Genomic DNA, 457,551 nt, shown 5'->3' with positions numbered 1-457,551 from the left:
CGAATAGGCGATTTCCACGCCAAGGCGACTGCCGTCGCCCAGCACCTGCTCAATCTGCGCACCCAGCCAGGCGTGATTGATCACCAACTGGCGGATACCGGCGGCGGCCAGACGGCGGACATGCCATTCGATGAGCGGCCTGCCACCGGCCAGCAACAAGGGTTTGGGGGTGTGGTCGGTCAGCGGGCGCATGCGCTCGCCACGCCCGGCCGCCAGAATCATCGCTTTCATGCCCACGCCATCAACCTTTGACACTCAGCACCGGATAAGCCGATTGCAGCTCGGCATCGGTCTCGTCCTTGCCCACCAATTGCAGCAGCAACTGGTACAGCGGCGCCAGTTCCTGATAGCGGCGGGTGGTGCGTTTGAGGTATTTGATGAAGCGCGGAATCTCCTTACGGTACTTTTCCTTGCCGTCGCGGTGGTAAAGTCTTGCAAAGATTCCGGCCACTTTCAGGTGGCGCTGCACGCCCATCCATTCGAAATCACGGTAGAAATCATCCACGCTTTCCGGCACCGGCAAGCCAAGGGCACGGGCTTTTTCCCAGTAGCGGATGGCAATATCCAGCACGAAATCTTCTTCCCATTCGATAAAGGCATCGCGCAGCAAGGACACCAGATCGTAGCTGATGGGGCCATATACCGCGTCCTGGAAATCCAGCACGCCGGGACGGTCGGCGGTCAGCATCAGGTTGCGCACGATGAAGTCGCGATGCACGAAAACCTTGCTTTGCGGCAGGATGGCCGCCAGCAGTTTTTCACAGCCGGCATCCCATAACTGGCGCTGGGCGAAGTTGAGCGGCTTGCCCAGTTCCTTGGCGCAATACCACTCGGGAAACAGGCTGAGTTCCCGGCGCAGCAAGGCTTCGTCGTATTCCGGCAGCACGCCGGGCTGGCTGGCCTGCTGCAAGGTAATCAGGGTATCCACCGCCTCCAGCAACAGGTGCCGATGCACCAGCGGACGCGCATCATGCTCCAGTGCCGCCAGCAAAGTCACCTTACCCAGATCCTCCAGCAGCATGAAGCCCAGTTCGCGGTCGCGCGCGATAATCTGCGGCACGTTCACCATGGAAAATACCTCCCGCACCTTGACGTAAGGGTCGGTATTCATTTTATCTGGCGGGGCATCCATCACGATGCGGGAAGTGCCGTCGGGGAAGTGGGCGCGGAAGTAGCGACGGAAGTCGGCGTCGGCGGCGGCAAACTCCACCTGGATGTCGGTTTGCGGATACAGGCTGGCCAGCCAGCCCTTGAGTTGTTCCAAACGTTGCATGTCGGTTCGTCACGATGCTGATAGAATCGTCTGATTTTATACTGCTCACCTGCCCACACGATATGGCTTTGTGCATGCTCAAACTGCAGCCCACGAAAATGACGCTGGCCCTGGCAGCCGCCTTCTCGGTTTCCGCCGCCCAGGCCGATGACAATGCGCCCCAGACGCTCACCCCCCCACCCGCTGCCCAGGGGCAGACGCATGTCACTGCCGACCACATGGACGGGCAGATGCAGGACAAGCTGAAAGCCAGTGGCGACGTGGTGGTGATCCGTGACAACCAAACCCTGGAAGCCGACTGGCTGGATTACTACCAGCAACAGAACCGGGTAAAGGCGGGCAATCACTTCCGCCTCACCCGCGAAAAAGATGTAGTTACCGGCACCACGCTGGACTACTGGATGGACGAGCACACCGGCTCGGCCCAGCAGCCCTCCTTCCAGATGGGCACACCAGACACCAACAACAAGCCGGGTGGTGCCAAGCGCAGCCTGGCGCAATCCGGCATTGCCTTCCGTGGCGATGGCAGCGAGGTGCAGTTCACCGGGCCGGACCAATACCGCCTGATCAACAGCCGGGTGAACTCCTGCGTGGTGGGGGATGACTCCTGGTATCTGAAGTCCTCCACGCTGGATCTGAACTACACCACCAATATCGGTATTGCCCGCAATGCCCGGCTGGAATTCCAGGGTGTGCCCATCCTGTACACCCCGTGGATCGACTTTCCGCTGGATGGCAGCCGCAAGTCCGGCCTGCTGACGCCCACTTTCCGCTCCGGCACCACCGGCTTCGATATTGCGCTGCCCTATTACTGGAACATCGCGCCCAACTTCGACGCCACCCTGACGCCGCACATCAACCTGAAGCACGGCACCATGCTGGCCGGAGAGTTCCGCTACCTGGAGCCGGGCTACGAAGGCAGCATCTATACCGAGCAGCTACGCAATGACAAGCTGACCAATACCAACCGCTATGCCTGGTATGCCACGCACAAGCAGACCGTACTGCCCGGCCTGACCTTTGGCTACGAGTACAACTACGTTTCCGACGTTGATTACTTCAGCGACTTTGGCGATCGCACCCTGCAGGCCACCAATGTCAACCTCAAGCGAGAAGCCTGGGTGAAATACAGCACCGGCTGGCAAGGTGGCAATGTCGAAACCATGTTGCGGGCCCAGCGTTACCAAACGCTGGAAGACCCGGTCATCGCCGCCGACCAGCCCTATGCGCGACTGCCGCAGATCACCCTGGTGGCCAATCAGAAGCTGCCCGCCGGCCTGAGCTTCAACCTGCAAGGCGACATGACCCGCTTCGCACACCCCACCTTGCAAACCGGTGACCGCTTTGTTGCTTACCCCAGCGTCACCTGGTCGCTGCTGGAAAGAAACTGGGGCTTCATCCGGCCGAAGTTCGGGGTGAACTACACCAAGTACGACCTGAACCCGCTGGGCAGCAATACCACGCCGGGCAGCACCATCACCCGCACCCTGCCCATCTTCAGCACCGACTCGGGCCTGTCGTTCGAACGCGAAACCCGCTTCCATGGCAGCGACTACGTGGAAACGCTGGAGCCGCGCCTGTTCTACGTCTACATCCCGGCCAAGGATCAAAGCAAGATTCCGAACTTCGACAGCTCGGAAAACGACTTCAACTTTGCCCAATTGTTCTCGGAAAACCGCTTCTCAGGCTGGGACCGCATCAATGCCGCCAACCAGCTGACTGCCGCAGTCACCAGTCGCCTGATCAGCAGCGAGTCTGGTATTGAACGTCTGCGCGTGATGCTGGGCCAACGCTACTACTTCAAGAATGAAGATACCTCGCTGTATGGCGACCAGATCACCCTGCAAAACAACAGCAAGGGCCTGCTGGGCAGCCTGGGTGGCGACCTGACCAAGGCATGGCGCCTGGACAGCACCTACGAGTACAACCAGGATCTATCCAAAACCCAGCGCTACAACCTGCAAGTACGCTACAACCCGGCACCAGGCAAAACCGTTAGCCTGCGTTACCGCTATGGCCGTTACGAGCAGATCGGTGACACCACCCAGTATGGTCCGCTGCGCCAGATCGACCTGGGCGTACAATGGCCGATTGCCCGCCAGTGGTATGCCGTTGGTCGCGAAAGCTACTCGCTGATCGACAATAAGCCACTTGAGCATCTGCTCGGGGTAGAGTACAACGACGGCTGCTGGACGGCCCGCTTTGTGGTGAAACGCGACTCCACACTGGCCACCACCATTTCTTCGGCCTCCACCAGTACCGGTGTATTCTTCCAGCTGGAACTGCGCGGTCTGGGCGGACTGGGTAGCAGCCCGACCTCCGACCTGAAGCTGGCCATTCCGGGCTACTCCAATATTTCCGACATCCAATCCAATTGACCATGAAAAAAACCCTGCTTGCTCTGTTGATCGCAACACTTGTCCAGACGACCCATGCAGCACCGGCCAACCCGGTCAATGAAATGGATCGCATCGTGGCGGTGGTCAACAAAACCGTGATCACCAATATCGACCTGCAAAACCGCGTGGATGCCACCATCCAGCAACTGAAGGGCCAGAACGTCACCCCGCCGGCACGCGACATCCTCGCGCATCAGGTGCTGGAACAGATGATTACCGAACAGGTACAGCTGGAATACGCCAATAACAACGGCATGCGGGTGGATGAGCGCGACCTGGACCAGGCCATCGCCGATCTTGCCAAGCAGAACAAGCTGGACGTGAAGGGCCTGCAGGCCCAACTGGCCAAGGAAGGCGTGCCCTTTGCCCGCTTCCGCGAGGAAATCCGCCGCGAAATCATCCTGGCCCGGCTGAAAAACAATGAAATCGGCTCACGCATCACCGTGACCGACAGCGAAGTGGACCAGGTGCTCAAAAGCGCCCAGAGTGCCAACCGCAGCGAATACCATCTGGCCACCATTCTGGTCAGCACCCCGGAGCGGGCCGATGCCAAGCAGTTGGACAACCTGGCGGCCAAGGCCAGCAAGGCACTCGCCGAACTGAATGACAAGCAGCCGTTTGCCAAGGTGGCCGCCACGTATTCCGATGCGCCCAACGGCATCAAGGGCGGCGATCTGGGCTGGCGACCGGCTGCCACCTTGCCGCAGGAATTCGTCTCCATGCTGGACAAGCTCAATCCGGGCCAGCACACCGGCGTCATCCGTACGCCGCAGGGCTTCATGATTTTCCAGCTGATCGAAAAGCGCAGCGGCAACCAGCCCTTGCTGGTGGAGCAGTACCACACCGCGCACATCCTGATCCGCACCAATGAAGCCGTTTCGGATACCGACGCCAAGAACCGCATCCTGCAAATCCGCGATCGCATTCTGCGCGGTGCCAAGTTTGCCGAAATGGCCAAGCTGTATTCCGAAGACGGCAGCAATATCAAGGGCGGCGATCTGGGCTGGGTGAACAAGGGCGATATGGTGCCGGAATTCGAGAAAGCCATGGTGTCCTTGCCGGTTGGCACGGTATCCGAGCCGGTACGCAGCCCCTTCGGCTGGCACCTGATCCTGGTGGATGCCAAGCGCAACCAGGATGTCTCCGCCGACCGCGAACGCCAGACCATCAAACAGCAACTGCGCCTGCGCAAGCTGGACCAGGCTTACCTGGACTGGGTACGCCAACTGCGCGACTCCGCTTTTGTTGAAGAACGTCTCGACGACAAATAAGCCATGACAGATACCCGCCCCCTGCTTGCCATCACTGCCGGAGAACCCGCCGGCATCGGCCCTGACCTGGTACTGCAACTGGCAGACTGGCAGGATGCGGCACGGCTGGTGGTGATTGCCGATCTGTCGCTGCTGCAACAGCGCGCTGCGCTGCTGGGTCTGCAGCAACTGTCGTTCCAGCCCTACCAGCCGGGCCGGCCAGCACCGCTGGCCGGTACGCTGGAAGTGCTGCATGTGCCGCTGGCAGCGCCGGTGACACCCGGTGTGCTGGATGCGGCCAATGGCCGTTACGTGCTGGATACGCTGGATGCAGCCATTGCCGGCTGCCTGTCCGGCGAATTTGCCGGCATGGTGACCGCCCCGGTCCACAAGGGCGTCATCAACGATGCCGGTGTCCCCTTCAGCGGCCATACCGAATATCTGGCGGAACACACCGCCACACCACGCGTGGTGATGATGCTGGCCGGGGCCGGCATGCGGGTGGCGCTGGTCACTACCCACCTGCCGCTGCGTGCCGTGGCCGACGCCATCACCAAGCCGGAGCTGGAAGCCGTCATCCGCATCCTGCATGGCGATTTGCAGCACAAGTTCGGGCTGCAGAATCCACGCATCCTGGTGGCGGGCCTCAATCCGCATGCCGGGGAATCCGGCCACATGGGACGTGAGGAAATCGACGTCATCGAACCGGTATTGCAACAGTTGCGCGCCGAAGGCATGCAGCTGATCGGCCCGTTACCGGCGGATACCCTGTTCAACCCGGACAAGCTGGCCACGGCTGATGCGGTACTGGCCATGTACCACGACCAGGGCCTGCCGGTGCTCAAGCACGCCAGCTTCGGGGCCGGCATCAACATCACGCTGGGCCTGCCCATCATCCGCACCTCGGTGGACCATGGCACGGCGCTGGACCTGGCTGGCACTGGCCGGGCCGATCCGGGCAGTCTGTTTGAGGCCGTGCGTCTGGCTGCACAGCTGGCTGCCACACAGCCGTGAAACTGCCGCCAAAACACCACAGCCCCTGCTAACAACAGGGGCTTTTCCTTTTGTGGCAATACCTTAAGGCGGACGGGCCTGTTTTGTCGGACAACATCCAGAACAGGTCGGTATCTTTATATCAAAATGTAAAAATGACGTGAACGGCATTTTTCGCAACGCAGCAATTGGGCTAAACTAGCCGCTAATGTATTCAAACAATTACAGCAGCACGGACCATGACCACCAGCACCCATCAGCGTCTCCGCGAGATCCCCTATAACTACACATCGTATTCGGACCGGGAAATCTTCATCCGGCTTCTGGGCGCACCCATGTGGGCGCTGCTGGAAGAGTTGCGCAGCGAGCGCAAAACCGGCCGTTCTGCCCGCATGTTGTTTGAAGTGCTGGGGGATATCTGGGTGGTGGACCGTAACCCCTACCTGGTAGACGACCTGCTGGACAACCCCAAGCGCCTGTCGGCCCTGGTGGAAGCCATGCACCATCGCCTGCAGGAAGTGGAAAAACGCCGCGAAGGCAATGACAAGGTGGGTCAACTGATTGCCGCCGCCCGCCAGGCGGTGAACGCCTTCGAGCAGCAATTTGCCGAAACCCGCGAACTGCGTCAGGCCATCCTGAAAAAGCTCAGCCGCCACACCCGCCGTGACAACATCCTGTTTGATGGCCTTGCCCGTGTGTCGCACGTGACCGACGCCACCGACTGGCGCGTGGAATACCCCTTCGTGGTGCTGTCGCCGGATACCGAAGAAGAAATCGCGCCGCTGGTGCGGGCGCTGATCGAACTGGAACTGACCATCATACCGCGTGGCGGTGGTACCGGTTATACCGGCGGAGCCGTACCGCTGGACCGCCGCAGCGCCGTGATCAACACCGAAAAGCTGGTGCAGCACAACGGCGTGGAATACATCGCCCTGCCCGGCCTGGATGGCCAGCGCGCCACCATCCAGTGCGGTGCCGGTGTGGTCACCGCCCGCGTGGCCGAGGCGGCCAGTGCTGCCGGCCTGGTGTTTGCCGTGGACCCCACCTCGGCTGAAGCCTCCTGTATCGGCGGTAATGTCGCCATGAATGCCGGCGGCAAGAAAGCCCTGCTGTGGGGGACTGCGCTGGACAATCTGGCCAGCTGGAAAATGGTGGACCCGAACGGTAACTGGATGTTTATCGAACGGATCGGCCACAACTACGGCAAGATCCACGACGTGGACGTGGCCAGCTTCCGCATCACCCGTTACAAGGAAGACGACAAGACCGTCCTGTCCACCGAGCAGCTGGACATCCCCGGCCCCACTTTCCGTAAAGTCGGCCTGGGCAAGGACGTGACCGACAAATTCCTGGCCGGCCTGCCCGGCGTGCAGAAAGAAGGCACCGACGGTATCATCACCAGCGCCCGCTTCGTGCTGCACCGCATGCCGGCGCACACCCGCACCGTGTGTCTGGAATTCTTCGGCACCGTGGCCCAGGCTACGCCGGCCATTGTCGAAATCACCGACTACTTCAAGCCCGGTGGTGCCGGCCATGCGGCAGGCGTGCAACTGGCCGGTCTGGAACATCTGGACTGGCGCTATGTGCGTGCCGTGGGCTATGCCACCAAGGCCAAGAGCAAGGGCAGACCAAAAATGGTCCTGCTGGCCGATATTGTCTGCGACGATGAAAACGCCGTGGCCGAGGCCGCCAGCCAGGTGGTGCGTTTCGCCAATGCCCGTACCGGCGAAGGCTTTATTGCCGTTACGGCCGAAGCGCGCAAGAAATTCTGGCTGGACCGCTCGCGCACTGCCGCCATCTCGCGCCATACCAATGCCTTCAAGATCAACGAAGACGTGGTGATTCCGCTGCCGCGCCTGGGCGATTACTCCGACGGCATCGAGCGCATCAATATCGAATTGTCCGTCGCCAACAAGCTGCGCCTGCTGGATACACTGAGCGAATACTTCCAGGGCCGCCTGCCGGTGGATACCGAAGGCGGTACCGTTTCGGCCGACGAAATCATTGGCGAGCGTCGCAGCTCCGCACTGGAGCTGATTTCCGCCCTGCGTCAGCGCTGGCAGTGGCTGCTGGACAATCTGGATGCGCCGTTTGCCCAGTACCGCGCGCTGTGGCCGGAGGCACCGCTGGTGGATGCCAACGCCAACCCGTCCAGCGTGTTCATCGCCATGCGCGATTTCCAGCTGCGTGTCAGCTGGAAGGACGAATTGCTGAACGATCTGGAAAACCTGTTCTCCGGCAAGGCCGACGCACCGATTCTGGACGCCGTGCATGCACTGCACCAGAAAGTGCTGCGTGGCCGCGTGTTCGTGGCGCTGCACATGCATGCCGGTGACGGTAATGTGCATACCAACCTGCCGGTCAACTCCGACGACTACGACATGCTGCAAACCGCGCACAAGGCGGTGGCACGCATCATGGAACTGGCACGCAGCCTGAACGGCGTGATTTCCGGCGAGCACGGCATCGGCATTACCAAGCTGGAATTCCTCACCGAAGAAGAAATCGCCCCCTTCCGCGCCTACAAGCAACGCGTGGACCCCAAGGGTCATTTCAACCGCGGCAAGCTGTTGCCCGGTGCCGACCTCACCATGGCCTACACCCCGTCCTTCTCGCTGCTGGGTGCGGAATCGCTGATTCTGGAGCAATCCGACATCGGTGCCATTTCCAACAGCGTCAAGGACTGCCTGCGTTGCGGCAAGTGCAAACCGGTGTGCTCCACCCACGTGCCGCGCGCCAACCTGCTGTACAGCCCGCGCAACAAGATTCTGGGCGTCGGCCTGCTGACCGAGGCCTTCCTGTACGAAGAACAGACCCGCCGTGGCGTCAGCCTGAAGCATTTTGACGAGCTGTCCGATGTGGCCGACCACTGCACGGTATGCCACCGCTGCGTGAAACCCTGTCCGGTGAAGATCGACTTCGGCGATGTCTCGGTCGCCATGCGCAACTTCCTGCGCAAAACCGGCAACAAACGCTTCAACCCCGGCACTGCGCTGGGCATGGCCTTCCTCACCGTCAAGGACCCGGCCACCATCAAGGCCATCCGTGGCGGCCTGGTCGGTTTTGCCTACAAGGCACAACGTCTGGGTTACAGCGTGGGCAAGAAGCTGCACCTGACCGGCGGACAAACCAAGCAGCCACCGTCCACCGTCGGCAAGGCACCGATCAAGCAGCAGGTGATCCACTTCATCAACAAGCCGATGCCAGGCGGCCTGCCCAAGAAAACCGCCCGCGCGCTGCTGGATGTGGAGGATGCCAATGTGGTGCCGGTCATCCGCAACCCGCAAGTGGCGGAAGATGCCGAAGCGGTGTTCTACTTCCCCGGCTGCGGCTCGGAACGCCTGTTCAGCCAGGTGGGCCTTGCCACCCAGGCCATGCTGTGGCATGTGGGCACCCAGACCGTGCTGCCGCCGGGCTATCTGTGCTGCGGCTACCCGCAAACGTCGGCAGGTTACGCCGACAAGGGCGAGGCCATCACCACGGAAAACCGCGTGCTGTTCCACCGTCTGGCCAACACGCTGAACTATCTGGACATCAAGACCGTGGTGGTGAGCTGTGGCACCTGCTACGACCAACTGGCCAAATACCGCTTCGAGGACATATTCCCGGGCTGCCGCATCATCGACATCCATGAATACCTGATGGAAAAAGGCCTGAAGCTGGAAGGCATCGGTGGTCAGAAGTATATGTACCACGACCCCTGCCACACCCCGATGAAGGCCTACCAGCCGCTGGATGTAGCCAACAAGCTGCTGGGCGGCGGCGTGACCCTCAGTGACCGTTGCTGCGGCGAATCCGGCACCTTTGCCGCCAGCCGCCCGGACATTGCCACCCAGGTGCGCTCGCGCAAGGAAGAGGAAATCAACAAGGATCTGGCCAAGATCGGTGCGACCGAACAGCCGGTGAAGATTCTGACTTCCTGCCCGTCCTGCCTGCAGGGCCTGTCGCGCTACAGCCCGGATACCGGCACCGAAGCCGACTACATCGTGGTGGAAATGGCCAAGCACATCCTGGGCAAGAACTGGATGAAGGACTACGTGGAAAAAGCCCGCAACGGCGGTATTGAACGCGTGCTGCTGTAAACCATCACCCTGGTATTACCCTACAAACCGCAGGCTACGTTACGGCCTGCGGTTTTTTCATGGCTGAATGCAAGACACCGGGCGATGCAGACGGTAGGTGCGCTGCAGCCAGCCATACAGCGGGCGCTGCGTGAAGCCCTGCCGCCATTGCCTGATCACCTCGGGCAGGCAGGCCTGCATCGCCGTCTCATCCCCATGCCACGGCAGCATCGGCCACAGCAGGGAAGCGGCAGTCAGATCGGCCCGGCTGAAGGCATCCCCCACCAGATAATCCCGCCCTTGCAAGGCGGCCTGCAGCGTATCCAGCGCCCGTTCCAACTGTGGCAAGGCGGCGACAGCGCTCTGCGGGTTGATCCGCATCTTGTAAAACATGGCGTGGCGGATCAGGCCGAACAGTGCCTGAAACACCAGTCCCTGGCCACGCGACGCACCACGTAGCAAAAAAGCCATCGCGTACTGACGCTGGCGCAGTACGTGAGAATAGAACCACAAGCGCAGGGGCACGCCGATTTCCTCGCCCAGCCAATGCTCCCACTCCCGTGCCCGCCTGGCCTGCGCTTCGGCGACCGGCGTCAGGCCATACTGCGGCCAGCGCAGATCCAGGTAGTCGATGATGGCGGACGAATCCTGCACGATATACGGCCCATCACACAGAATCGGCAGGCACGTTTCCCGCGCCAGCCGCTTGCTCCATAGCAGATGCAGCGCAGGTAGCAGATTCACCACCCGGTAGGGCTGTTGCTTGGCATCCAGCGCCCAGCAGACTTTTTCGCAGAAATGGGAAAAGGGAAATTGATAGAGTGTCAGCATCAGCCGGTCCGGCCTCGTGTTGGCAGAGCCAGCATGATGCCACGCAATGACATGGGCATTACCGGCTGTCTGACCGGATATTGCGCCAGATCAGACCGGTAATTCCGGACTAGCCAAAAGCAAAAGGAGGCTTGCGCCTCCTCTTGCTTGAGCACTACATACTGCGAGTGAGCTGCCGCTGTGCGGCTATTAATGCTGTTTATGGGCAATCTTGTGATGATGCTTCACCGCATGGCGGTGGTGATGCTTGTTCACATGCTTTTTGGCAGCTTGCGCCTTTTGTGCGGCAGGTGCCGAAGCGGCCTTGCGGGCCTTCTTCACCTGATGATGTTTTTTCTTGGCGTGATGCGCCTTGGCATGAGCCTTGGCCGGCGCAGCTACCGCAGGCTTGGCAGCCGGGGCGGAGGCATCGGCAGCAAAACCGGCAGCGGAAGCCAGACCAAACACGGCGGCAAGGGCAAGGGCGGCGATCTTTTTCATGGTCATTCTCCCGTAAGGCGACTTTGTTGGGTTGCGGGGACAGCGTGTTTGCTGTCTCCATGAACTGCATCTTAGGGAGGGCAGAGCTGCGCGTCTGTGAGACTCTTGTAAGGCCGTGTAAGCGCTCGTAACCGCCTCAGCCCGCAGCCGGAGCCGGTGCCTGCACGCGGGTGACCAGCAGCTGGTCGATACGGTAATTGTCGATGTCCACCACTTCAAACTTGTAGCCGGCGTACTCAACATGGTCGGTACGCTTGGGAATCTTGCGCAGCATATACATCATGAAACCGGCAATGGTTTCGTAGTTCTCGTCATCCGGGAAGCCATCGATATCCAGCGCGCGCAATACGTCCTCCACCGGGGAGGCACCGTCCACCAGCCAACTGTCGGCATCGCGCTGCACGATCTGGTCTTCCTGGCTTTGCGACACCAGGTCGCCCATCACCGTGCTCATCACGTCGTTCAGCGTGATGATGCCCACCACCAGCGCGTACTCGTTCATCACCACGGCAAAGTCCTCGCGCGAGGCCTTGAAGCGCTCCAGCAGCTCGGACAGGGTCAGGCTGTCGGGGATGATCAGCACATTGCGGATGGTCAGCTCACGCTTGATCGACACGCTTTGCTGGTTCACCAGCCGGGTCAGGATGTCCTTGGAATCCACATAGCCAACGACAGCATCCACCACGCCGTCACACACCAGATACTTGGCATGCGGGCTGTCGGCAATCTTGCGCTTGATGCTGGCTTCCTCTTCCTGCAGGGTGAAATACACCACGCTTTCGCGTGCGGTCATCGACGACGGCACGGTGCGGCTTTCCAGCTCGAACACGTTTTCGATCAGGTGATGTTCCTGCTCCTGCAATACCCCGGCCTCGGCCCCGGCTTCCATCATCGCCACGATATCGTCCGGCGTCAGGTCGTCCGGCCGCGCCGTGGGCAGGCCAAACAGGCGGAACAAGGCATTGGCCAGGCTGTTGAACAACCACACCAAGGGCATGAACAGCCGCACGCAGGCCTGCATCGGCCGCACCACGCGCACCGCAATCTGCTCCGGTGCCGACATGCCCAGCCGCTTGGGCATCAGGTCGGCAAACAGCACGAACAAGGCCGTGACGGTGACAAAGGACAGCAGAAAGCTGACCCGCTCCACCCAGTCGGCGGAGAAAACCAGATGCAGTGCCTGGGCAAAATAGGGGGTAAAGGCCGCTTCACCCATGATACCGGCCATGATGGCCACGGCATTCAGGCCGATCTGCACCACGGTAAAGAACAAGCCCGGCTGCGCCTGCAAGGCCAGCACGCGCTCGGCGCGCACGTCGCCCTCCTCGGCCATTTGCCGCAGTTTGATCTTGCGTGCCGCCGCCAGCGAGATTTCCGATACGGAAAAGAAGGCACTGATCAAAATCAGTACGGCAATCACCATCAGGTTCTGAACCAGATTCACACAGTATTTCCAGGGGGTTAGCGACGAGATGTCTTGTACAGAATAGCAGTCCCGCATGACAGGACTGAACATGTGGACAGTTGAATCAGTATAACAGACGAAAAAAACCTGCAAGGCGGCAGCACGGTAGAATGGGCGACATCCATCAACAGAATATGGCGATCTGATCATGACTTGTCCGCTTTGCACCCTGCCTGCCGGTGAATTGCTGTACGAAGATACCCAGTTGTGGGTATTGCTGGTTGAAGAGGCGGGTTATCCCGGCTTCTGCCGCGTCATCTGGAAACAACATGTGCGCGAAATGAGCGACCTGGATCCGGCTGACAGCCATCACCTGCTCAACTGGGTCATCCTGACCGAAAAAGCAGTACGCGCCGTCATGCAGCCGGACAAGATCAACCTGGCCAGCCTGGGCAATGTAGTCCCCCACCTGCACTGGCATGTAATTCCGCGCTTTGCCGATGATGCCCATTTCCCCAGCCCGATCTGGGCCAGCCCGCAGCGCGAAGGTGCCAACCATGATCTGCCGCAACTGGCCAGCCTGCTGCGTGCCGCCCTGCAAAAACTGCAGGCAGACTGATGGCCGCCAACCAGGCCAGCTTGCCCGCGGCCATGGCTTCTGTGTAGGCTAGAGCGGTCCTGCCGGGTTGCCAGCACCTACCGGCAGACATGCGGAACCGCTTTCAAGCCGGCCCCTGGGCCGGCTCGTAAGCGGCTCCTCCCGAGACAGGCAGGCCCTTGCAGCCTGCCCACCACTCACTCAGGAGTTGCCGATGTACACCACCCTCATCAGCCCGGCCCAGTTACAGCAGCTAGATCCGGAACATACCGTCATCCTGGACTGCCGCTTTCAGCTCACCGACCCGGAATACGGTCTGCACGCCTATCAGGCCGGCCATCTTCCCGGTGCCCTTTACCTCAATCTGGATTACCACCTGTCAGGCGTAAAAACCGGCAGCAATGGCCGCCACCCGCTGCCGGACGGCCAACGTCTGGCGGTGGATCTGGGTGCCGCCGGCATCACCGGCGATGTGCAAGTGGTGTGCTACGACGACGCCGGTGGCATGTATGCCGCCCGCGCCTGGATGCTGCTGCGCTGGCTGGGCCATGCAGCGGTAGCGGTACTGGATGGCGGCATCCAGGCCTGGCAGCAGGCCGGCGCCACGCTGGAAACCGACAAGAAGCGCCATATGCCGCGCCGCTTCCCGGTCAATGCCGGCCTGGTGGAAACCGTGGAAGCCGGCGACGTACTAGCCAACCTGACAGAACAGCGATTTGTGGTGGTGGATGCCCGCAGCCCGGAACGCTTCCGTGGCGAAGGCGAAACCATGGACCCGGTCGGCGGCCATATCCCCGGCGCACGCAACCGCTTCTTCCAGCACAATCTGGATGGCACTGGCCGCTTCAAGGACCCGGCGACCTTGCGCAGCGAATGGGAGGCAGTGCTGGCCGGCACCAGCCCGGAAGAAATCGTGCATCAGTGCGGTTCCGGCGTCACCGCCTGCCACAATCTGCTGGCGATGGAACATGCCGGGCTGAGCGGCAGCCGCTTGTATCCGGGCTCATGGAGCGAATGGTGCAGCGACCCGGAGCGCCCGGTCGCCCGCTAAGTTACCTAAGTTACCTAAGTTACCACCATGACAAAACCGCCGCCTGCGCTATCCGGGACGGCGGTTTTTCGTCACAGGCCAGCTCAGGCCAGAATGAAACGCTGCAACAACTGCTGACCTGCCGCCCAGCTTCCCAGCCCGGCATGGCTGCCCATATGACCGGCCTTGCCGGCATCCAGCAAGCGCACGCCCCAGCCGGCGGCCATGGACTGGGCAGTGGCGAAATCACAAAACAGATCATCCCGGCTGGCCACCATCACCGCCGGAACCGGCAATGCGCCAGCGTCAGGTTGTTCGAAACCACCAAAGGCAGGCATGGCCGCTTCGTCGGGCAATTCGCCACTGGCACGCGCCCTTGCCTCGGTAATCGGCAAGGCCGGCGGTGCCACCAACAGCACGCCCTTGATGCGCCGCTGCGTGGCCAAATCCACCGTGCGCAGCCAGGCCACCGTGGTATGACAGCCCAGGCTGTGCGCCGCCAGCACAATGCGGCCGGGCGTATCGCGCACCAGTGCATCCAGCGCCGCCACCCATGCCCCCCGCTCCGGGTACAGCCAGTCCTGCTGCTGCACGCGCCGCGCCAGCGGGTAGGTCAGCTCCCACAGGGTTTGCCAGTGCTTGTCCCCGGAATTACCCCAGCCAGGCACGGTAATCAGCACCACATCATCATCGTCCAGCATCATCACCCTTGCTTGTTGCCGGTGCAGCAACGCTGCGCATGCTGCTCCGTGGTTGCGCCCTGTCTGCCAGGACGGTTTTGTCATACACAGCACAGGCTAAAACGCTTTGCCGCAGAATGCAAAACCGCCGGCATCACCGGCGGTTTTAAAGGGAAAACAGCAAGCTCAATGACGACCCGGCCCACCCTGATCCGGCCAGGGCTCACCCGGACGTCCGTCACGCGGCCCATGCCCGCGGTGGTCTTCTCTCTCATGCCAGCCATTGTCATGATGACCATGCGGGTGTTCGCGCAGATAACGCGGCGCATATTCCTGGCGATACCACTGGTCCTGCACGAAATACACCCGGCGATCGCAGGCATGGTAACGGCTGCAATAGCGATCCCAATGCCGGGCATGACCAGGCGGCACCCGCAGGTAGATCGGGGGCTGGGCCACCACCACCGGGCTGACAATCACCGGCTGCGGATACAGCAAAGCCGGTGGTGGATAATTGCCAATATCCAACTGGCCGTAAAAGCCTGGCTCACCGATATTGACGGAAATACCGACATTGGCCGCCAGCGCCGGGGTGGCGGCGGTCAATGCCAGCAAGCAAAACAGCAGACGATGTTTCATGGCGCGTCCTGAGATAAGTGTTGTTCACGCTCACCTGCGGCAAGCCAAAGGCAGCGCAGGCAATCTGCCCCGATGCCTTCATCCTAGCCCCGCCAACCTGCCACCGGTGAAAACAATCATTGCGATGTGTTAGCAATCGCAACCGGCTCAACACAAATTCATCAAGCAGCAGCCGGCATCGCTCAGGCCGGCAGCTCCAGTGCGTAATCCACGATCAGCGGCGCATGGTCGGAAAACTTCTCCTCCTTGTAAACCGATGCGCTCCTGGCCAGGGCCATCAAGGACGGGGTGACAATGTGGTAGTCGATACGCCAGCCCACATCCTTGGCATAGGCCTGACCGCGGTTGCTCCACCAGCTATAGCCGGGTTGCTCCGGATACAAGGTACGCCAGACATCACACCAGCCCACGCGCCCCAGCAGATCGCTCATCCAGGCGCGCTCTTCCGGCAGGAAACCGGAGTTTTTCAGGTTTCCCTTCCAGTTTTTCAGGTCGATTTCATTGTGAGCAATGTTCCAGTCGCCACAGATCACGATATCCCGGCCAGCCGCCTTCAGTTGTTCCAGATGCGGCATGAACACATCCAGAAACTGGAACTTCACCTGCTGGCGTTCATCGCTGCTGGAGCCAGAAGGCAGATACAGCGACACCACGCTGAGATTGCCAAAATCCAGTTGCAGAAAACGGCCTTCGGCGTCGATCCAGTCCACGCCCAGCCCTTCAATCACGGCGTCCGGCTGGCGACGTGTGTAGACCCCCACCCCGCTGTAACCCTTTTTTTCGGCATAGTGGAAATAGCCGGTCATGCCATCCGGCGCACGCATGCGTTCGCTCAGGTCTCCCGCCTGCGCCTTCAATTCCTGCACGCAGACAAAATCAGCCGCAATGCCGGACAACCAGTCAAAAAAACCCTTCTTGTCCGCCGAGCGGATGCCATTGAGATTGGCTGAAACGATTCGAAGCAATGCAGTCTCCTGTGCTATCCTTGCCGGCAAATTTTCCAGCCGTTCAGATAGTTAACTAGTCTCTTAAGAGGAATGATATGAGCGATTTCCGCCAAGATTTTATCCGTTTTGCACTCGACAAGCAGGTACTGAAGTTTGGCGAGTTCATCACCAAGGCAGGGCGCAAATCGCCGTACTTCTTCAATGCCGGCCTGTTTAACGACGGCTTGTCCACCCTGCACTTGTCGCGTTTTTATGCCAAGTCCATATTGGCAAGCAATATCGAGTTCGACATGCTGTTCGGGCCAGCCTACAAGGGTATCATCCTGGCAGCCGGCGCCACCATGGCCATGGCCGAACAAGGCCGCAACGTTCCCTTTGCCTATAATCGCAAGGAAGCCAAGGATCACGGCGAAGGCGGCACCCTGGTAGGTGCCCCGCTGCAGGGCCGCGTGCTGATCATTGACGACGTGATTTCCGCCGGTACTTCGGTGCGCGAGTCGGTGGAACTGATCCGTGCCGCCGGTGCCACCCCGGCGGGTGTGGCCATTGCACTGGATCGCATGGAGCGCGGTTCCGGTGAGCTGTCCGCGGTACAGGAAGTCGCACAGCAATATGGCATGCCGGTGGTGGCCATTGCCACCCTGAAAGACCTGCTGGGCTTCCTGGAAGGCAGCCCGGAACTGGCGCAGCACCTGGCTGCAGTACGTGACTACCGCGCCCAATATGGAGTGAACGAAAAATGACCAAGCATCTGCCTGCCTTGACCCTCTTGCTGGCTTGCAACACCGCCATGGCTGATGGTGCGCTGTACAAGTGGGTGGACGACGCAGGCAAGGTGCATTACAGCGATGCCGCGCCTTTGCAAAACCAGAAGCAGGGCGTGGCAGAACTGAGCCGGCAGGGCACGGTGCGCAAACAGGCAGAGAGCGAACAGGCCCGCCGCCAACGCGAGGCCAGCGAGGCGCAGCACAAGCTGGAGCAGCAACGCCAACTGGATAGCGCCCGTTACGACAAGGGGCTGCTGGAAAGCTACCGCAATATCGACGAACTGAAGGCCGACCGCGAGAAGCAGCTGAGCATTCTGCAGGCCTCGCTGGATGCCCAGTATTCGCGCCTGAAATCCCTCAATCTGCAACTGCGCGACATGCTCAAGGAGCAGGATGTCAGCCAGAAGATGCATCGCCCGGTACCGGCCGGCCTGCTGCATAACATCCAGGTCATCCAGCAGGAGCAAAAAGGGCTGGCCGCAGTTCTGGCCACCAAGCAGGCCGAGTACAACAGTGTGCGGCAGAAAATGCAGGAAGACATTAACCGCTACCAGCAAATCACCCATGGCAGGCAGTAAATGAAAAAAGCCGGACTACACCGGCTTTTTTCATCTGGCGGCTCCATGCCACTCACTGGCCACCGGCTTCCTTGCGCTTCCATGCCTCGTTCAATTGCTGGGTCTGCTGCTGCATCTGCTGTTTGGCCGCAGCATCGGCACTGCCGGCGGCAGCCAGCTCATCATTGGCCCGCTGTACTGCGGCTTGGGCATCAAGCAAGCGCTGATCAGCCTGCGACTTGGCGGTTTGCGCCTGCTTCAGCCGTTCAGCGGCCTGCTCCTGCACATTATTGGCCTGCTGATAGGCCATCTGCGCCGCCAGCAATTGCTCATCCACAGTCTGTGCCAGCAACGGCAGCGGCGTAGCCAATAGCATCACAAAGGTAAAATGTTTGATCATGCCCTTGCTCTCTCACTGGTATTGTTGACCCTGTCATTATCCACACCGAGGGCCGGCTTGACGATATCAGCGTGGCGGATCAGCACAAACAAAAAGCCCGGTCACCATGGCGACCGGGCTTTTCATTATCTGGTGGGTTGTGAGTGGCTCGAACACTCGACCTACGGATTAAGAGTCCGCTGCTCTACCAACTGAGCTAACAACCCGGGCAAAACGGTGGTGGGTCGGGCGAGATTCGAACTCGCGACCAACGGATTAAAAGTCCGCTGCTCTACCGGCTGAGCTACCGACCCGATCTTGCTTGACGGCAAAACCGGAAACTGGTGGGTTGTGAGTGGCTCGAACACTCGACCTACGGATTAAGAGTCCGCTGCTCTACCAACTGAGCTAACAACCCGGGCAAAACGTTTGGTGGGTCGGGCGAGATTCGAACTCGCGACCAACGGATTAAAAGTCCGCTGCTCTACCGGCTGAGCTACCGACCCGATCTTGCTTGACGGCAAAACCGGAAAACTGGTGGGTTGTGAGTGGCTCGAACACTCGACCTACGGATTAAGAGTCCGCTGCTCTACCAACTGAGCTAACAACCCGGGCAAAACATTGGTGGGTCGGGCGAGATTCGAACTCGCGACCAACGGATTAAAAGTCCGCTGCTCTACCGGCTGAGCTACCGACCCACGAAAGAGTTCGCAACTATAATAAAACAGCCTTTTTCAGTCAATACTTTTACCGAATTAATTTGAAAAAACCGGGGCATAGACCCGAAATTCATGCTAAACAGCCGGAACTTGGTCACGATAGCGCCAGTCGAAAATTATTGTTCCTGCTGCGCGCCATCTCTTGAAAGCACCGCCTGTGATACCCATGTCAGGTAGGCGGGCAAGCCCTGGCTGACTGGCAAGGCAATAATTTCCGGCACATCATACGGATGCAGCGCATGCAAGCGCTGCTCCAGTGCAGCGTATACCGCCTCCGTCGTCTTGATCAGCAAGGGAATTTCGCGGCTTTCTTGCAGCGCGCCCTCCCAGATATACACTGAGCGACAGGCAGGCAGAATATTGACGCAGGCAGCCAGTTGCTCCTGCACCAGAACATGGGCGATGTGCTGGGCCGTTGCTTCATCCGGCACATTGCAAAAAACCATCAGACAATTCATACGGGTACCCTGATTCGATGCGCGCCATACTATTGTTGTTACTGCTGTATCCCCTGCTGGAAATCGCCACCCTGGTCACCCTGGCCCACCATCTGGGTGGTGGTGTGGTGTTCCTGCTGGTGGTAGCCAGCAGCCTGCTGGGCATCTGGATGCTGCGCAACCAGAAGCTAGGTGCCCTGCTCACCCTGTCCAGCGTATTGCGCCAGGGCCAGCAGGTATCGCTATACTCCCTGCTGTGGCCCTTGCGTTATGCCCTGTCCGGGCTGCTGTTCGCCATTCCGGGCATCCTGAGCGACCTGCTGGCCATTCTGTTGCTGCTGCCATTCAAGGGTCCTACCCTGCAGAATGTGGCCAGCCCGGCGGGAATGGCTGATGATGTCATTGAGGGCGAATTCAGCAGGGTCGAGCCCAAGGGTCAGGACCAACCGCCGCGGCTTCACTGAACATGCAGCAAGGCCAGCACCGCGGCTTCGCTCAGGCAAGAATCAATTGCCACCACCTTGTGGCGGCTCTTGTCTCCGGCAAGCAAGGCAACACTGCGTTTGCCCACGGCAAAACAGTCAGCAAGCCAGGCAAGCAGGGCGGCATTGGCCTTGCCATCCACCGGAGGCGCTGCCAGACGGATTTTCAGGCAGTCACCATGCTCGCCGGCGACTTCGGTTTTTCTGGCTCCAGGCTGGACATGCAGGGTAAGGCGCACGACACTGCCACTACAGACCAACCAGGGTTTCATGGTGATTTTTCCGTAAAAGGGCAATTCTAGACCAGAACCGCAGCCTGCCGGCAACAGCAGCCGACGCGCATGGTCCGGATTTCCCAACAACCAGGAGTTTGCATATGGATATCGGCATCAACGAACAAGACCGTCAGGACATTGCCCATGGCCTTTCCCGCCTGCTGGCCGACACGTACACCCTGTACCTGAAAACCCACAATTTCCACTGGAACGTCACCGGGCCGATGTTCAACACCCTGCACCTGATGTTCGAAACGCAATACAACGAACTGTCGCTGGCCGTGGACCTGATTGCCGAGCGTATTCGCGCACTGGGCCACTTTGCTCCGGGCAGCTATGCCGACTACGCCAAGCTGACCGCGATTGCCGAAGCCAATGGGGTGCCGAAAGCGGAAGACATGCTGGCCCAACTGGTGGATGGTCATGAAATCCTCTGTCGCACTGCCCGCAGCATTTTCCCGCTGGCCGAGCGCGCTGCTGACGAACCCACCGCGGATCTGCTGACCCAGCGCCTGCAGGTACATGAAAAAACAGCATGGATGCTGCGCAGCATGCTGGACAAGTAAACCGTCACCAGACTCACAACGCCGCGCCAGACGCGGCGTTTTTCTTGCTGCTGCCCCAGCCATGCTAAACTGCTGCAGACCTATGGAGGCCGCCGTACACCCATGACCGCCCATCTGCGCACCCCCGTCAACCGCAATCCGCAGTTGACGCTGTTCATCATGCTTGCTGCATCGCTGCTGGCCCATGCCCTGCTGTTCGGTTCTGGCATGATTTCATGGGTCCGCCCGCTGCGCCTGGCAGACAGCCACACCATCAGTGTCAATCTGGCCGAGCGCCCCAGCCCGACGCCTCCCGATACCCGCCGCCTGGGCCCGGATAATAACCAGGGTAGCGGCAATACCACCCAAAAACACCAACAGACCAGCCACCGCCAGGCCAACGAACAGCCGCCGGCCCAGCCACCGGCGGCGGCGGAAAACAGCACTCCGCAACCACGCCAGGTACACACCATACGTCAGCATGCCGACCAGAAATCAGCCGCCTTGCCACCACCAGCCAGTGAATCGAGCGACAAGCCCCAGCCTGCGGTGAATGCAGGCAGTTTGCTGGCGCAGGTGGGCCAACTGAGCAGCGTGCGTGGCGACGTCACCATGACTGACAGCAATCTGGAATCCGGCCGCAAGAATGGCAATGGCGACAGCACCCACCGCTACGAATGGTCGCGCTACCAGACCGACTGGCGCTTGCGCATCGAGCGGATCGGCAACCTCAACTACCCGGAGCAGGCGCGCAGACAGAACATCCACGGCTCGGTCACCCTGGAAGTCACCATTGCTGCCGATGGCAGCCTGCTCAAATGCCGCATCCTGCGCAGCTCGGGCCAGAACGTGCTGGATGAGGGCGCCCAACGCATTGTCCAGATGAGCGCCCCCTTCAGCCCCTTCCCGCCTTCACTGGCGCAGCAGGGTTCCAAAATCATCGTGCAAACTTTCGCCTTTACCCGCGACAACCAGATTTCCAGTCATTAATGCAAGGATTCACCATGTTTGAAGTCAACCGCAGCATTGCCCTGATTCGCCCGCGCGCGCCTTTTCTGGCGTGGCTGCAGCAACTGCCAGGCGAGCTGGATGGCCAACTGGAGCTGGACAGCCTCACCCGAGACTGTAACGCCCTGCTGATTCCGGCAGCGGACGATTATGAATCCGCCCATGATTTTGTATTGCAACACTACCGCATGCTGTTTCAGGCTGAACTGGCCGACTGGTGCGATGACGAAACACTGTGGCCGGAGCAACTGACGCCGGCCCTGTTCCTGGAGTGGTTCGATGTTGAAATCCACTCCGTTCTTACCGATATGGTCGAGACGCCACTAGAGCGCGAGCCATTCGTTCCGCTGGACCTCAATGCCGAGGATTGAGACCCAGCTTCACACCGAGGGGAAACACATGACACATGAAACAAATATCAAGGTCCGTGGTTATCATCTGGACCTGTACGGCCACGTCAACAACGCCCGTTACCTGGAATTCCTGGAAGAGGCCCGCTGGACTTTTTTTGAAGAGCGCGGCGACCTGCCCTGGTTCCTGCAGTCCGGCCTGGCACTGGTGGTGGTCAACATCAATATCGACTACCGCTATCCGGCCACCATGGGCGATGCGCTGGCCATCGCCACCTCGGTCAAGAGCATAGGCAGCCGCAGCGCAGTGATGCATCAGCGTGTCACGCTGGCTGGCACTGACAAGGTAGTGGCGGAAGCCGATGTCACCTTTGTGGTGTTTGACGCCAAGCAGAACAAGGCGGTGACACTTGAGGGACAATTGAAGGAACTCCTGCAATCCATGCTGGACCAATAATGCCGGTGGCCCCGCCTAAGCGGGGCTGCTGTTCTTCCACCATCCGGATTACCACGCATGAAGAAGGCTCTGCTCTCCCTCCTGGCTCTTGCCGTAGTCGGCCTGATTGCCTACACCACCCTGTTCGACCGCAATGCCGCCCCGCAGGTCAGCTACACCTCGCTTAGCGGCCAGCAGGCCGATACTGCCTCGCTTAAGGGCAAGGTGGTGCTGGTGAATTTCTGGGCAACCAGTTGTTCGGGCTGTGTGGAAGAAATGCCGGAAATCAAGAAACTGCACCAGCAATATGGCAGCAAGGGCTTGCAGATCATGGCGGTGGCCATGAGCTATGACCCGCCCAACTACGTGCAGGCCTTTGTGCAGAAATACCAGCTACCCTTCTTTGTGGCCCTGGACGGCGAAGGCAGTATTGCCAAGGCCTTCGGCGATATCCAGCTGGCACCAACCACCTTCCTGATCGACAAGCAGGGCAATATCCTCAAGCGCTATGTCGGGGTGATGGATTTCAAGGAAGTACACCAGATCCTGAACCAGCAACTGGGCGCCTGAGCCCGGCCAACAAAAAGCCCCGCCAGAGCGGGGCTTCAGGCTACTTACACCGTGATTTGATGCGATTCTACTGGACCCGGCACAGCCGGGCCTTTCGATTAACTTATTAATTCCGCAACATTCCCATCTACTCCCTATCCCCCGCCCTTATCCTGCCAATAGAAAAGAAAAAGTGAGCCTCGCTTTCCTTACAGAAAGCGAGAGGAGTTTGCCAATAATCAGAACCGTTGTCCGGTCAAGCTGCAGCACACACCGGACAAGCCGGATCACGACCAAACTTCATCTGGCGGAATTCACCGCTCAGCGCATCGTACAGGGTCAGGCGACCAAGTACCGGTGCGCGGCCTGCCAGCAGCTTCACCGCTTCCACTGCCTGCAAGCTGCCAATCACCCCCACCAGCGGTGACAACACGCCAAAGGTCGCACACGGGCCATCGGATGCCTCGCCCTCCTCGGCAAACAGGCAGTGATAACAGGGTGAACCCGCCACGCGCGGATCAAACACCGCCAACTGTCCGGCAAAGCGCACCGCGGCACCGGATACCAACGGCACCCCGGCCGCTACACTGGCGCGATTTACCGCGTGACGCGTGGCGAAATTGTCCGAACAATCCAGCAGCAGATCATGCGCCCGCGCTTGCTGCAGCAAGCGCATGGCATCCAGCCGCTCGCCCAGCGCCCGTACGGCGATGTCCGGATTGAGCGCCAACATGCGGGCACGGGCCGATTCGGCCTTGTTCTGCCCCAGCGATGCCATATCGTGTACCACCTGGCGCTGCAGATTGCTCAGTTCCACCGCGTCATCGTCCGCCAGCGTGATGTGGCCGACACCGGCACTGGCCAGATACAGCGCCACCGGCGAGCCCAGCCCGCCGGCACCAATCACCAATACCCGCGCGGCAGCCAGCCGTTGCTGGCCTTCGATATCGATTTCCGGCAACAGGATGTGCCGGCTATAGCGCAGCAAGGCTGCATCATTCAGATCTGTCATGGGGCCAAAGCTTAGTCAAATCAGTCGCCAGACGCCATAGTTACTGCGGCTTAGCCCAAAAGCAAAACGCCAGCACAAGGCTGGCGTCTGGCTGGGGGCAGTACCGGGATTATTCCTCGACCACCTTGCGGGCAAACTTGATGCCCAATTGCTTGAGCTTGCGATACAGGTGAGTACGCTCCAGGCCCACTTTCTGTGCCACGCGGCTCATATTGCCGTTTTCCAGCGAGATGTGGTACTCGAAGTAACGACGCTCCAGCTGTTCACGCAATTCACGCAAAGGCATGTTGAAGTCGAAGCCGGACTCTTCCACCGGTTTTTCATGGCGGAACTGTGCCAGCACCTTGTTGACTTCCGGCGCATCCACATCGTCGGCTTCCGACGTCAACGCCAGGCTCTTGATGATGCTGCGCAACTGTTCCAGATTGCCCGGCCAGTCATACTGACGCAGGGCATTCAGTGCCGCGGTGGTCAGTTTCTTGTTGGGAATCTGCCGTGACTCCACCAGTTCGATCAGGATCTGTTCGGCGATGAAGATGATGTCCTCCGCATGCTCACGCAGCGGCGGAATCGGCACGATCACGCTGGAAAGCGCAGTCAGCAGACGGTTATCACATTCCGGGTCAACCAGCAGTTCCTGCAAGGGCCGGCTGCAGGAACACAGCAGCCGTACATTGAAGCGGTCCAGCTTGGAGAGCAGGAACAGCAGACCTTGCTGCACCCGGCGGTTGTATTGGCCGATTTCCGGCAGGAACAACACGCCGTTATTGGCCTTTTGCAGCAACTCCAGCGGCGCATCAGCCAGTTGTTCCGGCTTGGCCGGCGTTACCCAGGGGGTATTGCCCTGGTGGAAAAAGCGTGCCACCAGTTCGAAACCGGAGCCCGGCTCACCGGTCAGCAACACCGGCGACTTGACCTTGGCTACCCGTTCCAACTGACGCTTGAGTTCCTGAATCGGTTCGCTGCGCCCCAGTTTGTCCAGGTTAAGCGAAGTATTGGCCTGCATGTCGCCATACTTCAGCGCGCGTTGCACCGTGGTGAGCAGCTTTTGCAGGGCAATTGGCTTTTCCAGAAAATCGAAGGCACCAATACGGGTGGCCTCCACCGCAGTATCGATGCTGGCATGGCCGGACATCATCACCACCGGCATGTTCAGTTGGCCGGACTTGGCCCATTCCTTGAGCAGGGTAACCCCGTCGCAGTCAGGCATCCAGATGTCCAGCAGCACCAGTGCGGGACGCGTCTGGTTACGCAACTGCCTGGCTACCTCGGCATTTTCCGCCAGGGCAACCGTGTATCCCTCATCCTGCAGGATCTCCGAGAGCAGTTCACGAATTCCGATCTCGTCATCAACAATCAATATATCGCTGCTACGCATTAGGCCTCCAGCAATGGCAGGGTGAGAAGAATTCGCGCGCCTTGCTGCTCGCCATTCCCCAATGTGACCTGACCATGGTGTTCCTCCGCTATTTTCTTCACCACCGCCAGTCCCAGCCCCGTGCCCTTGGGCTTGCTGGTCACATAGGGCTCGAACGCGCGTGGCAGGAGCTCCGGCGGAAAGCCGGAACCATTGTCCTGTACGCAGACGGTCGCGTTTCTTCCTTCTTGTCGGCTGCTAATGTGAATCATCGGGATGTCAACGTCAAGGACCGCATCCTGTGCATTCTGCATCAGGTTATGCAATACCTGCCGCAGCAATGCGGCATCCCCCATGATCATCAGCGGCCTGTCTTCCAGCTCAATCTTAACAGCCGGATTGGATTCGTACAGCGTACTGACCTCACGTACTACCTGATTGAGATCAAGTTCACTGAGTTTGATACGTGGTGCCCGCGCATAATCGCGGAAGGCATCCACCATGTTCTTCAGCGCGGCCACCTGCTTGATGATGGTGTCCGTCGAGCGTTTGAGCATATCGGCATCCGCCCCCTCCAGCTTGGCGGTCAGCTTCATGGCCAGACGCTCGGCCGATAACTGGATGGGGGTAAGCGGATTGCGGATTTCATGTGCCAGCCGCTTGGCCACCTCGCCCCAGGCGGCATCCCGCTGCGCCCGCCCCAGTTCGGTAATATCATCGAACACCACAACATAACCGCTTCCGGAGCGTTCCGGCAAGCGGGCACCGCGTACCAGCAGGCTGCGCGCACCCTGCCCGGTCATGTAATCGAGCTGGGTTTGCCATTCTTCTTCCAGTTTGTTTTCCCCGTGTTGCAGCATGGTGTCCACCAGCGGGATGAGTGCCGGCACCCGCGTGGACCACTGCGCCACCGGGTAGGGTACCAGTTCAGAGAAGTCCACCCCCAGGATGCGACCCGCGCTGGTATTGGCAGCACGCAACTGCCAGCCGTCATCCAGGGCGATGACACCGGCCGAGAGGTTGGCCAGGATGCTTTCCAGGTAAAGCTTGCCGCTTTCCAGCGCCTGCTGCGTCTGATTGGCGGTCTGGCGCGCCTCTTCCAGTTGCTGGGTCATGCGGTTGAACAAGGTGGTGAGCATGCCCAGTTCGTCACGGCGGTATACCGGATGGCGCTTGGAGAAGTCGCCCTGTGCCACGGCGCGGGTGCCGGCTGCCAGCTCGGACAGCGGGGCCGACAGCCGCTCGGACAAGAACATTGCAAATGCCAGTGCCGAGGTAAGCGCCAACAGACAGGCCAGCGCCAGGGTGAGCATGTAGAAGGTTTTCAGTCCGTCACGCGATAACAGCAACTGGTGGTATTCGGAACGGGCGGTCTCGATCTGTTCGGCGTCGCGCGCGATGGATTGCGGCGCGGCCTGCACCACCTGCAATACCCGCCACTCGCCTTCGGGCGTGCGGTATGACAGCAAGACGCGCAAGGCCAGCCCGCCGGCATCATTTTCAATCGATTTGCTGCCCTGACGCAGCTTGAGGCCGCGCAGACTGTCCCTGGGCGGCGGGAGCGGTAGCTGCCGGGCATTGCTACTGGCAAAGTTGAGCAACTGGCCGGTCTTGTTGAAGATGGCGACTTCGCGCAGCCCCAGTTGTTCACGCAGACGCTCCAGCCGTGAGGGCAGCATGATGCTGGGCAGGCCATCGATATCATCCAGCACCACCCGGCTCTTGCGGGCTACATCATCCAGCACGTAGTTGAGTGCGCCCTTGCCCAGCTCCAGCCCCCGGTCCAGCGCGGATTCAACCCGCACGTCAAACCAGCTTTCAATACTGCGGGTCAGGAACTGCGCCGAGATGGTAAACACCAGGGCCCCAGGCACCAGCGCCACCACGGCAAACATCATCACCAGCCGCTGGGTAAGCTTGGCACCAAACACCCGGCCTTTGACCCGTTGGCGCAGCCGCAGCAATTGCCGCACCACCATGCCCAGCAGGCCAAGCAGCAACAGACTGTTCAGGCCAAACACCCACCAGTAGTACTCGGCCAGCTTGGAGGCATTGCCGGTTGCCACCGCCAGCAGATAGAGCATGATGGCTCCGAACGTCGCCAGGGCGATGGCGGCGTAGCGCATCAGCTTGCGTCTTTCATGTTGATGGCTGTCCAGTTGGAAGACAGACTCCACTCACCCGAGCCCAGGGCATTGAGCTGGAAGGGCTTGGGCAATTCACTGATGTCCAGCACCAGCCGCACCCGGCCAGCCACGCCACCCGGACTGCGCGGGTCCAGCGCACCGCTTTGCAGGACACGCCAGTCCTGAATCGAACCCAGCGCCCCCATGGCCTCGGCCAGGGAACGGTAATAATTTGAAAAACTGCCGATGGTGACCCGATAACGGCTGGTCAAGGACTGATAAGACAGTTTGAAGGTCAGGCTGGCGTGTGGCTCGAACCACTCTTTGAGATTGAGGTAATAGGCGGTGCTGCGCGGGCGGGTCAGTTCGAACTCCAGCCGGAAGGTCAAGGTGACACCCTGAGCGAGGGCGTCATTCAGGCTGCTGGAAAGCTTGGTCTGGAAACGGGTACTGAGCGAGAGCTGGCCATCCTGCGTCAGCTCTGCATCGGCACGGCGCGCCAGAATGCCATCGGCCTGCGCCGTAGCAACGGCACAGACCAGTAGCCATAACACCAGGCTAATGCTTCGCAAGCAGCGCGTAATAGAAACCGTCATGACGCTCACAGGGCAACAGTTGTTGCTGATTCAGGCATTCGGCATCGGCATGACGCGCCAGGAATGCAGCCAACTGCTGCTGGTTTTCTTCGGGAAAAATCGAGCACGTAGCGTATAGCATTTTCCCGCCCGGCGCGAGTAGCCCCCATAGCGTATCAACCATCTGCGCCTGTTGCTGTGCCAGCACGGCAAAGTCACCGGGGCGGCGCAGCCATTTGATGTCCGGATGGCGACGCACCACACCGGAGGCCGAACAAGGCACATCGGCCAGAATGCGATCGAAGGGCTGGCCATCCCACCAGTCAGCCGCCTGCCCGGCATCGGCGGCGAACAAACTGGCCTGCAAGCCACCGCGCTGCAGATTCTCTGCCACCCGTTGCAGTCGCTGCGGGTCGATATCCAGCGCGGTCATCTCCACATCTGCCAATTCCAGCATATGACATGTTTTGCCACCTGGCGCGGCGCAGGCATCCAGCACACGTTGTCCGGCGTGCAGGTCGAGCAGATGGGCGGCCTGCTGCGCGCCCCAGTCCTGCACCGACACCACGCCATCGGCAAACCCGGGCAGTTCGCGCACATTCACCGGTTTGTCCAGCAGGATGCCGCTGGCGTCATCCAGTGCTGTTGCCCCCATGCCCAGCGCTTCCAGTTGTGCCAGATAGGCGGCCACCGTGCTCTTGCGGGCGTTGACGCGCAGCGTCATCGGCGGATGGCTGTTATTCCATTCCAGGATGGACGACCACTCTTGCGGGTAGGCCTGCTGGATGGCTTTCACCCACCAGCGCGGATGACTGATAGCGGCTTCCAGATCCTTGTCGGCCAGGCGCAGCATTTCCTCGCGCTGACGCAAAAAGTTGCGCAGCACACCATTGACCAGGGCCTTGAACTTGCCGCGGGCCAGCCGTTCGGCAAGCTTGACTGCCTCGTTGACGATGGCGTAGTCGGCAGCACGGGTATACACCAGCTGATAGAGGGCCACCAGCAGCACGCGCTCCAACTGCGGCTCCGGCAAGGCCTTGGGAACCAGCCGGCGCAGCCAGAAGCGCAGACGCGCCAATTGCCGCAAGCTGCCGTAGCTGATGTCCTGCAGGGCGGCGCGCGCCTGCGGTGTCATATCACCCGCCTGCTGCTGGGCCTTGGCCAGCGCCTCGGTCAGGGTGCGACCGGATTCCACCTGGCCCAGCACTTCGGCGGCCAGTTGCTGTATGCGATGCATGTCAAAACCTTGAAATGGCAAACGGCGAGGACTGTGCTCTCGCCGTATGAAAACGGCCGGTATCCGCCTGGCGGTACCGGCCCGTGTGTTCGTTCAGATGCGCATGATACGTTCAGCCCACGCCGCGCGCTATAGCATGCAAGCGGGCAATGCGCTCCTCGGTGTGCGGGTGGGTACGGAACAGCTCGCCCACATCCAGCCCGGCCAGCGGGTTGATGATCATCATCTGGGCGGTTTCCGGATGCGCCTGTGCAGTCGGCATGGCAATGCCTTGTGCGTAGTACTCGATCTTCTGCAAGGCGCTGGCCAATGCCAGCGGGTCGCCAGAGATCTCCGCGCCGCCGCGGTCTGCTTCAAACTCGCGCGCGCGGGAAATCGCCATCTGGATCAGGCTGGCGGCCAACGGTGCCAGGATGGCCAGCAAAATACCGGCCAGCGGATTGACCGGGCGGCCGCTCTCGTCGCGCCCGCCAAAGAACATGGCAAAGTTGGCCAGCGCCGACACCGCACCGGCCATGGTGGCGCTGATGGTGGAAATCAGGGTGTCACGATGCCGCACATGGGCCAGCTCGTGCGCCATCACCCCGCGCAGTTCGCGGTAGTCCAGCATGCGCATGATGCCGCTGGTGGCGGCGACGGCGGCGTGTTCCGGGTCACGCCCGGTGGCAAAGGCATTGGGCTGGTCTTCATGAATGACGTAGACCCGCGGCATGGGCAGGCCGGCACGCTGCGCCAGCTCAGCCACCATGCCGTAAAACTCGGGGGCGGAGCGGGCATCGACTTCCTGCGCGTTGTACATGCGCAACACCATCTGGTCGGAATTCCAGTAGGCGAACAGATTCATCCCGCCGGCAAACAGCAAGGCCAGCAACAGACCGCTCTTGCCCCCGATCAGCGCACCTATCACGCCGAGAAACGCCACAAACCCAGCCATCAGCATGGCTGTCTTGAACATATTGTTCACACCACCCTCCTTTTGCTGTGACCTATACAGACGCTTACTAACCCAAGCGGGTTCCCACCAGCGCGGCACGACCGGCGGCAAAATCGCGCGCACTAAGCCGTTTGCCGCCTGCTGCCTGTAGCTGGCTGAGCACCACCAGCCCGTCACCACTACCCACCACCACGCCCTCGGCATCGGCACGTAGCACCACCCCTGGGGCGGCCTGGCCGGCGATGGCGTGGGCAAACCATAGCTTCAGCGGCTCACCCTCCAGCCGGGTAAAGGCACCGGGAGCCGGATTGTAGGCGCGGATGGCCCGCGCGATATCTGTTGCCGGCAAGCTCCAGTCCACTTCGGCCTCGGCCTTGGTCAGCTTGTGGGCATAAGTGACACCCTCCTCTGGCTGCGCCTGCGCCTGCAGTCCATCCACACCGGCCAGGGTACTGACAATGGCCTCGGCACCGCATGCGGCCAGCTTGTCGTGCAGGCTGGCGGCGGTATCGTCCTTGGCAATGGCCACCGGATGCACCGACAGCATGGCACCGGTATCCAGCCCCACATCCATCTGCATGATGGTGATGCCGGTTTCCTTATCACCGGCCAGGATGGCTCGCTGGATGGGCGCAGCGCCGCGCCAGCGAGGCAGCAAGGAGGCATGGATGTTCAGACAGCCGCGCGGCGGAATGTCCAGCACCGCCTTGGGCAGCAGCAGGCCATAGGCGGCCACTACCATCAGTTCGGCCCCGATATCGCGCAGCATGGTCTGGGCTTCTTCCGTTTTCAGCGACAACGGCTGTTCCACGCGCAGGCCATGTTCCAGCGCCACGGCCTTCACCGGGCTGGGTTTGAGTTTCATGCCGCGTCCGGCCGGACGATCCGGCTGGGTCAGCACCAGGGCTATCTCGTGGCCGGCAGCCAACAAGCTGCGCAGCGCTGCTGCGGCAAATTCCGGCGTACCGGCAAAAATCAGTTTCATCGTAAGTCCGCAAGAAGAAAAGACAGGGCGGGCCTGTCCTTTTCACATGCACCACAGCCTGCCTGCGCAGGCTGGTGCCCTGATCACATATTCTGTTTTTCGCGTTTTTTCAGCTTGGTGCGGATACGGCCCTGCTTAAGCTCGGACAGGTACTCGACAAACACCTTGCCGTCCAGGTGATCGATTTCATGCTGGATGCAAATGGCCAGCAAGCCGTCGGCTTCCAGTTCATATTCGGCACCGGTGGCATCCTGGGCGCGCACCTTGACCCGCTCGGCGCGGGTGACTTTATCGTAAATGCCGGGCACGGACAGGCAGCCCTCCTCATACACGGTTTCACCTTCTTTTTCGATGATGACCGGGTTGATGAAGACACGGCGTTCGTTGTGATCCTCGGAAATATCCATCACCACAAGGCGTTTGTGGTAGTCCACCTGCGTGGCGGCCAGACCGATGCCCTTGGCTTCGTACATGGTTTCAAACATGTTGTCGATCTGGGTTTGCAGGGCTGCGTCAAAGGTCTCGACCGGCGTGGCCACGGTATGCAGACGCGCATCCGGATAATGCAAAATGTTCAGCAGCGCCATCGGTTTTCTTGCTCCAAGTTGTCGTAATGCCATCAGCACGTCGATAATATGACGTGTCTGACGCATGCTCGTTTGTCAAAGGAGCGCTCGCGGGCGCTCATTACACTCAAATATTGGGGCACTTTTCATGCGTAAAAGTATTATATCGCTTGCTCTGGCTCTGGGACTGGCTCTCCCGGCTTTTTCCGATACGCTGACCATCAAGCCCGACGCGCCGGCGCGCTATACCGTAGTCAAGGGCGACACGCTGTGGGGAATTTCCGGCCGTTATCTCAAGAGCCCATGGAAATGGCCCCGACTGTGGCAGATGAACAAAAGCGAGATCAAGAACCCCCACTGGATCTATCCCGGTGACGTGCTGGTACTCACCTACGTGAACGGCCAGCCGCGCCTGACCTTGGAAAAATCCGGTCAGGGCGATGTGCGCCTGTCACCTCAGGTACGCATGTCCGATATCGACAAAGCTATTGCCAGCATTCCTGCCAGAGCCATCGAACCCTTCCTCTACCGTCCACTGGTGGTCAACGAAGAAGAGTTTGCCACCTCGCCACGCCTGGTGGCTGGCCCGGAAGAGCGCCTGGCGTTTGGCACCGGCGATCGCGTGTTTGCCAATGGCGTGAGTACCGCGGGCAACTGGCAGATATATCGCGCCAGCAAGCCGCTGATCGACCCCGACACCAAGGAAAACCTGGGTTTTGAAGTGCTGTACGGCGGAGATGCCCAACTGGACAAAATGGGCGATGAAATCCAGACCATGCGCATCACGCGGGTTGCCAGCGAGATTCTGGTTGGAGACAGATTGATCAAGGCCCCGAAAGACCAGTTTGTCAGCTACGTACCGCACAGCCCGGACGGCAATATCCAGGGTCAGATCATCTCCGTGTATGACGGGGTGGATGGCGCGGCACAGTATTCCAACGTGGTAATCAACCGGGGCAAGCGTGAGCAGGTGGAACCCGGCGATGTATTCAGCCTGTTCAAGCATGGCAAGCCAATTACCGTGATAACCGCCGACGGCCAGAAAAAACAGGTGCTGCTGCCGGGGCAGACTGTGGGCAAGATTTTTGTCTACCGCGTCTTTGACAAGGTGTCGTACGCCCTGGTGCTGGACAGCACCGATGCCGTCAGTGTCGGGGATGTGGTCGCCCCGCCGGAAGGCGAATGAGCCAGTCCACGGCAGACTGGCTGCTGCTGGCACTGACCCCTGGCATCGGTCCGGCCGGTTTTCTCAAACTGATTGCCCGCTTCGGATCAGCCAGCCACGCCGTTGCCGCCAGCACTGCCCAGACCACCCCCATCATTGGCCAGGAGGCGGCGCTTGCCCTGCGTGAGCAACTGGCTGGCCCGGCGGTGGAAGCGGCGCTGACCTGGGCAAGCCAGCCTGACTGCACCCTGCTTAGCCTGCAGGACGACGACTATCCGCAAGCACTGGCCGAAACCGCCTCGCCGCCCCCGCTGTTGTTTGCCCGTGGCCAGCGCGCACTGCTGCAACGCCCCATGCTGGCCATGGTGGGCAGCCGCAGTGCCACGCCACCGGGCAAGCAGATTGCCGAGGAGTTTTCCCGTCGCCTATCCGCCGTGGGCTACACCATTGTCAGCGGCCTGGCCAGCGGCATCGACGCCGCTTCCCATCGCGGTGCCTTGCAGGAAGCCGGCTCCACCATTGCCGTTATCGGCACCGGCATCGACCGCGTCTACCCGGCCAGCAACCGTGAACTGGCCCATCACATCGGCAGTGCCGGCCTGATCCTGTCTGAATTCCCGCTGGGAGCAGGACCGCTGGCCAGCCACTTTCCACGCCGCAACCGCATCATTGCCGGCTTGTCGCGCGGCTGCCTGGTGGTGGAGGCCAATATCAATTCCGGCTCGCTGATTACCGCCAGGCTCTCCGGTGAATATGGCCGCGAAGTGATGGCCGTTCCCGGCTCCATCCATAATCCGCAGGCGCGGGGCTGCCATCGGCTGCTGAAGGAAGGTGCCCGGCTGATCGAAACGGTGGACGATGTGCTGGAAGAGATTGGCCGCCCGGCAGTGACCACCCCGCCAGCACCACGCAACACAGCAGATGAGCAGGCGGCGGAGCACCCGGTTTTGTCGCAGATGGGCTTTGATCCGGTGAGCAGCGAGACGCTTGCATTGCAACTCGGGTTGACGCAGGGGGAGCTTTACGCGATGCTGCTCGAGCTGGAGCTTGCCGGCAAGCTCGCCAGCTTGCCCGGTGGGCAGGTCCAGCGGCTGGTCTGACCCGGACCGGATCATGTGGCAGCCCATTTGAAGAAGACCTGATGTTTGACGTTCTCACTTATTTGTTCGAGCAGTACCGTGACCCGGACGCCTTTGGCGACCGCGGCTCCCTGATGCGCCAGCTCGAGGCCGCCGGCTTCGAGGACGAGGAAATCAACGACGCGCTGGACTGGCTGGACAATGTCGCCAATATGGTGGACGGCCTGTATGCCAGCGCTGACGATGCCTCCGGCATGCGCATCTACGCCGATGTCGAACTGGAACGCCTGCCCACCGAAGTGCGCGGCCTGATCCAGTTTCTGGAAGATCACGGCGCACTCTCGCCATCGCAACGTGAAATGGTAATCGACCGCCTGTGCGAGCTGCCGGACGATGACATCAATGTTGGCTCAGCCAAGCTGGTGGCGCTGATGGTGTTGTGGGCACAAAAAGCGGAACTGCCCATCCTCTTGGGGGAAGAACTGCTGGACGCCATTCACGGCGAACCAACCATGCAATGACTTGTCAGCGCTGGCGGTACGGGCTTACCATCCCGCCTCGCCTGATGATAACGGCAGGGAATTTTGACAAGAGCGCCAAATGCGCTCTTGTTTTATTTGCGCTCTTGCTTTATTTGATAGATAGAACCGCTATCAGCCGGATGTTTCCGGTACACACTGAAACGAAAACATGCCCTCCAGCCTCTTGATCGTTGAGTCGCCATCCAAGGCAAAAACGCTGAAGAAATACCTGGGACCGGACTTTGAAGTCCTGGCCTCCTACGGTCACGTGCGCGATCTGGTACCCAAAAACGGTGCGGTAGACCCTGAAAAGGGCTTCGCCATGAAATACCAGCTGATCGCCCGCAACAGCAAACACGTTGATGCCATCGTCAAGGCCGTGGCCGAAGTCGACCATGTCTACCTGGCAACTGACCCGGACCGCGAAGGCGAAGCCATTTCCTGGCACCTGGTGCAAATCCTCAACAGCAAGAAACTGCTGAAGGACAAGACCGCCCAGCGCGTGGTGTTCCACGAAATCACCAAGAACGCGGTACTGGAAGCCATCGGCAACCCGCGCGAAGTGGCACAGGACCTGGTGGATGCCCAGCAGGCACGCCGGGCGCTGGACTATCTGGTGGGTTTCAACCTGTCGCCGCTGCTGTGGAAAAAAATCCGCCGCGGCCTGTCGGCAGGGCGGGTACAAAGCCCGGCGCTGCGCCTGATCTGCGAACGCGAAAACGAGATCAAGGCCTTTGTGCAGCAGGAATACTGGTCGGTGCATCTGGACAGCCACAAGGGCCGTACCAAGTTTTCCGCCAAGCTGACCCAGCTTGCCGGCAAAAAACTGGATCAGTTCGACATTCCCGGTGATGCCGAACACGCCGACATTCTGGCCCGCCTGCAAAACCAGCCGGCCACCGTCACCAGCATCGAGAAGAAAAAGAAGTCGCGCAGCCCCGCCGCGCCCTTCACCACCTCCACGCTGCAACAGGAAGCCGTGCGCAAGCTGGGCATGACCACCGACCGCACCATGCGTACCGCGCAGCAGCTGTATGAAGGTATCGACATCGGCCAGGGCACGGTGGGTCTGATCACCTATATGCGTACCGACTCGGTGGCACTGGCCAACGAAGCCGTTGAAGAAATCCGTACTTATATCGGCGACACCTTCAACAACGACTTCCTGCCGAAAAACCCGGTCGCCTACAAGAACAAGTCCAAGAACGCACAGGAAGCGCACGAGGCCATCCGCCCGACCTCTATCCTGCGCACGCCGGAATCGGTCAAACCCTTCCTCACCACCGACCAGTTCAAGCTGTACGACATGGTGTGGAAGCGTACCCTGGCCTGCCAGATGGCTCCGGCCAAGTTTGACACCACCAGCGTGGACATCACCGTAGGCGAAGGCATCTTCCGCGCCAGCGGTCAGGTACAGACCTTTGCCGGCTTCCTGGCCGTGTACGAAGAAGACGTGGACGATGCCGAGGACGAGGACAACGCCAAGCTGCCGCTGCTGGAAGAAGGCGACAGCCTGCCGGTGGACAAGCTGTACGGTGAACAGCACTTCACCCAGCCGCCGCCGCGCTTCTCCGAAGCCAGTCTGGTGAAGGCACTGGAAGAATTCGGCATCGGCCGTCCGTCCACCTACGCCAGCATCATCTCCACGCTGAAAGACCGTGAATACGTGATCCTGGACAAGAAGCGCTTCTTGCCCACCGATACCGGCGACATCGTCAACAAGTTCCTGACTGAACATTTCAGCCAGTACGTGGACTACAACTTCACCGCCAAGCTGGAAAACCAGTTGGATGACATTGCCAGCGGCCAGCGCGAGTGGGTGCCGGTGATGGACAGTTTCTGGAAGGGCTTTTCCAAGCAGATTGCCGAAAAGGAAAGCATTTCCCGCGCCGAAGTCACCACCGAAAGCCTGGACGAAGCCTGCCCCAAATGCAGCAAGCCCTTGTCGATCAAGTTTGGCAAGCGTGGCCGCTTCATTGCCTGCACCGGTTATCCGGACTGCGACTACACCCGCAATATCGGTGAAACCGCCGAGCAGGCGGCAGAAGAAGCCGAAGCCCCGACGGTGATCGAAGACCGGGTCTGCCCGGACTGTGGCGGTGCGCTGCACATCAAGAAGGGTCGTTACGGCAAGTTCATCGGCTGCGCCAACTACCCCAAGTGCAAGCACATCGAACCGCTGGAAAAACCGCGTGACACCGGCGTGGAATGCCCGGAGTGCAAGTCCGGCCACCTGATCGAGCGCAAGAGCCGCTACGGCAAGCTGTTCTACAGCTGCAATACCTACCCCAAGTGCAAGTACGCCATCTGGAACCCGCCGGTGGCCGAGCCCTGCCCCAAGTGCAACTGGCCGATTCTCACCATCAAGACCACCAAGCGTCGTGGTACCGAGAAAGTCTGCCCGCAGAAGGAATGCGGCTACAGCGAGGTGATTGCCCCGCCGGAAGCCAAGCCGGCAGAAGAGTAAACTGCGGCCTGCAGTCGGTATGACACAACGCCACCTTCGGGTGGCGTTGTTTTTTTGGCCATGGCAGCCAAACCATGCAAGCAGCGGCGCTACGCCAACAGCATTGGCAATGCACTGATTTTATTAATCAAGTTCAGAAAAGTCGCCATATAATTCAGAAATCAGGCTAAACCGTAAACAGCTAAACAGTCTGAGGGCTCTTGCGACGGGCCACATCGTTTCCGAACCATACGCCGCCGCCATGACAGGCGGCGTTCGTCGTTTTACGGGCCACCCCCGGCAAAGCACACATCATGAAAACACATAGCAGCTTCTTTTTTACCGGTGCATCGGTACTGACTCTGTTTGGCCTGGCCAGCGGCCATTGGCTGATGCTTCCCATTGCCTTCCTGCTGGCATTCTGCGGCATGGTGGTGGCCGACCGGGAGCAACTGGCCGACATGGATGAGCGTACCGCCGCCATGCTGCTGGTGCTGCCCAGTCAGCATCCGCTCTTGCCGCTGGACCATTTCCACGGCAACGAACTGATGTTTTACCAGGCTGGCAGCCCGGTTTACCGCGTTTTGCAGGCAGATGGCGCCCGTTGGGAACTGGTCGGCGAATATGGCAAGGTAGAAGACGATAGCGGCTGCATCCGCGTTTACCCCGGTTATCTTTACCGGCGCCAGCCGGTCAGGACCGACGCCTGACCGCGCGAACAACCATCCACAGCCTTGTCCGATTAGCGTCGCCGCGCCTTGCCGCCGCGGCGCTACACCATGGTGTCAGCCACGGTTGGTGCCGGACTTGTCTTCCTGCTCGGTTTCGCGGATTTCCTTGCCCAGAAAAAAGTTGAGCGCGGTACGCAATACGGCAATGGCAGCCAGCTTGCCGATCTGGTCCCAACTGGGTGCCACGGCGGTGGACAGGATATCGGCCGCCAGTTGCAATTCCAGCGCCAGTGCCAGAAAGCGGGCAAAACTCAGCCGCACTGCATTGAATTGCGCCATGCCCGGCTCAAGGCAGCGTTGCAGGTAGCGCACCCCGGCCACCAGTACGCCGATGCCAATCACCACGGCACCGCTAGCCTCCACCGCCAGTTTCAGCCATAGCACCAGATTGAGCACCAGCTCTTCCACGCCGGATTCGGCAGGTGACAGCATGCGTTTTCCTCCAGCTTGATGGGGAAGGCCCCAGCATACACAGAAGGCGGACTGGCGACAGCTACTGACGGCCTGAGCATGCCAGCGCATGTTATGCTATCGGATTATCCGGCCGACCCCACCGCATGCTGTTACTGAAACTGACGCTGGTTCCTGCCTTTCTCTTCCTGCTGGCCCTGGTGGCACGCTATTGGGGCCCACACCGAGCGGGCTGGATGGCCGGCCTGCCGGTGGTGGCCGGGCCCATCCTGTGGCTGCTGATGCGGGAACATGGCCCGGCGTTTGCTGCCAGTGCCGCGCTGCAGGCCATTGCCGCCATTGCCGCCTCCGAATTGTTCAACCTGATCTATGCCCGCCTGGCTGCCCGCTTTGCCTGGCCGCTGACGCTGATATTTGCGCTGTGCGGCTGGCTGCTGGCCGCCTGTCTGCTGCAAAGCCTGACCCTGACACTCCCCGCCGCCGTCACCATGGCACTGCTGGCGGTGCTGATCAACAGCGTCTGCCTGCCCCGCCCGGCCCTGTCAGGCGTGGTGGCTGCGGTGAATGAAACCCTGGGCTTGCGAATGCTGGCAGCCACCGTACTGACCTTGCTGGTCAGCCTGGCCGCCAGCCATCTGGGGGCGCGCTGGAGTGGAATGCTGGCTGTTTTCCCGCTGCTGGCGGTGGTGATGGCGGTGGCAACCCAGCGGACACAAGGCGTGGCGGCAACGCAGGCATTGTTGCGCGGCATGCTGCTGGGTCGGCTTGGCTTTGCCGGCTTTTGTCTGGCCTTGTGGCTCTTGCTACCGCAGATGGACGGCAATCTGGCGTTCTTGCTGGCTGCCGCCACGGCCATTGGCTTGCAACTGCTGTCACGCCGTTTGCTGGCAGCCTAGTGGCCGAACAACACCAGCGACCACATGGCGGCCAGATTGATCAGGCCGAGCAACTGGGCCGCGCTGCCCATGTCCTTGGCACGCTTGGCCAGCGGGTGGCGCTCCAGAGAAGTGTGGTCCACTGCTGCCTCGATGGCGGAATTGAGCAGTTCGATCACCAGGGTCGCCAGCGAACTGGCCACCAGCAGCGCACGGGCCAGCGGGCTGGCCGGCACGATGAACAGGGCGGTGGGAATGAGGATGATGGCCAGCAAGGCCAGTTGGCGGAAGGCATCTTCATGGCGGAAGGCCGCCTTGATGCCGTCCAGCGAATAGCCAAAGGCGTTGATCAATCGGCGAATGCCGGTCTTGCCCTTGAACGGGCTTTCCTCATGCTTGCTCATGTCGGGTCCTGTGATTGCGCAGTGTCAGCCGGGTGGTGCCAATCTGGCGAGCGGCATGTTAAGCCCTGCCCTGCAGTGCAGCAAGCCTGACTTGCCGGACGGCCAGCGGCGATGGTGCCGCCGGCAGATGACAGGCTGATGGCAAGGCTTAATGTGCGGTGGCACGTTCCAGTGCGTCGATGTACAGGCCGGCAACGTTCAGGCCGGTCTGATCCATGATTTCGCGGAAGCAGGTGGGGCTGGTGACATTCACTTCGGTCAGGTAATTGCCGATCACATCCAGACCGGCCAGCAGGATGCCGCGCTTTTTCAGCTCCGGACCCACCGCTTCGGCAATTTCGCGGTCACGGGCACTGAGCGGGCGGGCTTCGCCACGACCACCGGCTGCCAGGTTGCCACGGGTTTCACCGGCGGCCGGAATGCGTGCCAGGCAGTAGTCCACCGGCACGCCGTCAATCACCAGCACGCGCTTGTCGCCATCGCGGATTTCCGGGATGTAACGCTGGGCCATGATGGTGCGCTTGCCGCGCAGGGTGATGGTTTCCAGAATCACCGACAGGTTGGGGTCGTTCGGGGTCACCCGGAAAATGCTGTCGCCACCCATGCTGTCCAGCGGCTTGAGAATCACATCCAGATGCTGGCGGATAAAGGCTTTCAGGCGCGGGGTTTCACCGGTGATCATGGTGGGCGCGGTCAGTTCCGGGAAGTTCAGGATGGCCAGCTTTTCGTTAAAGTCCCGCAGGGCCTGACCGCTGGTGAATACCTTGACGCCCTGCGCTTCGGCCAGCGTGAACAGCTGGGAGGCGTACAGGTATTCCATGTCGAACGGCGGGTCCTTGCGCATCACCACCGCATTGAAGGCGGTCAGCGGCTGGCGATGCACATCATCCAGCTTGTACCAGGCCGGGTGGTCTCCCTTGCGCTCATCGGTGACGGTAAGGCCTCGGGCATCCACCAGCAGACGGCCGCCTTCCACTGACAGCTGGTGCGCCTGGGCATAGCTGATGGCATGGCCGCGGCGCGCCGCCTCTTCCATCATGGCGAAGGTGGTGTCCTTGTAAATCTTGAACTGTTCCAGCGGGTCGGCGATGAACAGGATACGCATGCTGCTCTCCAGAGTTGGGGGCGGCCAGCTGGGGCCGTCGGATTCATTGATGATAGTAGGCGTCCAGCGCATAGCGCCGGGTCGATGTTTTCCAGCGGCCATTGACCAGGGTTTCGCGGGTGACGCGCACCTCTTTGCCTGCCGGGTCCTGCGCGTCCTCGATCAGCCGCTCCACGGCCTGCAAATGGTGGCGGGCGTCGAACTGGTAATCGGTGGTTTCGTGGTAACAGCAGCCGCTCTTGGCAAAGGTACGCAGTCGCTTGCGCTTGGCATCCACCTGGAACAGGCCCAGGTTTTCTTCGGTCAGCGTTGATAATTCATCGTTGAGCACAAATTGCTTGCGAGCCGTGTCGTACAGGTAAACCCGGTAGGTGGGGCCGCCATAGGGGCCAGTATTATCCTTTTGCACCGCAAAATCGATATGGCCGTCGAAGTCGAAATCATCCCACTGCAAACCATACCCCTGAGGGCTATTGAGCAGCGGCTTGCCTGCATCACGCGGCATGAAAACATTATCCAGCCGCAGTTGCTGAATGCGGCGCTGGCTGCGTTTATCGATGATGTTGATGATGGCCGGGCCTTCGGCTGCCCAGCCATGCTCGCCCCAGTCGAGCAACGTGATGTCAAAGCGGTAAGCCGGCATGGCATTGTCGATTTGCTGACGGACCAGCTGCGCGTGCTGCAACTGCTCCAGTCGCTCTTTATAGACACTTTGCAGGCAGGTGGCATCGGCCTTGCACTCGGCACGCGGGCCAGCCAGCCACTGGCGCTGGTTGTCTTGCAGCAGGCCTTGCTGATTGTGCTGCCGGTAGGCGGCAGCCACTTGCTCGTCCAGCACGGAGAGTTCCGGCTGGCGGCAGATGGCCTGCTCGGTGGCCGTTGCCGCCTTGCTGCAATCAAAGCTGGCTGCTGTCGCCAGCATTGGCAACAGAAGCAGCAGCCACAGCAGCAAGCGGCGCAGGGCAGGCATGGACTCAGTCGCGCTCGGGGTCGGTGTTTTCCAGCTCCAGCGCGGCGGCCAGCAGCGCCAGACGGGCAATCACACCATAGGCGTAGAAGCGGTTGGGCGCACAGTCCGGCGAGCCGTGCTTGTCCGGCAGGCAGGGGGTTTCGAACGACAGCGGTACAAACTGCATGCCCGGTGCGTTGAGGTTTTCGTCAATGCCACGGCCGGTATGCACGCGGTAGAAACCACCGGTGACAAAGCGGTCCATCATGTACACCACCGGCTCGGCCACCGCGTCGTCCACGGTTTCGAAGGTGTACACACCTTCCTGCACGATGACTTCGGAGACTTCCAGCCCTTCTTTCACCACCGACATCTTGTTGCGTGCCTTGCGGTTCAGCCCGATGACCTCTTCCGGGCTCTTCACGCTCATCACGCCCATGCCATAGGTACCGGCATCGGCCTTGACGATGACGAAGGGGTCGTTCTTGATGCCGTATTCACGATATTTGGCCGCGATCTTGTCCAACGTGCCGGCCACGGCTTCGGCCAGCGCGTCCTCGCCCTGGCGGGCGTGGAAGTCCAGCCCGTTACAGTTGACGAAGTAGGGGTTGATCATCCACGGGTCGATGGAAATCAGTTGGGCAAACTGCTCGGCCACCTGGTCGTAGGCGGTAAAGTGGTTGCTCTTGCGGCGTACCGCCCAGCCGGCATGCAGCGGCGGCAGCAGGTTTTGTTCCAGATCCTTCAGGATGTCGGGAATGCCGCCGGACAAATCATTATTCAGCAGCACCACGCAGGGGTTGAAGCCATCTGCCAGCCGCAGGCGGTTGCCCTGGCGCAGGATGGGTTCCAGTTTGACGATGTCGCCGCCGGCGCTGGTCAGTTCGGTGACTGCGGTGATTTCCGGGTTCAGCGTACCCAGGCGCACCCTCAGACCGGCTTGCTCGAAAATATGTACCAGCGTGGCCACATTTTGCAGATAGAAGGTATTGCGGGTGTGGTTTTCCGGAATCAGCAGGATGCTGCGCGCTTCCGGACAGACTTTTTCCACCGCAGCCTGCGCAGCCTGGATGGACAGCGGCAGGAAGTCCGGATTGAGATTGTTGTGTCCGCCAGGGAACAGGTTCATGTCTACCGGGGCCAGCTTGAAACCGCTGTTACGCAGGTCAACCGAACCGTAGAACGGCGCGGCATGGTTATGCCACTGACTGCGGAACCAGTGCTCGATATGGGGTTGGGCGGTCAGAATGCGGCTTTCCAGTTCCAGCAGCGGGCCGGTCAGTGCGGTGGACAGATGTGGGACGGTCATGGGCTCCCCTAGGCGTCGGATGGCTTGCGAGTAATTGGTCTATGGTGGGGGTTGGTTCTGGGGAATTCAACCCTCTGCCATGAAGGAAAGCTTGATTGTTTACCGTGGGAAAGCGCACGGCGCGCCATTCGGGGTAATCTTCCCCCGGCATGGCGCTGGCGGGTCAATGCTGCGGCCACACTTCGCCATAGGCGCGCTGATACAGCGCCCGCAGTTGTTCCCAGTCGAAGAAGTGGTTCTGGCAACCAGCGGTAGTCACCTTGATGGCACCGATCATATTGGCCAGACGCCCGGTGAGTTGCCAGTCCAGCTGATGGCGGATGCCGTACATCAGCCCGGCACGGAAGGCATCGCCACAGCCCATCGGGTCTAGCGGCGGCTGGGGCATCTCCACCCGTGGCAGGTGGATGTGGTCGGCCCCCACGTAGAGGTCGGCCCCACGCGCACCGCGGGTCACCACCACCGCCTGCACCTTGCGCCGCAAATCCTCCACCGTCAGCCCGGCGCGTTCGCGCATCAGCTCGCTTTCGTAGTCGTTGATGGTGACGTAGCTGGCCAGCTCCACAATCTGGTGGATTTCCTCGCGCGACAGCAGCGGCAACTCCTGGCCCGGATCGAAGATGAAGGGAATACCAGCGGCAGCCAGCTCTTGCGAATGCTGCAGGAAGGCACGATGGCCACCGGGCGACAGGATGGCCAGCTCCACCGGCTGCCGGATGTCGGCGATGTGGTTTTCAACAGAAAAATCCATCGCCCCCGGATGAAAAGCCATCAGTTGGTTGCCGTCTTCATCGGCAATGCCGAAGCACTGGGCGGTGTATTGTTTGCGGATCAGCCGGATATGACTGTCATCCACCCCGGCACGGAGCAGGTGCTGGCGGTAGGGCTGGAAGTCCTCGCCCACCGTACCCATCACCAGCGGTTTTTCGCCCAGCAGGGTGAGGCTGTAGGCGATATTGCCCGCCATGCCGCCAAATTCGCGCCGCATGGTGGGAGCCAGAAAAGTGGTGGAAATCTTGTGCAGCTGATCGGGCAGAATCTGACTGTCGAATCGACCGTGAAACGAGAACAGCGTATCGTAGGCGAGCGCCCCGCATACCAGGAGAGACATGCTCACTCCGAATAAAAATCAACTGAACATTTTAACATGAAACTTTTTTGTGCATGCGGAGCGAAACTTGCGCCTGCGCCCTCTCTCCAAAGGCAGCAAACCCGTTTTCCCATTCTGCAAGCTCGTTCTGGAGGCCACATGAACCTGACATCCTTGCGCGCCACGCTGTTGGCCGCCCTGCTCTGCCTGCTGCCACTGGCTGCCAGCGCCGCGCCCACGCTGGCGCAAACCCGCTTCACCGACCAGAGCGGCAGTTCGGTGTCCTTACGTGCCTATCAGGGCAAGGTGGTGCTGGTGAACTTCTGGGCCACCTGGTGCAGCCCCTGCCGCGAAGAAATGCCCATGCTCAATGCGCTGCGCGAGCGTCTGGCGCCCAAGGGTGTGGAGGTAGTGGGCGTGGCGCTGGACAACAAGACCGAGACCTATAACTTTGCCCGCCAGCTGAAAATCAACTACCCCATCGTGCTGGGCGACAGCGACACCCTCAGCCTGCTGCGCAGCCTGGGTAATCCGGCTGGTGCGCTGCCTTACAGCATCATCCTGGACCGCAATGGCAAGCAGGTGGGCAGCCTGCTGGGCCGTCTGAACGAAAAGAACCTGGAAGACACGCTGCGTCACTTCCTGTAAGCCCTGCGCCAGCCCGACAGCAAAAATCCCCGCCATTGTCGGCGGGGATTTTCATTTCTGCCAGCAGGTGGCTGAAGTCATCAGAGACTGGCCGCCAGCTCGCTGCCCTGGCGAATGGCGCGCTTGGCATCCAGTTCGGCCGCCACATCAGCACCGCCAATCAGGTGTACGGTTTTGCCGGCATCCAGCAGTGGTTGCTGCAATTCGCGCAGCGGGTCCTGACCGGCACAGATGATGACGTTATCCACGGCCAGCACTTGCGGCTCGTCCTTGATGACGACATGCAGGCCGGCATCGTCGATCTTCTGATAGCTGACGCCGGACAGCATCTTCACCTTTTTCATTTGCAGGCTGGCGCGATGAATCCAGCCGGTGGTCTTGCCCAAGCCATCCCCCACCTTGCTTTGCTTGCGTTGCAACAGGTAAACCTCACGCGGGCTGGCATGCGGCTGCGGGCCTTGCGGGCTGAGGCCACCGGGGTGTGCCACCTGCATGTCCACGCCCCATTCCTGCATGAAGGCTGCCACGTCCAGCGAGGTGGACTTGCCTTCATGAGTGAGGAATTCCGCGGTATCAAAACCGATGCCACCGGCACCGATGATGGCGACACGCTTGCCCACCGGCTTGCCATGCTTGAGCACGTCCAGGTAATTGAGCACCTTGGGGTGGTCGATGCCGTCGATCTGCGGCAGGCGCGGCGCAATGCCGGTGGCCAGTACCACCTCGTCGAAGTCGCGCAGCATGGCGGCATCGGCGCGGGTGTTCAGTTGCAAAGTCACGCCGGTCGCGGCCAGACGGCGGTCGAAATAACGCAGGGTTTCATGGAATTCTTCCTTGCCCGGAATGCGCTTGGCCACATTGAACTGGCCGCCGATTTCGCCTGCGGCATCGAACAGCGTCACCTGATGGCCGCGTTCGGCGGCAACGGTGGCACAGGCCAGGCCTGCCGGGCCGGCCCCCACCACGGCAATCTTCTTGCGCTGCAGCGCCGGGGTGTAATTGAGTTCGGTTTCGCGACAGGCACGCGGGTTCACCAGACAGCTGGTGAGCTTGCCCTGGAAGATGTGGTCGAGACAGGCCTGATTGCAGCCGATGCAGGTGTTGATTTCATCGCCCTTGCCGGCTGCCGCCTTGTTGACGAAATCCGGGTCGGCCAGGAAGGGGCGCGCCATCGACACCATGTCGGCACAGCCGCTGGCCAGGATGTCTTCCGCCACTTCCGGGGTGTTGATGCGGTTGGTGGTGATCAGCGGAATGTTCACCTTGCCCATCAGCTTTTTGGTGACCCAGGCAAAGCCACCACGCGGCACCATGGTGGCAATGGTGGGGACACGGGCTTCGTGCCAGCCGATGCCGGTATTGATGATGCTGGCGCCGGCGCGTTCGATCTCCTGCGCCAGTTGCACCACCTCGTCCCAGCTGCTGCCGTCCTGCACCAGGTCCAGCATGGACAGGCGGTAGATGATGATGAAATCGCTGCCCACCGCGGCACGCACGGCCTTGACCGTTTCGATGGCGAAGCGGATGCGGTTTTCAAAGCTGCCGCCCCAGTCATCGGTGCGCTTGTTGGTGGCACGGGCGATGAACTGGTTGATCAGATAGCCTTCCGACCCCATCACCTCGACGCCATCGTAACCGGCTTGCTGGGCCAGCCTGGCGCAGCGGGCGAAGTCGGCAATGGTTTGCCACACCTCGGTGTCGCTCAATTCACGCGGGCGGTAGAAGTTGATGGGCGCAATCAGCGGCGAGGCCGACACGCATTTTTCCTGAAAGCTGTAGCGACCGGAGTGCAGGATCTGCAGCGCGATCTTGCCACCTGCGGCATGCACGGCATCGGTCACCTTGCGGTGGTCCGGCACGTGCTGTTCATCGGCCAGCATGGAAGCCCCTTCGGCTACACAGCCTTCCGCATTCGGTCCCACCCCGCCGGTCACGATCAGGCCGACACCACCACGGGCGCGTTCGGCGTAGAAGGCGGCCATCTTGTCAAAGCCACCGGGCGCTTCTTCCAGGCCGGTGTGCATGGAGCCCATCAACACGCGGTTTTTCAGCGTGGTAAAGCCAAGGTCCAGCGGGGCCAGCAAATGCGGATATGCAGTCATGTTTCGTCCTCGTCGACGTGGCGAGCAGGCGCTCACCCTGATTGTGGTTCAGCCGCCGGTCATTTGCCGGCAGGGCATGCATTATTGTCACTCGACAATACTTACTAGTAAGTAAGTTGTCAATGCAGGTAATTGGCATCAGCAGGCATTCGTGAGAAGCACCTGCATTTTTAAGCTAAGTTAATGAATTTAAAACATTGTTTACAGTTTTGGCTGGCAGCACTTGCGGAACTGCTTTTGACTGAACACCAGCAAGAATCATTAGGGTTTTGCATGGCAAGACGCTGCTGTTCAGTGACTAGTCGTTGTAACAGTCTGGCATCGGCCTTAGTGACCATGATGGTCCCCAAAGAAACAGGGTATTTGATTCAGGCGAAAGCGCTCTCTTTTGGCCTCAATCAGCTCGGCAGCTTGTTTCTCCAAATTACCTGGGCTGAGCGCTTTCACCCATTTGTACGGGCTGTGGCTGGAAACCCCAAACCGAGCGCAAACCGCGGCAACAGCGTAGCCCCGCTCTGAGAGCGGTGTCACGACTTCTCCTTTGAATTCAAGGGCGAAGCGCTGGGTCCTCATGGACATCCTATGATGCTCAAATCATAGAGCAGGGCTGACTGCGAGAGCCGGGGCAGTCCGCTGGCTTTCAGTGCCTGTCGGAAAATTCGGCATGATCAGCGTACATTTACGATTGACACAAGCCATGATATTTACCAAACATTCAATAAATCTATTTATGAATTGACTGTTATTGCTTAAGAGATATTGGCCGGTTTTCATCGCATTGAAGTGCGCTTGTTTTTATCTGAGGAGTGTGTCGTGAGTTCACCAGATGGCGGGGCGGCTAATGCCCATGCTGCACGGCAGGGCAGAGCTTTTTCCACATTAACCGCCCTGCGGGCAACGCTGATCTTTGCCATCAGCTTGGTAGCGGTGCCGCTGCCCAATATCAGCAGTAAGCCGATCTTCATCACGGGACTGTTGGTGTTTGGCGCAGCCTCAGCCGCCGCTGCATTGTCGCCCAGCTTCCTCATGCTGATCGCGATGCGCTTTGTGCAGCGCATGGGCGCGTTCAGGGAGGCTCCGGCTGCGCTGTCCTTGCTGCGCGGCGGCTGTGCGGAACCGGCGGCTTGCAGCCGCGCTATGGCGAGTTGGGGCCACGTTTCCGTACTTGGAGCCAGCGCCAGCCCGGTGATCTCCGGCGTGATCATCACCTGGCTGTCCTGGCGTCAGATTCATAGTACCGCTGGCGGTCAGCGTCTGCGCCTTGTTGGTGCCGGGCGTCTGGCTGCCTGCCTCGCCTGAACCGCGCGGGAGCAAAGCGTTGTATCTGGGTGGAGCGGTCCTGGCAACGATCGGCATTTCTCTCTCCAGCGATGGCCTGATCTTGACCGGCGAAGCCGGCTGGCTCTCTCGCGGCGCGATATTGCCGTTGCCGGTTGGCGCGGTCTTGCTATTGGCTTTCTTGATGGTGGAGCGGCACGCCGCCTCGCCACGGTGGGCCACCCTGGGCTGTTTGCCCTATCTGCTGGCCTTGATCGCCTCCAGCCACAACCGCTCCGCTGACCGGACGCTTGGGCGTGCCGCCCGCTTGTCGCATGGTGGCCTGCTGATAGACACCGCTGGTCTGACGTTGCTGGCCGGGCTGGATCGGCACTCTGCCTCTCTGACGGATCTGCTGCCAGGACTGATCACGCTCCCCATCGGCACCACAATGATGTTCGCAAGCTCAGCCGTCATCGCCACCAGCGAGTTGCCAATTGACATCTCGTCAATCCGGCTTGGCGGGAGGAGTAAGGAAGAGCGCCATGAAACCATGGGCTGAGCTTGGGCATGGCCACCACCATGTCGGTTGCCGCTCGGTTGCCGCATTGCTGACGGATGCGGTTGAGGGCTGTGCCTGAGCATTGGGAGCCACAGCAGTTTCCTTCGTGGTGGTGGCGCTATTGCTGGCCATGCAGGCGTGTATGCGCGGCGTGTCCGCAGGCCAGCTGACGACGCAGAAACTGTAGTTTTCGCAGCTAAATTCAAAGCGATGATAAGGAGCACACATGGACACCATCCTCGAAGCGATCCGGGCCTGTGGTTTGACGGCCATGACAGGAGACGAGCGGTACGATGAGCACGAAGCCGCCAGCGCGGAGCAAATCCGCTTACTGTTGCAGGGTGGGTTGCCACGAGAGGACGCCGCTCCAGAGCCGATGCAGCAGGACAATACTGCCTTCACGCTGACCGATATCCAGTATGCCTACCTGATAGGCCGCAACCCCGGCCTGGAACTGGGGGGCATTGCCAGCGCCTTCTATCAGGAGTGGGAGGTGGAAGCGCTTGACCTGGCGCGCCTGGAGCAGGCCTTGGCCAGCACGGTGGAGCGCCATGCCGTGTTGCGGACAGCAATCCGCGACGGCGGCGAGCAGGCCGTAGTGGTGGCCGCGCCCAACTGTCGCATAGCCTTGACCGACACGCGCACCTGGGACAAGGCGGCGCGCATGCGTCATCTGGACGCGGAACGGCAACGCATGCGCCATACCATGCTGCCTTTGAATCAGGCTTCGCCGTTTGAGATCCGGGCATCCTTGCTGGAGGATGGCGTAACCCGGCTGCATCTATTGTTCGATCTGATGTTGCTGGATCTACGCAGCGTGCGCATCGTCATGCGGGACTGGTGGCGCGCCTATTCCGGCCAACCACAGGCGGCGTTGCCGGCACACGCCACCTTCGCCAGCTATCGCGCGGCTGAAGCGGCACGGCAAACCGGTCCCTGGGGCACACTCGATCGCCAATACTGGCTGAACCGACTGGACGCGATGAGCGCCGCGCCGGAGCTGCCGCTGGACGCCTCCCCCGAGCATCTGACGCCGCCGCATACGGTTCGCGCTAGCCGCGAGTTGAGCGCGCACAAGCTGGCCGCCTTGCGCGACGTGGCTGCCCGCAGGGGTCTGACCGCTGAGAGCCTGATGCTGGGCATCTACGTGGAAACCTTGCGCCAGTGGTCCAAGCAGCAGTCGTTCACGTTGACACTGACAACGTTTGGCCGCCGACCGCACTTCGATGGCGTAGCCGATATCGCGGGCAACTTTCTACAACCGCTGCTGCTACCGATCACCGCCGAGGCGGGCGAAAGCTTTGCCGAGCGGCTGGCCAAGGTGCAAACCGATTTGCTCTGCCACCGCTGGCATGCCGGTTACAGCGGCATCCAGTTGTTGCGCGAACAGGCGCGCCAACAGGGCCAGCGCGTATCCGGTTCGCCGATAGTGTTCAGCAATATGCTGGACGCCGACCTGAACGAGCTGGTGGAGGAAGGCGGCTGGCCAGGCGCGCGCATGGTGTACGAACGCAACCAGACGCCGCAGGTATGGCTGGAAAACCAACTGACACGAGACGGGGACATCGTGCGCGTGAACTGGAACCATGTGGATGGCTTGTTCCCCGCGGGTATGGTCGAGGACATGCTCGATTGCTATATGGCCTTGTTGGCGCGCTGCCTTGACGACGAGAAGGTATGGTCGGTCCGCGGCGCGGTGACGGCGCTGCCGGCGGCGGACCTGATGGAGCGCGAGCGCGCCAACGCCACGGAAACGCCACTGCCGCTGGCCCTGCTGCATGAGCTGGTTCTGCAACGCGCCAGCAGCCAGGCCAACGCGGTGGCAGTGCAACAGGGCGACATCAGTATGAGCTTTGGCGAGCTGGCCCGCCGCGCCGGCGCGATCGCGCAAGCCATCCACAGCCAGACCGAGGTGAAGCCTGGCGAGATAATAGCGGTATCGCTGCCGCAAGGGCCGGAGCTGATCGCCGCCATCCTGGGCACGCTGATTGCCGGCGCTGCCTACGTCGCAATAGACCCGACCTTGCCGGCAGAGCGCCGTCAGAGCCTATTGCACCGCTGCGCCCCGCGCGCGCTGCTGAGCCGCGGCGACATCCACCCGCAAGAAACGCACACGGCGCTGCCGCGCATTAATGTCGAAGGCGTGCCGGCAGCTGAGGCCTGGCCGGAGGCAGCCTCACTACAGTCGCTGGATGATCTGGCCTACGTGATCTTCACCTCCGGCTCCACCGGCGAGCCCAAGGGCGTGATGATCAGTCACCGCAACGCCGCCAATACTGTGCTCGACATCAACCGCCGCTTTAGCGTGAACCGCGACGATGCGGTGTTCTCAGTGGCGCCGGCCGGCTTCGATTTGTCCGTCTACGACTACTTCGGCGTACTGGCGGCCGGCGGCCGCGTGGTGTTCCAGGATGCCGCCAACGCAAACGATCCACAGGCTTGGTGCCAGACGCTGATACAGCACAGGGTGACGATCTGGAACAGCGTGCCTGCACCGGTCAAGGCGCTGGCCGATCGCTGCGGAGATGTGCTGGCACAGACAGTGCTGCGGCTGGTGTTGATGAGCGGGGACTGGATTCCCATCGACCTGCCTGGCCGGATACGCGAATGCCTGCCGGCGGTGGAGCTAATCAGCCTCGGCGGCGCAACCGAAGGTTCGATCTGGTCCATCTGCCACCCAATCGAGCGGGTGGATCCGTCTTGGACCAGCATCCCCTACGGCAAACCGCTGGCCAACCAGCGCTTCCATGTGCTGAACGACTGGCTGGCCCCATGCCCGAAGTGGGTGACCGGCGAGCTTTATATCGCGGGCTGCGGCGTGGCCCAAGGTTATCTGGCCGATGCCGAAAAGACCGCGCAACGCTTCATCGCCGATCCGTACAGCGGCGAGCGCTTATATAAGACGGGGGATCTGGGCCGTTATCTGGCAGACGGCGTGATCGAAATCCTGGGCCGTGAGGACAACCAGGTGAAGATCAACGGCTACCGGGTAGAGCTAGGTGAGGTCGAGGCCTGCCTGCTGGAACACCCGGAGGCCAATCATGTGGTGCTGGACGCGCCGCGCCACACCAAAACCGGCCAGCGCCACCTGGTCGCCTATGTGGCGGCGAAGACGCCGCCGCAGGGCGACGCCGATTGGCAAACGTTGCTGGATGGGCTGCGCGAGCTGGCCAGCAAGCAACTGCCATCGTATATGGTGCCCAGCTACCTGGTGCCGGTGGACGAGATGCCGCTGACCGCCAATGGCAAGATCAACCGCGCGGCCTTGCCACCGCCGTGGCAGGAGCACGACGAGGCGGAGGCCAGTGCCGAGCCGGCAGGCACACTGGAAAACGAGCTGCTGGCGCTGTGGCGCAAGCAACTCCGGCATGAAGACTTTGGCGTGACGGACGGCTTTTTCGATATCGGAGGCGATTCGCTGCACGCGGTGGGCTTGCTCAGCGCCCTGCGCGACCGCTACGCGCCCTGCGCGACCGCTACGCGCTGACGCCGGAGCGAGAACAGGACGTGATCGAAGGCCTGTTCATGAACGCTAGCATCCGCGACTTCGCCAAGCTGCTGGATGGCCTAGATGTTGTGGTGGAAGAGACGTGCTGCAGAGCGCAACGATGACGAGCGGCGGTGAGTTCGACTTCATCGTGGTAGGCGGCGGGTCTGCCGGCTGCGTGATGGCGGCGCGGCTGTCGGAAAACGGCAGGCACCGCGTGCTGCTGCTGGAGGCTGGACCGGCCTCCGACGTGGCGCGCGAAGACAGCCCCTTGCGCGACGCCTCACGCCTGGTGCTAAGCGGCTACAACTGGGACTACCAAGCCCATCTGCGCAGCGATGGCGAGCGCGGCGCACGACGGAGGCCGTTTGCCTATAGCCTGGGCAAGGTAATGGGCGGATCGTCCGCCATCAATGGCGCGGTGGCGCTCAGGGCCTTCCCCAGCGACTTCGCCGCCTGGGAGCACATGGGGTGCCCGACTTGGTCTTGGGACAAGGTTCTGCCGTGGTTCCGCAAGATGGAGCAGGATGTGGACCGCGCCGACGCATGGCACGGCAGCGATGGCCCGCTGAGGCTCCGCCGACCAGCCACGGGCGAGATTCATCCGCTGGATCAGGCATTTGCCTGGTCCTGCCAGCGCCAAGGCATACCTTATTCCGATGACCTTAACCTGGGCGAAGACCCGGCGGTGGGCCTGGTGCCGGCTAATGTGCGCGGCCAGGCCGAGCGGATGGACGTCTATCGCGCCTATCTGCAGCCGGCGCAGCGCCGCGCCAATCTCACGGTGGCGACGGACGCCGAGGTCGCGCGCATCGTGCTCGAGGAGTGCCGCGCTTGCGGTGTCGACGCGGTGGTCGATGGCCGGCGCTTACGCTATTGGGCGCGCCAAGTGGTGTTGTGCGCGGGAGCGATCGGCACGGCGGCCTTGCTGCAGCGCTCCGGAGTGGGCGATCCGGCACAACTGGCGCAGGCCGGTATTCCGCTGCGCGCGGCCTTGCCTGCGGTGGGCCGCAACCTGACCGATCACGCCTCTCTGGTGCTGTGGGCCTTGCCCAAGCCCGGCGTATGCGTGCGGGGGCTGCCATGGCGCCAAGTGGCAGCCCGCGCCTGCAGCGGTTACGACCACAAGGTGGATGTGCAGATCGGCCTGTTGAACAACGTGGCCAGCAAGACCGTGCCCAGCTTCCAGGAGCGGGTGGCTTACCCGATGCTGGTAGGCGGCTCGATCATGCTGATGCGCCCCAGGGCGCGGGGTGCGGTACAGGTACTGAGCGATGATCCGGCCCAGCTACCGCGGATAGACCTGCCCTTGAGTGACGACGAGGACATCGCCAGGCTGGCCGGCGGGGTGAGGCTGCTATGGCGAGTGCTGAAAGATCCTCTGGTGTCCTGCTATCTGGACGGCGTGCAGTTTTGGTGCGAATCCATGATAGACAACCCGGCAGTAGTGGTCAGCGCGGTGCGCAACCTGGTCAATCCCGGCTGGCATGCCGCCGGCACGGTAAGAATGGGGCCGGCATCGGACGCCGGCTGCGCAGCAGGAGAGGATGGCGCGGTGCATGGGCTGGACCGCCTGACAGTGGCGGATGCCTCGCTGTTCCCGACCATTCCGTCCATGCCCACCAATCTGACCACCATCATGCTGGCGGAGCGACTGGCCGCGACGCTACTGGACAAGGAGCTGGCATGACAATGCGCCCTCGTCGCGTGGTATACGCCTTTCCACACGCCGGCGGCTCCGCCGCCCTGTATCGAGTCTGGCAGGCCCAACCCTGGAACGACGGCTTGCTGGTGCCGGTGGAAATGCCCGGCCGGGGTTTGCGCATCCGCATGCCGGCCATGGAAAGCCTGCCCGAACTGACCGCCTGGCTGGCCGACAAGCTATGCGCGGACCTGCGCGAGAGACAGGCACCGGGCGTGGCCGAGTGGGCAACCTTCGGCCATAGCTTCGGCGGCGTGCTCAGCGTGATCGTCGCCAGCGAAATGAACCGGCGCCATGGACTGACGCCACGTTTCAGCGCGGTGTCGGCCTCGATTGCGCCGGGCATCCAGCCGGACGATGCGAGGCATCTGCTCAGCGACGAACAGATCCTGGCCATGGCCAGGGCCGACCAAGGCACGCCGGAGGCGGTGCTGCGAGAGCCGGCGCTGGCCAGTCGGGTGGTAGCCCAGCTACGCTGCGATTACCGCCTGCGCCGGCAATTTTTGGCACACCGAGGGCTGAAAGTGCCGCAGCCACTTCACTTGATAGGTGCCGAGCAAGACCCTCATGTCAGCTTGGCGCAACTGCGCGCCTGGGAACATCACAGCGAGGCTGGCACCGCGCTGCACACCATACCCGGCGATCACTTCGCCATTTACCGGCATTGGTCGCGGGTACGCGACATTCTGTCGTCGTAGCCGCAGGAGTCAACGATATGAGTACGACACAGCTGGACCCATTTCGGCGGCATTGCCGTGATTTCCTGGCGCAAGCTGCCACGCCGCAGGTGGCTCAGTGGGAAGCCCAGGGACGGGTGGACCGCGACTTCTGGGAGCAGGCCGGCGCGGCTGGCTTGCTAGGCATCGGCGTCAGCCGCGAGCTGGGTGGCCGCGGCGAGCGCGACTTCCGCTACCCCATGGTCCTGATCGAGGAACTGATCCGCGCGGGCATGAGCGTACCGGGACTGGTGTCGCACAACGATGTGATCGCCAGCTACATCCTGACCCTGGGCACGCCGGAGCAGAAGCAACGCTGGTTGCCGGCGCTGTGCTCCGGTCGCGCCATCGGCGCGATCGCGATTACCGAGCCACACGCCGGTTCCGACACCAATGCACTGACGACCCGCGCCGAGCGCCAAGGCGATCGCTATGAGCTGAATGGCGGCAAGGCCTATATCACCAACGGCCATAACGCCGATCTGGTGGTGGTGGCGGCGAAGACGGCCGATCCCCAGCGCGGCCAGGGCATCAGCCTGCTGGTGGTGGAGCGCGGCGCGGAAGGTTTCAGCCGCGGGCCCTTGCGCGCCAAGCTGGGCTGGCATGCCAGCGACACCACCGATCTGTTCTTTGAGCATTGCCTGGTGCCGGCGGACAACCTGCTGGGGCGGGAGAACCTGGGCAGCTTCTATTTCATGACGGCGATGATACGCGAGCGGCTGAGCATCTCCACCGTGGCGGTGGCCAGCATGGAAATGGCCTTGGAGCAAACCCTGGCCTATGCCAAGGCGAGAACTGTGTTTGGCCAGCCGGTGGGCAGTTTCCAGCACAACCGCTTCACGCTGGCCAAGCTGGATACCGAAACCCGCATCGCCCGCCTGTATCTGGACGATGCCATTACGCGTTTCAATGCCGGCGCGCTCAGCCTGGTGGACGCGGCGAGGCTCAAGCTATGGGTGACCGAACTACAAAGCAAGGTCGCGGATCGCTGCCTGCAACTGCATGGCGCTGCCGGCTATATGGACGGATCCGACATTGGCAAAAACTGGGTCAACAGCCGGGTACAGCAGATATACGGTGGTACCAGCGAGGTGCTGCATGAGCTGATTAGCAAATCAATGGGATTGTGAAACCTTGTCCAAGCCGAACAGGAGGCGGGAATGACACATGATGGTAAGCCGACGCTTTGGCATAACCGGCCTGGCAGCTTAGCGGAGTGGTGCAGGCTACAGAACCGGACCGGGTACCAAGGCTGGAACCTGGGGACTGGCCGGCGCGGCTGGCGGCATCGATGGCTTGATTGGCGCGCAGGTTTCCAGCCGCATCTATCGGCTGAGCCCCTATTACGCTGGGAACGAAGACACCAGACAGACACTACTGCGCCAAGCCCTGGCTTGTATATCAGCGGGTGCGGTCTTGACGCTGGATGTGCCGGAAAATGCGAATGCCTTAATCAGACAGCTCCCGGCGCTGGGGCTACGCAAGATCTTTCATACCGTCCGGATTTACCGCCGCGCGCTCAGGTCAAGCGGATACAGGCCATCGCCTCGCTGGAACTGGGCTGATCTTTTACCAATTTTTCAAGGAGTGATGCATGGATCAGGTTATGAATGAGCAGACCTTGTCAGACCTTCCCACCCTGTTTGAATGGATGGGCGGCCGGGAAGCCTTGCGCAATTTGATGGAAACGTTTCACCCCAAGATATTGAAGGATCCGCTGCTGGCCGAGATGTTCCGCGAGGTGCCGGACTTCCACCCCGAGCATCTGGCCATGTGGTTTGAGGAGGTGTTGGGCGGTGAGCCGCGCTACACCAATGAACGCGGCGGCTTCAAGACCATGATAGGCATGCATCGCGGCCGCGCCATTCAACCGGAGCAGCGCAAGCGCTGGGTGGAACTACTGATGGAGACCGCCGACGAGGTGGGCTTGCCCAGCGATCCTGAATTCCGTTCGGCTTTTGCCGCCTATGTCGAGTTCGGCTCGCGCCGCGCGCAGGCCAACTCCCAGCCCGATGCGCCGCCCTCGCGGCGCCAGACCGTGCTGCGCTGGGGCTGGGGCGAGGCCAAGCCAGGTACGCCTTGAACGGGCGCATTGTCGGAGAGAACCGCGCGGCAGCGGGAAAGGCTGGACGCGCGCTAACGCCATGGTAATGAAATGAAACGTGAATCCATCAAATTAAGCGTAGGCATGATAGACGACATGTAAGCCTTCTGGCATCGCATACGCTGCGGCAGCGACGATTAGAGTCCATGCGCTTCATTTGCGTGCAGATGCCGCTGCGCGAGGCGGGCAGCTTCCTGCCGGCTATGTGAGCTGTTGTTCCACCAGCATCCGACAAGCGGACATCTTCAAGGCACATCCTACTGGATCGCTTGATCAGCCATCCGGATGTCTGCCATGCCGCCATGCGCCACTTGGCTACCCCCCTGTGAGCGCGCCCCGCCTCGGACTGCGCCCGGCAAGTATTCCTGCTCAGCAAGGGCTTTGTCGCCTTGCAGGCGCATCGGTTGCGCACAAGCGGGGCACGATTGCGAACAACGCTTCTCGGCCCAACTGCTGCAGTTGCGTACGTCGATGGCTTGCGGCCTGAACATACACCCGGCGGCCAGGCTGGGCGGCGGCCTTTTCCTGGACCATGCCGCCGGCCTTGTCCGCGCCAATGGCCTAACACCTGGAACGATACGACGAAAAGGAAACCACCAATGCAATTGAAGCCAGCAACAGAAGGCCGGCGGCGCATTTTGCTAGGCGCTTGCGGCTCCGTGGACATTCTGACCCTGCCGCGCTATCTGTCGGCGATCAAAACCAACATAGACTGTGAACTAAGCGTATTGATGACACGCAGCGCCGAGGCTTTTCTGCCGGCTGCCAGCGTGGGCTTGTATGCGGATAGGGTGATCGCGGGAGAGCGGCCGGAGGACTGGCCTATCGATAAGCCATCTCGCATCGTTGCCGACCACGACCTGCTGGTTGTACTGCCCGCCACTGCGCATATGCTTGCGACGGCGGCACAGGGCGCAGCACCAAACCGGCTAGCCACGATCATCCTGGCCTCTAATTTTCCCGTGCTGTTTTTCCCGGTGATGGGCGCGGTTATGTGGGAAAAGCTGGCCGTGCAGCGCAATGTGCGTCAGTTGTGCGAGGATGGCTATCAGGTGGTGGAACCGGTATGGCATGAGAACTACGATGTGTCGCTGGGGCGCATGGTGGGCCATCCCTCGCTTCCCTTGCCGGAGCAGGTGGTTGAGCTGATACGCACCAACCTGCGCCGCTAAGCGTGGGACAAAAAACCGGCGGGCACCCGCCGGTTTTTGATTTGCACCCGCAGCGCGCGGCTTACAGCAAGTGCGCCAGCAGCAAGGCGGCGAGGTAGAGACCAACGCCGAAGGACACGTGCGCAGACAGGCTGCGCAGACGGGCCACATTAGGCTGCGGCGTCTTGCTGGCGGCGATGCCCGCTCCCAGGCCAGGCTGCAAAATGAAAAATGGCGCGGCCACGGAGAGCAAGCCGAATCCCAAAGCAGGCAGCGGCGTCGGCGCAATGCGCCACTCCGGCCCACACAGGGCCAGCAGCATAGCGGCGAACACGATGCCTATGCCGTAATGCAGCGCCCAGCCTATCGCCGCTTCCCCGGCCACCGGCTCCGCCTTGGCGATATTCTCGTGGCAAAAGCGGCCGCGCAGCAGATGGCCGCTCCAGCGGCCCACCATGCCGTAGTTCAGCGAGGGTATGTTGAAAAAACGGCGCAGAAACCAGGCCCAAAAGTCCATGACCAGCGTTGCGCCTATGCCCAGCGCCAGGGCATGAGTGAAGAAATCTGCAGTCATCGTGGTTTCATCCTAAGTAGGTGGTTCAGATGCTTGGCAGCAATGCATCGCGTCTGGTGCTCGCGGTGCGGATTTCAGATATGCTGGCCCCTTAACATTCAATTTCTTTTTTTAATGATTAATTGATTGCTTTTTCTATGTCAATATCTGAAATCCATTCCAGGGGCGTGCGGGTGAGCGACTTGGCCGATCTGGCCAAGACCCTGGGGAACAGCCATCGCCTCCTTCTACTGGAACATATCGCCGAGGGAGAAAAGACGGTGGAGGCGCTGTCCGATCTGGCTGGCTTGTCGGTGGCGAATGCTTCCCAGCATTTGCAGCAGCTCAAACGCAGCGGCTTTGTCCAGTCGCGGCGCGAGGGCAAGAATGTGCTGTACCGGCTGGGATTGGGGCCGATCGCCGCCTTGTTAGCCGCGCTGCGCGCCTGCGCCGAGCATAATCATGCGGAAATCCGCGCCTTGATCGCCGACAGCTTGTGGCAGCAGGACAAGCTTGAGGCGATTTCGCGCGAAGAGCTGCTGCAGCGCATGCAGGAAACCGAGATCGTGTTGCTGGACGTGCGTTCCGAAGCCGAATACGCCGCAGGCCACCTGCCCGGTGCCATCAATATTCCATTGGAAGCCTTGGAGCAACGCCTGGCGGAGGTGCCGCGCGACCAAGAAGTGGTAGCTTACTGCCGCGGTAATTACTGCGCTTTGTCGAGCAAGGCGGTTTCCATTCTGCGCGCGCTGGGGCGCAATGCGCGGCAATTGCAGGGTGGTATTTGATGGAAATCCGCGCGTCCTGTTTGCGCACAGAGCTGACTCCGGCCTTGATGGGGAAACTGGCGGATTGCTGGCTGCCGGCACCGCATGCCTTGGCCGATGGTGCCTGTGCAGGCATTGCCCTGGCGAAGCTGGAACAGGCTTTGTCAGGGATGGCACTGGCCGTCTTGCTGCCGCCAAAACTGCGGCGCGTGGTGCGCAAACGCCAATTGTCTTTTCTCGGCGGTCGACTGTGTGCTGCGCGCGCATTGGAAGCCTTGGGCGTGGCCGATACAGTAGTGCGGCGCGCCGAGAACGGCTTGCCACTATGGCCGGCCGGCGTGCTCGGCACGATCACCCATCATGACGCAGCGGCCTATGCGGCCGTTGCGCCGGCATCGGCTTATGCCGCGCTGGGCATGGACAGCGAGCGCTTGGCCAGGAGGGACGCGGCGGAGGCCATCCGCACCATGTGCTGCACGCAGGCCGAACGCGTGCGTTGGCTGGGATGGTGCGCGGCACCCCTGGCGGAAACACTGATTTTTTCCGCCAAAGAGGCAGGCTACAAGGCCATTCATCGCTTCGTGAAGCGTTTTGTCAGCTTTGCCGAGTTCGAAGTGACAGCCTTGGACTGGGCCGCGGGCCGTCTGCAACTGTCGCCTGCCGCTGCTAGCAGTCTGCAGGGCGTGATATTGCCATTCGAGATTCGTTTTCATTACACCGACGACGTAATGCATACCCTGGTGGCGGAACGGCAGATGCTGTTCGCGGCGGAGGCCAGTCATTTGCCTGCATGACATGGATTAGTATCGCTCGACAATACTGACGAGTAAGTATGTTTTCAATCAACCGCCTAGCTTGCTTTCGCTAGCGCCGACACCAAGAGCATTCATCCAGCGCATGCCTTTCATTTAAAGATTTTGGGCTGATCTTCTGACTTGAAAAGTGCCTGAAATCACCCCCAAAGCGCCATTGTGATGGAAAAAAGCAATCTACCCGAGCTGGCTGGCGCACCACATTGCTGGAGTCCGACAATTCGGCCTAGCACGCAATCCGTGGGACTTGACACGAACACCCGGAGGCAGCTCCGGCGGGATGCGCCGGATTTTCTCTGCGGGAAGTCGGCAGTGATCTTGCCGGCTCCATCCGAATACCCACCGCTTACTGTGGCATTGCCAGATGCAAAGCACGCGAAGGCAGCATCCCCGCACCGGACATATCCCTCATCTGCCTGCTCATTCCCTTTGGCGTAGCGCTGATTGGCAAGCGCTGGCAAGACGCGGCCTTGCTGCATGTCGCCGCACAGTTGGAAACAGTACTGGGCGGCTTTGTTGCACCACCCTGGTTAGCTGCAACGTGCAACTGACGTCACATGGCGCTCACCATCAGCAGGCTGATACTGCAGGCTTGGCCTGGGCGGGCGGCCTGCTTACACTATGGCTTTTGTCCGGAAACCCCATGTCCCTGCCCCGCCCGCTGGCCAATCTGCTTGCCCTGCCACCCTTGCTGGCCGCCGGCAGCTTTGCGCTCACCGACAGCCTGTTCTGGCCCGTCCTGCTGTATCTGGCCATGAGCCTGCTGACCTTTGCCGTGTATGGCTGGGACAAGCGCCAGGCCGTGCATCACGGGCGTCGTACACCGGAAAAACTGCTGCACTGGCTGGAGCTGTTGGGCGGCTGGCCGGGCGGCTTGCTGGGCCAGTACTGGCTGCAGCACAAATCCAGCAAGTGCAGCTACCAGCTGATGTTCTGGCTGATCGTGCTGGCACACTGGCTGCTATGGGGCAGCTGGATTGCCTGGCGCTGGCATGTGGCGCATGCGGTCTAGGTGCGCCGTCGCGTTGCCGCCTGAATGGCCGCATCCAGACATTGCAGCAGGTCGGTCACCACTTCATCCCGATTGGTTTCGTTGAACATCTCATGCCGCCCGCCGGGGTAAACCTTGCTGCTGACATTGAGCAGGCCGGCCTCCCGATAGCGGATTTCCAGCTGGCCCAGCGCCAGGCGTCCCAGGCTGACCGGGTCGCGGCTGCCCGCCAGCAGGTAGACAGGGCAATGCCGTGGCAGATTATCGCCGGCCCTGGCCTCGCCCCTCTCCAGCGCGATGATGCCGCCAAACAAGTCCGCCCACAGTCCGGGGGTGGGGTCGAAACCGCAGAGTGGATCAGCCAGATAGGCATCCACTTGCGCCGGATCGCGCGATAACCAGTCTGCCTTGGTGCGGGCCGGGAAAAAGCCCAGATTGAAGCTGCCAAAAATCAGCCGGGCCATGAAACCGGATGGCGCATCGTCCCCGCCCAGCCGGCCCGCCAGCCGGGCCAACTGGCGCAGCAGCCAGGCCAGCGGGCGCTGCCGGTAGCCGGTGGCCGACAACACCAGCCCATCAAGCTTGGCACCATATTGCAAAAAATAATGCCGGGCGATGAAGGAGCCCATGCTGTGACCCAGCAGGATGAGCGGTACCGCGGGATGCTGGCTGGCCACGTGCTCGCGGACACACTCCACATCCGCCACCACCTTGTTCCAGCCATCCTCGGCGGAAAACCAGCCATGACGGGCAGCGTGCGGGCCATGGCCGCGATGGTCGTGGGCGTAGACCGCAATGCCGTGTTGCGCCAGTTGCTGGGCCAGCGGCTGGTAACGGGCGGCATGCTCGCTCATGCCGTGGCAGATCAGCAGTGCGGCACGTACCGCCACGCCTGCCGGCGGCTGCCAGCTGCAGCCATGAATGCGGTGACCATCGGCCACCTGCAAAGTGAAGTGCTCCATGTTTTCCTCGTTGCCGGTGGTACGCTTGCCGGCAAGGCCGGGGACGCAACTGTCGTTATCAGGCTGCGCAGGCGCAGGCATGGCTTAAGAAAACACGAATCGGCAGGACATGACAACCGCAATGCTGCAATCAGGCCAGCATCCGCGCCGGGTCGAACTGCGCATTGCTCAGCGAGGTGAGCACATGGTCGCGCCATGCGCCGTTGATATACAGGTAATCGCGCGCCAGGCCTTCCTCGACAAAACCCAGGCGCTGCAACAGGGCGGCACTGCGCTGGTTGTGCGGCTGGTAATTGGCTTGCAGGCGATGCAGGCGCAAGTCGTCAAAGGCAAAGCGGATGATCTCGCTGACCGCCTCATGCATCAGCCCCTGCCCTTGCAGGGTGTGGTCGATGCCATAACCCAGATGTGCCGCCTGAAACACCCCGCGCACGATATTGCTCAGGCTCACTGTCCCGACAATGCGCTGCGGCTCTTCCGGCAGGGTGAGCAAATAGCGCGCACACACGCCCTGCTCCCAGCCCAGCGCCTGCTGGCGCAACTGCATGGTCCAGTACAGCTCGGTAAAGAACATGTCACCGGGCTTGGGGTCCCACGGGGCAAAGTGCTGGCGGTTGGCTACCTGATAATCCAGCATGGCGCGGGCCAGCCCGGTATGGGGTGGCAGCAAGTGCAAACGCGGCGTGACCAGCACGGCTTGCAAGGTGGTCATGAGGCACATCCTTCGACAATGGCGGCAGACAGGCAGTGTAAGCGTTGCGCCATGCCACACTCAAGCGCCACTCCGGATGTAACAACGCCCGGACAGGCCGGGCGTCGGGTCTTGCTGTGCTGCGCGCGGTGGCTTAGTTGCCGGTCAGGCGTTCCAGTGCCTCGCGGTATTTGGCCGCGGTTTTTTCGCGCACGTCCAGCGGAACTGCCGGGGCCGGCGCCTGCTTGTTCCAGCCGGAGGCTTCCAGCCAGTCACGCACGAACTGCTTGTCGAAGGACGGCGGATTGCTACCGGCAGCGTAGCTGTCGGCGGGCCAGAAACGGCTGGAATCCGGGGTCAGCGCTTCGTCCATCAGCACCAGGGTGCCGTCTTCATCCAGACCGAACTCGAACTTGGTGTCGCAGATGATGATGCCGCGCTTGGCGGCGAATTCGGCAGCCGTCTTGTACAGCAGGATGGCGGTGTCACGCACCTTGGCAGCCAGCTCGGCACCAACGATGCCCACACACTGCTCGTAGCTGATGTTTTCGTCGTGATCGCCCACGGCCGCCTTGGTGGACGGGGTGAAGATGGGTTCGGGCAGCTTGCTGGATTCCTGCAGGCCGGCCGGCAGTGCAATGCCGCACACGGTGCCGGACTTCTGGTATTCCTTCCAGCCGGAACCAGCCAGATAACCACGCACCACGGCTTCGATCGGCACCGCTTTCAGGCGCTTGGCCACCACGGCACGGCCTACCACTTGCGGCAGGTCTTCGGCGGACACCACGTCTTCCGGCTTGTCACCGGTCAGGTGGTTGGGTACCACATCCTTCAGGGTTTCAAACCAGAAGTTGGAAATGGCAGTGAGGATCTGGCCCTTGGCCGGAATCGGATCATCCAGAATCACGTCAAAGGCGGACAGACGGTCGGTGGCGATCATCAGCATGCGCTTGTCGTCGATCTCGTACAGATCGCGTACCTTGCCGGAGTAGATTTTCTTCAGGCTTTTCAGATTGGTGGTGTTGAGTCCGCTCATGACACGTCCTTGCTAAAGGCTGGGCCGGCCTGCCTTGTGGGCGGGCTGGCGATTTTGAAAACGGGTGGGCTCCGCAGCCAACCGCTTGTCAGTTGGCAGAGCCGGAATGGCTTACAGCGTATCCTTCAACGCCTCGGCCTGCTCCAGTGCCTCGTCGGCAGTGGCGGCCATCACGTTGAAGTGGCCCATCTTGCGACCCGGCCGCGCCTGCTTCTTGCCGTACAGGTGCAACTGGGCATTGGGGGCCTCGGCCAATACGTCCCAATTGGGTTCACGGCCGTCTTCCTTCCAGACATCTCCCAGCAGGTTCACCATCACCACCGGGCTGAGCAGGTCGGTGCGGCCCGGCAGCAGGCCGCACATGGCGCGCACTTGCTGCTGGAACTGGTCGGTCAGGCAGGCAGTCAGGGTGTAGTGGCCGGAGTTGTGCGGGCGCGGGGCGATTTCATTCACCACCAGGCTGTCGTCGGCCAGCACGAAGAACTCCACCGCCAGCACGCCAACGTAATCCAGCGCTTCAGCCAGGCTTTGCGCCATTTGCTGGGCGGATGCCGCCAGCGCCGGGGCAATGCGTGCCGGGACAATGGACACGTCCAGAATACCGTTCTTGTGGCTGTTTTCCGCGACCGGAAACACCGCCATTTGCGCTGCGCTGACGCGGGTGACAATGGCCGATACTTCCAGCTTCAGGTCCAGCATTTTTTCCAGCACGCAGGCCTGACCACCCAGGTTGGCATAGGCGGCGCGGGCTTCGTCCGGGGTGCTGACCCGTACCTGCCCCTTGCCGTCGTAACCCAGACGCGCGGTTTTCAGGATGCCGGGCAGGTAGGGCGTGAGGTCGACCTGGATGTCTTCCACGCTTTCAATGGCCAGATAGGGCGCAGTCGGCAGACCGGCCTTGTTGATCCAGGCTTTTTCGGCAATGCGGTCCTGGGCGATGGCCACGCAATCGCCGGACGGCGATACACGGGTGGTGCGGGCCAGTTCGCGCATGGCATCGGCGTTGACGTTTTCAAACTCGGTGGTGACGGCGGCACAGGTCTGCGCCAGCGTCTTGAGTGCAGCGGCGTCGTTGAACGGGGCGCACAGATGCACGTCGGCGAACTGGGCGGCCGGGGCATTGCTGTCCGGGTCCAGCACGGTCACGCGGTAGCCCATGGTCTTGGCAGCCACGGCAAACATGCGGCCCAACTGGCCGCCGCCGAGAATGCCCAGCATGGACGGTGGCAGGATGGCCGCCATTTATTCCACCTCCGGCAAGGTCATGCCCAGCACGGTTTCTTCCTGGCGCTTGCGGAAGGCAATCAGTTTCTCGGCCAGTTCCGGCACGGCATTGGCCAGCATGGCCACGGCAAACAGCGCGGCATTGGCGGCACCGGCTTCACCAATGGCAAAGGTGGCCACCGGGATGCCCTTGGGCATTTGCACGATGGACAGCAGCGAGTCTTCGCCGCGCAGGTATTTGGACGGCACCGGCACGCCCAGCACCGGCACGTGGGTCTTGGCAGCCAGCATGCCCGGCAGGTGGGCAGCACCGCCGGCACCAGCGATGATGGCTTTCAGACCGCGCTCGGCGGCGGTTTCAGCGTATTGGAACAACAAATCCGGGGTACGGTGGGCGGAGACGACGCGGGTTTCGAAAGCGACACCGAAGTCTTTCAGCACGCGCGCGGCGTTCTGCATGACTTCCCAGTCGCTATTGCTACCCATCACGATGCCGACTTCAATCATGGCGGTGAAGCTCAGGGAGGAATAAAGACGTGATTTTACCTGAGAGCCGGGGGGGGCCGGAATGGTTTTTTATTTTGATATCAAGACAGTTGCACCAACTGTCGCAAGTGCTGTCTCTGGCTCAGCCCGGACGCGGATAGGTAAACAGCAGCAAGTGCGCGGTATTGAAGGCCAGGTGCGCCAGTGCGGCCAGCGCCACCTGCCGGGTGGCGGCATACACCAGGCCATATCCCAGCCCGGCCAGCGTGGCCAGGCCCACCCAGCCCCAGCCACCGGCCACATGGGCGGCACCAAACAGCAGCGAGGCAGCAATCAGCGCAGGCAGGGGCTCCACCCGGTTTTCCAGCCAGCGCTGCAGGCCATGGCGAAACAGGGCCTCTTCCGGCAGCGCAGTCAAAAAGAAGTTGGCAAACAGCCAGGGCAGCAGCCAGGCCGGCAGCTTGGGCGCATAGGTAATCATGCCGCTTTCCTGCGCCAACGCCAGTACCAACATCAGTAACAACAGGCCGACTGCCGCCACGGCACCGCCCCAGGCCCGGCCACGGTGGGGGGCATCATGCAGGCCCAGCAGCAACAGCCAGCCGGCCACTCCCTTGTCGAAGCTCCACAACAGCCGGTACACCTGGCTGTCCGGCGTTGCCCGCCCCTGCCACAGCAGCGGATTGTCAAAACCGGGCAGCGCATGCAGGGCCAAGGCCAGCAATAAGGCCAGCCACAGCACCCGCCATTCCGGGCGCGGAAAACGGTAAACCACATAGCTCAAGCTGCCGGCCACCGCCAGTGCCAGCAGGCCCAGCGGTTGCAGCAGCCCGCACAACAGCGCCAGGCCAATCGCCCCCAGGCCAGCCAGCATGGAGGAGCGCGGCAGGCCCAGGCACTGCAATAACAGGGCAATGGCCAGCCAGCCAAAGCTGGCCAGTTCGACGGGAGCGGGTAGCATCATGGGCAGGCGCAGCCGCCCGGCCAGCACAAGAGCTGGCCGGGCGGTAAAGGCTTACATCTTGGAGAGTTGCTCACGCGCCTTCTGGGCGGCGGAGCTGGACGGATACAACTTGATCAGGCGCTTGAGCGTGGCCTTGGCAATATCCACCTGCCCCAGGTCGCGCTGGCAGTTGGCCACATTGCGCAGTGCATCCGGTGCTTTGGGATTGTCCGGGTATTGCTCGGCAAAACGACGGTGTATTTCAATGGCGGCATCGTACTGGCGCTGCGCGGTATGGGCTACACCCAGCCAGTAGAGGGCGTCCACTGCCTGCGGTGCGTTGGGGTTCTGCTGGATGTACAGGCTGAGTGCGGCGGTGGCCTTGGGAAAGTCGCGCGCGCGCAGCAGGTTGAGCGCCTTGTCGTAGTCCGGGCTGGTCTGGGTATCGGTCGCAGCGGCGGGCTGACTGGCTGCAGGCTGGCTGGCCGCTTGCTGGGCGGCGGCTTCCTTGCCGGCGCTCTCCAGATGGCTCAGGCGGCCATCCAGATCGTTATACAAATCGTTTTGCCGCTTCTGCGTGGTTTGCAGATTGTAGTTGGCCACTTCCACTTCGCCGCGCAGCTTGGCCACTTCGGCCTTCAGGCTTTCCACCTGATTGACCATTTCCAGCAGCTTCTCGTTGGACAGCTTGCTTTCCACTTCGGTGAGGCGGGCATTGGCCTGACGATTGACCTGGTCAATCTGATAGCGGGTGGCTTCGATATCGCTGGTGGTGGCGCAGGCAGACAGGGTAAGCAGCAGCGCCGCGCTGAGGGCAAGGCGTTTCATGGGGCGGTTCTCGGTCCGTTGCATACAGGTTGGCCGGACATCATAGCAGCCCGAAGTGGATTTCTGGCTAGATGCCCGGCCTGATTTTGTGCGTGATGCGGATACGCCCGGTTGCGCGTATCCGCAAGCAGCTTTACTCGCCGTTGTACAGAATGTCGGCGCGGCGGTTCTCGGCGTAATCAGCCTCGGTATTGCCGGTAGCCTTCGGCTTTTCCTTGCCCAGGCTGACGGCTTCCACCTGGCTGTCCTTCACGCCCAGCACTTCCAGCGAGCGCTTCACGCTCTCGGCACGGCGCTGACCCAGGCCCAGGTTGTATTCGCGGCTGCCACGCGCATCGGTATTGCCCTGGATGATCACCTTGCGGTCAGCATGATCCTTCAGATAGCCGGCATGGGCTTCCACGGTGGGCTTGTCGCTGCCCTTGACGGTGGAAGAGTCAAAGTCAAAGTACACGCTGCGCTTGGACAGCGGGCTGTTGGGGTCGTGCAGCGGGTCGGCATTCAGCTGGCCCTGATTGCTGCTGCCAGTATCAGCCGGAGCCACGCCCTGATTGGCGGTGGCGGCCGGGGCGGTATTGCTGGTAACGGCTGCCGGCTTGGTGCTGGCGCAGGCCGCCAGCAGAGTAACCGTGGCGGTGCCGAGTACGAGTTGTTTCCAGTTCATGCCTTCGCTCCTTGGATTTGAATGCACTACATCATTACGGATTGTTGAAAGGGCCCCAAGACGGGTCCTGCACTTCGCCATTAATCACTGCCAGTCTTACCTTGCTGCTGCCATCCAGCGTGGTGGCATACAGCACACTCTTGCCGCCGGACTCGCTGGCATACAGCACCATGCGGCCATTGGGGGCGAAACTGGGTCGTTCGTTATAACCACTTTCCGACAGCGCACGGACATCACCGGTGGTGAGGTCTTGTGCCATCACTCGGAAGCGCCCCGCCTCGCGCCGGATGAAGGTCAGGGTGCGACCATCCGGCGATACGCGTGGCGAAACATTGTAGTTACCTTGCCATGTAACGCGCTGGGCCTGCCCGCCGCTGACAGCCATGCGATAAATTTGTGGCCCGCCGGTACGGTCGGACACGAAATAAATCTGGCTGCCGTCCGGCGTAAAGGTCGGCTCGGTATCAATCGCATCGCTATAGCTGAGACGGCGTGGCGCACTGCCCAGCGTATTCACCAGATAAATCTGCGAATTGCCGGTGGTGGTCAGCACCACCGCCAGCTTGCTGCCATCCGGGCTCCAGGCCGGGGCCGAGTTACTGCCTTTGAAATTGGCCACCGCGCGGCGCTGGCCGGTGGCCAAGTCCTGCACCCATACCACCGGCTTCTTGCTCTCGAAGGAGACATAAGCCAGATAACGGCCATCCGGACTCCAACTAGGCGAGATGATGGGCTCTTTGGAGCGCAGGATGGTTTGCGCCCGGTTGCTGTCCACATCGGTGATCAAGCCCACTTGCAACTGGTAATTGCGGCCATTCTTCACCACATACACCACCCGGGTATTGAAGATGCCCCTCTGCCCGGTAATGGCCTGGTAAATCATGTCGGCAATGGTGTGGGCCACTTCACGGCCACGGTCTGGCGTCACGGTGAACTCACCGGAAGTCAGCTGCTTTTTTTGCGCCACGTCCATCAGGCGGAAGCTGATTTTCACTTGTCCCCCAGCCACCGCCTCCACCTTGCCGATGGCGATGGACTGCGCTGCAGCCGCCTGCCACAGCGGATAGCGGATGTCGGCAGGCTCTACCGGCACATTGGCTATGGCTGAGCCATCCACCATGCGGAACACCCCGGACAATTCCAGATCGCTGCGGATGATGGGAGTGAGCGCCTCGCGCATGCGCGTGGTTTCATCCTTGAACGGCACCACGGCAATGGCATGCTTGCTGGCACCGCCACCCACAATCTCGATGGTCATTTCCGCGTAGGCACCGCGACCGGCCAGCAAGACAAACATTAGCAATGCCTTAAACAGAGTACGAATGTCCGGCATGAGTTCCCTCTGAAACGAAATTTCCTGAAAAAACCTGTCCACACCGGCCGCTTTACTGACGCGGGCGGAATTCCAGCGTGAACTGGCGATAGCCATCGTTGAAGCTGGCACCGGGCGGCAGACTGGGGAAGGTACGTGCCTCCCAGATGGCGCGCTGTACCGCATCATCATATGCCTTGCTGCCGCTGGAACGAATCAGCTGCACCTTATTGACCTCCAGCGAAGGCAGCAAGGTCACCTGGACCCGCGCCACGGGATTACCGTTCAGCTCCGGTGGAATCTGCACCAGCGGGGTAATCTTGGCCTGGACCTTGTCGATCCAGCCGCCCTTGGCCGCCGCCGAACCATTGACCGCGCCACCGGCCACACCATTGGCACTGCCGGCCTGGGTGCTGCGGGCATTGGCCTTGTGACCGGTATTGGGCGCATCCAGTTGCGACAGCAAGTCGTCGGCTTGGTTGTCATAGGTTTTGGACTGCTTGCTGCCCTTGCCCGGCGTGGTGGCTGGCGGCACTTTGGCCGGTTTCTTTTCTGCCACAACCGGCGGGGCAGGCTTGGCCGGGGCTTTTTCTAGCGCTTTGGCTGGTTTTTCCTGCTTTTTCGCGGGTTCCGGCGCTTTTGCTGGCGGTGTTTTGACCGGCTCCGGTTTTGGTTTTTCCGGCAGCAGCTTGTGTACCGGCGCCGGCTTTTTCACCGGCTCGGCAGCGGGCTTTTCCAGGTGCTGCGGTTTGGGTTCGGGCTTTTTCTTCGCCCCCAGATTCACCTCGGCAGGCGGTTGCGGCGGTGGGGCCGGCGGGGCTTGCTCCGGCACGGCAACTGGCTTGGCAGCCGGCTGGGGTTCGGTGATGACCGCCGGTGCGGGTGGCGGGCTGCTCCACAGTTCCAGCGCCAGCGGCACTTCATGGGCAGCTTGCTTGCTGGCCAGGCCGGCCCATAACATCAGTGCGGCGACTACCCCGTGCAATAGCAGCGAGGCCAGTACAGACCAGGACGGGGTGCTTGAATCGGTACGCTTCATGCCTTATTGGTGATTCTGTTGCTTGACGGTGAGGGCCACGCGCTTGATGCCGGCCTTGTGCAGATCGTCCGCCACGGACACCACATCGGCGTACTTGAGGTCTTTGTCGGCCGAGATGGCCACCGGCCGGTCGGCACCGGCCAGCATGGCGGCAACCTGCGCCGCCAGGGTGCTGCGTGATTCCACTGCCGTCACCTTGTCGCCATCCTTGATTTGCAGCTTGTCACCGGCATCCAGCACCACTTCCAGCGGTGGAACATCCAGCGCCGCCGCCTGCGATACGCTGGGAACCTGGATGACACCGGGGGTGAACATGGGAGCAGTCACCATGAAAATGACCAGCAACACCAGCATGACGTCGATGTAAGGCACCACGTTCATCTGGTTCATTTGACGGCGGGGGCGGCGGTTGAGCATGGAGGTCCAGACTTGAGTTCGGCTTGCCATCATAGCACCGCAGCCATAAAGGCCCGATGACAAACATCTTGCTTAACAAAAAAGGGGTCTGACCCGTTGCCACATCAGAAAGTTCTTATCAAGCCAAGGGATCAGACGAGCGCCTACAGCCGGGTACACAGTGTCAGGCCGTCACCAATCGGCAGTACGCAATGGCGGATGCGCACATCCTGCTGCAGGCGGGCATTGAAGGCATGCATCAGGTGGACACCGGGCGGGTCCTCCGGGCGTGGCGACACCACCCGGCCGGACAGGAAGATGTTGTCGATGGCGATGACGCCACCGGGGCGTACCAGTTGCAGGCAGGCTTCAAAATAGTCCTGGTAGGACGGCTTGTCCGCGTCGATGAACACCAGATCGAACTGACCGGCCTGCCCCTCTGCCAGCAACTGCTGCAAGGTCTGCAAGGCTGGTCGCAGTTCCAGGCGGATGCGCGCGGCCACCCCGGCGCGCTGCCAGTAGTCGCGGGCGATACGGGTAAATTCATCACTCACATCGCAGGCGACGATCTGGCCATCTTCCGGCATGGCCAAGGCCGCGGCCAGCGTGCTGTAACCGGTGAACACGCCGATTTCCAGATAGCGGCGCACGCCCATCAGCTGTACCAGCCAGCCCATGAACTGCCCTTGTTCGGGCGCGATCTGCATCTTGGCCATGCGATGGCCGGCGGTGAATTCGCGCAGTTCGCGCATTACCGGGTGCTCGGTCAGGCCAATGGCCATCAGGTAATCATGCAAGGTGCCGTCCAGCGGCACGGTACGACTGGTCATGGATACTCTCGGGAAAATGACAAAACGCCCGCTGGCAGCGCCGGGCCGACGGGGTGGGCCATCGGTGGCAACAGGGGGCGTTCGGGAATGGCCACGGCGCAAGCCGGGCCGGGACTGCTTATTCCGGCTGGTAGACGTAGGGCTTTTGCGGCACGCGGGACTCTTTCCAGCGGCGCTGGTCGTCCAGGTTGACCTTGCGGTCCCACAGGGTGAGGCGCAGTTCGCGGCGCTGCTGGTCTACTTCCGGATGCTTGTCCAGAAATTCGCTCATGAATTTGGTGAAATCGGACTGGTACATGGTATTCCCCTGGCTATGATCGCAGGATTCTAATCGATAAGCGCCGGCACTGACCACGGTCTTGCCGGATATTTGGCCGCCGGGCGGCACAAACACCACAGCAGCAGCTAGCCGCGCGGAATATCCGGTGCCTTGTCGCCGTACATCTTGCGGTCGGCCACGTCCAGCAGTTCTTCGATCAGCATGCCGTCTTCCGGATAATAGGCCACGCCGATGCTGACCCCCAGCTCGATGCTGTGGCCATCTACCTCATAGGGCTGCTGGATGGCGTGTTTCAGTCGTTCGACAACCCGGTCTGCCTCGCGATTGGACTCCACATCCTCCATCAGCAGCACGAACTCATCCCCCCCAGCCGGGCCACGGTGTCTTGATTGCGCATGATGGCCAGGATGCGCGCGGCAATCAGCTGCAAAACCTTGTCGCCGGTGGCGTGGCCATAGCTGTCGTTCACCGGCTTGAAGCGATCCATGTCCAGGAACAGCACCGCCAGGCGCCGCTCGCTGCGGTTAAGGCGTGAGATGGCATGCTGCAGACGGTCATAAAACAGGTTGCGGTTGGCCAGGCCGGTGAGGCGGTCGTGATTGGCCAGATAAAACAGATGGCTTTCGCGCCGCTCCTGCCGCGACAACAGTCCCCAGTAAAAGCGCAGCCCGAAACCGAGTAACAATAAAACCAGCAATGACTGGCACAGGATGACGGCACGCTCGAAGCCGCTAAGCAGGTACCAGCCCAATTGCCAGTGCAGACGCAGGGTCAGCGGCTGCGACTCACTGCCCACGGCGCGTTCCAGTTGCAGCTGCGGAAAGCCAAGGGTTTCCAGCCAGCCATGCGGCGTGCCGGCAATATCCACATAGGCAGGCAAGCGGGCGGCCTGTGGGCCTCTGGCCAGAATCTGCAGGCTCAGACCGGCAGGCAGGGCGGTATCGTCCGGGCGCAGGTAATCGGAGCGCAGCATCAGGGCGACAAACTGATCCGGCGGCTGGCCGCGCAGCAAGAGTGTGCTGCTGTTGACCGGCTGCAGCAGCAGATGACCGCGAAACCCCTCGCGCAGGATGAAGGACGCCGACATGGCGGCACGGCCAAAACGGCGCGCATCCTGCAAGGCTGCCTGCAAACGCAGATCATGCGAGATATCGGTGCCCAGCAGCGGACGTACCGCCTGATTCAGCGGCAGGATGGACACCACCGGGTAATACTCCGCGCTTAGCGGCAAGGGATAGATCACCGACTGCTGAGGCAGTTGGTAGGCATGCAGCTTGAAATCACTGCCCCATTGCGCCTGCATCTGCTGTGTCCAGCCTGGCAGATCCTGATGGCGGACGCGCTGAATGCGCTCCAGCGACACCAGTTGTGGATAGCGCTCGGCCATCTGGCGCACGAATACCTGCTCCTGCTCGCCGGCTTGCTGGTGATCGAGCATGGTGAAGGCGGCATAGCTGTCCAGAATGGTTGCGTTGACCAGCAGCTTCTGGTTGAGCTGCTCGGACAGGCGCACGCCCAGCATGTCGAACTCCTGCTCGGCACTGATGACGGCACGGCTGAGAAAAGCCATGGAAATCAGCGCGCTCAGCAGCAGCCAAAGCAGTACACATGCCAGAGTGGCCAGTTTTATCCGCATGGAGCAAGGGAGGGCAGAAGGGAGAAAAGGCGATTCTATAGAAAGGGCGACCTGCTAGCCCAAGGAATTCTGCCACAGTCGAAAATATAAGTAATTATACCTAGTCGCATTTGTCCTTACTACAAAGCCCTGGCGCTAGCTGTATAAACTAGCTGCTATTTTGACGCAATGCAGCACGGATGGCAGGCAATTGGCGGCGGCTGACCAACAGTGGCTGGGCAATGTCGCGCAGGCTGACGCCCCACTGCTCATCCGCCCCCTCTCCCAGCCGCAAAAGCGCCTGCAGCGCATGACGCATCACCAGGCAGTTGCGGTGAATGCGCAGCACGCTGTCGTCCAGTCGCTGCTCCAGCGCCACCAGTGAATCATCCAGCAGGTATTCATCATCCGCCGTCACCAGACTGATGTATTTTTGCTCGGCTTTCAGATAGCGCACGGCGGAAAAAGGAATGTTGAGCAAACGGTCACGATGTCGCACCGTGAAATGGGCTTCGATGACAGGGCGCTTGCCACAGCGCAGCGCGGCCTTCTCCAGCGCCTGGCGCAAGCGCTCCAGCCTGACCGGCTTGAGCAGATAATCAGCCGCATCCAGTTCGAATGCGTCCACGGCGTATTGTTCATGCGCGGTGGTGAACACCAGTTGCGGTGCCAACGGCAACTGGCGCAGCCTGCGCGCCAGTTCGACTCCACTGATGCCGGGCATGGAAATATCCAGTAACAGCACGTCCACCATCTGGCGCGCCAGCCACTGGCTGGCTGCTTTGGCATCCGCCAGCGCCGCCACCGTGGTGGCACCACATTGTGCCACCTGCCCCACCATGCGTTCGCGTGCCAGCGGTTCATCATCCACCACCAGTACACGCAGGCCGTTCAAAGCACCCATTGCGGCTTGCCCAGTTTCTCTACCAGTTGTCGCCAAGCCTTGAGAATCTTCTGGAACTTGTTGTTGGTGGGGGCCAGTTCACGCACTTGCACCAGCATGTCGTAGGCGCGGCGCATATGGCTTTCGTGCCAGCCATTGCCATGCACATAGGCCATGGTGGCGTTGGCCAGGTTAAGCATCACCTGCACATTGTGCGGCATTTCCTCATGGGCTTTGACAAAGCGATCGATGGCCTGCTCAAAGCGGCCGGCTTGCGCCTCGCGTACCGCCTGGTTGTTGAGTTCCAGCACCGACTGCACGTTTTCGGCAATCAGTTGACGCCCCATGTCGCCCAGCCCCACTTCCTCGAACAGGCCGCCAATGGTGGAGAGCAACTCTTCGTTGTCGTGATTGTTGCGCACCAGATCGCGCATGGCGGCATTGCCGGTGTCCTGTTTGCCCTGGGCATAGCAGGCACGGGCAAATTCCATTTGCGCCTCGGCCGGCAGATTGCTGCCCAGCTTCTGGTAGGCGGCCTCGGCCTCGGCCAGCAGGGCGCGTGCCTTGTCGCGGTTGCCCAGCTTGGTCTGCAACTGGCTGTCAATCACGCTGCACATCCATTCGCCGGCTTCGTTGTAGCGGTAGTCACGGCGCAGATTGCCCAGCGTGCGGGCCGCCGTGCCGGTTTCCCCCCGTGCCATCTGCACCCGCGCCAGCATGGCGTAATGGGTGGGGCTGCGGTGCCAGGTGTATTTGGCGATATTGAGGGTTTCTTCGCTGGCCGCCTCGGCGGTTTCCAGGTCCTTGTTGAGCATGGCCACTTCGGCCAGTTGTTTTTGCCGGCGCAGCACCACCGGCGACAGGGTGGTGGCCTTTTCCAGGGTGCTTTGTGCGCCGGGCAGGTCGTGATGGATGCGGTGCAGCTTGGCCAGCCAGTCATAGGCTTCCATCACTCTTTCATTATCGGCCAGCACTTCTTCAAACAGCAGCTTGGCTTCGTCGTAGGCTTTCAGGCCGGTGAGCGACTTGGCCAGACCCAGCTTGGCCCAGGCCAGCGGCTTGAGGCGCAGCACTTCCATGTAGAGATTGCGCGCGGTGTCGAAGTCGCCGATTTTCTGGGCCAGGCTGCCCTTGAGCTTCATGAAGTCCAGCGTAAACTCGCCACGCTGGCTGATCTTGCGGCTACAGGCATCAATGGCAGCCAGGTATTCGTGCCGCATGATGGCTTCATCCACCATGCGGAAGGCCTCGCGTCGCCGCATGGCTTTTTCCAGCCGCTGACTGAGCACCTCGCCGGTGAAGGGCTTGAGCAGGTAGTCATCCGGTGCCAGCTCGGCAGCGGAGATTACCCGTTGCGCCCGCCGCTCGCCGGTGACAATCATGAACACGCAGGACTGCTTGATCAGATTGCGTTCCTTGACCTCCTCAAACAGATAGAGGCCGTCGTAGCCATTCCCCAGGTCGTAGTCGCACAGCACCACGTCGAATTCGAACTTGGCCATCTTGGCCAGTGCATCGCCGGCCTTGCTGGCGTACTCAACCTTGTCAGCGCCGAAGGAGGCCAGGGTCATGGCCAGCGCGCGCTGCATCTCCGGCAGGCTGTCGATGATCAGGAACAGCCGGCTGGAGTATGGGTCCTCGTAGGGACGCCGGCTTGACTCGGCACTGCCCTGCCCGGCAGTCAGGCTCTGGTAGGTGGTGGAAGGTAGCTTGTCACTCATGGCGTCATCATCGACCAGCCTGGCTGGAATGTCATTGTTCGGCGGTCAGTTTGGCATAACGCAAATCCAGCCACTTCAACCCGTGTTCGGCAAAATTGATTTGCAGGCGCACATCATTGCCACTGCCCTCGGCATTAATCACCACGCCAGCGCCGAATTTGGCATGACTGACGCCCTGACCAATACGAAAGCCCTGCAGCGACATGGTGCTGGCCGGCGCGCTGGCTTCCTCCAGCCAGGGTGCGCGGCGTGGACTTGCCTGCGGTACAGGTTTCACTGTAGCAGACAGTACCCGAACCAGCTCGGCGGGAATTTCCTCGACAAAGCGCGAACGGATGGGATAGCGGCTCTGGCCGTGCAGCATGCGGCTCTGCGCGCAGCTCAGGTACAAGCGCTTGCGGGCGCGGGTGACGGCCACGTACATCAGGCGACGCTCTTCCTCCAGGCCCTTGCTGTCGTTCATGCTGTTTTCGTGCGGGAACAGTCCTTCTTCCAGACCGGAGACAAACACCGCGTCGAACTCCAGGCCCTTGGCGGCATGCACCGTCATCAGTTGCAGCGCGTCCTCGCCGGCTTCGGCCTGATGCTCGCCCGCTTCCAGACTGGCCGCACTGAGGAATTCGACAATGGCCAGCTCTGGCTGATCCGGGAAGAAACCGGCTGCGGCGCTCACCAGTTCGTCCAGGTTGGCCAGTCGTTCTTCGCCTTCTTTCTTGTCCTGCTCGTACATGGCGCGCAGGCCGGAGTGGTCGATGATCAGGCTGACGGTTTCCGCCAGCGTCATGGCACTGCTCTTGTTGCGCAGGGCTTCGATCAGCAGCACAAACTCGCCCAGCTTGGCGGCGGTACGGCCACCGCCGGCGGCGCAGCAGGCCTGCCACAGGGTGACGCCCTGCTCACGGCTGATGGCTTGCAGGTTTTCCACGGTGCGGGCACCGATGCCGCGCGCCGGCACATTGATGACACGCAACAGGGCGTTGTCGTCATCCGGGTTGCTGACCAGGCGCAGATAGGCCAGCGCATGCTTGACTTCCTGGCGCTCGAAAAAGCGCAGGCCGCCATAAATGCGGTAAGGCAACTGGGCATTCACCAATACATGTTCCAGCACCCGAGACTGCGCGTTGGAACGATACAGGATGGCCATGTCGGACAGATTCATGCCCTCGCGCTGCAGGTTCTTCACCTCGTCGATGATGAACTGGGCTTCATCGCCATCGGAGTAGGCTTCGTACAGGCGGATCTGCTCGCCCTCGCCCGCGTCGGTCCACAGATTCTTGCCCAGGCGGCCATCGTTGCGCTCGATCAGGGCATTAGCGGCATTGAGGATGGTGCCCACCGAGCGGTAGTTCTGCTCCAGCCGCACCGGCTCGGCCACCTGGAAGTCGCTCAGCAAGGCGCGCATATTGCCCACTTCGGCACCGCGGAAGGCGTAGATGGACTGGTCGTCATCGCCCACGGCAAACAGCACGTTGTGCTCGCCGGACAACAGCTTGAGCCAGGCGTATTGCAGGCGGTTGGTATCCTGGAACTCGTCCACCAGGATATGGCGGAAGCGGCCCTGATAATGGGCGCGCAAGGCGGCATTGGCTTGTAGCAGTTCGTAACTGCGCAGCAGCAGCTCGGCAAAATCCACCACGCCTTCGCGGCGGCACTGGGCATCGTAGGCGGCATACAATTCCACCAGCTTGGCTTCGTAGGGATTCAAGGCGGGTGGCAGACGGTCGGCCCGCAGCCCGGCTTCCTTGTTGCCGTTGATGAAGCTTTGCACCGCACGCGGCGGATATTTCTCGTCCGACAGCTCCAGGCTTTTGAGCAGGCGTTTGATGGCGGCTTGCTGGTCGGCGGAATCCAGAATCTGGAACGCCTGCGGCAGGCCGGCATCGCGGTAGTGGGCACGCAAGAAGCGGTTGCACAGGCCGTGGAAAGTGCCAATCCACATGGTGCGCACATTCACCGGCACCATGGCACCCAGCCGGGTATGCATTTCCCGCGCCGCCTTGTTGGTAAAGGTGACGGCCAGAATGCCGGAGGGATTGACCTGACCGGTGGCAATCAGCCAGGCAATGCGGGTGGTCAGTACCCGTGTCTTGCCACTGCCCGCGCCTGCCAGTACCAGCGCACTTTTGGCCGGCCAGGTGACGGCACGCAGCTGTTCATTATTCAATCCGGCTAAAAGCTCACTCATGACAGGTATTTCTTCTGGGCGTGGTTGATGGACGCATTTTACACCAGCTGGCCGGCATACCGTGGCCAGGTATGCGACAGGCCACAGGCGGCTGCGGTCGCTGTGCTTGCCTGCGGTGTCGGCCAGGGGTTAATTTCGCTGAAACCATCTCCCACTGCCACCATGCATCTACGCCTGTCTTTCCGCTTGGCCCTGCTGTTGTCACTCCCCGCCCATGCCGCCGGACTGACCGCCTATACCGAACATGTGCCGCCGCTGACCTACCAGCAAGACGGGCAGATCAGGGGCTATGCCAGCGAGCTGCTGACCACCATGGCAGGCAAGGCGGGCCTGACGCTCCGCCAGCAGCTGCTTCCCTGGCCACGCGCCTATGTCACGGTGCTAAACACGCCGGATAGCGTGCTGTACAGCACGGTACGCACGCCGGAACGGGAACAGCAGTTCCGCTGGCTTGGGCCCATTGGCAAGCGGCGGGTTTATCTGTACCGGCTGGCCGTGCGTAATGACATTCAGTTGACAACGCCAGGACAATTGCAGCAATGGCGTATTGGTGCCGTGCGTGGCTCGGCCTCACAAACACAGTTGCAGCAACTGGGTTTAAGGCCGGGCATCGAACAAGACAACGCACCGGATGATGCCAGCAATCTGGCCAAGCTGCGGCTGGGCAGGGTGGACATGATTGCCATGCTGGACTGGGCCATGTACTGGCAACTGCAGCAGGCGGGCATCAGCAGCCAGCAGATCAGGCCGGTTGCGCTGCTGGATGGCCAGGAGCAGTACTGGTTTGCGCTGAACCGGCAGACGGCCGCCAGCACCATCACCCGGCTGCAAAATGCGCTGCGCGGGCTGGAACACAGCGGGTTTGTAGCGCAGTTGCAGCAGAAATACCTGGGGCCGGATAAGCAGACCGCCGCGCTGCCGGATTTCAGTCAACAGTTTCAGTCGGCCCGTTGGCGCCCGCTGCAGCGGCATCGCTAGCTGCCGCCAGGCGAGGGGCTAGGGATCAAGCCAGGGTATTGATGGTGCGCCCCAAGGTGCTGAGGCCCTCGCCAACTGCCGTCAGCCCATGTGCCACCGCGCTACCGGTGGCACCGGCACCGCTGCTCAAGCCGCTGCCGGCGGCCTTGGCGGCAGAGTCCAGTTCGGCCACCACGGCTTTTGCTCCCTGACGCAATACGCTGTAGGCCGTGAGGCCAGGTGTTACGGCGGCAACGCCACTGATTGTGCTCATCTCGTTCTCCCCATACCGTTTTTACTTTTTTGATACCAGCGTTGGCTGGCGTGTAAATTTACGTTATGCGGTGTTAAGACAATCAGCCATTTGCTTTACATTTTCTTACCTTGTTTTTTAATCAATAACGCTAATTAACCAGCGGTAAAAATACAATAAAAGGAGTAATTAAAGAAACAGGGAGCGGTAAAATGAAAACACTGCTGACTCAATTATCGATCTGCCTGACATTTACCAGCCTGCTTAGTGGCTGCGCCTCTTCGCCACAAACACTGGTTACGGCACCCGTACATATCAGACCGCAATTCACTCCGGTGGCACTGGAAGATAGTCCCGGCTCCATTTATCAGCCAAACAAGGCCATGCTGCTATTTGAAGAGCCGATTGCCAGCCGTGTTGGCGATGCACTCAAAATCAATATTGCCGAGAACCTTTCCTCCAGCAACAATGCCAATACCTCGACCAGCCGCACATCCACCATTTCCGAATCCGGGCCGGGTGCGCTTTCATCCATGGGTGGTTTGCTGAAGGAAATCTTTGATTACAGCGGCAAAGCAACGGGCAGCAGCAGCCTGAAAGGCACCGGCCAGGTGACGAATGCCAACCAGATCAGCGGCAGCCTGATGGTTTCAGTCACCGATATATTGCCCAACGGTTATCTGGCCGTGGCCGGTGAAAAAGCCGTGGCCGCCAGTGGTAATACCACGCTGCTGCGCTTTTCCGGCATTGTGAACAAGCGCGATATCAAGGTGGGCAATGTGGTGTCGTCCAATGATGTGGGCGATGCCCGCATCGAGCAGATCGTGAACGGGGTGGCCAGCGACGTGGCCTCACGGACTGCGGCACAGAGCTTCTTCGCCGGGCTGATCAATTTCTGGTAGTCGCGCCAGCTCTTTTGGCTACATCTTGTTCAAAGCGGGCAGCCCCATTGGCTGCCTCGCCCCCTGCTTGCCACTGCGCCATATTGTCACTGGAGAACATCTTGTTCAGCAGCGGTGACAGCTTTTTGCCAGTGGAACTCCACTTGTCATAGGCCATGCCATCCAGCCGATAGGCCGCATTGGCCAGCACCTTGCCGTTTTTCTTGAGTAAAAGATTGATATCGGTAATATACGGGCGCAATTCGTCGCTAAACATGGGGGAACCCCATTGGGTGAGCACGGTGTAATACAAAATGGCTTCGCAATTGCCTGGCGCATTGCCCACTGCATAAATCCGGCTTTCAATTTCCCGTTCGCGCAACTGCTTTTGCAATTCAGGAATGAAATCGGAAACAATTACACTGGAATTAATCTCGATACAGATATTGCGCAGCTCATCATGTGGATGTGCCATGCCATTGGTACTGGTATTGGGTGCCATATTGGCAATCGAGGTCACTGCGGTACTGGCCAGTTGCACCCCGGCAACCAATGGGGAAGTGATCAGGCTACAAGCACTTAATGTCAGCGCGGCAGGTGCAATCATGAAACGCAGCAGATATTTCACCTTCTTACTCGCCAGACAATTAAAACAGAGCAACCCTAGCAGCAAAAGAAAATGCCCCGAAGGGCATTTACAGACATTTACACGATGAAATGCATCAGGCTGCTAGCGGCTTATTTCTTGACCCCCAGCTCACGCAGGCGCTCATCCAGATAACTGCCGGCGGTGTGGCGTTCCGACAGCACCACCTCCGGGCGCGGGTGCAGGAACAGCGGCAGCGACACCCGGCTGTTACGCGCAGCCTCCCCTTGCGGATTCACCACCCGGTGCTGTGTCGATGGATAGTAGCCTTGCGAGGCTTCCTGCAGCATGTCGCCGATATTGATGATGAGCATGCCGAAATCACAGGGTACATCCACCCAGTTGCCCGCCTTGTCCTGTACTTGCAGGCCGGGTTCGTTGGCCGCCGGCAGGATGGTAAGCAGATTGATGTCGCCATGTGCCGCTGCGCGCAGGGAGCCTGCCGGTTCGTCCCCGCGCAGTGGTGGATAACGCAGCACGCGCAGCAGGGTTTGCTGGCTGTGTTCAATCATGGCGGACAGCGGCTGGCTGTACTGTGCGGCGATCGCGGCTGGCGTGTGCGCCTGCACCCAGCCCAGCAGCTCACGCGCCAGGGCATTGGCGCTGTCGTAATAACGGCGGGCATCATCGGCCAACGACGGCGGCACGCGGCCCCAGGGGTAGATGTGGAAGTATTCCTTGATGTCCTTCAGGCTGGCACCCTTGGCCGTTTCCGAAATGTCGGGGGAAAAATAACCGTCCTGCTTCTCCACGGAAAAGGCGTAATCGTGTTTTTGCGGACTGTTGAAGAAGGCCAACCAGTCAGCATAGATTTTTTCCACCAGTTGCTGGTCGATGGGGTGATTCACCAGCACGCCAAAACCGGTTTCGTGCAGGGAACGGGTAAATTGCGCGGCAGCATCGGCGGCGCGGTAGTCGACAACGCGGACGTTCATGCGAGGGAATCCTTACGGAAGGTGGCCGTCAGGCAAGATCGGGACGGACCACGGCGGCGGATTCTACCCCTGCCGTCGCAGCAGGCAAAGCGCCACGGTGGAATCTCAGGGCAAGGCCACCCATGGCGGGCCGGCTGGTTGCGGGGTCAGCACCACCGCACCCGCTTCGGCCAGCATGGCCAGCCGCCAGAACAGGTAGCTGTCCGGCACCAAGGCGCTGCGGTGCTGCCCCATGATGCCGCCCACCAGACGCACCGCTGCCTGTGCGCCATCACGGCGCAAGGCCTCCAGCAAGGCGGCGTCGAAACAATCGGCCGGCTGCTGCTGTAGCTGGCCGTGGTGCAGTTCGCGCCAGCCGGCGGCGGCCTGCTGCCAGTGCTCCCATTCGGCGGCAAGGCGCTGGCGCTCTGCCGGCTCGACTGGCCGGGAACTGCCGATCAACTGCTGTATTTCCTGCTGGCCGCACATGCCCATGGCGATATGGCCATTGTGCTGGATTGCCACCTTGCCACTGGCCTCTACCAACGACAGCGGCTGACTGGCGTGGGCGTGGGCGCACACCATGGCCAGCAGCAAGCGGTCATGCGCGCCATTGCCCAGCCACAGGCAAAGCGGCTGGCGCTGGACAAACACGCGGAACAACTGCTTGCGACAGTGCCAGTAGTCCTTGAGAAAGGCTTCGTCGATGTCCGGCAGCCAGCGCATGGACCACCAGATGCGGTTCCACCACGCCACCCGCGCCTGCGGGTCGATGGCATCGGCATCGGCCAGCGGGCCATGGGCGAAGTCTTCCACCACCTCCAGCACCTCATCGCCCGGCAGCAGGGTGCGCAAGGCCTGGGCGGCTGAAGGGCCGGTCAGCAGGTGCACGGTGGGCTGGGTCACACGCGCTGGTCCATGTCGAGGGCCGGCATGGCACCTTCCACCGTTTGCGCCACCACGCGGGCCGGCACGCCCGCCACCGTGGCATGCGGCGGCACGTCTTCCAGCACCACGCTGCCGGCACCCACCTTGGCACAGTCGCCCACGCGGATATTGCCCAGCACGGCGGCACCGGCACCCAGCATCACGCCATCGCCGATCTTGGGGTGACGATCGCCCCGGTCCTTGCCGGAGCCGCCCAGCGTCACGCCGTGCAGGATGGAAACATTATTGCCGATGACCGCGGTTTCACCGACGACCAGTCCGGTGCCGTGGTCCAGCATCACCCCCTGGCCGATACGCGCTGCCGGATGAATGTCGGCACCGGTGACTTCCGAAATGCGGTTCTGCAAGAACAGCGCCAGGGTCTTGCGCTGCTGTTGCCACAGCCAGTGGGTGATGCGCTGGCTTTGCAGCGCATGGAAGCCCTTGAAGTACAGCAAGGGCGTGGAATAGCTGTCACAGGCCGGGTCGCGCTCGAAACAGGCGCGGATGTCGGCCCGTGCCGAGGCACTGATGGCCGGGTCGGATGCCAGCGCCTCGCGGAACAGTTCCATCAGTGCGCGCGCGTCCATCACCGGGCTGGCCAGCTTGCTGGACAAGTGAAAGGCCAGCACGTCTTCCAGCGTGCTGTGCCGCAAAACCGTCATGTGCAGGAAGCTGGCCAGCATCGGTTCGTCACGCGCGGCCTGCTCGGCTTCCTGCAGAATGGCGAGCCACAGGGCGTCGCCGGAATCTTGCTTCATGCTTGTTACTCCATTACCACGCGGCCCGGACCATGCCGGGCCGGTGCTTACAACAGGACCACGTCAAACTGTTCCTGGGTATAGGTGGATTCCACCGACAGCGAAATCGGCTTGCCGATGAAGTCCACCAGCATGGCCAGGCTTTGCGATTCCTCGTCGAGGAACATGTCGATCACCGGCTGTGCCGCCAGGATGCGATAGCCCTTGGCATCGAACTGGCGCGCCTCGCGCACGATTTCGCGCTGCACCTCGTAACACACGGTCTGGGCGGTCTTGATTTCGCCACGGCCCTGGCAGGTGGGGCAGGGTTCGCACAACACATGCGCCAGGCTCTCGCGGGTGCGCTTGCGGGTGATTTCCACCAGCCCCAGGCTGGTGAAGCCGTTGAGGGTGACGCGGGTACGGTCGCGCGCCAGTGCCTTGGCCACTTCGCTCAGTACCGCAGTCTGGTGTTCTTCATTGTCCATGTCGATGAAATCGACAATGATGATGCCGCCCAGATTACGCAGCCGTAGCTGGCGGGCAATGGCCTGGGTGGCTTCCAGATTGGTCTTGAAGATGGTTTCGTCAAAATTGCGGTTGCCGACAAAGCCGCCGGTGTTGACATCGATGGTGGTCATCGCTTCGGTCTGGTCGATGATCAGGTAGCCGCCAAACTTCAGGTTCACCCGCCGCGACAATGCCTTGTCGATTTCCGCCTCGATGGAAAACAGCTCGAACAGTGGCCGTTCGCCCGAATAGCGCTCGATCTTGCGCACGGCGGACTGCACGTATTGCTCGGCAAATTCCACCATGCGGCTGTAGTTTTCAGTCGAGTCGACAATCACGTGCTCGGTGGTGTCGCTCACCATGTCGCGCAGCACGCGCACCGCCAGCGGCAGGTCTTCGTACAGCAGGCTTTGCGCCGGCAGGTGCTGCGATTTGTGGCGGATGTCGGCCCACAGCTTGGACAGGTATTCGATGTCAGCCTGCAGCTCGGTATCGGTGGCGGTTTCCGCGCTGGTGCGGATGATGTAGCCACGCGGCGTGCTGGGCGGCAGCAGCTTTTCCAGCCGCGCCTTCAGGCTGTGGCGTTCCGACTCGCTCTCGATCTTTTGCGAGATGCCGATGTGTTCTTCCTGCGGCAGATGCACCAGGAAACGCCCGGCCAGCGAGATTTGCGTGGACAGCCGCGCACCCTTGGTGCCGATCGGGTCCTTGATCACCTGTACCAGCACGGTCTGGCCTTCGAACAGCATTTTCTCAATGCGCTGCGGCTCGGTGGGATGCTGACGCTGTTCCAGCACATCGGCGATATGCAGGAAAGCCGCCCGTTCCAGGCCGATTTCGATGAAGGCGCTCTGCATGCCGGGCAGCACGCGCTTGACCTGGCCCAGATAGATATTGCCGACAATACCGCGGCTGGCGGCGCGTTCCACGTGCAGCTCCTGCACGATGGAGTCCTCCAGCACCGCCACGCGGGTTTCCTGCGGGGTGATGTTGACGAGGATTTGTTCCTTGGGGCGCTGGATGTCGCGCGGCAGCGGAATGGACTGATGCAGCATGGTCTTACCTCCGCTCAAGGGAATGAGTGGCCGAACAGGCCCAGCAGTTCGGCAGTTTCAAACATCGGCAGGCCCATCACGCCGGTATAGCTGCCGGCGATATGGTCGATGAACACCGCGGCCAGGCCCTGGATGCCATAAGCACCGGCCTTGTCAAACGGCTCACCGCTGTCGATATAGCGCTGGATGTCGCTGTCGCTCAGCACACGGAAATGCACTTCGGTGATGCTGGTGCGCAGTTCGACCCGCTCATCCTGCCGCACGGCCACGCTGGTGACCACCTGATGGCTGCGGCCGGAAAACGCCCGCAGCATGCGTGCGGCGTCGGCGGCATCGGCCGGCTTGCCAAAGATTTCCCCCTCCAGCACCACGGTGGTGTCGGCCGACAGCAGCGGGCGCGACGGCAGTCCGCAGTTCTGCACCACGGCCCAACCGGCAGCCGCTTTTTCGCGTGCCAGGCGCTCGGTATAGGCGACGGCGTTTTCACCGGGCAGTACCGATTCGTCGATGTCGGCGTGGATGCGTTCCAGATGCACGCCCAGCTGTTCCAGCAGTTCGCGACGACGCGGGCTGCCGGATGCCAGGTAAATACGGGTATCGCTTGGGGTCATGATGTTGTCGCTGCCATTGTTATCAATATTTATGAGCTGCAAGGGTAGCAGAGCGGCCCCTGGCCCACCATCTGCTGCACTGCAAAAGGTGCCCGGCTACGTAGCTGCACCTACGCAAAACGCCCTGCGACAAGGCAGGGCGTTTGCTGGTTCATGGCATGGTCAGACCTTGGTCAGACTCAGGCCAGACGGCCGTGGCACTGCTTGTATTTTTTACCGCTGCCGCAGGGACAAGGGTCGTTGCGGCTCACGCGCAGGCCTTGCTCGGCCAGCGCTTCGGGCGACAGCGGGTTGTCTTCATCGTCGTTCTCGCCCAGCGAAGAGCCCGGCTCGGCATGCTGCATTTCGTAGTCGCCATGCTGATGCGGCTCGACTGCGTCCACATCTTCCTGACCGCGAATCTGCACCGTCATCAGCACGTTTACCACGCTGCGCTTGATGCGCTCCAGCATGTCGGCAAACAGCTCAAACGCTTCGCGCTTGTATTCCTGCTTCGGGTTCTTCTGCGCATAGCCGCGCAGGTGAATGCCCTGACGCAGATGGTCCATGGCGGCCAGATGTTCGCGCCAGTGGGTATCCAGCATTTGCAGTACCAGGCTGCGTTCAAACTGGCGCATCACTTGCTCGCCAGCCAGATCCACCTTGGCCTGATAGGCATCGGCAGCCTGCTGGATGATGCGGGCCTTGATGTCCGGAATGTCCAGTGTGGATTCGGCCTTGATCCAGTCGGCCACCGGGGCGGCCAGCTGGAATTCGGCTTCCAGGGTTTTCTCCAGGCCCACCAGGTCCCACTGCTCTTCCATGGATTCCGGCGGCAGGTGCAGGTCGACCAGGTCGGACAGCACACCTTCACGCATGTTGATCACCACGGCGCTGACGTCTTCATCCTGCAGGATGTCGTTGCGCTGCTGGTAGATCACCTTGCGCTGGTCATTGGCCACGTCATCGTATTCCAGCAATTGCTTGCGGATGTCGAAGTTGCGGCCTTCCACCTTGCGCTGGGCGTTTTCGATGGAACGCGATACCCACGGGTGTTCGATGGCTTCGCCGTCCGGCATTTTCAGGCGGTCCATGATGGCGGCCACGCGGTCGGAGGCAAAAATGCGCAGCAGCGGGTCTTCCAGGCTCAGGTAGAAGCGGGAGGAACCCGGATCGCCCTGACGGCCGGAACGGCCACGCAACTGGTTGTCGATACGGCGCGATTCATGACGCTCGGTACCGATGATGTGCAGGCCGCCTGCGGCCAGCACCGCGTCGTGACGCAGCTTCCACTCGGCGCGGATGGCTTCGATGCGGGCGTTCTGCTCGTCTTCAGACAGGCTGTCGTCCTTCTGTACCGCGCGGATTTCCGGTTCCGGATTGCCACCCAGCACGATGTCGGTACCACGACCGGCCATATTGGTGGCCACGGTGATCACGCCCGGACGACCGGCCTGCACCACGATGTCGGCTTCACGCGCATGTTCCTTGGCGTTCAGCACATTGTGCGGCAGCTTGGCCTGCTTGAGCAGCTCGGCAATCAGCTCGGAGTTTTCGATGCTGGTGGTACCCACCAGCACCGGCTGGCCACGCTCGTGGCAGTCCTTGATGTCGGCCAGGATGGCGTCGTACTTCTCGCGGGAAGAACGATATACCTTGTCCTGCGCGTCCTTGCGCTGCATCGGACGGTTGGTGGGGATCACCACCGTTTCCAGGCCGTAGATGCTCTGGAATTCGTAGGCTTCAGTGTCGGCGGTGCCGGTCATGCCGGACAGCTTGCCGTACAGGCGGAAGTAGTTCTGGAAGGTAATGGACGCCAGGGTCTGGTTTTCGCGGTTGATTTCCACGCCTTCCTTGGCTTCCACCGCCTGGTGCAGGCCTTCGGACCAACGACGGCCTGCCATCAGGCGGCCGGTGAATTCATCCACGATCACCACTTCACCATCCTGCACCACGTAGTGCTGGTCCAGATGGAAGAGCGAATGGGCGCGCAAGGCGGCCATCAGGTGGTGCATCAGGGTGATGTTGGTGGCGGAATACAGGCTGTCGCCTTCCTTCAGCATGCCCAGTTGTACCAGGATGTCTTCGCAGTGTTCGTGACCGGCTTCGGACAACAGCACGCTATGGGCTTTTTCATCCACCCAGTAGTCACCCTCGCCGTCCTCGGTTTCCTGGCGCTTGAGCAGCGGCGGTACCGCGTTCATGCGCTGGTACATGTCGATATTGTCTTCGGCCGGGCCGGAGATGATCAGCGGGGTACGCGCTTCGTCAATCAGGATGGAGTCCACTTCGTCGACCACGGCAAAGGCCAGCTTGCGCTGCACCTTCTCGCCGGTGGTGAACACCATGTTGTCGCGCAGGTAGTCAAAACCGAATTCGTTATTGGTGCCGTAAGTGATGTCGCAGGCATAGGCGGCTTGCTTGTCATCATGCGCCATCTGCGACAGGTTCACGCCCACGGTCAGGCCGAGGAAGTTGTACAGGCGGCCCATGATGCCGGCGTCACGGCTGGCCAGGTAGTCGTTGACGGTGATGACATGCACGCCGTTGCCGGTCAGTGCATTCAGGTATACCGGCAGGGTGCCCACCAGGGTTTTACCTTCACCGGTACGCATTTCGGCAATCTTGCCATGGTGCAGCACCATGCCGCCGATCAGCTGCACATCGAAGTGGCGCATGCCCAGCACGCGGCGCGAGGCCTCGCGGCAGACGGCAAAGGCCTCCGGCAGGATACTGTCCAGCGTTGCGCCCTCAGCGAGGCGCTTTTTGAACTCGGCGGTTTTTCCCGCCAAAGCCTCGTCGGACAGCGCTTTCATGCCATCTTCGAGGGCATTGATGCGCGCCACTTCCTGACGATACTGCTTCAGCAGACGGTCGTTGCGGCTGCCAAATACTTTCTTGAGTAGCGAGGAAATCATGTATTCCAATCCAGAGGCCCGGACGGGCCGACAAAACAAAATAGGCGAAAGTGTAGCACATCCGCGAGACTAGGTTATGGGGGCGAGCTTGCGCTGAATCAAGCCATGGCAGCCAAATTTGTCGCCAGCGCACAGCACGCATGGCAAGCTGCCATGCGTGCCGCCACCAGGCAAGCGGGCCGGTGCCGGCAGCCGCCACCACGGCAAATTGCCTATGCAGCCAGTGCTGGCATTAATTACTTGCAAATCGCGAGCTTGCGGGTATTTTTCAGCAAATGATGTCGTTACATAATCCATACAAAAAACTGTCAGATTTCATCAAAATTTGATGTTTGCCTTGTTATCATTCGTGCGCGTTTGCAGAGCCAGTTTGATGTTTGCCCACGGCCCGCCGTGACATAACAAAAGATGGTGCTCATCTGATGAAGAAGCGGAACGGGGCCTGCACTGTTCCGCCAGGTTAACCACACCAATCGGAGAGGCCTGATGACTAGCGTTATCCGTCCGTTTATTCCCGCCACCGCCCGTCGGCTGCTGCCCAATCGCTGGGATCTGATCGCTTTCCCGCTGATTTTGGGTTTTCTATTGTTTGCCACCACCGGTATCCAAGGTACCTGGGCCCCGATCAGCGCCCTGCAGACCGAACCCATCTCGCTGGATGCGGCCAATCTGCCCGAGTACGCCTTGCGTACCACCTTGCGCATGCTGGCCGCCATGCTGGCCTCCATCGTGTTCACCCTGCTTTACGGCACGCTGGCGGCCAAGAGCCGCCGCGCCGGCCAATTGCTGGTGCCCATTCTGGACATCCTGCAATCGGTGCCGGTGCTTGGCTACATCTCCTTTACCGTCACCTTTTTCCTGGCCTTGTTTCCCGGCCGGGTGCTGGGCGCTGAATTTGCCGCCATTTTTGCGATTTTCACCTCGCAGGCCTGGAATATGACTTTCAGCTTCTATCAGTCGCTGCGCACCGTGCCCAACGACCTGAAAGAAGTGTCGCAAAACCTGCGCCTGTCCGGCTGGCAGAAGTTCTGGAAACTGGAAGTGCCGTTCTCCATGCCGGGCATGATCTGGAACATGATGATGTCCATGTCCGGCGGCTGGTTCTTCGTGGTGGCCTCCGAAGCCATCACCGTGGGCGACAAGACCGTCACCCTGCCTGGCGTGGGTTCCTATCTGGCCATGGCCATTGCGCAGAAAAACCTGGCGGCAGTGGGCTGGGTGATTCTCACCATGACCGTGGTCATCATCATTTACGACCAGTTCCTGTTCCGCCCGCTGGTGGCCTGGGCCGACAAGTTCCGCCTGGAAGACACCATGTCGCAGGCGGCACCGGAATCCTGGGTGCTGAACCTGATCCAGCGCACCCGCGTCATCCAGCAGATCCTGCGTCCCTTTGGCAAGCTGCTGAAAAAGCTGGCGCGGCTGCGGCTGAACATCAGTCTGCCGCGCTTCATCGACAGCCCGGCGGAAGCCAGCGTTACACGCGGGCTGGACCTGCTGTGGGGGGCATGCATCACCCTGCTGGTGGCTTATGTCTGCTGGCGGCTGTACAGCTTCATCAGCAGTGAGGTGGGGCTGGGTGAAACCTTCAAGGTGATTGGCCTGGGCTTCATCACCCTGATCCGTGTCACCCTGCTGATTGCGCTGGCCTCCGTCATCTGGGTGCCGCTGGGGGTGCTGATCGGCCTGCGTCCGCGCCTGGCCGAGATGATCCAGCCGGTGGCGCAGTTCCTGGCCGCCTTCCCGGCCAACCTGCTGTTTCCGGTGTTCGTGGTGTTCATCGTCCACTTCAAGCTGAACCCGGACATCTGGCTGTCGCCGCTGATTGTGCTGGGCACCCAGTGGTACATCCTGTTCAATGTGGTGGCCGGTGCCAGCGCCTTCCCCAATGACTTCCGCGAAGCAGCCACCAATTTCCACATCAAGGGTTGGCAATGGTGGCGGCAGGTGATGCTGCCGGGCATTTTCCCCTACTACATCACCGGAGCCATCACCGCTTCCGGCGGCGCATGGAATGCCAGCATCGTGTCGGAAATGGTGTCCTGGGGCGATGACAAGCTGGCCGCCCACGGCCTGGGCGCGTATATCGCCCAGATGACCGCTGCCGGCGACTTTCCCAAGATTCTGCTTGGCATCTGCGTGATGTCACTGTTTGTCGTTTTGTTCAACCGTCTGCTGTGGCGTCCGCTGTATGCCATTGCTGAAAACAAGCTCCGTCTCAACTGAGCAGGGGGAAAATCATGCACAACGAAACCACAACCCTGCGGCAGGAAATCTTTTCCCTCAAGCATGTCGACAAGGGCTATCACAAGGGTGGCGAAGACGATATCCAGGTGCTGGACGACGTCAACCTCACCTTGCATGAAGGCGAAATCGTCGGCCTCTTGGGCCGTTCCGGCTCGGGCAAGTCCACCCTGCTGCGCATCATCGCCGGGCTGATTCAGGCCAGCAGTGGCGAAGTGAACTACTGTGGCCAGCCGCTGACCGGTCCGGCCGAAGGCGTGGCCATGGTGTTCCAGACCTTTGCCCTGTTCCCCTGGCTGACCGTGCTGCAAAACGTGGAAGCCGGGCTGGAAGCGCTGGGCGTGGAGCCCAAGGAACGCCGCCGCCGCGCGCTGGCCGCCATCGACCTGATCGGCCTGGACGGCTTTGAAAACGCCTATCCGCGCGAATTGTCCGGCGGCATGCGCCAACGCGTGGGCTTTGCCCGCGGCCTGGTGGTCAACCCCACCCTGCTGCTGATGGATGAACCATTCTCGGCGCTGGACGTGCTGACGGCGGAAACCCTGCGTACCGACCTGCTGGACTTGTGGAACCAGAAACAACTGCCGATCAAGTCCATCCTCATCGTTACCCACAACATCGAGGAAGCGGTGTTCATGTGCGACCGCATCATGGTGCTGTCGTCCAATCCGGGCCGTGTAGTCGCGGAAATCAAGGTGCCGTTTGCCCATCCGCGCAACCGGCTGGACCCGGCCTTCCGCAAGATGGTGGATGACATCTACGCGCTGATGACCCAGCGCCGCAGCGCCGACACCCTGCACAAGGTGCAGCTGGAAATCGGCAGCCCGCTGACTGAAGTGTCCACCAACCTGATGGCCGGCCTGATGGAAGCGCTGGCCGCCGCACCGTACAACGGCCGCGCCGACCTGCCGGAAATCGGCAGCAAGCTGCTGCTGGAAGTGGACGACCTGTTCCCGGTGGCCGAAACACTGGAGCACCTGGGTTTTGTCGAGCTGCGCGATGGCGATATCGAATTGACCGCTGCCGGCAAATTGTTTGCCGACTACGGCACGCAGGAGCGCAAAGTGCTGTTTGCCGAGCATCTGCTGCGCCACATCCCGCTGGCGGCGCGCATCCGTCGCGTGCTGCAGGAGCGTCCGGGCCAGCGCGCACCACGGCTGCGCTTTGAACAGGAACTGGAAGACTCGCTCAGCGACAGCGCGGCCGAGGAGACACTGGATACGGTGATCAGCTGGGGCCGTTATGCCGAGATCTTCTCTTATAACGACCACAGCGAAACCTTCAGCCTGGAAGACGTGGAAGGCGGGCAGTAAACAAGCTGCCCTGCCGCATCAAGGCCACATCGCCCGATGTGGCCTTTTTTCTGCCCGCTACCCGTGGCACCGCGGCAAGTACCAGCAACCGGCGCAGACAATCTGGTACGAATATTCTGGTTATTTTTTAATCTAAATCTGATGTCAATACTGCCAGTATCTTTTGTATTCACCACATGCCTGCGCTAAAAATAGCGACATGGCACCTGGGCCGCACGCAGGCAGCTACCTGGCTGGCGCTGCAGTGGCGCCGCCGCCTGAGCGCCTCAGCGACAATCTGCCGACCCGACAGTACCCGGCACCACGAAGCAAAAACCTGCTGCGGTGCGGTGCCTCCTTGCCGTACTGCTTGTAGTGTCTGCGTCGGCGCTTTGCCCCAGGGGCTACGCTATTTTGTCAGCCGCACTTAAATCGCCTGCGCCGTGATGCGCCAGGCGCAATTTGCAACACAGCCATGACTCATCATTACATGCCATATATCCGACCAAACCTCGTACGCGGCTACCTTCTGGCCACGCTGCTGATGCTGGCCAGCTTTTGGGCCCAGGCAGGCTGCAACAGTACAAGCTGGGCTGGCAGCGCCGTCGCGATTGCGGTGCCTGGCAGCATCCAGGTCAGCAGTCCGCAAGACGGCCCGCTGAACACACCCTTGTCCGGCTGGTTTTCTGTCAGTAGCAACAGCATTGTTTATTGCGCGCAGGGCGGTAACCTGATCGGGGTGTTCACCACCCTGCAACAAAGCCCTGGCAGCACCTCTACGGCAGGTACTTACAACGAGAACGGCCGCAGTTACACCATCTACAACACCAGCATTCCCGGCATTGGCTTTGTGGTTCTGAGTAGCGTAGTCGCCGGCGGCACCGGCTTTGGCGGCACCGCAATGACGGGCACCTCGGCACAGACCATTGCCTCGGGTACGGTCTTTCTCAATACCACCATTACCATCACGACGCAGGTAAGACTGATCAAGACGGCGCGCCTGACTGCCACCAGCTACACCCTGGGCAAAACCACTTTTGCCAATTACGCGGTATCAACCAACTGGGCAAGTGGTGGCGGGTCGGTATACATGAATGGCAGCACCCTGTCGCTGCAAAACACAAGCTGTACCGTCAACACCCAAAGCATCAGCGTCAGCCTGCCGACAATCAACACCGCCCAACTGCCCGCGCTCTCCTCTACCACCGGCAGTACCCCGTTCAGTATTGTGCTCAACTGCCCAAGCTCTCAAAACATCTACATGACGCTGACCGACAATAGCAATCCGCTGCGCACCAGTTCCATCATCGGCCTGGAGCCCTCCAACTCCACTGCCAGCGGCATCGGCATTCAGATACTGCGCAACGGCAGTCCGGTCCTGCTGGGGCCAGACTCCAGTAACGCCGGCAATACCAATCAGTTTCTCATTGGTCTGAATCAGCTAGGCAGCATCACCATTCCACTGTCGGCGCAGTACATCCGCACGGGGACGGTACAAAGTGGCAAGGTCAAGGCGGTGGCGACATTCACCATGTCATATCAGTAAGCCGGCAACGGGCAGACAGCTAACACGCCTGTCCGGAGCAGCCAGATCAGCTACAATAGGCGCTCACTCCCTGCCAGAAACCCCATGTCAGAACGCCAGTTTGAAGATATCGCCCGCGGCGACAGCACGCTGCGCCAGCTTACGCGCGAGGCCAATGCGCTGATGGCGCTGGATCAGGTGTTTCGCAGCCAGTTGCCACCGCAACTGGCCGAGGCCTGCCGTGCGGTGCGCATTCGCGATGGCGAGCTGGTGGTGTTTGCCAATAACGGCATTGTGGCAGCCCGGCTGCGCATGATGGGCAACAGCCTGTTGGCCCCGCTGGAGGCGCGCGGCTACAGCGCCAGCAAGGTGCGCATCAAGGTGGACATCCACCTGACGCCACCACCGCCACCGCCCAAGCGCATCGGCATCAGCCAGCAGGCGCTGGCCGAAATCGAAGCCGGCGCGCAGCAGGTGAGCAACCCGCTGGTCAGCGCGGCGCTGGCACGGCTGATTGCCCACCACAAATCCCGTTCCTGAGTTCAAGCCCGCCATGAAAACAGGCCGCAACCCTGAAGGGCTGCGGCCTGTGGCATGCAGATCGTCCGCTCCAGCTCAGATCACATAGTCCTGCTGTCCAGCGGCATCTTGCAGGAATACCGCCAGCTTGCGCGGCGTCACATACACGGTATCGCCCGGCACAATGCCCAGCGCGCGGAAGCGCTCCTTGCTGACTGCGGCCTCGATGGTCTGGCCATCGGCCTGCTGCAACTCCACCCGCACCACCGGCCCGACGGCGTGAATGTGTTCGACGCGGCCTTGCGCCAACGCGCCATCGGCTTGCAAGGTGAGGTCCAGATCATGCGGGCGCACATAGGCGATGGCGGCGTCACCATCCGCATCCTGATGCTGGCCCAGCGCCTGTTCATAACTGCCGATGGTGAGCTGACCGGCATCCACCCGGCCATGGAACAGGTTCACATCGCCCAGGAACTGGGTGACGAAGGGCGTGGCCGGATGTTCGTAAATGTCATCCGGACGGCCCACTTGCTCGATATGGCCGTGATCCATCACCACCACGCGGTCGGACACTTCCAGCGCCTCTTCCTGATCGTGGGTCACAAACACGCTGGTGATATGCATGTCGTTGTGCAGGTCGCGCAGCCAGCGGCGCAAATCCTTGCGCACCTTGGCATCCAGCGCGCCGAAGGGTTCGTCCAGCAGCAGCACCTTGGGCTCCACCGCCAGTGAACGGGCCAGGGCGATACGCTGGCGCTGGCCGCCGGACAATTGGCCGGGATAGGCATCGGCCAGCCAGTCCAGCTGCACCATCTTCAGCAACTTCATCACCCGTTCGCGGATTTCCTCTTGCGACGGGCGTTCGCGGCGCGGCTTCACCGACAAGCCGAAGGCCACGTTGTCGAATACCGTCATGTGGCGGAACAGCGCGTAATGCTGGAACACAAAGCCCACCTGACGCTCGGCCACATGGGTGTTGGTAGCGTCGGCACCGCCAAACAGCACCTGGCCGGCATCCGGCTTTTCCAGCCCGGCAATGATGCGCAGCAAGGTGGTCTTGCCGCAGCCGGACGGCCCCAGCAGCGCCAGCAGCTCGCCGGAAGCGACATCAAGGCTGACATTGTCCAGCGCGGTGAACTGGCCAAACTGTTTGCGGATATTGCGGATTTCAATGCTCATCGTGGTTCTCCGGCCGCCGCCTGTGGCAGCGGTTCACATCATTCGGTTCAGGGTTGTGCCGCCTGGGCTTGCATGCGGGCTTCGGCAGTACGCAGGGTGGAGGCCTGTTGCTGGCGGTGCAGCCGCCATTCCACCAGCGACTTCACCAGCAGGGTGATCAAGGCCAGCATGGCCAGCAGCGAGGCGCAGGCAAAGGCGCCAACAAAGTTGTATTCGTTGTACAGAATTTCCACATGCAGCGGGATGGTGTTGGTTTCGCCCCGGATATGCCCGGACACCACGCTGACCGCGCCAAATTCGCCCATGGCGCGGGCATTGGTGAGGATGACCCCGTACAGCAGACCCCACTTGATATTGGGCAGTGTCACCTTGCGGAAGGTCTGCCAGCCGCTGGCTCCCAGCACGATGGCGGCTTGCTCTTCATCCGCCCCTTGCGACTGCATCAGCGGAATCAGCTCGCGAGCGACAAAAGGGAAGGTGACGAATACCGTGGCCAGCACAATGCCCGGCACGGCAAAGATCACCTGCAGGCCGTGGTCCTGCAGCCAGCCGCCCACCACCGTATTGGCCCCGAACAGCAGGATGAACATCAAGCCAGCCACCACCGGCGACACGGCAAACGGCAGGTCGATCAGCGTGGTGAGCAGGCTTTTGCCGCGGAATTCAAAGCGTGCAATCGCCCAGGCGGCCGCCACACCAAACACCAGGTTGAGCGGCACCGCGATGGCGGCGGAAATCAGCGTCAGCTTGATGGCGGACAGTGCTTCCGGCTCCACCAGCGCAGTCAGGTAGAGCTGCCAGCCCTTGTGCAGCGCCTCCCAGAACACGCCAATCAAGGGCAGCAGCAAAAACAGGAACAGGAACAGCAGCGCCACGGCGGTGAGGGCATAGCGTACCGGGCGGCTTTCAGTCGTCAGAGTGGCCATGTTTACCCCTTAACGCGCACCGTGGCGGCGTGCGGCCCACCACTGGATCAGGTTGATCAACAACAGGAAGACAAAGGAAATGCCCAGCATCACCAGCGCCACCGCGGTGGCCCCTTGCTGGTCGAACTGATCGAGCTTGGAGACGATGATCAGCGGGGCGATTTCCGACACCATGGGAATATTGCCGGCAATGAAGATGACCGAGCCGTATTCACCGGTGGCGCGGGCAAAAGCCATGGTGCCACCGGTAATCAGCGAGGGCAGCGTGGCCGGAAAGATCACCCGGCGGAAAATGTCCCAGCGGCTGGCACCCAGGCAGGTGGCGGCTTCTTCCAGTTCTTTTTCCAGGTCTTCCAGCACCGGCTGCACCGTGCGCACCACAAAAGGCAGACCGATGAAGGTAAGCGCCACGATGATGCCCAGCGGGGTAAACGATACCTTGAGGCCCAGCGGCACCAGGAACTGGCCGATCCAGCCATTGGGCGCGTACAGGGTGGTCAGCGCAATACCGGCCACCGCGGTGGGCAGGGCAAAGGGCAGATCCACCAGCGCATCCACCAGCCGCTTGCCGGGGAAGGGGTAGCGCACCAGCACCCAGGCCACCAGAAAACCAAACACCAGGTTGATGAGGGCGGACAAACCGGCGGTGGCAAAGGACAGCCGGATGGAGGCCATCACCCGTGGGCTGCCCACCGCGGCGGCGAAACCGTCCCAGCCCATGCCCACGGTGGAATACACCAACGCGGCAAAAGGCAGCAGCACGATCAGCGCCAGCCAGAACAGGGTAATGCCAAAGCTGAGCCGGAAACCCGGCAGCACACTATGACGCAGATTCAGGATATTGCTCACGATGACTCCGCTTAACGCTTGCTGTAGATCTGGTCAAACACGCCGCCATCGGCAAAGTGCTTCTTGTTGACCGCCGCCCAGGAGCCAAACACGCTCTGCACGGTAAAGGTTTTCACATAGGGAAACTGGGCATCGAATTTCTGCGCCACGGCCTTGTCCTGCGGGCGCAGATAGTTTTGTGCGGCAATGGTCTGGCCTTCAGTGCTCCACAAGTAGCGCAGATAGTCTTCCGCCTGTTTGCGGCTACCCTTCTTGTCCACCACCTTGTCGACAATGGCCACCGGGTTTTCCGACAGCACCGACAGCGGCGGGTAGACGATTTCAAAGCTGCCACGGCCAAATTCGCGCGCAATCAGCTCGGCTTCGTTTTCAAACGTCACCAGCACATCGCCGATCTGGCGCTGCATGAAGGTGGTGGTGGCGGCGCGGCCACCGCCATCAAGCACCGGCACATTCTTGAAGATGCCCGCCACCAGCGCGCGGGCCTTGGCTTCACTGCCGCCCGGCTGTTTCAGCCCGGCACCCCAGGCGGCCAGATAGGTGTAGCGGCCATTGCCCGAGGTTTTCGGATTGGGGATGATCACCTGGATGCCCGGCTTGGCCAGATCGTTCCAGTCACGCACCTTGTGCGGATTGCCCTTGCGCACCAGGAACACCGTGGTGGAGGTAAACGGCACCGAGGCATTGGGCAGGCGGCTGGACCAGTTGGCCGGAATCAGGCCGCGGGTGGCCAGCAGGTCGATATCCGAGGCCTGGTTCATGGTAATCACATCCGCCGCCAGGCCATTGGCCACCGACAAGGCCTGCTTGCTGGAACCGCCATGCGACTGCTGGATGGTGACGGTTTCACCAGTCTTGGCCTTGTAGGCTTTCTGGAAGGCCGGGTTGTAGTCCTTGTAGAAATCGCGCATCACGTCGTAGGACACATTCAGCAAGCTGGCATCAGCCAGTGCATGAGCGGACAGGACGACGGCGACAAGACCGGCAAGGGCGCGCAATTTCATGATGGACTCCGGGATAAATGAAAATAGCCATCATGCTAACCCGCCGATTTTATTCTAAATAATAATATTATTTGATACATTTATATCTAATTATTCTATCAAGCCAAACGCCGCTGGCAAGCAACTTTCCAGAGCGCCACGCCCACTGCCAGGCAAACCATCACCGGCCAAGCCGCAACAGCCCCACAGCGGCCAGGAAGTGCCAGGGCTGAACGGTGCGCAGCCAGCCGGCAAGCCACTGGCGCGGTAATTGCATGGTGTGCCAAAGCGGCGATCAGGTATGCTGTTGCGCGCAAGCGGTTTGAGTCCTGACGGGTCCGGCAGCCCCTTCAGCACTGAAACCGTTTATTTTCAGGATCTGCCATGACCACACTCACTCCGCACCATCTGCGCCGTGAACTGAACGAAGAGGCCCACGCCCGGCCCTATGCCGCCATTGCCTCGCCCGCACGGCTGACCTCGCTCAGCCTGTACTACGATTTTGACGACGCGCCGCAACGTGCGGCGCTGGCCGACCTGGCCCAGCGCATGGGCCTGCCCGCCCCGCTGCCGGGACAAGCCTATTATTCGGCCAGTGCCGGCGACCTGACGGTACGCTGGTCGCTGCATACCGAGTTTGCCCGTTACACCTTCATCATCGGCGGCGATTGCAGCGACCCCTTCGACCGTACCGCGCTGGACCGCATTCCACCGGCCTGGCTGCAGGCCCTGCCCGGCGTGGTGCTGGTGGCACTGCATGCGGTGCTGCTGCCGGCCGAGCGGGAAACCGAGCTGGCCGACATGTCCAGCCGCTGGTTTGGCGGCCGCGAGCTGATTGGTGCCGAAATCGGCGATGGCAACGGTGCCGCCTACACCGATTTGCGCCTGCACCCGGATGCCCGGCTGGCCGAAGGCTTTTCCCGCTATGTGGTGGTGGATCGCGCCATGGGCCCCAACCAGTCAGGCCGCATGCTGCAGCGGCTGTTCGAACTGGAAACCTACCGCATGCTCACCCTGCTGGCGCTGCCCATTGCCAAGAAGCAGATGCGCGATCTGGACAATCTGGGCATCGAGCTGCGCGCCATTACCGAGCGCATGACCGGCAGCGAGGGCAATGGCTCGGACGCGCAACTGCTATCCGAGCTGACCGGCCTGGCCACGCGGGTGGAACAGCTTATTTCGGAAAGCCAATACCGCTTTTCTGCCGCACAAGCCTATTACCGGCTGGTGGAAGCCCGTATTGCCGAGCTGCGTGAACAACGCATTTCCGGCATGCAGCCCTTCCGTGAATTCATGGAACGGCGGCTGTCGCCTGCCATGAATACCTGCGACACCGTGGTGCGCCGCCAGGACCGCATCACCGGACGGCTGCAACGCACCACCGCCTTGCTGCGCACCAGGGTGGAAGTGCTGCACGAAGAACAGAACCGCGCACTGCTGGCCAGCATGGATCGTCGCGCCGCCTTGCAGCTGCGCCTGCAGGAAACAGTGGAAGGCTTGTCGGTAGGGGTGCTCACCTACTATATGGTGAGCCTGCTGCATCATCTGCTGGCAGCGGTGGAATCCATCGGCGTACACCTTAACGTGGAGCTGCTGACCGGCATTGCCATTCCGCTGGTGGCGCTGGTGGTGTGGTTCAGCATGCACCAGCTAAAAGCCTCATTGGGGAGCGGACACAAGGAACGATAAGCACCGCCAGCCAGCGCCCAGTCCGGATCGCTGGCTGGCTGGCTGCGGGCTGAAAGTTGGTTTTTATTAACTTTTCTTATTGTCAGTTGATAAACATTCCAGGAAAATTACCGCTTTAACCTCAGGGTTTACTTGGTCTTGCTTCAGTCAATGCGTATCCATGCGGATACGGTCACCCTGCCCTGGCGGCAGCTCGTCACTGCCAATACTGGCAATTGAATGAAACCAGCAACTGCACTCGCGCAGCAGACTTCAGCCCCACCCACCGTCCAATCACACGCCATGTCTCATCCCCAGCAGAAGCTCAAACCGCTGCTTGCCGGCTTCATCGCCATTGTCGTCGCCCTCTTGCTTGCCCTTGGCAGCATCACCCTGTTCAGCCTGCAGCGCATGGACCAGACCGCGCATTACGAACAGGACGTCACCAATGCGCTGGTACGCAATATGAGCGATGTGCGCTACCACGTGGTGCAAATCCAGCAATTTCTCACTGATGTCAGCGCCACCGGCGATGCCGACGGCTATAAGGATGCCGAAGAACACTACCAGGCCGTGCTGCAAAACCTGCCGGCCATGACCAGCCTGGACCCGCAACTGGGCAGCCGGGTGAATGGCATGCAGCAGGCGCTGGAGCAGTTTTACGCGGTAGGCAAACGCATGGCCAAGGCGTATATCGACGGTGGCCGCGAGGCAGGCAATGTGCTGATGAAGGAAAAGGGCAGCGGCTTTGACGACCGGGCCGAAACCCTCACCAAGCAAGTGGAAGCGCTCAATAGCGAAATCCAGCAGCACGACCGCACCGCCTATGCCGCCATGAACCAGACCGCAGCCGATTTGCGCCACATGATGCTGGGCCTGACCGCCATGCTGGTGATCGTGGTGGTACTGGGCGGGGTGCTGCTGTACCGCCGGGTGTTTGGCCTGCTGGGCGGTGAACCGGCGCTGGCCATGGAGGTGGCCAACCGCATCGCCAGTGGCGACCTGAGCCAGCAGATTGCACTCTCCGCCGCTAGCCAGGGCAGCCTGCTGCATAGCCTGGCCGCCATGCAGCGCCAGTTGCGTGACATCACCAGCAATATCCGCACGCTATCCGGCGAACTGGACAGCAGCGCCGACAATATGAGCGGCGCGGCGCACCAGTTGCAGCAGGCCAGCACGGTGCAAAGCGAATCCACCCGCTCGATGAGCGTGTCAGTGGAAGAAGTGTTGCAAAGCATCCAGCAGTTGGGCAGCCAAAGCGAAGACGTCGGCAACGAGGCCAGCCGTGCCGGTGCCATGGTGAGCGATTGCGAACAGCTGATCCATGCCACCGCCAGCGACATCAGCCACATTGCCCAGCGCATCGGCAGCGCCGCCAGCGCGATTGACAACCTGGACAAGCAAACCGACGCCATTGCCTCCATTACCCGCACCATTCATGACATTGCCGACCAGACCAATCTGCTGGCGCTCAATGCGGCGATCGAGGCGGCACGCGCCGGGGAAATGGGCCGCGGCTTTGCCGTGGTGGCCGATGAAGTACGCAAGCTGGCCGAGCGCACCGGTGTGGCCACGGTGGAGATTTCCGGTCAGATCGACACCATCCGCCAGGGCATGGGCGGTGTGGTGGAGGTGATGCAAAACAGCGTGGAGGCATCCAACCGTGGCGTGGCACAAACCCACAAGGCCAGGGAAGCCATCAGCAGCATCCGCCAGAATACCGACCAGATTGTCGGGCATATCCAGGGCATCAGCCTGGCCCTGCGTGAACAGCAAAGTGCCATGGGTGACATGGCGCAGCGCATCGAGGTGATTGCCAATATGACCGAGTCCAACCAGAGCACGGTGGAAGCCTCGGCAGCAGCATCAGACCAGCTCAACAGCCATGCCAAGGCCTTGCAGGCCGCGGTCGGCATATTTCGCAGCTAAGCCCGGCCTGCGGTGGGCGTAAAAATACCGCATCCCTCACGGGATGCGGTTGAATCCACAGCCGGTAACTGACCCGTACCGGCTGCTTCCACCCACCTTCACTCAGGACTGTACCGCCTCGCGCACTTGCTCCAGCCCGCTCGGATCATCCAGCGTGGTCAGATCGCCCGGATCACGCCCCTCGGCCAGCGCCTGGATAGAGCGGCGCAGCACCTTGCCGGAACGGGTCTTGGGCAACTGGTTGACGAAATACACCCGCGCCGGATTGGCAATGGCCCCCAGTTGGGATGCCACCTTGGCAATCACTTCTTTTTCCAGTGCGGCTTTCTTGTCCGGGTCCTTGAGGACCGACGGGTCGCGCAGCACGGCAAAAGCCTGCGGCACCTGCCCCTTCAAAGTGTCATGCACGCCCACCACCGCCACCTCGGCAATGGCGGAGTGACCGGACACGGCCTCCTCGATTTCCCGCGTACCCAGGCGGTGGCCAGCGACGTTGATCACGTCATCGGTGCGGCCAAGAATGGTGAAGTAGCCATCGGCATCGCGAATGCCCCAGTCGAAGGAGGAGTACACCTTGCGGTCCTGGAACAGGCTGAAATAGGTGTTCACAAAACGCTCGTCCTGCCCCCACACCGTACTCATGCAGCCCGGCGGCAGCGGCGGAATCACCGCAATCACGCCCTTTTCACCAGCCGGCACTTCCTCGCCGGTGGCCTCGTCCAGCAGCTTCACGTTATAGCCATACACCGGCAAGCCGGGGCTGCCCAGCTTGGTGGGCAGGGCTTCCACGCCATTGCACACGGTCAGCATCGGCCAGCCGGTTTCGGTCTGCCAGTAGTTGTCCAGCACCGGGATTTTCAGTTCCTCGGAAATCCAGCTGGCGGTGGGTTCGTCCAGCGGCTCACCGGCCATAAACAAGGCCCGCAGGCTGGATAGATCGTATTTGTGCAGCCATTCCGGGTCTTGTTTCTTCAACACGCGGATGGCCGTGGGCGCGGAGAACATCACCGTGGCGCGGTATTTTTCCACCAGTTGCCACCAGATGCCCGGATCGGGGCGAATCGGCAGGCCTTCGTACACCAGCGTGGCCATGCCACAGATCAGCGGGGCGTACACGATGTAGGAATGCCCCACCACCCAGCCGATGTCCGAGGTAGAGAAGAAGGTTTCCCCCGGTTTGCCGCCGTAGATGTATTCCATGCTGGAAGCCAGCGCCACCGCATAGCCGCCGGTATCGCGCTGCACGCCCTTGGGCTTGCCGGTGGTGCCGGAGGTATACAGGATGTAGCTGGGATGGTTGGACTCCACCCACACCACCTCGGCACGGTCATCCAGATGCTGCTGGCGCAGGGTGGCGTAATCCAGATCCCGGCCCGGCTTCATCATCGGCGCTTCGGCCAAACCACGGTTGACCAGGATCACCGTGGCCGGTGCGGCACTGCCGGCCAGTTCCATCGCCTCGTCCACCAGCGGCTTGTAGGCAATCACCTTGCCGCCACGCATGCCGGCATCGGCAGTCACCAACAGCTTGGGTGCCGCGTCTTCGATACGGGTGGCCAGGCTGGCCGAGGCAAAGCCGCCAAACACCACCGAGTGAATCGCCCCCAGCCGCACCGTAGCCAGCATGGCAAACACGGCTTCGGGAATCATCGGCATGTAGATCAGCACCCGGTCGCCCTTGCCCACGCCCTGTGCCTGCATGATGGCGGCAAAGCGGCTGACTTCTTCGTGCAGCTGGCGATAGGTGTAGGTGATTTCGGCGCCGGTTTCGCTGGAGACATGAATCAGCGCGGCTTGGTCAGGCCGGGCTGCCAGGTGACGGTCCACCGCGTTGTAACAGAGGTTGGTCTCGCCACCGGCAAACCATTGGCGAAACGGTGGATTGTCGTATTGCAGCACCTGCGTACAGGGCTTGTGCCAGTGAATCCGCTGTGCCTCGGCACCCCAGAAGACATCTGGCTGCTCGATGGAACGGCGGTGAAATTCTTGATAGGCGCTCATGCAGTCTCCCGAGGATGTAGGCTAGTTCATTGTTTTATTTATCAACCAAGCGGTTGCTAGATTAACAAAATAAGCCCTTTGCCTCACAGGGTCAAGCCTGATCGCCAGCGAAGCACACTCAGCCTTGCCATGGCAGGGCGGGAAGCCACAAGCCAACCGCCATCGACAAGCCATCCATTTATCATAAATACTTATCAAACGTGGTGCTTTTGATTAGCGATAAAGCAAATTTAATCGCTCGGTAACCGAATCATCATGCAGCGCTCCTACACTGCTGCCAGTCACTTCTTGCCGAGACACACCATGCCGCTAGACAGCACGCCCCAGCCCGCACACACCGCCGCGATGGCTGGTCATTTGTTGCAAACGCCGCCCACCGTGAGCCCTTCTGACAACAACTACCACGTACTGGAGCTGTTCTCGCAGGACGAGTCGCTGGCCAATATCCCGGTGGTGGAACAGCAGCGCGCGGTCGGCATCATCAACCGCAACACCTTCATGAGCACGCTGGCGCGGCCCTTCCACCGCGAGATTTTCGGCCGCAAGCCCTGCACCGCCTTCATGAATGCCAGCCCGCTGATTGTGGACTACCTCACCCCCATCACCGAGCTGTCCTTCATGGCGCTGGAAGCCGACCGCAAGGTGCTGTCCGACGGTTTCCTGATCAATCTGGACAATGCGTATGCCGGCATGGGCCAGGGGGTGTCGCTGATGCAGGCGCTGGCCGACCAGCAGGCAGAAAAGCACCGCCAGATGATGGAGAGCATTAATTACGCCAGCGTGATCCAGCAGTCTTTCCTGCAAAGTTCGCGCCGCGACATGGCCGCCGCGCTGGACGACTACTTCATGGTATGGGCCCCGCGCGACATCGTTGGCGGCGACTACTACTACTTTGTCAAACGGCCGGATGGTTTCTTTGTGGCGGTCATCGACTGCACCGGCCATGGCGTGCCGGGTGCCTTCATGACGCTGATCATGGCCTCCACCCTCAAACAAGTCCTGAGCAGCCACGACCTGCACAACCCGGCCGCCCTGCTGCGCGCCATCAACCAGCAGGTCAAGCAGTCGCTGGGCCAGCTCACCCCGGAAGAAGCCGGCCTTGCCGATCACCCGGAACTGAACTCGGACGACGGCATGGACGGTGCCTTCTGCTGGTTCGACAGCGCCAGCCGCACCCTCACCTATGCCTCGGCCAAGACGCCGCTGTTTGTGCTGCAGCCGGGCAAGGAGGAAGTGGACACGCTGGACGGCAACAAGAAGGGTGTGGGCTATGTCGGTACCCCGCTGGACTATCACTGGGACAACCATCAAGTGCAGTTGCCGCCGGGCAGCCGCTTGTATATCAGCACCGACGGCATCATCGACCAGATCGGCGGGCCCAAGCGCATCTGCTTTGGCAAAAAGCGGCTGAAGGAAAACATCCTCAAGCACGCCGGCAAGCCGATGCAGCAACAACAAAAACTGCTGATCGACGCCTTCCTCAAATGGCAGGGCGAAAACAGCCGCCGCGACGACGTCAGCCTGTTTGGCGTCCATCTGGCCTGACCCATCAACGTAGCAAGTGAGCACAGCATGAGCCTGACCGATTTTCATCGTTTCAAGGAACTGGCCCGCCAGGAAAACGTGGTGTTCTACTACACCGGCTATTTTTCCCAAAGCATAGTCACCGCCATGGGCGATTCGCTGCGCCTGCGCCTGGCCAGCCTGGACGCCAGCCAGACCGCCCGCCGCAAACTGTTTTCCGTGTTTGTGGAGATGGCCCAGAACGTGGTGCATTACTCCGCCGACCACCTGAGCGCCAGTGAAGCCGCCGACCACGAAATCCGCATGGGTTCGCTATGGGTAGGCGAGGATGATGGCCAGTTCTACGTGGTCTGCGCCAACCCCATCACCGCCGAGGGGGTGGAGCACATCCGCGCCAAGCTGGAACCGCTGCGCACCATGACCAATGAGGAAATCAAGGCGCGCTACAAGGAAAAGCTGCGCACCGAAGGCGAAGCCGGCAGCAAGGGCGCCGGCCTTGGCTTTCTCACCGTGGCGCGTGACTCCAGCAATCCCATCGAATTTGATTTTGTTGAAGAAAACGAAGGCCAGCCCTTCACCACCTTCTACCTCAAAGCCACCATCTAAAAGCAGCCATCATGCAAAACCTGTATATCGCGCCCACTTCGTCCACCCCGGAAGTGAATTTCCAGTTCGACCGCCACCAGTTGAGCCTGCGCGGCGAGAGCTATCCGGAAAACGCCCACGCCTTCTTCGGCCCCATCATGCAGGCCATCCAGGCCTACCTGCCCACCCTGCACTCCACCCAGGTCACGCTGGACGTGCAACTGGCCTACTTCAACAGCTCCAGCACCAAGGTGCTGCTGGAGTTGTTCAGCCTGTTCAATGATGCGGCCGTGGCAGGCAATTACGTCACCCTCAACTGGCACTACATCGAGGACGACGAAACCATTCTGGAATTCGGCCAGGAAGTGGCGGATGACTTCACCGCGCTGGATTTCAACCCCTGCGCGCTGGTGGAGTAAATCGCTGTCCGACAATATCCACATGGCGGCTGACTGGATACGGCAGCAGGTTTTGCGGTAATCTGGCTGACTACCCCGTCGAGATCTGTTTCAGGACATCCGCCATGAATGTGAAGGACTACATGCAGCGCGTCGGCCAGGCGGCGCGCAAAGCCAGCCGCGCCATTGCCAAGGCCGATACCCGCCAGAAAAACCAGGCGCTCAATGCCATGGCCGATGCCATCGTGCGTGACAGCACCAAACTGTTGGCCGCCAACCAGCAAGACCTGGACGCCGCCCGCGCCGCCGGGCTGGATGCCGCCTTCATCGACCGTCTGGCACTGAGTGAAGCCACCGTGGCCAGCATGGCCGAAGGCCTGCGCCAGATCGCCGCCCTGCCGGACCCGGTGGGTGAAATGGACGACTTCTGCTACCGTCCTTCCGGCATCCAGTTGGGCAAGATGCGCGTGCCGCTGGGCGTGGTGGGCATCATTTACGAAGCCCGCCCCAATGTCACCGCCGATGCCGCCGGCCTGTGCCTGAAGTCCGGCAATGCCACCATCTTGCGTGGCGGCTCGGAAGCCTTCCACAGCAACCAGGCCATTGCAGCCTGTGTCAGCGAAGGCCTGCGCGTGGCCGGCCTGCCCGCCGAAGTGGTGCAGGTGGTGGAAACCACCGACCGCGCCGCCGTGGGCGAGTTGATCACCATGCAGCAATACGTCGACGTGATTGTGCCGCGTGGCGGCAAGAGCCTGATCGCCCGCATCAGCGCCGAAGCACGCGTGCCGGTGATCAAGCATCTGGATGGCAATTGTCATGTCTATATCGACGACACCGCCAATCCGGACAAGGCCTTCAATATCGCCATGAATGCCAAGACCCAGCGCTATGCACCGTGCAACACCATGGAAACCCTGCTGGTACACACCGCGTTTGCCGAATTCATCCTGCCGCGTCTGGCTGAAGCCTACTGGGAAAAGGGCGTGGAACTGCGTGGCTGCGAACGCACCCGCGCCATCCTGGGTGACCAGGTAGTGGCCGCGACGGAAGACGACTGGTTTACCGAATACTCCGCGCCGATTCTGGCCATCAAAGTGGTGAAGGATCTGGACGAAGCCATCGAGCACATCAACCACTACGGCAGCCACCACACCGATGCCATCGTCAGCGAAGACTACGGCCGCGCCCGTCGCTTCCTGCGCGAGGTGGATTCCTCCAGCGTGATGGTGAATGCCAGCACCCGCTTTGCCGATGGCTTCGAATATGGCCTGGGTGCGGAAATCGGCATCTCCACCGACAAGATCCACGCCCGCGGCCCGGTGGGACTGGAAGGGCTGACCAGCCAGAAATGGGTGGTGCTGGGTGATGGCCAGGTGCGCGGCTAAGCCGGACTGACGGTTGGCCCCCTCTCGCTTTCCGAAAGGAAAGCGAGGCTCCCTTGCAGGGCAAGGGCGGGGGGATTGGGATCAGATGGGTAAGGCTGTGAAATCAAATACTTATTCGAAAGGACCGGCTTTGCCGGGTCCAGTGCAATCGTATCAAATTACTTTGTCTGCAGCCTGAGAAAACCGGCCCCGGCCGGTTTTTTTGTGCCTGCCACATGCACCGGCAGCGGCAATTTCCCCACAGGCCGGCCGGGGACCGGGACAAAATCCGCCCACCGCTTGCCAGCCTGCAACGGCTTCTCTAGTGTAGGAAAACTTGGCGGACCGGGGGGTCATCATGCTGCAATGGCTGTTTGCCACGCTTCATCTGCTGGCGCTGGGCTGCGGCCTGGGTGCCATCGCCGCACGCGGCCGCAATCTGGCCGCCACACCGGACGCCCCTGCGGTACAGCGCAGTCTGCGGGCCGACAACTGGTGGTGTCTGTCCCTGCTGCTGTGGCTTGTCAGTGGCAGCGCGCTGGCGTTCAGCCATATGGCCATGCTGTGGTCACAGGGCAAACCGCTCCCGCTGGCCTTGGCCAAATCCTTGGCCTTGGCCCTGTTGCTGCTGCAGGAATGGCGTAGCCGGCCATTGATACGGCAATGCCGGCAAAGACTGGATCGCGGACGCCTGCCAACAGAGGAAATCCGCAGCCAGTTGCAACGTCACAGCCGTCGCCAGTTGTTCATGCTATTGCTGCTGCTGGTGATTTCCACCGCGCTGCGCGCCGGATTGTTCAACACTCTTTAACATCTGCCGGGGTGGTCGGCAGGAACCAGCAGACCATCCCGCCTCTCCATCGGCTATTACCTGCCGGAGTCATCACCATGCCACCACAGACTGCTTCCCGTTTCCTGCGCGGCCTGCTGTTTGCCCTCGCTCTCCTTACCAGCCTGGCCGCCCATGCCGACAGCACGCTGCAACTGTCTTCCGACAAGCCGCCCACCCAGATTGCCGATTGCCTGCAGCAGGGCATACGCCGTCTGAAAATTCCTGATGACTACGTCAAGCGCGAAACCGCGCCCGACAAGGGCGAATCCATCCGCCTGCTCAACCCGGTGAGTGCCAAGACCAGCCTGCAAGTGGACATCCACCCACAAGGGGAAGGCAGCCAGTTGCAAGTGGACCAGAACGGCATTCCACTGACCCCGCCCTGGCTGCGGCTGATCAAGCGCTGTGCCGAATAACGGCCTGTGGATTAAATCCGGAATACCCCATCAACTGTGGACATCTGGGATAAACCCTGAACAAGCTGTGCATAAGCCAGGCTGGCCGCGCGCAATACGTGACAAGGCCCGGCAGTGGTGACAAGACAGCTTGTGTACAAGCTGTCCGGTATGCTCGGGGCAGTGGATACTGTGCATAGCCTGTGCATCATTCTGTGGATAAGTACATAGGCAAACAGCCGCTGCCCGCACATATCCCCTCCTCCACCGTGGTACCCGACAGCATGCCAATATCCTGCGGATGCAGCGGGATGACATCACATCATCAAATTTTCATGACTGGACGATTACACTGGGGCTGATTGTCATTTTTCCGGAACAGCGCCATGCCCTCCATCGCCCATCAGCAATATGAAGAACGCCTTGCCGCCGGCAGGGCGCGCAGGGAACAATGCCCACGCACGCGCCAGGCCGACTGCGTGCTCCACCCGCAACGCGATGTGGTGTCGATGTTGCGCCAGACCTCGGCAGGCCGGGTGCCGGGGCTGGTACCGCTGCGCTATCAGCGCATGCAGGCCTCGCCGTTTACCTTTTTCCGTGGCATGGCCATGATCCAGGCCGCAGACCTGGCCTGCGGCCCGTCCAGTGGCATGCGGCTGCAGCTATGCGGTGATGCACACCTGATGAACTACGGTTTTTTTGCCTCGCCCGAACGCCAGCTGATGTTTGACATCAACGATTTCGACGAAACCCATCACGGCCCGTGGGAATGGGATGTCAAACGGCTGGCGGTGAGCGTGGTACTGGCCGCGCGAGAACACGGCTTCAGCGATGAAGTGGCCGCCCGTGCGGTATGCCAGTTGGTGGGAACCTACCGGCGACGCATGCAGGACTATGCGCGTATCAGCCAGTTGGAGCTGTGGTATAGCAAGGTTGGTTTCGAACAGCTACTGACGCGAGCGCCCAACGACAGCATCCGCCAGCAGTTGCTCAAACTGGCGGACAAGGCCAGGGGGCAGACCCAGGAAAAGCTGCTACCGAAAATGACGGTGCTGGATAACGGCAATCTGCGCCTGCGTGACGATCCACCGGTCATCTTCCACATGCAGCAACAGGACCAGGTGTGGGGCAATGACGAACACTGGCTGGGCGACGATCAATACCAGGAACTGTTGCAACCCATGCTGGCACGCTACAGCCATACCCTCAAGGAGGACCGCCGCACCCTGCTGGAACGCTTCCGTCTGGTGGATGCCGCTTTCAAGGTGGTGGGCGTGGGCAGTGTCGGCACCCGCTGCCTGGTGATGCTGCTGCAGGACAGTTACGACCAGCCGCTATTCCTGCAACTGAAAGAAGCGCGCAATTCGGTGCTGGAGCCCTACACCCAGCAATGCATACACGGCCACCAGGGCAAACGGGTGGTGTTTGGCCAACGCCTGATGCAGGCGGCCAGCGATCTGTTTCTGGGCTGGACCACCGGCCCTGGCGACCGACACTTCTACGTGCGCCAGCTGCGCGACATGAAAGCCGCACCATCGCTGGAGTCGTTTGGCAATAACGAAAGTCTCATCGCCTTTGGGCAGGCCTGCGCCTGGGCCCTGGCCCGCGCCCATGCCAAATCCAGCGGACAAGCGGCCGAACTGGCGGGTTACATCGGCCAGTCGGACAAGTTCGACCAAGCCATTGCCAGTTATGCGCTGGCCTATGCCGATCAGGTTAAACGTGATTTTTCTGTTTTTACTGCAGCTCTGGCAAAACACGAGCTATAAGTAAATAAACTGCCGGGCCTGTCGTGAGGACGTTGGGGTTTTCAGCAGTTTATCCTCGCGACTGCTACATCTAGTATTAATACTGCGGCGGTGTATTTATTAATGCCATTTGCAAAAATCAGACTCACATTACAATAACAACTCCAGCTATCGGGAAACCTATCGTGCGCGTCAACACTCGCCTCCTCATCATCATTGCCGCCAGCCTCATTGCCCTGATCGTGCTGGCCGGCACTTCGCTGTATACCACCCGCAGCACACTGCAAAGTGAAAAGCACGAGCAGATCACCCTGCTGCTGCGCATGGCGGAAAACACGCTGGACTACTATGCCAAGCAGGAAGCCAGCGGCAAGCTGACACGCCAGCAGGCGCAGGAAATGGCGCGAAAATCGCTCAAGGCAATGAAAGTAAACGATATTTACTTCTTTGCCCGCGACAAGGACAACCGCCTGGTACTGCACCCCAAGGCCGAGCGTGAAGGCAAGGTGGACATGGGCAGCACGGTACCGGATGGCCGTACCACGGTAGCGGTGTATGACGAAGCACTGCAAAAAGACCATTACGGCATTGTCACCATCCTCACCTCGCGCGGGGCCAGCAAGGAGCAACTGCCCAAGCTCAACGGCGTGGTGCGTTTCGACCCCTGGGGCTGGACGGTTGGCACCGGTTTCTTCATCGATGACATCGATGCGCTGTTCTGGAAGCAAGGCACGGTATTGCTGATTCTCAGCGCGGTTGCCGTGATTGCACTGGTATTGCTGGGCACCGCCATGTCGCGCAGCATCATCCGCTCACTGGGCGGGGAGCCGGCCTATGCCGCCCAGGTGGTACGCCAGATCGCACAGGGCAATCTGACCGAACAGATCGAGGTCAACGGCCCGCCACAAAGCCTGCTGGCCGCCATGCAGGAAATGCAGCACAAGCTGCGTGACATGATCAGTCAGATTCGCCGCTCCACCGACGACATCGGCCAGGCCGGCCAGCAATTGTCCGAACAGATGCAAAAAGTGGACGAAGTGTCTGGCATTGCCAGCAACTCCACCGCCTCCGCAGCAGCTTCCATCGAGCAGTTGTCAGTCAGTATCGACCATGTCAAGGACAATGCCAGCGGCTCGGAAGAAGGAGCCCGCCGTTCCAGCCAACTGGCGCGCGAGGGCGAAGTCGTGGCCAAGGAGGCCGCCAGCGGCATCGAATCCATTGCCACGCAAGTGGTGGATGTCAGCGAGCTGGTGGGCAGCCTGGCCGAACGCACCCGCAACATCAGCGGCATTGCCGAAACCATCCGCGACATTGCCAACCAGACCAACCTGCTGGCACTGAATGCCGCCATCGAAGCAGCACGCGCCGGTGAAATGGGCCGTGGCTTTGCCGTGGTGGCCGATGAAGTGCGCAAACTGGCCGAGCGCACCGCGACCGCCACTGATGAAATCACCCACATCGTCCAGGCGGTAGTCAACGAAACCGGCACGGTGGCAGGCCGCATGGAGGAAATCCGTCCGGCGGTGCAACTGGGCGTGGGCAAGGCCAACCAGGCCGCAGAAACGTTGGATACCATCAGCCGCCAGGCCCATGCCGCCCTGGAAAGCCTGCATGCCGTGGTCAGCGCCATGACCGAACAAAGCCAGGCCGGTGCCAATATTGCCGTCAGCGTGGAGCAGGTGGCCGGTGTGGTGGAAGAAACCCAAACCTCGGTCCAACTGGCGGTGCAGGCCATGCACAATATCGACAACCACGCCCGCCAGCTTCACGAATCGGTTTCGCGCTTCCGCATCTGATTCCACGGCAAAGGCAGTCCATACCCGGCCCCGCCTGTGTGCGGGGCATTTGTATTGCAGCCACCGGACAACAAGCAGGCGAAGCTGCGCTTGCCCTCCCCCCTGCCAGTGGCATAATGCCCACAGGGCAACGCCCGCAAAATCAAAAAAATGCATGACCGACAGACAGGCAGATCGATGACACAATCCAGAACGCTCCAAGGGAGACCTGCATGTCCCAACTCTCCATCACGGCCGCTCAGGCCGAATGGTTGACGCAACATAACGTCCGCGACGTTGAACTGGCTTTTGCCGATGTCAGCGGATTTCCGCGCGGCAAAACCCTGCCCGCCCAGGCGCTGATCAAGGGCCAGGAATTGCGCATTGCCCGCGCCGTGGCCATTCAGACCTGCGTGGGCGAATTTCCCGATTACCGGTTTTACGGCGAGAACGATCCGGACGTGGTACTGCGCCCGGACTTTGCCACCCTGCGCCCCGTTCCCTGGGCCAAAACCCCGCGCGCGCTGGTGGTGTGCGACAACATCGACCACGATGGCAGCCTGTCGCCGCTGGCCCCGCGCTCGGCGCTGAAAAACATCCTGGCCCGCTATCAGGCGCGCGGCTGGACCCCGGTAGTGGCACCGGAGCTGGAGTTCTACATTTTTGCCGCCCATGCCGATGCCGATCAGCCCTACCAGGCACCGGCGCTGCGCACCGGCCGTCGTGAAAGCGGCTTCGATGCCTTCAGCTTTTCCACCCTGAACGACCTCGAACCCTTCTTCGACGATCTGTACCGCGCCTGTACACAACTGGGCATCGACACCGATACCTATGTGCATGAAATGGGCCCCAGCCAGTTCGAGATCAACCTCAAGCACGGCAATGCGCTGGAACTGGCCGACCAGACCTTCCTGTTCAAATATGCGCTGAAGGAAATCGGCTACCAGCACGGGCTGAACGTGGTGTGCATGGCCAAACCGCTGTCCGGTCAGCCCGGCAGCTCCATGCACTTGCACCAGAGCGTGGTGGATGGCCAGGGCAACAATGTGTTCAGCCTGGCCGATGGCGAAGCCAGCCCGGACTTCTTCCACTACATTGGCGGCCTGCAGCAATACCTGCCGCACCTGATGCCGCTGTTCTGCCCCAGCCCCAACTCCTTCCGCCGCTTCGTCAAGGGCCTGGCCGCGCCGGTCAATGTCAGTTGGGGGGTGGATAACCGCTCGGTGGGCATCCGCGTGCCGGTATCCGGCCCGGCCGCCCGCCGCGTGGAAAACCGCCTGCCCGGCTGCGATGCCAACCCCTATCTGTCGCTGGCCGCCAGCCTGGGCGCCGGCCTGCTGGGTGTGGAAGAAAAGCGCAGCCCGACTGAGGCTGCGGTGGGCAATGTCTTCAACAGCGACGACGCTGCCACCCTGCCCAACACCCTGGATGCCGCCTGCGCCCTGATGGCCGCGCACGACACCGCCAAGCGGCTGTTCGGTCAGGCATTCACCGATGCCTATCTGGCAGTGAAGGACATCGAGCTGAGCCACTATCACAACCAGATTACCGCCTGGGAACGCCAGTACCTGACCACGCTGGCCTGATCCTCCGCCAGCCTGCCAAGCTGCCCGCCGCCCTGTTGCGGCTGGCAGCTTTTTTCATGCCGACCACGCTGGATTGACCCTGCCGCACACCTGAGCCACCATGCTGTTGTCCTGTCCAGACCAGACTGCCAACCCTGTCCCCGAGGAATGACCATGCGTTTTACTGCCCTGCTCTTGTTGCTGCTGCCGCTGTGCGCACAGGCCGATACCGCGGCACCGGAAGCGGCCAGCGGCTTTCAGACCCGCCCTGCCGTTTACAGCCGTCACAGCATGGTCAGCACGGCCAATCCCTACGCCAGTGCAGCGGCGCGCGATATCTTGCGCCGTGGCGGCAGTGCCATTGACGCTGCCATCGCCGCACAACTGGTGCTGGGGCTGACCGAGCCACAATCCTCCGGCATCGGCGGCGGTGCTTTCATGCTGTATTTCGATGGCCGCAAGCTCACCAGCTTTGATGGCCGCGAAACGGCACCAGCCACGGCAGATAGCCGCTTGTTTCTGCAGGCCGACGGTAAGACCATGGATTTTTACCGCGCCGTGGTGGGCGGGCGTTCGGTTGGCGTACCCGGTGTGGTGGCCATGCTGAAGCTGGCGCATCAACGTGGCGGCAAACTGCCCTGGGCCAGCCTGTTCCAGCCGGCCATTACGCTGGCGCGCAATGGTTTTGCCGTATCACCGCGCCTGCATGCCTTGCTGGGCAAGGAGCGCTTCTTGCAACAAGACCCACAGGCGCGGGCTTATTTCTATCAGGCTGATGGCAAGCCGCTGCCGGTGGGCAGCCTGCTGAAAAACCCGGACTATGCCGCCACGCTGGAACTACTGGCCAGACAAGGCCCGGCAGCGTTTTACCAGGGAGAAATCGCCAGCGCCATCATCAGCGCAGTCAACCAGCATCCGGTCAACCCCGGCCGCATGCTGGCGGCGGATCTGGCAGCCTACCAGGCCATCGAACGCCAACCGCTGTGCGGCCCGTATCGTAGCTGGCAGGTGTGCGGCATGGATGCGCCAAGCTCCGGCGGGGTTGCGGTTTTGCAAATGCTGGGCATGCTGCAGCGCTTCCCCCTGGCCAGCATGTCACCCACCGGCAGTGACACCATCCACCTGTTTGCCGAGGCCAACAAGCTGGCTTTTGCCGACCGCAACCGCTATCTGGCCGATCCTGACTTTGTCGCCGTCCCCAGCCAGGCGCTGGTCAGCCGCGACTACCTGCAACAACGCAGCCTGCTGATCGCCCCGGACCGCAGCATGGGGCGCGCCACGGCAGGGGAACCCGCCGGCGTCCGGCTCAGCCGCTATGGGCGGGACAGCGCGCCGGAACTGCCCTCTACCTCGCATTTGAACATTGTGGATCGCGCCGGGCGGGTGGTCAGCATGACCAGCTCCATCGAAGACCAGTTTGGCAGCCGGCTGATGGTGAAGGGCTTTTTGCTCAACAATCAGCTCACCGACTTTTCCTTCCGCCCGGATGAAGACGGCAGGCCGGTGGCCAACCGGGTGGAAGCACGCAAGCGCCCACGCAGCAGCATGTCCCCTACCGTGGTATTCGATGCCCGCGGGCAGTTCCTGCTGGCCACCGGCTCACCGGGCGGCAGCCAGATCATCGGCTATGTCAGCCAGACGCTACTGGGCCTGCTGGACTGGAAACTGGACCCGCAGCAAGCGGTCAGCCTGCCGCATTATGGCAACCGCAACGGCGTAACCGAACTGGAAAGCGGGCGCGGGCTGACGCCAGCGCGCGCGCGCCTGGGCGCACTGGGCCATCGCGTGGAAGAAACCGAGATGACCAGTGGCCTGTCGGCCATTGTCAGGACAACAAATGGCTATGTCGGTGGTGCCGACCCGCGGCGCGAGGGCGTGGTGCTGGGAGATTAAGGCTGTCAGCGACGCGAGGCCTGCAGGCGGCGTGCCAATTGTTCGATCGCACCCTCGCGGGTAAGCGGCGGGACATTCTGGTGTTGCTCGCTGGTAATCCATTTTTCCACCACCGAGCGGTCCCCCCGCGCGGCTTTCAGCAGCAGGCCAAAGGCGTGGCCCGTGCTGTGCTCCAATGGCTCCAGCGGACGTGACTGGGTGTGTGCAGCGTAAATGCGGCTATCGGCCACTTGCTGGTTTTTTTTACGTTTTCCGGACTGCAGGCCCCAGGCAACAATGGCTGCGATGGCCAGCAAACACAGTAAAGCAAAGATCATCATGATGTGAAACCAGTCTCCCTGATCGGTTGGGCGCAAGCCAATATCATAATGCAATTTGTCGTATTAGTACCAAATGGCAGCACTTTTTGCTTGAACTTGTTATAGATCAAGCGGCCAACAAATAGTTCGGGAAGCCGCCCAGCGCTGGCTAGTATGCTAAAAAAACAAAGACAATATTCTGTCGCGCCCTTCTGATGACTCCCGAGTCAGGCGCCCGGACAGCGCCGACCTGCACAACAGGCTGGCTGACATGATGGTTTTACGAGGAGTGTGCCATGTATCAACATATCGTGATTGCTGTTGATGGTAGCAAGACCGCAGAAAAAGCACTAGATGAAGCAATAAGGATTGCAAAAATTGCGTCCTCTGCCATTTCCCTGGTACATGTCGCCAGCTTGCGCGATATGGCCATCGAAGGAGTGGGTGCGCTGGACACCCATCAATTGCACGATCTGGCCTTTCGCCAGGCGCGGGATTTGCTGGACAAGGCGCAGAAGCGCGCAATCAATGAAGGGGTCAGCCGGGTAGACTGCCATATTGCAGAAAGCTGGGAGGGCGGCAAGGATATGGCGGATGCACTGATCCGCTTTGCCGACAGCCGTCATGCCGAACTCATTGTTATCGGCACCCATGGCCGTACCGGCCTCGCGCATTTGCTGCTGGGCAGCTTTGCCGAAAATGTCATGCGCAAGACACATTGCCCCTTGCTGGTGGTTCGCGGCAGCGAAGACTGATAGATCGGTTTTGTCATCCCACCGCACCACAACGCCACAGGCAAGGTGGCGGGTGCCATCCGCAGAGTGCCAATGCCTCTGCGGATTTTCTTTGCCGGTTCAGAACAGCGGACGGGCCAGCACAAAGAATTCCTTGTTGCCATCGGCACCGGTAATCGGGCTGTCAAGCCAGCGCTCAACCTTCCAGTCCAGCTCGTCCAGACAGTCGGTGATCTTGTCTTTCACCCCGTCAAACAGGCTTTCATCGCGCACGATGCCGCCATGGCCCAAGGCACCGCGCCCCACCTCGAACTGCGGTTTCACCAGGCCCAGCAGGCAGCCGTTGTCAGCCAGCAAGGGCAAGGCAGATGGCAGGATCAGGGTGAGCGAAATAAAGGACACATCGCACACCATCAGGTCGAAAGGCAATCCGTCATTGGCCTGCAACAGGCGCTGGCGATCCAGCTCACGCGCATTCACCCCTTCAAAGCAACGTACGCGCGGGTCATCCCACAGCCGCGGATGCAACTGGTCATGCCCCACATCCACGCCAACCACATGGGCAGCCCCGGCTTGCAGCACGCAGTCGGTAAACCCGCCAGTGGACTGGCCCACGTCCAGCACCCGCCAGCCTTGGATATCCAGCCCGGCTGCCTGCAGGGCGGCATCCAGCTTCTGCCCACCGCGTGAGACAAAGCGGTCGGACGGGTCCGGCCGCACTTCCAGCGGCGTCCCCGCCGGAAACTTGCTGCTGGCCTTGCTGATGGTCTGCCCATTCAGGCTGACCCGGCCGGATTCCAGCAGGTGTTGGGCCGCCGTGCGCGAAGTGGCAAGTCCTTGTTCCACCAACAGAAGATCTACCCGCTTCATCCTGTTTTCCTTGCTTGTCTTTCAAAAGGCGACAGGGTGGCCAGTCCGCCGCGGCCTGTCAAGCGCCAACCCGTGTCAGGCCAGCGGCCAAGCATGGGAGAACAAGGCTTGGTAGCCTGCCCTGCTTGGTGCGATGATGTAGAGATTGCAACAAGGAGCCAACGATGGACACACACCAACTGGACGCAGCCGAAGTCCGCGTGCTGGGCGCACTGATCGAAAAACAGGCGCTGACGCCGGACGCCTATCCGCTGACGCTCAACAGTCTGTCCTCCGCCTGCAATCAGCTCACCAGCCGCGAGCCGGTGATGCAGTTGTCCGATGCCGACCTGAGCCGGGCGCTGGACAGCTTGCAGGCCAGAAAACTGATTGCCGAGCGTCTGCCCGCCGGCAGCCGGGTGGCCAAGTATGAGCACCGGCTGAATTATGAGTGGAATATCGATGGTGCGCGGCTGGCCGCGCTGGCCTTGCTGATGCTGCGCGGGCCGCAGACCAGCGCCGAAATCCGCACCCGCTCCGGCCGCATCTACAGCTTTACCGGCGTGGAGGAAGTGGAAACGGCACTGGAAGCACTGGCCGACAAATATCCGCCACTGGTACAGAAACTGCCACGCCAGCCTGGGGAACGCGAGGCACGCTGGTGCCATCTGCTCAGTGGCGAACCCAGCCCGCAGGAAATCAGCGCCGGCTCCGTCATTGATGTGGGCGTTGCCGGGCGGGTAGCCGCGCTGGAAGCCGAAGTTGCCGCCCTCAAGGCGCGCCTGCAGCAACTGGAGCAAAGCCTGGGCGAATGACAGGCAGGCGCAGCATAAACAAGCCCCGCCACGGTATCAGCCGCTGCGGGGCTTTTGTCTGTCTGGCCGGAATGGCTTACTTGGGCTCGAAAATGGCGTAGGTCTTGCGCGCCGGTTCCAGCACTTCCCACACGCCTTCAAAGCCGGCTGGAATGACAAAATGATCACCGGCAAACAGTTCCACACTGTCCCCCTGGGTATCGGTCAGGCGGACATAGCCTTCCAGCAGGGTGCAAAACTCATGCTCATGATATTTCACCCGCCAACTGCCGCGGCCCCCACTCCAGATACCGGCATGGAACTGACCGCTGGGGTCGGAATAATGGTTTTCCACCGTCTGGACGCACTCACCTTCGATGCGGCGGTCCGCTGCTGCGGCAAACTGCTCCACCCGTACCGGGCTGCGTTGGAAAACAATGATGTCGCTGGCCTGGGTCATGACAATGCCTCCTGTTTTATTTGATCAAATTCTGCACAAAACCGGGCCATGCTGCAAATCCCATGCGCACCAGACTGGTGAAGGAAGGGCCAGGACCGGGCATGCCTCATGCATTGCCCGACTCAGCGGGCGGCCCCTCGTTCAGGCGCAACTCCCAATAGCCCACATCCAGCCAGTGCTCGGCCTTCCAGCCTACTTCATGAAAAGTGGCTACCTGGCGGAACCCCAGGCTCTCATGCAGGGCGATGCTGGGCGGATTAGGCTGGGCGATGCCGGCAATCGCCATATGCAGCCCCAGGCTACGCAGCGCTTGCAGCAAGCTGCGGTACAAACGGCCTCCCAGGCCCTGCCCACGCGCTTCCGCAGCAAAATAGACCGAGGTCTCCACCGCATAGCGATAGGCATGACGCACCCGCCAGCGGGTGGCATAGGCATAACCCAGCACCTCATCGTGCAGCTCCACCACCAGCCAGGGCAGCCCTTGCTGCTGCACTTTTTCCAGCCGTGCCACCATTTCCTCAACCGTCACCGCTTCTTCTTCGAAGCTGATGGTGCTGTCCAGCACGTAGGGGTTGTAGATGGCGGCCATCGCCGCGGCATCAGCAGGTGTGGCGGGGCGGATCAGGATGTCACGGCTCATGGCAAGGCTTTCAGGCTGACTGGGGTCAGCATGGCTTGCAAGAATCACGCCAGTCATCACTACCCCTGCCATTCCGGGAAGTACTGCTGGCGTAAACGGGCCACATAGGCCACCAGATTAGGGTACTGGCTGACGCACTGCCGGCTGGGGGTATCGCCCATATTGGCCAGCAGGGCCGAGGCAAGAAAGGCAAACACGGTGGCGTCCAGCCAGCACGGGGCCGCACCCAGCATATAGGGCTGGTCGGCCAGCAGGGTGGACAAGCTGGCGATATCCAGTTGCAGCAGGCGCTGGCGTTCTTCCGGGCTGAAGCGGCCCAGGCCCTGGCCGTGCAGATTGCCGCGCACCTTGCGCCGGATCATGCGGATGACCATGCCGCGCAGCAAGAATGGCACGCGCTGGAAAAACACCCCCGGACCGCGGGCAAACACCGCATCATCCAGCCAGCGCTCATGCACGATGCACCAGTACAGATGGTCACTGCACAGGCACTCCATGCTCCAGGCCACGGCCTTGTCGACCTCGGACAGTCCGGCATCCAGCGTGATGCCATGCTTGCTGGCCAGATAGAGGCGAATCAGGGTGGAATCCGGTACTTGCGTGCCGTCATCGTCAATAAAGGGCAGCTTGCCCTTGGGCGCGGTGCGCATGCTGCCGCGCTGCTTGCGGTAAGGCAGGCCGGACAGCTTGAGCAGCATATCGGCCTTGATGACAAAGGGGCTGGGGTCGGGCAGGCCGAATGCCGGCCCGAAGGTATACAGGGTGATCACGGGCGTCTCCTCAGACTCGCTAACAAAACCGCCGCTCCTGTGTTGCGCCACCTTGCCGTACTCGCTGTACGGTCTGCGTCGGCGCGCCTTGGCCCGGCTTCTCTACGCGGTTTTGTTAGCCGCTCTTGGTAATAAACGCCCAGACTAGCACCGCCGCCAACCGATGACGATGGGTTTAATCCATCAGTTGCTGATACAGGTACACCAGTACCCGCGCCAGTTCCGCTGCGGTCTGCTCCTGACCGGCATTGCCGGTATGGCCACCGGCATCGGTTTCCATCAACAAGGCCGGATGCCCCAGTGCCTGCATCTGCGCCACCATCTTGCGCGCATGGCCGGGGTGTACCCGGTCGTCGCGCGTGCTGGTGGTGAACAAGGGCAGCGGGTAGCGCGCAGCGGCTTGCAGTTGGTGATAGGGCGAATACGCCTGCAAGGCTGCCGCCTGTTGCGGGTCGGCCGGGTCGCCGTATTCGTCTATCCAACTGGCACCGGCCAGCAGCTCGGTGTAGCGCAGCATGTCCAGCAGCGGCACCTCGCACACCACGGCCTTGAACAACTCTGGGCGACGTACCATGCAGGCGGCCACCAGCAGGCCGCCATTGCTGCCGCCTTCTATGCCCAGCTTGTCCGGGCGGGTGAGGCCGCTGCCGATCAGCGCCTCGGCCACGCTGCAAAAATCATCAAACGACACCGGGCGCTTGATGCCCTGCGCGGCCTGATGCCAGCCGGGGCCAAACTCGCCGCCACCACGAATGCAGGCCAGCACAAAGGCACCGCCCTTTTCCAGCCAGTGCGCGCCGAAGTTTTCCACGTAGTAGGGCATCATCGGCACTTCAAAACCGCCATAGCCGTACAACAGCGTCGGGGTTTGGCCATCAAATACCGTATCGCGAGCGCGCACCACGAAATAGGGAATGTCCACACCATCGGACGCGGTGGCCCAGCATTGCTCGGCCACAAAGCCGCTGGCATCGAATGCGGCGGGCTGCTGGCGCAGGCAGTCCTGCTCACCGGTAGCCACATTCAGCCGGTACAGGCCGGTGGGGGTGAGGAAGTCGCTGAAGCTGTAGCACAGCACATCGCTGTTCCAGGGCTGGTCGGCAAATTCGATCACCCCGCTGTCGGGCACCGGCAGGCTGCGCGCGTGCCAGCTACCGCCTTGCCAGTCGAAGGCTTGCAGGCGACTGCGCACATTGTCGATCAGGTTCACCACCACGCTGCTACGGGTGGTTTCCACCGACTCCACCGCCAGCCTGGCTGCCGGAGCCACCAGCAACTGGATGCCACCCGCATCGCCCAGCAGGCAGGCCAGCGGCACCGCCAACAGGCTGCCGGCGGCATGGGTTTCTCCCTGCCAGCACCAGTCTTCCGCCAACTTGACGATGAACTGGCCGTGCAGATAAGCCTCGATATCCGCCTTAGGCGGCAACGGCAGCGGATGGGTCTGCAAATCAGCGTCGATCAGGTGGTAAGTCTTGCTGTAAAAGCCGTCAGCCGCTTCGATCAGGTCCAGCCAGCCATCCGGACCGTCCAGATAACGCCAGGCGGCCACCATCATGGCATCTTGGTCCGCTACAAATAGCTGCTGCCATTGATGCTGGCCGTCGGCCCCGCGTTCCACCAGCCACACTTCGCGCGGGTAGCCGGAACGGCTCAGTGGCGCGCCCTTCCAGCCGGGGCATACCAGCACGCTGTCCGGGTCGCGCCAGGCAATGTGGTTTTTGCCGTGCGGAAAACGAAAGCCCTGCTCCACCCAACTGGCGGTTTCCAGATCGTACTCCCAAGCCAGACTGGCATCGCCGCCGCCCTCACTCAAATGCACCAGCACACGGGAGGGCTGCACCGTGCAGTGCGCCACCCCATCCAGATACCAATCCTTGCCGGCGGCGGCGGCAACGGCATCCACGTCCAGCACGGTATGCCATTGCTGGCTGGCCGCCTGATAGTCCGCCAGCGTGGTGCGGCGGTAAATGCCGCGCGGGTGGTGTTCATCCTGATGAAAGTTGTACAGCCAGCCGGCGTGTTCGGAAAAGAAGGGAATCTGCCGGGTATCGCGCAGATGATCGAGGATTTCCTGGCGCAAGGGCGCATAGCGTTCATCGGCATCCAGTACGGCCTGGGTGCGCTTGTTCTGTGCGGCAACCCAGGTATCGACAGCGGGATCATCCAGGCTTTCCAGCCACAGGTGGGAATCGGGAAGGTGGGACATGAGGGAACCAGAAATGCAAACAGGCATACAGCTTAGCACTGCATCGGTATTGATCTAAAACAGCATCAATTTCGCGGCACCTCAGTGAGCCGTTCTTTAGTACTGCACGTGGTCATGACAAAGCATTTTCTTGCGACACAACGGCGCTGCGCATTTTATATTTACCTCGAAATTAAACCGATACCTTTCAAGTTGGCTTCTTATATTAAATCAAAAGATTTTATATATTGAGTTACTCACTTATTTAAAACTAATTGCTTAATAATAATTTCATCATGATTAAGCAATAGTGGCTAAATAATTTCCTATAAATTGAAGAGAAATTTCCTAACAATGAAGTAATTATTCTTAGCAAAGGGATGAAAAATCATGAAACCAGCTCGTCTTGCAGTGTTTTGCCTCATTGTGTTGGCCTGCCCATTTGCCAAAGCCAGTAGTGGAACCATCACGTTTCGTGGTGGCATCGTGAATTCTCCCTGCGTCATTCCTGCAGCAACCTGGCTGCACTATGCCGAGCACCCCGCGGCTTACCATAGCGCCCGTCATGGCAAGCTCAATCCGAGTTGTGCCGACGTTTCTGCCACACAATCGGTCCGTGTATCGCGCAACTTCTCATCAGCATCCAAACAGATTGAGCAGGTTTCTGAGGCGGGCAGTAGATGGGTTACTGTGATTTACAATTGAGCGACACGATCAAGACCGGCATGAAACACACGCAAAAAAACGGACCTGGCAACATTCCTGTTGCAGGTCCTTTTTTGTGTCCGACGCTGAGTGCGGACATCGGCATACCTGGCTCAGCGCTGTTGCAACAGCGCGTCAGCGTCTGCTGCCGCACATGCTGTGATCAGACCAAGCTGCCCTCCCGCCGGGTGCAGGCCCGGTTTGCCAGTCAGTGCTGACGAATCCAGCGCGCCACCTTTTCCACCACTTCCGCTTCGATACCGTTATAGCCATGTGCGGCCCACGGCTGGCACGGGTCGCCCTTGTCCACGCCGCCATCCAGCAGCAGCAATTCCTTGCTGCGCGATGACTGCAAGCCATCCATCACCGGCTGGACATGCTGATACAGCGTCACCTTGCACTGGTCATGCTGGTGCTGCACCACCAGCACCGGCTGAGTCAGCTGTGGCAAAGCCAGGTCTGCCACGCTGCCACGTCCGCGATTGATGGTTGAGGTCAGCACCACACCGTCCACCTTGTCCTGCAGGCGTATGGCCACGGCTGCTGCCGAGGTGGTGCCGCGACTGGTGCCCACCAGCCATACTGGTACAGCGGCGCGCTGGCGTAGCTGGGCGATGACCAGCGCGATGTCCTGTGCGTGTTCGGCACTGCTGCGGAAATCTCCTTGGTTGAGATTGTCCGCATGGTCGGACGGCGCATCCACCACCGCCACCTGAAAGCCCTGCGCGGCCCACTGCTGGCGGGTACGCACCAGGAAATTGCCAGCACCGGCATGTAGCTGGCCGTCGTCTCCCAGCCTGAGCACACCCTCGCCGCCGGTAAACAGAATCAGGCTGGCCTGCGCTTTGCCTTCCGGCTCCAGCAGCAACAGGCGCAGCGTGACGGATGGCCTGGTTTGCAGCGTCAGCATCTGCTCCTGGGCCTGCACGGCTCCACAAAACAAGACCAATAAGGCTATCAGCATGTGTTGCATGGTTCCTCCGGCAAGCATTTGCGGGACAAGGTTTGCCAAGGCGGAAAGGCGAAGGTGGCAGCCGTTTTTTATCGGTGACGCCTAGTCACTCAATACGCGCTGGAATACCTCCAGCACCCGGTCGATGTCGCTGCGGCTGGTCTGCCAGTGCGTCACCAGCCGCATGCGGCCACCCTCGGGCGGATTCACCTTGATGCCGGCCGCAGTCAGCGCGGCCATCAGTTCGCTGACATCGATATCGGCCAGAAAACGGAACCACACCATATTGATGTGGACATCATCCAGCTCGACTTCGATGCAGGGCATGCCGTGCAGGCGCTCGGCCAGATAGCGGGCATTGGCATGGTCCTCGCCCAGCCGCTGTGTCATCTCGGTCAGTGCCAGAATGCCCGGCGCGGCCAGCACGCCAGCCTGACGCCAGCCGCCGCCCAGCAGCTTGCGCTTGTAGCGGGCACGGGCGATGAAGTCGGCCGAACCGGCCAGGATGGAGCCCACCGGTGCGGCCAGTCCCTTGGACAGACAGCACATCACGCTGTCGGCATGGCGGGTGATGTCCTGCACCTCACAGCCAAGATAGGTGGCGGCATTGAACACGCGCGCACCATCCAGATGCACCGGCACGCCGTGGCGGCGGGCGATGTCGGCAGTGCGCTGCATGATGTCCAGCGGAATCACCCGGCCATTGCTGTGAGCGTTTTCCAGGCAAATCAGCCCGGTTTGCGGCCAGTGGACATCGTGGCCCACCCGGATGCGCGCTGCGATTTCGTCCGGGTCCATCACCCCCTTGTCACCGGCGATGGTGCGCAATTGCACCCCGGCAATCACCGCCGCGCCGCCGGTTTCGTGCCACACGATATGGCAGTCGTCGCCCAGGATCACCTCGTTGCCGCGCTGGCAGTGGGTGAAGATGGCCAACTGGTTGCCAAAGTTGCCGGTGGGCACAAACAAGGCGGCTTCCTTGCCCAGCAGGCGGGCGGCCAGTGCTTCCAGTTCGGCCACGGTCGAGTCGTCACCATAGACATCGTCCCCCACCACGGCATGGGCCATGGCCTGGCGCATGGCCGGGGTGGGCTGGGTGACGGTATCGCTGCGCATATCAATCCACTGCATGTTGTGCTCCTGCAAATGAAAGCGGCGGCCAGAGAGGCCGCCGTGAAGGGAAATGCCAGATCAGGCCTTGCCTGATTGTGCCAGCAAACTGCTTGCCGGGGGTGATACACAAATTGTCGGCGTCACTGCATCAGGATATTCGATAAGCCTGCTTCAATTCGCTCACTCGGCGCTGGGCCGCCTGCATGGCGGTATGGGTCATGGAGATGTCGTTGCCGCACTGGCAGCGCAAGCTATGGTCGGGGGAGAGGGATTTCAGATGATGGCGGTTTTCGTGACCGCATGCCACGCAGGCAATCACCACGGTGGCGTTGTAATGCTTGTCCAGATCGATATCGAAACGCGGGTGCTTCATGGGGAACTCCCTTGAGATCACTCAGGCCGGCCCGGATCAGAGGAATGCCGACATGCATTCGTGACGGACCTATGCAGAAGGATAGGCAAGCTGGCGGAAAGTTCCAGTAAATCAGTTGCTTGCTTTTTTCCGGACAAACACTGGTCAGTCTCGGCGCTGTTGGTTATGCTTGGCCGTTTTTTGGTTCCGGATATACAGCAGATGTCGCACGACGCAGATCTTGACCGCCGCTTTGGCGGTATTGGCCGCTTGTATGGCCCCGATGCACTCAGCCGCTTTCAGGCAGCCCATGTCTGTGTGGTGGGGGTGGGTGGCGTGGGTTCCTGGGCGGTGGAGGCGCTGGCCCGTAGCGCAATCGGTCGCCTGACGCTGATTGATCTGGACAATATTGCCGAATCCAACACCAACCGCCAGTTACCGGCGCTGGACCCGCACTACGGCATGGCCAAGGTGACGGCGCTGGCCGAGCGGGTGCGCGCCATCAACCCGGCCTGCGTGGTGCAGGAAATCGAGGACTTCGTTACCGAAGACAATCTGGACGCCATGCTGGGCCAGGGCTTCGACTTCATCATCGACTGCATCGACAATCTGCGCGTCAAAACCGCCATGGCGGCCTGGTGCGTGCGCCGTCGCCAGCCGTTTATCGTGTCCGGCGGTGCCGGTGGCCAGATGGACCCCACCCTGATCAAGCTGGCTGATCTGGGTGAAGTGACTTACGACCCGCTGTTGTCCAAGCTGCGTTATAACCTGCGCCGCTATCACGGTTTTCCGCGTGATGCCGGCAAGAAGCTGCATGTTCCCTGCGTGTTTTCCACCGAACAGCTGGTTTATCCCGACACGCAAAGCTGCGATGCCGACAGCAGCCGTGGCCCGCAAGGCCTGTCCTGCGCCGGCTTTGGTGCCGGCATGGTGGTGACCGCCAGCTTCGGGCTGGTGGCGGTTTCCCATGCGCTCAAGCAACTGGCCAAGCCGCCAAAGAAACGCTGAACCTCGCCGACCCGGCATGAAAAAAGCCCCCATGCGGAGGCTTCAGATTATTGATAAATCCCTCTCGCTTTCTGGAAAGAAAGCAGGGCTCCCTTGCAGGGCAAGGGCGGGGGGATTGGGAATAGATGGGAAGGCTGCGGAATCAATTACTTAGTCGGATGGCCCGGCTTCGCCGGGTCCAGTGCAATCGAACCAAATAACTTTGTCAGCAGCCTGAGGCCTCCATGCGGAGGCCTTTTTTACGTCAGTCGCCTGATCAGTTGGCGATCAGCTTTTCCACCTTGGCAGCGCGTTCGCCCGGCGCCGGATGGCTGGCCAGCATGCTGCTGTCGTTGCCGTACAGCTCGGCCAGCTTGCGCAGGGCCGACGGTGCGCCTTGCACATTGTAGTTGTGGCGCTTGAGGAAGCCCACGCCGTAGGCATCGGCATCGCTTTCCTGCGATTGCGAGAACTGGGCATTGACGATGGCTTCGGCAAAATTGCCCAGATCGGACTCGCTCAGGGCTACGGCGGTGCTGTTGCCGCTGCTGCCAGCAGCCTTGCGCGCACCGGAGGCTGCGTAAGCCAATTGCATGGCCTTCTTGCTGTGACCCAGCTTGACGTGGCCGATTTCATGGCCAATCACGAAGCGCACCTGGTCGTCATCCATCTTGTCCAGCAGGCCGCTGTACACGCGCACGGTGCCATCGGCCATGGCGAAGGCGTTGACTTCCTTGGTCTGGTAAACCTTGAAGTTGAGCTTGGTGCCGTCTTCGCTGTCCAGACCCTTGACGATCTTGGCCAGACGTTTGCCATAAGCGCTGGAAGGCGGGGCAATCTTGTTCTTTTTGTCCATCACGGCGCTGGATTCAGCAGCCAGGTTCTTCACATCGGCATCGCTGAGCGTGGCGGCCTTGAGCAGGTCGCTGCCGGAACTGAGCATGCCGTTGAGGTCGAAAGCCTGGGCGGTGCCAGACAGGGACAATGCAAAAACGAGAGCAAGGGACAATTTTTTCATATCAAAATTCCTTTTTAAAATGCGCCATGATGCTAACGTAATTTTTCAGTATTTAACAGTCATCCTGGCATAAGCAGCCTGCAGCAATGAAAAAGGCCCCGCATGGTCAATGCGGGGCCGAGTAGCCAACAGGAGCTGAATCAGGCCAGCAGGCAGGAACTCTGGCTTGCTTCACTGATACGGCGCAGCTGGATGGTTTCCTTGCTGCAACGCGCTTCGGCCTGCGGGCAGCGGGTGCGGAACACACAGCCGGACGGCGGATTGATCGGGCTGGGCAGATCGCCTTGCAGGATCTGGATCACCTTGCCCTTTTCCAGCTTCGGGTCCGGAATGGGGATGGCCGACAGCAAGGCGCGGGTGTAAGGATGGGCAGGCGCGTCGTACAAGGCATGCTTTTGCGCCAGCTCCATCTCGCGGCCCAGATACATCACCAGGATGCGGTCGGAAATATGCTTCACCACCGCCAGGTCGTGGGCGATGAAGATCAGCGCCAGCCCCATCTCGCGCTGCAACTCCTTCAGCAGGTTGATGATCTGTGCCTGGATCGACACGTCCAGCGCCGACACCGGTTCGTCGCAGATGATCAGCTTGGGCTCCAGAATCAGCGCACGGGCAATGCCGATACGCTGGCACTGGCCACCGGAAAATTCGTGCGGATAGCGGTTGATCATCTGCTCGCGCAGGCCCACCTTGCGCATCATGCTGCGCACGCGCTGCATGATGTCGTCGGCGGACAGCTCCGGCTTATGCACGCGCAGCGGTTCGCCAATGATCTGCGCCACGGTCATGCGCGGGTTGAGCGAGGCCAGCGGATCCTGGAAGATCATCTGGATATCCTTGCGCACCGCGTGCCAGTCCTTGTCGCTGCCACGGGTCAGGTCCTTGCCCATCCACACGATTTCACCAGCGGTGGCCGGAATCAGGTTGAGGATGGCGCGCGACAGGGTGGACTTGCCACAGCCGGACTCGCCCACCACACCCAGGGTTTCACCGGCGTACAAGTCGAAGCTGACCCCGTCCACCGCCTTGAGCGTGCGCCTGGCGCTCCACGGCCAGCGGCCATCGCCCTTCACCTGAAAATGCACTTTGACATCACGTACCGACAGAATCGGCTGCTTGGCTTGTTCAGACATGTGCCACCTCCTGTGCGGCCAGCTGCAATTCGGCTACCGGCTTGTGACAGGCGCGCAGTACCTGCGGATTACTGGTGCTGGCAGCCAGTGCCGGCAGTTCGTCGGCGCAGCGGCTGCTGGCATGGGTGCAACGCTCAGAGAACGGGCAGCCCTTGGGCATGTGCGCCATATTGGGCGGATTACCCGGAATGCTCACCAGCTCGCTGCCGTCGTGGTCAAGCCGGGGCAGTGCGCCGAGCAGGCCGATGGTATAGGGGTGGCTGGGCTGATAGAAGATATTGTCCGCCGTGCCGTATTCCATGACGCGGCCGCCATACATCACCATCACTTTCTCGCACAGGCCGGCTACCACGCCCAGATCGTGGGTGATCATCACGATGGAGGTGCCGAAATCACGCTGCAGGTCTTTGAGCAGGGTGAGGATCTGCGCCTGTACCGTCACGTCCAGCGCGGTGGTGGGTTCGTCGGCAATCAGCACTTCCGGTTCGCACAGCAGGGCCATGGCAATCATCACCCGCTGGCGCATGCCGCCGGAAAATTCGTGCGGATACATATTGATGCGACGGGCGGCTTCCGGAATGCGCACTGCGTCCAGCAGCTCGATGGCGCGCTTTTTGGCATCGCGGCGGCTGATGCCCTTGTGCAGCTCCAGTACCTCGGTCATCTGGCGCTCTACCGTCAGATAGGGGTTGAGCGAGGTCATCGGGTCCTGGAAGATCATTGCCAGCCGGTCACCGCGGATGCGGTTGAGCGAGGTCGGGCTCATGGCCAGCAGGTTCTGGCCCTGATACAGCGCCTCGCCCGTGGTTTTGCCGTTACGCGCCAGCAGGCCCATCATGGCCAGCACGGTCTGGCTCTTGCCGGAACCGGATTCGCCGACGATGCCCAGGGTCTGGCCTTTTTCCAGCTCGAAGCTGACGCCGTTGACGGCGCTGACCACGCCGTCGTTGGTCTGGAACTGTACGCCCAGATTACTTACTTTCAATAGACTCATCTGTTGCTACCTCAACGATCTTTCGGATCGAGCGCATCGCGCAGGCCGTCGCCGATATAGTTGGCGCAATACAGGGTGACCGACAGCATGCCGGCCGGGAACAGCAGAATCCACGGGCTGGCATCCATCACGCCGGCACCGTCCTGAATCAGCACACCCCAGCTGGTCATCGGCTCCTGCACCCCCAGGCCCAGGAAGGACAGCACCGATTCGGTCAGGATCACACCCGGCACGGTGACGGTGGTGTAGATCACCACGATGCCCAAGAGGTTGGGCACGATGTGACGGAAGATGATCTTGGGCGTGGACACGCCGATGGCGTGCGCCGCCTCGACATATTCCTTGGACTTGATTGCCAGTGTCTGGCCGCGCACCACCCGTGCCATGTCCATCCAGGAAAACACGGTAATGGTGAGCACCACCAGGTAGAAGTCGCGGCCCAGCAGGGTCACCATCAGGATGGCAATCAGCAGGTAGGGCACGGCATACATCATGTCGACAATACGCATCATCAGCGCATCCACCTTGCCGCCCATGAAGCCGGCCGTCGCACCCCAGACAATGCCCAGTGCCACCGAGGCGATGGTGGCCAGCGCGCCCACCATCAGCGAAATGCGCCCGCCGATCAGGCAGCGCACCAGCAGGTCACGTCCCAGTGCATCGGTACCGAACCAGTGGGTATTCAGCAGCGTCGGGGCAATGCCCATTGCGTCCCAGTCGGTGTCTTCATAAGTGTGCGGCAGCACCATCGGCCCGAACACACAGGCCAGGGTGATGAAGGCCAGCACGATCAGGCTGAGCACGGCGGCCTTGTTGCGGAAAAAACGCAGCCGCGCATCACGCCACAGGCTGCGGCCTTCTACGGCGGCATCGGTCAGGCCATTGTCCAGCGCAGCCGTCATGGCTTTCTGTTTGCTTTGCATCATGATTTTGCTCCCGCTCAGTAGCGAATCTTCGGGTCCAGCAGCGCATAGGCCAGATCCACGAGCAGGTTGAGAACAACGGTAATCACCGTCACCAGTACCACCAGGCCCAGTACCAGCGTGTAGTCGCGGTTGGCGGCACCATTGACGATGAGCTTGCCAAGACCGGGCAGGCCGAACACGGTTTCGGTCACTACCGCAGCGGTAATCGAGGAAATGGCCAGCGGGCCGATCACCGACACCACCGGCATCAAGGCCGGCTTGAGCGCATGGCGCAGCACGATGGTGCGCATGGGCAGGCCCTTGGCGCGGGCGGTACGGATGAAGTTGCTGCCCAGTACCTCGATCATGCTGCCGCGCATCACACGGCCGATGGTGGAGATGTTGATGAACACCAGCAGGGCAATCGGCAGCACCATGTAGCGCAGCGAGAAATCATCCCAGCCGCCGGCCGGCAACCATTCCAGGCCGATGGCAAACACCATCACCAGCACCGGGCCCAGCACGAAGGACGGAAAAGCGCCGCCGATATTGCCCAGCAGCATCACCAGATAGTCGATCAGGCTGTTCTGGCGCAGTGCGGCCACAATGCCCAGCGCCACGCCGATGAACAGGGAAATCACGATGGCACCGCCACCGATGGCGGCAGACACCGGCAGGGCCTTGCCCACCAGGTCGTTCACGCTCCAGTCGGCATAACGGAAGGAAGCACCCAGATCGCCCTGCAACAGGCTCTTGATGTAATACAGGTATTGCTGCCACAGCGGCAGGTCGAGATGGTATTTGGCCTGCAAATTGGCCAGCACGGCAGCAGACACCTTGCGTTCCCCGTCAAACGGGCCGCCCGGGGTCAGGTGCAGCAGCAGATAGCAAACGGTAATGACGGCCAGCAGTGTGGGAATGGTCGCCAGCACGCGTCGGAAAGTATAGGACCACATGGGGATACTCCAGCCAGGCTCGTCCGCCAGCGCAGCACACGTCTTGTGAACATGGCTGCACGGCACGGTGCGCCGGCATGATGCGCTACATCACAAGCCGGATGTCCGTCTGGCGGACATCCGGCCTCTGTTCAACCGGGGGCCGCAGCCCCCTCCTCTTGCATCACTCAGTCAAGCGCAAGGCTTAGTGCTGGATGATGTAGAGGTCCTTGCCGCGGTAGCGGTCCATCGGGTTCTTGCCGTAGCCACCCACATAGGACTTCACCAGACGCGGTGCGGTGTATTGCAGCAGCGGGATCATCGGATAGTCATCCATGATCATCTTCACCGCCTGGGTGAACAGTTGCTTGCGCTTGGCCTGATCGGTGCTATCGCTACCCTGCTTGATCAGCGCTTCGGCCTTGGCATTGCAGTTCTTGTTGTCGTTCTGGTCGTTGTCACACTGCACCAGCGCGAGGAAGGTGGTGGCGTCGTTGTAGTCTGCCACCCAGCCGTTACGAGCGATCTGGTAATCGGCATCGTGACGCTTCTTCAGCAGCACCTTGAATTCCAGGCTTTCCAGCTCGGTGTTCAGGCCCAGCTTGGATTTCCATTCGGAAGCGGCAAAAATGGCCATCTTCTTGTGGTAGTCACTGGTGTTGTAGGCAAACTTCAGCTTGGTGCCGGGCTGTACACCGGCCTGGGCCAGCAGCTTCTTGGCCTCTTCCACCCGCTTGGCCATCGGCCATTTTGCCCAGTCGTAGCTGGTGACATCGGCACCGGCAGTACCGGCCACGATGGCGCTGTAGGCCGGAGCCTGGCCGTCGGCAGTCACTTTCTTGGCCAGGATGTCACGGTCGATCACCATGGACAGTGCCTTGCGCACGCGCACGTCTTTCAGCAGCGGGTCCTTGTTGTTCAGCGAGTAGTAACGCAGGCCCAGGAAAGGCGCATTGCGGATTTCCTTCGGATACTGGGTCTTGTACTTGTCGTAAGTGCCGGACGGCAGTTCCAGTACCCAGTCGTTTTCGCCGGATTCATACAGCTTCACGTCGGCGTTGTGGTCTTCGATCGGCAGATAGGTGATCTTGCCCAGCTGCACGTTTTTCACGTCCCAGTACTGGGCGTTCTTTTCCACCACCACCTTGCTGTTGACCTGCCAGTCCTTCAGCGCAAAAGCGCCGTTGGAAACCATCTTGCCCGGCTTGGTCCAGTCCTTGCCGAACTTGTCGATGGTGGCCTTGGGCAGCGGAGCCAGCTGGGTGTTGGCTACCAGCGACGGCATGAACGGTACCGGGTACGGGGTTTGTACTTCCAGCGTGTACTTGTCCACGGCCTTCACACCCAGCGCAGAAGCGGGCTTCTTGCCTTCGGTGATTTCCTTGCCGTTGAGGATGAAGATGCCGTAGGTAGAGGCATAGGGAGATGCCGTCTTGGGCTCGACAAAACGCTGCCAGCCATAGACGAAATCGCTCGCGGTCACCGCGGAACCATCCGACCACTTGGCATTCTTGCGCAGCTTGAATACCCAGGTGGTGGGGCTGGTCTGCTTCCAGGACTCGGCCACACCCGGCACAACCTTGCCAAAGCTGTCGGTGGCGGTGAGGCCTTCAAACAGGTCGGCGGTAATGGTGTTGGCCGGAACCGATTCGGCCAGTACCGGGTCCAGCGACTCGGGCTCGGAGCCGGTGTTGCGGGTGAGTTCCTGCTTGGCTGCCAGCTTGACACCAGCCGGAACCTGGGCGGCCAGAGCAGCACTACCTGCCAAGGCCAGGGCAACGGCAGCAGCCGCCACGCGCAGCGATTTATGATGTTTCATTCGCCTATTCTCCTGTACTGAAATGCCCCGCTTATTGCGGGTGTGTAAATTCTTTTATCCGAATTATGTTCGGAACTACCGTTTAACTGTCAGAAACGGGCCGGGCCATTATGCGCTGTCGCTTTTGGATTTCTCAAGCCCGAGTCAGAACAATATGACAATCGTTTTGCAAAATCCGTGTCATTTCAACGACGATAGCCATTTCCAGAGCATTTATTCACAAAAAAATTGGCATCCAGGCAATATCATTCGCCTGCATCATGAGTATTTATATTGGCTGGTATTAATATCTTGCATGCGTTGCACATTTAAGCCGTTTGCCAGCTTGTATTAGTGATTTATCCCGGCCGGATGGCGGCTGGCTTCTGCAGCAGTTAAATCCAGCCCTGGCTTAGGGACGCTAACAATAAACCTGCGGCGGCGTTGCGCCTCCTGGCCCAAGAGACACAACCTGCTTGTTAGCCACTCTTAATCAGCGCCAGCCAGATTCAGATATGGCCGGGATAGCCAGGCAGCAGGCGTAAAAAAAGCTCCCGTGCGGGAGCTTCATTACAGCGGCGAGGAGCGGAAGGAATCAGTCCTGCATGCGCCAGTGAATGGCTTCGCCAGCACGCAGCGGCACCAGCACCTCATCGCCATAGCTCAGTTCGGCCGGCACGGTCCAGCTTTCCTTCACCAGGGTGATGGTGTCGGCATTGGGGGCCAGACCGTAGAAAGCCGGGCCGTTCAAGCTGGCAAAGGCTTCCAGCTTGTCCAGCGCAGCGGCGTCCTCGAAGGCTTCGGCATACAGCTCGATGGCGGCATTGGCGGTGTACATGCCGGCACAGCCACAGGCGGCTTCCTTGGCGTGACGGGCATGCGGCGCGCTGTCGGTGCCAAGGAAGAACTTGGCCGAACCGGAGGTGGCAGCCTGCACCAGCGCCTGGCGGTGCAGCTCGCGCTTGAGCACCGGCAGACAGTAATGATGCGGGCGGATGCCGCCAACAAAGATGGCGTTGCGGTTCATCAGCAGGTGGTGCGCGGTAATGGTGGCGGCGATGTTGTCCGGCGCGCTGGCCACGTATTCGGCGGCATCCTTGGTGGTGATGTGTTCGAACACCACGCGCAAGGACGGCAGGCGGGCCAACAGCGGCTGGAATACCTGTTCGATGAACACCGCTTCGCGGTCGAAAATGTCGATGGCCGGATCGGTCACTTCACCATGTACCAGCAGCGGCATGCCGCATTCGGCCATGGCTTCCAGTGCCGGCATGGCTTTATCAATGCTGCTGACGCCAAAGTCGGAATTGGTGGTGGCACCGGCCGGATACAGCTTGATGCCATGCACGAAACCGCTGGCGCGCGCCTTGCGCACTTCTTCCGCACTGGTGTTGTCGGTGAGGTAAAGCGTCATCAGCGGCTCAAAACGGCTGCCGGCCGGCAGCGCGGCCAGAATACGCGCGCGGTAGGCGGCGGCAGCTTCCACCGTGGTCACCGGCGGTTTCAGATTGGGCATGATGATGGCGCGGCCCATCTGGCGGGCGGTGTCGGGCAGTACGGCAGCCAGGGCTGCGCCATCGCGCAGGTGCAGGTGCCAGTCGTCGGGGCGGATCAGGGTCAGTGTCGTCATGCGCTTGGGCTCTTTGTCGGGGCTAGCAGTATCGGGGCAGGCCGGGATCATCCCGTCCGGGCGGCAGGCTTACTTGCGACGCAGCACCATGCGGAACTTGCCTTCCGCCGTGGTGGTGGACTCCAGCAGCGCATTGCCGGTCTGGCGGCAAAAGGCCTCGAAATCCTTGGGCGCACCGGCATCGGTGGCAATCACTTCCAGCACGCTGCCGCTTGCCATATCGGCCAGCGCTTTCTTGGCGCGCAGGATGGGCAAGGGGCAGTTGAGGCCGGACAGGTCAATCAGGCGGTCTGGAGTCATCAGGTGTGTCGCTCAGTCTTTACGTTACAATGCCAAATGAAGGCGGTATTCTACCGGCTATCCATCCGACTAGTGTACGCCACCCGTCAAGCCCCTCCCAAATCGGAATGCCCGTCATGTGCGTGATCGCTTTTGCCTACAAGATGCCCGGCCTGGGCCAATTGGTTTTGCTGGCCAACCGTGACGAATACTATGCCCGCCCGGCGGCACCGCTGGACTGGTGGGATGACTATACCGATACCCTGGGCGGACGCGACCTGCAGGCCGGTGGCAGCTGGCTGATGGTGGATGGCCGCGGTCGCTTTGCCGCGCTGACCAATTTCCGCGAAGGCTATGGCAAGAGCGGCGAGCGTTCGCGTGGTGAACTGGTGCCGCGCTTTGTCACCGGCGATGACGACCCGTTTGCCTTTGCCGACTGGCTGCGCGACAACCACCAGCATTATGCGCCGTTCAACCTGCTGTACGGCCAGGTGGACGACCTGTTCCACTTTCACAGCCGCGGCGCGCGCATTGCCCGGGTGACGCCCGGCATTCATACCCTGTCCAATGCCACGCTGGATACGCCCTGGTTCAAGAGCGAACGGCTGGCCGAACACCTGCGCGGCCTGCGCCGCCCGCCTGGCGAAGACGAAGCCTTTGGCTGGCTGGCCGATGCCACCGCCGCCGGACCTGGCCAGTTGCCCAATACCGGGGTGGGGCTGGCGCTGGAAAAAACCCTCTCCCCCATCTTCATCCAGGGACGCGACTATGGCACCCGCGCATCGATCTTGCTCAACGTATCAGCGCGCGGTGATGTAAGCTTGTCCGAACTTTCCTGGGGGCTGGCTGGCCGTGAAGCCGGCCGCCGCCGTTATACCATCCGGCCGGGGCAGATCCAGCACCCGGCCAAGCCTTGAGCAGGAGATGTGCGTGAAACTGTCCCGATTTGGTCTGGCCCTGGCCGGACTGCTGCTGGCCCTGGCTGCCCAGGCCAGCGAATACAACAAGGGTTTCAACAACACCAATTACGCCATGGAAGATGTCAAACCCTGGGAGGAAGGCAAGTACACCCTGCCGGACTACCCGGCGGCACCGGACTGGATCGGTTTTTATATTGGCCCGGAAGTGGTCAACAAATACTTTGCCGACAGCAAGAGCATGAGCGTAGGTGAAGATGGCGTGGTGCGGCTGATCCTGCGCGTGCAAAGCCCGGCAGGGGCTGAAAACCTGAGCATCGAAGGCATTCAGTGCAGCGAGGGCAAATACCGCAGCTACGCCTTTGGCGATGCCATCAACAAGCGCTGGATTGAATCCATGCGCGCCGACTGGCGCAAGATCGAATACGACGACAAGGCACGCCGCGCACTGCGCGAGGACCTGTGCGTGGACAAGACAGCGCCGAAATCCGCCGAGCAGGCTGTCAAGCTGCTGCGCGCAGCACCCTGGCGCTAGCGCAGGCCGGGCGTGGACAGCCAGGGCCAGCCCAGCGCCCGCTGTCCACCCTGTTTTGCACCAGCCCGGTGCAAGCGCCATGACAAGCAGGTGAAATTGCGGTATCAATAAGTCTTTCCCCTGCCTCTGGCCGCATCGTGTCTTCCAGCCCTTCCGCCTCACGCCACGCACTGACGCTGGCCCAGTTCAAAATCCTGCTCTCCGCCATCGGTTTTGGCAGCATGGCCATCCTGGCGCGCTTTGCCTATGCCGATGGTGTTTCCACCCCCAGCCTGCTGTTTCTGCGCTTTTTCCTGGCCGGGATGTTACTGCTGCCCTGGGTGTTATGGAAAAAACTGCCGTGGCCACGCGGCCGGGCGCTGCTGGTGCTGATCGCCATGGGCAGCCTGGGCTATGCCGGCATGGCCGCCTGCTATTTCTCCGGCCTGCACTACGCCAGCGCCGGCACCATCGCCTTGCTGCTGTATCTGTTTCCCGCCATCGTGCTGGTGCTGTCCACCCTGCTGCTGGGCGAACGCTTTAGCAGCAGACGCATGCTGGCACTGGCGCTGGCCCTTGGCGGACTGGCCGTCACCATCGGGCTGGAGCTCTCCGCACAACCCTTGGGACTGCTGCTGGGACTGACTTCTGCACTGATCTACTCGCTGTACATCCTGGCCGGCAGCCGTTATACCGCGGACTGTGACCCGCTGACCTCGGCCTGTGTGGTGGTGTTTGCTGCCGCCAGCTGCTATGGCATTTACCTGGCCATCACCGGCTTTCACGGCCCGGCCAGCCTGCACGGCTGGCTGTCGGTATTGGGCATTGCCTGCTTTGGCACAGTGGCGGCACTGGCACTGTTCCTGTCCGGACTGGCCAAAACTGGTGCCACCCAGGCCTCGCTGATTTCCACCGCAGAACCAGTGGTCACCATCCTGCTGGCCTGGCTGTTACTGGGCGAACCGCTGGGCTGGAGCCAGGTGCTGGGTGGCGGGCTGATTCTGGCAGCGGTGGTGTTGATCAGCCGCGAAGCGCGGCCGGAGCAGGTGCAACTGACCGAGCTGCATGACTGAAACCGGGCGATACAAAGGGAACCTCAATGAAATACGGTCTGAGCGGCCTGCTGCTGGCAGGGCTGTGCAGCAGCATGGCACTGGCGGCCAGCGATAACTGCCAGGATGCCATGACGCAGGCGGAGATGAATGTCTGCGCGGCCAAAGCGCATGCTCTGGCCGATAGCCGACTGAACAGCCTCTACCAGCAATATCGCCAGCGGCTGGCTGCCGACGACCAGCAACGGCTGACTGTTGCCCAGCGGGCCTGGGTAGGCTACCGCGATGCCGCTTGCCGTTTTGAAACCGCACAGGTCAGTGGTGGCAGCATCTTCCCCACCATCTGGTTGCAGTGCCTGACCGGCAAGACGGAGACGCGCATCAAGGAGTTGCAAAAACTGATGCAATGCAAGGAAGGCGAGCTGGACTGCCCTTCGCTGCAATAAAACAGTGGCTGGCAGCCTGCCTGAAGCTGGGAATACGCGACGTAAGAAACTGCCTGCTTGGCTGCATGCCCCTGCCGGCGACTCAGGCCCCGGCTTTCCAGTGCCCGCTCTTGCCGCCTTCTTTTTCCAGCAACTGCACGGCGGAAATCACCATGCCACGGTCCACCGCCTTGCACATGTCGTAGATGGTGAGCAGGCCGACGCTGGCTGCGGTGAGCGCTTCCATTTCCACTCCGGTCTGACCGCTGCACTCAGCGGTCACGGCAATGCTGACGCTGCTGGCGGCTTCGTCCAGCGCAAATTCGACAGCAACGCGGGTGAGCGCAATCGGGTGACACAGCGGAATCAGGTCGGCAGTGCGTTTGGAAGCCATGATGGCGGCGATGCGGGCAATGCCCAGCACGTCGCCCTTTTTATGATGGCCATCGCGAATCAAGGCCAGGGTGGCAGGCAGCATGCGGATGCTGCCCTGTGCCACCGCGCGGCGGCGACTGACCTCTTTGTCCCCCACGTCCACCATGTGGGCCTGGCCGCTGGCGTCAAAATGAGTCAGTCCGGACATGTAAACCTCCCGCAAGCGGCAGCCGTGAGCTGCCATCAGATTAAGATGGCTGGCAGTGTGCGGCTAACGGATCAATTTGCCAATTAGCCAGAAGAGGGTGAGCAACAGCCCCAGCGCACCCGTCCATTTGCACAGACGCAGGCAAAGCCGGAGGTAGCGCGGGTTGCGGGTAAGTGCATAGCTGATGGATGCCCAGCCAAACGCCAGGATGATGACAATCGCCCACAGCCGCCACCACAGCATGCTTACACCACCTCGGGCAGGCGATGGAAGCTGGACGGTGCATCCAGCGGATCGCTATAGCTGACGTATTCCCAGGCATCCGGGGTTTCCAGCAGCTTGCGCAGCAGCTTGTTGTTCATCGCGTGGCCGGATTTGTGGCCGGAGAAAGCCGCAATCAGCGGATGGCCAATGATGTAGAGATCACCGATGGCATCCAGGATCTTGTGGCGCACGAATTCATCGGGGAAGCGCAGACCTTCCGGGTTGAGCACGTACTCGTCATCGATGACGATGGCGTTATCCAGGCTGCCACCCAGTCCCAGACCATGCTGGCGCATGTATTCCACTTCATGCATGAAGCCGAAAGTACGGGCGCGGCTGATCTCGTCCAGATAAGAGCTGTTGGCAAAGTCGATTTCGACTTTCTGCGGTGCCAGGTTGAAAGCGGGGTGATTGAATTCGATGGACAGGGTGATCTTGAAGCCATCCAACGGCTCCAGTCTGACCCATTTGTCGCCTTCGATGATTTCCAGCGGCTGTTTCACCCGGATAAAGCGCTTGGGTACGGACTGCTCGACCACACCAGCGCTTTGCAGCAGGTAAATGAAGGGGGCGGCGGAGCCATCCATGATGGGAATTTCCGCCGCCGTCACCTCGACTACAAGGTTGTCGATGCCAAAACCGGCAAAGGCTGACATCAAATGCTCGATCGTGCCGACACGCACGCCGGTGTCTGTCACCAGCGTGGAGGAGAGGCGCGTGTCGTTGACGAGCGCAGGCTCGACCTTCACCTCTACCGGCTCGGGCAAGTCGGTACGGCGAAAGACGATGCCGGTGTCGGGGGCTGCCGGCAGCAGGGTGAGTTTCACCCGCTCGCCAGAATGCAAGCCGACACCTGTGGCGCTGATCGCTTGTTTTAGCGTGCGCTGGAATATCATGTGAAGCTCTCAGGCAATCGGGAAGACCCGATTCTAGCACAGGCTTGCGCCATGCTTTATTGATTGCTCGTCACACGTTAATAGTATTTAACTATTTATCCTGAATGGCCTTTCTCAATCGGCCTGCTTGCGCAGGAAGGCCGGAATATCATAGCTGTCGCTCACTTCCGGGTTGGAGAAGTCGGTGGACGGCGCAGCGCGGCGACGGCCCTGACGCATGATGGCCGGGGTATCGAAATCGTCGTAGTTGATGACTTCCACCGCACGGTCGTCGGTGCCGGTCTTGACGATCTTGATGTATTCCGGACGCTCTTCGCGTACCGGCTTTTGCTGGCCCAGGCCGGTGGCAATCAGGGTGACACGGATGGTGTCTTCCGGCATTTCTTCCACTTCGGCGGTACCGAACTTGATCTGTGCATCTTCATCGGCGTACTGACGGATGATGCCCATGATTTCGCGGTATTCGCTCATCTTCAGGCAACCCGGTGCGGTAGAAATGTTCACCAGCACGCCACGTGCGCCTTCCAGGGTGATGTTGTCCAGCAGCGGGCTGGCCACGGCTTGCTCGGCGGCCACGCGGGCACGGTCGATGCCGGAGGCGTAGGCAGAACCCATCATCGCCAGGCCCATTTCACCCATCACGGTGCGTACGTCGGCAAAGTCGACGTTGATCAGGCCGGGGCAGGTAATCACTTCGGCGATACCGGCCACTGCGCCCTTGAGCACGTCGTCGGCAGCACGGAAGGCTTCACGCATGGTCACGTCGTCGCCCAGTACTTCCATCAGCTTTTCGTTGGGGATGACGATCAGCGAGTCAACATGCTTTTTCAGGTCTTCGATACCGCTCTGGGCCACTTTCAGGCGCTTGCCTTCGTGCTCGAACGGGCGGGTGACCACACCTACGGTCAGGATGCCCAGTTCCTTGGCCACTTCAGCCACCACCGGGGCAGCACCGGTACCGGTACCACCGCCCATGCCGGCAGTCACGAATACCATATTGGCACCACGCAGCGCGTCGGCAATGCGTTCGCGGTCTTCCAGTGCGGCGCTGCGGCCCACTTCCGGGTTGGCACCGGCGCCCAGACCACGGGTCAGGTTGTTGCCCAGTTGCAGCTTCTGCGGCGACTTGTTGCGCTGCAGGGATTGCGCGTCGGTATTGGCGCAGATGAATTCGACACCATGCACATGGCTGCTGATCATGTTGTCGATGGCATTGCAACCGCCGCCACCTACACCGATCACTTTGATCACAGCCGCGTTGGCGGTCTCTTGCATTACTTCAAAAACCATTCCGCTCATTTGCCTCTCCTCAAGTTTAAGATGAGCTTGCATTCCACTATTTACTGCTGCCCGAAAAACAAAAAACACAGCAGCGGCCACCTGGCCGCCATTGCTTAGAAATTACCGGCGAACCAGGCCTTCATGCGGCCAAACAACTGGCCCACACCCGCGCTTTCCACTTTGGGTCCGCTATGGGTCTGGATCTGGTCCTTGCCGTACAACAACAGGCCGACACCGGTCGAGAAACGTGGCGTCTTCACCACCTCGGCCAGGCCGCCTACATACTTGGGCACGCCCACGCGCACCGGCATGTGGAACACTTCTTCTGCCAGTTCCACCATGCCCGGCATCAGGCTGGCACCGCCGGTCAGCACGATGCCGGAGGACAGCAGGTCCTCGAAGCCGCTGCGGCGCAGTTCCTGCTGTACCAGCTGGAACAGTTCTTCCACCCGAGGCTCCACCACTTCGGCCAGCGTGGCGCGCGACATCTGACGCGGCCCGCGCTCGCCCACGCCCGGTACTTCGATCATCTGGCCTGGATCGGCCATGGTGACCAGCGCCACCGCGTGCTGGATCTTGATGTCTTCCGCTTCCTTGGTGGGGGTGCGCAGCGCCATGGCGATGTCGTTGGTGATCTGATCACCGGCAATCGGAATCACCGCGGTATGACGGATGGCGCCATTGGCATACACGGCGATGTCGGTGGTGCCGCCACCGATGTCGATCAGGCACACGCCCAGGTCTTTTTCGTCCTCCGACAGCACGGCAATGGCCGAGGCCATCGGTTGCAGCACCAGGTCGGATACTTCCAGCCCGCAACGACGCACGCATTTGGTGACGTTTTGCGCAGCAGACACCGCGCCGCTGACGATGTGTACCTTGGCTTCCAGACGCACGCCGCTCATGCCCAGCGGTTCGCGCACGCCTTCCTGGCCGTCAATGCTGTATTCCTGGGTGAGGATGTGCAGCACCTGATGGTCCGGCGGGATGGTGACGGCACGCGCGGTTTCAATCACGCGGTCGATATCCATCTGGGTGACTTCACGGTCCTTGATGGCCACCATGCCGTGCGAGTTGATGCTCTTGATGTGACTGCCAGCAATGCCGGCAAACACCTCGTGAATCTTGCAGTCGGCCATCAGTTCGGCCTCCTCCAGTGCGCGCTGGATGGCTTGCACGGTGGATTCGATATTCACCACCATGCCGCGCTTCAGACCACGTGACGGGGTCTGGCCCATGCCGATGATGTTGAGCTGGCCGTCATCCAGGACCTCCGCGACAATCGCCACGATCTTGGACGTACCAATGTCCAGGCCGACCAGCATGTTCTTGCTTTCCTTAGGTTTGCTCACCTGTCGCTCCAGCTAGGTATTACTTTTTCACTTGTGCCGGCGGCGCCTTGTAATCAGGCATCCGCACGGCAAATCCATTGGGGTAGCGCATGTCCACGTAATCGATGTGGTACGGCAGCGCTGCCAGCTTGTCTTTCCAGTACAGGGCGAATCGCTCCACCCGCAATTCCACGTCGCCACGCCCCAGATCCAGCTTGAGGTCGTTGTCCAGCCCTACCTGCCAGGCCCGACGTGGCGACAGCCAGATGTCCTTGGGCGCCAGTCCCGTCGGTTTCAGGCCCTGGCGCAAACGCGCCAGCATGGCTGTCATGTCTTTTTCCGCCCCTGCCGGGCCATGAAACACCGGCAGTTGCTGGTCGCTGGCGGCATCAAAGCGGTCGCCGTGGCTGTCCACCAGCCCGTTTTCGCCCCAGCGCGCCAGCGCCACGTGTTCTTCCACTGCAATTTCCAGCGCATCCGGCCAACGCCGGCGCACCTGGGCATCCCGCACCCAGGGCAGCTTGCCGAATGCCGCCCGCGTCTTGTCGATGTCCAGCGTGAAGAAAGTTCCGGTCAGCTCATGTTCGGCAATGAAGCGCAGCTGTTCCGGCGTCACTCTTTTCATCTGTCCCTGGATCTGGATTTTCTTCACCGGAAACACCGGTGCATGCGTCACCCAGAATCCACCTGCGTACAACAACATCAGCAGCGAGGCACCCAGCAGGAAATTGGCCAGGCCTTTGAGCAGCTGATGGTTATCCCACATGCACCATATCCAGCACGTTCAGACAGAGATCCTCATAGCTGATGCCTTGGGCGCGCGCCGCCATCGGCACCAGGCTGTGACTGGTCATGCCCGGATTGGTATTCACTTCCAGCAAATAGATGCCGCCCTCTTCATCCATCAGGAAATCCACCCGGCCCCAGCCCTGGCCACCCAATACCTGGAAGGCTTGCAGGCATAGTGCGCGGGCGCGCTGTTCCACTTCTGCGCTCAGGCCGGACGGGCAGCGGTATACCGTGTCGTCACGGAAATACTTGGCCTGGTAGTCGTAATACTCGGTGGCCGGTTCAATCTTGATGGTGGGATAGGCCTGGCCATCAATCACGGCACAGGTGTATTCGCCACCGCCGACAAAACGCTCGGCCAGCACCAGCGGGTCGTACTTGCGGGCTTCTTCAAACGCTGCTTTCAGTTCACCCGGCTGCTTGACCTTGGTCACGCCAATGCTGGAGCCTTCGGTCGCCGGCTTCACAAACAAGGGCAGGCCCAGCCGTGCTTCCACCGCGGCAAAATCGCTGTTCTCGTCCAGCAGTTCGAAGTCGGGAATCGGCAGGCCGGCACCGCGCCACAACAGCTTGGTACGCCATTTATCCATGCAGATGGCCGAAGCCATCACCCCACAGCCGGTATACGGAATGCCCAGGGTTTCCAGTGCGCCTTGCAAGGTGCCGTCTTCGCCAAACGGGCCGTGCAGGATGATGAACACGCGCTCGAAGCCTTCTTCTTTCAGCGCTGCCAGCGGCTTTTCCGCCGGGTCGAAGGCATGGGCGTCCACGCCGCGCGAACGCAAGGCATTCAATACGCCGTTACCGCTCATCAGCGAGATTTCACGCTCGGCGGAGCTGCCACCCATCATCACTGCCACTTTGCCGTACTGCTTCATTTCTCTTCCTTACTGGGAGGGCCTGTCCCCTCCCGCCAAAATTCGCCTGGCGCTTACAGCTTGCCGGCCACCAGTTTGCCCGGCACCGCACCGATGGAACCGGCACCCATGGTGATCACCACATCGCCATCGCGGGCGATGTCCATGATGGTGCGCGGCATGTCGGCAATCTGTTCGACAAACAGCGGCTCCACCTTGCCCGACACGCGCACCGCGCGTGCCAGTGCCCGGCCATCGGCGGCCACGATGGGCGCTTCGCCGGCGGCATAGACTTCGGACAGCAGCAGCGCATCCACGCCGTTCAGCACTTTGACAAAGTCTTCAAACAGATCGCGGGTACGGCTGTAACGGTGCGGCTGGAAGGCCAGCACCAGCCGCTTGTCCGGGAAGGCACCGCGTACCGCGGACAGCGTGGCGGCCATTTCCACCGGGTGGTGGCCGTAGTCGTCCACCAGGGTGAAGCTGCCACCAGCAGGCAGGGCCACTTCGCCATAACGCTGGAAGCGACGGCCCACGCCGGCAAATTCGGCCAGCCCGCGCTGGATGGATGGGATATCGGCACCACACTCCAGGCCGATGGCAATGGCCGACAAGGCGTTCAGCACGTTGTGACGGCCCGGCAGGTTGAGCACCACCGGGAAGCGCTGCTGGCTGCCGTTGTTGACCACCACGTCAAAATGCATCTGGCCACCGGCGGCCACCACATTTTCGGCATAGATGTCGGCCGAATCGTCCAGGCCGTAAGTGGTAACAGGCTTGGTGATGCGGCTGCGGATTTCGCGCACGTTCGGGTCATCCACGCACAGCACGGCACGGCCATAGAAGGGCAGGCGGTGCAGGAAGTCGACAAAAGCCTGTTTGAGCTTGTCGAAGCTGTGGTCGTAGGTGTCCATGTGGTCGGCGTCGATATTGGTGACCACCGCCATCACCGGGGTGAGGTGCAGGAAGGACGCGTCCGATTCGTCGGCCTCCGCCACCAGGAACTCGCCGGAACCCAGCTTGGCATTGGTGCCAGCCGCGGTCAGCTTGCCGCCGATCACGAAAGTGGGATCCAGTCCGGCAGCCGCCAGCACCGATGCCGTCAGGCTGGTGGTGGTGGTCTTGCCGTGGGTGCCGGCAATAGCAATGCCCTGCTTGAAGCGCATCAGCTCGGCCAGCATCATGGCACGCGGAATCACCGGAATGCGGCGCTCGCGGGCGCGCAGCACTTCCGAGTTGTCCGCCTTCACCGCAGTGGAGGTCACCACCACGTCGGCACCTTCCATATAGGTTGCATCATGGCCAAAGAACACGCGTGCGCCCTGGCTAGCCAGGCGCTGGGTGGCGGCACCATCGGCCATGTCCGAACCGGACACGGTGTAGCCGAGGTTCAGCAGAACCTCGGCAATGCCGCACATGCCGACACCACCGATGCCGACGAAGTGAATGTGTTTGACCCTGTGTTTCATGTTCTTTCTCGTTGCTTCCGGCAGTTGGACCGCCGTATTACTGTTCGTCTGCCAGTGCTTCACACACATCGGCCACTCGGGACGCTGCCCCCGGTCTGGCCAATGCATGTGCCTGACTGGCAAGTTCCAGCAGACGGGGCCGGTCAAGACCAGCCAGCACGTCTGCCAGCTTTTGTGCTGTCATTTCCTGCTGCGGCAAATGAATCGCCGCGCCTGCCGCTGCCATCCACTTGGCGTTGTCGCGCTGGTGCGCCGTGGTGGACACCACCAGCGGCACCAGAATGCTGGCCACGCCTGCTGCGCACAGCTCGCTTACCGTAATGGCACCGGCGCGGCAGATGATCAGGTCGCAGTCGGCCAGCCGGCTGGGCATGTCATCGATAAACGGCAACAGCGTCACATCCTGTCCCAGTCCGGCGGCCCGGTACGCTGCCTGCACCTCGGCAAAGTTGGCCTCACCAGTTTGGTGGGTCAGCTGCGGGCGCTGTTCCTGCTGCAGCAGTGCCAGCGCCTGCGGCAGGGTCTGGTTCAGCACCCGCGCCCCCAGGCTCCCACCCACTACCAGCACGCGCAGCGGGCCGCTGCGACCGGCCATGCGCTGTGCCGGAGCCGGCAGGGCTTCGATTTCCTGCCGTACCGGGTTACCCGTCACCAGCGCCTTGGCCCCGCTCTTGGCGGCGCTGCCGTCAAAACCGCACACCAGCTTGCGGGCAAACGGCAGCAAGGCCTTGTTGCTCAACAGCAGGCTGGCATCGGCATTCACCAGTACCAGCGGCTTCCATAACAGGCCACTCACCACGCCGCCAGGCAGGCAGACATAGCCGCCCATGCCCAATACCACATCCGGCCGATGACGCAGCAACAGTTGTGCCGAGCGTACAAAAGCGCCGCACAACTGCAGCACACCCTTGAGCGAGCCCAGCAAGCCCTTGCCGCGCACGCCATGAAACGCCAACCGCTCCAGCGGAATGCCGGTGGGCGGTACCAGCTTGTTTTCCATGCCGCGCTCGGTACCCAGCCACACCACTTTCCAGCCACGCGCTTGCAGCGCTTTGGCCACGGCAAGGCCGGGGACGATGTGTCCACCCGTACCTGCTGCCATTACCATGACCGTTCTGTTCGTCATCTTCATCAAACCTTGTAACCGCGCATGATGCGCTGATTTTTGCTTCGTCCTGCGGCCTCGCAGAAACCGCCACCACCGGGCTTGCGCCCTCACGCACCTGCGGCGCTGGTCCTGCGCGGCTACACTTTGTAGCCGCCCTTCGCTCCGGTTTTAGCTTCGGCCTTTGGCCTCGCAGAAACCGCCACCACCGGGCTTGCGCCCTCACGCGCCTGTCGGCGCTTGTCCTGCGCGGCTACACTTTGTAGCCGCCCTTCGCTCCGGTTTTAGCTTCGGCCTTTGGCCTCGCAGAAACCGCCACCGCCGGGCTTGCGCCCTCACGCACCTGCGGCGCTGGTCCTGCGCGGCTACACTTTGTAGCCGCGCATGATGCGGCGGTTTTCATAGTCCACCCGCAGCAGCACGGCCATGGCGATGAGGTTCATCAACATGGCCGAACCACCAAACGACATCAGCGGCAGGGTCAGGCCCTTGGTGGGCAACAGGCCCATGTTCACGCCGATGTTGAAAAACACCTGAATCCCCAGCCAGATGCCCATGCCCTGCGCCACCAGCGCCTGGAAGAACCGTTCCAGCTTTTTCGATTCCACGCCGATGTGAAACGCGCGCCGCACCACCCAGGCATACAGGCCGATCACCACGCAGATGCCGACAAAGCCGAATTCTTCCGAAATCACCGCCATGATGAAGTCGGTGTGCGCCTCGGGCAGGTAGAACAGCTTTTCAATGCTGGAGCCCAGCCCCACGCCATACCACTCGCCACGGCCAATGGCGATCAGCGAGTGTGATAGCTGGTAGCCCTTGCCATAGGGGTCGTCCCACGGGTCCATAAAGCCCAGCACCCGCTTGAGCCGGTATGGCGAGGAGATGATCAGCAGCACGATGGCCACCGCCGCCATCACCGCCAGACCGGAGAAAATGCGCATATTGATGCCGCCGAGGAACAGCACGCCCATGGCAATGGACATCACCACCATCAAGGCACCGAAGTCCGGCTCGCGCAGCAACAGGAAGGCCACCATCACCATGGCGGCAAACATCGGGGCAAAGCCTTCTTTCAGGCTGTGCAGCTTGTGGGTTTTGCGCACGGTGTAGTCGGCGGCATAAATCACCGTGGCGAACTTCATGATTTCCGATGGCTGCAGGTTGAGCACAAACAGGTTGATCCAGCGGCGCGAACCGTTCACCACCCGGCCAATACCGGGAATCAGCACCAGCACCAGCAGTACGATGCCCAGCAGGAACAACTTGCCGGCGTATTTCTGCCAGATGCGGGTAGGTACCTGGAACATCACGTAGGATGCGGAAAGGCCGATCACCATGAAAATGATGTGGCGGATCAGGTAGAAATAGCGGTTTTGCGTGGCCACATCGGCCTCGGCATAGGCAATCGACGCCGAATACACCATCACCAGACTGATGGACAGCAGCAGGGCCAAGGCCCAGGCCAATGCCTCGTCAAACGGTTTGATGGCGGTGTAGCGACGCGCCGAATGCACGATCATGGCTGCCCCTTTCCGGTCGCGGCCTTGATCTGCGCCACGGTGTCGATAAACACCTGGGCGCGATGGGCGTAGTTGCGGAACATGTCCAGGCTGGCGCAGGCGGGCGACAGCAGCACCACATCACCCGGCTGGGCCAGCGCGGCGGCGGCGCGGGTGGCTTCTTCCAGCGTGGCATAGTCGTGCAGCGCAACGCCGCTGTCGGCCAGTGCGGCACGGATACGGCCGGCATCGCGGCCAATCAGCAATACGGCGCGGGCAATGCGCTGGCAAGCCGGTGCCAGCGGGCTGAAATCCTGGCCCTTGCCATCGCCACCTGCTATCAGCACCACCTTGCGGGTCATGCCATTGAGGGCGGCCTCGGTAGCGCCGACATTGGTGCCCTTGGAATCGTCAATCCAGGCGATGCCGTCAAATTCGTCCACCAGCTCCACGCGGTGGGCCAGGCCCTCAAAGCTTTGCAAGCCTTGCAGCAGGGCAGTGCGGTCCAGCCCGATGCTGTCGCACAAGGCCAGCGCGGCCAGGGCGTTGGCGGCATTGTGCAGGCCTTGCAGTTGCAGGCTGGCTTGCGGCAGCACGGCCTTGCCCTGTGCGCTGAGCCAGTATTGGCCATCCTGCTGAGTGAGGCTGTATTCCACCGGCTGCTTGAGCGAGAACCATTTGACCACATGGCCGGGGCGCACCATGGCCGGGGCCAGGATGTCGTCGCGGTTCAGCACCTGCACGCCCTGGCCGTTGAACACGGCGGTCTTGGCGTGGGCGTAGTCCAGCAGGTCGTTGTAGCGGTCCAGATGGTCTTCGGAAATATTCAGCACGGTGGCGGCATCGGCGGCGAGGCTGTACGTGGTTTCCAGTTGGAAGCTGGACAACTCCAGCACCCACACGTCCGGCTGCTTGCCGGACTGTTCGCGTTCCAGCAGGGCTTCCAGTACCGCCAGACCGATATTGCCGGCCACGATGGTATCCAGCCCGGCCTGCTGGCACAGATGGCCGACCAGACTGGTGACGGTGGTCTTGCCATTGGAACCGGTAATGGCAATCACCTTGCTGCCATTGCCCCTGATGGCGCGGGCCAGCAGTTCCACATCGCCCACCACTTCACCACCGGCGCGACGGAAAGCATCCACCGCCGGGTTTTTCAGCGGCACGCCAGGGCTGAGCACCAGCATGTCGACGCCGGCAAAGGTGCTGGCATCAAACGCACCAACGCGCAGCTCGGCATGCGGCACATGGCGCTGCAGTTCGGCCACGCGCTCGGGCGCGGGCTTGCTGTCGGCCACCACCACGCGTGCGCCGTGGGCAGCCAGATAGCGCGCGGCAGCCAGCCCCGAGCCTCCCAGCCCCACTACCGCGATGTGTCGATCAGCAAAGTTCATGAGCCCTTGTCCTTAACGCAATTTCAACGAAGCCAGGCCAGCCAGCACCAGCATCATGGTGACAATCCAGAAGCGCACCACCACCTGGGTTTCCTTCCAGCCCTTCAATTCGTAGTGGTGATGCAGCGGTGCCATGCGGAACACGCGCTTGCCGGTTAGCTTGAACGAAGCCACCTGGATCATCACCGACAGTGCTTCCATCACGAACAGACCGCCCATGATGAACAGCACGATTTCCTGACGCACGATCACCGCCACGGTGCCCAGTGCCGCGCCCAGCGCCAGTGCGCCGACATCGCCCATGAACACCTGCGCCGGATAGGCGTTGAACCACAAGAAGCCTAGGCAGGCCCCGCAGATGGCGGCACAGAACACCACGACTTCATGCGCGCCGGGAATGAAGGGCAGGCCCAGATATTTGGAAAACACCACGTGGCCAGCCACGTAAGCGAAGATGGACAGGCCGGAAGCCACCATCACCACCGGCAACGCCGCCAGACCATCCAGACCGTCGGTCAGGTTGACCGCATTGGAGGTGCCTACAATCACCAGATAGGTCAGCACGCAGAAGCCCACCACGCCCAGCGGATAGGCCACGGTCTTGAAGAAGGGCACGATGAACTCGGTGGAGGCCGGCAGCTTGGCAGTGGCAATCAGGAAGATGCCCGCGGCAATGGCGATGGTGGATTGCCATACCATCTTGAATTTGGCCGACACGCCTTTCGGGTCCTTGTACACCACCTTGCGCCAGTCGTCGTAAAAGCCCAGCGCGCCGGTACCCAGCATCACCGCCAGCAGCAGCCAGACGTATTTGTTGGACAGATCCGCCCACAGCAACGTGGTGATGGTGATGGACAGCATGATCAGCGAACCACCCATGGTGGGCGTACCGGCCTTGACCAGATGGCTTTGCGGACCGTCGTTACGCACGGCCTGGCCGACTTTCAGCTCGGTCAGTTTGCGAATCACCCACGGCCCCATCAGCAGCGAGATGGTCAGCGAGGTAAGCGCCGCCATCACCGCACGCAGGGTGACGTAGTAGACAACGTTGAAAGTCCGGATATGAGAACCCAGCAGATCGGCTAGCCAGAGCAGCACCTTACACTCCCTCTTCTTGTTGTTTTGCGGTCGTCAGGTGTTCCACCACCCGTTCCATACGCATGAAGCGCGAGCCTTTCACCAGCACGGAAGCTCCCGCTTGCAAATTGGCGTCCAGCCAGCTGGCCAGCGCCGCGAAATCATCAAAACTGTGTGCGCCGTCACCAAAGGCGGCGGCGGCGTGACGGCTGAGTTCGCCCAACGTCACCAACTGCGCAATACCGCGCTGGCGGGCATGCTCACCCACCTCGCGGTGCAGTTGCGGCGCGGTATCTCCCAGCTCGCCGATATCACCCATCACAAAGCAATGCGGTGCCGGCAGGCCGGCCAGCACGTCGATACCGGCTTTCATCGAATCCGGATTGGCGTTGTAGCTGTCATCAATCAGCACACCGCCGTGACGACCGGTTTTCTGTTGCAGACGGCCCTTGGCATTGCCGAACACCGCCAGACCGGCAGCGATGGCGGCCAGCGGCACATCCAGTGCCAGCGCCATGGCCGCAGCGGCCAGCGCATTGCGCACATTGTGTTCGCCCGGTGCCGGCAGGCTGATGGCCTGCTCGCCTTGCGGGCTGCACAGGATGAACTGGCTATCGAGCGCCTGCAGGCTGATGTCACGCGCGCGGATGTCTGCTATCTGCTGCAGGCCGAAACTGCAGATGCGATGCGCACCGGCGGCGGCACGGAACAGCGCGATATTGGCGTCATCGGCATTGACGATGGCCACACCATCCGCCTGCAGGCCGCAGAAGATTTCCGCCTTGGCACGGGCGATGTCGGCGGTATCGGCAAAATGGCCCAGGTGGGCACGCATGGCATTGTTGACCAGTGCCACTTGCGGCCGGGCCATCTTGCTCAGATAAGTCAGCTCGCCGTGGTGGTTCATGCCCATTTCCAGCACCGCATAGCGATGGGCGGCAGTCAGCCCCAGCAAGGTCAGCGGCAGGCCGATGTCGTTGTTGAAGTTACCGGCGGTGGCATGCACCGCCTGCTCTCCGGCATGGGCCTTGAGAATGGCGCTGAGCATTTCCTTGACCGTGGTCTTGCCGTTGGAACCGGTAATGCCCACGCGCAGCGCAGGCAGTGCGCCAGCCCAGCCAGCAGCCAGACGGCCCAGCGCCAGCCGGGTGTCGTCCACCTTGATCAGACTGGCGTTGTCCAGCGCAAAATCCTCGGCCACCAGCGCAGCGGCGGCACCGCGCGCCAGCACGTCGGCTACAAAGTCGTGCGCATCAAAGCGTTCGCCCTTGAGCGCGACAAACAAATCGCCCGGCTGCACCGCACGGCTGTCAGTCACCACGCGGGTAAGACGGACTTGCCTGCCTGCGCCCGATAGGGTGCCAACTGCCCATTGCGCGGCCTGCTGCAAGGTCATCATGCCTTGTCTCCCCAGGCCGTCAGCGCTTCTTCGGCAATGCGGAAATCGGAGAACGGGTGCTTGACCCCGCCGATGTCCTGGTATTCCTCGTGACCCTTGCCGGCGATCAGCACGATGTCGCCCGCCTGCGCCTGGCTCACCGCCCAGTGAATGGCGGCGGCACGGTCGGCATCCACATGGCCGGGCTGGCTCATGCCGGCCAGAATGTGCTCGATGATGGTTTGCGGGTTTTCGGTGCGCGGATTGTCGCTGGTCACCACTGCCACATCGGCAATGCGCTGGGCGATTTCGCCCATCATCGGGCGCTTGCCCGGATCGCGGTCGCCGCCGCAGCCGAACACGCAATACAGCTTGCTGCCTGCCGGACGGATGTCGGCCAGCGTGGCCAGTGCCTTTTCCAGCGCATCCGGGGTATGGGCGTAGTCAATCACCACCAGCGGTTCGTGGCTGCCGCCAATGCTTTGCATACGGCCACGCGCCGGCTGGATGCGCGCCATCACGGCGGCGGCATCAGTCAGGCTGATGCCGTTGACGCACAAGGTGGCCAGACAGGCCAAAAGATTGCTGGCATTGAAACGGCCCACCAGACCGGTACGCACCTCCACCTCGCCCCACGGCGTGGCAACCCGCAATTGCAGGCCATCCAGATTGGCCGTCAGGCTGAGCGGGCGCACATCGCCCTGGGTCAGGCCATAGCTCACCACCTGGGTCTGGCTGGCATCGATGTCCTGCACCAGTTGGCGGCCAAACGGGTCATCCACATTGATGACCGCATGCTTGAGGCCTTCCCAGTGAAACAGCTTGGCCTTGGCCCCACCATAGGCTTCCATGCTGCCGTGGTAATCCAGATGATCGCGGGTCAGGTTGGTGAATACCGCGGTGGCAAAACTCACGCCGTTCACCCGCGCCTGGTCCAGACCGTGGCTGGATACTTCCATGGTCACCACATGCGCACCCTGACGACGGTATTCGGCCAGCTTTTGCTGTACGGTAACCGGGTCTGGCGTGGTGTGCGTGGTTTGGGTCAGTTCGCCATAAAAACCATTGCCCACGGTGCCGATCAAGGCGGCTTTCTGCCCCAGCAACGAAAACGCCTGCGCCAGCCAGTGCGAGATGGAAGTCTTGCCATTGGTGCCGGTAATGCCGATTACGGTCATCGCCTGGCTGGGCTGGCCATAGACGTGTGCCGCCACCATGCCGGCACGCTCGCGCAGCGCCGGGACAGGCAGGTTGGGCAGTTGCCAGTCGGGGTTCCAGCAAAAACCGTCGGCAGCATCCCACAGCACCGCCGCCGCACCTTTTTCCAGCGCGGCAGGGATGAAGTCGCGGCCATCGGCATATTCGCCATGGCAGGCCAGGAAGACATCGCCGGGCAGTACGCGGCGGCTGTCAGCTTCTACCCGTTTGATGGGGAAGCCCAGCAGGTTCAGTTGTGCCGGATCCCAGTCCGGCAAGCTTGTCAGGCGACTTTTCATGTTCTGTTTCTTCAAAAATCCGCAGGGACCGGGGTGGAATCCGGCAGCAAGCTGTTGTTGGACGGCTCGTCCGGCTGCACATTCAGCACGCGCAGCGCGCCGCCAGCCACCTGGGAAAACACCGGTGCGGAAATGGCACCGCCGTAGTATTTGCCAGCCGTGGGTTCGTCAATCATCACGGCCACAATCAGTTTGGGGTTCTTGCCCGGGGCAAAGCCGATGAACAGCGCGCGGTGCTTGTTGGCCACATAGGTGCGGCCTTCCAGCTTGCGCGCGGTACCGCTCTTGCCACCGATGCTGTAACCGATGATGCGGCCACCGACGGCACCGCCGCCCGGTTCGCTGTTGGCCACCAGCAGGTCGTGCATTTCGTGGGCGGTTTTCTCGCTCAGCACCCGCTTGCCCGGCATCGGGTTATTGGTCTTGTACAGCGAGATGGGCAGCATCACGCCGTCATTGGTAAAAATGGTGTAAGCCCGCGCCATCTGGAGCAGGCTTACCGACACGCCATAGCCGAAAGACATGGTGGCCTGTTCGATGGGCCGCCAGTTTTTCCAGTCGCGCAGGCGGCCTGCCGCCTCGCCGGGGAAGCCGGTATTAGGCGGACGGCCAAAGCCCAGCGCATCGTAGTAAGTCCAGAAATCCTGCGGGCTGCTCAACAGCGCCAGCTTGCTGGTGCCGACGTTGGACGACTTCTGGATGATGCCCAGGATGTTGAGGCTGGGCTGGGCCGATACATCGCGGATGGTGGCCGGGCCAATCATGTAGCTATGGGTATCCAGTACGGTATTGACCGTGGCCTTGCCATGTTCCAGCGCCAGCGAGATGGACAGCGGCTTCATGGTGGAACCGGGCTCGAACAGGTCGATCACCGCACGGTTGCGCAGCATTTCCGGTGTGGTGCCCACCCGGTTGTTGGGATTGAACGAGGGATAGTTGGCCAATGCCAGCAACTCGCCGGACTTGGCATCCAGCACCACCACGCTGCCGGCCTTGGCCTTGTTCTCTTCCACCGCCGCCTTGATTTCGCGATACGCCAGATACTGGATGCGATGATCCACCGCCAGGGCCAGGGTCTGGCCATCCTTGGGCGGTTCAATGGCGGCGACATCCTCGATGATGTGGCCACGGCGATCCTTGATCACCACGCGGCGACCATCCTTGCCAGCCAGCATTTTTTCGCGCGCCAGCTCCACCCCTTCCTGGCCTTTGCCATCCACCCCGGTAAAACCGATGATGTGGGAGATGATTTCGCCAGCCGGGTAGAAACGGCGGTATTCCTGCTGCTTGGCAATGCCGGGAATGCCCAGCGCCATCACCTTGTCCGCCAGCTCCGGGCTGATCTGGCGCTTGATGTAGACAAATTCCTTCTTGTGATCGGACAGCTTGGTGGCCAGTTCTTCCGGGCTGATGTCCAGCAGCTTGCCCAGATCACGCAGCTTGGCCGGTGGCACCGGCTCCATGTCGGCCGGGCTGGCCCAGATGGTTTGTACCGGCGAGCTGATGGCCAGCGGTTCGCCGTTACGATCGGTAATCACCCCGCGATTGGCTTCCAGCGTCATCGCGCGGCGGAAACGTGCCTCGCCCTGGCCTTGCAGGAAGTCCTGCTGCACCACTTGCAGATAAATGGCCCGGCCAATCAGCGCCAGAAACAGCATGCCCAGCATCAGCAATACAAAACGCACACGCCCTGCCGTCATTTTCAGGGCAGGGCTGGCATCGGCGATGCGTTCACGCTGGTGGGCGGAGTAGCTGGTGCGCATCAGGCACCTCCCCGCGGTGAAATCACCTGAATCTGACGCGGGTCTGGCGTGTGCATGCCCAGGCGGGTGCCGGCGGCCTTTTCAATCACCGCATGCGCTCCCCAGGTGCTTTGCTCCAGCTGTAATTGACCGTATTCCACTTCCAGCTGCTGAGCGGACTTCTGCTCTTTCTGCAGGTCGCTGTACAGCCTGCGCGATACGTGCTGCGAGGTGACCACCGACCAGGCGGACACCACCACAAGCACCAGAAGAATCGCGCACAGACGGTTCATGCATCCCCCTCACGCCACGGTGCGGCGGTACGCTGGGCAATACGCATGATGGCGCTGCGCGAACGGGCGTTGTCACGCACTTCCTCTTCCGAGGCACGCACCGGTTTGCCAACGGTTTCCAGCGGCGGGCGGGCCATGTCTTCGGCACGCACCATCACCCAACTGGGCAGTTTTTCCACACTGCTGGCATCACGCAGGTATTGTTTGACGATACGGTCTTCCAGTGAATGAAAGCTGATGATGGCCAGACGGCCATCTTCCGCCAGATGACGCGCCGCCTGCGGCAGCACCGCTTTCAGCTCGTCCAGCTCGCGGTTCACAAAGATCCGGATCGCCTGGAAGGTACGCGTGGCTGGGTCCTGACCCGGTTCCCGAGTACGGACGTTTTGCCCAACGAGCAAGGCGAGCTCACGCGTGGTCTGGATGGGAGCGAGCTCCCGTTGCGCAACAATGGCTGCTGCGATCTTGCGAGCAAACCGCTCTTCACCATAAGTCTTGATGACCTCTTTGATTTCGTCTTCTTCCGCACTGGCCAGCCACTGGGCGGCGGTAATGCCGCGGGTGGTGTCCATGCGCATGTCCAGCGGCGCGTCAAAGCGGAAGCTGAATCCGCGACGGCCATCGTCAATCTGTGGCGAGGACACGCCCAGATCCATCAATACACCATTCACCGTGGCCACACCCAGGCGGGCCAGTTCCTGACCCAGGGTCTCGAAACCGTTGTGGACAATGGTGAAACGGCTGTCTTCTGCCGCCAGCCGTTCGGCTTCGGCGATGGCTTCCGGATCCTTGTCAAAGGCAATCAGCCGGCCCGTGGGGCCCAGCCGTGACAGGATCAAGCGGCTATGACCACCTCGGCCAAAGGTGCAATCGACGTACACGCCATCAGGCTTGATGGCGAGTGCTTCGACAGCCTCGGCAAGCAGCACCGTGCGATGCACGAACGGGGTGGGGTTCACAGCGTAAAGTCTCCAAGATGTTGTGCCAGGTCGGCTTGGTCTATCGCCAGGGCGTCATTGGTCTGGCTGTCCCATTCCTCGGCATTCCACAGCTCGAAGCGGTTACCCATGCCCACCAGGGCCACGTCCTTGTCGAGGCCGACCAGGTCGCGCAGGCGGGAGGGAAGCAGGATGCGTCCGGCGCTGTCCATTTCCAGCGTTTCTGCGTGGCCAAGCACGAGGCGCTGGTAGCGTTTGAGCGTGGGATTGCCGGTGGGAAGGGCGAGAAGGCGGGCTTCGACCGGACGCCAGTTGGGTTCGGGGTAAATCAGCAGATGGTCGGGGGACTCAAGGGTAACGACCAGCTTGTGGCCAAACGCGGACAGCAGTGTCTCACGGTGTCTGGCCGGAATGGCCAAACGACCCTTGCTATCAAGAGAGACAATGCTGACTCCACCAATCATGACCTGGACACCACCGCTGAAAGTTGAGGGGCCGTCGCCCCACTTTTACCCACTTCACCCCACTTTCCGCCACTATAAGAAAGAACTTCACCATGGTCAACATCACTCGGCGCTAATTCACCTTTTGCGACAATGACTTAGCGGCACGGTGAAAATGTGCTTTCCGTGTCAAATCAGTGAGTTAATAACAGCAGTCAAAGTGAGCTATGAACTGGAATGGTGCAGGAAGACAACACAATGATTTTTAATGACATGGACATTGAGGATCAGGCATTGCATCGCGCGGCGCTTGCAATGTGCGCTTGAAAATGAAAAAACAGAACGGCATGCCGTAGCATGCCGTTCGTACCGACACTGTCCGGAACAGTGCCTCAGCCAATCATCAAGCCAGCTTCTGCTTCAGGATTTCCTGCACCTGTGCCGGGTTGGCCTTGCCCTTGGAAGCTTTCATCACCTGACCGGCCAAGGCATTCAGTGCCTTTTCCTTGCCTGCGCGGAACTCCTCCACCGCCTTGGGGTTGGCGGCAATGGCTTCTTCCACCATTTTCTCGATGGCCCCCACGTCGGACACCTGTTTCAGGCCGTCACGCTCGATGATGGCATCGGCAGACAGATCACTATCCCACAAGGCATCGAACACTTGCTTGGCCAGCTTGCTGGACAGGGTGTTGTCGGCAATGCGCTGGATCAGGCCGGTCAGGCGTTCGGCGGAAATCGGGCAGTCGCCAATATCCTTGCCTTCGCGGTTCAGACGGGCGGCGATTTCACCGTTCACCCAGTTGGCGGCCAGCTTGCCCTGGCCGGAGCCCTGAGCAACGGCTTCGAAATATTCCGCCGTGGCACGGCTGCCGGTCAGCAGGGCCGCGTCGTAGGCCGACACGCCGAAGGCTTCGACAAAGCGGGCCTTCATGGCGCTGGGCAGTTCCGGCATTTCGCTGCGGATGCGGGCGATCTGCTCGTCGCTGATGCGTACCGGCAGCAAGTCCGGATCGGGGAAGTAGCGGTAGTCGTGCGCGTCTTCCTTGCTGCGCATCATGCGGGTTTCGCCGCTGTCCGGGTCGAACAGCACGGTTGCCTGTTCCACGCGGCCGCCATCTTCCAGGGTGTCGATCTGCCACTGGATTTCATACTTGATGGCCTGCTCCAGGAAGCGGAAGGAGTTCAGGTTCTTGATTTCACGGCGGGTGCCGAATTCCTGCTGGCCGAACGGGCGCACCGAAACGTTGGCATCCACGCGGAAGCTGCCTTCCTGCATGTTGCCGTCGCAAATACCCAGCCACATCACCAGACTGTGCAGGGCGCGGGCATAGGCCACGGCTTCTTCCGGTGAGCGCATGTCCGGCTCGGACACCACTTCCAAGAGCGGGGTGCCGGCGCGGTTGAGGTCGATGCCGGTCATGCCGCTGAAGTCTTCATGCAGCGATTTGCCGGCATCTTCTTCCATGTGGGCACGGGTCAGCTTGACCAGCTTTTCTTCCTCGCCCACCAGAATCGGCAATACGCCGCCTTCGACGATAGGCAGCTCCATCTGGCTGATCTGGTAGCCCTTGGGCAGGTCGGGGTAGAAGTAGTTTTTGCGCGCAAATACGTTCTTCTGGTTGATTTTCGAGCCCAGTGCCAGGCCCAGGCGGATGGCTTTTTCCACCACGGCCTTGTTCATCACCGGCAGCACGCCGGGAAAGGCCAGTTCCACGGCCGAGGCCTGGGTGTTCGGCTCGGCACCAAAGGCGGTGCTGGTGCCGGAAAAAATCTTGGTAGCGGTGTTGAGCTGCACATGCACCTCAAGACCGATGACGACTTCCCATTTCATGAGGCAATTACCTTTTCAATGCTAGTGATTTCTCCATTGCTGTCATAATAAACACGGTCAACTTCCACTTCTCCGTCAGGCCGCCTGACGTCAACCTCAACCCAGCCATCGCCACAATTACGCTCGGACCATCCGCCCACGCCATACTCTGCAGTCAGTTGTTCTTCCAAGTATTTTTTCATCTCAATCCTCTCACAAACTCTGAATTTAGAGATTAGGCATACGGCAATGCCAGTCGGTAGCCAACTGGAACTGGTGCGCCACATTCAGCATTTTTGCTTCGCCAAAATAATTGCCGATGATCTGCAAACCCACCGGGCGGCCCTGGCGGTCGAAACCGGCGGGCACGCTCATGCCGGGCAGGCCGGCCAGGTTGACCGACAGGGTGTAGATGTCCGACAGGTACATCTGCACCGGATCGCCGGATTTCTCGCCGATATTGAAGGCGGCAGTCGGCGCCACCGGCCCCAGGATCACGTCGCACTGCGCGAACGCGGCGGTGAAGTCATTGGCAATCAGGCGGCGGATCTTTTGTGCCTTCAGGTAGTAGGCATCGTAATAGCCGTGCGACAGCACATAGCTGCCCACCAGGATGCGGCGCTTGACCTCGGCGCCAAAACCTTCGGCGCGGGTCTTCTCATACATGTCCACCAGGTCCTTGTACTCTGCCGCACGGTGGCCGTAACGCACGCCATCGTAACGCGACAGGTTGGTGGAGGCCTCGGCCGGGGCAATCACGTAGTAGGCCGGGATGGACAGCTCGGTGTTGGGCAGGCTGATGTCCACCACCTGTGCGCCCTGCTTTTTCAGCTCGGCCACAGCGTCTTCAATCACCTTAGCCACGTCGCCATCCAGGCCGTCGGCAAAGTACTCGCGCGGCAGACCCACGCGCAAACCGGCCAGCGGCTGGTTCAGCTCGCGGGTGTAGTCTTCACGGGCACGTTCCAGGCTGGTGGAGTCACGCTCGTCGAAACCGGCCATCACGTTCAGCATCAGCGCGCAGTCTTCTGCCGTCTGGGCAATCGGGCCGCCCTGATCCAGCGAGGAGGCATAAGCCACCATGCCGTAACGCGATACCACGCCATAAGTGGGCTTGATGCCGGTGACGCCGCAATGGCTGGCCGGCTGACGGATGGAGCCGCCGGTGTCGGTGGCGGTGGCCACCGGCGTCAGGCGTGCAGCGACAGCAGCGGCGGAACCACCGGACGAGCCGCCGGGAATGGCGTTCAGGTCCCACGGGTTTTTCACGGCACCGTAGTAGCTGTTTTCATTGGACGAGCCCATGGCGAATTCGTCCATATTGGCGCGGCCCAGCGTGATCAGGCCAGCGGCATTGCACTGCTCCACCACATGCGCGTTATAGGGCGAGATGAAGTTGTCCAGCATCTTCGAGCCACAACTGGTTTTCCAGCCCTGCTGGCAGAAGATGTCCTTGTGTACCATCGGTACACCAGTGAGCAGACCGGCATTGCCCGCGGCACGGGCAGCGTCGGCCGCCGCGGCATCGGCCAGGGTGCGGGCGCGGTCCACGGTAATGAAGGCGTTCAGCTGCGGGTTCAGCGCCTCGATGCGGTCGAGGTATTGCGTGGCCAATTCCACGCTCGACACCGCACCCGCCGCCAGTTGTTGCGACAGTTGCTTGAGGGTGGCGTTCGTCATTTTGTCTTGATATCCGGTTAAGCTGGGATCGATGAGCGGGTACGCCCGGCAAGTCGGGCGGGCAATGATGTTTCCGAAAAAAGCGGTTTCCCCTTGGGAACCATCCGAAACACCATTGCTCTGAAACTCACTCGATCACCTTGGGAACGAGGAACAGGCCCTTTTCCACCTGCGGGGCAATGGCCTGAAAAGCCTCCCGCTGATTGGTCTGGGTCACGATGTCTTCACGCAGGCGCAGGCTTACGTCCTGCGGATGGGCCATCGGTTCGATGCCATCGGTGTTGACAGCCTGCATCTTCTCGATCAGGCCAAAAATATTGTTAAGCTGGTTGCCGACTGCCGCGATTTCTTCATCGCTTACGTTGATGCGGGCAAGCTTGGCAATCCGCGCGACATCCTGGTGCGTCAGAGACATGGCGTCCTCGTTAAAACCTTTAATATTTCAAGCTTTATAGGGTATCATAAGGGGTTTGATTCTCCCAAGATCGACATCACACATCGCAGCATGAAAGACGCGGGTGGCAACAGGGTTTTGAGCCTGGATGTGCTGCTGTTTTTTTCTTCGCTGCAATGCAACAATGATGTCCCCCCGGAGAGCCGCCGTCCGCAGTTGCAGGCTTGCCTGAAAACTGCGCCACGCCGGAAACCGGGAAGCCAAGCCCATGCTAAGAATTTGCCGGACGCGCATCGCGCCCGACTGACGGAAACTGAACCAGGACCGCCCAATGTTTCGTTCGCTCACCGGATACTTCTCCAACGACCTTGCCATCGACCTTGGCACGGCCAACACCCTCATTTACATGCGTGGCAAGGGCATCGTGCTTGACGAGCCGTCGGTGGTCGCCATTCACAGCGACGCGCCCACCAACAAGAAATCCATCCTGGCCGTCGGCCTGGAAGCCAAGAAGATGCTGGGCCGCACCCCAGGTTCGATCCAGGCCATCCGCCCGATGAAGGACGGCGTGATTGCCGACTTCACCGTGACCGAGCAGATGCTCAAGCAGTTCATCAAGAAGGTGAACCCCAACCGCTTTTTTGCCGCCAGCCCGCGCATCGTGATTTGCGTGCCCTGCGGTTCCACCCAGGTGGAACGCAAGGCCATCCGCGACTCGGCCCTGGCTGCCGGTGCGCGCCGTGTCGAGCTGATTGAAGAGCCGATGGCTGCTGCCATCGGTGCCGGCCTGCCGGTAGAGGAGCCAACCGGCTCCATGGTGGTGGACATCGGTGGCGGCACCACCGAAGTGGGCGTGATTTCGCTGGGTGGCGTGGTGTATTCCAACTCGGTACGCGTTGGCGGTGACAAATTTGACGAAGCCATCATCAATTACATCCGCCGTAACTACGGCATGCTGATTGGCGAAACCACCGCCGAAGAAATCAAGAAGACCATCGGCTCGGCCTTCCCCGGTGCCGAAGTGCGTGAAATGGAAGTCAAGGGCCGCAACCTGGCCGAAGGCATTCCGCGTGCCTTCACCGTGTCGTCCAATGAAATCCTGGAAGCACTGACCGAGCCTTTGAACCAGATTGTCTCCGCGGTGAAGATTGCCCTGGAACAGACCCCGCCGGAACTGGGTGCCGACATTGCCGACAAGGGCATGGTGCTGACCGGTGGTGGCGCGCTGCTGAAGGATATCGACCGCCTGCTGGCCGAAGAAACCGGCCTGCCGGTATTCGTGGCCGAAGAGCCGCTGACCTGCGTGGTACGCGGTTCGGGCAAGGCACTGGAAAAGATGGACAAGATCGGCACCATCTTTACCAACGTTCCCTGATTGTTGCCTAAACGGAGTTGCTGCCGCCCCGTCAAGGGGCGGCATACCACCTGATGGACTTCGCCAACACCCCCAGCTTTTTCCGTTCCGGGCCCAAGCCCGGCACGCGCCTGTTCCTGTGCGCGCTGGCCTCCATCGCGCTCTTGGTGGGTGATAGCCGTTACGGCCTGATGGAACAGGCCCGCGATGGCATGTCGCTGGTGCTCTATCCCTTACAGCGTGTTGTCAACATGCCGCTGGGCATCGTGCGCCATGTCGGCGACTACTTCACCGTGCAGGCCGATCTCAAAAGCGAAAACGAGCAGTTGCGTACCCGTCAGCTGGAAATGTCCGCCCGCCTGGCCCGGCTGGAAACCGTGGAACGCGAACTGGCCGAACTGCGCAACCTGAATACCATCAAGGCCGGACGCAGCGATGCCGCCCAACTGGCAGAAATCCTGTACACCGGTCGCGACCCCTTCTCCTACAAGATCATCATCGACAAGGGTGCCGATGCCAATTTGCAAGCGGGCCAACCGGTGGTGGATGCGCGCGGCCTGCTGGGGCAGATTACCCGTGTTCAGCCGCTGACGGCCGAAGTCACGCTGATCATCGACAAGAACCAGATGGTGCCGGTGATGATTGCCCGTACCGGCGAGCGCGCCATCCTGTACGGCTATGGCGGCGGGGTGGAAATCCGCTACTTGCCGCTGCATGCCGATGTGCGCGAAGGTGACAGCATTGTCACCTCTGGCATTGACGGCCTGTACCAGGAAGGCACGCCGGTGGCGCGGGTCAGCAAGGTAGAACGCAATGCCGGCGCGGCCTTCAGCCGCATCACCACCGAACCGCTGGCCGGTGTGCAGCAAACCCGCTATGTGCTGGTATTGCAGCAAAAGGGCCAGACACCGCCACGCCCGGCCGAGCCGGTCGTGCCTGTGAAAAAGACCAAGGGCAAGAAGCCCGCCGATTCGGAGTAAGCATGTCGTTCGACCGCCCCAAGGAATTGCTCAAGCCGGTCAAGCGCCGCTTTATTTTCATGACCCTGCTGCTGGCGGTACTGGTGGAGATGATTCCGCTGCCGCTTGGCTCCACCCGCTGGCTGCCGGACTTCATCAGCCTGGTATTGCTGTACTGGCTGATCAATCAGCCGCGCCGGGTCAATGTGGGCATTGCCTTCCTGATGGGGCTGGTGGCGGATATCGCCACCGCCGGCATGCTGGGCCAGCACGCACTGGCCTACTCCGTCACCGCCTATCTGGCACTGAGCCGCCAGCGCCAGCTGATCATGTTCAACCTCGGCCAGCAGGCGCTCAGCGTGCTGGGGCTGATGGCCTGCAACCAGAGCATCATGGTGGTGGCACGCATGCTCACCGGCTCTGCCTTTGTCGGCTGGAGCTATTTCCTGCCACCCCTGATCGGGGCTTTGCTGTGGCCGCTGCTGACCAAGCTGCTGCTGCTGCCTTACCGTCATCACTCGGTGTAAGTCGTGCGCCCTACCCGTTTCAAGAATCCGCAGGCGGAAGACGGCCAGTTCCAGCTTCGGCTGATTGTGGCTTATGTCTTCATGCTGCTGATGTTCTGCATCCTGCTTGCCCGTTTTGTCTGGCTGCAGGTGTACCAGTACGAACACTTTTCCACGCTGGCGCAAAACAACCGCATCTCCTTGCTGCCCATCCTGCCCAACCGCGGCCTGATCATGGACCGCAACGGGGTGATCCTGGCGCAAAACTATTCCGCCTACACGCTGGAGCTGGTGCCCAGCAAGATGCCGGACATGAACGGTGCCATTGCCGAACTGAAAAAACTGGTCAGCATCACCCCGCGCGATGAAAAGCTGTTCAAGAAGCTGCTGGGTGAATCCAAGGATTTCGAATCCATCCCGCTCAAGGTGAAGCTGTCCGAGGAAGAAGCCGCCCGCGTGGCGGCCAATGCCTGGCGCTTTCCCGGCGTGCAGGTGAAAGCGCGGCTGTTCCGCGACTACCCGTACAAGGAACTCACCAGCCATGTGCTGGGCTATATCGGCCGCATCAACCAGAAAGACCAGGAACGGCTGGACGACGAAGACAAGACCACCAATTACAAGGGCACCAACTACATCGGCAAAACCGGCCTGGAAGCGGTGTACGAGGATGATCTGCACGGTCAGGTGGGGTTTGAAGAAGTGGAAACCGACTCCGGCGGCCGCGCCATCCGCAGCCTGCGCCGCACACCGCCGGTCAATGGCAACAATCTGAAACTGGCGCTGGACATCCGCCTGCAGGAAGTGGCCGACAAATTGTTTGGCAACCGCCGTGGCGCACTGGTGGCCATCGACCCGCAAACCGGCGGTGTGCTGGCCTTCCTGTCCAAGCCGGGCTTCGACCCCAATCTGTTCATCGACGGCATCGACAGCCAGAGCTGGGCGGCGCTGAACAACGACTGGCAAAAGCCGATGATCAACCGCGCGCTGCGCGGCACTTACCCGCCCGGCTCCACCTTCAAGCCCTTCATGGCCATGGCCGCGCTGGAAACCCACTCCATCGGCATGCATGATGTACGTCCGGCACCGGCCTACTTCACCCTGCCCGGCTCCAGCCACCAGTTCCGCGACAGTAACAAGAACGGCAACGGCTCGGCCAACCTGGCCAAGGCCATCCAGGTGTCCAGCGATACCTTCTTCTACAAGCTGGCCTGGGACATGGGCATCGACAAGATTGCGCCCACCGTCGGCCAGTTCGGCCTCGGCCGTCCCACCGGCATCGATCTGGACGGCGAAGCCAGCGGCGTCCTGCCCACCAAGGAATGGAAAGCCAAGCGCTTTGCCCGCTACAAGGAAGAATTCCGCCGCTGGTATCCGGCCGATGTGGTGAGCATCGGCATCGGCCAGGGCTTCAACTCCTACACCCCGCTGCAAATGGCGAATGGCATCGCCACGCTGGCCAATGACGGCGTGGCCTACAAACCGCACCTGGTACAGGAAGTGGTGGATGCGCGCAGCGGCAAGAGCCGGCTGATTGCCCCCAAGCCTGACCGGGTGCTGCCGTTCAAGCAGGAAAACTTCGAGTACGTGAAAGCCGCCATGCAGTCGGTGCTCAAACCCGGCGGCACCGCCTGGCGGCTGGGGGTGGGCCTGCCCTATACCATGGCGGGCAAAACCGGTACCGCCCAGGTGGTGGCCATCAAGCAAGGTGCCAAGTACAACGCTTCGGCCCTGGCCGAGCAATACCGCGACCACTCCTGGTTTGTCGCCTTTGCCCCGGTGGAGAAACCACGCATTGCCGTGGCCATCATTGTGGAAAACGCCGGCTTTGGTGCCGCCGCTGCCGCGCCGATCGCCCGCGGCCTGTTCGACTACTACATCACCGGCAAGGTCCCCGGCTCCATCAGCGGAGACATGAAGACCATGCCAATGGATACCGCCGATGACGCTGCAGCCGCATCTGATTAAACGCCTGTGGCTGGCCATCAAGGCCCCGCTGGATGGCCCGCTGATGATCATTCTGGGCCTGATTTTCGCCCTGAGCCTGGTGGTGCTGTATTCGGCCAACAACCAGGGCCTGGACAAGATCGACAACAAGCTGGTCTACACCCTGCTGTCGCTTGGCATCATGTGGCTGCTGGCGCGCAGCCGGCCACAAAGCATCATGAACTTTGCCCCGCCCATTTACGGCATCGGCGTGGTATTGCTGCTGGCGGTGCATTTCAAGGGCGTGACGGTGAACGGCTCTACCCGCTGGCTGGAGCTGGGCATCACCCGCATCCAGCCGTCGGAAATCATGAAGATTGCCCTGCCGATGATGCTGGCCTGGTTCTTCCAGAAATACGAGCTATCCATGCGCTGGTGGCATTACCTGGTGGCGGCGGTGATGATTGCCATTCCCTGCGCGCTGGTGCTGAAGCAGCCCGACCTTGGCACCACCATGCTGATTGCCGCGTCCGGCTTTTTCGTGCTGTTCTTCGTCGGCCTGCCGTGGAAGGTGATTCTGGGCGGGATGGTGGCGGCAGGTGCCAGCATGCCGGTGGTGTGGAACATGTTGCATGACTACCAGCGCCGCCGGGTGATGACCATGATAGACCCGATGGAAGACCCGCTGGGCGCGGGTTACCACATCATCCAGTCGATGATTGCCATCGGTTCCGGCGGCCCCTGGGGCAAGGGCTGGCTCAATGGCACCCAGACCCATCTGGACTACATTCCGGAACGCACCACCGACTTCATCTTTGCCGTGTATTCCGAGGAGTTCGGCCTGGTGGGCAATATCGTGCTGGTGGTGCTGTACACCCTGGTGCTCAGCCGCGCCATGATGATCACCGCCGGGGCGCAAACCCTGTACGGCCGCGCCATGGCCGGGGCCATCACCCTGTCCTTCTTTGTCTATGCCTTCGTCAACATGGGCATGGTGGCGGGTATCCTGCCGGTGGTGGGCGTGCCGCTGCCCTTTGTTTCCTATGGTGGCACCGCCACCGTCACCCTGTTTGTCGGCATGGGCATGCTGATGAGCATAGGCAATGCCCGGCGTTAAGCTGTCGCCAGACCGTCCACACCGGTCTGGCCATCACGCGTTACCTGGCGCTGCAGACCAAACCGCGTAGAGCATCCGCGCCAAGGCGCGCCGATGCAGACTGTACAGCAAGCGGGGTTCTGTCAGCAGGTCTTACAGCCCCAGCCCCCAGCGCCACGCCCCGTACACCACAAAGCTGATCACAATCGCCAGCAAGGTCTTTCCGCTTTTCCATGCCACCAGTGCCGCCACGATGATGCCCGGCAAATAGGCGTTGTGCAGGCTGATGTCCACCGTGCCGGCCGGTGCCAGCGCCATCGGTACCACCAGTGCCGACAATACGGCGGCCGGCACATAATGCAGCGCACGGTTCAGCCAGTCGGGAAATGCCAGTCGCTGGCCGAACACCAGAAAACTGGCGCGAATCAATACAGTCAGCAGCATCATGCCGCCAATGGCAAGCCAGTGATTCATGCTGTCTGCTCCTTGCCCTTGTGCCACTGCTCCAGCAGCAGGCCGGTGGCCACGCCCACCACGGCTGCCAGCATCAGGTCCAGCTTGTACGGCAGGCCGCGCGCCAGCATGGCCACCGCACTGGCAGCCAGTGCCGCACCCAGTGCCGGGCGGCGTTTGAGCTGCGGTGCCACGATGGCGGCAAAGGTTGCCCCCATGGCAAAGTCCAGCCCCAGCGTGGCCAGACCGGGCAAGGACTGCCCCAGGCTCACGCCCACCATGGTCCAGAACAACCAGTTGCCATACATGGCGAGTGACGACGCCAGCCAGTACCACTGGCCACCATCCGTCCCCTTGGTGCGAAAGCGGTGCTCCACCACGGCAAAGGTTTCATCGGTCAGCCAGAAAGCCAGCGGCCAGCGCCAGCGCAAGGGCCAGTCACGGGCGTAAGGCAGCAAGGTGGCGCTGTACAGCGCATGACGCAGGTTTACGACAAAGGTGGTGAGCCACAACACCGGCAAGGCAGTGCCGGCACCGATCAGGCTGACGCCGATGAACTGGGAAGAACCGGCAAACACCAGCACCGACATGCCAAGCGCAGTGGCCGGGGACAAGCCGGCCGCAATGGCCAGCGTGCCGAAAATCACCCCGAACGGGGCTGCCCCCACCAGCATGGGCACGGTATCACGCGCACCTTCCAGCAATAGCGCGCGACGGTTGAGGGCATGCGTCATGATGCCTCCCGCGGGCCGGGCCATACCGCATGCAGGCTCATGCTGGCCCCTTCTGTAGCACGCACCGGCAAGTGGCGGTAATCGAAATCATCCAGGCAATGAATGTTCACGCCGTAGTGATCCGGCATCGCCCGTTTGCGATGGAAGGTGTAGATACCGCAGTGCTGACAAAAGAAATGGCGGGCAATGCCGGTATTCCAGCGGTACTCGCTCAGTGCATCGCTACCGGACAGGATCTCCAGCTGGCTTTCATGCACCCGCGTCATCAGCGCATTCTTTTTCACGCACAGCGAACAATCACAGGTAGTCAGTTCTTCGGGTTCGGCATGCAGACGAAAGCGCACTGCGCCGCAATGACAGGAGCCGGTATAAGACATGGGCAGGGAATCATGATTGGGAACAGTCCTACCCTACCATGCCAATTGCTTGCCAGCTTGAACGATCTTGCGCTCAGCGCCGGAGGCTGCGCTGGTAGGCCGCCGGGGTGATGCCCAGCGCCTGACGGAAAATACGGGTGAGGTGTGGCTGGTCGGCAAAGCCCAGTGCCTGCGCCGCAGCCGCCGGACTATGACCGCCGGCCAGCATTTGCCTGGCACGTACCACGCGCAACTGATTGCGCCAGGCTACCGGCGGCAAACCCAGATGCCGGGAGAACTGCCGGTTGAGCTGCCAGGGCGACAGGCCCACGGCCGCCGCCAGCGTGGCCAGCGACAGATTGTCCGCCACACAGTCGGCCAGCATCTGCCGGGCGCGCTCCACCGCCTGTGGCCAGGGACGCTGCGGTCGTTCGGCAATCTGCATATGGCGTAACACCACCTGGCTGAACACCGCATACAGCGCCGATTCGCGCTGCAAGGTGTCCCGGCTGTCACGCAGCAGCGCATGCAGCTGGTTCAGTTGCGCGGCCAGTTGCGGGTCCAGCACCACGGTGTCGCGAAAATACGGTGTGCCGCCAGACTGGCCGCTGATTTCGGCCGCCAGTTGGCCGATCAGGCTGGCTGACGGATAGAAACCGCGATAGGCCCAGCCTTGCTGGTGCGCACACTCGCCGGTGTGGACCTCGCCGGGGTTCATCAACACCAGCGCACCCACCCCGGCAATATGATTGCCCCCGCGGTGGCGGTAAGCCTGTGCCCCGGCCAGCAGGGCATTCACCACATATTCTTCGTGAAAATGCGGTGCAAATACCTGTTCGCGGTAAAAGGCATCCAGGCATTCCAGCGGCGCGATGTCATCGGCGCGGAAGAGACGTGAAAATTCGTGCTCGGATTGGGGCATGGCAGCGCGCGGGACAAAGGATGTCCCTTGCATTCTGGCATAGCCCCGGACAGAAAACTTGAACGATCTTGCTCAGGAGCCGGCCATGAAGGTACGGATGCCGGAGCCGACAAACTGCACGCCGACGCAGATCAGCAAGAAGCCCATCAGCCGGGTGGTGACTTCGCGGCCACCGCGCCCCAGCCGGGCGGAAATCATGGCCGAGGAACGCAGCACCAGCCACATGCCCAGGCTGGTGGCGGCAATGGCGACAAAGGTCATGCCGAAGGCCAGTGTCTTGGCCGTCCAGCCCGACAATTCGGCGATTTCGGTGGAAATGCCGATCACCACCGCAATGGTCCCCGGCCCGCTGATGCCGGGCATGGCCAAGGGGAAAAAGGCATAGTCTTCCCGCTCGCCGGTTTTCGGTGCCATGCCCGGGTCCTGCGACAAGAACAGCATGCGGTAACCCAGCACCGCCACCACCAGCCCGCCGGCAATGCGCAGCGCGCCATAGGAAATACCGAAGGCCGCCATGATGAGGTTACCGGCCAGCAGGCTGACCAGCATGATGCACGCAGCAAACAGGCAGGCCCGCCTTGCCTGATTGGCCCGTCCGGCTTCGCTCATATCCTGGGTGAGCGAGATGAACAGCGGAATCTTGGACAGCGGGTTGGTAATGGTGATCAGACTGAGCAGACCACCAAACAGGAACTTCAGCGACAGGGTTTCCAGCATGATGACAAGGCAATTTAATATAAGACAACGATTATAATGATCTGCCTGGCAAATGATAGCCCGGCGTCGTGTCTGTGCCTGTGCCGTGTCGCATCTTGTTGCCATCCGGCTGCGGCACTTTGTCGCAGCCCGTGCGGTCTGAACTGTGCTAATTTGCCCGCAACCCAACTCTGGAGAAGTCCATGTCCCTTTCCCGTCTGTTCGCATTGTTCGCCGGCCTCATGCTGGCGGCCACCGTCTCTGCCCACGGTTTCAAACTGGGCGCACTGGAACTGGGCCATCCCTGGAGCCGGGCCATGCCGGAAGCCAGCCCCACCGGCGCGGCCTACCTGAGCATCAAGAACACCGGCAAACAAGCCGATACGCTGATTTCTGCCAGCACGCCACGGGCGGAAAAAGCCGAACTGCATGTCCACCTCAACGACAACGGCGTGATGCGCATGCGTGAAGTCAGCGGCGGTGTTGCTGTTGCCGCTGGCAGCGAGGTGAAATTTGCCCCCGGTGGCTATCACATCATGCTGATGGGGCTGAAGCAGCCGCTGAAGGCTGGCGACCGTTTTCCGCTGACGCTGAAATTTGCCAAGGCCGGCAGCATCACCGTGGAAGTACAAGTCGAAAAAGACGCGCCGATGGAGATGGAACACAGCAGCCACTAAGCTTTGTTCGCCGCCCCCGGCTGGGCGGCTAGTGAAATTCACTAGCAAGCTGCTGATTTTTCTGGCTGAATCCACCCCTTGCCCGCCAAAGCGGGCAATTTCGGCCCAACGTTGCGCCAATGTGACATCGTGCAATGCAGCATCCGCTACTTGTTAGAGTATTCGCTTTACCGTTGCACCAAGCTTGGGCAAACTGGCGTCCGGAAATTGAGTTGAACAACGCTCTGTACTGCTCAGTCCGCCGGTTACCCTACACAGTAGTAAGCGCCAAGTCTGCACCAAAAGAGTCAACACGATGGAGGAGAACGGGTCTTGCCTGACAAGGCCCGTCAAATAATAGATCGACTCAGGGAACCGGCGGATTTTTCCTCATTCTGCGTTATGCTATCCGGCACTTCTTTCCATGCCCGTAGCCATGACCGCCACCACACACTCCCCCTTAGCACTGCCCCGCATCAGCATCGAATACTGCACCGGTTGCCGCTGGATGTTGCGTGCCGCCTGGATGGCGCAGGAACTGCTCACCACCTTTGAAAAAGAACTGGCCGAAGTGGCGCTGCGCCCCGGCAGCGGCGGCGTATTCCGTGTCTGTGTGGATGGCGAGCAAATCTGGGACCGCAAGCAGGACGGCGGCTTCCCCGACATCAAGCAACTGAAGCAACGGGTGCGCGACCGGGTGGCACCGGACAAATCACTGGGCCACAGCGAGCGCGCTGCCGATTGACCACCGCAGCATGACCGGCCAACGCAAGATCATCCATGTCGATTGCGACTGCTTTTATGCCGCCATCGAAATGCGTGACAACCCGGCGCTGCGAGATATCCCGCTGGCCGTGGGCGGGCAGCCGGACAGCCGCGGCGTGATTGCCACTTGCAACTACATCGCCCGCCGCTTTGGCGTACACAGCGCCATGTCATCGGCGCGCGCGTTGCGCCTGTGTCCGCAATTGCTGATCCTGCCGCCGGACATGGTCCGCTACCGCGCGGCCAGCCAGCAGATCATGGCCATCTACGAGCGCTACACCCCGCTGATCGAGCCGCTATCGCTGGATGAGGCCTATCTGGATGTCAGCACCCAGCCGCACGAGCAAGGCAGCGCCACCCTGATGGCCGCGGCCATCCGCCGCCAGATCCAGACCGAAGTGGGCATTACCGCCTCGGCGGGCATTGCGCCCAACAAGTTTCTGGCCAAGATTGCCAGTGACTGGCACAAGCCCGACGGGCAGTTCGTGATCCGCCCGCAGGATGTCGACGCCTTTGTGCTGCAACTGCCGGTGGAAAAGATTCATGGCGTGGGCAGGGTGACGGCGGCGCATCTGAAAAAGCTGGGCATTCACCGCTGCAGCGAGCTGCGCCAATGGGAAATGAGCGACCTGATGCGGCATTTTGGTCGCTTTGGTGAACGCTTGTACGAGCTGGCCCGTGGCCGTGACGAGCGGCCGGTCAGCACTGACCGCAGCCGCAAATCCATCAGCGTGGAAGAAACCTATGCCCAGGACCTGCCGGACCTCGCCGCCTGCCTGGACAAGCTGCCAGAGCTGATGGCCAAGCTGCAGGGCCGCATTGCACGGGCGGAGAACCCGCCATTCAAGGGACTGAGCGTGAAACTGAAGTTTGCCGACTTCAGCCAGACCACCGCAGAGCAGACTGGCCGACAATTGACAGCGGCAGCCTATACCGAACTGCTGGGCATCGCCTTTGAACGCGGCCAGCGCCCGGTGCGGCTGGTGGGGGTGGGCGTCAGGCTGGCCGATGACACCGACCAGCCACAGCAATTACCGCTGTTTGTGGAACTGTGACACTTACTGCGCGGCAGCTTCCAGCACCGCCGCGCGCGCGGCAGCGCTGTCCTGCCACATGCGGGCCACGCTGGCACGCTTGCCCAGCAGGAGCAGATAGTCTTCGATGCCCGGAATGATGCTGGTCAGATCTTCACCGTAAACATCACGCGTGGAAGAGGCCACCAGCGGCAGCACACAGGCGGCGGAAATGTCGGCAAAGCTGAAATACTCTCCCGCCAGCCACGGCCCGTACTGCACCAGACGCGATACGGCCAAGAGGCTGCGCTCGATGGCGGCCTTGGCCGTCGCCTTGCCGGCTTCATCCAGCGCAGCACCAAACAGCAGGTGACGGTATAGCGGGCCCACTGCCGGCATCAGGTACAGATCCATGATGCTCATCAGTTCGCGCGCGCTGGCACGGCCATTCGGGGTGGGCGGCAGCAAGGCGGCGGTGGGATAGGCGTCTTCCAGCCACTCCAGAATCACGCTGGACTCCGACAAGGCATGGCCGTTGATATCGACATAGGGAATCTTGCCCATCGGGCTGTGTTCCAGCACGGCCTGGTCCTGTGAAGGACGGGTCGGTATTTCCTGGAAGTTGACGCCCTTTTCCAGCAAGGCAATCTTCACCTTGTTGTAGTAGGCAGACAGCGGCACGCCGTAGAGCTTGATCATGCTGATTTCCTTGCGGGCCTGGCCCTGAAGTGGATAGGAGCCTTGGGTTACCGGGTGCGCGGCACATGGCAAAACAGGCGTTGCCTGGCCTCCCTGGCCGACAACGCCTGCATTATGCCATCTTTCATGGCAGCAGCCAGCCGGGCGGGGCTTAGCGGCTCAAGGCCAAGGACTTCTGCTGCAGTCGGCTACGCAGCAGCGGGATCAACTGCTGGGTGGCTTTCTCGCCTTCAAGTATCGCCTGATGGCGGGCCTCGAAATCGGCCGAGCCGATATTCAGCACATTGGGCCGGATTACCACATCGGCCTGCTTCAGCTCTGCCGCCAAGGTAGGGCCGCTCATGATGTTGAAGCTTTGATCCAGCATGGAGAACAGGCCGGTGGCCTTGCCCGGCTTGGGCTTGGCCGAGATATCCACCGCAATGACAAAGTCCGCCCCCATCTCGCGCGCGGCCGAAACCGGCACCGGGCTGACCAGGCCGCCATCCACATAGCGCTTGCCGCCAATCACCACCGGCAGGAAGACATTGGGAATACTGGCCGAGGCCCGTACCGCCTGGCCGGTATTACCCATGCGGAACACCACTTTCTGACCGGAATCCAGCTCGGTGGCGACAATGCCCAGTTTGCGCGGCAGCTTTTCGATCGGGCGGTTGCCCAACTGGGTATTGATGTAGTTTTCCAGCTTCTCCCCCTTGAGGAAGCCCTTGGTGGACAGCGTCCAGTCGGTCAGTTCGGACTCGTCCAGCTGCATGGCCTTGGCTTGCAGCTGCATGCCGTTCAGGCCGGAGGCATACAGGCTGCCCACCACGCTGCCGGCGCTGGTGCCGGTGATGATGTCCGGCACAATACCGTTGGCTTCCAGCACCTTGATGACGCCAATGTGGGCAAAGCCTTTGGCCGCGCCGCCACCCAATGCCAGCGCCACGCGAGGCTTGACCGGGACTTTGGGGGCAGTGATTTCAGTTTTGGGTTGGGTAATGGTACAGGCGGCCAGCAGGACCAGCAGGCTGGCCGGCATCAGGCGGCGTAAGAGCGTCATGATAGCGGGTACGGGTAGTGACGGAGTTGAATGTGTAATGGGCTGATTCGATTATTGCAGCGCAACATGGTTCCCGGCAACGCTCAGAAATCTGCCTGCCGGTGCAGGAAGTGGCCTCCCTCACCGGCCTGGCAACCAAGCATCCTTAACAGCTAGACCTTGCCCGGCCAGCTACCGGGTTTGACGAATTCGATCACCTGCCGGCCATCCGGCAGGGTATTGCCCTTTTTCTTCAGCGTGCTTTTCCAGGCATGGCCATACACCACTTCATAGGTGGCCGGCAGCTTGCCGTCGCGGCGGCGGGTTTCATAAGCCGCTTCCACCCGTTGCCAGGCCTGCTTGCCCATCAGGCCGCGACTGCGGTCGCGGGTGGCATTGTGCGCGCCGATGGCCTTGAGGTCGTGCATCACGTCGCGCACCTTGTCGTAGGTCAGCACGATCTTGTCCATGTCCATCACCGGCTCGGCAAAGCCTACCCGCATCAGTGCATCGCCCAGGTCGTGCATGTCGATGAACTGGTTGACATGAGTGGCCTGGTCCACGCCGCCAAAGGCCTCGCGCAACTCCAACAGGGTGTCGGGGCCGAGGGTGGAAAACATCAGCATGCCGTCCGGCTTGAGCACGCGCTCGAATTCGCTGAACACGCTGTCCGGAATGTTCACCCATTGAATGGTGAGGTTGGACCAGATCATGTCCACGCTGTTATCGGCCAGCGGCAGTCTTTCCACATCGGCACACACCTGCCAGGGCTGGCTGCGCTTGAACAGTTTTTTCAGCAGGCCGTCACCGGCGCGCTGACGCTCGCGCGAGGCGCACAGCATGGCGTGGGCCAGGTCCAGCTCGACAATCTGGGCATCGGGGTATTGGGTGCGCAACTGGGCGGCACCATAGCCGGTGCCGGTGCCGGCATCCAGAATCACTTGCGGCTGGTGCTTGATGTAGGACAGGCGCTCGGCCATGCGGTCGGACACCTCGCGCTGCAGGACGGCAGCGGAATCATAACTGGCGGCGGCGCGCTCAAAAGAGGCGCGGATACGGTCTTTGTCGGTATAAAACGCTTCGCTCATGCGGAGGCTTCCAGATGCTGGGCCAGCTTGGCGACAAACTCGTCCTGATGGGACAAAAATGGCGCATGCGAAGCCTGGGTGAATTCATGCAAGGTGGCATCGGCCAGCGCGGCTTGCAGCCAGCGGCCAGCGCCAATCGGGGTAATGGCGTCGCGCACACCGAAAAACAGCGCCACCGGACAGGCAATCTGCCCGGCCAGCGTACGGGCGTCGGCTTCCAGCAGCAGTTGCAGTGCGGGCAACAAGCCTTGTGGCCGGCCATGGGCAAATAATTGTTCGCGCACGGCTTTCACCGTATCGCGTGCCGCCGGGGCTCCCATCATCTGCAAGGCCAGAAAGCGCTCCAGCGTTTGCTCGAATGCGCCATCCAGGCTGGCCCCCACCGCTTCGATGGCGGCACGCTGCTGGGCATGCGGCCAGGAATCATCACGCACAAAGCGCGGACTGGTGGCCACCAGTGCCAGGCTCTTTACCTTGTCCGGGTGACGGGCAGCCCAGTGCTGGGCAATCAGCCCGCCCAGCGACCAGCCGACAACTTGTACCGGGAAGGGGAATTGGGCATCGACCAGGTCGGCTACTTGGTCGGCGTCAAAGCGCGCCAAGGGGGCGGATGCACCATGGCCGGGCAGGTCGACCAGATGCACGCAGTAATGGTCGGCCAGTTGCGTGGCAACGCGGTCGAACACGCCGCCATGCAGGCCCCAGCCATGCAGCATGACCACATCCGGCCCGCGGCCGCGGCTTTCAACAAACAGATTCATGGGCAGTTAAATGGGGGAGCAGAGTGCTTTTCGCAAGTAGCGGCATGAAAAGAAAACCGTGCGCCAGCGCCCATGCGGCAGGGCATGCCACCCCGGACTCAGGCAGCACGGCGGAATTCCTGCACAAAACGGGCCAGCCGTTCCCAATCGATGGCATGGGCCAACATCGGCGCGGAGAAATAATAGCCCTGCAGTTTGGCGCAGCCCATTTCCTGCAGGCGGGATAACTGGGCGGCGGTTTCCACCCCCTCGGCGACCACATCCAGTCCCAGTGCCTGGGCCAGCGCCAGGATGGCGCGCACGATGGCGGCAGACTCCTCCTTGCGATCGACATCAAAGACAAAGCTCTGGTCGATCTTCAATACATCAAAGCGGTAGCGATGCAGGTAAGACAGTGCGGAATAGCCGGTGCCAAAGTCATCCAGTGCCAGTTTGACCCCCAGTTCATGCAAGGCATGCATCACGGTGGCGGCAATTTCCGGCACGTCTATCAGTGCGCTTTCGGTGATTTCCAGATGCAGGATTGCCGCCGGCAACTGGTAGGCTTCTATGATGCCGCGCATCCAGCTGACCAGTTCCGGGTCGTGGAAATTGGCCGAGGACAGATTGATATGCAGGGCGATATCGCGCGACACCCGGTTTTCATCCAGCCACTGCCGCAGTTGCCGGCAGGCGGCATTGATCATGTAGCGGTCCACCCGCGTGATCAGGCCGCTTTCTTCCGCCACCGGCAGGAATAGCGCGGGTGAAATCAGCCCGCGCACCGGATGCAGCCAGCGCACCAGCGATTCGAAGCCCACCAGTTCTCCGCTGCGGGCATCGATGAAGGGCTGGAAGTAAGGCTGCAGTTGATCGTCCACCTCCAGCGCCCGGCGCAGTTCGCTTTCCAGCGCCAACTGGTCGGCCTGGTTGATACGCAACTGGTGATTGAACACGGTATAGCCCTGCCTGCCCTGCTGTTTGGTGCAGTACATGGCATGATCGGCATCGCGCAGCAGTTCTTCCGCTTTTTGATAGTGGTCGCGGTCGGCCAATACCACGCCGACACTGGCGGTGGAAAATACCTCGCGGCCAGCCAGGATGACCGGGCGTTCAAATTCGCTGACAATGCGCCGCGCTATCATTTCGCAGCCTTCCAGCGTATCGGTGCCAAACAGCAGGATGGCAAACTCATCGCCCCCCAGCCGCGCCAGGAAGTCATAGTGCCGCAGGCAGGAGCGGATACGCGCACCGGCTTCGAACAACAGATGGTCGCCAGCCAGATGGCCCAGGGTGTCGTTAACCAGTTTGAAGCGGTCCAGATCGATGAAAATGACGCTGAAGCGGGCGCCGGCTCCGGACAGATAGCCATCCCAGGCACGCCGCAGGGTCTTGGCAAAGTAGTTGCGGTTGGGCAGCTTGGTCAGCGGGTCGTGCAGGCTGTCGAACTCTAGCTGTGCATTGACGGCATCCAGTTCGCTGGTGCGTTCGCGCACCCGTTCTTCCAGTTCGGCATAGGCATCTTGCAGGTCCTGCATCGCCCGCACCCGAGCCAGCGCCGTGCCGATATTGTTGGCCACAAACTCCATGACTTCCTGGTCGCGATAGCTATAGACCACGTCTTCCTGATAGCTGTGTACCGACAGCACGCCCAACAACTCATGCCCGCAATACAGCGGCACCCCCAGCCAACTGCGCATCGGTGGCACATTTTGCTCGTCCGGCAAGGATGGGACGACAGGCAGCCGGTCCAGCAACAGCGGACGGCCGCTGTGCAGCACTTGCTCCAACTGGCCCTTGCCGGGTCGACGCGACTTGCTGACCTGCAGATAGTCATCCGAGCAATAAGGGAAACTGAGCAGATCGCTATCCATGTGGTACAGGGCAACCTGGCAGTTGCGCGCAGCCACCAGCTCCATCAGCAGGCGATGCACGCCGGCCAGAAAGGCCTCCAGCGACAGACTGGTATTGGACAGGTCGGCAATGCGGTACAGCACATCCTGGAAACGCTCGGCACGCTGCCGCTCCGATATTTCCGAACGCAATCTGGCATTCACCCCTTCCAACTCGCAGGTGCGCAACCATACCTGGCGCTCCAGTTGGCTGCGGTACAGCATGCGGTCCAGCGCATAAGCAATATGGCGGGTGACAAACAGGAACAGGGCCTGCTCTGCCGACGTGCAAGCTGCCTGGCTGGGATAAAACTGCAGCACGGCAGCACCGATGACTGTGTTGTTGGCATTGGTGAGCGGCACCCCCATCCACAGCAGTGGTACCGGCCCATGCAGAATCAGTTGCTCCTGCTGACAGACTTCCTGCAGACGCTCGCGCGTGAGCACCAGCGGCTTGCCCATGCGCATCAGCCAGGCCGTCAGCGAGCGCTCATTCTGCTCGCCGTAGAACAGTTGTTCCGGCGATGGCGGGGACGGGTCAAGCTGATCGGCGTAAAAGGGATAGTGCAGGCTGCTGGCCTGCTCGTCGTACAGTGCAATATAGAAATTGCTGGCATCCATCAGCCGCATCAGCAAACGATGCAGCTTGGGCAGCATTTCATCCAGGGTGGCGCACTCTCCGGGCAGTTGGCTGATTTCCAGCAAGGTCTCGTTCATGATGCGGGAACGCGACTGGGCGGAATGCAGGCGCGCGCTCTGCAGGTGTCCGGTCAGCAATGTGGCCACGGCCGCCGTGTTGGCGGCCACCTTGCCGCGCCACACCAGCCAGCCAATGGTCTCATCATGCAGGACCAGGGGCAGTGCGCCGCCATCCGGGCCGGGAAGCCGGCCCGCAGCCAATGCCGCGGCCGGGGTCAGATTGTCTGCCGCCCCCAAGGTAGCCAGGCATTGCCAGCTTGTTCCCACCAGTGCCCAGACTGCAGCGGCAACAGGCTCGTCCGGAGGCTGGATCAGCGCCAGCGCTGTCTGGGCCGCCTCTTGCTGGGTGGACAGGTAATCAGCCGTACTCTTCATGTCGTTATCGTAGTATGAGTTAGCCGGGAAATCCGGTCATGCTACGAACAGACGCAGTCATCCCCTATGACTGTGTTGCCGCCACTACGCAGTCCAGCAAGCCCTCCAACTGGTCCTGAGTATGGGCTGCCGTCAAAGTGATCCGCAGACGGGCCGTCCCCTCAGGTACGGTGGGTGGCCGTATTGCAGGCACCCAATATCCACGCTCCTTCAATCGTGCAGCCAGCAACATTGCCTGCTCGTTCCTGCCTATGATAATCGGCTGTATCGGCGTTCGCGATGGCATGAGCTGAAAATTTACATCAGCCAGACGCTCCCGCACGCTGCGCACATATTGCTGCAAGCGAGTCCTGCGCCAGGGCTCGCCAGCAATCAGTTGCAGGCTGGCCAGTACGGCAGCGGCCAGCGCTGGTGGTTGGGCAGTGGTAAAAATATAGCTTCGCGCACTGTTGACCAGCCATTGCACCAGTTGCTGGCTGGCGGCGACAAAAGCACCGGCCACGCCGGCAGCCTTGCCCAGCGTGGCCATATAGATCAGACGCTCACCTTGCAGTCGGTTTTCCGCCGCCGACCCACGCCCATCGCCCAAGATGCCAAAACCGTGCGCATCATCGATATAAAGCCAAGCGTCGTATTTATCGGCCAGTTGCAGCAGTTCCTTTAACGGTGCCTCATCGCCATCCATGCTATACACCGCATCCACGGCAATCAGCCGCGTCCGTGCCGGGGTGCTGGCCAGCAATTCTTCCAGATGCTGCAGATCGTTATGGCGAAAACGGCGAAAGCTGGCACGCGACAACAGGCAGGCATCATTCAGTGATGCATGGTTGAGCTTGTCGGCAAACACAGCGTCGCCGCGCCCCACCAGACTGGTAATCACCGCCTGGTTGGCAGCATAGCCGGAACTAAACAACAGAGCCGCCTCGCAACCACAATAGCGGGCCAGGGCCTGCTCGGCCTGCTCATGCACGGCAAAGTGACCGGCAACCAGATGCGATGCCCCGCCCCCCACACCCCAGCGGCTCAATGCCTGCTGGGTGGCTTCAATCAAGGCCGGGTGATTGGCCAAACCCAGGTAATCATTACTGGCAAATGCCACATAACTTTTACCCGCAATAACCACCTGGCTGGACTGTGGCGTTTCCAGGATGTGACGCTGCCGGAACTGGTGCTGCTGTTGCAATTCCAGCAGTGCGCCGGGGATATCTTGGGCTCGCATGGGGCTTTCCGGAAAATAGGCTAAAACGGGCCGGATTCGGGCAAAAGTATTCCTTATATATACATTGCAAAAATCCAGCCGGACGAAGGCAGTAAAACCAGACAATTTACAGCGGTGACAAGTCCAGTTTTTCCATCAACAAACGGTCGGCATCGACATCAGGATTTCCCGTCGTCAGCAGCTTGTCGCCGTAGAAAATCGAGTTGGCACCGGCCAGAAAACACAGTGCCTGCATCGCCTCGGGCATCTCGCGACGACCTGCCGACAGGCGCACATAACTCTTGGGCATGGTGATGCGGGTGACGGCGATGGTGCGGACAAATTCGGTCCAATCCAGCGGCTCGGCCCCATCCAGCGGCGTCCCTCCCACCTTGACCAGATTGTTGATCGGCACCGACTCCGGCTGTGGCTCCAGATTGGCCAGTTGGGCAATCAGGCCTGCCCTGTCCGCACGGGTTTCATTCATGCCGACAATGCCGCCACAGCATACCGACAACCCGGCACCACGCACCTTGCCCAGCGTGTCCAGCCTGTCCTCGTACTCACGGGTATGAATGATGTCGCCATACTTTTCCGGCGCGGTGTCCAGATTATGATTGTAATAATCCAGACCGGCCTGTTTCAGCTTTTCCGCCTGCCCATCCTTCAACAGGCCAAAAGTGGCACAGGTCTCCAGGCCCAGCGCCTTCACTTCGCTCACCATGCGCAAGGTCTGCTCCAGATCGGCATCCTTCGGCCCGCGCCAGGCAGCCCCCATGCAAAAGCGGCCAGCCCCGTTGGCCTTGGCGGTACGTGCGGCATCAATCACCTCATCCACCGTCATCATCGGCTGGTTCTCCACCGGGGTATCGTGATGCACCGATTGCGGACAATAGCCGCAATCTTCCGGACAGCCACCGGTCTTGATGGAAATCAGCGTCGATAGCTGTACCTTGGTCGGATCAAAGAACTGACGATGGATCTCGGCCGCACGGAATACCAGTTCCATGAATGGCAGACTGAGCAGAGCCTCGATCTCCGCGACCGACCAGGTGCCGCTCTCCGGATGAGGTGTGGCAGGACGGGAAAACTGGATGGTTTGCATGGTCATAATGCGCTTTCTTTGCAACAGAAATGCCAATTGTATTTATTGCCAAATTACAACTGAACAAATGGATAATTTAAGAAAAAAACAGCATGCCTGAGAGTGTCTGGCCGCAGTCTTGCAGAGGGGTTTACATGCTGTCAAATATCAAAAGAAAATTTATTGACAATTGCCCAATATTTAATCAGAAATGTTTGTTGTGTAATCACCCAAACTGTCCCGCCGGGCTATGCAACGGCTGTAAAGCCAGCTTGCCCCGCTTGCCAACAATCCATTGTCCCATTTGCGCAGAACCAGCACTGACGCGGGATATCTGCCGCTTTTGTCTGCAGCGCCCACCCGCATTCGATGCCATACACACTCCATACCTGTTTGGCTACCCCCTTAATGCAATTATTTATGCAGTGAAGTACGGAAAACGGCTGGAAATGACGGGTGTACTCGCCAATCTGATGGCTGAATTTGCGCTAGAAACCCAGGTTTTCAGTGATCTGGTGATCCCCGTTCCCTTGTCAAAAGAACGACTTGCAGAGCGCGGCTTTAACCAGAGCATTCCACTGGCCCAGGCAATCGCTGCTACAATGCAAAGCCGTTTTTCTGCCACACTGTGTTGGCGAAAACGCAACACTGTGCCGCAAGCCTCTCTCGGACGCGCCGAAAGACGCCGAAACGTCCGCCATGCCTTTGGCGTAAAACAACGCATTGACGGGCTTTCCGTCACCATTGTGGACGATGTGGCAACCAGTGGAGCGACCCTCAGTTCCCTGGCTGAAAAGCTCAAAAAACAGGGGGCAAAACGGGTCGATGCGTGGGTGCTCTGCAGGGCATCTTTCCCAAAAACTTGACCAAGATTTTGATTCTTTGGAACAATCCAGCCAGCCAACGATGTTCACCGTTGTTCTTTTTCAGCCGGAAATCCCGCCCAATACGGGCAATGTGATTCGTTTATGTGCCAACACCGGCTGTGAACTGCATCTGGTCAAACCCATGGGTTTTCCCATGGAGGATGCCAAGTTGCGACGCGCGGGGCTCGACTACCACGAATATGCCCGTGTCGTTGTCCATGAAAACTGGGCTGCCTGTCAGCAGGCCCTGCAAGGACGGCGGATTTTCGCTGCAACCACCAAAGGCGCCACGCGCCACGACCAGATCAATTTCCAATCTGGGGACGTATTGCTGTTCGGTCCCGAATCCCGCGGCTTGCCGCCAGAAGTGCTGGAGGATTTTCCTTCCACACAGAGGATTCGTTTGCCCATGCGTCCCGAATCGAGAAGCCTGAACCTTTCCAACGCCGTCGCGATCACGGTGTTCGAAGCGTGGCGGCAACTGGATTTTGCAGGAGGAAGCTGACAGTTCACAGGCCGGCCAACACTAACGGGCCAGCAAGAAATGTTGATGCCTGAAGTGAAGCGGATGGCATGCCGGGCCTGTGCCCGTCATGGTGCAGGCAGCAGTAACAGGCAGCCAATCCATGTACCCGAAGGCAGCGGGTAACGCCCGCAAGGGCAGTACCCGCCGACGTTTTTTGATGTGCCCAACAGCATAAGGGAGGTCTATGCAATCAGTACTCCGATGGCTGTGGCTTGTTTTTGTCAGTCTCGTACTCGTGGCCTGCTCCACCGTGAAGACGGCGAGCGCGACCAGCCAGTCGGCCAAGCCGACCAATAAGCCCACCGTAGCCAACAACAAGGGCGGTGCCTATTTTCAGAAAGACGGCCCTGCCGACCACATCCCGGTCAACCTGAACCTGGTACCGGATGCAGTACCCCAGACGGAACCGCTGATCAAGTCAGCCAACCAGCCTTACACCGCGATGGGCATGAGTTTCCGCCCGGACACCAGTGAAAAGCCGTTCCGGGCCACCGGCCTGGCTTCCTGGTATGGCAAGCAGTTTCATGGTCGCAAGACCACCTCGGGCGAAAAGTACGATATGTTCGCCATGACGGCGGCACATCCGACCCTGCCGATTCCGAGCTATGTTCGGGTGACCAATGCCGCCAATGGCAAATCAGTCATCGTGCGCATCAATGACCGTGGTCCTTTCCACAAGAATCGCGCGATGGACCTGTCCTATGCGGCGGCCTACAAGCTTGGTTTCATCAAGCAAGGCAGCGCCAAGGTCAATATCGAGCGCGTGTGGCCGGTAGCCGGTGGCGAGGCTGTCGCCAGCAATAGTCCGGAAATCCGCCAGGAAGACAACCCGCGCTATCTGCAACTGGGTTCCTTCAACAAGCTGGCCAATGCCGAAGCACTGTTGAAGAAAATGCTGGACGAGATGGACGACCATTACGATGCCAAATTGGGTATCGTGAACCAGCAGGGTAACTACAAGGTGCGCCTTGGCCCCTTCCCGACGGATGCCGCCGCCCGCAGCGCTGCAGAAAGCCTGAAGGTATCGAGCGTGGTGCTGAATAACTAAGTTCCACCAGCACAGCGGATGGCCGTCTGAAGATCGCAAGCGAGAGCATCTGCTCTCGCTTTTTTCATGGCTGCGCCAGCGCGGGCATAAAAAAACCCGGCGCTTAATGCGCCGGGTCAAAGGCCTTAATTGTCAGCGTAAGGCTCCCGCTCAGGGAGGCAAGCGGGAGGTGCCGAAGCACCTGCACGGTTAGTACGGTCTTTGCTGACAAAGTTCCATCATTCCTCTCCCGGCGCCGTATCCTGTTCTTTCAGTACAGCATCGAACCAGCCTTCAACCACCTGCTCCACCTGCTCGGTACCGGTTTTCTTCAGACTGGAGAACAGTTGTACCGATACTGCCGGGTAATCTGCCAGCTCGCGCCTGACCATGGTCAAGGTCTGCTGCTGGTCGCTGCGCGATAATTTGTCAGATTTGGACAGCAAAATATGTACCGGTCGGCCGGTATCGCGGAAGAAAGTAAGCATTTGCCGGTCCAGCTCTAACAGCGGACGGCGCGAGTCCATGATCAGGATCAGCCCGATCAGGCTGTCACGCGTTTGCAGATAGCGCCCCAGCAACTGCACCCAATGCGCGCGTACGGCTTCCGGTACTTCGGCATAGCCGTAACCCGGCAAATCCACCATGAAGCGCTCGTGGCCCAGGTCAAAGAAGTTGATATGCTGGGTACGGCCCGGGGTCTTGGAGACATACGCCAGCCGGGTCCGGTTGGCCAGGGTATTGATGGCGCTGGACTTGCCGGCATTGGACCTTCCCACGAAGGCAACCTCGGCGCGGGTGGGCGGCAGGTCCTTCAAATGGTTGACGGTGGTATAAAAAGTGGCGTTTTTAAAAATCGACATAGTAGTAAGGTTGATTTCAGTTGGTATAGAATAACAGGTTTGAAATTGCCACTTTTACAGATATTTAAGAATTCCTCACAAGGAGCGATCATGAAACGGATGATGCTGTTGGCTGTAGCTGCGGCAACCCTGGCTGGAAGTGCATGGGCAGAAGGCATTGCCAAGGGAGACCCGGTAAAGGGCAAGCAGATCGTTGACACGGTATGTGCCGCCTGTCACGGTGCTGATGGCAACAGCGTAGCGTCGGCAAACCCGACCTTGGCCGGCCAGCATGAGGTTTACCTCTACAACCAGCTGCAAGCCTTCAAGAAGGGTGAGCGCAAGAATCCGATCATGCTGGGCATGGCCTCTGCGCTGTCCGATGCTGACATGCGCAATGTCGCTTCCTACTTCAGCCAGCAAAAACCCAAGGCGCGCGAAGCGGCCAACAAGGAACTGATGCCGCTGGGCGCCAAGATCTACCGCGTTGGCAACCCGGCCAGCCACCTGCCTGCCTGTATGGCTTGCCACGGTCCTGCCGGTAATGGCATTCCGGACCAGTTCCCGCGTGTTGGCAGCCAGCACGCTGCCTATATCGCCAAGCAACTGGCTGACTTCAAGGCGGCTACCGATCGCAAGAACGTGACCATGTCCGATGTAGCTTCCCGCATGACTGATGCCGAAATGAAGGCTGTGGCCGAATACATTTCGGGTCTGCGCTAATCGCAACTTTTGCGGATAGCCTTGTTCAAAAGGGAAGCCATAACCGGCTTCCCTTTTTGTGTTCGGCACCAAGATGACTAAAAACACACGCCACACCGCGGTTTACAAGCTGTACGAACTGTTCAGTTCCATGCGTTTTGCCATTGGTCTGCTGACCATTCTGGCCATCGCCTCGATCATCGGTACCGTACTGAAGCAAAACGAGCCCTACCCCAACTATGCCTTCGAATTCGGCCAGTACTGGTTTGCCGTGTTCGAACAGCTAGGCCTGTACGATGTCTACCACTCCGGCTGGTTCCTGACCATTCTGGCCTTCCTGGTGCTGTCCACCACCTTGTGCATCGTGCGCAACGGACCGGGCTTCATCAAGGACATGAAAGCCTATCGCGAAAAGGCATCGGACAACTCGCTGGCGGCGATGAAGCACAGCGTGGAAATCGATGCAGACAACAGCGACCCCGAGCAACTGCGGGCCTACCTGCGCGGTCAGGGCTGGCGCTGGCGTGAACACCAGCGCGCAGACGGCAGCCTGGTACTGGCCGCCAAAAAAGGCGCAGCCAGCAAGCTGGGCTACTTTTTTGCCCACATCGCCCTGGTCGTCATCTGTATAGGCGGGCTGATGGATGGCAACCTGCCGCTGAAGCTGGCGGAAATGGTGGGCAGCGTGGTGCCGGAAACCCGCGACATTCCACAAAGCCAGATTCCTCCCCAAAGCCGTTTGTCCACCTCCAACCTGTCTTTCCGCGGCAATGTCACCATTGCCGAAGGCAAGAGCGGTGATGTCATCTTCCTGAACTCCGGCAATGGCTATCTGGTGCAGGACTTGCCCTTTACCGTGACGCTGAAGAAGTTCTATGTCGACTACTACAGCAATGGCATGCCCAAGCTGTTTGCCAGCGACATCGCCGTCACCGACAAGGCCACCGGCAAGGTGACTGAAGCGCAGGTGAAGGTAAACCATCCGCTGATCGTGGATGGCGTAGCCATCTACCAGGCCAGTTTTGGCGACGGTGGCTCCCCCCTGACCTTCAGGGCATGGAATCTGGATGCGCCACAAATGGCACCGGTGGCCATCAAGGGCGTGTCGATGGCGGCACAGCCCTTGCGTGCCAATGGCAAGGACTACAGCCTGGAATTCGGCGAACTGCGTGTGTTCAATATCGAGAACATGGGCGGCAAGAATACCGATGCCAGCGACAAGACCCTGTCCGAACGCATGCAGGATGCCCGCGAGGTAAAGCATGAGAAGCAACTGAAGAACATCGGCCCGTCGGTTACCTTTAAGCTGCGAGACAAGCAGGGCCAGGCGGTGGAGTTCCATCATTACATGGCCCCGATCCAGCAAGATGGTGTCAGCTATCTGGTGGCCGGCGTACGCAACAAGGTATCGGAACCCTTCCAGTACCTGCGCCTGCCGCTGGACGACAGCATGTCGCTGGACAGCTTCATGCGCCTGCGTGCCGCCTTCATGAATCCCGCCCTCTATGATGAAATTGCCAAGCGCACCACCGCCAAGGCCATGCAGGGCTCGGCCATCAGCCCGGCCATGCAGCAGCAGTTTGCCAATAGCGTGAAGTGGATTCTGGGCCGCTTTGCCCAAGGTGGTTTTGTGGCGCTGGAGCAGTTCCTGGATGAGAAAGTGCCACAGGACAAGCGCCAGGCAGTGGCCCAAACTTACGTCAAAATCCTGCAAGGCGCAGTAGTGGATGTGATGGATGTGGCCGATGCCAAGGCCGGCATCAAGCCAGTGGCCATGGATGGCAAGCGTTACCGCTTCCTGCTGGACAGCCTGGTGGGCATCAGTGCGCTGCATGATTACAACGCCCCGGTATTCCTGCAACTGCAAGGCTTTGATCAGGTACAGGCTTCCGGCCTGCAATTGACCCGCTCACCAGGCAAGAACCTGGTGTATCTTGGCTCGCTGATGCTGGTGATCGGCATCGTGCTGATGTTCTATATCCGGGAAATCCGCCTGTGGATACGCTGCGCTCCCGGCAGCGTCAGGGTGGCCATGAGTTCCAACCGTCACAACCGTGATCTGGATGCGGACTTCCGCCGCCACAGTGAGGCAATTCAACAGTTGGTACGAGGTAAGTGATGGAACTGGCGCAATCCTTTGTCGAACAACCGCTGTACAAGCGGCTGAAACTGGCTGACTGGCTGTATGCCCTGCTGGTACTGGTGGCGGCCGTACAAGCCTGGCGCTTGTACAACCCGTACATGGATGGCTACGAACAAGCCATCCTGGCGGGTTCGGCCATTGGTCTGGTGGCACTGGGCTGGTTCTGGAAAGCCTGGCGCTGGTTCTTCCCACTATCGGCCTGCGTGGCACTGCTGGGCATCAGCCTGTACCACGGCGAGCTGGCACGCGGCCAGACGGCGTTCTGGCTGAAGTTCCTGCTGTCCAGCCAATCCGCCATCATGTGGATGTGTACGCTGTTCTTCCTGGCCACCCTGGTGTACTGGGCCGGGCTGCTTACCCGCTCGGCCATGCTGTCGCGCATGGGCAGCGGCCTGACTTGGGCCGCCGCCGTGATGGGCGCTGCCGGCTTGTTTGTGCGCTGGTACGAGAGCTACCTGATCGGCAGCGATGTTGGCCACATTCCGGTATCCAATCTGTACGAAGTCTTCATCCTGTTCACCCTGATCACCGCGCTGATGTACCTGTACTACGAAGCCCGCTTTGCCACCCGCCAGGCCGGTGCCTTCGTCCTGCTGGTCATCTCCGCCGCCGTTGGCTTCATCCTGTGGTACAGCTTCGACCGCCAGGCGCATGAAATTCAGCCCTTGATTCCGGCCTTGCAGTCGTGGTGGATGAAGATTCATGTTCCGGCAAACTTTGTCGGCTATGGTGCGTTTGCCATGTCGGCCATGCTGGGTGTGGCCGAACTGCTGGTGCTCAAGGGCGTACTGAAAGACCGCCTGCCCAGCGCCGAAGTGCTGGACGAAATGATGTACAAGGCCATTTCCATCGGCTTCCTGTTCTTTACCATCGCCACCATTCTGGGTGCGATGTGGGCGGCCGATGCCTGGGGCGGTTACTGGAGCTGGGACCCTAAAGAAACCTGGGCGCTGATCGTGTGGCTGAACTACGCCGCCTGGCTGCATATCCGGCTGGTGAAGGGCTGGCGCGGCAAGCCACTGGCCTGGTGGGCGGTGATCGGTTTGCTGGTCACTACCTTTGCCTTCCTTGGCGTAAACATGTATCTGACCGGCCTGCATTCCTACGGCGGCCTGTAACCCTCCTCCAGCCCCGGCCTGCAGCACTGCCGGGGCTTTGCTTTGCCTGCACCACGGACAAGATGGCCGTGGTTTGTTATTGTGTTGACTGTTTCTTTTCAAGGACCCCGTTTTACATCATGGATTTATCCTGGCTGTCTGACCCTTATGCCCTGCTCGGCCTCCTCACCCTGATCGTGCTGGAGGTAGTGCTCGGCGTCGACAACCTGATTTTCGTGGCCATTCTGGCCGAAAAACTCCCACCCCATCAGCGCGACCGCGCCCGTGTGCTGGGCCTGTCGCTGGCGCTGATCATGCGGCTGTTCATGCTGGCGGGCATCAGTTGGCTGGTGAAACTCACCGAACCGCTGTTCTCCGTACTGGGCCAGAGCTTTTCCGGCCGCGACCTCATCATGCTGTGCGGCGGCCTGTTCCTGCTGTTCAAGGCCACCATGGAGCTGCACGAGCGGCTGGAAGGCGTGGAACACAGCGAGGGCAATGGCCAGAAGGCTTATGCCGCCTTTGCCACCGTGGTGGTGCAAATTCTGGTGCTCGATGCGGTGTTCTCCATCGACTCGGTGGTGACGGCCATTGGCATGTCCGAGCACTTGAGCATCATGATGCTGGCGGTGGTGATTGCCATGAGCATGATGATCATGGCCAGCAAGCCGCTCACCCGCTTCGTCAACGCCCACCCCACCGTGGTGATGCTGTGCCTGGGCTTTTTGCTGATGATCGGCTTTAGCCTGATTGCCGACGGCTTCGGTTTCCATATTCCCAAGGGCTATCTGTACGCCGCCATCGGTTTCTCGGTACTGATCGAGGTTTTCAACCAGATTGCCAACGTCAACCGTCAGCGCTTCCTCAATAGCCGCAACAGCTTCCGCTCCCGTACCGCCGACACCGTACTGCGCCTGCTGGGCAATGCGCCGCTGCAACACGGCGGCCATCACGAGCAGGAACACGAGGAAGGCCCGCACGAGGACGCGGAAGAAGCTTTTGCCCACAACGAGCGGGCGATGATACACAGCGTGCTGACGCTAGCCGAACGGCCGATCCGGGTGATTGCCACGCCGCGTTCCGACATTCACCGCCTGGACATCAGCCAGGATGCCGAACAGCAACGCAAGGTGCTGCGTGACAGCCCCTACTCCCGCCTGCTGGTGGTGGGTGCCGGGCGTATCGACGAGCCGCTGGGCATCGTGGCGCGCAAGGACTTGCTGGCCCAGTTGCTGGACGGCCAGACGCTGGACGTGATGGCCGCGCTGCGCCAGCCGCTGGTATTGCCGGAAGGCATGACGGTACTGAAAGCGATGGAAGCCTTCCGTCAGCAAGCCGCCGATATGGCTTTTGTGGTGAACGAGTTTGGCAGCCTGGAAGGCATCGTCACCCAGAAGGACCTGATGGAAGCCATTGCCGGCGACTTCCCGGAAGAACATGAGCGCAATGAACAACCGGCGCTGGTACAAGGCGAGGATGGCAGTCTGGATGTGGAAGGCAGCACCGAACTGGTGACGCTGGAGCAATACATCGAGCTGGGCAACTACGAGGAAGAGGACTTCCACACCGTGGCCGGCCTGTTGATGCACCGGCTGGAGCGCATTCCGCGCCAGGGCGACAGCATCCGCGAAGCCGGCTGGGAAATCGTAGTCACCGAGCAAAAAGGCAATCGTACCGAGCGGGTGAGCATCCGCCCGCTGCCCAAGCTGGACGATGAGCAAGGCTGACACCGCCAGCGCCGCCGGCCAGTGGCATCTGTATGTGCTGGAGTGCCGTGACGGTGCGCTGTACACCGGCATCAGCAATGATGTGGCGCGGCGCTATGCCGCGCATCTGGCGGGTAAGGGAGCGCGCTATACCCGCATCAACCCGCCGCAGCGCATTGCGCTGGTTCACCCCTTTGCCGACAAGTCGCAGGCGCTGAAAGCCGAATACGCCTTCAAGCGCCTGTCGGCCGCCGCCAAGCGCCAATTGGTGGCAGGCGGCGATCTGGGCGACTGGCTGGCGGCGCGTACCGCCCCGCCAGAGCCGGCTCAGTAAACAAAGCGTTCGCGCAAATCTTCCAGGTTCAGCTCACGCAAAATGGCCTCCTGCCGCTCACGCGCACTCTGTTTGCCCTTGCCGGTTTTCTTGGCAATGATCAGCTCGTTCTTCATCGAATGCTCCCAGCCCACCAGCTCGGTCACCGTCAGCTGGTAACCGCGGGCTTCCAGTTGCAGGCAACGCAGCACATTGGTCAGCTGGCTGCCGAACTCGCGGGTGTGGATGGGGTGACGCCACAGCTCGGATAGCGGCGTCTTGCCAAAGGTCTCGTTCTTCTTCTGGCGCAGCACGGCGGCCACTTCGGCCTGGCAGCAGGGCACCAGCACGATGTATTTGGCGTCCTTGGCCAGTGCAAAGCGGATGGCGTCGTCGGTGGCGGTGTTGCAGGCGTGCAGCGCAGTGATGATGTCCACCTGGGCCGGCAACTGCTCGGAGGTGATGGACTGCTCCACCGTCAGGTTGAGAAAACCCATGCGGTCAAAGCCCAGCCGTGCGGCCAGCTCTTCCGAGCGGCTGACCAGCTCGGGCCGGGTTTCAATACCGAATACCCGACCGGCCTCCTTGTCCTTGAGAAACAGGTCGTACAGGATGAAGCCCAGGTAGGACTTGCCCGCGCCGTGGTCGGCCAGCGTAACGTCCCCCTTGCTGTGCAGCACATCCTGCATCAAGGGCTCGATGAACTGGTAGAGGTGATACACCTGCTTGAGCTTGCGGCGGGTGTCCTGGTTGATCTTGCCGTCGCGGGTAAGGATATGCAGTTCTTTGAGCAACTCCAGCGACTGCTGCGGTTTGATTTCGGGAATCAGGCTCATCATGGCCTCCGGTAAAGCGGGAATGGCGCGATTTTACCAGTTTCAGCCGCCCCGCCCCGACAAGCTTGGCCGCAGCGGCCTGCCATGCCACAATTTGCCATCCCAATTGCACCGAGCACCGCCATGTCCCTGCAGTATCACCTGATTCCGGTTACCCCCTTTGCCCAGAACTGCAGCGTGCTGTGGTGCGATGTCACGCGCGAAGCCGCCATCGTCGATGCCGGTGGCGATATCGACCGCATCCATGCCTGGGTCGCGCAACAAGGCCTCACCGTCACCAAGCTGCTGCTGACTCACGGCCATATCGACCACGCCGGCGGTGCCGGTGAACTGGCCGCCCAGCTGGGCGTGCAGATTGAAGGCCCGGAACAGAGCGAAAGCTTCTGGCTGGACCAGCTGCCCAATCAAGGCCGCATGTTCGGCTTTCCCTCCAGCCCCGCCCTCACCCCGGAGCGCTGGCTGAACGAAGGCGACAGCGTCAGCATCGGCCAGGAGACGCTGCAGGTGATCCACTGCCCCGGCCATACCCCCGGCCATGTGGTGTTCTACAGCGCTGCCGCCAGCGTGCTGGTGGCCGGTGACGTGCTGTTCCAGGGCTCCATCGGCCGGACCGACTTCCCGATGGGCAATCACCAGCAACTGATTGATGCCATCCAGCAAAAGCTGTTCCTGTTGCCGGACGACACCGTGGTGATTCCCGGCCACGGCCCGCTCACCACCATTGGCGATGAAAAGCGCCACAACCCCTTCGTGGCGGACGCCCGCTTCCGCTGATGTCGCCCGCCTTTGAACTGGCGGTGCTGGCGCTGGTGCGGCAGATCCCGCCCGGCCGGGTCAGCAGCTATGGCGTGCTGGCCGCAGCGGCCGGTTTCCCACGCCACGCCCGTCATGTCGGCAAATTGCTGGGCAGCCTGCCGGATGGCCACGACCTGCCCTGGCACCGGGTGGTGAACAGTGCCGGCAAACTGTCCCGCCCCGGCAGCGAACAGGCCGACTGGCAGCGCGTGTTGCTGGAACAAGAGGGCGTCGAATTTTCTGCCAGCAGCGCGATCAGCCTGTTTCGCTATGGCTGGCCGGATCACGCCTACTTGCGCGCCAAAGCCCGCTGATCAATGCCGTTGCCGCATATTGTCCAACACAACAGTACGCCGTTTTCATACTGTTGCTGAAATGTTACGTGGCTTGAGCTGAAACTTTTCAATGTGGAGCATAGTGCGCTACCCTGCGCGCCCCCGTATGGCCTGCCCTGCGGGTTTTACATAAAAAAAGTTCACTTAGGCGGAAAAAATGAAAGCTCGCAAACTGCTGCTGGCCCTGTCTCTGATCAGCGGCTCCACCCTGGCGCATGCCGACAACTGGTCTTTTGCCAATGTCAGTGCCAACTACCTCGACTGGTCGTCCCGCACCACCGAACAAAGCGGCAAGAAAGACTTTGGCTACCTGGAAGCCGAAGGCGGCATGGGTGGCAACTGGGGTGATGTCTACGGCTTCTTCGACCTGGAAAACCCAGGCAAGAGCGACCAAGGCACCAACGGTTATGACCGCCGCTACACCACCAAGGCCATTGGCCGCTTCAACCTGACCCAGGTCGGCAACGTACCGGTACAGCTGTACGCACACGTTTACGACACCCGTGGCAACAACTTCTTCAGCCAGAACCGCGTGCTGGGCCTGAGCACCGAACTGAAGTACGGCAACCTCACCATCAAGCCCTTCATTGGCGCACACAACGAGCTGGACTCCTTCGGCATCGGTTCCGGCTACAACGGCTGGATGGCGGGCTATGTGCTGCTCTACCCGTTCAGCGCCTTTGGTCAGTCCTTCCTGGTGACCCAGTGGCATGAAACCGAATTCGCCCGCAAGCACGAATTCGTGGCCAACTACAAGCACAACACCGGCGAAAACGGTGCCATCGCCCTGTGGTGGAATGTGAACAAGCGCTTCACCACCGGCGTGCAATACCGCTATGCCGACCAGAAGCTGGGCTCGTCCGAGTACCAGAACGCGGTGATCTACAGCGCCAAGTACAATTTCTGATCCAGCGCCGATCACTGTTGTAGCCGTAATGCAAAACGCCTCCTGATGGAGGCGCCAGGCTGCTGAGTATGTAATTTGGTGCGATGGCACAGGGCCCGGCAAAGCCGGGCCTTTCGATTAAGTTATTGCGTCCACAGCCTTCCCGTCTATTCCCTATCCCCCCGCCCTTTCCCTGAAAGGGAGCCTCGCTTTCCTTCCGGAAAGCGAGAGAGGGATTTGATGTAAATCGGGCTTACTTGCTCTTGTTGGCCTGACGGTACAGCTGGATCAGGCGGCGGGTGGAGCTGTCGTGCTCGGCCGATTTCAGCTTGCCGGTCAGCTCGCCGTGGATGGTTTTGGCCAGTTGCTTGCCCAGCTCCACCCCCCACTGGTCGAAGCTGTTGATGCCCCAGATCACGCCTTGCACAAAGATCTTGTGCTCGTACAGCGCAATCAGCGAACCCAGGTTGCGCGGGTCGAGGAAGCTCATCAGCAAGGTATTGGTGGGACGGTTGCCGGCAAACACCTTGTGCGGCACCAGTGCTTCCAGTGCATCGCCCTTCATGCCTTGCGCGGCCAGTTCTTCCCGTACTTCGTCGGCGGTCTTGCCGCGCATGAAGGCCTCGGCCTGGGCAAACACGTTGGCCAGCAGGATTTCATGGTGACCGGGCAGGCTGCCACGGCTTTCCAGCGAGGCGATCAGGTCGATCGGCGAAATATGCGTGCCCTGGTGCAGGAGCTGGAAGAAGGCATGCTGGCCGTTGATGCCGGTTTCACCCCAGATGATGGGGGCGGTTTCGAAATTGACCGGATTGCCGTTGAGCTGGGTTTGCTTGCCGTTGGACTCCATGTCCAGCTGCTGGATAAAGGCCGGCAAGCGATGCAGGTACTGGTCGTACGGCGCAATCACGTGGCTGCCACCACCAAAGTAGTTGATGTACCAGATGCCTATCATGGCCAGCAGCACCGGCATGTTCTGCTCGAACGGTGCATTGCGGAAATGCTGGTCCATGATGTGCGCACCGTTCAGCAGCTCGGTAAAGTTTTCCTCGCCCAGATACAGCATGATGGGCAGGCCGATGGCCGACCACAGGCTGTAGCGGCCACCCACCCAGTCCCAGAATTCGAACATGTTGGACGGGTCGATGCCGAAATCCGCCACGGCTTTCTGGTTGGTGGATACGGCGACAAAGTGCTTGGCCACCGCTTTTTCGTCCCGCGCACGCTGCAGGAACCAGTCACGCGCGGTCAGCGCATTGGTCAGGGTTTCCTGGGTGGTGAAGGTTTTGGATTCCACCACGAACAGGGTGGTTTCCGAATGCACCTTCTTCAGGGTTTCCTTCAGCTGGGCACCATCCACATTGGAGACAAAGTGCATGTTCATGCGCGGGTGACCAAACGGACGCAGCGCACTGCATACCATCAGCGGGCCCAGGTCCGAGCCGCCAATGCCGATGTTGACGATGTCGGTGATGGGCTGGTTGGTATAACCCAGCCACTCGCCGGAGCGCACGGCGTGGGCAAACTTGCCCATGCGTTCCAGCACCGAGTTCACCTTGGGCATCACGTCTTCACCATCAACGAAAATGGGCGAATTGGTGCGGTTGCGCAGGGCAACGTGCAACACGGCGCGGTTTTCCGTGCTGTTGATCTTTTCCCCCTTGAACATGGCCTTGATGCGTTCCGGCAGCCCGGCTTCGCGCGCCAGTTGCATCAGGCCCTGCAGGGTTTCGTCGGTAATGCGGTTCTTGGAGTAATCGAGGAACAGGCCCCCCACTTCCAGGCCATAACGCTCGGCCCGCTCCGGGTCGCTCTGGAACAGCTCGCGCATGTGCAGCTGCTTGGCCTCGGCAAAGTGGTCCCACAGGGTTTGCCAGGCGGGGTGCTGGGTCAGTTCGCTCATGATGATTAATCCTCTTCTGTCCGTTCGGCCAGTCTCTTTGCTTTGAGACTGTGCTTGGTTTTTTCTAGTTGTCCGATCACACCGGGGCCGCGGCGCAAGGCCACGCCCACGGCCAGCACGTCGATGAGCACCAGGTGGATGATGCGGGAAATCATCGGGCTGTAGGTTTCATTGTCTTCCTGGGTGTCCGCCATCAGCGCGATGGTAGCGGCACGGGCCAGCGGCGAGCCACTGGCCGTAATGGCCACCACGGTGGCACCGGAAGCGGTGGCCTCTTCCACCGCGTCCAGCAGCTCACGCGAGCGGCCGGAGCTGGAAATGGCCACCAGCACATCGTCCGGCCCCAGTACCGAAGCCGCCATCATCTGGATGTGGGTATCGGCATAGGCCACGGTGGAAATGCCGAAGCGGAAGAACTTGTGCTGGGCATCGGCGGCGGTGATGCCGGAGTTGCCCAGACCGTAAAACTCCACCCGCCGCGCACGGGAAATGGCCTCGATGGCCGCTTCGATGGCCTGCGGATTGACATCGTTACGGCTTTTGAGCAGGGCGGTGACGGTGTTGTCGAACACCTTGGCCACGATTTCCGAGGTGGGGTCTTCCGGGCGGACGCTGGAGTGTACATAAGGCACGCCGGTGACCAGGCTGCCGGCCAGTTTCAGCTTGAAATCGGGCAGGCCCGAGCAGCCCATGGAGCGGCAGAAGCGAATCACCGTGGGCTGGCTGACGCCGGCATTGCGCGCGATATCCGCCACTGCGGCCTGCATCATGGTGTAGGGCTGCTCCAGCACCAGTTCGGCCACCTTGCGTTCGGCCGAAGACAGGGCTTCTAGCTGAGACTTGATTCTTTCCAGCATGGGTCAGTGCTCCAGGTGCGCCGCCAGCGCTGCCGACGCGCCGATCAGCGCAGGGTAACGGCTGTTGATGACAAACACCGGGATTCCCGCCAGATAAGCGGAAAAACGGCCCTTGTCCTCGAAGCGTGGGCGAAATGGCGACGTTTTGAAGTAGTCGATCAAACGTGGAACGATACCACCGCCAAGGTATACCCCGCCACGGGCGCCGAGCGTCAGCGCCAGATTGGCCGCTGCCGTACCCAGCATGGCGCAGAAGGCGTCCAGCGTTTCGCGGCAGCGCGGACAGTCGCCCGACAGGCCGCGGGCGGTGATGTCGGCAGCGGACAGGTCTTGCTCCGCTTCACCGGCCAGTGCCGCCAGCGCATGGTAAATCAGCACCAGACCGGGGCCGGACAGCAGGCGCTCGGCCGATACATGGCCGTGGCGATCGCGCGCGTAGCGCCAGATGGCAGCCTCGCGTTCGTCAAACGGGGCAAAGCTGACGTGGCCGCCCTCTCCGGCCAGCGGCATATAGCCGCCCGGCGACGGAATCAGGGCCGATACGCCCAGGCCGGTGCCCGGACCGATCAGCGCCAGCGGGCTGCCACTGATGGCGTCCCCGCCGCCGACCTGCACCAGTTCCTTGCGTGGCAGGTGGGGCAGCGACAGCGCCAGCGCGGTGAAATCATTGATGACGATCAGCGAAGTCAGCCCCAGTGCCTGACGGGTGGCTTCGATGGAAAACGCCCAGTGGTGATTGGTCATCTGCACCCAGTCACCCGTCACCGGGTTGGCAATGCCGATGGCGGCATGCGCCACCGCACGGCTGCCCACCTCGGCCAGATAGCTGCGCATGGCCGCTTCCAGCGTGGGGTGGCTGGCACAGGGCAGCACCTGGATGTCCTCCAGCACGCCGGGGGCGGTTTCCAGGGCAAAACGGGCATTGGTGCCGCCGATGTCGGCCAGCAGTCTTGGCCAGGTATTAGGCAGTCCAGTAGACATCAAGCGGGCACTCCGTCTGCAACAGGAAATGGCTGATGGGCAGGCTGTCATTGATACCTTGCGCAGCCTGATCGAACACCTGGCGCTTGCCCGCTCCCTGAATGGACAGGATGAGGCTGTCGCAGGCGAGCAAGGCGGCCTTGCTCATGCTGAAGCGCAGGTGCGGCGCGGTGAGCGGCTGGACGGCAAGCAAGGGCAGGCTGCGGGCCATGTCCAGCCCGTCAGCGAGCGCGTCAGCACCGGGAAACAGCGAAGCGGTATGGCCGTCCTCACCCATGCCCAATACGGCGACAGTCGGTTGTTGGTAAGCGGCATTGGCGGCGGCCAGTTCGGTGACGTCATCACGGGCATCGCCCACCAGCGGCAGGAAACGGGCGGCTGCGGCGGCATCCTGTAGCAGATGCTCGCGCACCAGCGCGGCATTGCTGTCCGGGTGATCCGGCGGGACGAAGCGTTCGTCCACCAGGGTAATCAGCACGCGCGACCAGTCCAGCGGCTGGCTGCGCAGGGCGTGAAAGAAGGGAACCGGCGATTTGCCACCGGATACTGCCAGCACGGCGCGGCCATCGCGCGCCAGAGCGGCCGACAAGCGTTGTGCCACGGTAGCGGCCAGGGCGGCGGCGCTGGCCGGTGCATCGGGAAATTCAAACCATTGCATGCATGTCATCCTCACCTTGCACCCGGCCCCTGATATCCATGACACCGGGTGATTGCCGCTCTTGCTGGCCGGCTTGTTATGAATTGTCCTGTCCGGGCAGGCCAGTGCGGCGGCCCGGACGGGTCAGGTCGATCAGCTTTCTTCGTGCCAGCTGATGCCGTCGCGGCTGAGCAGGGCGCTGGAAGCCGCCGGGCCCCAGGTGCCTGCGGTATATTGCTTGGGCGGGGTGTTGCTGCTGTTCTGCCAGCATTCCATGATGGGCATCACCCAGCGCCAGGCTTCCACCAGCTCGTCACGGCGCATGAACAGCGCCAGCTTGCCGCGGATCACATCCAGCAGCAGGCGCTCGTAGGCATCGGCACGGCGCACTTTGAAGGCCTTGTAGAAGTCCAGGTCCAGATAGGCCGGTTGCAGGCGCATGGTGTCGCCCGGTTCCTTGGCCAGGAAGTACAGGCGGATGCTTTCTTCCGGCTGCAGCTGGATCACCAGGCGGTTGGCGGTATGACTGCCGCTCAAGGGGCCGGAGAACAACTGGTGCGGCACGTCGCGGAAATTGATGACGATTTCCGCCAGCCGCTCCTGCATGCGCTTGCCGGTACGCAGGAAGAAAGGCACACCGGCCCAGCGCCAGTTGTCGATTTCCGCCTTGAGGGCGACAAAGGTTTCGGTCTGGCTGTCGGCCGGAATGCCTTGCTCTTGCAAGTAACCCACCACCGGCTGACCGGCCACCGCACCGGCCTTGTACTGGCCGCGCACGGTCTTGTTGGCCACATCCTGTTCGCTGAACGGGCGCAGTGCCTTCAGCACCTTGAGTTTTTCGTCCCGCACCGCGTCGGCTTCCATATTGGCCGGCGGCTCCATGGCGACGATACACAGCAGTTGCAGCAGGTGGTTCTGCACCATGTCGCGCAGCGCGCCGGTGCCATCGTAGAAGTCCCCACGGGTGCCGACACCCAGGTCTTCGGAAATGGTGATCTGTACATCGTGAATCCACTCGCGACGCCACAGCGGCTCGAACAGCGCGTTGGCAAAGCGGATGGCCATCAGGTTCTGTACCGATTCCTTGCCCAGATAGTGGTCGATCCGATAGAGCTGTTCTTCCTTGAAGAAGTGCGCCACCGCATCGTTGATTTCGTTGGACGAGTCCAGATCGATGCCCAGCGGTTTTTCCAGTACTACCCGCACATTGGGGCGGTTAAGTCCCACGGCGGCCAGGTTTTCACAAATACCGGCAAACAGATTGGGTGCCGTGGCCAGATAACAGACCACCACCCGTTCCGGATGCTGGCCCACCGCTTCGGCCAGTGCCGGATAATGGGCGGACTCACCGGCGTCCACCTGCAGATAGTCGATGCGGCGGCAGAAAGACTCCCAGGCCGCGGCATCGAAATGTTCCTTAATATGCTGACGGGCACTTTTTTCCACCAGCGCCAGGTAATCATCACGGTTCATTGCCTTGCGACCCAGCGCCAACAGGCGGCCTTGCTGGTTGAGCAGGCTGGCGGCATGGGCCTGATACAGGGAAGGCAACAGCTTGCGCATTACCAGGTCGCCGGTGCCACCGAACAGCACCATATCGAAAGCCGGGGTAGGCGTGCTACGGTTATCCATAGTGATCTTCCGTCTTGTGCATTTGCAATGTAGTTATATTACCACCCGATTTGGCCATGTCCATGCGTGCTGCCAGGATAATCCGCAGAAAGCAACACCTGTCCAATTGGGCAAAAAATCGTTAAATCCTTTACTGCATAGGCTTTCATGCCAGTTTTGCTCCACATGCCGCCATCAGTCCCTGGCTGATTCCTTGCAATTTAAGTGTAGTAAAACTACCATTTACCCACATTCATCACGGGAATTGCCATGGCCCTGCACCCGGTACTGCACACTGTTACCCAGCGCATCATAGAGCGTAGCCGCGCGCGTCGCGCGGCTTATCTGAATCACCTTAACGCCGCCGCCCAGCAGGGCAAGGTAGAACGCGCCCAACTGTCCTGCACCAACCAGGCCCACGCCTTTGCGGCCATGCCGGACAACGTCAAGATTCACCTGAAAGAAGCGCATCGCCCCAATCTGGCCATCGTCTCCGCCTATAACGACATGCTGTCCGCCCACCAGCCGCTGGAAGCCTACCCGGCCTGGATCAAGGAAGAAGCGCTCAAGGCCGGTGCCACCGCCCAGTTTGCTGGTGGTGTGCCCGCCATGTGCGATGGCGTGACCCAGGGTCAGCCCGGCATGGAGCTGTCGCTGTTTTCGCGTGATGTGATTGCCATGAGCACCGCGGTGGCCCTGTCGCACCAGATGTTCGACGCCAGCCTGTATCTGGGCGTGTGCGACAAGATCGTACCGGGCCTGCTGATTGGCGCGCTGACCTTTGGCCATCTGCCGGCGGTGTTTGTTCCGGCCGGGCCGATGACCACCGGCATTGCCAACGACGACAAGGCGAAGGTGCGCCAGTTGTTCGCCGAAGGCAAGGTGGGAAGGGATCAACTGCTGGAATCCGAGTGCCAGTCCTACCACGGCCCCGGCACCTGTACCTTCTATGGCACAGCCAATTCCAACCAGATGATGATGGAGATCATGGGCCTGCACCTGCCGGGCACCGCCTTCGTCAATCCGGGTACGCCGCTGCGCGAGGCACTGACCCGCGCCGCCGCCCGTCAGGCCGCCCACATTGCCGCCCAGGGTGAGAACTTCACCCCGGTTGGCCGCATGATTGATGAAAAATCCATCGTCAACGCCATTGTCGGCCTGCTGGCCACCGGCGGCTCCACCAACCATACCCTGCATCTGGTGGCCATTGCCCGCGCCGCCGGCATCGACATCAACTGGGACGATTTTGACGAACTGTCGGCCATCATCCCGCTGCTGACCCGCGTCTACCCCAATGGCAAGGCCGATGTGAACCACTTCCACGCCGCGGGCGGCATGGGCTTTGTCATCCGCGAGCTGCTGTCTGCCGGTCTGCTGCACGAAGACGTGGACACCATCGTCGGCCGTGGCCTGTCGTCTTACGCCAATGAACCCTGGCTGGACAATGGCACGCTGAAATGGCGTCCGGCCCCGGCCGTGAGCGGCGACGACAGCGTGCTGCGCACCGTGGCCGAGCCGTTCAGCGCCGATGGCGGCCTGCGCGTGGTGGCTGGCAACCTGGGCCGCGCCGTGATCAAGGTATCCGCCGTCAAGCCGGAACACCGCATCGTGGAAGCACCGGCCATCGTATTCAACGATCAGAACGACATGCTGGCTGCGTTCAAGCGCGGCGAGCTGGAACGCGACTTTGTCGCCGTCATCCGCTTCCAGGGCCCGCGCGCCAACGGCATGCCGGAGCTGCACAAGCTGACCCCGGCGCTGTCCATCCTGCAAGAACGCGGCTTTGCCGTGGCACTGGTGACCGATGGCCGCATGTCCGGCGCGTCGGGCAAAGTGCCCGCTGCCATCCACGTCTCGCCGGAAGCGGTCTTGGGCGGTAGTATCGGCAAGGTTCGCGATGGCGACATCGTGAAACTGGATGCCGTGGCCGGCACGCTGGAAGTGAAAGTACCGGCTGAAGAATGGGCTGCACGCGAACTGGCGCGTGCCGACCTTGCACACAATCAATTTGGCGTGGGACGTGAACTATTCGCGGTGTTCCGCGAATCCGCCGACGCCGCGGAAGCTGGTGCCATGAGCTTCCATCACCCGTTGTGGAGAAACTGATATGGACGCTTTGACCCTGTTGCGCCAGGGACCGGTCGTACCGGTCATCGTGGTAAATGACGCCGCTGTGGCGGTAGACCTGGCGCGTGCGCTGGTGGATGGTGGCATCCGCGTGCTGGAAGTCACCCTGCGCACCAAGGCGGCGCTGGCTGCCATGCGCCGCATGCGCGACGAAGTGCCAGGTGCCATTGTCGGCGCTGGTACGCTGCGCAACCGCGCCCAACTGGAAGCCGCGCTGGACGCCGGTGCCCAGTTTGGCGTCAGCCCCGGCCTGACGCCGGAACTGGCGTCCGCTGCGCGCAATGCCAACCTCACCCTGCTGCCGGGCGTGGCTACTGCCTCGGAAGCCATGCGCGCCCAGGACGAGGGCTTTGACATCCTGAAGCTGTTCCCGGCCGAAGCCGTGGGTGGCATCAAGCTGCTCAAATCGCTGGCCGGCCCGCTGCCCGACCTGCGTTTCTGCCCGACCGGCGGCATTGACCTGGCCAAGGCCAAGGACTACCTGGCGCTGCAAAACGTCCTGGCCGTTGGCGGCAGCTGGCTGACCCCGGAAGACGCCATTGCCAACCGCGACTGGGCCCGCATCACCGAACTGGCCAAGCAGGCCAGCGCGCTGGCGCAGTAACCCCACCCCGTTCCGTCAAAGCCCGCCCTGTGCGGGCTTTTTGCTGCGCCGCACACTGCAGGGTGATGGCACAGCCCGGCTAATCTGCACTACCATCAAGCCTTCATTTCCGAATGCTGCCGTCCCATGAAACTGTTTCTGGCCGAAGATGATGCCGTGCTGGCCGATGCCCTGCTCACCCGCCTGGGCCAACTGGGTTTTGCCGTCAGCCACTGCGACGATGGCTTGGCTGCACAACAGCTATTGCTGGCCGAGCACTTTGATGCGGTGATCCTGGATATCGGCCTGCCCGGTCAGGACGGCCTGAAAGTGCTGCGCAATGTGCGGGTACATCAACCGGCGCTGCCCATCCTGCTGCTGACCGCACTGGACAGCATGGAGGACCGCGTGGCCGGACTGGATGCCGGAGCCGATGACTATCTGGTCAAGCCATTTGAATTCCCCGAGCTGGAAGCCCGCATCCGCGCCCTGCTGCGCCGCCATCGCGCCACCGATCCACAACGCGATGAGCTGCAACGGGAAGAACTGCACTTCGGTCCCTTGCGGCTGGACCGCAGCGCCCAGCGTGCCTGGGCGGGAACGCAGGCGCTCGACCTTTCCGCCCGCGAACTGGAGCTGCTGTTCATCCTGATGCGCCAGGCAGAAAAAGTGCTGAGCAAGGAACAAATCTCCACTGCCCTGTCTGGCGAGGGCGAGGAAATCGGCAGCAATGCGGTGGAAGTGTATGTCCACCGCCTGCGCAAAAAACTGGATGGCAGCGGTGCCGGCATCCGTGCAGTGCGCGGCCTGGGCTATCTGCTGACCCTGGCCAGCGATGGCTGAGAGCAGCCCACCCCGCCCGCGCCAGCTATCACTGCGCCGCCAACTGCTGATCTGGCTGCTGCTGCCGCAACTGGTGCTGTGGCTGGCCGCCGCCATGCTGGCGCATGCCATGGCGGTGCGCTACGCCAATGAAGTGATTGACCAGACCCTGGCACAGACATCACGCGCGCTGGCGCGGCAGGTCAAGCCGTTTGGCAACGGCTTTTATGTCGATTTCCCCCGTGCCGCGCGGGAAATCCTGGAAGAAGACCCCAGCGACCGCGTTTATTACATGGTCAGCTCGCCGCCTTCCGCCTTCCTGCTGGGCGAGCCCGCCATGCCGCGGCCACCAGCACATCTGCCAGCCAAAGCCGGCAACAGCTACTTCTACAACGCCAGCATGAAGGGACAGGCTGTGCGCGTGGCAGCACTCTACTTGCAGGCCGGCACGCCGGAACAGCCGCAACTGATGCTGGTGCAAGTGGCCAAAAGCCGCGCCCTGAGTGCCGAACTCACCCGCAAGATCCTGCTGGACATGGGCCTGCCCCTGCTGGGGCTGATGCTGCTGACCAGCCTGTTGGTGTGGGCCGGCATCAGCCGTGGCCTGTCGCCACTGCGCCGCCTGCGCCGGGTGGTGGAAAACCGCTCGCCACGCGATATGGCACCGATTGAAGTCAACAATGCCCCGGCAGAAGTACGCACCCTGACCGCCGCCATCAACAGCCTGCTGGAAGAGGTCAACCGCCAGGTGGAGCAGCAGCGGCGCTTCATTGGCGATGCCGCGCATCAATTACGCACGCCGCTGGCCGGGCTGAAATCACAAACCGAGCTGGTAAAGGCCGAACTGCAAGGCCACACGCCGGATATCCCGCGTGCCTGCCGCCAGTTGGAGCAAGTGGAAACCAGCGTGGCGCGCTCCATCCACCTGGTCAACCAGTTGCTGGCGCTGGCCCGTGCCGAGCCGGAAGCCGGTTTGCAGCGCAGCCTGCTGGACCTCAACCAGCTCACGCGCGAAGTCACCGCCGAGGCGGTGCCGCGCGCGCTGGCGCGCGGGCTGGACCTGGGCCTGGACAGCAGCGATGAGAAAATGCTGGTGCTGGGCCACGCCGGCCTGCTGCGCGAATTGCTGGCCAACCTGCTGGACAATGCCATCCAGTACACCCCGCCAGGTGGTGAAATCACCGTCGAGCTGCACCGCCAGGGCCAGCAGTTGCGGCTGGCGGTACGCGACAACGGCCCCGGCATTGCCGCGGAGGAACGCGACAAGGTGTTCCAGCGCTTTTACCGGGTGAACAACCAGCCCGGTGGCAAGGGCTGCGGCCTGGGTCTGGCCATCGTGCAGGAGATTGCCCGCCGCCACCACACTCGGGTGGAACTGAGCGATAACACTCCGCATGGCCTGTGTGCCAGCCTGTTTTTCAAGCAGGAAACCGAAGCTGAATAAACCGTCCAGTAGTGTAGTTGACACACTACGTCGCACCATTTTGCTGCGCAGCAGCACCAGTTCTGTGCCTTTAACTGCCTGAATTCATTCCAATAGCATGTCGCAGTGCATTGCCGATGCTGCATTTTCTTACAGCAATTCCTGTCAAACCTTACACAAAACTTACAATCTGCCGCTATAGTTCTTGCACACCCCACCTACGGCCCTGTTCCACAAGCCAGGGGTGATACATAAAAACTGCAATGCAACGCTACAAAACGGAGACAAGAGAATGAAACGCAAGCAACTGAGCGCCGCCCTGCTGGCCGCCACCCTGCTGCCGGCCACGGTATTTGCCGGTGAAGTGGAAGTGCTGCACTGGTGGACTTCCGGTGGCGAGGCCAAATCCGTGGCCGAACTCAAAAAAATGATGACCGCCAAGGGCGATAACTGGAAAGACTTCGCCGTGGCCGGCGGTGGTGGCGACAACGCCATGACCGCGCTGAAAACCCGCGTGGTATCCGGCAATCCGCCGACCGCCGCCCAGATCAAGGGCCCGGCCATCCAGGAATGGGGTGCCGAAGGCGTGCTGGCCAATATCGATGCCGTGGCCAAGGCCGAAGGCTGGGACAAGCAACTGCCGCCGGTGGTCAGCCAGGTGATGAAATACAAGGGCCAGTACGTGGCCGCCCCGGTGAACGTACACCGCGTCAACTGGCTGTGGGTAAATCCGGAGGCCTTCAAGAAGGCCGGTGCCAAGGTGCCGACCACCTGGCCGGAATTCTTCGAAGCCGCCGACAAGCTGCAAAAAGCCGGCATCCAGCCGATTGCCCACGGTGGCCAGCCGTGGCAGGACGCCACCCTGTTTGAATCGGTGGCACTGGGCGTAGGTGGCCCGGCCTACTACAAGAAGGCCTTCGTGCAGCTGGACCAGGCTACCCTGGCCGGCCCCACCACCCTGAAAGTGTTTGAAACCCTGCAAAAGGTGAAAACCTATATCGACAAGGGTGCCGCTGGCCGTGACTGGAACCTGGCCACCGCCATGGTGATCAACGGCAAGGCCGGCATGCAGTTCATGGGTGACTGGGCCAAGGGCGAATTCACCGCCGCCGGCAAGAAGCCGGGCAAGGACTTCCTGTGCGTAGCCGCACCGGGTACGGCTGGCAGCTTCACCTTCAACATCGACAGCCTGGCCATGTTCAAGCAGAAGGACCCGGCAGCGCAGAAGGCACAGGCTGATCTGGCCGAAACCGTGATGAGCAAGAACTTCCAGGAAGTGTTCAACCTGAACAAGGGCTCCATCCCGGCCCGCCTGGACACGCCGATGGACAAGTTTGACGACTGTGCCAAGAAGTCCAAGGCCGACCTGACCGCCGCATCCAAGAGCGGCGGCCTGGTGCCCAGCTTTGCCCACAAGATGGCCATGGCATCGGCCACCGAAGGCGCGATTGATGACGTGATTTCGCAGTTCATGAACTCCTCCATGAGCCCGAAAACCGCCACCGAACGTCTGGCCAAGGCTGGCAAGGTGCATTAAGCAAGCAGCCATATTGCCCCGGGCCTGCTGCCCGGGCGCGCTATGCCGTAGACAGCTACCGGCCAAGCCGGCCCGGTCGCTGTCTGTCCCACACCGAAGCAAAACATGTACGCCGACTGCCCTTCCGCACCGTGAGCACGGTCGGGACGCGGCCTGCTGCGCGCCTGCGCCAGCACGCCACGGCTGCATGCAAGGATTGATTCATGTCCTCATCCCAATCACAAGCCAGCCTGTCGGCGCTGGCAGACCGCTGGTTGCCCAAGCTGGTGCTGTCGCCCACCTTGCTGATCAGCCTGGTGTTCGTCTACGGCTTCATCGCCTGGACCGGCTGGCTGTCGCTGACCGAATCGCGACTGCTGCCACAGATGGACCTGGCCGGCCTGATCCAGTACCAGGCGTTGTTCGAGAATGACCGCTGGTGGACTGCCGTCGCCAATCTGGGCATTTTCGGCGGTCTGTTCATCGGCTGCACGCTGGCCGTCGGCCTGTTCCTCGCCGTGCTGCTGGATCAGAAAATCCGCGCCGAAGGCACGCTGCGTACCATCTACCTGTACCCGATGGCGCTGTCCTTCATCGTTACCGGCACCGCCTGGAAATGGATGCTCAATCCCGACATGGGCCTGCAGAAGGTCATCAATGACTGGGGCTTTCCCGACTTCACCTTCGACTGGCTGGTGGACCCGGACAAGGCCATCTACACCGTGGTGATTGCCGGGGTGTGGCAGTCGTCCGGTTTCGTGATGGCGCTGTTCCTGGCCGGTTTGCGCGGCATCGACGACTCCATCATCAAGGCCGCCCAGGTGGATGGCGCCAGCCTGCCGGTGATCTACTGGCGCATCATCATCCCCAGCCTGCGCCCGGTGTTTTTCAGCGTGCTGCTGATCCTGTCGCACATCGCCATCAAGAGCTTCGACCTGGTGATGGCGCTGACCGGCGGCGGCCCCGGCACTGCTTCGGACGTACCGGCCATCTTCATGTACCAGTTTGCCTTTACCCGCGGCCAGCTGGGCCTGGGGGCTGCCTCGGCCATGATGATGCTGATGACCATCGTCGCCGTACTGGTGCCGCTGATGTATATGGAAACAAGGAGCGCCAAACGTGGCTAAACACCTGACTCCCGGCCGCATCGTGCTGTATGCCGCACTGGTGCTGATGGCCATTTACTACCTGCTGCCCTTGTACGTGATGCTGTCCACCTCAGTGAAAACCCTGGACGACATCCGTGGCGGCAACCTGATTGCCCTGCCGCAATCCATCACCTTTGATGCCTGGAGCAAGGCCTGGTCCAGCGCCTGCACCGGCGTGGAATGTGGCGGCATGAAGGGCTTTTTCTGGAACTCGGTGAAGATGGCGGTGCCCTCGGTGCTGATTTCCACCCTGATTGGCGCGGTCAACGGCTATGTGGTGTCGATGTGGCGCTTCCGTGGTTCGGACGTGCTGTTCACCCTGCTGCTGGTGGGCTGTTTCATTCCCTTCCAGGTGGTGCTGCTGCCGATGGCGCGCCTGTTGGGCGAGCTGGGCATTGCCAATACCACCAGTGGTCTGGTGCTGGTACACGTGATTTACGGCCTGGCCTTCACCACGCTGTTCTTCCGCAACTTCTTCGTCACCATCCCGGACGAGCTGGTAAAGGCCGCGCGCATTGACGGCGCCGGTTTCTGGACCATCTTTTTCCGCATCCTGCTGCCCATTTCCGGCCCCATCTTCATGGTGTGCGTGATCTGGCAGTTCACCCAGATCTGGAACGACTTCCTGTTCGGCGTGGTATTTGCCGCCGGCGAAGCCCAGCCCATCACCGTGGCGCTGAACAATCTGGTGAACACCTCTACCGGGGTGAAGGAATACAACGTGGACATGGCAGCGGCCATCATTGCCGCCCTGCCCACCCTGTTCGTTTACATGGTTGCCGGCCGCTACTTCGTGCGTGGCCTGACAGCCGGTGCTGTGAAAGGTTGAACGATGGCTGCTCTCTCCATCAATAACGTATGCAAGACTTACGCCAACGGCACCGAGGTGCTCAAGGGCATCGACATCGCCATCGAAGACGGCCAGTTCCTGATTCTGGTAGGCCCCTCCGGCTGCGGCAAATCCACGCTGCTGAACATGATTGCCGGGCTGGATGACATTTCCAGCGGCGATATCGAAATCGGCGGCAAACGGGTGAACGAGCTGTCGCCCAAGGACCGCGACATCGCCATGGTGTTCCAGAGCTATGCGCTCTACCCCTCGATGAGCGTGCGCAAGAACATCAGCTTCGGCCTGGAAATCCGCAAGATGCCGCAGGGCGAAATCGACGCCACCGTCGAGCGCGTGGCGCAGATGCTGCAAATGACCCACCTGCTGGACCGCAAGCCCTCGCAGTTGTCCGGCGGCCAGCGCCAGCGCGTGGCCATGGGCCGTGCGCTGGCACGCAACCCGTCCATCTTCCTGTTTGACGAGCCGCTGTCCAATCTGGACGCCAAGCTGCGGGTGGAAATGCGTACCGAAATCAAGCTGATGCACCAGCGGCTGAAATCCACCATCGTCTATGTCACCCACGACCAGATCGAGGCCATGACGCTGGGCGACCGCATTGCGGTGATGAAAGACGGCATCGTGCAGCAGTTCGGCAGCCCGCAAGACATCTACGACAATCCGGCCAATCTGTTTGTGGCGAGCTTCATCGGCTCGCCGTCGATGAACTTCATTCCGGCGCAGGTGGTGGAATCCGCCGGGGTGCTGGGGGTGAAAATCTGCGACGACCAGGGTTGCGTCATCCTGCCGCTGCCACATGCCCAGGACAAGATGAAGCCGTGGCTGGGCCGCGAAGTCATCTTCGGCATCCGCCCGGAGCAAATCACCGACGCCCGCACCGCCTACCGCGAAGGGCTGCCGGTGATGGCCTGCCATATCGACGTGATCGAACCCACCGGGCCGGACACCCTGGTGTTTGTCTCGCTCAACAACACCAAGGTATGCTGCCGTACCCACCCGACAGAAGCCAAACTGCCGGGCCACAGCATGGAACTGGTGTTCGACGTCTCCAAGGCCGTGCTGTTCGACCCGACTACAGAACAACGGATTGCCTGATGAGTCCTTTGCACGCAACACAACTGGCCCCCGAGGGGCCAGTTTTTTCTCCGGTAGCCGCCGGCCTGTGGCGGCTGCACGACTGGAATTTCTCCCCTGCGGAACTGTCAGCCTGGGTGGAGCATGCCATCCAGCTTGGCATCACCACGTTTGACCATGCCGACCTGTACGGCGGCTTTCGCTGCGAAGCGCTGTTCGGCCAGTGGCTGAAGGCCAACCCCGGCCAGCGCGAGCACATCCAGCTGGTGAGCAAATGCGGCATCAAGCCGGCAGATGCAAGCCGTGGCTGGCAGGTAAAGCACTACGACAGCAGCCGCGCGCATATCCTGGCCTCGGTAGACGCATCCTTGCAGAACCTGGGCACGGACTATCTGGACTTGCTGCTGATTCATCGCCCGGACCCGCTGCTGGACCCGGACGAAGTGGCCGAGGCCTTTGCCAGCCTCAAGCAAAGCGGCAAGGTGCTGCATTTTGGCGTGTCCAACTTCAGCCCCAGCCAGTTTGCCCTGCTCGCCTCCCGCACTGCCTTGCTCACCAATCAGGTGGAAGCCTCGCTGCTGCATAACGCGCCCTTGTTCGACGGTACCTTTGACCAGTGCCTGCAAGCTGGCATCCGCCCCATGGTGTGGTCGCCGCTGGCCGGTGGCCGTCTGTTACAACCTGCTGCCCAACCGGCACTGCACGCTGCCCTGCAGCAGATGGCAGCCGAGTTGGCGGTCACGCCCGCCACGCTGGCGCTGGCCTGGCTGTTGCGCCACCCGGCCCGCCCCATCCCCATTTCAGGCTCACGCCGCCTGGCTGCGCTGGATGAAGCAGCCGCCGCCTGCCGCCTGCAACTGGACCGCCAGCACTGGTTTGCCCTGCTGGCAGCGGCACAGGGCCAAGCGGTAGCCTGAGCGCTAATGCGCCATCGCTGTTTTAAACCTTTTTTTCTGCCTCACTTCACCTAAGCTCAATAAGCAGGACAATGACAAAGGGGATAAGACATGCAAGTGGCGGATATTTTTGAGCAAGCCTCGGGGCGACTGCCGATGGTGCCCAAGGTGGTACAGGAGCTGATTGAGAGCTTTCACAAGACCGATATCAATATTGATGAGATCAGCGACAAGGTAGGCCACGATCAGGTGCTCACCGCGCGGGTGCTGCGGCTGGCCAATACCGCCCGCTTTGGTGGCAGCCGCCGCGTGGGTTCGCTGGACGATGCGGTGGTGCTGCTGGGCTTTGATAACCTGCGCATTCTGGTGATTGCCTCCGGCATTACCGGTGCCACTGCCGGCATACCGGGCTTTGACATGAAAGGCTTCTGGCAGCGCAGCTTTGCCATGGCCAATACCGCCAAGCGGCTGGCCAAGCTGGCCAAGCTGGACGCGCAACTAGGTTATACCTGTGGCCTGCTGTCCAATATCGGCGAGCTGGTACTGCATGTGGCACTGCCGGAACAGGCGGTGCAGATCGACAAGATTGTGGCGGGCGGTGCCGACCGGGTAGCCACCGAGCGCATGCTGCTGGGCGTGGACCTGACCGAGGTGGGAGCCGAGCTGGCCCGGCGCTGGAACTTCCCGGACGACATCCAGCAAGCCATCCGCGATCAGCACGACCTGCTGGGCGACGTTTCGCGCTTTGCCATCGTGATCGGCCTGTCGGCCTATCTGGTGGCGGGCTTCAATCACGATATGAGCGAGGGCGACATGCTGACCACCCTGCCCTGGGCGGTGGTGGATAAACTGGGCATCGCGCGCGATGCACTGACCGGTAGCATCAGCGAGCTGAAAGAAGCCTGCAACGGCATTGACGACATGTTCTGAGCTGCCGTAGCAATACGAAAAAGGCTGCCTACCGGCAGCCTTTTGCTTTCACGTCCAACAGGGCAGGCCTCAGCCTTCTTCTTCCTCGCTGGCGGCCTCGACATGGCCCACCACGCCGACAAAGCGGAATTCGATCTCGGCCATCAGCTCGTCGATGCGGATCACGCTCAGCTGGATGCGGTCGCCACGCGCCAGTTCCGGCAGGCCGGGAATGCGCACCCGCATTGGCAGGCCGTCGATACGCACCAAGTCTTCCTTGATGAAGGTGGCGGTGACATTGCTGACACCTTCCTGGGTAAACCAGCGCAGGCACCAGAAGTGTTCCAGCTTGTCCTGGAAACCCAGATAGGCGGAATAGGTGGTGTCAAAATCGCGCAGCAGGGCAAACAACATGGCATTGCCTTGCTCGAACTGCGGCTTTTCGCCACGAATCATCGCGGTGAGCTGGCGCTGGTTGACGAAGTCGGTGGCACGGCGCAGCGGCGAGGTGGCCCAGGCATATTGCGCCACGCCCAGGCCGATATGCGGCTCGGGGCGGGTGGTCATGCGCACCTTGCCCATGCTCTGGGCGCGATACATGGCCGGGATATCCGCTTCGGCCAGCATGCGGCCCCATTCGCTATTGGCCAGAATCATCAGTTCCGACACCAGCTTGTCCATCGGCGCACCACGCTTGCGCAGGGTGATCAGCACCTTGCCATCGACGACATCGAAGTTGTAGTCCATCTGCACCGGACGGGTGGGGTCGTACTTGCCACGGCGCTTTTCCAGCGCATTGGCAAAGTGCCACAGCCAGGTCAGCTCGCGCTTGAACGGGTAATCCACCCCCGGATCATTCAGCAGGGTGTCTTCGTTGAACTGCTGCTCCAGCTCGGCATGACGCAGGTTGGCGGCAATGCGCACCCGTTCGATACGGCTTTCGTAGGCCACCGGTTCGAAGTCCGGCGTGACGTCCACATACAGGCTGAGCGCCGGGCAGTCCTGCCCTTCCTGCAAGGTAAAGGCCTGCACCACGTCGTCCGGCAGCATGGTGATCTTGCCACCGGGGAAGTACACGGTGGACAGGCGGCCCCATACCAGCTTTTCGATGTCCGAATCCACCGGCACGCCCAGCGTGGGGGCGGCAATGTGAATGCCCACGCGCTTGTTGCCATCCGGCAGATCCACCACCGACAGCGCATCGTCGATTTCGGTAGTATTGGCGTCATCGATGGAGAACGCTGCCACCTCGGACAGTGGCAGTTCTTCCGGCAACTGCGGCGGGGCGTATTTGCCAAAGCCGCTGCCCTTGGGGAAGTACTCCATCAGGAAACCGGCCATCAGGTAGTCCGGCACCGAGCTGATGCCGCCCACGCTTTGCGCCAGTTTTAGCGGCGGCTGGTTCAGCTCGCGCGCGGCCTGATCAAAGGCCTTGAATTCCAGGGTGTTCTTGTCCGGCTTCCACAGCAAGGTCATCAACTGGCTGCGGATGGCCTCCGGCAGAGTGCCGGCTTTCAGCTCGGCCACCCAGCCGTCAATCTGCTCCTGCTCGCGCTTCTTGCGCTCAATGCCGGCCAGGGCTGCTTTCAGTGCTTCTTCCGGGGCTTTCTTGTAACGACCCTTGCCCTTTTTGTAAAAGTACATGGGCGCGCCGAATACGCGCAGGATGATGGCGGCGCTTTCCAGCGCAGAAGGCACATGCCCCCAGTAGTCGGCTGCCAACACATCGTGATCGAACTCTTCTTCCGGGCTGCACTCCCACAGGAAGTCCAGATCAATCTCATCAGCCATTTTTTCTGCGGCAGGGAGAAAATCTGCCAAAGTCGAGCTAAACTCGAGAAAAACATTGCTTGATTTGATCTTGGCCCGCTTGCCATGCTGCGTATCGACCTGCAAGCTGGCATCAGCACGGGAAACAATCGTGCCCACCTTGAAGGATCCGCTTTCTTCGTAAAATACGTTCATTTGCGCGCCAACTGATTCATCAAGCCCAAATTATAACATTGCGCATTCGGGCCCTGCGCTCCTTTGCAACACCCTGCACCTCAGCCAGGCTGGCGCACCAGACGATGTGGCTGTCGGCAGAAATCGGAACCCCTATGAAGCAGGCAAGCAATGCCCACTCTTCGGCAAGAGAACATGCCGCCCGTGAAATCGACCGCATCGGCCACATGCTGGTCACCCGCTGGGATCGTTCGCTGGCCGCCCACCTGCTGTCTCTGGTCAGCCATCTGGAAAGACATGTCGATGAACAGCATGCCAGCCTGCTGACCGAGTGCCTCACCCTGCGCGAGCTGCTGCAGCATTGGCTGCTGCAGAACGACAGCGTCCCCAGTGAGCCGGAGCGCTACGATGAGTTGCGGCATCATCTGGGGATGGTCAGCCAGTTGGCCATGATGGAAGACCGCCAGTTGCCGCCGGACGAGCGGCATGGCGACCTGGCGCAGGCCGGCCCGCACATGATCTATCTGTGGATGCCGGACAGCGAAGATGCCGCCAATCTGGCCGAGCAGCTATCCTGCTTCGGCTTTGCGGTGCGCAGCATGTATCAGGCTTCCAAACTGGCCCAGGCGCTGTCCGAAGCCACACCGGCAGCGGTGGTGGCCTACACCGACTTCAGCCCGTCCGATCCCATTTTCACCCTGGCGGCAACCATCGGCAGCCTGTGCCCGCTGCTGTTCTGTTCGCCGCGCCATGATTTCGATGCCCGGCTGCAAGCGGTACGCGCCGGGGCGTCAGGCTTTCTGGGTTGGCCGCTATTGGCGCACGAACTGATAGACAGCCTGAATTTTGGCGACCTGGGTGAACGACGCGATCCGCTGCGGGTCATGATCGTGGAGGACATGGCCTCGCTGGCCGGCTTGTACGCCAGCGTCCTGTATCGCCATGGTGTCGATACCCTGCAAGTGACCGAGCCGGCGCGGGTGCTGGACAGTATCGTGCAGTTCCGCCCGGACCTGATCCTGATGGATATGTATATGCCGGACTGCAATGGCGTGGAGCTGGCGCAGATCATCCGCCAACAGCGGCTGCTGGATGGCATCCCCATCCTGTTCCTGTCGGTGGAGAAGCGGCAGTCCATCCAGCTCGATACGCTGACGCTGGGCATTGACGGTTTCCTCACCAAGCCGGTGGCCCCGGAAGAGCTGGTGGTGACGGTGATCAACCGCGCCAGACGTTACCGCAAGCTGCGTTCCTACATCATCAATGACAGCCTTACCGGCCTGCTGAACCACTCGCATTTGTATGCCCAGTTGGAGTACGAAGTGCTGCGCGCCAAGCGGGATCAGCGATCGCTGTCACTGGTGATGCTGGACCTGGACCACTTCAAGACCATCAACGATACCTACGGCCACCCTGCCGGTGACGAAGTGCTGGTGAATCTTGCCCGCTTCCTGAAAGAGAGGCTGCGCCGTTCCGACCTGATCAGCCGCTACGGCGGTGAAGAATTTGCCATTGTGCTGCCGGGTACGCGCCAGGAAGACACCGTGCGCATCATGGAATCACTGCGCCAGTCTTTCGTGCAGATCGAACAACTGAGCAATCAGCGCACTTTCCGCCAGACTTTCAGCGTTGGTATCAGCTCACTGGCCACCGCCAGCAATACCACGGAACTGGTGCAGCAGGCGGATGACATGCTGTACCGCGCCAAGCACAAGGGGCGCAATCGCGTCGAAGCCTATCCCGCCACCACCTGATGTCCGGCGCGCAGCCGGCGGCAGTGGCAGACAGCAAAACGCCCGCAATGCGGGCGTTTTGCTGCTGACAAAGTTATTTGGTGCGCGTGTACTGAACCCGGCAAAGCCAGGCCTTTCAACTAACTCTTGGATTCCGCAGCCTTCCCATCTATTTCCCTTTCCCCCCGCTCTTGCCCAGACAATTGAAGATGGGAGCCTCGCTTTTCTTGCTGAAAGCGAGAGGAAATCATCAATACAGGCCTGGGTGAGGATCAGACTGCATCGGCCAGAATCAGCCGCACATTGTGCTCTTCCAGCAGCTTGGCCAGGGATTCCGGTGGCTCGGCATCGGTAAACACGGTGTGGAATTCGCTGATATGCCCCATGCGCACCAAGGCATTGCGGCCGAACTTGCTGTGGTCGGCAGCCAGGTAGCGGTGGCGGGCATTGGCCATCATTGCCTGTGCCACCCGCACTTCGCGGTAATCGAAATCCAGCAGCGAGCCATCGGTCTCGATGCCGGACACGCCGATGATGGCGTAATCCACCTTGAACTGGTTGATGAAGTCCAGCGTGGCCACCCCGGTAATGCCGCCATCACTGGCCCGTACCACGCCAGAGGTGATCATCACGGTGAAATCCGGGTTGGCCGACATGATGGAGGCCACGTGGATATTGTTGGTGATGACCCGCAAACCCTTGTGGGTGATGGTAAGCGCCTGCGCCACGGCCTCGATGGTGGTGCCTATGCTCATGAACAGCGAGGCGTGGTCGGGAATGCTGCCGGCAATCATGTCGGCAATATGTGCCTTTTCGCTCTGGAATTTTCCTTTGCGCGCAAAGTAATCCTCGTTTTCCACGCTGCTGCCCAGGGCAGCACCACCATGGTAACGGCGCAGCAAATTGTCTTCGCATAGCTGATTGATATCGCGCCGAATGGTCTGCGGCGTTACATCGAGCAGTCTGGCCAGTTCTTCGATCGGCATGAAGCCGTTTTCGCGGACCAGCTGCAGAATCTTGTCATGACGGGGTGAGCGGCTCATAGGGATTCGATTCCGAAAATCATGTTTAGTTACTAACATATTTTTCGGTCAAAGGGCAAATGCTAGCGCCTGTCCGCCCTTGACCCGCCGCAAGCCGCCAGCAAATGCCGCCAGACCTGCAACACCCCCTGCTGCTGCGATATCAGGACAGCACCTGCCGCATGGCGGCCTCTGCCAGCACAGCCGTGGTATCCACCGCCGCCATGCCGCAATTGTCGCCATTGAGTACCAGCGGCAACTCGGTGCAGGCCAGCGCCACACCATCACAACCGGCCGCGCGCAAGTCGGCAACCACCTGCAATAGTTGGCGCAGGCCATCTGCACTGGCCCTGCCGGTGGGGACCAGCTCGTCAAAGATCACCTGCTGCAAGAGCGCTTGCTGTGCCTGATCCGGAATGCACTCTTCGATGCCCACGGCGGCAAACGGGCCGTGGTAAAGATGTGACTGCATGGTCCAACGCGTTCCCAGCACCCCCACCCGGCGCAGGCCGCGGCGCTGGCACTCCGCCGCCACCACGTCCAGCATGCTGATCACCGGCAAAGGCGCGCGCAGCCGAATACCCTCGATACGGCAATGCACGGTATTGGCGGGAATCACCGCCACTTGCGCACCAGCCACGGCCAGCCGCTGCAAGGAGCCGACAATGGAGTCCTCGACGATATCCCAGCGTTCTTCCAACTGGGCGGCATGCACGATGCCAAAATCCGGCTGGTCCAGCACAAAGCGTGGGTGGTGGTGGTGTCCACCGCACATGTGGGCGGACAGTTGGTGCATTTTGGACAGACAATCCAGTGCGCCGGGTACGGTCACACCGGCAATGCCGATGACAGCAGGTTTCATGTTGCGGCTTTCCTCTGCTCAGGAGTGTGTGTCGGCCATGGCCTTGCCGACGGATTGGGAGGGATGATTATGCCACTCAGAGCGGTGCAGGAATTCAGAAATAGGCATCGGCTTGGCATAGCGATAGCCTTGCAGCAGGTGCGCCCCGTGCCGGCACAGATATTCCTCCTGCGCGCCGGACTCCACCCCTTCGGCCACCACCGCCAGGCCCAGCTTGGCTGCCAGTTGCAAAATACTGTCCAGGATGTCGGCCGACAGGCTGTCGCTACCGATGCCGGCCACAAAGCTGCGGTCTATCTTCAGCTCATCCACATCCATTTTCTGCAAATAGGACAAGCTGGAATGCCCGGTGCCGAAATCATCGATGGCAATGCGCACACCCAAAGCATGTAATTGCGACAACAGGGCATCGGTCGGCGGCCCGGTGGCAATCAGTTCACGCTCGGTCAGTTCCAGCGTCAGCTGGATAGTGTCGGGTGGGAAAGCGGCCAGGAAGGCGGCGCAGTCGGCCGGCAAGGAGGCATCCGCCACATGGGCGGCGCTGACATTGATGCTGATCTTGAAGCCGGAAGGCAGACCGGCCTTTCCCAGCTGCGCCGCCGTCTGCTGCATCAGGGAGCGGGTCATGGGCACGATATGGCCGGTGCTTTCGGCAAAGGGGATGAACAGGTCTGGCAGCACCATGCCATCCACCGGATGCTGCCAGCGCATCAGCACCTCGGCCCCGCACCATTGCAGGCTGTTGGCATCGACCAGGGGCTGCAGGTAAGGAATGAATTCCTGCTGACGCACCGCCCGTTGCAATTCGCGACTGGGTGCGCCGCTGCGCAGTAACAGGCGATGAAAACCCCAACTGAAGGTAGCGCTGAACAGTAGCAGCAAAATCAGTTGATCCGGCTCCTGGCCCAGCCGGTGCAGCAGCAAGTGGGGCATGGAGTAATCCATCACGATGGCCAGCGGATAATACGTCGAGTGCAGACTGCGCTGCTGCCAGTATGGACGGTCCGGCGGTGATGTCATGCCGCCTTCTTCATCCAGCCAATGCTCGCCAACCTGCAGGTAAAACCAGGAATATTCCTCCAGATGCGCCAGCCGGTCCTTCAGATAATCACTATCCACCACCACCTGGATGCCGCTGATATCACTGCGCTTTGCCTCCAGCCTCAATATCAGCAAGGGGTGCCAGGGCGATAGCCGGTTCCCACGCCATAATTGCAGCCGCTGCTCGGGCGGGTATTCCTGCGAATAGAGCGGAGTATGCCAACCAATCACCGAATCGCAATACACCCGGCCTTCGCGATCAATCAAGCGCATCGAACGGACATAAGACTGGATGGTGACCTGGCGGCGGATTTCCGGGTAAATGGTATGACAGTCCAGATTGGGTTGCTGCAGCATACCCTCACCGGTTTTCTGTGCCTGATCCAGTATCTGCTCGATCTTGGTCAGCTTGTAAGCGTGCTGGGCCTCCAGCGTGTGCTGTATGTCCGAATAAAACTGGTACAGCATCAACAGGCCGCCCAGCACGAACAAGGCCAGTCCGGGCAACATGGTCAGCAGGATGCGCTGACTGCGCCCCAGCGGTTCAAGGGAAGGAAATTGCACAGCGACTCCAGTGGGAATACCGGTACAGGTCCCACTGTAGGCCAATAAAAAACCGCCGTTACCGGCGGTTTGCTTTTAAACAGTATTAACTGTTCAACTGGCCAGTCTTGCTTTATGGCGGGCAATCTGAGCGCGAACCTGGTTCGGCGCAGTACCGCCCACGTGGTCGCGCTGGGCCAGGCTGCCTTCCGGGGTCAGCACCTGGTAGATGTCCTGCTCGATCAGCTGGCTGAACTGTTTGAGCTCGTCCAGCGACAAATCGGCCAGATCCACGCCACGGCCTTCGGCGTAGCGCACGCTCAGCGCCACCACTTCGTGGCTGTCGCGGAAAGGCAGGCCCTTCTTCACCAGGTAGTCGGCCAGGTCGGTGGCAGTGGCAAAGCCCTGCAGCACGGCGGCACGCATGGCTTCCGGCTTCACGGTAACGCCACGCATCATGTCGGCGTAGATGCGCAGGGTATCGATCAGGGTATCCACGGTGTCAAACAAGGGTTCCTTGTCTTCCTGGTTGTCCTTGTTGTAGGCCAGCGGCTGTGCCTTCATCAGGGTGACCAGGGCGATCAGGTGGCCCACCACGCGGCCGGATTTGCCGCGTACCAGTTCCGGCACGTCCGGGTTTTTCTTCTGCGGCATGATGGAGCTGCCGGTGCAGAAGCGGTCGGCAATGTCGATGAAGCCGACGCGCGGGCTCATCCACAGGATCAGCTCTTCGGACAGGCGGCTCAGGTGCACCATCACCAGGCTGGCGGCGGCGGTGAATTCGATGGCGAAGTCACGGTCGGACACCGCGTCCAGCGAGTTGTGGCACACATCGTCAAAACCCAGCAGTTGCGCAGTGTATTGACGGTCGATGGGGAAGGTGGTGCCGGCCAGCGCTGCTGCGCCCAGCGGCAGGCGGTTGACGCGCTTGCGGCAGTCGGTCATGCGCTCGGCGTCGCGCGCCAGCATTTCCACATAAGCCAGCATGTGGTGGCCAAAGGTCACCGGCTGGGCCACTTGCAGGTGGGTGAAGCCCGGCATCACGGTGTCAGCGTGCTTCTCGGCCAGTTCCAGCAGGCTGGTTTGCAGTTCGGCAATGAAGCCGACGATGGCGTCAATCTGTGCGCGCAGCCACAGGCGGATGTCGGTGGCCACCTGGTCGTTACGCGAACGGCCGGTGTGCAGGCGCTTGCCGGCATCGCCGATCTTGTCGGTCAGGCGACGTTCCACATTCATGTGTACGTCTTCCAGATCCACACTCCACTCCAGTCGGCCAGCGCGGATATCGTCCAGGATTTCGGCCATGCCACGTCGGATTGCCGCCACGTCGTCGTCGGACAGCACGCCAGCCTTGTGCAGCATGGTGGCGTGGGCCAGCGAGCCTTCGATATCGAATTCGGCCAGTCGCTTGTCGAAGTCGATGGAGGCGGTGTATTTCTTGACGAGTTCGGAAACCGGTTCGCTGAAGCGACCGGACCAGGCATGGCTTTCTTGCATCTCGATGGTTCCCTGCGGTGATTGTTTTGGGCCACCCGTAGGCAGCAGCGGCAATTATAGGGAAAGCCTCCCCCGAGGGCGAGTCGGGTCTTGCCCGGCTGTGGCATTACCGTGTCATGCCGGCGTATCAGGGCAAAGCCGGCTGGCCAGATAATCGATCAGCACGCGGACCTTGAGCGGCAAATGACGATTGGACGGATACAGCAGCCAGGCCTCGCCACGATAGGCGGTGGTGAACTCCCAGTCATCCAGCACCGTTACCACCTGCCCGGCCTGCAGGGCGGCGCGGGCGGTAAAGTGCGGCAGCGGCGCAATGCCCAGATGGGCCAGCACGCCCTGCAGCCGCAACTCGCTGTGATTGGTGGCATAGCGGCCACGGACCGCCACCGTTAACTGTTCGCTGCCACGGCGCAACTGCCAGCGCTTGTCACCCTCATGCTCGGCCAGGTACAGGCACTGGTGCTGCGCCAGATCGCGTGGATGCACCGGCCGGCCAAACGTGGCCAGATACTGTGGCGAGGCGCACAGCAACTGACGAACCGGCATCAAGGGCCGACCGGCCATGCCGGGTGGCGGCGTGTCGGTCACACGCACGGTAAGGTCCAGCCCGTCCGCCAGCGGGTCGACATCACGGTCGCTGATGAACAGCTCCACCTCCACTTGGGGATAGCTGGCCAGAAAGGCCGGCAGCAATGGCGCCACCACAAAGCGGCCAAACGCCTTGGGCATGCTGATACGCACTCGTCCCTGTGGCTGGGTGTGCTGCTGCTGGGCCAGTTGTACTGCCTCGTCGGCGGCATCCAGCATACCGCGGCAGCGCTGCAGCGTGGCATGGCCCACTTCGGTCAGCCGTAACTGGCGCGTACTGCGCTCCAGCAAACGCACGCCCAGCGCCGACTCCAGCCGGGCCACCTGGCGGCTGATGGCCGACGGGGTCATGCCCAATTGCCGCGCAGCAGCGGAAAAGCTGCCACGCTCCACCACCAATACGAAGGCCGCCATGTCCGGCAGCAGGCCGATCAGTTTATTTGTTCCCACAGCGCACAATTCCTGTTCCAAAACTGGAGATTATCAATATCAGACACAGCAATGATAATCCAGCCATTGCCCTCCCATGAAAGCCAGTCATGCCCGCCCAGCACCCCTTGCATCAACGTTATCCCTTCCTGCCGGATCTGCTCCTGCTGCTGGTGGCCATGGTATGGGGCAGCAGCTATGGCCTGGCCAAGCAGGCCTTGCTGTTTTATCCCGTCCTCGGCCTGCTGGCGCTGCGCTTCGGCCTGACCTTCATCCTGCTGCTGCCCGCCCAGCGGGCACTGGCAGATGCCGCCGTCCGGCGGGCGACCCTTCAGGCGGCACTGCCATTGGGGCTGGGACTATTGGCGATCTTCCTGTGTGAAACCTATGGCGTGGCGCACACCAGCGCCGCCAATGCCGCCTTCCTGATCAGCCTGTGCCTGGTGCTGACACCATTTGCCGAATGGCTGCTGCTAGGGCAAATACCCTCTTGCGATGCACTGCTGGCGGCAGCCGTTTCCCTGTTTGGAGCCTGGCTGCTCAGCGGGGCGGCACAACTGCAGCTCAACGCGGGCGATGGGCTGATGCTGCTGGCCGCCGTGCTGCGTGCGGCGGTCACCTGTCTGACCCGCAGGCTGACTGCCGATAAACCCGTGGCCACGCTGGCGCTGACCGGCCTGCAAAGCCTGGTGATCTGCCTCTCTTGCCTGCTGCTGGCCAGCATGCAAGGGGGCTTGCCGCCGCTGCCCACCGCACTGGCCTTCTGGGGCAATACCCTTTATCTGGTGTTGTTCTGCACCCTGTTTGCCTTTTTTGCCATGAACTATGCCTTGCGCCACAGCAGTGCTACCCGTGTCGCCCTGCTGACCGGCAGCGAGCCGGTGTTTGGTGCCGCCTTTGCCGTATTGTGGCTGGGGGAATCGCTATCCGTGGCCAACTGGCTGGGCGGTGGCCTGATGGTGGCCGCCAGCATGTGGGCGGTGCGTCCGCGCCGCCGCTTGCCACTCGCCCGCGCCTGAAGCGGCGCTGCACATATTCGCCAGGCAGGCTGCTTGCTATGATGCAGACACCGCCTTCATTGTCCTGCTCATGTACCCACACCGTCAGCCAAGCACTGTTTTTGTCATCCCGGACTTTCGCAATCTGGGCGTGATGTTGCGCATTCTGCTGTCGCTCAACCTGCTGCTGCTGTGCTGTGCTCTGTTCCAGAGCGATGCAGACCCCTTGCTGCTGCGCATCCTGAGCCGTGCCAGTTGGGCCGAGCCATCCATGCTGCTCAGCCTGGGTCTGCTCGGACTGCTGTCACCCTGGTTGTCACGCCAGCGCTATGCCAGCACCGTGGTGGCCAGCATCAGCATGCTGTGCGTGGTGGTACAGGACCGATTGCTCAATCCGCTGGAGCTGCCCCGGCTGGACCGCCCGCTGCTGGCAGCCCTGCTGGCCTTGCTGCTGCTGCATTACTTCAGCCTGCGCCAGCGCGCGCTGTCCCCTGCACTGGGCGAGGCACGGCTGGCGGCGCTGCAGGCGCGCATCCGCCCCCACTTCCTGTTCAACAGCCTGAATGCGGCCATTACGCTGATCCGCTCCCGGCCGGACAAGGCGGAAATGGTGCTGGAGAACCTGGCCGACCTGTTCCGCGCCCAGATGGCCGACCCTGGCAGAACCTCCACGCTGGCGCGGGAAATCGAGCTGGCGCGCATGTACCTGGCCATCGAAAGCGAGCGGCTGGGAGAGCGTCTGCACGTACATTGGAACATCGAGGCGGCGCTGGATGCCGGCCTGCCGCCGCTGCTGCTGCAACCGCTGGTGGAAAACGCCGTGCATCATGGGGTGGAACGTTGCGGCCAGGGAGGGGAAATCCGGGTGCGGGCAGAGATAAAGGGCGGGCAATTGCTGCTGAGCGTCAGCAACCCCTTGTCCGCGGAACAGGACAGCCCCCATCAGGGCAATCGCATGGCGCTGGATAATCTGCGTGAGCGGCTGGCGCTGTTTTACGATGCAGAAGCCTCGCTGCAGGTGGCCCAGGCCGATGGCCAGTACCACACCATGATCCGCCTGCCCTACCAGCCGGCCGACCCGGCAGGGCAGAACCCTTTTCCCCGCTAGCCACCACGGAGCCAGACATGGGCAAGAACCGGCTAGAAGCCTTCAGCGATGGGGTGATCGCCATCATCATCACCATCATGGTGCTGGAGTTGAAAGTCCCGCACGATACCAGTCTGGCGGCATTGACCGCCTTGTGGCCGGTGTTCCTCAGCTATCTGCTCAGCTTTGTCTACGTGGGCATTTACTGGAACAACCACCACCATTTCTATCATGTGGTGCGCCAGGTGGACGGCCGGGTGCTGTGGGCCAATCTGCACCTGCTGTTCTGGTTGTCGCTGCTGCCCTTTGTCACCGGCTGGATGGGTGAAAACCACATGGCGGCGCTGCCGGTGGCGCTGTATGGCGTGGTGCTGCTGATGTCCGCCCTGGCCTGGTATGTGATGCAGCGTACCTTGCTGTGCGTGCCGGGCAACCGCGAAGTGTTGAGCCGGGCATTGGGCCGCGACCGCAAGGGCAGGCTGTCGCCCTGGCTGTACCTGGCAGGCATCGGACTGTCGTTTTACCAAAGCTGGCTGGGCGCTGGTATCTACGGCCTGCTGGCGCTGTGGTGGCTGGTGCCGGACCGGCGCATGGAACAGGCGGCCAGCCAGCAACATTGATCTGTCATCATCGGCGCAGTACGGCATAATCGCCGCTATCTCTCCTGACGGGTTTCTGCCATGAAAAACATTCCGCGCCCCGCGCCCTTCATGCTGTTGTCTACCAATCACGGCAGCATGATCGTCAACCGCAACGACTTTGCCCCGTCCGATGGTGAATCCTATGGCGTGGGCTATCAGCTGATGACGCAAAGCGGCTACGAGCAGGAGGAGGTGGACTTTGTGCTGGCCTTGCTGGCCAGCTGCCTGCGCGACCGGGGTGAGGGTGTGCTGGCCATCGACTGCGGTGCCAATATCGGGGTGCATACCATCGAGATGGCCCGTTTCATGTACACCTGGGGCCATGTGGTGGCCTTCGAGGCGCAGGAGAAAATCTACTACGCCTTGTGCGGCAATATCGCCCTCAACAACTGCCTGAACGTGAATGCGCTCAACTCCGCCGTGGGCGAGCACTGCGGGCAGATCGACATTCCGGAACCGGACTACCTGCGCCCCGGCTCTTTTGGCAGCGTGGAATTGCAGCAGTCGGCCAGCAATGAATTCATCGGCCAGGCGCTGGACTACCAGCACCGCACCATCCGCATCGACCTGATCAGCCTGGATTCGCTCGGCCTTCAACGCATCGACTTCATCAAGATCGACGTGGAAGGCATGGAAGAACAGGTGCTGCGCGGGGCCGAACAGTCCATCCGCCGCTGCCGTCCGCTGATTTTCATGGAAATCATCAAGTCGGACATGACGGTCATCCGCCCCTGGCTGGAGGCGCTGGGCTACCGGCTGTACCCGGCTGGCGTCAATGTGCTGGCGGTGCATCAGGATGACGCACTGATTCCGCACCTGAAAAACGAAGGCGGTCGCCTGCAGTTGGTTTGAGCCCCTCGGCTGTCAACTGATAAAAAAACCGCCACCCCAAGGTGGCGGTTTTTTATTCCCCGGTGAAAGGACAGATCAGCCGCTATTACGCAAACCAGCCGACGTACCGTTGATGGTGAGGTGAATGGCGTACAGCGCCTCGGCATCGTCCGGGTTGGCACGCAGGCGTTGCAGCAGGTCGGCCTGCAGCAGGTTGAGCGCGTCCAGATACGGCAGGCGGGTTTCCAGGCTGCGGTGCAGGGTGGGGTTCTGTTCCAGCAGGCGGCTCTGGCCGCTGATGGCAAAGAAAGCATCGTGCGTCTTCTGCCATTCCGCTTCAATCTGGCCAAACAGCTTGTCCGCCAGCGCCCGGTCGGACACCAGCGCGGCAAAACGGCGCGCAATGCCCAGGTCGGCCTTGGCCAGCACCTGTTCCATATTGGACAGAATCACCTGGAAGAAGGGCGATGTGCGATACAGCCCTTGCAGACGGGCCAGGCCTTCATCGCCATGACGGGCAATGAAACCGGCCACGGCCGAGCCGAAACCGAACCAGCCGGGCAGCATCACCCGCGATTGCGACCAGGAGAACACCCAGGGAATGGCGCGCAGGTCCTTGATGGATGCCAGGCTCTTGCGTGAAGCCGGGCGGCTGCCGATGTTGAGCTTGGCAATGGCATTGATCGGCGTGGCCTCCAGGAAGTACTGCATGAAGCCTTCGGTTTCCACCAGTTGGCGATAGGCCTTGAAGGCGGCTTCGGACAGCTCGTCGAATACTTCGCCATCTGCCTCGCAACTGGGGTGGGTGGTGAGGCTGGCTTCCAGCGTGGCGGCCACCAGCGCTTCCAGGTTGCGGGTGCCGATGTCCGGGTCGGAATACTTGGAGGCAATCACCTCGCCCTGCTCGGTAATGCGGATGCGTCCGGCCACGCTGCCCGCCGGCTGCGCCATGATGGCTTCGAAGGACGGGCCGCCACCACGGCCGACCGAACCGCCACGGCCGTGGAACAGACGCAGCTTGACCCCGGCCTTGTCAAAGCTCTGCACCAGACGCTGTTCCGCCTTGTACAGCTCCCACTGGCTGGTGAGATAGCCGCCGTCCTTGTTGCTGTCGGAGTAGCCCAGCATCACTTCTTGCAACATGCCGCGGCTCTTGAGCAGCAACTGGTACCACGGCAGCGCAAACAGCGTGTCCATGATGTCGGTGGCGGCCACCAGGTCGGCAATGGTTTCGAACAGCGGCACCACGTTGATGGTGGACACCGGCAGGCCGTTTTCCAACCGGATCAGGCCGCTTTCCTTCAGGATCAGCGCCAGCGCCAGGATGTCGCTGACCGAGGCGCAGTTGGAAATGATGCTCTGGCTGATGGCCTCGGTGCCGAACTGCTGCTGGATCAGCGCGGCTTCGCGGAAGATGGCCAGCTCTTTTTCGGTATCGGCGCTGTACTGCTGATACGGCGAGTACAGCAGGCGCGGGGTGGCCAGTTCGCGCAGCAATACGCGGATGCGCGCGGCTTCGTCCAGCGCCGGGTAATGTTCCAGTCCGGCACTGGAAAACAGTTCGCTCACCACCGCTTCGTGCATGCCGGCAAACTGGCGCAGGTCCACCGGCATCAGGAAGAAGCCGAACACTTCCACCGCGCGGCGCAGGCGTGCCAGGCGGCCATCGGCCAGCAAGTCGCTGCCATGGGCAATCAGCGAGTCCGCCACGGTGGCAAGATCGGCCTGGAAGGCGGCAGTATCGCGGTAAGCCTCACCTGCCGGCCAGCGGCCACGTACCGCCAGGCCCAGCTCGGCGGCCTTGCCCAGCAGACGGGATTCAATGGTGGCCAGCGCGCGGCGATAGGGTTCCTGCTCGCGGCTTTCCTTGTTGTCCGGCGTCTGGTCGGACAGGGCCTGCAAGGCCGGGCTCACGCTGACATGGCGCTGAGACAGCGACAGTTCGCGGTATAGCGACGCCAGCTCGGACAGGTAGTGCTCGAAGGCCTGGGTGGCTTGCAGGGTAAAGGCATGACGCAACACGGTGGCGTTGACATTGGGGTTGCCGTCACGGTCGCCACCAATCCAGCTACCGACGCGAATGAAAGGCGGCAGGGTAGGCGTTTGCCCCCAGGCGGCGGTCACTTCCTTGCCCAGACGGTCGTACAGCCGCGGCAGGGCGGAGAAGAAGGTCATCGGGTGGTAGGCCACGCCGTTCTTGATTTCGTCTTCCACCGACAGCTTGAAATGGCGGATTTCCGAGGTCTGCCACAACGACAGGATCACCCGCTTGAGCTTGCCATCCAGTTCGGTTTCTTCTTCCGGGGTCAGGTCCGGCGAGCCCAGCAGGCTGAGGAATTTGCGCACCGCACGGTGGCCGTCCAGCACGCTCTGGCGCTGCACTTCGGTGGGGTGGGCGGTAAGGATGGCACCGACATAGGCGTCCTGCAGGGTGTCGGAAAGCTGGGCAAAGCTGACGCCTTCTTCCTTCAGCCGTGCCAGCGCACGGTTCAGGCTGCCTTGCTGCGGGCGCGAACCGGCAATCTGGTGCGCACGACGACGACGGGTGTGGTGCAGGTCTTCCGCAATATTGAACAACTGCGCATACAGGCCACAGGCGCGTACCAGCGCCGTTGTCGCCTTGGGCGACAAGGTATCCGGCAGCGGCAATGCGCGTTGCTCCGGGGTACGTGCCGCAATGGCCTTTACCTCCTGATATACCTGCGGTCCTTCCTGGGCATGCAACACTTCGCCCAAGAGGCGGTCCAGCCGCGCCAGGTCGGCACGTAGGGGAAGATCCTTGTCCAGCTCCGTCATGTCCTGTTTCCTTTGTCGAATCGTCTGGCCGACTTATCCGCTTTCGGCAGCAGAGCTACCGGAATCGTGCAGACGACCTGTTCTTGATGGAATTGCAACCCGTTCAAGGCAGGCAAGCCCCTGGCTTCAACAGACTGCGGCACGACCATCATAGGCAGCATTACCGCTGTAGTGTGTTCATTACCGAATTTTCCTGATTTTTTTCGCACATTTTGTGCACAACAGCAACGCGGGTTCACCCTTGACTGTGACCATATGCAAGAAATGGCTTTTCCTTGATGCCACTCCAGGCATAGCCATGACTGCATGCTAGAATCGGGCGAAAATTCATCGTCAGGACCGCAATTCATGGACAAGATCGTCATTGCCAGCCGCGAAAGCCGCCTGGCCATGTGGCAGGCCGAACACATCCAGGCCCGCCTGCAAGCGCTGTACCCGCACCTTACCGTCGAGATTCTGGGCATGACCACCCAGGGCGACCAGATTCTGGACAAGACCCTGTCCAAGATCGGCGGCAAGGGCCTGTTCGTGAAAGAGCTGGAAGTTGCCCTGGCCGAAGGCCGTGCCGACCTTGCCGTACACTCCATCAAGGACGTGCCGATGGTGCTGCCGGAGGGCTTTGCCCTGGCCGCCATCTGCGAACGCGAAGACCCGCGCGATGCTTTTGTTTCCAACAAATATGCCAGCCTGGCCGAGCTGCCGGCAGGTAGCGTGGTGGGCACCTCCAGCCTGCGCCGCGAATCGCAACTGCGCGCCCGCTATCCGCAACTGGTGATCAAACCGTTGCGCGGCAATGTGCAAACCCGCTTGCGCAAGCTGGACGAGGGCGAGTACGACGCCATCATTCTGGCTGCCGCCGGCCTGAAGCGCTTGGAACTACACGACCGGATTCGCGCAGAACTCGCCCCGTCCGAAAGCCTGCCAGCGGCAGGTCAAGGTGCGCTGGGCATTGAAATCCGCGCCGACCGCGCCGACATGCTGGCGCTGCTGCAACCCTTGAACCACCCGGACACCCACGCCTGTGTCAGCGCGGAACGTGCGCTGGCGCGCGAGCTGGGCGGCAGCTGCCAGGTGCCGCTGGGTGCGTTTGCCACCCTCACCGATGATGTGCTCACCCTGGGCGGCTTTGTGGCCCATCCGGATGGCTCGGTCATGCTGACCGCCACCGCCAGTGCGCCGCGCCAGTATGCCGACTCGCTGGGCCGCGCCGTGGCCAAGCGTCTGCTGGACGATGGTGCCAAGCCGCTGATCGACGCCGTACTGAAAGACCAGGCATGACAACAGCCGGCCGCCGCATCCTGGTGGCCAGACCGGCCGCACAAAGCGGCCGTTTGCTGACCCTGCTGGCCGATGCTAGCTGGCAGGGGCAGCCCTTTCCGGTGATGGATATCCAGCCTCTTCCTGATGCGCTGGCACACTTGCCACAACAAGCCGCACTGGCGGACTGGCTGTTTTTTGTCAGCCCCAGCGCCATCGACATCGCCTGGCCGGTGCTGCAACAACAGCCGCGCAATGCCCGGCTGGCGTGCGTGGGCCAGGCCAGCGCACGCCGCCTGGCCAGGCTCAGCGGGCAGGACATCCTGTTTCCCACTGCCGGCAGCGACAGCGAAGCCTTGCTGGCCCTGCCCCAGTTGGCCGATGTTGCCGGCCAGCGCTGGTTGATCGTACGTGGCCTTGGCGGTCGCGCCCTGCTGGCCGATACCCTGCGCCAGCGCGGAGCCGATGTGACACTGGCCGAGGTCTACCAGCGGGTAGACGGCACGCCGGACTGGGCCTTGCTGGATAATGGCTTGCCCGACGCCATGGTGATCACTTCCAGCGAAATGGTGGAGCAATTGTTCAGACTGGCTGGTCCGGCAAGAGCCGGGACGTTACAATGCCTTTTGTATTGTGTGCCGCACCCGCGCATTGCCCAACGATTGCAGGCACTGGGCGCGTCACGCATCGTGACAACCCGGGCCGATGACGAAGCGCTCGTCGCCGGCCTCAGAGAATGGTTCTGCCGTCACCCATGAGCGAAACCCAGACTGTCGACACCTCCCGTCCTGCCCGCAAGAAACCGCTGAATCTGGCCCTGCTGGTGGCCCTGGCTGCACTTGGCCTGTCCGGCTGGCAGTTGTACAGCACCCAGCAGGAACTGACCGCCGCCCGCCAGGAACTGGCCGGCCGCCTGGCTGAAGGCAATGGTGCCTCCAAGGAGCTGCGCGGCCTGACCGAACAGGCCCTGACGGCCGCCCGCGCCACCGATGCCAAGCTGGCGGTGCTGGAAACCCGCGTGAATGAATCCGCCGGACAATATGCCACCTTGAACGGCATGTACCAGGAGCTGACCAAAAACCGCTCCGACTGGCTGCTGTCCGAGGTGGAACACACCCTGGCCATCGCCAGCCAGCAACTGCAACTGGCCGGCAATGTGCCAGCGGCCATCTCCGCCCTGCAAATGGTGGATGCCCGCCTGTCCAAGTTCGACCAGCCACAGCTGATTGCCGTGAAAAAAGCCGTGGCCACCGATCTGGAAAAACTCAAGGCCCTGCCTTATCTGGACAGCGTCGGTCTCACCGTCAAACTGGACCGGCTGATGCTGTCCAGCAGCACCATGCCGCTGGCCGTGGACGCCCATCACCTGCAGGACAAACGCAGCGCCAAGCCGGTAGCAGCCAGCGCCCCCTTCTGGGAGCGCCTGGTGGCCGACATCAGCCAGAGCCTGGGCGAGCTGGTACACATCCGCCGCATGGACAAACCCGAGGCCCTGCTGCTGTCGCCGGAACAATCCTTCTTCCTGCGCGAAAACCTGAAAATGCGCCTGCTGGATGCCCGCCTGGCATTGATCCAGCGTGACGGCACCACCTTTAATGCCGATATCAGCGCGGCCCAGGACTATGTGCAGCGCTATTTCGACGGTGATGCCCCGGCCACACGCCAGTGGCTGGCCACCTTGCAGGAACTCAAGGCCGCCCCGCTGTCCGTCACCCTGCCCGACCTCAACGCCAGCTTGAAGGCGGTTCGTGACGCCCAAGGCAACAAGGGAGACTAAGCGGTGAAATTCGTCATCTGGATTACCGGCCTGTTTGCCCTGGCCGTGCTGGTGGGGCTGGCCTCCACCCTGAATACCGGCTACGCCATCCTGTTTTTGCCGCCATGGCGCATGGAAGTGTCGTTCAACCTGCTGCTGCTGGGCATTGTGGTGCTCATCGTGCTGGCTTATGCGGTGATGCGCGTCATCAGCATCACCGCCGGCCTGCCCGCCGAGGTGAAGCGCTTCCAGCGTCAGAAAAAGCTGAAAGCCGCCCGCCACGCGCTGCGCGAAGCCGGCATTGCCTTCTTTGAAGGCCGCTTCCAGAAAGCCGAACGCGAAGCGCTCAAGGCGATGGAAGACGAGTACGCGGCAGAAAACCGCGCGCTGGCGCTGCTGCTGGCCGCCCGCTCTGCCGGTGCCACCGGTGCGCTGGACAAGCGTGACCAGTACCTGCAACAGCTGGACACCCTGCCCGAGCGCCTGCAACTGGCGCGCCACATGCTGGATGCCGAACTCAAGCTGGAAGCCAAGGACGCGCTGGGCGCGCTGGCAGCCATCGAGCGCGCCCGTGCGCTGTCGCCCAATCTCACCAACGCCCTGCGCCTGGAACTGAAAGTACGCTTGCTGCAACGCCAGCCTGATGCCGTATTGGCGCTGACCGAAAAACTGCTCAAGGCCGAAGCGCTGGAACCATCACAGGCGCGTCGTTATCGCCTGGCCGCTTACAGCCAGCAACTGACCGGCTTTGTCGGCAGCCGTGAGGTACGCGACTGGCTGCGCCGTATTCCGGAAGCTGAACGCCGCAACCCGGTGCTGGTGAGCGAGATCGTCAGCCGGCTGATTGCGCTGGAAGACTTCGACTATGCCGCCACCCTGCTGGCCGAAGCACTGGCGGATGAAGATCAGGCCACGCCGGAACTGGCGCGCGAACTGGGCCAGTTGGCCGAGCGCCTGTCGCCGGAAAAGCGTCTGGAACTGATGCGCAGTGCCGAAGACTGGCTGAAAACCCGTCCGCGCGACTACATGCTGCTGCTGGCGCTGGGCCGTCTGGCGATGAACCAGCAACTGTGGGGCAAGGCACAAAGCTATCTGGAAGCCAGCAACTCCATCGAGCCCACCCTGTGCGCCAATGCCGAACTGGCCCGGCTGTTTGAAGCCACCGGCAAGGAAGAACAGGCCGCGCAGCACTATCACCGTAGCCTGGAGCTGGCGCTGGCCAAGGGCGACTGAGCCCCATTGCCACCCACAAAAAAAGCCCGCACATGCGGGCTTTTTTCTTGCCATCACAAGCGCGGCTTACATCACCGAGCGCTTAACGGTTTCACTGAACACCACGCGCTCCAGAATGGTCCGCACCGCCGAAGCATCCGCCGGAGGGTTGGGCACGGTTTCATAACGCAGCTTCAGGTAGTAGGCGGTATCCGGCTGTGGCTTGAAGCCTTCGATTTCGCCATAGAACAGCTGCCAGGGCTGCTGGTCACTGCTGCGCACTTGCAGGCATTGCATCTGCCCGGCACCGGCACTGCAGTTCTTGCGCACGGCACTCACATACAGATACTGCGGCCGCGGCACCGGGGCCGTGGCGGCTGCGCTCCGGCCTGCGGCCTTGTCCAGCTTGCGCACAAAGCGGTATTCGCCCGCGCTACCCGTCAGCAGCAGTTGCTGCTTGCCATCGGTCTGGATGCGGAAGGGTTGCGACAACAAACCGATATAGGCTTGCTCGGTCTGCATCATGGCCGGAGAGCACATCATGCGCGTGGTGGCGATCACCAGCTTGCCCTCGGCATTGCTGTGGCCGGTAAAGCGGTTACAGCCGGCAAAGCCGCTCACCCGGCCATCCTGCACCGACAAGGTGGGCAGCGGACCACTCACGGCAGGTGACGCCAACTGCCATTCGCCAGCAGGTAACTCCGCCTGCGCCCAGGCCGGTGCAGACAACAGAGCAGCCAGCAATAGCGTTATTTTGCTGTGCATGTCGAACTCCTTAAATTAATAAAGGCTAATATTTAGGAGTCCGCAGCAAGCCCAGAGTTCCGCCTGGCCTGGCGTACCACTCAAGATAAGCGTGAGCGCCACATGCAAAAACCCCGCCATGCCGGCGGGGTTGTGTGGGGTGATACCTTGACCAGCAGGGCTTAATGCACCACACCCTTCACCAGGTCTTCCACCACTTTCTTGGCATCGCCAAACACCATCATGGTCTTGTCCATGTAGAACAGCTCGTTGTCGAGGCCGGCATAGCCCACGCTCATCGAACGCTTCACCACGATCACGGTACGTGCCTTGTGCGCTTCCAGAATCGGCATGCCGTAAATGGGGCTGGACTTGTCCTTCTGCGCCGCCGGGTTCACCACGTCGTTGGCACCAATCACCAGCACCACGTCGGTATTGTTGAAGTCGGAGTTGATCTCCTCCATCTCCAGCACCTGCTCGTACGGCACTTCGGCTTCGGCCAGCAGCACGTTCATGTGGCCCGGCATGCGGCCAGCCACCGGGTGAATGGCGTAGCGCACGGTCACGCCCTTCTCGTGCAGCAGTTCGGCAAACTCCTGCAGTGCATGCTGAGCGCGCGATACCGCCAGGCCATAACCCGGCACGATCACCACGCTGTCGGCATTGCTCATCAGGAAGGCGGCGTCTTCTGCCGAACCGGACTTGTAGTTCTTCGGACCGCTGTCAGCAGCCGCACCGCCAGCCGCCGCCTCGGCACCAAAGCCACCCAGCAGCACCGACACGATGGAACGGTTCATCGCCTTGCACATGATGTAGGACAGGATGGCACCGGACGAACCCACGCAGGCACCGGCAATGATCAGCACCGGGTTGTTCAGCGTGAAGCCGATACCCGCCGCCGCCCAGCCGGAGTAGGAGTTGAGCATGGACACCACCACCGGCATGTCGGCACCGCCAATCGGGATGATCAGCGTCACGCCCAGTACCAGCGCAATGGCCACCATCGCCAGGAAGGCGGCATGGCTGTCGGTCACGAAGTAGGCCACGCCAAAACCCACCATGGCCAGGGCCAGCACCAGGTTCAGCAAATGCTGACCATTGAAGCTGACGGCCTTGGAACCAAAGCGGCCGGACAGCTTGCCGTAGGCAATGACCGAGGCGGTAAAGGTGATGGCACCAATAAACGCGCCAATGAACAGTTCCACCTTCTGCACCGGGGTGTGTTCCACACCGGTATGGAAAATGGCAGCCACGGCAATCAGCACCGCGGACAGGCCCACCAGCGAGTGCATGGCGGCCACCAGCTCCGGCATGCCGGTCATTTCAACCGTTTTGGCCTTCCAGCCGCCAATCACGGCACCACCGATGATGGCAGCGGCAATCAGCCCCAGCACCGGCTTGTCCATGATCATGAAGGTGGTGCCCACGGCGATGACCATGCCGATGATGCCGAACTTGTTGCCGCGCAGCGCCGTCACCGGGCTGGACAGCCCCTTGAGCGCCAGGATGAACAGCACGGCCGCCACCAGATAAAGTACTGCGGAAATATTAGCCATGGTTCTTCCTTATTTTTTCTTCTTCTTGAACATGTCCAGCATGCGCTGGGTGACCATGAAGCCGCCGAAGATGTTGATGCTGGCCAGGAAGATGCCGATGGTACCCAGCACCGAGGTGAGGGTGATTTCGGAACCGTTGATGTCCACCACCTGCAGCATCGCGCCGACGATGATGATGCCGGAAATGGCATTGGTCACCGCCATCAGCGGGGTATGCAGCGCCGGGGTGACGTTCCACACCACGTGGTAGCCGACAAACACGGCCAGCACGAAGACGGTAAGGCTGGCGATAAAGGGATCGACCATCTCTGTTCTCCTTAGTTGGCCGCCGGGAAACGTACCTGGCCGTCGTGGGTCACCAGGGTGGCCGCCAGCAGGTCGTCTTCCAGATTGAGGGTGAAGCCTTCCTTGCTCAGCATCAGCGACAGGAAGGTCAGCAGGTTCTTGGCATACAGGCTGGAGGCATCCGCCGCCAGTTCGCCCGGCAGGTTGAACTGGCCCACCACGGTGACGTGGTTGTCGGTCACCACCACTGCGCCCGGCTGGGTCAGTTCACAGTTGCCACCGGCTTCAGCGGCGATGTCGATGATCACCGAACCCGGCTTCATCGCGGCCACGATGTCGGCGCTGATCAGCGTCGGGGCCTTTTTGCCCGGAATCAGCGCGGTGGTGATGATGATGTCGGCAGCACGGGCGTGCTTGCTCACCAGTTCGGCCTGACGACGCTTGTAGTCGTCCGACATTTCCTTGGCGTACACGCCGTCGCTGGCAGCCTTTTCTTCATCGGTCATCGGTACTTCGATGAACTTGCCGCCCAGCGATTCCACCTGCTCCTTGGTGGACGGACGCACGTCGGTGGCTTCCACCACCGCCCCCAGCCGCTTGGCGGTGGCAATGGCCTGCAAACCGGCCACCCCCACCCCCATGATCAGCACCTTGGCCGGCTTTACCGTACCGGCAGCCGTCATCAGCATGGGCATGAAGCGCGGGTAGTAATGGGTGGCCAGCAGCACCGCCTTGTAACCGGCAATGTTGTTCTGGCTGGACAGCACGTCCATGCTTTGCGCGCGCGTGGTACGCGGCAGCAGTTCCATGGCAAAGGCCGATACCTTTTTGGCCGCAAGCTGCGGGAAGGTGCTGTTCTGGTAGGGGGCCAACTGGCCGATCAGCACCGCGCCGGTTTTCAGCTCGGCAATGCCGGCTTCGTCCAGCGGACGCACGGTCAGCACGATATCGGCCTGGGCCAGCGCCTGGGCACGATCCGGGGCAATGCTGGCCCCGACATCAACGTAAGCCGCATCGGGAGCGGCGGCAAACTGCCCGGCTCCCTGCTCGACCACCACGGAGTGACCCATGGCAACCAGCTTTTTCACCGTTTCCGGTGTTGCGGCCACGCGTTTTTCACCAGCCAGCTTTTCAGCCGGAATAGCGATCTGCATGGTCAAATTCTCCTGCAAAGTAAAATGACAAAAAACAAAAACCAAAGATAGCGAACGCCCGTGCGAGGCCAATTTCGAACGAGCGTTTGAATTATATTAAAAACACGAATGTTGATTTTGCGCAATTCTTTTACACAATTGCGACATTTGCCTACCATATACCGTCTGACAATCCGGTCAACACGGCAGGGTCTCCAGGCAGGATCACTGCAAGACAGGAGCAGGTACCGGCAGGGCGGCGGCATCACCATCTCTCACCCCGAACCATCCGGCCTGCCACGGGCAGGCGGGTCAAGATCCGGGCAAGAGCAGTGCCGCGAATGGGAAAACACCTCGTCGAAAGACACTAACGGTTCGCCCTCCAGCTTGTAAAGCAGGGTTAACCATTAACACCAAGGTGCTGTAAACAAAAATGAATTATCGGTGTAAGCAACAGAAGAAGCAGGGTGACAACCGGCTTATCGTGCATTGCACCATCCTGCAAACTTGCTTGTCACTGCCGGTCGGCGCACACGGAATACCGTACAGGAAATGTCCGCAGCACAAGTCCGGAACCGCCAATATCAGCGTTTTATGATTTCAGATGCCAGCAGGATAGGCAGGACAGAGCGCCGGCCCGCCACACCGCGCAGCAGAGATGAAAGACGCGCAACTGCCGCATAAATGCGACAGCCGGCCAGGGATTCACAACAGGCTGCCAGCAGCCGCCAGCAGCAGCAACAGCACATCCAGCGCCAGCAGACGCCAGGGCGAACACATCCCCTGCAACAAGCGGCCCAGGCCAAACAGTCCAGCCAACTGCAACAGGGCAAAACCCCACAAGGCGGGCGTGGCCAGCACATCGCTCTGCCACAGATAGGCCGCGGCAGCGGCCGTCTGCAAGACAAACTGCCCCAGCGCCATCAGCATGGCCGCACGCGTCAGCGGCGGGTCATAACGCTGCCGGGCTGCTTGCAGGTCAAAGGCCGGGCTGTCGTCACGCACGCCGGGCGGCAGCCAGCCCGGTGCCTTGAACCACACCTTTAACTTGTCCTGCCAACGCGGCGCACGGCATGCCAGCCGCCACAGCGGCGCATAGCCGGATGCCACCGCCCACAGGGGATTCCAGCTATTGAGTGGCGTGCGGGTGCCGTACACCGGGGCTTCATCCTCTTCGATGAAGGTGCCGAACAGGCGGTCCCAGATAATCAGCATTCCGCCGTAATTCTTGTCCAGATACTGGTCGTTCACCGCATGATGCACCCGGTGGTTGGAAGGCGAGGAAAACACCCGGTCGAACCAGCCCAGCTTGCCGATGTGCTCGGTATGAATCCAGAACTGATACAGCAGCACGATCAGCCCGGCCAGGGCAAACTGGGCCGGCGGCACCCCCAGCAGGGCCATGGGCAGATAGAAGGGCCAGCCCAGAAACGCCACCGTGCTTTCCTGGCGCAAGGCGGTGGACAGATTGAAATGCTGGCTCTGGTGATGCACTGCATGTGCCGCCCAGAACACCGCGCTTTCATGCCCCACGCGGTGCAGCCAGTAATCGCAGAAGTCGAACATGACAATGGCCAGCAGCCAGCCCCAGGGCGTGGCCCACAAAGCAGCGTGCGGAAAGATGGCCAGGTGCTGCCAGGTCAGCGCATACAGGCCAAGCTGGAACAGCATGCTGACACTGGCCACCAACTGGCTCTGCAGCCCCTGGCTCAGGCTGGCCAGCGCATCGCTCAGGCGGTAGGTATTCCGGCCAACGGCCAGGCCGTAGCCGATTTCCACCAGCATCAGCAGCAGGAAAACCGGGAAGGCGTATACGGTGATTTGTTCCATCAAACTTGATCCGCAAGACATGGCAAAACGGCACAACACGTGCCTGTACCCAACGGTACAGCAAAGCCCGGCGGAAGATTGTTGGAGTTTTGTTGCGACACGCGCCAGGCTGCTGGCAGCCTGGCTGAGTGAGGGCGCTGATGCGGCTTCGATGCAGAATGTTGAGAGCACTCATACAATGCTTACAGGGCAATGCTTTCAGCTTTTCAACAATCCTCATGTGTACCTAAGCGTGTACCTAAAACCAAAACCACCCCCTAGCTTGCCTTTGGAATCACCACGGATGGCAGCAATGTGACCAAGGTTTTGGCACCGCCCTTCCGCTCCAGGCGCGCTACATACCCGACACGGTACAACCCCCTGAGGGAAAAATTCCTGACTAGGAAACGATCGAGGCGCGCAATGCCCGTGTTAGGGGTGGTCCGGGGAAGGACCCAAGCACATATCATCATAACCCCCATGACTCTGGATGGAGGCCGGGAATCAAAATCAGATGCTTACGGCCAGCTAGTCTATGCAGCCCCCAAACGACATCCGACTCTAAGGACGCGCCCCATGCAAACAATGCCGCTGAATGATTCTTTACCGGTATTGACGGCGGGGCAGGCACCACCTTGCTTTTGCATGGTGACAATGGTGACATAGTGACACCGTTGATTTATAAGGATATTTTTTCCAAATGCTGTAGTGACAAGCTCTTTTGTCACTACAGTGACATCACAAACGAAATACTAGTACCGAAATGTTAAGCAAGCTGGATCTACTACTACTTCACATCAACCAGAGATAATTCTGGAACAAACATTGTAAGAAGATGCTCGGCGTGCATAATTTCTAGCCGGTGCCAATAGCCGCCATCTCTGCCAAAATTTCATCCGAGCGATCCATCAATTTCGGCAATCGATTTCGCTTCCTATTTTTTTCGGCCTTTACATTTGAGGCATGGCAAACTTTCTTGCTGACCTTACCCACCAATTTCTTATATTTTCTCCGATACTCGCTTGGAACATTAAGAGTACAGATTTGCGATTCAAATGGTAAGTTAAAATCAATCAAGGCATCCCGAATAATGGAGTCACCCATTTTCTTAGAAAAATTATTTAGCCATGACATAAAATCACGATATGAATGTTCCTGCAAAACCTGACGATCAACAAATGCCCTTAACACCATCAAACTCAACGCAGCCTGAGCATAGCCATATTTATTCTGCTTACTGGGCAAGCTGATAATATTAACCAACCTACTAATCCATATAGTATATGGATGCATAATTCTAACTGAAATCCATTTTTCGCCTGCATTAATAGAAAGAACTATCGAAGATTTAAATAGTACAACATCTGAGACACCAACTATCTTCTTTAGAAAGTCTATTTCATGCACTTCACCATTTACATCAATGGTTATTTTTGCAGAATTTGAGGTATTGTCATCCCGATCAGGAATCATAAGTACCCCACCATGCTTTTCTTTAACTTTTCTGGCTGTTTCTAACGAGCAAACGAAATCTAAGTCGTGAGTAATGGATGGCGGAAGGTCCTCAGGAATTACATCAGAAAGTCCCAGAAAGAATGTCCAAATAGCAAGAGCCTGACCACCAACTAAGATTGATGTGTCAGGCTCTTCTTGAAATACAGTTTCTAGAACATCTAGAAAATAACTTTTACCTTGATAGTAAATTTTAGGCCTCTACGCATTTACCAAGAAAAAGATTTATCGTAGCTAGGACCTTTAACAAGTCTCATAGCACAATTATCATCCTGAACTAGAACACTGGCAGCTCTTATAGCAGCAAAGCCCCTAACTCCTTGATCATCTAAAGAGTTTAGAAATACCTTCTGTCTCTCTGCCTTCTCTTCGAAAAAAAGGGAACTGAGTTTAGAGTATTCCATTATGAGCCTCACATTTATACTTACTTAGATTAGTCCCACTAATTTGAATAGTAGTTTCATGTAGGAATGAAATCAAAGAACACTATCCAATTTTGGGATAAATTTTAACTATTTATTTTTTTCGATTGATTGATTTTTTCAATCGAATGGGGAAGAAAAAAAAGACTTAAAAACCACATGTGTATACCCGAGTCTATCTCTATAGGGATACGAAACGCAAGGCAAAATGAACCTGATAGCAACCGCCAGAACACCGAAACTCTACCTCACTAAGGTGTGTTAGTTCTCAATATCTTGTGGGAATAGGCATCTTGGTCACATGATAAGAGTCTCCGCCAGACTGTAGGCCTATCCTTTCATACCAACTCAAACTGTTGTTTTTTCACAATCTTCCAGAGAAATATACGTTACAAATATCCCCATGAGCCAGCCACGACAGAGCAGAGGCGCACTGCCACCCTTCAGAGTGGGGGCAACTATTCTGGCGAGGCCATCGACACCCAAAGGCAGAACTGCTACCCAGCAAAGACAAACCGCCCCACTAGGGGCGGCAACAATTTCCTACCGTTAAGGGAGCGTACAACCTGTACACGTTGATGCTGAAAAGTCGTGCCGCTCAGGCGATTGTCATGTCATCTTGAGGGATTGACTTCCGAGGCTTCTTAGCGCCAGTGTTTTGAGGTGGTGGAATGTCGGACAAAGGCCTGCTTTCGGCCCATTCCACGACCTCCCTCCACAACCAGCCAACCCGGCCCCCGGAAATCTTGCGCGGGCCCGGCAGGTCGCCAGCTCTGACCAGTGCCTGCACGGTGGATATTGAAATGGACAGAGCTGCGGCAACAGACGGGAGGTCAATAAATATCGGTTGAATGAAGGCTTTCGGCTCGTTCTTTTGTCTTGGCAGATCTGTAGTTTGTGACATCAATATCTCCTAAATTGAAGCATCAACGATTCAACCAGGTATGGCAGCAGCGCCCGGTACGGGCCTGACACACGTCACAAGATCGCCATGTGCCCGCCTCGCCCACTGCACCGCTTTGCGCTGCGTAGCCTCTGGCAACGCCATCCACCACACCAGCCGACCGCCCTCCAACTCGATACGCCACAACCAGCAGCGACCGACCGTGACACCACCCCGTGGCCGGAAGTCATTACACAGGGCGGCATCCTCGGATTTGGGAGGTTGGTCCAGTCGCGCACACTGCAAGCGCACCAGGTCGGCACAGCCACGGCATAGCAGGGGCGTACCACCCTCCCTCAGAGCCGGGCCAGCCATTTCGGCGTGGCCATCGACGCACCAGGGCAAAAGCAAAGGATCACTTTCGCTTACATCGGGACCTCCGGCCACCAGATCAGAGGCCCCGTGAGCCGTTACAACGGAGGTCTGGGGCGGATCCCAAATACCCGCAAACCACTCCGCAGCATCAGCCATATGCGGCCCCGCTTTCATCCTCTGCACTGTCGATATCCAGCAAGCGGGATGTCACGCAATACACCTTCACCCGGCCATTCTTGGCCCGTGCTTCTGGCGTGGCGCGGGTCTGATACATGAAGCCTGCACCCTTGGTCACATCTAGCGCCCCAGCGGCAGCCAGCAGCTTGCAGGCATGCTGGTAATCAAAGCCCGCACATATTTCCTTACGGAAGCTTTCCGGAAAAACAAAGTACTCCGTCACGCCACTAGACTTGTCGCGCCGACGATAGCCGCAGCGGTTCATTGTCTTGGGTGCATGATCATCTGGCATTGGGCCGCCACCGGTTTCATCGTGCAAGATGCTTTCATCTGAGAGCCGGGTGAAACGGTCCTCGCCATGCTGCTCAAAGAACAACCGCAGCTTGGACAGGATTTCCTCATCCTCACGATTCCCGACCGTGCCACGCGCGGCCAGCCAATCGGCAAAGCACACATGGGCAGCTTTCCATGCCTCGCCATTACCCCAGCCGGTAACACCCCACATCGAGGCCAGCTCCCCCGCCATAGCCACCAGGGCAAAGCGGGATGCTGCTCTATGCACTTGGCCATGGGCAGCCGCAGGCAATGCATCATTGCAGAACCGGACAATGCCATCTCGGATAAGACTGGCCACATTGCCACGCTCTGACACCAGCTTTTCGATAAATGCCCGGGCTGGTGTGCCGTGGTATTGCGCAACCGCGCCCTTGAGCTGATCAGCCAGCGTCTTACCGCTGCCCAAACCATGCAGATGATTGAACAGGCCCAAGGATTCGCCTGCATCGGCCTTGATTGCCAGCATGCGGATTTCCATCCCGGCCTTCATTTCCTTGCGGGCCTCAGCCAGGTGGGCGGCCAGGGTCTTTTCACCAGACGACAAGAACAGCAAGCGCCATTCCGCTACGCTCCCACGACTACCGCCACGATCATTGGCACGGTTCTTACCCCGCCCATTACCCAGCATGTAGATGGTTTCGCCCACAATTCGCGGGTCACACTGGTGGATTTCATCTAGCGGGAGCAGACAATCAGAATAGGCAGCCGCAAGCGCCTCAATGGCGTTATCCGTGGCCCGCCATGTCTGCATATAGCCAGACGTACCAAACACACTGGCTGCAACCTGTAGCAGCGTGGTCTTACCCTGTGAGCTATCGCCGTAGAAGTGAAAGCCACCGGACTCGGCACCAATGATGTCCAGTAGCGGACCGGCAAACGCCACTGACACGGCAAAGGCCAGGCGACTATTGCCAACACAATACTGACCAACCTGCTGCTGCCATTCTTGCAATGTACCGGCAACCTGCATCACCTCACGCTGTTTATTGGAGGCCTGAAACACCAACTGCTCTTGGCTGCTGCCCACCTGACCATCTGGCAACAAGAATGCATCCCCATGCCAGCCCAAGCGCGGCACCATGGTTGCGCGTGCCGTGCCGGTATAGCGGCCTAGGTACTCCAGCAGCCTTTGTCGGGCCTTGGGGCCTGACCCCATACGCAGGCCACGAGACATCAGCCCCTTCACCACCTCCGCACCCTCAGACGTGGCCAGCATTTCAGCCGGGATATTCCATTCCTTTTGGGTCCGATCCTGATCAGCAAACCGGACCAAGACGCCCCAATTTTCGCCACTCTTATCGCGTGTGCTGGCCACAATCTCCAGGGAATCGCAGACCCACATGGCGTCATCCATGTCGGCAGTCTGGAACCATAAGCCGCCATCCGTAACCCGGAACGGGCCACCCTGTGAATCAGCCTTCGGACGCTTTGGGGCTTGCTGTGTAGCCGACGGGGCTCGGCTGCCGGTGTCCACACCAGCAGCAGTGGCAGCCTGAACAATCTGCACAGTGCCGTCTTGAGCCAAAAGCATAGCCAGGTGCTCAGGGGTCCAGCCACGGGGCAGAGCATCGGCAGCATCATCCCCCTTGCCCCACGCGCCATCGCCCACCAATGCAGGGGTAGAGGCATCACCAGCAGGTGCAAACCGCTCAAAGCTGGCCGGGTCAATCACGGCAACGCTACGCGCTCCCACCTTTTTCAGCTCAACGGCCACCGCGCTGGCGGCCTGCTCTCCCGGCTGGTCATGGTCTGGCCAGATCAGGCAATCACGGCCTGCAAGTGGGCTGAAATCCGCCTTGCTCACGGCCTCAGCCCCATTCATCCAGCAGATAGCAACATGATCAGGCAACAGCTTGGCTGCAGCATCGGCAGCCTTCTCGCCCTCGCAGATCACCACACCAGCATCAGGACGCAATGCTAGGCGGTCCAGTCCATATAGCGGACGGGGCGCAGGCAGTCCCTTCCATTTCCATACCCGCTTGCCCGTGGCCTGATCTACCCATACCGACAACGGCAGATAGTCCTTACTACGGCCATTACCGCCCGGCTCCAGTCTGGCCACGAACACCAGCGGCAGCCCATCCGCATCGTTATAGCGCCATACCTGCACTACCTTGCCCGGATGCTTGGCCTTGCTCTTAGGCATCAGTCCCAGCATGTCGGCAGCAATCGGCAATAACGGCTGTTCACCGGCAGGAGCCGAAACAGGGGCCGGCAGCTGCTGTTTTTCAGTGGCAGGGCTGGCCACGCCAGACGAGATACCCAGCAGCTTGGCCAGCTCCTTGCAGGTTTCACCTTGCGGCATGCCACGCAGATAAGCCACCAGGCTGACAACGTCACCGCCCTTATCACCGCAAGAAAAATCAGCCCATGCACCGGTATTGGCATTGACCGAAAACGAGCCATAGCCTTTATCCGCACGCTGCGGATTGATCATCTGGATTTCATGCCCGTGCTGTTTCCAATGCACACCAGCCCAATCCAACACCCGCGACAGGTCCCCCAGGGCTGTGCGGTTTACTTCATCAAACGGCAATTTGGCTGCCATGCTCCACCTCAAGTCCATCAAGGGCCATGGCAGCGCCATTGGCCACATCCTCAATCAGTCCACCTAGCAAGCCGCTGGTGGTATCACTGCCGAACAGCTCCAGTGCATCGGCAATGAGGGGCAGCAAGGGCAACAGAAAGGCCGTCAATACCGCCTGTCCGGCCAGCTCTTGGCCTTCTGCCGTGGCTGCTGCCGCCCGCGCTATCGTGACTTGCTGCAATAGATTCACGGCAATGTCTGCACCGGCTTTTTCAGCCATTTGCAGCACCGCAGCGTCAGCAGCAGGCAAGCCGGGGGCCTCCCGCCCGTTTTTAGGGAAGGTTGTTTGGAGTGTCATCGCCTTACTCCTTGGCGGGGAGAGCCGGAACCGGCTCAGTTGTATTGGTATCCGGCAGAGAGCTGCATTCAAACCACAATGCAGCACTGCAAGAGGCAATCAGCCTCAGGGACACAGAGATGGCAGTGCCAGGTTGCGAAGTTTCCTTATCCTGGACGCGCACATCCTCCAGCAGATACACGATGTCGGTAATGCTGGCCGTGATGTTTTCGAAGGTTTGGAAACGAGAAGAGGGACAAATCAGAGGATTCAGCTCGGCAGCCTGTTCGCGCTCTTCGCCGGTGCGGGTAGCGGCCCCCAGGAAAGCAAACAGACGGCCAGACTCATACGACAACGCCCCGCGACACACAGCCAGCAACGGCATGGCCATGTCGATGGCTTGGCAAAGGCAATCATGCCAGTCAGCAGCACCCGGATTATTGCCACGAGTAGCAATAGCTTTCTCAAGAGCAGCACTCATTGTGCCAAAGGCCCCGATAATCGCTTCAAAGGTCATTTCTGCACCATCAGCAGCAATCAGCGGGTTCAATTCCATTGCGTCAATGCGGTTCATGCTTTCACCTCGCTCACAGTAAAACCTTGGTCGGTAGACTGGATGCAAACGCGCTTGCCACGCGACACCAGCAAAGCGGATAAGGCCCGGGCTTCCGTCAGGGTGGGTAAAGTAGAAACAACAATGGAAATGGCAGGAAACAAACGCGTGAGAGCGCAGGAAATGCTAGGCATGATGGCCTCCTTACTGAGCGTTAAGCCCGCTCCCAACTTTCCACGGCTGGGGTGGCAGGCACATGGTGGGATGTGGAAAACCGGCAGTAAGGAACCGGCATACCCGAAGGTATTCCCACCACGGCCCGCCATAGAAGAAGACGCACCAATGGTGTGTGACGGACGTAAAAAATGCCGCAAGTGGCGGCTGTCCGCCTTACTGATCGGGTTTCCACGCCCGGCACCGCTATTGAACAGTGCATAGCCATTGTTAACCATGGCTAATTTCCAGTCAACGACGTTGAACGGATTGCCATGAAATCGTACAGAATCAGACATGGCACTCCCCCCGATAAAGCTGGTGTTGTGCCAGCCGGTGGAATGCCGCAGAGCGGTATCCGGCACTGCTTTTGATGGCTTCAACGCATACCGGGCAGACAGGCGCGTGATAGGCATCACCTGACGATGACAGGGCCAAATCAACTGCCCCTCTGTTGCGCTGGCCGCACACCGTACAATGCATAGCAGCGACAGTATGTGCAGAAGGGCTGGAGGCGGTGTTAGAATCGTTGCAACCGGGACGGAGGCGACTACCATTTCGGTGCTGTATTTCAGTAGAGGCCCTGTGTTCCCGCACGGGGCCTTTTGCTTTGGGATACTGACTACCATGGGTGCTATGCATCAATCATGCCCTCCATGTAGGCAATCGCCTTTGCTTCTTCATCCAAGCTTGAAACAACTCTGCAGGCACATTGCGGGCAAATCACCTCAACACAGCCATGAACCGTGCTGCCCTCAATGACACGCTCCGCAATCGCCAAGTGACGCATACGGCCAACTTGCTCACAAAAGCCGCACTTCATGACTTCCACATCAGAACCATGACCATAGGGCCTCGCTGCTTGAATGGAAAGCCGGGTGCCATTACAAATATCCGCCATTAGGCCGCCTCCATTGCTTTTTGCAGACGCTCAGCCAGCCACGCCTCCACCAGATGGCTAGGCCAACCAACAGACGAGCCACCCAAGGAAATCGAAGGTACAAAACCACCCTCACGACCAAGCTTGTAAATGGTGGTTTTGGACAAGCCGGTCAGATGACAGACTTCTCGCAGACGCATCACGCGAGAGCCTGCCGGCCATCGCGATGGCTCAGCCACGGTAGAGCAATCCGCGTCTGATGTGGCCACCGGCTTGGATTGACGATCTGCCAAGAAAGAGTCCAGGTCAGAGCGAAGATAAATGCTGTGACGCCCGGCACGGGTCGAACGAGGAGCACGTCCCTCGCTTTCCCAGGCATTCAGGGTAAAGATAGAAATGCCAAGATATTTGGCTGCTTGCGGACGGGTAAGACGGTCGCTGGGTGCTGATGTGGTTTGCATACATCCTTCCTTTTGAGTTCGCGCCGGACCAAGGCAGTACGGCAAGGAGGATGCTAGAGGGGCAGCTTTCCGACGTGTTATCAAAACGCGGACAAACCGCAAATTAGGCTTTGTTATCTGGACGACGCTGCCAAGCTTTTCTAATGGCGTCCCTATCAACGGGAGCCGTGGGACAATTTATAGTTGCCAGGAATGCTATAACAGCCGGGGCTGGCTTATCCAAGAACCGGTTCAGCTCGGCAAGTTGGATGCGATAGTTTGTCATTGCGCCGGCTTCAGCTTTCGTGTGGCTCGTGGGGGATTTTGCTTCTGGCTTTACAGCAAGTAGCAGCTCTCGCAGCAGTGGCAAAGAAGAGCCAAAGTCGCCACATCTCTGCCGATAACGGATAGCCATGTCATGTACCTCGCCTCCAGTTGCCTGGGCATCGGCAAGTAGGTGCTTCAGTACCCTGCCACGGTAAATTTTCTTGAGCGTGTCACCATCGGTGGCAGCATGTTCCCGATAGGTCTGGCGCTCTTCTGCTGGTGATATTTCTCTTGCGAGATAGTCTGAAGTACCACCCGTGGATCCGGACAGATCGCGTACCCCATATTTCGCACGCCGACCATACACCATCGCATATGGCTGCGCGGACGGCACATCTGGGAGCGCCAGGAAAAGCCCCAAGACACCATCGGGACCGGTAACTATGCTTTGCAACCGCCTCCATTTTTTTCGTAGGCGTTCAGCATGCTCATCTGACTGAGCACCAAATACCGCAAAACGCTGTGCCCGTTGAAAATATCGCTGCCCTTTTGGATTGACCGCCATTTGAGCTACAGCGGTTGCAATTGACTCAGGCAGGCCACAGCCTAGCCAATACGCAGCCAGCTCACCAGGTGTTGTGACATGAGCAGGAACGCCCATGCTGTGCCAACCACCGGGCCCCACAATCTGAGTCATTCGGCTATATCTCCATTTACTCTTAACATCATCGAATGCAACGGTACGATAAATATTGCAGCCTACTCTAAAGATACATACTCACCCAAAGCGGAATGATTGCAGCCAATGAAAACCCTTTTTCTCCTCATGGCGCAGTACGAGCAGCCTGCCATACCACTTAGTGCAATATGTGAGCTGTATTTTGGACTGACGGCACATGAAGCCAACAGGGCCGCGAAACTCAACCGCTTACCGATACCAACATTTAGAGTTGGAACTAGTCAACGCGCCCCGCGCATGGTGCATGTTGAAGACCTAGCAGCTCTCATAGATAAGCAACGCCAGGCAGCCATGAAAAGTTGGCTAAGCAGCAAAGCTTAAGCGCCGTCAGGCTGGTGTTGGAACACCAGCCGCGCCCATGCTTGCAGGGTGTGGGGGGCCTCGATAGGTGTTTTTTATCAGGTCACCGTAGTGACAGCCCGGTTTGTCACTACGAAAAACTATCAAATTCCCCTTTAAAATCAACATTGTCACTACGTCACCATTGTCACTGCGCAAAAACAACTCGGCGGCAAAATGTGCACGCGGCTACGGCTGCACCTGGCCAACCACTCACATACATTTTTCTGACCAGTGTATGAATGGTTTCCGGTGCTAAGGACAGCTGGTGTTATGCCTGCTTGAACAACGGTATTACCTTGGCCCCATCAATCTGCGCCTGCACGAAATCTGCCCAAGCCTGCATGATAGTCCGCCGTTGCTCGGCATACTCGGCACGGTTATACACCCCTTTGATACCTACGATCTTGTGAGCAAGCGCCTTCTCGATGGCGTCAGACGGAAACCCCATTTCATGCAGGTGTGTGGATGCCGTGCGGCGGAAGTCATGCAAAACAAAGTGCTGAACGTCCAACGACAAGGCCCGAACGGCCTGATTAAGTGTGCTCTTGGAAATTGGCCGGTCTGCCTCACCCCGCGAGCTGGGAAAAAGATACAGGGAGCGGCCAGACAGGGCCCGCAGCTCAATCAACAGCTCTTTGGCCTGTCTGGATAGATATACACGGTGCGGCTGATCTTTTTTCATGCGCTCGGCAGGGATGTCCCATATGCCAGCGTCCAAGTCAATTTCAGACCATGTTGATTCGGTCAGCTCGGCTTTGCGCACCATCGTTACCGCCAGCAAGTGTAGAGCCAGCTTCAAAGGACGGCGAATATCAGAGGCATAGACCGCCCGCATAACCTCCCCGATTTCCTTTTCTGACAGCACACGGGTCCGGCTCTCCTCCGTTGCAATAAAGCGGGCCACCAGGGCTGCCGCCGGATTGCTTTCCACCAGGCCACGGGCAATAGCAAAATCGTACATCCGCTTGAGGACATTGCGGGTCAGCAAGGCAATCTTGGGGGAACCACGCGACTTGATACGATCGCATAACTCAAGCACATCAGCCGGTTTGACATCAGCCAAGGGCATGCCACCCAGCCAAGGCAAAACGTCCTTGGCCAGAATCCGGCGAATGGTGGTTTGATAGCTCTCAGACTTCCCCGGCAGCTGCTCTGCAATCCAAGCCTCAGCAAAAACAGAAACTGTGTTGAGCTTCTCGACTTTAGCCGCCTGGACCGCTCTCTTGGGCGACTCGCCCTTGGCCACTAGCGCGGCCCATTCATCACGTTGCCGGCGAGCATCAGCCAGGCTGATTTCCGGATAGTTCCCTATGGTCAGTGCGGGCTGTCGCACCCCATGCAACTGGTAGCGATACCGCCAAATCTTGGAACCGCTCGTCATGACCTCCAGCAGTAGCCCGCCAGTATCACTGACCCGGTAACGGTCTGCCTTGGGTTTCAGAGATTTGATTTTTGTATCAGTCAGCGGAGTGGCTTGGCGAGGCATGATTTCCCTTTCTTGGGTACACACATTGGTACACATCCCGCACACATGAAAATTACATGGAACCCTTATACAGAAAGGATTTCAGGGATAGATAGCAAGCGGCTACGTTTTCCATGTACCAACCATGGACAATCTCAAGGGGATTTTTGCCACCATTTCCCGCAGAATTCTCACATTTTGGTACACAGTATTTTTCATATTTCCGGACGTGTACCTAAGTGTGTACCCAAAACAGCGGCATGTCCACGAACTAGCGCGCACCTCCAGATACAATAAAAGCCCCGATCTACGGGGCTTTCAATAATACTTAGCACTCGCCAGTACCGGAGCGAACACTAAATTACTTTCCGATGCAGAAGCGGCTGAAGATGACCCCGAGCAGGTCGTCCGGGGTGAACTGGCCGGTGATTTCCGACAGCGCGTTCTGCGCCAATCGCAGCTCTTCGGCGAAGATCTCTACCATTTCCCAGTCTGTGTGCGCCAGTTCCATATGCTCGGCCGCGCGGCGGATGGCGTCCAGATGGCGCTCGCGTGCCAGGAACACGCCTTCACTGGCACCACTGTAGCCAATCAGCTCCAGCAGGCGGGCTTTCAGCAGATCCACCCCTGCATGGGTGCGGGCGGACAGGCGCAGCACGCTGCGGCCATCTTCTTCGGCCATGCCGATGGTTGCGCCGCTCAGGTCGGCCTTGTTGTAGATGAACAGGCGCGGCAGTTGCGGCGGAATGCGTTCCAGAATGGCTTCCACTTCGGCAGTCACGCCTTCACGGCTGTCCACCAGCACCAGTGCCACGTCGGCGCGCTCCACCGCCTGCCAGGTGCGTTCGATGCCGATTTTCTCCACCACGTCGTCGGTATCGCGCAGGCCGGCGGTGTCGATGATATGCACCGGCACGCCGTCGATGACAATTTCCTCCCGCACCGTGTCGCGGGTGGTGCCGGCAATATCGGTGACGATGGCGATATCGTCCCCAGCCAGCGCATTCATCAGGCTGGACTTGCCGACATTGGGCTGCCCCACCAGCACCACGTGCATGCCTTCGCGCAGGATGGCACCTTGCCGTGCGGTGGCCTGCACCTGTTGCAGGCGCTGACGCAGGGTTTGCAGCTTGCCCAAGGCATCGGCCTGCTTGAGGAAGTCGATTTCTTCTTCCGGAAAGTCCAGCGTGGCTTCCACCAGCATGCGCAGGGTGATCAGCTCATCCACCAGCACGTGGATTTCATTGGAAAACGCGCCTTTCAGCGATTTGAGCGCGCTGCGCGCGGCGGTTTCGCTGGAAGCATCAATCAGGTCGGCCACGCTTTCCGCCTGGGCCAGGTCCATCTTGTCGTTGAGGAAGGCGCGCTTGGAAAACTCGCCCGGCTCGGCCAGCCGTGCGCCCAGTTGCAGGCAGCGGGTCAGCAGCATATTGAGCACCACCGGCCCGCCGTGGCCTTGCAGCTCCAGCACGTCTTCGCCGGTAAAGCTGTTGGGGCCGGGGAAGTACAGCAGCAGGCCGTTGTCGATGGCCTGGCCATCTGCCGCGTAGAAGTCGGTATACGTCGCGTAGCGCGGCTTGGGCTGTTTACCACCGGTAAGCGCAGCGGCAAAGGGCAGCAAGTCACGCCCTGACACGCGGATGACCCCTACCCCGCCACGACCGGGTGCGGTGGCGATGGCACAAATGGTGACGGGAGCGTAGAGGCTAGGCATGGCGGTTTCCTTGCTGCGGACAGGCTGACCGAAGCAGCCGCCAGATGGATGGCGACAGCGGCTTGGGTCAACTTGCGTTGATTTTTTACTGTATCAGAAAGAAAGCCCGGCCTTTGTCTGGCCGGGCTTTGTCAGTCACTACCGTCCATATCAGGACTGCAGGGCGACTTTCTTGCTGTTTTCAATGCTCTTGTTGATGTACCACTGCTGGGCAATCGACAGGATGTTGTTGACTGCGTAGTACAGCACCAGACCAGCCGGGAAGAAGAAGAACATGGCCGAGAAGGCAACCGGCATGATCTTCATCATCTTCGCCTGCATCGGGTCAGTCGGCGGTGGGTTCAGGAAGGTTTGCAGGAACATGGTGGCAGCCATGATCACCGGCAGCACATAGAACGGGTCCGGACGGGCCAGGTCGGTGTACCACAGGATCCACGGAGCCTGACGCAGCTCAACCGAAGCCAGCAGCGCCCAGTACAGGCCGATGAACACCGGAATCTGGATCAGCATGGGCAGACAGCCACCCAGCGGATTCACCTTCTCGCTCTTGTACATTTCCATCACGGCTTGCTGGAACTTCATACGGTCGTCGCCGTATTGTTCCTTCATGCGTTCCAGACGCGGTGCCAGGGCCTTCATCTTGGCCATGGAGCGGTAGGAAGCGGCAGTCAGCGGATAGAAGATGGCCTTCACGGTGAGGGTGAGCAGCACAATCGCCCAGCCCCAGTTCTGCACCAGACCATGCAGCTTGGTCAGCAGCCAAAACAGCGGGGAAGCGAAGATGTGTACCCAGCCATAGTCCTTGGAATATTCCAGGCCGTCGGCAATCTTGGTCAGCACGCTGTAGTCTTCCGGGCCGGCATACAGCGGCACGGTGATGGAAGCGGTCTGGCCCGGATTGATGGTTTTCAGGTCCACGGTGGCAGCGGCGGAATACAGGCCGTTGTTGTCTTTCAGCTCGAAGTGGCAGGACTTGTCGTCCTTGCACACGCTGGCAGCATCCAGCGGCTTGAGAATCCAGGCGGTCATGAAGTAATGCTGCAGCATGCCCACCCAGCCGTCGGTGGCAGTCTTGGCGTAATCACCCTTGCCCTTGGCCAGATCCTCGAAGGCAACCTTCTGGAACTTGTTTTCAGCGGTGTACACCGCCGGGCCGGTAAAGGTGTGGGCAAAGCGGCCTTCACCTTCCGGTGCCTGACCATCACGCAGGATGCGGTAGTAGGCAGTCGGGGCCAGCGGGGTGGTGCCGCCGTTGGTGATATCAAAACGCACCGCGATATCGTAGCTGCCCTTCTTGAAGGTGTAGGTTTTCACCACTTGCACGCCATTGGCGGCCGGGGCGGTCAGCTTCACCTGCAGGCTGTCGCCACTCAGGGTGTAGCTGGATTGTGCCGCGGAGTAGACCGTCTTGTGGGTGGGCAGGGCCGGGTTGCTGGCAGCCACCAGACCGGTCTGCGCCACGTACACGCGGCCATTCTTGTCGGTGAGCAGCTCGAACGGCTTTTTGGCGTCCGTGGCGGAATCGTGCTTCAGCAAATCCAGCTGACGCAGGTCACCACCCACGGTATCAATTTCGGCCTTGATCACGTCGGTCGTCACACGGATGCGCTGGCCGGCGGTGAGTTTGGCAGCTTCAACAGGCTGGGCGCTGGCGGTATGGCTGGCCGGTGCGTCCGGCTGCGAAGCCGTTTGTGTCTGTGCCACCTGCTGCGGAGCAGGCTTGGGCGCAAAATACTCCTGCCACAGCAGCAGGATGCCCATGGACAGAACGATGAAGATTATGAGTCGCTTGGAATCCATCTCTACGATACCGGAAAGTTCAGGGAACCGGGTCATAACCACTGCCACCCCAGGGGTGACAGCGCCCGATGCGTTTCATCGCCAGAAAGCCGCCCTTGCAGGCGCCATGCTTTCTCACCGCCTCGATCGCGTAACTGGAACAGGTCGGCACATAGCGGCACCGTGGTGCCAGCCAGGGGCTGATGGCCAGTTGGTAAAAGCGGATCAGGAGGATGAGGAGGCGCGACATCGTGCCAGTTTAGCAAAGAGTGTAGACAAGGCGATGACAGCTTCTGCTCTGTCAGCGCGTGAAAAAGCCAGTTTGGCACGGACAATGTAGTCCTGTGCCGGCAAGGAGGCCTGATTCAGGCGGAACCACTCGCGCACGGTACGCTTGATGTAATTGCGGCGTACGGCTCGCTTGTGGACCTTCTTACCCACCACCAGGCCAAGCCGGGCATGGCCCAGATCGTTGGGACGGGCATACACCTGAAACAAAGCCGTGCTGCGCGCTTGCCGCAAACTAAAAACGGATGAAAATTCATCCGTTTTTAATAGCCGGTGCACACGGCGAAAGCGATAAGTCATTACTGAACTTATACGGCCAGGCGCTTGCGACCCTTGGCGCGACGGGCGGCGATAACGGCGCGGCCACCGCGGGTCTTCATGCGAACGAGGAAGCCGTGAGTGCGCTTGCGACGGGTAGTGGAAGGCTGGTAAGTACGCTTCATGATAAAGAATTCCTGTTTCGAAACGGAAATAAACGCGTGATTTCACAAGAAAAACCGCCGTTTGTCAATGGCAAATTTTTAGCGCACCTGTGGATAACTTTGTCGAAAACCGTTAGAATGTCGAAACTTAACGCACCCCACCCCCTGCGTAATTATTAAACGAAGCCGCCCGCCCAAGGGCAGCACGCGCGACAGGAGGATGGTGCAAGCCACTTGCCATGCATGAACACATGCCAGGGCTGCACCCGCGCCGGACATAGCCGTCCGGCCATCCCACCAGGGTGACAACCATGGCTCCTCCCGCCGCAACGCATATCGTCAACGGCGGGTTTTTGCTTTTACTTGCGTGTACTTAATGACCGAACTGGATCAATTCTGGCCTGCCTGCCTCGCACGCCTCGAGGCCGAACTGTCTTCACAGCAGTTCAATACCTGGATCAAGCCGCTGGCGGCTGAAGCCAATGAAGAAGGCATTGCGCTGTTTGCCCCCAACCGCTTCATCATGCAGTTCATCAAGGACCGCTTCCTTGGACGCATTGAAGAACTGGCGGTAGAGCTGGTGGGCGAAGCCCCGGTCGAACTGCGCCTGGGTGCGCCCAGCAACAAGCCGCTGGCCGTACCGCCTGCAGTGGGCAATGGCGTGCGCAAACCGGCCCCGGCCCCGGCCACCAGCAACGACACCCCCAGCCCGGCCAAGCAGGCGGCAGTAAAAGCCATTGGCGGCAGCCACGAAAGCACCCGGCTGAACCCGGCCTTTACCTTTGACACGCTGGTGACAGGTAAGGGCAACCAACTGGCGCGTGCCGCCGCCATGCAGATTGCCGAGAATCCGGGCGACCAGGCCTACAACCCGCTGTTTGTCTACGGTGGCGTGGGCCTGGGTAAAACCCACTTGATCCAGGCCATTGGCAACCACGTGTTCCAGAAGAACCCGCAAGCCAAAATCCGCTACATCCACGCCGAACGCTATGTGGCCGACATCATGCGCGCCTACCAACACAAGGCGTTTGACGAATTCAAGCGCTACTACCACTCGCTGGATTTGCTGCTGATTGACGACATCCAGTTTTTTGCCGGCAAAAACCGCACCCAGGAAGAATTCTTCTACGCCTTCAACGCACTGATTGAAGGCGGCAAGCAAGTCATCATGACCTGCGACACCTACCCCAAGCAGATAGAAGGCATGGAAGAGCGGCTGATTTCGCGCTTCTCCTGGGGCCTGACGGTGGAAATCCAGCCGCCGGAGCTGGAAATGCGCGTGGCCATTCTGATGAAAAAGGCCGAAGCCGACAGCATCAAGCTGGACCACCCGGTAGCGTTTTTCATTGCCCAGAACGTGCGCTCCAACGTGCGCGAACTGGAAGGCGCGCTCAAGCGCGTGGTGGCCTATGCCCGCTTCACCAACCAGAGCATCTCGCTGGACCTGGTGAAAGAAGCCTTGAAGGACATCCTGGCCGCCGGCAACCGCCAGGTGACGGTGGACGCCATCCAGAAAACCGTGGCCGAGTACTACAAGATCAAGCTGTCCGACATGCACAGCAAAAAGCGCAGCCGTGACATTGCCCGGCCGCGCCAGGTAGCCATGGCACTGGCCAAGGAGCTGACCCAGCTCTCGCTGCCCAATATTGGCGATGCCTTTGGCGGCCGCGACCACACCACCGTGCTGCATGCCTGCAAAACCATTGCCGAAATGCGTGGTAATGACGCCGATATGGCGCACGATTACGATACGCTGCTATCCATGCTGCGTAACTGATATGTTGATTCAACCGATAACTGACTCTGGACACATTCGGGAGCCCGAAACATGCTGATCCTGCAAGCCGAACGCGATGCCCTTCTCAAGCCCCTGCTGGCCGTGACCGGTATTGTCGAACGCCGCCACACCCTGCCGATTCTTTCCAATGTACTGATTGAAAAGAAAGGCGGACAGGTAGGCTTCCTGGCGACTGATCTGGAAATCCAGATCACCACCGCCAGCGCCGACGAACTGCCGGGCGAAGACTTCCGCCTGACCACCTCGGCCAAGAAGCTGCAGGACATCCTGCGAGCCATCCCGGACAAAACCACCGTCACGCTGGAACAACTGGACGGCCGCCTCACGCTCAAAGCCGGCAAAAGCCGCTTCAACCTGCAAACCCTGCCGGCAGAAGACTTCCCGCTGCTGTCCGTGGGCAGCGCCAGCGAATCCAGCTTCAGCCTGAGCCAGCGCGAACTCAAACGCCTGATCTCCCAAGTGCAATTTGCCATGGCGGTGCAGGACATCCGTTACTACCTCAACGGCCTGTTGATGCAAACCGACGGCAACCAGGTAAAACTGATTGCCACCGACGGCCACCGCCTGGCCTTTGCCAGCGCCGACGTGGAAGCCACCCTGCCCAAGGCCGAAGTCATCCTGCCGCGCAAAACCATCCTGGAGCTGTACAAACTGCTGCAGGACAGCGACGACGAAATCAACATCGAAGTGCTGGCCAACCAGGTACGCTTCAGCTTTGGCTCCACCGTCATCATCAGCAAGGTGGTGGACGGCAAGTTCCCCGACTACAACCGCGTGATTCCGCTGGATAATGACAAGATCTTCCTGATCGAACGCCTAACCTTCCTGCACGCGCTGCAACGCGCCGCCATTCTGGCCAACGAAAAATTCCGTGGCGTGCGGCTGGTACTGGCACCGGGCAAAATGTCCATCCTGTGTACCAACAGCGAACAGGAAGAAGCGGAAGAAGAACTGGAAATTGCCTATCAGGGTGGTGAACTGGAAATCGGCTTCAACATCAACTATCTGCTGGACGTGCTGACCAACCTGCCAGCCGATACCCTGCAGATGGCGTTTGGCGATGCCAACCGCAGTACGCTGGTGACCATTCCCGACTACAGCAACTTCAAGTACATCGTGATGCCGATGCGCATCTAGGGAGTAGTGAGTTGGAAATAGGGAGTCGGGCTTGACCACTCCCTCGGCAGGTCTTGAATTTGACTTTATTACAGCAGGCAGCGTGATGACGCAGTGGCTTACTCCCCACTCCCGACTCACTACTCCCGCTGTTCAGGAATAAGCATGAGCGAACAGGAATACGGCGCGGATAGCATTAAAGTCCTCAAGGGTCTGGATGCGGTACGCAAACGCCCCGGCATGTACATTGGCGATACCTCGGACGGCACCGGTCTGCACCACATGGTGTTTGAAGTGCTGGACAACGCCATTGACGAAGCCCTGGCCGGCCATGCCGACACCATCAAGGTCATCATCAACCCCGACAACTCCATCACCGTATCGGACAACGGCCGGGGCATCCCCACCGACATCCACCCGGAAGAAGGACGCTCGGCGGCCGAAGTGATCATGACCATCCTGCACGCCGGCGGCAAATTCGACAGCAACAGCTACAAGATTTCCGGCGGCCTGCACGGCGTAGGTGTATCCGTAGTAAATGCACTGTCCGACTGGCTGAAGCTGAAGATCTGGCGTGACGGCAAGGTACACGAAATGGAATTCCGCCGCGGCGACGCCGTGGCCCCGCTTACCGTTACCGGCCACAGCAACCACCGCGGCACCGAAGTCACCTTCCGCGCCAGCGAAGAAACCTTTGGCGTGGTGGAATACCACTTCGACATCCTGGCCAAGCGCATCCGCGAACTGTCCTTCCTCAACCAAGGCGTAGGCATCAACCTGCTGGACAAGCGCACCGGCAAGGAAGAAAACTTCGCCTTCTCCGGCGGCGTGGCCGGCTTTGTGGAATACATGAACCGCAACAAAACCGTGCTGCACCCCAAAGTGTTCCACGGCATGGGCGAAAAAGACGGCATGAGCGTGGAAGTGGCCATGCAATGGAACGACTCCTACCAGGAAAGCGTCCAGTGCTTCACCAACAACATCCCGCAACGTGACGGCGGCACCCACATGACCGCCCTGCGCCAGGTGATGACCCGCACGCTCAACCAGTACATCGAAGAACACGAAGTGGCCAAAAAGGCCAAGGTGGACACCACCGGCGACGACATGCGCGAAGGCCTTACCTGCGTGCTGTCCGTCAAGCTGCCCGACCCCAAGTTCTCCAGCCAGACCAAGGACAAACTGGTATCCGGCGAAATCGGCCCGGTAGTCAACGAAGTGATCAGCGAAGCGCTGAAAACCTACCTGCTGGAAAACCCCAACGACGCCAAAACCATCTGCGGCAAGATTGTGGACGCCGCCCGCGCCCGCGAAGCCGCGCGCAAAGCCCGCGAAATCACCCGCCGCAAAGGCGTGATGGACGGCCTGGGCCTGCCCGGCAAACTGGCCGACTGCCAGGAAAAAGACCCCAAGCTGTGCGAACTGTACCTGGTGGAGGGTGACTCTGCCGGCGGCTCCGCCAAACAAGGCCGCGACCGCAAATTCCAGGCCATCCTGCCCTTGAAGGGCAAGATTCTTAACGTAGAACGCGCCCGCTTCGACAAAATGCTGCAAAGCCAGGAAGTGGCCACCCTGATTACCGCCATGGGCTGCGGCATTGGCAAGGACGAATACAACCCGGACAAACTGCGCTACCACCGCATCATCATCATGACCGATGCCGACGTGGACGGCGCCCACATCCGCACCCTGCTGCTCACCTTCTTCTACCGCCAGATGCACGAACTGGTGGAACGCGGCCACATCTACATTGCCCAGCCGCCGCTGTACAAGGCCAAGCACGGCAAGCAAGAGCGCTACCTGAAGGACGACTACGAGCTGAACCAGTACCTGCTGCAACTGGCACTGGAAAAAGCCGAACTCATCCCCGCCACCGACGCCCCGGCCCTGGCCGGCGACACCCTGGCCGAAGTAGCCCGCCAGTTCCTGGTGGCCCGCGCCGTCATCGAACGCGAAAGCCGCGTCATCGACCCGCTGGTACTGGAAGCCATGCTCAAATCCGGCCGCCTGTCGCTGGAAACCGAGCACGCCGCCCAGGACAGCCTGGCCCGCCTCACCGCCCTGGTGCCGGCTGACGCCATCGTGCTGGAACTGCTGCACGACGAAAAAAACGACGGCCACCTGATCAAAATCACCCGCAAACTACACGGCAACGTGCTGGTAACGGTGCTGGACCAGGACTTCCTGGAAACCGGCGACTACGCCGAACTGGCCAAAACCGGCGACCTGCTCAGCGGCCTGCTGCGCGAAGGTGCCAGCGTACGCCGCGGCGAAACGGTGAAACCGATCAGCGAATTTGGCCAGGCACTGGACTGGCTGCTGGCCGAAGTGAAAAAGGGCATGAACATCCAGCGCTACAAAGGCCTGGGCGAGATGAACCCGGAACAACTGTGGGAAACCACCATGGACCCCAACGTGCGCCGCCTGTTGAAGGTACGCATTGAAGACGTGATGGGCGCGGACGACGTGTTCACCACCCTGATGGGCGACGAAGTGGAACCCCGCCGCGCCTTTATCGAAGGCAATGCCCTGATTGCGCGGAATATTGATGTGTAAGGGGTAGTGTAGATAGACTCATAAGCTGAGAAAAAGAGGCCCATAAATTGAGAAATTTATGGGCCTCTTTTTTTGGATTGTTACTGCTAATGAGTCAATGCCGTCTTGTAACGGTGCCTTAGTATGGGTTCAGGCAACTTACGACCCATTGCAGCCATTAGATTTTGGTGTGGCATGCCGACCGCTTTGAGGTGCGCGCAGTCATGGATAGCAGATAAGGAAGGTGTAGGTTCAATTCCGGCATGCGGTAGATTGTGTGGTCTGTCCCGCTCTTCGTGGACAGCGGGACAGACCAGTGGGCAACTATACAGACCCCGCTAGGACAAAGTTCTTGAAAGCATGCGTTTGAGTTGCAATACTGTGTGTCACAGTAAAGTTCTGTTTTATTTGTTCATTGGCATCAATAATTAAGTGAGAAAAGACTATTAATGATGAAAGTTTATGAATTTTCCAATCCGACTGAAAGGAATGGCTACTGCCTTTTTGATGATGAACTGGAAAGAAATCCACTCGTATTTTTTCATGCCACTCCCAAAAAAAATATTGAATCAATAATAAATAACGGATTTAAGTTTGGGCCAACTCTTCAGTCTATTTCATATGCCAATAGAAGTTCAAGCTGCTTAGCCCATCGCGGGAGAAGTGTTGCTGAAGATTATGCAGTCTTTGTTGTTGAGTTTGCATCATTGGATAACATTAAGATAAATCCGTCTGATATTCATGTATATCGTGAAGACATTCAGCCCATTATCAAGGGGTATTGTATTGTTCCAAAGGAATACATTTTCAGTTAATTACGAGAGACCCTTCAAACTAATATCCATTTTCCCTAGATGGTTAGGAGCCCTCTGCCAATACTTCGGTGGCAATAAGTTAAGGCTATAAACATCAAAATACAATATGCAAAAATACTACCCGCCCGAGCATAAAAAAAGAGAATTCCATTGCATTCATTGTGGAGTTTTTTCATCACAGCATTGGCGTGAATTTTATTTTCACTCCGCCCATGGAAGCTACTCTACCCACCAGTCGTTAAATTTCTGCATCTGCTCTCATTGCAAAGAATGGTCATATTGGTATGAAGGAAGGATGATTGTTCCATCTGCAGCTCCAGTCCCACCTGCACATCCAGACATGCCAGAGTCATGTCTGCTTGATTACAATGAGGCTAGGGAAGTTGTTGCGACTTCCCCTCGTGCTGCTTCTGCCTTGTTGAGGTTATCACTCCAAAAACTAATGTCCGAGCTTGGAGAGAGAGGCAAGAACATCAACGACGATATCGGGTCATTAGTAACCAAAGGCCTGCCAATCGAAGTCCAGCAGGCTTTAGACTTCTGTCGGGTCGTTGGAAACAATGCCGTGCATCCTGGCGAAATTGAAATAAACGACACTCCAGAAATTGCTCACAACCTATTCACGATGATGAATTTCATCATTGAAGACCGAATATCAAGACCAAAATACATCTCGGCGTTGTACAGCCAACTTCCAGAAGGTGCGCGAAAAGCAATTGAAAAACGGGATGGCGCAGAGACTTAACCCTTTGCTCATACAGGACCGCGCAGGAGCGCACTGTGTTTTAGCTTTCTATTAACGTCGGCTATCCGGACTGCTACTGCCTTCATTTTACGAACTTACCAAATTTTTGAATGGCTGGAACTGGCCGAGAGCAGCCCACCGTCCAATTCTTAAAACGACCCATTACAGTCAATCATCACTCAGGGCTGAATAACGGCTATGCAGCGGTTCCGGTCGGAGAGGGCCGCATACTCAACTCACGGTCTAGGCTGGGTTGCAGTCATCGGGAATCAGCAATCTCTTGGGGCCGATGATAGGTTTCAAGCGTACTGCTGACCTTGACAACACCCCAGAAGTTGTCTGGCCATGCAAGGTGCGCTAGCGTGATGCCCTCGCGCCCTCGTTTAGTCCAAGCAGCACTTCTTATACTTGCGTCCGCTGCCACAGCGGCACGGCTCGTTCCTCCCTAGTTTTATGCGGCTGACCCCTCGCGTGTATTGAGGAAGGACGTCGAGAACCCGAGCCGCCGGCTTCATGTTCGCGGTTAGCTGGTCCAACTCCTCCGAGGGCTCCCACGGAAAGTCCAATGTGACACCAAACTGGACTTGCCCATCCGGGTTCACGGAGACGCCAAACCATTGCCTCGCACGTTGCTGGTACTTGCGTTTGACGCAGTGGGTCTCCAGCACGGCAATCGATTCGGGAGACAGCGTTGGATTGCAATGGAAGCTTACCCCGCCCGGTGTTGTGCTCGACGCGAGCGTCACGTCGTGTCGCTTCCCGTCGCACTGCACCTTCCGCGTGATGGTCTCGAGTACGCTGTGGACGTTTTTGCACGAATCTTCGTCCATAGAAAGGAGGTGGAACCCGAGTTCGAGAGTTGCCGGGTCTGCCCTCGTCTCAATTTCTTTGATGAGACTCTCGTAGCGAGTTCCGCGCATCTTAGTGAGGATACCAGCCGGCGTATCGTCTCCAGGCAGGTTATCCCTACGAACCATCATCGCCGTGTCTAGGTCTCGAGCGATGGAGTCCTCGAGCATGACGGTGTTGTAATTGTCATCCAGCCAGAGGTTCTGTTTCAGGTGGTAGCCGAGGACTGTCAGCTCATGCCCGCTCATCAGCTTGTCCACGACTGCCACGCGCAACTTCACGTAGCTCAATAATCGCAGCGGCGTCGTCAGCATTTCAGTCAGCGTGTCGAGAAGGAATACGTCCATTACGAACGGAGGCCGGATAACATCGGTGGTCTGGAATTTCAGCGACTGGCTTGCCTGAAAGGCCAGCGCAGGATAGTGTTCCGACACGAGGCTGAACAGGAAGGCCTCTTTGATGCTCGGGGGCAAGCCGACTTCATTTCCTTTGTCGTCCACTAAGCGACATTCGCCAGCGAGAATCTCGTTGGCGCAAGTCCAACCCTGGTCGTAGGAATCCTGAATGGCAGCAGCGAAGTCTGCCTTCAGCTGATTGTCGTTCCCCTTGCGGGCTGAGATGGTCAGCTTCTTCGCCTTCGCCTGCACGATGATGAGCCGGTCACCGTAAATGACCAGAACATCAGCTTCACCCACGATGTCCTTGCCACGATGCAGGTTCACGTTCGTATAGACGTGCTCGCAGCCAAAGACTCCGGCCAGCCGGCGCGCAGCGAACTGCTCGGCGAAGGCGCCGCGATGCTTGGAGGCCGTCGGGCGGTAGGGCTTGTCATCCAACATCCAGAAGAACGGAGACTCGTATAGCGCCTCGTAAATGGCGTAGTGCGAGAAGAGGAGCACGGTCCCGCGGTCGGTAAGTAGCAGCGGCCGGGCTGCGACCTCATTGAAGTCCCCCACTTCCTTGAACGCCGCGTTATCCCCCACGAAGAGGAACGCGTGGAAGAACGCTTTGACCACCCCCTGCGCAATACCACTGCGAAACGCCACCTCATCCAGCGAGAACTCGAATGCGGGCAGGAAAGTTGCGGGTGGAGCCTTGGCAGCTCGAGCATCCGCAAAGAGTCGCGTCCCCTTTTCGTCCATCAAGGCGCACATCGTCTTTGCGATGGTCCGCGCCTGGCCGGAGGTGAAGCCCTTCGTCTTAAGCATCCAGTCATCATCGGCCCCGTACTTCTCGGGCACTAGGTCCCTGTACTGGAAGGCGTAGGCCGACTCGGTACCATAGAAGATGGGCTCTCGTATTCCCAGGCCGCACCACGGGTTTGGCGGCTCAGCGCCCGCGTTCAACGCCTCGAACATGGCAGCGAACATGGGGTAGGACATCGCATCGTGCAGTTCCCGCAAAAGGGCATCTGTGCGCTTGACGTAGCCCTCGACCACATCAGTCGGCTGCAGGGAAAGGTCCAATGGCTTTTTCGCCATCAGGCCAATCAGCGTCGTCAATTCCGTCCGAATGAGGCGCTCGCTGCTGAACAAACGGTCCATGTCAGACGGCTTCAGCTTACCCTTGATGTGGATGACGTTGTCGCGATGGCAAATGTGTGCAACCGCATGAGCGTATCCGGGCGACGCGGCTAGCGTGGTCAGGTCCTCCAGAATCTGGGATTCCTCCCGCGGCTTATCCATAGTCCCTCCTTTCAAGTTGGCAATCGGCTGTGCGTTCGTCTCGCTAGCCGCCTCCGGTAAAGTTCAATGTCAGGTCTCGTCAGCAGCTGACTTTCGGGCTTCAAACCCGAGCGAGAGTAGCCTGCCTGAAGCGGTCACTCGCCTTGCGAACGCAAGGGGCGGCTCATGGCCGTAAGCGGCTAGTTTCAGCAATCATCATTGCTGGGCTGACTGACTACAGGCGACCCCAGAGACCACTCCTAAGTACCTTATGCACATAGCAAATTAAATTTCAGCCTATCAATACAGTTATCCCGCACTCAAGTTGCAGGAAGCGATGGCATTCCAGATACTGCTCACGTTGCTTGAAAACCCCCACTCCATCACCTAAGTTTGGTAGATGTCAGTGCAACGCTGACCTGCTGTTTTGAGATATGACCTGTTTTCGTTGATATATGACACCGCTACCGCGGGCACCCGCTATTTGTGAGAGGGTACGGCGGGAGTTGGCAATGGAACAGGCTACCAAAAAAAGTACAGAGTCATACACCTTAAAGGGCATGACATGTGTGCCTATGGGTATCGTTTGCCCCTGCGATACCCTTGTAGATACGTGCAACCAAGCGCGAAATGCCATTTGCTCGGCTGCCTTGGTTTTTCGCCAAAATCCTGCCTTTTCGGCCCTCAACCTCTCCCACGTCTCCACACCTTCACGCTACAGCAGGCTGTCAGCACCACCATCGCAAGTAAATTTTTTTAAAAAATTTTTATTGCAAAAACACCGTTTTATTGCTGGCAGTTTTCACGAAAATTCCACCAACTTCGGCAAATGTGGGGCTATTTTTCATCAAAATACTGCAGTAAGCTGCGCAGCAACAAGTTCAACTGAGTGCCAAATGCTGCGTCTAAACCGTACTGCGATATCGCGATTTGTACCGACTTCGGTCTGTGCCAACGCCGCGCATCGCTCCACTACTTCAGCTTTCCATCTTCACACTGTCGTAGGTTTACGATGACTCGTATATCGCACACCTACGGCCGTCGCAGCCGCCGACACGAGTCAGACTCCGGTATCCGCCAAGTTGCCTCCACCTTTGGCAAGCCGAAGTTCAGCACCTTCAATGAGAAGGCATCGGGCCACATCAATGTTGAACACAATCCCGAGCGCCTGATTTCGCACTTGCTTGCGATTGACCCGCGAGTCAAAGCCTTTCAGCCGCAGCCATTCAGCGTAGACCTGGTTGACCAGCGCCTGCTGTTGACCAAGGAAGCAAAAAGCGAGGCTTGGCATCGTCATCGCGATGTGGAAGGTGAAAAGCTATACACCCCAGACTTCAGCATCAGTTGGGCTGATGGGCTGTTCGCTGCGGTAGAAGTCAAAACCGAGGGGTTTGAAGGGCCAGAGGCGTATTGGGACAAGATTGCCTGGGCTCGCCCGATTCTGAACGCCAATGGCTATCCTCTTCGCACCGTCATTATTCCAGCAGACGCCAACCATCCGGTTCGGGCAAATGCCTGGCAGCTCAAGCAAGCGGCCACCAAGATTGAGACGTATCTGAACGACGCAATCGTTGAGAAAGTCATTGAGTACTGTGAAGACGGGCCGGTCACGATGTCTGCCTTATGCAAAGACTTGCAGCTCCATCCAGGATTGATTCCGGTCTTGCTTGTTGCTGGCGTATTGAGCGGCGACATAGGGTACCGCCGCATGGGGGGCACATTAGAACTGAGCTTGGCTTATGGCGACCTTGGTCATCTGTGCTTGCTAGAGGTGCTCGAACAATGATTCGCACTTTACGTTTGCATGACAAAGTTGCTTCACTGCAGAAACCAGATGCCTACCTGGAAGTACTCGACGCAAAGCCAAAGAAAGGCTGGATAAAGGTCTTCGATGCTGAGCAACACGTAGAACGTTACGTTGAAGCCGTGAAGCTGCAGTCCGCGATTCATGATGGTTCATTAACTGTTCTCCGCCCAGGTCGTCCTCGCGCATCGCTTGCAGGTCAGGCAACGGACGAGGTGTTGATTGAACAGAACAGCAACATCCGCAAAATCATGCGTGACATTTGCGACATCCAGCGCCATCAGGGATGTAGTTTTCTACAGGCTTACCGTCGGGCAAAAGAGTTATATCAGCAGCAACAAGGCTCGCCTCTAGCACTGAATCGCCCCGGCTTCTCTAGACACTCTTGAGCCGTTGGAAATATTGCTTCTCAAACTCTACCGGCGATAGCCCGTTTGCGGAACCATGCCGGCGTTTCGGGTTGTAGAACATTTCGATGTAATCGAAGATATCCCGCCGGGCCTCCTCCCTGTCGTGATAGGTTTTGCGCTTGATGCGCTCCCGCTTCAGCAACTGGAAGAAACTCTCTGCCACGGCATTGTCGTGGCAGTTCCCACGCCGACTCATGCTGGGCACCAAGCGATGAGCTTTCAAGAAGTCCTGCCAATCGTAGCTACTGAACTGACTTCCTTGGTCGGAATGCACCAGTACCTCCTGCTTGGGCTGACGTCGCCATACCGCCATCAACAGGGCATTCAGCACCAGCTCTCTATCGATACGTGACTGCATCGACCAGCCAATCACCTGCCGCGAGAACAGGTCCAGCACCACCGCCAGGTACAACCACCCCTCATGCGTGCGGATATAAGTGATGTCGGTCACCCAAGCTTTATTCGGTTCATTCACGGTGAACTGGCGTTGCAGGTGGTTAGGTGCCACCACTGCCGGGCGGCCACGGTAATGCCCAGGACGCCGGTGGTAACCCGTCTGCGAACGTAAGCCTTCCTGCTTCATCAGCCGAGCCACACGATGTTTGCCACAGCGCTCTCCCTGAGCCTGCAAGTCGTCATGCACCTTGCGATAGCCATAGACACCGCCACTTTCGAGCCACGCCTGCTTGATGTGCTCCAGCAAGCGCTGGTCTTCACGCGCTCGTGGTGAATGCGGGGATGCTTTCCAGGCGTAGTAGCCACTGGGATGCACCGACATAACACGACACAGACGTCGAATAGGGAACTGCTGTGCATGGGCCCGGATGAAGGCATACCTTACCCGGACTCCTTGGCAAAGTATGCGGCGGCCTTTTTTAGGATGTCGCGCTCCTCGGTGACCCGTTTGAGCTCTGCCTTGAGACGTCGGATTTCGGCTTGCTGGTCTGCGGGTTCGGCCGGTTGGGCGCGCTTGGGGTCGAAGCGTTTCAGCCATTGATACAGGCTGTGGGCAGATACGCCGAGACGGCTGGCGACTTCGGCCACTGGGTAACCACGCTCGGTTACCTGTTTGACTGCTTCAATCTTGAACGCTTCGGGGAAACGCGGCTTGCTCATGACACCTCCTTGTGGGGCCTAGTGTGAGGCTCGCGAAGTGTCTAGGAAAGGAGGGGCGATTCAATTGGCCCCCAGGTACAGGCAAGAGCCAAACCATTTCGAATCTGATTGCTCAATGCCTCGCAGAACGGAAGCGAGTGCTCTTTGTTTCCGAGAAAATGGCCGCGCTTGATGTTGTTTATCGGCGCCTTGCAGATGTTGGCCTCGGTAATTTTTGTCTTGAACTGCATTCGAACAAAGCACGCAAAACGGATGTGTTAGAACAGCTTCGCCGTTCCTGGGATGGAGCTGCAGCAATAGCCCCTGAAGAGTGGCAGTCAGAAGCAGAACGACTAGAAGGGCTTCGTGCACAATTGAATCGGTATGTTGAACGGTTACATGTTCGACATTCGAATGGAATGAGTGTGTACGAGGCTATTGGTAGGGTAGTTGCCGGACAAGACCTTCCAGTACTCCACCTCTCATGGCCAACAGCGCAAGCGCATGGTGTAAAAGATATGCACACTCTGCGGGAAACCGCAGAACTGCTTGATGTTCATGCCAAAGTAATTGGTAGTGAGCAACTTACCGCAAGCCCACTAGCACATGTCGCTCAAACGGAGTGGTCGCCATTATGGCAGTCAGCATTGCTGGAGGCGGCTCAGGGAGTTGGACCTGCGGTACAGGCCTTCGAGGAGGCTACAGGTGTACTTACCTCTGCTATCGGAATCCCAGCACTACAAATGGAGCCACGAGTCCGTGAAGGACTCCGGCTGCTTGCAAACACGCTACCTGCGGCATCAGGTCACGACTGGCAGTTTGTCTTGCGTCCAGATGCAAAGGCAATAGCTGAAAACCTTTGCCAAGCCGCTCCGTTAGTTGAACGTTATCGTGAACTGCTGGGTGCGTTATCCGCCCCATGCAGTAATCAAGTCCTTGAAGATATTCGGCTGGGTATCTCGCAGCTCTCCCGCTACTTGGAGCTTAAAGAACACCTTTCGCCCCCTTGGAATGAGAGCCTCCGCTCCCGGCTTGGCGTTGGAATCAAGTTGCTACGAAATCGCCAGGAGCTGATTAGTCAGCTGACGATTCCGTATCAAGAAGGAATTTCCACCGCCACAGTGCATCAGCTACAACAGGACTGGCTGGAGCTACAGAATTCATCATGGCCGATGACCGTGATGCGCCGTAAAACATTGGTCAAGAAGCTCAAAGGGCTGGCAAATGGAAGCGGTGAACCGGACATTGGCACGGACATTGAGTGCCTGGTGAAGCTCGACAAGCTTCATGCCGATATTAAACTGTTTGAAGACCTATCACTGCTCACCTCGAATGCATGGTCTGGGGTGAAGACGGACCTCGATGTTGCTCGTGCTGCATTTGCATTCCAGTCCGCACTTGAACAAGCACGTTCCCGCCAAGCATGGGAAGACATTGGCCTTGACCCCGTCAGCCATGGTCGATGTGGTGACATCGCACGTGAAGACATCCTGCGCATGCGGGAAATGCGTCAGATAGAGCAGGTTATCAATCGACTATCTGGCCTGGATAAGGAATCCAATGGGGTTTGGTCAGGCTTTGAGACGGACCTTGCTGTTGCAAAAATATTTGTCATCTTTCAAGGCGCATTGCTATCGGCTCGAAGCAACACCCCATGGCAAGATGATGGTTTAGATGCTATCGAAAATGGTCGCGCGGGAGTAGCCGCAGCTGCAGACCTCAAGAAAATGCGAGAAATGGTCTCGCTTCAAGAGCGGCTGAAAGAATTCGAGGACTTGTCTTCCAAAACATCTGGCTTGTGGAATGGACTGCAGACGAAAGTTGAAGCGATTGCGCCCGCTCTCCGTTTTTACGAGGCACTAACCACCTCACTTTCTGTGCTTGCTACTACGCCTGAAGCACTTGCTGCCATTAAGGCGCCAATTGCACTGCTACTAGGCGATAGTAACGTCCTGCTTGGGTCTACCGGAGCCATTGCTAGTGCGGGGCGTACCTATGCAAATGCATTGAGTTCCTTTGATGAGGCCATTACCCGCTTCAGCATCACCAGTGGCTTGCCTGAATCCGACAAAGTAACGCTTGGAGGACTACTACCCAGCGACGTCCTACAGCGTGCCGAAGGTGTACTCCATACATCAAATAGATTGAATGCGTGGTGTGCGTGGCGTAAGACACGCCAACAGGCACTGTCATTGGGGCTCGCCAATGTCGTTAAGGGCCTGGAGCAAGGAAATATTCAACTTGGCCAAGTAAAAGAAACCTTCGAAACGGACTACTGCCGATGGTGGCTGAATGCAGTGGTCGACCGGGACGATGTGCTCCGAACCTTTGTTTCTGCTGAGCATGAAAAGCGTATTCGTGATTTCAGAGAGCTGGATGAGCGCTTTACTAGCCTCACTCAGGCATTAGTACGTGCACAGCTTTCTGCTGGTCACCCATCACCTGAACGAGTTTCACATGGGTCCGAGTGGGGTCTACTGCGTTACGAAATGCAGAAAAAAACGCGCCATCTACCCTTACGAGAGCTGGTGACTCGTGCATCAGACGCCGTGATGAGCTTGACCCCCTGCTTACTCATGAGTCCATTGTCCATTGCTCAATTTCTTCCTGCTGAGACAGCGAATTTTGACGTGGTCATCTTCGATGAGGCATCGCAGATACCAGTTTGGGATGCTATCGGTGCAATGGCTCGCGGGAAGCAAGTCATTATGGTCGGTGACCCTAAACAATTGCCGCCGACCAGCTTCTTTGACCGTGCCGAATCCGATGCAGACGACAGTGATGTCGAGGCTGAACTTGAAAGCATCTTGGAAGAGTGTATCGGTGCCAATCTGCCAACGATGAAACTATCGTGGCACTACCGTAGCCGCCATGAAAGTTTGATAGCGTTCTCGAATTATCGCTATTACGACGGTGAGCTAGTTACATTCCCGAGCCCGCTGACCAATGACAGAGCGGTGAGTTTCACCCACGTGCCGAACGGACAATATGAGCGTGGTGCTTCACGGACAAACAAACCTGAAGCAAAGGCATTGGTCGCAGACCTTGTCGGTAAGCTGAAGTCACCTAGATTCCGAGATAGCGGGCTCACTATAGGGGTTGTCACCTTCAATGCAGAACAACAGTCTCTTATCGAGAATCTGTTGGACGATGAACGCCGTAAAGACCCCTCCATAGAGCCGTATTTCCTTGAGAGCCAACTGGAGCCTGTCTTCGTTAAGAACCTGGAAAGTGTTCAAGGTGATGAGCGAGACATCATGTATTTCTCCATTACATACGGTAATGCACCGGGAGTGACCGGTCCCGTTCCCATGAACTTCGGTCCGATGAACAAGCAAGGCGGCGAGCGACGTCTGAACGTGGCCATTACTCGGGCTCGACAGGAGCTACGTGTCTTTGGAAGCTTCCAACCAGAGCAAATGGACTTGTCGAGAACTCAGGCCCTGGGCGTACGCGACCTGAAGCACTTCCTTGAGTTTGCCGACCGTGGTGCTCGCGCTCTTGGTGAGAGCATCTATGGCAGCGTTGGTGATTTTGATAGTCCATTCGAGAAAGCTGTTGCCATCGCCCTTACGGAGAAAGGTTGGAAAGTTCACCCTCAGGTCGGTGTATCAGCGTTCCGTATCGACCTAGGCGTTGTTGACCCGGATGCACCCGGTCGCTATCTCGCTGGCGTGGAATGCGATGGTGCGACATACCACCGTTCCGCAACTGCCCGAGACCGCGACAAGCTTCGCGAGCAAGTATTACGGGGGCTGGGCTGGGAAATCATGCGGATATGGTCCACTGACTGGTGGATTGATATGCCAGGCACACTAGAGAAAATTCACTTACAACTTGAGTCGCGTTTGGCAGAGCAGCGTGCAGAAACTGCAAAAGCTGAAGAGCAGGCGGAGAAGCTTGCCCAACAGGCTATTGCAGATGCCATGGTGATGACGGAAGGTCAAGCTGAAGTAAGCATCAGCGATGCTGAGATGCTGACGAAGGACACTCACCAGTCTGTTGAAACCTATGCTCGAAATGCTGCCGTTACCCCCAATGCTCAACACCCTGGGTTCCAGTTCGTCGAGGCCGATTTAGCCTCGACTGGGTTGGAAGTAGATACCGGGGCATTTTTTGATGCTGAGTATGATGCCCAGCTCCTAAAAATGATTGAGCATGTAGTGCGCGTCGAAGGTCCTGTTCTTGATGAGGTTCTTGCTCGGCGGATTGCGCGTCTACATGGATGGGTCCGGACCGGAGCACGTATTCAGGAGCGGGTCGTTGGTCTTGCATCCATACATTACGACAGTGGGTCAGAGGATGTTGGTACGTTCTTCTGGGCCAAAGATAGCAGTTCAGCTGATGCGATTCGGTTCCGGCGGCCTGCAGAAGGCGTCGCCCGTTCCGTTGATGAAATTTCGTTGCCGGAATTAAAGGCACTTGCATTCGAAATGAGGGCCGCAGGGCATGACCAGGAAACAGGCATCCAAGCCATGGCCCGTGAAATCGGCTTGCGAAAACTTAGTGCAGTGAGCAGAGCCCGGCTTGAAAGTGCCTGGATGTCTTAAGTGGTAGCCAAACGCTGGCCAAGGCGTAATTTTGGGACGCGATTGCCCACAGGGGCGGGAATGATTCACTGCTTACAAAGAGAACAGAAAGGAAATCGATGAGCCACTTCGATAGCACCAAACGTTCATTGGAGGACGTGCTCAAGGACGTCAGTAACGGGAAAATTCAACTGCCAGATTTTCAGCGCGGTTGGGTCTGGGATGACAGCCATGTACGTAGTTTGCTGGTCAGCATTGCACGTTCGTTTCCAGTGGGTGCGGTAATGCTACTTGAAACTGGGGGAGAAACACGCTTCCAGATTCGCCCAGTAGAAGGCGTAAAGCTGCCAGAGAGCATTCCTGCCGCTGAGCTGCTGATTTTGGATGGCCAACAGCGACTGACTACTCTAACTCAGGTGCTATCTATTGATGGACCAGTAGCGACCCGTAATGAAAAAGGTCGTGCTATTGAGCGTTATTACTACTGGGACATTCAGCGTGCTCTCGAGGGAGTTGAGTCATTAGATGAAGCCATTATTGCAGTGGATGCCGACAAATGCCTGCGAGAAAACTTCGGTCGTGATATCAAGCTGGACCTGTCGACCCCTGCCCATGAGTACGAACACCTTTATTTCCCCTGCCGCCAAACGATGAATTCTGATGCGTGGGAAGAAGGACTGCAGGAAGCCAAACCGGAACAATTCGGTCTCTACATGAAGTTCCGTAAACAGGTATTACAGGCATTTCGTAGCTATCAGCTTCCAGTCATTCAATTGCACAAGTCCACCAGCAAGGAAGCCGTGTGCCTGGTTTTCGAAAAAGTGAATACAGGTGGTGTGCCACTCAATGTCTTCGAACTTGTAACTGCGACCTATGCAGCTGATGGATATAACCTGCGCGATGACTGGTTTGGCAGCACAGCCCGTAAGGTGGATTCTCGGCATAAGCGATTGACTACCGAGCCAGTGCTGAGACCTCTGGAATCCACAGACTTCCTGCAAGCTATTGCCATGTTGTACACATTGAAACGTCGGAAAGCTGACCTCGAGGCCGGAAAAACAGGCAAGCAAGTCACTCCAGTAAGTGCAAAGCGCGCAACAATTCTGGAGATGCCTCTGGCGGCATACAAAGAGTGGGCTGATGCGATTGAGGAGGGATTCAAGCGTGCGGCAAAATTTCTGCGACGAGAATGTGTACGAGATGGCCGGGACCTGCCATACCGGACTCAGCTAGCTCCACTCGCAGCAGTAATGACCATTCTGGAAGAAAGATGGAAAGAGCCACGTATCTACGAAAAATTGGCACGTTGGTACTGGTGCGGCGTACTTGGAGAACTGTACGGTGGCGCGGTGGAAACCCGAATCGCCAATGATGTTGAAGACTTACTGACCTGGATTGAGAAAGGTGACTCTGCCCCGGAGCCTCGCACCATACACGATGCTGCATTCCGTCCAGACCGTCTTGACCGCATGACATCTCGTCTCAGTGCTGCCTACAAGGGCCTTAACGTCCTTCTCTTGCGCGGGAAGGCTGCGGACTTCTTCTGGAAAGGAACCATCTCTGAGCTAGAGGAAGAGAACGTTGCATTGGATATTCACCATATTTTCCCTCAAGACTGGTGCGAAAAGAAGGGTATCCCAAGGCAGCAATACAACACCGTTGTGAACAAGACTCCCCTGTCCTACAAGGCAAATCGAATGATAGGTGGCGTGGCACCATCCATATACCTAGGCAAAATTCAGCAGCATGAGCATGTCAAAATTGATGACAAAGAAATGGATGTCATCTTGAGCACGCATGCAATTAACCCGGCGCTGCTACGAAGTGATGATTTCTATGGTTTTTATTCAGCCCGTAAGCAAGCACTCCTAGAACTAATTGGGCATGCCATGGGCAAGACTCTGCTACACGTGGAGGCTGAGCAGGCTATTGATACATCCGAAGAAGAGGATGAGGAGCTGCAAGGAATATAAGCTGGCGGTGTCTTACATGCATGCCTGCAAATAAATTCATACTCTCAATGATGTGGCATGTGAGGAATGAGCATCTTCGAGGATGGCAACAGCCGAATGGTATGACCTATAAGCAGTGCCATCGCGGTAAATTTCTATCCTTCCCCAAGATTAGTTAGTACGCTAGGACTTGCTCCATGAGCCATAAAAAATGCACATCCCCCATCGAAAAAAAAATGATGTCCGATGGTACCGTTTTATTTTCAAGTTCACCTTCTCGACTGGGGAATGTGCCGCTCGAATACCAAGCAAGTCTCTATGCAAAAAAAGAGCGGGAGAGAGCTGCTAAGAATGATGCTAAGAATAAGAAAAAACTTGATGACCTTAAATCTGAGTTGAAAATCATGAAGGAATCACTGCGCAATTCAACTACTTCTCCAAATCAGGCTGAATTAGTGAAGAAAATTGCTGCTTTGGAAAAAGCAATTAAGAAGGTTCCAAAGCCAAAGCGCAGGTGGTCCCCCATTCTTCCCGGCTCCTTTGGGTCAAAAAGGTCATAACAACTATCATTCCATACAGTTCGGAACCATCTGACCAACTGGATGTGAGAGTCTAGCCGCTGCAAGGCTGCTTAGCAGAGATGATGGCAAGCCCACCAACAGAGCGAGCTTGCCTTACCTAAGTTGTTAATTTTTGGTCGGTGGGTTATTCCCACGTCCACCACCAGATGGATTGCCGGTACGGCTCGGCCAATTCGGATTGTCAGCGTCAGCATAGGCATGAATTGTCATGATGTTTTCCTTTCATGTGAGAAGTCTAGGTTTGGCGTCCTTGTTGGACGCAAACTATGCTCTCACCTCTACATTGGATGATGGTACCGCTGCATGGAAAACCTGTCTCCGAGCCTGAGCTCAGCCAATACCAACACTTCAGGAATGACGGTGGCTGAATTTCTTACTCCGCCATTTCAGCAAGTATCGGTTCTCCGTAAGTTAGGTCCGTATGGCAGGATGCTTCGCCTAGAACCAGCTACCCCAAAAGCCCCAGACCCTGAGTTTCTTGTGCGCCTTCTTACAGACCATGCTGGTCACCAGGCTCATATCCGGCATGGAGCTGGGAATCACTACAAGAATCTAGAAAATCTACTGAGGGGTACACATAAGGCTAGTTCAACAACAATAGATATATTGGCTAAGTGCTTAGGACTTCCACAGGGGTATCTTGAAGAAAAGGCAGGTAGTGCCGTTGATGGTCCATTAATGCCTGACATCCTTGCACTATTCAAAGTAATTGAAGGACTACCAATGCGTGTCACTTCCATTACCTTGAGTAGCGTAGTTCCCTGCCCTTGTTGTGGTGAGAATCTTTTAGCTGATGTAGATGCTTGGTGGTCAAATCATGCACCAGGTATAGGTAGGGCTGAATATCATTTTGTAGAACGTTTGTTGAATGCTCTTGTTGGCGTAGGTCTAGTTGAATCTTTCATTGCAAAGTACAGAAAGCCAGCACCTCTGGCTTTTGAAAATCTCGATAGACTGACGAATCCACTTCACCATCCGATTGGCAATTGGATTCGAGAAGCTCAAGCATCCCTATCTTGCAAAACGTTGTCTGCACTTGTCACTGACATGCAGCTGCGTGGCGGTATCGGAGCAACCTTCTCCTATGGCAGGTTAAAGAAGTGGTCCGCAGGCCAAGACGTCATGCCTTTGGCCGCAGGCGAGGCCATAGCGGAGGCTTACGGTCAGGCGAAGAGTGGGATAAAGCGATTGATGGCGGCACGCACAATTGCACTTGCTACTGACTTTGTTGCAGCCTCATGGCCCACCACAGTCCACGTCGTTAGCCGAGAGGAGGCGCAGAAGGTCGTACACGCTCGGCTTGTACAACTAGGCACCAATCTTCGAATCGCTATCGCAGCAATGGCCGGACAGACACCTCCACTCTCTAGGCTGTCAGCCAATACTGCGTCGTCTTAGATTGACTACACCCATAAGGGAAAACCGGCTAGAATTTACTCGCTGGCAGGTTGTTTTCGGATTACTTCTTGCTGACGATGGCTATCGCTCCTGATGGGAGTTTGGTTTTTCGGCCATCTCGGAAGCCTACATTCAAGGGATTGGGGGAGTAAATTCTCAGCTTATGAGTCGCATTTTCTCAGCATATGCGTCCCCACCAGCCCTAAGTCATTGAATGACAAGAGCAGGATTTCTCAGCTTATGCGTTCATCTACAGGTAGGCCACCGCAGCGCGTGCAAAGCTGCATGGCGCGAAGGTAAAAAAAGCGACCGGATTTTCTGGTCGCTTTTTTCTTGCCGCTGCTCACCACGGCCATATTGCTTGGTGGACAGTGGGCATTGTCGTGAGTAGGATTGAATCCTATTGATTTCAAAGGAGATTGCCATGCGGACCACCCAGCAAATGAGCATCACCCTGCCCAATGACATGGCAGAGGAGGTGAAGGCAAAAGTGCGCTCTGGAGAATACGCCAGTGAAAGCGAAGTCATCCGCGATGGACTACGCGCACTGATGGCACGAGACCGTGCCGTGGAAAGCTGGCTGCTCAATCAGGTAGGCCCGGCCTATGACGCCCTGAAAGCCGACCCGTCCCGCGCCGTCACCATAGACCAGGTGCGCGCCCGTCTGGCCGCCGAACACGCCAAGAAACCATGAGCCATCAGGTAGTGTTCAGCCCGGAAGCCATGGAGCAGCTTGCCGAGCTTTACCGCTACATCGCAGAGGCAGCATCGCCACATACCGCAGCGCAATACACCGAGGCAATCGTAAGCTACTGCGAAAACCTGCACACTTTTCCACTGCGCGGGACAAACCGCGACGAAGTGCGGCCAGGACTACGCATTACCCATTACAAGAAACGAACCGTCATTGCCTTCACCGTGGACGCCGACACGGTATCCATCATTGGCATCTTCTACGGCGGGCAAGACTACGCGGCCAGCTTGCAGGACATCGACACCAATACGTAAGCCTGGGAACGAGGCACACAGGCTAATCGCCGTTGTAGAAGACGGCAAGACATGCACATTGCGGGTGCCCACTATTTGAACTATCAAGGATTCCTTAACAGTTGCCATCCAGCACAGTGCCCCCCCTCAAAAACATTCTTGAAGTGAACTCCAACATTCTGCGCCCTAGCATATACCCATGCTCATTTCACGCAGCCCCCTAATAGCAGGGCAAGAGCAAATTAAGTAGATATCAACCAGATCGCGGCTGCTTATGGGGCAATACCAACTAGCGCTGGAACCCGAGTAGAGGCTCGGGCAACTACGACCCATTGCCGTCATTGGTTCTGCTATACAACCCAAAATCTTCAAAAATGATCCAGAGTTCACAGTAGCAAACTTGACCGATTAAGCCCAAAATGATACTTTAAGTCATCTCCAGGGCAAAATTTATGGCTGCTGTAATGACCACTTTCCCAAGAAAAATCACCTTTATCGACCTCTTCTCTGGCGCTGGCGGAATGAGTTTTGGTTTTCATGCTCACCCCGCCTTTCAAGTAATGGCAGCTTTTGATGGAGAGTTTGGTAAGCCTAGCAGCGGGAAGGGAAAACTCGGTTGCAACCTGACGTATCAATCAAACATTTCTATAGCCCCTACTGCTGTTGATTTGGCTCAAATCGAAGATGATGAAATCGAGTTGATACGTACGCAACTTTTGAATGGGAACGATCTTGATGTTCTTTCGGCCTGTCCACCTTGCACGGGGTTTTCTAGAGCCAATCCAAACAACCATTTAACCGATGACAATCGGAATAGCCTTGTTCTCCGCACCGAAAAATGGGTGCGTATCCTGCGGCCTAAAGTTCTTGTCATGGAAAATGCCCGTGAGCTTTTGCGAGGAAATTTTTCGCACCATTTTCGGGATCTAAGAAAGGTACTTGAACAGTTAGGATATGACGTGCAGGCATCTGTTCATATGCTGAATCGCTTTGGATTGCCACAACGCCGCGAACGTGCTCTAGTTATTGCAACTCTTCTTCCAACTGGTGTGAAGGGATTGGAGGATTTGTGGCACGGCTATCAAGTACAAGAGGAAGCTACTACAGTCTATCGGTGTATCTCTCATCTTCCCAAAGTTAAGGCTGGGGAACGCTATGCATTGGACGATTTTCATGTTTCACCAAACATGAATGAGGATTCTCTAGCAAGACTTAGAGCTATACCCCATGATGGTGGATCATGGATTGATTTAAGGTCTCGTAAAGGTGGATTGGAGTTGATGACTCCAGCCATGAGGCGCTATGTCGAAAAAGGGGATTTTGGTTCACACCCCGATGTTTATGGCCGTATGGCTTGGCTGCGCCCTGCAGCGACAATCAAAAGGGAGTGCTCCCACATTGGTAACGGTCGATATGCTCACCCGGAGCAAGATCGGCTTTGCACTGTTAGAGAGCTTGCACTTCTACAAGGCTTTCCTGAAACTTATGTATTTGGCGGGGAGTCGCTGTCAAACATGTATAGACACATTGGAGATGCCGTTCCACCACTCATCTCTTTTCAACTGGCTAACGTTGTCGATTGGATGTTTACTGGTATCAAGCCCGATATCAAAAACTGTATTCTCTCAGGCACCAGTTTACTACCAGAAGACATCGTACCAATCAACATTAGCAAAGATCAGCAGCTTTCCTTCTTGCATGATGATTTCTTGGTTACTACTTAATTATCTAAGCTAGGGTAACTTCCCAAGTGGCATGTACCTTACAATGACGTAACTGGAGGCTTCGAACAGTGATCTTTTCCACTGATCCATCAAGACTTAAAACGAACAACCGCCTACCGTCGCTTCCTCGAACCTCGGCACTAGATGAACCGTTAGCTGTTCTTGCTGAAAAATCAGAGGGATTTAAATGGAAGATTTCTAAAAGCACATCCTTTGGAATCTCGACAAGTTCGTATAAAACCGTAGAACGTCTATGAAAGGAACGAAGCGAAATAATTCGCTCGTAATGGCTTAAATGGATGCCAATCCTTTCCTTGGAGAAGGTGCAAAAATCCTCAGCACTATGGCACTCTCGGATCCATCTGGCTTCCATTAATTTTGAAATATGGATAGCCGTGCTACTGATTGATAATCCGCCTTCTGTCTTCAAGGAAAACTTGTGGCCATCCACAACAACATCTTCCCCAGGATAAACAGAGTTTTCTGTTTGAGATGCATGCCTTCCCGCTGCACGGGATGAACCACAAAAGAAATATTCAAATGTCTTTTTGGTCAGAGCTGCGTCGTGCATTGCGTGAAATAGTAATAGACGCCCAGAAAAATCACGCTCAAACGCATCCACCACTATGTCTGAATCAGATGCCACTTGCGATACAACCGAACGAGTCAGAGCGTGGCCCATTTCAATGAGCAAACTGACACGTTCTGGTGAAAGCTGACTGATAAGATTTGCGAGTTCTTCTTGCGGGCTCACATTAGCTCCTGATAGGGCGAACTGGCAGCTCATCTTCCGCTCTGCTGAGTAGTTCGGAAACCGAGAGTCCTAGCGCATGAGCAATTTTGCAAAGATTTAAGAGAGATACATTCCGTTCTCCACGCTCTACGGAGCCAATATAGGTTCTGTGAAGGCTAACAATTTCCGCAAGAGCCTCTTGACTAAGGCCCAGCTCTACCCTGTGGCGCCTTACTGTGTCACCAAAGGCAATAAGAATTGCGTGTTCGCTACTAATGTCCATAAGAAGCGAAGGTAGGTTGTTAGATGACTTTGCGTCTATAGACTATAAGTAGCATTTTTCATTTTATCGAAGTAGTCTGAAATTTCCTCACTTTAGGTAGCCGTTCGACACCTTGCTAGTTTTGAGTATCAAGCGACTTTACTTGGTGCGCGCAGTCAGGGCATCAGCAGGTTGTGGACAGGCACATCCAGCGCGTTGGCCAGCCGTGTCAGGTTGTCCAGCGAGATATTGCGGGCTTGCCGCTCGACGTGGGCGACGAAGGTGCGGTGCAGGCCTGCTTCCAAAGCAAGGGCCTCTTGTGACATGCCTTTCTCCCGGCGCAAGCGGATAAGGTTTGTGGCCAGTTGTGCGCGCACTTGGCGGGCGGAAGGATCGAGAGCGGACTTATCTGTCATGCTGGCCAGTTTTAGGGTGTGCTGCTTTTACGTCAGCCGCTTTTACGTCACAATTTGCCCATCACTTTTTATGCAGGTGCCGGGCATGCGCAATGCAAACCCCAACATTGCCGGTATTCCACTGGTTTCAGCCTTGCCGGGTATTAACCGGTCTTGCCGGAATCAGCCTTGCCTCCCACCCCCGACCCAACTGATAATCGCCAAGTGCCGTTCAATAGCGGCATCAGGTTTGGCGACCTGTGACCTAAGACGGACTGACGCAGCTGCGACTGCGGAGTGTCCGAACACACCATTGCTTCGCAGCATCTATGGCGGGCCTTGGTGGGGATACCTTCGGGTATGCCGGTTCTTAGGTCCGGTTCGCCAACCCTGCCTTGCGCCTGCCACCTCCGTTTGGCGACGTGTGGCGGGTGAACCTACCTAAGGAGGATTTGCCATGAGCCGTACTCCACAACCACCGCCTTTTCCGCCGTCCCTGCCTTCGCATTTCCCGTCCCTGTCCGACCCGGAGTTTGCCGCTTTCATGAGCCAGATCAGCCTGCCGCTGGGCTGTTTGCATGCTTGTCTGGAAAGCTTGCAGCAGGCGCTGGGGCAAGAACCGGACCCGCTGGCCGATGCCTGCATGCAGCGAGTGTGGCGGGTGTGCCTGCAGTTGCAGTTGCGGCTGGACAAGGTGGAGGCCGACCTTAACGGCAGTCTGAAGCCTTTGTCGCACTTGCTGGAAATGCTGGGGGATGCGCGCGGCAACAGCCTGTCGCGCGAGGATATGTACCGCATTCTGTCGCTTACCCATCAGCAACTGCGCCGCGCCAGTACCGATTTGTACATGCGTTAGCGCCCAGGCAGCCAAGGCGGGTGGCCCTGGCTGCCTTTGGCTTACATCAGCGTGGTTTGGGCAGAGCTTAGGGTGTAGGTGTCGACAATGCCCTTGAGCGCGCGGGAGAGCTGGTCCAGGTCTTGTGCCAGCTTGGCGGTGTCGGTGGCGGAGATGCTGCTGCGCTCGGCCATTTGGGCAATGCTTTCCACCTGCTGGGCAATATTGTTGGTGGCGACGCTTTGTTCCTGGATGGCGCTGGTGATTTCGCCCACCACATGGCTGGCTTGCTGGCTGCTGTGCTGGATGCGGTTGATGGCGTCGTTGGCGGTGGTGGTGTTGCTGACGCTGTGTTCCACCAGGCCCACGACGTCCTGCATGCCGCGCACGGCGGATTCGGCGCTTTGCCGCATGTTGACGATGGTGGAGGTGATTTCCTGGGTGGAGCTGGCCGTGCGTTCTGCCAGCTTGCGTACTTCGTCGGCCACCACGGCAAAGCCGCGGCCTTGTTCGCCGGCGCGGGCGGCTTCGATGGCGGCGTTGAGCGCCAGCAGATTGGTTTGGTCGGCCACGTCCTTGATCACCTGAATCACGCTTTCGATGTCTTGTGTTCTGGTTTCCAGGTCGCGGATCAGGGTTTCGGCATTGCTGATATTGGCGGCGATATTGCGGATGCCGGTGGCGGCGTCGTTGATGACGCTAACGCCGTCGCTGGCCAGCTTGCCGGATTCCACGGTCATGTTGTTGGCCTCGGAGGCGCGGTCGGCCACGTGGTTCACGCTGACGGTCATTTGCTCTACCGTGGCGGCCACATTGGCCGAGGCGCTGCTTTGCTGGCTGGCGGCGCTGGCTACCTGGCTGGCGTTTTGCGACAGGGACTCGGACACGCTGGCAATGGACAGGGCGCCACGGTTGATTTCGTTAAGGCTGTCTTGCAGGCGGGTCAGCAGTTTGTTCATGGCGTCGGCCACCTTGCCCAGCTCGTCATCGCGGGTGACCTTGATACGCGGGGTGAAGTCCAGCTTGCCGGTAACGTGGTCGATAAACTCGCCCAGCCGGTTGAGGCGGTTACGCAGGTTGCGGATGGTGATGCTGCCAAACACCAGGCAGAAGGCAATGGCCAGGGTGCTGATGGTAATCTGGGTGATCAGCAGGCGCTGGTAGGCTTGCTGGTTTTTTTCGCGCAGCACATCGCCCAGCTTCCAGTTGTAGTCCAGATGCTTTTCCAACTGGGCTTCCAGGGTGATGGCGCTTTGGCGGAAATCTCCCCCATCGGAAAAACCGGCTTGTACGGCGGCGGTATTGCCAGCGGCGGCAGCACTCAGCAGCTTGCGCGTGTTGTTGAAGTAGGTCTCAAACATTTGCCGGTCTTGCTTGACCATGGCCAGGTCGGTGTCGTCGGAAATGTAGTTTTTTTCGTAGTTATCCAGCAGCGATGTCACCCGCGTGGCGGCGTCGTTCAGCCTGCGTTCTGCCTGCGCCCGGCGTTCCGGGGCGGTGAAAATCAGGTAGTCGCGTGCCTGCACGCGCATTTTCTGGGTCAGTATATTGATCTCACTCAGCGCCTTTACGCTGGGGGCGGTGTTGTCCTGATAGAACTCAAAACGGTCTTGCGCACCATTCAAGCCATAAATGCCAGTAAAACTGAGGGAAACAATGGCCGCGAACAGTACAGCCAGCAGAAGCGATATACGCTGTGAAATTGACATGGTGCCTCCAAGCGACGGAATCAAATTCAGGAGCAGGCGGCAGTCCATCGGCAACGGATGCATGCTGCGCTTGTCCCGGATTATTTTTATGTTGTTTATGACAGAAAATTTATTTTGGCATTTTCTGAAAATTGAAAGCCTGACAGATATCAATACATGCCGCCCCAAGCAGCACCGGCGGCTCCAACATGCGTAAAAGCATGTAAAAAGATTGCCGCCCGTATTAATACCCGAAATGCATCCTTTGAAGACTATCACGCCATTGTGGCAAAACAAGGTGTTTTATCAAATAAGGGCCACGGGCCACGGGTAAAGCTGCCATTCTCCCCGCCTGCCGCAGCGCAGCACGCAAAGCGCTGGAATTGGCGGCTTTGTTTCCAGTACATTAACTGCCCCGCCTTGACGCCACACAGGATGCTGCCGGATGGATTACCAAACCGTTCTGGATGACATTTACCGCGACATTGCCCCCTGGCGCGGCAGCGGTACGGTGGCGCGCTATATTCCGGAGCTGGCACGGGTGCCGGTGGACAAGTTTGGCATGGCGGTGGTGACGGTGGATGGCCGCTGCTTTACCGTGGGCGACGCCGGAGAGCGCTTTTCCATTCAAAGCATTTCCAAGCTGTTTGCCTGCGTGATGGCGTTTCGCCTGCTGGGCGATGCCTTGTGGCAACGGGTGGGGCGCGAGCCGTCCGGCACGGCGTTCAATTCGCTGGTGCAACTGGAAACCGAGCAGGGCAAGCCGCGTAACCCGTTTATCAATGCCGGGGCGCTGGTGGTGACTGACGTGCTGGCGCAGCGTTTTGTGCGGGCGGACACGGCGGTGCTGGCGTTTATCCGGCGGCTGATTGACCAGGCGGACCTCAACTACGACTCGCGGGTGGCGCAGTCGGAAATGGCGCATGCCAACCGCAACCGGGCGATTGCCCATTTCATGGCCAGCTTCGGCAATATGCAGATGCCGCCGGAACAGGTGGTGGAGGCGTATTGCCGCCAGTGCGCCATCACCATGAGCTGCGTGGAACTGGCGCAGGCGGCCTTGTTTCTGGCCAATGGCGGGGTGGCCCCGCTGACTGGTGAGCGCATTCTGGATGTCAGCGCCAACAAGCGGCTGTCCGCGCTGATGCTGACCTGCGGCACCTACGACGCAGCGGGGGATTTTGTCTTTCGCGTGGGCCTGCCCGCCAAAAGCGGCGTAGGCGGCGGCATTGTGGCGCTGCTGCCGGGCGAGCTGGCGCTGTGCGTGTGGTCGCCGGGGCTGGACGCCAACGGCAACTCGCTGGCCGGGGTGCAGGCGCTGGAGTTGTTTACCACGTATACCGGGCGATCGTTGTTTTAATGAGGCTGGCATACCGGGGGCGATGGCTCAGGCGGTATAGTGTGGCTTTCTTTGGTCCCGGTGCCCGCCATGTTGTCCACTGTGCTGCGTAGTGCCCTGTTGTGTAGCGTGCTGTTGCTGTCCGCCTGTGCCCAGCTGCTGGATGGCGCCAGCCGCTTGGCGCAGTCGCAGCAGTTGCTGCAAATCAGGAGCTGGCAAGGACAGTATCTGCAGGCCGGGGACTTCCGTCTGTTCAGTGCTGGCCCGGTCGCGCAGGTAGCAGGCAATCAGCCCATTACGGTTTATCTGGAAGGCGATGGCCTGGCCTGGCTCAATAGCGACACCCCGTCAGACGACCCTACCCCACTGCGGCCCGTAGGCTTGCAACTGGCCTTGCAGCAGCCCGATGGCGTGGCTGTCTATCTGGCGCGGCCATGCCAGTACGCGCAGCCCATGCCCGCACAATGCCAGCAGCGGTGGTGGACCTCTGAGCGCTTTGCCGAGCCGGTGGTGGCCGCGCTGGACCAGGCGCTGGACCAACTCAAGCAGCAATACGGTGCCGGGCAAATCAATCTGGTGGGGTATTCCGGCGGTGCTGCGCTCGCCCTATTGCTGGCCGAGCGGCGTAGCGATGTACAGCTGCTGATAGGCGTCGCGGGTAATGTGGACCCGGCAGGCTGGATCAAACTGCATGACCTGTCTCCATTGCAAGGTTCGCTGGACCCACGACAAGGCTTGAAACATCTGCGTGCCCGCCATGTATGGCTGTTTAGCGGTGAGCAAGACGAAAACATACCGCCATCACTGGCAACAGGCGTGGCGGAACGGCTGACAGCGCAACTGCCGGTAAGCCTGCGTACATTGCCGGGGTTCAACCATCAATGCTGCTGGGCAGAATCCTGGCCTGCGCTGTGGCGGGAGGCTACAGGACAGAAGTAATAAAAAAAGGCCCTTGCGGGCCTTTTTCATTGCACCTGTGCTGCGCTTAGAAAGGCATGTTCAGGTTGAGCGATACGGTTTGGCCCAGGTAGCTCTGGCGGTATTCCAGATCGTAACGGCCGGTGATTTCCAGACCGTTCTTGGTTTTGTATGCCAGGCCCAGTGCGCCACGACCCAGCCACGGGCTGGGGTTGATGCCGGTAGTGGTGAAGGCTGCCGTCGGTGCGCCTGCATAGGCGGAGGTGATGGCGTTCTGCTTGCTCATGGCGTCATAGCCCACACCAATACTGGTGCTGAGGGTGAGCTTGTCGTTGAGCTTGCTGACCAGCTTGCCGTCCACGCCAAATACCAGTGCTTCGGTATTTTGCGTGCCCACGTTCAGGTTGAGCGAACCGGCACCGCTTTCCTGATAACCATCAGCGCGAATGCGGGTGTAATCCACGCGCACGGACGGAATCAGGCTGTTATTTTCACTCAGCGCGTAACTGCGCGACAGGCTGAGGCCGGTGTGAACCGTCCAGCTGTCGTAGTTGGCCTTGGCCACGTTGCTGGCGAAGGAAAGCGTGCGGCTGCTTTCGTTCTTGTTCTGACCGATGTCAGCCTGGAAATCCAGCGCGGTACGTTCGTTGAGGTCGTAAGAGCCATAGCCGATCAGCTGGTAGCTATCCACATTCAGGCTTTGCGGGGCGCTGGCATTGCTGTCCACGTCGCTGCGGGCATAGCTGAAGGCGGCACCCAGGCGCAGCTTGCTGTTGAGCTTGCCATCCACACCGCCAGCCAGGCCAAAGATGTTGGCCTTGTAGCCGCTTACACCATCGGTATCTGCCTGGTCGGCACGTGAGCCGAAGGGCTTCAACCAAACATTCTTGTCGGTGTAGAAGGTGTCACCGGACGATTGGCCACGCTGGGTATTCAAACGACCGACAATCACCTGATTCACCGCAGTGGATGCCGCCTGAACTGCCTGGCTGGCAGCACCGGTCAGCACCGGCAAGGTCTGGCTGACTGCACTGGATTGCTGCTGGGCCGTGCTCAGGCCGCTGAAGCGGGATTGCAGCGCGCTATTGGCATCCAGTACACGGGCGGCGTTGATGCCGGGGTTGTTGTGCTGGCTTTGCGCAGAACTAGTGAGGTTGGTACTAGGCGAGCTGCTTACAACATAGGCGTAGTACCAAGATTGGCTATCCCCAGTTGAACAACTTCCTGGGGTAACGCAAGTCGTTATGATTGATCCAGTATCATAGTACACAAGGGTAATTTTGCCAGAGCTATGGCCAAATCCGAACAGGGCTCCTTCACCAGCGGAGGCTCCGTAGATACCACCGGCTTGTGTTGTCACCAGGTTGGCAAACGTCGTCGCAATCGACTGGCTTCCCCACCATGGCTGCGCCGACAATCTTGCAGCGCTAGTTGACCAGTCCATGAGAGCCGAAGAAATAACGTATTGAGTACCGCCATAGGAAACCGAGACGCTTGGCGGGGTATAGGGAGTTGCCTGAACAACCGCCGAGAAGCCAAACAGCATGATGCTGAGTGCGCAGATTTTTTGTTTCATCACAATCCCCACTATATTTTATTTTCCATTGAATGACTGTTAACAACATCTAACTTATCGTTACCAAATCACACATGGTCAAATCTTACTGGCAAATTGTGTAGTTGACATAAAAATCAGATGCCAAATGGCTGATAGCAGGCTGACTGGGGAAATTTGTATCCCAAATGCATCGCCTGGCGGTGATGTCTTGGTACCTGCCCTATCTGGCATGGACATACAGCCCATGACTAGCCACGCGGCAACCTCCAGCTTGCACTCTTGCCACGAATTGGGCATGCCCGCTCCCCCCACGCATGGATTTGCCATTGCCAGTAATGCCATACGATTATTTTCATTATTTAACAGCCAATAGCGCCTGCAATAGCTTGTAGCGGCGGGATTTAACATTTATTGTCTGATGGCAATTTATGTTAAGAGCTGTCAAACCATGTATTTTTCCAGGCAAGGTGCCATGTCCAAATTACTGCCACGTTCAATGGTTGGGGAAACCATGCTCAAAAAAGCTGGCCAGTACGTCTTGCATTGCCTTGATGCCATCATCGAAAGAATCTGCTGTATCAGCGGTTTGTGCCTGCTGATTGGCCTGGCGCTGGGTTTTATCTTCTTTGCCAAATAAGGGCTGACCAGCCCTGCCACGCACACGCGGCCACTGTGGGCCACACTTCAAGCCCCTGTCATGCATCCGCCCTGCTGGCGCACCGCCAGCGCCAAACCTGCCCTGCACAACGCCAAACAGCAAGCCTGCTGCGCTTTGTGCATTGCCTTTTTCGCTGTCCTTAATCTCCCATTGGTGTACTGATATTTTTTGGCTATCAAGCGCATTTAAAATATCAATTCGTTCAGCATGGTTTTCAATTGCGCTATTTGATCTGCGACAAATCTGCCGGTTTCAATCTACCGCATTGTATCTGCCATTAAAAACCTTATTCAGCACAAGGTTTTAATTCCACCTCTTGTTTATTGAATTTTTATGGCCACGCTGCCAGGGGGAAATATTGCCTTTTATTTTGCACAGGCTTTTTTATTGCAGGTATTTCCTTGCCAGCAAAGGCTTTGCGCAATGGATATTGGCTTGCATTGCCGTTTAACACCATGCAGGACTGATGAAAACAAGCATTTTTAACGCAGATGGAGCAAACCATGAAATCTCTCCGTTATTTCAGCATGCTGCTGCCGCTATTCACCGCTACAGTAGTGCATGCCGCCGCCAGCATTCAAAGTGAGCCTATCCAGCCTATTCCCAAGGCTGTAATTAAGAACCCGGCCATGGTGGAATTAGGCAAGAAGCTGTTTTTTGAACCGCGGCTGTCGAAATCCGGTTTTATTTCTTGTAATTCCTGTCACAACCTGTCCACCGGCGGCAGTGATAACCTCAGCTCCTCGATTGGCGATCACTGGCAGCAAGGGCCTATCCGTTCGCCCACCGTGCTTAATTCCAGCATGAATGTGGCGCAGTTTTGGGATGGCCGCGCCAAATCGCTGCAGGAGCAGGCCAGCGGGCCGATTGCCAATCCCAAGGAAATGGCATCCAACCATGTGCTGGCGCTGGATGTGCTGCGCTCTATCCCGGCCTATGTCAACGAGTTTGACAAGGTATTCGGCCACAAGCAGATCACCATGCAGGAGGTAACGCAGGCGATTGCGGCGTTTGAGGAAACCCTGGTGACGCCGGATTCGCGCTTTGACCTATGGCTGAAGGGCAATAAGAAGGCGCTGAACACGCAGGAGCTGCGCGGCTACCAAACCTTCAAGACTGCGGGCTGCGTGGCCTGCCACAACGGCCCGGCGGTGGGGGGGAATTCCTTCCAGAAGATGGGTCTGGTGGCACCGTATCACACCAGTAATCCGGCGCAGGGCCGTGCCGGGGTAACGGGCAAGGAAGCGGACCGCATGTCGTTCAAGGTGCCGTCCTTGCGTAATGTGGCGCTGCGGGCGCCTTACTTCCACGATGCCGGCGCACCCACGCTGGAAGCGGCTGTCACCACCATGGGCCAGCTACAGTTGGGACGCAGTTTTAACAAGCAGGAGGTGGCGGATATCGTGGCCTTCCTGCATACGCTTACCGGCAAGCAACCGCAGATTGTGCTGCCCGTGCTGCCGGCATCCAGTAACAATACCCCGCGCCCCACCCCGTTCAACTAGCATTTCCCCCCCGGCATGAACACAGGCCCGCGCTATGCGGGCCTGTTGCATTTGTTGTGCGGCGGGGTGCTGTGCTGGTTTTCACGCCATGGCGCGGCAGTGGCTGGCGGCCTGCTTGCCCGCAGGCTTGAGCCCACGCTTTCTGGCTGTTCCATCCTGCATATCACCAGTAGCCGGCCTATGCCAGCTAAACATACGCAAAGCTGATTTTAAACAATTAAGCTTGATGTGATGTCATGCATTATTAGAAAATCTAACAGGTAGCGACATCATCGACGGCTGGCAGTGTATCCGTATGCATGGAAGCGACATCCACCAGTCATGCCCATGGGATTATTTTTGCCTGCAATGAATATGGCATAAAGTGGTATTTGCGCTTTGTGTTCAATATCTTAGCTAAAAGCTTTTAGTTTGCAGTTGCATTGTTGTCCTGGCAGTGATTACCACTCTTTATATTGGGGTTTACGATGACCATCACGAAAAAACTATTGCTGACCTTATCGATTGCCTTGGCCGGCATGCTGCTGGTGGGTGGCTATGCCATCAGTGCCCTGCACGCCGGACAACAGCGCTTTGTGTATGTGCAGACCCACACCTTCCCCGATCTGAAAATCATGCAGGGTACCTTGCGGGCCGTGGCGGATATCCGCGCCAATACCCTGCGCCATGTCCTGGCCACCACCGACGAGCAGAAAGCCGCGGCAGAGAGCAATCTGGCCGAAGCGGATCAGCGCTTTGACAAGTTGATGAGCGAATACCGCATCAATGAAACCGCCAGTGCCGAGGACAGCCAGTTGCTGGAAGCAGACAAGGCGATGATGGCCCAGTACCGCGATGGCCGCAGCCGCATTCTGGCCCTGTCGCGCAACAAGCAGACCGAGCAGGCCATCTCCCTGGTCAACAACGAATTCGTGAAAACCGCTGCCGCGCTGATGACCGCGGTAGAAGAACATGCCCGCTTCAATTACCGCCTGGCTAATGATCTGGCCCAGGAAAACGACCGCACCTACCGGCTGGTATTCGGCGTGGCCGTGGGCCTGATGGCCTTCGCCCTGCTGGTGACCGGTACGATGGGTGGGCTGCTGTACCGCAATATCAGCCATGGCCTGAGCCATATCGAACACACCATTGAGGCGGTCAGCAACCAGCGTGATTTCCGTCTGCGCGCCCAAAGCAACAATCAGGATGAAATCGGCCGTACCGCCAGCGCCTTCAACCGCATGCTGGAAGGGCTGCAGCAAGCCATGCGCCAGTTGGCCGATGGTGCGCGCCAGGTGAAGCATGCCTCGCAGGAGCTGTCACAAACCGCCAGCGAGGTGTCCATGGCCGCCGGTGCGCAAAGCGAGGCTTCGGCCAATATTGCCGCCACCATCGAGCAGATGACGGTGAGCATCAATCATGTGGCTTCGCAATCGGTGGAACAGAGCGATGGCGCCAAGTCGTCCCAGGCGCTGGTGGTGGAAAGCAGCAGCATCATCGAACAGACCATCAAGGACATCCACCAGATTTCGCAGGTGGTGACGGTATCGGCCGACAGTATTCATGAAATGGAAGCACATAGCGGCGAAGTGGCCACGGTCATCAATGTGATTCGCGACATTGCCGACCAGACCAATCTGCTGGCGCTGAATGCGGCCATCGAAGCCGCCCGTGCCGGCGAGCAGGGCCGTGGCTTTGCCGTGGTGGCCGATGAAGTACGCAAGCTGGCCGAGCGCACCACCAAGTCTACCCAGGAAATTTCTTCCACCATCGAAGCCATGCTGGGCAATGCCAGCCATGCCACCGCGCAAATGCAAAAAGCGGAAGAGCTGGTCAAGGTGGGTGTCACCCGCGCCGATCAGGCCGCCGTAGCCATGCGGCGCATTGGTGAGCTGGCCGGGGCGGCGGTACAAGGCAGCGATGCGGTGGCGGCGGCCATCCAGCAGCAGGGCGTGGCCAGCAATAATATTGCCGCCATGGTGGAGCGCACGGCCCAGGCTTCGGAAGAAGCCAGTGCCGCCGCGCAGAACACGGCACAGAATGCCGCGCAACTGGACGATCTGGCCAAAATGCAAAGCGAGATTCTGGATCGCTACCAGGTATAAACCTGGCGCACCGCGCAGCAAGCACGGCCTGGCAGTTGCGGCCTGGCGGGCGGCAGCTCAGGCCTTGGTATTGATCATCGAACCGAGGGTGCTGCCCTGGTTGGCGGGCTGGTCCGCTGCCGGGGCCGTGGCAGATGGCGTGGCGGGCGGGGTCTGACGGTTGGTGCTGGTGGTTTTGGGCATATAGCTGCCATAGCTGCTGGCAGGGGAAATCGGCATGGCCATCTTGCTTGACTCCTGGTGATCTGGTGGTGATATCTGGATGATCCCGGCGCAAGCCAGCAAGCCAGGCAGGGGATGCGCTGCTACTGCAATATCCATACCAGCCTGATGCGAGGCTGATTTTTCCTTTCTTATCATTCGCTAACATTTCTTGACGCCAATCTTGCCGCTGGCAGGCAATCCTTGCCGCCAGCGCGCTCAGCCTTGCCAGCAGGCGGCAGGATGATGCCGGTCAGACTGCCGCCGGTATTGACCTTAAAGTGACTTCATGGTTTGCAATAGCAGTGACCTGCCGGTATCCGCCCGATGGGGGCCGCCGCCGCAGGCTGCTTCATTTGCATTCAAGGAGATCACGACATGGAATTCTGGAAAAAAATACTGGGACAGGCGCATGCTGACGGCCATGGCAGGCAGCAGGGCCATGGCGGCAGCCATCACGGCAGTCATGGCAGTCACGGCAGCCATGCACCGGCACACCGCCCTGCGCCGGGCAGCGCCTGCCCGCGTTGCCAGACACCGCTTGCCAGCGGCATGCGCTTCTGCCCGCAGTGTGGGCAGACGCTAAGCCCCGGCCAATGCCGGCAATGCAATGCCACTTTGCCGGCCAACAGCCAGTTCTGTAGCCAGTGTGGCAGCCCGGCTCATTAAATAGCGCCGCCAGGACTGGCGGGTGCCATTACCCGCCAGTTTCCCAGCACATCTCCAGACAAGTCCTGCAGCCTTTCCAACCCTGCCTATCATTTCTGCCCCCCAGTCCTGATGTGATGTCGGACTTGGCCTGTGTACCAGTCATGGCAACAGAACGGACCCCATGTCGCAGACTTTGCGCCAGTTGCAAGGTGCGGCCGGGTCTGTCGTGCTTCCCCGCCGGCAAGCCCAGGCGGAGCACGCTGGCCGCCAGTGCCGCCGGTTTTGTCGTCCGCCCGTCCACCAAGCACATGCTGCTGATGGATGCGGCCACCGCAGGACAAAGCTGGCCGCTGCGCTGTTTTTCACTGTTGTCCCTGCCGTCCCGTGCCGGGATATCTGGGCTGACCCGCCACCGGCGGCAGTGCAGATGCCGGCATGCGCTTTTTGTCTGTAAACCCCAGGAGAACCTGATGAACCCAGCAGCCCGATTTTCCTCTGCTGAATGGCAGGCACGCTGCGAGCTGGCAGCGTTGTACCGGCTGATTGCCCATTTCCGCATGACGGACATGATAGATACCCATATTTCGCTGCGCATTCCCGGCCCGGCGCATCACTTCCTGATCAACCGCTACGGGGTGTTGTTCCAGCACATGCGCGCTTCCGACCTGGTGCGCATCGATCAGCATGGCAATGTGGTGGGCGGCGATGGTGACGCCCAGCGCGTCAACCGGGCCGGCTTTGTCATCCATTCTGCCGTACACATGGCGCGCCCCGACCTGCACTGCGTGATCCACACCCATACCGCCGCCGGCATGGCCGTGTCGGCACAGGAACACGGCCTGCTGCCGATTACCCAGCATGCGCTGAAGTTTTATGGCCGGCTGAGCTACCACGAATACGAAGGCATTGCCCTGTCGCTGGAGGAACGCGAACGGCTGGTGGCCGATCTTGGCCCGCGCAACAAGGCAATCATCCTGCGCAACCACGGCCTGCTGGCCGGGGGACGCTCGGTGGCCGAGGCTTTCCACGAAATCTACTTCCTGGAGCGGGCCTGCCAGGCACAGGTGCAGGCCATGGCCGGCGGCTGCCAATTGCACTATCCCAGCGAAGCGGTGCGCCAGCATACTGCCGACCAGTTTGCCCTGGACGATGAAGAAGAAATCATCGCCCTGGGCTGGCAGGCAGCGCTGGCGCTGATTGCCGACCAACAGGAAAGCTACGCCTCATGAGCACGGTTGTTCTTCTCACCGACGATGCCGAACTGATCACCGAATTGCAGCAGGCTTTTGCCCAGGTGGCACCCGAGCTGCGCGTGCTGCAGGCACACCAGGCAGGTGCGGCAGAGGCCGAGGTTGCCGCCTGCTGGTTTCCCCCTCCCGGCTCCTTGCAGGCACTGCCACGGCTGCGGCTGATTCATTCCGTGTCCGCAGGCATCGAACATCTGGACAGTAGCGGCAGCCTGCCGCCGGTGCCGGTGTGCCGGGTGGTGGACCCGGAACAACGCCAGGGCATGGTGGAATTCATGCGCTGGGCGGTGATCCACTATCAGCGCCACTTCGACCTCGTACTGGCCAACCAGCGCCAGGCGCGCTGGCAACGCCCACCGCAATGCCCGGCCAGCGCCTACAAGGTGGGGGTGTTGGGGCTAGGGTCGATGGGTAGCGCCGTGGCACAGGATCTGGCCGGGGCCGGCTATGCGGTGCGTGGCTGGTCGCGCAGCCCCAAGACGCTGGCCGGGGTGGACTGCTACCACGGTGACAGCGGCTTGCCGCACTGCCTGGCCGGGCTGGACCTGCTGATCAATCTGCTGCCGCTGACCGCCGCCACCGAAAGGCTGCTGGACCGCCAGGTGTTTGCCACGCTGGCCCCAGGCGCGGTGCTGGTGAATGGTGGCCGTGGCCAGCATGTGGCCGATGCGGATTTGGCGGAGGCGCTGCGCAGTGGCCAGTTACGCGCGGCCTTGCTGGACGTGTTCGAACAGGAACCGCTGCCCGCCGCTCACCCCTGGTGGCACACCGCGGGCGTCACCGTCACACCGCACATGGCCTCGGCTGCCTCGGCGCACTGCATTGCCAGCCAGATCGCAGAAAACACGCGGCGGCTGAGCAGCGCCGCGCCGCTGCTGCATCGGGCCGATCCGGCGTTGGGCTACTGACCAGGCCAACCGGAGCAACCCTTACCAAGGAGAAGGACCATGCTGACCGTGAATGGTCAACGCTTGTGGAACAGCCTGATGGACATGGCCGAGGTTGGTGCCACCGCCGCCGGTGGGAATTGCCGGCTGGCCTTGTCGGCAGAAGACTTTGCCGGCCGCGCCCTGTTTGCCGACTGGTGCCATCAGGCCGGCATGAGCCTGGATACCGATGCCATCGGCAATCTGTTTGCCCGTCGCGCCGGGCGCACACCGCAGGCCGAGCCGGTGGTGATGGGCAGCCATCTGGATACCCAGCCCGCCGGCGGCCGCTTTGACGGCACGTATGGCGTGCTGGCCGGACTGGAAGTGGTGCGCAGCCTGAACGATGCCGGCATCACCACCGACAGGCCGCTGGAAATTGCGGTATGGACCAATGAGGAAGGCGCACGTTTTACCCCGGCCATGCTGGGTTCTGCGACGTTTTGCGGGGTAGTGCCGCTGGCCGATGCGCTGGCAATAGAAGACGCCCAGGGCATCAGTGTTGCCACCGCCCTGGCCGGCCAGGCCGGCAACCTGCCCTTGGGGCGGCGATTTGCCGCCTATTTTGAAGCCCATATCGAACAGGGGCCGATCCTGGAGCAAGCGGGGCTGCCAATTGGCGTGGTGACGGGTGGACAGGCCATCTGCTGGCTGGACGTACTGGTATCGGGCAGACCGGCCCATGCCGGCACCACGCCGATGCGGCTGCGCCGCGACGCGCTGTTTGCCGCCAGCACCATGATCAGCCAGTTGGAACAACTGGCCAATGCATTCGGCCCGCACGGTTTGGTGACGGTGGGGCAACTGCTGATTCCCGGCGCATCGCGCAATACCGTCCCCGGCCAGGTGCGGTTTACCGTGGACCTGCGCCACCCGCAGGACGCACAGATCCATGCCATGGAAGAAAGTACCCGGAGGGTGCTGCAGCAACTGGCCGCGCAACGCGGCCTGACGGTCAATATCCAGCAGCACTGGTTCAGTGCCGCCACACCGTTCGACCGCGACTGCATTGCCGCGGTGCGCCAGGCAGTGACGGCATTGGGCTACCCGCATCAGGAGATGGTCAGCGGTGCCGGCCACGATGCCATCCATCTGGCACGGCATTGTCCCAGCGCCATGATTTTTGTCCCCTGCGTGGACGGCCTTAGCCACAACGAGGCCGAAGACGCGCTGCCGGACGACCTGCGCATGGGGGCGGATGTACTGCTGGGAGCGGTGCTGGCGCAGGCCGGCGGTCAGACGATACCGACGGTTTCGTCCTGGGCCAGCAGCACCTGATTGCGCCCTTGCTGCTTGGCGCGGTACAGCATGCGGTCGCAGCAGGCCAGCAGATCGGTGGCATGTTGCAGCCCATGCAGGCTGGAAAGGGCGGCACCCAGGCTGATGGTAAGGTAGCCCAAGCCGTCCGGCCGGTAGCGGTGCTCCACCTCCAGCGCCGCTACCTGCTGTTGCACCCGCTGGGCAATGTGCAATAGCTCGTCCTGGCTGCCGGTTTGCAGCAGGATGGCAAATTCCTCGCCGCCATAGCGAAAAGCCAGTGCCTGGCCGCTACGCAGACAACTGACCATGGCGCTGGCCACATCCGCCAGGATGTGATCCCCGGCCGGATGGCCGTAATGGTCGTTGTAGGGCTTGAAGTAATCGATATCCACCAGCAGCAGGGCAAAGGGGCGGCCATGTTGCTGCGACTGCTGCCAGAATGCTTGCAATTGCAGATCGAAGGCACGGCGATTGCCCACGCGGGTGAGTGCGTCGGTGGAGGCCAGCATCTGCAGGCGTTGATTGAGGGTGGAAAGCTCATGCTTGCGCCGCCGCTGCTCCTGCGCGGTGTAAAACGCCAGCCGCACACTGGTGGTGGTGCTCCAGCTCATGAACAGGCAGAACAGCAATACCGGCAGGTAGACCAGCGAAAACACCAGCAGCGGCTTGCTGTCATGCGGGTTCATCAGCGCCACATTGCTCATGATGGCAACCGAAATGGCCAGTGAGCTGAGCACCGCCCCCTTGAACGATACCCGCACGCCCAGATTGGCAAACACGATGAAGATCAGCGATGCATACAGAAAGGTGGGCACATCGGGCGAATGGCTGCGCTTGAGCAGCTCGAACCAGGACAGGGTGGCAATCAGGTCGTGTACCGGCATCAGTTGGTCCATCAGCAGCACATTGCGGCTGCGACCGAACACCAGCCAGATATTCACCATGGCCACCACCAGCAGGGTTGCCCGCGTCAGCAGCGACGCGCTGGCCATATCGGGTATCAGCAGCGCATCAGCCAGCACATAGGAAAAAAAAGCCAGGGCGGCGATGATGTTGGTCAGCAGCAAAAAGGGGCGGTGCTGGCGCAGGATGTAATGCTCGAACTCCGGCCATAGCGCGTCTGGAATACGCACCCGCCAGCGAAAGCGGACAGCCGCAAGCAATTTGTTGGCTGCATTCATGAACAGGAGCCCGGGTGGCCGGAGCAGGCCGGCATGAAAAGACAGCGGTCAGTTTAGGACAAGCCCCCTGTCTCGTCCAGGCAGTCTTCATGTCGGCGAGGCTGGCCCGGTTCAGGGCAGCAGCACATAGCTTTTGCGCACGGTTTCGGTCACTTCCCATACCCCGCGGCTATTGGCCGGGAAATACACGGCATCGCCGGCAGCAATGTCGATGGCCTCACCGGCATCCGGAATGAAACGGCAACGCCCCTGGATGAAATGGCAGAACTCGGCCTGCATGATCTGGCGTCGCCAGCGGCCAGGGCTGCACTCCCAGACGCCGGTTTCCACGCCATCCGGGCGCTCCACGGCATGCACACGGGTGGCGGCATGCGGCGTACCCAGCGGCTGGGCCACCGGCATGGCGGCGGACAAGGATATGCTGCCGCTTTGCGGCAGATGGGTGATGGACATGCTGCTCTCCTGTCGGGAAGGAATAGCGGAAGGGATAAACACCGGCTTACTGCATCAGCCCTTCCATGAAACCGGCCACATCCTGGGCCAGCCGGCGCTGCCAGCGCGGGCTGTGCGGCTTGTTCAGCGTTTGGTCTTCCCAGGTAAAACTCTTGATGATGGCGTTGTAGCCCAGCCAGCGCAGCGGCTCCGGCTCCCAGCGGCCCAGGCTGGCCACGGTTTTTACCCAGGGCTGGCCGGTCAGCAAGGTGTCCTTGCCCAGCATCAGGTCGGCCAGCGTACGGCCTGCCAGATTGCTGGCGCCCACGCCCTCGCCGCCATAGCCACCGGCCCAGGCCAGCCCTACGCCGGCATCGCACACCATATGCGGCTGAAAGCGCCGCGCCGCGCCCAGATTGCCACCCCAGCCGTGGCTGATACGCACCTTGTCCAGCATGGGAAACAGCTCCACCATCAACTGGCGGCGCAGCGCGATTTCGTCTGCTGTCAGGGTGAAGTCCTGGCGCAGCTTGCCGCCAAAGCGGTAACCGCCACGGGCACCGAATACCAGCCGGTTGTCGCGGCTGCGCTGGCCATAGCTGACCTGGCGGCTGTTTTCGCTGAAGGCCTGGCCGTGACGCAGGCCGATTTCCTCCCACAGCGCGTCGGACAAGGGCTCGGTGGCAATGATCAGGCTTTGTACCGGCAACTGATAACGCCCAAACGGTGGCAGGGTGCTGGCATAGCCTTCGATGGCGGGGACCAGCCAGTGCGCCTGTACCCGGCCTTGCGCAGTGTGCAGCACGCCGGGCTGCCAGTGGGTGACGCGGGATTGTTCGTAAATCTGCACGCCCAGCCGCTCCACACAGGCGGCCAGCCCGCGCACCAGCCGCGCGGGCTGAATGGTGGCCACATGCGGCGAATACACCGCGCCATACGGCGTGGCCAGCCGCAGTTGCTGGTTCAGCTCGGCCACCTCCAGCCAGCGGTAGTCCTCTTCGCCATGGCCATGGGCACGCCAGGCGGCCAATTGCTGACGCAGGCGCACTTCCTGCTCGGGATAACGGGCAGCGCAATACAGCACCCCACCCTTGCGGTAATGGCAATGAATGCCTTCACGGGCGATGACGCGGCCTACTTCATCGGGAATATCGTGCAGCAAGGCACGGCTTTGCGCCCGTGCCGCCGGGTCGAGCGCGGCCAGCAGACGGTCCTCGCCCAGCACTTCGCCAATCAGCCAGCCGCCATTGCGGCCGGAGGCGCCAAAGCCGGCAATCTGGGCTTCCAGCACCACGATGTGCAGATCCGGGGCCTGCTGCTTCAGGTAATAGGCGGTCCACAGCCCGGTGAAGCCGGCACCGACAATAGCTACATCGGCCTCGATATCGCCCGGCAGCGCCGCACGCGGCATCAGGCTGTCGCCCAGTTGTTCCATCCACAGGCTGATGTGTTGTGTTGCGGCCATGTTCTGCCCTCTCCATCAAGAATGGAAGGCAGCTTAGTCGGCACTGCCCTGGCCTGTCGTCGCTGCGGACCCGCGCGGAGAAACCCGCAGCCAGGCAGCGGGCGACATTCCGGTGTGCTGGCGGAAGCAGCGGTAAAACACCGACAGCGAATTGAAACCGGCGGCAAACGCCAGTTGGTCGATACGTGCCATGCTGTCTGCGGCGGGCAGGCTGGCCAGCAGATGTTGCAGCCGGGCCTGGTTGACATAGCGGTAAAAGCTTTGCCCCAGCACCTGGTTGAGCAGATAGGACAACTGGTTGCGGCTGTAGCCGGTGGCTGCCGCCACCGCGGCCAGCGTGCAATCGGCCTGCAAATAAGGCTGCTGCTGCCGGAAGTAGCTGTGCAGGTCTTCCGCCATGCGCCCCAGTTGCCGCGCAGACAGGCCCAGCTTTTGCAGCGGGCTGGCACTGCTGCTGGCAGGCTGGCCCTGCGCCGTGCCGTGCTGCAAGGTGGCATATTCGCGTACGCGCCAGATCAGCCCGTCACGCACGGTGATGGCTTCGCTGCTGTGAAAGGAAGCCAGCCCGCCACGCAACACCAACTGGTACTGGATGAAGGCGGTATCGCCATCCACGCGGATGCGGTCGCAGTGCTCCAGCCGCTCCGCCTCGCCCTGCGGCAGGGAGGACCGCACATAGTCATGCAGCTCGGCCAGCCGGAACACCCGGTTTTGCAGGAAATCGTGATAGGCGATGTCCGGGTGGTACAGCGCCAGGATGTCCTCCAGCCGACGCTGTTTCCACGCCTGGTGGTAGCGCAGCACCACCTGGTGGGTGGCGGGCAGAAAACCCTGGCTGTCCGGTGTTGGTGGCTGGTTCATGATGGCTGGCGGTAAAAGCAGGGAAAATCAATGTAGTGCAAAGCGCGGTGGCGGGCCAGTTTTACCCTGCCCGTCACCCCGGTCACACCCCCAGCCGTTGCCGGCGCTGGCGCACAAACTGCTGGCAGGCCTGTTGCAGCCACTGGCTGAACAACTGTACCCGGCGGTCTTCCGGCTGCAGGCAGCGCAACACATAACGCGCCGGGGCGGCCACCGTGGCAGGGAGTACCTGTTGCACGCGGCCTTGCTGCAGCAGTTCCAGCACCTGGGCGGCGCGCGCCATGGCCACACCCTGCCCCTGACAGGCCGCCGCCAGCGACAGGCTGGCCAGATTGTATTCCCGCTCCTGCCACGGCGCGGGGGCAAAGCGGAACGCCTCTGCCGCGCCTTGCTGCCAGCAGTCCCATTCGGCAAATGGCGGCGCACCGTCCCAGGCGGCGCTGTCATGCAGGCGCGTCAGAGACATGCCGGGACGGCACGGATCGGGATGGGCGGCCAACCAGTCCGGGCTGGCCACCGGCAGCAGCACTTCATCCAGCAGGGGAATACCGGGCAGATCGGCCATCTCGTCCGGGTCGTAGCGGATGCAGATGGCCACGCCCGCCGCCAGCATGTCCTGCCGGCGCATGCGCTGGAATTCGGCGCGCAGCCTAACCTGAATAGCCGGGTATTGCTGCTGGAAGGCGCTCAGGCGCGGCATCAGCCAGTCCAGCGCAAAGGACGGCGCACAACTGATCTGCAGCACGCTGTCCTGCTCCGCCAGTTGCTGCAAGGTGGTGTCGATGTCTTGCAAGGCGGTGCTGACGGTGCGGTACAGCGTCTGGCCCTGGGCGGTGAGTTGCAGGCGGCGGTGCTGACGCACAAACAGCGGGTAGCCCAGCCGCTGTTCCAACTGGCGGATTTGCTGGCTGACCGCGCTCTGGGTCAGGTGCAGCTGCCCGGCGGCGGCGGTGAAGCTGAGCAGGCGGGCCGCCACGTCAAAGCAACGCAGGTGGGCCAGGATGGAAGCATCCAGCATTGACATAAGCTCCACTAATGGATTCAGCAGCAAGTATCGCTGTTTTTTGGCAGCAGTGGCGCTCTAGAATGCGGGCTATATATTCACCCGGAAGACACGCCATGCCTGCCACCCTGCCGGTCAGCCTATTAGCCGCCCTACAGTCAAAACAAGCCCTGCTGTGGCTGAACCCCTGCTTGGGCAGCGCCCTGCCTGCCAGCGCCCCCACGGCGGAACAAGTCCACGAGGCCGCAGCGCGGCTGCAACGCTGTGCCGGCCTGCTGGCCATGCTGTTTCCCGAACTGGCCGCCACGCAGGGGCAGATCGAATCCGCCTTGCACGATGCCAGCGCGCTGTACGCCCTGCCGGAATACCGTGGCGTGCAGGGGCAGTGCTGGCTGAAGGGCGATCATGCGCTGCCGGTGGCCGGTTCCATCAAGGCGCGTGGCGGTTTTCACGAGGTGCTGGCCCATGCCGAAGCGCTGGCCTTGCAGCACGGTGTGTTGCAACCGGAAGACGACCGCCGCCTGCTGGCAGGCGCGGCGGCACGCAGCTTGTTTGCCAGCCACCGGGTGGTGGTGGGCAGCACCGGCAATCTGGGCCTGAGCATTGGCATCATGGCGGCGGCGCTGGGTTTTCAGGCCGTGGTGCATATGTCGGTGGAGGCCAAGGAATGGAAAAAGGCGCGGCTGCGCCAGCGTGGGGTGACCGTGGTGGAACATGCCGGTGACTACGCCGCCGCCGTGGCGGCGGGCCGCGCCACGGCCGAAGCCGACCCCAACAGTTATTTTGTTGATGACGAACACTCGCTGCCGCTGCTGCTGGGTTATGCCGCCGCCGCGGCTGCGCTAGCCGCACAACTGGCAGCGCAGGGCGCAGTGGTGGATGCGGCCCACCCCTTGTTTGTCTACCTGCCTTGCGGGGTGGGTGGCGCACCGGGCGGCATTACCTTTGGCCTGAAGCTGTTGTTCGGCCCGCATGTGCATTGTTTTTTTGCCGAGCCGGTGGCTTCGCCCTGCATGCTGGTGCAACTGGCCAGCGGCAGCGATGCGCCGCTATCGGTATACGACATCGGGCTGGACAACCGCACCGAGGCCGATGGTCTGGCGGTAGGCCTGGCTTCGCCCTTGGTGGCCCCCCTGATGCGGGCCGAATTGAGCGGGGTGTTTACCGTTGGCGATGACGATCTGTTCCGCCTGCGCTTGCAGGTGGAAGACCACTGCCAACTGGCGCTGGAGCCATCCGCTGCAGCGGCGGTGCGTGGCCCCGACTGGCTATGCAATAGCACAGCCGGGCAGGCTTATCTGGCAGCGCACGGCCTGCAACAGCAGTTGGCGGATGCCCATCATGTGGTGTGGACCACAGGCGGTGCGCTGGTTCCGCCAGAGGAACACCAGCGCTTCCGCCAGCGTGGCCTGTCACGCGCCGGCTGAGCCGGCAGCAAACTGCAAGGCCGCCAGCCGCGCATACAAGGGCGAGCTGTGCAGCAGTTCCTCATGCCGCCCCTGTGCCACGATGCGCCCGCCTTCCAGCACCACGATGCGGTCGGCTTCCTTCACCGTGGCCAGCCGGTGGGCAATCACCAGCGTGGTGCGATTGGCGGCAGCACGCTCCAGCGCCTCTTGCACCAGTTGTTCCGATTCGGCATCCAGCGCGCTGGTGGCTTCGTCCAGCAGCAGGATGGGCGGGTTTTTCAGGATGGCGCGGGCAATGGCAATGCGCTGGCGCTGACCGCCAGACAAGCGCACGCCGCGCTCGCCCAGATAAGTGGCATAGCCTTGCGGCAGGGCCTGGATGAAGTCATGCGCGGCCGCAGCACGAGCCGCCGCGTAGACTTCCTCATCGCTGGCATCCGGCCTGCCATAGCGGATGTTCTCCAGCGCGCTGCTGCCAAAAATCACCGAATCCTGCAGCACCACGCCAATGTGCTGGCGCAAATCGGCCAGCGCCAGTTGGCGGATGTCGATGCCGCCCAGGGAAATCTGCCCCTGTTGCGGGTCGTAAAAACGCAGCAAGAGCTGGAACAGCGTGGACTTGCCCGCACCGGACGGCCCCACCAGCGCCACGTGCTCGCCGGGAGCCAGTTCCAGATCAATCTGGCTGAGCGAGGGCTGCTCCGGCCGTGAGGGGTAGGCAAAGCTCACCTGCTGCAAGCGCAGCCGCCCTGCCGTCGGCAAGGCATGCGGCTGGGCGGGTTCGGTCACTGGCGAGGCCAGTTGCAGCAGCTCCATCAGCCGCTCGGTAGCCCCGGCGGCGCGCTGCACATCGCCCCATACCTCGGCCACCGCGCCAATCGCCCCGGCCGTCACCACTGCGTACAGGATGAACTGCGCCAGCAGGCCGCCGCTCATCTGCCCGGCCAGCACTTGCTGCGCACCCAGCCACAACACGAACACGATGGCACCGAAGATCAGCATGATCACCGCCACCGTCAGCAGCGAACGGGCGCGGATGCGCGCCAGCGCGGTGGCAAAACTCAGCTCCACCGAGCCGACAAAGCGGCTGGCTTCCGCCGCCTGCTGGTTGAAAGCCTGCACGGTGGGAATGGCGTTGAGCACCTCCCCAGCCATGGCGCTGGAATCGGCAATGCGGTCCTGACTGGACTTGGACAGCGCCCGCACGCGGCGGCCAAACAGCACGATGGGCAGCACCACCAGCAACAGCGTCACCAGAATGTAGCCGGTGAGGCTGGGACTGGTCATGGCCAGCATCACCAGCCCGCCCAGCATCAGCAACACATTGCGCAGGCCCATGGACAGGCTGGTGCCGATCACCGTCTGCACCAGCGTGGTATCGGTGGTGAGGCGCGACAGCACTTCGCCGGTCTGGGTGGTTTCGAAATACTGCGGGCTCATGCTGATGACGTGGCGATACACCGCGCTGCGCACGTCCGCCGTCACCCGCTCGCCCAGCCAGGACACCAGATAAAAGCGCCCGGCGGTGGCCAGAGCCAGCACCACCGCCACACCAAACAGCATGAGGAAGTACTGGTTGATATGACCGGCATTACGGCTGGAAAAACCCTGGTCGATCAGCACGCGGAAGGCCATGGGCAACACCAGCGTGGAGACGGCGGCCACGGTGAGCGCCAGCAGGGCCAGCCAGGCACGACGGCGATAAGTACGCAGAAAGGGCAACAGCCCCAGCAAGGGGCTGATACGTTGCAACAAGGGGCGGGCAGGCGTAGCAGAGGACATGAACAGACCGGTAGGAAAGCAAGGCTGTCAGGCTACACCATGCCACCGGCTACGGCCATTCGGGCAGGTCTGCACCTGCTGCAGGCAACGGCGCAATGCAGCAGCACGGTTTTGCGAGCATACCCAAGCGCGGCTGACAAAATAGCGCAGCGCCCCTGGGGCAAGACGCGCCAATGCAGACAGCACACCGGGTACGGCAAGGCGGCGCAACGCAGCAGCAGGGTTTTGTGAGCATGCCCAAGCACGGCTGACAAAATAGCGCAGCGCCCCTGAGGCAAGACGCGCCGACGCAGACAGTACAAAGAGTACGGCAAGGCGGCGCAACGCAGCAGCAGGGTTTTGCGAGCATACCCAGGCGCGGCTGACAAAATAGCGCAGCGCCCCTGGGGCAAGGCGCGCCGACGCAGACAGTACAAGGAGTACGGCAAGGCGGCGCAACGCAGCAGCAGGGATTTTGCCAGCCGCGCTTACTTCAGCTTGCAGGTCTTGATGCCAAACGGCAGATAGGCCGGACACCAGCCAATCAGCCCGGTGGCCAGCGGCACCACGCCGATCCAGCCCCACACCGGCAGCAGGCCGGCCACGGTGGCAATGATCAGGGCAATACCAATCACGATGCGCAGGATGCGGTCGATACCGCCTACATTCGGGGACATAGTGTTCTCCTCGGTTCAGGGCCATGCGGGATGGCGATGAGGAGATGCTAGACCTTGCCGCCGTCCGCTTCAGTGACTAGGTCACACAGCAGCGCGGCCAGCCATAAGAGCCGCTAACAAAACCCCCGCTCCAGCGTTGCGCCGCCTTGCCGTACGCCATGTACTGTCTGCGGCGGCGCGCCTTGGCTCGGGTTCTCTACGAGGTTTTGTTCGCAGCTCTGTACCACAGCCTACTTACCAGTCAGCTGCTGCAAGGCAGCAGCATCCAGCAATTGCAACTGGCCACGGCCAAGGCGGATCCAGCCACGGCGCTCGAAGTCCTTGAGCTGACGGCTGATCACCTCGCGCGCGCTGCCCAGCTCTGCCGCCAGTTCCTGATGGGTCATGGCCAAGGCACTCTGGCCGCCAGCGCGTTGCAACAGGCAGGCGGCCAGACGCTGGTCGATGCGGCCAAAGCTGACTTCCTCGATCAGTAACAGCAAATCGGCAATGCGGCTGCCATAGGCGCGGAACACGAAGTCGCGGAAGCTGGCGGAGTCGGCCAGCAATTGGCGAAATGCCGGAATCGGCAGCGCCTGGGCGTGGATGGCGGTTTCGGCCACCCCTTCGGCATCGTAGTCGTTACCGCTCATCAGGCAGGCGGTGGTGACAATGCAGGTTTGCCCGCTTTCCACCCGGTACAGGGTGATTTCGCGGCCGTTTTCGCCCACTTTCTGTACCCGGATCTGCCCTTGCAGCAAAAACAGATAGGCCTGGCAGGGGCTGCCTTCGCGAAACAGCACCGTGCCGGCCGGGGCGCTCAGGGCATGACAGTGGGCCAGCAACTGGGCGCGGCTGGCCTCGTCCAGCGCGTCCAGAATGGCAAAGTCGCGCGTCCAGTCGTTCATGCCGTGGTTTCCCGCAACAGGCCACGGGCTTGCAGTTCCTGATACACGCGCAGCGCCACCCAGGCATCGTTACCGGCATAGGCTTGCTGGGCCGGGCTCAAGGGCAGGCGTGACCAGTTGGTGGTGGACAGCTTTTTCGACTTGCGAAAGTAAGCGCCAAACAGCCGCGCCACCGCCTGCACCGCGCCCACGGTGATGCGGGCATCGTCCGAGGGCAGCAGATTACCCAGGTCGATCAGCCCGCCGCATTCCACGCCCAAGCGGCTTTTCAGCAGCGCCCGGTCGGATACCAGATCGAAACCCACCAGCGGGCGGGCCGGATCGGCCAGCAAGGCTTTGATTTCCTCCGGCAGCACGCCCTTCACCACCGGCACCAGCCAGGCGCACTGGCTGTCGGCCAACTGGATCAGGTGCGGGCCGTCCGACTCCTCGCCCTTGCGGAAGGTAGGTTTGGATTCGGTATCAAAACCCAGCACCGGGGCTGCCAGCAGCGCAGGCATGGCAGCGGCCAGGGCTTCCGGGCTGTCCAGCATGCATACCTGCTCCGGGGTCAGCGCCGGAAACAGCGGCATGGTCTTGATTTCTTCGCGGGGGATTTGCCGGGTAAGGGACATGGATGGCCTTGCATGCAGAGCGCCGCCTGGCAACAGGCCGGCGGCAAAGCTGCATGATACGGAATCCCCGGCGGCATTTCACCCGGTTTGCCCGTGCGCGCAAGCGCTGGCCGGCGGCTTCATCACACCGGCTTAGGAAGTTTCCCAAGATGGTATGGAATGCGCAGATCAAGCCGGGTGGCACATTGAGGCTGCCGACAGGCCCGTGCTAGCGTCGCAAAACCGTGGCAATACCCCGCCAACGCTGTACACCAAACCCTGCCATCACCCTCCGGATGCCTGTCATGATTGCCTTGCTGGATGATTTCAATACCGTACTGCATGCTGCTTTTGTCGGTTTCATCACCTTGTTTCCGGTGGTGGACCCGATTGGCACCGCCTTCATCGTCAACCCTTATTTCCGCCATCTGCCGCTGGCTGAGCGCAAGCAGGCCATCCGCAAGATTGCCTGGTACGCCATGCTGACGGTGATTGCCGCCTTGTTCACGGGGCGCTGGATCCTGATGCTGTTCGGCCTGTCCATTCCGGTGGTGAAGCTGGCCGGCGGCATCATGATTTGCAAGATGGGCTGGACATCGCTCAGCAGCACGGCAAGTAATCAGGACAAGCCGGCCAATAGCGCGGAATCGGCAGCGGTGGATGCCGGACAGCGCAGCAGTGTGGAGAATGACCTGTTCTACCCGCTGTCCTTTCCCCTCACCGTGGGGCCGGGCACCATCTCGGTGGTGCTCACCCTCAGCGCACACAGTTACAACGAAAGCTATGTCCGCTCGGCGCTGAGTACCAGCGGGCTGATCATCGGCATGGCCGCCATGAGCGTGCTGATATACCTGTGCTATCTGAATGCCGGGCAACTGGTGGCGCGGCTGGGCGCGGCATCGGAAAACATGATCAACCGCTTCATGGCCTTCCTGATTTTTGCCGTCGGCCTGCAAATTGCCTGGGGCGGGCTGCATGCGCTGATAGCCCCTGCGGCCTGAGCAGGCTTAAGACCCGCTAACACCCCCCCGATTCTGCGTTGCGCCGACTTGCCGTACTCACTGTACTGTCTGCGTCGGCGCGCCTTGACTCGGGTGCTCTACGAGGTTTTGTGAGCGGCTCCAAGCCCCGACCATCCGCAACAAGGCAAGGCTCAGCGGACTGTCGGCAACCGCCAGTTCATCCAGCAAGGAAAAATGGTTGTTGTGACTGTCCTCCACCAGCGTCACCGCCAGCCCCTGGGCAAGCGCGGCCTGATGATAAGCCAGCGTCAGGCTTGAGGCGGCTTGAAGCCGGGCAGGCGCTCGGCCAGATGGTCCACCAGCATGCGCACCTTGGGCGAGAGCTGACGCTTGTGCGGATACAGCGCCCAGATGCCTTCGTCCGGTTCGCGATAGGCGGTCAGCAACTCCACCAGCGCGCCGCTGTGCAGATGACGCGCCACGTAGTAATCCGGCAACTGGACGATGCCCACCCCTTGCAGCGCGGCATGGGTCAGCGCGTGGCCGCTATTGCAGCGCAGGCTGCCCTTCACCCGCAGCAGGCGGCGTTTGCCGCCTTCCTGTAAATGCCAGAAGTCGTTGCTGCCCAGCAGGCAGTTGTGCTGCTCCAGTTCGGACAGGCTGTTGGGCAGGCCGTGACGTTGCAGATAAGCCGGGGCGGCACACACATGCTGGCGGCGGCTGGCAAGTCGCCGCGCCACCAGGCTGGATTCGCTCAGATGCCCAAGCCGGATGGCTAGGTCATAGCCTTCGGCCACCAGGTCCAGCACCTGGTTGCTGAGGTTGAGCTGAATCTCCAGCGCCGGGTATTGCTGCAGAAAGTCGGTAATCAGCGGGGCGATATGGCTTTCACCATAGGCCACCGGCGCGGTGAGCTTGAGCCTGCCTTGCGGTACGGCCTGATGCAGCGACAGTGCGCGTTCGGCTTCGTCCAGCCCGTCCAGCAACTGGCGGCAATGCTGCAGGTATAGCTGGCCGCTTTCGGTCAGCGTCAACTGCCGGGTGGTGCGGTACAGCAATTGCACATGCAGGCGCTGTTCCAGCCGGGTGACTTCGCGGCTGACCTGCGCCACCGACAGATCCAGCGCCCGTGCCGCACGGGTAAAGCTGCCCAGTTCGGCCACGCTGACGAATTCGCTTACCCCTTGCCATGCCGCCATTATTACTCCTGAGAAAAAATCATTTACCGATTAGGCAGATTATCGGCAAAAACAGTCGCAATACAATGGCGCTTTACTGCTGCCTGCCAGCAGCCCTACTCAACCGCCCCGCACACCGCCGCATGCATGCCGTGGCGCGGGCGGATTACCCCGTCAGGAGATCGCCATGAGTCAAGACATCATCAAGTGCAAGGCTGCCGTTGCCTGGGCTGCCGGTCAGCCGCTGTCCATCGAGGAAGTGGAAGTGGCCCCGCCCAAGGCGGGTGAAGTACGGGTGAAGCTGGTGGCCACCGGCGTGTGCCATACCGATGCCTACACCCTGTCCGGTGCCGACCCGGAAGGCATCTTCCCCTGCATCCTGGGCCATGAAGGCGGCGGCATTGTGGAGTCGGTGGGCGAAGGCGTCACCAGCGTGGCGGTGGGCGATCATGTGATTCCGCTGTACACGCCGGAATGTGGCGAGTGCAAGTTCTGCAAATCCGGCAAGACCAATCTGTGCCAGAAAATCCGCGCCACCCAGGGCAAGGGCCTGATGCCGGACGGCACCACGCGCTTCTCCAAGGACGGCCAGCCCATCTACCACTACATGGGCACGTCCACCTTTGCCGAATACACCGTGCTGCCGGAAATTTCGCTGGCCAAGGTAAACAAGGCGGCACCGCTGGAAGAAGTGTGCCTGCTGGGTTGTGGTGTCACCACCGGCATGGGTGCGGTGGTGAATACTGCCAAGGTGAAGGCGGGCGATACCGTGGCCATCTTCGGCCTGGGCGGCATCGGCCTGTCGGCCATCATCGGCGCGCGCATGGCCGGAGCCAGCCGCATCATCGGCATCGACATCAATGAGAGCAAGTTCGAACTGGCGAAAAAACTGGGTGCCACCGACTGCATCAATCCCACGTTGTTCGACAAGCCGATTCAGGACGTGATCGTGGAAATGACCGATGGCGGCGTGGACTTCTCCTTCGAGTGCATCGGCAACGTCAATGTGATGCGCTCGGCGCTGGAATGCTGCCACAAGGGCTGGGGTGAGTCGGTCATCATCGGCGTGGCCGGTGCCGGTCAGGAAATCTCCACCCGTCCCTTCCAGCTGGTGACCGGCCGGGTATGGCGCGGCTCGGCCTTTGGCGGCGTGCGTGGCCGTTCCGAACTGCCCACCTATGTGGAGCGCTACCTGAAGGGCGAATTCCGCCTGGACGACTTCATCACCCACACCATGCCGCTGGAACAAGTAAACACCGCCTTCGAGCTGATGCATGAGGGCAAGAGTATTCGCTCCGTCATTCATTACGGCAAGGACTAAGACCCGCTAACAAAACCCCGGCCCCAGCGTTACGCCGCCTTGCGGTACGCCCTGTACTGTCTGCGGCGGCGCACCTTGGTCCGGGTTCTCTACGCGGTTTTGTTGGCGGTGCCAAGCGGCGCAGCCACAGGGACGCTGCGCTCTGCTGAGCCGCGCTTGGCGCCACCCTGCCGGGCCATGCTGTCGCTGGCCCGGCTTTTTCGGGAGACGGAAATGAATCTGGAAAACATCAGCAGCGCCATGTGCTTTGGCGGCTGGCACAAGCAATACCTGCACGATTCGGCGGTACTGGGCTGCCGCATGCGCTTTGCCATCTACCTGCCGCCGCAGGCAGCCCGCGGCGATAAGGTACCGGTGCTGTACTGGCTGTCCGGCCTGACCTGCACGGACGAAAACTTCATGCAAAAGGCCGGTGCGCAGCGTATTGCCGCCGAGCTGGGCATGGCCATCGTGGCCCCGGACACCAGCCCGCGCGGCGAGGGCGTGGCGGACGATGCGGCCTACGATCTGGGCCAGGGAGCGGGCTTTTACCTCAATGCCACCCAGGCACCGTGGAACCGCCATTACCAGATGTACGACTATGTCAGCCGCGAACTGCCGGCGCTGATTGAAACGCATTTCCCGGTCAGTCAACGCCGTGCCATTGCCGGCCATTCCATGGGTGGCCACGGTGCGCTGATCTGTGCGCTCAAGCGGCCACAGGATTATGTATCGGTCTCGGCCTTCAGCCCGATTGCCAACCCGGTGCATGTACCGTGGGGGCAGAAGGCCTTTGCCGCCTATCTGGGCGAAGACCGTCAGCAATGGCTGCAGTGGGATGCCTGCCACTTGCTGGGCCAGGTACAACAGATACCGCCGCTGCGGGTGGATATCGGCCTGGCCGATGGTTTTCTGGCAGAACAGCTCAAGCCGGAGGCGCTGGAACAGGCCGCCCGTGCTGGCGGCCATGCGCTGCAGTTGTTCCGCCACCCCGGTTATGACCACAGCTATTACTTCATTGCCAGCTTTATCGAGGAACAGCTGCGCTTCCATGCCGCGCATCTGGACTGCTGAACATGCAAAAACAGCCGGCGGTCTGTGACAGACTGCCGGCTGCAGGCACTAGATTTTCATCCTTCAGAAAGTGGCGGCCGTGTTGTGCTCCCTGCGGGTACACAGGCTGACCAGCACAAAGCTGAGTACGCTCACCACCAGGCTTTGATAGATCGGCAAATTGGAATCCAGACCGTAGCTGATCATGGCCATGATGGCGGTGCCACAGCCCAGCACCATGCTGCTGATGGCACCTGCCGTGGTGGCACGCGGCCAGAAGATGGCCCCCAGCAAGGGCACCAGCATGCCGGCCACCAGCAGGTTGTAAGCCAGGGTCAGCGCGCTGATCACGTCGCTGACCAGCATGGCCAACACCAGCACCAGCACGCCAACCAGCAGGGTGACAATGCGGTTGGTCCACAGGCTGCAACCGTCACGACCACTGAGGTCTTCGGTCAGCGTGGTGGACGCCGCCAGCAAGGCCGCACTGGCGGTGGACATCATCGCAGCCAGGGCGGCGGCAATCACCAGCCCGCGCACCCCGTCCGGCAAGCCTTCCTTCACCATGGAGGCAAAGGCATTGGCCGGCACCGCCAGGTCTGGCAGCAATACTTTGGTGGCCATGCCGATGGCAGCGCAAATCAGGCCGTACACGATGCAGTAAATCCCGGCAATACTGCCGGCATAGCGCGCCACGCCCTCACTGCGCGCGGTGAATACCCGCTGCCAGATGTCCTGGCCAATCAGGATGCCGAAGAAGTAGATGACAAAGTAGGTGATGATGGTTTCACCACCGATGGCGGTAAAACTGAAGTAGGACGCCGGCAGTTTGGCTGCCAGTTGCTCCCAGCCACCCACGCGGTACAGGCAGATGGGCAGCAGGATGAACATCAGGCCGATGGTCTTGATCATGAACTGCACGATGTCGGTCAGCGTCAGCGACCACATGCCGCCAACGGCGGAATACAGCACCACCACGCCGCCGCCGATCACCACCGCCAGCCAGAACGGCAGCTCGAACAAGACCTGCATCACGGTGGCAATGGCCAGTACCGAAGTCACGCTGATCATCACCGCATACATCAGCATCACCAGCGCGCTGGTGCGGCGTGCCAGGGTGTTGTAGCGGCGCTCCAGCACCTGGGTGACGGTAAACACCTTCAGCTTGAGCAGCGGCTTGGCCATGAACAGATTGAGCACCAGAATGCCGCACCCCAGTGCGGCACACAGCCAGAAGCCGGAAATGCCGTACACATAACCCAGCTTCACCGTCCCCACCGTGGATGCCCCGCCCAGTACGGTAGCGGCCATGGTGCCCATGTAAAAGCCCGGCCCCAGATTGCGCCCTGCCACCAGAAATTCCTCCCGGCTGGTGGCGCGGCGCATGCCCAGCCAGCCCAGCGCCAGCATGCCGGCGATATAAATGAACACGACAAAAATATCGAGTCCCATGGTTTGTCTCCTAAGTGTGCCTTTGTTGGCAATTGGCTATAAGGGTTTGATTGGCTGCTCTGTGGCAGCCTGGTTGGCATCATCAGCGGCGGATGGTCACGCCGGGTAATACACACAGCATCTCGAACAAGAGATTGGCCCCCAGCAAGGCGGTATTGCCGGTGGTGTCGTATGGCGGCGAGACCTCCACCAGGTCACAGCCCACCAGATTCAGGCCGTGACAACCGCGCACGATTTCCAGCGCCTGCACCGTGGTGAGGCCGGCCACTTCCGGCGTGCCGGTGCCGGGGGCAAAGGCCGGATCGATGCCGTCGATATCAAAGCTCAGGTACACCGGGCCGCTACCCAGTTGCTGGCGCACTTCCTGCATCAGCCCCTGCAGCGAACGGTTCCAGCACTCTTCCGCCGGCACCACGCGAAAACCCTGACGACGCGCCCAGTCGAAATCCTCGGCGGCGTAGCCACTGCCGCGCAGGCCGATCTGCACCACGCGTTCGGCAGCCAGCAGGCCTTCTTCCTGCGCACGGCGGAAAGTGGTGCCGTGGGCAATCTTCTCGCCAAACATGTCGTCATTGATGTCGGCATGGGCATCGACATGGATCAGCCCCACCGGACCATGCTTGGCCGCGATAGCGCGCAGGATGGGCAGGGTGACGGTGTGATCGCCACCCAGGCCCAGCGGAATCACATCATGCTGCAGCAGCTCGCGGTAGGCGGCCTCAATGCGCGCCACGCTGTCCAGCAGGTTGTAGGGATTGGTGGCGATATCGCCAATGTCGGCCACCTGCAGGCTGTCAAAAGGGGCGGCACCGGTTCCCATGTTGTAAGGGCGCAGCAGCACCGATTCATTGCGGATTTCACGCGGGCCAAAACGGGTGCCGCTGCGGTTGGAGGTGCCGATATCCAGCGGCAGGCCGACAAACACGGCATCCAGACCAGCGGCAGTTTCCACCTTGGGCAGGCGCATCATGGTGGCAATGCCGCCAAAGCGCGGCATGGCATTGCCGCCCAGCGGCTGGTTGCGTTCAGTGATAGACATGCAGACTCCTGAAACTGAGGTTGAACGAGGGCTCAGTCTATTCAGGCGGCAACTTGGGAAAAATCACCGTATTCCACTGTTTACATTGATAAATCTGAATGTGTGTAATGACAGGCCTGACCCACCGCCACCACCGGGAAAAAACCATGCTCAATACCCTGTCCAGCCTTGATTTACGCCTTATCAGGGTTTTTCGTGCCGTTGTCGATGCCGGCGGCATTTCGGCCGCCCAATCCACCCTTAACGTCAGCCAGTCCACCATCAGCAATCAGTTGGCCGCGCTGGAAACCCGGCTGGGCTACCGCCTGTGCGAGCGTGGCCGCGCCGGTTTTGCCCTCACTGCCAAGGGCAGCCAGCTACTCAATGCCAGCCGCCAACTGCTGGATGCCGCCGAGGCCTTCTGCGTGGAAGCACGGCAACTGGAACGCAAGCTGGTGGGACAATTAAGAATTGGTGTGGTGGGGCATACCACCATGCGGGCGCATGCACGGCTGTCGGAAACCATCCGGCGCTTTCGCCAGCGCGAAGAGGCAGTGGAACTGGTGCTGTCCATGCTGGCACCCGGCACCCTGGAAGAAGCGCTGATCAACGGCGAAATCCATATGGGCATCGGCTATTTCTGGCACCGCGCCCCCAGCCTGCAATACCTGCCGCTGTTCACCGAACACCAGTTGGCCTATTGCAGCCAGGAACACCCGTTATTCCAGCAGGCCGGCAATATGCCAGTGGAAGAAGCCGCCCGGCATGACTGGGCCTGGCGCAGCTACCCGCTGCCGGACATCCCGCTGCCGGTGGAAAACTGGCGCATCACCGCCCGCGCCGACAATATGGAAGCCATGGCCGTGCTGATTCTGTCCGGCCATCATCTGGGCTTTCTGCCGGAGCACTTCGCTCGCCCCATGGTGGAACAGGGCATGCTGCGGGCACTCAATGCGGCGCAGCTGTGCTACCACCCCACTTTTCACCTGGTGACACGGCAAAACGCCAGGCAAAGCGAGGTGGTCCGCGCCTTCACCCAGGATTTGCTGGCGGCACACCAGTTACCCAACTGAGCGGTACCGTCGGAGCCACATCCGCACAGCCAACTCAGTCCAGATCCAGCCAGTTGGCCACCCTGGGCCAGATCTCCAGTGCGGCACGGCGAGACAGCATGATGCTACCGTGGCGGTAACCCTGCGCAATACCCCCCTGCCCAGCCAGCAAATAGCGATGCTGCGGGCCCGACAAGGCCTGGAAGAAACGGCGGCAGGCCGCCGGAGGGGCAATAAAAGGGTCATGATCGGCACACACCGCCAGCACCGGATGCGGCAAATGTGCCAAGGCAGGCAGATAATCAAACCCATCCTGGCCAACAAACCGGCCTGCCAGATTCCAATCAAACCACTGCGACATCAGGTAAAACGGTTCATCCTGCACACCAATGCCCAGACGCTTGCCCGGTACTCGCCCCAGGCATGATGACAGCAGGCGGGCCGATCTCAGCAACAGGCGGCGCGAGGGCGATGGCGCGGCATGACACGCCTGACAGGCAAATAACACCAGCTTGCCAAACAGTGGCTGCCATTGCGGTTGGCGCAGCAGACACATCAACAGCGCCAGACCGCCGCCGCTGTGGGTAACCGCATGCAAGCTAACCACCTTTTCCCGCTGCTGCAGATAGTGCAACACGGCAGGAACGTCATATAAGGCAATGGTTTCAAAATCAAACTGCTCTACCGCTGGCGGGCTACTACCATGCCCCCGCCACTCCATCAGCCAGCAAGTGGCACCACGTTTGGCCAGATAATGCGCCAGCCCCAGGCAAATGCGTTTGTCGGAGAAGGTGCCATGCGTCATGAAAATATGGGCTGCCGTCAACGATATGGCTGGGCGTGGGCCCGTCACTTTCCAAAGTGAGACCTGCGCATTATCTGCGCTTGTGATGATGATGTGCTCCACTACGATTTCTTTCAATCATTCTATTGCAGCAATCGGAATGACTGCCTCCGGCTTGCTGATTTCCTGACTGAGCTGAAAAGCAAAAATCGCCTGAATCAGAGGAACATTAAACTCCCCTCTTCCAACCAAATAAAGCACATCATCCCGTACCACAATCCATTCCTTTTCCAACAATCCAGCAACGGTCAGCGCATATTCTGTCAAAAACTCACTCTCAAATACAGCCCGATAATCGGCCATATTCACGCTGAGCTCCTGCAACGCCTGAAATATCCAGCATAGCTTGACATCCTCGGGAGTATGAAAATACACACGCTCTATTGGCTTGCGGTGATCAGCTAGATCTTTCATATATGCTGCCAAATTTCTTTGGTTCATCGCCGAGAATGAATCTTTACCCCCGTCTGGCTGTAGACGGATATTGACCGCCGCATAACCTAACCCCCCCATATAACATTGGGAATCTGCCTCACTGCTAGAAAAAAGCTGCCTTAGGTTTTGTTCATACAGATATTCCCATGGTTTGGCATTTCCACGACTACTAGCAGACCTTCTCTCCCAGTCATAGGCAGTTTTTTGCACAAACCCCTCTTCCTGTAGAAATTGCTTTGCAACTTTATACATTTCATATTTTTCTTCTTGCGAAGGCAATATGGCCCGCTGTTTAGTAGCAAAATGGGAGCGCCCCGCAATATTCAACTCGTAATGCGTAATATGATGCACACCCGCAGCTGAAATTTTCCGCAACCCATCCAGCATGCTATCTATCGATTGCTCCGGCCATCCGTAAATCATATCCACATTACAACTGAGCCCATATTGATGAAACATTTCAATGGCATCAAACACCTGCCGGCTTGTTTGTTTTCTGCCACTATATTGAATCAACCTATCATCAAGCTGTTGGACACCCATGCTGACGCGATTAAACCCACTTTCATGAATAGCCTTAATTTTATCAGCCGAGAAAAGCTGAGGAATGCCCTCCAATGTTTTTTCAATATTTCTATCCATATCAGGAAACAAGGACTGAATTATCTTTATCAATTCATCATAATGCTGAGTAGCAAGCAGATTGGGGGTTCCACCGCCGACATACAAGGATGCAATCTTTGCCTGGCCGTATGTTTCTTTATACAAATCCGCTTCGATCGCCAAATAGTGCAAATATTGCGAAATGGCAGACTTGCCCTGATACGCAGTAGTAGGAAACAAGCAAAATCCACAGTGCGGAGGATCCGTTGGCAAGCAAAATGGTATGCCGATATAAAAATTGATGCTTGCCGATCGCTGTGCACTATTTTGCAAGGCTTGATCAAAGCGCGAACGATCAAACTGTGTCTTCCAATGCATCGGCGATGGATGTGCGTGCAGCACTTTATTCGCTATTGGGCGATCCACATTCTTATTGATGAAATCGTCAATCGTTTGACGAGACGGATGATTCACGGCGCTGCGCATACCCTTCTCCTTATATGACATAGAAATGACAATTAAAGATGGCTACGCCTCATTCTTCACAAACTCACCCTCAAAACAACCAGCGCAAAGGATAGTTTTTCCGAAAACATGCAGAAATAATCTTAGTCACACGATAGAATTTTCTGAAATTAATGCAAACAATCAAAATTTACATTGCCACATTTAAAGTTAAGCAATGCAAGCTGTTGCTAAAATAGATTAAATCGTCAGCAAGAAGCCTTTCGTTCAGCAAACACTCTTTAGTAAGCGATTTTGGAATTCAGATTTTTAGAGAAAGGGAAGATCATGATTAAAGGAAGCTGCTGCTGTGGTTCGATAAAATTTGAATTAACATCGCCACCGAGCATGATGGGTATGTGTCACTGCTCTCGTTGTCGAAAGCTAGGTGCAAGTGCACTAGTATTCACAGACAAGAAATTCTTTAATCTACTAGAAGGACAGGAGTTTATTGCACGTTACGTGCCTAATGCTCCATATAAATACATAAGAGCATTTTGTAAGATTTGCGGAACAGCCTTAGGCGAGATTGGTTCAGAAAACGACTCTTTTCCGATTCCAGCAAATTGCCTGGATGATGAGCCCGGCTTAGCAATGCAATTTCATGTCTTTGTCGGCTCCAAGCCCTCATGGTATGAAATTTGTGACAACGCGCAGCAGTTCCAGGAAAACCCAGAATAACAATAAAAAGAATTACCATTCTTTCGTCAAAAAATTGGGCGGCCAGTGGCCGCCCAATCCATTTACGGTGCCAGTCGCACGCGTTGCCAGCTGGCATCGGCTTGCAGCAGGTAGACCACGCGGTCGTGCAGTCGGCTGGGCCGGCCCTGCCAGAACTCCACCCGGTCCGGAATCACCGCATAGCCGCCCCAGTGCGGCGGGCGCGGCACGCTAAGCGGGTGCTTGACGCCAAACATGGCGGCGCGGCTGATCAGCACATTCTTGGAGCTGATTTCGCTGCTCTGCTCGCTGGCCCAGGCCCCCAGCCGGCTGGTATAGGGACGGCTGGCAAAATAGGCATCCGATACTTCCGGGGCCACCTGTTCCACCCGGCCCTCAATGCGTACCTGACGCTCCAGCTCGGGCCAGAAAAAGGTCAGCGAAACAAAGGGATTGGCCGCCAGTTGCTGCCCCTTGCGGCTGTGATAATTGCTGTAGAACACCAGTTGGCCGTTCTCCACGCCCTTGAGCAGCACGATGCGCGCCGTGGGGCGGCCATCTTCACCCACGGTGGCCACATTCATCGCCGTGGGTTCGTGTACCTGGGCGGTCATGGCTTCGTTCAGCCACAGCTCGAACTGCGCCACGGCATCAGGCAGGCAGTCTTCCGGCGACAATTCCTTTTTCGAATAATCCTGGCGGATATCGGCAAGATTCAGCGACATGCAGCTCTCCTGGTTCGGTCAGCCGCCATGGTAAGACAGAAGCCAGCCACACGGGTAGCCGCATCGCGGTTTCGGCAGGCAGGCGATGATGGCGGAAAAACCCCAGAGTTAGGGACGTTAGCTGTAACTTAGGCTAGAATACGGCATTTCCCCTGCAGCCCTTTTCCGCTCATGCATCTGGTTGCCTTTGGCCTGAATCACCATACCGCCCCGCTGTCGGTCCGCGAGAAGCTTGCCTTCCCGGCCGAAGTGTTGCCCAACGCACTGGAAAGCCTGGTGGGTTCGCAGGCGGCGCGTGAAGCAGCCATCGTTTCCACCTGCAACCGCACGGAAATCTACTGCAATAGCAACAACCCCGAGCAGGCTCTGCAATGGCTGTCGCACTATCACGGCCTGCCGGTGGAGGAATTGCGCCCCTATCTGTACCAACTGGATGCCAGCAGCGCCGCCCGTCATGCCTTCCGCGTGGCTTCGGGCCTCGATTCCATGGTGCTGGGGGAAACCCAGATCCTGGGCCAACTGAAAGATGCGGTACGTACCGCGGAAAATGTCGGCACCCTGGGTTCGCTGCTTAACGGCCTGTTCCAGCGCACCTTTGCCGTGGCCAAGGAAGTGCGCAGCAGCACCGCCGTGGGTTCCAGTTCGGTATCCATGTCCGCTGCGGCGGTGAAGCTGGCCGAGCAGATCTTCCCCACCATTGGCGAGCTGAACATCCTGTTCATCGGTGCCGGCGAGATGATCGAACTGGTGGCCACCCACTTTGCCGCCCGTGAACCCTCCTGTATCACCATTGCCAACCGCACGCTGGAGCGGGGGCAGAAGCTGGCGGAACAGTTTGGCGGCAATGCCATCACCCTGTCCGAGCTGCCCGATGTGCTGCACCGCTACGATGTGGTGGTCACCTCTACCGCCAGCCAACTGCCCATCGTCGGCAAGGGGCTGGTCGAGCGCGCCATCAAGGCCCGCCGCCATCGTCCCATTTTCATGCTGGACCTGGCCGTGCCGCGCGACATCGAAATCGAAGTGGGCAAACTGGACGATGTCTATCTGTATACCGTGGACGACATTGCCAGCATTGTGGAGGTGGGCAAGGAAGCCCGCCAAAGCGCGGCGGAAGAAGCCGAATCCATCATCCAGGCCCGCGTGGCCGAATTTAACGACTGGCTGAAAAAGCGCGAAACCGTGCCGCTGATCCGCGCCCTGCGCGACGAGGCCGAGCGCACCCGCCGCCACGCACTGGAAGCGGCCCTCAAGCAACTGGCCAAGGGCACGGAGCCGGAAAAAGTGCTGGAAAGCCTGTCACAGCAACTCACCAACAAACTGATGCACCCGCCCACCCAGGCCCTGTCCTCGGGCAGCGGCGCGGAGCATGCGGCCGTGGTGGAAACCATCGCCCGCCTTTACCGCTTACACCCGGAGTCGTAATGAAACCGTCGATTGCGACAAAACTGTCGCAGTTGGCCGATCGCCTGGAAGAAGTCACCCATCTTCTGGCCAGCGAGTCGGCCACTGCCGATATGGATCAGTTTCGCAAACTGACCCGTGAACATGCCGAGCTGACCCCGGTAGTGGAAACCTTCCAGCAATATCAGCAGTGCGAGAAGGATATCGCCACCGCGGGTGAAATGCTGTCCGACCCGGACATGAAAGAGTTCGCCCAACTGGAAATCGACGAAGGCCGGGAAAAATTGGCCGCCCTGGAGCTGGAGCTGCAAAAGCTGCTGCTGCCCAAGGACCCCAACGACGAAAAGAACATCTTCCTGGAAATCCGCGCCGGCACCGGCGGCGACGAAGCCGCGCTGTTTGCCGCCGACCTGCTGCGCATGTACACCCGCTTTGCCGAACGCAACCGCTGGCAGGTGGAAATCGTCTCCGCCAGCGAGTCCGACCTGGGCGGCTACAAGGAAGCCATCGTCCGCATCATCGGCTTTGGGGCGTATTCCAAGCTGAAATTCGAATCCGGCGGTCACCGCGTGCAGCGGGTGCCAGCCACCGAAACCCAGGGCCGCATCCACACCTCGGCCTGCACCGTGGCGGTGATGGCCGAAGCAGATGAATTGGTGGACGTGGTACTGAACCCGGCCGACCTGCGCATCGACACCTTCCGCGCCAGCGGTGCCGGTGGTCAGCACATCAACAAGACCGACTCCGCGGTGCGCATCACCCACCTGCCCACCGGCATTGTGGCGGAGTGCCAGGATGGCCGTTCGCAGCATGCCAACAAGGCCAGCGCCATGCAGGTGCTGGCGGCGCGCATCAACGACATCCAGCGCCGCGAGCAGCAGCAGAAGGAAGCGGCCGAGCGCAAGAGCCTGATTGGTTCGGGCGACCGCTCCGAACGCATCCGTACCTATAACTATCCGCAAGGCCGCATCACCGACCACCGCATCAACCTGACGCTGTACAAGCTGGATTATGTGATGGATGGCGATCTGGTCGAGCTGACCGACGCGCTGATTGCCGAGCAGCAAACCGAACTGCTGGCGGCGCTGGGCGACTGATCACCTCGCAAGCGGTTTGCCCCGCCGTACGCATCGTTGTACACTCGGACCCGGAAAAGCAGCCCTTGCCAGCAAGGAGCACGGACCAGATGGTCCAGCCGCTTTTTCTCCGAATCTTCAGGCCACGCAAGTGGCCTTTTTTCTTGTCTGCAGCGGACTCACAACTGGATGGAATAAAAAATCGGCCAGGTCACAGAGGCAGGACCCGGCCGTTCCCAACGTGGAGATGGGTGGAAAACCATGAGATGGCTGCCACCTGCACCAACGCGCAACACTGTGGCGGGGCGTTAGCGCATTGCTAGCAGATCAGCCATGCAAGCAAGACATTGCTTGCACAATAAAGCGGGGAATGCCTGCTTTGCGAAACAAAATGCTTCAACTCAAGACAATCAGGCTTTGCATTGAATTATCAATACAATAGCCACAAGGATAACCAGCCCCTGTCCGGCTGACAAAGCAGTTATAATCATGGCAGCTATGAATAAACAGCATGAATCCGATGAAACTGCCTCCCTTGAATGCGCTGCGTGTTTTTGTTGCCGCGGCTGAGCACCTGTCCTTTACCCGCGCAGCCGCCGCCCTGCATCTGACCCAGGGTGCGGTCAGCCGTCATGTACAGACGCTGGAGGAGTTCTACGGCACCAGCCTGTTCATCCGCCAGGCGCGCGGGCTGGCCCTCACCGCCGAAGGCGAGGCGCTGGTGAAACCGGCGCGTGATGCCTTCCAGTTGCTGCACGAGGCCAGCGAAATGCTGCGCCTGCGCCAGAGCGGGCTGCGGGTACGCATTCCGCCAACGCCGGCCATGCGCTGGGTGCTGCCCAATCTGCCGGACTTCCAGACCCGCTACCCGGAATACACCCTGCACCTGATCACCCAGCTGATCCACGACAAGCCATTCAACCGGGCCGAATACGACCTGGCCATCATCGGCATGCCGCGGCCCGAGGTGTACACCGACATGCGCATCGAGTGCATCTGCCGGGAAAAACTGGTGCCGGTTTGTTCACCGTCCCTGATGGTAGGCCCCCATCCTTTGCGCACGCCGGAAGATTTGCAGTACCACACCCTGTTGCATCCGTGGCGGGATCAGGATGTCTGGGACCGCTGGCTGAAGCTGGCCGGGGTGAGCAATATCAACCCGGAGAGCGGTGTGACTTTTGATGCGCTGGAATACGCGCTGCATGCCGCGGCAGCGGGCATGGGCGTGACGCTGGCACAGGTTTCCATGGTCAACGACGACATCCAGCGCGGACGGCTGGTGATTCCGTTTGATACCGTGCTGGAGACGGAGTGGGCGTATTACCTGATGTATTCGCACGAAATGGCGCAGCAGCCGAAAATCCGCGCCTTCCGCGACTGGCTGATTGCCACCCTGGAGCGCAGTGAGGCCATCAGCCGGACCATGTAGCCGCGGCCACGCCCATCACACGCTGGCCGTATCCTGCTGCTGCAGCCAGTGCTCGAATGCCGCCAGTGCCGCTTCCAGGCTGAGCAGCAGCGCCTGCGCCTGTGCCACCTCGCCAGCCTTGGCGGCCTTCTCCACCGCCTCCGCCGCATTACCCATTTCATTGGCCCCCACCATGCGGCTGGCACCCTTGATACGGTGCGCGGCCCAGGCCAGTTGCTCGGCACTGGCATCGCTGGCGGCCTGGCGCAATGCGGCCATATCTTCCTGATTAGCCTGCTCGAAATCGTGCAGGATCTCCAGTTCCACAGCCAGCTCACCATCGCTGTAGACTTCCAGCACAGAGCGATCAACCGGACAAGGCAAGGCCGGTACAGGGGTGTCGGGGGCAGGCAGCATGGTATTCTCCGGCGATTTGTTCAGCCATTTTTCCAGCATGGCGGCAAGAATATTGATGGCCAGCGGCTTGGTGAGGAAATCATCCATGCCAGCCGCACTGGTCTTGTTCAGCTCCTCCTGCCCGGCATTGGCTGTACAGGCAATAATGGGCAGATGGCCGCGCTCTGGATGCTCCGCCTCATAGGCCCGGATCAGACGCGCCAACTCATAACCGTCGGTCACCGGCATGTGACAGTCGGTCAGCAACAGGCTGTAGTGGCCGGCCTGCCACATGGCGTAGGCTTGGGCACCATCTTCGGCACACTCGGCGGTATAGCCCAGCTTTTCCAGCTGACGCAAGGTCAGCTTGCGGTTGGTCGGGTTATCCTCGGCAAAGAGGATGGGCAACAGCGCATCATACTGGCTGGTGCCAACGGCGGCGCTGCCTACTTCTTCGGCATCGCCGGCCGGCAGTTCGCTGATGTCCACGATATTGGCCACCAGCAGCAAGGAGGCGCGCGTTCCCTGTCCGGGCTGGCTTTCCAGCTCCACATGCCCACCCATCAGGCCGGCCAGCCGGCGGCAGATGGCCAGGCCCAGGCCGGTGCCGCCAAAGCGACGGCTGGTATCGGATTCGGCCTGGGTAAACGGTTCGAACAGACGTGACAGGTTTTCCGGTGAAATGCCGATACCGGTATCGATGATGTCAAAGCGCAGGGTCTGGGCAGAAAACTCCTGCTCCAGCACTTCCACATGCAGGGTAATGCCGCCATTGGCGGTGAACTTGACGGCATTGCTGACGAAATTCTGCAGGATCTGGCGCAGGCGCAAGGGGTCCAGCAACAGGGCGGGGGCCAGGCGTTCATCCACTTCCAGCTTGAGCTGCAGGCCCTTGGCTGCTGCGGTTTCAGCGTACAGCGTACGGACTTGTTCCAGCAGCGGTTTGACCGCAGTGGGGGTCAGTACCACTTCCAGCTTGTCCGCTTCGATCTTGGAAAAATCCAGGATGTCGTCAATCAGCCGCAGCAGGGTGCGCGCCGATTCCTGGATGGTATCCACGCTGTCCTTCTGCTCGGGGTTGAGCGGGGTCATGGCCAGCAGTTCCAGCATGCCCAGCACCCCGTTCATCGGCGTGCGGATCTCGTGGCTCATGGTGGCCAGGAAGGAGCTCTTGGCCCGGTTGGCGGCATTGGCCTGGTCACGCGCCATGCGCAGTTCAAACTCGGCCAGCTTGCTTTCGGTAATGTCCAGGCAGGCCAGGATGGTGCCCTCGCGCGGTCGATCCGGAAACAGCAGCATGCCTTCAAACAGCACCCAGATGGGGCGGCCATCGGCATTGATGCATTCCAGTTCGCAGCGCAGCTTGCTCTGGTACTGCACCATGCTGTTGAGCTGGCTGGTCAGATCGAACCAGCTTTGGTCCGAGGCCAGCAGCTCCATCAAGTGCATGCCAGGCAGGCTGTTGCCCCCGCGGCCGAAAATGTCTTCCGCCATGCGGTTGGCACGGACAATCTGCATTTGCTCATTCAGGCGCAGCAAACCAATAGGCGAGGCGGAGTAAATGGCCTCTTCTTCTTGCAATACCGACCGCAGCTGGGATTCGGACAGCTTGCGGCGATCTTCTTCATCAAAGAAACCAAGAATGTTGGCATAAGCCCCTACCAATGGCTGTATGCCTTTTCCCAGCAAGGTAAGGTCTGGCTGCAACAGGCAGATCAGCGCCGAGACATCGTCATCCATCGACACCGGCAGGGTAATCCAGGGTGGCATCTCGGCCAGGCGCTGCAGCAGCCAGGTCAGCGGTTCTGCTTCGTGTGCCACGGTTTCCAGCGGCGGCAGCGTATCAGGCCAGTTACCGGCTTGCAGGTGGATTTCAAAACGGTCATCCGGGAATTCGGCCAGCACCAGCATGAAGCCCTGTTCGGCCCGGCTGAAGCGGATGAACTCCTGCAGCAGTCGATCCAGTACTTCATTGCGCGGCCAACGGCTGAGCATGAGGTTTTCCACATGGGAAATGGCGGACAGCATGCTCAGGTTGTGTTCCAAGGAATGCTCGGCAATGCGGCGCTGATGCTCGTCCCGCACAATCAGCATGAATTCCTTGCCGGTATCGGTGCTGCGGAAGGTGCTGACGGTGATGCCGGCAAAAAACAGCTCGCCATTCAGCTTGATGCCTTCGCCCTGCAAAGTCTGGCTACCCTGTTCGCTGACCACCTGCAGGGTATCTGCCAGGGCCTGCGGTAGCTGTAGCAACTGGCTGATCTGCTGGCCTTCCAGCGTTACCCGCCCATTGCCGAACAGGCGTTGCGCACCGGCATTGGCCGACAACACCACGCCATGCTGATTGATGGTCATGATGGCATCGCCCGCGGCATCCAGCATGCGTTGCAGACGGTTCAGCGGCTTGAGGACGCGCTTGGTCATGCTGTAGAGCAAAATCAGCCCCAGTGCCAGGATGGCGATGCCCAGCAGGCTGTCATGAATCAGCTGGCGGCGGTAATCCTGCAAGGCTTGCTCAATCTGCTGGGCGCACAACCGATTGGTGTGCAGGAACAGGGCCCAGCTTTCCTGCTGTACCTGCTCTACCTGTTGCTGCATGGCCGGCTGCATGCTGGCCAGCCGTTGATGTGCCTGCAGCAAGGTCAGTTGCTGCTTGTTCAGCATATGCAGTTGCAGCGCGGCATCCGAGATCCGGCGCAGGCTGGCCAGCAGTTCGCGGTCATCAATATGGGCGGCATCAGCGCGCAATTGCTGCAACATCAGGTTGCTCAGATCCAGCCGGGACTGCAGGTCCATCTCCTCGGTTTCACTCAGCGGGGCATCACGCTCGCTACGCAGTAGCAGTGCAGCCGCAGAGGAACGCAGCACATGGCCTATGCTCCAACTGTCCTGAGCGATATCCATCATGATGTACAAGCCCGGCGGGGCATTCCACTTTATCTGCCCGTTCATGCCGATCAATACATCGTTGATGGCATCTTGCAAATGGCGTGACGACAGTTCCTCGCCATAGCCCAGCGTTTCATCCACCCCCCAGGCAGGGCCGATGCGCATGTCAATTTCGGCGCGCAGGGAATGAAAGCTTTCCAGTTGCAGGGCCACATCCGCCAGCTTGGCCCGCTGCTCAATGACAATATCCTGTTGCCCGGCCGCCATGGCCTGGTTCATCCAGTAATCGGCCTGCGAACGCAGCAAGGCCAGTTGGCTGCGCTCTTTCGGGTAGGGGGGCGTGTTGCGGTACAACAGGCTGCGGCTGAGAATGGCTTCACGACGCAACAGGTCTGCGGCGGTGTAGAACTTGGTGCGCACCTGATGCACTTCGGACAGGGCCACCGCCTGTTGGTAATGCTGCCACGATGCCAGCAGCAGCCTGGCAACCCAGCCAATCTGGAAAATACCCAGCAGGACCACAATGGCGATCACCGCCCGGCCAATCGCCAGCGTCTGGCTTGCCTTGTTGTTGGTATTGGCCATCTTGTCTCCCTGCATGCGCACTTACTCAGCCGGGATGGTTGCTGGCATCCACGGCATGGCCATCATCCACAGCCGGCTCATGCGCAATTTCGATCACCAGTTGATGTACGCCGTAACGGTCACTGAAATTACGCAATACCGCCAGCTGGTTGGCGGAAATGCTGGCACCACGCGGCAGCAACAAATGTCCGGACTTGCTACGCAAATCCTCTGCCAGAACCGAACCGGGTTTGGCACTATGCAGGGTCACCGTTTCATACGGCACATCCGGCAGATCTTCCGGCCGCAGCTCGAACAATCTGCGGAATACCTTCTTGTCGTAGTCGGTTCCGGTATCCACGCCGTAATAGCTGAAAGGATCCACTTCCGGACGGGTACGGCGCAGCGCCTGGGTGATTGCCTTTTCCACATCCACCGGCTTGGGCGGCTTAACGACAAAGCCATCCGCATGCAGTTGCACGGCCACGGTGACATTGCTGCGGTCGGCATGACCGGACAGAATGATGAACGGCAGGTTGGATGCATTGGCGGTATGTCCGCACCGCAGCTCCTTCAGCAGATCCAGCCCGTTCATCGGCTTCATTTCCACATCACACAGCACCAGATCCACCATGCGCATATCCAAGGTACGCATCGCGGTACTGCCGTCAGGTGCCTGCGAAATGTTCTCCGACCGGATACCCATGGACTGCAAGGACTGGCTGACCAGCGTCCTGACCAGTGACTGATCATCAACGACCAGTATTTTGAGCTTTTCCATCTCGACCGACATGATTCACCCCTTGCATGTCATCACATATTGCGCCGCCGGTCTGGCTCGCTGGCATGCCGGCAGTCTGCTGTTGTGCTAGATAAGATGATAGTTCGTCCACACCCAGCTGCAGTGCAATCTGCTCTCCACAGACACCGCACTGTGCATGGCCGGCGGCCATCACGGCCTCCAGTTCGGATTCGCCATCGACATGACTGATGATCAACTGTGCCTGCTCCACCCCACTGCACTGCAGCAAGGCAGCCACATCGTGCTGCGGTGCTGGCAGTTGCTTCAGGGTGGAAACCGGCAGGCACAGCCCCTGCAGCGGTAAACGCAGCAGATTGCTGACGGTCAGCCTGCCCGCACCCAGTTGATCCGCCAGCAAGGGAAAACCAAAATACTTCAGCTTGGCAATATTTTCGAAGCACACCGGCGAGCTGCCAGCATGCAAACCATCCTCCAGCATGAAGCCTATCTGCCCGCAGGACAGACCATGCTGGCGCAACAAGGCACTATAGCGGTCAAACAGGTTTTCATGGGCCAGGCAGCTGGTATCGAGATAAAAGCTGAACAAGACGCCTTGCCGCCACGATTGGGGAATGTTGACCAGTACCTGTACCAGCCGCTCCATTACCATTTCCAGAATCAAGACGGGCAATTGCGGATTGACGGCCAGCCTGCGGTAAAAGGCCGCATCCAGTGACAAGTAGCCATGGGGCAAACGCATACCTGCTACCTGCATGCCGCGCAGCTCGCGTCCTAGCAGCCCCAGCACCGGGCGGAACTCCAGCGATAGCGGCTGAGCAGCACAGTCCTGCCACAACTGCTGCGGGTTTAGTGCCAGCGCGGCATCACGCTGCTCCATATCGAAAAACACCGCATTCAAACAATGCAGGAACTGGTCGATACTGTAAGGCTTGCACAGAAAATGCACACTGCGCATCCCCTGCCCGCGAGCCATGTCAGCAATGGTGTGCAGTGTACGGGGGTCATAGCCGGAAATGATCAGCAAGGACGCCCGACAGCCGATGGCGCTGAGATTCTTGATAAAGTCGATACCGCTCATGCCAGGCATGCCGATATCGGTAATGATCAGGTCATAGCTGGTTTCCGCAGCGCTACGCAGCGCTTCTGCCGGATCACTGAACTCATCAATCTGAGTAGCCTGACGACTGAAAAAACCGGTCTGGCGTGAAATCAGCTTACGCAAGATAACCTGATCTTCCAGAATAAGCAGTTTGATTGGCTGCTGCATGATGCTATTCCTTGGCAAATCCCACCCAGATGACAGTACCGGCAACAATTCGATTATTTACGCTTTTGGTATAGCAGTTTGCCAACTATCGAAGCAAGCATTACCCCAGGAATTCTTGATAAAAATACGACCGGATTAAACAAACAACCAAAATCAGCCGTACTCAGCGATATTTCATCCGCAATCCGCCAAAAAACTTATTTTAATTGTCAATAAAAGCACTCAGACAAATTAAAAGACATCAGCATTGCAGGTGTGTGCCCAGCACAAGCACAGATGAGCAATGGCAGGAGCAGCAGAAAGGGAAGAAGGAAGGAGGGGAAGCACCGCAAATGTGCAGTCGCAGGGCATGCCCGCACCACAAAGCACAAAGCCCAGCTCGATTGAGCTGGGCTTCTGTAAGGGGAGTCTGGCAGTGTCCTACTTTCACATGGCGAATGCCACACTATCATCGGCGCTAAGGCGTTTCACGGTCCTGTTCGGGATGGGAAGGCGTGGGACCACCTCGCTATGGCCACCAGACATAAACTGTCAACAAACTTGAAGAAGCTTTGTCATCCAGACTTCGTCTGAATCACTGAATTAATTAGGTATCTTATCTTGGATCTTTGATCGCGTCGCACATTCACTATCCATCCGGTCTCGGTTTCCCAAGCCACTCAAATGATAGGATCAAGCCTCACGAGCAATTAGTATCGGTTAGCTTAACGCCTCACAGCGCTTCCACACCCGACCTATCAACGTCCTGGTCTCGAACGACTCTTCAGGAGGGTCTAGCCCTCAGGGAAGTCTCATCTTCAGGCGAGTTTCGCGCTTAGATGCTTTCAGCGCTTATCTCTTCCGAACTTAGCTACCCGGCAATGCCACTGGCGTGACAACCGGTACACCAGAGGTTCGTCCACTCCGGTCCTCTCGTACTAGGAGCAGCCCCCGTCAAACTTCCAACGCCCACTGCAGATAGGGACCAAACTGTCTCACGACGTTTTGAACCCAGCTCACGTACCACTTTAAATGGCGAACAGCCATACCCTTGGGACCGGCTACAGCCCCAGGATGTGATGAGCCGACATCGAGGTGCCAAACACCGCCGTCGATGTGAACTCTTGGGCGGTATCAGCCTGTTATCCCCGGAGTACCTTTTATCCGTTGAGCGATGGCCCTTCCATTCAGAACCACCGGATCACTATGTCCTGCTTTCGCACCTGCTCGACTTGTCGGTCTCGCAGTTAAGCTACCTTTTGCCATTGCACTATCAGCACGATTTCCGACCGTACCTAGGTAACCTTCGAACTCCTCCGTTACACTTTGGGAGGAGACCGCCCCAGTCAAACTGCCTACCATGCACTGTCCCCGATCCGGATAACGGACCAAGGTTAGAACCTCAAAGGGGTCAGGGTGGTATTTCAAGGTCGGCTCCACAGGAACTAGCGTCCCTGCTTCAAAGCCTCCCACCTATCCTACACAAACCACTTCAAAGTCCAATGCAAAGCTACAGTAAAGGTTCACGGGGTCTTTCCGTCTAGCAGCGGGGAGATTGCATCTTCACAAACACTTCAACTTCGCTGAGTCTCAGGAGGAGACAGTGTGGCCATCGTTACGCCATTCGTGCGGGTCGGAACTTACCCGACAAGGAATTTCGCTACCTTAGGACCGTTATAGTTACGGCCGCCGTTTACTGGGGCTTCGATCAAGAGCTTGCACCCCATCACTTAACCTTCCAGCACCGGGCAGGCGTCACACCGTATACGTCCACTTTCGTGTTGGCACAGTGCTGTGTTTTTGATAAACAGTCGCAGCCACCGATTCTCTGCGACCTGTCGTAGCTCCCACCGCAGGGTGTTCACCACAACAGGCATACCTTCTCCCGAAGTTACGGTATCAATTTGCCGAGTTCCTTCTCCTGAGTTCTCTCAAGCGCCTTAGAATTCTCATCCTGCCCACCTGTGTCGGTTTGCGGTACGGTTCTTGTGTAGCTGAAGCTTAGTGGCTTTTCCTGGAAGCGTGGTATCAGTCACTTCAGGTCCGTAGACCCTCGTTATCACTTCTCGGCGTTAAAGAAGGGCGGATTTGCCTACCCTTCACGCCTACCGGCTTGAACGACCTATTCCAACAGGCCGCTGACCTAACCTTCTCCGTCCCCACATCGCACTACACAAAAGTACGGGAATTTTAACCCGTTTCCCATCGACTACGCTTTTCAGCCTCGCCTTAGGGGCCGACTCACCCTACGCCGATGAACGTTGCGTAGGAAACCTTGGGCTTTCGGCGAGCGGGCTTTTCACCCGCTTTATCGCTACTCATGTCAGCATTCGCACTTCTGATATCTCCAGCATCCCTTACGAGACACCTTCACAGACCTACAGAACGCTCCCCTACCATCTGCACTTACGTGCAAATCCGCAGCTTCGGTTATCAGTTTGAGCCCCGTTACATCTTCCGCGCAGGACGACTCGACCAGTGAGCTATTACGCTTTCTTTAAATGATGGCTGCTTCTAAGCCAACATCCTGGCTGTCTGGGCCTTCCCACTTCGTTTACCACTTAACTGATCATTTGGGACCTTAGCTGGCGGTCTGGGTTGTTTCCCTCTTGACGATGGACGTTAGCACCCACCGTCTGTCTCCCATGCTCGCACTTTCCGGTATTCAGAGTTTGCCATGGTTTGGTAAATCGCAATGACCCCCTAGCCATAACAGTGCTTTACCCCCGGAAGTGATACATGAGGCACTACCTAAATAGTTTTCGGGGAGAACCAGCTATCTCCGAGTTTGTTTAGCCTTTCACCCCTATCCACAGCTCATCCCCTAGTTTTGCAACACTAGTGGGTTCGGACCTCCAGTGCGTGTTACCGCACCTTCATCCTGGCCATGGATAGATCACTCGGTTTCGGGTCTACGCCCAGCAACTAAAGCGCCCTATTCGGACTCGGTTTCCCTACGCCTCCCCTATGCGGTTAAGCTTGCTACTGAACGTAAGTCGCTGACCCATTATACAAAAGGTACGCAGTCACCCCTTGCGAGGCTCCCACTGTTTGTATGCATCCGGTTTCAGGTTCTATTTCACTCCCCTCCCGGGGTTCTTTTCGCCTTTCCCTCACGGTACTGGTTCACTATCGGTCGATCACGAGTATTTAGCCTTGGAGGATGGTCCCCCCATCTTCAGACAGGATTTCGCGTGTCCCGCCCTACTTTTCGTATGCTCAGTACCAAGAATGAAATTTCGTGTACGGGGCTATCACCCACTATGGCGGACATTTCCAGGTCCTTCCACTATCTCAATCTCTATCACATACAGGCTATTCCGCGTTCGCTCGCCACTACTGACGGAATCTCGGTTGATTTCTTTTCCTCGAGTTACTTAGATGTTTCAGTTCACTCGGTTCGCTTCCACAGACCTATGTATTCAGTCTGGGATACCCTTGCGGGTGGGTTTCCCCATTCGGATATCGCGGGATCAAAGCTCTATTGCCAGCTCCCCCGCGCTTTTCGCAGGCTTACACGTCCTTCATCGCCTGTGATCGCCAAGGCATCCACCAGATGCACTTAGTCGCTTGACCCTATCATTTCAGTAACCTGAGTTACCAATCCGACAGGATTGTGTTTGTGCGACATGTCACACCGCCCCTTTTGTGATGGCGACATGACATTAGATACAATCAAATTCCCAAGATGACGATTTGTCCTGCATGCAGAGTTAACTTCATGCATTTCATTTCGCCGTCTAATTAATTCGGCTTCTTCAGTTTGTTAAAGATCGGGCGTTCGACCTTGCGGTCAATTCAACGCAAACAAAAAGATACCCGGAAACAACGTTTCCAGATGCGTTTTTGTTTGAGTTGAGGTGGTGGAGGATGACGGGATCGAACCGACGACCCCCTGCTTGCAAAGCAGGTGCTCTCCCAACTGAGCTAATCCCCCAAACTGGTGGGTCTGGAAGGACTCGAACCTTCGACCCCTGCGTTATCAACACAGTGCTCTAACCAGCTGAGCTACAAACCCAGTCAAACCCTTAAAATCTCGAATAACCGATAGGCTGTGAATACTTGACGATCGCCTTCTCTAGAAAGGAGGTGATCCAGCCGCAGGTTCCCCTACGGCTACCTTGTTACGACTTCACCCCAGTCATGAATCCCACCGTGGTAAGCGGCCTCCTTACGGTTAGCCTACCCACTTCTGGTGAAACTCACTCCCATGGTGTGACGGGCGGTGTGTACAAGACCCGGGAACGTATTCACCGCAGCATGCTGATCTGCGATTACTAGCGATTCCGACTTCACGCACTCGAGTTGCAGAGTGCGATCCGGACTACGATCGGTTTTATGAGATTGGCTCCACCTCGCGGCTTGGCTACCCTCTGTACCGACCATTGTATGACGTGTGAAGCCCTGGTCATAAGGGCCATGAGGACTTGACGTCATCCCCACCTTCCTCCGGTTTGTCACCGGCAGTCCCATTAGAGTGCTCAACTAAATGGTAGCAACTAATGGCAAGGGTTGCGCTCGTTGCGGGACTTAACCCAACATCTCACGACACGAGCTGACGACAGCCATGCAGCACCTGTGTTACAGCTCCCTTTCGGGCACCAATCCATCTCTGGAAAGTTCTGTACATGTCAAGACCAGGTAAGGTTTTTCGCGTTGCATCGAATTAATCCACATCATCCACCGCTTGTGCGGGTCCCCGTCAATTCCTTTGAGTTTTAACCTTGCGGCCGTACTCCCCAGGCGGTCAACTTCTCGCGTTAGCTACGCTACCAAGGATTCAAACCCCCAACAGCTAGTTGACATCGTTTAGGGCGTGGACTACCAGGGTATCTAATCCTGTTTGCTCCCCACGCTTTCGTGCATGAGCGTCAGTGTCATCCCAGGGGGCTGCCTTCGCCATCGGTATTCCTCCGCATCTCTACGCATTTCACTGCTACACGCGGAATTCTACCCCCCTCTGACGCACTCTAGCTGTGCAGTCTCCAATGCAGTTCCCAGGTTAAGCCCGGGGCTTTCACATCAGACTTACACAACCGCCTGCGCACGCTTTACGCCCAGTAATTCCGATTAACGCTTGCACCCTACGTATTACCGCGGCTGCTGGCACGTAGTTAGCCGGTGCTTATTCTTCAGGTACTGTCATCCCCCAGCGATATTAGCGCTAGGAATTTCCTCCCTGACAAAAGTCCTTTACAACCCGAAGGCCTTCTTCAGACACGCGGCATGGCTGGATCAGGCTTGCGCCCATTGTCCAAAATTCCCCACTGCTGCCTCCCGTAGGAGTCTGGGCCGTGTCTCAGTCCCAGTGTGGCGGATCATCCTCTCAGACCCGCTACTGATCGATGCCTTGGTGAGCCTTTACCTCACCAACTAGCTAATCAGACGTCGGCCGCTCAAATAGCGCAAGGTCTTGCGATCCCCTGCTTTCCTTCTCAAAGCGTATGCGGTATTAGCTATCCTTTCGGATAGTTATCCCCCACTACTCGGCACGTTCCGACGCATTACTCACCCGTTCGCCACTCGTCAGCGGAGCAAGCTCCCTGTTACCGTTCGACTTGCATGTGTAAAGCATGCCGCCAGCGTTCAATCTGAGCCAGGATCAAACTCTTCAGTTCAATCTCATAGCAAATTTTCTGGCACGCAAGATCAAAGAAAATAACAAGTATTTCTTGTCTTGCAGTGCAAGTATTTGGCTTTCGCCAAGCACTCACACCTATCGGTTATTCTGTTTTTTAAAGAGCGGTGCAGGTCGCTGCGTTTCGTTTCCGTCGCTGCGTTGTCTGCTGAGGAGGCGAACTATACCGCCCTGACCCACCCTCGTCAACACTTTGTGCGAAGCAATCTGCAGGATTTGCCAAAATTCCGTCCCGCAGACCGCTAAGTCACTGAACGGTAATGCTTTATGAAATACGGGTTTGATGACTGTTTTGCTGCGCATGCACAGTCAGCGATGCACTGGCGTCCAGCCTGACGCTGCCCCACGGGGGAAACTGGCGCAAAAAGCCGGCCTCACTAACGACACAGGCAACAAAAAGCCCGGCTGGGCCGGGCTTTTTGCGAAGGGGATGCGGATATTGGCGATGACTATATATATAGATGGCTGATGACCGGGCTCTTATTTGATGCCCAGCCTATCCATGCGGTAGCGCATGGAACGAAAGGTGAGGCCCAATAGCTTGGCTGCCTGGGTGCGGTTGAAGCGGGTGGCATCCAGTGCTTTGAGAATGGCTTCCCGCTCTACCCGGTCGAGGAACGCTTGCAGCGGTTCACTCCCAGCATAGCCGGGGCTGCTATCGGAATCGTCCAGCGGCTGGCAGGGTGTGAGCTGCAAGTCGGCAACATCAACCTTGTCTTCTCCTGCCAGTGCAATGGCGCGCTCAAGAATGTTTTCCAGTTCGCGGAAATTACCCGGGTAGTTATAGGCAAGCATGGCCTTGACGGCATCCGGCGTGAGGCGCGGGCGGTTTTCCGGGGTGGCGAAACGGTCCAGCAGGGCACCGATGAAGCGCGGGATGTCGTCGCGCAGCTCGCGCAGCGGCGGCATGCGCAATGGCAGGACATTGAGCCGGTAGTAAAGGTCCTGGCGGAACTGGCCGGCTTCGACCAGCGCGGCCAGATCTTTATGGGTGGCACAGATGATGCGGGCATCGACCGGTTCCTCCTGCGGACTGCCTAGCTTGCGCACTTTCTTTTCCTGGATGGCACGCAGCAGCTTGACCTGCATGGCCAGCGGCAGATCGGCCACTTCATCCAGAAACAGCGTGCCTCCGGTAGCTTGCTGGAAAAAACCGTCGCGATCACTGTCTGCTCCGGTGAATGCGCCTTTGCGGTAACCGAAGAACTCACTTTCCATCAGGTTTTCCGGAATGGCTCCACAATTGACCGGCACGAATGGCCGTTCGGCGCGCGCACTTTGTTCGTGAATCAGACGAGCGGCCTGTTCCTTGCCGGTGCCGGATTCGCCACTGATGTAGACGGCGGCCTGGCTGCGCGCCAGCTTGTCTATCATGCGGCGCACCTCCAGCATGGCGGGGGAGTCACCCACCAGGCGCTCTATGCTAAGCGGCTTGCCATTGCCTTCTACCTTTAATACTGATTTCACCAGCGTGCGTAATTGTGCCAGGCTGATGGGTTTGGACAGGTAATCGAAGGCCCCGGCTTTCATGGCCTTGACGGCGTTTTCGGTACTGCCATAGGCGGTAATGATGGCGCTGGGAATGTCCAGTCCTTGTTCGGCAATGAATTCGACCACTTCGATGCCTTCTCCATCTGGCATGCGCATATCGCTGAGGACCAGATTGAAGGGTTCGCGCAGCAGCAGCGCCTTGGCATCGCTGACATTAGCAGCAGTCGCTACATCCAGGCCCATCTTGATCAGGGTGAGTTCGAGCAGTTCGCGGATGTCCGGCTCGTCATCCACCACCAGCACGCGCAGGGGATTTTTATTCATAGGCATGATGACAGCTTAAACGGAAAACACCGCCCGGCGGGATATAGTCCAGTCGGGCATCATTGGCTTCGGCCAGTTCGCGGGCAATATACAGTCCCAGGCCGGTGCCGCTGCTTTCAGTGGTGAAGAAGGGTTCAAACAGGTGGGCTTGTGCATCTTCGCTCATGCCGGGGCCATCATCAAATACGCGAATCAGTACCTGGGATTCCATCTGGCTGATTTCGATGCGTACCGCACCATGCACACGGGAGGAGTGGCGCCAGGCATTGGCCACCAGATTGGACAGGATCTGTTCCAGATGGCCGCGGTCAAAGTAGACACTGGCCGTGCTGTAGAAAATAGGCAGTATGCGCCCGGCCGCTTCCGGTTGTGCCATGCCGAACTGTTCCAGAAAATCGGCCAGGAATTGTGACAGCTTGATGGTTTCGGTCTTGACCCGGTCACGCCGGCCCAGCATCAGCACTTCTTCCACCAAACCATTAATCCGCTTGGCGTTGTCGCGCACGATGCGGGTGAGCCGCTGGGTAGCCGGGTCCTCTGCGCTCTCGGCCAGCAGATCGCCCGCATGGGAGATGGCGGCCAGCGGGTTGCGGATTTCGTGGGCGATATTGGCGGTCAGCCGGCCCAGCGCCGCCAGCTTGATGCGTTTGGCCTCTTCGGCCATGTCGGCCATATCGCGCAGGAACATCACCACGCCACGCAGGTCGCCGGCCAGAATGGGCACCATGCGGCCGGCCAGTTGGCGGCCACGCACATTGCGCTCGACAAACACCGGCATGGGCGAGTGGCTGTTGATGCGCCAGCGCTCCACCACCGAGGTGAGCTCAGGCAGCAGGATGCCGCGCTGCATGCCGGGAAAGTAACGTACCGCCTGGGCATTGAATTGCCGCACGGTGCCGGTTTCATCCAGCACGATGACGGCATCGCGCTGGCTTTGCAGCACCAGTTCGTTCAAGCGGTTCAGATTGGCGATTTCGCCGCCACGGCGCAAGGCCAGTTCTTCGGATTCGCGCGCCACCTTGGCTAACTGGTAGGTGACCACCGAGGTGACAAAGCCGGCCAGCGACAGCAGCCCGGTCTGGAACAGGTCGGTGGTGCTGCCGAACAGCATCTGGTTGCTGACATGCTCGTACCCCACATAAGCAAACAGGCTGGCGGTGGCGATGGAGGCATAGAACAAGGCATAGCGCCCGGAGGACAGCAATCCGGCCACGGCCAGGTAGGGCAGCAACAGCATGCCATAGCCGCTTTTCACCCCGCCGTTCATGCCCATCAGCAACACGATCATCAGGATGTCAGCCGCAATGGCCAGCGACAGCTGCAGGGTGTGGGCAATCTTGCCGGTACGCAAGACAAACCAGCAGAGGATCAGCGCGCCATACACGACCGACCACAGATAGAAGCGCGCCCCACCGTCGACCAGCGGCTGTCCTTCCGTGCCTTGCAGCATCGACATGAACAGCAGCACCAGCAACATCAGGGCTCGGAAGCCGTTGACGAAGGCCAGTGCCTTGCGCGGAGTCAGCGGTAGCGGGCGGTCCAGCATCAGTCGGTCTCGACCGAAGGCAGATCACCAATGGCGGATACGGTCCATTTCTTTGGCATCAGCTTGCCTTTCTTGCCGCGCTTGGCGTCGAACTCGGCCAGCGCCAGCTTTTCGTCCGCCACCTTGCCGCGCACCGATACCGTGGCCAACAGCGCCTTGTCGCCCTTGACGAGGCCGATGGCGGTGACAGATTCACCCGCCTCCAGACTCATCAGCATCAGGCCACGGCCCTTGGCCATTTCCTTCAGCTCGCCGGCCGGGAAGGCCAGCAGACGGCCATTGTCCGCCGCGGCCACCAGGCGCAGGGCGGTCAGGTCGGCATGGGCGGCCACTGCCACCGGGGTGATGACGCTTTCGCCATCGTCCAGCGTGATGAAGGCCTTGCCCGCCTTGACCCGGCCCGCCATGTCGGACAGCTTGGCCACAAAACCATAACCGCCGGAACCGGCCACCACGAAGCGGGCTTCATCCTTGCCGGAGATCATCTGCGCCGGCTTGGCGCCATCCTGCAAATCCACCAGCGAGGCCACCGGCACACCGTCGCCACGACCGGTGGGCACATCTGCCGGGTCGATGGTGTAGGCGCGGCCCTTGTTGTCCAGCACGATGACCGACCACACGGTACGGGTTTCCACCACGGTGTGCAGCGCGTCGCCATCCTTGAAGGCCAGCGCCGACAGGTCGACATTGTGGCCGACGCGGGCGCGGATCCAGCCTTTTTGCGACAGGATGATGGTGACCGGCTCGTCGGCGATGGTCTGGGTCAGCACTGCACGCTCGGCTGCCTTGATTTCACTGCGACGCTGGTCGCCGTACTTGGCGGTGTCGGCCATGATCTCGTCGCGGATCAGGCGGGTAAGGGCGTCCGGCGTATCCAGCACATGGCGCAGACCTTCGCGTTCTTCGCGCAGCTCGGACAATTCCTTTTCCAGCTTGAAGCCTTCCAGCCGCGCCAGTTGGCGCAGGCGGATTTCCAGAATGTCCTCGGCCTGCGCTTCGGACAAGCCGAAGGCTTTCATCAGGTCGGGCTTGGGTTCGTCCGATTCGCGGATGACGCGGATGACTTCATCGATATGGATGAAGGCAATCATGCGGCCTTCCAGAATATGGATGCGCTTTTCCACCTGGCCCAGGCGGTGCTTGAGGCGGCGGGTGACAGTGCTGCGGCGGAAGGCGATCCACTCGCTCAGAATGGCCTTGAGGCCCTTCTGCGCCGGGCGACCGTCCAGACCGATCATCACCAGGTTCATCGAGGCATTGCCTTCCAGGCTGGTTTGCGCCAGCAGGATGTTGATGAACTCGTCCGGGTCCTGCCGGCTGGACTTGGGTTCGAACACCAGCCGCACCGGATTCTGGCTGTCCGATTCGTCGCGCACGCGGTCCAGCAGCGACAGCATCAGGCTCTTGAGGTTTTGCTGTTCTTGCGTCAGCGCCTTCTTGCCGGTCTTGAGCTTGGGGTTGGTGGCTTCTTCAATCTCGGCCAGCACCTTCTGTGCGGAAGAACCGGGTGGCAGCTCGGACACGATGACGCGCCACTGGCCACGTGCCAGTTTTTCCACTTCCCACTTGGCCCGCACGCGTACGCTGCCACGGCCACCTTCGTAAGCAGCCAGGATATCGTCGAAAGGCGTGATGATCTGGCCACCACCGGGAAAATCCGGGCCGGGGATGTAGTCCATCAGCTGGCGGGTCGTCAGCTCCGGGTTGGCCAGCAAGGCCAGGCAGCCGCGCGCCACCTCGGTGAGGTTATGCGGCGGGATTTCCGTGGCCATGCCCACGGCAATGCCGGAAGCACCGTTGAGCAGCACCATGGGCAGGCGCGCCGGCAGCAGGGCGGGCTCTTCAAAAGCGCCGTCATAATTGGGCTGGAAATCCACCGTGCCCATGTCGATTTCGCCCAGCAGCAGCTCGGCAATCGGCGTCAGCCGTGCTTCGGTGTAACGCATGGCGGCGGCACCGTCGCCATCGCGGCTGCCGAAGTTGCCCTGACCGTCGATCAGCGGGTAGCGCAGGGTGAAGTCCTGCGCCATGCGCACCAGCGCCTCGTAAGCCGAGCTGTCGCCGTGCGGGTGGTATTTGCCCAGAATTTCACCCACCACACGGGCCGACTTGACCGGCTTGGCCCCATGCACCAGGCCCATGTCGCGCATGGCATACAGAATGCGGCGCTGCACCGGCTTCTGGCCGTCGGCCACTTCCGGCAGCGCGCGGCCCTTGACCACGCTCATGGCGTATTCCAGATAGGCACGCTCGGCATACTGGTCCAGCGGAATCCAGTCGCCCGACTGCGCATCTGCCGGCGGAGCGGGCGGTGTCACGGGCGGCTGCATGCCGGTGGCGGGCAGCGCATCGTCAAAGAGATCATTACTGTTCATGGGCAGAGCTTGCTTGTGTGATAGGTTTACACTTGTTCATTTGCAGCGCCGCCAGCCTGCATTCCCGGCACCGTGCCGGCAGGATGGGCGGACTACACCATTCATTGTCGAGGGCAATTCTACTATGGCCAGCCTGTTGCAGTGGCAATGCCACCCGTTTGACGGCTTTTCCCCGCTTGCGCTGTATGAAATGCTGCAGTTGCGCGACCGGGTATTCGTACTGGAACAACAATCCATCTATGGCGATGTGGATGGCGTGGACCTGCACTGTCACCACCTGCTGGGCCGCGATGGTCACGGCAAATTGCTGGCTTACGCACGCCTGATTGCACCGGGCGAGAAGTATCCGGATGCCAGCGCCATCGGCCGCGTGGTACTGGAACCAGCAGCACGTGGCAAGGGCCTGGGCCAGCAATTGCTGGCGGAAGCGGTGGCGCACTGCCTGCACCTGTGGCCCGCCGCCCCCATCATGCTGTCGGCCCAGACCTCCGCCCAGGGGCTGTATGAGCGCTTCGGCTTTGTCGCGGTGTCACAGCCTTATGACGATGGCGGCATCCTGCACGTGGACATGCGGCGCAGCACAGTTAGTCACTGAGCCGGGCCAGGACTGTTTAATCCGCCTGCGGTGCGAACAGGTCTTTCCAGCCGGTGTAGGCAGTGACATACAGCACCGGAAACCACAGCAGCAAACCCAGCCCCAGCGGCAACAGGGCCAGAAATAGCAGCAGGGCCAGCATGAAGGCACTGAGCAGCACCGCCGGCCAGTTGGCCATGCCGGCGCGGAAGCTGTCACGCAAGGCTTGCCACGGTCCCAGCCCGTTCAGCACCACCAGTGCCGGCGCAAACCAGTAGCACAGGCTGAGCAGAAACATCAGCGCAGCGCTGAGCAACATGAACAAGCTGACCGGGCCTTCCAGCCTGGGCAGCTCCTGCGCATTCTGCCCGGCAATCATGTGGATGCCCAGCAGCGGCATGGCCGCGCTGAGCAGCATCATCGCCAGCAACAACAGCCCCAGATAGAGCATGCCGACATTGAGCAGGGCGCGGGGTGCCTGCCGGAAACCGGCAAACAGCACGCTCAGCCTCAGTTCGCTGCCATGCTCTGCCTGCTGCGCCGCCAGTACGAAACCACCGGCAAAGATCGGCCCCAGGAAAAAGGTAAGCGGCGGCCCCAGCAGGGGAATGGCGGCCACGGCAAAATGAATGAGCAGATAGCCACCGGCCAGCAGCATCCAGGTCAGCGGCTGCTGCCGTACCAGATAAAACGCTTCCACGATCCAGCGCCAGCCACGTACATGGCCAACCCGGCGTGCATTGATGCGTGCGGGGAAATCAGTCTGCATGCGTGCTCCTGTCCAACTGCGTCAGGGTGAAAAACCGGGATCCTGCGCCGACTGTCTATGAGAGCAGGGGGCAGGTCAAGCCCATCAGCCCGTCGGCCCCAGCCGCCCGGCGCGGACCAACATGCAGCAATCATGTCGGCAAAGCATTGAAAACGCATGAAAGTGGCGCACAAGCTGCGCCGTGAAGGTTGCCGCAGTGCGACAAAATCAGCGATAATTCCATGATTTCGCGGCGGTTAATCCATGCCGGTGCCATGCACGGGCCACGGGCTGACTGTCGTACCGGTTCTGTCCCGCCCCCTTTACAGTTTTGAGGTTTTCCCGAAATGGTCACCCGAACCGAGCTAGCCAACGCCATTCGTTTCCTATCCATGGATGCAGTGGAGAAGGCCAAATCCGGTCACCCCGGCGCCCCGATGGGCATGGCTGATATCGCCGAAGTGCTGTGGCGCGATCACCTGAAGCACAATCCCGCCAATCCTTCCTGGTCCAACCGTGACCGCTTCGTGCTCTCCAACGGGCACGGCTCCATGCTCATCTACAGCCTGCTGCACCTCACCGGCTACGATCTGTCCATCGACGACCTCAAGAACTTCCGCCAACTGCATTCCAAAACGCCGGGCCACCCGGAATACGGCTATGCACCGGGCGTGGAAACCACCACTGGCCCGCTAGGCCAGGGCATTACCAATGCGGTGGGCATGGCGCTGGCCGAAAAAATGCTGGCCGCCCAGTTCAACCGTGACGGCCATACCATTGTTGACCACAACACCTGGGTATTCCTGGGTGACGGTTGCCTGATGGAAGGCATCAGCCACGAAGCCTGCTCGCTGGCTGGCACCTGGGGCCTCTCCAAGCTGATCGCCTTCTGGGACGACAACGGCATCTCCATCGACGGCCACGTTGAAGGCTGGTTCACCGACAACACCCCGGCCCGCTTCGAAGCCTACGGCTGGCAGGTGATCAAGAACGTCAACGGTCACGATCCGGTGGAAATCGCCACCGCCATCGAAACCGCCAAGAAGGGCGACCGCCCGACGCTGATCTGCTGCAAGACCACCATCGGCTTTGGCTCGCCCAACAAGCAAGGCACCCACGACGTACACGGCGCACCGCTGGGCGCGGCCGAAATTGCCGCCGCCCGCGAAAAGCTGAACTGGCCGCATGCGCCGTTTGAAATTCCGGCCGACATCTACGCTGCCTGGAGCGCCCGCGACAAGGGCGCACTGGCCGAGATCGAATGGAACAAGCAGTTTGACGCCTACCGCGCCGCTTACCCGGAACTGGCTGCCGAATTCGAACGCCGCATGCAGGGCGAACTGCCGGCAGCCTGGGCCGAAGCCCGCGATGCCGCCATTGCCAAGATCGTCGACGCTGCCCAAACCGTGGCCACCCGCAAGGCCAGCCAGATTGCACTGGAAGCCTTCTCGCCCAGCCTGCCTGAATTTGTAGGCGGTTCGGCCGACCTGACCGGCTCCAACCTCACCAACTGGTCTGGTTCCAAGTGGATCGACGCCGCCGGCAACGGCAACTACATCAGCTATGGCGTACGCGAGTTCGGCATGGCCGCCATCATGAACGGCATGACGCTGCACGGCGGCCTGCGCCCCTACGGCGGCACCTTCCTGATGTTCAGCGAATATGCCCGCAATGCGCTGCGCATGGCCTCGCTGATGAAGATCAACCCGGTGTTTGTGTTTACCCACGACTCCATCGGCCTGGGTGAAGACGGCCCCACCCACCAACCGGTGGAACAAGTGGCCACGCTGCGCCTGATCCCGAATCACCACACCTGGCGTCCGTGCGACACCACCGAAGCCGCGGTGGCCTGGGCACATGCCATCGAACAGAAAACCACCCCGAGCAGCCTGATCCTCAGCCGCCAGAACCTGCCCTTCGTGCAGCGTGATGCGCAGCAGATCAAGGACATTGCCCGTGGCGGCTACGTGCTGCGCGATGCGGCCGATGCCCGCGCCGTGCTGATTGCCACCGGTTCGGAAGTGGAACTGGCGCTGAAGGCACAGGAAGCACTGGCAGCCGAAGGCATTGCGGTACGCGTGGTGTCCATGCCTTGCACCAATGTGTTCGACCAGCAGGACAAGACCTGGCAGCAAAGCGTGCTGCCGGCCGGTCTGCCGCGCCTGGCCATTGAAGCCGGGGTGCCGGACTTCTGGCGCAAGTATGTCGGTCTGGAAGGCGACGTGGTGGGCATAGCCCACTTCGGCGAATCCGCCCCGGCTGGCGTACTGTTCAAGGAATTCGGCTTCACCGTCGATAATGTCGTCGCCAAAACCAAGAACATCATTCAATAAAAAAGCACAGGCCACCCCATCCAAAAACAAAGCAGGGGTGGCCTTATTTTCATGGTGTCTCCATTCTGACCCGCTCACGCGGGGAGGCACCAGTTTTCCGGGAGAGTAATCACATGACCATTCGCATCGCGATCAACGGCTACGGCCGTATTGGCCGTCAGGTTCTGCGCGCCATTTACGAATACAACCTGCACAACGACTTCAAGGTTGTTGCCGTCAACGCTACCGGCGATCTGGCCACCAACGCCCACCTGACCAAGTTCGACACCGTACACGGTCGCTTTCCGGCAGACATCTCCCATGATGAAGAAAACCTGCTGATCAACGGCGAGAAGATTCCCTTCTTCTCCACCCGCAATCCGGCCGAACTGCCGTGGAAAGCCCTGGATGTCGACCTGGTACTGGAATGTACCGGTGCTTTCACCAGCAAGGAAAAATGCCAGGTTCACCTGGATGCCGGTGCCAAGAAGGTGCTGATTTCCGCGCCGGGCGGCGACGACGTTGACGCCACTATCGTATACGGCGTGAACCACAATGTGCTGACCAGCGCCATGACCGTGGTGTCCAACGCTTCCTGCACCACCAACTGCCTGGCACCGGTGGCCAAGGCACTGAACGACACCATTGGCGTGACCAAGGGCCTGATGACCACCATCCACGCCTTTACCAACGACCAGGTGCTGACCGACGTGCGTCACAAGGACCTGCGCCGCGCCCGTTCCGCCACCGAAAACATGATCCCCACCAAGACCGGTGCCGCCAAGGCCGTGGGCCTGGTGCTGCCGGAACTGAAAGGCAAGCTCGATGGCTTCGCCGTGCGCGTTCCCACCATCAATGTTTCGCTGGTTGACCTGACCTTCAAGTCTGGCCGTGACACCACCAAGGACGAAGTCAACGCAATCCTGCAGGCCGCCGCCGAAGGCCCGATGAAAGGCGTACTGGGCTTCAACACCCTGCCGCTGGTTTCTTCCGACTTCAACCACAGCACCGAAGCCTCCACCTTTGACGCCACCCTGACCAAGGTGACCGGCGGCAATATGGTGAAGGTACTGGCCTGGTACGACAACGAGTGGGGCTTCAGCAACCAGATGCTGAAAACCGCTCGCGCCATGTTCGAGGCCAAGTAAGGCGTGGCCCTGCGGGGCCTTGCAGCACACGAAAGCAGGCCGGATGCATCCGCGTCAGCTTGCGGACAAACCCCTCTCGCTTTCTGGAAAGAAAGCGAGGCTCCCTTGCAGGGCAAGGGCGGGGGGATTGGGAATAGATGGAAGGCTGCGGAATCAAGCTGCTAGCCGGAAGGCCCGGCTTTGCCGGGTCCTGCAACATCGCACCAATTACTTTGTCAGCAGCCGCAGGCAGGATACCTGTCCGCCTGCTTTCCTGCAGTTAACAGGGTTGACGGGTGAGCCGGTTGAGCCATGCTCCCGCCACACCGCCACAGGGCTAACCCCCCCGCCCGGGCTGCGGCCTGGAGCGGCTCTTAACAGCCAGCAGGGCAGGGTGCAAGTACCAACTGCTGTAATAAATACACTACTTGATCTGCTGTCTGTTGCGCATGCAGACAGCCCGGTACAGTAGCAACAGCGATAGCCGGCGCAGCGACAGGGCTGCTAATCACATGTCATTTGCGCTTACACTATCGCCAAGCCCGAACCCGGCTGTACGGCCTTCTCCCACGAAGGCGGTCGCCAATCGCATTCAACAGATAAAAGCGAGCCACCGATGAAATTCAACAAACTGACTGAGCTGGATCTGGCCGGCAAACGCGTGCTGATCCGTGTTGACATGAACGTGCCGGTGAAAAATGGCGTGATCGGCGACGACACCCGCATCCGCGCCAGCCTGCCTTCCATCGAACACAGCCTGAACGCCGGTGCCGGCGTCATCCTGATGACCCACCTGGGCCGCCCGACCGAAGGCGAACCCAAGCCGGAAGACAGCCTGGCTCCGGTCGTCGAGCGCCTGTCCGCCCTGCTGGGCAAGCCGGTACGCCTGGTTGCCGACTGGCAAGCCGGCCTGAACGTGGCTGCCGGTGAGGTGGTGATGCTGGAAAACGTGCGCCTGAACAAGGGCGAGAAGAAGAACAATGCCGAGCTGGGCCAGGCCTACGCCAGCCTGTGCGATGTGTTCGTCAACGATGCCTTTGGCACCGCGCACCGCGCCGAAGCCTCCACCCACGCGGTGGCCCAGTTTGCCCCCACCGCCTGCGCCGGCATCCTGCTGGCTGCCGAGCTGGACGCGCTGGGCAAGGCGCTGCTGGCCCCGGCCCGTCCGCTGGTGGCCATTGTGGCCGGCTCCAAGGTGTCCACCAAGCTGACCATTCTGGAATCGCTGGCCGACAAGGTGGATCAGCTGATCGTGGGCGGCGGCATTGCCAACACCTTCTTGCTGGCCGAAGGCAAGAACATTGGCAAATCGCTGGCCGAAGCTGATCTGGTAGAGGAAGCCAAGAAGGTGATTGCCAAGATCCGCGCCCGTGGCGGCGATGTACCGCTGCCCAGCGACGTGGTGTGCGCTACCGAATTTGCCGAAACCGCCGCTGCCACCACCAAGCCGGTGGCCGAGGTGGGCGCTGACGACATGATTCTGGACATCGGCCCCGATTCCGCCGCCGAACTGGCTGGCATCATTGCCAAGGCAGGTACCGTGGTATGGAACGGCCCGGTCGGCGTCTTCGAATTCGACCAGTTCGGTAACGGCACCAAGACCCTGGCACAGGCCATCGCCCAGTCGCCGGCCTTCTCCATTGCCGGTGGCGGTGACACCCTGGCGGCGATTGCCAAGTACGGCATTACCGATGACATCAGCTATATCTCCACCGGTGGTGGCGCTTTCCTGGAATTCCTGGAAGGCAAGACCCTGCCGGCAGTGGCCATTCTGAGCGAACGCGCCGCCTGATCGCAGTCATCACCACATGCAAGTGAATGGCGCGCCCGGCGCGCCATTCTCCCCACCCTTGCCGGAGTACTGCCATGCCGTTGAATACCTGGTTGCTGTTTGTCACCACCGTGTTTTTTGTTTCCGCCACCCCCGGCCCCAACATGCTGCTGGCGATGACCCACGGCATTCACCATGGCGTGCGCCGCACCGCCGTGACCTGCCTGGGCCTGATGACCGGCCTTGGCATCATCATGCTGGGTTCGGCCGCCGGCCTGGGTGCCTTGCTGGCCACATCGGAACAACTGTTTTCTATCGTAAAATACGCGGGTGCCGCCTATCTGATTTATCTGGGCATCAAGACCTGGCGCGCCATCCCGCAACCGGTGACGGAAGTGGCAGAAGACAGCAGCGCCCGGCATACGCCGTGGATGATGTTCCGCACCGGTTTTCTGGTGTCGATGAGCAATCCCAAGGCCTTCATCTTCTTTACCGCGCTGTTCCCGCAGTTCATGGACGCGCGACTGCCGCAGGGGCCGCAGTTGGCGGTGCTGGCGGCTACGTTTTATGTGATTGAAGCGTCCTGGCAGTTTGCCTATGCCAGTGGCGGAGCCCGCCTGGCAGGCTGGCTCAATAGCGCCCGTCGCCTGAAGCTGGTGAACCAGGTATCCGGCGGGGCTTTTGTCGGTGCCGGCCTGCTGTTGTCCGGTGTGTCCCGCCACTAGGCGGCTTGCATTACCCGTATTCCTGATTGGATTGCCGCTGTATCACGGCCGGCAGTCCCCGATTTGAAACCCATGCCGCCCAACCGCGGCATGACCTGAGGAGATTTTCATGGCACTCGTTTCCATGCGTCAGCTGCTGGACCATGCAGCCGAATTCAGCTACGGCCTGCCGGCTTTCAACGTCAACAACCTGGAACAGATGCGCGCCATCATGGAAGCCGCTGACAAGTGCGACGCACCGGTCATCGTGCAGGCTTCCGCCGGTGCCCGCAAATACGCCGGCGCGCCCTTCCTGCGTCACATGATCCTGGCCGCGGTGGAAGAATTTCCGCATATCCCGGTGGTGATGCACCAGGACCACGGCACCAGCCCGGACGTATGCCAGCGCTCCATCCAGCTGGGCTTCTCTTCCGTGATGATGGACGGCTCGCTGAAAAGCGACGGCAAGACCCCGGCCAACTACGACTACAACGTGGAAGTGACCCGCACCGTGGTGAACTTCTCGCACGCATGTGGCGTGTCGGTGGAAGGTGAAATCGGCTGCCTGGGCAGCCTGGAAACCGGCATGGCCGGCGAAGAAGACGGCGTGGGTGCCGAAGGCGTGCTGGACCACAGCCAACTGCTGACCGACCCGGAAGAAGCCGCCCGCTTCGTCAAGGACACCGGCGTGGACGCCCTGGCCATTGCCATCGGCACCAGCCACGGCGCGTACAAGTTCAGCAAGAAGCCCACCGGCGACGTGCTGCGCATCGACCGCATCAAGGAAATCCACGCCCGCATCCCCAACACCCATCTGGTGATGCACGGCTCCTCTTCGGTACCGCAGGAATGGCTGCAGATCATCAACGAATTCGGCGGTGAGCTGGGCGAAACCTATGGCGTGCCGGTGGAAGAAATCGTGGAAGGCATCAAGCACGGCGTGCGCAAGGTGAATATCGACACCGACCTGCGTCTGGCCTCCACCGGTGCCATCCGCCGCTTCATGGCGCAGAATCCGAAGGAATTCGACCCGCGCAAATACCTGAAGGCCTCCACCGATGCCATGCGTGACATCTGCATTGCCCGCTACGAAGCCTTTGGTGCTTGCGGTCAGGCCAGCAAGATCAAGGCCGTGAGCCTGGATACCATGGCCAATCTGTATCTGAAGGGCCAACTGGCGCAAATCGTCAAGTAAGCGTCCCTCCCTTCTGCCATCAGCCCGCTCCTTAAGCGGGCTTTTTCATGTCCATCCGCCCGCAGGTGCATGCCGGCATCCCCCATCAGCAGCATTGGCGCAGGCCACGCCATTGCTTACACTGCAATGATGAGCGAACTGTTATCTCCCCTCGAATGGTTTTTCGTCATTCTGCTGGCAGTGGTTCCACTACTCGGGCTGGGTTTTCACCTGTGGATCATGCTGCTGGGCCATGGCAACAACGACAAGCACACCAAGGACCGACCATGAAACTCGACATCCTGTATTTTGCCCGTCTGAAAGACAGCTTCGGCATGGGTAATGAACAGTTGGAAACCGAGGCCAGCAGCGTGGACGAGCTGCTTACCGAATTGCGCCAGCGCGGCGGCAACTGGAGCAGCGAACTGGCGGCTGGCAAAGCCTTCCGGGTGGCGCGCAACCAGGAACTGGTGCGGCTGGATGCCACGCTGAGCGACGGGGACGAAGTGGCCATCTTCCCGCCGGTTACCGGGGGCTGACATGCAGCCATTTACGGTGCGGATCCAGCATGAAGTGTTTGATTGCGGCGCGGAAATCGCCCGGCTGTCGGCCAACCCGGCCTGCGGTGCCGTGGTGAGTTTCAGCGGCCTGGTACGTGACTATGGCGACCGGCAGGAAATTGCCGCGCTGCAGCTGGAGCATTACCCGGGCATGACGGAAAACACCCTGCACGCCATCATCCAGCAAGCGCGGGAACGCTGGCAGCTACAGGCCGCCACCATCATCCACCGCGTGGGTTATTTGCCGCTGGGCGAGGCCATCGTGCTGGTAGTCACCGCCAGCAGCCACCGCAAGGATGCCTTTGCCGCGGCGGAATTCCTGATGGACTTTCTCAAGACCGAAGCACCATTCTGGAAAAAGGAAATCCAGCAGGACGGCAGCAGTTACTGGGTGGAAGCCAAGGCCAGCGACCAGCACGCCGCCGGACGCTGGCAATGACGGCCTACACCGCGCTGATTCTGGCCGGCGGCCAGGCCAGCCGCATGGGCGGGGTGGACAAGGGCCTGGTGGAACTGGCCGGTCAGCCGCTGATTGCCCGCACCCTGAACAGCCTCGCCGCACAAAGCCAGCCACCAACGCGCATCCTGATTTCGGCCAACCGTCATCTGGATGCCTACGCCGCTTACGGTCATCCGGTGTTGCCGGACACGCTGCCCGATTATCCAGGCCCATTGGCAGGACTGCTGGCGGGCATGCAGGCCGAGCCTGACAGCAGGCTGCTGATGCTGCCTTGTGATGCCGTGCGACTGCCGGCGGACTTTGCCACCCGCCTGCTGGCAGCACTGCCCGGCCGGCAAGCGGTCAGTGCCAGTGACCCGGCGCAGTGGCACCCCAGCCTGCTGGCGCTACAAGCCGGGCTGCAACCCTCGCTGCGGGACTACCTGCAACAAGGTGGCCGTTCCATCCGCGGCTGGCTGGCCGGGCTGCAACACGATACCGTGCCGTTCGCGCAGCCCTTTGCCAATCTCAATACCCTGCAGGCGGTGGCAGCACTGGCGCAACAGTGGCCGGTTGACTGACACTGTCCAGCAGCCAGCGCTTGAACAGCAGCGCATTGTCACTCAGTGATGCATGGCGCGGATGCACCAGGTAATCCACCTTGCCGCTGACAAAGGCAAACGGCCCCAGCCGCTTGAGCACGCCTTGCTGCAACAGATCATGCGCCATGAATTCCCAGCCCAGTCCGATGCCCATTCTTTGCAACACGGCGTTAAAGGCCAGCGTCACCTGATTGAACATCGGCACCCGCTCCGGCGCGGTATAAGTCAGGCCGAAGTGACCGAACCAGTCATGCCAGTTGATGCAATTCCAGGCCGATGAATCCAGTTGGATCAACGGCAACGCAGCGAGCTGCTCCACCTGCGTAATGGCCGGGTAATCAAGCTGCGCGCTGTACACCGGGTACACCACTTCGGGAAACAAGGGCTCGGCGCACAGCGAACTCCACTGGCCATCGCCATAGAAAATGGCAAAGTCGTATTCGGCCACGCTGGCTTCATCCATGCTGTTGCTGGCATGAATATTCACCGTAATGTCCGGATGCTGCTGACTGAAGGCCACCAGCCGGGGAAACAGCCAGAACTGCGCCACCGCATGGGTGCAATTCACGGTAAGGGTATGGCGGTTGTGCTCGGCCTGCAGCCGCACCACGCTGCGCAACAGCGATTGCAGCATGGGGCCGACCTCACGCTGCAAGGCCAGCCCGGCCGGGGTGGGCCGAATGCCACGCACCAGCCGCTCGAACAGCGGCAGCTTGAGCCAGTCTTCCAGCGCGCGAATCTGCTTGCTCACCGCGCTTTGCGTCACACACAGCTCGGTGGCTGCCTTGGTAAAACTGCCATTGCGCAATACTGCCTCAAAATGAATCAGGCTTTCCAGCGGCGGCAGATTCTTCAGATACCGGCTCATGTATTTGGTCCCCATCATCACCGCTGCCGGGCTGACATTCCCGTTCAGCATCTTGTATTGAAGCAGGATATTAACCCGGACAAGCCCCATGCAAGACATGCCATTCCCACAAGGAATGCGTGAATGCCAAGATATCCTTTGTCGGCCCGCCCTGCCAGCACTTAGCCTTGGGCCATCATCAGTTGCGCAGGGAAGATGCAGAATGAAACGCGGAATCAGCTATGCCGGCCTGGCCGGTGCAATATGGGGCATGGTGCTGATGGTGCCGCAGGTATTGCCCGCCTTCAGCCCCTGGCTGCTCAGTGCGGTGCGCTTTAGCTTGTACGGGGTGATTTCCTTGCTGCTGGCGCTGCCGCTGGCCGGGCGAATCCGGGCCAAGCTGCAGGCTGATGATGTGATCATGCTGGCCGTACTGTCGCTGGTGGGCAATCTGCTGTATTTCATCTTGCTGGCCGCCGCCATCCAACTGGTGGGCATTGCCCCCGCCTCGCTGATTGTCGGCGTATTGCCGGTCACTATTACCTTGCTGGGCCTGAAAGACGAGGGCGCGCTGTCGCTGCGCCAACTAGCCTGGCCCTTGCTGATGGTGCTGGCCGGCATTGTCTGCATCAATATCGACACCTTTGCCGGCAGCCATCCGGCCACCACCACCGTATCAGACCGCATCCTGGGCGTACTGGCTGCACTGGGCGCACTGGCCAGTTGGAGCTGGTTTGCCTCCCGCAATGCGCGCTATCTGCGCCAGCGCCCCTGCTTTGACAGCCATGAATGGTCTTGCCTGCTGGGCATGGTGACTGGCGTCATGGGGGGAGGCTTGTGGCTGGCGGGTAACTGGCTGGGCCTGCCCATGGTCAGCCAGGCAGTCAGCCAGACCCAGTGGCAGCTATTCTGGGTGGCGGCCACCGGCTGCGCGCTGGGTGGCTCGTGGCTGGCCAATGCGCTGTGGTATGCCGCCGCACGCCGTTTGCCATCCACCTTGTCCGGTCAGTTGATCGTGTTTGAAACACTGTTTGCCTTGCTGTATGGCTTTGCCTGGTTGCAGCGCTGGCCGCGGCCACTGGAACTGGCTTCCATGCTGTTGCTGCTGGGTGGGGTGGCCTGGGCGGTACGGCGGCATGCCACCCCAGCAGAAGAGCAAGCCATGCCGGCCTGGCAGGGCGGTTGATTCCGGCGAATGCCGCACAGAGACAAACCCCCTCTCGCGTTCCGGAAGGAAAGCGAGAGGGGGTTGGGAATAGATGGGAAGGCTGCGAAAGCAATATCTTAGTCGAAAGGCCCGGCTTTGTCGGGTCCAGTGCAATCACACCAAATCACTTTATCAGCAGCCTGAAAAACGCTGCCAATGGCAGCGTTTTTTCATGTCAGATGCAAGACCGCTTATTTGCCGCCGGCAGCAGCCAGCTTGGCGCGACGCGCCTTGACCGCATCGGCCAGGGTGGTGAGCAGCTTCTCGGTGTCATCCCAACCGATACAGGCATCGGTAATGCTTTGACCGTATTTCAGCTCGCAGCCCGGCTTCAGGTCCTGACGGCCTTCTACCAGATGGCTTTCCACCATCACGCCGAAGATGTGCTGATCTCCGGCTGCCAGTTGGCCAGCCACGTCGTCCGCTACTTCCATCTGGCGACGGTAGTCCTTGCGGCTGTTGGCATGGCTGAAATCCACCATCAGCTTTTGCGGCAGGCCCACGGCCGCCAGTTCGGCAGCGGCGGCGCGTACATGCTCCGCCGAGTAGTTGGGTTCCTTGCCGCCACGCAGGATGACGTGGCAATCCGGGTTGCCGCCGGTGGAAACAATGGCGGAGTGGCCGGTCTTGGTGACCGACAGGAAGTGGTGCGACACGCTGGCGGAGCGGATGGCATCCACGGCAATTTTCAGGTTGCCGTCAGTACCGTTCTTGAAGCCTACCGGGCAGGACAGGCCGGAAGCCAGTTCACGGTGAACCTGGCTTTCGGTGGTACGTGCGCCGATGGCACCCCAGCTGATCAGGTCGGCAAAGTATTGCGGGGTGATCATGTCGAGGAATTCGGTTGCCGCCGGAATGCCCATGTCGTTGAGCGTGAGCAGCAGACGGCGCGCCAGACGCAGGCCGGTATTGATATCGTAGGATTCGTTCAGATGCGGGTCGTTGATCAGGCCCTTCCAGCCCACGGTGGTGCGCGGCTTTTCAAAGTACACACGCATCACCACCACCAGTTCGCCAGCCAGACTGTTGCGCAGCGTGGAGAGCTTGCGCGCGTACTCGATGGCGGCATCGGTATCGTGAATCGAACAGGGGCCGATCACCACCAGCAGGCGATCATCCTCGCCACGCAGCAGGGCGGCAATGTCCTTGCGGGTGGTGTAGATGACTTCGGAAGCGGTTTCGGTGATGGGCAGCTCGTACAGATGGGCAATCGGAGGCAGTAATTCCTTGATTTCGTTGATTCTGACGTCGTCGGTCTGGCGTTGCATGTTTGTCCCTAGCTGATATCGTTTTTACCTTGCATAGCAGCAAGATACCCGTACCAGCCATGGCCGACAAGCCCTTGTGTGAGTGGCATGCACAGGCAAAAAAACAAAAAGCGCCATCGCAAGGCGATGACGCTTTGTCAGGGCAGAATGTCGCGCAGGCTCAGTCTGCGTATTGGCGCTTCATCCGTTCACGGCGTTCCTGGGCCTCTACCGACAGGGTGGCTGTCGGACGTGCCATCAGGCGGCGCAGGCCGATGGGTTCGCCGGTGTCTTCACAATAGCCGTAGGAGCCATCGTCGATCTGGCGGATGGATGCCTGGATTTTCTGCAGCAGCTTGCGCTCGCGGTCACGGGTGCGCAGTTCCAGCGCATATTCTTCTTCCAGCGTGGCGCGATCGGCAGGATCCGGGGTGGCTTCCTGCTCTTGCAGATGGTTGGCAGTGGCATTGGCGTTGATCAACAACTCCTGCTGCATCTGCAACAACCGGTCTTTGAAGAACTCAAGATGGTCGGCGTTCATGTAATCATCGCCTTCCCAGTTGAGAATATCTTGTTCGGTCAGCTTGGCCATAATTTTGGTGCTTCCAGCATGAGAGTTGGCAGACAGGCGAAGAAGATTACCCACGGTATTGGATTTGTGCAACTGGCAGCAACAATTCCCCTTCTTCGGCTTGACCTGCTGCTGACACTCGGTATAGCGCCAATCACGGCAGGTAACAAGCTTGTCACATGAAAAAGGCGGCCGAAGCCGCCTTGGAACTGCAATCCGCGCTTATTTCTGCGACAGGATCCACTTCACCAGGGTCTTGACATCGGCGTCGCTGACCTGGGCGTTTGGCGGCATCGGGATCGGGCCCCACACACCAGAACCACCAGCCTTCACCTTGGCGATCAGCTTGGCTTCCGCGCCCTTGTCGCCAGCGTACTTCTTGGCCACATCCTTGTAAGCCGGACCAACCACTTTGTGGTCTACCGCGTGACAGGACAGGCAGTTGTTCTTTTGTGCCAGTTGCAAATTAGCCATGGCAGGTGCAGCAACAGTACCCAGCAGCAGGGCAGCAAGCAGCATTTTCTTCATCACGATTCTCCAGATCATTGAGGAAATATCTCTACATCTTTTCAGATGTGGCAGAGCCTGACAAATAAACATATTTACTGCATCACCACTTTGAGTTGCATCAAGAAGCTGTTCTCCAGAAACTGCACCGGCAGCATCAGAATCACCTGGATGATCAGGAAAAGAATCAGCGGCGACAAGTCCACCCCGCCCACCGTAGCGCGCCGGAACGGGCGCAGGAAGGGACGGGTCAGGGCATCCAGGATGGGGCTGAGCGGATTGTAGGGATTCACCCAGCTCATGACGGCCTGCACGATGACCGCCCCCATCAGCAGGGTGAGTGATTGCTTGAAGACATCCAGCACCGCCAGCAGCGTCAGCGCCAGCCAGGTTTCCGGAGCCGCCAGACTGTACATCGGGTTGAGCGACAGGATGATGACACTGGAAACCATGCTCACCAGCCAGGCCAGCAGCATGGTGGCACTGTCGTAACCGCGCAGCGATGGCACCAGCTTGCGCAGCGGCAGCACGGCGAAATTGGTGGCCGCCATGACAAACTGGCAGAGCGGGTGCTTGAACGGCGCTCGGGCTACCTGCAAGTAAAAACGCAGCAGCAACACCAGCACAAACAGGTCGGCGATGGTCTTGATCAGAAATTGCACGGTTTCCAGAAACATGAAGCTTTAATCCTGACTGAGTTGTTGGCCCATTTCGATGGAGCGGTCACGACAATCCATGGCACCGGCGATGATGGCCGCCTTGACGCCTTCGGCTTCAAAACGGGCGATGGCACGTTCGGTGGTGCCGCCCTTGGACATTACGTTGGTACGCAGGGTGGCCACCGGCAAGGGGCTCTGGCGTGCCAGTTCCACCGCGCCATCAAAGGTGGCCAGCACCAGCCGGCGCGCTTCGTCGGCGGCAAAGCCTGCCTGCTCGGCGGCTTCGATCATGCTTTCGATGAAGTAGAACACATAGGCCGGACCGCTGCCGGAGACGCAGGTAATGTCGTCGATGCCTTCTTCTTTGTCCAGCCATACCGTGATGCCGGCAGCCTGCATGATGGTTTCGGCATCAGCCTGATCTGCCGCGCTGACACCACCGCCGGCATACAGGCCGGACACACCCTTGCCCACCATGGCCGGGGTGTTGGGCATCACGCGCACAATGCGCTGGCTGCCCAGCCAGCGCGCCAGGGCGTCACAGCGGATGCCGGCGGCAATCGACAATACCATGCCGCCATTCAGGCGGGGGGCCAGTGCCTGGCAGACGTCTTTGAGCTGCTGCGGCTTGACGGCCAGCAGCACGATGTCAGCGGCGGAAAGTTGCTCGGGCAGGGTGGTGGATGTTGTCACGCCAAAGTCCTGGCTCAGTTCGGCCAGTTTGGCGGTGTTGGGGTCCACCACATGAATGCGATGGCCGCCTTGCTGGTGGAGTCCGCCGATGATGGCCGTGGCCATATTGCCGCCGCCGATGAAGGTAATCTGCATTGCCAGTTCTTCCTCTTGATCTCTATTGTCTTGTCCGGACTGTCCACCAGCCCGGTCGTTGATGTCATGTCGGGTAGTGACGGGCACCGAAAATGGCAGTGCCCACCCGCACCATGGTGCTGCCAGCGGCAATGGCTTGCGCCATGTCGGAAGACATTCCCATGGATACAGTATCCAATGCGAGACCATCCTCACGCAATTCATCCTGCACCTGGCGCAGCAGGGCAAACTGGCCGGCCAGCTTTTGCATGTCCGTCGTCGGCTCGGGGATGCACATCAGCCCACGCAACTGCAGATTGGGCAGTGCCGCCACCGCATGGGCCAGGGCCAGGGCCTCTGCTGGGGTGCAGCCACTCTTGCTGTCTTCGCCGGACACATTCACCTGAATACATACCTGCAAGGGCGGTAGTTGTGCTGGACGCTGCTCGGACAAGCGCTGCGCAATCTTCAAGCGTTCGATGGAGTGCACCCAATGCGCGTTTTCTGCCACGATACGGGTTTTGTTGGACTGCAGCGGGCCGATGAAATGCCACTCGATATCCAGTCCGGCAAGGGCCGCCGCCTTGGCCTGCAGCTCCTGCACATAGTTTTCGCCAAAGGCGCGCTGACCGGCGGCATAAGCGGCCTGCACGGCACTGGCGGGAAAGGTTTTGCTGACGGCCAGCAGCCGTACGCTGCCGGCAGGCCGTGCGGAGGCGGCCTCGGCGGCACGGATGCGCTGGCTGACGTCGGTAATGGCCTGTGCGATGGAATCGCTCATATTGCTCCTTGTGGCGCAGGCGGGCGCTCTCTACAACGAAAATAGCAGGTCTGCTGCCGCTATTGCTGTCTACATATCCTTTTGCAACGGCTTGCGCTTACAATCGCAAAAATACCTTAGCGTCATGCCCGCTGCCGGGTAATCGTGGAGAAATTATAAATGGAAATTTCCGAGCTCTTGGCCTTTACCGTCAAGAACAAGGCATCGGACCTGCACCTGTCGGCCGGTTTGCCTCCGATGATCCGGGTACACGGGGATGTGCGTCGCATCAATCTGCCGCCGCTGGACCATCATGATGTACACGATATGGTGTACGACATCATGAACGACTATCAACGCAAGATTTTCGAAGACGAATTCGAGTGCGACTTTTCCTTCGAACTGCCCGGCGTCGCCCGTTTCCGGGTGAATGCCTTCGTGCAGAACCGCGGCATGGGTGCGGTATTCCGCGTGATTCCGTCCAAGGTGCTGACGCTGGAGCAACTGGGTGCGCCCAAGATCTTCCAGGAGATCGCCAGCTACCCGCGCGGCCTGGTGCTGGTGACCGGCCCGACCGGCTCCGGCAAATCCACCACGCTGGCAGCCATGGTGGATTTCGTCAACGAGAACAATTATTCGCACATCCTGACGGTGGAAGATCCGATCGAGTTCGTGCATGAAAGCAAAAAGTCGCTGATCAACCAGCGCGAGCTGGGCTTGCAGACTCACAGTTTCTCCAATGCCCTGCGCTCGGCCTTGCGTGAAGACCCGGACGTGATTCTGGTGGGCGAGTTGCGCGATCTGGAAACCATCCGGCTGGCGCTGACAGCAGCGGAAACCGGTCACCTGGTATTCGGCACCCTGCACACCAGTTCGGCGGCAAAAACCATCGACCGTATCGTGGACGTGTTCCCGGCGGGTGAAAAGGAAATGGTGCGCTCCATGCTGTCCGAATCGGTGCGGGCGGTGATTTCGCAAACCCTGCTCAAGACCAAGGACGGCAATGGCCGGGTGGCGGCGCATGAGATCATGATCGGCACGCCGGCCATCCGCAACCTGATCCGCGAAAACAAGATTGCCCAGATCAACTCGATGATCCAGACCGGCCAGCAATATGGCATGCAGACGCTGGATCAGTGCCTGCAGGAACTGGTGCGGCGCAATATCGTGGCCCCTAACGAGGCCAGACAGAAAGCAGCGTCCAAGGATGCGTTCTAAACTACAGCAGGCACGCTAGCCCGCCCGGATGGCAACCATGGAAAAAGATCAGGCATCAAAATTCATTCACGACCTGCTCAAGCATGCGGTCGGTAAAAACGCGTCCGACATCTTCATTTCCGCCGAATTTCCGCCGGCCATGAAGATAGACGGCAAGATCACGCCGGTGGCACCACAGCCCTTGTCGGCGCAGCACACCAAGGAGCTGGTGCGCTCGGTGATGAACGACCGGCAGACCGAAGAGTTCGAATCCAGGAAAGAAGCCAACTTTGCCATCAACCCGCCGGGCATCGGACGCTTCCGGGTCAGTGCCTTCATCCAGCAAGGCTGTGCCGGCATGGTGCTGCGCAAGATCAATACCGAAATTCCCACCTTCGACAAGCTGAACCTGCCCGAGGTGCTTCAGGACATCGCGCTGATCAAGCGCGGGCTGGTGATTTTCGTGGGTGGCACCGGCTCGGGTAAATCCACCTCGCTGGCCGCACTGGTTGACTGGCGCAACAGCCATAACCAGGACCACATCATCACCATCGAGGACCCGATCGAATACGTGCATCAGCACAAGAAATGCATCGTGACCCAGCGCGAGGTGGGGGTGGATACCGAAGACTGGGAAATCGCGCTGAAAAACACCCTGCGTCAGGCACCGGACGTGATCCTGATGGGGGAAATCCGCGATCGGGAAACCATGGGCTATGCACTGCAGTTTGCCGAAACCGGCCACTTGTGCCTGGCCACGCTGCACGCCAACAATGCCAACCAGGCGCTGGACCGCATTCTCAACTTCTTCCCGGAAGAGCGCCACCAGCAGGTGCTGATGGACCTGTCGCTGAACATGCGCTCCATCATTTCGCAGCGCCTGCTGCCGATCAAGAGCGGACGCGGGCGGGTGGCCGCAGTGGAAATCCTGCTTAACACCCCGCTGATTTCCGACATGATCTTCAAAGGTGAGATTGCCAGCCTGAAGGAGGTGATGGGCCGTTCGCGCGAGTCCGGCATGCAAACCTTCGACCAGTCGCTGTTCGACCTGTTTGAAGCCGGTTATATCAGTTACGAAGACGCACTGCGCAATGCCGATTCCATCAACGACCTGCGCCTGAAAATCAAGCTCTACAGCGAAAGCTCGAAAGGCCGTGACCCGCTGGATGGCATCGACCATCTGGACATCGTCTGAGCCTGCTGCCGCAGGCACACACTGCGCCACCTGCACGGGCGACCGGAACATAACAGATGTATTTCGACGAAAACACCACTGTCCTCATCATCGAGGACTCGCTTACCGTGCGCCAGGGGCTGCGCACCATGCTGTCCATGGCCGGCATCACGCGTTCCGACGCGGTCAGCAGCGCAGCCGAAGGGCGGGCCAGGCTGAAGGGGCGGCGCTTTGATGTCGTGCTGTGCGACTACAACCTTGGCGATGGCATGGACGGCCAGGAATTGCTGGAAGCGCTACGCAAGACCGGAGCGCTGCCGCTATCCACTATCTGGATCATGATTACCGGCGAGCGCAAGTACGAACGGGTGGTGGCTGCCGCCGAAATGGCACCGGATGACTACATCCTCAAGCCTTTCAATTCCAACTTGCTGCTCACCCGCATGAACAATGCCCACAAGCGCAAGCAGTTTCTGGCCCCGGCACATGAACTGCTGGAAAAGGGCAATCGCAGTGCCGCCATCAATACCTTGCAGCAACTGGCGGCCGCCGCACCGGGGACGGCCAACCGCATTGATGCCAACCGCCTGTGCGCCGAGCTACTGGTGACCGAAGGCCGCCAGGGCGAAGCACTGCACATTTACCAGGAGCTGCTGGAAAGCAAGGTGATTCCCTGGGCCAAGATGGGGGTGGCGCGCATTCAGGCCGACCAGGGCATGCAGGGCGAATCCAGCGCACTGCTCAAGGAAATCATCCAGGATGCCCCGCTGTACACCGATGCCTACGATCTGCTGGCGCAAAACCTGATTGACGAAGGCCAGTATGCCCAGGCGGTGGATGTGCTGGAAAAGGCGGTCAGCATTTCACCGCGCAATTTCCACCGGCTGAAAAGCTGTGGCACCGCGGCGTTGCGCGCTGGCGATCCGGAAAAGGGCGCTCAGTACCTGCAACGCGCGGTGGAAGTGGGGCGCAACAATAATTTCTTTGGCCCCGAGGTGCTGATTGACCTGCTGCAAGCCTATTCCGAGACTGGCAACACCCAGAATATCGACCGGCTACAGGCGGAAATCAGCGCCAGCCTGGCCGATCGCCCCGAAGCCCAGTTCACCTTGCTGACATGCAAGGCACTGACCGCACTGGTGCAACAGCGGGCCGAGGAGGCGCTGGCCGTGCTCAAGCAGGCGGCCGATGACCTGCTCAAACCCTTTGTCCATTTTGAATCGGCCCAGCGTTTTCTGGGTGCGGTGGTCCGTCTGCCGGAAACCCTGCCCGACCCGGCACTGCTGGAAGACTGGACGCGCACCATCACCATGCGTTTTGCCTATAGCCGCCACGAGTTGGCCACACTGCAAGAGATTGCCCGCAAGCATCCGCACTGCAGCGAGCGGATCGAACATGCGTATGCCGAATTGCAGGAGCAGAGTAACCGGGCGGTGGAGCTGACGACCGAGGGCCGCGCCGCCGAAGCCGGCCATATGCTGCACGAAATGGCCATGCGCCTGTACAACGAGCGTACCGGCATGAACGCCTGTGCCATTCTGCTGCGGGTCCGGGAGCAGCTACGCAAGAAAAACCAGGATGTGGCCGAATACGACCGGATGCTGCATGAGATGCTGGACTGGCTGCCCAAGGATAACGAGCGGGTACAGGGCTTTCTCAGCCGCCTGCACGACCAGGATGGTGACAACGCCAAATCTTCCTGAGCTGGGGAAGACTGCGCGACAGTGCGGCGGGTACGCCTATTTCCACATGCTGTTGACCCAGTCCAGCGCCTGGGTCTGCACCCGCATCAGCATTTCTGGATCGTAACCGGGCAGCGTTGGCGCGGCTTCGTTTTCCAGCGATTCGGTCACGCGCAGCAATTCGCCCAAGGCATGCCGGCCCTGCAGTACAGCCTCTTTGAGCATGTCATCCACCGGCAGGCTGGCAATCACCTCTGCCTTGGGCTGCTGCACCAGTACATCCACCAGCGACAACATGCCGATCATGAAGGCACTTTCCTGCACGTCCCGTCGCTGTGGATAACAGGTTTCGGCCAGCAGTTCCATGATGCGCCCGCGCGTGGCGGCCAGCTCCAGCAGTGGATTGCGCTGCGGTTCGATATTGGTGGCATTGCTGGCAAACAGCAGCAGCATGGACCAGCGCTTGATCCTGGCCCGCCCCAGCACCATGATGGCCTCCTGCACCGAGGACACCGGACGACGGCTTGCCACGGAAGCGGTACTGCTGAGCTTCATCAGCATCAACACCACATCGGGGGCCAGCTTCAGCGCCTGCGCCAGTTCCTCATTATCGGCATCGCTCATCAGCAATCCCAGCAGGCTGAGCATGGCATGCTGGCTGGCATTGGCCTGGCGGGTGGACAATACCGTAGGCCGGGCAAAGAAATAGCCCTGGAACCACTGGATGCCCAGTTCGCGGCACAGCGCGAACTGCTCTAGCGTATCCACTTTCTCCGCCAGCAGGATGCCGGGAAAACCGGCGAGCTGGGCAACCAGTTCGCGTAATTGCAGCAGGCTGAGCGCCACCAGATCAATCTTGATGATGTCCACCAGCGGCAGCAGGGCGCGGCGATCTTCATCCAGCTCGATGACATCATCCATGGCCAGGCGAAAACCCTTGCGCCGCAGATCTGCCAGCCTTTCCAGCAAGGGCGGAGTTACCTTCACCGTTTCCAGGATCTCCAGCACCACCTTGTCGCAGGGCAAGACATCCAGCAGGTCATCCATCAGCAGGGTATCGCTGACATTGATGAAGCCCAGCCGGTCACCCAGCACTTCGCCCACGCCCAGATCGACAAAGGCATGGCGGATCACCGCCGTGGTGGCCATCACATCATCGTTCACCCGCGCGACATTGGCCTGGCTGGAGCGGAACAACAGTTCGTATGCCACCAGTTGCTGATTGGCATCGACAATGGGCTGTCGCCCGAGATAGCGGGTCGAATACATGGATGTGCCTGGCAACAAATCATTAACACTCATGTCAGTGTAGGTGCGTAGCAGGGAGCTTTGCAGGATTTTACTCCATAGATAATACAATAACGATTACAGCACTTATAATTATTATCAACTAATTAAGGCCGCCGTGTCATGCGTGCGCGGCAAATCCTGCGTTTCCGCCAGCCGCCGGAGTGCGACCGGGCCAGCGCGCAGATGAAAAACCCGGCCTGGGCCGGGTTTTCACTACTGCAGACTGACACTTTCAGTGCTGCAGAATCTTGGACAGGAACTGGCGGGCGCGCTCGGAACGGGCATTGATATCGCCAAAGAAGGCGTCCTTGTCGCAATCCTCCACGATGGCACCCTTGTCCATGAAGATGACACGATGCGCCACGCGGCGGGCAAAACCCATTTCGTGGGTGACGCACATCATGGTCATGCCCTCCTGTGCCAGCTCGGTCATCACGTCCAGCACTTCGTTGATCATTTCCGGGTCCAGCGCACTGGTGGGCTCGTCAAACAGCATGGCAATCGGATCCATCGCCAGCGCACGGGCAATGGCCACGCGCTGCTGCTGACCGCCGGACAACTGGCCGGGGAATTTGTGCGCATGCGCTTTCAGGCCAACCCGGTCCAGCAGCTTCAGGCCCTTGTCGCGTGCCTCTTCCTGACTGCGGCCCAGCACCTTCACCTGGGCAATGGCCAGGTTTTCGGTGATGGACAGATGGGGGAACAGCTCGAAGTGCTGGAACACCATGCCGACACGGCTGCGCAGCTTGGGCAGATCGGTTTTCGGATCGCCCACCGAGATGCCGTCGACAATGATTTCACCCTTCTGGAAGGGCTCCAGTGCATTCACGCACTTGATCAGGGTGGACTTGCCGGAGCCGGAAGGGCCACACACCACCACCACTTCGCCTTTTTTCACACCGGTGGTGCAATCGGTCAGTACCTGAAAATCGCCATACCACTTGTTTACATTGTTGATGCTAATCATCGCGCTCATACCGCCAACCTTTTTTGCAGACGCTTCACGCATTGCGACGCGCCAAAACTGATCACGAAGTATACCGCTCCGGCAAACAGCAGGAATTCATGCGGCAAACCCACGATATCGCCCTTGGAACGGGCGGTGTTGAGAAAGTCCATCAAGCCTACCGCATATACCAGCGAAGTGTCCTGAAACAGGATGATACTTTGCTGTAGCAACAGCGGCATCATTTTGCGAAAGGCCTGCGGCAGGATCACCAGCCGCATGGCCTGGCTGTAAGTCATGCCCAGGGCGTAGGCGGCATTGATCTGCCCACGCGAAATGGACTGGATGCCGGCACGGACGATTTCGGAGAAATACGCCGCCTCGAACATCACGAAGGCCACCAGGCAGGAGGTGAATGCGCCGACCGGGGTTAAATCGCCGGTAATCCAGCTCAGCACCATGGGCACCACCAGGTAGAACCAGGAAATGACCAGCAGCAGGGGGATGGACCGGAAGTAATTGACGTACCACTTGGCCAGCCGCGACAGCAGCAGGTTGTCCGACAGACGTGCCAGTGCCAGCAGGGTGCCCAGCACCACGCCGCCGCCTACGGCCAGCAGCAGCAGTTTGAGCGTCAGCGCCATGCCGTCGGCCAGGCCTGGCAGGGCGGGAATGATCTGACTGAAATCGAGGGCCATTATTTGCTACCTCCCATCATGCCGGGAATGCGTACCCGCTTTTCCACCCAGGCCATGAAGCCCATCAGGCTCATGTTGAGGACAAAGTAAATCAACGTTGCCAGGGTGAAGGCTTCAAAGATGTTGGCGGAAAACTCGGCGGTCTGCTTGGTTTGCGCCAAGAGCTCCATCAGGCCGATCAGGGACGCCACCGAAGAGTTCTTGAAAATGTTCAGGAACTCGCTGGTGAGCGGCGGAATGATGATGCGGAAAGCCTGCGGCAGCAGCACGAAGCGGTAAGTCTGCGCAGTGCTGAAACCCATGGCCAGCGCAGCATTGTTCTGGCCGCGCGGCAAGGCCTGAATGCCGGTACGCACCTGTTCGCACACCCGTGCCGCGGTAAACAGCCCCAGACACACCACCACCGACAGATAGGCGGAAGTTGCCGGGCTGATGCCTTGCTTGAACCACATTTCCAGCGGCGTGGGCAGCAAGTCCGGTACCAGGAAGTACCAGATGAACAACTGCACCAGCAGCGGTACGTTGCGGAACAGCTCGACATAGGCGGTGGCAATGGTGGGCAACAGCTTGCCCGGCAAGGTGCGCATCACGCCCAATACCGAACCAAGCAAGAGGGCGATGATCCAGCCGGCCAGCGCCACGGCGATGGTCCAGCCCAGACCGGACACAAACCAGTTCAGGTAGATTTCGCTGCCGACACCGGTGGACTTGAAGAAGATGCCCCAGTCCCAGTGGTAATTCATGTTTTTCTCCTGATGCAAGCAGACGCAAGTGTCTGCTGCCGACAGCAGCCTGCTTCCCGGTAAGGGGAAAACAGGATGGTCGGATGAAGTCCCTGCCTGCATTGCGCAGGCAGAACAGGCAGATGCGCCACAGCCGACCCTGCACGGCCATGATGGCTCCGGGCGATACAAGGGGACGGACTGGCAGCAATTGAGCCGGCATCTGCCGGCTCATGCATCTGCACTACAGGGAAGAATCGCTTATTCGGCGGCCTTGTCGGTCGGCTTGGCGATCAGTTCCTTCACCTCTTCGGACATCGGGAAGTTCAGGTTCAGGCCCTTGGGCGGAACCGGGCTGGTAAACCACTTGGCGTAGATCTTGTTCACTTCGCCGGACTTGTAGGTGGCCTTGATGGCATCGTCCACCACCTTCTTGAAGGCAGCGTCGTCCTTGCGCAGCATGCAGCCGTAGATTTCGAAGGACTGCGGCTTGCCGGTCACCACCCAGCCTGCCGGGTTCTTGGCCTTGGCCATTTCACCGTACAGCAGGGCGTCGTCCATCATGAAGGCAACGGCACGGCCCGATTCCAGCATCAGGAAGGATTCGCCATGGTCCTTGGCGGAGATGATGTTCATGCCCAGTTGCTTCTCGGCATTCATCGCCTTGAGCAGGCGTTCGGAGGTGGTACCGGCGGTAGTCACCACGTTCTTGCCCTTGAGGTCGGCAAAGTCTTTCACGCCGGAGGTCTTGGCGGTAAGCAGACGGGTGCCGATTTCAAAAATGCCCACCGAGAAGGCCACTTGCTTCTGGCGTTCCACATTATTGGTGGTAGAGCCACATTCCAGGTCGACGGTACCGTTTTGTACCAGCGGAATACGGGTTTGCGAGGTCACCAGATTGTACTTGACCTGCAGATTGGGCATTTTCAGCTCTTTCTTCAGCGCATCGACAACCTTGTTGGCCAGGTCTACCGAGTAGCCTACCGGCTTCTGGTTATTGTCGTAGTAGGAGAAAGGGATGGAGGCGTCACGGTTGCCCAGCACGATGACACCGGTTTCCTTGATTTTCTTCAGGGTGCCGGTCAGTTCGGCGGCCATGGCCGGGGTGCTGGCCAGAGCGGCCAGGGTTGCTGCGCAAATGAGACGGGTGCAAAGCTTCATAATCAGTTTCTCCTGGGGTCCTTGATAGATTCACTGCCCTCAGCCTGAAGGCCGCAGGCACTGCTGTTATAGGCTGGTTTCACCAGCAGCAGGCATCTGCTTCTGCTGTCGGGCCACTGCGGTAAACCCCCGTTTACCGACCCGCCAGCCGAAGGCCGGACGTCCTGCTTACAGTCACCGCCTCTGTTTGCGGGCGGTTCTCCCTGTATTACTGCACACCCCGAACGTGCCGGGGTGAAAAGTTTGCGATTCTGCTGCCAGAGGCAAGCCGAATGCAAGCGGCACTGCAACAAGCGCAACCCTCAGGGCCGCACTTGTCAATTTGTTGCGACAGTTCAGCCGGCCAGGTGGTTCGCCATGCGCACGAAGTCTTCCACCTGCAGGTTCTCCGGCCGCAGGCCCGGCTCTATGCCCAGCGCTGCGAAATCGGCCAGCTCCAGCACCCCCTTGAGGTTGTTGCGCAAGGTCTTGCGGCGCTGCGAGAAGGCCTTGGTGACCAGCGCTTCCAGTTGCGCTTCATCCTTGGCCACGCCACAGCGGCCTGGCGCCGGAATCATGCGCACTACGGCGGAATCCACCTTCGGCGGCGGCCAGAACGCACCCGGCGGCACGTTCAGCACCAGCTCCATTTCAAAGCGGTACTGCAGCATTACCGTCAGGCGGCCGAAATCCGGGGTGGACGGCTCGGCCAGCATGCGGTCCACCACTTCCTTTTGCAACATGAAATGCATGTCGGTGACACGCTGGCCAAAGCTGGCCAGGTGAAACAGCAGCGGGGTGGAAATGTTGTAGGGCAGGTTGCCGACAATCTTGAACGCGCCATCGGTAATGGAGCCGAAGTCAAACTTCAGGGCATCGCCTTCGTGGATGGTGAGGCGTTCCGGCGGGAATTCCTTTTTCAGCCGGGCAATGATGTCGCGGTCGATTTCGGCCACGTGCAGGTGACGCAGTCGGTCGAGCAGCGGCTGGGTAATGGCCCCCAGGCCGGGGCCGATTTCGATGACGACATCGTCCGGCTGCGGATTGACCGCATGCACGATGTTTTCAATCACGCTGGCATCTTGCAGAAAATTCTGGCCAAAGCGTTTGCGGGGAATATGTTGGCTCATGGAAGCTCGAGAGAAGAATTGCCTGAATTGTAAACCTTCCCAGCCAGCACGCGCCAACCCCTTGTTTCCACTCAGGCCAATGCCAGCACGCCCCAGGCCAGCACCAGATAGCGCAGTGCCTTGCCCAAGGTGAGCCAGACGATGCTGGCCAGCCATGGCAGCCGTAGCCAGCCGGCAGCCAACGGCAGGGCGTCGCCAATCAGCGGCACCCAGGACAACAGCAATACCGCCGGGCCAAAGCGGGTAAACCAGCGCTCCAGCCTTGGCGACAGTTCCTTGCGCGGGGCGCGGCGCCCCAGCCACAGGCTGGTGATGCTGCCGGCACTGTTGGCCACGGTGGCCAGCAGCAGGGCCAGCCACAGCCAGTCCGGCCATTTGTAAACAAAGGCGGCCAACACGACTTCCGAGTTGCCCGGCAGGATGGTGGCCGAGGTAAAGGCGGATACCGTCAGGCCGCCCAGTGCCAGCCAGACGGCATCCATCAGATATCCAGTTCCAGATCCGGCTGGCCACAGGCGTCAGCAATGGCCCTGCGCAGCGTGGCAAAGAATTCGGCACCGTCACGGGTGGCCAGCCACTGGCCGTCCTTGCAGGCAAAGTGATAGCCACCGCTTTTGGCGGCTATCCACAGTTCCTGGTTGGCCGCATGGCGGTTCACCACGATCTTGCCGCCGTCGTCGAATTCGATTTCCAGCACATTGCCATTAGTGACAAAGTCGGCGTCCAGACCGGCATCGTCAATGGCATCTTCGATGCGGCTGAAAATGCGATCGGTCACATCCAGAAATTCGCTTTCGTTCATGTCGTCTCTTCCTTGAATTGCGGTGTGCTAGACTCGGGATTTTGCCACATCGGACTGCCTTTTATGCTGCGAACCATGCTGACCTGCCTTGCCCTGAGCCTTGTCGTGACTGCCTGTGGCTATAAAGGCAACCTGTTCCTGCCCAAGCAGGAAGCAGCGCGTACCCATGCTTCGGCACCGGCGGCGCAGCTACGCCCGGCGCAATAAAACGGGCCCTTACCTTTTTTTACCCGGCCGGCAGCACTGCGCTCCGGCCTTGTTGCCGTATGGCCTGGCTTGCCGCACTGGCTTTCCAGTTGGCGGGTAATGCTTAGCAGACAAGCTGATTTAGCCATGCCACGACAACAGTTAGAATGTGCTGACCGAAGGACGGAATAGTTGCCATGACCCGTTTTGCTCGCCATCTGGAACACCATACCATCGTCAACCCGTTTCCCGGCATCGTGAAACTGGAAACGGCGCTGGGGCACCGCATCAAAACCCGCATCGGCTCCAACGAGAGCCTGCCGGATCCGGTATCGCCACTGGCTGGCGAGCTAGGCAAGGCACTGGCGGAAATGGCCAGGCTGTATCCCGACCCGTACGCGCATGCGCTGCGGGAGCGCGCGGCAAAGCTGAACGGCGTGAGCCCGGCTGAAGTGCTGTTTGATACCGGGGCTGACAGCCTGATCCTGCTGGCACTGCGGCTGACCTGTAATCCGGGCGATGCCGTGGTCACCACCGCCGGCACCTATCCCACCTTCCGCTACTTTGCCGAAGGCGTGGGGGCCCGCGTGCTGGAAGTACCGTATTGCCAGCGTGGCCAGCACATGCAGCCCGATCTGGCGCGGCTGGCCGAAGTGGCGCGTGCCGAGCATGCCTCGGTACTGTATCTGGCCAACCCCGACAATCCCACCGGCCATTACTGGCAAGCCGAAGACATCCTCTGTCTGCGCGCCGCGCTGCCGCCGCACACCCTGCTGCTGCTGGACGAGGCCTATGTCGATTTCTGTACCGATGCCGCCGATGCGCCGCCTGCTGGCATCCTGCCGCACACCCTGCGCCTGCGCACCCTGTCCAAGGCCTATGCGCTGGCCGGGCTGCGGGTAGGCTACGCCATCGCCAGTGCCGACATCATCGCCAAGGCCGACCAGATCCGCCCGCAATACGCGCTGTCCAGCATTGCCCAGGCCGCGGCCCAGATTGTGCTGGACGACCCGGACTACTCACGCAAGCTGGTGGCCCAAACCATCACCCTGCGCCATCACCTGAGCCATGCCTTGTACGACCAGGGCCTGACACCACTGCCATCGCACACCAATTTTGTCTGCGTCGCTTATCCGGACGCCCCCCAGGCCGAAGCCATCCAGCGCCACCTGTTGCAAAACGGCATTGCCATCCACCGCCCGCAACACTCCGCCGTGCGCCATATGCTGCGCATCACCGCCCACCCGCAGGCTACCAGTGCGCGGGTGCTGGCCGCGCTGGCCGGTCAGCTGGACTAGTGCCACCTGCCTTGATCGCCCACCGCCACCGCCAGCCGGTGGCTTTTTTGCGCCCCCCAGCAGCCACTGACAACACGCTGTCAGCAGGGGGCGCGCATGCTGTGGCTACGGCATCCCGCCGTCACCTTTTTGGAGCCATATCATGTCGCTGATTCACTGGTTTGAAATCCCCGCCGCCAATTTTGACCGTGCGGTTGCCTTTTATCAGCAGGTGTTCCAGTTGCAGTTAAAACTGGAGTTCTGCCTGGTATCGCAGGAAAAAATCGCGGTATTCCCCGACAGCTCCGGCTGCATCATGGCCAGCCCGCGCCTGCCGGCAGCCGGCCAGGGCTGCCGTATTTATCTGGATGGCGGACCGGATCTGGCGGCTACCTTGGAGCGGGTAAAAATGGCGGGCGGCAAGGTGCTGCAAGCCATCACCACGCTAGAAGATGGCAATGGCGATATCGCGCTGCTGGAAGACAGCGAGGGCAATATCATCGGCCTGCATCTGGAACCCTGAAGCGGGCGGACAGTCGATATTGCCAGCCCCATAGGGCTGGCCCCACAATGACATAAGCATTAACACTATTGTCATGTGGCACGGCCAAGCCCACTACGGAGAACAAACCATGTCATTCAGTCAGCATGAACGCCAGCTACTGCTGGCACTCAAGGGGGTTGGCCCGACCGTCATCGCCAGACTGGAGCAGATCGGCTTTAGCAGCCTGCGCCAGTTGGCCGGCCAGCAAGCCGCCGACATCACCTGGCAAGTGGCGCAGGCAATTGGCTCTAGCTGTTGGCATAACAGCCCGCAGGCACGGCAGGCCATCGCCCAGATCATCGCACTGGCGCAGGAGCAGCAGTCCCACGCCATAGCAGGAAGGGAAGCAGGATGAAATTTGCCTACACCATTGTTTATGTGGCGGATGTTGCCGGCTCGCTGGCCTTTTTTGAAACGGCATTCGGCTTCTCGCGCCGCTTTCTCACCCCGGAAGGCGACTATGGCGAGCTGGACACCGGCGACACCACCCTGTCCTTTGCCAGCAAGGCGCTGGCGCTGGGCAATCATCCGCAGGGTTTTCGCTTTGCCGATGAAGGCGCACTGCCGCTGGGAGTGGAAATCGCCCTGGCTACTGATGACGTGATGGCAGCACACCAGGCCGCACTGGCTGCCGGTGCCAGCGAACTAGCGGCACCACAGGTAAAACCCTGGGGCCAGACGGTATCTTTCCTGCGTTGCCCGGATGGCATGCTGCTGGAGTTATGCAGCCCGGTAAGCCCCTGAGTCAACGGCAGCCAGAGCACACAGCCATGCGCCGCGCCGACCGTCTATTACAAATCCTGCACCTGCTGCGCGGTCGCCGCCGCACCACGGCAGCGCAGTTGGCCGCGTGGCTGGAAGTATCGATACGCACCGTCTACCGCGACATGGCCGACTTGCTCTCTAGCGGTGCGCCGGTCAATGGCGAGGCAGGCGAGGGCTACTGGCTGGAGCAGGGCTTTAGCCCACCGCCATTGAGTTTTTCTGCCGACGAACTGGCTGCGCTGGAGGTGGGTGCGCGCATGCTGGCCGGCTGGGCCGACCCGGCCACCGCCAATGCGGCAGCCAGCGCACTGGCCAAGATTCACGCCGTGCTGGGCTCCGCCGGACTGATACCGGCACCGCTGTTTGTACCGCAACATCACAATTACCCCTGTGAACGCCTGACAGCACTGCGGGATGCCATTTTGCAGCGGCAGGCCGTGGCCATCACTTATCGCGATGAACAAGGGCAGGGCAGTCAACGCAGTGTCTTGCCGCTGGGCCTGTTTTTCTGGGGGGATCGCTGGACGCTGGCGGCTTGGTGCCTGCTGCGGCAAGACTACCGGCATTTCCGCATCGACCGCCTGCAGCACTGGCAGAACACCGATGCTCCATGGCCAGAGCAAGTCTCGCTGGATCGCTTTATGCAGGCGGCAAATGCTGGCGAAGCCAACCGGCAGCAGTTGCTGCGCGCCACCAGCCAATCCTGGCACCGCGAATAAAGCGGCCGCAGTTGAAACCGGGCTGGCTTTGACGGATTCTCCCTGTCTATATTGACAGCTCGGGGTCGAGATGGCGGAGAAATGGCATGAATCTAGAAGATGCCCTGCTGCTGCATTTTGAAATGAAATTGGAGCTGCGCATGGCCATGCTGGAAGGCAGGAAGCTGGACTGCGCGCAGATTGCCGATGCCTGTAGCTGTGAGCTGGGCCGCTGGCTGCAAGAGGAGGGCCGGACCAATTGTGCCCAGTATGCTGCCTACCTGCAGTTGGTGGAAAACCACCGCCAATTCCATCTGGAAGCCGCACGCGTGGCTGAATTGATCAACCAGGGGCAGTTCGATGCCGCCAGCGAAGCGCTGGCGGTGGGTCCATCGCGCTACAGCCAGTTGTCGTCTGCGGTAGGCAGCGGCATTGCCGAATTGCGCAAGCGGCTGTTCCAGCAATTCAGCCACTAACACGATACGACAGGCTCAGAAGCGGCGAGCAGCTTGCGGGCCGGGCAATTCGATGATTTTCCAGCCTTCCTGGCGCTCATCAAAAAAGTGGATGATGGAATCCACCGAGACTGTCTGAATGCGGTTGCTATAGCGCAAGTCACCAGGATGATCGTCAAACGCCACATTGGCCTTGAACATGCGGCCACCCAACCGGGTCATGGGGCCGATATTCATTTCGGTAGGCTGGTACCCGTTCAGCTTCAGCCACATCTGCGCCTGTTCGCGGCTGCTGATACGCGTTTCGCGCGTGGAAGCCGCGGCCAGCGTTTCCAGTACCCAGGTATTGGAATTTTCGTAGCGCGTGGAGAAAGGGTAGGCCACCAAGTTGTAACGGGGCGTGTGCAGCGCGCGCAAGGGACGGCCTGCCCGCAGTTGCGGCAACAGCCGGTCAACCACCGCCGGCGGCGGTATCAGCAGCACGGCATCAAAGCGGAACATATCGTCGAGGAAGAAATTGCCCAGGCCCTCGTACCACAAGTCGGAGCGATCGCTGCCGCACTCGTTCAGCAAATGTGCCACCCGCCAGCGCCCGCCGCTTTCCGGGCGGAACATGATGCCAAAATGGGTATAGCGCAGGCCGTACTTGGACAGGTCCTGCCCCATGCGCCCCACCACCACCACATTGCTGTCCACTTCATTGAGCTTGGTCTGCAACTGTTCGGCGGTTTGCATGGCCATCCGGAAGGTTTCCGGCGTCAGCGGTTTTTCTTCACACGCCTGGCCGGCATGGGCCAGCAAAGGCAGGCAGAAGGCCGCGGCCTGCAGCCATTTCCAGCAAGTTTCACGACGGGACACGGCTATGCTCCAGCAGGGCTTCGCCCAGTTTGTTGGGGATAAAGGCCAGCACCTTGCCAGACACCACCAGCAGGGTACCGCTGGCCGTCGCCGTTACCTGCACTGCGCTGCCGATGGCCGCACCAGAAGCCTTGACCGTGCTGCGCGACAATTCCACCGATAGCTTGGCCCCACCCTGCAGCGATTCGAGCGTCAGCTTGATGACATCGCCCGAGCCTTCAACCAGCCCAACAATCACATAGCCACTACCCGTCACTGCCAGCACCGGCCCCAGGGCAGATTCCCCATGCCCGGTGGCACTAGCGGCGATACTGGCTGCGGGAGCAACCACGACCGAAACTGCACCTACCGAAATTTTCTCGGATGCCGTATTGGTTAGGGAATCGGCCAGCACCGATCCGGCCAGCGCCGCCAGCACGCAGGCAAGCAATAATCTATTCAACATCTTATTATCCCAAATAGATAAGAATTTGGATATTCACATAGGATATTGAGTAAAACAAGCATCAAGCGCCTTGCAACAAGGCCAGTAGCGCCTCGCCATCCAGTCTGGCTGCCAGATCGCCGCCTTCCAGCAGGCTGTCGGCCAGTGCGCGTTTTTCCGCATGCAGGGCGACGATTTTTTCCTCGATGGTGTTTTCCGCCACCAGCCGGTACACGGTAACTGGCCGTTGCTGGCCCATGCGGTAGGCGCGGTCGCTAGCCTGGTCTTCCACTGCCGGGTTCCACCACGGGTCCAGATGAATCACGTAGTCGGCTGCGGTCAGGTTCAGCCCGGTACCGCCGGCTTTCAGGCTGATCAGAAACACCTCGCCCTCGCCAGCCTGAAACGCATCCATGCGTGCCTTGCGCTGCTTGCCCGGTGTGGCACCGTCCAGGTACTGGTAGGCAATACCTTGCTGATCCAGCCATTGCCGGGCGAGGGCCAGATGATCGACAAACTGGCTGAACACCAGCGCCTTGTGGCCGTTGTCCAGTAGCTCGGTCATCAGTTGGCAGAAAAAGGCAAACTTGCTGGCGGGCAGGGCGGTATCCGCTTGCAGCAAGGCCGGGTGACAGCAGAAGCGGCGCAAGCGGGTCAGTTCGGCCAGCACCTGCATGGTCTTCTTGTCCTGGCTGTCCACCTCGGCCAGCTTTTGCAGCGCCTGCTGGCGCATGGCTTCGTAGACATGCAGCTCCTGCTCGGACAGCGCAATGCGGCGGGTGATGTCGGTGCGCGGCGGCAGCTCGGTCAGCACCTCGGCCTTGGTGCGGCGTAACAGATAGGGCTGGATCAGCGCCTTGAGCGTGGCGCGGGCTTCTTCATCACCTTCGGCAATTGGCTGGGCAAAGCGCTGCTGGAATTTGTCCTCATTACCCAGCAAGCCGGGGGTGATGAAGCGGAACAGGCTCCACAATTCGCCCAGATGGTTTTCCACCGGCGTACCGCTGGCTGCCAGGCGGAAATCGGCCCGCAAGCCTTGTGCCGCCTGCGCACGTTTGGTAGCCGCATTCTTGATGGCCTGTGCCTCGTCCAGCACCACGCTGGCCCAATGCACGTCGGCAAAATCGTCCGCCTGCAATTGCAGCAGGCCGTAACTGGCAATCACCAGATCCTGCGGCCCGACTGTGGATAAGTCGCGCTGCTGTTGATAAGGGCGCAAGCGCAGGCTGGGGGCAAAGCGGGCGGCCTCGGCCAGCCAGTTGAGCGCCACCGAGGTGGGTGCCACCACCAGTTGCGGGCCCAGATGCGCACGACTGAGCAACAGCGCCAGCGTCTGCACCGTCTTGCCCAGCCCCATGTCGTCGGCCAGGCAGGCCCCGGCACCGATATACGCCAGCCGCGACAACCAGGCAAAGCCTTGCAACTGATAAGGCCGCAAGCTGGCTTGCAGCGTGGCGGGGACTACGGGCTGATAATCCCGCAGACTGTCCCACCGTGCCTGCAACTGCTGCCAGCCGGCGTCGCCATCGAAGTGACCGATGTCCTCACTCAGCCCGGCCAGCAGCGGGGCGGCCAGCAGGCTGAGACGCAAGCCGTCAGGCATGGTGTGATCTGCCAGCCGGGCCAGTTGCTGCAAGCTGGCTTGCAGACTGTCGGAGAGTACCAGCCAGTCCTGCTCGGACAGGCGCAGGTACTGGCCGGGCTGATTGGCCAGCGCTTCCAGCAACTGACGCAATTGCAGCACCCGGTCTTCATCCACCTGCACTTCACCCGTGACTTCCAGCCAGCCGTTCTTGCGTTTGGTTTTCAGCCGCAGCTGCGGCAAGCCGGCCTGGGCCTGGATGCGCATGCGCTGGCCTTGCGGCCAGACACATTCCAGCCGCGCCGGGGCAATGGCCTGCAATTGCTGCAACTGCTGTACGACTTGCAAGGCCTGTTGCTGACTGGCCAGCAACCATTGCAGCACGCCATCCGGGTCGGGCCTTGCCGCCGCCAGCTCCGGGCAATCCTCCAGCAAGGCCGCCAGTGCCTGTTTTTCCCCGCCCAGCTGACGCTGAAAACGGATGGCCTGGCCCTGTTCCAGCGCCACCTGCTGCCATGGCCCGCGGCCCGGCGGATACCAGGCGGCTTGTTCCGCCACCCGGCAGCGCAGTTGCAGGCGCAGTCCCTCGGGCAGCGGGGTGAGCACGGCAAACAGCCGCGGGTCGGCCGGCATGGCGGGCAGGTCGGCGCCATCATCCGCCTCCACCAGCTCGACCGGCAGCCACGGCACCATGTCGCCAATGGCTTCCAGCAGCTTCTTGCGCGCGGCCAAGGGCACGCTCAGGCGATGGCCCAGCAGCGCGGCCAGTTGGCGGATTTCCGGCCCCGGCCAGTACACCAGCAGGCTGTTTGGCCCGCTGCGCTGCCACAGGCAATGCTGGCAGGCGGCAATGCCGGGCGGGCTCAGTTGCAACACCATCTGCTGTTGCTGCTTGTGCAACAGCAGGCTGATCTGGCCCGCTTCCAGCGTGACCGGCTGATCGGGCTGTTCTTCCCAGAACAGGGCCGGATGCCCCAGCAGCAGCGGCAGGGCTGCTTCGCCCTCCAGCTCGGCCAGGCTGCTGCCATCAGTCAGCTGATGGGTACGCTCAAGCTGGTTTATCACCAGGCGGTCCTGCGCGCTCAGCCAGTCCCACTGCGCGGCCTGATCCAGCAAGCGCCCCAGCGGCAGTGCGCGGCCACGGCACCAGCCAGCGCCTTCTGGCTGCTGGATGCAGGGGGTAAGGCGGATACCGGCTTCATTGGCCAGAATGCGCCAGGCCAGGCGCTGGGGGGAGGTGGTATTCATCAGCAGGGAAACGGGAAAACAGCGGGCTATTGTGCCTTAGCCAGTGGCATTGTGGCAGGACGAATCCAAGGCACCGCATAAAAACCGCCCCCGCAAACAAGCGCGCTTGGTATTGCGGGCAGCAACAAGATGCAGCCCTTGCACATGTGCCATACGCTCAAAGCCTGTTCAAAGTCTTTTGAGTAGCAGGGCCAGAAATGCCAAATGAACGAGCTGCACGCGGGTATTGGGCGGGCTTTCGCCGTTGTTTCTCAGCCGCCTGCTCTTCCCAAGCCACGCCCAGCTACGCTCCAGCACCCAGCGCTTGGGCATTGCCTTGAGGGGTGGAACGCGCTCCGCTTGGCAAGCTGCACGCTCAGGTGTTCACCCACAATTTCTTGGCCACCCAATGTAATCGGTTTGCCCACATCCCCGCTGTCGCACCGCAGGGCTTGCAAGGCCGCCGTGTGCTTGTTCTTCTCACATCCGCAGGAAGACGTTGAACAGGCTCTTGGCATATGAAGCAGCCAGCTCAACTGCGCCGGTATGACACTACTTTTCCGGTACAGTGAAGAGGGCTCGAAGAAGCAATTCCATTGCTTCTATCACGACAAACCTGCATGCGCTTTCATCTACCAAACAACCTTGGTATCGGATAATTCTTTTAATTTTGTCGGCATCCTCGTATTTTTCTTATGATATTGCTAGCATGCCATCAATAAATGATTACATTGAATGATAAGGTGACGAAAAAACATGCCAATGATGCAAGCGGGTGATCCTTCCCGCATCGTGGTTGAGTTAGCAGAGTTGGGACGCACATTGGGCAACGCCCACCGCTTAGTCCTTCTGGAACACATTGCCCAGGGAGAGCGGGCCGTCGAACGCTTGGCTGAACTTTCCGGCCTCTCGATCGCAAATGCCTCTCAGCACCTGCAGCACCTCAAACGTGCCGGCATGGTGCAGTCCCGGCGTGATGGTAAGCAGGTGCTCTATCGCTTATCTAATGGACCGCTTGTTGATGTGCTTCAGGCATTGCGTAAGTACGTGGAATATACGCACAAAGAAATGCTCGAACTCGTCGCTGACAATTTCAAACACCGCGACCGCCTCGAAGCAATCTCGCGCGATGAGCTGGTGGAGCGCCTCAAGACGGGGGCGATTACTATCCTGGATGTGCGCTCGACGGACGAGTTCGCGTTAGGTCACCTCCCTGGCGCGATCAACATTCCGGCAGAAGATCTGGCGCAACAGTTGACTAAGCTTTCAAACAAGTTGGAAATCGTTGCCTACTGCCGTGGACCGTTTTGCGTACTGTCTGAGCGCGCGATCACACTTCTGGCCTCGCAGGGATATCGGGCGCGGCGACTTGATGGCGGCTTCCCTGCCTGGTCCGAAGCGGGGCTGCCGATCGAATCAGGTGACTGATTCGATCGGTGCCACATGTAGAGCGGATGCCAGGAACGGATGAGCTCCTTGATACGCACCGCGCAGCTCGCCTTCCTGCCACTACGACCAGGCGTTGTAGTAAGTGACCAGACGCTCGCGGATAGCCTTGTCTCGCTCGGAAAATGCGACGAGCTCCGGTGGTGGTGTAAACGTGGGATGTAGTGCTTCAATGAATTCCTGATAGGTACGCTGCAAGCTTTTATTGAGCACATCAGTCCAGCCAGGCTTCACGTTCCAGAGACACTCATACCCCATCCCCAACATTTGCAAAGCCGTGTCCTTGGCGGTGCGCTCTCTGGGCAGCCCGGCAAGTGGTGGTCGAATTGGCGTAAAGTCGGAAAGATCAATGCCGTTTATGCCACCATTTCCCGAGATCCCGCGCGCAACATAGTCCGCGATCAATGGAGATTGGTGCAGTCCGTCCCGATAGGTTCCTGTTGCCAGCCATAAGCCTGGAACACCACATTCGCCGATGAGCGGGAACCCGTCTGCCGGGATAGGTCTGTTGCCTACCTGGACCGCCAGAATTTGCGCATGGTAGAGGTCTAGATTCAACTGTTCGTAGGCGCATTCGAGCAAAAACTGGATGTCAGATACCGATGCGTTACTCTGGGGGCGATTCTTTACGATATTGGTGGCACCAACATAGAGGACGCCATCGCCCCGAGGAACACAGTGCAATCCACACGCAAACGCTCGATTAGGTGTTCGAATAACGGATGTGGGAAGTGTTGAACCTTCCGGCAGTTTGAGAAGAAGAGATACGCCGTTACCGGCGAACAGCGGTGGAATACCTTCGATACCGGGCAGCTCTGCAAGAACATCCAGCGACTGGACACCTGCTGCGACCACAACCCTGGGAGCAGTAATGCGCTCACCGTTTTCCAGCTCAACCCCGGTGGTTTGGTTGTGCTCTGTCAGGACGCGTCTGACATTCCTGTCCAGGATGACTCCACCTTCCTTGGTAAAGGCCGCATCCAGCATAGACAGAAGTTGATGGGAGTTAACGGCATGCTCCCCCTGGATGAACATTGACAGCAACGGACGTACCAGTTCATTTGGCTTGAGCCAGTCAATCGATGCTGGATCGACCGACTCATAGGGCTCGTTGTAGTTTATGAGCGTGCGTTCGATCGCTTTGTAATTTTCATTGTCGATAGCTTGCATGCCCGCGCTGTTCAGAACCACATGCGTGCCTTGTGCGGTAAAGAGAGAGCTATTGTCCCCAGAGGCACGCGCCAGCTCGGCAGCCCAGTCAGCCCAACGCATTTTGGCTAGGTAGTCCATATGGATTTTGAGCCTGCCGTGAGCACTGGAAACGAGGCCGCTGGTGACCTCTCCAAAGCATCCGTTCATTGCCCCCGCGGCATTTGAGGCAGCGTGCCGCCGATCCAAACTTCCAATGCGACATGCCTGTAGACCCATGCAGGCCAATTGGTACGCAATAGAACCAGCGATTGCGCCGGATCCGACGATGATGACATCATGACTCATCAAAGCCTCCTTACCTGTGTCTGGTAGTTTTTGGTGTGCTTGTTGATAGCCTTCGGCGCACCGCAGAACATTGCAGCGCGCCTTGCTTTAATTGGTTTGAACTGAGCAGGCTGCCTGCCTTGTCAGCAAGGTGAGCGCGATGGCTGCAACCAGGAATGCCGTGCCGGCGGTGCCGAATGCCCAGCCGTAGCCATTGACGGCATCAAGCCGAGTTGCCGCGACAGACATCAGTGTGGCCAGGCCAACGGTTGGCCCCAGTTCCATGGCGGTATTCATCACACCGCCAGCCAAGCCGGCCTGCTGCGGCGGCACATCTGCCGTGGACAGCACTGCAGATCCAGAGAACAGTAGGGAGCCCCCCGAAGCCAGGAGAATCAACCCAGGCAATAGGCCGGTGACATAGTTGGTCTCCCGCTCCAGCCCAGCGAGCAACAACAGCCCGACAGCCGCAACGACCAGCCCGGCGATGGTGATGCGGCTCGCTCCGTATCTGCTGACCAGCGGAACCGCGAAGCGACCCGTGACAATGAGCGTGGCGGCAAATGGGAAAAATGCTCCGGCTGTTGCCAGTGGACTCCAGCCTCGGGCCTGTTGCAGGTATAGAGAGAGGACAAAGCTGATCAGCCCACCCGCGGCCGCAGCAGCAAGAAGCATCCCGGTAAGGCCTGCTATACGACAGGGGTGCCCGATGAATCCTGGCGGAAGGAGCGGGCCAGCAACCCGACGTTCAACGGCAAGAAACAGACTGAGCAACACCAGCCCGGCACCCAGCGGCAGAAACACCATTGGCGAGCTCCAGCCATAGTCTCCTGTAGCAATAAGTCCGTAGCTTGTGGATGAGATGCCCAATGTTGCCAGCAGCGCCCCGATGGGATCCAGGCTCGGCTTATCACTCTGGTGAGCGGCATCGTTTGGCGCTCTCTGTGCCAGGCACCACGCTACGGAAAATCCAAGCAATGCGACGCAGATCGGAACAGCAAACATCCAACGCCAGGAAACCCAGGTGATCACCGGGCCTGCGATCAAGAAACCCATCACCGAGCCGAGTACGGACACGCCGCCCCAACTGGCCATTGCCCGGCCAAAAGCAGCTGGAGTGGGAAAGAGAAAATGCAGGACGGCCATGGCTGCGGGGGCAATCAGGGCAGCGCCGACACCCTGCGTGAAACGCATGGCAACCAGCACTTCGTAGCCAGGCGCAAAAGCGGCAAGCAGCGATGCGATCCCGAAAAGACTCAGTCCGATGAGAAGCATGCGCCGCCCGCCATAACGATCCGCCAGGCGTCCGCCAAACAGCAGCAATCCACTAAACGGCAGGCCATACGAAGCGCTCAGCAAAAGCAGTTGTGCCGCTGTCAGCCCAAATTCGCGACCGATTTCTGGTAGTGGCACCCCGATCATGGTGATCGTGAAAATCAGGGTGGATTGGATCAGTGCAAGCGCGGTGAAGATACGTTTGGAATGCCTTGCAGTCGCGGCGTCCTGGTACCGGTTAGACCCAGCGGAATCGTTCGTTTGCTCGGGAATCTCTTGCATTCACCACCTCACTTTATCAAATACTCAATAAAATGATTGAATGTTAGAGAGAGGGGGATGGAAAGTCAATCCTCCTTCAGAGCATGCATTCGGTCCGGCACAGGTAAACACGACACTCGATCGTAGGAGGAGATGAGGCCGGGCAGAGTGTCAAAGCTTCTTTCGCACGCCTAGGATCTGTTATGCAGGAGCCCTTGAGCCATGAAATGCTTCTTGATCTCCCATTGCATTCTTGCCTGCGTCATCGCCCGTCAAGGCCGTCGTGTGCTTATTCTTCTCGCGCTGCGCCTGCGCCATCAAGAACGCGCTAGGTGCTGTACCCCCCCTGTCTTGCGCAAGCAACGCCAAGCTGATTTTTTAACGCCTGCTCCGGCAGGCAGCCCCCGCACGCGGCGCAATCCAGATCGCAAACTACGACTGCACCGTGCGCCACTTGGAGAAATTCTCGGGCAGCATGCACCACTGGCAAACGCTTCTGAGCAGGTACAGCACTGCGCAGAACGCCTCATACAACTCCATTGAGCGCGGCGCAGTCTTCCTGCGCACGCGCTCAAGCAGCCGTTTGATGGCTTAGGGTTGTTCACGACTGAGGTTGCCCGGATGGCTTTTTCTCACTTTCCGCGCTTCTCACATCCGCAGCCAGACATTTAACCTGCGCTCAGATACGCGCCAGGGCGCGGCGCGCGGCGGCGATGGTCTGTTCGATGATTTCGTCGGTATGGGCGATGGAGACAAAACCGGCTTCGTAAGCCGACGGGGCCAGGTACACGCCTTCGTCCAGCATGGCGTGGAAGAAGCGGTTGAAGCGTTCGCGGTCCGAGGCAGTCACCTGGGCATAGCTGGTGGGCACGGCATCGCAGAAGTAGATGCCGAACATGCCGCCCACGCTGTCGGTGACCATGCTGACACCGGCTTCTTTGGCGGCTTCGGCCAGGCCTTGTGCCAGACGGGCGGTACGGCGGCTGAGGGTGGCGTGGAAGCCCGGTTCCTGAATCAGCTTCAGCGTGGTGAGGCCGGCGGCCACGGCTACCGGGTTACCGGACAGGGTGCCGGCCTGATACACATTACCCAGCGGCGAGATGCAGCCCATGATGTCGGCGCGGCCGCCGAAAGCAGCCAGCGGCATGCCGCCGCCAATCACCTTGCCCAGCGTGGTGAGGTCCGGCTTGACGCCGTGCAGCGCCTGGGCGCAGCCCAGATCCACGCGGAAACCGGTCATCACTTCGTCGTAGATCAGCACCGTGCCGTGTTTTTCGGTGAGGGCGCGCAGGGTTTGCACGAATTCTGCCGACGGCTTGATCAGGTTCATATTGCCGGCGATCGGTTCCAGGATGACGCAGGCGATCTGATCGCCGATTTCCTTGAAGGTGCGTTCCAGCTGCTCGACGTTGTTGTACTCCAGCACCAGGGTGTGCTTGGTGAAGTCGGCCGGAACACCGCCGGAAGAAGGATTACCAAAAGTCAGCAGGCCGGAACCGGCCTTCACCAGCAGGCTGTCGGAGTGGCCGTGGTAGCAGCCTTCAAACTTGACGATGGCGTCACGGCCGGTAAAGCCACGCGCCAGACGGATGGCGCTCATGGTGGCTTCAGTGCCGGAAGACACCAGGCGTACTTGCTCTACCGAGGGCAGCAGCTTGCAGATTTCCTCGGCAATCTCGATTTCCGCTTCGGTGGGCGCGCCAAAGGACAGGCCATCCACCGCCACATCCTGCACCGCCTTGATCACGGTGGGGTGGGCATGGCCGACGATGGCCGGGCCCCAGGAGCCGATGTAGTCGATGTACTGTTTGTCGTCGGCATCCCAGAAGTGTGCGCCCAGCGCCTTTTTCACAAAGCGCGGCGTGCCGCCTACCGAGCCGAAGGCCCGTACCGGCGAATTGACGCCGCCGGGAATGGTTTTCTTGCCACGTTCAAACAGTTCGAGATTGCGGGACATGCTGTTTCCTTATGACGGGTAGGGCGCAAACCAGCCTGGTTTGCTGCCGGAATCGGGGTTGCCAGTGGCACAGGGCATGCGCCGTGCGGTATCCATGCTGGCGAAAGCGTTATTTTTCCACAGCCGGGCTGGCCAGTGTTGGCATTTCAGCGCTGCGGCCAACTGTTGTAAGGGTTCTTGGACAGATAGGCATTGGTATAACGCCCATCTTCGGTGACTTCCGCGCCCACCCAGTCCGGCTTGGTAAACGGGGTGTCTTCCGCCGGCAGCTCGATTTCCGCCAGCACCAGCCCGGCGTTGTCGCCAAAGAATTCGTCCACTTCCCAGACAAAGCCGCCAAATTCGATACGGTGACGCAGCTTGTCCACCACCATCGGGCACATGGCGTCCATGATGGTTTGGGCATCGGCCAGCGGAATGGTGTATTCGAATTCGTGGCGGCTGATGTCGCTGATATTGCCCTTGAGGGTGAGCCAGGCCTGATCGCCCACGATGCGCACCCGCACCGTGCGTTCCTTTTCTACCGACAGATAGCCCTGGCGGTATTGCACCCCTGCGGCCAGGCCGCGCCAGCCATCATTGGCAATGACGAAGCGACGTTCGATTTCCAGTCCCATGCTGCTCTTTCCCGTTCAGGGCGGTTTGCCCTGCATTCATTCACAAGTCCTGCGCGGCCGACATGCGCCGCACCGGCATCAAAACGGCTTCACCACCACCAGAATCACCACCGCGCATAGCGCCAGCACCGGAATTTCATTGAAATAGCGATACCACACATGGCTGTGGCGATTGGCACCGGCGACAAAGTCGCGATACAGCTTGCCACAGTACAGGTGATAGGCAATCAGCAGTGCCACCAGGGTGAGCTTGGCATGCAGCCAGCCACCGCCAATGCCAAAGCCTTGCCACAAGGCCATGCCCAGCAGCAGCGCCAGCACCGCCAGCGGGGTCATGAAGCGATACAGCTTGCGCGCCATCAGCAGCAGGCGGTCGTACTCGGCGCCCGGCGCGGCCATGGCCAGGTTGACGAAGATGCGCGGCAGGTAAAACAGCCCGGCAAACCACGAAGTAACAAAAATGATGTGGAAGGCCTTCAGATACAGGTAAGCCAATTCAGACTCCGTTCAGACTGCGTGCCATGTAGCCGGTGCCACACGACGTTTCACGTGAAACACCCGGTTCAACCACGCTTGGCCTGCTGATAAAGCGGCATGACTTGCGGAATATGTGCCTGCAAGTCGCTGATGCGCGTGGGCCCTGACGGATGGGTGGACAAAAACTCCGGCCCGCTGCCGCCACCGGCACTCATCATCTTGTTCCACACATTGACGGCGGCATTGGGGTTGTAACCGGCGCGCGCCATCAGCTCCAGGCCGATGATGTCGGCTTCGGATTCCATGGTGCGGCTGTGCGGCTTGCTCAGGGCCACATCCGCTGCCATGCCAGCCAGATTGAGCTGGCTCTGGTTCAGCCCGGCCAGCGAACCCACCACCGACAGGCCCATCTGCTGGGCATAGGCCTGGCTCATGGTTTCACGGCTGTGTTCGCGCAGCGCATGGGCAATTTCATGACCGATGACAGCCGCCATTTCGTCGTCCGTCAGTTGCAAGCGCGTCACCAGGCCGGAATACACCATGATCTTGCCGCCGGCCATGGCGTAGGCATTCAGCTCCTGCGTCTGCGCCACATTGACTTCCCATTTCCAGCGCGCCGCATCGGGGCGGAATACCGGCGTCTGGGCAATCAAGCGCTGTGCCACCCGTTTTACTCGGGCAGTCAGTACTTTGTCGGTATTGAGCTTGCCCGCACTACGTGCCTGGCTGAGCTGACTGGCATAGGATTTGGCCGAGGACTGCTCCACTTCCTGCGCGCTCAGCCACATGTTTTGGCTGCGGTTGATCCCCACCACACCGCTATTGGTGGTGTTGACCTGGGCGCAGCCCGCCACGGCCAGCAGCAGGGCTGCGTGGGAAAAGACTTTTCTGCAAACTTGTTTCATGCCACATTCCTTGCCACGGCCTTACCACCGTGAAGTGCATGCGTGCCGGCAGGCAATCAGATTTCCACCATTTCGAAATCGTCCTTGCGGGCATCGCAATCGGGACAGGTCCAGTTGGGCGGGACATCTTCCCAGGGAGTTCCCGGTGCGATGCCATCTTCCGGCCGCCCGGCCTCCTCGTCATAGATGAAACCGCAAATCAGACACATCCAGGTGCGCATACGTTTGTTCCAAGCTCGGTTAAAATAGCCATTCTAATTGCTGCCGCACGATCTGACCAAAGAGGTTACCGCCTTGTCCACATTGCCCCCTCCACCCGCCGTACTCACCCTGGCTGGTTCCGACCCTTCCGGCGGCGCCGGTATCCAGGCCGACATTCTCACCCTGGCCAGCCTGGGTTGCCACCCCTTGTCCGTGATTACCGCCATTACCGTGCAGGACACGGTGGGCGTGGACGACTTCATGGTGCTGGATGCCGACCTGGTGAACGACCAGGCGCGCTTTCTGCTGGAAGACATCCCGGTGCTGGTGTTCAAGATCGGCATGCTGGGCAGCGTGGAAAACGTGGCGGTGGTGGCCCAGCTGATTGCCGACTATCCGGACGTGCCGGTGGTGCTGGACCCGGTGCTGCGCAGCGGCGGCGGCCACGAACTGGCCGATGACGACCTGATTGCCGCCATGCGCGACTTGCTGATTCCGCAAGTGTCCATCATCACGCCCAACAGCATGGAAGCCCGCCGGCTGGCGATGAACGACCCGGACGAGGACGAGGAACTGAGCCTGGACGAGTGTGCCAAACGGCTGCTGGCATTGGGCTGCCCGCATGTATTGATTACCGGCACGCACGAAAATACCAAAGAAGTCATAAACAGTCTGTACAGTCCCAATGGCGTGGTGCGCGCCGACCGCTGGGAGCGGCTGCCCGGCAGTTATCATGGTTCCGGCTGCACGCTGGCCTCGGCCATTGCCGGCATGCTGGCCACCGGGCTGATGCTGCCCGAGGCGGTGCGCGAAGCACAGGAATATACCTATCAAAGCCTGGTGGCGGGTTTCCGCCCCGGCATGGGCCAAACCATCCCGGACCGGATGTTCTGGGCCCGCGAAGACGAAGGAGCAGAGGGTGACAGTGATTAAGGGCTTGTATGCGGTATCGCCGGAGGCAGAAGACAGTGAGCAATTGCTGGCCAAGGTCAGCCGCGTGCTGGATAACGGCGTAGCCATCCTGCAATACCGCAACAAGAGCGACAACACCGTGCGCCGCCTGCGCCAGGCCAGCTTGCTGGCCAGCCTGTGCAAAAGCCGGCAGGTGCTGTTCCTGATCAACGACGATGTCACCCTGGCGCGCGCGGTGGAAGCCGATGGCGTGCATCTGGGCAAGACCGATGGTTCGGTGGCTGATGCCCGTGCCGTATTGGGCGCAAATGCCATCATCGGCGTGTCCTGCTACAACGATATCGCCCTGGCCGAGCAAGCTGCGCGTGACGGGGCCAGCTATGTGGCCTTTGGCGCGGTATTTCCCTCGCGCACCAAACCGCATGCGGTGGCGGCACCGCTGTCGCTGTTTGCCCAAGCCAAAAAGCTGAGCCTGCCGTCGGTCGCCATTGGCGGCATCAACCCGGACAATGCCGCCGAAGTAGTGGCGGCAGGGGCCAGTGCCATTGCGGTGATTGGCGGCCTGTTTGATGCCCCCGACCCGGCCGCCGCCGCCCGGCAGATGGCGGCCTTGTTCAATTAATGGCCATTTTTTTACTGCGGCCCCCGCTATCCGTCACGCGGCTGCTTCTACGGTGCGGGTGCCGCATGGATTGCTCTGGTTTGCAGATATTTTTGCAAAGCATCGGCAAAGCATCGCAGTTTAAGGGTTTGTTGTCTGGCTGGCGGGAAGAATAGGTAAAGCCGTATGGCAGGAATGGTGTAGTCCTCCAGCAGTGGCACTAGTTCGTGCTGTGCCAGGGCTTGTTGCAGCATATGAATAGGTTGCAGGCTGATACCGCCACCATGTAGCGCGGCAGAAAACAAGGCAGGCCAGTTGTTTATTTTCAACCGGCTGGAGATCTTGATGTGGTGTGTTCCATCCGGGCCTTGAAACGACCAGGTTTCATTGCCTCCCCAGTTGCCATGCAGACATTGGTGATGTTTAAGCTCCACGGGATGGACTGGTTTTCCGTATTTTTCCAGGTAAGAAGGGGCGGCGCACAAACAAAGCTGCTGCTCCCCCAGTGGCTTGGCGACAAATTGCTCATCACCAGGCGACTGTACGCGAATCACAGCATCGAATCCTTCTTCTACCAAGTCCACAAAGCGGTTGCTCAGGTACAGATCCATTTCAATATGAGGATGGGCTTGCAGAAAAGAGGGCAACATGGGCACCAGTAAGCATTGACCAAAACTCAAGGGTGCTGCCAGCTTCAGACGTCCGCGTGGTTCGGCCTGCATTTCCTCTACAATCGCTTTTGTGGCTGCGATTTCACCCAGGATAGTTTTGCAGCGTTGGTAAAACAGGTTGCCGGTTTCAGTCAGGCTTTGCTGCCTGGTGGTTTTGTTCATGAGCCGGGTGCCGGTCCATTGCTCCAGAGCCCGTACATGCTTGCCTACCATTTGGGCCGTGATTTCCAGCTTGTCTGCCGCCTTGGTAAATGACCCTTCCTCAACCGCCCTGACAAAAGCGGTCATGCTCGTCAATCTGTCCACATTTTTGCCTTACAAAAGTCTGCAACATCGCTTAATTAGAAACTATTGGTTTCGATACTATAGAAAATTTAATTATTTATGCTGAAAAAATTTCAAATTAAACTCATTTCTGTCTAAACAACTAGCGGATGAGGCCAAAATGAAATTTGCTACTTTTGCCAAAGGTTTGCTTGCTGCTGTTTTTGCCATATCAGCACTGGTGGCACAGGCCAGTGAGCTTACGGCGGATCAGGATGGTAAGATTTTTCGAGTAAGCTTACTGGGTACCGGGACGCCAGTGCCACAAATGGCGCGTGCGGGTTATAGCACTTTAGTGGAGGCAGGAAACCAGAAACTTGTTTTTGATTTTGGTCGCAGTGCCAGCACGCGGCTGTGGCAATTGCATATTCCGCTAGGGCGCATCAATGCTTTTTTCCTGACTCATTTTCATTCCGATCATACTGTCGGTTTACCTGATTTTTGGCTGACGGGCTGGTTACAACCGGCCTATGGCCGCCGTACTTCACCGATGAAGCTTTATGGCCCCACTGGAACGGAGGCGCTGGCGCAGGGGTTGCAACAGGCTTATGCAACCGATATTGCTACCCGAGTGAAAGATGAGGGCACCCCTATGGATGGGGTCATGATCCAGGCTCATGATGAAACAGCAGGTTTGGTGTATGACGAGGGTGGCGTGCGGGTTTATGCCTTTGATAATGATCATGGCGTCAATATCAAGCCTTCATTTGGGTATCGTATTGAATATCAAGGTCATGTTGTGGTGCTCTCCGGGGATACCCGCTATAGCCCTGAGGTAGTCAAGCAGGCCAAAGGTGTGGATTTGCTAGTACATTGTGTTTCTTTAACATCGGATGCCTTGTTGCAATCCAACCCGGCATACAAGGCCATTTTTGGCCATCTTTCCTCTCCACTGGATGCCGCCCGGGTCTTGCGGGAAACACGGCCCACATTGGCAGTCTTCAGTCATATCGGTCTGAATGGGGAGGTTTCCGTTGCGGACATCGCCAAACAGGTGCAAGCAAATTACGATGGGCCTTTTGTGATAGGCGAGGATTTGATGCAGTTTGAAATCCCGCTGCAGGCTGGGCGTCAGGGTATTGCCGTGTGGCAGGCTACCAAACCGTAAGCAGGGCATGGAGACCCATTCGCAACATCTCCGTTGCTGCATTGCGTCTCCTTGCCACACTACTTGCCTTGCACGCCCCCACCCAGCGCCTTGAACAAGGCCACCAGGTTTTCCGCCTGCGCTTGCCGTGATGCCAGCCAGGCTTCACGCTGCTGTGCTTCCAGTTGTTGCTGCGCCAATACCTCGGTTTGTGCCACCTCACCAACACGGAAACGCTGCCGCGCCAACCCTAGCTGCAATTCGGCCAGTTCCACATTGGCCTGCAAGGCCTGCTGGCGCTGTGCCTCTTGCTGGTAGCGCAGCAAGGCGGTTTCGGTATCGGCCAGCGCCGTCAGCACCTTTTGCCGATACGCCGCCAACGCCGCATCCCGCGCCGCTTCACGCGCCGTCACCTGGTTTTTCAGCCGTCCACCGCTAAACAAGGGCAGGCTCAGTTGCGGGCCGACATTCCAGAAGCGACTGGCCGCCGCGGTGAGACTGCCTTCGTGGATGGAATCCCAGCCACCACTACCCACCAGCACCAGCCGCGGGTATTGCTCGGCCACCGCCACGCCGATATCGGCAGTGGCCGCCGCCAGTTCGCGCTCAGCCTGACGGATATCCGCCCGCCGCCGCAACAAGTCAGCCGGCATGCCCACCGGTGCCTGCGTGAGCGTGGCAGGGATGGGCCGTTCCGCTGCCAGCGTGGCCAGCAACTGGGCCTGGGTTTGGTCCAGCAATACGCTGAGGGCCGCCACGGCGGCACCTTGGGCGGTTTGCAGGGCTGGCAGCGCTGCTTGCAGGCTGGCCACATTGCTGGCTGCCTGGTTCAGTTCGCTGTCGGATATCTCACCGGCCTGACGTTGCAGCGTAATCAAGCGCAGGTTTTCCCGCGCGGCCGCCAACTGGGCTTGCAGATTGTGCTGACGTGCCACCCAGCCACGGTAATCAATCACATTGCGCGCCACCTCCGCCGCCACCCGCAGCGCCACATCGGCCTGCTGTTCCTGCACGCTGTCCAGCCGTGCGCTGGCAGCTTCGCGGCTGCGCGCGGTATGGCCGAACAGGTCGATTTCCCAACTGGCATCCAGCCCCAGCCGGTAATCATTGAAACCGGTTTTGGGATTGGCCAGCGGGATGTTGGCAAAGTTTTCGCTATTGCGGCTGAACTGGTCGCGCCCGCTGCGCGCACCGGCATTCAGCTGTGGCCACAGCGCACTGTCCACCACACCCAGACTGGCCCGTGCCTGGCGCACGCGGGCATCGGCCTGGGCCAGATCCGGGCTGGACTGCAAGGCCTGCTCCACCAACTGGCTGAGCGCGGCGTCATCAAACACCGTCCACCAGCGTTGCAACTGCGGCTGGCTGCTGCCTGCCTGATGCTGGTAGTGCGCCGGCAAGGTGGTTTGCGGCGCGTGGTAATCCGGGCCGACGGCGCAGGCGGTGAGCGCCAGCAGGGGGCAGAGCAAAGGGAAGAGGATACGGTGTGACATCAGTGACTCCTCTGCAGGAACATCCGGTAGGCCAGCAACAGGGTACCGGCGGCAATGGCCAGCAGCGGCCACAGGTGCGGCCAGGCTTGGTCCAGGCCATAACCCTTCAGGAAGATGCCCTTGACGATGACGATGAAGTGGGTGAGCGGGTCCACCGCGCTGACCATGCGCAGTGGCAGCGGCATGTTTTCCACCGGGGCCATGTAGCCGGACAAAATCACTGCGGGCGACATGAAGGCAAACGAGCCCAGAAAAGCCTGTTGCTGATTGCTGCTGAGGGCGGAAATCAGCAGGCCGAAACCCACCAGCGACAGCCCGTAGCACAGCATGGAAACCAGCAGCAGCCACACCGTGCCGCTGAACGGCACCTGGTACACCCATACCGCGGCCGCGGCAATGATGCAGCCCTGCACCAGGGCCACCAGCATGCCGGGCAGCGCCTTGCCGGCCATGATGTAGGCCGGGGTCAGCGGCGACACCAGCAGTTGCTCGAAGGTGCCTTCCTCGCGCTCGCGCGCCAGTGACAGCGCGGTCACCATCAGGCAGCCGATGGTGGTGATGATGGCCACCAGACTGGGCAGCACGAACCAGCGGTATTCCAGATTGGGGTTGTACAGGTTCTGCACCAGCAGCCGCGCCGGTGCGGCTTGCCGGTTGCGCTCGGCGGCATATTGCTGCACCACTTGCAGCGCGTAGCCATAGGCAATCTGCGCGCTATTGCTGCGCCGCCCGTCAATGATGGCCTGCGCCGTCACCCCCTGGCCGCTGGCCAGGCGGCGCGAGAAATCCTGCGGCAGGCTGATGGCCAGCAAGGCCTGCTGGCGGTCTATCACCTGCTGCATGTCTTGCTGGCTGTGCAGCATCAGCACTTGCGGAAAGGCCTGGGTAGCGGCCAGCCGCTGCACCAGCTCGATGGATGCGGCACCGCCATCCTGATTGAACACCGCCAGCGTGCTGTTTTTCACTTCCAGCGTGGCGGCAAACGGAAACAGCAGCAGTTGCAGCAGCACCGGGGCAATCAGCAGGCGGCGGCTTTGCGGGCTGCGCAGCAGCGCCTGCATTTCCTTGCGGATGAGGGTGAGCAGACGTTGCCACATCTCAGTTGCCATCCAGTCGGCGCGGTGTCCGCCAGGCGGTCAGCCCCAGCCAGAAGGCGGCGGACAGCAGCAGAAACAGCAGGTTGATCAGCAATACCGGCCAGATTTCGCCAGCCTGGAACAGTGTCTGCAAGGCGCTGACAAAATAGCGCGCCGGAATCAGGTAAGTCACCGCCTGTACCGCCAGCGGCATGCTACGGATTTCAAAAACAAAGCCGGACAGCATGATGGCGGGCAGGAAAGCCGCGGTCAGCGCAAACTGCGCGGCAATGAACTGGTTACGCGTGGTGGTGGACAGCAACAGGCCCAGCCCCAGCGCACTGCCCAGAAACAGGCTGGTAACCACAAACAGCACCCACAGCGAACCGCGCAGCGGCACGCCCATCACCAGCGTGGCCACCAGCACGCACATGCTCATGGCGGCCATGCCCAGCAGGTAGTAGGGGATGATCTTGGACAGCAGCAGCTCGGCCCGCGTCACCGGGGTGGACAGCAGCGCCTCCATGGTGCCGCGTTCCCACTCGCGCGCCACCACCAGCGAGGTGAGCAGCGCACCGATGATGGTCATGATGACCGAGATGGAGCCGGGCACCAGATAGTTGCGGCTCACCGTGGTGGGGTTGAACCAGTAACGCGGCTGCAAGGTCAGCGTGGCCGCTGGCGGCGGGCCGCTGTGGCGCTGGTTCAGCCATAGCTGGAATACCCCTTGCACATAGCTGGCAACAAAATTGGCGGTATTGGGTTCGGCCCCGTCGGTGAGCAACTGGATGGCGGCAGCGCCCTGACCCTGCCTGACCCTGGCGGAAAAATCGCTGCGCAGGATCACCACCCCGCGCACTTCACCCAGCTGCAATTGCTGACGCATGAAGGATTCGGAAGTAGACAGGCTGGCGGCGATATAGGGCGAGGCTTGCAGCGTTTGTACCAGGCGGCTGGCTTCTGCGCCACCATCCTGCTGCACGATGCCCAGACGCACCCGGTTGGCATCCAGATTGATGCCGTAGCCGTAGATGAACAGCAGCAACACCGGCAGCACGAAGGCAATCAGGATGCTGCTGGGGTCGCGCACGATCTGGTAACTTTCCTTGCGGCACAGCGCAGCAAGGCGACGCAGGCTGATGCTCATGTGGCCTCCCGCAAGCGGTCATCACGCTCCACCAGTGCGATGAAGGCGTCTTCCATGCCGGGGTCGGGCAGGGCCGGGCTGGCCACCATGGCCTTGAGTTCATCCGGCGTGCCGCTGGCAATCATGCGGCCGCGGTACACCAGGCCGATGCGGTCGCAATATTCGGCTTCGTCCATGAAGTGGGTGGTCACCATCACCGTGACGCCCTTGTCCACCAGGCTGTTGATATGGCTCCAGAATTCGCGGCGGCTGACCGGGTCCACCCCCGACGTCGGTTCGTCCAGAAACAGCAAGGGCGGCTGATGCATCAGCGCGCAGGCCAGCGCCAGCCGTTGCTTGAAACCCAGCGGCAGTTCCCCGGCATTCATGGCCAGGAAAGGCTGCAAGGCAAATACCCGCACCATGTCGGTTACTGCCGCACGCTGGCGGGCACCGGACAGGCCGTAGATGCCGGAGAAAAACTCGAGGTTCTGCGCCACGCTGAGGTTGCTGTACAGGGCGAATTTCTGCGCCATGTAACCGATTTGCTGCCGCGCCTGGCTGGCGGATTTTTTCAGGTCCAGCCCCATCACCCGTGCCGCGCCGCTGCTTACCGGCAATAGGCCGCACATCATCTTGAAGGTGGTGGATTTGCCCGCGCCATTGGGGCCGAGCAGACCAAAGATTTCGCCACGGCGGATGCGGAAATCCACATGGTCGGTAGCGACAAAATCACCAAAACGGCGGGTGAGCTGTTCCGCCACGATGACGGCGTCGGCATCCACCCCGTCCGGCAGCCGCGCTGGCGGCATGTGTTCGGTCAGTGGTGAATCGCCACCCGGCCCGCCACCCAGCAAATCGATGAAGGCATCTTCCAGCCGTGGCTTGACCGCCTGCAAGCTGGCATCCGGCCCGGCTTGCAGGCTAGAGAGATCCGGCAGCTCGCCTGCCGTGCGCAGCACCAGCCGCACCGCATGGCCTTGCAGCGCACCGTCTATCACCTGCGGGCAACGCAGTGCGCGGCGCAATACCTGACGACGGTTGCCGGCAATGCCCTGCAACAGCAGGCTGCGGCCCTGCATGCTGTCCATCAGCGCCTGCGGGCTGCCGCTGTATTGCAGGCGGCCTTCGTGCATCAGCAATACTTCGCCGCACAGCTCGGCCTCATCCAGATACGAGGTACTCCACAGCACCGCCATGCCACCATCGGCCAGACTGCTGACCATGCGCCACAGCTCGCGGCGCGAGATGGGGTCCACCCCGACACAGGGTTCGTCCAGCAGCAGGATGCGCGGCGAACCCAGCAGGGTGCAGGCCAGGCCCAGTTTCTGTTTCATGCCGCCGGACAGCTTGCCGGCCAGCCGGTCGGTAAAGCGTGCCAGATCGGTAAACGCCAGCAGGCGCTGAAAACTTTCCTCCCGCGCCGCGCCGGTCACCCCGCGCAAATCGGCATACAGGGTAAGGTTTTCCAGCACGGTAAGGTCTTCGTACAGGCCGAATTTTTGCGGCATATAGCCCAGTTGTGTACGCAGTGCGTCACCAGCTGTCACCGGGTCCAGCCCTTCCACCTGCAAGCTGCCGCTGTCAGGCTTGAGCAGGCCGGCCATCAGCCGCAACAGGGTGGTCTTGCCGGCACCATCCGGCCCCACCAGGCCGGTGATGATGCCGCGACGGATGTCGGCATCCAGCGCATGCAGGGCCGGGCGGCCGGCAAAGGCATGGCTCAGGCTGCGCAGGCGGATGGCGATGTCGCTGTCTGCCGTATTCATGGCTGGGCCAGCTTCACCGTCACCGGCATGCCCTGGCGCAAGGCGGCATCCGGCTGGGAGATGATGACGCGCAGGCGGTAAACCTGGGCGGTGCGCAGGTCGGCGGTTTCCACATTCTTGGGGGTGAACTCCGCCGTGGGCGAGACAAAGCCCACTACGGCGGCATAGGGCTGGCTGCGCCCGTCGCGATAAACCCATACCTTGCGACCCGGCTGGGTCTGGCCCAACTGGGTTTCAGCCACATAGGCCCGCACCCACACCGGCCGGGTGAGCGACAGGGTCAAGGTGCTGGCACCGGCTGCCAGCATGCTGCCCGGTTCCAGCACGCGGGTGAGGATGATGCCGTCCGACGGTGCGCTCAGCACGGTATCGGCCAGTTGCAACCGGGCGCTGGCCAGCTGGGCTTCGGCCCGTTTCACATTGGCGTCCACTTCGGCCACTTCCTGCGGCCGGTAGCCCTTGCTCAGTGCCTGGTATTGCTGTTGCGCGGCCTGATACTGCGCTTGCGCCTGCTCACGGGCAGAGCGGGCGGCATCCAGCGCCTTGACCGCCGCGGCACCGCTGCCGGCCAGTTCCTGTTGCCGTTGCCAGGCGGCATTGGCATCGGTCAGCACGGCCTGGCGGGCATCCAGCGTGGCACGGGCCTGTGCCACATCTTCCGCCCGATACCCCTGGTGCATCAGCGACTGCCGGGCCTTGAGCGCCAACAGCGCCGCTTCGGCATCGGCCACGGCATTGCGTTGCGGGGCATCGTCCAGCCGAGCCAGTATCTGCCCCGCCTTCACCGTTGCACCTTCGTCCACCAGCACTTGCTGCAGGCGGCCACCCACGCGGAAGGACAAATTCACCTCGCGGATATCCACATTGCCGGACAGCACCAGCTCAGCACCATCCTTGCCCTGCTGCCAGTGCCAGATGCCTGCGGCCAGCAGCCCCAACACCAGCAGTCCCGCCACCATGCGTTTCTTGTTCATTGCGCCAGCTCCCTGGCACTGAGGCCCTTGAGCGCCCAGTGCAATCTTTGCTGCAAATGTTCCGGTTCCAGCGCATAGCTGGCCAAACCCTGCTCCAGCAGCGTGGGCAGGATGTGCTTGCCGCTGCTTAGCTGCTGCAATAGCACCGGGAAGCCCAGTGCCGACATCAGAAACATCAGTTGGTGCAAGGGCGGAGCCTGACATAGCTGGCCGGCCTGTTGCGCCTCGCTCAGGCATTGCAATAACAACTGCGGATGACGCGGTGCCAGATTGCGGATGAATTCCACCGCCGCCACCTCGCCCGCGCCGGCATCCAGCAGCAACTGGCTGATCACCCCGCCCTCGGCTTTAGCAAACGCCACCAGTTGCAGCAGCATGGCCGACAGGCGGCTTAAGGGTTCGCCCTGCTGCTGCAGGCTGTCCTGCAATTGCTGGTACAAGGGCGCGTACCACAACTCCAGCAGGGTGCTGACAAATTGTTGGCGGTTGCCAAAGTGGTAGACAAAACCACCGGGATTCACCCCGGCCTGCTGGCAGATACCCCGTACGGTCAACTGGCGCAGACCATGCTGGCGCAAGTGCTGCAAGCCATGTTGCAGCAACAGGAGGCGGGTGGGGTGAGGATTGGTGTCGGGCTTCATGCTGCCAATTTATACGCGTGTATAAAAACAGCAAAGCAAGATATTGGAATAATTGATGCAGGACAGGAAATGGCTGGCCCGGCGTGGCGGGCAGGCAACAGCGGCCCATGGTCGGGCCGCTGTATCAGTCAGGCAGATGCGCCTGCAGTAACTGCACAATGCGCTGGCTGGCACCACGATGCGCCGCGGTAAACGCCAGCGCGGCGCGGTGCATCTGCTGGCGACGGGCGTCGTCCTGCAATAGCTCAAGTACCTGCTGCACCAGCGCGGCGGCATCCGCCACTTGCCAGGCAGCGCCTGCCTGCAGCGCCAATTCACTGGCCTGGGCAAAATTGAACATGGACGGGCCAAACAAGACCGGCAGGCCGAGGCTGGCGGGCTCGATCAGGTTCTGTCCACCCAGCGGCAGCAGGCTGCCGCCGACAAAAGCCACATCGGCACAGCCGTAATAGGCAAACAGCTCGCCCATGCTGTCGCCCAGCCACACGCTGGTTGATGCAGCCACGGTTTGCTGGTCGCTACGACGCTGCACGGCAAAACCCATGCCCTGCGCCAGCGCGGCCACGCTATCGAAGCGTTCCGGGTGACGCGGCACCAGCAGCAGCAGGGTATTGCCGACTTCGGCCTGTTGCCAGGCCTGCAGGATCAGTTGTTCCTCGCCATCGCGCGTGCTGGCGCAAATGCATACCGGACGGCTGCCAATGCGCTGGCGAAACTGCGCTGCCAGTGCGGCCATGGCGGCTGGCGGGGTGAAATCGTACTTGGTATTGCCACACACTACCGGCGAACACGCAGCCAATTGCTGCAAACGCTCAGCATCTTGCTGGCTTTGCGCAGCTATGGCCGTCAAATCACGCAAGGCCGGGCCAATCAGCCCCTGAATGCGACGATAGCCGCGCAGCGATTTTTCCGACAGCCGCGCATTGGCCAGAAAAACCGGCACGCCTTGCTGGCGCGCCGCATGCAGCAGATTGGGCCATAGCTCGGTTTCCATCAGCACACCAAAGCGTGGCTGCCATACGGCCAGAAAATCCCGCACCGCACCGGGATAGTCGTAGGGCAGATAACGCACTTCGGCATCGGAGTAGAGCTGGCAGGCGGTATCGCGCCCGGTGGGAGTCATCTGGGTGAGCAGCAAGGGCGCATCCGGCCAGCGTTGGCGAATGGCCTGAATCAAGGGCAGGGCGGCACGGGTTTCACCCACCGATACCGCATGAATCCAGATCGCGCCAGTGGCTTGAGGCTGGCGAGCCTCACCGAAACGTTCGTCCCAGTGCTGCAGATAGGCCGGGGCCTTGCGTGCGCGTTTTTTCAGATAACGGCGAATCAGCGGCGTGGCCGCCCACCACAGCATGGAATACAAGCCGCGCCGCCAGTTCATTGCATGTCCTTGCGCGCCAGCAAGGCCTGATACACCGCATCCACCGTCGGGCACTGGCCGATATTGCCCAGATTGGTGGCCCAGGGGGTTTCCACCACCCCGGTCTTGCCAGGGTCGGTATCGGTATAGATGGCTACCAGCGGCACATTCAGCGCATTGGCCAGATGGCACAGCCCGGTATCCACACCGATGACAGCGCGGGCATGGCCCAGCAAGCCGCAAGCTTCGATCAGATTCATGCGTGGAGCCACCACGGCCTGCGGCATGGCCGCGGCCAGCCGCTCTGCACGCTGCTGTTCGGCGGCATTGCCCCAGGGAATGATCAGTTGCAGACCATGTGCTGCTACAAGCTGTTCACCCAGCGCAATCCAGTGCTGTTCCGGCCATTCCTTGGACGCACGACTGGTGGCATGCAGCAGCACAGCGTATTCGCCTTGCGCCAGCCAGTCTGGACGGGCGGCCGCCGGTACGCCAAAACGCGGGCTGCCTTCCGGCTGGTAGCCAAACACCTTGGCCAGCAGCAAACGGCAGCGTTCCACCGCAGACAAGGACCAGTCCACCCGGTGGGTCTTGTCGTACAACAGGCAGGCCAGCGGTTCGCGGATGCTGTGGCGGTCGTAGCCGGTTAACGGCGCACAACTGAATTTGGCCGGCACCGCACTTTTCAGCAGTCCCTGGCAATCCACCACCAGATCCCATGGCGTGGTGCGCAGTTGCTGCCGCACCGCCTTCATTTCCGCCCAGGTAGCCGGTGACAGCAACTGTTTGCGCCAGCGTCGCCAGGCCAGGGTGATGACGTCATCCACCGCCGGGTGCAAACGCGCGATATCGGCGAAGTTTTCTTCGGCCAGCCAGCTGATCCTGAGATTGGGGTAGTGCGTTTTGAGCTCGGTAATGGCAGGCCAGGTGTGAATCAGGTCGCCCATCGACGAGGTACGCACGATCAGTACGTTCATCATGGCGCGCATTGTAACCGAGCTTATCCTTAGCCGCTGTGGTTAAGCAGGTAAAATCCACAGGCAAGAGATGTGGATAAAGGGCTGTGTATAATTCTGCTGATATTTATCCACAATCTGCTAGCCGGTCCGCCACCGGATTAATCCCAGTGCCATCAACAGGACAAGCTACTGAGTTATTAACGCTTTTTCAGGGTTATCAACAGAAAACCACTGCTCTCATTAGTCTCTTCATAATAAAATTCAGCTTAAGATAAACACAGTGACAGCAAGAAAATGTCCGCTAACAGGCAGGCGTGTTCAAGTCGCTGACAGCATGTGGATAACTGGGCTCAACCCTGGATGACTCAAGTTATCCACAAATGCTTCTTGCCAATGCAGCAAGCTGTTCAACATGTTTCAATACGACTCAAACCATTGAACAAACAGGTAAAAAGATACTTATCCACAGCAATGGACTGTCTTCTACCAGTTTCTTCCATATACATATGGGAATAACAAGAAAAGATGCGAGAGCCGCTCAGCGTTGTACTCATCACCAAAAATGCAGCAGCACAACTGGAAAAAACCCTGGCCAGCGTGCAGTGGGCAGATGAAATCGTGGTGGTGGATTCGGGCAGTACGGACCATACGGTCGCCATAGCTTCTGCCTATAAGGCCAAAGTTATCCACCAAACGTGGCTGGGATTCGGTCCACAAAAGCAGTTTGCAGTGAATGCCGCCAGGCATGACTGGGTGCTTTGTCTGGACGCAGACGAGTGGCCGTCAGAAGAATTGGTATTGCAAATCAAGCAGATACTGAACAATCCACAAGCACATGCTTACCGCTTTGCCCGCAGCAACCGTTTCATGGGCCGTTTTCTGAAGCATGGCGAGGGCTATCCTGACTGGAGCCTGCGCCTGTTTGATCGCCGCCATGCGCGTTGGTCGGATGATGTGGTTCATGAATATGTACAGACCGACAGCCCTGTGGAAAAACTGTCTGGCGATCTGATGCATGAGTCGGGCGAAGACATTGCGCTGTATCTGGAGAAACAGAACCGCTACACCAGTTTGCAGGCGGAAATGCTGTATAAACGCGGGAAAAAGGCGGGATGGGCCAAGCTGGTGTTCAGCCCCTTGTTGCGCTTTACCAAGTTTTACCTGGTACGCCGTGGTTTTCTTGACGGTTTGCCCGGACTTGTCCACATCAGCATTGGTTGCTTCAACAGCTATATCAAATACGCCAAGCTCAATGAACTGCACAGGCTGGAAAAGAAATCATGAACATACTGGTAACCGGCGCTGCCGGTTTCATTGGCCGCGCACTGTGTGAGCGGCTGTTGCAGCAGGATGGCTGCAAGGTGGTGGGGGTGGACAATCTGAATGATTACTACCCGGTAAGCCTGAAACAGGCCCGCCTTGCCACGCTGGAGGCCCGTGACGGCTTTCATTTCGTTCAGCTGGACCTGGCAGACTGGGAAGCGCTGAACGCGCTGTGTGCGGCACAAGGCTTTGATTACGTGATTCACCTGGCCGCCCAGGCCGGGGTGCGCTATTCCATCGCCAATCCGCATGTGTATGCCCAAAGCAATCTGCTGGGCATGACCAATGTGCTGGAGGCCTGCCGCCGCCATGGCGTGAAACATCTGGTGTATGCCAGCTCCAGCAGTGTCTACGGTCAGAATGCCAAGGTGCCGTTTGCCGAGGACGACCAGGTAGATGCCCCGGTCAGCTTTTACGCCGCCACCAAGAAGGCCAACGAGGTGATGGCGCACAGCTATGCCCATCTCTACAAGCTGCCGTGTACCGGACTGCGCTTTTTCACCGTATACGGCCCGTGGGGGCGGCCTGACATGGCGCCGTGGCTGTTTACCGAGGCAATATTGCAGGGCAAGCCGATCAAGGTGTTCAACCACGGTCAAATGCAGCGCGATTTCACTTACATTGACGATATCGTGGAAGGGGTGGTGCGGGTGATGCAGCATCTGCCAACTGGCGAACACGGCCAGCCGCCTTATGCACTGTTCAATATCGGCAATCACAATCCGGTAACACTGATGGATTTTATCCACAGCATCGAAGCCGCCTGCGGTCGCACGGCGGTGAAGGAGTACTACCCGATGCAGGATGGCGATGTCCCCATCACCTATGCCGATACCAGCCGGCTGCGCGCCGCCGTGGGTTTTTCGCCGGACACCCCGCTGCAGACCGGCATGCAGGCCTTTGTCGACTGGTATCGCACTTACCACCAGTGCTGAAGGCGCTGTGCTGGCCACTTGCGGCGGCATAGAGGCGCTGTGGCGCGCCGCAGGCGTATTTTTGCCATACCGGCCGGTCAGGATGGCTGGCGCAGCGTGGCGGGCGGTTTACAGGCCGTTGTGGCCAGGTCGGTTTTCAATCGCTGATGACAGGTACTGAGATGCAGATACGTCCCGCCGTTGCCGCCGATGTGGCCGCGCTACAGCAACTGATATTGCGTGAGGGGCCGAATGACTGGAATTATTTGCCGCCTGATGCTGTGGCGGAAACCCTGCAGCAATTGGCTGCGGGCCGTGTGCAGGGCTTGCTGGCAGAGCAGCAGGGCAAGCTGGTCGGCATCATGCTGTTTGCCTGTGCCGATCCTTATCCACAGTACCGCCCGGCCGATATCGCACCGCCGCAGGCGGCTTTTTTGATCGAGGCGGTGGTCAGCCGTGCCTGTGCCGGCCAGGGACTGGGCAGCCGCCTGTTGCTGGCAGTGTGTGCTGCGCTGCGGACACAGGGCTATGGCTGGCTGTGTGCCGACAGGCATCAGCAAAATGCCGGCTCGGCAGGGATGATGCGCAAGGCAGGATTTGCCGAGCTAGGCAGTTATCTGGATACCGAACGGCGTTGGAGTGGTTCACGCCAGACCAGCGTGTGTGGCCGGCGGCTTTGAGATGGGCCGGCGCTTTCAGTACAGCTTGCAGTTGAGGCCGAACACGGCTTGCCAGCCGGCGCTGTGCTGATGGGCGGAATCGGCCTGCCAGCGTGAGCCAGCACCGATATCCAGCGACCAGCGCGGATTGAAGGGGTGGTTCAGCATCAGCAGCAGATTGCTTTGCTCCAGGTGACGGCCATTGCCCGCTGCCTGATGGCCCAGGCTGGTGGCGCGTTGCTGATCGGCCAGGCTGGCCCAGCCCAACAGGCTGACGCGTTGTTTGCCCCAGTGGCCGAGGGTGAGATCCAGATTCATCAGCAGCAGGCTGCCCGGACTGCTGTTGCCCAGGCGGTCGGCATAGCCGATGGATAATGAACCGTCCTGCGGCAGATCCAGGCCATAGCGGGCCACGCCCATCCAGTGGCTGGAGTTGGCCCCCAGCGCCCACTGGCTTTCATTGGCGGCGGCCAGGCTTACCCAGCCGCCGGGGGCGGGCAGACCAATGCCTGCTTCACCTTGTTGTACGAACAGGCTGCCATAAGCGGTGTCATGTCGCAGGTCGATACTGGGCTGCAGTTTGCTGCCGCTGCCGGATGCGCTCTGGTATACATTGCCAGCCAGGCTGAGGCTCAGGCTGTGTACTGCTTCCTCGGCATGCAGGGGCAGGCTGGTGAACAGGACGGACAGCAGCGGAAAGACGGCAAGGCAGCGCATGAAAACTCCGGTGACAAAAATAAATGGGCAGCAAGCTGCCTGGTGCTGGCAGAGCATACGCCGTCGGCTGCTTGCTGAAAACCGCGGTATTGCGCCGCTAGCGGCTGGTTTGCCGGGGGACTGGTTTGACCGCGGAAGTGATGCAAGCCGATTTTTTCCAGTACCGGATGCGCGTGCTGCCAACCTGCCCAACAAGCAGGCGGCAAGCTGATGAATCCTGGCCATTAATCAGCAATCCACCGCACCTAAATTTTATGCCATTGATATTAATTGTATGTATTGAATGAATTTTTGATATTAAGTGGAACTAGCTACACTTTCCGCCAATCTCTCATGCATTGAAACTGTTTTGGAGGGCATGCGCCATGCTTCATCATTCTCCGCTGATTGCCACCATTGTCGGCAGCCTGGTGTTTGCCTTCATGCTGGGTACGCTGGCATTCCGGCTGCGCTTGCCACCCTTGATCGGCTATCTGTGCGCCGGCATTGTTGCCGGACCATTCACCCCGGGGTTTACTGCGGATAGCCAGATTGCTCCGCAATTGGCGGAGATGGGGGTTATTTTGCTGATGTTCGGTGTAGGTCTGCATTTTTCCGTGCGTGACCTGCTGGCGGTGAAAGCCATTGCCCTGCCCGGTGCCATCGGGCAGATCCTGCTGGCTACCGTGCTGGGTCTGGGCATGTCCCAGCTATTGGGCTGGCCTCTGGGTGAGGGGGTGGTGTTTGGCCTGGCGCTGTCCACCGCCAGTACCGTGGTCTTGCTCAAGGCCTTGCAGGAAAAAGATCTGGAACAGACTGAGGACGGAAAAATCGCCATTGGCTGGCTGGTGGTGGAAGACCTGGTAATGGTACTGACCCTGGTGTTGCTGCCCATCTTTGCCGGCGTGCTGGGCGGTAAGGGCGCGGATACGGTGATCAGCGGCAGTACGGTGCTGTGGACCATCGTGCTGACACTGGGCAAGGTGGCGGCCTTTGTGGCGCTGATGCTGGTGTTTGGCCGACGCTTCCTGCCGTGGATGCTGGAGCGCATCGTCTACACCGGCAGCCGCGAGCTGTTCCGCCTGGCGGTGCTGTCCACTGCGCTGGGCGTAGCCTATGGCGCGTCCTTGCTGTTTGATGTGTCGTTTGCGCTGGGTGCCTTCTTTGCCGGCATGGTGCTGGCCGAATCGCCGCTCAGCCACCGTGCGGCTGAAGAGTCCCTGCCGCTGCGTGATGCGTTTTCCGTGCTGTTTTTCGTCTCGGTGGGCATGCTGCTCAACCCGTCGGTTTTGCTACATAACTTCTGGGAAGTGCTGGGAACGCTGCTGATCATCGTGGTGGGCAAATCGCTGGGGGCCTACGGTATTGTGCGGCTGTTTGGCCGTAGCCCGGCCACCGCGCTGACCATTGCCGCCAGCCTGGCGCAGATTGGCGAGTTTTCCTTCATTCTGGCCGGGCTGGGCATTACCCTGGGCCTGATGAATGAACACAGCCATTCGCTGATCCTGGCCGGGGCCATCCTCTCCATCCTGCTCAACCCACTGCTGTTCTTGTGGACCGAGCGTTATCGCAAGCGCCAGGCTGCGCTTGCCAGTAGCTGAAAAGCCGCCATTGGCGGCTTTTTTCATGGCGATGTCCGGTCCTAGCAAAGCCGACTGTGGCGTACGGCGCTTAGCTGTCGTTCTTTTCCAAAAGGCTGGAGGGCAGGTGGCTGATGAGGATTTTGTCCACCCGGGTCTTGTCCATGTCCATCACTTCAAAACGGAAGCCTTGCCAGTCGAAGCGGTCTGCCACTGACGGTACCCGGCCCAGCTGAAACATCATCACGCCGCCCAGGGTGTGAATATTGCCGGTGTCTTCGCCTGGTAGCGGCAGTTCGACAGCAAAGTACTGGCGGAAGTCGTCCGGTGTCACCATGCCATCCACCAGATAGCTGCCATCCTCACGCCGCACGATCTCGTCGTCTTCGCCATCGGCATGAATGGAGGGCAAATCGCCCACCACGGTTTCCAGCACATCGTTCATGGTGACCAGGCCTTCCAGCTCGCCGTATTCATCCACCACCAGCGCCAGATGGGTGTGCGCCTGACGGAACTGCTCCATCAGCTGCATCAGCGATACCGTGGCCGGCACGTACAGCGGAATCTGCAGGTCGGCAATGAAATCCACGCTTTGCCCGGCCAGTACCCGGTCCAGCATGCGCTTGGTGTCCAGAATGCCCAGCACATGTTCCATGCCGCCCTTGCACACCGGGAAATGACTGTAAGCGTGCGAAATCAGCAACTGACGGTTGTCGTGCTGCTGGTCTTCGATATCAAGCGAAATAATATCCTTGCGCGGGGTCATCACCGCGGCCACCTTGCGATCGTCCAGCCGGAAGATGTTTTCCACCAGTTCCTGCTCGGCACGGTCGAAAATGCCTTCGTCCGCGCCCTGTTCCATCAGTACGCGGATTTCTTCTTCGGTAATGGAGGGTTCATTGCTCTTGCGCGCACCGATCAGTCGCAGCAGGGTGTCGGTCAGCCGCGACAACAGCCGCACCAGCGGGGCGGCCAGACGGGACAGCAGCAGCATGGGCGGGGCCAGGGTGCTGGCGATGCCTTCCGGGTTCAGCATGGCCAGCCGTTTGGGTACCAGCTCGCCAAACACCAGCGACAACATGGTAATGGCCGCCACCATCAGCGCCACTGACAGTGGCTTGTTATAGGCATGCAATTGCGGCAGGCTCAATTCCAGCCAGTCGCGCAGATGTTCGGACAGGGCGGCTTCGCCATACACGCCGGAGAAAATGCTGATGCTGGTGATGCCGATCTGCACCGTCGACAAAAAGCGGGTGGGTTCCTCGGCCAGCCGCAGTGCCGAGCGAGCCCCACGGCGGCCTTCTTCAGCCCATTGCTGCAGACGTACCTTGCGTGAGGAAACGATAGCGATTTCCGACATGGCAAAGGCGCCATTGAGCACAATCAACACAAACAGAAAGAAAATATCCACGGTGGGAGGCGGGGAGGAAGATGACCCTTGCTAGCTTAGGGCAATGCCGACGGGCTGAAAAGCCGGGTTTTTGCGGCAGGGCTGCGCCGGGCAACCCTGCCGCAACTCCGTATCAGAACAGGCTGTTCTGACTGGCTTCTGGCATCCAGCGGATGGTGGCGCGGCCATGGGCGGCCAGCCAGGCATTCACCTGCGAGAAATGCCGACAGCCGTGAAAGCCGCGGCTGGCCGACAGCGGGGAGGGATGGGCCGCAGTCAGCACCAGGTGGCGGCTGCCATCGATACGCTCGGCCTTGGTCTGCGCCCAGTTGCCCCATAGCAGAAACACACAGCCGGGGTTTTGCTGGTTGACCGCATCAATCAGCGCATCGGTAACGGCCTGCCAGCCCAGCTTGCCATGACTGCCGGCCTTGTCCATTTCCACCGTCAGCACGCTGTTGAGCAGCAGCACGCCCTGTTCGGCCCAGTGTGTCAGATCGCCGCTGGCCGGCATGCCGCCACCCAGGTCGGCCACCAGCTCCTTGTAAATATTGCGCAGGCTGGGGGGGATACGTACGCCGGGTGGAACCGAAAACGACAGGCCCATGGCTTCGCCAACGCCGTGGTAAGGGTCCTGCCCCAGAATCACCACCTTGATGTCAGCCGGTGCCATGGTGCGCAGGCTGTTGAAAATAAGCGGTTGCGGCGGGAACAGGGTTTTACCCTGGGCGGCTTGCTGGCTTAACTGTTGATCGATCTGACGCAGGCGCGAGAACACCACCGGGCTGTGCAGCACGTTTTCCCAAGCCGGATGTACCGGTGCCAGGGCAGGGGCAAGAAAAGGCAATTGTTGCAGGCTCAAAACGGATTCCATCCTGTGGATTTGTTGCCGTTTGGACGTGTGTCCTGGCATGGCGGTTCCAAAACAAAAGCCATTCCCGCTGACAGGAATGGCTTGCTTGTATTGCGATCAGTAGCGGACTGTACGGCTCAGTAATGTGCCATGGCCGGGTCAACTTCGCTGGCCCAGGCATCCACCCCGCCTTGCAGGCTCAGCACCTGCTCGAAGCCGGCATTGGCCAGATACAGGCCCACCTGATAGCTGCGCACACCATGGTGGCAGACAGTGACAATCGGCTGTTCATCCGGCAATTCGCTCATGCGCAGCGGAATCAGGCTCATTGGAATGTGCAGCGAACCGGCAATGCTGGCCAGCTGCACTTCCCAGTCTTCCCTTACATCCAGCAGCAGCGGCTGTTGTTTGCCGCTATCGGCCAGCCATGCTGCCAGGTCGCGGGCGGTGATTTCCCTGAGCATCAGAACACGAAGCGTTCCGGCTCAATGGCTTCTGCCTTGGCCAGACGGGAAATACAGGTTTCGAACAGATTGGTTTCGCTGAAGGCAGACTCGCTGACACGCTTGATCAGCTTGCAGCTCATGGCCGGCAGGTCGCCCACCACCACAATCATGCGGCCACCGACGGCCAGTTGGGCTTTCAGGGTTTCCGGCACCACCGGCAGCGAACCACCCACCACGATCACGTCGAACGGGGCTTGCTCCTTCAGGCCATCCAGGCCATTGCCTTCCACCAGGGTGACATTGCCGATGCCGGCTTTTTTCAGGTTGGCGGCAGCCGCTTCGCGGGTGGCGGCATTAATCTCAACGCTATATACGTGGCGGCCCAGCTTGGCCAGCAGGGCGGTCAGGTAACCGGCACCGGTACCGATTTCCAGCACCTTGTCCTGCGGCTGAACGGCAACATCCTGTGCCAGACGTGCTTCCAGCTTCGGTTGCAGCATCTTGCCGCCATTGGGCAGCGGCAGTTCGGTGTCGACAAAGGCCAACTGGCGCTTGTCGGCAGCGACGAAATCTTCGCGTTTCACGTGAAACAGCAGGTCCAGAATCTTGGGGTCAAGTACGTCCCACGGACGAATCTGCTGCTCGACCATGTTGAAACGGGCATTTTCAAAATCCATCAGCTTACTCCGAAGGGCTGGCTGCCAGCAGCAGTCAATCGGTATCCCGAAAAACCGGCCGCCCGGACAGCGTGTCATGACGATAACTTGCGATTATCCCACATTTACCTTACCTTCACAGCATCGCTAGGGGTCCTGTGCGTTGTGTTGTGGTGTCCATATCCAGTCTGATGGTGGAATGGTGCCGCTGCATGGTGTACGGGTGAGAAATACCCTTGGAACCTGACCCGGTTAATCCCGGCGTAGGGAAGCGTCATCTGCATGGTTCCCACCTTTTCCCTGCAGCCGGCTTGCCGGATTTCGCTCCTTGCGCCGTTTCATCGCATGGAGGAAACCCGATGAACGCGCCCACCAAACTCAATGCAGCCATGACGGTCGATTCGGCCGCCATCCAGCCCTTGCCCAATTCCCGCAAGATTTATGTTGAAGGCAGCCGTGCCGACATCCGCGTGCCGATGCGCGAAATCAGCCAGAGCGACACCCCCACCCAGTTTGGCGGCGAGCAAAACCCGCCCATTTATGTGTATGACACCAGCGGCATTTATTCCGACCCGGCCGCCAAGATAGACATCCAGAGCGGCCTGCCCGCATTGCGTGCCGCCTGGATTGCCGAACGTGGTGATACCGAGCAACTGGCCGGCCTGTCCAGTGAATATGGCCGTGCCCGCGCGGCCGACAGCAAGCTGGACGACCTGCGTTTCAATCTGACGCGCCAGCCGCGTCGCGCTTTGCCGGGCAAGAATGTCAGCCAGATGCACTATGCGCGTCAGGGCATCATCACCCCGGAGATGGAATACGTTGCCATCCGCGAAAGCCTGAACCGCAAGGCCTATATCGAGAGCCTGCAGGCAGCAGGCGGCAAGAATGCCAAGCTGCTGGAGCTGATGACCCGTCAGCACGCCGGTCACAGCTATGGCGCTGCGCTGCCGGAGGAAATCACCCCGGAATTCGTGCGCCAGGAAGTGGCCGCCGGCCGCGCCATCATTCCGTGCAACATCAACCACCCGGAATCCGAGCCGATGATCATCGGCCGTAACTTCCTGGTGAAAATCAACGGCAATATCGGCAATAGTGCGGTAACGTCGTCGATTTCCGAAGAAGTGGACAAGATGACCTGGGGCATCCGCTGGGGTGCCGACACCATCATGGACTTGTCCACCGGCAAGAACATCCACGAAACCCGCGAGTGGATTCTGCGCAACTCGCCGGTACCCATCGGCACCGTGCCCATCTACCAGGCGCTGGAAAAGGTCAACGGCAAGGCCGAGGACCTCACCTGGGAAATCTTCAAGGACACGCTGATCGAGCAGGCCGAGCAGGGGGTGGACTACTTCACCATCCACGCCGGTGTGCTGCTGCGCTATGTGCCGCTGACTGCCAACCGCATGACCGGCATCGTGTCGCGCGGTGGTTCCATCATGGCCAAGTGGTGTCTGGCGCATCATCAGGAAAACTTCCTGTACACGCATTTCGAAGAGATTTGCGAAATCATGAAAGCTTACGACGTGGCTTTCAGCCTGGGCGACGGCCTGCGTCCGGGCAGCGTGTGGGATGCCAACGATGCCGCCCAACTGGGTGAACTGAAAACCCTGGGCGAGCTGACGCAGATTGCCTGGCAACACGATGTGCAGGTGATGATCGAAGGCCCCGGCCATGTGCCGATGCAGCTGATCAAGGAAAACATGGACAAGGAACTGGAGTGGTGCCACGAAGCGCCGTTCTACACCCTGGGCCCGCTGACCACCGACATCGCGCCGGGCTACGACCACATCACCTCGGCCATTGGCGCGGCGCAGATCGGCTGGTATGGCACCGCCATGCTGTGCTACGTCACCCAGAAGGAACACCTGGGCCTGCCCAACAAGGATGACGTCAAGGAAGGCATCATCACCTACAAGCTGGCCGCCCATGCCGCCGACCTGGCCAAGGGCCACCCCGGCGCGCAGATCCGCGATAACGCCTTGTCCAAGGCGCGTTTCGAATTCCGCTGGGAAGACCAGTTCAATCTGGGCCTGGACCCGGACAAGGCACGCAGCTTCCACGACGAAACCCTGCCCAAGGACAGCGCCAAGGTGGCGCACTTCTGTTCCATGTGCGGCCCGCATTTCTGCTCGATGAAGATTACCCAGGACGTGCGCGAATTTGCCGCCCAGCAGGGCATCAGCGATGAAGCCGCGCTGCAGAAGGGCATGGAAGTGAAGTCGGTGGAGTTTGTGAAGGGTGGAGCCAAGCTGTACGACAAGATCTGATCTTGTTCATCACCTGACTTATCCACAGGTATGCAAGCAACGGCAGCTACGGCTGCCGTTTTTTGTGCTTGCCCTTTATGCACAGCACACGGATATACCAGCGAACGGGAGGTATCTGGCAAGCTTCTCGACGTATAGCCTGTCCTGTATCCATCGGTGTTGGTGGGAAAATGTAAAACTCTTTTCTTTCATTGACTTGTCGAGTCTGACTGAATTGTGGATAAACAGATTGTTTTTGGCTTTCTGTGGATAAGATGAGTAAATATGCTGTTACCCACTCCCCACTCCCCACTCCCCACTCCCCACTCCCCACTCCGTAAAGTGGTTCCATCCTTCTTGTGTTCACTGGCTCTGCTCAAGGAGCCATAAGCCGTGCAGCATGGACGCTTATCCACAGGAGAGTGCCATGACCCAAGCCATATCCATCCGCCCGCTTGCCGCCGACGATTTTGCTGCCTGGCTGCCCTTGTGGCAGGGCTATCTGGATTTCTATCACAGCAGCCAGAGCAAAGCAGATACCGCCATTACCTGGCAGCGCTTTCTCGATGCGGCCGAGCCGATGCAGGCCTGGCTGGCCTGGCAGGGCGAGCGCGCGGTGGGCCTGGTGCATACGGTATTGCATCGCAGTAGCTGGACGCCGGGCAATTACTGTTATCTGCAGGATTTGTATGTACAGCCTGATGTGCGCGGCACCGGTGCCGGACGGGCGCTGATCGAGCAGGTGTATGCCTATGCGGCGGATGTCGGCTGCAGCCGGGTGTACTGGCTCACCCATGAAAGCAATGCCACAGCGCGCCAGTTGTATGACAGGCTGGCTGACAACCTGGGCTTTATCCAGTACCGCAAACAGGTGGGCTAAGTGGCGCGGACAGGGCCTTGTTGCAGTGCTGCGCCGCCCTGTTTCCGTCTGCCCGGCCATGCCTTAGCCGGCTGCCAGGCGAGCATGCATCAGCGGTTTTGAGGCTGGAGTGCGGGCCGGGATGCGATTATGCTGATGGCCTCACTACCAAGGATATGGTCATGATCAACGTCAGCATTCTCTATCCGTATAGCGCTACTGCCCGTTTCGATTTCGACTACTACCTGCAACAACACATGCCGCTGGCCAGCAAGCTGCTGGCCCCGGCCTTGCTGGACATGCGGGTGGAGAAGGGCATCAGCGGCAGCCAGCCTGGCAGTAGCCCCAATTTCACTGCGCTGTGCCAGTTGCAGTTTGAATCGGTGGAGTCGTTTCTTGCCGCCTTCATGCCGATAGCCGGACAACTGCAGGGTGATATCGCCAATTTCACCGATATCACACCGCAAATCCAGTTCAGCGAAATCCTGCTGGGTTAAGCGCCGCTAACAAAACGTCTGCGGCTGCGTTACGCCTTCTTGCGGTGCTCTTGTACTGTTTGCGTCGGCGTGCCTGGCCCAGCGACGCCAAGCTATTGTGTTGGCTGGTTCCCAACTGCCTGCAGGGCTGCTGCCAGTTCGCCCGGCCCCTGCTGCAACACCAGCTGTGGCGTGCCATGCCAGGCGGCCAGTTTGTGCAGCATGGTGGCCAGATCGCGGCATAGCTGCGCGGTGGGCCTGATGCCGGGTTCCAGATACAGGTTCTTGATTTCAAACACGCTTTGACTACGGTGGGCCTTGGCGTCCATGCGTCCCACCAGCCGGCCACGGTTGAGCAGCGGCAGCACGAAATAGCCAAACTGGCGCTTGGCCGCCGGGGTATAGCATTCGATGCGGTAATCAAAGCCGAACAATTCGCTGGCGCGCTTGCGGTCCCACACCACCGGGTCAAACGGCGACAGCGCGGCGCTATGGCTGGATTTGAGCTTCCCTGCCGCAGCCTGTTGTAGCTCGGCCTGCAGGCTGTGATGGACGAAGACATCGTGCTGCCAGCCTTCGATGCGGGCGGGAATCAGCTCGCCCTCATCCGCCAACTGGTGTAGCAATGCATCGTACTTGCCCCGACGCAGCCGGTAGTAATCGGCCACCCAGCCCGCCTTGACCACGCCCAGCGCCCGGCAGCTATTACGCACCATGTCGCGCTGCGCTGCCTGCAGACTGGGCAGATCGCGCGCATCGTCCCAATCCGGCATTACCCGTTCTGCCACATCGTAGACGCGCTGAAAGCTGCGTCGCTCCTTCACCATCAGCTGCCCCAGCGTGAACAGCACTTCCAGATGGCGTTTTTCCGGCTTCCAGTCCCACCAGCCATCCCCCTTGCCCCCACTGCGCTTGAAGTCGGCCGAGCGCACCGGGCCGTGGGTGCGGATGGTCTGCAACAGATCGTCAACGGCCGGCTGGTGTTGCTCCAGCCAGCGCTGCGGGTATTTCCAGCCCATTTGCGTTGGGTCCAGCATGCGGTGGCGCAGCAGGCGGTAATCCTCGCGTGGCACAAAGCAGGCTTCGTGCGCCCAGTATTCGAACAGCTTGCCTTCTGCCAGGCAGTCGTCCAGCCAGCGCGGGTCGTACCGGCCCAGCCGGCTGAACAGCACCAGATAGGGGCTGCGCGCCACCACGCTGATGGTGTCGATCTGCAACAAGGCCATGCGGCGGATGGCGTCCAGCACATCGGCTGGTGTGGCCTTGCGGCGCGGTGAAGCGTGCAGACCTTGTGCTGCCAGATGCAGCAAGCGAGCCTGGGTAAGCGAGAGGTGCAGGGTCATGATGGGTGCTGGTGAGGGCCGGTGGCCCGACTATAGCAAGGCTGCACTCCGGCAGGGTCTGCATGGTGTGCGGTGCCAGCGATCTGTCGGTGCCAGACAACAGCCGCAGCGCTGGTGGTGCGCAGTCTGCATTTGTGGATTGCATCGCAGCGGCTAATAGGGCCATGCTGCACTTCTGCATCAGGAGCAAGAGGAAAACAAGATCATGGATACCGGCAAACATCAGCTGGAACAGTTATTCGCCCAGCTTGGGCTGGACAACGACGTCACCGCCATCAAGGTATTTCTGGCCCGCCACTGGCTGGAGCCAGGGCAGGCATTAGCTGATGCTGCGTTCTGGAACCCGGCGCAGGCCGACTTTTTGCGTCAGGCACTGGCCAGCGATGCCGAATGGGTTGAGGCGGTGGATGAACTGGCCGTGCTGTTGAGTCAGAAATAAGCAGGCCCGACAGCCAAAGCAGGCGGGTGGCATCCAGCGGATGCTGCCCGCTTTTCTTATCGCCGCTCACAAAACCCCTGTTGAGGCCTTGCGCCTTGCTGTCGTCGTGCTGGATACGCTGCTTTCAAGTCCGCTTGTATGCTTGGCTTGCGTACAAGAAGGCTTGGACAGCAGTGATCTGCTTACGGGTGGATAGTCGCATCCGCGGTTTGGATGATTTGTCGTCTTGCTATCTATAAGCCACTGATTACGTTATAATTCCGCCCCTTCCTGCGACTGGTATTGCTTGCAGGAAAGCCCTTTTTACAAGTCAGGAATTGTCATGAGTCTGTTGTCGCACCAGATCGAGCTGCTGTCCCCCGCCAAAACTGCCGAAATCGGCCGTGAAGCCATCCTGCATGGCGCGGATGCGGTGTATATCGGCGGTCCCGGTTTCGGTGCCCGGCACAATGCCAGCAACAGCCTGGAAGACATTGCCGGACTGACGCAGTTTGCCCACCGCTACCATGCGCGCATTTTTGCCACGCTCAACACCATCCTGCATGACGCCGAGCTTGAAGCGGCGCGCAAGCTGATCTGGCAGTTGTACGATGCCGGGGTGGATGCACTGATCATCCAGGATATGGGCATCTTGCAGATGGACCTGCCGCCCATCCAGCTGCATGCCTCCACCCAGTGTGATATCCGCGATGCCGACAAGGCGCGCTTTCTGGCCGATGCCGGCCTGTCCCAGCTGGTGTTGGCGCGCGAACTGAGCATTCCCGACATCAAGCGCATTGCCGCCCGCGTGGGTGATGCCGCCACCATCGAATACTTCATCCACGGTGCGTTGTGCGTGGCCTTCTCCGGCCAGTGCTACATCAGCCATGCCGACACCGGCCGCAGCGCCAACCGTGGCGACTGCTCGCAAGCCTGTCGCCTGCCTTACACCCTGACCGACAAGGACGGTGGTGTGGTGGCCTTCGACAAGCATTTGCTGTCGATGAAGGACAATAACCAGAGCAAGAACCTGGAAGCGCTGCTGGATGCCGGCGTGCGTTCGCTCAAGATCGAAGGCCGCTACAAGGACGTGAGTTATGTGAAGAACATCACCGCGCACTATCGTCTGCTGCTGGATGAAATCATCGAACGCCGCCCGGAACTGGCACCTGCCTCAAGCGGCAGCAGCGAAATCTTCTTTGCGCCGGACCCGGACAAGACCTTCCACCGTGGCAGCACCGACTACTTTGCCACCGGTCGCAAGATCGACATCGGCGCCTTTGATTCGCCCAAATTCGTTGGCGTGGCGCTGGGCGTGGTACACAAGGTGGGGCCGGACTGGCTGGAAATTGCCACCCCGGAAACCATGAGCAATGGCGACGGCATCAACTTCATGAAAAAGCGTGAAGTGGTGGGCATGCAGCTTAATACCGTGAAGCAGATCGGCCATGTGCCGGGCGGCGACCTGCTGTGGCGCTGCCAGCCGAATGAGCCGGCCTTGCTGCAAGGACTGAAGCCGGGAACCGAGCTGTGCCGCAACCGCGACCACGCCTGGGAACTGGCGCTGCTGAAGAAGTCCGCCGAGCGCAAGGTAGGCGTGTGGCTGACCCTGGACGAGCAGGCCGACGGCCTGCGCCTGACGGTGACCGATGAGGATGGCTGTAGCGCCACCGCCAGCGCGCTGCTGGCACTGGAGCCGGCCAAGGATGCCGCCAAGGCGGAAAGCGGCCTGCGTGACAACCTGGCCAAGCTGGGCAATACCATGTTCGTGGCCAATGATGTGGCACTGAACCTGAGCCAGCCGTGGTTTGTGCCGGCCTCGGCCATCAATGCGCTGCGCCGCGAGGCCATCGAGCAGCTGGAACAGGCTCGCCTGAGCGCCTGGGTGCGCCCGCCGCGCAAGCTGGCGGTGGAGCCGCCGGTGGAATATCCGGAAAAGACGCTCAGCTATCTGGCCAATGTCTACAACCAGCTGGCCTGGCAGTTCTACCGCAAGCACGGTGTGGAGGTGATCGACGCCGCCTACGAGGCGCATCAGGAAGAGGGCGAAGTCAGCCTGATGATTACCAAGCACTGCCTGCGCTTCTCCTACAATCTGTGCCCCAAGCAGGCCAAGGGCGTGAAGGGGGTGATGGGCCAGGTGCGCGCCGAGCCGATGACGCTGAAATCCGGCAACGAAACCTACACGCTGAAGTTTGAGTGCCGCCCCTGTGAAATGCATGTGATGGGCAAGATGAAAAAGCACATCCTGAAAGCCCCGGCCCCCAGCGAAGTGCCGTATACCGCGCCGCTGACCTTCTTCAAGCAACGTCCGCAATAAGGCAGGCAAGATGGCGGATATCGAAAGACTGGAAACCTGGATCAAGTACAAGAACGGCCTGTGCAGCGACTGCATGGGCAGTTGCTGTTCGATGCCGGTGGAAGTACGGCTGCCGGATCTGGTGCGCATGGGCGTGGTGGACGAATTCGAGCTGGAAGAGCCGATCAAGAACATTGCCAAGCGGCTGGAAAAGCAGCGGGTGATCCAGCATTTCAATTTCAAGCACGGCATTTTCACTCTGGCGCGGCGCGCCAATGGCGACTGCCAGTATCTGGACCAGCAAACCCGGCTGTGTACCATTTACGAGCGGCGGCCCAATACCTGTCGTAACCATCCCAAAGTGGGCCCCAAGCCGGGCTTTTGCGCCTATACCCGCAATCCCAAGGCCGCCCGCCTGGTACAGGCGGTGAAGCTATCTGGCTGATGTGGCGGCGGTTTCACGTGAAACCGCCTGCAATTCCAAGCAAAGGACAAACATGAATCCGGTTTTTGCCCTGGTGGCCTTTGCCATCGGTGTGGTGGTGCCCTTGCAGGCCGCGGTCAACAACCAGCTCAAGCTGTTGCTGGGCGGCAGCACCGTGCTGGCGGCGATGATTTCCTTTGCGGTCGGCACCATCAGCCTGGCCTTGCTGGCTGTGTTCAGCGGCCAGAAATTCAGCGGCTTGAGCCAACTGGTTCGCGGTGAGTGGTGGATGTTCATCGGCGGCCTGCTGGGCGCATTTTTCGTGTTCGGCACCACCTTGCTGGCACCCCGGCTGGGCGTGGCGGCGATGCTGTCGCTGATCATCGCCGGGCAGGTGTGCGCGTCCTTGCTGTTCGACCGCTTTGGCTGGCTGGCCATGCCGCTGCGCGACATCAACCTGCCGCGGCTGGCGGGCGCGGCGCTGGTGGTGGCGGGCGTATTGCTGGTGAACTTTGGCGACAAGTGGTTCAGCCGCTGATGCGCTGAGCCGGTGTGAAATGCGACGGGGGCTGGTCTGACAGACCAGCCCCTTTGTCTTTTACTGCCAGCTTAAGGCAGGCGTGGTGGTGGATAGTAAGGCGAGCTGTAGCGCTGCTGACCGGGAACCTGATTGCCCTTGGCATACATGCACTGGCTGTAAGCCAGGTTATAGCGATACTGGGCATCGTGGCCGCTGTAGCGTGCTTCACCGCTACCGGCTGCCGTGCCGGCAATCAGGCCCGCGCCTGCGCCGACACCGGCACCCTGATGGCCACCCATCAGTGCTCCTGCGGCAGCCCCGACAACCGTGCCCAGCGCCATATTGCCGGCCATGGCACTGGTGGAGGCATCGGCACTGCTGCCACCGCTGCTTGCCTCTGCATACTGGCGGCATTGCTGTTCTTCCTGGGCAAATACCTCGAATGGTTTGCCCGCAGCCGGCATCACCGCAACCGTGGGGCCGAGGGGGACCGTGCTGCATGCGCTCAGGCCGATGGCGGCCAATGGCAACCATGACAACTTGTTCATGATGATGAGTCCTGTGCTATTTCGGCGGCTGTGCCGGCACGGTTTTCCAGCCGCCCGGACATTCACTGACATAGGGGTAGTACTGCTTGACCGCCTTGCAGTAGTACCAGACCTGGGCCGGCGGCGGGCTGGCTGCTTCTTCCACCGGGGCGGGCGCAGCAGGTGTGACCACCACGGGTGCAGCGACCACCACCGGCGGGTTCAGCGGATCCGGGTAGGGGTATACCGGGGCGTTGTACCAGTACCAGGCACCGCCAGCCACCCACCACCAGCCAAGGCGGCCATGGTAGTAGCCATGGTGCCAGTAGCCGTCGTGCCAGTGTGCGTAATGCGGCGGCCCCGGAAAGAAGCCTGGTGGGTGGGCCTGGGCAGCCTGCATGCCTGTCAGAGCGCTGACGGCCAGAACTGCCATGCCTGCCAGGCGGGTAAGCGATGTCATGTCAGTTTCCTCACGCACCCGACCAGATGCGGCGCTGGCCGGGGTGCAAGACATTGATGGCTTTATGCCGCATCAGTTTTGCGGCAGCGGTGCCGAAGCCGGATGGCGGTGCGGCATACGGCCTTGCATGCCTTCACGCATGTGTTGTGCTTCCTGGTCGAACAGTTTTTGCTGTTCCGGACTCAGCTTCTGGTACAGCGCTTTGGTGGCGGCAGCATGTTGCTGCATCATGTCCAGATGCTGTTGCATCATCTTGATGCGGCCATCCAGTTGTTCGGGCAGGGTGGCATCCGGTTTGACCGCAGGCATGGCTGGCATGGCACCAGGCTTCAGCGCATCGACATAGCTTTTCCACGCGGCTTCCTGTGCCGGCTGGATTTTCAGCCGGTCATGCAGCATGCGCAGGTGTTGTTCCATCATGGCCTGACGCTTGGCCGGGTCCATCTGCCACATATGTGCGGCCATGCCCTTACCACCCATCGGACAATCATCACCCTTGCCCATGGCATGGACGGTGCTAGCGGCTGCGCCGCCCAGGAGGCCGACAATCAACAGCGATTTGATCAGTTTCATGATGTTTTTCCTCATGCAGGTAAAAGGGGATGAGTGCAGTATCAAAGACAGATGTCAGCCAAGTATTGCCGGTGATGCGTCAATTGTTAGCAATGATGAAACATGCAAAATCATGTCAAGCAGGCAGTCTGCTGGCTGTTTGTCGCAGGCAGGGCTACACTGCGTCGGTTTATTTGGCAGCAGCGTGTTTGCTGTCCACAACAGGATGATAGGCATGAGTGAAAAACAGTCCGCCGACCCGATGCACGGCATGACGCTGGAAAAGATTCTGCAAGCGCTGGTGGAACATTTTGGCTGGCCGGAGCTGGGCCGACGCATTGCCATCCGCTGTTTCAATCATGAGCCCAGCATCAAGTCCAGCCTGGTGTTTTTACGCCGCACGCCGTGGGCGCGCAGCCAGGTGGAAGCCTTGTTTGTCGAAATGAAAACCCGGCCACAGCGACCGGCCGCCAAGGATGAACGGCCACGGCTGTTTGTGCCGAAGCCGCGCTGAATTTGCTTTGCCGGCTTGAAATTGCCAGGGTCTTGCCCCAGTTCATGGGGATGAATCCGGTGCTGCTCTGGTACCGGCCTGCTGCAGTTGCTGTTTATCCGAACAGGAGATGTGATGAAACTCTACTACTCGCCGGGAGCCTGCTCCCTGTCACCGCATATTGTGCTGCATGCCAGCGGCCTGCCGTTTACGGTGGAGAAGGTCAATCTGCGGGTGAATCCGCATCTGACCGCCAGTGGGGTGGAGTTTGCCAGCATCAGTCCCAAGGGCTATGTTCCGGCCCTGCAACTGGAAGACGGTACGGTGCTGAGCGAGGGCGTGGCCATCGTGCAGTATCTGGCTGATCAGGTTCCCGAGCGCAAGCTGGCACCGGCCAATGGCACGCTGGCACGCTACCGGCTGCAAGAGTGGCTTAACTACATTGCTACCGAGATTCACAAGAGTTTCTCCCCCTTGTTCTACCCGGCTAGCGATGAGGTGAAGAATGCCGCCTGGGACAAGCTGCGTGGCCGCTTTGGCGTGCTTGAGGCCCAACTGGCACAAACGCCTTATCTGCTGGGGGAGGACTTCAGCGTGGCCGATGCCTACCTGTTTACCTGCCTGAACTGGGCGCACATGGTGCATCGTTCGCTGGAAGACTTCCCGGCCATCAGCGCCTTCATGCAGCGCGTGCAGGCCTTGCCGGCAGTGCAGGCGGCTTTGAAGGATGAAGGCCTGCTGCGCTGAACCGTTGTCAGACTATCCATTGCGCCCGCGCTTGCGGGCGTTTTGCTTTATGTCAGTCAGCCGGTTTCACGTGAAACCGTGCTTGCAGGAGTAACACCATGGCCGCCGAAACCCCTTTGATTGAAACCGCTGCGCTGGAAGCCGCCTTGCAGCGCTTTGCCGATGAACGCGACTGGCAGCGCTTTCACACCCCGCGCAACCTGATGCTGGCGCTGACCGGGGAGGTGGGCGAACTGGCGGAAATCTTCCAGTGGCTGACTGATGAGGAGGTGGCCCGACTGGCAGACGACCCAGCCCGCTTCACCCATTTGCAGGAAGAAGTGGCCGATGTGCTGCTCTACCTGGTGCGGCTGGCCAGCGTGCTGAAGCTGGATATCAATGCCGCCGTGCGCGACAAACTGCAAAAGAATGCCATCAAGTACCCGGCACCGGCGGTGGATGCACCAGCGGCTTGATGTCGGGCAAGTTTGCTGCATTGGATTTTTGCGCCGCGAGCTTGTGCTCGTCTAAGCTTGGCAACAATAAAAAGCAGGTGCAGGAGACAGCAGATGCAGCAGGAAATCATGCGGCTGGCCGCCGCCATCGGCCAGGCCGGTCACATCGCGGTATTGAGTGGTGCCGGCATGAGTACCGAATCGGGCATTCCGGATTTCCGCTCGGCCAAGGGTTTGTGGCAGCAGGGCTTGCAACTGGAAGAGCTGGTGTCCATCGATTACTTTCGTGCCGACCCCGAAGCCTTCTGGCATAGCTTCAAGCAGTTGTTCCACACCAAGCTGCTGGGCAATTACCAGCCCAATGCCGGACACCGCTTTCTGGCCTGGCTGGAAGAAACCGGCAAGCAGGTATCGGTGCTGACGCAGAATATCGACGGCCTGCATGGCGTGGCCGGCAGCCGTCATGTTTCCGAACTGCACGGCACCTTGCGCACCGCCAGTTGTCCGTCCTGCGGGCGGCGGCAGGGACTGGAATACATCAATCACCATGTGCTGCCGCTGTGTACCCACTGCATGGACGTGCTCAAGCCGGACGTGGTGCTGTACGGCGAGCCGGTGCCGCTGATCGAGCATGCTTTTGACGTGGCCGTGTCCGCCGACATGCTGCTGGTACTGGGTTCATCGCTGGAGGTTTCCCCGGTCAACCACATTCCGCTGGAAGCCGCCCGTGCCGGGGTGATGACCGCGCTGATCAATTACACCCCCACCCGCATGGACCGGGTGTTTGACCTGACCATACAGGCCGGTATCGGTGATACCTGCCAGCAACTGCGCAGCCTGCTGCAATAAGCCATCCTCACGGCCAGACCGTGCTGGCTGGCGTTTTGTCGGCACTCATTCTATTTTTAAGTTTTTTCTACCAACTGCTTAAATAGGGTGATCATGACAGACATCAATTGGACTCACTGGAGCGACCTGGCGGTGCAGGCTGGCATCAATATTGTTTCTGCCATTGTGCTGTGGGTGGTGGGGCGCTGGTTTATCGGCCTGGCTGGCCGGCTGATGGAAGAACAACTGGTGGCACGCAAGCTGGACCCCACCTTGCGCCGCTATGCCCATTCCTTTCTGTCCGTCAGCCTCACCGTGGTGCTGGTGATTGCCATGCTGGGCTTTTTTGGCGTACAGACCGCCAGCTTCGCCGCCATCATCGGTGCTGCCGGTGTGGCCATCGGCCTGGCCTGGAGTGGCCTGCTGGCCAATTTTGCCGCTGGCATCTTCCTGGTGGTGTTGCGTCCTTTCAAGGTGGGGGATGTGGTGAGTGTGGCCGGTATCAGCGGTACGGTGCGGGAAGTGGGACTGTTTTCCACCATCATCGATACGCCGGACAATGTGATGACCCTGATCGGCAATAACAAGATCTTTTCCGACAACATCCAGAATTTCAGCGCCAACGGCTACCGCCGGGTGGATCTGAAAACCCAGTTGGCGGCCAGCGCCGACCATGTGCTGGCCATCCAGCTGCTGCGCGACAAGATTGCCGCCATTCCCAATGTGCTGGCAGAACCGGCCATCACGGTGGATCTGCTGGAGTTCAGCCCGCTTGGCCCGGTGCTGGCGGTTCGTCCCTGCTGCCAGCCGGCGCATTACTGGCAGGTGTATTTCGACAGCAATCGCCTTATCCGCGAAACACTGGCCGCGGCCGACTTTCCCGCTCCCGAGCAGGCAATGGTGGTGCGCCAGGGCTGAATATGATTCCGGGCTTCTGATGATTGACAAACACTTCTCGCTTTCTGAAAAGAAAGCGAGGCACCCCTTCTTCAATTGGCCGGGAAAGGGCGGGGGGAAAGGGAACAGATGGGAAGGCTGCGGAAGTAATCACTCCGTCGGAAGGCCCGGCTTTGCCGGGTCCAGTACATTTGCACCAGAACCTTGTTGGCAGCCTGATACCCTGATGATTCAGGGCTTTTTTGTATTCAGAGAAAACGCAGCGGATCAATGCGCCACTTGCCCGGCGCTTCGTGGCTGACAATCTTGTCGCCACCGCCAGCCCCCATGCCGCGCGACAGATCCACCACTTCCGGCGGGATATAGGCATTGCTCTTGGTGCTGAAGAACACCTTCACCTTGGGTGATACCAGATTATTGTCATTCTGTTCGATCACCACCCCAAGCTTGCCGCTTTCCAGACGGACCAGGGTGCCGATGGGGTAGATGCCGATACAGCGCATGAAGGCTTGTACCAGCACCGGATTGAAGTGGAACTTGGACCACTCGAAAATCTTGCGCAGGGCATCGGTCGGCGGCATGCCCTTGTGATAGCAGCGGTCCGAGGTGAGCGCATCGTAGACATCGACAATGGCCGCCATCTGGCCCAGTTGCGAGATTTCCTCGCCTTTCAGCCCCTCCGGATAACCACTGCCATCGTGGCGCTCGTGATGCTGGGCGGCCACCTTGACCGCGGTGTCGGAGATGCCCTGGGTGGCCAGCAGAATCTGCTTGCTTTCCACCACATGGCATTTCATCACCGCGAATTCCTGCTCGGTCAGCTTGCCCGGCTTGTTGAGGATGCTGTCCGGCACCTTCATCTTGCCGATGTCGTGCAGCATGCCACCGATGCCGGCATGGTGAATCACCTCGCGGCTCATGTTCATGGCCTTGCAAAAGCTCACCATCAGCGCACCCACGCTGACCGAGTGCTGGAAGGTGTAGTTGTCCTTGTCCTTGATGCGGCACAGCGACAGCAAAGCCCCTCCATTGCGCAGGATGGAACTGGTCATTCTTTCGATCGACGGTTCCACCATTTCCAACTGCACCTGCTTGCCCAGCCGCACATCCTGCAGGATGTTGCGCACGATCAGGTTGGCTTCATTGTGAATCAGCTGGGCACGGCCAAATTCCGCCGCCGCATCCACCTGCCGTTCCGCCGGGGCCTCACGGCTGGCCAGGTCGATGATTTCCTGTTCCAGCTTGTGTTTGACTTCGGAAACAGTGGGAGCATGGGGTAGGTCCAGGCCTTTTTCGGTATCGATGTATACCTCGTGGATGCCGGCATCGGCGATCTTGTGAATGGCGCTTTCATCCTTGACCAGAAAGCGTTTCAGCAAAAACGGATGTGACATCCAGTCGCAATTCAGGTCGTGGATGTACATGCCAACCTTGAGGTCGGACACGTCGATGCACTTGATCATTACTTGGGCTCTGACTTATTGGCAGTGAGACAGCACTGCACGCTTTGATGGGCTTGGAGGTAAAACCAAATGATTTATTGTAAATTATCTGTGCAGCCTTGGCTGGCAAGCTGCACTGGCCAGCGTCCGCTTTGTGGTATGGTGGCCCACTTTTTCTGCTGCCTTCAGGCCTGACACCATGGAATGCCGCCTTCACTGCGGTGCCTGTTGCATCGCACCTTCCATTTCCTCTCCGATTCCGGGCATGCCCCAAGGCAAGCCCGCCGGCATCCGTTGCATCCAGCTGGATGCAAACAACCTGTGCCTGTTGTTTGGCCCCCCGGACCGGCCTGCGGTTTGCTCCGGTCTGCAGCCTGCTGCCGAAATGTGCGGTGAAAGCAACAGTCATGCTATGCAGTGGCTGACAGAATTGGAAGCCAACACTGCACCTTAAATTATTGTTATAAATAAGATAATTTTATCGTCATGTTTTGTGTTGGTGTTTTCCCTGCTTGTTTATTTGCATATTTATTGAGCTTGAAACTGGCAGTGGCTTAACGATATCCCCCAATATGTTAAAGCGTTTGTGTCAAACCAGTGCCAGCTTGCGCTGGGCTCCTACATAAAAACAGCATGCGGGGAAATGGCAATGGCAAGGGAAAAATGGGGTCATCTGAGTACGCGCATCATCGTGGTGGCTGCTGCAGCCATTGCGGTGGGTTTTGCCGTGATGATTGGGCTGATTGCCTGGCAGAGCTATTCGGCTGCGGTGGATGTCGGCTACAAGCTGGCCTCGGAGCAGGCCAGCAGCTATGCCAAGGATGCCGAAAGCGATTTCGACAAGGGTTTCACCCTGCCGCACCATCTGGCGGATGCCATCCTTGGCATCAAGCGGGTTGGTGCGCCTGACCGCAAGCATGTTGACAACATGATCCAGCAACTGCTGGACTCCGCACCGCAATCGGTCGGCCTGTGGATGTTGTGGGAGCCGAATGCCTTCGATGGCAACGACAATGCCTTCCGTCTGGACTGGCCGCGACATGACCCGACCGGACGCTACCAGCCCTATATCACCAGGAATGCCCAGGGCAAGGCCCAGATGGACGTGATGATGTCGGCCGACCGGGTGAAGGAATTCCCCAAGTTCAAGGATCATCCGGAAACCTACCAGCCGGACTACGAAAAAACCGGCTGGGGTGATTTTTACTACGTACCCAAGCAGCGCGGCCGTGACACCATTACCGAGCCCTATCCTTACGAAGTACAGGGCAAGATGGTGCTGGAAAGCTCGCTGGCCGTGGTGATGAAGGATGCCTCCGGCAAGATGCTGGGCGTATCCGCCACCGATGTGGCGCTGGACCAGCTGCAAAAGCGCTTTGGGGCCATCCGCCTGAATGACACCGGCTATGTGCGCATGGTGTCCGAGGGCGGACTGTATGTGGTTACTGCCAAGACCGAGCTGCTGGGCAAGCCGGTGCCCAAGGAAGATGCACTCTCATCGCATCTGGAGCAGATCAAGAAGGGTGAATCCTTCATCTATGAAGACAGTGGCTTCACCCATTTCTTCCGCCCGGTGAAGGTGGGAAATACCGGTCAGTTCTGGTCGCTTGGCGTGTCCATTCCCACCGCGGCCATTACCGCCGATGCGAAAAAACAGTGCCTGACGGCCATCCTGATTGGGGTGGTGGCGCTGGTGATGATTCTGCTGGTGCTGACTGCGGTGGTGCGGGCGCTGACCCGGCCGCTCAACCAGTTGGCCGATACCATGGACCAACTGGCCTCCGGACGTGGCGACTTGACCGTGCGCATGCAGATTGCCAATCGTGACGAAATCGGCCGCACTGCCGATGCCTTCAACCGCTTCATTGGTAGCCTGCGCGACATGTTTGTCGAAGTGCGTCAGCAAAGCCATGAAGTCAGCGTGGCAGCTGCCAGCCTGGCGGATTCTGCCATTCAGGTACAGCAGGCCTCCTCCAGCCAGTCCGACGCCGCCAGTGCCACCGCAGCCGGGGTGGAGCAGGTGACGGTGAGCGTGCATCACATTGCCGATACCGCCGAGGAAGCCGAACACACCGCGCGGGAGACTGGCGAACTGACCGCACAAAGCGTGGCCACGGTGACGCGCATTACCGGCGAAATCGAGCGCATGACCAACAGCATGCAGGCACTGGCCGAGCGCATGAATGGCCTGGGTGAGCGTTCGGAAGAGGTCAGCACCATTGTGCGGGTGATCAAGGATATTGCCGATCAGACCAATCTGCTGGCGCTTAATGCTGCCATCGAGGCGGCGCGTGCCGGTGAAATGGGACGCGGCTTTGCGGTGGTGGCCGACGAGGTGCGCAACCTGGCTGGCCGGACTGCCGAGGCCACGGTGCAGATTACCCGCATCGTCAATGCCATTGGCAGCGAAACACGTGATGCGGTAGAGGACGTGAAAAACAGCCGTGACCAGGTCAATCTGAGCGTGGCCATTGCAGCAGAGGCCAATGAGGCGATGAACACGGTATTGGGCCGCAGCCAGGGCCTGGTGGCCAGCATTGTGGATATTGCCGCCTCTACCCGCGAACAGTCCTCGGCCAGCCAGGAAATCGCCCAGAACGTGGAACGCATCAGCGCCATGGCCCAGAGCAATAGCGATGTGGTGCAGCAGGTGTCCGATTCGGTGTCTCAACTGCGCGAACTGTCGGCCAATCTGGAAAACCTGGTCAGCAACTTCAAGCTGTAGCCCATTGCCGCCCCATGCGACAACGCCACCCTGCGGGGTGGCGTTTTATCTGGTGGCCAAGGCAAGATGGTGTTTCTCAATCAGCGCAGAGGAGGCGGGCATGGACTGGCTTCATTTTTTTGCCCGCAGCCATGCTGCTGGTGGTAACACCAGGCGCGGGTACACTCAGCGTATGGCGTGCTTACGGTGGCGGTGGCTGGCGTCATGCCGCCTGGGCCTTACTTGGCCTGATGCTGGGCGATATGTTGTTGATAGCCTTGTCGGCACTGGGTATGGCCGCATTACTGGCTGCCCATCCTGCCTGGTTTGATCTGCTGCGTTACGGTGGTGCGGCCTATCTGATCTGGCTGGGCTGCCGTTGCTGGCCGATGGCAGGGGCAAGGCCGGTGACATCATCACGATCCGCCCCGCATGCCTTATGGCGTAGCTGGCTGGTAACGGTGGGCAATCCCAAGGCCTTGGTGTTTTTCATGGCATTTTTCCCGCAATTTCTGTCTCCCCCACAGCCGGTATTGGCTGGTTTCCTGCAACTGGGTGCGGTGTTTTGCCTGTGCAATCTGCTGTATCTGAGCGGCATGTTATGGCTGGGGAGCCGAATGTATTGCCGCCTGGCCAGGCCAATACCAGCCGGCTGGGGGCAGCGTGCCTGCGGGCTGATGTATGTGCTGCTGGGCTTGCGCATGTGGTGGCAGCGCCCGCTGAGCTGAGCGCGGCTGCCTGGCACTGGCAGTGCTGTTGGGGTCATGGAATTGGCAAAATGCGACACCGCTCTTATCAAGGCGGGTGGTTTGGGATTAGAATCTCGGGGTTTGTTCGGAGGAGCCGTCTTGTCGCCATTTGCAGTTGTTGTCACCCGCCTCACCACCACCGCTCACGGTGGCGCTGAAGCGTTGCTGCGAGGCCTGACCGTTCCCGAACCCCGGCTATTCCAGAAAAAAAGCTCCTGATTTTTCAGGGGCTTTTTTTTTTATGGGCAAAACAACATTCGCAGAACCAAGGACCCCTATCATGGCAAACCCGCTCTATCGGAAACATATCATTTCCATCCCCGATTTTTCACGAGAGGAGCTAGAGCTCGTGGTGGAAACGGCGGGCAAGCTTAAACGCCACCCGCGCAACGACCTGCTGCAAGGCAAGCTGGTGGGTAGCTGTTTCTTCGAGCCGTCCACCCGCACCCGCCTGTCGTTCGAAACCGCGGTACAGCGCCTGGGTGGCGACATCATCGGCTTTGCCGACGGTGGCAATACCAGTGCCAAGAAGGGTGAAACCCTGGCCGACTCCATCAAGATCATCAGCTCCTATGCCGATGCCGTGGTGATGCGCCACCCCAAGGAAGGCGCGGCGCGGCTGGCCAGCGAGTTCTCCAGCGTACCGGTGATCAACGGTGGCGACGGCTCCAACCAGCACCCCACGCAAACCCTGCTGGACCTGTTCACCATCCGTGAAACCCAGGGCACGCTGGAAAACCTCACCATCGCCTTTGTCGGCGACCTCAAATACGGCCGCACCGTGCATTCGCTCACCCAGGCACTGTCGCTGTTTGGCGCGCGTTTCTACTTTGTCGCGCCAGAGCAATTGGCCATGCCGGACTACATCTGCGAAGAGCTGGACGAGAAGGGCATTGAATACACCCTGGTGGACAGCCTGGACGATGTGATTCCGCTGGTGGACATCATGTACATGACCCGCGTGCAGCGTGAGCGCTTTGACGAAGCCGAGTTCAAGAAAATCCAGGGCCAGTTTGTGCTGCGTGCCGACATGCTCAAGAGCGCACGCACCAATATGAAGGTGATGCACCCGCTGCCGCGCGTGGATGAAATCACCGTGGATGTGGATGCCACCCCGCATGCCTATTACTTCGAGCAGGCCAGGAACGGTGTGTTTGCCCGTCAGGCACTGTTGTCGCTGGTATTGAACGAAACCGTCTAAATCAGGGAAGGAAACATCATGCAATACACCCGTACCGTCGAAGCCCTGAAGCAAGGCACCGTCATCGACCACATCCCGGCCGGGCAGGGCGTCAACATCCTGCGTCTGTTCAAGCTGGCCGAAACCGGCGAGCGCATTACCGTGGGCCTGAACCTGTCCTCGCGCCACATGGGGGCCAAGGACATCATCAAGGTGGAAAACGTGGCGCTGACCGAAGAGCAGGCCAACGAACTGGCCCTGTTTGCGCCCAAGGCCACGGTGAATGTGATCGACAACTTCGAAGTGGTGAAGAAGCACAAGCTGGAACTGCCGGAAAGCATTGAAGGCATTTTTGCCTGCCCCAACTCCAACTGCATTTCACATGCCGAACCGGTGAAGAGCTTTTTCTCCGTGCGTGCGCACGCCAAGGACATCAAAATGAAATGCAAGTATTGCGAAAAGGTGTTCAGTAAGGATATTGTTGCAGTCGTGCGCTAAGTCGTGCAGAGGAAGAGAATAGAGAACTTCAAGAACGGACGCTGTTTCAACAGCGCAGTAGCAGAACAGAAAACGCCGCAGGAGACTGCGGCGTTTTTCTTTGCCTGCGGCAATGGTGTGCGGAGGGGGAGGGGCCGGCCATCCTTGCCACCCGTCTGGCTGTATCAGGCGTTGGCCGGGCCTTCGCTGTTGCTGTCGTCGATGAATTTCTGCATGTAGACCAGGTCCAGCCAGCGGCCAAACTTGAAGCCCACCTGCGGCAGCACGCCCACCTTGATGAAGCCCAGTTTCTCGTGAAAGCGGATCGAGCCTTCATTGGCGGCATCCACCGCACCCAGCATGGTGTGCTTGCCCAGCGCCTGCGCCCGCGGAAACAGGGCGCTGACCAGCGCGCTGCCAATGCCCTTGCCGCGCGCTGCCGGTGTCAGGTGTACGCTGTGCTCCACGGTAAAGCGAAAACCGGGGCGCGGGCGGAAATCGCCAAAGCTGGAAAAGCCCAGAATCGCGCCCTGATCTTCTGCCACCAGCACCGGGTAGCCTGCTGCCAGCCGGTCCTGGAACCAGACGGCAAATTCGCCCGGATTGAGCGGGTCATCATTGTAGATGGCGGTGGAGGTGGCAATCACCTCGTTGTAGATATCCAGAATAACGGCGAGGTCTTCCAGTTTGGCATCACGAATCTGCATGTTTTCTCCTGTTGCAATCGGTTATGCGCAGCGCCCTGGCGCGCAGTGAATCGGCAGGGATCAGCCCTTGGCCACCGGGCTGTCGGCTTTCTTGCGCGGGGTACGTTTCTTGCGTGGCGTGCTGGGGCTGGCGGCAAGCGGCGCTTCTGCCACGCAGGCGGGGGCCGGACTGTTGACGGCCACCGGTTGGGTTTCGCCGCCCTCTGCCTCTTTCAGGCGGATTTCACTGTGCAGCTTGGAGCCGTTGCGTTGCTCCTGCACCGTGAGAAAGTCCAGTTTCTTCACCATTTGCGATAGCCGGGAATGGCCGTAATTACGCGGGTCGAACGAGGGGTCGTTCTTGGCAATATAAGAGCCGACCGCGGATAGTTCGGCCCAGCCGCTTTCGCGCGCCACCGCGTCGATGGCCGAGGTGAACATGGCCTGCAGCGGGTGGACTTCCTTGGGCGCCGCCGGTTTGCTCTTGCTCTGGCGGGTGCTGCGCGTTTTGGGTTTGTCGTTGCTGCCGGTTTCTTCCTGTGCTTTTTCCGGGCGCAGGATTTCGGTAAATACAAACTTGTCGCAGGCGGCAATGAAGGGCCGTGGCGTTTTGGATTTTTCGCCGATGCCGATGACGGTCAGCCCGCCTTCACGCAGGCGGGTGGCCAGCCGGGTGAAATCGCTATCGGACGACACCAGACAGAAGCCATCGAAGTTGCCGGTGTACAGCAAGTCCATGGCGTCGATGATGAGGGCCGAGTCGGTGGAGTTCTTGCCACTGGTGTAAGCAAATTGCTGGATGGGATGGATGGCATGCTTATGCAATACCTCTTTCCAGCTTTTGAGCTGGGATGTGGTCCAGTCGCCATAGGCGCGCTTGACGATGGCGGTGCCGTACTTGGCCACCTCGGCCAGCAATTCGGCGGTGAGGCTGGCCTGGGCATTGTCGGCATCAATCAGAACGGCAAGTTTGCGGTTTTCCATGCGGCAGCTTCCAGTGGAGGGATGCGGCCATGCTAAGCCGCAGCCGTGCTGCCGTCAAAACTCGCAAGCGGTTTGATCGCAATTTCATGATGCATTGCACAAGGCTGGCACGGGGATTGCTCTGAAGGAAGTGGCATATCGCCCAACAGGAGGTTTCGCCATGCCCTTCTTTTCAAGCCCGCGCAAGCATACCCCCGCTGTGCAAAAAACCAGTGAAATCGTCATGTTCAACTACCGTCGCCCGGTACGTGCCCGTCAGGTGGCACTGGGCAGCAATGGCCGGCTGTGGCTGGTGGAGGCGCTGGATGCGGTCCATGGCATCTGGGTCTGGCAGGATGAATACAATGGTGTGGACCAGGCGCTGGATGAGGCGCGCCGCCTGAGCCTGATGCTGTCCTGATGGCGCAGCGCGTTTATCGCCCGCAGCGGCCTGCCTTGAAACAGTGCAGCCATTCACCAGAACCGGGATTTTCTGATCAAAAAAAGGGCGCGGATGATGTCATCCGCGCCTGAACCACCCTCTCTTTACTGCGACAACACTCACCAATCCATCAGGCTACCTTGCGTTTGCCGGCCTGCTGGCGAAACTGCTCCAGCAAGGTTTTCTGTTTGTCACTGGCCTGACGATAGGCCGCTTCCTTGACATGACCAAAGCCACGCACGCCTTCGTATAGCTTCACCAGCTCGGTAGCCGTTGCCAGATTGTCCAGTGTGAGCCCAGACAGCAGGCCGTTAACCAGCTGCTCGAACTCGGTAATCAGCTGGCGTTCCAGTTTGCGGTCGGACTGCCAGCCAAACGGGTCCAGCGCGGTGCCGCGCAGGAAGCGCAGCTTGGCCAGCAACTTCATGCCCTTGAACAGCCAGGGGCCGAAGGCGATTTTCTTGGCCACGCCACCGGTGACCCAACTGGCACCAATATGGAAACGCAGCTGGTAATCACCGTCGAACTGGCTGGCAAGCTCGCGCAGGAAGTCGCCGTCGGTATACAGGCGGGCCACTTCGTACTCGTCCTTGTAGGCCAGCACATGGTAGTAGGCACGGGCCACCGCCAGCGACAGGCTGCTGCTGGCCGGGTTCAGTGCCTGTTCCGCTGCCTGTACCTTGCCCACCAGCGCTTTGTAACGCTCGGCCAGCGCCTGGTTCTGGTAGTGGCGCAGCTCCTTGGCGCGGTGATGCAGTACGCCATCCAGCGTTTCACGTGGAACAAACTGCACCACGGATGAAGGGTTGGTCAGTGCTTCTACCCGGCCCGGATCGTGGGCGGCGTGACGGCCCCAGATAAAGGCCTGCTGGTTGAACTTCACCGCAGCGCCGTTCAGGCGGATGGCTTCCATCAGCGCTTCTTCGCTGACCGGCACCAAACCCTTCTGCCAGGCATAACCCAGCATGAACATATTGCTGGCAATGGCATCGCCCATCAGCGCGGTGGCCAGGCGGGTGGCGTTGACTTCCCAGAAGCGGCCAGCACCGACCGATTCGATCACCGCATCCTTCATGGCGCGGCTGGGGAAGCGCACGTCCGGGTTTTTCAGGAAGGCACTGGTAGGGGATTCGTAGCTGTTGACGATGGCGTGGCTGAAGCCTTCGCGCATCTTGGCCAGCGCTTCTTCCGCGGCGGTGACCACCAGGTCGCAACCCAGCACCAGGTTGGCATCACCGGCGGCAATGCGCACGGCGTGCAGTTGCTGCTGGCTGTTGGCAATGCGCACGTGCGACCACACCGAGCCGCCTTTTTGCGCCAGGCCGGCCATGTCCAGCACGGTGACACCCTTGTGGTCCAGATAAGCGGCCATGCCCAGTACCTGGCCGATGGTGACCACACCGGTGCCGCCCACGCCGGTAATCATGATGCTGAACGGCTCGTGCAGGGCCGGAATCTGTGGTGCGGGCAGGGCGGGCATGGCTTCCAGCGTGGCGCTGGCACCGCTTTGCTTTTTCAGCGTGCCGCCCTCGACGGTGACAAAGCTGGGGCAGAAACCTTCCACACAGGAGTAGTCCTTGTTGCAACTGGACTGGTCGATCTTGCGTTTGCGGCCCAGTGCCGTTTCCACCGGCAGCACCGACAGGCAGCCGGATTTCTTGCTGCAGTCGCCACAGCCTTCGCACACTTTTTCGTTGATGAAGGCGCGCTTGGCCGGGTCGGGGAATTCACCGCGTTTGCGACGGCGGCGTTTTTCTGCGGCGCAGGTCTGGTCGTGAATCAGCACGGTGGTGCCTTCGGTTTCACGCAGCTCTTTTTGCAGGCGGTCCAGTTCGCGGCGGTGGAACACGTCCACACCGGGAGCCAGGCCTTGCACGCTCTGGTATTTGTCCGGGTCGTCACTGGTGATGACGATGCGCTTGACGCCTTCGGCTGCCAGCTGGCGGGTAATCATCGGCACGTCCAGATAACCATCCACATGCTGGCCGCCGGTCATGGCTACTGCGTCGTTGTACAGCAGCTTGTAGGTAATGTTGACCTTGGCCGCCACTGCGGCGCGGATGGCCAGCAGGCCGGAGTGGAAGTAGGTGCCGTCACCCAGGTTGGTGAAAATGTGTTTGGTGTTGGTGAACGGTGCCTGGCCGACCCAGGTAATGCCCTCGCCACCCATCTGGGTGAAGGTTTTGGTGCTGTCGCCTTCAATCCAGTGTGCCATGTAGTGACAGCCGATGCCGGCCACGGCGCGGCTGCCTTCCGGCACGCGGGTGCTGGTGTTGTGCGGACAGCCGGAGCAGTAATGCGGCACGCGGGCAATGGCTTCGCGCGGTTTCACCAGTTGGGCTTCTTTTTCGTCGTAGAACTTCAGCCGGTCGTGAATCACCGGGCTGTCGAAGATCAGCGCCAGGCGGCTGGCAATGGCGCGGGCAATCATGGCCGGAGTCAGCTCGCCGGCAGCGGGCAGCAGCCAGTCGCCATGCGGCAGCGCCCATTCGCCTTTTTCGGCAAACTTGCCCACTACGCGCGGGCGCACGTCATCACGCCAGTTGTATAGCTGTTCCTTCAACTGGTATTCGATGATCTGGCGTTTTTCTTCCACCACCAGGATTTCATCCAGCCCTTCGGCAAAATGGCGCACGCCTTCCGGTTCCAGCGGCCACACCATGCCCACCTTGAAGATGCGCAGGCCGATGTCGGCGGCCAGGGCTTCGTCGATGCCCAGGTCGTCCAGTGCCTGCATCACGTCCAGATAGCTCTTGCCACAGGTGATGATGCCCAGACGTGGTTTGGGCGAATCCAGCGTGATGTGGTTGAGCTTGTTGGCGCGGGCATAAGCCAGCGCGGCATACAGGCGGTGGTGCAGCACGCGTTTTTCCTGCACCAGCGGCGGGTCCGGCCAGCGGATGGACAGGCCGCCTTCCGGAATGGGGAAGTCCTGCGGAATGACAAAGTTGAAACGTTCCGGCGAAATGTCCACTACCGCCGAGCTTTCGATGGTGTCGGAAATGGCCTTGATGGAAACCCAGCAGCCGGAGTAGCGGCTCATCGCCCAGCCGTGCAGGCCAAAATCGATGACTTCCTGCACGCCGGACGGGGACAGTACCGGAATCATGCTGGCGGCCAGGATGTGGTCGGACTGGTGCGGAAAGGTGGAGGACTTGGCCGCGTGGTCGTCACCGGCCACCAGCAGCACGCCGCCCTTGGCACTGGTGCCGGCCACATTGCCGTGCTTGATCACGTCGCCGGAGCGGTCTACGCCGGGGCCCTTGCCGTACCACATGGCGTACACGCCATCGTACTTGGCTCCCTCGAACATATTCACCTGCTGCGTACCCCACACCGCGGTGGCGGCCAGGTCTTCGTTCAGGCCGGGATGAAACACCACATTGTGTTGCTTGAGGTAGGGCTCGGCCTTCTGCATGGTCTGGTCGACATTGCCCAAGGGCGAGCCACGATAGCCAGTGACATAGCCCGCGGTATTCAGCCCGGCGGCACGGTCCAGTTGCTGTTGCAGCATGGGCAGGCGAACCAGCGCCTGGATGCCTGTCATCAGCACCTGGCCGGTGGCGGCGGTGTATTTTTCTTCCAGATCAACATGACGGATCGACATGGTTTCTCCTCCTGCCGCTCAGGTCCTGCCCGGTAAGGTGGCCGGTACGGCCTGCGGCTTGTTCTCGCTTGTGGCGGGGGCGGGTTTTCCGGCAAGAAAGCACCCGCCTTTCATTATGTTGTAGGCCGTTTTGCTGCCAGAGAGCAGCCTTTTGGCAGGCGCAGTGGCAGGGGCTTTATGTGGCGGACTGTAGCTTACGTTTACGTCAACGTCAAAGGTATTGACGGACAGTTGGGCAGACTGCGGCGATTGTGCCAGTGCAGCATGTGCTGGCCTGCTGGTGGCATGCGATTGTTTGTCTGGCAGAACAGGGTGTTATGGTGGCGGCGGTTTCTTCATTGCGGCCAAGCAGTTAAGCTCTCATCTTGAATCTCTCCGTATCGAGCCCGTCATGTCTTCCGCCTTGTCCCGCCAGGATGCCACCCGTGGTGTCCTGTTTGCGTTTATTGCCTTCGTCATCTGGGGCCTGTTTCCCTTGTACTGGAAACCGCTGCATCAGGTACCGGCCTTGCAGATTCTCTGTCACCGCATTGTCTGGTCTGCCGTGTTTGTGGCCGGCATCCTCACCGTGCGCCACAACTGGGCCTGGCTGGGCGAGGCAGTGCGCCAGCCGCAAAAGCTGGCCATCTTCGGCTTGTCCTCGCTGATGCTGTCGCTGAACTGGCTGATTTACATCTGGGCGGTGAATGCCGGTCATGTGGTGGAAGCCAGCCTGGGTTATTTCATCAACCCGCTGTTCAATGTGTTGCTGGGGCGTGTGTTCCTGGCGGAAAAGCTCACGCCCATCCAGCGCACGGCGGTGGCCCTGGCTGCGGCCGGTGTGGCCTGGATTACCTGGTGTACCGGCACCTTGCCGCTGATTGCCCTGTCGCTGGCGGCCACCTTCGGCCTGTACGGCCTGCTGCGCAAGAAAGCACCGCTGGCCTCGCTGGAGGGACTGGCGCTGGAAACCTTCCTGATGGCACCGCTGGCCTTGCTGGCGCTGGGTTGGTTTCAGTGGCAGGGCCAGGGTGCTTTCCTGCATCAGGCCCTGTCGCTGGATGTGCTGCTGGTGGGTGCCGGCGTGGTGACTGCCATCCCGCTGTTGCTGTTTGCCGCCGGCGCGCGACGGCTGAAGCTGGCCACGGTGGGCCTGATCCAGTACATCGGCCCCACCATTCAGCTGGCGCTGGGTGTGCTGCTGTTTGGTGAGCCCTTCGATAGCGGCAAGCTGTTCGGTTTCAGCCTGATCTGGCTGGCCTTGTTGCTGTATTCGGCTGGTGGCCTGCTACAGTTGCGGGCACAGAAGCGCGTGGCCGCCTGAGTTCCACTCATCAGCACAGCCCGGCTAAGCCGGGTTTTTTTGCGCCCTGCCGCATGCCTGACAAACAGTTGCCGCGCCTTGCCCGGTGGCGGTTTGCGCCAGATGGCCAGCCGCTGCCGCGACGAGCACCAGATGCAGCATAGCCGTTGACCCTGGGCGGCAGGCAGTCGACACTTGCCAACAGCATGGCGCGGGACGCTGTCGCAGGCGTCGCTGGCCCGTGCATATGTGCTTTGTCTTTCCACCACCGCTGCCACTGCTGGCGGCATTGACAGGAGTAGCGCCAATGCAGACCGACCTGACGCTGGCGTTTGACTGTGATCCGGCCAGGCTGGATCGCGACATGATTTATGCCTATCTCAGCGGCGAGTCCTATTGGGCTGCCGGCCTGCCGCGCGCTATTTTCGAGCGTTCGCTGGCCGGATCATTATGCTTTGGCGTCTACGTGGCCGGGCAGCAGGTGGGATTTGCCCGCGTGATTACCGATCAGGCCACTGTTGCCTATCTGGCCGATGTCTTCGTGCTGCCGGACTGGCGCGGGCGCGGCATCAGCAAGGCCTTGCTGGCCTATATCATGGCCTATCCGGGCTTGCAGGGGCTGCGACGCATGCTGCTGGCCACGGCGGATGCCCATGGTCTTTACGCGCAATACGGTTTTACCCCGCTCAGCAAGCCGGAGCGCATGATGGAAAAGCTGGATCAGCAGGTTTACCAGCGACAGGCCACAGTGGAACAAGGATAAAAGATGGAACTGGCACAGCAATGGCTGCAAGGCAGGGGCGTGGAGCTGGGACGCGGCGCGCACAATCCGCTGGCCCCGGCCGACTGCATCAGTGTGGCACCCTGCGACGGGGTGGATTTTCTGGATGCGCGCGACCTGATCGACTACCAGGTGTACGCCGCCGAACAAGAGCGCTATGGCAAGGGCGTGGCCAAGGTGGACGTGGTGGCCGAAGCCACCGCGCTGCCGTTTGCTGCGGGAGAGCTGGACTATGTGGCCAGCTCGCATGTGCTGGAGCATCTGCCGGACATGTTCAGCGCCTGGCTGGAATGGGGGCGGGTGCTGCGCCCCGGCGGCATCAGCTTCATGATCGTGCCCAAGCGCGATGCGATGGTGGAGGACAGCCTACGCCCGCTTACCGGCCTGCAAGCTCATGTGGATGCCTTTTGCCAGCGGGTGACCCCGCAATCGCTGGCTCCCGCCTTGTCCTGGCGCATGCACTACCATGTGTTCACCCTGCAAGGCCTGTTCGATGCGCTCAACTGGTTTAACCAGCAGGACCTGGGTTGCTGCTGGCTGCTGGAAGCGCAGGAAGAGACCGACAGCAATGTCGGCAATGGCCACACCCTGGTACTGAGCAAGCAAGCCACGCTGCCCGCACTGGAAGGCAGCGTCGGCCCGCTGGGGGCTGCTTTCCAGGCCGAGCGCTATGCCGAGGCCGCCTTGCTGGCCCGTCAGGCGCTGTCGCTGAATTTCCGCATTCATGAAGCCTGGTTCATCCTGGCCATGTCCCAGTTGCAACTGGGCGATTCGCGCGCGGCGGTGCAGTCGCTCACCCAGGCGCTGGTATTGCAGCCCAAGCACGCCGAGTACCGCGCTGTGTACCAGCAACTGCTGGGCCAGCCCTTCAGCTACCCGATGAGCCTGGTCGACTACCTGGCGCGTCTGCTATGAGCGGCAAACTGTTCTGGACTGATCCCTACCAGACCACGCTCACCACCACGGTGGCGCGGGTGGACGGCCAGCAGTTATGGCTGCAGGACACCATCTTCTATGCCTTCAGTGGCGGACAGGAAAGCGATGCCGGCACCATTGCTGGCTGGCCTGTCGTGCAGGCGGAAACACAGGCTGCGGACATTGTGTACACCCTGCCGCCGGAGCATGGCCTGTCGGCCGGAGACACGGTAAAGGTGCAGATAGACTGGCCGCGGCGCTACCGGCTGATGCGCTTGCACTTTGCCGCCGAACTGACGCTGGAAACCATTTACCGCGACGTTGCCGGGGTGGAAAAAATTGGCGCGCACATTGCGGCGGACAAGGCGCGCATCGACTTTGCCCTGGCCGAACCCATCACCCCGCATCTGCCCGCCATCAGCGCCAAGGTGCAGGGCCTGATTGATGCTGACAGCGAGATTGTCAGTGCCTTCTCCGACCTGGAAGCCGAGCGCCGCTACTGGGAAGTCCCCGGCTACTGCCGGGTGCCTTGCGGGGGCACGCACTTGCGCCGCACCGGCGAGGTGGGCCGCATTGCGCTCAAACGCAAGAATATCGGCAAGGGCAAGGAGCGGGTGGAAATCACCCTGCTGGAGGATGTGCCATGCTAGGCGGTTGTCTGTGCGGTGCCATCACGTATGAAGTGGATCAACTGGATCTGCCCATCAGCCATTGTCATTGCCACACTTGCCAGAAAGCCCATGCCGCGCCCTTTGTGCCAACGGCCGGGGTGCTGCGCCAGCATTTTCGCTGGCTGCGCGGGGTGGACCAGTTGGGCAGTTTTTTGTCCTCGCCCGGCAAGCTGCGCCATTTCTGCCGCCAGTGTGGCAGCCATCTGCTGGCCGAGCGCGAGGGCAGCCCGTATGTGATCCTGCGCGTGGCCACGCTGGACCAAGCCCCGGCACAGCAGGCCAGCCAGCATATCTGGACCAGCCATGACCGGCCCTGGCTGCAAGCCGACACGGCGCCGCGCTGGCCGGAATGGCCGCCTGACAGGTAAGCTGGCGCTTTTCCAACACCTATCCGGCCCCGCGCCGGGGACTGACTGGATTGTCATGTGGTACGACCTTGCCGCCGTGGGCGCGGCAGCCTGCTGGGCCTGGGGCGGTATTCTCGGTGCCGGGCCATCCCGCCATTTCGGCCCCTTCACCTTTACCCGCCTGCGGCTGAGCCTGATGACGCTGCTGTTGGGCGGCATCAGCCTGGCCATTGGCGGCTGGCACAGCATGCAGTGGGCCAATGTGCTGCCGGCGCTGCTGTCCGGCCTGACCGGCATCTTTCTGGGTGACACCCTGTATTTTTCCGCGATGAACCGGCTGGGCCCCCGGCGCTCCGGCCTGTTGTTTGCCACCCACTCGGTGTTTTCCGTGCTGCTGGGCTTGTTGTTCCTGCAGGAAAAGCTCAGCCTGCCGGCCTTTGTCGGCAGCGTGATGGTGTTTGGCGGCGTGCTGCTGGCGGTGGCGTTTGGCCGTGGCAAGCAGCAAGGCAAGGCCTGGGAGCAGCCGGCACATTTGAAAGCCGGGGTGTTGCTGGGCCTGGCGGCGGCGCTGTGTCAGGCGCTGGGCACCTTCTTTGCCAAACCGGCCATTGCCGGCGGGCTGGAGCCGGTCACTGCCTCGGCCATCCGCATGGGGGTGGCTTGTGCGGTGCATTACCTGTTGCTGTACGGTGGTCTGCCGCTGGCCAAGAGCCGCGGGGCCTTCATTCCGCGCATCCTGGCTCAGACGGCGCTGAACGGCGTGGTGGCGCTGGGCCTGGGCATGACGCTGATCATGCTGGCGCTGCAACACGCCAATGTGGCCACGGTGGGCATGCTCTCCGCGCTCAGTCCGGTGTTGATCCTGCCCATGCTGTGGTGGGTGAACAGACAGCCACCACCACTGGTGGCCTGGCTGGGAGCCCTGGTCAGTTGTGCCGGCACGGCGCTGATTGTGCTGCGCTGATTGTGCTGTGCCAAATTTTACCTGGCCGGGGTTTCCTGCCGTGGCCGGGGGCAGGGTATGATGCAGGGGCTGGCCGCTGGGCCGGCCCTGTTTACTGATGGCAATGGCGCGGTGCCGTTGCCCACACGCAAGACGGATCACCGATGATTTCCCATATCCAGTCCAGCCTGACTGAGGCGCAGACCGCTCTCAACAATCTGCTGGCCAATCCCCAGGCGCTGGCCAGTATTGAAGCAGCTGCGCAGCAACTGATTACCAGCCTGGCCGCTGGTGGCCGCATCTTCTCCTGCGGCAATGGCGGCTCCATGTGTGATGCCATGCACTTTGCCGAAGAACTGACCGGCCGCTACCGCAACAACCGGCGCGGCATGGCCGCCATTGCCATTTCCGACCCCAGCCACATGAGCTGCGTGGCCAACGACTTTGGCTACGAACATGTGTTTTCGCGCTATCTGGAAAGCCATGGCCGGGCCGGCGATGTGCTGATCGGCATCAGCACCAGCGGCAATAGCCAGACCATCGTCAACGCCGCCACGGTGGCGCGCGAACTGGGCATGAAGGTGATCATCCTTACCGGCCGTGCCGCCACCCGGCTGGAGCCGTTGGCCGACGTTTACGTCAACACTCCGGGCGGCCAGTATGCCGACCGCGTGCAGGAACTGCACATCAAGGTGCTGCATATTCTGATCGAGCTGGTGGAACGGCATTTCTGCCCGGAAAACTACTGATTGCTGCATGGTTGGATCGGTAATGGAAAACGGCCCTGACGGGCCGTTTTAGGCTGCTGACAAAGTAATCTGGTTCGCTTGCACCGGACCCGGCCAAGCCGGGCCTTACGACCAAGCACCTGATTCCGCAGCCTTCCCATCTAATCCCAATCCCCCCGCCCTTTCCCTGAAAGCGAGAGGCGGTTTGTCAATAAGTTGAAACGGCCCTGACGGGCCGTTTTTTACTGATTAGCCCGCACCCAGCGGTGCCAGTGGCCGTACAGTTCCGGGTCGATGGCGGCAATCACCGAACGCTTCCACACCGTGTCGCTCCAGTAATCGTCGGTATTCAGGCTGGCCAGGCAGCCGCCGGCTTCCTCTACGATGACCGCCCCGGCGGCGTAGTCCCACAGGCGCTGGCCGCCATGCAGGTAGAGGTCGTAGCGGCCGGCTGCCAGGAAGCACCAGTCCAGCGTGCTGGAACCCATGCTGCGCTGGCTGCCAAACGGTGCCACGCTGCTCATGCGCGCCGCCAGTTTGCCGGAGCGCAGGTATTTCACCTCGACGGCGGCAATGGCATCGCCCATGCTGTTGCGGGTGGTTTTCAAGGGCAGGCGACGGCCATTGAGCCAGGCACCCTGGCCACGGCGGGCATAGAACATTTCGTCCGACACCGGGTTGTAGATTACCCCCAGTTCGCTGACCCCGCGCACCATCAGCGCCACCGAAATGGCAAAGTAGGGCAGGCCGTTGACGAAGTTGGTGGTGCCGTCGATGGGGTCCACCACCCACAGGCCGTCCGGGTTGTCCTGCCACAGGGCATCCTGCTCTTCGCGCGTCATTTCTTCGCCCAGCACCGGGTGCGGCAGCACGCGCGGCAGCATGTCGCCCAGTGCCTGCTGGCAGGCCATGTCCGCCTCGGTAAACAGCGAGCCGTCGTCCTTGCGCGTTTTACCCACGCGCAAAAAGCGCGGCATCACCTCCTGGCGTGCCACGTCCCGGACAACCTGCATCACCTGTTCAACCACCTGCATTATGTTCTCCTGGGTCCCGCTGTTATCGGTCAGCCGGTGCGGGCAAGGTAGGGTAAGCTGGGCTCACTCTGGAAGAATAGTTGCAAATCCGGCATGCCAGGCCCCCATTCAACGGTGGTGCTCATCAGGAATGCGGACGCGTCATGCGTCGTCAGGGCCGAGCTTGGCGGGAAAAGCTGTCAGAATAGCCACTTGCCAAAGACGAGTTGTTGCAACTGCAGCAAACAAAGCAAAATACCGTTATCACCACGGACTTTCAATACGCCATGCCAAGGTTTTTTATCGAAACAGCGCTGGCGGCAGGTCAAACCCTGTCGCTGCCCGATACCGTTGTCCGTCACATCCAGGTGCTGCGCCTGAAGGAAGGCGACAGCCTGACCCTGTTCAACGGACAGGGTGGGGAGTATCAGGCCACCTTGCTGGCGCTGCAAAAGCGTGATGCCAGTTGTGAAATCACCCGCTTTGACGACATCAGCCGCGAGTCGCCCATCTGGCTGGGCCTGGCGCAGGCCATTTCCAGTGGCGACCGTATGGAATTCACCCTGCAAAAAGGGGTGGAAATGGGGGTGTCGCTGTTTCAGCCGATTGCCGCCGAACGCTCGGTGGTGAAGCTGTCCGGCGACCGGGCTGACAAGCGGGTGCAGCGCTGGCAGGAAATCGTGCAATCGGCCTGTGAGCAATGCGGCCGCAATACCTTGCCGCAGGTGCTGCCCATCCTCAGTCTGAATGAATGGCTGCAACAGCAACAGCAGGCGGATGCGCGCCTGATCCTGTCGCCGTTGGGGACGCAAAAGCTGGCTGACATCGCCAGCGCACCCAAGCGGGCCTGGCTGATGGCCGGGCCGGAAGGTGGTTATTCCGCCCGCGAGGAAGGTGCCGCGCTGGCTGCCGGCTGGACCCCGCTGAAACTGGGGCCGCGCATCCTGCGCACCGAAACCGCTGCGCTGGCGGCGGTGGCGGCGGTGCAGGCGGTGTGGGGGGATTATTGTATCTAGAGCTTCGCCGTCGTTGCCAACTCCGGCAGGGAATTAAATTTTGAACCGCTACGCGGTGCTGTTTTTCATGGCGGGGCTGCCCGCCGAGCAGGCAGGGGAGCTGCCTCGCCAGCTCCCCTGCACCCCTAGGCGACCCCAGGTTGCGCGAAACCCCGCCTGCTTCGGGCCGGGCAAGGCGCCGCCGAACTCGCCATTCGCTATCGTCGAATGGCTCAGACATTGCGGCGGCTTAAAACCTTGCCCAACCCGCCCCAGTCGGCGCGCGCCACGGGGAGAAGGGGCTGCGTCGTCAGCGTGATGGCTTCCGGTTTTGCCACAGCTCCGCCATGTAAACATCACCGCGCAGCGGACAACCGGCTGTTAAAACGTAGGCATTGCGATCCCGCTATGACTTGGCTGGTAAACGCGGCCAACAAAAAGCCCGGCTGGGCCGGGCTGGATGATGTCGATCAGAGCGTAAGCTTGCTCATGCCGTGGTGGCGATTTCCTGCTGCCGGTAAATCAGCGCACCGGCCAGCAGCAGCTCCTGTTCGCCCAGCGTGAACTGTCCGGGCGGCGCGGCACGCTCGAACAGAAAACGGCGGCCTTCGTATTCCACCCAGGCGCTGATGGTCTGGTCATGAAAACGCCCCAGGATTTCAGTGGAACGCGTTACCGCATTCACATCCGACACCACAATACCCACAGGCTGCGGCACTTCCTCGGCCACTTCCCAGTTTTCCCGCGCCGGCAACTGCGGGGCGTTGCGGGTGGCCATCTGCAGCCACAGGCGATAAATCCACAAGGGCAGCATCACCCGGTGTACCCGCTTGTCGTCGGTAATCACGCAGGCCACCGGAAAGCGGTGGTGGCAGGCGGGACAACTGCCCTGCGCCGCCAGAAACAGCTTGTCCTGCTGCAGGCTGGCCAGTCCGGACATGTGTTCACAACCCACCATGGCATGGCAGTGCGGGCAGTGCTTGCCGAAGCGGCGCACCCGGTTGCCATTGGGGAAGGTGACGGGGAGATAACTGGAAATCGTGTGCTGTCTTGCCATTGACTATCAATCCACTACAACGCCATGCATGGCGGAATGCCTGGCAGTATACCCTGTCCATCGGGATGGGGGGCAGGCCCGTCTGATTCAGACTGCCCGTATCTGGCAGCCCAGGGTATGGCTGGCACCTGGCGGCAGCGTGTAGCTGTCTTCGCCGGCATTCGCCGCTTCGATGCAGACAAAATCCTGCCAGCCCTCATCCGGCAGGTCCGCCAGCCGCGCGGCCTTGTCCTGCCACGGGTTCCACACCACCACGCTGCCCGAGCCGCGGCGGCTGATATGCAGTTTGCGCTGCCAGCCAGGGTCGCTCAGGATGACGTCGGCCTCGCTATAGACAATGGCGTCGAACTCGCCATTGAGTTGCAGTGCCGCGGATGGCATGCGGCTGTAGCGGGCGGCCACTTTGTCTTCGAACACGGCATCTTCCAGCCCGGCCAGCCGGATGCGGCGGCTGTCGCTGACAGCCAGATAACTGTGCAGCGCCGTGCTCACCGTGTGTGGTTGCTGGCTGTGATTATGGGTGTGCAGCTGCATGGCAATGTGGTCGGACAGGGTGTATTCCAGTTCAACATCCAGCCCTTGCCAGTGCGGGCCTTGCAGTTTCACGTGAAACGCATCGCTATCCTGTTCCACCGCCAGCAATTGCCAGGGCTGCTGCCGCGCCACGCCGTGCGCCGGTGCGCTGCTGTCGGTGGGATGCGGCCCAAACCAGGGCCAGCATACCGGTATGCCGCCGCGAATGGCCTTGCCGGTTTGCAGGAGGGCTTGTGGTGACATGTATAGCCAGGGCTGCTGACCGTAGGGCTGATAAGACAGCAACTGGCCACCCAGCAAGGACAGGGTGGCGCAGAAGCTGCCGCTATCGAGCTGCAGCAGGGTAAGGTCATTGCCCAGCGGAATCAGTTGGGCAGCAGCGGGCAAGGGAATGGCCATCAGGCATCTCGCGAGCAGTAAAATGGGCTGATCATAACCCAATGCCGGCCAGTCTTCTGCCTGCGGTGGTACTGTTTGGGCGATCAGGCTGGTCAGCACCGTCCGAAGCGGGCATGCTGATACACGGAATTCTGCGCTGGATCAGCCATTGGCATGGCTGGCCGGTCTAGAATGTCTACATTCATCACTCTGCTTTCATGGAACACAAGGTGCCTGCCACAGCTCAACCGCGCTATCTGCGTATCAAGGAATACATTCTGGAAGGCATTCGCAAGAAGGAATTCCTGCCGGGCAACAAGATCCCGCCGGAGCTGGAGCTGGCCAGCCAGTTTTCCGTGTCGCGCATGACGGTGAACAAGGCGGTACGCGACCTGGCCGAGGCCGGCATCCTGCTGCGTTTTGCCGGGGATGGCACGTATGTGGCCGAACGCAAGGCCGAATCGCCGCTGCTGGACATCAACAATATCGCGGCGGAAGTGGAAGCGCGCGGCCACACGCACAGCGCCGACGTGCATCAGCTGGAAACCATCGCGGCAGGTGAAGAGATTGCCCTGCAGTTGGGGGTGAAGGTGGGTACGCCCATCTATCACTCCATCCTGGTACACCGTGAAGACGGCCTGCCTATTCAACTGGAAGACCGTTATGTGAATCCGGCCTGGGCACCGGATTACATCCTGCAGGACTTCAGCCGCCGCACCCCCAATGAATACCTGATGGAAACCTGCCCGCTGACCGATATCGAGCACAGCGTGGAAGCCATCCTGCCGGATGCGCGCGAGCTGGCCATGCTGGATATCGCCGCTGGCGAGCCCTGCCTGCTGGTGTTGCGGCGCACCTGGTCGTACAAGAATCTGGTGACTTTTGCCCGGCTGGTGCATCCGGGCGGGCGTTACAAGCTGCGCTCGCAAAGCCGGGTGAAGAAATAAGCCTCTGCACGGTGCCGGCTGCAGCTAACAGCCGGCCTTGTGTCCAGGTGGGATGGTGAGCAAGCACGCGGTGGCGGCGGTCTGACAGGGCCGCCGTCTGCACGTCTGCAGGCCTGGTGCGCGCCGCTGCCGGGCGCTAAAACTGCAGCTTGCCGTGATTCTGTCATCCATGTCGGCTATGCTGTCGCAGTATTTCGCCATCATCCTTACCAACCTGCCAACACAGTCAACAACATCATGGACACACTGCTTTTGCTCAAGGCAGCCATTCTCGGCATTGTCGAGGGGCTGACCGAATTTCTGCCCATTTCCTCCACCGGCCACCTGATCCTGGCCGGGGAATTGCTCAAGTTCAACGATGAACGCGGCAAGCTGTTTGAAATCGTCATCCAGTCCGGTGCCATCCTGGCGGTGATCTGGGAATACCGCGCGCGGATTGCTGCGGTACTGGGCGGTGCCCGGCACGACCCGGCGGCACGACGCTTCATTCTCAACCTGGCGATTGCCTTCTGCCCGGCCGCCGCGCTGGGCTTTCTGTTCAGCAAGGCCATCAAGGCCCATCTGTTCAACGCCCCGGTGGTGGCCAGCATGTTCATCATTGGTGCGCTGGTCATCATGTGGGCCGAGCGTCGCCAGCACAGCATCCGGGTGCAGACGGTAGAGGAAATGAGCCCGCTGGATGCGCTCAAGGTGGGCTGCGCCCAGGCCTTTGCGCTGGTGCCGGGGACTTCACGTTCCGGTGCCACCATCATCGGCGGCATGCTGTTTGGCCTGTCGCGCAAGGCGGCCACCGAGTTTTCCTTCTTCCTGGCCATTCCCACGCTGATCATTGCCTCGCTGTATTCGCTGTATAAAGACCGTGCGCTGCTGGCGGCGGATGACCTGGGCATCTGGGTGGTGGGCCTGCTGTTTTCCTTTGTCTCGGCCTTCTTCTGCGTGCGCTGGCTGCTGCGCTTCATTTCCAGCCACAGCTTCATGGTGTTTGCCTGGTATCGCATCGTGTTCGGCATCATCGTGTTGCTGACATGGCACTACGGCTGGGTGAACTGGGTGGATAGCTGAAACCCGGCTGTGGCTAATTGACTATACAAATACTGTTGGATTTTTGATGCACAAGGGGAGCCCGCGGCTCCCCTTTTTATTTGTGCAACTGTTTGATTATTGTTGATTTAATAGTGTTTGCATGTTGTATGCAATCAGACATCGTGGTTGACAAGCCATAGAGCAGGGTTTATTTGTATATACAAATCAGGAGCAGATATGAGCAAGCCCACCAACAATATGCGCAGCCTGTGGCTCAATGCCCGGCTGGCCACCATGGATACGCAGCACCCCGCGCCCTATGGCGCGTTGCACGACCACCTGCTGGTGGTGGAGCAGGGCCGTATTGCCGCCATCCTGCCGCAAGGTCAGCTGAACCCGGCCAGTTTCGATGGCGAGGTTATCGATGTGGCTGGCCGCTGGATCACCCCCGGCTTTATCGATTGCCACACCCATCTGGTATATGGCGGCAACCGGGCGGCGGAATGGGAGCAGCGCTTGCTGGGCGTGCCGTATCAGCAGATTGCCGCGCAAGGCGGTGGCATTGTCTCCACCGTGCGCGCCACCCGTGCGCTGAGCGAAGCACAATTGGCCGCCACCAGCCTGCCGCGCTTGCAGGCGCTGATGGCAGAAGGCGTCACCACGCTGGAGTCCAAGTCCGGCTATGGCCTGAACCTGGAAGATGAAATCAAGCAGCTGCGTGTGGCCCGCCAACTGGGTGACAGCCAGCCGGTGGAGATTGTCCCCACCTTGCTGTCTGCCCATGCGCTGCCGCCGGAATTTGCCGGTGACGCCGATGGCTATATCCAGCACGTCTGCCAAGACATTCTGCCCACCGTGGCAGAACAAGGCCTGGCCGAAGCGGTGGATGTGTTTTGCGAAAGCGTGGGTTTTTCCCCGGCGCAAACCCGCCGCGTGTTCGAAGCCGCGCAACGGCACGGCCTGCGGGTGAAGGGCCATGTCGAGCAGCTTTCCAATCTGCAGGGTGCGGCGCTGGTAGCCGAATTTGGCGGCCTGTCGGCCGACCATATCGAGTATCTGGACGAGGCCGGTGTGGCAGCCATGCGCGTGGCCGGCACGGTGGCAGTGCTGCTGCCGGGTGCATTTTACTTCCTGCGTGAAACGCAAAAGCCGCCAGTCGAACTGCTGCGCGCGGCCGGTGTGCCGATGGCGGTGTCCACCGATCTGAACCCCGGCACCAGCCCGTTTGCCTCCATCCGGCTGGCGATGAACCAGGCCTGCGTGCTGTTCGGCCTGTCGCCGGAAGAAGCGCTGGCCGGTACTACCCGCCATGCCGCCCAGGCGCTGGGCCGTGGCCACAGCCACGGCAAGCTGGCGCTGGATCATGTCGCCGACCTGCTGCTGTGGGATATCGAACACCCTGCCGAAATCGTCTACGGACTCGGCGTCAACCCGCTGGCCGAACGGGTATTCCGTGGCCAGCGTCCGGGCAAGGAAACAACACAATGACTCCAGACATGAAGCTGTGGACCGGCCGCGTGGACGCCGGTGAAGGCGAGCTGGCGCGCCGCTGGCACCAGTTGGCCACGCCGTTTGCACCCGGCCTGCCGGCAGGCATCGGCATTGCCGGTTTTGCCTGCGACGAAGGCGTGCGGCGCAATCAGGGCCGTGTCGGTGCGGCGGCAGCTCCCGCCGTCATCCGCAAGGCACTGGCCAATCTGGCCTGGCATCAGGACCGGCCATTGTGCGATATGGGCGATGTGGCCTGTAGCGATGGCGATCTGGACGCCGCCCACCTGCGGCTGGCGGCGGCGGTGGAGCAACTGGCGCGTGCCGGGCACTTTCCGCTGGTGCTGGGTGGTGGCCACGAAACCGCCTACGGCACCTGGCGCGGCCTGGCCGCAGCGCATCCGGACCAGGTAATCGGCATCATCAATTTCGACGCCCACTTCGACATCCGCGAGGCAGCCGAGGCCACTTCCGGCACGCCGTTTGCGCAGATTGCCGCTGACTGTGCCGCGACTGGCCGTCCCTTCCATTACCTGTGCCTGGGCGTGGCCGAGCCATCCAACACCCAGGCGCTGTTTGCCCGTGCCGGGCAGTTGGGCGTGCAGTGGCTGCTGGACAGCGCACTGAACCAGGCGGGCCTCGCCAATGCCCAGCGTACGGTGCAGGACTTCATCGACCAGGTGGACATGGTCTATCTCACCATCGATCTGGATGTGCTGCCCGCCAGCGTGATGCCTGCGGTGTCCGCTCCTGCCGCCATGGGGGTGGAGCTGCCGGTGGTGGAAGCACTGGTCAGCGCCATTGCCGCCAGCGGCAAGCTGGCCGGGGCCGACCTGGTGGAGCTGAACCCGCAATTCGATATCGACAGCCACGGCGCGAAGACGGCGGCCCGGCTGGCGTGGAGTATCACCCGTCATCTGGCCTCGCAGTAAGAACCGCTAAGCAAACCGTGTAGGGAACCCGTGCCAAGGCGGCGCAACGCTGGAGCGGGGTTTTGTCAGCGGTTCCCGGTAAGGAATTCAGGGCAGTTGCCCGACAACATGGCAGTACCAAGGAGACAGCAATGAGCGCAGCACAACAAGACAGCCGCTTTGACCCGACCCGTGTGATCCGCGCCCCGCGCGGCACCGAACTTTCCTGCAAAAGCTGGCTGACCGAAGCCGTCTACCGCATGATCCAGAACAATCTGGACCCGGAAGTGGCCGAGCATCCGCAAAGCCTGGTGGTATATGGCGGCATCGGCCGCGCTGCCCGCAACTGGGAATGTTTCGACACCATCCTGGACGTGCTCAAGCGTCTGGAAGACGACCAGACCCTGCTGATCCAGTCCGGCAAGCCGGTGGGCGTGTTCAACACCCACGCCGACGCGCCGCGCGTGCTGATTGCCAACTCCAACCTGGTACCGCACTGGGCCAACTGGGAACACTTCAACGAGCTGGATAAGAAGGGCCTGATGATGTACGGCCAGATGACCGCCGGCTCCTGGATCTACATCGGCTCGCAAGGCATCGTGCAGGGGACTTACGAAACCTTCTTTGCCGTGGCCAACCAGCACTTCGACGGCAAGCCGCAAGGCCGCTGGATCCTGACCGGTGGTCTGGGTGGCATGGGTGGTGCCCAGCCGCTGGCTGCCACCATGGCCGGCTTCAGCATGATCGCCGTGGAATGTGATGAAACCCGCATCGACTTCCGCCTGAAAACCCGTTACGTGGACCGCAAGGCCACATCGCTGGACGAGGCGCTGGCCATCATCGAAGACGCCAAGCAAAGCGGCAAGGCGGTGTCCGTCGGCCTGCTGGGCAATGCCGCCGATGTGTTCACCGAGCTGGTGAACCGTGGCATCACCCCGGATGTGGTGACCGACCAGACCTCCGCTCACGACCCGGTACACGGCTATCTGCCGCAAGGCTGGACGGTGGAACAATGGCGCGCCAAGCAAAAGACCGACGCCGCTGAAATCACCGCTGCCGCCAAAAAGTCCATGGCCGTGCAGGTACGCGCCATGCTGACCCTGCAACAGCGCGGTGCCGCCACGCTGGACTACGGTAACAACATCCGCCAGATGGCGCTGGAAGAGGGCGTAGAGAATGCCTTCGACTTCCCCGGCTTTGTTCCGGCCTATGTGCGCCCGCTGTTCTGCGAAGGCATCGGCCCCTTCCGCTGGGTGGCGCTGTCCGGCGACCCGGAAGACATCTACAAGACCGACGCCAAGGTGAAGGAACTGATTCCGGATGACCCGCACCTGCACAACTGGCTGGACATGGCGCGTGAGCGCATCAGCTTCCAGGGCTTGCCGGCACGTATCTGCTGGGTGGGCCTGAAAGACCGTGCCCGTCTGGGTGCAGCTTTCAACGAAATGGTGAAGAATGGCGAACTCAAGGCGCCGATCGTGATTGGCCGCGACCATCTGGACTCCGGCTCGGTGGCTTCGCCCAACCGCGAAACCGAATCCATGCTGGATGGTTCGGATGCCGTGTCCGACTGGCCGCTGCTCAACGCCCTGCTGAATACCGCTGGCGGCGCCACCTGGGTGTCCTTGCACCACGGTGGTGGCGTGGGCATGGGCTTCTCGCAGCACTCCGGCGTGGTGATTGTGTGTGACGGTACGGACGAAGCCGCCAAGCGCGTGGGCCGTGTACTGCGTAACGACCCGGGTACCGGTGTAATGCGTCATGCCGATGCCGGTTACGACATCGCCAAAAACTGCGCGCGTGAGCAGGGCCTGGACCTGCCGATGCTGAAATAAGCCGGGTAGAGCATGCCCGATCCGGCCTTACCTTGCCGCGGGCATTCTCTGTGCAGAAATCACGTCATCAGCGCCATTGCCCTGGCATCGGCGGCAGGGCAGGCGCTACAACAAGAACATATCCGGCCACGCCTGCGGGCGTGAGGCCAGCTGACAATCAATAGAGACTGAAACCATGAGCATTCTCCATATCGTACCGGGCCAACTGACACTGGCCGACCTGCGCCGCGTTTCACGTGAAACCGGCCTCAAGCTGCAACTGGACCCGTCCTGCCACGCCGGCATCGACGCTTCCGCCGCCACCGTGGCACGCGTGCTGTCCGAAGGCCGCACCGCCTATGGCATCAACACCGGTTTTGGCCTGCTGGCCAATACCCGCATTGCACCGGACGAGCTGGAACTGCTGCAACGTTCCATCGTGCTGTCGCACGCTGCCGGTATTGGCGCGCCGATGGATGATTCCACCGTGCGTCTGGTGATGGCACTGAAAATCAACTCGCTGGCGCGTGGTTTCTCCGGCATCCGCCGTCAGGTGATCGAAGCGCTGGTCACGCTGTTCAACCACGGCATCTACCCGGTGATTCCGCAAAAGGGTTCGGTGGGCGCGTCCGGCGACCTGGCCCCGCTGTCGCACATGAGCGCAGTGCTGATCGGCGAGGGTGAAGCCTTCGTCAACGGCCAGCGCGTACATGGCCGTGAAGCCATGCAGGCTGCCGGTCTGCAGCCCATCACCCTGGCCCCGAAAGAGGGCCTCGCCCTGCTCAACGGCACGCAAGCCTCCACCGCCTTTGCGCTGGAAGGCCTGTTTGCCGCCGAAGACCTGTTTGCCTCTGCCGTGGTGGCAGGCTCCATGTCGGTGGAAGCCGCGCAGGGCAGCCGCACCCCGTTTGACGCCCGCATCCACGCCGTGCGCGGCCATGCCGGCCAGATCGATGCCGCCAGCGCCTACCGTGCGCTGCTGGAACACAGCGAAATCGAACACTCGCACGAAAACTGCGGCAAGGTGCAGGACCCGTACAGCCTGCGCTGCCAGCCGCAGGTGATGGGTGCCTGCCTGACGCAGATCCGTCACTCCGCCAGCGTGCTGCAAGTGGAAGCCAACTCGGTATCGGACAACCCGCTGGTGTTTGCCGACGACAACGACATCCTGTCCGGCGGCAACTTCCACGCCGAGCCGGTGGCCTTTGCCGCCGACAACCTGGCGCTGGCCATTGCCGAAATCGGCTCGCTGTCCGAGCGCCGCATGGCACTGTTGATCGACAGCAACCTGTCCAAGCTGCCGCCCTTCCTGGTGAACAATGGCGGGGTGAACTCCGGCTTCATGATTGCCCAGGTCACCGGTGCGGCCCTGGCTTCGGAAAACAAATCGCTGGCGCACCCGGCCTCGGTGGACAGCCTGCCCACCTCGGCCAACCAGGAAGACCACGTATCGATGGCCACCTTTGCCGGTCGCCGTCTGCGCGATATGGCCGGTAACACCGCCGGCATTCTGGCCGTGGAACTGCTGGCTGCCTGCCAGGGTGTGGACTTCCGCGCCCCGCACAAGGCCAGCGCCAAGCTGGAAGAAGCCAAGGCCGAACTGCGTGCGCAAGTGCCGTTCTACGACAAGGACCGCTACTTCGCACCGGATATCGAAAAGGCCGCTGCGCTGGTGGCCAGCGGCAGTTACAACCGCTTTGTCGCGGCTGGCTTGCTGCCCTCTTTGTAAGCACGGCTAGTCATCAGGAGCTTGGCCCGGCACCGTCACGGTGACCGGGCTTTTTTGCGTGGAATGGCGGGACGGGATGTCAGAGCAGGCAGTAGCCCAGCACGCCTGCCAGCAGCAGCGCGGGCAGGGAATACAGATGAAAACGCAGCCAGATGCCGCGCTCGCCCGCCATGCGCAGGGCAATCAGGTTGGCCAGCGAACCCAGCACGCAGCCAAAACCACCGGCATTCACCGCATAGGCCAGCACCTTGTAGGCGCTGCTGTATTTCACCAGCAGGATGGTGGCAGGCACATTGCTGATCAGCTGCGAAGCCAGCAGGGCGGTCAGGTACAGGCTGCCGCTACTCAGCCCGGCCACGGCATCGGTCCAGTGGTGTACCAGCGGTAGCCCGGTCAGCAGGCGGATATCGACAAACATCAGCATGAACACGGCAATCAGGCTCCAGTCCACCGCCAGCAGCAGGGCCGGGCGCAGCAGGGCAATGCCGGCCAGCACCGCCGCCAGGCCCCATAGCGCATGGCCGGATTCCAGCGCCACGATAAAGCCGATGTACAACAAGGCGCAGCTCCACAACAGACCGGGCTGATAGCCGCTGGCGTCGTCGTGCAGTTCGGCATGAATGCGCTGACCGGGAAACGCTAGGGCGGTGGCCAGTAGCAGCAGCGCCATGCTGCCCAGTGCCAGCGGGGCCATCTGCCAGGTAAACGCAGCAAAGGACTGGCCGGACAACTGCCACAGCAAGATGTTTTGCGGGTTGCCGATCGGGGTGAGCAGCGAGCCGGCATTCACCGCCAGCGCTTCGAATATCACCAGCCGGCCAATGGGCAGACCGGCAATGCCACGCAGGCTGAGGGTAAGCGGCACCACGATGAACAGCGCCACATCATTGGTGAGTACGGTGGACAGCAGGGCCGACATGCCCACCAGAAACAGCGCCAGCGATCTTTCCCGCGCCAGCCGGTTGATGATGAGGCGGCCCAGATGAGCCAGATAGCCGCTTGCTTCCACGCCCTTGGTCAGCAACAGCAGGCCGGACAGGGTGGTGATGGTGGGCCAGTCTATCCAGTGGACAAACTGGCTGGCCGCCGCGGGCTGTGGCAGCCATAGCAGCAGCATCAGCAACAGCAGCACATGCAGCAGCCGGTCGTGCAAGAACGGGGCGAGCAAGGCGGCCAGACGAGAGGGGGAGGTGTGTGCAGACATGGCGGCAGCTTACGGGAAGGCTGCCGCCGCCATCAAGCTGCGTACACGGCGGCGTCAGTCCTGGGTGCGCAAGTCGTCACGCTTGATGGCCATGCCCATGGCGATGATCCAGGGAATCAGCAGCCAGCCGCCCAGCACATTGATGAGCACAATGGTTTTCAGGCGCGGGCTTTTCACCAGCCAGGCGGTGATGGCGGGAATCAGATAGGCCGGAATCATTACCAGCGCATCACCCAGCCACATTGCCGCCGTAACGAAATCCGGCTGGTTGGTGAACGTGCCGTACAGCCACAGCAGAAAAGCCAGCGCCAGCACGATGGCCAGCAGGCCCTTGATCAGATCGACAGGTTTCATGACATCCAGAAAAGAAGCAGACAAGTGCCAAGCCTAATCATGCCGGCCCGGCTTTGGCAAACCCCTTGGTCAAACAAGCGGTGGAATGTGGTTTAGCTTGTGCCCAGCAGTTGTTGTACACGCTGGCGCAGCACCGGCAGCACCTCGGCAGCAAACCAGGGGTTGCGCTGCAGCCACAGATTATTGCGCGGGCTGGGATGGGGCAGCGGCAGGATATGCGGCCAGCCGGCCTGCCAGTTGCGTACCGCCTGGGTGATGTTGCCGGCAGCCGGCAGATGCCAGGCCAGCGCATGCTGACCCAGTAGCAGCGTCAGTTGCAGCTTGGGCAATTGCTGCAGCAACGGCACACGCCAGTGGGCGGCACATTCTGGCCGTGGCGGCAGGTCGCCATGCGGGCCGCTGCCCGGATAGCAAAAACCCATGGGCAGAATGGCCACCAGCGTGGGGTCGTAAAACTGTGTGGCATCCAGGCCCAGCCAGTCGCGCAGGCGGGCGCCGCTGGCATCGTCAAACGCAATGCCTGAGGCATGCACCTTGCGGCCTGGTGCTTGCCCGGCAATCAGCAAGCGCGCACTTGGATGCAGTTGCAGCACCGGGCGCGGGCCCTGTGGCAGTTGATCGGCACAGAGCCGGCAGTGGCGTACCTGATCAAGCAGCGTGATGTAGTCGGACATGCGATTGGGCTGGAGTGGTGGTCCTGCCGTTTATGTGCCGGCTCGGTTGCTGCTGGCAAGTGCTTTGTCTGCCATCTGCGCGTCAGTGCGGGCGTCGTCCGCCCAATTGGCTGATCAGCACGCTGGCCACAATCAGCGCCGCACCGCTGATGGCCATGATGCCCAGTTGCTCACCGGCGATGGCACCCACCAGCCCGGCCCAGACCGGCTCCATCGCATAAATGATGGTAGCGCGGGTGGCGGGGACGGTTTTCTGCGCCCAGTTCATGGCAATCTGGATGACGGCAGTGGCCAGCCCCATGCCCAGCAGGCTGACAAGCAATACCGGATGCGCCTGCGGCGCGGCTTCGCCACTCAGTTGCCAGCCCAGTGCCGCCAGCAAGGACACGGTCAGCAATTGCACCACCGCCACCCGGCGCGGGTGACACTGGCCGGCAAAGCGGCCCACCAGGCTGATTTCCAGTGCGATCATGGCAGCCCCGGCCACGGTCAGCCATTCGCCTGCGCCGAAATTGAATTGCAGGCCGCGCGGGTCGGACAGCAAAACCAGCCCGCCAAAGGCCACGATGATGCCCAGCCAGGCCGCCAGCCGTGGCCGGTGGCGAAACAGCAGTAATTGGAATAATGGCACCAGCGGCACATACAGGCCGGTGAGAAAAGCCGACTTGCTGCTGGGAATCAGTTGCAGGCCCAGCGTCTGCAGGCTGTAGCTGCCAAACAGCACGCTGCCCACCAGTGCGCCGGTCAGCAGCTCGCGCCGGCTCAGGCCGCGCAGCTCGCGCCAGCACAGCAGCAGGGCAATCAGGCCGGCGATGCCAAAGCGCAGGCTGACAAAGCTGAATGGCCCGGCCCATTGCAGCGCATGCTGCACCACCAGAAAGGTGAAGCCCCAGATCATGGTGACGCCGATCAGCACCAGGTCGGGCAGGCGGGATGGGCTGGGCGGCAGGCTGGCGGTGGCGGTCAGCGATGTCATGGACGTGCTCTCGTTGCGGGTGAGGAGTCTGTGAAATATAATGCACAAATCACCATTTGGGCAATATATTGCACATAGCCATGAACAAGCCAGCAAACGGGTCACTGCAAGTGATGCAGAACGTGGCAGACAATCTGCGTCTGGCACGCCTGCAGCAAGGCTACAGTCAGGAAGTGCTGGCCACGCGGGCGGGCATCAGCCGCCGCATGCTGGTGAATATCGAAGCCGGGGAAAGCAATGCCAGCATTGCCACGGTGGACAAGCTGGCTTCGGCACTGGGGCTGAGTTTTGTCGACGTGGTGCGCCCGCCGTCGCTAAGCGACAAGGCCCGGGCTTTGCCGCTGCGCATCTGGCAGGGCGAGCAGGCTGACAGCCATGCCAGCTTGCTGGAGTCGCTGGCCATGCCGGGCAAGACACTGGAGCTGTGGCGCTGGCAACTGGCGGCCGGTGACAGCTATCACGCCGAAGCCGACGCGCCCGGCTGTCAGGAGCTGCTGTATGTACTGGCCGGACAGCTGCAATTGCAGTTACCGCGGCAACAGCAAACCCATGTGTTGCAAGCCGGGCAGTCGTTGGCTTTTGCATTGGATCAGCCATGCAGCTATCACAATCTGGGTGCTGAGCCCTGCACATTCACCAAGAGTGTGCTGATGGTGCCACATCAGGATCAATGAAAAACGGCCCTGCAGGGCCGTTTCATCATTGTACTGTCAGGGTGCTGACAGGTCTTACTTGCTGATGGACTTGGCGTAGGTTTCGGCGGCAGTACGCATTTTCGGCAGCAGGGTTTTTTCTGCCGAGGTCAGCATATTCTTCATGATGCCGTCGATCACCACCGGCTGCTGCTTCATCAGCTTCTGGCCGGCCGGGGTCTTGTAGAAGGCTACGATCTGCTGCATTTCGGCGGCGGAAAACTGTGCGCTGTAGTTTTTGACCACTTCCTGTTCAAACTGCTTTTTCACGGCGGCAGAGTTGAAATAGTCGGCGGCGGTCTTGTGTACGCCTTCAGCATAGGCCTTGAAACCATCCTGGGCTTTTTTCTGCTGCTCCTGGGACAGATTGATCTTGTTCTTGACGAAGTATTCCTGCAGCAGCGGGCCGGCAGAGCCGGTGGTGCGGTTGGCCAGGTCATTCGGCATATTGTTCAGGCCGATCACCTGGGCCAGTTCCTTGGCGGCGGCATCCTGTGCGGCATCGGCATGGGCCAGCATCGGCAGGGTCAGCGCAAGGGCGGCAATGGCGGTCTTGATCGGGCTAGCAGCAAACATGGGGCATCCTTTTCGGCAATGGCATCAGAGAACACAAGCTTGGCAGTTTGACACCGCCAGAGAGCGTGGTCAAAGCAGCTTTGATGGCCTGCCGGTGCGGACAGTTCCTGCGTGCTGCGTCAGGCCGCGATGTTGCCGCGGGCGCGGGCGCGCTCCAGCAAGGGTGGCAGCAGGGCCAGACCTTCTTCCCATTGCTGATGGCCGGAAGCCACGTTGATATGCCCGGCCTGGTGCAGCCAGGTGAGCGGACTTTGCCAGTAGCCAGCCATGCGCGCGGCACGGGCAGATTTGCAGAACGGGTCGTTGTCGCTGGCCACCACGCGGCTGACAAAAGGCAGCGGCTGGCGCGGCAGCGGTGCAAACGGCATCAGCTCGCGCGGCACGAAGGGCCTTTCCACATCGGCCGGAGCCACCAGCAGCGCGGCGGCAATCCTGTCCGGATGACGTCGCGCATAATGGGCCACGGTAATGCAGCCCAGGCTGTGGGCAATCACGATGGCCGGGCGGCGCGCCTGCGACAGGGCGTGGTCCAGCCCGGCTAGCCAATCTTCCAGATCGGGCTGCTCCCAGTTGTGGTTTTCCACCCGGATGGCATGCAGGCGCTGTTCCCAGTGGCTTTGCCAATGATTGGCAGCACTGCCCCTCCAGCCTGGCTGGATGATGAAGTCGAAATCGGCGGCAATGGTGGTCATGGCAAGCTCTCGGAAACGGTCAGAGCAAACTATAGGGCAAATTCAATAGCTTAAAAAGTGATAAATAATTGTTTTTATATTTCTTATGGTGATTTGTCAGGGACGCACATCGCACGGCTTCTTAGATTATTTTTGAATAACGGAATGAAAAACAATCATTTCTGGTGATAAACCATTCCTGATTACAGTGTGCTGCATCAACCGAAGCCCTTCGACTCAGGAGCCACAACATGACGACTATCCGCACCAATCTGAAAGCGCTGGCAGCCGTGCTGCTGCTGGCCGTTACGCCGCTGAAGGCCGCCGAACTGCTGAACGTGTCCTACGACCCCACCCGCGAGCTGTACCAGGATGTGAACAAGGCCTTTGCCGAGCAATGGAAGAAAAAGACCGGCGAAGAGCTCACCATCAAGCAGTCGCATGGCGGCTCCGGCAAGCAATCACTGTCCATCCAGCATGGTCTGGCCGCCGACGTGGCCACGCTGGCACTGGCTTACGATATCGATGTGCTGGCTGATGAAGGCCTGTTGCCGAAAAACTGGCAGACCCGCCTGCCGGACAACAGCTCGCCTTACACCTCCACCATCGTGTTCCTGGTGAAAAAGGGTAATCCCAAGCACATCAAGGACTGGAACGATCTGGTGCGCAGCGATGTGCAGGTGATCACCCCCAATCCCAAGACCTCCGGTGGCGCCCGCTGGAACTACCTGGCCGCCTGGGGCTATGCGCTGAAGAAGAATGGCGGCAATGAAGCCAAGGCGCGCGCCTATGTGGCCGAGCTGTTCAAGCATGTACCGGTACTGGACTCCGGCGCACGCGGTGCCACGCTCACCTTTACCCAGCGTGGCCTGGGCGATGTATTGCTGGCCTGGGAAAACGAAGCCGTGCTGGCGGTAAAGGAAATGGGCCCGGACAAGTTTGACATCGTCACCCCGTCCATCTCCATTCTGGCCGAGCCGCCGGTAGCCGTGGTGGACAAGGTGGTGGACAAGAAAGGCACCCGCAAGCAGGCCGAGGCCTATCTGAAGTTCCTGTACACCCCGGAAGGTCAGACCATTGCGGCGGAAAACTACTACCGCCCGCGTGACCCCAAGATTGCCGCCAAATACGCCAGCCAGTTCCCCAAGGTGAAGCTGTTCACCCTCAAGGACGTGTTTGGCGACTGGCGCAGTGCGCAGAAAAAACACTTTGCCGATGGCGGCGTGTTTGACCAGATCTACAGCAAGAACTGATCTTCTCCAGCAAGGATGAATCACGACAGGCCGCACCATGCGGCCTGTTTTGCATTCCGGTGGCATCTGCCGCTTGTCACATGGCTGCGGTAGACTGAGCCACGCTCATTTCATCGGTTTCCCGGCATCCGCATGCAAGTATTTCACAGCCCCCATGGGGCATTGCGTTATCACGACCTGCCCGGCAGCGGTGTGCCGCTGCTGTTTGTGCATGGCCTGGGCTGTGCTGCCTCCAGCGACTTTCCCCGCGTGGCGGCCGATCCGGCCTTGGCCGGAAGACGGCGTTTGTTGCTGGACTTGCTGGGTGCCGGTTTTTCCGACCGGCCTGACGACTTTGCCTACACCATTGCCGCGCATGCCGAAACCGTGGCGGGGCTGATCAATCATCTTGGCCTGCCGCAGCTGGACATCGTTGGCCACAGCATGGGCGGTGCCGTGGCCATAGCCGCCTGCAGCCTGCGTCCGGCACCGGTGACACGGCTGGTGTTGCTGGAACCAAACCTGGACGCCGGTGGCGGCGTGTTCAGCCGCGCACTGGCAGCCATGAGCGAACAGGAGTTTGTCAGTCGTGGCCAGCGCCGCATGGCGCGGCTGGCCAGCCGCGAAGGCAGCCCGCTGTGGGCCGGCTCGCTCTCTGCCAGCCATGCGCCTGCGGTACACCGCGCGGCGGTGTCGCTGGTTCAGGGCGTCGAACCTGGCTGGCGCAGCCAGTTACTGGCGCTCACCATGCCGCGCAGCGTGGTGGTGGGCGAGCGCTCCTTGCCCCAGCCGGGGCTGACCTGCCTTGCGCAAGATGGGGTGAGCGTGCATGTGCTGGCTGACGCCGGCCACGCGATGAGTGAAGACAACCCTGCCGGCCTGGCGGCTTTGCTGGCAGACATTCTGGAGCAAGACCATGTGGCGTGAATGTCGTCGTTACAGCCGGGCCATGCTGCTGGCTCTCGGTCTGGTGCTGTCGGTACGGGCTGCCAGTCTGCCTGCCCCGCAGGAAGTCAGCATTCCACTGCCTGGCGCAGGCCTGTTTGGCAGCACGCTGGACATGCCGGCACTGTTGTACCGCCCGGCAGGGGACGGACCGTTTCCGGTACTGCTGTTTTCCCATGGCCGTGCCGGCAGCACGCAGGAGCGACATCAGCTGAAATACCCCATGGGCCGCAGCCAGATTGCCTACTGGCTGGACAAGGGTTTCATCATCGTGGCGCCCATCCGGCCGGGCTATGGCAGTACCGGCGGTGGCGACCCGGAATATCACAGTGCCCGCATGCTGGCACCGGGCCAGTGCAGTGGTCATCCTGATTTTCGTCATACCGCCGAGGCGGGCGGCGCGGCGGTGCAGGCAGCCATCCGCTGGATAGCGCAGCAGCCTTGGGGCGCGGGCCAGCCCATCGTGTTGGAAGGCCAGTCGGTTGGTGGTCTGCTGACGGTGGCAGTGGGCGCGACTACGCCGCCAGGGGTGATTGGCTATATCAACTTTGCCGGTGGCGCTGGTGGCAACCCGGAGAAATCACCCGGCCAAAGTTGTGACCCCTTTGCACTCACCACGCTGTATGCCGATTTTGGCCGCCACACCGTATTACCCAATCTGTGGCTGTATGCCGAAAACGACCAGTACTGGGGGGCAGATGCACCGGTGGCCTGGCACCAGGCATTCGCTGCGGGCGGCAGCCCCACCCGTTTTGTCCATGCACCTGCGGTGCCGGATGGCGATGGCCACGGCCTGAGCCGTCATCCGGCCGCCTTGTGGGCTGCACAACTGGATGCCTTCTTGCAAAGTATTCCCGCCTTGGCCGGACATATTCCAAGCCAGCCCGCATCGCCGTAAACGCAAGCGCATAAGACCTGCAGTCCCAGCCCCGATGGGACTGATCTTTATCAAGCATTTATCACTTTATTGAACGAGTCTTTTCTTAAGAAATGACAATATTTCCTTTTAGATCAAGCCACTGAGACTTTCCTTTGCTCACTCAATACCCATACTGGATTGATTGGTGCTGGATATATGTAGATGGTATGGTAGTGTGTCCATTTTCAATGGCCTGCGTTGGTATACGGCCATTGCTTATCAATATGTGATGAATATCCGCGGAGAATCACCATGAAACAGAAAGCATGCGCCCTGCTTCTGCTGGGCGCGCTGGCCAGCTTGACTGGCTGTGCGACCGAGAGTTCGCAATCCCTGGCGGTAGCCCAAGTCAATAGCGTAGCCAAACCGTATGCGGGCGTCCGCACTCCGATATCCATCGGCAAATTCGATAATCGTTCCAGTTATGCGCGTGGTTTGTTCTCCGATGGTGTTGATCGTCTGGGCAGTCAGGCTAAAACCATCCTGACCACGCATCTGCAGCAGACCGGCCGCTTCAATGTGCTGGACCGCGAAAACATGGCGGAAACCAGGCAGGAAGCCAGCATCAAGCAACAGTCACAAAAGCTGAAGGGTGCTGATTATGTAATTACCGGCGATGTCACCGAGTTTGGTCGCAAGGAAGTGGGCGATCAGCAGTTGTTCGGCATTCTGGGCCGTGGCAAGCAGCAGATTGCCTATGCCAAGGTGAATCTGAACATCGTCAACACTGCCACTTCCGAAGTGGTGTATTCCACGCAGGGTGCGGGTGAATACAGCTTGTCCAACCGTGAAGTGATCGGTTTTGGCGGGACGGCCAGCTATGACTCTACCCTGAATGGCAAGGTGCTGGATTTGGCGATCCGTGAAGCGGTGAACCGCCTGACAGAAGCGGTTGATGCTGGCGCTTGGCAGCCGGTACGCAACTAGGACGGGAGCCTGTAATGACAATGACCAAAGCATCACGCCGGCTTATGGCGCTGCTAAGCCTTTGCCTGTTGGCTGCTTGTGCCCAGGCGCCAAAGACCTTGTACCAGTGGGAAGCATACCAGCCGCAAGTGTATGAGCACTTCAAGGGACAGAGCCCACAACAGCAGATTACCGAGCTGGAAAAAGGACTGGAGCGCATTGCGGCCAAGGGTAATGTCCCGCCCCCGGGCTATCGCGCACATCTGGGTATGTTGTATGCAGAAACCGGTCGTGACGACCTGGCTTTGCAGCAATTGCAGGCCGAAAAAGCTGCCTTTCCCGAGTCAGCGGCCTATATCGATTTCCTGCTGAAGAAATACCAGAAGTAAGGATAGAACATGCGACATTTCATACGCTTGATCAGCGCGCTGGTGGTGGCAGTCTTGTTGTCGGCCTGTGCCAGTCAACCCCCGGCCAAGCTTGATTACACCGCTTACAAGGCCAGCAAGCCCCGCAGCATTCTGGTACTGCCGCCCTTGAACAACACTCCGGATGTCAATGCGGGTTACAGCGTGCTGTCCCTGCTGACATACCCGTTGGCCGAGTCTGGCTACTATGTGCTGCCGGTGGCGCTGGTGGATAGTACCTTCAAGCAGAACGGCCTCACGGTGGCGGGGGATATCCATCAGGTGACTCCAGCCAAGTTGCGCGACATCTTTGGTGCAGATGCGGCGCTATATGTCACCATCAGCAAATATGGCGCTACTTACACTGTGCTGGACAGTGTCACGGTGGTGGCAGCATCGGCCCGGCTGGTGGACCTGCGTACCGGTGCAGAGTTGTGGAGCGGAAGTGCCAGCGCTTCCAGTGCGGAAAACCAGAACAACAATAATGGTGGAGGACTGGTGGGCACGCTGATTTCTGCCGCCATCAAGCAGATTGCTCACAATCTGAGTGATAGTGGTCATGACGTGGCAGCCATCACCAGTAATCGCCTGTTGTATGCCGGCCATTACAACGGATTGTTGTTCGGGCCGTACTCGCCGCATTACGGCACTGATTGATTGATTGAACTGTAGATGACAAAGCCGCCAGTGGATGATGCACTGGCGGCTTTTTTCATGCGGCAGATGGCCAGGATGGATGATCAGGGATAGACGATGCGCAACAGGTTGGTGGCACCCGGCGTACCGAATGGCACACCGGCGATGATCACCATCGGCTTGCCTTGTTCGGCCAGCCCCAGCTTGGTGGCGCAGAAGGTGGTTTTCACCACCATGTCTTCCAGGTTCTCGGCATCCGGGCCGTTATAGGCCACCACGCCCCATACCAGGGTCAGGCGGCGGGCGGTGCTTAGCCGTGGCGAGATGCCCATGATGGGGGTGTGCGGCCGTTCGCGCGCCAGGCGCAGGCAGGTGGAGCCGGAGGTGGTAAAGGCGGCAGACACGGTGACTGGCAGGATGGCGGCTACCTTGCGCACACAGGCGGCAATGGCATCGGCCTGTTCCGGCGCGTCGGCGGCGCTGTAGTCCAGTGCCATCACGCGGCGGTAGTCCGGTGCGCTTTCCACGCGGCGGATCACCCGGTCCATGATCTGTACGGCTTCCACCGGGAAGGAGCCGGCGGCGGTTTCCGCCGACAGCATGACGGCGTCGGCACCTTCATACACGGCGGTGGCCACGTCGTTGGCCTCGGCACGGGTGGGGGTGGGGGCGGTAATCATGGATTCCAGCATCTGGGTAGCCACAATCACCGGACGGCCCAGGTGGCGGCACTGATGCACGATGCGGCGCTGTACCACCGGCACGTCTTCCGGCGGCAGTTCCACGCCCAGGTCGCCACGCGCCACCATCACCGCGTCGGCCAGCTCGGCAATCTCGTCCAGCTGGTCTACGGCCGACGGTTTTTCAATCTTCACCACAATGCCCACGCTGCTGCCTATCATCTGGCGCAGTTCGCGTACGTCTTCAGCCGTTTGCACAAAGGACAGCGCAATCCAGTCTGCCCCTTCCTGCAGGGCGAATTCGGCGTCCTTGCGGTCTTTCGGGGTAATGGCCGACAGCGGCAGGATGGTTTGCGGCAGGTTGAAGCCCTTGCGGTCGGACAGTTCGCCACCCACCACCACGGTGGTTTCAATCACCCGGTCCTGCACACGTTCCACGTGAAACGACAGCTTGCCGTCGTTCACCAGGATGTGATGGCCGTGTTCCAGCGCGGCAAAGGCTTCCGGGTGGGGCAGGGTGACTTGCTGGCCATCTCCGGCCACCTGATCCAGCACGAAGCGGTAAGACTGGCCGGCGCTCACGCTGACGGGGCCTTGCGGGAAGGTGCCGATGCGCAGCTTGGGGCCTTGCAGATCAACCAGCACGCCGATGGGGCGGCCCAGTTCGGTTTCGGCGGCACGAATGGCGGCCAGGCGGGCGCGGTGGTCGTCGTGGCTGCCATGGCTCATGTTGAGGCGGAATACGTTTACCCCGGCGCGGGCCAGCGCCAGGATCTGCTGCGGGGTGCTGGAGGCTGGGCCCAGCGTGGCGAGAATCTTGGTATTGCGGAGCATGTATTTGTCCTTGTCGGTGCCGGTCTGCGCTGGCGGGGTGTTGTCGAGTGAACCTGATCTGTCGGCGGGTTGCCGACCGTGGTTTCTTGCTTTTGGCAACATGCTGCCACAACTGCAATGTAGTGGCTTTGCTACCTTGCAGGCACTTGGGCTGGGTGTTGCCACCTTGTCAGTTGCTAAAAAATCCGGCTGCGCTTGATGCGCGTTTTGCTTGCGCTACTTGCCGTTGGTGTTGTTATTTTGCCTCTGTTGATTCCAAGCCTTGCTTGCTGCAAAGCAAGAAAAGCGCAAATCCTTGTAGTGGAAGGCTTACAGACCATTCGCATTTGCGATATCTTGCGCTGCAAAATGCAGCCGCACCGGCTGTGGGCGGGTCGGATTCTGTGCTGGCGCGAAAGTTTCATGCGTGTTGATTGACAGCTGAAGCGTGTTAACTAGAATTGGCCGAAAATAAAACGAACACTATAAGTACAAAAAACAACATAACAAAGATTGCCAGCCTGCCCCGGCAGCACTGCAGGGGTGTGGCGATGCCGTCAAAACCAGTCAGCAAAAACGCTCGGCCAGCAACGGCCTTTGGATTGCCAAGGAGACACCTCACATGAAGAACCAGTTCATTCTGGCGCTGGATCAGGGCACGACCAGTTCGCGTGCCATTCTGTTCAACCAGGCCGGCGACATCGTGTCGCTGGCGCAAAAGGAATTCCGCCAGATTTATCCCCAGCCGGGCTGGGTGGAACACGACCCGCAGGAAATCTGGGGCGGGCAGGCTGGTGTGGCTGCCGAAGCCGTGGCCAAGGCTGGTATCGATGGCCGCAGCATTGCCGCCATCGGCATTACCAACCAGCGCGAAACCACCATTGTGTGGGACCGCGAAACCGGCCTGCCGGTGTATAACGCCATCGTCTGGCAAGACCGCCGCACCGCCGCCTTTTGCGACCAGCTGAAAGAACGCGGCCTGGCCGACACCATCCGCAACAAGACCGGCCTGCTGGTGGATGCCTATTTCTCCGGCAGCAAGATCAAGTGGATTCTGGACAATGTGCCGGGCGCACGTGCTCGTGCCGAGGCTGGCAAGCTGGCCTTCGGCACCGTGGATAGCTGGCTGATCTGGAACTTCACCCACGGCAAGGTACATGTCACCGACGTGTCCAATGCCTCGCGCACCATGCTGTACAACATCCACACGCTGGAGTGGGATGCCGAACTGCTGGACATCCTGAGCATTCCGGCCAGCATGCTGCCGGCAGTGAAAAGCTCCAGCGAAGTGTACGGCCATACCCATGCCGCCCATCTGGGCGTGGAAATCCCGATTGCCGGCGTGGCCGGCGACCAGCAGGCCGCCTTGTTCGGCCAGCAATGCACCCGCCCCGGCATGGTGAAAAACACCTATGGCACCGGCTGCTTCATGATGATGAATACCGGCGAACAGCCGATTGAATCCACCAACAAGCTGCTGACCACCATTGCCTGGAAGGTGGATGGCAAGGTGCATTACGCGCTGGAAGGTTCCATTTTCATTGGTGGCGCGGTGGTGAAATGGCTGCGCGACGGCCTGGGCATCATCCGCCACTCGGCCGATGTCGGCCCGCTGGCACAGGAAGTGGCCGACAGCGATGGCGTCTACCTGGTGCCGGCCTTTGCCGGCCTGGGTGCGCCGCACTGGAACCAGAACGCACGCGGCACCATCGTCGGTGCCACGCTGGGTACCAAGGCCGCGCACATTGCCCGCGCCGCGCTGGACAGCATTGCCTACCAGACCATGGACGTGCTCAAGGCGATGGAAGCCGATGCCGGCATGG

At 60.2% G+C, this 457,551-nt stretch carries 434 protein-coding genes, 8 tRNA genes, 3 rRNA genes, 3 pseudogenes and 1 riboswitch (2 of these 449 cut by a window edge); of the genes and pseudogenes, 203 read left to right on the top strand and 245 right to left on the bottom strand.

All coding sequences use genetic code 11. The features are described 5' to 3' along the window. Positions 1-231, bottom strand: the beginning of a protein-coding gene (gene murU / locus DLM_RS21825) for an N-acetylmuramate alpha-1-phosphate uridylyltransferase MurU (RefSeq protein ID WP_089082815.1). 468 nt of this gene lie to the left of the window's left edge; the window shows 231 of its 699 coding nt (coding positions 1-231); the start codon lies at positions 229-231; its stop codon lies off the left edge, out of view. A gap of 10 nt (positions 232-241) precedes the next feature. Beyond that, positions 242-1,273, bottom strand: a complete 1,032-nt coding sequence (gene amgK / locus DLM_RS21820) for an N-acetylmuramate/N-acetylglucosamine kinase AmgK (protein WP_089082816.1) — start codon at positions 1,271-1,273, stop codon at positions 242-244. A 74-nt stretch (positions 1,274-1,347) separates the two neighbouring features. Here amgK and DLM_RS21815 point away from each other — a divergent pair, with 74 nt between their 5' ends. The 4 genes from DLM_RS21815 (at position 1,348) to DLM_RS21800 (ending at position 9,997) form a co-directional block, all read left to right on the top strand. Next, positions 1,348-3,651: an LPS-assembly protein LptD gene (locus DLM_RS21815; protein ID WP_089082817.1), complete on the top strand. Its 2,304-nt coding sequence runs from the start codon at positions 1,348-1,350 to the stop codon at positions 3,649-3,651. Between the two features lie 2 nt (positions 3,652-3,653). Further along, positions 3,654-4,943: a peptidylprolyl isomerase gene (locus tag DLM_RS21810; RefSeq protein ID WP_231959932.1), complete on the top strand. Its 1,290-nt coding sequence runs from the start codon at positions 3,654-3,656 to the stop codon at positions 4,941-4,943. Between the two features lie 3 nt (positions 4,944-4,946). After that, complete coding sequence (pdxA, locus tag DLM_RS21805; protein ID WP_089082819.1) at positions 4,947-5,936, top strand: 4-hydroxythreonine-4-phosphate dehydrogenase PdxA; 990 nt, start codon at positions 4,947-4,949, stop codon at positions 5,934-5,936. Between the two features lie 218 nt (positions 5,937-6,154). After that, the gene (locus DLM_RS21800; RefSeq protein ID WP_089082820.1) at positions 6,155-9,997 is read left to right on the top strand and encodes a DUF3683 domain-containing protein; all 3,843 of its coding nucleotides are present in this window, start codon (positions 6,155-6,157) and stop codon (positions 9,995-9,997) included. 57 nt (positions 9,998-10,054) lie between these two features. On the opposite strand, the gene DLM_RS21795 is transcribed toward DLM_RS21800, so the two are convergent. The 3 genes from DLM_RS21795 to DLM_RS21785 form a co-directional block, all read right to left on the bottom strand. Continuing rightward, a complete protein-coding gene (locus tag DLM_RS21795) occupies positions 10,055-10,807 on the bottom strand; it encodes a glutathione S-transferase family protein (RefSeq protein ID WP_089082821.1) in 753 nt (250 codons plus the stop codon). Between the two features lie 189 nt (positions 10,808-10,996). Continuing rightward, positions 10,997-11,287, bottom strand: coding sequence for an acid-shock protein (locus DLM_RS21790; protein ID WP_089082822.1), 291 nt, complete (start codon positions 11,285-11,287; stop codon positions 10,997-10,999). Positions 11,288-11,423: 136 nt separating this feature from the next. Beyond that, a complete protein-coding gene (locus DLM_RS21785) occupies positions 11,424-12,731 on the bottom strand; it encodes a hemolysin family protein (protein ID WP_197077153.1) in 1,308 nt (435 codons plus the stop codon). 169 nt (positions 12,732-12,900) lie between these two features. Between DLM_RS21785 and DLM_RS21780 the strand changes: the two genes are divergently transcribed. Together DLM_RS21780 and DLM_RS21775 are read left to right on the top strand one after the other, a co-directional pair. Beyond that, entirely contained in the window at positions 12,901-13,311 is a 411-nt protein-coding gene (locus DLM_RS21780) for an HIT family protein (RefSeq protein ID WP_089082823.1), read from the top strand. 193 nt (positions 13,312-13,504) lie between these two features. Beyond that, entirely contained in the window at positions 13,505-14,341 is an 837-nt protein-coding gene (locus DLM_RS21775; protein WP_089082824.1) for a sulfurtransferase, read from the top strand. A gap of 83 nt (positions 14,342-14,424) precedes the next feature. On the opposite strand, the gene DLM_RS21770 is transcribed toward DLM_RS21775, so the two are convergent. The 3 genes from DLM_RS21770 to DLM_RS21760 form a co-directional block, all read right to left on the bottom strand. Beyond that, a complete protein-coding gene (locus DLM_RS21770; protein ID WP_231959931.1) occupies positions 14,425-15,024 on the bottom strand; it encodes an RBBP9/YdeN family alpha/beta hydrolase in 600 nt (199 codons plus the stop codon). A 162-nt stretch (positions 15,025-15,186) separates the two neighbouring features. Then, positions 15,187-15,639: a hypothetical protein gene (locus DLM_RS21765; RefSeq protein WP_089082825.1), complete on the bottom strand. Its 453-nt coding sequence runs from the start codon at positions 15,637-15,639 to the stop codon at positions 15,187-15,189. Between the two features lie 182 nt (positions 15,640-15,821). After that, on the bottom strand, positions 15,822-16,604 hold the full coding sequence (locus tag DLM_RS21760) for an exodeoxyribonuclease III (protein WP_089082826.1): 783 nt from the start codon (positions 16,602-16,604) through the stop codon (positions 15,822-15,824). Positions 16,605-16,681: 77 nt separating this feature from the next. Here DLM_RS21760 and pyrE point away from each other — a divergent pair, with 77 nt between their 5' ends. Both pyrE and DLM_RS21750 read left to right on the top strand, forming a co-directional pair. Next, positions 16,682-17,329 (top strand): orotate phosphoribosyltransferase, encoded by a 648-nt coding sequence (gene pyrE, locus DLM_RS21755; RefSeq protein WP_089082827.1) that lies wholly within the window; start codon positions 16,682-16,684, stop codon positions 17,327-17,329. After that, positions 17,326-17,931 carry a DUF4124 domain-containing protein gene (locus DLM_RS21750; protein WP_089082828.1) on the top strand — a complete coding sequence of 202 codons (606 nt, stop codon included), beginning with the start codon at positions 17,326-17,328 and terminating at the stop codon, positions 17,929-17,931. Before pyrE ends, DLM_RS21750 begins: the two co-directional genes overlap by 4 nt. Before the next feature lie 52 nt (positions 17,932-17,983). On the opposite strand, the gene DLM_RS21745 is transcribed toward DLM_RS21750, so the two are convergent. The 8 genes from DLM_RS21745 to cutA form a co-directional block, all read right to left on the bottom strand. Continuing rightward, a complete protein-coding gene (locus tag DLM_RS21745; protein ID WP_089082829.1) occupies positions 17,984-18,310 on the bottom strand; it encodes a hypothetical protein in 327 nt (108 codons plus the stop codon). 130 nt (positions 18,311-18,440) lie between these two features. Beyond that, positions 18,441-18,516: transfer RNA gene (locus tag DLM_RS21740), tRNA-Lys, on the bottom strand. Positions 18,517-18,527: 11 nt separating this feature from the next. Next, positions 18,528-18,603, bottom strand: a tRNA-Lys gene (locus DLM_RS21735). A gap of 28 nt (positions 18,604-18,631) precedes the next feature. Further along, positions 18,632-18,707 (bottom strand) — tRNA-Lys (locus DLM_RS21730). Positions 18,708-18,719: 12 nt separating this feature from the next. Next, positions 18,720-18,795 (bottom strand) — tRNA-Lys (locus DLM_RS21725). Positions 18,796-18,824: 29 nt separating this feature from the next. Then, positions 18,825-18,900, bottom strand: a tRNA-Lys gene (locus DLM_RS21720). 11 nt (positions 18,901-18,911) lie between these two features. After that, positions 18,912-18,987 (bottom strand) — tRNA-Lys (locus tag DLM_RS21715). Positions 18,988-19,124: 137 nt separating this feature from the next. Further along, positions 19,125-19,454 carry a divalent-cation tolerance protein CutA gene (gene cutA / locus DLM_RS21710; RefSeq protein WP_197715471.1) on the bottom strand — a complete coding sequence of 110 codons (330 nt, stop codon included), beginning with the start codon at positions 19,452-19,454 and terminating at the stop codon, positions 19,125-19,127. 29 nt (positions 19,455-19,483) lie between these two features. Here cutA and DLM_RS21705 point away from each other — a divergent pair, with 29 nt between their 5' ends. Then, a complete protein-coding gene (locus DLM_RS21705) occupies positions 19,484-19,909 on the top strand; it encodes an FxsA family protein (protein WP_089082831.1) in 426 nt (141 codons plus the stop codon). Here the strand turns inward: DLM_RS21705 and DLM_RS21700 are convergent. Beyond that, positions 19,903-20,199, bottom strand: a complete 297-nt coding sequence (locus DLM_RS21700) for a DUF167 domain-containing protein (protein WP_089083025.1) — start codon at positions 20,197-20,199, stop codon at positions 19,903-19,905. The genes DLM_RS21705 and DLM_RS21700 overlap by 7 nt on opposite strands. A 104-nt stretch (positions 20,200-20,303) precedes the next feature. Between DLM_RS21700 and DLM_RS21695 the strand changes: the two genes are divergently transcribed. The 5 genes from DLM_RS21695 to DLM_RS21675 all read left to right on the top strand — a co-directional run bounded on the left by DLM_RS21695 (position 20,304) and on the right by DLM_RS21675 (position 23,111). After that, entirely contained in the window at positions 20,304-20,768 is a 465-nt protein-coding gene (locus DLM_RS21695; RefSeq protein WP_089082832.1) for a Dps family protein, read from the top strand. Positions 20,769-20,870: 102 nt separating this feature from the next. Continuing rightward, positions 20,871-21,737 carry an energy transducer TonB gene (locus tag DLM_RS21690; RefSeq protein ID WP_089082833.1) on the top strand — a complete coding sequence of 289 codons (867 nt, stop codon included), beginning with the start codon at positions 20,871-20,873 and terminating at the stop codon, positions 21,735-21,737. Between the two features lie 14 nt (positions 21,738-21,751). Beyond that, a complete protein-coding gene (locus DLM_RS21685; protein WP_089083026.1) occupies positions 21,752-22,126 on the top strand; it encodes a VacJ in 375 nt (124 codons plus the stop codon). Between the two features lie 28 nt (positions 22,127-22,154). Beyond that, entirely contained in the window at positions 22,155-22,562 is a 408-nt protein-coding gene (locus DLM_RS21680) for an acyl-CoA thioesterase (RefSeq protein WP_045846395.1), read from the top strand. 57 nt (positions 22,563-22,619) lie between these two features. Further along, positions 22,620-23,111, top strand: a complete 492-nt coding sequence (locus DLM_RS21675) for a TlpA disulfide reductase family protein (protein WP_089082835.1) — start codon at positions 22,620-22,622, stop codon at positions 23,109-23,111. Positions 23,112-23,346: 235 nt separating this feature from the next. Here the strand turns inward: DLM_RS21675 and DLM_RS21670 are convergent, their stop codons facing one another. The 8 genes from DLM_RS21670 to def all read right to left on the bottom strand — a co-directional run bounded on the left by DLM_RS21670 (position 23,347) and on the right by def (position 31,903). Continuing rightward, entirely contained in the window at positions 23,347-24,102 is a 756-nt protein-coding gene (locus DLM_RS21670) for a HesA/MoeB/ThiF family protein (protein ID WP_089082836.1), read from the bottom strand. Positions 24,103-24,211: 109 nt separating this feature from the next. After that, a complete protein-coding gene (locus DLM_RS21665) occupies positions 24,212-25,480 on the bottom strand; it encodes a sigma-54-dependent transcriptional regulator (protein ID WP_089082837.1) in 1,269 nt (422 codons plus the stop codon). Then, positions 25,480-27,636, bottom strand: a complete 2,157-nt coding sequence (locus tag DLM_RS21660; protein WP_231959930.1) for a sensor histidine kinase — start codon at positions 27,634-27,636, stop codon at positions 25,480-25,482. The genes DLM_RS21665 and DLM_RS21660 overlap by 1 nt, the downstream gene beginning before the upstream one ends. Beyond that, positions 27,585-28,139 carry a DUF4390 domain-containing protein gene (locus DLM_RS21655; RefSeq protein ID WP_231959929.1) on the bottom strand — a complete coding sequence of 185 codons (555 nt, stop codon included), beginning with the start codon at positions 28,137-28,139 and terminating at the stop codon, positions 27,585-27,587. The genes DLM_RS21660 and DLM_RS21655 overlap by 52 nt, the downstream gene beginning before the upstream one ends. A gap of 4 nt (positions 28,140-28,143) precedes the next feature. Then, a complete protein-coding gene (gene rsmB, locus DLM_RS21650) occupies positions 28,144-29,397 on the bottom strand; it encodes a 16S rRNA (cytosine(967)-C(5))-methyltransferase RsmB (protein ID WP_089082840.1) in 1,254 nt (417 codons plus the stop codon). Between the two features lie 112 nt (positions 29,398-29,509). Then, positions 29,510-30,352 (bottom strand): zinc metalloprotease HtpX, encoded by an 843-nt coding sequence (htpX, locus tag DLM_RS21645; protein ID WP_089082841.1) that lies wholly within the window; start codon positions 30,350-30,352, stop codon positions 29,510-29,512. A gap of 46 nt (positions 30,353-30,398) precedes the next feature. Further along, positions 30,399-31,316 carry a methionyl-tRNA formyltransferase gene (gene fmt / locus DLM_RS21640; RefSeq protein WP_089082842.1) on the bottom strand — a complete coding sequence of 306 codons (918 nt, stop codon included), beginning with the start codon at positions 31,314-31,316 and terminating at the stop codon, positions 30,399-30,401. Between the two features lie 83 nt (positions 31,317-31,399). Continuing rightward, positions 31,400-31,903 carry a peptide deformylase gene (gene def, locus DLM_RS21635; protein ID WP_089082843.1) on the bottom strand — a complete coding sequence of 168 codons (504 nt, stop codon included), beginning with the start codon at positions 31,901-31,903 and terminating at the stop codon, positions 31,400-31,402. Positions 31,904-32,030: 127 nt separating this feature from the next. Here def and DLM_RS21630 point away from each other — a divergent pair, with 127 nt between their 5' ends. From DLM_RS21630 to DLM_RS21610, 5 genes are all read left to right on the top strand, one after another. Next, complete coding sequence (locus tag DLM_RS21630) at positions 32,031-33,068, top strand: LysM peptidoglycan-binding domain-containing protein (protein ID WP_089082844.1); 1,038 nt, start codon at positions 32,031-32,033, stop codon at positions 33,066-33,068. Continuing rightward, a complete protein-coding gene (dprA, locus tag DLM_RS21625; protein ID WP_089082845.1) occupies positions 33,065-34,147 on the top strand; it encodes a DNA-processing protein DprA in 1,083 nt (360 codons plus the stop codon). The genes DLM_RS21630 and dprA overlap by 4 nt, the downstream gene beginning before the upstream one ends. A 41-nt stretch (positions 34,148-34,188) precedes the next feature. Continuing rightward, on the top strand, positions 34,189-34,647 hold the full coding sequence (locus DLM_RS21620) for a DUF494 family protein (protein WP_089082846.1): 459 nt from the start codon (positions 34,189-34,191) through the stop codon (positions 34,645-34,647). A gap of 169 nt (positions 34,648-34,816) precedes the next feature. Then, positions 34,817-37,114 (top strand): type I DNA topoisomerase, encoded by a 2,298-nt coding sequence (gene topA / locus DLM_RS21615; protein ID WP_089082847.1) that lies wholly within the window; start codon positions 34,817-34,819, stop codon positions 37,112-37,114. A 293-nt stretch (positions 37,115-37,407) separates the two neighbouring features. Further along, positions 37,408-37,803 (top strand): hypothetical protein, encoded by a 396-nt coding sequence (locus DLM_RS21610; RefSeq protein ID WP_089082848.1) that lies wholly within the window; start codon positions 37,408-37,410, stop codon positions 37,801-37,803. 75 nt (positions 37,804-37,878) lie between these two features. On the opposite strand, the gene DLM_RS21605 is transcribed toward DLM_RS21610, so the two are convergent. Then, positions 37,879-38,256, bottom strand: a complete 378-nt coding sequence (locus DLM_RS21605; RefSeq protein WP_089082849.1) for a DUF1622 domain-containing protein — start codon at positions 38,254-38,256, stop codon at positions 37,879-37,881. 125 nt (positions 38,257-38,381) lie between these two features. On the opposite strand from DLM_RS21605, the gene DLM_RS21600 reads away from it, so the two are divergent. Next, a complete protein-coding gene (locus DLM_RS21600) occupies positions 38,382-39,131 on the top strand; it encodes a hypothetical protein (protein WP_089082850.1) in 750 nt (249 codons plus the stop codon). On the opposite strand, the gene DLM_RS21595 is transcribed toward DLM_RS21600, so the two are convergent. From DLM_RS21595 to DLM_RS21575, 5 genes are all read right to left on the bottom strand, one after another. Then, entirely contained in the window at positions 39,128-39,514 is a 387-nt protein-coding gene (locus DLM_RS21595; protein ID WP_045846412.1) for a diacylglycerol kinase, read from the bottom strand. The two genes, DLM_RS21600 and DLM_RS21595, sit on opposite strands and share 4 nt — an antisense overlap. A gap of 148 nt (positions 39,515-39,662) precedes the next feature. Further along, on the bottom strand, positions 39,663-40,619 hold the full coding sequence (gene gshB / locus DLM_RS21590) for a glutathione synthase (RefSeq protein WP_062788398.1): 957 nt from the start codon (positions 40,617-40,619) through the stop codon (positions 39,663-39,665). Between the two features lie 43 nt (positions 40,620-40,662). Then, positions 40,663-41,589, bottom strand: a complete 927-nt coding sequence (locus DLM_RS21585; RefSeq protein WP_089082851.1) for a lysozyme inhibitor LprI family protein — start codon at positions 41,587-41,589, stop codon at positions 40,663-40,665. A 4-nt stretch (positions 41,590-41,593) separates the two neighbouring features. Further along, positions 41,594-42,877 carry a glutamate--cysteine ligase gene (gene gshA / locus DLM_RS21580; protein ID WP_089082852.1) on the bottom strand — a complete coding sequence of 428 codons (1,284 nt, stop codon included), beginning with the start codon at positions 42,875-42,877 and terminating at the stop codon, positions 41,594-41,596. 163 nt (positions 42,878-43,040) lie between these two features. After that, a complete protein-coding gene (locus DLM_RS21575) occupies positions 43,041-43,988 on the bottom strand; it encodes a carbohydrate kinase family protein (protein ID WP_089082853.1) in 948 nt (315 codons plus the stop codon). Positions 43,989-44,126: 138 nt separating this feature from the next. On the opposite strand from DLM_RS21575, the gene DLM_RS21570 reads away from it, so the two are divergent. Beyond that, positions 44,127-44,615: a TlpA family protein disulfide reductase gene (locus tag DLM_RS21570; RefSeq protein WP_089082854.1), complete on the top strand. Its 489-nt coding sequence runs from the start codon at positions 44,127-44,129 to the stop codon at positions 44,613-44,615. Positions 44,616-44,695: 80 nt separating this feature from the next. On the opposite strand, the gene DLM_RS21565 is transcribed toward DLM_RS21570, so the two are convergent. Both DLM_RS21565 and DLM_RS24110 read right to left on the bottom strand, forming a co-directional pair. Continuing rightward, positions 44,696-46,717: an NADPH-dependent 2,4-dienoyl-CoA reductase gene (locus tag DLM_RS21565; protein WP_089082855.1), complete on the bottom strand. Its 2,022-nt coding sequence runs from the start codon at positions 46,715-46,717 to the stop codon at positions 44,696-44,698. Positions 46,718-47,044: 327 nt separating this feature from the next. Next, positions 47,045-47,290 carry a transposase gene (locus DLM_RS24110; RefSeq protein WP_420000702.1) on the bottom strand — a complete coding sequence of 82 codons (246 nt, stop codon included), beginning with the start codon at positions 47,288-47,290 and terminating at the stop codon, positions 47,045-47,047. Between the two features lie 240 nt (positions 47,291-47,530). On the opposite strand from DLM_RS24110, the gene DLM_RS21555 reads away from it, so the two are divergent. The 9 genes from DLM_RS21555 (at position 47,531) to DLM_RS21515 (ending at position 57,717) form a co-directional block, all read left to right on the top strand. Continuing rightward, entirely contained in the window at positions 47,531-48,016 is a 486-nt protein-coding gene (locus DLM_RS21555) for an MFS transporter (protein WP_089082857.1), read from the top strand. 19 nt (positions 48,017-48,035) lie between these two features. Beyond that, the gene (locus tag DLM_RS21550) at positions 48,036-48,536 is read left to right on the top strand and encodes a hypothetical protein (RefSeq protein ID WP_089082858.1); all 501 of its coding nucleotides are present in this window, start codon (positions 48,036-48,038) and stop codon (positions 48,534-48,536) included. Positions 48,537-48,807: 271 nt separating this feature from the next. After that, positions 48,808-52,023, top strand: a complete 3,216-nt coding sequence (locus DLM_RS21545) for a non-ribosomal peptide synthetase (protein WP_167467189.1) — start codon at positions 48,808-48,810, stop codon at positions 52,021-52,023. A gap of 121 nt (positions 52,024-52,144) precedes the next feature. Beyond that, a complete protein-coding gene (locus DLM_RS21540; RefSeq protein ID WP_089082860.1) occupies positions 52,145-53,713 on the top strand; it encodes a GMC family oxidoreductase in 1,569 nt (522 codons plus the stop codon). After that, positions 53,710-54,423 carry a thioesterase II family protein gene (locus DLM_RS21535; protein WP_089082861.1) on the top strand — a complete coding sequence of 238 codons (714 nt, stop codon included), beginning with the start codon at positions 53,710-53,712 and terminating at the stop codon, positions 54,421-54,423. The genes DLM_RS21540 and DLM_RS21535 overlap by 4 nt, the downstream gene beginning before the upstream one ends. A gap of 17 nt (positions 54,424-54,440) precedes the next feature. Then, complete coding sequence (locus tag DLM_RS21530; protein WP_089082862.1) at positions 54,441-55,571, top strand: acyl-CoA dehydrogenase family protein; 1,131 nt, start codon at positions 54,441-54,443, stop codon at positions 55,569-55,571. 166 nt (positions 55,572-55,737) lie between these two features. Then, a complete protein-coding gene (locus tag DLM_RS24105; protein ID WP_167467188.1) occupies positions 55,738-56,055 on the top strand; it encodes a hypothetical protein in 318 nt (105 codons plus the stop codon). Further along, positions 56,036-56,524, top strand: a complete 489-nt coding sequence (locus DLM_RS21525) for a group II truncated hemoglobin (RefSeq protein WP_197715470.1) — start codon at positions 56,036-56,038, stop codon at positions 56,522-56,524. Before DLM_RS24105 ends, DLM_RS21525 begins: the two co-directional genes overlap by 20 nt. Positions 56,525-57,144: 620 nt before the next feature. Continuing rightward, positions 57,145-57,717, top strand: a complete 573-nt coding sequence (locus DLM_RS21515) for a flavoprotein (protein WP_089082864.1) — start codon at positions 57,145-57,147, stop codon at positions 57,715-57,717. A 61-nt stretch (positions 57,718-57,778) separates the two neighbouring features. Here the strand turns inward: DLM_RS21515 and DLM_RS21510 are convergent, their stop codons facing one another. Next, positions 57,779-58,270, bottom strand: coding sequence for a DUF2938 domain-containing protein (locus DLM_RS21510; RefSeq protein ID WP_089082865.1), 492 nt, complete (start codon positions 58,268-58,270; stop codon positions 57,779-57,781). A 137-nt stretch (positions 58,271-58,407) separates the two neighbouring features. On the opposite strand from DLM_RS21510, the gene DLM_RS21505 reads away from it, so the two are divergent. The 4 genes from DLM_RS21505 to DLM_RS21490 all read left to right on the top strand — a co-directional run bounded on the left by DLM_RS21505 (position 58,408) and on the right by DLM_RS21490 (position 60,840). Next, complete coding sequence (locus DLM_RS21505) at positions 58,408-59,037, top strand: ArsR/SmtB family transcription factor (RefSeq protein WP_089082866.1); 630 nt, start codon at positions 58,408-58,410, stop codon at positions 59,035-59,037. Next, complete coding sequence (locus DLM_RS21500) at positions 59,037-59,810, top strand: 4'-phosphopantetheinyl transferase family protein (protein WP_089082867.1); 774 nt, start codon at positions 59,037-59,039, stop codon at positions 59,808-59,810. The genes DLM_RS21505 and DLM_RS21500 overlap by 1 nt, the downstream gene beginning before the upstream one ends. Positions 59,811-60,003: 193 nt before the next feature. Further along, positions 60,004-60,144 carry an amidase family protein gene (locus tag DLM_RS24100; protein WP_197715624.1) on the top strand — a complete coding sequence of 47 codons (141 nt, stop codon included), beginning with the start codon at positions 60,004-60,006 and terminating at the stop codon, positions 60,142-60,144. A 327-nt stretch (positions 60,145-60,471) separates the two neighbouring features. Further along, positions 60,472-60,840, top strand: a complete 369-nt coding sequence (locus DLM_RS21490; RefSeq protein WP_089083028.1) for a DUF1294 domain-containing protein — start codon at positions 60,472-60,474, stop codon at positions 60,838-60,840. Here the strand turns inward: DLM_RS21490 and DLM_RS21485 are convergent. From DLM_RS21485 to uvrD, 17 genes and pseudogenes are all read right to left on the bottom strand, one after another. Then, positions 60,837-61,781, bottom strand: a complete 945-nt coding sequence (locus DLM_RS21485) for an alpha/beta hydrolase (protein ID WP_089083029.1) — start codon at positions 61,779-61,781, stop codon at positions 60,837-60,839. The genes DLM_RS21490 and DLM_RS21485 overlap by 4 nt on opposite strands. A gap of 130 nt (positions 61,782-61,911) precedes the next feature. Next, complete coding sequence (locus DLM_RS21480; RefSeq protein WP_089082868.1) at positions 61,912-62,493, bottom strand: GNAT family N-acetyltransferase; 582 nt, start codon at positions 62,491-62,493, stop codon at positions 61,912-61,914. Between the two features lie 133 nt (positions 62,494-62,626). Beyond that, on the bottom strand, positions 62,627-63,508 hold the full coding sequence (locus tag DLM_RS21475; protein WP_089082869.1) for a phosphoribosylaminoimidazolesuccinocarboxamide synthase: 882 nt from the start codon (positions 63,506-63,508) through the stop codon (positions 62,627-62,629). 111 nt (positions 63,509-63,619) lie between these two features. Next, positions 63,620-64,750 carry a 5-(carboxyamino)imidazole ribonucleotide synthase gene (locus DLM_RS21470; RefSeq protein WP_089082870.1) on the bottom strand — a complete coding sequence of 377 codons (1,131 nt, stop codon included), beginning with the start codon at positions 64,748-64,750 and terminating at the stop codon, positions 63,620-63,622. Next, a complete protein-coding gene (purE, locus tag DLM_RS21465) occupies positions 64,751-65,239 on the bottom strand; it encodes a 5-(carboxyamino)imidazole ribonucleotide mutase (RefSeq protein WP_045846422.1) in 489 nt (162 codons plus the stop codon). A gap of 121 nt (positions 65,240-65,360) precedes the next feature. Then, positions 65,361-66,182, bottom strand: a complete 822-nt coding sequence (locus tag DLM_RS21460; RefSeq protein ID WP_145985915.1) for a CPBP family intramembrane glutamic endopeptidase — start codon at positions 66,180-66,182, stop codon at positions 65,361-65,363. Between the two features lie 51 nt (positions 66,183-66,233). After that, complete coding sequence (gene ybgF / locus DLM_RS21455; protein ID WP_089082872.1) at positions 66,234-66,989, bottom strand: tol-pal system protein YbgF; 756 nt, start codon at positions 66,987-66,989, stop codon at positions 66,234-66,236. A gap of 133 nt (positions 66,990-67,122) precedes the next feature. After that, complete coding sequence (gene pal, locus DLM_RS21450; RefSeq protein WP_089082873.1) at positions 67,123-67,653, bottom strand: peptidoglycan-associated lipoprotein Pal; 531 nt, start codon at positions 67,651-67,653, stop codon at positions 67,123-67,125. A 34-nt stretch (positions 67,654-67,687) separates the two neighbouring features. Further along, positions 67,688-68,950 (bottom strand): Tol-Pal system beta propeller repeat protein TolB, encoded by a 1,263-nt coding sequence (gene tolB, locus DLM_RS21445; RefSeq protein WP_231959927.1) that lies wholly within the window; start codon positions 68,948-68,950, stop codon positions 67,688-67,690. 88 nt (positions 68,951-69,038) lie between these two features. Beyond that, the gene (locus DLM_RS21440) at positions 69,039-70,004 is read right to left on the bottom strand and encodes a cell envelope integrity protein TolA (RefSeq protein WP_089082875.1); all 966 of its coding nucleotides are present in this window, start codon (positions 70,002-70,004) and stop codon (positions 69,039-69,041) included. Positions 70,005-70,007: 3 nt separating this feature from the next. Further along, positions 70,008-70,421: a biopolymer transporter ExbD gene (locus DLM_RS21435; RefSeq protein ID WP_089082876.1), complete on the bottom strand. Its 414-nt coding sequence runs from the start codon at positions 70,419-70,421 to the stop codon at positions 70,008-70,010. A gap of 143 nt (positions 70,422-70,564) precedes the next feature. Then, the gene (locus tag DLM_RS21430; protein WP_089082877.1) at positions 70,565-71,230 is read right to left on the bottom strand and encodes a class I SAM-dependent methyltransferase; all 666 of its coding nucleotides are present in this window, start codon (positions 71,228-71,230) and stop codon (positions 70,565-70,567) included. Positions 71,231-71,348: 118 nt separating this feature from the next. Further along, a complete protein-coding gene (locus DLM_RS21425) occupies positions 71,349-71,528 on the bottom strand; it encodes a DUF3460 family protein (RefSeq protein WP_045846552.1) in 180 nt (59 codons plus the stop codon). A gap of 107 nt (positions 71,529-71,635) precedes the next feature. Beyond that, positions 71,636-72,897 (bottom strand): annotated as a pseudogene (locus tag DLM_RS21415) (diguanylate cyclase domain-containing protein). A 397-nt stretch (positions 72,898-73,294) separates the two neighbouring features. Then, the gene (locus DLM_RS21410; RefSeq protein WP_089082879.1) at positions 73,295-74,029 is read right to left on the bottom strand and encodes a LytR/AlgR family response regulator transcription factor; all 735 of its coding nucleotides are present in this window, start codon (positions 74,027-74,029) and stop codon (positions 73,295-73,297) included. Beyond that, a complete protein-coding gene (locus DLM_RS21405) occupies positions 74,017-75,729 on the bottom strand; it encodes a response regulator (RefSeq protein WP_089082880.1) in 1,713 nt (570 codons plus the stop codon). The genes DLM_RS21410 and DLM_RS21405 overlap by 13 nt, the downstream gene beginning before the upstream one ends. Before the next feature lie 31 nt (positions 75,730-75,760). Next, positions 75,761-77,914, bottom strand: coding sequence for a DNA helicase II (gene uvrD, locus DLM_RS21400; RefSeq protein ID WP_089082881.1), 2,154 nt, complete (start codon positions 77,912-77,914; stop codon positions 75,761-75,763). A gap of 27 nt (positions 77,915-77,941) precedes the next feature. Between uvrD and DLM_RS21395 the strand changes: the two genes are divergently transcribed. Next, entirely contained in the window at positions 77,942-78,892 is a 951-nt protein-coding gene (locus DLM_RS21395) for a substrate-binding periplasmic protein (protein WP_089082882.1), read from the top strand. A gap of 25 nt (positions 78,893-78,917) precedes the next feature. On the opposite strand, the gene DLM_RS21390 is transcribed toward DLM_RS21395, so the two are convergent. Beyond that, positions 78,918-79,145 carry a hypothetical protein gene (locus DLM_RS21390; protein ID WP_089082883.1) on the bottom strand — a complete coding sequence of 76 codons (228 nt, stop codon included), beginning with the start codon at positions 79,143-79,145 and terminating at the stop codon, positions 78,918-78,920. Between the two features lie 191 nt (positions 79,146-79,336). Between DLM_RS21390 and DLM_RS21385 the strand changes: the two genes are divergently transcribed. Then, positions 79,337-80,026 (top strand): flagellar basal body L-ring protein FlgH, encoded by a 690-nt coding sequence (locus DLM_RS21385; protein ID WP_089082884.1) that lies wholly within the window; start codon positions 79,337-79,339, stop codon positions 80,024-80,026. Here DLM_RS21385 and DLM_RS21380 read toward each other — a convergent pair. The 7 genes from DLM_RS21380 to secA all read right to left on the bottom strand — a co-directional run bounded on the left by DLM_RS21380 (position 80,013) and on the right by secA (position 88,305). Further along, positions 80,013-80,633, bottom strand: a complete 621-nt coding sequence (locus DLM_RS21380) for a cell division protein FtsI (RefSeq protein WP_089082885.1) — start codon at positions 80,631-80,633, stop codon at positions 80,013-80,015. The genes DLM_RS21385 and DLM_RS21380 overlap by 14 nt on opposite strands. A 110-nt stretch (positions 80,634-80,743) precedes the next feature. Beyond that, positions 80,744-81,586: an isopenicillin N synthase family dioxygenase gene (locus tag DLM_RS21375; RefSeq protein ID WP_089082886.1), complete on the bottom strand. Its 843-nt coding sequence runs from the start codon at positions 81,584-81,586 to the stop codon at positions 80,744-80,746. A 105-nt stretch (positions 81,587-81,691) separates the two neighbouring features. After that, entirely contained in the window at positions 81,692-82,471 is a 780-nt protein-coding gene (locus DLM_RS21370; RefSeq protein WP_089082887.1) for a DUF3658 domain-containing protein, read from the bottom strand. Then, positions 82,468-83,253, bottom strand: coding sequence for a serine O-acetyltransferase (gene cysE / locus DLM_RS21365; protein ID WP_089082888.1), 786 nt, complete (start codon positions 83,251-83,253; stop codon positions 82,468-82,470). The genes DLM_RS21370 and cysE overlap by 4 nt, the downstream gene beginning before the upstream one ends. Before the next feature lie 47 nt (positions 83,254-83,300). Next, a complete protein-coding gene (gene rng / locus DLM_RS21360; protein ID WP_045846438.1) occupies positions 83,301-84,797 on the bottom strand; it encodes a ribonuclease G in 1,497 nt (498 codons plus the stop codon). Between the two features lie 14 nt (positions 84,798-84,811). Continuing rightward, on the bottom strand, positions 84,812-85,408 hold the full coding sequence (locus tag DLM_RS21355) for a Maf family protein (RefSeq protein ID WP_089083030.1): 597 nt from the start codon (positions 85,406-85,408) through the stop codon (positions 84,812-84,814). A gap of 179 nt (positions 85,409-85,587) precedes the next feature. Continuing rightward, positions 85,588-88,305, bottom strand: a complete 2,718-nt coding sequence (gene secA / locus DLM_RS21350) for a preprotein translocase subunit SecA (protein ID WP_089082889.1) — start codon at positions 88,303-88,305, stop codon at positions 85,588-85,590. Between the two features lie 486 nt (positions 88,306-88,791). Here secA and DLM_RS21345 point away from each other — a divergent pair, with 486 nt between their 5' ends. The 4 genes from DLM_RS21345 to DLM_RS21330 all read left to right on the top strand — a co-directional run bounded on the left by DLM_RS21345 (position 88,792) and on the right by DLM_RS21330 (position 93,906). Beyond that, entirely contained in the window at positions 88,792-90,531 is a 1,740-nt protein-coding gene (locus DLM_RS21345; protein ID WP_089082890.1) for an ABC transporter permease, read from the top strand. A gap of 14 nt (positions 90,532-90,545) precedes the next feature. Then, positions 90,546-91,862 (top strand): AAA-associated domain-containing protein, encoded by a 1,317-nt coding sequence (locus DLM_RS21340; RefSeq protein ID WP_089082891.1) that lies wholly within the window; start codon positions 90,546-90,548, stop codon positions 91,860-91,862. A 454-nt stretch (positions 91,863-92,316) separates the two neighbouring features. Further along, positions 92,317-93,387: a fimbrial protein gene (locus tag DLM_RS21335; RefSeq protein ID WP_089082892.1), complete on the top strand. Its 1,071-nt coding sequence runs from the start codon at positions 92,317-92,319 to the stop codon at positions 93,385-93,387. Positions 93,388-93,471: 84 nt separating this feature from the next. After that, complete coding sequence (locus DLM_RS21330; protein ID WP_089082893.1) at positions 93,472-93,906, top strand: DciA family protein; 435 nt, start codon at positions 93,472-93,474, stop codon at positions 93,904-93,906. Positions 93,907-93,981: 75 nt separating this feature from the next. Here the strand turns inward: DLM_RS21330 and DLM_RS21325 are convergent, their stop codons facing one another. The 4 genes from DLM_RS21325 to DLM_RS21310 are packed head-to-tail and all read right to left on the bottom strand — an operon-like array spanning position 93,982 to position 97,843. Then, on the bottom strand, positions 93,982-95,064 hold the full coding sequence (locus DLM_RS21325; RefSeq protein WP_089082894.1) for a sulfate/molybdate ABC transporter ATP-binding protein: 1,083 nt from the start codon (positions 95,062-95,064) through the stop codon (positions 93,982-93,984). Between the two features lie 47 nt (positions 95,065-95,111). Beyond that, positions 95,112-95,990 carry a sulfate ABC transporter permease subunit CysW gene (gene cysW / locus DLM_RS21320; RefSeq protein ID WP_089082895.1) on the bottom strand — a complete coding sequence of 293 codons (879 nt, stop codon included), beginning with the start codon at positions 95,988-95,990 and terminating at the stop codon, positions 95,112-95,114. A 9-nt stretch (positions 95,991-95,999) separates the two neighbouring features. Beyond that, positions 96,000-96,830 carry a sulfate ABC transporter permease subunit CysT gene (gene cysT / locus DLM_RS21315; protein ID WP_089083031.1) on the bottom strand — a complete coding sequence of 277 codons (831 nt, stop codon included), beginning with the start codon at positions 96,828-96,830 and terminating at the stop codon, positions 96,000-96,002. A gap of 20 nt (positions 96,831-96,850) precedes the next feature. Continuing rightward, on the bottom strand, positions 96,851-97,843 hold the full coding sequence (locus DLM_RS21310) for a sulfate ABC transporter substrate-binding protein (protein ID WP_089082896.1): 993 nt from the start codon (positions 97,841-97,843) through the stop codon (positions 96,851-96,853). A 363-nt stretch (positions 97,844-98,206) separates the two neighbouring features. Between DLM_RS21310 and DLM_RS21305 the strand changes: the two genes are divergently transcribed. Both DLM_RS21305 and DLM_RS21300 read left to right on the top strand, forming a co-directional pair. Next, complete coding sequence (locus DLM_RS21305) at positions 98,207-99,511, top strand: DUF3422 family protein (protein ID WP_089082897.1); 1,305 nt, start codon at positions 98,207-98,209, stop codon at positions 99,509-99,511. Between the two features lie 282 nt (positions 99,512-99,793). Further along, a complete protein-coding gene (locus tag DLM_RS21300) occupies positions 99,794-101,419 on the top strand; it encodes a methyl-accepting chemotaxis protein (RefSeq protein ID WP_089082898.1) in 1,626 nt (541 codons plus the stop codon). Between the two features lie 102 nt (positions 101,420-101,521). Here DLM_RS21300 and DLM_RS21295 read toward each other — a convergent pair whose 3' ends face one another. Continuing rightward, complete coding sequence (locus tag DLM_RS21295; protein WP_089082899.1) at positions 101,522-103,420, bottom strand: propionate--CoA ligase; 1,899 nt, start codon at positions 103,418-103,420, stop codon at positions 101,522-101,524. Between the two features lie 378 nt (positions 103,421-103,798). Between DLM_RS21295 and DLM_RS21290 the strand changes: the two genes are divergently transcribed. The 10 genes from DLM_RS21290 to ggt all read left to right on the top strand — a co-directional run bounded on the left by DLM_RS21290 (position 103,799) and on the right by ggt (position 115,499). Next, a complete protein-coding gene (locus DLM_RS21290; protein WP_197715469.1) occupies positions 103,799-104,965 on the top strand; it encodes a PP2C family protein-serine/threonine phosphatase in 1,167 nt (388 codons plus the stop codon). Between the two features lie 27 nt (positions 104,966-104,992). Continuing rightward, the gene (locus tag DLM_RS21285) at positions 104,993-105,550 is read left to right on the top strand and encodes a SiaB family protein kinase (RefSeq protein WP_089082900.1); all 558 of its coding nucleotides are present in this window, start codon (positions 104,993-104,995) and stop codon (positions 105,548-105,550) included. An 11-nt stretch (positions 105,551-105,561) separates the two neighbouring features. After that, entirely contained in the window at positions 105,562-105,948 is a 387-nt protein-coding gene (locus DLM_RS21280) for a DUF1987 domain-containing protein (RefSeq protein WP_089082901.1), read from the top strand. Positions 105,949-106,052: 104 nt separating this feature from the next. After that, entirely contained in the window at positions 106,053-107,312 is a 1,260-nt protein-coding gene (locus tag DLM_RS21275) for a glutamate-5-semialdehyde dehydrogenase (protein WP_089082902.1), read from the top strand. A 337-nt stretch (positions 107,313-107,649) separates the two neighbouring features. Then, positions 107,650-108,102 (top strand): DUF2214 family protein, encoded by a 453-nt coding sequence (locus tag DLM_RS21270; protein WP_089082903.1) that lies wholly within the window; start codon positions 107,650-107,652, stop codon positions 108,100-108,102. 77 nt (positions 108,103-108,179) lie between these two features. Next, complete coding sequence (locus DLM_RS21265; protein WP_089082904.1) at positions 108,180-108,539, top strand: hypothetical protein; 360 nt, start codon at positions 108,180-108,182, stop codon at positions 108,537-108,539. 365 nt (positions 108,540-108,904) lie between these two features. Beyond that, positions 108,905-110,287 carry a DUF2252 domain-containing protein gene (locus DLM_RS21260; RefSeq protein ID WP_089082905.1) on the top strand — a complete coding sequence of 461 codons (1,383 nt, stop codon included), beginning with the start codon at positions 108,905-108,907 and terminating at the stop codon, positions 110,285-110,287. Between the two features lie 164 nt (positions 110,288-110,451). Beyond that, the gene (locus DLM_RS21255) at positions 110,452-112,062 is read left to right on the top strand and encodes a methyl-accepting chemotaxis protein (protein WP_089082906.1); all 1,611 of its coding nucleotides are present in this window, start codon (positions 110,452-110,454) and stop codon (positions 112,060-112,062) included. Positions 112,063-112,274: 212 nt separating this feature from the next. Then, positions 112,275-113,627, top strand: coding sequence for a glutamine synthetase family protein (locus DLM_RS21250; RefSeq protein WP_089082907.1), 1,353 nt, complete (start codon positions 112,275-112,277; stop codon positions 113,625-113,627). 153 nt (positions 113,628-113,780) lie between these two features. Beyond that, a complete protein-coding gene (ggt, locus tag DLM_RS21245; protein ID WP_231959926.1) occupies positions 113,781-115,499 on the top strand; it encodes a gamma-glutamyltransferase in 1,719 nt (572 codons plus the stop codon). Positions 115,500-115,504: 5 nt separating this feature from the next. Here the strand turns inward: ggt and DLM_RS21240 are convergent, their stop codons facing one another. Beyond that, complete coding sequence (locus DLM_RS21240) at positions 115,505-115,819, bottom strand: hypothetical protein (protein WP_145985914.1); 315 nt, start codon at positions 115,817-115,819, stop codon at positions 115,505-115,507. Positions 115,820-116,094: 275 nt separating this feature from the next. Here DLM_RS21240 and DLM_RS21235 point away from each other — a divergent pair, with 275 nt between their 5' ends. Continuing rightward, the gene (locus DLM_RS21235) at positions 116,095-116,553 is read left to right on the top strand and encodes a universal stress protein (protein ID WP_089082910.1); all 459 of its coding nucleotides are present in this window, start codon (positions 116,095-116,097) and stop codon (positions 116,551-116,553) included. 99 nt (positions 116,554-116,652) lie between these two features. Here the strand turns inward: DLM_RS21235 and DLM_RS21230 are convergent, their stop codons facing one another. Then, entirely contained in the window at positions 116,653-117,402 is a 750-nt protein-coding gene (locus DLM_RS21230) for a TlyA family RNA methyltransferase (protein WP_089082911.1), read from the bottom strand. Positions 117,403-117,566: 164 nt separating this feature from the next. On the opposite strand from DLM_RS21230, the gene DLM_RS21225 reads away from it, so the two are divergent. After that, on the top strand, positions 117,567-118,196 hold the full coding sequence (locus tag DLM_RS21225; protein ID WP_089082912.1) for a YceH family protein: 630 nt from the start codon (positions 117,567-117,569) through the stop codon (positions 118,194-118,196). Positions 118,197-118,272: 76 nt separating this feature from the next. On the opposite strand, the gene DLM_RS21220 is transcribed toward DLM_RS21225, so the two are convergent. The 4 genes from DLM_RS21220 to DLM_RS21205 form a co-directional block, all read right to left on the bottom strand. Continuing rightward, entirely contained in the window at positions 118,273-118,635 is a 363-nt protein-coding gene (locus DLM_RS21220; RefSeq protein ID WP_089082913.1) for a cupin domain-containing protein, read from the bottom strand. Between the two features lie 106 nt (positions 118,636-118,741). Then, positions 118,742-119,275, bottom strand: a complete 534-nt coding sequence (locus tag DLM_RS21215; protein ID WP_197715468.1) for an arsinothricin resistance N-acetyltransferase ArsN1 family B — start codon at positions 119,273-119,275, stop codon at positions 118,742-118,744. A 59-nt stretch (positions 119,276-119,334) separates the two neighbouring features. Further along, positions 119,335-120,045 carry a glutathione S-transferase family protein gene (locus tag DLM_RS21210; RefSeq protein ID WP_089082914.1) on the bottom strand — a complete coding sequence of 237 codons (711 nt, stop codon included), beginning with the start codon at positions 120,043-120,045 and terminating at the stop codon, positions 119,335-119,337. A 175-nt stretch (positions 120,046-120,220) separates the two neighbouring features. Beyond that, positions 120,221-122,254: a prolyl oligopeptidase family serine peptidase gene (locus DLM_RS21205; RefSeq protein ID WP_089082915.1), complete on the bottom strand. Its 2,034-nt coding sequence runs from the start codon at positions 122,252-122,254 to the stop codon at positions 120,221-120,223. A gap of 369 nt (positions 122,255-122,623) precedes the next feature. On the opposite strand from DLM_RS21205, the gene DLM_RS23240 reads away from it, so the two are divergent. Next, positions 122,624-122,938, top strand: coding sequence for a type 1 fimbrial protein (locus tag DLM_RS23240; protein WP_145985913.1), 315 nt, complete (start codon positions 122,624-122,626; stop codon positions 122,936-122,938). 208 nt (positions 122,939-123,146) lie between these two features. Here the strand turns inward: DLM_RS23240 and DLM_RS21200 are convergent, their stop codons facing one another. The 3 genes from DLM_RS21200 to DLM_RS21190 all read right to left on the bottom strand — a co-directional run bounded on the left by DLM_RS21200 (position 123,147) and on the right by DLM_RS21190 (position 125,376). Continuing rightward, positions 123,147-123,911: an alpha/beta hydrolase gene (locus tag DLM_RS21200; protein WP_089082916.1), complete on the bottom strand. Its 765-nt coding sequence runs from the start codon at positions 123,909-123,911 to the stop codon at positions 123,147-123,149. 81 nt (positions 123,912-123,992) lie between these two features. After that, the gene (ltaE, locus tag DLM_RS21195) at positions 123,993-125,021 is read right to left on the bottom strand and encodes a low-specificity L-threonine aldolase (protein WP_089082917.1); all 1,029 of its coding nucleotides are present in this window, start codon (positions 125,019-125,021) and stop codon (positions 123,993-123,995) included. 130 nt (positions 125,022-125,151) lie between these two features. Continuing rightward, positions 125,152-125,376, bottom strand: a complete 225-nt coding sequence (locus tag DLM_RS21190; RefSeq protein ID WP_089082918.1) for a hypothetical protein — start codon at positions 125,374-125,376, stop codon at positions 125,152-125,154. 201 nt (positions 125,377-125,577) lie between these two features. On the opposite strand from DLM_RS21190, the gene DLM_RS21185 reads away from it, so the two are divergent. Further along, entirely contained in the window at positions 125,578-126,363 is a 786-nt protein-coding gene (locus DLM_RS21185; protein ID WP_089083034.1) for a tRNA threonylcarbamoyladenosine dehydratase, read from the top strand. Between the two features lie 256 nt (positions 126,364-126,619). Here the strand turns inward: DLM_RS21185 and DLM_RS21180 are convergent, their stop codons facing one another. The 8 genes from DLM_RS21180 to DLM_RS21145 all read right to left on the bottom strand — a co-directional run bounded on the left by DLM_RS21180 (position 126,620) and on the right by DLM_RS21145 (position 135,055). Then, positions 126,620-127,360 (bottom strand): M48 family metallopeptidase, encoded by a 741-nt coding sequence (locus DLM_RS21180; RefSeq protein WP_089082919.1) that lies wholly within the window; start codon positions 127,358-127,360, stop codon positions 126,620-126,622. 140 nt (positions 127,361-127,500) lie between these two features. Continuing rightward, positions 127,501-128,493 (bottom strand): murein tripeptide/oligopeptide ABC transporter ATP binding protein OppF, encoded by a 993-nt coding sequence (oppF, locus tag DLM_RS21175; RefSeq protein ID WP_089082920.1) that lies wholly within the window; start codon positions 128,491-128,493, stop codon positions 127,501-127,503. Further along, the gene (locus tag DLM_RS21170; RefSeq protein ID WP_089082921.1) at positions 128,486-129,487 is read right to left on the bottom strand and encodes an oligopeptide/dipeptide ABC transporter ATP-binding protein; all 1,002 of its coding nucleotides are present in this window, start codon (positions 129,485-129,487) and stop codon (positions 128,486-128,488) included. The genes oppF and DLM_RS21170 overlap by 8 nt, the downstream gene beginning before the upstream one ends. An 11-nt stretch (positions 129,488-129,498) precedes the next feature. Then, entirely contained in the window at positions 129,499-130,413 is a 915-nt protein-coding gene (locus DLM_RS21165) for an ABC transporter permease subunit (RefSeq protein WP_089082922.1), read from the bottom strand. 14 nt (positions 130,414-130,427) lie between these two features. Continuing rightward, the gene (oppB, locus tag DLM_RS21160; RefSeq protein ID WP_089082923.1) at positions 130,428-131,348 is read right to left on the bottom strand and encodes an oligopeptide ABC transporter permease OppB; all 921 of its coding nucleotides are present in this window, start codon (positions 131,346-131,348) and stop codon (positions 130,428-130,430) included. A gap of 184 nt (positions 131,349-131,532) precedes the next feature. Further along, positions 131,533-133,146, bottom strand: a complete 1,614-nt coding sequence (locus DLM_RS21155; protein WP_089082924.1) for a peptide ABC transporter substrate-binding protein — start codon at positions 133,144-133,146, stop codon at positions 131,533-131,535. A 574-nt stretch (positions 133,147-133,720) separates the two neighbouring features. Continuing rightward, a complete protein-coding gene (gene pyrC, locus DLM_RS21150) occupies positions 133,721-134,755 on the bottom strand; it encodes a dihydroorotase (protein WP_089083035.1) in 1,035 nt (344 codons plus the stop codon). Positions 134,756-134,824: 69 nt separating this feature from the next. Next, positions 134,825-135,055 (bottom strand): sulfurtransferase TusA family protein, encoded by a 231-nt coding sequence (locus tag DLM_RS21145; RefSeq protein ID WP_089082925.1) that lies wholly within the window; start codon positions 135,053-135,055, stop codon positions 134,825-134,827. Between the two features lie 116 nt (positions 135,056-135,171). On the opposite strand from DLM_RS21145, the gene DLM_RS21140 reads away from it, so the two are divergent. The 4 genes from DLM_RS21140 (at position 135,172) to DLM_RS21125 (ending at position 137,963) form a co-directional block, all read left to right on the top strand. Next, positions 135,172-135,951: an NRDE family protein gene (locus tag DLM_RS21140; protein ID WP_089082926.1), complete on the top strand. Its 780-nt coding sequence runs from the start codon at positions 135,172-135,174 to the stop codon at positions 135,949-135,951. A 13-nt stretch (positions 135,952-135,964) separates the two neighbouring features. Further along, a complete protein-coding gene (locus DLM_RS21135; RefSeq protein WP_167467186.1) occupies positions 135,965-136,486 on the top strand; it encodes a CNP1-like family protein in 522 nt (173 codons plus the stop codon). A 137-nt stretch (positions 136,487-136,623) separates the two neighbouring features. Continuing rightward, positions 136,624-137,538 (top strand): DMT family transporter, encoded by a 915-nt coding sequence (locus tag DLM_RS21130; RefSeq protein ID WP_231959925.1) that lies wholly within the window; start codon positions 136,624-136,626, stop codon positions 137,536-137,538. 26 nt (positions 137,539-137,564) lie between these two features. Then, the gene (locus DLM_RS21125; RefSeq protein WP_089082928.1) at positions 137,565-137,963 is read left to right on the top strand and encodes a lysozyme inhibitor LprI family protein; all 399 of its coding nucleotides are present in this window, start codon (positions 137,565-137,567) and stop codon (positions 137,961-137,963) included. Between the two features lie 82 nt (positions 137,964-138,045). Here the strand turns inward: DLM_RS21125 and moaC are convergent, their stop codons facing one another. The 23 genes from moaC to DLM_RS21015 all read right to left on the bottom strand — a co-directional run bounded on the left by moaC (position 138,046) and on the right by DLM_RS21015 (position 161,012). Further along, the gene (gene moaC / locus DLM_RS21120; protein WP_089082929.1) at positions 138,046-138,525 is read right to left on the bottom strand and encodes a cyclic pyranopterin monophosphate synthase MoaC; all 480 of its coding nucleotides are present in this window, start codon (positions 138,523-138,525) and stop codon (positions 138,046-138,048) included. A 63-nt stretch (positions 138,526-138,588) separates the two neighbouring features. Further along, positions 138,589-138,768 carry a hypothetical protein gene (locus DLM_RS21115; RefSeq protein WP_089082930.1) on the bottom strand — a complete coding sequence of 60 codons (180 nt, stop codon included), beginning with the start codon at positions 138,766-138,768 and terminating at the stop codon, positions 138,589-138,591. Between the two features lie 2 nt (positions 138,769-138,770). Next, entirely contained in the window at positions 138,771-139,682 is a 912-nt protein-coding gene (gene lpxC, locus DLM_RS21110; RefSeq protein ID WP_197715621.1) for a UDP-3-O-acyl-N-acetylglucosamine deacetylase, read from the bottom strand. Between the two features lie 117 nt (positions 139,683-139,799). Beyond that, positions 139,800-140,984 carry a cell division protein FtsZ gene (ftsZ, locus tag DLM_RS21105; protein WP_045846485.1) on the bottom strand — a complete coding sequence of 395 codons (1,185 nt, stop codon included), beginning with the start codon at positions 140,982-140,984 and terminating at the stop codon, positions 139,800-139,802. Between the two features lie 95 nt (positions 140,985-141,079). Next, positions 141,080-142,291, bottom strand: coding sequence for a cell division protein FtsA (gene ftsA, locus DLM_RS21100; RefSeq protein WP_231960293.1), 1,212 nt, complete (start codon positions 142,289-142,291; stop codon positions 141,080-141,082). A gap of 46 nt (positions 142,292-142,337) precedes the next feature. Then, on the bottom strand, positions 142,338-143,063 hold the full coding sequence (locus tag DLM_RS21095) for a cell division protein FtsQ/DivIB (RefSeq protein ID WP_089082933.1): 726 nt from the start codon (positions 143,061-143,063) through the stop codon (positions 142,338-142,340). After that, the gene (locus DLM_RS21090) at positions 143,053-143,964 is read right to left on the bottom strand and encodes a D-alanine--D-alanine ligase (protein WP_089082934.1); all 912 of its coding nucleotides are present in this window, start codon (positions 143,962-143,964) and stop codon (positions 143,053-143,055) included. Before DLM_RS21090 ends, DLM_RS21095 begins: the two co-directional genes overlap by 11 nt. Positions 143,965-144,017: 53 nt before the next feature. Next, complete coding sequence (gene murC, locus DLM_RS21085; protein WP_089082935.1) at positions 144,018-145,412, bottom strand: UDP-N-acetylmuramate--L-alanine ligase; 1,395 nt, start codon at positions 145,410-145,412, stop codon at positions 144,018-144,020. A gap of 37 nt (positions 145,413-145,449) precedes the next feature. Then, a complete protein-coding gene (murG, locus tag DLM_RS21080) occupies positions 145,450-146,538 on the bottom strand; it encodes an undecaprenyldiphospho-muramoylpentapeptide beta-N-acetylglucosaminyltransferase (protein ID WP_089083037.1) in 1,089 nt (362 codons plus the stop codon). A 344-nt stretch (positions 146,539-146,882) separates the two neighbouring features. Further along, entirely contained in the window at positions 146,883-148,040 is a 1,158-nt protein-coding gene (ftsW, locus tag DLM_RS21075) for a putative lipid II flippase FtsW (protein ID WP_045846490.1), read from the bottom strand. After that, complete coding sequence (murD, locus tag DLM_RS21070) at positions 148,037-149,413, bottom strand: UDP-N-acetylmuramoyl-L-alanine--D-glutamate ligase (RefSeq protein ID WP_089082936.1); 1,377 nt, start codon at positions 149,411-149,413, stop codon at positions 148,037-148,039. The genes ftsW and murD overlap by 4 nt, the downstream gene beginning before the upstream one ends. Before the next feature lie 12 nt (positions 149,414-149,425). After that, entirely contained in the window at positions 149,426-150,511 is a 1,086-nt protein-coding gene (gene mraY, locus DLM_RS21065; protein ID WP_089082937.1) for a phospho-N-acetylmuramoyl-pentapeptide-transferase, read from the bottom strand. Position 150,512: 1 nt separating this feature from the next. Beyond that, positions 150,513-151,889, bottom strand: coding sequence for a UDP-N-acetylmuramoyl-tripeptide--D-alanyl-D-alanine ligase (locus DLM_RS21060; protein WP_089082938.1), 1,377 nt, complete (start codon positions 151,887-151,889; stop codon positions 150,513-150,515). Further along, positions 151,886-153,364: a UDP-N-acetylmuramoyl-L-alanyl-D-glutamate--2,6-diaminopimelate ligase gene (locus DLM_RS21055; RefSeq protein ID WP_089082939.1), complete on the bottom strand. Its 1,479-nt coding sequence runs from the start codon at positions 153,362-153,364 to the stop codon at positions 151,886-151,888. The genes DLM_RS21060 and DLM_RS21055 overlap by 4 nt, the downstream gene beginning before the upstream one ends. Before the next feature lie 11 nt (positions 153,365-153,375). Beyond that, positions 153,376-155,127, bottom strand: coding sequence for a peptidoglycan D,D-transpeptidase FtsI family protein (locus DLM_RS21050; RefSeq protein ID WP_089082940.1), 1,752 nt, complete (start codon positions 155,125-155,127; stop codon positions 153,376-153,378). Next, positions 155,127-155,399, bottom strand: coding sequence for a cell division protein FtsL (gene ftsL / locus DLM_RS21045; RefSeq protein ID WP_089082941.1), 273 nt, complete (start codon positions 155,397-155,399; stop codon positions 155,127-155,129). Before ftsL ends, DLM_RS21050 begins: the two co-directional genes overlap by 1 nt. Further along, the gene (gene rsmH / locus DLM_RS21040; protein ID WP_089082942.1) at positions 155,396-156,358 is read right to left on the bottom strand and encodes a 16S rRNA (cytosine(1402)-N(4))-methyltransferase RsmH; all 963 of its coding nucleotides are present in this window, start codon (positions 156,356-156,358) and stop codon (positions 155,396-155,398) included. Before rsmH ends, ftsL begins: the two co-directional genes overlap by 4 nt. Beyond that, positions 156,355-156,801, bottom strand: coding sequence for a division/cell wall cluster transcriptional repressor MraZ (gene mraZ / locus DLM_RS21035; protein WP_045846497.1), 447 nt, complete (start codon positions 156,799-156,801; stop codon positions 156,355-156,357). The genes rsmH and mraZ overlap by 4 nt, the downstream gene beginning before the upstream one ends. A gap of 382 nt (positions 156,802-157,183) precedes the next feature. Further along, the gene (gatB, locus tag DLM_RS21030) at positions 157,184-158,611 is read right to left on the bottom strand and encodes an Asp-tRNA(Asn)/Glu-tRNA(Gln) amidotransferase subunit GatB (protein ID WP_089082943.1); all 1,428 of its coding nucleotides are present in this window, start codon (positions 158,609-158,611) and stop codon (positions 157,184-157,186) included. Then, positions 158,608-158,793, bottom strand: coding sequence for a hypothetical protein (locus tag DLM_RS23235; RefSeq protein ID WP_145985912.1), 186 nt, complete (start codon positions 158,791-158,793; stop codon positions 158,608-158,610). The genes gatB and DLM_RS23235 overlap by 4 nt, the downstream gene beginning before the upstream one ends. 25 nt (positions 158,794-158,818) lie before the next feature. Then, a complete protein-coding gene (gene gatA / locus DLM_RS21025; RefSeq protein ID WP_089082944.1) occupies positions 158,819-160,270 on the bottom strand; it encodes an Asp-tRNA(Asn)/Glu-tRNA(Gln) amidotransferase subunit GatA in 1,452 nt (483 codons plus the stop codon). A gap of 127 nt (positions 160,271-160,397) precedes the next feature. Then, positions 160,398-160,685, bottom strand: coding sequence for an Asp-tRNA(Asn)/Glu-tRNA(Gln) amidotransferase subunit GatC (gatC, locus tag DLM_RS21020; protein ID WP_089082945.1), 288 nt, complete (start codon positions 160,683-160,685; stop codon positions 160,398-160,400). 27 nt (positions 160,686-160,712) lie between these two features. Further along, positions 160,713-161,012 carry a hypothetical protein gene (locus DLM_RS21015; RefSeq protein ID WP_145985911.1) on the bottom strand — a complete coding sequence of 100 codons (300 nt, stop codon included), beginning with the start codon at positions 161,010-161,012 and terminating at the stop codon, positions 160,713-160,715. Between DLM_RS21015 and DLM_RS21010 the strand changes: the two genes are divergently transcribed. The 5 genes from DLM_RS21010 to rodA are packed head-to-tail and all read left to right on the top strand — an operon-like array spanning position 160,996 to position 166,523. Beyond that, on the top strand, positions 160,996-162,039 hold the full coding sequence (locus DLM_RS21010) for a rod shape-determining protein (RefSeq protein WP_045846501.1): 1,044 nt from the start codon (positions 160,996-160,998) through the stop codon (positions 162,037-162,039). The two genes, DLM_RS21015 and DLM_RS21010, sit on opposite strands and share 17 nt — an antisense overlap. 53 nt (positions 162,040-162,092) lie before the next feature. After that, complete coding sequence (mreC, locus tag DLM_RS21005; RefSeq protein ID WP_089082947.1) at positions 162,093-162,998, top strand: rod shape-determining protein MreC; 906 nt, start codon at positions 162,093-162,095, stop codon at positions 162,996-162,998. Positions 162,999-163,000: 2 nt separating this feature from the next. Further along, complete coding sequence (gene mreD, locus DLM_RS21000) at positions 163,001-163,504, top strand: rod shape-determining protein MreD (protein ID WP_089082948.1); 504 nt, start codon at positions 163,001-163,003, stop codon at positions 163,502-163,504. 3 nt (positions 163,505-163,507) lie between these two features. After that, positions 163,508-165,448, top strand: coding sequence for a penicillin-binding protein 2 (gene mrdA / locus DLM_RS20995; protein ID WP_231959924.1), 1,941 nt, complete (start codon positions 163,508-163,510; stop codon positions 165,446-165,448). Then, a complete protein-coding gene (gene rodA, locus DLM_RS20990) occupies positions 165,423-166,523 on the top strand; it encodes a rod shape-determining protein RodA (RefSeq protein WP_197715467.1) in 1,101 nt (366 codons plus the stop codon). The genes mrdA and rodA overlap by 26 nt, the downstream gene beginning before the upstream one ends. 132 nt (positions 166,524-166,655) lie before the next feature. Here the strand turns inward: rodA and DLM_RS20985 are convergent, their stop codons facing one another. The 5 genes from DLM_RS20985 to DLM_RS20965 form a co-directional block, all read right to left on the bottom strand. Beyond that, positions 166,656-166,976 carry an AzlD domain-containing protein gene (locus DLM_RS20985; protein ID WP_089082949.1) on the bottom strand — a complete coding sequence of 107 codons (321 nt, stop codon included), beginning with the start codon at positions 166,974-166,976 and terminating at the stop codon, positions 166,656-166,658. Next, positions 166,973-167,689, bottom strand: a complete 717-nt coding sequence (locus DLM_RS20980; protein WP_045846505.1) for an AzlC family ABC transporter permease — start codon at positions 167,687-167,689, stop codon at positions 166,973-166,975. Before DLM_RS20980 ends, DLM_RS20985 begins: the two co-directional genes overlap by 4 nt. Next, positions 167,686-168,066 (bottom strand): GFA family protein, encoded by a 381-nt coding sequence (locus DLM_RS20975; protein WP_089082950.1) that lies wholly within the window; start codon positions 168,064-168,066, stop codon positions 167,686-167,688. Before DLM_RS20975 ends, DLM_RS20980 begins: the two co-directional genes overlap by 4 nt. A gap of 73 nt (positions 168,067-168,139) precedes the next feature. Continuing rightward, the gene (locus DLM_RS20970; protein WP_119313281.1) at positions 168,140-168,967 is read right to left on the bottom strand and encodes an AraC family transcriptional regulator; all 828 of its coding nucleotides are present in this window, start codon (positions 168,965-168,967) and stop codon (positions 168,140-168,142) included. Between the two features lie 72 nt (positions 168,968-169,039). Beyond that, a complete protein-coding gene (locus DLM_RS20965; RefSeq protein WP_089082951.1) occupies positions 169,040-169,684 on the bottom strand; it encodes a MarC family NAAT transporter in 645 nt (214 codons plus the stop codon). A gap of 182 nt (positions 169,685-169,866) precedes the next feature. Between DLM_RS20965 and DLM_RS20960 the strand changes: the two genes are divergently transcribed. The 3 genes from DLM_RS20960 to dinB all read left to right on the top strand — a co-directional run bounded on the left by DLM_RS20960 (position 169,867) and on the right by dinB (position 172,139). After that, positions 169,867-170,340 carry a copper chaperone PCu(A)C gene (locus tag DLM_RS20960; protein ID WP_089082952.1) on the top strand — a complete coding sequence of 158 codons (474 nt, stop codon included), beginning with the start codon at positions 169,867-169,869 and terminating at the stop codon, positions 170,338-170,340. A gap of 415 nt (positions 170,341-170,755) precedes the next feature. Further along, a complete protein-coding gene (locus DLM_RS20955) occupies positions 170,756-171,064 on the top strand; it encodes a SelT/SelW/SelH family protein (RefSeq protein ID WP_089082953.1) in 309 nt (102 codons plus the stop codon). A gap of 10 nt (positions 171,065-171,074) precedes the next feature. Then, complete coding sequence (gene dinB, locus DLM_RS20950) at positions 171,075-172,139, top strand: DNA polymerase IV (RefSeq protein WP_089082954.1); 1,065 nt, start codon at positions 171,075-171,077, stop codon at positions 172,137-172,139. Between the two features lie 3 nt (positions 172,140-172,142). On the opposite strand, the gene DLM_RS20945 is transcribed toward dinB, so the two are convergent. The 7 genes from DLM_RS20945 to bioB form a co-directional block, all read right to left on the bottom strand. Continuing rightward, positions 172,143-172,796: a glutathione S-transferase family protein gene (locus tag DLM_RS20945; RefSeq protein ID WP_089083040.1), complete on the bottom strand. Its 654-nt coding sequence runs from the start codon at positions 172,794-172,796 to the stop codon at positions 172,143-172,145. 151 nt (positions 172,797-172,947) lie between these two features. Beyond that, complete coding sequence (locus DLM_RS20940) at positions 172,948-173,838, bottom strand: patatin-like phospholipase family protein (protein WP_089082955.1); 891 nt, start codon at positions 173,836-173,838, stop codon at positions 172,948-172,950. Between the two features lie 152 nt (positions 173,839-173,990). After that, positions 173,991-174,905, bottom strand: coding sequence for a malonyl-ACP O-methyltransferase BioC (gene bioC, locus DLM_RS20935; protein ID WP_089082956.1), 915 nt, complete (start codon positions 174,903-174,905; stop codon positions 173,991-173,993). Beyond that, positions 174,902-175,666: a pimeloyl-ACP methyl ester esterase BioH gene (gene bioH, locus DLM_RS20930; RefSeq protein WP_089082957.1), complete on the bottom strand. Its 765-nt coding sequence runs from the start codon at positions 175,664-175,666 to the stop codon at positions 174,902-174,904. Before bioH ends, bioC begins: the two co-directional genes overlap by 4 nt. Positions 175,667-175,764: 98 nt before the next feature. Beyond that, entirely contained in the window at positions 175,765-178,611 is a 2,847-nt protein-coding gene (locus DLM_RS20925; RefSeq protein ID WP_089082958.1) for an EAL domain-containing protein, read from the bottom strand. Between the two features lie 64 nt (positions 178,612-178,675). Further along, entirely contained in the window at positions 178,676-179,830 is a 1,155-nt protein-coding gene (bioF, locus tag DLM_RS20920) for an 8-amino-7-oxononanoate synthase (RefSeq protein WP_089082959.1), read from the bottom strand. Between the two features lie 106 nt (positions 179,831-179,936). Beyond that, positions 179,937-180,920 (bottom strand): biotin synthase BioB, encoded by a 984-nt coding sequence (bioB, locus tag DLM_RS20915; RefSeq protein WP_089082960.1) that lies wholly within the window; start codon positions 180,918-180,920, stop codon positions 179,937-179,939. 128 nt (positions 180,921-181,048) lie between these two features. Here bioB and DLM_RS20910 point away from each other — a divergent pair, with 128 nt between their 5' ends. The 3 genes from DLM_RS20910 (at position 181,049) to DLM_RS20900 (ending at position 183,333) form a co-directional block, all read left to right on the top strand. Then, on the top strand, positions 181,049-181,759 hold the full coding sequence (locus DLM_RS20910; protein WP_231959923.1) for a ComF family protein: 711 nt from the start codon (positions 181,049-181,051) through the stop codon (positions 181,757-181,759). Positions 181,760-181,799: 40 nt separating this feature from the next. Beyond that, positions 181,800-182,264: a tRNA (uridine(34)/cytosine(34)/5-carboxymethylaminomethyluridine(34)-2'-O)-methyltransferase TrmL gene (gene trmL, locus DLM_RS20905; protein ID WP_089082961.1), complete on the top strand. Its 465-nt coding sequence runs from the start codon at positions 181,800-181,802 to the stop codon at positions 182,262-182,264. 271 nt (positions 182,265-182,535) lie between these two features. After that, complete coding sequence (locus DLM_RS20900; protein ID WP_231959922.1) at positions 182,536-183,333, top strand: septal ring lytic transglycosylase RlpA family protein; 798 nt, start codon at positions 182,536-182,538, stop codon at positions 183,331-183,333. A 218-nt stretch (positions 183,334-183,551) separates the two neighbouring features. Here the strand turns inward: DLM_RS20900 and yihA are convergent, their stop codons facing one another. Beyond that, positions 183,552-184,175, bottom strand: a complete 624-nt coding sequence (gene yihA / locus DLM_RS20895) for a ribosome biogenesis GTP-binding protein YihA/YsxC (RefSeq protein WP_089082963.1) — start codon at positions 184,173-184,175, stop codon at positions 183,552-183,554. A gap of 90 nt (positions 184,176-184,265) precedes the next feature. Between yihA and DLM_RS20890 the strand changes: the two genes are divergently transcribed. From DLM_RS20890 to DLM_RS20870, 5 genes are all read left to right on the top strand, one after another. Then, on the top strand, positions 184,266-184,877 hold the full coding sequence (locus tag DLM_RS20890) for a c-type cytochrome (RefSeq protein WP_089082964.1): 612 nt from the start codon (positions 184,266-184,268) through the stop codon (positions 184,875-184,877). A 73-nt stretch (positions 184,878-184,950) separates the two neighbouring features. Next, a complete protein-coding gene (locus DLM_RS20885) occupies positions 184,951-186,975 on the top strand; it encodes a cytochrome c biogenesis protein ResB (protein WP_089083042.1) in 2,025 nt (674 codons plus the stop codon). Next, positions 186,975-188,117, top strand: a complete 1,143-nt coding sequence (gene ccsB / locus DLM_RS20880; RefSeq protein ID WP_089082965.1) for a c-type cytochrome biogenesis protein CcsB — start codon at positions 186,975-186,977, stop codon at positions 188,115-188,117. The genes DLM_RS20885 and ccsB overlap by 1 nt, the downstream gene beginning before the upstream one ends. A gap of 119 nt (positions 188,118-188,236) precedes the next feature. Further along, positions 188,237-189,823, top strand: a complete 1,587-nt coding sequence (locus DLM_RS20875; RefSeq protein WP_089082966.1) for a TerC family protein — start codon at positions 188,237-188,239, stop codon at positions 189,821-189,823. Continuing rightward, positions 189,810-190,136, top strand: coding sequence for a GIY-YIG nuclease family protein (locus DLM_RS20870; RefSeq protein WP_089082967.1), 327 nt, complete (start codon positions 189,810-189,812; stop codon positions 190,134-190,136). Before DLM_RS20875 ends, DLM_RS20870 begins: the two co-directional genes overlap by 14 nt. Here the strand turns inward: DLM_RS20870 and DLM_RS20865 are convergent. After that, positions 190,130-190,951, bottom strand: a complete 822-nt coding sequence (locus DLM_RS20865; protein WP_089082968.1) for a class I SAM-dependent methyltransferase — start codon at positions 190,949-190,951, stop codon at positions 190,130-190,132. The two genes, DLM_RS20870 and DLM_RS20865, sit on opposite strands and share 7 nt — an antisense overlap. A 123-nt stretch (positions 190,952-191,074) precedes the next feature. On the opposite strand from DLM_RS20865, the gene DLM_RS20860 reads away from it, so the two are divergent. The 3 genes from DLM_RS20860 to DLM_RS20850 all read left to right on the top strand — a co-directional run bounded on the left by DLM_RS20860 (position 191,075) and on the right by DLM_RS20850 (position 192,988). Beyond that, complete coding sequence (locus DLM_RS20860; RefSeq protein ID WP_089083043.1) at positions 191,075-191,725, top strand: MBL fold metallo-hydrolase; 651 nt, start codon at positions 191,075-191,077, stop codon at positions 191,723-191,725. After that, positions 191,725-192,060 (top strand): MGMT family protein, encoded by a 336-nt coding sequence (locus DLM_RS20855; protein ID WP_089082969.1) that lies wholly within the window; start codon positions 191,725-191,727, stop codon positions 192,058-192,060. The genes DLM_RS20860 and DLM_RS20855 overlap by 1 nt, the downstream gene beginning before the upstream one ends. Positions 192,061-192,238: 178 nt before the next feature. After that, positions 192,239-192,988: an outer membrane protein OmpK gene (locus tag DLM_RS20850; protein WP_089082970.1), complete on the top strand. Its 750-nt coding sequence runs from the start codon at positions 192,239-192,241 to the stop codon at positions 192,986-192,988. 232 nt (positions 192,989-193,220) lie between these two features. Here the strand turns inward: DLM_RS20850 and pgi are convergent, their stop codons facing one another. From pgi to zwf, 5 genes are all read right to left on the bottom strand, one after another. After that, a complete protein-coding gene (pgi, locus tag DLM_RS20845) occupies positions 193,221-194,870 on the bottom strand; it encodes a glucose-6-phosphate isomerase (protein WP_089082971.1) in 1,650 nt (549 codons plus the stop codon). Positions 194,871-194,875: 5 nt separating this feature from the next. Continuing rightward, complete coding sequence (gene hexR / locus DLM_RS20840; protein ID WP_045846531.1) at positions 194,876-195,727, bottom strand: transcriptional regulator HexR; 852 nt, start codon at positions 195,725-195,727, stop codon at positions 194,876-194,878. Positions 195,728-195,730: 3 nt separating this feature from the next. Continuing rightward, positions 195,731-196,708 (bottom strand): glucokinase, encoded by a 978-nt coding sequence (locus tag DLM_RS20835; RefSeq protein WP_089082972.1) that lies wholly within the window; start codon positions 196,706-196,708, stop codon positions 195,731-195,733. Further along, complete coding sequence (gene pgl / locus DLM_RS20830; protein WP_089082973.1) at positions 196,689-197,366, bottom strand: 6-phosphogluconolactonase; 678 nt, start codon at positions 197,364-197,366, stop codon at positions 196,689-196,691. Before pgl ends, DLM_RS20835 begins: the two co-directional genes overlap by 20 nt. Before the next feature lie 132 nt (positions 197,367-197,498). Beyond that, positions 197,499-198,977 carry a glucose-6-phosphate dehydrogenase gene (gene zwf, locus DLM_RS20825; RefSeq protein WP_089082974.1) on the bottom strand — a complete coding sequence of 493 codons (1,479 nt, stop codon included), beginning with the start codon at positions 198,975-198,977 and terminating at the stop codon, positions 197,499-197,501. A 249-nt stretch (positions 198,978-199,226) separates the two neighbouring features. Between zwf and edd the strand changes: the two genes are divergently transcribed. The 10 genes from edd (at position 199,227) to DLM_RS20775 (ending at position 210,322) form a co-directional block, all read left to right on the top strand. After that, complete coding sequence (gene edd / locus DLM_RS20820; RefSeq protein WP_089082975.1) at positions 199,227-201,062, top strand: phosphogluconate dehydratase; 1,836 nt, start codon at positions 199,227-199,229, stop codon at positions 201,060-201,062. A 1-nt stretch (position 201,063) separates the two neighbouring features. Beyond that, the gene (locus DLM_RS20815) at positions 201,064-201,687 is read left to right on the top strand and encodes a bifunctional 4-hydroxy-2-oxoglutarate aldolase/2-dehydro-3-deoxy-phosphogluconate aldolase (RefSeq protein WP_089082976.1); all 624 of its coding nucleotides are present in this window, start codon (positions 201,064-201,066) and stop codon (positions 201,685-201,687) included. 126 nt (positions 201,688-201,813) lie between these two features. After that, entirely contained in the window at positions 201,814-202,509 is a 696-nt protein-coding gene (locus DLM_RS20810) for a response regulator transcription factor (protein WP_089082977.1), read from the top strand. Continuing rightward, positions 202,502-203,932, top strand: coding sequence for a sensor histidine kinase (locus tag DLM_RS20805; RefSeq protein WP_089082978.1), 1,431 nt, complete (start codon positions 202,502-202,504; stop codon positions 203,930-203,932). Before DLM_RS20810 ends, DLM_RS20805 begins: the two co-directional genes overlap by 8 nt. Positions 203,933-204,203: 271 nt before the next feature. Next, positions 204,204-205,448 (top strand): ABC transporter substrate-binding protein, encoded by a 1,245-nt coding sequence (locus DLM_RS20800; RefSeq protein ID WP_089082979.1) that lies wholly within the window; start codon positions 204,204-204,206, stop codon positions 205,446-205,448. Positions 205,449-205,651: 203 nt separating this feature from the next. After that, a complete protein-coding gene (locus tag DLM_RS20795; protein ID WP_045846540.1) occupies positions 205,652-206,554 on the top strand; it encodes a carbohydrate ABC transporter permease in 903 nt (300 codons plus the stop codon). Positions 206,555-206,600: 46 nt separating this feature from the next. Then, positions 206,601-207,404, top strand: coding sequence for a carbohydrate ABC transporter permease (locus DLM_RS20790; protein ID WP_420000725.1), 804 nt, complete (start codon positions 206,601-206,603; stop codon positions 207,402-207,404). Positions 207,405-207,407: 3 nt separating this feature from the next. After that, positions 207,408-208,517, top strand: coding sequence for an ABC transporter ATP-binding protein (locus tag DLM_RS20785; RefSeq protein WP_089082981.1), 1,110 nt, complete (start codon positions 207,408-207,410; stop codon positions 208,515-208,517). Then, on the top strand, positions 208,517-209,413 hold the full coding sequence (locus DLM_RS20780; protein ID WP_089082982.1) for an aldo/keto reductase: 897 nt from the start codon (positions 208,517-208,519) through the stop codon (positions 209,411-209,413). The genes DLM_RS20785 and DLM_RS20780 overlap by 1 nt, the downstream gene beginning before the upstream one ends. A gap of 90 nt (positions 209,414-209,503) precedes the next feature. Continuing rightward, positions 209,504-210,322: an HDOD domain-containing protein gene (locus DLM_RS20775; RefSeq protein WP_089082983.1), complete on the top strand. Its 819-nt coding sequence runs from the start codon at positions 209,504-209,506 to the stop codon at positions 210,320-210,322. 69 nt (positions 210,323-210,391) lie between these two features. Here DLM_RS20775 and DLM_RS20770 read toward each other — a convergent pair whose 3' ends face one another. Next, positions 210,392-212,266 (bottom strand): ribonuclease catalytic domain-containing protein, encoded by a 1,875-nt coding sequence (locus DLM_RS20770; protein WP_089082984.1) that lies wholly within the window; start codon positions 212,264-212,266, stop codon positions 210,392-210,394. Between the two features lie 134 nt (positions 212,267-212,400). On the opposite strand from DLM_RS20770, the gene DLM_RS20765 reads away from it, so the two are divergent. Further along, positions 212,401-213,999, top strand: coding sequence for a sensor domain-containing diguanylate cyclase (locus DLM_RS20765; protein WP_231959921.1), 1,599 nt, complete (start codon positions 212,401-212,403; stop codon positions 213,997-213,999). Positions 214,000-214,250: 251 nt separating this feature from the next. On the opposite strand, the gene DLM_RS20760 is transcribed toward DLM_RS20765, so the two are convergent. The 5 genes from DLM_RS20760 to DLM_RS20740 form a co-directional block, all read right to left on the bottom strand. Next, the gene (locus DLM_RS20760) at positions 214,251-215,021 is read right to left on the bottom strand and encodes a DeoR/GlpR family DNA-binding transcription regulator (protein WP_089082985.1); all 771 of its coding nucleotides are present in this window, start codon (positions 215,019-215,021) and stop codon (positions 214,251-214,253) included. Positions 215,022-215,163: 142 nt separating this feature from the next. Further along, complete coding sequence (locus DLM_RS20755; RefSeq protein WP_089082986.1) at positions 215,164-215,862, bottom strand: aspartate/glutamate racemase family protein; 699 nt, start codon at positions 215,860-215,862, stop codon at positions 215,164-215,166. A gap of 18 nt (positions 215,863-215,880) precedes the next feature. Beyond that, positions 215,881-217,467, bottom strand: coding sequence for an EAL domain-containing protein (locus DLM_RS20750; RefSeq protein WP_089082987.1), 1,587 nt, complete (start codon positions 217,465-217,467; stop codon positions 215,881-215,883). A 93-nt stretch (positions 217,468-217,560) separates the two neighbouring features. Further along, the gene (gene argH, locus DLM_RS20745) at positions 217,561-218,943 is read right to left on the bottom strand and encodes an argininosuccinate lyase (RefSeq protein WP_089082988.1); all 1,383 of its coding nucleotides are present in this window, start codon (positions 218,941-218,943) and stop codon (positions 217,561-217,563) included. Positions 218,944-219,057: 114 nt separating this feature from the next. Then, positions 219,058-219,981: a LysR family transcriptional regulator gene (locus DLM_RS20740; protein WP_089082989.1), complete on the bottom strand. Its 924-nt coding sequence runs from the start codon at positions 219,979-219,981 to the stop codon at positions 219,058-219,060. Between the two features lie 89 nt (positions 219,982-220,070). Between DLM_RS20740 and DLM_RS20735 the strand changes: the two genes are divergently transcribed. The 4 genes from DLM_RS20735 to DLM_RS20720 all read left to right on the top strand — a co-directional run bounded on the left by DLM_RS20735 (position 220,071) and on the right by DLM_RS20720 (position 223,538). Further along, a complete protein-coding gene (locus DLM_RS20735; RefSeq protein ID WP_089082990.1) occupies positions 220,071-220,979 on the top strand; it encodes a DMT family transporter in 909 nt (302 codons plus the stop codon). Between the two features lie 70 nt (positions 220,980-221,049). Then, positions 221,050-222,066, top strand: coding sequence for a sensor histidine kinase (locus tag DLM_RS20730; RefSeq protein ID WP_089082991.1), 1,017 nt, complete (start codon positions 221,050-221,052; stop codon positions 222,064-222,066). Between the two features lie 17 nt (positions 222,067-222,083). Continuing rightward, on the top strand, positions 222,084-222,665 hold the full coding sequence (locus tag DLM_RS20725; protein ID WP_089082992.1) for a TMEM175 family protein: 582 nt from the start codon (positions 222,084-222,086) through the stop codon (positions 222,663-222,665). Positions 222,666-222,725: 60 nt separating this feature from the next. Next, on the top strand, positions 222,726-223,538 hold the full coding sequence (locus tag DLM_RS20720) for an FkbM family methyltransferase (protein ID WP_089082993.1): 813 nt from the start codon (positions 222,726-222,728) through the stop codon (positions 223,536-223,538). A gap of 75 nt (positions 223,539-223,613) precedes the next feature. On the opposite strand, the gene ppc is transcribed toward DLM_RS20720, so the two are convergent. After that, positions 223,614-226,313: a phosphoenolpyruvate carboxylase gene (gene ppc / locus DLM_RS20715; RefSeq protein WP_089082994.1), complete on the bottom strand. Its 2,700-nt coding sequence runs from the start codon at positions 226,311-226,313 to the stop codon at positions 223,614-223,616. A 348-nt stretch (positions 226,314-226,661) separates the two neighbouring features. Between ppc and hemC the strand changes: the two genes are divergently transcribed. From hemC to DLM_RS20695, 4 genes are read left to right on the top strand one after another with little or no spacing between them, the layout of a single operon-like run. Beyond that, positions 226,662-227,591, top strand: a complete 930-nt coding sequence (gene hemC, locus DLM_RS20710) for a hydroxymethylbilane synthase (RefSeq protein WP_089082995.1) — start codon at positions 226,662-226,664, stop codon at positions 227,589-227,591. Further along, the gene (locus DLM_RS20705; RefSeq protein WP_089082996.1) at positions 227,588-228,328 is read left to right on the top strand and encodes a uroporphyrinogen-III synthase; all 741 of its coding nucleotides are present in this window, start codon (positions 227,588-227,590) and stop codon (positions 228,326-228,328) included. The genes hemC and DLM_RS20705 overlap by 4 nt, the downstream gene beginning before the upstream one ends. Then, positions 228,325-229,347, top strand: a complete 1,023-nt coding sequence (locus DLM_RS20700; protein WP_089082997.1) for a uroporphyrinogen-III C-methyltransferase — start codon at positions 228,325-228,327, stop codon at positions 229,345-229,347. The genes DLM_RS20705 and DLM_RS20700 overlap by 4 nt, the downstream gene beginning before the upstream one ends. Before the next feature lie 3 nt (positions 229,348-229,350). After that, on the top strand, positions 229,351-230,559 hold the full coding sequence (locus DLM_RS20695; RefSeq protein ID WP_089082998.1) for a heme biosynthesis HemY N-terminal domain-containing protein: 1,209 nt from the start codon (positions 229,351-229,353) through the stop codon (positions 230,557-230,559). Between the two features lie 66 nt (positions 230,560-230,625). On the opposite strand, the gene DLM_RS20690 is transcribed toward DLM_RS20695, so the two are convergent. The 14 genes from DLM_RS20690 to DLM_RS20615 all read right to left on the bottom strand — a co-directional run bounded on the left by DLM_RS20690 (position 230,626) and on the right by DLM_RS20615 (position 245,684). Beyond that, complete coding sequence (locus tag DLM_RS20690; RefSeq protein ID WP_089082999.1) at positions 230,626-231,303, bottom strand: META and DUF4377 domain-containing protein; 678 nt, start codon at positions 231,301-231,303, stop codon at positions 230,626-230,628. A gap of 161 nt (positions 231,304-231,464) precedes the next feature. Next, the gene (locus DLM_RS20685; RefSeq protein ID WP_089083000.1) at positions 231,465-232,838 is read right to left on the bottom strand and encodes an NAD(P)(+) transhydrogenase (Re/Si-specific) subunit beta; all 1,374 of its coding nucleotides are present in this window, start codon (positions 232,836-232,838) and stop codon (positions 231,465-231,467) included. Positions 232,839-232,847: 9 nt separating this feature from the next. Then, the gene (locus DLM_RS20680) at positions 232,848-233,144 is read right to left on the bottom strand and encodes a proton-translocating transhydrogenase family protein (protein ID WP_045848133.1); all 297 of its coding nucleotides are present in this window, start codon (positions 233,142-233,144) and stop codon (positions 232,848-232,850) included. Positions 233,145-233,155: 11 nt separating this feature from the next. Beyond that, positions 233,156-234,277: a Re/Si-specific NAD(P)(+) transhydrogenase subunit alpha gene (locus DLM_RS20675; protein ID WP_089083001.1), complete on the bottom strand. Its 1,122-nt coding sequence runs from the start codon at positions 234,275-234,277 to the stop codon at positions 233,156-233,158. A gap of 684 nt (positions 234,278-234,961) precedes the next feature. Beyond that, positions 234,962-236,086 carry a sterol desaturase family protein gene (locus tag DLM_RS20670; RefSeq protein WP_089083002.1) on the bottom strand — a complete coding sequence of 375 codons (1,125 nt, stop codon included), beginning with the start codon at positions 236,084-236,086 and terminating at the stop codon, positions 234,962-234,964. 834 nt (positions 236,087-236,920) lie between these two features. Then, the gene (locus DLM_RS20665) at positions 236,921-237,538 is read right to left on the bottom strand and encodes a hypothetical protein (protein WP_089083004.1); all 618 of its coding nucleotides are present in this window, start codon (positions 237,536-237,538) and stop codon (positions 236,921-236,923) included. A 1,059-nt stretch (positions 237,539-238,597) separates the two neighbouring features. Next, a complete protein-coding gene (locus DLM_RS20660; RefSeq protein ID WP_089083005.1) occupies positions 238,598-238,903 on the bottom strand; it encodes a helix-turn-helix transcriptional regulator in 306 nt (101 codons plus the stop codon). A gap of 502 nt (positions 238,904-239,405) precedes the next feature. Continuing rightward, on the bottom strand, positions 239,406-242,318 hold the full coding sequence (locus DLM_RS20650) for a DUF927 domain-containing protein (RefSeq protein WP_167467185.1): 2,913 nt from the start codon (positions 242,316-242,318) through the stop codon (positions 239,406-239,408). Continuing rightward, entirely contained in the window at positions 242,296-242,655 is a 360-nt protein-coding gene (locus DLM_RS20645) for a hypothetical protein (protein ID WP_089083008.1), read from the bottom strand. Before DLM_RS20645 ends, DLM_RS20650 begins: the two co-directional genes overlap by 23 nt. A gap of 4 nt (positions 242,656-242,659) precedes the next feature. Then, complete coding sequence (locus DLM_RS20640) at positions 242,660-243,208, bottom strand: hypothetical protein (RefSeq protein WP_089083009.1); 549 nt, start codon at positions 243,206-243,208, stop codon at positions 242,660-242,662. Further along, positions 243,205-243,699: a hypothetical protein gene (locus DLM_RS23230; protein WP_145985910.1), complete on the bottom strand. Its 495-nt coding sequence runs from the start codon at positions 243,697-243,699 to the stop codon at positions 243,205-243,207. The genes DLM_RS20640 and DLM_RS23230 overlap by 4 nt, the downstream gene beginning before the upstream one ends. 335 nt (positions 243,700-244,034) lie before the next feature. Continuing rightward, a complete protein-coding gene (locus DLM_RS20630) occupies positions 244,035-244,301 on the bottom strand; it encodes a hypothetical protein (RefSeq protein WP_089083011.1) in 267 nt (88 codons plus the stop codon). Beyond that, positions 244,301-244,741: an AlpA family phage regulatory protein gene (locus DLM_RS23555; RefSeq protein ID WP_197715465.1), complete on the bottom strand. Its 441-nt coding sequence runs from the start codon at positions 244,739-244,741 to the stop codon at positions 244,301-244,303. The genes DLM_RS20630 and DLM_RS23555 overlap by 1 nt, the downstream gene beginning before the upstream one ends. A 103-nt stretch (positions 244,742-244,844) precedes the next feature. Further along, positions 244,845-245,684 carry a hypothetical protein gene (locus tag DLM_RS20615; protein ID WP_089083012.1) on the bottom strand — a complete coding sequence of 280 codons (840 nt, stop codon included), beginning with the start codon at positions 245,682-245,684 and terminating at the stop codon, positions 244,845-244,847. 108 nt (positions 245,685-245,792) lie between these two features. Here DLM_RS20615 and DLM_RS20610 point away from each other — a divergent pair, with 108 nt between their 5' ends. Next, positions 245,793-246,047: a pyocin activator PrtN family protein gene (locus DLM_RS20610; RefSeq protein ID WP_089083013.1), complete on the top strand. Its 255-nt coding sequence runs from the start codon at positions 245,793-245,795 to the stop codon at positions 246,045-246,047. Positions 246,048-246,336: 289 nt separating this feature from the next. Here the strand turns inward: DLM_RS20610 and DLM_RS20605 are convergent, their stop codons facing one another. From DLM_RS20605 to rpmH, 6 genes are all read right to left on the bottom strand, one after another. Beyond that, on the bottom strand, positions 246,337-247,554 hold the full coding sequence (locus DLM_RS20605; protein WP_089083046.1) for a tyrosine-type recombinase/integrase: 1,218 nt from the start codon (positions 247,552-247,554) through the stop codon (positions 246,337-246,339). Between the two features lie 340 nt (positions 247,555-247,894). Further along, a complete protein-coding gene (gene mnmE, locus DLM_RS20600) occupies positions 247,895-249,247 on the bottom strand; it encodes a tRNA uridine-5-carboxymethylaminomethyl(34) synthesis GTPase MnmE (RefSeq protein ID WP_089083014.1) in 1,353 nt (450 codons plus the stop codon). 150 nt (positions 249,248-249,397) lie between these two features. Then, on the bottom strand, positions 249,398-251,047 hold the full coding sequence (gene yidC / locus DLM_RS20595; protein WP_089083015.1) for a membrane protein insertase YidC: 1,650 nt from the start codon (positions 251,045-251,047) through the stop codon (positions 249,398-249,400). A 19-nt stretch (positions 251,048-251,066) separates the two neighbouring features. After that, complete coding sequence (yidD, locus tag DLM_RS20590; RefSeq protein ID WP_045848138.1) at positions 251,067-251,276, bottom strand: membrane protein insertion efficiency factor YidD; 210 nt, start codon at positions 251,274-251,276, stop codon at positions 251,067-251,069. Beyond that, on the bottom strand, positions 251,252-251,614 hold the full coding sequence (rnpA, locus tag DLM_RS20585) for a ribonuclease P protein component (protein WP_089083016.1): 363 nt from the start codon (positions 251,612-251,614) through the stop codon (positions 251,252-251,254). Before rnpA ends, yidD begins: the two co-directional genes overlap by 25 nt. Before the next feature lie 8 nt (positions 251,615-251,622). Then, positions 251,623-251,757, bottom strand: a complete 135-nt coding sequence (rpmH, locus tag DLM_RS20580; protein ID WP_011137953.1) for a 50S ribosomal protein L34 — start codon at positions 251,755-251,757, stop codon at positions 251,623-251,625. A gap of 355 nt (positions 251,758-252,112) precedes the next feature. Here rpmH and dnaA point away from each other — a divergent pair, with 355 nt between their 5' ends. From dnaA to DLM_RS20560, 5 genes are all read left to right on the top strand, one after another. Continuing rightward, the gene (dnaA, locus tag DLM_RS20575) at positions 252,113-253,513 is read left to right on the top strand and encodes a chromosomal replication initiator protein DnaA (RefSeq protein ID WP_089083017.1); all 1,401 of its coding nucleotides are present in this window, start codon (positions 252,113-252,115) and stop codon (positions 253,511-253,513) included. 51 nt (positions 253,514-253,564) lie between these two features. Beyond that, complete coding sequence (dnaN, locus tag DLM_RS20570; RefSeq protein WP_089083018.1) at positions 253,565-254,671, top strand: DNA polymerase III subunit beta; 1,107 nt, start codon at positions 253,565-253,567, stop codon at positions 254,669-254,671. A 144-nt stretch (positions 254,672-254,815) separates the two neighbouring features. Continuing rightward, positions 254,816-257,206 (top strand): DNA topoisomerase (ATP-hydrolyzing) subunit B, encoded by a 2,391-nt coding sequence (gyrB, locus tag DLM_RS20565; protein WP_089083019.1) that lies wholly within the window; start codon positions 254,816-254,818, stop codon positions 257,204-257,206. A 428-nt stretch (positions 257,207-257,634) separates the two neighbouring features. After that, on the top strand, positions 257,635-258,000 hold the full coding sequence (locus tag DLM_RS23225) for a hypothetical protein (protein WP_145985909.1): 366 nt from the start codon (positions 257,635-257,637) through the stop codon (positions 257,998-258,000). Between the two features lie 106 nt (positions 258,001-258,106). Further along, positions 258,107-258,745: a DUF4145 domain-containing protein gene (locus tag DLM_RS20560; RefSeq protein WP_167467184.1), complete on the top strand. Its 639-nt coding sequence runs from the start codon at positions 258,107-258,109 to the stop codon at positions 258,743-258,745. A 383-nt stretch (positions 258,746-259,128) separates the two neighbouring features. Here the strand turns inward: DLM_RS20560 and DLM_RS20555 are convergent, their stop codons facing one another. Next, complete coding sequence (locus DLM_RS20555; RefSeq protein ID WP_089083020.1) at positions 259,129-261,279, bottom strand: nuclease-related domain-containing protein; 2,151 nt, start codon at positions 261,277-261,279, stop codon at positions 259,129-259,131. Positions 261,280-261,770: 491 nt separating this feature from the next. Between DLM_RS20555 and DLM_RS23220 the strand changes: the two genes are divergently transcribed. Genes DLM_RS23220 through DLM_RS23215 form a run of 3 tightly spaced genes read left to right on the top strand, consistent with a single transcriptional unit; the run spans position 261,771 to position 263,451 of the window. Next, positions 261,771-262,274: a hypothetical protein gene (locus DLM_RS23220; RefSeq protein WP_145985908.1), complete on the top strand. Its 504-nt coding sequence runs from the start codon at positions 261,771-261,773 to the stop codon at positions 262,272-262,274. Next, positions 262,271-263,044 (top strand): hypothetical protein, encoded by a 774-nt coding sequence (locus DLM_RS20550; RefSeq protein ID WP_089083021.1) that lies wholly within the window; start codon positions 262,271-262,273, stop codon positions 263,042-263,044. Before DLM_RS23220 ends, DLM_RS20550 begins: the two co-directional genes overlap by 4 nt. Next, a complete protein-coding gene (locus DLM_RS23215) occupies positions 263,041-263,451 on the top strand; it encodes a hypothetical protein (RefSeq protein WP_145985907.1) in 411 nt (136 codons plus the stop codon). Before DLM_RS20550 ends, DLM_RS23215 begins: the two co-directional genes overlap by 4 nt. Here the strand turns inward: DLM_RS23215 and DLM_RS20545 are convergent. After that, positions 263,438-264,588, bottom strand: a protein-coding gene (locus DLM_RS20545; protein WP_119313209.1) for an IS3 family transposase whose coding sequence is annotated in 2 segments (ribosomal slippage) — positions 263,438-264,351 and positions 264,351-264,588 — 1,152 coding nt in all. Because the reading frame shifts where the segments join, the coding sequence is not laid out codon by codon here. The two genes, DLM_RS23215 and DLM_RS20545, sit on opposite strands and share 14 nt — an antisense overlap. Before the next feature lie 1,099 nt (positions 264,589-265,687). On the opposite strand from DLM_RS20545, the pseudogene DLM_RS24095 reads away from it, so the two are divergent. From DLM_RS24095 to DLM_RS20515, 8 genes and pseudogenes are all read left to right on the top strand, one after another. Further along, positions 265,688-265,759, top strand: a pseudogene (locus DLM_RS24095) (hypothetical protein); the annotation flags it as partial. Further along, entirely contained in the window at positions 265,740-269,117 is a 3,378-nt protein-coding gene (locus DLM_RS20540) for a DUF3320 domain-containing protein (RefSeq protein ID WP_420000724.1), read from the top strand. The pseudogene DLM_RS24095 and the gene DLM_RS20540, both read left to right, overlap by 20 nt. A 98-nt stretch (positions 269,118-269,215) precedes the next feature. Continuing rightward, entirely contained in the window at positions 269,216-271,069 is a 1,854-nt protein-coding gene (locus DLM_RS20535; protein WP_089083049.1) for a GmrSD restriction endonuclease domain-containing protein, read from the top strand. Positions 271,070-271,245: 176 nt separating this feature from the next. Then, a complete protein-coding gene (locus DLM_RS23210; protein ID WP_145985906.1) occupies positions 271,246-271,608 on the top strand; it encodes a hypothetical protein in 363 nt (120 codons plus the stop codon). 324 nt (positions 271,609-271,932) lie between these two features. Next, positions 271,933-273,027, top strand: coding sequence for a hypothetical protein (locus tag DLM_RS23205; protein WP_145985905.1), 1,095 nt, complete (start codon positions 271,933-271,935; stop codon positions 273,025-273,027). 424 nt (positions 273,028-273,451) lie between these two features. Then, on the top strand, positions 273,452-273,721 hold the full coding sequence (locus DLM_RS20525; RefSeq protein WP_089083051.1) for a ribbon-helix-helix domain-containing protein: 270 nt from the start codon (positions 273,452-273,454) through the stop codon (positions 273,719-273,721). After that, complete coding sequence (locus DLM_RS20520; RefSeq protein WP_089083052.1) at positions 273,718-274,035, top strand: type II toxin-antitoxin system RelE/ParE family toxin; 318 nt, start codon at positions 273,718-273,720, stop codon at positions 274,033-274,035. The genes DLM_RS20525 and DLM_RS20520 overlap by 4 nt, the downstream gene beginning before the upstream one ends. Before the next feature lie 443 nt (positions 274,036-274,478). Beyond that, positions 274,479-275,738: a DNA cytosine methyltransferase gene (locus DLM_RS20515; RefSeq protein ID WP_089083053.1), complete on the top strand. Its 1,260-nt coding sequence runs from the start codon at positions 274,479-274,481 to the stop codon at positions 275,736-275,738. Positions 275,739-275,742: 4 nt separating this feature from the next. Here DLM_RS20515 and DLM_RS23200 read toward each other — a convergent pair whose 3' ends face one another. The 3 genes from DLM_RS23200 to DLM_RS24090 form a co-directional block, all read right to left on the bottom strand. Further along, positions 275,743-276,492: a hypothetical protein gene (locus DLM_RS23200; RefSeq protein WP_145985904.1), complete on the bottom strand. Its 750-nt coding sequence runs from the start codon at positions 276,490-276,492 to the stop codon at positions 275,743-275,745. 1 nt (position 276,493) lies between these two features. Then, the gene (locus tag DLM_RS20510; RefSeq protein ID WP_089083054.1) at positions 276,494-276,754 is read right to left on the bottom strand and encodes a helix-turn-helix domain-containing protein; all 261 of its coding nucleotides are present in this window, start codon (positions 276,752-276,754) and stop codon (positions 276,494-276,496) included. A 155-nt stretch (positions 276,755-276,909) separates the two neighbouring features. Beyond that, positions 276,910-277,059 (bottom strand): helix-turn-helix domain-containing protein, encoded by a 150-nt coding sequence (locus DLM_RS24090; RefSeq protein ID WP_420000701.1) that lies wholly within the window; start codon positions 277,057-277,059, stop codon positions 276,910-276,912. 526 nt (positions 277,060-277,585) lie between these two features. Between DLM_RS24090 and DLM_RS20500 the strand changes: the two genes are divergently transcribed. Continuing rightward, entirely contained in the window at positions 277,586-277,984 is a 399-nt protein-coding gene (locus tag DLM_RS20500) for a hypothetical protein (RefSeq protein ID WP_089083056.1), read from the top strand. A 41-nt stretch (positions 277,985-278,025) separates the two neighbouring features. Here DLM_RS20500 and DLM_RS20495 read toward each other — a convergent pair whose 3' ends face one another. Continuing rightward, entirely contained in the window at positions 278,026-279,672 is a 1,647-nt protein-coding gene (locus DLM_RS20495) for a methyl-accepting chemotaxis protein (RefSeq protein ID WP_167467183.1), read from the bottom strand. 424 nt (positions 279,673-280,096) lie between these two features. Here DLM_RS20495 and DLM_RS20490 point away from each other — a divergent pair, with 424 nt between their 5' ends. Together DLM_RS20490 and DLM_RS20485 are read left to right on the top strand one after the other, a co-directional pair. Beyond that, a complete protein-coding gene (locus tag DLM_RS20490; RefSeq protein WP_089083058.1) occupies positions 280,097-281,011 on the top strand; it encodes a glutaminase in 915 nt (304 codons plus the stop codon). A gap of 69 nt (positions 281,012-281,080) precedes the next feature. Further along, the gene (locus DLM_RS20485) at positions 281,081-281,929 is read left to right on the top strand and encodes an alpha/beta hydrolase (RefSeq protein WP_089083059.1); all 849 of its coding nucleotides are present in this window, start codon (positions 281,081-281,083) and stop codon (positions 281,927-281,929) included. A gap of 46 nt (positions 281,930-281,975) precedes the next feature. On the opposite strand, the gene DLM_RS20480 is transcribed toward DLM_RS20485, so the two are convergent. Next, a complete protein-coding gene (locus tag DLM_RS20480) occupies positions 281,976-283,178 on the bottom strand; it encodes an autotransporter outer membrane beta-barrel domain-containing protein (RefSeq protein ID WP_167467182.1) in 1,203 nt (400 codons plus the stop codon). Between the two features lie 799 nt (positions 283,179-283,977). Between DLM_RS20480 and DLM_RS23925 the strand changes: the two genes are divergently transcribed. Beyond that, the gene (locus DLM_RS23925; protein ID WP_269461340.1) at positions 283,978-284,103 is read left to right on the top strand and encodes a hypothetical protein; all 126 of its coding nucleotides are present in this window, start codon (positions 283,978-283,980) and stop codon (positions 284,101-284,103) included. A 352-nt stretch (positions 284,104-284,455) separates the two neighbouring features. Here DLM_RS23925 and DLM_RS23465 read toward each other — a convergent pair whose 3' ends face one another. Continuing rightward, positions 284,456-284,629, bottom strand: a complete 174-nt coding sequence (locus tag DLM_RS23465; protein ID WP_167467013.1) for a hypothetical protein — start codon at positions 284,627-284,629, stop codon at positions 284,456-284,458. On the opposite strand from DLM_RS23465, the gene DLM_RS20470 reads away from it, so the two are divergent. Both DLM_RS20470 and DLM_RS20465 read left to right on the top strand, forming a co-directional pair. Continuing rightward, complete coding sequence (locus DLM_RS20470; protein ID WP_197715463.1) at positions 284,628-285,629, top strand: cytochrome-c peroxidase; 1,002 nt, start codon at positions 284,628-284,630, stop codon at positions 285,627-285,629. The two genes, DLM_RS23465 and DLM_RS20470, sit on opposite strands and share 2 nt — an antisense overlap. A gap of 467 nt (positions 285,630-286,096) precedes the next feature. Further along, complete coding sequence (locus DLM_RS20465; RefSeq protein ID WP_089083063.1) at positions 286,097-287,713, top strand: methyl-accepting chemotaxis protein; 1,617 nt, start codon at positions 286,097-286,099, stop codon at positions 287,711-287,713. Positions 287,714-287,770: 57 nt separating this feature from the next. Here the strand turns inward: DLM_RS20465 and DLM_RS23460 are convergent, their stop codons facing one another. Beyond that, entirely contained in the window at positions 287,771-287,938 is a 168-nt protein-coding gene (locus tag DLM_RS23460; RefSeq protein WP_167467181.1) for a hypothetical protein, read from the bottom strand. Between the two features lie 354 nt (positions 287,939-288,292). Between DLM_RS23460 and DLM_RS20455 the strand changes: the two genes are divergently transcribed. The 4 genes from DLM_RS20455 (at position 288,293) to DLM_RS20440 (ending at position 292,016) form a co-directional block, all read left to right on the top strand. Beyond that, the gene (locus DLM_RS20455) at positions 288,293-288,583 is read left to right on the top strand and encodes a zinc ribbon domain-containing protein (RefSeq protein ID WP_167467180.1); all 291 of its coding nucleotides are present in this window, start codon (positions 288,293-288,295) and stop codon (positions 288,581-288,583) included. A gap of 452 nt (positions 288,584-289,035) precedes the next feature. Continuing rightward, the gene (locus DLM_RS20450) at positions 289,036-289,794 is read left to right on the top strand and encodes a class II aldolase/adducin family protein (protein ID WP_089083091.1); all 759 of its coding nucleotides are present in this window, start codon (positions 289,036-289,038) and stop codon (positions 289,792-289,794) included. Beyond that, positions 289,791-290,720, top strand: a complete 930-nt coding sequence (locus DLM_RS20445; protein ID WP_089083066.1) for a 2-hydroxyacid dehydrogenase — start codon at positions 289,791-289,793, stop codon at positions 290,718-290,720. Before DLM_RS20450 ends, DLM_RS20445 begins: the two co-directional genes overlap by 4 nt. Positions 290,721-290,759: 39 nt before the next feature. Then, a complete protein-coding gene (locus DLM_RS20440; protein WP_089083067.1) occupies positions 290,760-292,016 on the top strand; it encodes a Zn-dependent hydrolase in 1,257 nt (418 codons plus the stop codon). Here the strand turns inward: DLM_RS20440 and DLM_RS20435 are convergent. From DLM_RS20435 to DLM_RS20415, 5 genes are all read right to left on the bottom strand, one after another. Continuing rightward, positions 291,974-293,179 (bottom strand): sensor domain-containing diguanylate cyclase, encoded by a 1,206-nt coding sequence (locus DLM_RS20435; RefSeq protein ID WP_089083068.1) that lies wholly within the window; start codon positions 293,177-293,179, stop codon positions 291,974-291,976. The genes DLM_RS20440 and DLM_RS20435 overlap by 43 nt on opposite strands. Before the next feature lie 111 nt (positions 293,180-293,290). Continuing rightward, positions 293,291-293,632 carry a cupin domain-containing protein gene (locus tag DLM_RS20430; protein WP_089083069.1) on the bottom strand — a complete coding sequence of 114 codons (342 nt, stop codon included), beginning with the start codon at positions 293,630-293,632 and terminating at the stop codon, positions 293,291-293,293. A gap of 46 nt (positions 293,633-293,678) precedes the next feature. Continuing rightward, complete coding sequence (locus tag DLM_RS20425; protein WP_089083070.1) at positions 293,679-295,076, bottom strand: NAD(P)/FAD-dependent oxidoreductase; 1,398 nt, start codon at positions 295,074-295,076, stop codon at positions 293,679-293,681. Between the two features lie 33 nt (positions 295,077-295,109). Continuing rightward, positions 295,110-295,937, bottom strand: a complete 828-nt coding sequence (locus DLM_RS20420; protein ID WP_089083071.1) for an AraC family transcriptional regulator — start codon at positions 295,935-295,937, stop codon at positions 295,110-295,112. Between the two features lie 82 nt (positions 295,938-296,019). After that, positions 296,020-296,955, bottom strand: a complete 936-nt coding sequence (locus DLM_RS20415) for a LysR family transcriptional regulator (RefSeq protein WP_089083072.1) — start codon at positions 296,953-296,955, stop codon at positions 296,020-296,022. Positions 296,956-297,056: 101 nt separating this feature from the next. Here DLM_RS20415 and DLM_RS20410 point away from each other — a divergent pair, with 101 nt between their 5' ends. Then, complete coding sequence (locus DLM_RS20410; RefSeq protein ID WP_197715462.1) at positions 297,057-298,367, top strand: D-serine ammonia-lyase; 1,311 nt, start codon at positions 297,057-297,059, stop codon at positions 298,365-298,367. On the opposite strand, the gene DLM_RS20405 is transcribed toward DLM_RS20410, so the two are convergent. The 4 genes from DLM_RS20405 to DLM_RS20390 form a co-directional block, all read right to left on the bottom strand. After that, positions 298,353-300,131 carry an ABC transporter transmembrane domain-containing protein gene (locus DLM_RS20405; RefSeq protein ID WP_089083074.1) on the bottom strand — a complete coding sequence of 593 codons (1,779 nt, stop codon included), beginning with the start codon at positions 300,129-300,131 and terminating at the stop codon, positions 298,353-298,355. The genes DLM_RS20410 and DLM_RS20405 overlap by 15 nt on opposite strands. 467 nt (positions 300,132-300,598) lie before the next feature. Beyond that, positions 300,599-300,787, bottom strand: coding sequence for a YgaP family membrane protein (locus tag DLM_RS20400; protein ID WP_089083075.1), 189 nt, complete (start codon positions 300,785-300,787; stop codon positions 300,599-300,601). A gap of 230 nt (positions 300,788-301,017) precedes the next feature. Beyond that, complete coding sequence (locus DLM_RS20395) at positions 301,018-301,674, bottom strand: Crp/Fnr family transcriptional regulator (protein ID WP_089083076.1); 657 nt, start codon at positions 301,672-301,674, stop codon at positions 301,018-301,020. Next, positions 301,671-302,288 carry a 3'-5' exonuclease gene (locus DLM_RS20390; RefSeq protein WP_089083077.1) on the bottom strand — a complete coding sequence of 206 codons (618 nt, stop codon included), beginning with the start codon at positions 302,286-302,288 and terminating at the stop codon, positions 301,671-301,673. The genes DLM_RS20395 and DLM_RS20390 overlap by 4 nt, the downstream gene beginning before the upstream one ends. A 284-nt stretch (positions 302,289-302,572) precedes the next feature. On the opposite strand from DLM_RS20390, the gene DLM_RS20385 reads away from it, so the two are divergent. Then, positions 302,573-303,268 (top strand): MarC family protein, encoded by a 696-nt coding sequence (locus DLM_RS20385; protein WP_167467179.1) that lies wholly within the window; start codon positions 302,573-302,575, stop codon positions 303,266-303,268. A 269-nt stretch (positions 303,269-303,537) separates the two neighbouring features. On the opposite strand, the gene DLM_RS20380 is transcribed toward DLM_RS20385, so the two are convergent. Beyond that, a complete protein-coding gene (locus DLM_RS20380; RefSeq protein WP_089083079.1) occupies positions 303,538-304,428 on the bottom strand; it encodes a LysR substrate-binding domain-containing protein in 891 nt (296 codons plus the stop codon). A gap of 178 nt (positions 304,429-304,606) precedes the next feature. Here DLM_RS20380 and DLM_RS20375 point away from each other — a divergent pair, with 178 nt between their 5' ends. Both DLM_RS20375 and fghA read left to right on the top strand, forming a co-directional pair. Then, positions 304,607-305,728, top strand: a complete 1,122-nt coding sequence (locus tag DLM_RS20375; protein ID WP_420000723.1) for an S-(hydroxymethyl)glutathione dehydrogenase/class III alcohol dehydrogenase — start codon at positions 304,607-304,609, stop codon at positions 305,726-305,728. 219 nt (positions 305,729-305,947) lie between these two features. Continuing rightward, the gene (gene fghA / locus DLM_RS20370; RefSeq protein WP_420000722.1) at positions 305,948-306,781 is read left to right on the top strand and encodes an S-formylglutathione hydrolase; all 834 of its coding nucleotides are present in this window, start codon (positions 305,948-305,950) and stop codon (positions 306,779-306,781) included. A gap of 63 nt (positions 306,782-306,844) precedes the next feature. On the opposite strand, the gene DLM_RS20365 is transcribed toward fghA, so the two are convergent. Together DLM_RS20365 and speB are read right to left on the bottom strand one after the other, a co-directional pair. Next, on the bottom strand, positions 306,845-308,212 hold the full coding sequence (locus tag DLM_RS20365; RefSeq protein WP_089083081.1) for a sodium:solute symporter: 1,368 nt from the start codon (positions 308,210-308,212) through the stop codon (positions 306,845-306,847). Between the two features lie 82 nt (positions 308,213-308,294). Next, complete coding sequence (speB, locus tag DLM_RS20360) at positions 308,295-309,251, bottom strand: agmatinase (protein ID WP_089083082.1); 957 nt, start codon at positions 309,249-309,251, stop codon at positions 308,295-308,297. Positions 309,252-309,358: 107 nt separating this feature from the next. On the opposite strand from speB, the gene DLM_RS20355 reads away from it, so the two are divergent. Next, positions 309,359-310,303, top strand: a complete 945-nt coding sequence (locus tag DLM_RS20355; RefSeq protein ID WP_231959920.1) for a LysR family transcriptional regulator — start codon at positions 309,359-309,361, stop codon at positions 310,301-310,303. Positions 310,304-310,337: 34 nt separating this feature from the next. On the opposite strand, the gene DLM_RS20350 is transcribed toward DLM_RS20355, so the two are convergent. Further along, the gene (locus DLM_RS20350; protein WP_145985903.1) at positions 310,338-311,087 is read right to left on the bottom strand and encodes an alpha/beta fold hydrolase; all 750 of its coding nucleotides are present in this window, start codon (positions 311,085-311,087) and stop codon (positions 310,338-310,340) included. A 117-nt stretch (positions 311,088-311,204) separates the two neighbouring features. After that, the gene (locus tag DLM_RS20345; protein ID WP_089083094.1) at positions 311,205-312,650 is read right to left on the bottom strand and encodes a coproporphyrinogen-III oxidase family protein; all 1,446 of its coding nucleotides are present in this window, start codon (positions 312,648-312,650) and stop codon (positions 311,205-311,207) included. 306 nt (positions 312,651-312,956) lie between these two features. Between DLM_RS20345 and DLM_RS20340 the strand changes: the two genes are divergently transcribed. Continuing rightward, positions 312,957-313,349, top strand: coding sequence for a GFA family protein (locus tag DLM_RS20340; RefSeq protein ID WP_089083095.1), 393 nt, complete (start codon positions 312,957-312,959; stop codon positions 313,347-313,349). A gap of 62 nt (positions 313,350-313,411) precedes the next feature. Here DLM_RS20340 and pdxH read toward each other — a convergent pair whose 3' ends face one another. Next, complete coding sequence (gene pdxH, locus DLM_RS20335) at positions 313,412-314,053, bottom strand: pyridoxamine 5'-phosphate oxidase (RefSeq protein WP_089083084.1); 642 nt, start codon at positions 314,051-314,053, stop codon at positions 313,412-313,414. 171 nt (positions 314,054-314,224) lie between these two features. Between pdxH and hemA the strand changes: the two genes are divergently transcribed. From hemA to DLM_RS20320, 3 genes are all read left to right on the top strand, one after another. Further along, the gene (gene hemA, locus DLM_RS20330; RefSeq protein WP_089083085.1) at positions 314,225-315,478 is read left to right on the top strand and encodes a glutamyl-tRNA reductase; all 1,254 of its coding nucleotides are present in this window, start codon (positions 314,225-314,227) and stop codon (positions 315,476-315,478) included. Further along, complete coding sequence (gene prfA / locus DLM_RS20325; protein ID WP_089083086.1) at positions 315,478-316,554, top strand: peptide chain release factor 1; 1,077 nt, start codon at positions 315,478-315,480, stop codon at positions 316,552-316,554. Before hemA ends, prfA begins: the two co-directional genes overlap by 1 nt. Positions 316,555-317,044: 490 nt before the next feature. Then, positions 317,045-317,962, top strand: coding sequence for a LysR substrate-binding domain-containing protein (locus DLM_RS20320; protein WP_089083087.1), 918 nt, complete (start codon positions 317,045-317,047; stop codon positions 317,960-317,962). Positions 317,963-317,977: 15 nt separating this feature from the next. Here DLM_RS20320 and DLM_RS20315 read toward each other — a convergent pair whose 3' ends face one another. The 11 genes from DLM_RS20315 to parC form a co-directional block, all read right to left on the bottom strand. After that, positions 317,978-321,811, bottom strand: a complete 3,834-nt coding sequence (locus DLM_RS20315) for an ATP-binding protein (RefSeq protein WP_167467178.1) — start codon at positions 321,809-321,811, stop codon at positions 317,978-317,980. A 25-nt stretch (positions 321,812-321,836) separates the two neighbouring features. Next, entirely contained in the window at positions 321,837-322,583 is a 747-nt protein-coding gene (locus tag DLM_RS20310; protein WP_089083089.1) for a response regulator, read from the bottom strand. Further along, on the bottom strand, positions 322,543-323,820 hold the full coding sequence (locus DLM_RS20305; protein ID WP_089083090.1) for an EAL domain-containing protein: 1,278 nt from the start codon (positions 323,818-323,820) through the stop codon (positions 322,543-322,545). Before DLM_RS20305 ends, DLM_RS20310 begins: the two co-directional genes overlap by 41 nt. Before the next feature lie 407 nt (positions 323,821-324,227). Further along, positions 324,228-324,342 (bottom strand): 5S ribosomal RNA (gene rrf / locus DLM_RS20300). Between the two features lie 146 nt (positions 324,343-324,488). After that, positions 324,489-327,375: ribosomal RNA gene (locus tag DLM_RS20295) — 23S ribosomal RNA — on the bottom strand. Positions 327,376-327,660: 285 nt separating this feature from the next. After that, positions 327,661-327,736 (bottom strand) — tRNA-Ala (locus tag DLM_RS20290). Positions 327,737-327,740: 4 nt separating this feature from the next. After that, a tRNA-Ile gene (locus DLM_RS20285) sits at positions 327,741-327,817 on the bottom strand. Positions 327,818-327,881: 64 nt separating this feature from the next. After that, a 16S ribosomal RNA gene (locus DLM_RS20280) occupies positions 327,882-329,417 on the bottom strand. The 16S, 23S and 5S rRNA genes sit together here with 2 tRNA genes alongside, the layout of an rRNA operon. Before the next feature lie 500 nt (positions 329,418-329,917). Continuing rightward, a complete protein-coding gene (locus DLM_RS20270; RefSeq protein ID WP_089082509.1) occupies positions 329,918-331,252 on the bottom strand; it encodes a sigma-54-dependent transcriptional regulator in 1,335 nt (444 codons plus the stop codon). Further along, on the bottom strand, positions 331,245-332,798 hold the full coding sequence (locus tag DLM_RS20265; protein WP_089082508.1) for a two-component system sensor histidine kinase NtrB: 1,554 nt from the start codon (positions 332,796-332,798) through the stop codon (positions 331,245-331,247). Before DLM_RS20265 ends, DLM_RS20270 begins: the two co-directional genes overlap by 8 nt. Next, positions 332,798-335,128, bottom strand: a complete 2,331-nt coding sequence (gene parC, locus DLM_RS20260; RefSeq protein ID WP_197715616.1) for a DNA topoisomerase IV subunit A — start codon at positions 335,126-335,128, stop codon at positions 332,798-332,800. Before parC ends, DLM_RS20265 begins: the two co-directional genes overlap by 1 nt. A gap of 169 nt (positions 335,129-335,297) precedes the next feature. On the opposite strand from parC, the gene DLM_RS20255 reads away from it, so the two are divergent. Beyond that, complete coding sequence (locus DLM_RS20255) at positions 335,298-335,768, top strand: GNAT family N-acetyltransferase (RefSeq protein WP_089082506.1); 471 nt, start codon at positions 335,298-335,300, stop codon at positions 335,766-335,768. Between the two features lie 16 nt (positions 335,769-335,784). On the opposite strand, the gene DLM_RS20250 is transcribed toward DLM_RS20255, so the two are convergent. Further along, positions 335,785-336,516 carry a BPSS1780 family membrane protein gene (locus DLM_RS20250; RefSeq protein ID WP_089082505.1) on the bottom strand — a complete coding sequence of 244 codons (732 nt, stop codon included), beginning with the start codon at positions 336,514-336,516 and terminating at the stop codon, positions 335,785-335,787. A 326-nt stretch (positions 336,517-336,842) separates the two neighbouring features. Here DLM_RS20250 and tkt point away from each other — a divergent pair, with 326 nt between their 5' ends. The 9 genes from tkt to mobA all read left to right on the top strand — a co-directional run bounded on the left by tkt (position 336,843) and on the right by mobA (position 345,163). Next, a complete protein-coding gene (gene tkt / locus DLM_RS20245) occupies positions 336,843-338,828 on the top strand; it encodes a transketolase (RefSeq protein ID WP_089082504.1) in 1,986 nt (661 codons plus the stop codon). Positions 338,829-338,941: 113 nt separating this feature from the next. Beyond that, complete coding sequence (gene gap, locus DLM_RS20240) at positions 338,942-339,955, top strand: type I glyceraldehyde-3-phosphate dehydrogenase (RefSeq protein WP_089082503.1); 1,014 nt, start codon at positions 338,942-338,944, stop codon at positions 339,953-339,955. A gap of 595 nt (positions 339,956-340,550) precedes the next feature. Continuing rightward, positions 340,551-341,726, top strand: coding sequence for a phosphoglycerate kinase (locus DLM_RS20235; protein ID WP_062788994.1), 1,176 nt, complete (start codon positions 340,551-340,553; stop codon positions 341,724-341,726). Positions 341,727-341,800: 74 nt separating this feature from the next. Continuing rightward, positions 341,801-342,430 (top strand): LysE family translocator, encoded by a 630-nt coding sequence (locus tag DLM_RS20230; RefSeq protein ID WP_089082502.1) that lies wholly within the window; start codon positions 341,801-341,803, stop codon positions 342,428-342,430. Positions 342,431-342,539: 109 nt separating this feature from the next. Beyond that, a complete protein-coding gene (gene fba, locus DLM_RS20225; RefSeq protein WP_089082501.1) occupies positions 342,540-343,604 on the top strand; it encodes a class II fructose-bisphosphate aldolase in 1,065 nt (354 codons plus the stop codon). A gap of 69 nt (positions 343,605-343,673) precedes the next feature. Continuing rightward, complete coding sequence (locus DLM_RS20220) at positions 343,674-343,874, top strand: hypothetical protein (protein WP_089082500.1); 201 nt, start codon at positions 343,674-343,676, stop codon at positions 343,872-343,874. After that, positions 343,871-344,122, top strand: a complete 252-nt coding sequence (gene moaD, locus DLM_RS20215; protein WP_089082499.1) for a molybdopterin converting factor subunit 1 — start codon at positions 343,871-343,873, stop codon at positions 344,120-344,122. The genes DLM_RS20220 and moaD overlap by 4 nt, the downstream gene beginning before the upstream one ends. Position 344,123: 1 nt before the next feature. Further along, entirely contained in the window at positions 344,124-344,582 is a 459-nt protein-coding gene (locus DLM_RS20210; RefSeq protein WP_089082498.1) for a molybdenum cofactor biosynthesis protein MoaE, read from the top strand. Further along, positions 344,579-345,163 carry a molybdenum cofactor guanylyltransferase MobA gene (gene mobA / locus DLM_RS20205; RefSeq protein ID WP_089082497.1) on the top strand — a complete coding sequence of 195 codons (585 nt, stop codon included), beginning with the start codon at positions 344,579-344,581 and terminating at the stop codon, positions 345,161-345,163. Before DLM_RS20210 ends, mobA begins: the two co-directional genes overlap by 4 nt. Here mobA and DLM_RS20200 read toward each other — a convergent pair. Continuing rightward, the gene (locus tag DLM_RS20200) at positions 345,111-346,052 is read right to left on the bottom strand and encodes a LysR substrate-binding domain-containing protein (protein WP_089082522.1); all 942 of its coding nucleotides are present in this window, start codon (positions 346,050-346,052) and stop codon (positions 345,111-345,113) included. The genes mobA and DLM_RS20200 overlap by 53 nt on opposite strands. A gap of 202 nt (positions 346,053-346,254) precedes the next feature. On the opposite strand from DLM_RS20200, the gene DLM_RS20195 reads away from it, so the two are divergent. Continuing rightward, complete coding sequence (locus tag DLM_RS20195) at positions 346,255-347,217, top strand: DMT family transporter (RefSeq protein WP_089082496.1); 963 nt, start codon at positions 346,255-346,257, stop codon at positions 347,215-347,217. 212 nt (positions 347,218-347,429) lie between these two features. On the opposite strand, the gene aroG is transcribed toward DLM_RS20195, so the two are convergent. The 6 genes from aroG to DLM_RS20165 all read right to left on the bottom strand — a co-directional run bounded on the left by aroG (position 347,430) and on the right by DLM_RS20165 (position 351,810). Beyond that, a complete protein-coding gene (gene aroG / locus DLM_RS20190) occupies positions 347,430-348,506 on the bottom strand; it encodes a 3-deoxy-7-phosphoheptulonate synthase AroG (protein WP_089082495.1) in 1,077 nt (358 codons plus the stop codon). 160 nt (positions 348,507-348,666) lie between these two features. After that, the gene (dksA, locus tag DLM_RS20185) at positions 348,667-349,077 is read right to left on the bottom strand and encodes an RNA polymerase-binding protein DksA (protein ID WP_089082494.1); all 411 of its coding nucleotides are present in this window, start codon (positions 349,075-349,077) and stop codon (positions 348,667-348,669) included. Between the two features lie 201 nt (positions 349,078-349,278). After that, on the bottom strand, positions 349,279-349,584 hold the full coding sequence (locus DLM_RS20180; RefSeq protein WP_089082493.1) for a c-type cytochrome: 306 nt from the start codon (positions 349,582-349,584) through the stop codon (positions 349,279-349,281). A gap of 74 nt (positions 349,585-349,658) precedes the next feature. Then, positions 349,659-350,240, bottom strand: coding sequence for a YggT family protein (locus tag DLM_RS20175; protein ID WP_089082492.1), 582 nt, complete (start codon positions 350,238-350,240; stop codon positions 349,659-349,661). A 6-nt stretch (positions 350,241-350,246) separates the two neighbouring features. Further along, positions 350,247-351,050, bottom strand: coding sequence for a pyrroline-5-carboxylate reductase (gene proC, locus DLM_RS20170; RefSeq protein ID WP_089082491.1), 804 nt, complete (start codon positions 351,048-351,050; stop codon positions 350,247-350,249). A 64-nt stretch (positions 351,051-351,114) separates the two neighbouring features. Continuing rightward, positions 351,115-351,810 carry a YggS family pyridoxal phosphate-dependent enzyme gene (locus DLM_RS20165; protein WP_089082490.1) on the bottom strand — a complete coding sequence of 232 codons (696 nt, stop codon included), beginning with the start codon at positions 351,808-351,810 and terminating at the stop codon, positions 351,115-351,117. A 159-nt stretch (positions 351,811-351,969) separates the two neighbouring features. Between DLM_RS20165 and DLM_RS20160 the strand changes: the two genes are divergently transcribed. Genes DLM_RS20160 through DLM_RS20150 form a run of 3 tightly spaced genes read left to right on the top strand, consistent with a single transcriptional unit; the run spans position 351,970 to position 355,863 of the window. Beyond that, positions 351,970-353,007, top strand: a complete 1,038-nt coding sequence (locus DLM_RS20160) for a type IV pilus twitching motility protein PilT (protein ID WP_089082489.1) — start codon at positions 351,970-351,972, stop codon at positions 353,005-353,007. A gap of 37 nt (positions 353,008-353,044) precedes the next feature. Beyond that, positions 353,045-354,181, top strand: a complete 1,137-nt coding sequence (locus DLM_RS20155) for a PilT/PilU family type 4a pilus ATPase (protein ID WP_089082521.1) — start codon at positions 353,045-353,047, stop codon at positions 354,179-354,181. 56 nt (positions 354,182-354,237) lie between these two features. Next, positions 354,238-355,863, top strand: coding sequence for a response regulator (locus tag DLM_RS20150; protein WP_089082488.1), 1,626 nt, complete (start codon positions 354,238-354,240; stop codon positions 355,861-355,863). A 36-nt stretch (positions 355,864-355,899) separates the two neighbouring features. On the opposite strand, the gene DLM_RS20145 is transcribed toward DLM_RS20150, so the two are convergent. The 8 genes from DLM_RS20145 to cyaY all read right to left on the bottom strand — a co-directional run bounded on the left by DLM_RS20145 (position 355,900) and on the right by cyaY (position 362,570). Then, positions 355,900-357,111, bottom strand: a complete 1,212-nt coding sequence (locus DLM_RS20145; RefSeq protein ID WP_089082487.1) for an EAL and HDOD domain-containing protein — start codon at positions 357,109-357,111, stop codon at positions 355,900-355,902. Positions 357,112-357,364: 253 nt separating this feature from the next. Further along, complete coding sequence (locus DLM_RS20140) at positions 357,365-358,099, bottom strand: amino acid ABC transporter ATP-binding protein (RefSeq protein WP_089082520.1); 735 nt, start codon at positions 358,097-358,099, stop codon at positions 357,365-357,367. Positions 358,100-358,104: 5 nt separating this feature from the next. Continuing rightward, positions 358,105-358,776 carry an ABC transporter permease subunit gene (locus DLM_RS20135; RefSeq protein WP_089082486.1) on the bottom strand — a complete coding sequence of 224 codons (672 nt, stop codon included), beginning with the start codon at positions 358,774-358,776 and terminating at the stop codon, positions 358,105-358,107. Continuing rightward, on the bottom strand, positions 358,776-359,519 hold the full coding sequence (locus DLM_RS20130; protein ID WP_089082485.1) for an amino acid ABC transporter permease: 744 nt from the start codon (positions 359,517-359,519) through the stop codon (positions 358,776-358,778). The genes DLM_RS20135 and DLM_RS20130 overlap by 1 nt, the downstream gene beginning before the upstream one ends. A 240-nt stretch (positions 359,520-359,759) precedes the next feature. Further along, complete coding sequence (locus DLM_RS20125; RefSeq protein ID WP_089082484.1) at positions 359,760-360,659, bottom strand: glutamate/aspartate ABC transporter substrate-binding protein; 900 nt, start codon at positions 360,657-360,659, stop codon at positions 359,760-359,762. Positions 360,660-360,994: 335 nt separating this feature from the next. Then, on the bottom strand, positions 360,995-361,768 hold the full coding sequence (gene rsmA, locus DLM_RS20120; RefSeq protein ID WP_089082483.1) for a 16S rRNA (adenine(1518)-N(6)/adenine(1519)-N(6))-dimethyltransferase RsmA: 774 nt from the start codon (positions 361,766-361,768) through the stop codon (positions 360,995-360,997). 71 nt (positions 361,769-361,839) lie between these two features. Then, positions 361,840-362,253: a YqaA family protein gene (locus DLM_RS20115; RefSeq protein WP_089082482.1), complete on the bottom strand. Its 414-nt coding sequence runs from the start codon at positions 362,251-362,253 to the stop codon at positions 361,840-361,842. Then, complete coding sequence (cyaY, locus tag DLM_RS20110; protein ID WP_089082481.1) at positions 362,250-362,570, bottom strand: iron donor protein CyaY; 321 nt, start codon at positions 362,568-362,570, stop codon at positions 362,250-362,252. The genes DLM_RS20115 and cyaY overlap by 4 nt, the downstream gene beginning before the upstream one ends. A gap of 63 nt (positions 362,571-362,633) precedes the next feature. Between cyaY and lptM the strand changes: the two genes are divergently transcribed. From lptM to DLM_RS20080, 7 genes are all read left to right on the top strand, one after another. Beyond that, positions 362,634-362,777, top strand: a complete 144-nt coding sequence (gene lptM, locus DLM_RS23455; RefSeq protein WP_167467177.1) for an LPS translocon maturation chaperone LptM — start codon at positions 362,634-362,636, stop codon at positions 362,775-362,777. Between the two features lie 176 nt (positions 362,778-362,953). After that, positions 362,954-364,054 (top strand): pyridoxal phosphate-dependent aminotransferase, encoded by a 1,101-nt coding sequence (locus DLM_RS20105; protein ID WP_089082480.1) that lies wholly within the window; start codon positions 362,954-362,956, stop codon positions 364,052-364,054. Positions 364,055-364,196: 142 nt separating this feature from the next. Beyond that, positions 364,197-364,556, top strand: coding sequence for a VOC family protein (locus tag DLM_RS20100; RefSeq protein WP_089082479.1), 360 nt, complete (start codon positions 364,197-364,199; stop codon positions 364,554-364,556). A gap of 109 nt (positions 364,557-364,665) precedes the next feature. Beyond that, positions 364,666-364,932: a hypothetical protein gene (locus DLM_RS20095; protein WP_089082519.1), complete on the top strand. Its 267-nt coding sequence runs from the start codon at positions 364,666-364,668 to the stop codon at positions 364,930-364,932. Further along, the gene (locus DLM_RS20090; RefSeq protein WP_089082478.1) at positions 364,929-365,321 is read left to right on the top strand and encodes a VOC family protein; all 393 of its coding nucleotides are present in this window, start codon (positions 364,929-364,931) and stop codon (positions 365,319-365,321) included. Before DLM_RS20095 ends, DLM_RS20090 begins: the two co-directional genes overlap by 4 nt. Before the next feature lie 26 nt (positions 365,322-365,347). Then, positions 365,348-366,061 carry a helix-turn-helix transcriptional regulator gene (locus DLM_RS20085; RefSeq protein ID WP_089082477.1) on the top strand — a complete coding sequence of 238 codons (714 nt, stop codon included), beginning with the start codon at positions 365,348-365,350 and terminating at the stop codon, positions 366,059-366,061. An 86-nt stretch (positions 366,062-366,147) separates the two neighbouring features. Then, positions 366,148-366,516: a CZB domain-containing protein gene (locus tag DLM_RS20080; protein ID WP_089082476.1), complete on the top strand. Its 369-nt coding sequence runs from the start codon at positions 366,148-366,150 to the stop codon at positions 366,514-366,516. A 15-nt stretch (positions 366,517-366,531) separates the two neighbouring features. Here the strand turns inward: DLM_RS20080 and DLM_RS20075 are convergent, their stop codons facing one another. From DLM_RS20075 to DLM_RS24085, 4 genes and pseudogenes are all read right to left on the bottom strand, one after another. Next, positions 366,532-367,353: a DUF2145 domain-containing protein gene (locus DLM_RS20075; protein ID WP_231959919.1), complete on the bottom strand. Its 822-nt coding sequence runs from the start codon at positions 367,351-367,353 to the stop codon at positions 366,532-366,534. Continuing rightward, on the bottom strand, positions 367,340-367,798 hold the full coding sequence (locus tag DLM_RS20070; RefSeq protein WP_145985902.1) for a hypothetical protein: 459 nt from the start codon (positions 367,796-367,798) through the stop codon (positions 367,340-367,342). The genes DLM_RS20075 and DLM_RS20070 overlap by 14 nt, the downstream gene beginning before the upstream one ends. Positions 367,799-367,859: 61 nt before the next feature. Continuing rightward, complete coding sequence (locus tag DLM_RS20065; protein ID WP_089082474.1) at positions 367,860-370,607, bottom strand: DEAD/DEAH box helicase; 2,748 nt, start codon at positions 370,605-370,607, stop codon at positions 367,860-367,862. Positions 370,608-370,775: 168 nt separating this feature from the next. Continuing rightward, positions 370,776-371,044: pseudogene (locus tag DLM_RS24085) on the bottom strand (IS5/IS1182 family transposase); the annotation flags it as partial. Between the two features lie 298 nt (positions 371,045-371,342). Between DLM_RS24085 and DLM_RS20055 the strand changes: the two are divergent. Next, the gene (locus DLM_RS20055; RefSeq protein WP_197715461.1) at positions 371,343-372,014 is read left to right on the top strand and encodes an ArsR/SmtB family transcription factor; all 672 of its coding nucleotides are present in this window, start codon (positions 371,343-371,345) and stop codon (positions 372,012-372,014) included. Positions 372,015-372,095: 81 nt separating this feature from the next. On the opposite strand, the gene DLM_RS20050 is transcribed toward DLM_RS20055, so the two are convergent. The 8 genes from DLM_RS20050 to DLM_RS20015 all read right to left on the bottom strand — a co-directional run bounded on the left by DLM_RS20050 (position 372,096) and on the right by DLM_RS20015 (position 379,221). Continuing rightward, the gene (locus DLM_RS20050) at positions 372,096-373,529 is read right to left on the bottom strand and encodes an NAD(P)/FAD-dependent oxidoreductase (protein ID WP_089082472.1); all 1,434 of its coding nucleotides are present in this window, start codon (positions 373,527-373,529) and stop codon (positions 372,096-372,098) included. 87 nt (positions 373,530-373,616) lie between these two features. After that, a complete protein-coding gene (locus DLM_RS20045) occupies positions 373,617-375,065 on the bottom strand; it encodes an MFS transporter (RefSeq protein ID WP_089082471.1) in 1,449 nt (482 codons plus the stop codon). A gap of 411 nt (positions 375,066-375,476) precedes the next feature. After that, complete coding sequence (locus DLM_RS20040) at positions 375,477-375,584, bottom strand: hypothetical protein (protein ID WP_420000700.1); 108 nt, start codon at positions 375,582-375,584, stop codon at positions 375,477-375,479. Positions 375,585-375,723: 139 nt separating this feature from the next. Beyond that, positions 375,724-377,001, bottom strand: coding sequence for a glutamate-1-semialdehyde 2,1-aminomutase (gene hemL / locus DLM_RS20035; RefSeq protein WP_089082469.1), 1,278 nt, complete (start codon positions 376,999-377,001; stop codon positions 375,724-375,726). 146 nt (positions 377,002-377,147) lie between these two features. Beyond that, a complete protein-coding gene (locus DLM_RS20030; protein WP_089082468.1) occupies positions 377,148-377,618 on the bottom strand; it encodes a CYTH domain-containing protein in 471 nt (156 codons plus the stop codon). 78 nt (positions 377,619-377,696) lie between these two features. After that, positions 377,697-378,113, bottom strand: a complete 417-nt coding sequence (locus DLM_RS20025) for a CopD family protein (RefSeq protein WP_089082467.1) — start codon at positions 378,111-378,113, stop codon at positions 377,697-377,699. A gap of 68 nt (positions 378,114-378,181) precedes the next feature. Continuing rightward, entirely contained in the window at positions 378,182-379,000 is an 819-nt protein-coding gene (locus DLM_RS20020; RefSeq protein ID WP_089082466.1) for a M48 family metallopeptidase, read from the bottom strand. 56 nt (positions 379,001-379,056) lie between these two features. Beyond that, positions 379,057-379,221 (bottom strand): rubredoxin, encoded by a 165-nt coding sequence (locus tag DLM_RS20015; RefSeq protein ID WP_045845915.1) that lies wholly within the window; start codon positions 379,219-379,221, stop codon positions 379,057-379,059. Positions 379,222-379,294: 73 nt separating this feature from the next. On the opposite strand from DLM_RS20015, the gene thiD reads away from it, so the two are divergent. Together thiD and thiE are read left to right on the top strand one after the other, a co-directional pair. Continuing rightward, the gene (thiD, locus tag DLM_RS20010) at positions 379,295-380,134 is read left to right on the top strand and encodes a bifunctional hydroxymethylpyrimidine kinase/phosphomethylpyrimidine kinase (RefSeq protein WP_089082517.1); all 840 of its coding nucleotides are present in this window, start codon (positions 379,295-379,297) and stop codon (positions 380,132-380,134) included. Then, positions 380,121-380,735 carry a thiamine phosphate synthase gene (gene thiE / locus DLM_RS20005; protein WP_089082465.1) on the top strand — a complete coding sequence of 205 codons (615 nt, stop codon included), beginning with the start codon at positions 380,121-380,123 and terminating at the stop codon, positions 380,733-380,735. The genes thiD and thiE overlap by 14 nt, the downstream gene beginning before the upstream one ends. A gap of 47 nt (positions 380,736-380,782) precedes the next feature. Here the strand turns inward: thiE and DLM_RS20000 are convergent, their stop codons facing one another. Further along, complete coding sequence (locus DLM_RS20000) at positions 380,783-381,673, bottom strand: LysR family transcriptional regulator (RefSeq protein ID WP_197715460.1); 891 nt, start codon at positions 381,671-381,673, stop codon at positions 380,783-380,785. A 157-nt stretch (positions 381,674-381,830) separates the two neighbouring features. On the opposite strand from DLM_RS20000, the gene DLM_RS19995 reads away from it, so the two are divergent. Then, positions 381,831-382,817, top strand: coding sequence for an MBL fold metallo-hydrolase (locus DLM_RS19995; RefSeq protein WP_089082463.1), 987 nt, complete (start codon positions 381,831-381,833; stop codon positions 382,815-382,817). Positions 382,818-382,876: 59 nt separating this feature from the next. Here the strand turns inward: DLM_RS19995 and DLM_RS19990 are convergent, their stop codons facing one another. The 8 genes from DLM_RS19990 to waaC all read right to left on the bottom strand — a co-directional run bounded on the left by DLM_RS19990 (position 382,877) and on the right by waaC (position 392,212). Next, a complete protein-coding gene (locus DLM_RS19990; RefSeq protein WP_089082462.1) occupies positions 382,877-384,289 on the bottom strand; it encodes an efflux transporter outer membrane subunit in 1,413 nt (470 codons plus the stop codon). Continuing rightward, positions 384,289-385,386, bottom strand: a complete 1,098-nt coding sequence (locus tag DLM_RS19985) for an ABC transporter permease (protein ID WP_089082461.1) — start codon at positions 385,384-385,386, stop codon at positions 384,289-384,291. Before DLM_RS19985 ends, DLM_RS19990 begins: the two co-directional genes overlap by 1 nt. A 1-nt stretch (position 385,387) precedes the next feature. Continuing rightward, the gene (locus DLM_RS19980; protein WP_089082460.1) at positions 385,388-386,512 is read right to left on the bottom strand and encodes an ABC transporter permease; all 1,125 of its coding nucleotides are present in this window, start codon (positions 386,510-386,512) and stop codon (positions 385,388-385,390) included. Continuing rightward, positions 386,509-388,260, bottom strand: a complete 1,752-nt coding sequence (locus DLM_RS19975) for an ATP-binding cassette domain-containing protein (RefSeq protein WP_089082459.1) — start codon at positions 388,258-388,260, stop codon at positions 386,509-386,511. The genes DLM_RS19980 and DLM_RS19975 overlap by 4 nt, the downstream gene beginning before the upstream one ends. Next, on the bottom strand, positions 388,257-389,234 hold the full coding sequence (hlyD, locus tag DLM_RS19970) for a secretion protein HlyD (protein WP_089082458.1): 978 nt from the start codon (positions 389,232-389,234) through the stop codon (positions 388,257-388,259). Before hlyD ends, DLM_RS19975 begins: the two co-directional genes overlap by 4 nt. Next, positions 389,231-389,875, bottom strand: coding sequence for a TetR/AcrR family transcriptional regulator (locus DLM_RS19965; protein WP_089082457.1), 645 nt, complete (start codon positions 389,873-389,875; stop codon positions 389,231-389,233). Before DLM_RS19965 ends, hlyD begins: the two co-directional genes overlap by 4 nt. A gap of 124 nt (positions 389,876-389,999) precedes the next feature. Then, entirely contained in the window at positions 390,000-391,256 is a 1,257-nt protein-coding gene (gene waaA, locus DLM_RS19960) for a lipid IV(A) 3-deoxy-D-manno-octulosonic acid transferase (RefSeq protein WP_089082456.1), read from the bottom strand. Continuing rightward, complete coding sequence (gene waaC, locus DLM_RS19955) at positions 391,253-392,212, bottom strand: lipopolysaccharide heptosyltransferase I (RefSeq protein ID WP_197715614.1); 960 nt, start codon at positions 392,210-392,212, stop codon at positions 391,253-391,255. The genes waaA and waaC overlap by 4 nt, the downstream gene beginning before the upstream one ends. A 507-nt stretch (positions 392,213-392,719) precedes the next feature. On the opposite strand from waaC, the gene DLM_RS19950 reads away from it, so the two are divergent. The 3 genes from DLM_RS19950 to DLM_RS19940 all read left to right on the top strand — a co-directional run bounded on the left by DLM_RS19950 (position 392,720) and on the right by DLM_RS19940 (position 395,111). Beyond that, positions 392,720-393,478, top strand: a complete 759-nt coding sequence (locus DLM_RS19950; RefSeq protein WP_089082455.1) for a glycosyltransferase family 2 protein — start codon at positions 392,720-392,722, stop codon at positions 393,476-393,478. After that, positions 393,475-394,452 carry an NAD-dependent epimerase gene (locus tag DLM_RS19945; protein ID WP_089082454.1) on the top strand — a complete coding sequence of 326 codons (978 nt, stop codon included), beginning with the start codon at positions 393,475-393,477 and terminating at the stop codon, positions 394,450-394,452. Before DLM_RS19950 ends, DLM_RS19945 begins: the two co-directional genes overlap by 4 nt. A 161-nt stretch (positions 394,453-394,613) precedes the next feature. Then, on the top strand, positions 394,614-395,111 hold the full coding sequence (locus DLM_RS19940; protein ID WP_089082453.1) for a GNAT family N-acetyltransferase: 498 nt from the start codon (positions 394,614-394,616) through the stop codon (positions 395,109-395,111). 15 nt (positions 395,112-395,126) lie between these two features. Here the strand turns inward: DLM_RS19940 and DLM_RS19935 are convergent, their stop codons facing one another. Then, entirely contained in the window at positions 395,127-395,807 is a 681-nt protein-coding gene (locus DLM_RS19935; RefSeq protein WP_089082452.1) for a hypothetical protein, read from the bottom strand. A 365-nt stretch (positions 395,808-396,172) separates the two neighbouring features. Here DLM_RS19935 and DLM_RS19930 point away from each other — a divergent pair, with 365 nt between their 5' ends. After that, positions 396,173-397,387 carry a cation:proton antiporter gene (locus DLM_RS19930; protein WP_089082451.1) on the top strand — a complete coding sequence of 405 codons (1,215 nt, stop codon included), beginning with the start codon at positions 396,173-396,175 and terminating at the stop codon, positions 397,385-397,387. A gap of 70 nt (positions 397,388-397,457) precedes the next feature. Here the strand turns inward: DLM_RS19930 and DLM_RS19925 are convergent, their stop codons facing one another. The 4 genes from DLM_RS19925 to DLM_RS19910 all read right to left on the bottom strand — a co-directional run bounded on the left by DLM_RS19925 (position 397,458) and on the right by DLM_RS19910 (position 400,732). Beyond that, complete coding sequence (locus tag DLM_RS19925) at positions 397,458-398,726, bottom strand: hemolysin family protein (RefSeq protein WP_231959918.1); 1,269 nt, start codon at positions 398,724-398,726, stop codon at positions 397,458-397,460. Positions 398,727-398,889: 163 nt separating this feature from the next. Further along, complete coding sequence (gene ung, locus DLM_RS19920) at positions 398,890-399,630, bottom strand: uracil-DNA glycosylase (RefSeq protein WP_231959917.1); 741 nt, start codon at positions 399,628-399,630, stop codon at positions 398,890-398,892. Between the two features lie 116 nt (positions 399,631-399,746). Continuing rightward, positions 399,747-400,073 carry a rhodanese-like domain-containing protein gene (locus tag DLM_RS19915; protein WP_089082449.1) on the bottom strand — a complete coding sequence of 109 codons (327 nt, stop codon included), beginning with the start codon at positions 400,071-400,073 and terminating at the stop codon, positions 399,747-399,749. Next, positions 400,073-400,732, bottom strand: a complete 660-nt coding sequence (locus DLM_RS19910) for a protein-L-isoaspartate O-methyltransferase family protein (RefSeq protein ID WP_089082448.1) — start codon at positions 400,730-400,732, stop codon at positions 400,073-400,075. Before DLM_RS19910 ends, DLM_RS19915 begins: the two co-directional genes overlap by 1 nt. Before the next feature lie 118 nt (positions 400,733-400,850). Further along, positions 400,851-400,998: riboswitch (TPP riboswitch) on the top strand. A gap of 72 nt (positions 400,999-401,070) precedes the next feature. Between DLM_RS19910 and thiC the strand changes: the two genes are divergently transcribed. The 3 genes from thiC (at position 401,071) to DLM_RS19895 (ending at position 404,316) form a co-directional block, all read left to right on the top strand. After that, positions 401,071-402,981, top strand: coding sequence for a phosphomethylpyrimidine synthase ThiC (gene thiC / locus DLM_RS19905; RefSeq protein ID WP_089082447.1), 1,911 nt, complete (start codon positions 401,071-401,073; stop codon positions 402,979-402,981). Between the two features lie 406 nt (positions 402,982-403,387). After that, positions 403,388-403,840 carry a GNAT family N-acetyltransferase gene (locus tag DLM_RS19900; RefSeq protein ID WP_089082446.1) on the top strand — a complete coding sequence of 151 codons (453 nt, stop codon included), beginning with the start codon at positions 403,388-403,390 and terminating at the stop codon, positions 403,838-403,840. 161 nt (positions 403,841-404,001) lie between these two features. Further along, the gene (locus tag DLM_RS19895) at positions 404,002-404,316 is read left to right on the top strand and encodes an EthD family reductase (protein WP_089082445.1); all 315 of its coding nucleotides are present in this window, start codon (positions 404,002-404,004) and stop codon (positions 404,314-404,316) included. 92 nt (positions 404,317-404,408) lie between these two features. On the opposite strand, the gene DLM_RS19890 is transcribed toward DLM_RS19895, so the two are convergent. Beyond that, the gene (locus DLM_RS19890) at positions 404,409-405,638 is read right to left on the bottom strand and encodes a winged helix-turn-helix domain-containing protein (RefSeq protein ID WP_231959916.1); all 1,230 of its coding nucleotides are present in this window, start codon (positions 405,636-405,638) and stop codon (positions 404,409-404,411) included. Between the two features lie 205 nt (positions 405,639-405,843). Between DLM_RS19890 and DLM_RS19885 the strand changes: the two genes are divergently transcribed. The 4 genes from DLM_RS19885 (at position 405,844) to DLM_RS19870 (ending at position 409,317) form a co-directional block, all read left to right on the top strand. Next, positions 405,844-406,077 (top strand): DUF2789 domain-containing protein, encoded by a 234-nt coding sequence (locus DLM_RS19885; protein ID WP_089082443.1) that lies wholly within the window; start codon positions 405,844-405,846, stop codon positions 406,075-406,077. 322 nt (positions 406,078-406,399) lie between these two features. Then, positions 406,400-408,376 carry a peptidase U32 family protein gene (locus DLM_RS19880; RefSeq protein WP_089082442.1) on the top strand — a complete coding sequence of 659 codons (1,977 nt, stop codon included), beginning with the start codon at positions 406,400-406,402 and terminating at the stop codon, positions 408,374-408,376. A gap of 10 nt (positions 408,377-408,386) precedes the next feature. Then, positions 408,387-408,800 carry a YkgJ family cysteine cluster protein gene (locus DLM_RS19875; protein WP_089082441.1) on the top strand — a complete coding sequence of 138 codons (414 nt, stop codon included), beginning with the start codon at positions 408,387-408,389 and terminating at the stop codon, positions 408,798-408,800. A gap of 52 nt (positions 408,801-408,852) precedes the next feature. Further along, positions 408,853-409,317: a DMT family transporter gene (locus tag DLM_RS19870; protein ID WP_089082440.1), complete on the top strand. Its 465-nt coding sequence runs from the start codon at positions 408,853-408,855 to the stop codon at positions 409,315-409,317. A gap of 71 nt (positions 409,318-409,388) precedes the next feature. Here the strand turns inward: DLM_RS19870 and DLM_RS23450 are convergent, their stop codons facing one another. The 3 genes from DLM_RS23450 to DLM_RS19855 all read right to left on the bottom strand — a co-directional run bounded on the left by DLM_RS23450 (position 409,389) and on the right by DLM_RS19855 (position 410,859). After that, positions 409,389-409,847 carry a glycine zipper family protein gene (locus DLM_RS23450; RefSeq protein ID WP_089082439.1) on the bottom strand — a complete coding sequence of 153 codons (459 nt, stop codon included), beginning with the start codon at positions 409,845-409,847 and terminating at the stop codon, positions 409,389-409,391. Positions 409,848-409,863: 16 nt separating this feature from the next. After that, entirely contained in the window at positions 409,864-410,286 is a 423-nt protein-coding gene (locus DLM_RS19860) for a hypothetical protein (protein ID WP_089082438.1), read from the bottom strand. Positions 410,287-410,358: 72 nt separating this feature from the next. Beyond that, positions 410,359-410,859 carry a Spy/CpxP family protein refolding chaperone gene (locus tag DLM_RS19855; protein WP_167467175.1) on the bottom strand — a complete coding sequence of 167 codons (501 nt, stop codon included), beginning with the start codon at positions 410,857-410,859 and terminating at the stop codon, positions 410,359-410,361. A gap of 214 nt (positions 410,860-411,073) precedes the next feature. Between DLM_RS19855 and DLM_RS19850 the strand changes: the two genes are divergently transcribed. The 5 genes from DLM_RS19850 (at position 411,074) to DLM_RS19830 (ending at position 414,258) form a co-directional block, all read left to right on the top strand. Beyond that, a complete protein-coding gene (locus DLM_RS19850) occupies positions 411,074-411,352 on the top strand; it encodes a VF530 family DNA-binding protein (RefSeq protein WP_089082436.1) in 279 nt (92 codons plus the stop codon). 114 nt (positions 411,353-411,466) lie between these two features. Continuing rightward, positions 411,467-412,078 (top strand): glutathione transferase GstA, encoded by a 612-nt coding sequence (gstA, locus tag DLM_RS19845; RefSeq protein ID WP_089082435.1) that lies wholly within the window; start codon positions 411,467-411,469, stop codon positions 412,076-412,078. Between the two features lie 98 nt (positions 412,079-412,176). Beyond that, a complete protein-coding gene (locus tag DLM_RS19840) occupies positions 412,177-412,533 on the top strand; it encodes a nucleotide pyrophosphohydrolase (RefSeq protein ID WP_089082434.1) in 357 nt (118 codons plus the stop codon). 93 nt (positions 412,534-412,626) lie between these two features. After that, a complete protein-coding gene (locus DLM_RS19835) occupies positions 412,627-413,361 on the top strand; it encodes an NAD-dependent protein deacylase (protein ID WP_089082433.1) in 735 nt (244 codons plus the stop codon). Positions 413,362-413,454: 93 nt separating this feature from the next. After that, positions 413,455-414,258, top strand: a complete 804-nt coding sequence (locus DLM_RS19830) for a mechanosensitive ion channel family protein (RefSeq protein ID WP_089082432.1) — start codon at positions 413,455-413,457, stop codon at positions 414,256-414,258. Between the two features lie 227 nt (positions 414,259-414,485). On the opposite strand, the gene DLM_RS19825 is transcribed toward DLM_RS19830, so the two are convergent. Beyond that, the gene (locus tag DLM_RS19825) at positions 414,486-415,700 is read right to left on the bottom strand and encodes an HD-GYP domain-containing protein (protein WP_089082431.1); all 1,215 of its coding nucleotides are present in this window, start codon (positions 415,698-415,700) and stop codon (positions 414,486-414,488) included. A 178-nt stretch (positions 415,701-415,878) separates the two neighbouring features. Here DLM_RS19825 and DLM_RS19820 point away from each other — a divergent pair, with 178 nt between their 5' ends. From DLM_RS19820 to pyrI, 5 genes are all read left to right on the top strand, one after another. After that, positions 415,879-416,133: a YkgJ family cysteine cluster protein gene (locus tag DLM_RS19820; protein WP_089082430.1), complete on the top strand. Its 255-nt coding sequence runs from the start codon at positions 415,879-415,881 to the stop codon at positions 416,131-416,133. Positions 416,134-416,328: 195 nt separating this feature from the next. After that, positions 416,329-418,404 carry a methyl-accepting chemotaxis protein gene (locus DLM_RS19815; RefSeq protein ID WP_231959915.1) on the top strand — a complete coding sequence of 692 codons (2,076 nt, stop codon included), beginning with the start codon at positions 416,329-416,331 and terminating at the stop codon, positions 418,402-418,404. 131 nt (positions 418,405-418,535) lie between these two features. Continuing rightward, entirely contained in the window at positions 418,536-419,111 is a 576-nt protein-coding gene (locus DLM_RS19810; protein ID WP_167467174.1) for a LysE family translocator, read from the top strand. A 301-nt stretch (positions 419,112-419,412) separates the two neighbouring features. Further along, positions 419,413-420,333, top strand: coding sequence for an aspartate carbamoyltransferase (pyrB, locus tag DLM_RS19805; RefSeq protein WP_089082427.1), 921 nt, complete (start codon positions 419,413-419,415; stop codon positions 420,331-420,333). A gap of 18 nt (positions 420,334-420,351) precedes the next feature. Then, on the top strand, positions 420,352-420,810 hold the full coding sequence (pyrI, locus tag DLM_RS19800) for an aspartate carbamoyltransferase regulatory subunit (RefSeq protein WP_089082426.1): 459 nt from the start codon (positions 420,352-420,354) through the stop codon (positions 420,808-420,810). Positions 420,811-420,974: 164 nt separating this feature from the next. Here pyrI and DLM_RS19795 read toward each other — a convergent pair whose 3' ends face one another. Beyond that, entirely contained in the window at positions 420,975-421,496 is a 522-nt protein-coding gene (locus tag DLM_RS19795) for a GNAT family N-acetyltransferase (protein WP_089082425.1), read from the bottom strand. A gap of 60 nt (positions 421,497-421,556) precedes the next feature. Further along, the gene (locus DLM_RS19790) at positions 421,557-422,459 is read right to left on the bottom strand and encodes an NYN domain-containing protein (protein ID WP_089082424.1); all 903 of its coding nucleotides are present in this window, start codon (positions 422,457-422,459) and stop codon (positions 421,557-421,559) included. Positions 422,460-422,619: 160 nt separating this feature from the next. Here DLM_RS19790 and DLM_RS19785 point away from each other — a divergent pair, with 160 nt between their 5' ends. Further along, complete coding sequence (locus DLM_RS19785) at positions 422,620-422,859, top strand: hypothetical protein (protein WP_089082423.1); 240 nt, start codon at positions 422,620-422,622, stop codon at positions 422,857-422,859. Between the two features lie 151 nt (positions 422,860-423,010). Here DLM_RS19785 and DLM_RS19780 read toward each other — a convergent pair whose 3' ends face one another. Continuing rightward, positions 423,011-426,487, bottom strand: a complete 3,477-nt coding sequence (locus DLM_RS19780; RefSeq protein WP_089082422.1) for an indolepyruvate ferredoxin oxidoreductase family protein — start codon at positions 426,485-426,487, stop codon at positions 423,011-423,013. A gap of 391 nt (positions 426,488-426,878) precedes the next feature. Between DLM_RS19780 and rarD the strand changes: the two genes are divergently transcribed. The 7 genes from rarD to gmhA all read left to right on the top strand — a co-directional run bounded on the left by rarD (position 426,879) and on the right by gmhA (position 432,175). Continuing rightward, a complete protein-coding gene (gene rarD / locus DLM_RS19775; RefSeq protein ID WP_089082421.1) occupies positions 426,879-427,790 on the top strand; it encodes an EamA family transporter RarD in 912 nt (303 codons plus the stop codon). Positions 427,791-428,076: 286 nt separating this feature from the next. Next, positions 428,077-428,532, top strand: coding sequence for a GNAT family N-acetyltransferase (locus DLM_RS19770; protein WP_089082420.1), 456 nt, complete (start codon positions 428,077-428,079; stop codon positions 428,530-428,532). Between the two features lie 3 nt (positions 428,533-428,535). Then, positions 428,536-429,465 carry a methyltransferase domain-containing protein gene (locus tag DLM_RS19765; RefSeq protein WP_089082419.1) on the top strand — a complete coding sequence of 310 codons (930 nt, stop codon included), beginning with the start codon at positions 428,536-428,538 and terminating at the stop codon, positions 429,463-429,465. Beyond that, positions 429,462-430,115, top strand: coding sequence for an alanyl-tRNA editing protein (locus DLM_RS19760; protein WP_089082418.1), 654 nt, complete (start codon positions 429,462-429,464; stop codon positions 430,113-430,115). The genes DLM_RS19765 and DLM_RS19760 overlap by 4 nt, the downstream gene beginning before the upstream one ends. After that, the gene (locus DLM_RS19755) at positions 430,109-430,504 is read left to right on the top strand and encodes a GFA family protein (protein WP_089082417.1); all 396 of its coding nucleotides are present in this window, start codon (positions 430,109-430,111) and stop codon (positions 430,502-430,504) included. The genes DLM_RS19760 and DLM_RS19755 overlap by 7 nt, the downstream gene beginning before the upstream one ends. A gap of 55 nt (positions 430,505-430,559) precedes the next feature. Further along, positions 430,560-431,447, top strand: a complete 888-nt coding sequence (locus DLM_RS19750) for a DMT family transporter (RefSeq protein WP_089082416.1) — start codon at positions 430,560-430,562, stop codon at positions 431,445-431,447. 143 nt (positions 431,448-431,590) lie between these two features. Beyond that, positions 431,591-432,175, top strand: coding sequence for a D-sedoheptulose 7-phosphate isomerase (gmhA, locus tag DLM_RS19745; protein WP_089082415.1), 585 nt, complete (start codon positions 431,591-431,593; stop codon positions 432,173-432,175). Positions 432,176-432,396: 221 nt separating this feature from the next. On the opposite strand, the gene DLM_RS19740 is transcribed toward gmhA, so the two are convergent. Then, positions 432,397-433,188, bottom strand: a complete 792-nt coding sequence (locus tag DLM_RS19740) for an inositol monophosphatase family protein (protein ID WP_089082414.1) — start codon at positions 433,186-433,188, stop codon at positions 432,397-432,399. A 266-nt stretch (positions 433,189-433,454) separates the two neighbouring features. On the opposite strand from DLM_RS19740, the gene DLM_RS19735 reads away from it, so the two are divergent. Then, a complete protein-coding gene (locus tag DLM_RS19735; protein WP_089082514.1) occupies positions 433,455-434,183 on the top strand; it encodes a 16S rRNA (uracil(1498)-N(3))-methyltransferase in 729 nt (242 codons plus the stop codon). 466 nt (positions 434,184-434,649) lie between these two features. Here DLM_RS19735 and DLM_RS19730 read toward each other — a convergent pair whose 3' ends face one another. Then, positions 434,650-435,219, bottom strand: coding sequence for a hypothetical protein (locus tag DLM_RS19730; protein ID WP_089082413.1), 570 nt, complete (start codon positions 435,217-435,219; stop codon positions 434,650-434,652). 87 nt (positions 435,220-435,306) lie between these two features. Beyond that, the gene (locus tag DLM_RS19725; RefSeq protein WP_089082513.1) at positions 435,307-436,152 is read right to left on the bottom strand and encodes a D-hexose-6-phosphate mutarotase; all 846 of its coding nucleotides are present in this window, start codon (positions 436,150-436,152) and stop codon (positions 435,307-435,309) included. A gap of 209 nt (positions 436,153-436,361) precedes the next feature. On the opposite strand from DLM_RS19725, the gene hutC reads away from it, so the two are divergent. From hutC to hutH, 6 genes are all read left to right on the top strand, one after another. Beyond that, positions 436,362-437,078, top strand: a complete 717-nt coding sequence (hutC, locus tag DLM_RS19720) for a histidine utilization repressor (protein WP_231959914.1) — start codon at positions 436,362-436,364, stop codon at positions 437,076-437,078. Between the two features lie 237 nt (positions 437,079-437,315). Beyond that, on the top strand, positions 437,316-438,140 hold the full coding sequence (locus tag DLM_RS19715; protein ID WP_089082411.1) for an undecaprenyl-diphosphate phosphatase: 825 nt from the start codon (positions 437,316-437,318) through the stop codon (positions 438,138-438,140). Positions 438,141-438,338: 198 nt separating this feature from the next. Next, positions 438,339-439,589, top strand: a complete 1,251-nt coding sequence (gene hutI / locus DLM_RS19710; protein WP_089082410.1) for an imidazolonepropionase — start codon at positions 438,339-438,341, stop codon at positions 439,587-439,589. Next, entirely contained in the window at positions 439,586-440,521 is a 936-nt protein-coding gene (gene hutG / locus DLM_RS19705) for a formimidoylglutamase (RefSeq protein WP_089082409.1), read from the top strand. Before hutI ends, hutG begins: the two co-directional genes overlap by 4 nt. Positions 440,522-440,652: 131 nt before the next feature. Beyond that, positions 440,653-442,335: a urocanate hydratase gene (gene hutU / locus DLM_RS19700; RefSeq protein WP_089082408.1), complete on the top strand. Its 1,683-nt coding sequence runs from the start codon at positions 440,653-440,655 to the stop codon at positions 442,333-442,335. 175 nt (positions 442,336-442,510) lie between these two features. After that, entirely contained in the window at positions 442,511-444,043 is a 1,533-nt protein-coding gene (gene hutH, locus DLM_RS19695; RefSeq protein ID WP_089082407.1) for a histidine ammonia-lyase, read from the top strand. A 79-nt stretch (positions 444,044-444,122) separates the two neighbouring features. Here the strand turns inward: hutH and DLM_RS19690 are convergent, their stop codons facing one another. From DLM_RS19690 to DLM_RS19675, 4 genes are all read right to left on the bottom strand, one after another. After that, positions 444,123-445,247: an SLC13 family permease gene (locus DLM_RS19690; RefSeq protein WP_089082406.1), complete on the bottom strand. Its 1,125-nt coding sequence runs from the start codon at positions 445,245-445,247 to the stop codon at positions 444,123-444,125. Positions 445,248-445,301: 54 nt separating this feature from the next. Beyond that, entirely contained in the window at positions 445,302-445,601 is a 300-nt protein-coding gene (locus tag DLM_RS19685; RefSeq protein ID WP_089082405.1) for a superinfection immunity protein, read from the bottom strand. 92 nt (positions 445,602-445,693) lie between these two features. Next, on the bottom strand, positions 445,694-446,275 hold the full coding sequence (locus DLM_RS19680) for a uracil-DNA glycosylase family protein (RefSeq protein WP_089082404.1): 582 nt from the start codon (positions 446,273-446,275) through the stop codon (positions 445,694-445,696). 82 nt (positions 446,276-446,357) lie between these two features. Further along, positions 446,358-447,251: a DMT family transporter gene (locus tag DLM_RS19675; protein WP_089082403.1), complete on the bottom strand. Its 894-nt coding sequence runs from the start codon at positions 447,249-447,251 to the stop codon at positions 446,358-446,360. Between the two features lie 80 nt (positions 447,252-447,331). Between DLM_RS19675 and DLM_RS19670 the strand changes: the two genes are divergently transcribed. After that, complete coding sequence (locus tag DLM_RS19670) at positions 447,332-447,925, top strand: helix-turn-helix domain-containing protein (protein ID WP_089082402.1); 594 nt, start codon at positions 447,332-447,334, stop codon at positions 447,923-447,925. 54 nt (positions 447,926-447,979) lie between these two features. On the opposite strand, the gene DLM_RS19665 is transcribed toward DLM_RS19670, so the two are convergent. Continuing rightward, positions 447,980-448,519, bottom strand: a complete 540-nt coding sequence (locus DLM_RS19665; protein ID WP_089082401.1) for a DUF2059 domain-containing protein — start codon at positions 448,517-448,519, stop codon at positions 447,980-447,982. 119 nt (positions 448,520-448,638) lie between these two features. Further along, the gene (locus DLM_RS19660; RefSeq protein WP_089082400.1) at positions 448,639-449,211 is read right to left on the bottom strand and encodes an RBBP9/YdeN family alpha/beta hydrolase; all 573 of its coding nucleotides are present in this window, start codon (positions 449,209-449,211) and stop codon (positions 448,639-448,641) included. 230 nt (positions 449,212-449,441) lie between these two features. On the opposite strand from DLM_RS19660, the gene DLM_RS19655 reads away from it, so the two are divergent. From DLM_RS19655 to DLM_RS19630, 6 genes are all read left to right on the top strand, one after another. Further along, the gene (locus DLM_RS19655) at positions 449,442-450,443 is read left to right on the top strand and encodes a sulfate ABC transporter substrate-binding protein (protein ID WP_089082399.1); all 1,002 of its coding nucleotides are present in this window, start codon (positions 449,442-449,444) and stop codon (positions 450,441-450,443) included. A gap of 132 nt (positions 450,444-450,575) precedes the next feature. Then, positions 450,576-451,349, top strand: coding sequence for an alpha/beta fold hydrolase (locus DLM_RS19650; protein ID WP_089082398.1), 774 nt, complete (start codon positions 450,576-450,578; stop codon positions 451,347-451,349). Continuing rightward, positions 451,339-452,265, top strand: coding sequence for an alpha/beta hydrolase family protein (locus tag DLM_RS19645; RefSeq protein WP_089082397.1), 927 nt, complete (start codon positions 451,339-451,341; stop codon positions 452,263-452,265). Before DLM_RS19650 ends, DLM_RS19645 begins: the two co-directional genes overlap by 11 nt. A 273-nt stretch (positions 452,266-452,538) precedes the next feature. Next, positions 452,539-453,213 (top strand): CsgG/HfaB family protein, encoded by a 675-nt coding sequence (locus tag DLM_RS19640; protein ID WP_089082396.1) that lies wholly within the window; start codon positions 452,539-452,541, stop codon positions 453,211-453,213. Between the two features lie 98 nt (positions 453,214-453,311). Then, on the top strand, positions 453,312-453,581 hold the full coding sequence (locus DLM_RS19635) for a DUF4810 domain-containing protein (RefSeq protein WP_231959913.1): 270 nt from the start codon (positions 453,312-453,314) through the stop codon (positions 453,579-453,581). Positions 453,582-453,590: 9 nt separating this feature from the next. Further along, positions 453,591-454,256, top strand: a complete 666-nt coding sequence (locus DLM_RS19630) for a DUF799 domain-containing protein (RefSeq protein ID WP_089082394.1) — start codon at positions 453,591-453,593, stop codon at positions 454,254-454,256. Between the two features lie 83 nt (positions 454,257-454,339). On the opposite strand, the gene pyk is transcribed toward DLM_RS19630, so the two are convergent. Continuing rightward, on the bottom strand, positions 454,340-455,749 hold the full coding sequence (pyk, locus tag DLM_RS19625) for a pyruvate kinase (RefSeq protein WP_089082393.1): 1,410 nt from the start codon (positions 455,747-455,749) through the stop codon (positions 454,340-454,342). Positions 455,750-456,350: 601 nt separating this feature from the next. Between pyk and glpK the strand changes: the two genes are divergently transcribed. After that, a protein-coding gene (gene glpK / locus DLM_RS19620; RefSeq protein ID WP_089082392.1) for a glycerol kinase GlpK crosses the window boundary here: on the top strand, positions 456,351-457,551 show its 5' portion. The gene runs 296 nt beyond the window's last position; only the first 1,201 of its 1,497 coding nucleotides appear in the window; the start codon lies at positions 456,351-456,353; its stop codon lies beyond the right edge, outside the window.

The sequence above is a fragment of the Aquitalea magnusonii genome, from assembly GCF_002217795.2.
Taxonomy (GTDB): domain Bacteria; phylum Pseudomonadota; class Gammaproteobacteria; order Burkholderiales; family Chromobacteriaceae; genus Aquitalea; species Aquitalea magnusonii_B.
The sequence above is the reverse complement of the archived record's forward strand: the minus strand, read 5'-3'. Positions and strand labels throughout refer to the sequence as shown.

Coding starts and splice junctions, on each gene's coding strand:
- amgK (WP_089082816.1), bottom strand. CDS start 1,273: ATGCAACGTTTGGAACAACTCAAGGGCTGGCTGGCCAGCCTGTATCCG.
- DLM_RS21815 (WP_089082817.1), top strand. CDS start 1,348: ATGCTCAAACTGCAGCCCACGAAAATGACGCTGGCCCTGGCAGCCGCC.
- DLM_RS21810 (WP_231959932.1), top strand. CDS start 3,654: ATGAAAAAAACCCTGCTTGCTCTGTTGATCGCAACACTTGTCCAGACG.
- pdxA (WP_089082819.1), top strand. CDS start 4,947: ATGACAGATACCCGCCCCCTGCTTGCCATCACTGCCGGAGAACCCGCC.
- DLM_RS21800 (WP_089082820.1), top strand. CDS start 6,155: ATGACCACCAGCACCCATCAGCGTCTCCGCGAGATCCCCTATAACTAC.
- DLM_RS21795 (WP_089082821.1), bottom strand. CDS start 10,807: ATGCTGACACTCTATCAATTTCCCTTTTCCCATTTCTGCGAAAAAGTC.
- DLM_RS21790 (WP_089082822.1), bottom strand. CDS start 11,287: ATGAAAAAGATCGCCGCCCTTGCCCTTGCCGCCGTGTTTGGTCTGGCT.
- DLM_RS21780 (WP_089082823.1), top strand. CDS start 12,901: ATGACTTGTCCGCTTTGCACCCTGCCTGCCGGTGAATTGCTGTACGAA.
- DLM_RS21775 (WP_089082824.1), top strand. CDS start 13,505: ATGTACACCACCCTCATCAGCCCGGCCCAGTTACAGCAGCTAGATCCG.
- DLM_RS21770 (WP_231959931.1), bottom strand. CDS start 15,024: ATGATGCTGGACGATGATGATGTGGTGCTGATTACCGTGCCTGGCTGG.
- DLM_RS21765 (WP_089082825.1), bottom strand. CDS start 15,639: ATGAAACATCGTCTGCTGTTTTGCTTGCTGGCATTGACCGCCGCCACC.
- pyrE (WP_089082827.1), top strand. CDS start 16,682: ATGAGCGATTTCCGCCAAGATTTTATCCGTTTTGCACTCGACAAGCAG.
- DLM_RS21750 (WP_089082828.1), top strand. CDS start 17,326: ATGACCAAGCATCTGCCTGCCTTGACCCTCTTGCTGGCTTGCAACACC.
- DLM_RS21745 (WP_089082829.1), bottom strand. CDS start 18,310: ATGATCAAACATTTTACCTTTGTGATGCTATTGGCTACGCCGCTGCCG.
- cutA (WP_197715471.1), bottom strand. CDS start 19,454: ATGGTTTTTTGCAATGTGCCGGATGAAGCAACGGCCCAGCACATCGCC.
- DLM_RS21705 (WP_089082831.1), top strand. CDS start 19,484: ATGCGCGCCATACTATTGTTGTTACTGCTGTATCCCCTGCTGGAAATC.
- DLM_RS21700 (WP_089083025.1), bottom strand. CDS start 20,199: ATGAAACCCTGGTTGGTCTGTAGTGGCAGTGTCGTGCGCCTTACCCTG.
- DLM_RS21695 (WP_089082832.1), top strand. CDS start 20,304: ATGGATATCGGCATCAACGAACAAGACCGTCAGGACATTGCCCATGGC.
- DLM_RS21690 (WP_089082833.1), top strand. CDS start 20,871: ATGACCGCCCATCTGCGCACCCCCGTCAACCGCAATCCGCAGTTGACG.
- DLM_RS21685 (WP_089083026.1), top strand. CDS start 21,752: ATGTTTGAAGTCAACCGCAGCATTGCCCTGATTCGCCCGCGCGCGCCT.
- DLM_RS21680 (WP_045846395.1), top strand. CDS start 22,155: ATGACACATGAAACAAATATCAAGGTCCGTGGTTATCATCTGGACCTG.
- DLM_RS21675 (WP_089082835.1), top strand. CDS start 22,620: ATGAAGAAGGCTCTGCTCTCCCTCCTGGCTCTTGCCGTAGTCGGCCTG.
- DLM_RS21670 (WP_089082836.1), bottom strand. CDS start 24,102: ATGACAGATCTGAATGATGCAGCCTTGCTGCGCTATAGCCGGCACATC.
- DLM_RS21665 (WP_089082837.1), bottom strand. CDS start 25,480: ATGCGTAGCAGCGATATATTGATTGTTGATGACGAGATCGGAATTCGT.
- rsmB (WP_089082840.1), bottom strand. CDS start 29,397: ATGCATCGCATACAGCAACTGGCCGCCGAAGTGCTGGGCCAGGTGGAA.
- htpX (WP_089082841.1), bottom strand. CDS start 30,352: ATGTTCAAGACAGCCATGCTGATGGCTGGGTTTGTGGCGTTTCTCGGC.
- fmt (WP_089082842.1), bottom strand. CDS start 31,316: ATGAAACTGATTTTTGCCGGTACGCCGGAATTTGCCGCAGCAGCGCTG.
- def (WP_089082843.1), bottom strand. CDS start 31,903: ATGGCGCTGCTGAACATTTTGCATTATCCGGATGCGCGTCTGCATACC.
- DLM_RS21630 (WP_089082844.1), top strand. CDS start 32,031: ATGCGTAAAAGTATTATATCGCTTGCTCTGGCTCTGGGACTGGCTCTC.
- dprA (WP_089082845.1), top strand. CDS start 33,065: ATGAGCCAGTCCACGGCAGACTGGCTGCTGCTGGCACTGACCCCTGGC.
- DLM_RS21620 (WP_089082846.1), top strand. CDS start 34,189: ATGTTTGACGTTCTCACTTATTTGTTCGAGCAGTACCGTGACCCGGAC.
- topA (WP_089082847.1), top strand. CDS start 34,817: ATGCCCTCCAGCCTCTTGATCGTTGAGTCGCCATCCAAGGCAAAAACG.
- DLM_RS21610 (WP_089082848.1), top strand. CDS start 37,408: ATGAAAACACATAGCAGCTTCTTTTTTACCGGTGCATCGGTACTGACT.
- DLM_RS21605 (WP_089082849.1), bottom strand. CDS start 38,256: ATGCTGTCACCTGCCGAATCCGGCGTGGAAGAGCTGGTGCTCAATCTG.
- DLM_RS21600 (WP_089082850.1), top strand. CDS start 38,382: ATGCTGTTACTGAAACTGACGCTGGTTCCTGCCTTTCTCTTCCTGCTG.
- DLM_RS21595 (WP_045846412.1), bottom strand. CDS start 39,514: ATGAGCAAGCATGAGGAAAGCCCGTTCAAGGGCAAGACCGGCATTCGC.
- gshB (WP_062788398.1), bottom strand. CDS start 40,619: ATGCGTATCCTGTTCATCGCCGACCCGCTGGAACAGTTCAAGATTTAC.
- DLM_RS21585 (WP_089082851.1), bottom strand. CDS start 41,589: ATGCCTGCCCTGCGCCGCTTGCTGCTGTGGCTGCTGCTTCTGTTGCCA.
- gshA (WP_089082852.1), bottom strand. CDS start 42,877: ATGACCGTCCCACATCTGTCCACCGCACTGACCGGCCCGCTGCTGGAA.
- DLM_RS21575 (WP_089082853.1), bottom strand. CDS start 43,988: ATGTCTCTCCTGGTATGCGGGGCGCTCGCCTACGATACGCTGTTCTCG.
- DLM_RS21570 (WP_089082854.1), top strand. CDS start 44,127: ATGAACCTGACATCCTTGCGCGCCACGCTGTTGGCCGCCCTGCTCTGC.
- DLM_RS21565 (WP_089082855.1), bottom strand. CDS start 46,717: ATGACTGCATATCCGCATTTGCTGGCCCCGCTGGACCTTGGCTTTACC.
- DLM_RS24110 (WP_420000702.1), bottom strand. CDS start 47,290: ATGAGGACCCAGCGCTTCGCCCTTGAATTCAAAGGAGAAGTCGTGACA.
- DLM_RS21545 (WP_167467189.1), top strand. CDS start 48,808: ATGACAGGAGACGAGCGGTACGATGAGCACGAAGCCGCCAGCGCGGAG.
- DLM_RS21540 (WP_089082860.1), top strand. CDS start 52,145: ATGACGAGCGGCGGTGAGTTCGACTTCATCGTGGTAGGCGGCGGGTCT.
- DLM_RS21535 (WP_089082861.1), top strand. CDS start 53,710: ATGACAATGCGCCCTCGTCGCGTGGTATACGCCTTTCCACACGCCGGC.
- DLM_RS21530 (WP_089082862.1), top strand. CDS start 54,441: ATGAGTACGACACAGCTGGACCCATTTCGGCGGCATTGCCGTGATTTC.
- DLM_RS21525 (WP_197715470.1), top strand. CDS start 56,036: ATGGATCAGGTTATGAATGAGCAGACCTTGTCAGACCTTCCCACCCTG.
- DLM_RS21515 (WP_089082864.1), top strand. CDS start 57,145: ATGCAATTGAAGCCAGCAACAGAAGGCCGGCGGCGCATTTTGCTAGGC.
- DLM_RS21510 (WP_089082865.1), bottom strand. CDS start 58,270: ATGACTGCAGATTTCTTCACTCATGCCCTGGCGCTGGGCATAGGCGCA.
- DLM_RS21505 (WP_089082866.1), top strand. CDS start 58,408: ATGTCAATATCTGAAATCCATTCCAGGGGCGTGCGGGTGAGCGACTTG.
- DLM_RS21500 (WP_089082867.1), top strand. CDS start 59,037: ATGGAAATCCGCGCGTCCTGTTTGCGCACAGAGCTGACTCCGGCCTTG.
- DLM_RS21490 (WP_089083028.1), top strand. CDS start 60,472: ATGTCCCTGCCCCGCCCGCTGGCCAATCTGCTTGCCCTGCCACCCTTG.
- DLM_RS21485 (WP_089083029.1), bottom strand. CDS start 61,781: ATGGAGCACTTCACTTTGCAGGTGGCCGATGGTCACCGCATTCATGGC.
- DLM_RS21480 (WP_089082868.1), bottom strand. CDS start 62,493: ATGACCACCTTGCAAGCCGTGCTGGTCACGCCGCGTTTGCACTTGCTG.
- DLM_RS21475 (WP_089082869.1), bottom strand. CDS start 63,508: ATGAGCGGACTCAACACCACCAATCTGAAAAGCCTGAAGAAAATCTAC.
- DLM_RS21470 (WP_089082870.1), bottom strand. CDS start 64,750: ATGGCGGCCATCCTGCCACCGTCCATGCTGGGCATTCTCGGCGGCGGC.
- purE (WP_045846422.1), bottom strand. CDS start 65,239: ATGATTGAAGTCGGCATCGTGATGGGTAGCAATAGCGACTGGGAAGTC.
- DLM_RS21460 (WP_145985915.1), bottom strand. CDS start 66,182: ATGATGCTACCCGCTCCCGTCGAACTGGCCAGCTTTGGCTGGCTGGCC.
- ybgF (WP_089082872.1), bottom strand. CDS start 66,989: ATGAAACGCCTTGCCCTCAGCGCGGCGCTGCTGCTTACCCTGTCTGCC.
- pal (WP_089082873.1), bottom strand. CDS start 67,653: ATGAACTGGAAACAACTCGTACTCGGCACCGCCACGGTTACTCTGCTG.
- tolB (WP_231959927.1), bottom strand. CDS start 68,950: ATGTTTGTCTTGCTGGCCGGTCGCGGTGCCTACGCGGAAATGACCATC.
- DLM_RS21440 (WP_089082875.1), bottom strand. CDS start 70,004: ATGAAGCGTACCGATTCAAGCACCCCGTCCTGGTCTGTACTGGCCTCG.
- DLM_RS21435 (WP_089082876.1), bottom strand. CDS start 70,421: ATGCTCAACCGCCGCCCCCGCCGTCAAATGAACCAGATGAACGTGGTG.
- DLM_RS21430 (WP_089082877.1), bottom strand. CDS start 71,230: ATGACCAGTCGTACCGTGCCGCTGGACGGCACCTTGCATGATTACCTG.
- DLM_RS21425 (WP_045846552.1), bottom strand. CDS start 71,528: ATGTACCAGTCCGATTTCACCAAATTCATGAGCGAATTTCTGGACAAG.
- DLM_RS21410 (WP_089082879.1), bottom strand. CDS start 74,029: ATGGGTGCTTTGAACGGCCTGCGTGTACTGGTGGTGGATGATGAACCG.
- DLM_RS21405 (WP_089082880.1), bottom strand. CDS start 75,729: ATGAGTGACAAGCTACCTTCCACCACCTACCAGAGCCTGACTGCCGGG.
- uvrD (WP_089082881.1), bottom strand. CDS start 77,914: ATGAGTGAGCTTTTAGCCGGATTGAATAATGAACAGCTGCGTGCCGTC.
- DLM_RS21395 (WP_089082882.1), top strand. CDS start 77,942: ATGGACGCATTTTACACCAGCTGGCCGGCATACCGTGGCCAGGTATGC.
- DLM_RS21390 (WP_089082883.1), bottom strand. CDS start 79,145: ATGAGCACAATCAGTGGCGTTGCCGCCGTAACACCTGGCCTCACGGCC.
- DLM_RS21385 (WP_089082884.1), top strand. CDS start 79,337: ATGAAAACACTGCTGACTCAATTATCGATCTGCCTGACATTTACCAGC.
- DLM_RS21375 (WP_089082886.1), bottom strand. CDS start 81,586: ATGAACGTCCGCGTTGTCGACTACCGCGCCGCCGATGCTGCCGCGCAA.
- cysE (WP_089082888.1), bottom strand. CDS start 83,253: ATGAAGCAAGATTCCGGCGACGCCCTGTGGCTCGCCATTCTGCAGGAA.
- rng (WP_045846438.1), bottom strand. CDS start 84,797: ATGCTGCATCAGTCCATTCCGCTGCCGCGCGACATCCAGCGCCCCAAG.
- DLM_RS21355 (WP_089083030.1), bottom strand. CDS start 85,408: ATGACCCCAAGCGATACCCGTATTTACCTGGCATCCGGCAGCCCGCGT.
- secA (WP_089082889.1), bottom strand. CDS start 88,305: ATGATTTCCTCGCTACTCAAGAAAGTATTTGGCAGCCGCAACGACCGT.
- DLM_RS21345 (WP_089082890.1), top strand. CDS start 88,792: ATGACTAGCGTTATCCGTCCGTTTATTCCCGCCACCGCCCGTCGGCTG.
- DLM_RS21340 (WP_089082891.1), top strand. CDS start 90,546: ATGCACAACGAAACCACAACCCTGCGGCAGGAAATCTTTTCCCTCAAG.
- DLM_RS21335 (WP_089082892.1), top strand. CDS start 92,317: ATGACTCATCATTACATGCCATATATCCGACCAAACCTCGTACGCGGC.
- DLM_RS21330 (WP_089082893.1), top strand. CDS start 93,472: ATGTCAGAACGCCAGTTTGAAGATATCGCCCGCGGCGACAGCACGCTG.
- DLM_RS21325 (WP_089082894.1), bottom strand. CDS start 95,064: ATGAGCATTGAAATCCGCAATATCCGCAAACAGTTTGGCCAGTTCACC.
- cysW (WP_089082895.1), bottom strand. CDS start 95,990: ATGGCCACTCTGACGACTGAAAGCCGCCCGGTACGCTATGCCCTCACC.
- DLM_RS21310 (WP_089082896.1), bottom strand. CDS start 97,843: ATGAAATTGCGCGCCCTTGCCGGTCTTGTCGCCGTCGTCCTGTCCGCT.
- DLM_RS21305 (WP_089082897.1), top strand. CDS start 98,207: ATGACCACACTCACTCCGCACCATCTGCGCCGTGAACTGAACGAAGAG.
- DLM_RS21300 (WP_089082898.1), top strand. CDS start 99,794: ATGTCTCATCCCCAGCAGAAGCTCAAACCGCTGCTTGCCGGCTTCATC.
- DLM_RS21295 (WP_089082899.1), bottom strand. CDS start 103,420: ATGAGCGCCTATCAAGAATTTCACCGCCGTTCCATCGAGCAGCCAGAT.
- DLM_RS21285 (WP_089082900.1), top strand. CDS start 104,993: ATGAGCCTGACCGATTTTCATCGTTTCAAGGAACTGGCCCGCCAGGAA.
- DLM_RS21280 (WP_089082901.1), top strand. CDS start 105,562: ATGCAAAACCTGTATATCGCGCCCACTTCGTCCACCCCGGAAGTGAAT.
- DLM_RS21275 (WP_089082902.1), top strand. CDS start 106,053: ATGAATGTGAAGGACTACATGCAGCGCGTCGGCCAGGCGGCGCGCAAA.
- DLM_RS21270 (WP_089082903.1), top strand. CDS start 107,650: ATGCTGCAATGGCTGTTTGCCACGCTTCATCTGCTGGCGCTGGGCTGC.
- DLM_RS21265 (WP_089082904.1), top strand. CDS start 108,180: ATGCCACCACAGACTGCTTCCCGTTTCCTGCGCGGCCTGCTGTTTGCC.
- DLM_RS21260 (WP_089082905.1), top strand. CDS start 108,905: ATGCCCTCCATCGCCCATCAGCAATATGAAGAACGCCTTGCCGCCGGC.
- DLM_RS21250 (WP_089082907.1), top strand. CDS start 112,275: ATGTCCCAACTCTCCATCACGGCCGCTCAGGCCGAATGGTTGACGCAA.
- ggt (WP_231959926.1), top strand. CDS start 113,781: ATGCGTTTTACTGCCCTGCTCTTGTTGCTGCTGCCGCTGTGCGCACAG.
- DLM_RS21240 (WP_145985914.1), bottom strand. CDS start 115,819: ATGATGATCTTTGCTTTACTGTGTTTGCTGGCCATCGCAGCCATTGTT.
- DLM_RS21235 (WP_089082910.1), top strand. CDS start 116,095: ATGTATCAACATATCGTGATTGCTGTTGATGGTAGCAAGACCGCAGAA.
- DLM_RS21230 (WP_089082911.1), bottom strand. CDS start 117,402: ATGAAGCGGGTAGATCTTCTGTTGGTGGAACAAGGACTTGCCACTTCG.
- DLM_RS21225 (WP_089082912.1), top strand. CDS start 117,567: ATGGACACACACCAACTGGACGCAGCCGAAGTCCGCGTGCTGGGCGCA.
- DLM_RS21220 (WP_089082913.1), bottom strand. CDS start 118,635: ATGACCCAGGCCAGCGACATCATTGTTTTCCAACGCAGCCCGGTACGG.
- DLM_RS21215 (WP_197715468.1), bottom strand. CDS start 119,275: ATGAGCCGTGACATCCTGATCCGCCCCGCCACACCTGCTGATGCCGCG.
- DLM_RS21205 (WP_089082915.1), bottom strand. CDS start 122,254: ATGTCCCACCTTCCCGATTCCCACCTGTGGCTGGAAAGCCTGGATGAT.
- DLM_RS23240 (WP_145985913.1), top strand. CDS start 122,624: ATGAAACCAGCTCGTCTTGCAGTGTTTTGCCTCATTGTGTTGGCCTGC.
- DLM_RS21200 (WP_089082916.1), bottom strand. CDS start 123,911: ATGCAACACATGCTGATAGCCTTATTGGTCTTGTTTTGTGGAGCCGTG.
- ltaE (WP_089082917.1), bottom strand. CDS start 125,021: ATGCAGTGGATTGATATGCGCAGCGATACCGTCACCCAGCCCACCCCG.
- DLM_RS21190 (WP_089082918.1), bottom strand. CDS start 125,376: ATGAAGCACCCGCGTTTCGATATCGATCTGGACAAGCATTACAACGCC.
- DLM_RS21185 (WP_089083034.1), top strand. CDS start 125,578: ATGTCGCACGACGCAGATCTTGACCGCCGCTTTGGCGGTATTGGCCGC.
- DLM_RS21180 (WP_089082919.1), bottom strand. CDS start 127,360: ATGAAAAAATTGTCCCTTGCTCTCGTTTTTGCATTGTCCCTGTCTGGC.
- oppF (WP_089082920.1), bottom strand. CDS start 128,493: ATGTCTGAACAAGCCAAGCAGCCGATTCTGTCGGTACGTGATGTCAAA.
- DLM_RS21170 (WP_089082921.1), bottom strand. CDS start 129,487: ATGAGTCTATTGAAAGTAAGTAATCTGGGCGTACAGTTCCAGACCAAC.
- DLM_RS21165 (WP_089082922.1), bottom strand. CDS start 130,413: ATGATGCAAAGCAAACAGAAAGCCATGACGGCTGCGCTGGACAATGGC.
- oppB (WP_089082923.1), bottom strand. CDS start 131,348: ATGTGGTCCTATACTTTCCGACGCGTGCTGGCGACCATTCCCACACTG.
- DLM_RS21155 (WP_089082924.1), bottom strand. CDS start 133,146: ATGAAACATCATAAATCGCTGCGCGTGGCGGCTGCTGCCGTTGCCCTG.
- pyrC (WP_089083035.1), bottom strand. CDS start 134,755: ATGACGACACTGACCCTGATCCGCCCCGACGACTGGCACCTGCACCTG.
- DLM_RS21145 (WP_089082925.1), bottom strand. CDS start 135,055: ATGACTCCAGACCGCCTGATTGACCTGTCCGGCCTCAACTGCCCCTTG.
- DLM_RS21140 (WP_089082926.1), top strand. CDS start 135,172: ATGTGCGTGATCGCTTTTGCCTACAAGATGCCCGGCCTGGGCCAATTG.
- DLM_RS21125 (WP_089082928.1), top strand. CDS start 137,565: ATGAAATACGGTCTGAGCGGCCTGCTGCTGGCAGGGCTGTGCAGCAGC.
- moaC (WP_089082929.1), bottom strand. CDS start 138,525: ATGTCCGGACTGACTCATTTTGACGCCAGCGGCCAGGCCCACATGGTG.
- DLM_RS21115 (WP_089082930.1), bottom strand. CDS start 138,768: ATGCTGTGGTGGCGGCTGTGGGCGATTGTCATCATCCTGGCGTTTGGC.
- ftsZ (WP_045846485.1), bottom strand. CDS start 140,984: ATGAGCGGAATGGTTTTTGAAGTAATGCAAGAGACCGCCAACGCGGCT.
- ftsA (WP_231960293.1), bottom strand. CDS start 142,291: ATGCTGGTCGGCCTGGACATTGGTACGTCCAAGATCGTGGCGATTGTC.
- DLM_RS21095 (WP_089082933.1), bottom strand. CDS start 143,063: ATGTGGGATAACCATCAGCTGCTCAAAGGCCTGGCCAATTTCCTGCTG.
- DLM_RS21090 (WP_089082934.1), bottom strand. CDS start 143,964: ATGAAGCAGTACGGCAAAGTGGCAGTGATGATGGGTGGCAGCTCCGCC.
- murC (WP_089082935.1), bottom strand. CDS start 145,412: ATGAAACACAGGGTCAAACACATTCACTTCGTCGGCATCGGTGGTGTC.
- murG (WP_089083037.1), bottom strand. CDS start 146,538: ATGACGAACAGAACGGTCATGGTAATGGCAGCAGGTACGGGTGGACAC.
- ftsW (WP_045846490.1), bottom strand. CDS start 148,040: ATGATCGTGCATTCGGCGCGTCGCTACACCGCCATCAAACCGTTTGAC.
- murD (WP_089082936.1), bottom strand. CDS start 149,413: ATGAACTTTGCTGATCGACACATCGCGGTAGTGGGGCTGGGAGGCTCG.
- DLM_RS21060 (WP_089082938.1), bottom strand. CDS start 151,889: ATGATGACCTTGCAGCAGGCCGCGCAATGGGCAGTTGGCACCCTATCG.
- DLM_RS21055 (WP_089082939.1), bottom strand. CDS start 153,364: ATGAAAAGTCGCCTGACAAGCTTGCCGGACTGGGATCCGGCACAACTG.
- DLM_RS21050 (WP_089082940.1), bottom strand. CDS start 155,127: ATGCGCACCAGCTACTCCGCCCACCAGCGTGAACGCATCGCCGATGCC.
- ftsL (WP_089082941.1), bottom strand. CDS start 155,399: ATGAACCGTCTGTGCGCGATTCTTCTGGTGCTTGTGGTGGTGTCCGCC.
- mraZ (WP_045846497.1), bottom strand. CDS start 156,801: ATGATTGGTGGAGTCAGCATTGTCTCTCTTGATAGCAAGGGTCGTTTG.
- gatB (WP_089082943.1), bottom strand. CDS start 158,611: ATGAAATGGGAAGTCGTCATCGGTCTTGAGGTGCATGTGCAGCTCAAC.
- DLM_RS23235 (WP_145985912.1), bottom strand. CDS start 158,793: ATGAAAAAATACTTGGAAGAACAACTGACTGCAGAGTATGGCGTGGGC.
- gatA (WP_089082944.1), bottom strand. CDS start 160,270: ATGACGAACGCCACCCTCAAGCAACTGTCGCAACAACTGGCGGCGGGT.
- gatC (WP_089082945.1), bottom strand. CDS start 160,685: ATGTCTCTGACGCACCAGGATGTCGCGCGGATTGCCAAGCTTGCCCGC.
- DLM_RS21010 (WP_045846501.1), top strand. CDS start 160,996: ATGTTTCGTTCGCTCACCGGATACTTCTCCAACGACCTTGCCATCGAC.
- mreC (WP_089082947.1), top strand. CDS start 162,093: ATGGACTTCGCCAACACCCCCAGCTTTTTCCGTTCCGGGCCCAAGCCC.
- mreD (WP_089082948.1), top strand. CDS start 163,001: ATGTCGTTCGACCGCCCCAAGGAATTGCTCAAGCCGGTCAAGCGCCGC.
- rodA (WP_197715467.1), top strand. CDS start 165,423: ATGACGCTGCAGCCGCATCTGATTAAACGCCTGTGGCTGGCCATCAAG.
- DLM_RS20985 (WP_089082949.1), bottom strand. CDS start 166,976: ATGAATCACTGGCTTGCCATTGGCGGCATGATGCTGCTGACTGTATTG.
- DLM_RS20980 (WP_045846505.1), bottom strand. CDS start 167,689: ATGACGCATGCCCTCAACCGTCGCGCGCTATTGCTGGAAGGTGCGCGT.
- DLM_RS20975 (WP_089082950.1), bottom strand. CDS start 168,066: ATGTCTTATACCGGCTCCTGTCATTGCGGCGCAGTGCGCTTTCGTCTG.
- DLM_RS20970 (WP_119313281.1), bottom strand. CDS start 168,967: ATGCCCCAATCCGAGCACGAATTTTCACGTCTCTTCCGCGCCGATGAC.
- DLM_RS20965 (WP_089082951.1), bottom strand. CDS start 169,684: ATGCTGGAAACCCTGTCGCTGAAGTTCCTGTTTGGTGGTCTGCTCAGT.
- DLM_RS20960 (WP_089082952.1), top strand. CDS start 169,867: ATGTCCCTTTCCCGTCTGTTCGCATTGTTCGCCGGCCTCATGCTGGCG.
- DLM_RS20955 (WP_089082953.1), top strand. CDS start 170,756: ATGACCGCCACCACACACTCCCCCTTAGCACTGCCCCGCATCAGCATC.
- dinB (WP_089082954.1), top strand. CDS start 171,075: ATGACCGGCCAACGCAAGATCATCCATGTCGATTGCGACTGCTTTTAT.
- DLM_RS20945 (WP_089083040.1), bottom strand. CDS start 172,796: ATGATCAAGCTCTACGGCGTGCCGCTGTCTGCCTACTACAACAAGGTG.
- DLM_RS20940 (WP_089082955.1), bottom strand. CDS start 173,838: ATGACGCTCTTACGCCGCCTGATGCCGGCCAGCCTGCTGGTCCTGCTG.
- bioC (WP_089082956.1), bottom strand. CDS start 174,905: ATGAGCGAAGCGTTTTATACCGACAAAGACCGTATCCGCGCCTCTTTT.
- bioH (WP_089082957.1), bottom strand. CDS start 175,666: ATGAATCTGTTTGTTGAAAGCCGCGGCCGCGGGCCGGATGTGGTCATG.
- DLM_RS20925 (WP_089082958.1), bottom strand. CDS start 178,611: ATGAAGAGTACGGCTGATTACCTGTCCACCCAGCAAGAGGCGGCCCAG.
- bioF (WP_089082959.1), bottom strand. CDS start 179,830: ATGCGAGCCCAAGATATCCCCGGCGCACTGCTGGAATTGCAACAGCAG.
- bioB (WP_089082960.1), bottom strand. CDS start 180,920: ATGACCATGCAAACCATCCAGTTTTCCCGTCCTGCCACACCTCATCCG.
- DLM_RS20910 (WP_231959923.1), top strand. CDS start 181,049: ATGCTGTCAAATATCAAAAGAAAATTTATTGACAATTGCCCAATATTT.
- trmL (WP_089082961.1), top strand. CDS start 181,800: ATGTTCACCGTTGTTCTTTTTCAGCCGGAAATCCCGCCCAATACGGGC.
- yihA (WP_089082963.1), bottom strand. CDS start 184,175: ATGTCGATTTTTAAAAACGCCACTTTTTATACCACCGTCAACCATTTG.
- DLM_RS20890 (WP_089082964.1), top strand. CDS start 184,266: ATGAAACGGATGATGCTGTTGGCTGTAGCTGCGGCAACCCTGGCTGGA.
- DLM_RS20885 (WP_089083042.1), top strand. CDS start 184,951: ATGACTAAAAACACACGCCACACCGCGGTTTACAAGCTGTACGAACTG.
- ccsB (WP_089082965.1), top strand. CDS start 186,975: ATGGAACTGGCGCAATCCTTTGTCGAACAACCGCTGTACAAGCGGCTG.
- DLM_RS20875 (WP_089082966.1), top strand. CDS start 188,237: ATGGATTTATCCTGGCTGTCTGACCCTTATGCCCTGCTCGGCCTCCTC.
- DLM_RS20870 (WP_089082967.1), top strand. CDS start 189,810: ATGAGCAAGGCTGACACCGCCAGCGCCGCCGGCCAGTGGCATCTGTAT.
- DLM_RS20865 (WP_089082968.1), bottom strand. CDS start 190,951: ATGAGCCTGATTCCCGAAATCAAACCGCAGCAGTCGCTGGAGTTGCTC.
- DLM_RS20860 (WP_089083043.1), top strand. CDS start 191,075: ATGTCCCTGCAGTATCACCTGATTCCGGTTACCCCCTTTGCCCAGAAC.
- DLM_RS20855 (WP_089082969.1), top strand. CDS start 191,725: ATGTCGCCCGCCTTTGAACTGGCGGTGCTGGCGCTGGTGCGGCAGATC.
- DLM_RS20850 (WP_089082970.1), top strand. CDS start 192,239: ATGAAAGCTCGCAAACTGCTGCTGGCCCTGTCTCTGATCAGCGGCTCC.
- pgi (WP_089082971.1), bottom strand. CDS start 194,870: ATGAGCGAACTGACCCAGCACCCCGCCTGGCAAACCCTGTGGGACCAC.
- hexR (WP_045846531.1), bottom strand. CDS start 195,727: ATGCTGGAAAGAATCAAGTCTCAGCTAGAAGCCCTGTCTTCGGCCGAA.
- DLM_RS20835 (WP_089082972.1), bottom strand. CDS start 196,708: ATGTCTACTGGACTGCCTAATACCTGGCCAAGACTGCTGGCCGACATC.
- pgl (WP_089082973.1), bottom strand. CDS start 197,366: ATGCAATGGTTTGAATTTCCCGATGCACCGGCCAGCGCCGCCGCCCTG.
- zwf (WP_089082974.1), bottom strand. CDS start 198,977: ATGGATAACCGTAGCACGCCTACCCCGGCTTTCGATATGGTGCTGTTC.
- edd (WP_089082975.1), top strand. CDS start 199,227: ATGGCCCTGCACCCGGTACTGCACACTGTTACCCAGCGCATCATAGAG.
- DLM_RS20815 (WP_089082976.1), top strand. CDS start 201,064: ATGGACGCTTTGACCCTGTTGCGCCAGGGACCGGTCGTACCGGTCATC.
- DLM_RS20810 (WP_089082977.1), top strand. CDS start 201,814: ATGAAACTGTTTCTGGCCGAAGATGATGCCGTGCTGGCCGATGCCCTG.
- DLM_RS20805 (WP_089082978.1), top strand. CDS start 202,502: ATGGCTGAGAGCAGCCCACCCCGCCCGCGCCAGCTATCACTGCGCCGC.
- DLM_RS20800 (WP_089082979.1), top strand. CDS start 204,204: ATGAAACGCAAGCAACTGAGCGCCGCCCTGCTGGCCGCCACCCTGCTG.
- DLM_RS20795 (WP_045846540.1), top strand. CDS start 205,652: ATGTCCTCATCCCAATCACAAGCCAGCCTGTCGGCGCTGGCAGACCGC.
- DLM_RS20790 (WP_420000725.1), top strand. CDS start 206,601: ATGGCCATTTACTACCTGCTGCCCTTGTACGTGATGCTGTCCACCTCA.
- DLM_RS20785 (WP_089082981.1), top strand. CDS start 207,408: ATGGCTGCTCTCTCCATCAATAACGTATGCAAGACTTACGCCAACGGC.
- DLM_RS20780 (WP_089082982.1), top strand. CDS start 208,517: ATGAGTCCTTTGCACGCAACACAACTGGCCCCCGAGGGGCCAGTTTTT.
- DLM_RS20775 (WP_089082983.1), top strand. CDS start 209,504: ATGCAAGTGGCGGATATTTTTGAGCAAGCCTCGGGGCGACTGCCGATG.
- DLM_RS20770 (WP_089082984.1), bottom strand. CDS start 212,266: ATGAACGTATTTTACGAAGAAAGCGGATCCTTCAAGGTGGGCACGATT.
- DLM_RS20765 (WP_231959921.1), top strand. CDS start 212,401: ATGAAGCAGGCAAGCAATGCCCACTCTTCGGCAAGAGAACATGCCGCC.
- DLM_RS20760 (WP_089082985.1), bottom strand. CDS start 215,021: ATGAGCCGCTCACCCCGTCATGACAAGATTCTGCAGCTGGTCCGCGAA.
- DLM_RS20755 (WP_089082986.1), bottom strand. CDS start 215,862: ATGAAACCTGCTGTCATCGGCATTGCCGGTGTGACCGTACCCGGCGCA.
- argH (WP_089082988.1), bottom strand. CDS start 218,943: ATGCAAGAAAGCCATGCCTGGTCCGGTCGCTTCAGCGAACCGGTTTCC.
- DLM_RS20735 (WP_089082990.1), top strand. CDS start 220,071: ATGCCCGCCCAGCACCCCTTGCATCAACGTTATCCCTTCCTGCCGGAT.
- DLM_RS20730 (WP_089082991.1), top strand. CDS start 221,050: ATGTACCCACACCGTCAGCCAAGCACTGTTTTTGTCATCCCGGACTTT.
- DLM_RS20725 (WP_089082992.1), top strand. CDS start 222,084: ATGGGCAAGAACCGGCTAGAAGCCTTCAGCGATGGGGTGATCGCCATC.
- DLM_RS20720 (WP_089082993.1), top strand. CDS start 222,726: ATGAAAAACATTCCGCGCCCCGCGCCCTTCATGCTGTTGTCTACCAAT.
- ppc (WP_089082994.1), bottom strand. CDS start 226,313: ATGACGGAGCTGGACAAGGATCTTCCCCTACGTGCCGACCTGGCGCGG.
- hemC (WP_089082995.1), top strand. CDS start 226,662: ATGGACAAGATCGTCATTGCCAGCCGCGAAAGCCGCCTGGCCATGTGG.
- DLM_RS20705 (WP_089082996.1), top strand. CDS start 227,588: ATGACAACAGCCGGCCGCCGCATCCTGGTGGCCAGACCGGCCGCACAA.
- DLM_RS20700 (WP_089082997.1), top strand. CDS start 228,325: ATGAGCGAAACCCAGACTGTCGACACCTCCCGTCCTGCCCGCAAGAAA.
- DLM_RS20690 (WP_089082999.1), bottom strand. CDS start 231,303: ATGCACAGCAAAATAACGCTATTGCTGGCTGCTCTGTTGTCTGCACCG.
- DLM_RS20685 (WP_089083000.1), bottom strand. CDS start 232,838: ATGGCTAATATTTCCGCAGTACTTTATCTGGTGGCGGCCGTGCTGTTC.
- DLM_RS20680 (WP_045848133.1), bottom strand. CDS start 233,144: ATGGTCGATCCCTTTATCGCCAGCCTTACCGTCTTCGTGCTGGCCGTG.
- DLM_RS20675 (WP_089083001.1), bottom strand. CDS start 234,277: ATGCAGATCGCTATTCCGGCTGAAAAGCTGGCTGGTGAAAAACGCGTG.
- DLM_RS20670 (WP_089083002.1), bottom strand. CDS start 236,086: ATGGAACAAATCACCGTATACGCCTTCCCGGTTTTCCTGCTGCTGATG.
- DLM_RS20665 (WP_089083004.1), bottom strand. CDS start 237,538: ATGATTCCTGATCGGGATGACAATACCTCAAATTCTGCAAAAATAACC.
- DLM_RS20660 (WP_089083005.1), bottom strand. CDS start 238,903: ATGTCACAAACTACAGATCTGCCAAGACAAAAGAACGAGCCGAAAGCC.
- DLM_RS20650 (WP_167467185.1), bottom strand. CDS start 242,318: ATGGCAGCCAAATTGCCGTTTGATGAAGTAAACCGCACAGCCCTGGGG.
- DLM_RS20645 (WP_089083008.1), bottom strand. CDS start 242,655: ATGACACTCCAAACAACCTTCCCTAAAAACGGGCGGGAGGCCCCCGGC.
- DLM_RS20640 (WP_089083009.1), bottom strand. CDS start 243,208: ATGAACCGCATTGACGCAATGGAATTGAACCCGCTGATTGCTGCTGAT.
- DLM_RS23230 (WP_145985910.1), bottom strand. CDS start 243,699: ATGTCTGATTCTGTACGATTTCATGGCAATCCGTTCAACGTCGTTGAC.
- DLM_RS20630 (WP_089083011.1), bottom strand. CDS start 244,301: ATGGCGGATATTTGTAATGGCACCCGGCTTTCCATTCAAGCAGCGAGG.
- DLM_RS23555 (WP_197715465.1), bottom strand. CDS start 244,741: ATGCAAACCACATCAGCACCCAGCGACCGTCTTACCCGTCCGCAAGCA.
- DLM_RS20615 (WP_089083012.1), bottom strand. CDS start 245,684: ATGACTCAGATTGTGGGGCCCGGTGGTTGGCACAGCATGGGCGTTCCT.
- DLM_RS20610 (WP_089083013.1), top strand. CDS start 245,793: ATGAAAACCCTTTTTCTCCTCATGGCGCAGTACGAGCAGCCTGCCATA.
- DLM_RS20605 (WP_089083046.1), bottom strand. CDS start 247,554: ATGCCTCGCCAAGCCACTCCGCTGACTGATACAAAAATCAAATCTCTG.
- mnmE (WP_089083014.1), bottom strand. CDS start 249,247: ATGCCTAGCCTCTACGCTCCCGTCACCATTTGTGCCATCGCCACCGCA.
- yidC (WP_089083015.1), bottom strand. CDS start 251,047: ATGGATTCCAAGCGACTCATAATCTTCATCGTTCTGTCCATGGGCATC.
- yidD (WP_045848138.1), bottom strand. CDS start 251,276: ATGTCGCGCCTCCTCATCCTCCTGATCCGCTTTTACCAACTGGCCATC.
- rnpA (WP_089083016.1), bottom strand. CDS start 251,614: ATGACTTATCGCTTTCGCCGTGTGCACCGGCTATTAAAAACGGATGAA.
- rpmH (WP_011137953.1), bottom strand. CDS start 251,757: ATGAAGCGTACTTACCAGCCTTCCACTACCCGTCGCAAGCGCACTCAC.
- dnaA (WP_089083017.1), top strand. CDS start 252,113: ATGACCGAACTGGATCAATTCTGGCCTGCCTGCCTCGCACGCCTCGAG.
- dnaN (WP_089083018.1), top strand. CDS start 253,565: ATGCTGATCCTGCAAGCCGAACGCGATGCCCTTCTCAAGCCCCTGCTG.
- gyrB (WP_089083019.1), top strand. CDS start 254,816: ATGAGCGAACAGGAATACGGCGCGGATAGCATTAAAGTCCTCAAGGGT.
- DLM_RS23225 (WP_145985909.1), top strand. CDS start 257,635: ATGATGAAAGTTTATGAATTTTCCAATCCGACTGAAAGGAATGGCTAC.
- DLM_RS20560 (WP_167467184.1), top strand. CDS start 258,107: ATGCAAAAATACTACCCGCCCGAGCATAAAAAAAGAGAATTCCATTGC.
- DLM_RS20555 (WP_089083020.1), bottom strand. CDS start 261,279: ATGGATAAGCCGCGGGAGGAATCCCAGATTCTGGAGGACCTGACCACG.
- DLM_RS23220 (WP_145985908.1), top strand. CDS start 261,771: ATGGAACAGGCTACCAAAAAAAGTACAGAGTCATACACCTTAAAGGGC.
- DLM_RS20550 (WP_089083021.1), top strand. CDS start 262,271: ATGACTCGTATATCGCACACCTACGGCCGTCGCAGCCGCCGACACGAG.
- DLM_RS23215 (WP_145985907.1), top strand. CDS start 263,041: ATGATTCGCACTTTACGTTTGCATGACAAAGTTGCTTCACTGCAGAAA.
- DLM_RS20540 (WP_420000724.1), top strand. CDS start 265,740: ATGACCGTGATGCGCCGTAAAACATTGGTCAAGAAGCTCAAAGGGCTG.
- DLM_RS20535 (WP_089083049.1), top strand. CDS start 269,216: ATGAGCCACTTCGATAGCACCAAACGTTCATTGGAGGACGTGCTCAAG.
- DLM_RS23210 (WP_145985906.1), top strand. CDS start 271,246: ATGAGCCATAAAAAATGCACATCCCCCATCGAAAAAAAAATGATGTCC.
- DLM_RS23205 (WP_145985905.1), top strand. CDS start 271,933: ATGGAAAACCTGTCTCCGAGCCTGAGCTCAGCCAATACCAACACTTCA.
- DLM_RS20525 (WP_089083051.1), top strand. CDS start 273,452: ATGCGGACCACCCAGCAAATGAGCATCACCCTGCCCAATGACATGGCA.
- DLM_RS20520 (WP_089083052.1), top strand. CDS start 273,718: ATGAGCCATCAGGTAGTGTTCAGCCCGGAAGCCATGGAGCAGCTTGCC.
- DLM_RS20515 (WP_089083053.1), top strand. CDS start 274,479: ATGACCACTTTCCCAAGAAAAATCACCTTTATCGACCTCTTCTCTGGC.
- DLM_RS20510 (WP_089083054.1), bottom strand. CDS start 276,754: ATGGACATTAGTAGCGAACACGCAATTCTTATTGCCTTTGGTGACACA.
- DLM_RS24090 (WP_420000701.1), bottom strand. CDS start 277,059: ATGTCACAAGAGGCCCTTGCTTTGGAAGCAGGCCTGCACCGCACCTTC.
- DLM_RS20500 (WP_089083056.1), top strand. CDS start 277,586: ATGAGCCGTACTCCACAACCACCGCCTTTTCCGCCGTCCCTGCCTTCG.
- DLM_RS20495 (WP_167467183.1), bottom strand. CDS start 279,672: ATGTCAATTTCACAGCGTATATCGCTTCTGCTGGCTGTACTGTTCGCG.
- DLM_RS20490 (WP_089083058.1), top strand. CDS start 280,097: ATGGATTACCAAACCGTTCTGGATGACATTTACCGCGACATTGCCCCC.
- DLM_RS20485 (WP_089083059.1), top strand. CDS start 281,081: ATGTTGTCCACTGTGCTGCGTAGTGCCCTGTTGTGTAGCGTGCTGTTG.
- DLM_RS23925 (WP_269461340.1), top strand. CDS start 283,978: ATGCTCAAAAAAGCTGGCCAGTACGTCTTGCATTGCCTTGATGCCATC.
- DLM_RS20470 (WP_197715463.1), top strand. CDS start 284,628: ATGAAATCTCTCCGTTATTTCAGCATGCTGCTGCCGCTATTCACCGCT.
- DLM_RS23465 (WP_167467013.1), bottom strand. CDS start 284,629: ATGGTTTGCTCCATCTGCGTTAAAAATGCTTGTTTTCATCAGTCCTGC.
- DLM_RS20465 (WP_089083063.1), top strand. CDS start 286,097: ATGACCATCACGAAAAAACTATTGCTGACCTTATCGATTGCCTTGGCC.
- DLM_RS23460 (WP_167467181.1), bottom strand. CDS start 287,938: ATGGCCATGCCGATTTCCCCTGCCAGCAGCTATGGCAGCTATATGCCC.
- DLM_RS20455 (WP_167467180.1), top strand. CDS start 288,293: ATGGAATTCTGGAAAAAAATACTGGGACAGGCGCATGCTGACGGCCAT.
- DLM_RS20450 (WP_089083091.1), top strand. CDS start 289,036: ATGAACCCAGCAGCCCGATTTTCCTCTGCTGAATGGCAGGCACGCTGC.
- DLM_RS20445 (WP_089083066.1), top strand. CDS start 289,791: ATGAGCACGGTTGTTCTTCTCACCGACGATGCCGAACTGATCACCGAA.
- DLM_RS20440 (WP_089083067.1), top strand. CDS start 290,760: ATGCTGACCGTGAATGGTCAACGCTTGTGGAACAGCCTGATGGACATG.
- DLM_RS20435 (WP_089083068.1), bottom strand. CDS start 293,179: ATGAATGCAGCCAACAAATTGCTTGCGGCTGTCCGCTTTCGCTGGCGG.
- DLM_RS20430 (WP_089083069.1), bottom strand. CDS start 293,632: ATGTCCATCACCCATCTGCCGCAAAGCGGCAGCATATCCTTGTCCGCC.
- DLM_RS20425 (WP_089083070.1), bottom strand. CDS start 295,076: ATGGCCGCAACACAACACATCAGCCTGTGGATGGAACAACTGGGCGAC.
- DLM_RS20420 (WP_089083071.1), bottom strand. CDS start 295,937: ATGAACCAGCCACCAACACCGGACAGCCAGGGTTTTCTGCCCGCCACC.
- DLM_RS20415 (WP_089083072.1), bottom strand. CDS start 296,955: ATGCTGGATGCTTCCATCCTGGCCCACCTGCGTTGCTTTGACGTGGCG.
- DLM_RS20410 (WP_197715462.1), top strand. CDS start 297,057: ATGCCTGCCACCCTGCCGGTCAGCCTATTAGCCGCCCTACAGTCAAAA.
- DLM_RS20405 (WP_089083074.1), bottom strand. CDS start 300,131: ATGTCCTCTGCTACGCCTGCCCGCCCCTTGTTGCAACGTATCAGCCCC.
- DLM_RS20400 (WP_089083075.1), bottom strand. CDS start 300,787: ATGTCCCCGAATGTAGGCGGTATCGACCGCATCCTGCGCATCGTGATT.
- DLM_RS20395 (WP_089083076.1), bottom strand. CDS start 301,674: ATGAACGACTGGACGCGCGACTTTGCCATTCTGGACGCGCTGGACGAG.
- DLM_RS20390 (WP_089083077.1), bottom strand. CDS start 302,288: ATGTCCCTTACCCGGCAAATCCCCCGCGAAGAAATCAAGACCATGCCG.
- DLM_RS20385 (WP_167467179.1), top strand. CDS start 302,573: ATGATTGCCTTGCTGGATGATTTCAATACCGTACTGCATGCTGCTTTT.
- DLM_RS20380 (WP_089083079.1), bottom strand. CDS start 304,428: ATGGCGGCATGGCAAGGGGTAAGCGAATTCGTCAGCGTGGCCGAACTG.
- DLM_RS20365 (WP_089083081.1), bottom strand. CDS start 308,212: ATGGGACTCGATATTTTTGTCGTGTTCATTTATATCGCCGGCATGCTG.
- speB (WP_089083082.1), bottom strand. CDS start 309,251: ATGTCTATCACTGAACGCAACCAGCCGCTGGGCGGCAATGCCATGCCG.
- DLM_RS20355 (WP_231959920.1), top strand. CDS start 309,359: ATGACAGGCCTGACCCACCGCCACCACCGGGAAAAAACCATGCTCAAT.
- DLM_RS20350 (WP_145985903.1), bottom strand. CDS start 311,087: ATGACGCATGGCACCTTCTCCGACAAACGCATTTGCCTGGGGCTGGCG.
- DLM_RS20345 (WP_089083094.1), bottom strand. CDS start 312,650: ATGCGCAGCGCCGTGAATCATCCGTCTCGTCAAACGATTGACGATTTC.
- DLM_RS20340 (WP_089083095.1), top strand. CDS start 312,957: ATGATTAAAGGAAGCTGCTGCTGTGGTTCGATAAAATTTGAATTAACA.
- pdxH (WP_089083084.1), bottom strand. CDS start 314,053: ATGTCGCTGAATCTTGCCGATATCCGCCAGGATTATTCGAAAAAGGAA.
- hemA (WP_089083085.1), top strand. CDS start 314,225: ATGCATCTGGTTGCCTTTGGCCTGAATCACCATACCGCCCCGCTGTCG.
- prfA (WP_089083086.1), top strand. CDS start 315,478: ATGAAACCGTCGATTGCGACAAAACTGTCGCAGTTGGCCGATCGCCTG.
- DLM_RS20320 (WP_089083087.1), top strand. CDS start 317,045: ATGAATCCGATGAAACTGCCTCCCTTGAATGCGCTGCGTGTTTTTGTT.
- DLM_RS20315 (WP_167467178.1), bottom strand. CDS start 321,811: ATGGCCAATACCAACAACAAGGCAAGCCAGACGCTGGCGATTGGCCGG.
- DLM_RS20310 (WP_089083089.1), bottom strand. CDS start 322,583: ATGTCGGTCGAGATGGAAAAGCTCAAAATACTGGTCGTTGATGATCAG.
- DLM_RS20305 (WP_089083090.1), bottom strand. CDS start 323,820: ATGCAGCAGCCAATCAAACTGCTTATTCTGGAAGATCAGGTTATCTTG.
- DLM_RS20270 (WP_089082509.1), bottom strand. CDS start 331,252: ATGAATAAAAATCCCCTGCGCGTGCTGGTGGTGGATGACGAGCCGGAC.
- DLM_RS20265 (WP_089082508.1), bottom strand. CDS start 332,798: ATGCTGGACCGCCCGCTACCGCTGACTCCGCGCAAGGCACTGGCCTTC.
- parC (WP_197715616.1), bottom strand. CDS start 335,128: ATGCAGCCGCCCGTGACACCGCCCGCTCCGCCGGCAGATGCGCAGTCG.
- DLM_RS20255 (WP_089082506.1), top strand. CDS start 335,298: ATGGCCAGCCTGTTGCAGTGGCAATGCCACCCGTTTGACGGCTTTTCC.
- DLM_RS20250 (WP_089082505.1), bottom strand. CDS start 336,516: ATGCAGACTGATTTCCCCGCACGCATCAATGCACGCCGGGTTGGCCAT.
- tkt (WP_089082504.1), top strand. CDS start 336,843: ATGGTCACCCGAACCGAGCTAGCCAACGCCATTCGTTTCCTATCCATG.
- gap (WP_089082503.1), top strand. CDS start 338,942: ATGACCATTCGCATCGCGATCAACGGCTACGGCCGTATTGGCCGTCAG.
- DLM_RS20235 (WP_062788994.1), top strand. CDS start 340,551: ATGAAATTCAACAAACTGACTGAGCTGGATCTGGCCGGCAAACGCGTG.
- DLM_RS20230 (WP_089082502.1), top strand. CDS start 341,801: ATGCCGTTGAATACCTGGTTGCTGTTTGTCACCACCGTGTTTTTTGTT.
- fba (WP_089082501.1), top strand. CDS start 342,540: ATGGCACTCGTTTCCATGCGTCAGCTGCTGGACCATGCAGCCGAATTC.
- DLM_RS20220 (WP_089082500.1), top strand. CDS start 343,674: ATGCCGGCATCCCCCATCAGCAGCATTGGCGCAGGCCACGCCATTGCT.
- moaD (WP_089082499.1), top strand. CDS start 343,871: ATGAAACTCGACATCCTGTATTTTGCCCGTCTGAAAGACAGCTTCGGC.
- DLM_RS20210 (WP_089082498.1), top strand. CDS start 344,124: ATGCAGCCATTTACGGTGCGGATCCAGCATGAAGTGTTTGATTGCGGC.
- mobA (WP_089082497.1), top strand. CDS start 344,579: ATGACGGCCTACACCGCGCTGATTCTGGCCGGCGGCCAGGCCAGCCGC.
- DLM_RS20200 (WP_089082522.1), bottom strand. CDS start 346,052: ATGAGCCGGTATCTGAAGAATCTGCCGCCGCTGGAAAGCCTGATTCAT.
- DLM_RS20195 (WP_089082496.1), top strand. CDS start 346,255: ATGAAACGCGGAATCAGCTATGCCGGCCTGGCCGGTGCAATATGGGGC.
- aroG (WP_089082495.1), bottom strand. CDS start 348,506: ATGCAACGCCAGACCGACGACGTCAGAATCAACGAAATCAAGGAATTA.
- dksA (WP_089082494.1), bottom strand. CDS start 349,077: ATGGCCAAGCTGACCGAACAAGATATTCTCAACTGGGAAGGCGATGAT.
- DLM_RS20180 (WP_089082493.1), bottom strand. CDS start 349,584: ATGAAGAAAATGCTGCTTGCTGCCCTGCTGCTGGGTACTGTTGCTGCA.
- DLM_RS20175 (WP_089082492.1), bottom strand. CDS start 350,240: ATGTTTCTGGAAACCGTGCAATTTCTGATCAAGACCATCGCCGACCTG.
- proC (WP_089082491.1), bottom strand. CDS start 351,050: ATGCAGATTACCTTCATCGGCGGCGGCAATATGGCCACGGCCATCATC.
- DLM_RS20165 (WP_089082490.1), bottom strand. CDS start 351,810: ATGAGCGATTCCATCGCACAGGCCATTACCGACGTCAGCCAGCGCATC.
- DLM_RS20160 (WP_089082489.1), top strand. CDS start 351,970: ATGGAAATTTCCGAGCTCTTGGCCTTTACCGTCAAGAACAAGGCATCG.
- DLM_RS20155 (WP_089082521.1), top strand. CDS start 353,045: ATGGAAAAAGATCAGGCATCAAAATTCATTCACGACCTGCTCAAGCAT.
- DLM_RS20150 (WP_089082488.1), top strand. CDS start 354,238: ATGTATTTCGACGAAAACACCACTGTCCTCATCATCGAGGACTCGCTT.
- DLM_RS20145 (WP_089082487.1), bottom strand. CDS start 357,111: ATGTATTCGACCCGCTATCTCGGGCGACAGCCCATTGTCGATGCCAAT.
- DLM_RS20140 (WP_089082520.1), bottom strand. CDS start 358,099: ATGATTAGCATCAACAATGTAAACAAGTGGTATGGCGATTTTCAGGTA.
- DLM_RS20135 (WP_089082486.1), bottom strand. CDS start 358,776: ATGGCCCTCGATTTCAGTCAGATCATTCCCGCCCTGCCAGGCCTGGCC.
- DLM_RS20130 (WP_089082485.1), bottom strand. CDS start 359,519: ATGAATTACCACTGGGACTGGGGCATCTTCTTCAAGTCCACCGGTGTC.
- DLM_RS20125 (WP_089082484.1), bottom strand. CDS start 360,659: ATGAAGCTTTGCACCCGTCTCATTTGCGCAGCAACCCTGGCCGCTCTG.
- rsmA (WP_089082483.1), bottom strand. CDS start 361,768: ATGAGCCAACATATTCCCCGCAAACGCTTTGGCCAGAATTTTCTGCAA.
- cyaY (WP_089082481.1), bottom strand. CDS start 362,570: ATGAACGAAAGCGAATTTCTGGATGTGACCGATCGCATTTTCAGCCGC.
- lptM (WP_167467177.1), top strand. CDS start 362,634: ATGCTGCGAACCATGCTGACCTGCCTTGCCCTGAGCCTTGTCGTGACT.
- DLM_RS20105 (WP_089082480.1), top strand. CDS start 362,954: ATGACCCGTTTTGCTCGCCATCTGGAACACCATACCATCGTCAACCCG.
- DLM_RS20100 (WP_089082479.1), top strand. CDS start 364,197: ATGTCGCTGATTCACTGGTTTGAAATCCCCGCCGCCAATTTTGACCGT.
- DLM_RS20095 (WP_089082519.1), top strand. CDS start 364,666: ATGTCATTCAGTCAGCATGAACGCCAGCTACTGCTGGCACTCAAGGGG.
- DLM_RS20090 (WP_089082478.1), top strand. CDS start 364,929: ATGAAATTTGCCTACACCATTGTTTATGTGGCGGATGTTGCCGGCTCG.
- DLM_RS20085 (WP_089082477.1), top strand. CDS start 365,348: ATGCGCCGCGCCGACCGTCTATTACAAATCCTGCACCTGCTGCGCGGT.
- DLM_RS20080 (WP_089082476.1), top strand. CDS start 366,148: ATGAATCTAGAAGATGCCCTGCTGCTGCATTTTGAAATGAAATTGGAG.
- DLM_RS20070 (WP_145985902.1), bottom strand. CDS start 367,798: ATGTTGAATAGATTATTGCTTGCCTGCGTGCTGGCGGCGCTGGCCGGA.
- DLM_RS20065 (WP_089082474.1), bottom strand. CDS start 370,607: ATGAATACCACCTCCCCCCAGCGCCTGGCCTGGCGCATTCTGGCCAAT.
- DLM_RS20055 (WP_197715461.1), top strand. CDS start 371,343: ATGCCAATGATGCAAGCGGGTGATCCTTCCCGCATCGTGGTTGAGTTA.
- DLM_RS20050 (WP_089082472.1), bottom strand. CDS start 373,529: ATGAGTCATGATGTCATCATCGTCGGATCCGGCGCAATCGCTGGTTCT.
- DLM_RS20045 (WP_089082471.1), bottom strand. CDS start 375,065: ATGCAAGAGATTCCCGAGCAAACGAACGATTCCGCTGGGTCTAACCGG.
- DLM_RS20040 (WP_420000700.1), bottom strand. CDS start 375,584: ATGGAGTTGTATGAGGCGTTCTGCGCAGTGCTGTACCTGCTCAGAAGC.
- hemL (WP_089082469.1), bottom strand. CDS start 377,001: ATGTCCCGCAATCTCGAACTGTTTGAACGTGGCAAGAAAACCATTCCC.
- DLM_RS20030 (WP_089082468.1), bottom strand. CDS start 377,618: ATGGGACTGGAAATCGAACGTCGCTTCGTCATTGCCAATGATGGCTGG.
- DLM_RS20020 (WP_089082466.1), bottom strand. CDS start 379,000: ATGAAACAAGTTTGCAGAAAAGTCTTTTCCCACGCAGCCCTGCTGCTG.
- DLM_RS20015 (WP_045845915.1), bottom strand. CDS start 379,221: ATGCGCACCTGGATGTGTCTGATTTGCGGTTTCATCTATGACGAGGAG.
- DLM_RS20000 (WP_197715460.1), bottom strand. CDS start 381,673: ATGACCGCTTTTGTCAGGGCGGTTGAGGAAGGGTCATTTACCAAGGCG.
- DLM_RS19995 (WP_089082463.1), top strand. CDS start 381,831: ATGAAATTTGCTACTTTTGCCAAAGGTTTGCTTGCTGCTGTTTTTGCC.
- DLM_RS19990 (WP_089082462.1), bottom strand. CDS start 384,289: ATGTCACACCGTATCCTCTTCCCTTTGCTCTGCCCCCTGCTGGCGCTC.
- DLM_RS19985 (WP_089082461.1), bottom strand. CDS start 385,386: ATGTGGCAACGTCTGCTCACCCTCATCCGCAAGGAAATGCAGGCGCTG.
- DLM_RS19980 (WP_089082460.1), bottom strand. CDS start 386,512: ATGAGCATCAGCCTGCGTCGCCTTGCTGCGCTGTGCCGCAAGGAAAGT.
- DLM_RS19975 (WP_089082459.1), bottom strand. CDS start 388,260: ATGAATACGGCAGACAGCGACATCGCCATCCGCCTGCGCAGCCTGAGC.
- hlyD (WP_089082458.1), bottom strand. CDS start 389,234: ATGAACAAGAAACGCATGGTGGCGGGACTGCTGGTGTTGGGGCTGCTG.
- DLM_RS19965 (WP_089082457.1), bottom strand. CDS start 389,875: ATGAAGCCCGACACCAATCCTCACCCCACCCGCCTCCTGTTGCTGCAA.
- waaA (WP_089082456.1), bottom strand. CDS start 391,256: ATGAACTGGCGGCGCGGCTTGTATTCCATGCTGTGGTGGGCGGCCACG.
- waaC (WP_197715614.1), bottom strand. CDS start 392,212: ATGAACGTACTGATCGTGCGTACCTCGTCGATGGGCGACCTGATTCAC.
- DLM_RS19950 (WP_089082455.1), top strand. CDS start 392,720: ATGCGAGAGCCGCTCAGCGTTGTACTCATCACCAAAAATGCAGCAGCA.
- DLM_RS19945 (WP_089082454.1), top strand. CDS start 393,475: ATGAACATACTGGTAACCGGCGCTGCCGGTTTCATTGGCCGCGCACTG.
- DLM_RS19940 (WP_089082453.1), top strand. CDS start 394,614: ATGCAGATACGTCCCGCCGTTGCCGCCGATGTGGCCGCGCTACAGCAA.
- DLM_RS19935 (WP_089082452.1), bottom strand. CDS start 395,807: ATGCGCTGCCTTGCCGTCTTTCCGCTGCTGTCCGTCCTGTTCACCAGC.
- DLM_RS19930 (WP_089082451.1), top strand. CDS start 396,173: ATGCTTCATCATTCTCCGCTGATTGCCACCATTGTCGGCAGCCTGGTG.
- DLM_RS19925 (WP_231959918.1), bottom strand. CDS start 398,726: ATGTCGGAAATCGCTATCGTTTCCTCACGCAAGGTACGTCTGCAGCAA.
- ung (WP_231959917.1), bottom strand. CDS start 399,630: ATGGAATCCGTTTTGAGCCTGCAACAATTGCCTTTTCTTGCCCCTGCC.
- DLM_RS19915 (WP_089082449.1), bottom strand. CDS start 400,073: ATGCTCAGGGAAATCACCGCCCGCGACCTGGCAGCATGGCTGGCCGAT.
- DLM_RS19910 (WP_089082448.1), bottom strand. CDS start 400,732: ATGGATTTTGAAAATGCCCGTTTCAACATGGTCGAGCAGCAGATTCGT.
- thiC (WP_089082447.1), top strand. CDS start 401,071: ATGAACGCGCCCACCAAACTCAATGCAGCCATGACGGTCGATTCGGCC.
- DLM_RS19900 (WP_089082446.1), top strand. CDS start 403,388: ATGACCCAAGCCATATCCATCCGCCCGCTTGCCGCCGACGATTTTGCT.
- DLM_RS19895 (WP_089082445.1), top strand. CDS start 404,002: ATGATCAACGTCAGCATTCTCTATCCGTATAGCGCTACTGCCCGTTTC.
- DLM_RS19890 (WP_231959916.1), bottom strand. CDS start 405,638: ATGACCCTGCACCTCTCGCTTACCCAGGCTCGCTTGCTGCATCTGGCA.
- DLM_RS19885 (WP_089082443.1), top strand. CDS start 405,844: ATGGATACCGGCAAACATCAGCTGGAACAGTTATTCGCCCAGCTTGGG.
- DLM_RS19880 (WP_089082442.1), top strand. CDS start 406,400: ATGAGTCTGTTGTCGCACCAGATCGAGCTGCTGTCCCCCGCCAAAACT.
- DLM_RS19875 (WP_089082441.1), top strand. CDS start 408,387: ATGGCGGATATCGAAAGACTGGAAACCTGGATCAAGTACAAGAACGGC.
- DLM_RS19870 (WP_089082440.1), top strand. CDS start 408,853: ATGAATCCGGTTTTTGCCCTGGTGGCCTTTGCCATCGGTGTGGTGGTG.
- DLM_RS23450 (WP_089082439.1), bottom strand. CDS start 409,847: ATGAACAAGTTGTCATGGTTGCCATTGGCCGCCATCGGCCTGAGCGCA.
- DLM_RS19860 (WP_089082438.1), bottom strand. CDS start 410,286: ATGACATCGCTTACCCGCCTGGCAGGCATGGCAGTTCTGGCCGTCAGC.
- DLM_RS19855 (WP_167467175.1), bottom strand. CDS start 410,859: ATGAAACTGATCAAATCGCTGTTGATTGTCGGCCTCCTGGGCGGCGCA.
- DLM_RS19850 (WP_089082436.1), top strand. CDS start 411,074: ATGAGTGAAAAACAGTCCGCCGACCCGATGCACGGCATGACGCTGGAA.
- gstA (WP_089082435.1), top strand. CDS start 411,467: ATGAAACTCTACTACTCGCCGGGAGCCTGCTCCCTGTCACCGCATATT.
- DLM_RS19840 (WP_089082434.1), top strand. CDS start 412,177: ATGGCCGCCGAAACCCCTTTGATTGAAACCGCTGCGCTGGAAGCCGCC.
- DLM_RS19835 (WP_089082433.1), top strand. CDS start 412,627: ATGCAGCAGGAAATCATGCGGCTGGCCGCCGCCATCGGCCAGGCCGGT.
- DLM_RS19830 (WP_089082432.1), top strand. CDS start 413,455: ATGACAGACATCAATTGGACTCACTGGAGCGACCTGGCGGTGCAGGCT.
- DLM_RS19825 (WP_089082431.1), bottom strand. CDS start 415,700: ATGATCAAGTGCATCGACGTGTCCGACCTCAAGGTTGGCATGTACATC.
- DLM_RS19820 (WP_089082430.1), top strand. CDS start 415,879: ATGGAATGCCGCCTTCACTGCGGTGCCTGTTGCATCGCACCTTCCATT.
- DLM_RS19815 (WP_231959915.1), top strand. CDS start 416,329: ATGGCAAGGGAAAAATGGGGTCATCTGAGTACGCGCATCATCGTGGTG.
- DLM_RS19810 (WP_167467174.1), top strand. CDS start 418,536: ATGCTGCTGGTGGTAACACCAGGCGCGGGTACACTCAGCGTATGGCGT.
- pyrB (WP_089082427.1), top strand. CDS start 419,413: ATGGCAAACCCGCTCTATCGGAAACATATCATTTCCATCCCCGATTTT.
- pyrI (WP_089082426.1), top strand. CDS start 420,352: ATGCAATACACCCGTACCGTCGAAGCCCTGAAGCAAGGCACCGTCATC.
- DLM_RS19795 (WP_089082425.1), bottom strand. CDS start 421,496: ATGCAGATTCGTGATGCCAAACTGGAAGACCTCGCCGTTATTCTGGAT.
- DLM_RS19790 (WP_089082424.1), bottom strand. CDS start 422,459: ATGGAAAACCGCAAACTTGCCGTTCTGATTGATGCCGACAATGCCCAG.
- DLM_RS19785 (WP_089082423.1), top strand. CDS start 422,620: ATGCCCTTCTTTTCAAGCCCGCGCAAGCATACCCCCGCTGTGCAAAAA.
- DLM_RS19780 (WP_089082422.1), bottom strand. CDS start 426,487: ATGTCGATCCGTCATGTTGATCTGGAAGAAAAATACACCGCCGCCACC.
- rarD (WP_089082421.1), top strand. CDS start 426,879: ATGTCTTCCGCCTTGTCCCGCCAGGATGCCACCCGTGGTGTCCTGTTT.
- DLM_RS19770 (WP_089082420.1), top strand. CDS start 428,077: ATGCAGACCGACCTGACGCTGGCGTTTGACTGTGATCCGGCCAGGCTG.
- DLM_RS19765 (WP_089082419.1), top strand. CDS start 428,536: ATGGAACTGGCACAGCAATGGCTGCAAGGCAGGGGCGTGGAGCTGGGA.
- DLM_RS19760 (WP_089082418.1), top strand. CDS start 429,462: ATGAGCGGCAAACTGTTCTGGACTGATCCCTACCAGACCACGCTCACC.
- DLM_RS19755 (WP_089082417.1), top strand. CDS start 430,109: ATGCTAGGCGGTTGTCTGTGCGGTGCCATCACGTATGAAGTGGATCAA.
- DLM_RS19750 (WP_089082416.1), top strand. CDS start 430,560: ATGTGGTACGACCTTGCCGCCGTGGGCGCGGCAGCCTGCTGGGCCTGG.
- gmhA (WP_089082415.1), top strand. CDS start 431,591: ATGATTTCCCATATCCAGTCCAGCCTGACTGAGGCGCAGACCGCTCTC.
- DLM_RS19740 (WP_089082414.1), bottom strand. CDS start 433,188: ATGCAGGTGGTTGAACAGGTGATGCAGGTTGTCCGGGACGTGGCACGC.
- DLM_RS19735 (WP_089082514.1), top strand. CDS start 433,455: ATGCCAAGGTTTTTTATCGAAACAGCGCTGGCGGCAGGTCAAACCCTG.
- DLM_RS19730 (WP_089082413.1), bottom strand. CDS start 435,219: ATGGCAAGACAGCACACGATTTCCAGTTATCTCCCCGTCACCTTCCCC.
- DLM_RS19725 (WP_089082513.1), bottom strand. CDS start 436,152: ATGGCCATTCCCTTGCCCGCTGCTGCCCAACTGATTCCGCTGGGCAAT.
- DLM_RS19715 (WP_089082411.1), top strand. CDS start 437,316: ATGGACACACTGCTTTTGCTCAAGGCAGCCATTCTCGGCATTGTCGAG.
- hutI (WP_089082410.1), top strand. CDS start 438,339: ATGAGCAAGCCCACCAACAATATGCGCAGCCTGTGGCTCAATGCCCGG.
- hutG (WP_089082409.1), top strand. CDS start 439,586: ATGACTCCAGACATGAAGCTGTGGACCGGCCGCGTGGACGCCGGTGAA.
- hutU (WP_089082408.1), top strand. CDS start 440,653: ATGAGCGCAGCACAACAAGACAGCCGCTTTGACCCGACCCGTGTGATC.
- hutH (WP_089082407.1), top strand. CDS start 442,511: ATGAGCATTCTCCATATCGTACCGGGCCAACTGACACTGGCCGACCTG.
- DLM_RS19690 (WP_089082406.1), bottom strand. CDS start 445,247: ATGTCTGCACACACCTCCCCCTCTCGTCTGGCCGCCTTGCTCGCCCCG.
- DLM_RS19685 (WP_089082405.1), bottom strand. CDS start 445,601: ATGAAACCTGTCGATCTGATCAAGGGCCTGCTGGCCATCGTGCTGGCG.
- DLM_RS19680 (WP_089082404.1), bottom strand. CDS start 446,275: ATGTCCGACTACATCACGCTGCTTGATCAGGTACGCCACTGCCGGCTC.
- DLM_RS19675 (WP_089082403.1), bottom strand. CDS start 447,251: ATGACATCGCTGACCGCCACCGCCAGCCTGCCGCCCAGCCCATCCCGC.
- DLM_RS19670 (WP_089082402.1), top strand. CDS start 447,332: ATGAACAAGCCAGCAAACGGGTCACTGCAAGTGATGCAGAACGTGGCA.
- DLM_RS19665 (WP_089082401.1), bottom strand. CDS start 448,519: ATGTTTGCTGCTAGCCCGATCAAGACCGCCATTGCCGCCCTTGCGCTG.
- DLM_RS19660 (WP_089082400.1), bottom strand. CDS start 449,211: ATGACCACCATTGCCGCCGATTTCGACTTCATCATCCAGCCAGGCTGG.
- DLM_RS19655 (WP_089082399.1), top strand. CDS start 449,442: ATGACGACTATCCGCACCAATCTGAAAGCGCTGGCAGCCGTGCTGCTG.
- DLM_RS19650 (WP_089082398.1), top strand. CDS start 450,576: ATGCAAGTATTTCACAGCCCCCATGGGGCATTGCGTTATCACGACCTG.
- DLM_RS19645 (WP_089082397.1), top strand. CDS start 451,339: ATGTGGCGTGAATGTCGTCGTTACAGCCGGGCCATGCTGCTGGCTCTC.
- DLM_RS19640 (WP_089082396.1), top strand. CDS start 452,539: ATGAAACAGAAAGCATGCGCCCTGCTTCTGCTGGGCGCGCTGGCCAGC.
- DLM_RS19630 (WP_089082394.1), top strand. CDS start 453,591: ATGCGACATTTCATACGCTTGATCAGCGCGCTGGTGGTGGCAGTCTTG.
- pyk (WP_089082393.1), bottom strand. CDS start 455,749: ATGCTCCGCAATACCAAGATTCTCGCCACGCTGGGCCCAGCCTCCAGC.